420 protein-coding genes, 1 tRNA gene, 2 other RNA genes, 7 pseudogenes and 3 riboswitches (2 of these 433 cut by a window edge) are annotated in these 453101 nt (G+C 66.5%); of the genes and pseudogenes, 236 read left to right on the forward strand and 194 right to left on the reverse strand.

What is annotated here, in order from left to right:
- On the reverse strand, window positions 1–48 hold the beginning of the coding sequence (queD, locus tag ACSION_RS03480) for a 6-carboxytetrahydropterin synthase QueD (RefSeq protein ID WP_435304856.1). It extends 309 nt beyond the left edge of the window; 48 of the gene's 357 nt are visible here — the first part of the coding sequence; the start codon lies at window positions 46–48; its stop codon lies off the left edge, out of view.
- A gap of 63 nt (window positions 49–111) precedes the next feature.
- Window positions 112–1470 carry a DEAD/DEAH box helicase gene (locus ACSION_RS03485; protein ID WP_435304857.1) on the reverse strand — a complete coding sequence of 453 codons (1359 nt, stop codon included), beginning with the start codon at window positions 1468–1470 and terminating at the stop codon, window positions 112–114.
- A gap of 400 nt (window positions 1471–1870) precedes the next feature.
- On the opposite strand from ACSION_RS03485, the gene ACSION_RS03490 reads away from it, so the two are divergent.
- The gene (locus tag ACSION_RS03490; RefSeq protein ID WP_435304858.1) at window positions 1871–2638 is read left to right on the forward strand and encodes a Crp/Fnr family transcriptional regulator; all 768 of its coding nucleotides are present in this window, start codon (window positions 1871–1873) and stop codon (window positions 2636–2638) included.
- Window positions 2639–2785: 147 nt separating this feature from the next.
- Here ACSION_RS03490 and cydC read toward each other — a convergent pair whose 3' ends face one another.
- From cydC to ccoN, 12 genes are all read right to left on the reverse strand, one after another.
- Window positions 2786–4462 carry a thiol reductant ABC exporter subunit CydC gene (gene cydC / locus ACSION_RS03495; RefSeq protein WP_435304859.1) on the reverse strand — a complete coding sequence of 559 codons (1677 nt, stop codon included), beginning with the start codon at window positions 4460–4462 and terminating at the stop codon, window positions 2786–2788.
- Window positions 4459–6147 carry a thiol reductant ABC exporter subunit CydD gene (cydD, locus tag ACSION_RS03500; protein WP_435304860.1) on the reverse strand — a complete coding sequence of 563 codons (1689 nt, stop codon included), beginning with the start codon at window positions 6145–6147 and terminating at the stop codon, window positions 4459–4461. The genes cydC and cydD overlap by 4 nt, the downstream gene beginning before the upstream one ends.
- Complete coding sequence (locus ACSION_RS03505) at window positions 6144–6869, reverse strand: sulfite exporter TauE/SafE family protein (RefSeq protein WP_435304861.1); 726 nt, start codon at window positions 6867–6869, stop codon at window positions 6144–6146. Before ACSION_RS03505 ends, cydD begins: the two co-directional genes overlap by 4 nt.
- Window positions 6859–7053, reverse strand: a complete 195-nt coding sequence (gene ccoS / locus ACSION_RS03510; protein WP_093489882.1) for a cbb3-type cytochrome oxidase assembly protein CcoS — start codon at window positions 7051–7053, stop codon at window positions 6859–6861. The genes ACSION_RS03505 and ccoS overlap by 11 nt, the downstream gene beginning before the upstream one ends.
- Window positions 7050–9425 (reverse strand): heavy metal translocating P-type ATPase, encoded by a 2376-nt coding sequence (locus tag ACSION_RS03515; protein ID WP_435304862.1) that lies wholly within the window; start codon window positions 9423–9425, stop codon window positions 7050–7052. The genes ccoS and ACSION_RS03515 overlap by 4 nt, the downstream gene beginning before the upstream one ends.
- 10 nt (window positions 9426–9435) lie before the next feature.
- The gene (locus ACSION_RS03520) at window positions 9436–9957 is read right to left on the reverse strand and encodes a FixH family protein (RefSeq protein WP_435304863.1); all 522 of its coding nucleotides are present in this window, start codon (window positions 9955–9957) and stop codon (window positions 9436–9438) included.
- A complete protein-coding gene (locus tag ACSION_RS03525; RefSeq protein WP_435304864.1) occupies window positions 9954–11546 on the reverse strand; it encodes a 4Fe-4S dicluster domain-containing protein in 1593 nt (530 codons plus the stop codon). The genes ACSION_RS03520 and ACSION_RS03525 overlap by 4 nt, the downstream gene beginning before the upstream one ends.
- Before the next feature lie 82 nt (window positions 11547–11628).
- The gene (locus ACSION_RS03530) at window positions 11629–11925 is read right to left on the reverse strand and encodes a hypothetical protein (protein ID WP_056880835.1); all 297 of its coding nucleotides are present in this window, start codon (window positions 11923–11925) and stop codon (window positions 11629–11631) included.
- The gene (ccoP, locus tag ACSION_RS03535) at window positions 11922–12857 is read right to left on the reverse strand and encodes a cytochrome-c oxidase, cbb3-type subunit III (RefSeq protein ID WP_435304865.1); all 936 of its coding nucleotides are present in this window, start codon (window positions 12855–12857) and stop codon (window positions 11922–11924) included. The genes ACSION_RS03530 and ccoP overlap by 4 nt, the downstream gene beginning before the upstream one ends.
- Window positions 12854–12994 carry a cbb3-type cytochrome oxidase subunit 3 gene (locus ACSION_RS03540; protein ID WP_093489888.1) on the reverse strand — a complete coding sequence of 47 codons (141 nt, stop codon included), beginning with the start codon at window positions 12992–12994 and terminating at the stop codon, window positions 12854–12856. The genes ccoP and ACSION_RS03540 overlap by 4 nt, the downstream gene beginning before the upstream one ends.
- 3 nt (window positions 12995–12997) lie before the next feature.
- Window positions 12998–13618 (reverse strand): cytochrome-c oxidase, cbb3-type subunit II, encoded by a 621-nt coding sequence (gene ccoO, locus ACSION_RS03545; protein ID WP_093489889.1) that lies wholly within the window; start codon window positions 13616–13618, stop codon window positions 12998–13000.
- Between the two features lie 12 nt (window positions 13619–13630).
- Complete coding sequence (ccoN, locus tag ACSION_RS03550; protein ID WP_299345870.1) at window positions 13631–15070, reverse strand: cytochrome-c oxidase, cbb3-type subunit I; 1440 nt, start codon at window positions 15068–15070, stop codon at window positions 13631–13633.
- Between the two features lie 210 nt (window positions 15071–15280).
- Here ccoN and ACSION_RS03555 point away from each other — a divergent pair, with 210 nt between their 5' ends.
- From ACSION_RS03555 to cydX, 3 genes are read left to right on the forward strand one after another with little or no spacing between them, the layout of a single operon-like run.
- Window positions 15281–16849 carry a cytochrome ubiquinol oxidase subunit I gene (locus ACSION_RS03555; RefSeq protein WP_435304866.1) on the forward strand — a complete coding sequence of 523 codons (1569 nt, stop codon included), beginning with the start codon at window positions 15281–15283 and terminating at the stop codon, window positions 16847–16849.
- A gap of 13 nt (window positions 16850–16862) precedes the next feature.
- Complete coding sequence (cydB, locus tag ACSION_RS03560; protein WP_435304867.1) at window positions 16863–18008, forward strand: cytochrome d ubiquinol oxidase subunit II; 1146 nt, start codon at window positions 16863–16865, stop codon at window positions 18006–18008.
- Between the two features lie 12 nt (window positions 18009–18020).
- Window positions 18021–18137, forward strand: coding sequence for a cytochrome bd-I oxidase subunit CydX (gene cydX, locus ACSION_RS03565; protein ID WP_435304868.1), 117 nt, complete (start codon window positions 18021–18023; stop codon window positions 18135–18137).
- A 77-nt stretch (window positions 18138–18214) separates the two neighbouring features.
- Here cydX and ACSION_RS03570 read toward each other — a convergent pair whose 3' ends face one another.
- Both ACSION_RS03570 and ACSION_RS03575 read right to left on the reverse strand, forming a co-directional pair.
- Window positions 18215–20692: a TonB-dependent receptor gene (locus tag ACSION_RS03570; protein WP_435304869.1), complete on the reverse strand. Its 2478-nt coding sequence runs from the start codon at window positions 20690–20692 to the stop codon at window positions 18215–18217.
- Between the two features lie 28 nt (window positions 20693–20720).
- Window positions 20721–22763, reverse strand: a complete 2043-nt coding sequence (locus ACSION_RS03575; RefSeq protein ID WP_435304870.1) for a sulfotransferase — start codon at window positions 22761–22763, stop codon at window positions 20721–20723.
- A gap of 335 nt (window positions 22764–23098) precedes the next feature.
- On the opposite strand from ACSION_RS03575, the gene ACSION_RS03580 reads away from it, so the two are divergent.
- The 4 genes from ACSION_RS03580 to ACSION_RS03595 are packed head-to-tail and all read left to right on the forward strand — an operon-like array spanning window position 23099 to window position 28815.
- The gene (locus tag ACSION_RS03580; RefSeq protein ID WP_435304871.1) at window positions 23099–24154 is read left to right on the forward strand and encodes an aromatic ring-hydroxylating oxygenase subunit alpha; all 1056 of its coding nucleotides are present in this window, start codon (window positions 23099–23101) and stop codon (window positions 24152–24154) included.
- Complete coding sequence (locus ACSION_RS03585; RefSeq protein WP_435304872.1) at window positions 24147–25436, forward strand: amidohydrolase family protein; 1290 nt, start codon at window positions 24147–24149, stop codon at window positions 25434–25436. Before ACSION_RS03580 ends, ACSION_RS03585 begins: the two co-directional genes overlap by 8 nt.
- Window positions 25437–25442: 6 nt before the next feature.
- The gene (locus ACSION_RS03590) at window positions 25443–26756 is read left to right on the forward strand and encodes an amino acid permease (protein WP_435304873.1); all 1314 of its coding nucleotides are present in this window, start codon (window positions 25443–25445) and stop codon (window positions 26754–26756) included.
- Window positions 26749–28815: an FAD-dependent oxidoreductase gene (locus ACSION_RS03595; RefSeq protein WP_435304874.1), complete on the forward strand. Its 2067-nt coding sequence runs from the start codon at window positions 26749–26751 to the stop codon at window positions 28813–28815. Before ACSION_RS03590 ends, ACSION_RS03595 begins: the two co-directional genes overlap by 8 nt.
- A gap of 3 nt (window positions 28816–28818) precedes the next feature.
- Here the strand turns inward: ACSION_RS03595 and ACSION_RS03600 are convergent, their stop codons facing one another.
- The 3 genes from ACSION_RS03600 to ACSION_RS03610 are packed head-to-tail and all read right to left on the reverse strand — an operon-like array spanning window position 28819 to window position 32582.
- Complete coding sequence (locus ACSION_RS03600; RefSeq protein ID WP_435304875.1) at window positions 28819–30429, reverse strand: family 43 glycosylhydrolase; 1611 nt, start codon at window positions 30427–30429, stop codon at window positions 28819–28821.
- Window positions 30430–30450: 21 nt separating this feature from the next.
- Window positions 30451–32124, reverse strand: coding sequence for a glycoside hydrolase family 43 protein (locus tag ACSION_RS03605; RefSeq protein WP_435304876.1), 1674 nt, complete (start codon window positions 32122–32124; stop codon window positions 30451–30453).
- An 11-nt stretch (window positions 32125–32135) separates the two neighbouring features.
- Window positions 32136–32582 (reverse strand): 2-dehydro-3-deoxygalactonokinase, encoded by a 447-nt coding sequence (locus tag ACSION_RS03610; RefSeq protein ID WP_435304877.1) that lies wholly within the window; start codon window positions 32580–32582, stop codon window positions 32136–32138.
- 22 nt (window positions 32583–32604) lie between these two features.
- On the opposite strand from ACSION_RS03610, the gene ACSION_RS03615 reads away from it, so the two are divergent.
- On the forward strand, window positions 32605–32856 hold the full coding sequence (locus tag ACSION_RS03615) for an XRE family transcriptional regulator (protein ID WP_435304878.1): 252 nt from the start codon (window positions 32605–32607) through the stop codon (window positions 32854–32856).
- Here the strand turns inward: ACSION_RS03615 and ACSION_RS03620 are convergent.
- Complete coding sequence (locus ACSION_RS03620) at window positions 32853–34070, reverse strand: tyrosine-type recombinase/integrase (protein WP_435304879.1); 1218 nt, start codon at window positions 34068–34070, stop codon at window positions 32853–32855. The genes ACSION_RS03615 and ACSION_RS03620 overlap by 4 nt on opposite strands.
- A gap of 164 nt (window positions 34071–34234) precedes the next feature.
- Here ACSION_RS03620 and ACSION_RS03625 point away from each other — a divergent pair, with 164 nt between their 5' ends.
- Window positions 34235–35773 (forward strand): DUF4365 domain-containing protein, encoded by a 1539-nt coding sequence (locus ACSION_RS03625; RefSeq protein WP_435304880.1) that lies wholly within the window; start codon window positions 34235–34237, stop codon window positions 35771–35773.
- A gap of 71 nt (window positions 35774–35844) precedes the next feature.
- On the opposite strand, the gene ACSION_RS03630 is transcribed toward ACSION_RS03625, so the two are convergent.
- The 4 genes from ACSION_RS03630 to ACSION_RS03645 form a co-directional block, all read right to left on the reverse strand.
- Window positions 35845–37137 (reverse strand): SMODS domain-containing nucleotidyltransferase, encoded by a 1293-nt coding sequence (locus tag ACSION_RS03630; RefSeq protein ID WP_435304881.1) that lies wholly within the window; start codon window positions 37135–37137, stop codon window positions 35845–35847.
- A gap of 12 nt (window positions 37138–37149) precedes the next feature.
- Entirely contained in the window at window positions 37150–37770 is a 621-nt protein-coding gene (locus tag ACSION_RS03635) for an SLATT domain-containing protein (protein WP_435304882.1), read from the reverse strand.
- Between the two features lie 452 nt (window positions 37771–38222).
- Window positions 38223–38441: riboswitch (cobalamin riboswitch) on the reverse strand.
- Window positions 38442–38626: 185 nt separating this feature from the next.
- Window positions 38627–39112 carry a hypothetical protein gene (locus ACSION_RS03640; protein ID WP_435304883.1) on the reverse strand — a complete coding sequence of 162 codons (486 nt, stop codon included), beginning with the start codon at window positions 39110–39112 and terminating at the stop codon, window positions 38627–38629.
- A gap of 324 nt (window positions 39113–39436) precedes the next feature.
- A tRNA-Met gene (locus ACSION_RS03645) sits at window positions 39437–39513 on the reverse strand.
- A 116-nt stretch (window positions 39514–39629) separates the two neighbouring features.
- Between ACSION_RS03645 and ACSION_RS03650 the strand changes: the two genes are divergently transcribed.
- From ACSION_RS03650 to bfr, 3 genes are all read left to right on the forward strand, one after another.
- A complete protein-coding gene (locus ACSION_RS03650; RefSeq protein WP_435304884.1) occupies window positions 39630–40226 on the forward strand; it encodes an RNA pyrophosphohydrolase in 597 nt (198 codons plus the stop codon).
- 66 nt (window positions 40227–40292) lie between these two features.
- Entirely contained in the window at window positions 40293–40505 is a 213-nt protein-coding gene (locus ACSION_RS03655) for a (2Fe-2S)-binding protein (RefSeq protein ID WP_435304885.1), read from the forward strand.
- A gap of 117 nt (window positions 40506–40622) precedes the next feature.
- Window positions 40623–41099 (forward strand): bacterioferritin, encoded by a 477-nt coding sequence (gene bfr, locus ACSION_RS03660; RefSeq protein ID WP_093490773.1) that lies wholly within the window; start codon window positions 40623–40625, stop codon window positions 41097–41099.
- On the opposite strand, the gene ACSION_RS03665 is transcribed toward bfr, so the two are convergent.
- From ACSION_RS03665 to ACSION_RS03675, 3 genes are all read right to left on the reverse strand, one after another.
- A complete protein-coding gene (locus ACSION_RS03665; protein WP_435304886.1) occupies window positions 41066–43543 on the reverse strand; it encodes an ATP-binding protein in 2478 nt (825 codons plus the stop codon). The two genes, bfr and ACSION_RS03665, sit on opposite strands and share 34 nt — an antisense overlap.
- A gap of 2 nt (window positions 43544–43545) precedes the next feature.
- A complete protein-coding gene (locus ACSION_RS03670) occupies window positions 43546–45441 on the reverse strand; it encodes an EAL domain-containing protein (RefSeq protein WP_435304887.1) in 1896 nt (631 codons plus the stop codon).
- Between the two features lie 82 nt (window positions 45442–45523).
- Window positions 45524–46144: a DUF4126 domain-containing protein gene (locus ACSION_RS03675; protein WP_093489917.1), complete on the reverse strand. Its 621-nt coding sequence runs from the start codon at window positions 46142–46144 to the stop codon at window positions 45524–45526.
- Between the two features lie 98 nt (window positions 46145–46242).
- On the opposite strand from ACSION_RS03675, the gene ACSION_RS03680 reads away from it, so the two are divergent.
- From ACSION_RS03680 to ACSION_RS03705, 6 genes are all read left to right on the forward strand, one after another.
- Window positions 46243–46977, forward strand: a complete 735-nt coding sequence (locus tag ACSION_RS03680) for a DUF6776 family protein (RefSeq protein WP_435304888.1) — start codon at window positions 46243–46245, stop codon at window positions 46975–46977.
- Window position 46978: 1 nt separating this feature from the next.
- Window positions 46979–47404 (forward strand): bactofilin family protein, encoded by a 426-nt coding sequence (locus ACSION_RS03685; protein ID WP_435304889.1) that lies wholly within the window; start codon window positions 46979–46981, stop codon window positions 47402–47404.
- A 47-nt stretch (window positions 47405–47451) separates the two neighbouring features.
- Window positions 47452–48177 (forward strand): DUF6776 family protein, encoded by a 726-nt coding sequence (locus tag ACSION_RS03690; RefSeq protein ID WP_435304890.1) that lies wholly within the window; start codon window positions 47452–47454, stop codon window positions 48175–48177.
- Window positions 48178–48214: 37 nt separating this feature from the next.
- Window positions 48215–48601: an iron-sulfur cluster insertion protein ErpA gene (gene erpA / locus ACSION_RS03695; RefSeq protein WP_056878554.1), complete on the forward strand. Its 387-nt coding sequence runs from the start codon at window positions 48215–48217 to the stop codon at window positions 48599–48601.
- Window positions 48602–48621: 20 nt separating this feature from the next.
- The gene (gene nudC / locus ACSION_RS03700; RefSeq protein ID WP_435304891.1) at window positions 48622–49542 is read left to right on the forward strand and encodes an NAD(+) diphosphatase; all 921 of its coding nucleotides are present in this window, start codon (window positions 48622–48624) and stop codon (window positions 49540–49542) included.
- 66 nt (window positions 49543–49608) lie between these two features.
- Window positions 49609–50499: a cobalamin biosynthesis protein gene (locus tag ACSION_RS03705; RefSeq protein ID WP_435304892.1), complete on the forward strand. Its 891-nt coding sequence runs from the start codon at window positions 49609–49611 to the stop codon at window positions 50497–50499.
- An 18-nt stretch (window positions 50500–50517) separates the two neighbouring features.
- Here the strand turns inward: ACSION_RS03705 and ACSION_RS03710 are convergent, their stop codons facing one another.
- The 3 genes from ACSION_RS03710 to ACSION_RS03720 form a co-directional block, all read right to left on the reverse strand.
- Window positions 50518–50931, reverse strand: coding sequence for a DUF2752 domain-containing protein (locus ACSION_RS03710; RefSeq protein ID WP_435304893.1), 414 nt, complete (start codon window positions 50929–50931; stop codon window positions 50518–50520).
- Complete coding sequence (locus ACSION_RS03715) at window positions 50928–51263, reverse strand: CD225/dispanin family protein (protein ID WP_435304894.1); 336 nt, start codon at window positions 51261–51263, stop codon at window positions 50928–50930. The genes ACSION_RS03710 and ACSION_RS03715 overlap by 4 nt, the downstream gene beginning before the upstream one ends.
- A 136-nt stretch (window positions 51264–51399) precedes the next feature.
- The gene (locus ACSION_RS03720; protein WP_435304895.1) at window positions 51400–53295 is read right to left on the reverse strand and encodes an MFS transporter; all 1896 of its coding nucleotides are present in this window, start codon (window positions 53293–53295) and stop codon (window positions 51400–51402) included.
- Between the two features lie 142 nt (window positions 53296–53437).
- Here ACSION_RS03720 and ACSION_RS03725 point away from each other — a divergent pair, with 142 nt between their 5' ends.
- Window positions 53438–54544: an NADH:flavin oxidoreductase/NADH oxidase gene (locus ACSION_RS03725; RefSeq protein WP_435304896.1), complete on the forward strand. Its 1107-nt coding sequence runs from the start codon at window positions 53438–53440 to the stop codon at window positions 54542–54544.
- Between the two features lies 1 nt (window position 54545).
- On the opposite strand, the gene purD is transcribed toward ACSION_RS03725, so the two are convergent.
- The 6 genes from purD to prmA all read right to left on the reverse strand — a co-directional run bounded on the left by purD (window position 54546) and on the right by prmA (window position 60343).
- Window positions 54546–55838, reverse strand: a complete 1293-nt coding sequence (purD, locus tag ACSION_RS03730) for a phosphoribosylamine--glycine ligase (protein ID WP_435304897.1) — start codon at window positions 55836–55838, stop codon at window positions 54546–54548.
- Between the two features lie 29 nt (window positions 55839–55867).
- Window positions 55868–56287, reverse strand: coding sequence for a hypothetical protein (locus ACSION_RS03735; RefSeq protein ID WP_435304898.1), 420 nt, complete (start codon window positions 56285–56287; stop codon window positions 55868–55870).
- Window positions 56288–56291: 4 nt separating this feature from the next.
- The gene (gene purH, locus ACSION_RS03740) at window positions 56292–57878 is read right to left on the reverse strand and encodes a bifunctional phosphoribosylaminoimidazolecarboxamide formyltransferase/IMP cyclohydrolase (protein WP_435304899.1); all 1587 of its coding nucleotides are present in this window, start codon (window positions 57876–57878) and stop codon (window positions 56292–56294) included.
- Between the two features lie 64 nt (window positions 57879–57942).
- Window positions 57943–58215, reverse strand: coding sequence for a DNA-binding transcriptional regulator Fis (fis, locus tag ACSION_RS03745; protein ID WP_093489927.1), 273 nt, complete (start codon window positions 58213–58215; stop codon window positions 57943–57945).
- A gap of 121 nt (window positions 58216–58336) precedes the next feature.
- Window positions 58337–59374 (reverse strand): DUF3426 domain-containing protein, encoded by a 1038-nt coding sequence (locus ACSION_RS03750; protein ID WP_435304900.1) that lies wholly within the window; start codon window positions 59372–59374, stop codon window positions 58337–58339.
- A gap of 51 nt (window positions 59375–59425) precedes the next feature.
- Window positions 59426–60343, reverse strand: a complete 918-nt coding sequence (gene prmA / locus ACSION_RS03755; protein WP_435304901.1) for a 50S ribosomal protein L11 methyltransferase — start codon at window positions 60341–60343, stop codon at window positions 59426–59428.
- Window positions 60344–60482: 139 nt separating this feature from the next.
- Here prmA and ACSION_RS03760 point away from each other — a divergent pair, with 139 nt between their 5' ends.
- Together ACSION_RS03760 and ACSION_RS03765 are read left to right on the forward strand one after the other, a co-directional pair.
- Window positions 60483–61415 (forward strand): hypothetical protein, encoded by a 933-nt coding sequence (locus ACSION_RS03760; protein WP_435304902.1) that lies wholly within the window; start codon window positions 60483–60485, stop codon window positions 61413–61415.
- The gene (locus ACSION_RS03765; RefSeq protein WP_435304903.1) at window positions 61412–61768 is read left to right on the forward strand and encodes a hypothetical protein; all 357 of its coding nucleotides are present in this window, start codon (window positions 61412–61414) and stop codon (window positions 61766–61768) included. Before ACSION_RS03760 ends, ACSION_RS03765 begins: the two co-directional genes overlap by 4 nt.
- Before the next feature lie 85 nt (window positions 61769–61853).
- Here the strand turns inward: ACSION_RS03765 and ACSION_RS03770 are convergent, their stop codons facing one another.
- The 4 genes from ACSION_RS03770 to aroQ all read right to left on the reverse strand — a co-directional run bounded on the left by ACSION_RS03770 (window position 61854) and on the right by aroQ (window position 65540).
- Window positions 61854–63071: a hypothetical protein gene (locus ACSION_RS03770; protein WP_435304904.1), complete on the reverse strand. Its 1218-nt coding sequence runs from the start codon at window positions 63069–63071 to the stop codon at window positions 61854–61856.
- A gap of 118 nt (window positions 63072–63189) precedes the next feature.
- The gene (gene accC / locus ACSION_RS03775; protein WP_093489931.1) at window positions 63190–64557 is read right to left on the reverse strand and encodes an acetyl-CoA carboxylase biotin carboxylase subunit; all 1368 of its coding nucleotides are present in this window, start codon (window positions 64555–64557) and stop codon (window positions 63190–63192) included.
- A gap of 10 nt (window positions 64558–64567) precedes the next feature.
- Window positions 64568–65050 (reverse strand): acetyl-CoA carboxylase biotin carboxyl carrier protein, encoded by a 483-nt coding sequence (gene accB, locus ACSION_RS03780; protein WP_435304905.1) that lies wholly within the window; start codon window positions 65048–65050, stop codon window positions 64568–64570.
- 49 nt (window positions 65051–65099) lie between these two features.
- A complete protein-coding gene (gene aroQ, locus ACSION_RS03785) occupies window positions 65100–65540 on the reverse strand; it encodes a type II 3-dehydroquinate dehydratase (protein WP_435304906.1) in 441 nt (146 codons plus the stop codon).
- A gap of 241 nt (window positions 65541–65781) precedes the next feature.
- Here aroQ and ACSION_RS03790 point away from each other — a divergent pair, with 241 nt between their 5' ends.
- The 13 genes from ACSION_RS03790 (at window position 65782) to ACSION_RS03850 (ending at window position 82767) form a co-directional block, all read left to right on the forward strand.
- Window positions 65782–66204: a hypothetical protein gene (locus ACSION_RS03790; RefSeq protein WP_435304907.1), complete on the forward strand. Its 423-nt coding sequence runs from the start codon at window positions 65782–65784 to the stop codon at window positions 66202–66204.
- A gap of 188 nt (window positions 66205–66392) precedes the next feature.
- A complete protein-coding gene (locus ACSION_RS03795; protein WP_435304908.1) occupies window positions 66393–68756 on the forward strand; it encodes a UDP-N-acetylglucosamine 2-epimerase in 2364 nt (787 codons plus the stop codon).
- Between the two features lie 70 nt (window positions 68757–68826).
- Window positions 68827–71085, forward strand: coding sequence for a polysaccharide biosynthesis tyrosine autokinase (locus ACSION_RS03800; protein WP_435304909.1), 2259 nt, complete (start codon window positions 68827–68829; stop codon window positions 71083–71085).
- 13 nt (window positions 71086–71098) lie between these two features.
- Entirely contained in the window at window positions 71099–72532 is a 1434-nt protein-coding gene (locus tag ACSION_RS03805; RefSeq protein ID WP_435304910.1) for an asparagine synthase-related protein, read from the forward strand.
- Window positions 72532–73581 carry a right-handed parallel beta-helix repeat-containing protein gene (locus ACSION_RS03810; RefSeq protein WP_435304911.1) on the forward strand — a complete coding sequence of 350 codons (1050 nt, stop codon included), beginning with the start codon at window positions 72532–72534 and terminating at the stop codon, window positions 73579–73581. The genes ACSION_RS03805 and ACSION_RS03810 overlap by 1 nt, the downstream gene beginning before the upstream one ends.
- 313 nt (window positions 73582–73894) lie before the next feature.
- Window positions 73895–75130 carry a right-handed parallel beta-helix repeat-containing protein gene (locus tag ACSION_RS03815; protein WP_435304912.1) on the forward strand — a complete coding sequence of 412 codons (1236 nt, stop codon included), beginning with the start codon at window positions 73895–73897 and terminating at the stop codon, window positions 75128–75130.
- 154 nt (window positions 75131–75284) lie between these two features.
- A complete protein-coding gene (locus ACSION_RS03820) occupies window positions 75285–76439 on the forward strand; it encodes a glycosyltransferase family 4 protein (RefSeq protein WP_435304913.1) in 1155 nt (384 codons plus the stop codon).
- The gene (locus ACSION_RS03825; RefSeq protein ID WP_435304914.1) at window positions 76436–77740 is read left to right on the forward strand and encodes an oligosaccharide flippase family protein; all 1305 of its coding nucleotides are present in this window, start codon (window positions 76436–76438) and stop codon (window positions 77738–77740) included. Before ACSION_RS03820 ends, ACSION_RS03825 begins: the two co-directional genes overlap by 4 nt.
- Window positions 77737–78873 carry a polysaccharide pyruvyl transferase family protein gene (locus tag ACSION_RS03830; protein ID WP_435304915.1) on the forward strand — a complete coding sequence of 379 codons (1137 nt, stop codon included), beginning with the start codon at window positions 77737–77739 and terminating at the stop codon, window positions 78871–78873. Before ACSION_RS03825 ends, ACSION_RS03830 begins: the two co-directional genes overlap by 4 nt.
- Window positions 78870–79709 (forward strand): glycosyltransferase family 2 protein, encoded by an 840-nt coding sequence (locus tag ACSION_RS03835; RefSeq protein WP_435304916.1) that lies wholly within the window; start codon window positions 78870–78872, stop codon window positions 79707–79709. Before ACSION_RS03830 ends, ACSION_RS03835 begins: the two co-directional genes overlap by 4 nt.
- A gap of 4 nt (window positions 79710–79713) precedes the next feature.
- Window positions 79714–80772: an EpsG family protein gene (locus ACSION_RS03840; RefSeq protein ID WP_435304917.1), complete on the forward strand. Its 1059-nt coding sequence runs from the start codon at window positions 79714–79716 to the stop codon at window positions 80770–80772.
- Between the two features lie 7 nt (window positions 80773–80779).
- Complete coding sequence (locus ACSION_RS03845; RefSeq protein ID WP_435304918.1) at window positions 80780–81541, forward strand: YdcF family protein; 762 nt, start codon at window positions 80780–80782, stop codon at window positions 81539–81541.
- Window positions 81542–81660: 119 nt separating this feature from the next.
- Window positions 81661–82767, forward strand: a complete 1107-nt coding sequence (locus ACSION_RS03850; RefSeq protein WP_435304919.1) for a polysaccharide biosynthesis/export family protein — start codon at window positions 81661–81663, stop codon at window positions 82765–82767.
- A 17-nt stretch (window positions 82768–82784) separates the two neighbouring features.
- Here the strand turns inward: ACSION_RS03850 and ACSION_RS03855 are convergent, their stop codons facing one another.
- A complete protein-coding gene (locus ACSION_RS03855) occupies window positions 82785–83162 on the reverse strand; it encodes a hypothetical protein (protein WP_435304920.1) in 378 nt (125 codons plus the stop codon).
- 302 nt (window positions 83163–83464) lie between these two features.
- Between ACSION_RS03855 and ACSION_RS03860 the strand changes: the two genes are divergently transcribed.
- Complete coding sequence (locus tag ACSION_RS03860) at window positions 83465–83716, forward strand: KGG domain-containing protein (protein WP_435304921.1); 252 nt, start codon at window positions 83465–83467, stop codon at window positions 83714–83716.
- A gap of 22 nt (window positions 83717–83738) precedes the next feature.
- On the opposite strand, the gene ACSION_RS03865 is transcribed toward ACSION_RS03860, so the two are convergent.
- Genes ACSION_RS03865 through cutA form a run of 3 tightly spaced genes read right to left on the reverse strand, consistent with a single transcriptional unit; the run spans window position 83739 to window position 86948 of the window.
- Window positions 83739–84332, reverse strand: coding sequence for a TlpA family protein disulfide reductase (locus tag ACSION_RS03865; protein ID WP_435304922.1), 594 nt, complete (start codon window positions 84330–84332; stop codon window positions 83739–83741).
- Window positions 84329–86611, reverse strand: a complete 2283-nt coding sequence (locus ACSION_RS03870; protein WP_435304923.1) for a protein-disulfide reductase DsbD family protein — start codon at window positions 86609–86611, stop codon at window positions 84329–84331. Before ACSION_RS03870 ends, ACSION_RS03865 begins: the two co-directional genes overlap by 4 nt.
- A 4-nt stretch (window positions 86612–86615) precedes the next feature.
- Window positions 86616–86948 carry a divalent-cation tolerance protein CutA gene (gene cutA, locus ACSION_RS03875; RefSeq protein WP_435304924.1) on the reverse strand — a complete coding sequence of 111 codons (333 nt, stop codon included), beginning with the start codon at window positions 86946–86948 and terminating at the stop codon, window positions 86616–86618.
- A 204-nt stretch (window positions 86949–87152) separates the two neighbouring features.
- Here cutA and ACSION_RS03880 point away from each other — a divergent pair, with 204 nt between their 5' ends.
- The 3 genes from ACSION_RS03880 (at window position 87153) to ACSION_RS03890 (ending at window position 92326) form a co-directional block, all read left to right on the forward strand.
- Complete coding sequence (locus tag ACSION_RS03880) at window positions 87153–87446, forward strand: co-chaperone GroES (RefSeq protein WP_435304925.1); 294 nt, start codon at window positions 87153–87155, stop codon at window positions 87444–87446.
- Window positions 87447–87550: 104 nt separating this feature from the next.
- A complete protein-coding gene (gene groL / locus ACSION_RS03885) occupies window positions 87551–89191 on the forward strand; it encodes a chaperonin GroEL (RefSeq protein WP_055939743.1) in 1641 nt (546 codons plus the stop codon).
- A gap of 213 nt (window positions 89192–89404) precedes the next feature.
- Window positions 89405–92326: a TonB-dependent receptor gene (locus ACSION_RS03890; RefSeq protein ID WP_435306652.1), complete on the forward strand. Its 2922-nt coding sequence runs from the start codon at window positions 89405–89407 to the stop codon at window positions 92324–92326.
- A 208-nt stretch (window positions 92327–92534) separates the two neighbouring features.
- Here the strand turns inward: ACSION_RS03890 and ACSION_RS03895 are convergent, their stop codons facing one another.
- From ACSION_RS03895 to ACSION_RS03915, 5 genes are all read right to left on the reverse strand, one after another.
- Window positions 92535–93302, reverse strand: coding sequence for a helix-turn-helix transcriptional regulator (locus ACSION_RS03895; protein ID WP_435304926.1), 768 nt, complete (start codon window positions 93300–93302; stop codon window positions 92535–92537).
- 139 nt (window positions 93303–93441) lie between these two features.
- Entirely contained in the window at window positions 93442–94413 is a 972-nt protein-coding gene (locus ACSION_RS03900; RefSeq protein WP_435304927.1) for an alpha/beta hydrolase, read from the reverse strand.
- 82 nt (window positions 94414–94495) lie between these two features.
- Window positions 94496–97129, reverse strand: a complete 2634-nt coding sequence (locus tag ACSION_RS03905; RefSeq protein WP_435304928.1) for a tetratricopeptide repeat protein — start codon at window positions 97127–97129, stop codon at window positions 94496–94498.
- A gap of 70 nt (window positions 97130–97199) precedes the next feature.
- Entirely contained in the window at window positions 97200–97724 is a 525-nt protein-coding gene (locus tag ACSION_RS03910; protein ID WP_435304929.1) for an ECF-type sigma factor, read from the reverse strand.
- Between the two features lie 126 nt (window positions 97725–97850).
- Window positions 97851–99164, reverse strand: a complete 1314-nt coding sequence (locus ACSION_RS03915) for an aminotransferase class V-fold PLP-dependent enzyme (protein ID WP_435304930.1) — start codon at window positions 99162–99164, stop codon at window positions 97851–97853.
- 141 nt (window positions 99165–99305) lie between these two features.
- Here ACSION_RS03915 and ACSION_RS03920 point away from each other — a divergent pair, with 141 nt between their 5' ends.
- From ACSION_RS03920 to rarD, 10 genes are all read left to right on the forward strand, one after another.
- Window positions 99306–99917: a DUF6445 family protein gene (locus tag ACSION_RS03920; RefSeq protein WP_435304931.1), complete on the forward strand. Its 612-nt coding sequence runs from the start codon at window positions 99306–99308 to the stop codon at window positions 99915–99917.
- A 220-nt stretch (window positions 99918–100137) separates the two neighbouring features.
- A complete protein-coding gene (locus ACSION_RS03925) occupies window positions 100138–101202 on the forward strand; it encodes a 3-deoxy-7-phosphoheptulonate synthase (RefSeq protein ID WP_435304932.1) in 1065 nt (354 codons plus the stop codon).
- 129 nt (window positions 101203–101331) lie between these two features.
- A complete protein-coding gene (locus tag ACSION_RS03930) occupies window positions 101332–101757 on the forward strand; it encodes a DUF2141 domain-containing protein (protein ID WP_435304933.1) in 426 nt (141 codons plus the stop codon).
- Between the two features lie 10 nt (window positions 101758–101767).
- A complete protein-coding gene (locus tag ACSION_RS03935; RefSeq protein ID WP_435304934.1) occupies window positions 101768–103285 on the forward strand; it encodes a carotenoid oxygenase family protein in 1518 nt (505 codons plus the stop codon).
- Window positions 103286–103335: 50 nt separating this feature from the next.
- Window positions 103336–105513: a hypothetical protein gene (locus tag ACSION_RS03940; protein ID WP_435304935.1), complete on the forward strand. Its 2178-nt coding sequence runs from the start codon at window positions 103336–103338 to the stop codon at window positions 105511–105513.
- A 487-nt stretch (window positions 105514–106000) separates the two neighbouring features.
- Window positions 106001–107017 carry a lipoyl synthase gene (gene lipA / locus ACSION_RS03945; RefSeq protein ID WP_435304936.1) on the forward strand — a complete coding sequence of 339 codons (1017 nt, stop codon included), beginning with the start codon at window positions 106001–106003 and terminating at the stop codon, window positions 107015–107017.
- 206 nt (window positions 107018–107223) lie between these two features.
- Window positions 107224–109407 (forward strand): carboxy terminal-processing peptidase, encoded by a 2184-nt coding sequence (locus tag ACSION_RS03950; protein ID WP_435304937.1) that lies wholly within the window; start codon window positions 107224–107226, stop codon window positions 109405–109407.
- Window positions 109408–109492: 85 nt separating this feature from the next.
- The gene (locus tag ACSION_RS03955; protein ID WP_435304938.1) at window positions 109493–110335 is read left to right on the forward strand and encodes a methylated-DNA--[protein]-cysteine S-methyltransferase; all 843 of its coding nucleotides are present in this window, start codon (window positions 109493–109495) and stop codon (window positions 110333–110335) included.
- Between the two features lie 131 nt (window positions 110336–110466).
- Window positions 110467–111375: a drug/metabolite exporter YedA gene (gene yedA / locus ACSION_RS03960; protein ID WP_435304939.1), complete on the forward strand. Its 909-nt coding sequence runs from the start codon at window positions 110467–110469 to the stop codon at window positions 111373–111375.
- Window positions 111372–112292: an EamA family transporter RarD gene (rarD, locus tag ACSION_RS03965; RefSeq protein ID WP_435304940.1), complete on the forward strand. Its 921-nt coding sequence runs from the start codon at window positions 111372–111374 to the stop codon at window positions 112290–112292. Before yedA ends, rarD begins: the two co-directional genes overlap by 4 nt.
- Before the next feature lie 6 nt (window positions 112293–112298).
- On the opposite strand, the gene ACSION_RS03970 is transcribed toward rarD, so the two are convergent.
- From ACSION_RS03970 to ACSION_RS03980, 3 genes are read right to left on the reverse strand one after another with little or no spacing between them, the layout of a single operon-like run.
- A complete protein-coding gene (locus ACSION_RS03970) occupies window positions 112299–112898 on the reverse strand; it encodes a hypothetical protein (RefSeq protein ID WP_435304941.1) in 600 nt (199 codons plus the stop codon).
- 8 nt (window positions 112899–112906) lie between these two features.
- A complete protein-coding gene (locus ACSION_RS03975) occupies window positions 112907–115099 on the reverse strand; it encodes a molybdopterin cofactor-binding domain-containing protein (RefSeq protein ID WP_435304942.1) in 2193 nt (730 codons plus the stop codon).
- Window positions 115100–115154: 55 nt separating this feature from the next.
- A complete protein-coding gene (locus tag ACSION_RS03980) occupies window positions 115155–115610 on the reverse strand; it encodes a (2Fe-2S)-binding protein (protein WP_435304943.1) in 456 nt (151 codons plus the stop codon).
- Window positions 115611–115779: 169 nt separating this feature from the next.
- On the opposite strand from ACSION_RS03980, the gene ACSION_RS03985 reads away from it, so the two are divergent.
- The gene (locus ACSION_RS03985; protein WP_435304944.1) at window positions 115780–116739 is read left to right on the forward strand and encodes an XdhC family protein; all 960 of its coding nucleotides are present in this window, start codon (window positions 115780–115782) and stop codon (window positions 116737–116739) included.
- Entirely contained in the window at window positions 116736–117341 is a 606-nt protein-coding gene (locus tag ACSION_RS03990) for a nucleotidyltransferase family protein (RefSeq protein ID WP_435304945.1), read from the forward strand. The genes ACSION_RS03985 and ACSION_RS03990 overlap by 4 nt, the downstream gene beginning before the upstream one ends.
- Before the next feature lie 39 nt (window positions 117342–117380).
- On the opposite strand, the gene ACSION_RS03995 is transcribed toward ACSION_RS03990, so the two are convergent.
- The 4 genes from ACSION_RS03995 to ACSION_RS04010 form a co-directional block, all read right to left on the reverse strand.
- Entirely contained in the window at window positions 117381–118691 is a 1311-nt protein-coding gene (locus ACSION_RS03995; RefSeq protein WP_435304946.1) for an ABC transporter permease, read from the reverse strand.
- A gap of 13 nt (window positions 118692–118704) precedes the next feature.
- Window positions 118705–119865 carry an ABC transporter permease gene (locus ACSION_RS04000; RefSeq protein WP_093489971.1) on the reverse strand — a complete coding sequence of 387 codons (1161 nt, stop codon included), beginning with the start codon at window positions 119863–119865 and terminating at the stop codon, window positions 118705–118707.
- Between the two features lie 13 nt (window positions 119866–119878).
- On the reverse strand, window positions 119879–120571 hold the full coding sequence (locus ACSION_RS04005; protein WP_093489972.1) for an ABC transporter ATP-binding protein: 693 nt from the start codon (window positions 120569–120571) through the stop codon (window positions 119879–119881).
- A gap of 198 nt (window positions 120572–120769) precedes the next feature.
- On the reverse strand, window positions 120770–122008 hold the full coding sequence (locus ACSION_RS04010) for an efflux RND transporter periplasmic adaptor subunit (protein WP_435304947.1): 1239 nt from the start codon (window positions 122006–122008) through the stop codon (window positions 120770–120772).
- Between the two features lie 251 nt (window positions 122009–122259).
- Between ACSION_RS04010 and ACSION_RS04015 the strand changes: the two genes are divergently transcribed.
- From ACSION_RS04015 to ACSION_RS04035, 5 genes are all read left to right on the forward strand, one after another.
- The gene (locus tag ACSION_RS04015; RefSeq protein WP_435304948.1) at window positions 122260–123186 is read left to right on the forward strand and encodes an ABC transporter ATP-binding protein; all 927 of its coding nucleotides are present in this window, start codon (window positions 122260–122262) and stop codon (window positions 123184–123186) included.
- Complete coding sequence (locus tag ACSION_RS04020; protein ID WP_093489974.1) at window positions 123186–123944, forward strand: ABC transporter permease; 759 nt, start codon at window positions 123186–123188, stop codon at window positions 123942–123944. Before ACSION_RS04015 ends, ACSION_RS04020 begins: the two co-directional genes overlap by 1 nt.
- Before the next feature lie 28 nt (window positions 123945–123972).
- On the forward strand, window positions 123973–125175 hold the full coding sequence (locus ACSION_RS04025) for a sensor histidine kinase (RefSeq protein ID WP_435304949.1): 1203 nt from the start codon (window positions 123973–123975) through the stop codon (window positions 125173–125175).
- A gap of 153 nt (window positions 125176–125328) precedes the next feature.
- A complete protein-coding gene (locus ACSION_RS04030) occupies window positions 125329–125931 on the forward strand; it encodes a response regulator transcription factor (RefSeq protein ID WP_093489975.1) in 603 nt (200 codons plus the stop codon).
- Between the two features lie 102 nt (window positions 125932–126033).
- Window positions 126034–127749, forward strand: a complete 1716-nt coding sequence (locus tag ACSION_RS04035) for a diguanylate cyclase (RefSeq protein ID WP_435304950.1) — start codon at window positions 126034–126036, stop codon at window positions 127747–127749.
- On the opposite strand, the gene ACSION_RS04040 is transcribed toward ACSION_RS04035, so the two are convergent.
- The 7 genes from ACSION_RS04040 to ACSION_RS04070 all read right to left on the reverse strand — a co-directional run bounded on the left by ACSION_RS04040 (window position 127731) and on the right by ACSION_RS04070 (window position 134661).
- Window positions 127731–129107, reverse strand: a complete 1377-nt coding sequence (locus tag ACSION_RS04040; RefSeq protein WP_435304951.1) for a leucyl aminopeptidase family protein — start codon at window positions 129105–129107, stop codon at window positions 127731–127733. The two genes, ACSION_RS04035 and ACSION_RS04040, sit on opposite strands and share 19 nt — an antisense overlap.
- Complete coding sequence (locus ACSION_RS04045) at window positions 129104–129844, reverse strand: HAD family hydrolase (protein ID WP_435304952.1); 741 nt, start codon at window positions 129842–129844, stop codon at window positions 129104–129106. The genes ACSION_RS04040 and ACSION_RS04045 overlap by 4 nt, the downstream gene beginning before the upstream one ends.
- Window positions 129845–130535: 691 nt before the next feature.
- Window positions 130536–131636 carry an AI-2E family transporter gene (locus ACSION_RS04050; protein WP_435304953.1) on the reverse strand — a complete coding sequence of 367 codons (1101 nt, stop codon included), beginning with the start codon at window positions 131634–131636 and terminating at the stop codon, window positions 130536–130538.
- A 179-nt stretch (window positions 131637–131815) separates the two neighbouring features.
- Entirely contained in the window at window positions 131816–132247 is a 432-nt protein-coding gene (locus ACSION_RS04055; protein WP_435304954.1) for a hypothetical protein, read from the reverse strand.
- Window positions 132247–132738 carry a phage holin family protein gene (locus tag ACSION_RS04060; RefSeq protein ID WP_435304955.1) on the reverse strand — a complete coding sequence of 164 codons (492 nt, stop codon included), beginning with the start codon at window positions 132736–132738 and terminating at the stop codon, window positions 132247–132249. The genes ACSION_RS04055 and ACSION_RS04060 overlap by 1 nt, the downstream gene beginning before the upstream one ends.
- A gap of 9 nt (window positions 132739–132747) precedes the next feature.
- On the reverse strand, window positions 132748–133119 hold the full coding sequence (locus ACSION_RS04065; protein ID WP_435304956.1) for a hypothetical protein: 372 nt from the start codon (window positions 133117–133119) through the stop codon (window positions 132748–132750).
- Between the two features lie 78 nt (window positions 133120–133197).
- Window positions 133198–134661: a Do family serine endopeptidase gene (locus tag ACSION_RS04070; protein ID WP_435304957.1), complete on the reverse strand. Its 1464-nt coding sequence runs from the start codon at window positions 134659–134661 to the stop codon at window positions 133198–133200.
- Between the two features lie 581 nt (window positions 134662–135242).
- Here ACSION_RS04070 and ACSION_RS04075 point away from each other — a divergent pair.
- From ACSION_RS04075 to ACSION_RS04085, 3 genes are all read left to right on the forward strand, one after another.
- Complete coding sequence (locus tag ACSION_RS04075) at window positions 135243–137393, forward strand: adenosylcobalamin-dependent ribonucleoside-diphosphate reductase (protein WP_435304958.1); 2151 nt, start codon at window positions 135243–135245, stop codon at window positions 137391–137393.
- A 144-nt stretch (window positions 137394–137537) separates the two neighbouring features.
- Window positions 137538–138113: a hypothetical protein gene (locus ACSION_RS04080; RefSeq protein ID WP_435304959.1), complete on the forward strand. Its 576-nt coding sequence runs from the start codon at window positions 137538–137540 to the stop codon at window positions 138111–138113.
- A 124-nt stretch (window positions 138114–138237) separates the two neighbouring features.
- A complete protein-coding gene (locus ACSION_RS04085) occupies window positions 138238–139038 on the forward strand; it encodes an NrdJb (RefSeq protein ID WP_093489984.1) in 801 nt (266 codons plus the stop codon).
- Between the two features lie 777 nt (window positions 139039–139815).
- Here ACSION_RS04085 and ACSION_RS04090 read toward each other — a convergent pair.
- Complete coding sequence (locus ACSION_RS04090; RefSeq protein WP_435304960.1) at window positions 139816–141312, reverse strand: nitrilase-related carbon-nitrogen hydrolase; 1497 nt, start codon at window positions 141310–141312, stop codon at window positions 139816–139818.
- Between the two features lie 83 nt (window positions 141313–141395).
- On the opposite strand from ACSION_RS04090, the gene ACSION_RS04095 reads away from it, so the two are divergent.
- Complete coding sequence (locus ACSION_RS04095; protein ID WP_435304961.1) at window positions 141396–141962, forward strand: PadR family transcriptional regulator; 567 nt, start codon at window positions 141396–141398, stop codon at window positions 141960–141962.
- Entirely contained in the window at window positions 141959–142399 is a 441-nt protein-coding gene (locus ACSION_RS04100; RefSeq protein ID WP_435304962.1) for an NUDIX hydrolase, read from the forward strand. The genes ACSION_RS04095 and ACSION_RS04100 overlap by 4 nt, the downstream gene beginning before the upstream one ends.
- Window positions 142400–142723: 324 nt before the next feature.
- Here the strand turns inward: ACSION_RS04100 and ACSION_RS04105 are convergent.
- The 10 genes and pseudogenes from ACSION_RS04105 to ACSION_RS04150 form a co-directional block, all read right to left on the reverse strand.
- Window positions 142724–143020: pseudogene (locus ACSION_RS04105) on the reverse strand (hypothetical protein); the annotation flags it as partial.
- 1112 nt (window positions 143021–144132) lie between these two features.
- Window positions 144133–145242 (reverse strand): acyltransferase family protein, encoded by a 1110-nt coding sequence (locus ACSION_RS04110; protein WP_435304963.1) that lies wholly within the window; start codon window positions 145240–145242, stop codon window positions 144133–144135.
- A 37-nt stretch (window positions 145243–145279) separates the two neighbouring features.
- A complete protein-coding gene (locus ACSION_RS04115) occupies window positions 145280–145966 on the reverse strand; it encodes an ABC-2 transporter permease (protein WP_435304964.1) in 687 nt (228 codons plus the stop codon).
- Window positions 145963–146847 carry an ABC transporter ATP-binding protein gene (locus ACSION_RS04120; protein ID WP_435304965.1) on the reverse strand — a complete coding sequence of 295 codons (885 nt, stop codon included), beginning with the start codon at window positions 146845–146847 and terminating at the stop codon, window positions 145963–145965. Before ACSION_RS04120 ends, ACSION_RS04115 begins: the two co-directional genes overlap by 4 nt.
- A 20-nt stretch (window positions 146848–146867) precedes the next feature.
- Window positions 146868–147230: a GntR family transcriptional regulator gene (locus tag ACSION_RS04125; protein WP_435304966.1), complete on the reverse strand. Its 363-nt coding sequence runs from the start codon at window positions 147228–147230 to the stop codon at window positions 146868–146870.
- 413 nt (window positions 147231–147643) lie between these two features.
- A complete protein-coding gene (locus ACSION_RS04130) occupies window positions 147644–150673 on the reverse strand; it encodes a type I restriction endonuclease subunit R (protein ID WP_435304967.1) in 3030 nt (1009 codons plus the stop codon).
- A 13-nt stretch (window positions 150674–150686) separates the two neighbouring features.
- Complete coding sequence (locus ACSION_RS04135) at window positions 150687–151211, reverse strand: DUF4411 family protein (RefSeq protein WP_435304968.1); 525 nt, start codon at window positions 151209–151211, stop codon at window positions 150687–150689.
- Window positions 151211–152368, reverse strand: coding sequence for an ImmA/IrrE family metallo-endopeptidase (locus tag ACSION_RS04140; RefSeq protein WP_435304969.1), 1158 nt, complete (start codon window positions 152366–152368; stop codon window positions 151211–151213). The genes ACSION_RS04135 and ACSION_RS04140 overlap by 1 nt, the downstream gene beginning before the upstream one ends.
- Before the next feature lie 108 nt (window positions 152369–152476).
- Window positions 152477–153835, reverse strand: a complete 1359-nt coding sequence (locus ACSION_RS04145; RefSeq protein ID WP_435304970.1) for a restriction endonuclease subunit S — start codon at window positions 153833–153835, stop codon at window positions 152477–152479.
- Window positions 153835–156201, reverse strand: coding sequence for a type I restriction-modification system subunit M (locus tag ACSION_RS04150; RefSeq protein WP_435304971.1), 2367 nt, complete (start codon window positions 156199–156201; stop codon window positions 153835–153837). Before ACSION_RS04150 ends, ACSION_RS04145 begins: the two co-directional genes overlap by 1 nt.
- Before the next feature lie 1110 nt (window positions 156202–157311).
- Between ACSION_RS04150 and ACSION_RS04155 the strand changes: the two genes are divergently transcribed.
- The 6 genes and pseudogenes from ACSION_RS04155 to ACSION_RS04180 all read left to right on the forward strand — a co-directional run.
- Window positions 157312–157884: a hypothetical protein gene (locus ACSION_RS04155; RefSeq protein ID WP_435304972.1), complete on the forward strand. Its 573-nt coding sequence runs from the start codon at window positions 157312–157314 to the stop codon at window positions 157882–157884.
- The gene (locus ACSION_RS04160) at window positions 157851–159821 is read left to right on the forward strand and encodes a hypothetical protein (protein WP_435304973.1); all 1971 of its coding nucleotides are present in this window, start codon (window positions 157851–157853) and stop codon (window positions 159819–159821) included. The genes ACSION_RS04155 and ACSION_RS04160 overlap by 34 nt, the downstream gene beginning before the upstream one ends.
- 83 nt (window positions 159822–159904) lie before the next feature.
- Window positions 159905–160909: an ATP-binding protein gene (locus tag ACSION_RS04165; RefSeq protein WP_435304974.1), complete on the forward strand. Its 1005-nt coding sequence runs from the start codon at window positions 159905–159907 to the stop codon at window positions 160907–160909.
- Window positions 160906–161295 (forward strand): annotated as a pseudogene (locus ACSION_RS04170) (TniQ family protein); the annotation flags it as partial. The gene ACSION_RS04165 and the pseudogene ACSION_RS04170, both read left to right, overlap by 4 nt.
- A gap of 135 nt (window positions 161296–161430) precedes the next feature.
- Window positions 161431–162423 (forward strand): hypothetical protein, encoded by a 993-nt coding sequence (locus ACSION_RS04175; RefSeq protein WP_435306729.1) that lies wholly within the window; start codon window positions 161431–161433, stop codon window positions 162421–162423.
- Between the two features lie 457 nt (window positions 162424–162880).
- Window positions 162881–164098: pseudogene (locus ACSION_RS04180) on the forward strand (DUF3375 domain-containing protein); the annotation flags it as partial.
- Window positions 164099–164153: 55 nt separating this feature from the next.
- Here the strand turns inward: ACSION_RS04180 and ACSION_RS04185 are convergent.
- Window positions 164154–165968, reverse strand: a complete 1815-nt coding sequence (locus tag ACSION_RS04185; protein WP_435304975.1) for a KAP family P-loop NTPase fold protein — start codon at window positions 165966–165968, stop codon at window positions 164154–164156.
- Window positions 165969–166294: 326 nt separating this feature from the next.
- Here ACSION_RS04185 and ACSION_RS04190 point away from each other — a divergent pair, with 326 nt between their 5' ends.
- The 3 genes from ACSION_RS04190 to ACSION_RS04200 are packed head-to-tail and all read left to right on the forward strand — an operon-like array spanning window position 166295 to window position 167872.
- Window positions 166295–166750, forward strand: a complete 456-nt coding sequence (locus ACSION_RS04190) for a MarR family winged helix-turn-helix transcriptional regulator (protein WP_435304976.1) — start codon at window positions 166295–166297, stop codon at window positions 166748–166750.
- Window positions 166750–167280, forward strand: a complete 531-nt coding sequence (locus ACSION_RS04195; protein ID WP_435304977.1) for an SRPBCC family protein — start codon at window positions 166750–166752, stop codon at window positions 167278–167280. The genes ACSION_RS04190 and ACSION_RS04195 overlap by 1 nt, the downstream gene beginning before the upstream one ends.
- Window positions 167281–167320: 40 nt before the next feature.
- Window positions 167321–167872, forward strand: coding sequence for a hypothetical protein (locus tag ACSION_RS04200; protein WP_435304978.1), 552 nt, complete (start codon window positions 167321–167323; stop codon window positions 167870–167872).
- A gap of 17 nt (window positions 167873–167889) precedes the next feature.
- On the opposite strand, the gene ACSION_RS04205 is transcribed toward ACSION_RS04200, so the two are convergent.
- From ACSION_RS04205 to ACSION_RS04215, 3 genes are all read right to left on the reverse strand, one after another.
- Window positions 167890–168294 carry a hypothetical protein gene (locus ACSION_RS04205; protein ID WP_435304979.1) on the reverse strand — a complete coding sequence of 135 codons (405 nt, stop codon included), beginning with the start codon at window positions 168292–168294 and terminating at the stop codon, window positions 167890–167892.
- Window positions 168291–168692: a DUF4199 family protein gene (locus ACSION_RS04210; protein WP_435304980.1), complete on the reverse strand. Its 402-nt coding sequence runs from the start codon at window positions 168690–168692 to the stop codon at window positions 168291–168293. The genes ACSION_RS04205 and ACSION_RS04210 overlap by 4 nt, the downstream gene beginning before the upstream one ends.
- Window positions 168693–168809: 117 nt before the next feature.
- Complete coding sequence (locus tag ACSION_RS04215; protein ID WP_435304981.1) at window positions 168810–169709, reverse strand: AraC family transcriptional regulator; 900 nt, start codon at window positions 169707–169709, stop codon at window positions 168810–168812.
- Between the two features lie 145 nt (window positions 169710–169854).
- Here ACSION_RS04215 and ACSION_RS04220 point away from each other — a divergent pair, with 145 nt between their 5' ends.
- Together ACSION_RS04220 and ACSION_RS04225 are read left to right on the forward strand one after the other, a co-directional pair.
- Entirely contained in the window at window positions 169855–171225 is a 1371-nt protein-coding gene (locus ACSION_RS04220; RefSeq protein WP_435304982.1) for a hypothetical protein, read from the forward strand.
- A gap of 251 nt (window positions 171226–171476) precedes the next feature.
- Window positions 171477–171683: a hypothetical protein gene (locus ACSION_RS04225; protein ID WP_435304983.1), complete on the forward strand. Its 207-nt coding sequence runs from the start codon at window positions 171477–171479 to the stop codon at window positions 171681–171683.
- 151 nt (window positions 171684–171834) lie between these two features.
- Here ACSION_RS04225 and ACSION_RS04230 read toward each other — a convergent pair whose 3' ends face one another.
- The 3 genes from ACSION_RS04230 to ACSION_RS04240 all read right to left on the reverse strand — a co-directional run bounded on the left by ACSION_RS04230 (window position 171835) and on the right by ACSION_RS04240 (window position 176236).
- Window positions 171835–172617, reverse strand: coding sequence for a S1 family peptidase (locus tag ACSION_RS04230; protein ID WP_271251410.1), 783 nt, complete (start codon window positions 172615–172617; stop codon window positions 171835–171837).
- Between the two features lie 209 nt (window positions 172618–172826).
- Window positions 172827–174077, reverse strand: coding sequence for an FAD-binding domain (locus ACSION_RS04235; RefSeq protein WP_271251411.1), 1251 nt, complete (start codon window positions 174075–174077; stop codon window positions 172827–172829).
- A complete protein-coding gene (locus tag ACSION_RS04240; RefSeq protein WP_435304984.1) occupies window positions 174074–176236 on the reverse strand; it encodes a prolyl oligopeptidase family serine peptidase in 2163 nt (720 codons plus the stop codon). The genes ACSION_RS04235 and ACSION_RS04240 overlap by 4 nt, the downstream gene beginning before the upstream one ends.
- Before the next feature lie 85 nt (window positions 176237–176321).
- Here ACSION_RS04240 and ACSION_RS04245 point away from each other — a divergent pair, with 85 nt between their 5' ends.
- Both ACSION_RS04245 and ACSION_RS04250 read left to right on the forward strand, forming a co-directional pair.
- A complete protein-coding gene (locus ACSION_RS04245; protein WP_271251413.1) occupies window positions 176322–176969 on the forward strand; it encodes a TetR/AcrR family transcriptional regulator in 648 nt (215 codons plus the stop codon).
- 77 nt (window positions 176970–177046) lie between these two features.
- Window positions 177047–179509: a PEP/pyruvate-binding domain-containing protein gene (locus tag ACSION_RS04250; RefSeq protein WP_435304985.1), complete on the forward strand. Its 2463-nt coding sequence runs from the start codon at window positions 177047–177049 to the stop codon at window positions 179507–179509.
- Between the two features lie 170 nt (window positions 179510–179679).
- On the opposite strand, the gene ACSION_RS04255 is transcribed toward ACSION_RS04250, so the two are convergent.
- The gene (locus tag ACSION_RS04255) at window positions 179680–180303 is read right to left on the reverse strand and encodes a hypothetical protein (RefSeq protein WP_435304986.1); all 624 of its coding nucleotides are present in this window, start codon (window positions 180301–180303) and stop codon (window positions 179680–179682) included.
- Window positions 180304–180326: 23 nt separating this feature from the next.
- Here ACSION_RS04255 and ACSION_RS04260 point away from each other — a divergent pair, with 23 nt between their 5' ends.
- The 16 genes and pseudogenes from ACSION_RS04260 to ACSION_RS04335 all read left to right on the forward strand — a co-directional run bounded on the left by ACSION_RS04260 (window position 180327) and on the right by ACSION_RS04335 (window position 191479).
- Window positions 180327–181112, forward strand: coding sequence for a hypothetical protein (locus tag ACSION_RS04260; RefSeq protein WP_435304987.1), 786 nt, complete (start codon window positions 180327–180329; stop codon window positions 181110–181112).
- Between the two features lie 842 nt (window positions 181113–181954).
- Window positions 181955–182086, forward strand: a pseudogene (locus ACSION_RS04265) (Fic family protein); the annotation flags it as partial.
- Window positions 182087–182092: 6 nt separating this feature from the next.
- Entirely contained in the window at window positions 182093–182611 is a 519-nt protein-coding gene (locus ACSION_RS04270) for a hypothetical protein (RefSeq protein WP_435306730.1), read from the forward strand.
- Between the two features lie 79 nt (window positions 182612–182690).
- Window positions 182691–183311, forward strand: coding sequence for a DUF4410 domain-containing protein (locus ACSION_RS04275; protein ID WP_435304988.1), 621 nt, complete (start codon window positions 182691–182693; stop codon window positions 183309–183311).
- An 81-nt stretch (window positions 183312–183392) separates the two neighbouring features.
- Window positions 183393–184442, forward strand: coding sequence for an AbiJ-NTD4 domain-containing protein (locus tag ACSION_RS04280; RefSeq protein WP_435304989.1), 1050 nt, complete (start codon window positions 183393–183395; stop codon window positions 184440–184442).
- A 520-nt stretch (window positions 184443–184962) separates the two neighbouring features.
- Complete coding sequence (locus tag ACSION_RS04285) at window positions 184963–185298, forward strand: hypothetical protein (RefSeq protein WP_435304990.1); 336 nt, start codon at window positions 184963–184965, stop codon at window positions 185296–185298.
- 91 nt (window positions 185299–185389) lie between these two features.
- Window positions 185390–185692: a YrhB domain-containing protein gene (locus ACSION_RS04290; RefSeq protein WP_435304991.1), complete on the forward strand. Its 303-nt coding sequence runs from the start codon at window positions 185390–185392 to the stop codon at window positions 185690–185692.
- Window positions 185693–186014: 322 nt separating this feature from the next.
- Window positions 186015–186233, forward strand: a complete 219-nt coding sequence (locus ACSION_RS04295; protein WP_435304992.1) for an XAC0095 family protein — start codon at window positions 186015–186017, stop codon at window positions 186231–186233.
- Window positions 186234–186324: 91 nt separating this feature from the next.
- Window positions 186325–186705, forward strand: a complete 381-nt coding sequence (locus ACSION_RS04300) for a hypothetical protein (protein WP_435304993.1) — start codon at window positions 186325–186327, stop codon at window positions 186703–186705.
- Between the two features lie 266 nt (window positions 186706–186971).
- Complete coding sequence (locus ACSION_RS04305) at window positions 186972–187445, forward strand: hypothetical protein (RefSeq protein ID WP_435304994.1); 474 nt, start codon at window positions 186972–186974, stop codon at window positions 187443–187445.
- Window positions 187446–187497: 52 nt separating this feature from the next.
- Complete coding sequence (locus tag ACSION_RS04310) at window positions 187498–188181, forward strand: hypothetical protein (RefSeq protein WP_435304995.1); 684 nt, start codon at window positions 187498–187500, stop codon at window positions 188179–188181.
- A gap of 547 nt (window positions 188182–188728) precedes the next feature.
- The gene (locus tag ACSION_RS04315) at window positions 188729–189196 is read left to right on the forward strand and encodes a hypothetical protein (protein ID WP_435304996.1); all 468 of its coding nucleotides are present in this window, start codon (window positions 188729–188731) and stop codon (window positions 189194–189196) included.
- Window positions 189197–189317: 121 nt separating this feature from the next.
- Window positions 189318–189971 (forward strand): hypothetical protein, encoded by a 654-nt coding sequence (locus ACSION_RS04320; protein WP_435304997.1) that lies wholly within the window; start codon window positions 189318–189320, stop codon window positions 189969–189971.
- A gap of 50 nt (window positions 189972–190021) precedes the next feature.
- The gene (locus tag ACSION_RS04325) at window positions 190022–190375 is read left to right on the forward strand and encodes an FKBP-type peptidyl-prolyl cis-trans isomerase (protein ID WP_435304998.1); all 354 of its coding nucleotides are present in this window, start codon (window positions 190022–190024) and stop codon (window positions 190373–190375) included.
- 157 nt (window positions 190376–190532) lie between these two features.
- Window positions 190533–191171 carry a hypothetical protein gene (locus tag ACSION_RS04330; protein WP_435304999.1) on the forward strand — a complete coding sequence of 213 codons (639 nt, stop codon included), beginning with the start codon at window positions 190533–190535 and terminating at the stop codon, window positions 191169–191171.
- Between the two features lie 65 nt (window positions 191172–191236).
- Entirely contained in the window at window positions 191237–191479 is a 243-nt protein-coding gene (locus ACSION_RS04335; RefSeq protein WP_435305000.1) for a DUF2789 domain-containing protein, read from the forward strand.
- Window positions 191480–191612: 133 nt separating this feature from the next.
- Here the strand turns inward: ACSION_RS04335 and ACSION_RS04340 are convergent, their stop codons facing one another.
- Complete coding sequence (locus ACSION_RS04340; protein ID WP_435305001.1) at window positions 191613–192194, reverse strand: pyridoxamine 5'-phosphate oxidase family protein; 582 nt, start codon at window positions 192192–192194, stop codon at window positions 191613–191615.
- A 106-nt stretch (window positions 192195–192300) separates the two neighbouring features.
- Window positions 192301–193728, reverse strand: coding sequence for a M20/M25/M40 family metallo-hydrolase (locus tag ACSION_RS04345; RefSeq protein WP_435305002.1), 1428 nt, complete (start codon window positions 193726–193728; stop codon window positions 192301–192303).
- Between the two features lie 205 nt (window positions 193729–193933).
- Between ACSION_RS04345 and ACSION_RS04350 the strand changes: the two genes are divergently transcribed.
- Window positions 193934–194575: a hypothetical protein gene (locus ACSION_RS04350; protein WP_435305003.1), complete on the forward strand. Its 642-nt coding sequence runs from the start codon at window positions 193934–193936 to the stop codon at window positions 194573–194575.
- 26 nt (window positions 194576–194601) lie between these two features.
- On the opposite strand, the gene ACSION_RS04355 is transcribed toward ACSION_RS04350, so the two are convergent.
- The 3 genes from ACSION_RS04355 to ACSION_RS04365 all read right to left on the reverse strand — a co-directional run bounded on the left by ACSION_RS04355 (window position 194602) and on the right by ACSION_RS04365 (window position 196699).
- The gene (locus ACSION_RS04355; RefSeq protein ID WP_435305004.1) at window positions 194602–195030 is read right to left on the reverse strand and encodes a hypothetical protein; all 429 of its coding nucleotides are present in this window, start codon (window positions 195028–195030) and stop codon (window positions 194602–194604) included.
- 97 nt (window positions 195031–195127) lie between these two features.
- Window positions 195128–196183 (reverse strand): endonuclease/exonuclease/phosphatase family protein, encoded by a 1056-nt coding sequence (locus ACSION_RS04360; RefSeq protein WP_435305005.1) that lies wholly within the window; start codon window positions 196181–196183, stop codon window positions 195128–195130.
- Window positions 196184–196360: 177 nt separating this feature from the next.
- Complete coding sequence (locus ACSION_RS04365; RefSeq protein ID WP_435305006.1) at window positions 196361–196699, reverse strand: hypothetical protein; 339 nt, start codon at window positions 196697–196699, stop codon at window positions 196361–196363.
- 258 nt (window positions 196700–196957) lie between these two features.
- On the opposite strand from ACSION_RS04365, the gene ACSION_RS04370 reads away from it, so the two are divergent.
- Window positions 196958–197353, forward strand: coding sequence for a helix-turn-helix domain-containing protein (locus tag ACSION_RS04370; RefSeq protein WP_435305007.1), 396 nt, complete (start codon window positions 196958–196960; stop codon window positions 197351–197353).
- A 22-nt stretch (window positions 197354–197375) separates the two neighbouring features.
- Here ACSION_RS04370 and ACSION_RS04375 read toward each other — a convergent pair whose 3' ends face one another.
- A complete protein-coding gene (locus ACSION_RS04375) occupies window positions 197376–198248 on the reverse strand; it encodes a LysR family transcriptional regulator (RefSeq protein WP_435305008.1) in 873 nt (290 codons plus the stop codon).
- 70 nt (window positions 198249–198318) lie between these two features.
- On the opposite strand from ACSION_RS04375, the gene ACSION_RS04380 reads away from it, so the two are divergent.
- Both ACSION_RS04380 and ACSION_RS04385 read left to right on the forward strand, forming a co-directional pair.
- Window positions 198319–199842, forward strand: coding sequence for an amidohydrolase family protein (locus ACSION_RS04380; protein WP_435305009.1), 1524 nt, complete (start codon window positions 198319–198321; stop codon window positions 199840–199842).
- Between the two features lie 83 nt (window positions 199843–199925).
- Window positions 199926–200126 carry a hypothetical protein gene (locus ACSION_RS04385; protein WP_435305010.1) on the forward strand — a complete coding sequence of 67 codons (201 nt, stop codon included), beginning with the start codon at window positions 199926–199928 and terminating at the stop codon, window positions 200124–200126.
- A 6-nt stretch (window positions 200127–200132) separates the two neighbouring features.
- On the opposite strand, the gene ACSION_RS04390 is transcribed toward ACSION_RS04385, so the two are convergent.
- Window positions 200133–200519 carry a DUF6165 family protein gene (locus ACSION_RS04390; protein ID WP_435305011.1) on the reverse strand — a complete coding sequence of 129 codons (387 nt, stop codon included), beginning with the start codon at window positions 200517–200519 and terminating at the stop codon, window positions 200133–200135.
- A gap of 93 nt (window positions 200520–200612) precedes the next feature.
- Between ACSION_RS04390 and ACSION_RS04395 the strand changes: the two genes are divergently transcribed.
- The 4 genes from ACSION_RS04395 (at window position 200613) to ACSION_RS04410 (ending at window position 204369) form a co-directional block, all read left to right on the forward strand.
- A complete protein-coding gene (locus tag ACSION_RS04395) occupies window positions 200613–201902 on the forward strand; it encodes a glycoside hydrolase family 2 TIM barrel-domain containing protein (RefSeq protein WP_435305012.1) in 1290 nt (429 codons plus the stop codon).
- A gap of 75 nt (window positions 201903–201977) precedes the next feature.
- On the forward strand, window positions 201978–202595 hold the full coding sequence (locus tag ACSION_RS04400) for a hypothetical protein (protein WP_435305013.1): 618 nt from the start codon (window positions 201978–201980) through the stop codon (window positions 202593–202595).
- A gap of 22 nt (window positions 202596–202617) precedes the next feature.
- Window positions 202618–203067, forward strand: coding sequence for a hypothetical protein (locus ACSION_RS04405; protein ID WP_435305014.1), 450 nt, complete (start codon window positions 202618–202620; stop codon window positions 203065–203067).
- Between the two features lie 60 nt (window positions 203068–203127).
- Complete coding sequence (locus ACSION_RS04410) at window positions 203128–204369, forward strand: MFS transporter (RefSeq protein ID WP_435305015.1); 1242 nt, start codon at window positions 203128–203130, stop codon at window positions 204367–204369.
- Between the two features lie 21 nt (window positions 204370–204390).
- Here the strand turns inward: ACSION_RS04410 and ACSION_RS04415 are convergent, their stop codons facing one another.
- A complete protein-coding gene (locus ACSION_RS04415; protein WP_435305016.1) occupies window positions 204391–204969 on the reverse strand; it encodes a mechanosensitive ion channel family protein in 579 nt (192 codons plus the stop codon).
- An 84-nt stretch (window positions 204970–205053) separates the two neighbouring features.
- A complete protein-coding gene (locus ACSION_RS04420; protein ID WP_435305017.1) occupies window positions 205054–205494 on the reverse strand; it encodes a hypothetical protein in 441 nt (146 codons plus the stop codon).
- A 192-nt stretch (window positions 205495–205686) separates the two neighbouring features.
- Here ACSION_RS04420 and ACSION_RS04425 point away from each other — a divergent pair, with 192 nt between their 5' ends.
- Window positions 205687–206523 (forward strand): hypothetical protein, encoded by an 837-nt coding sequence (locus ACSION_RS04425; protein ID WP_435305018.1) that lies wholly within the window; start codon window positions 205687–205689, stop codon window positions 206521–206523.
- Between the two features lie 63 nt (window positions 206524–206586).
- Here ACSION_RS04425 and ACSION_RS04430 read toward each other — a convergent pair whose 3' ends face one another.
- The 3 genes from ACSION_RS04430 to ACSION_RS04440 form a co-directional block, all read right to left on the reverse strand.
- Entirely contained in the window at window positions 206587–207009 is a 423-nt protein-coding gene (locus tag ACSION_RS04430; protein ID WP_435305019.1) for a hypothetical protein, read from the reverse strand.
- A gap of 211 nt (window positions 207010–207220) precedes the next feature.
- Window positions 207221–207853: an isochorismatase family cysteine hydrolase gene (locus ACSION_RS04435; RefSeq protein ID WP_435305020.1), complete on the reverse strand. Its 633-nt coding sequence runs from the start codon at window positions 207851–207853 to the stop codon at window positions 207221–207223.
- A 102-nt stretch (window positions 207854–207955) separates the two neighbouring features.
- Window positions 207956–208552, reverse strand: a complete 597-nt coding sequence (locus ACSION_RS04440; RefSeq protein WP_435305021.1) for an ECF-type sigma factor — start codon at window positions 208550–208552, stop codon at window positions 207956–207958.
- Between the two features lie 354 nt (window positions 208553–208906).
- Here ACSION_RS04440 and ACSION_RS04445 point away from each other — a divergent pair, with 354 nt between their 5' ends.
- Window positions 208907–209302 carry a transposase gene (locus ACSION_RS04445; protein ID WP_435305022.1) on the forward strand — a complete coding sequence of 132 codons (396 nt, stop codon included), beginning with the start codon at window positions 208907–208909 and terminating at the stop codon, window positions 209300–209302.
- 384 nt (window positions 209303–209686) lie between these two features.
- Window positions 209687–209899 carry a hypothetical protein gene (locus ACSION_RS04450; RefSeq protein ID WP_435305023.1) on the forward strand — a complete coding sequence of 71 codons (213 nt, stop codon included), beginning with the start codon at window positions 209687–209689 and terminating at the stop codon, window positions 209897–209899.
- Window positions 209900–209920: 21 nt separating this feature from the next.
- Here ACSION_RS04450 and ACSION_RS04455 read toward each other — a convergent pair whose 3' ends face one another.
- On the reverse strand, window positions 209921–210436 hold the full coding sequence (locus ACSION_RS04455; protein WP_435305024.1) for an adenine phosphoribosyltransferase: 516 nt from the start codon (window positions 210434–210436) through the stop codon (window positions 209921–209923).
- Window positions 210437–210574: 138 nt separating this feature from the next.
- Here ACSION_RS04455 and ACSION_RS04460 point away from each other — a divergent pair, with 138 nt between their 5' ends.
- Both ACSION_RS04460 and ACSION_RS04465 read left to right on the forward strand, forming a co-directional pair.
- The gene (locus tag ACSION_RS04460; RefSeq protein WP_435305025.1) at window positions 210575–211093 is read left to right on the forward strand and encodes a DUF1993 domain-containing protein; all 519 of its coding nucleotides are present in this window, start codon (window positions 210575–210577) and stop codon (window positions 211091–211093) included.
- A 238-nt stretch (window positions 211094–211331) separates the two neighbouring features.
- Window positions 211332–213071 carry a caspase family protein gene (locus ACSION_RS04465; protein WP_435305026.1) on the forward strand — a complete coding sequence of 580 codons (1740 nt, stop codon included), beginning with the start codon at window positions 211332–211334 and terminating at the stop codon, window positions 213069–213071.
- A gap of 6 nt (window positions 213072–213077) precedes the next feature.
- On the opposite strand, the gene ACSION_RS04470 is transcribed toward ACSION_RS04465, so the two are convergent.
- The 3 genes from ACSION_RS04470 to ACSION_RS04480 all read right to left on the reverse strand — a co-directional run bounded on the left by ACSION_RS04470 (window position 213078) and on the right by ACSION_RS04480 (window position 215357).
- Window positions 213078–214346, reverse strand: coding sequence for an RNA polymerase sigma factor (locus ACSION_RS04470; protein ID WP_435305027.1), 1269 nt, complete (start codon window positions 214344–214346; stop codon window positions 213078–213080).
- A 91-nt stretch (window positions 214347–214437) separates the two neighbouring features.
- The gene (locus ACSION_RS04475) at window positions 214438–214851 is read right to left on the reverse strand and encodes a VOC family protein (protein ID WP_435305028.1); all 414 of its coding nucleotides are present in this window, start codon (window positions 214849–214851) and stop codon (window positions 214438–214440) included.
- A 119-nt stretch (window positions 214852–214970) separates the two neighbouring features.
- Window positions 214971–215357: an MmcQ/YjbR family DNA-binding protein gene (locus ACSION_RS04480; protein ID WP_435305029.1), complete on the reverse strand. Its 387-nt coding sequence runs from the start codon at window positions 215355–215357 to the stop codon at window positions 214971–214973.
- A 159-nt stretch (window positions 215358–215516) separates the two neighbouring features.
- Between ACSION_RS04480 and ACSION_RS04485 the strand changes: the two genes are divergently transcribed.
- The gene (locus ACSION_RS04485; RefSeq protein ID WP_435305030.1) at window positions 215517–215912 is read left to right on the forward strand and encodes a low affinity iron permease family protein; all 396 of its coding nucleotides are present in this window, start codon (window positions 215517–215519) and stop codon (window positions 215910–215912) included.
- 317 nt (window positions 215913–216229) lie between these two features.
- Here the strand turns inward: ACSION_RS04485 and ACSION_RS04490 are convergent, their stop codons facing one another.
- From ACSION_RS04490 to ACSION_RS04500, 3 genes are all read right to left on the reverse strand, one after another.
- Entirely contained in the window at window positions 216230–216820 is a 591-nt protein-coding gene (locus ACSION_RS04490; protein WP_435305031.1) for an REP-associated tyrosine transposase, read from the reverse strand.
- A gap of 423 nt (window positions 216821–217243) precedes the next feature.
- Window positions 217244–217714, reverse strand: coding sequence for a GNAT family N-acetyltransferase (locus ACSION_RS04495; protein ID WP_435305032.1), 471 nt, complete (start codon window positions 217712–217714; stop codon window positions 217244–217246).
- A gap of 270 nt (window positions 217715–217984) precedes the next feature.
- Window positions 217985–218884: a TIGR01777 family oxidoreductase gene (locus tag ACSION_RS04500; RefSeq protein WP_435305033.1), complete on the reverse strand. Its 900-nt coding sequence runs from the start codon at window positions 218882–218884 to the stop codon at window positions 217985–217987.
- Window positions 218885–218999: 115 nt separating this feature from the next.
- Here ACSION_RS04500 and ACSION_RS04505 point away from each other — a divergent pair, with 115 nt between their 5' ends.
- The 6 genes from ACSION_RS04505 to ACSION_RS04530 all read left to right on the forward strand — a co-directional run bounded on the left by ACSION_RS04505 (window position 219000) and on the right by ACSION_RS04530 (window position 222541).
- On the forward strand, window positions 219000–219698 hold the full coding sequence (locus ACSION_RS04505) for an alpha/beta fold hydrolase (RefSeq protein WP_435305034.1): 699 nt from the start codon (window positions 219000–219002) through the stop codon (window positions 219696–219698).
- A gap of 94 nt (window positions 219699–219792) precedes the next feature.
- Window positions 219793–220698: a phosphogluconate dehydrogenase (NAD(+)-dependent, decarboxylating) gene (gene gnd, locus ACSION_RS04510; protein WP_435305035.1), complete on the forward strand. Its 906-nt coding sequence runs from the start codon at window positions 219793–219795 to the stop codon at window positions 220696–220698.
- 96 nt (window positions 220699–220794) lie between these two features.
- Complete coding sequence (locus tag ACSION_RS04515; protein WP_435305036.1) at window positions 220795–221472, forward strand: type 1 glutamine amidotransferase domain-containing protein; 678 nt, start codon at window positions 220795–220797, stop codon at window positions 221470–221472.
- A 58-nt stretch (window positions 221473–221530) separates the two neighbouring features.
- Complete coding sequence (locus ACSION_RS04520; RefSeq protein WP_435305037.1) at window positions 221531–221818, forward strand: DUF3247 family protein; 288 nt, start codon at window positions 221531–221533, stop codon at window positions 221816–221818.
- Entirely contained in the window at window positions 221818–222012 is a 195-nt protein-coding gene (locus ACSION_RS04525; RefSeq protein ID WP_056881760.1) for a CPXCG motif-containing cysteine-rich protein, read from the forward strand. The genes ACSION_RS04520 and ACSION_RS04525 overlap by 1 nt, the downstream gene beginning before the upstream one ends.
- A gap of 85 nt (window positions 222013–222097) precedes the next feature.
- Window positions 222098–222541, forward strand: a complete 444-nt coding sequence (locus ACSION_RS04530; RefSeq protein ID WP_435305038.1) for a hypothetical protein — start codon at window positions 222098–222100, stop codon at window positions 222539–222541.
- A 162-nt stretch (window positions 222542–222703) separates the two neighbouring features.
- Here the strand turns inward: ACSION_RS04530 and ACSION_RS04535 are convergent, their stop codons facing one another.
- On the reverse strand, window positions 222704–224551 hold the full coding sequence (locus tag ACSION_RS04535; protein ID WP_435305039.1) for an ABC transporter ATP-binding protein: 1848 nt from the start codon (window positions 224549–224551) through the stop codon (window positions 222704–222706).
- A 52-nt stretch (window positions 224552–224603) separates the two neighbouring features.
- Window positions 224604–225176 (reverse strand): NADPH-dependent FMN reductase, encoded by a 573-nt coding sequence (locus ACSION_RS04540; RefSeq protein ID WP_435305040.1) that lies wholly within the window; start codon window positions 225174–225176, stop codon window positions 224604–224606.
- 68 nt (window positions 225177–225244) lie between these two features.
- Here ACSION_RS04540 and soxR point away from each other — a divergent pair, with 68 nt between their 5' ends.
- Window positions 225245–225721 (forward strand): redox-sensitive transcriptional activator SoxR, encoded by a 477-nt coding sequence (gene soxR, locus ACSION_RS04545; RefSeq protein WP_435305041.1) that lies wholly within the window; start codon window positions 225245–225247, stop codon window positions 225719–225721.
- Between the two features lie 4 nt (window positions 225722–225725).
- A complete protein-coding gene (locus ACSION_RS04550; RefSeq protein WP_435305042.1) occupies window positions 225726–226316 on the forward strand; it encodes an HAD family hydrolase in 591 nt (196 codons plus the stop codon).
- 12 nt (window positions 226317–226328) lie between these two features.
- Here ACSION_RS04550 and ACSION_RS04555 read toward each other — a convergent pair whose 3' ends face one another.
- Window positions 226329–227369: an oxidoreductase gene (locus ACSION_RS04555; protein ID WP_435305043.1), complete on the reverse strand. Its 1041-nt coding sequence runs from the start codon at window positions 227367–227369 to the stop codon at window positions 226329–226331.
- A 173-nt stretch (window positions 227370–227542) separates the two neighbouring features.
- On the opposite strand from ACSION_RS04555, the gene ACSION_RS04560 reads away from it, so the two are divergent.
- Entirely contained in the window at window positions 227543–227899 is a 357-nt protein-coding gene (locus ACSION_RS04560; protein ID WP_435305044.1) for a BON domain-containing protein, read from the forward strand.
- A gap of 139 nt (window positions 227900–228038) precedes the next feature.
- Complete coding sequence (locus ACSION_RS04565; protein WP_435306653.1) at window positions 228039–228569, forward strand: lipocalin family protein; 531 nt, start codon at window positions 228039–228041, stop codon at window positions 228567–228569.
- Window positions 228570–228711: 142 nt separating this feature from the next.
- Here ACSION_RS04565 and ACSION_RS04570 read toward each other — a convergent pair whose 3' ends face one another.
- The 7 genes from ACSION_RS04570 to ACSION_RS04600 all read right to left on the reverse strand — a co-directional run bounded on the left by ACSION_RS04570 (window position 228712) and on the right by ACSION_RS04600 (window position 237418).
- The gene (locus tag ACSION_RS04570) at window positions 228712–229296 is read right to left on the reverse strand and encodes an acyloxyacyl hydrolase (RefSeq protein ID WP_435305045.1); all 585 of its coding nucleotides are present in this window, start codon (window positions 229294–229296) and stop codon (window positions 228712–228714) included.
- A gap of 84 nt (window positions 229297–229380) precedes the next feature.
- Window positions 229381–230796, reverse strand: a complete 1416-nt coding sequence (locus ACSION_RS04575; protein ID WP_435305046.1) for an efflux transporter outer membrane subunit — start codon at window positions 230794–230796, stop codon at window positions 229381–229383.
- Window positions 230790–231539: an SDR family oxidoreductase gene (locus tag ACSION_RS04580; RefSeq protein WP_435305047.1), complete on the reverse strand. Its 750-nt coding sequence runs from the start codon at window positions 231537–231539 to the stop codon at window positions 230790–230792. Before ACSION_RS04580 ends, ACSION_RS04575 begins: the two co-directional genes overlap by 7 nt.
- A gap of 31 nt (window positions 231540–231570) precedes the next feature.
- A complete protein-coding gene (locus ACSION_RS04585; RefSeq protein ID WP_093490049.1) occupies window positions 231571–234741 on the reverse strand; it encodes an efflux RND transporter permease subunit in 3171 nt (1056 codons plus the stop codon).
- 90 nt (window positions 234742–234831) lie between these two features.
- Window positions 234832–236040, reverse strand: coding sequence for an efflux RND transporter periplasmic adaptor subunit (locus ACSION_RS04590; RefSeq protein WP_435305048.1), 1209 nt, complete (start codon window positions 236038–236040; stop codon window positions 234832–234834).
- Between the two features lie 131 nt (window positions 236041–236171).
- On the reverse strand, window positions 236172–236978 hold the full coding sequence (locus tag ACSION_RS04595; RefSeq protein ID WP_435305049.1) for an SDR family NAD(P)-dependent oxidoreductase: 807 nt from the start codon (window positions 236976–236978) through the stop codon (window positions 236172–236174).
- Entirely contained in the window at window positions 236975–237418 is a 444-nt protein-coding gene (locus ACSION_RS04600) for a hypothetical protein (RefSeq protein ID WP_435305050.1), read from the reverse strand. The genes ACSION_RS04595 and ACSION_RS04600 overlap by 4 nt, the downstream gene beginning before the upstream one ends.
- 354 nt (window positions 237419–237772) lie before the next feature.
- Between ACSION_RS04600 and ACSION_RS04605 the strand changes: the two genes are divergently transcribed.
- Window positions 237773–238804: a LysR family transcriptional regulator gene (locus ACSION_RS04605; protein ID WP_093490054.1), complete on the forward strand. Its 1032-nt coding sequence runs from the start codon at window positions 237773–237775 to the stop codon at window positions 238802–238804.
- 139 nt (window positions 238805–238943) lie between these two features.
- A complete protein-coding gene (locus ACSION_RS04610) occupies window positions 238944–239507 on the forward strand; it encodes a hypothetical protein (protein WP_435305051.1) in 564 nt (187 codons plus the stop codon).
- A gap of 60 nt (window positions 239508–239567) precedes the next feature.
- Here the strand turns inward: ACSION_RS04610 and ACSION_RS04615 are convergent, their stop codons facing one another.
- Window positions 239568–239903 carry an OmpA family protein gene (locus ACSION_RS04615; protein ID WP_435306654.1) on the reverse strand — a complete coding sequence of 112 codons (336 nt, stop codon included), beginning with the start codon at window positions 239901–239903 and terminating at the stop codon, window positions 239568–239570.
- A gap of 60 nt (window positions 239904–239963) precedes the next feature.
- Window positions 239964–241991, reverse strand: a pseudogene (locus ACSION_RS04620) (sodium-translocating pyrophosphatase); the annotation flags it as partial.
- Window positions 241992–242244: 253 nt separating this feature from the next.
- Between ACSION_RS04620 and ACSION_RS04625 the strand changes: the two are divergent.
- Complete coding sequence (locus tag ACSION_RS04625; protein WP_435305052.1) at window positions 242245–242763, forward strand: hypothetical protein; 519 nt, start codon at window positions 242245–242247, stop codon at window positions 242761–242763.
- Here the strand turns inward: ACSION_RS04625 and ACSION_RS04630 are convergent.
- The 4 genes from ACSION_RS04630 to ACSION_RS04645 all read right to left on the reverse strand — a co-directional run bounded on the left by ACSION_RS04630 (window position 242760) and on the right by ACSION_RS04645 (window position 245019).
- A complete protein-coding gene (locus ACSION_RS04630; protein ID WP_435305053.1) occupies window positions 242760–243128 on the reverse strand; it encodes a DUF4440 domain-containing protein in 369 nt (122 codons plus the stop codon). The two genes, ACSION_RS04625 and ACSION_RS04630, sit on opposite strands and share 4 nt — an antisense overlap.
- 31 nt (window positions 243129–243159) lie before the next feature.
- Entirely contained in the window at window positions 243160–243291 is a 132-nt protein-coding gene (locus tag ACSION_RS04635; protein WP_435305054.1) for a hypothetical protein, read from the reverse strand.
- 71 nt (window positions 243292–243362) lie between these two features.
- Complete coding sequence (locus ACSION_RS04640; RefSeq protein ID WP_435305055.1) at window positions 243363–243755, reverse strand: DUF488 domain-containing protein; 393 nt, start codon at window positions 243753–243755, stop codon at window positions 243363–243365.
- 7 nt (window positions 243756–243762) lie between these two features.
- Window positions 243763–245019, reverse strand: coding sequence for a 6-phosphofructokinase (locus tag ACSION_RS04645; RefSeq protein ID WP_435305056.1), 1257 nt, complete (start codon window positions 245017–245019; stop codon window positions 243763–243765).
- Window positions 245020–245140: 121 nt separating this feature from the next.
- On the opposite strand from ACSION_RS04645, the gene ACSION_RS04650 reads away from it, so the two are divergent.
- The 4 genes from ACSION_RS04650 (at window position 245141) to ACSION_RS04665 (ending at window position 249733) form a co-directional block, all read left to right on the forward strand.
- Window positions 245141–245719: an adenylate kinase gene (locus tag ACSION_RS04650; RefSeq protein WP_435305057.1), complete on the forward strand. Its 579-nt coding sequence runs from the start codon at window positions 245141–245143 to the stop codon at window positions 245717–245719.
- Between the two features lie 290 nt (window positions 245720–246009).
- Window positions 246010–247377 (forward strand): UDP-N-acetylmuramate:L-alanyl-gamma-D-glutamyl-meso-diaminopimelate ligase, encoded by a 1368-nt coding sequence (gene mpl / locus ACSION_RS04655; protein WP_435305058.1) that lies wholly within the window; start codon window positions 246010–246012, stop codon window positions 247375–247377.
- Between the two features lie 289 nt (window positions 247378–247666).
- The gene (locus ACSION_RS04660; RefSeq protein ID WP_435305059.1) at window positions 247667–249052 is read left to right on the forward strand and encodes a S8 family serine peptidase; all 1386 of its coding nucleotides are present in this window, start codon (window positions 247667–247669) and stop codon (window positions 249050–249052) included.
- A 102-nt stretch (window positions 249053–249154) separates the two neighbouring features.
- Window positions 249155–249733 (forward strand): LON peptidase substrate-binding domain-containing protein, encoded by a 579-nt coding sequence (locus tag ACSION_RS04665; protein WP_093490064.1) that lies wholly within the window; start codon window positions 249155–249157, stop codon window positions 249731–249733.
- An 8-nt stretch (window positions 249734–249741) separates the two neighbouring features.
- On the opposite strand, the gene ACSION_RS04670 is transcribed toward ACSION_RS04665, so the two are convergent.
- On the reverse strand, window positions 249742–251748 hold the full coding sequence (locus tag ACSION_RS04670) for a VTT domain-containing protein (RefSeq protein ID WP_435305060.1): 2007 nt from the start codon (window positions 251746–251748) through the stop codon (window positions 249742–249744).
- 69 nt (window positions 251749–251817) lie between these two features.
- Here ACSION_RS04670 and ACSION_RS04675 point away from each other — a divergent pair, with 69 nt between their 5' ends.
- The 6 genes from ACSION_RS04675 to ACSION_RS04700 all read left to right on the forward strand — a co-directional run bounded on the left by ACSION_RS04675 (window position 251818) and on the right by ACSION_RS04700 (window position 256093).
- Complete coding sequence (locus tag ACSION_RS04675) at window positions 251818–252474, forward strand: serine/threonine protein kinase (protein ID WP_435305061.1); 657 nt, start codon at window positions 251818–251820, stop codon at window positions 252472–252474.
- Window positions 252475–252514: 40 nt separating this feature from the next.
- A complete protein-coding gene (locus ACSION_RS04680; RefSeq protein ID WP_435305062.1) occupies window positions 252515–253336 on the forward strand; it encodes an SDR family oxidoreductase in 822 nt (273 codons plus the stop codon).
- A gap of 35 nt (window positions 253337–253371) precedes the next feature.
- A complete protein-coding gene (locus ACSION_RS04685; RefSeq protein ID WP_435305063.1) occupies window positions 253372–253779 on the forward strand; it encodes a DoxX family protein in 408 nt (135 codons plus the stop codon).
- 7 nt (window positions 253780–253786) lie between these two features.
- Window positions 253787–254224, forward strand: a complete 438-nt coding sequence (locus tag ACSION_RS04690; RefSeq protein WP_435305064.1) for a VOC family protein — start codon at window positions 253787–253789, stop codon at window positions 254222–254224.
- A 25-nt stretch (window positions 254225–254249) separates the two neighbouring features.
- The gene (locus ACSION_RS04695) at window positions 254250–254780 is read left to right on the forward strand and encodes a cysteine hydrolase family protein (RefSeq protein ID WP_435305065.1); all 531 of its coding nucleotides are present in this window, start codon (window positions 254250–254252) and stop codon (window positions 254778–254780) included.
- 80 nt (window positions 254781–254860) lie between these two features.
- Window positions 254861–256093: an acetylornithine transaminase gene (locus ACSION_RS04700; RefSeq protein WP_435305066.1), complete on the forward strand. Its 1233-nt coding sequence runs from the start codon at window positions 254861–254863 to the stop codon at window positions 256091–256093.
- Here ACSION_RS04700 and ACSION_RS04705 read toward each other — a convergent pair.
- From ACSION_RS04705 to thiE, 6 genes are all read right to left on the reverse strand, one after another.
- Window positions 256068–257387 carry a sensor histidine kinase gene (locus tag ACSION_RS04705; RefSeq protein ID WP_435305067.1) on the reverse strand — a complete coding sequence of 440 codons (1320 nt, stop codon included), beginning with the start codon at window positions 257385–257387 and terminating at the stop codon, window positions 256068–256070. The genes ACSION_RS04700 and ACSION_RS04705 overlap by 26 nt on opposite strands.
- Window positions 257384–258073 carry a response regulator transcription factor gene (locus ACSION_RS04710; protein ID WP_435305068.1) on the reverse strand — a complete coding sequence of 230 codons (690 nt, stop codon included), beginning with the start codon at window positions 258071–258073 and terminating at the stop codon, window positions 257384–257386. Before ACSION_RS04710 ends, ACSION_RS04705 begins: the two co-directional genes overlap by 4 nt.
- Window positions 258074–258076: 3 nt before the next feature.
- The gene (locus ACSION_RS04715) at window positions 258077–259201 is read right to left on the reverse strand and encodes a type 1 glutamine amidotransferase domain-containing protein (protein ID WP_435305069.1); all 1125 of its coding nucleotides are present in this window, start codon (window positions 259199–259201) and stop codon (window positions 258077–258079) included.
- A 66-nt stretch (window positions 259202–259267) separates the two neighbouring features.
- Window positions 259268–259897, reverse strand: a complete 630-nt coding sequence (locus ACSION_RS04720; RefSeq protein ID WP_435305070.1) for an HAD-IA family hydrolase — start codon at window positions 259895–259897, stop codon at window positions 259268–259270.
- A complete protein-coding gene (hemL, locus tag ACSION_RS04725; RefSeq protein WP_435305071.1) occupies window positions 259894–261186 on the reverse strand; it encodes a glutamate-1-semialdehyde 2,1-aminomutase in 1293 nt (430 codons plus the stop codon). The genes ACSION_RS04720 and hemL overlap by 4 nt, the downstream gene beginning before the upstream one ends.
- Before the next feature lie 33 nt (window positions 261187–261219).
- Window positions 261220–261855 carry a thiamine phosphate synthase gene (gene thiE / locus ACSION_RS04730; protein ID WP_435305072.1) on the reverse strand — a complete coding sequence of 212 codons (636 nt, stop codon included), beginning with the start codon at window positions 261853–261855 and terminating at the stop codon, window positions 261220–261222.
- Window positions 261856–261890: 35 nt separating this feature from the next.
- Here thiE and ACSION_RS04735 point away from each other — a divergent pair, with 35 nt between their 5' ends.
- Window positions 261891–262115, forward strand: a complete 225-nt coding sequence (locus ACSION_RS04735; protein ID WP_081420492.1) for a rubredoxin — start codon at window positions 261891–261893, stop codon at window positions 262113–262115.
- A 15-nt stretch (window positions 262116–262130) separates the two neighbouring features.
- Here ACSION_RS04735 and ACSION_RS04740 read toward each other — a convergent pair whose 3' ends face one another.
- Genes ACSION_RS04740 through ACSION_RS04755 form a run of 4 tightly spaced genes read right to left on the reverse strand, consistent with a single transcriptional unit; the run spans window position 262131 to window position 264614 of the window.
- Window positions 262131–262757: a hypothetical protein gene (locus tag ACSION_RS04740; protein ID WP_435305073.1), complete on the reverse strand. Its 627-nt coding sequence runs from the start codon at window positions 262755–262757 to the stop codon at window positions 262131–262133.
- Window positions 262757–263605, reverse strand: coding sequence for a SirB1 family protein (locus tag ACSION_RS04745; protein ID WP_435305074.1), 849 nt, complete (start codon window positions 263603–263605; stop codon window positions 262757–262759). Before ACSION_RS04745 ends, ACSION_RS04740 begins: the two co-directional genes overlap by 1 nt.
- A 38-nt stretch (window positions 263606–263643) precedes the next feature.
- Window positions 263644–264090: a DUF192 domain-containing protein gene (locus ACSION_RS04750; protein ID WP_435305075.1), complete on the reverse strand. Its 447-nt coding sequence runs from the start codon at window positions 264088–264090 to the stop codon at window positions 263644–263646.
- Window positions 264091–264149: 59 nt separating this feature from the next.
- Entirely contained in the window at window positions 264150–264614 is a 465-nt protein-coding gene (locus ACSION_RS04755; protein ID WP_435305076.1) for a hypothetical protein, read from the reverse strand.
- Window positions 264615–264765: 151 nt separating this feature from the next.
- On the opposite strand from ACSION_RS04755, the gene ACSION_RS04760 reads away from it, so the two are divergent.
- Window positions 264766–265155, forward strand: coding sequence for a helix-turn-helix domain-containing protein (locus tag ACSION_RS04760; protein WP_435305077.1), 390 nt, complete (start codon window positions 264766–264768; stop codon window positions 265153–265155).
- Window positions 265156–265165: 10 nt separating this feature from the next.
- Here the strand turns inward: ACSION_RS04760 and rpiA are convergent, their stop codons facing one another.
- The 7 genes from rpiA to ACSION_RS04795 form a co-directional block, all read right to left on the reverse strand.
- On the reverse strand, window positions 265166–265816 hold the full coding sequence (gene rpiA / locus ACSION_RS04765) for a ribose-5-phosphate isomerase RpiA (RefSeq protein WP_435305078.1): 651 nt from the start codon (window positions 265814–265816) through the stop codon (window positions 265166–265168).
- Between the two features lie 33 nt (window positions 265817–265849).
- Window positions 265850–266317, reverse strand: a complete 468-nt coding sequence (locus ACSION_RS04770) for an EVE domain-containing protein (RefSeq protein WP_435305079.1) — start codon at window positions 266315–266317, stop codon at window positions 265850–265852.
- Window positions 266314–266916, reverse strand: coding sequence for a 5-formyltetrahydrofolate cyclo-ligase (locus ACSION_RS04775; protein WP_435305080.1), 603 nt, complete (start codon window positions 266914–266916; stop codon window positions 266314–266316). Before ACSION_RS04775 ends, ACSION_RS04770 begins: the two co-directional genes overlap by 4 nt.
- A gap of 206 nt (window positions 266917–267122) precedes the next feature.
- Window positions 267123–267308: non-coding RNA, 6S RNA (gene ssrS, locus ACSION_RS04780), on the reverse strand.
- A gap of 84 nt (window positions 267309–267392) precedes the next feature.
- Entirely contained in the window at window positions 267393–267689 is a 297-nt protein-coding gene (locus tag ACSION_RS04785; protein WP_093490083.1) for a cell division protein ZapA, read from the reverse strand.
- Window positions 267686–267907, reverse strand: a complete 222-nt coding sequence (locus tag ACSION_RS04790; protein ID WP_435306655.1) for a TIGR02449 family protein — start codon at window positions 267905–267907, stop codon at window positions 267686–267688. Before ACSION_RS04790 ends, ACSION_RS04785 begins: the two co-directional genes overlap by 4 nt.
- 101 nt (window positions 267908–268008) lie before the next feature.
- Window positions 268009–270270, reverse strand: a complete 2262-nt coding sequence (locus tag ACSION_RS04795; protein ID WP_435305081.1) for a putative bifunctional diguanylate cyclase/phosphodiesterase — start codon at window positions 270268–270270, stop codon at window positions 268009–268011.
- Between the two features lie 136 nt (window positions 270271–270406).
- Between ACSION_RS04795 and ACSION_RS04800 the strand changes: the two genes are divergently transcribed.
- Window positions 270407–270949, forward strand: coding sequence for a UPF0149 family protein (locus ACSION_RS04800; protein WP_435305082.1), 543 nt, complete (start codon window positions 270407–270409; stop codon window positions 270947–270949).
- A complete protein-coding gene (locus ACSION_RS04805; RefSeq protein WP_435305083.1) occupies window positions 270949–272274 on the forward strand; it encodes an aminopeptidase P N-terminal domain-containing protein in 1326 nt (441 codons plus the stop codon). Before ACSION_RS04800 ends, ACSION_RS04805 begins: the two co-directional genes overlap by 1 nt.
- Before the next feature lie 7 nt (window positions 272275–272281).
- Here the strand turns inward: ACSION_RS04805 and ACSION_RS04810 are convergent, their stop codons facing one another.
- The 11 genes from ACSION_RS04810 to rph all read right to left on the reverse strand — a co-directional run bounded on the left by ACSION_RS04810 (window position 272282) and on the right by rph (window position 281154).
- The gene (locus tag ACSION_RS04810; RefSeq protein ID WP_435305084.1) at window positions 272282–272719 is read right to left on the reverse strand and encodes a GFA family protein; all 438 of its coding nucleotides are present in this window, start codon (window positions 272717–272719) and stop codon (window positions 272282–272284) included.
- 9 nt (window positions 272720–272728) lie between these two features.
- Window positions 272729–273124 (reverse strand): YciI family protein, encoded by a 396-nt coding sequence (locus ACSION_RS04815; protein ID WP_435305085.1) that lies wholly within the window; start codon window positions 273122–273124, stop codon window positions 272729–272731.
- Between the two features lie 15 nt (window positions 273125–273139).
- Complete coding sequence (locus ACSION_RS04820; protein ID WP_435305086.1) at window positions 273140–273520, reverse strand: VOC family protein; 381 nt, start codon at window positions 273518–273520, stop codon at window positions 273140–273142.
- Window positions 273521–273565: 45 nt separating this feature from the next.
- The gene (locus ACSION_RS04825; protein WP_435305087.1) at window positions 273566–273898 is read right to left on the reverse strand and encodes a hypothetical protein; all 333 of its coding nucleotides are present in this window, start codon (window positions 273896–273898) and stop codon (window positions 273566–273568) included.
- 22 nt (window positions 273899–273920) lie between these two features.
- Window positions 273921–275261 carry a Xaa-Pro dipeptidase gene (pepQ, locus tag ACSION_RS04830; protein ID WP_435305088.1) on the reverse strand — a complete coding sequence of 447 codons (1341 nt, stop codon included), beginning with the start codon at window positions 275259–275261 and terminating at the stop codon, window positions 273921–273923.
- A gap of 68 nt (window positions 275262–275329) precedes the next feature.
- On the reverse strand, window positions 275330–275677 hold the full coding sequence (locus tag ACSION_RS04835; protein WP_435305089.1) for a PilZ domain-containing protein: 348 nt from the start codon (window positions 275675–275677) through the stop codon (window positions 275330–275332).
- The gene (locus ACSION_RS04840; RefSeq protein WP_435305090.1) at window positions 275674–278190 is read right to left on the reverse strand and encodes a DUF1631 domain-containing protein; all 2517 of its coding nucleotides are present in this window, start codon (window positions 278188–278190) and stop codon (window positions 275674–275676) included. The genes ACSION_RS04835 and ACSION_RS04840 overlap by 4 nt, the downstream gene beginning before the upstream one ends.
- A gap of 88 nt (window positions 278191–278278) precedes the next feature.
- The gene (hemW, locus tag ACSION_RS04845) at window positions 278279–279433 is read right to left on the reverse strand and encodes a radical SAM family heme chaperone HemW (protein WP_435305091.1); all 1155 of its coding nucleotides are present in this window, start codon (window positions 279431–279433) and stop codon (window positions 278279–278281) included.
- 3 nt (window positions 279434–279436) lie between these two features.
- Window positions 279437–280030, reverse strand: a complete 594-nt coding sequence (gene rdgB / locus ACSION_RS04850; RefSeq protein WP_435305092.1) for an RdgB/HAM1 family non-canonical purine NTP pyrophosphatase — start codon at window positions 280028–280030, stop codon at window positions 279437–279439.
- 4 nt (window positions 280031–280034) lie between these two features.
- Window positions 280035–280424: a VOC family protein gene (locus ACSION_RS04855; RefSeq protein WP_435305093.1), complete on the reverse strand. Its 390-nt coding sequence runs from the start codon at window positions 280422–280424 to the stop codon at window positions 280035–280037.
- Between the two features lie 4 nt (window positions 280425–280428).
- Entirely contained in the window at window positions 280429–281154 is a 726-nt protein-coding gene (gene rph / locus ACSION_RS04860; RefSeq protein ID WP_435305094.1) for a ribonuclease PH, read from the reverse strand.
- A 111-nt stretch (window positions 281155–281265) separates the two neighbouring features.
- Between rph and ACSION_RS04865 the strand changes: the two genes are divergently transcribed.
- The 5 genes from ACSION_RS04865 to ACSION_RS04885 all read left to right on the forward strand — a co-directional run bounded on the left by ACSION_RS04865 (window position 281266) and on the right by ACSION_RS04885 (window position 286013).
- Window positions 281266–282126: a YicC/YloC family endoribonuclease gene (locus ACSION_RS04865; protein WP_435305095.1), complete on the forward strand. Its 861-nt coding sequence runs from the start codon at window positions 281266–281268 to the stop codon at window positions 282124–282126.
- On the forward strand, window positions 282123–282740 hold the full coding sequence (gene gmk, locus ACSION_RS04870; RefSeq protein ID WP_435305096.1) for a guanylate kinase: 618 nt from the start codon (window positions 282123–282125) through the stop codon (window positions 282738–282740). Before ACSION_RS04865 ends, gmk begins: the two co-directional genes overlap by 4 nt.
- 135 nt (window positions 282741–282875) lie before the next feature.
- Window positions 282876–283175: a DNA-directed RNA polymerase subunit omega gene (gene rpoZ / locus ACSION_RS04875; protein WP_056881700.1), complete on the forward strand. Its 300-nt coding sequence runs from the start codon at window positions 282876–282878 to the stop codon at window positions 283173–283175.
- A gap of 127 nt (window positions 283176–283302) precedes the next feature.
- Complete coding sequence (locus ACSION_RS04880; RefSeq protein ID WP_435305097.1) at window positions 283303–285474, forward strand: RelA/SpoT family protein; 2172 nt, start codon at window positions 283303–283305, stop codon at window positions 285472–285474.
- A gap of 155 nt (window positions 285475–285629) precedes the next feature.
- A complete protein-coding gene (locus tag ACSION_RS04885) occupies window positions 285630–286013 on the forward strand; it encodes a RidA family protein (protein ID WP_435305098.1) in 384 nt (127 codons plus the stop codon).
- 6 nt (window positions 286014–286019) lie between these two features.
- On the opposite strand, the gene ACSION_RS04890 is transcribed toward ACSION_RS04885, so the two are convergent.
- Window positions 286020–287063: an AraC family transcriptional regulator gene (locus ACSION_RS04890; RefSeq protein ID WP_199186238.1), complete on the reverse strand. Its 1044-nt coding sequence runs from the start codon at window positions 287061–287063 to the stop codon at window positions 286020–286022.
- Between the two features lie 119 nt (window positions 287064–287182).
- Here ACSION_RS04890 and ACSION_RS04895 point away from each other — a divergent pair, with 119 nt between their 5' ends.
- The 8 genes from ACSION_RS04895 (at window position 287183) to ACSION_RS04930 (ending at window position 297157) form a co-directional block, all read left to right on the forward strand.
- On the forward strand, window positions 287183–288418 hold the full coding sequence (locus tag ACSION_RS04895) for a parallel beta-helix domain-containing protein (RefSeq protein ID WP_435305099.1): 1236 nt from the start codon (window positions 287183–287185) through the stop codon (window positions 288416–288418).
- 3 nt (window positions 288419–288421) lie between these two features.
- Window positions 288422–289582, forward strand: a complete 1161-nt coding sequence (locus tag ACSION_RS04900; RefSeq protein ID WP_435305100.1) for an SO2930 family diheme c-type cytochrome — start codon at window positions 288422–288424, stop codon at window positions 289580–289582.
- A 57-nt stretch (window positions 289583–289639) separates the two neighbouring features.
- The gene (locus tag ACSION_RS04905; RefSeq protein WP_435305101.1) at window positions 289640–290800 is read left to right on the forward strand and encodes a TonB-dependent receptor; all 1161 of its coding nucleotides are present in this window, start codon (window positions 289640–289642) and stop codon (window positions 290798–290800) included.
- 21 nt (window positions 290801–290821) lie between these two features.
- Window positions 290822–292090 (forward strand): TonB-dependent receptor domain-containing protein, encoded by a 1269-nt coding sequence (locus ACSION_RS04910; protein WP_435305102.1) that lies wholly within the window; start codon window positions 290822–290824, stop codon window positions 292088–292090.
- Between the two features lie 86 nt (window positions 292091–292176).
- Window positions 292177–294282 carry an ATP-dependent DNA helicase RecG gene (gene recG / locus ACSION_RS04915; protein WP_435305103.1) on the forward strand — a complete coding sequence of 702 codons (2106 nt, stop codon included), beginning with the start codon at window positions 292177–292179 and terminating at the stop codon, window positions 294280–294282.
- Between the two features lie 68 nt (window positions 294283–294350).
- Entirely contained in the window at window positions 294351–295289 is a 939-nt protein-coding gene (locus tag ACSION_RS04920) for a nucleoside hydrolase (RefSeq protein WP_435305104.1), read from the forward strand.
- 74 nt (window positions 295290–295363) lie between these two features.
- Window positions 295364–295606 carry a type B 50S ribosomal protein L31 gene (locus tag ACSION_RS04925; RefSeq protein ID WP_056877932.1) on the forward strand — a complete coding sequence of 81 codons (243 nt, stop codon included), beginning with the start codon at window positions 295364–295366 and terminating at the stop codon, window positions 295604–295606.
- A gap of 261 nt (window positions 295607–295867) precedes the next feature.
- The gene (locus ACSION_RS04930) at window positions 295868–297157 is read left to right on the forward strand and encodes a citrate synthase (RefSeq protein ID WP_435305105.1); all 1290 of its coding nucleotides are present in this window, start codon (window positions 295868–295870) and stop codon (window positions 297155–297157) included.
- 54 nt (window positions 297158–297211) lie between these two features.
- Here the strand turns inward: ACSION_RS04930 and ACSION_RS04935 are convergent, their stop codons facing one another.
- On the reverse strand, window positions 297212–297712 hold the full coding sequence (locus ACSION_RS04935) for an isochorismatase family protein (RefSeq protein ID WP_435305106.1): 501 nt from the start codon (window positions 297710–297712) through the stop codon (window positions 297212–297214).
- A gap of 119 nt (window positions 297713–297831) precedes the next feature.
- Between ACSION_RS04935 and ACSION_RS04940 the strand changes: the two genes are divergently transcribed.
- Complete coding sequence (locus ACSION_RS04940) at window positions 297832–298221, forward strand: Lrp/AsnC family transcriptional regulator (RefSeq protein WP_435305107.1); 390 nt, start codon at window positions 297832–297834, stop codon at window positions 298219–298221.
- Window positions 298222–298302: 81 nt separating this feature from the next.
- Here the strand turns inward: ACSION_RS04940 and ACSION_RS04945 are convergent, their stop codons facing one another.
- On the reverse strand, window positions 298303–298956 hold the full coding sequence (locus tag ACSION_RS04945; protein WP_435305108.1) for a hypothetical protein: 654 nt from the start codon (window positions 298954–298956) through the stop codon (window positions 298303–298305).
- A gap of 100 nt (window positions 298957–299056) precedes the next feature.
- Window positions 299057–301483, reverse strand: a complete 2427-nt coding sequence (locus ACSION_RS04950; protein ID WP_435305109.1) for a penicillin-binding protein 1A — start codon at window positions 301481–301483, stop codon at window positions 299057–299059.
- A gap of 216 nt (window positions 301484–301699) precedes the next feature.
- Here ACSION_RS04950 and ACSION_RS04955 point away from each other — a divergent pair, with 216 nt between their 5' ends.
- The 13 genes from ACSION_RS04955 (at window position 301700) to tkt (ending at window position 317260) form a co-directional block, all read left to right on the forward strand.
- Entirely contained in the window at window positions 301700–302758 is a 1059-nt protein-coding gene (locus tag ACSION_RS04955) for a pilus assembly protein PilM (RefSeq protein WP_093490797.1), read from the forward strand.
- Window positions 302758–303528: a PilN domain-containing protein gene (locus ACSION_RS04960; protein ID WP_093490109.1), complete on the forward strand. Its 771-nt coding sequence runs from the start codon at window positions 302758–302760 to the stop codon at window positions 303526–303528. Before ACSION_RS04955 ends, ACSION_RS04960 begins: the two co-directional genes overlap by 1 nt.
- Complete coding sequence (locus ACSION_RS04965) at window positions 303525–304235, forward strand: type 4a pilus biogenesis protein PilO (RefSeq protein WP_435305110.1); 711 nt, start codon at window positions 303525–303527, stop codon at window positions 304233–304235. Before ACSION_RS04960 ends, ACSION_RS04965 begins: the two co-directional genes overlap by 4 nt.
- Complete coding sequence (locus ACSION_RS04970; protein ID WP_435305111.1) at window positions 304232–304759, forward strand: pilus assembly protein PilP; 528 nt, start codon at window positions 304232–304234, stop codon at window positions 304757–304759. The genes ACSION_RS04965 and ACSION_RS04970 overlap by 4 nt, the downstream gene beginning before the upstream one ends.
- A 14-nt stretch (window positions 304760–304773) precedes the next feature.
- Window positions 304774–306696 carry a type IV pilus secretin PilQ gene (locus ACSION_RS04975; protein ID WP_435305112.1) on the forward strand — a complete coding sequence of 641 codons (1923 nt, stop codon included), beginning with the start codon at window positions 304774–304776 and terminating at the stop codon, window positions 306694–306696.
- Window positions 306697–306857: 161 nt separating this feature from the next.
- Entirely contained in the window at window positions 306858–307871 is a 1014-nt protein-coding gene (locus ACSION_RS04980) for an AAA family ATPase (protein WP_435305113.1), read from the forward strand.
- 27 nt (window positions 307872–307898) lie between these two features.
- A complete protein-coding gene (locus ACSION_RS04985) occupies window positions 307899–308795 on the forward strand; it encodes a DUF58 domain-containing protein (protein ID WP_435305114.1) in 897 nt (298 codons plus the stop codon).
- 2 nt (window positions 308796–308797) lie between these two features.
- Complete coding sequence (locus ACSION_RS04990; protein ID WP_435305115.1) at window positions 308798–309250, forward strand: DUF4381 domain-containing protein; 453 nt, start codon at window positions 308798–308800, stop codon at window positions 309248–309250.
- Window positions 309247–310269 (forward strand): vWA domain-containing protein, encoded by a 1023-nt coding sequence (locus ACSION_RS04995; protein WP_435305116.1) that lies wholly within the window; start codon window positions 309247–309249, stop codon window positions 310267–310269. Before ACSION_RS04990 ends, ACSION_RS04995 begins: the two co-directional genes overlap by 4 nt.
- Window positions 310266–312032, forward strand: coding sequence for a VWA domain-containing protein (locus tag ACSION_RS05000; protein WP_435305117.1), 1767 nt, complete (start codon window positions 310266–310268; stop codon window positions 312030–312032). Before ACSION_RS04995 ends, ACSION_RS05000 begins: the two co-directional genes overlap by 4 nt.
- Complete coding sequence (locus tag ACSION_RS05005; protein ID WP_435305118.1) at window positions 312029–313708, forward strand: BatD family protein; 1680 nt, start codon at window positions 312029–312031, stop codon at window positions 313706–313708. The genes ACSION_RS05000 and ACSION_RS05005 overlap by 4 nt, the downstream gene beginning before the upstream one ends.
- Window positions 313709–313849: 141 nt before the next feature.
- Window positions 313850–315163 carry a dicarboxylate/amino acid:cation symporter gene (locus ACSION_RS05010; protein WP_435305119.1) on the forward strand — a complete coding sequence of 438 codons (1314 nt, stop codon included), beginning with the start codon at window positions 313850–313852 and terminating at the stop codon, window positions 315161–315163.
- A 99-nt stretch (window positions 315164–315262) separates the two neighbouring features.
- Window positions 315263–317260, forward strand: a complete 1998-nt coding sequence (gene tkt, locus ACSION_RS05015; protein ID WP_435305120.1) for a transketolase — start codon at window positions 315263–315265, stop codon at window positions 317258–317260.
- A gap of 61 nt (window positions 317261–317321) precedes the next feature.
- Here tkt and ACSION_RS05020 read toward each other — a convergent pair whose 3' ends face one another.
- Entirely contained in the window at window positions 317322–319265 is a 1944-nt protein-coding gene (locus ACSION_RS05020; protein ID WP_435305121.1) for an acetyl-CoA hydrolase/transferase C-terminal domain-containing protein, read from the reverse strand.
- A gap of 110 nt (window positions 319266–319375) precedes the next feature.
- Between ACSION_RS05020 and ACSION_RS05025 the strand changes: the two genes are divergently transcribed.
- Genes ACSION_RS05025 through ACSION_RS05035 form a run of 3 tightly spaced genes read left to right on the forward strand, consistent with a single transcriptional unit; the run spans window position 319376 to window position 321934 of the window.
- Window positions 319376–319744 (forward strand): BlaI/MecI/CopY family transcriptional regulator, encoded by a 369-nt coding sequence (locus ACSION_RS05025; protein WP_435305122.1) that lies wholly within the window; start codon window positions 319376–319378, stop codon window positions 319742–319744.
- Entirely contained in the window at window positions 319734–321413 is a 1680-nt protein-coding gene (locus ACSION_RS05030) for a TonB family protein (RefSeq protein ID WP_435305123.1), read from the forward strand. Before ACSION_RS05025 ends, ACSION_RS05030 begins: the two co-directional genes overlap by 11 nt.
- Window positions 321413–321934, forward strand: coding sequence for an energy transducer TonB (locus ACSION_RS05035; protein WP_435305124.1), 522 nt, complete (start codon window positions 321413–321415; stop codon window positions 321932–321934). Before ACSION_RS05030 ends, ACSION_RS05035 begins: the two co-directional genes overlap by 1 nt.
- 38 nt (window positions 321935–321972) lie before the next feature.
- Here the strand turns inward: ACSION_RS05035 and ACSION_RS05040 are convergent, their stop codons facing one another.
- Genes ACSION_RS05040 through ACSION_RS05060 form a run of 5 tightly spaced genes read right to left on the reverse strand, consistent with a single transcriptional unit; the run spans window position 321973 to window position 325583 of the window.
- Window positions 321973–322590, reverse strand: a complete 618-nt coding sequence (locus tag ACSION_RS05040; protein WP_435305125.1) for a molybdenum ABC transporter ATP-binding protein — start codon at window positions 322588–322590, stop codon at window positions 321973–321975.
- On the reverse strand, window positions 322590–323291 hold the full coding sequence (gene modB, locus ACSION_RS05045) for a molybdate ABC transporter permease subunit (RefSeq protein ID WP_435305126.1): 702 nt from the start codon (window positions 323289–323291) through the stop codon (window positions 322590–322592). Before modB ends, ACSION_RS05040 begins: the two co-directional genes overlap by 1 nt.
- A gap of 7 nt (window positions 323292–323298) precedes the next feature.
- On the reverse strand, window positions 323299–324066 hold the full coding sequence (gene modA, locus ACSION_RS05050; RefSeq protein ID WP_435305127.1) for a molybdate ABC transporter substrate-binding protein: 768 nt from the start codon (window positions 324064–324066) through the stop codon (window positions 323299–323301).
- 23 nt (window positions 324067–324089) lie between these two features.
- Window positions 324090–324905, reverse strand: a complete 816-nt coding sequence (locus tag ACSION_RS05055) for a S1/P1 nuclease (RefSeq protein WP_435305128.1) — start codon at window positions 324903–324905, stop codon at window positions 324090–324092.
- A 57-nt stretch (window positions 324906–324962) separates the two neighbouring features.
- On the reverse strand, window positions 324963–325583 hold the full coding sequence (locus ACSION_RS05060) for an OmpW/AlkL family protein (protein ID WP_435305129.1): 621 nt from the start codon (window positions 325581–325583) through the stop codon (window positions 324963–324965).
- A 163-nt stretch (window positions 325584–325746) separates the two neighbouring features.
- Between ACSION_RS05060 and gap the strand changes: the two genes are divergently transcribed.
- The 7 genes from gap (at window position 325747) to ACSION_RS05095 (ending at window position 335861) form a co-directional block, all read left to right on the forward strand.
- The gene (gene gap, locus ACSION_RS05065; RefSeq protein WP_093490129.1) at window positions 325747–326751 is read left to right on the forward strand and encodes a type I glyceraldehyde-3-phosphate dehydrogenase; all 1005 of its coding nucleotides are present in this window, start codon (window positions 325747–325749) and stop codon (window positions 326749–326751) included.
- A gap of 245 nt (window positions 326752–326996) precedes the next feature.
- Window positions 326997–329732 (forward strand): DUF2339 domain-containing protein, encoded by a 2736-nt coding sequence (locus ACSION_RS05070; RefSeq protein ID WP_435306656.1) that lies wholly within the window; start codon window positions 326997–326999, stop codon window positions 329730–329732.
- Window positions 329729–331093 carry a DUF3999 family protein gene (locus ACSION_RS05075; protein ID WP_435305130.1) on the forward strand — a complete coding sequence of 455 codons (1365 nt, stop codon included), beginning with the start codon at window positions 329729–329731 and terminating at the stop codon, window positions 331091–331093. Before ACSION_RS05070 ends, ACSION_RS05075 begins: the two co-directional genes overlap by 4 nt.
- Window positions 331094–331166: 73 nt before the next feature.
- On the forward strand, window positions 331167–332342 hold the full coding sequence (locus ACSION_RS05080; RefSeq protein WP_435305131.1) for a phosphoglycerate kinase: 1176 nt from the start codon (window positions 331167–331169) through the stop codon (window positions 332340–332342).
- Window positions 332339–332980 (forward strand): HAD hydrolase-like protein, encoded by a 642-nt coding sequence (locus ACSION_RS05085; protein ID WP_435305132.1) that lies wholly within the window; start codon window positions 332339–332341, stop codon window positions 332978–332980. Before ACSION_RS05080 ends, ACSION_RS05085 begins: the two co-directional genes overlap by 4 nt.
- A 268-nt stretch (window positions 332981–333248) precedes the next feature.
- Complete coding sequence (gene pyk, locus ACSION_RS05090; RefSeq protein WP_093490133.1) at window positions 333249–334718, forward strand: pyruvate kinase; 1470 nt, start codon at window positions 333249–333251, stop codon at window positions 334716–334718.
- Between the two features lie 138 nt (window positions 334719–334856).
- Window positions 334857–335861, forward strand: coding sequence for a class I fructose-bisphosphate aldolase (locus ACSION_RS05095; RefSeq protein ID WP_056877970.1), 1005 nt, complete (start codon window positions 334857–334859; stop codon window positions 335859–335861).
- 75 nt (window positions 335862–335936) lie between these two features.
- Here ACSION_RS05095 and ACSION_RS05100 read toward each other — a convergent pair whose 3' ends face one another.
- Window positions 335937–336548 carry a DUF6498-containing protein gene (locus tag ACSION_RS05100; RefSeq protein WP_435305133.1) on the reverse strand — a complete coding sequence of 204 codons (612 nt, stop codon included), beginning with the start codon at window positions 336546–336548 and terminating at the stop codon, window positions 335937–335939.
- 116 nt (window positions 336549–336664) lie between these two features.
- On the opposite strand from ACSION_RS05100, the gene ACSION_RS05105 reads away from it, so the two are divergent.
- The 5 genes from ACSION_RS05105 (at window position 336665) to ACSION_RS05125 (ending at window position 341016) form a co-directional block, all read left to right on the forward strand.
- Complete coding sequence (locus tag ACSION_RS05105; protein WP_435305134.1) at window positions 336665–337138, forward strand: MarR family winged helix-turn-helix transcriptional regulator; 474 nt, start codon at window positions 336665–336667, stop codon at window positions 337136–337138.
- Window positions 337139–337146: 8 nt separating this feature from the next.
- Window positions 337147–338238 (forward strand): HlyD family secretion protein, encoded by a 1092-nt coding sequence (locus tag ACSION_RS05110; RefSeq protein WP_093490136.1) that lies wholly within the window; start codon window positions 337147–337149, stop codon window positions 338236–338238.
- Between the two features lie 140 nt (window positions 338239–338378).
- Window positions 338379–339935, forward strand: coding sequence for a DHA2 family efflux MFS transporter permease subunit (locus tag ACSION_RS05115; protein WP_435305135.1), 1557 nt, complete (start codon window positions 338379–338381; stop codon window positions 339933–339935).
- Between the two features lies 1 nt (window position 339936).
- A complete protein-coding gene (gene gloA2 / locus ACSION_RS05120) occupies window positions 339937–340323 on the forward strand; it encodes an SMU1112c/YaeR family gloxylase I-like metalloprotein (protein ID WP_435305136.1) in 387 nt (128 codons plus the stop codon).
- A gap of 225 nt (window positions 340324–340548) precedes the next feature.
- A complete protein-coding gene (locus tag ACSION_RS05125) occupies window positions 340549–341016 on the forward strand; it encodes a DUF6265 family protein (RefSeq protein WP_435305137.1) in 468 nt (155 codons plus the stop codon).
- A 6-nt stretch (window positions 341017–341022) separates the two neighbouring features.
- On the opposite strand, the gene cysK is transcribed toward ACSION_RS05125, so the two are convergent.
- Window positions 341023–341997, reverse strand: a complete 975-nt coding sequence (gene cysK / locus ACSION_RS05130) for a cysteine synthase A (protein ID WP_435305138.1) — start codon at window positions 341995–341997, stop codon at window positions 341023–341025.
- 21 nt (window positions 341998–342018) lie between these two features.
- Window positions 342019–343473: a siroheme synthase CysG gene (gene cysG / locus ACSION_RS05135; RefSeq protein WP_435305139.1), complete on the reverse strand. Its 1455-nt coding sequence runs from the start codon at window positions 343471–343473 to the stop codon at window positions 342019–342021.
- A gap of 172 nt (window positions 343474–343645) precedes the next feature.
- Between cysG and ACSION_RS05140 the strand changes: the two genes are divergently transcribed.
- Complete coding sequence (locus tag ACSION_RS05140; protein WP_056877977.1) at window positions 343646–344629, forward strand: LysR family transcriptional regulator; 984 nt, start codon at window positions 343646–343648, stop codon at window positions 344627–344629.
- Window positions 344630–344712: 83 nt separating this feature from the next.
- Window positions 344713–345057: a hypothetical protein gene (locus ACSION_RS05145; protein ID WP_435305140.1), complete on the forward strand. Its 345-nt coding sequence runs from the start codon at window positions 344713–344715 to the stop codon at window positions 345055–345057.
- A gap of 10 nt (window positions 345058–345067) precedes the next feature.
- Here the strand turns inward: ACSION_RS05145 and ACSION_RS05150 are convergent, their stop codons facing one another.
- From ACSION_RS05150 to ACSION_RS05175, 6 genes are all read right to left on the reverse strand, one after another.
- Window positions 345068–345427, reverse strand: coding sequence for a hypothetical protein (locus tag ACSION_RS05150; protein WP_435305141.1), 360 nt, complete (start codon window positions 345425–345427; stop codon window positions 345068–345070).
- Between the two features lie 110 nt (window positions 345428–345537).
- Window positions 345538–346308, reverse strand: a complete 771-nt coding sequence (locus tag ACSION_RS05155; RefSeq protein ID WP_435305142.1) for a LytR/AlgR family response regulator transcription factor — start codon at window positions 346306–346308, stop codon at window positions 345538–345540.
- Entirely contained in the window at window positions 346305–347567 is a 1263-nt protein-coding gene (locus ACSION_RS05160) for a sensor histidine kinase (RefSeq protein WP_435306657.1), read from the reverse strand. Before ACSION_RS05160 ends, ACSION_RS05155 begins: the two co-directional genes overlap by 4 nt.
- A gap of 140 nt (window positions 347568–347707) precedes the next feature.
- Window positions 347708–348421 (reverse strand): phosphoadenylyl-sulfate reductase, encoded by a 714-nt coding sequence (locus ACSION_RS05165; protein ID WP_093490143.1) that lies wholly within the window; start codon window positions 348419–348421, stop codon window positions 347708–347710.
- Window positions 348418–350136: an assimilatory sulfite reductase (NADPH) hemoprotein subunit gene (cysI, locus tag ACSION_RS05170; RefSeq protein WP_435305143.1), complete on the reverse strand. Its 1719-nt coding sequence runs from the start codon at window positions 350134–350136 to the stop codon at window positions 348418–348420. The genes ACSION_RS05165 and cysI overlap by 4 nt, the downstream gene beginning before the upstream one ends.
- A 12-nt stretch (window positions 350137–350148) precedes the next feature.
- Entirely contained in the window at window positions 350149–352014 is a 1866-nt protein-coding gene (locus ACSION_RS05175) for an assimilatory sulfite reductase (NADPH) flavoprotein subunit (protein WP_435305144.1), read from the reverse strand.
- A gap of 202 nt (window positions 352015–352216) precedes the next feature.
- Here ACSION_RS05175 and cysD point away from each other — a divergent pair, with 202 nt between their 5' ends.
- The 7 genes from cysD to ACSION_RS05210 all read left to right on the forward strand — a co-directional run bounded on the left by cysD (window position 352217) and on the right by ACSION_RS05210 (window position 362420).
- Window positions 352217–353128 carry a sulfate adenylyltransferase subunit CysD gene (gene cysD, locus ACSION_RS05180; protein ID WP_435305145.1) on the forward strand — a complete coding sequence of 304 codons (912 nt, stop codon included), beginning with the start codon at window positions 352217–352219 and terminating at the stop codon, window positions 353126–353128.
- Window positions 353128–355002 carry a sulfate adenylyltransferase subunit CysN gene (cysN, locus tag ACSION_RS05185; RefSeq protein ID WP_435305146.1) on the forward strand — a complete coding sequence of 625 codons (1875 nt, stop codon included), beginning with the start codon at window positions 353128–353130 and terminating at the stop codon, window positions 355000–355002. The genes cysD and cysN overlap by 1 nt, the downstream gene beginning before the upstream one ends.
- Before the next feature lie 151 nt (window positions 355003–355153).
- Window positions 355154–356251, forward strand: a complete 1098-nt coding sequence (locus ACSION_RS05190; protein ID WP_435305147.1) for an efflux RND transporter periplasmic adaptor subunit — start codon at window positions 355154–355156, stop codon at window positions 356249–356251.
- A 5-nt stretch (window positions 356252–356256) separates the two neighbouring features.
- On the forward strand, window positions 356257–359391 hold the full coding sequence (locus ACSION_RS05195; RefSeq protein WP_435305148.1) for an efflux RND transporter permease subunit: 3135 nt from the start codon (window positions 356257–356259) through the stop codon (window positions 359389–359391).
- Window positions 359384–359935: a GNAT family N-acetyltransferase gene (locus ACSION_RS05200; RefSeq protein WP_435305149.1), complete on the forward strand. Its 552-nt coding sequence runs from the start codon at window positions 359384–359386 to the stop codon at window positions 359933–359935. Before ACSION_RS05195 ends, ACSION_RS05200 begins: the two co-directional genes overlap by 8 nt.
- 117 nt (window positions 359936–360052) lie before the next feature.
- The gene (locus tag ACSION_RS05205) at window positions 360053–361552 is read left to right on the forward strand and encodes an alanine/glycine:cation symporter family protein (protein ID WP_435305150.1); all 1500 of its coding nucleotides are present in this window, start codon (window positions 360053–360055) and stop codon (window positions 361550–361552) included.
- 1 nt (window position 361553) lies between these two features.
- The gene (locus ACSION_RS05210) at window positions 361554–362420 is read left to right on the forward strand and encodes a TrmH family RNA methyltransferase (protein WP_435305151.1); all 867 of its coding nucleotides are present in this window, start codon (window positions 361554–361556) and stop codon (window positions 362418–362420) included.
- Between the two features lie 2 nt (window positions 362421–362422).
- Here the strand turns inward: ACSION_RS05210 and ACSION_RS05215 are convergent.
- From ACSION_RS05215 to ACSION_RS05230, 4 genes and pseudogenes are all read right to left on the reverse strand, one after another.
- Window positions 362423–363827 (reverse strand): annotated as a pseudogene (locus ACSION_RS05215) (M28 family peptidase); the annotation flags it as partial.
- A 92-nt stretch (window positions 363828–363919) separates the two neighbouring features.
- Entirely contained in the window at window positions 363920–364324 is a 405-nt protein-coding gene (gene mscL / locus ACSION_RS05220; protein WP_435305152.1) for a large-conductance mechanosensitive channel protein MscL, read from the reverse strand.
- A 79-nt stretch (window positions 364325–364403) separates the two neighbouring features.
- A complete protein-coding gene (locus tag ACSION_RS05225) occupies window positions 364404–365111 on the reverse strand; it encodes a fumarylacetoacetate hydrolase family protein (protein WP_435305153.1) in 708 nt (235 codons plus the stop codon).
- 65 nt (window positions 365112–365176) lie between these two features.
- Window positions 365177–365449 (reverse strand): hypothetical protein, encoded by a 273-nt coding sequence (locus ACSION_RS05230; RefSeq protein WP_435305154.1) that lies wholly within the window; start codon window positions 365447–365449, stop codon window positions 365177–365179.
- A 90-nt stretch (window positions 365450–365539) separates the two neighbouring features.
- Between ACSION_RS05230 and ACSION_RS05235 the strand changes: the two genes are divergently transcribed.
- Complete coding sequence (locus ACSION_RS05235; RefSeq protein ID WP_093490157.1) at window positions 365540–365863, forward strand: Rieske (2Fe-2S) protein; 324 nt, start codon at window positions 365540–365542, stop codon at window positions 365861–365863.
- 14 nt (window positions 365864–365877) lie between these two features.
- Here ACSION_RS05235 and ACSION_RS05240 read toward each other — a convergent pair whose 3' ends face one another.
- On the reverse strand, window positions 365878–366960 hold the full coding sequence (locus tag ACSION_RS05240) for a methyl-accepting chemotaxis protein (protein ID WP_435305155.1): 1083 nt from the start codon (window positions 366958–366960) through the stop codon (window positions 365878–365880).
- Window positions 366961–367156: 196 nt separating this feature from the next.
- Here ACSION_RS05240 and ACSION_RS05245 point away from each other — a divergent pair, with 196 nt between their 5' ends.
- The gene (locus ACSION_RS05245; protein ID WP_435305156.1) at window positions 367157–367948 is read left to right on the forward strand and encodes a DUF3667 domain-containing protein; all 792 of its coding nucleotides are present in this window, start codon (window positions 367157–367159) and stop codon (window positions 367946–367948) included.
- A gap of 75 nt (window positions 367949–368023) precedes the next feature.
- Here ACSION_RS05245 and ettA read toward each other — a convergent pair whose 3' ends face one another.
- On the reverse strand, window positions 368024–369691 hold the full coding sequence (gene ettA, locus ACSION_RS05250) for an energy-dependent translational throttle protein EttA (protein ID WP_093490160.1): 1668 nt from the start codon (window positions 369689–369691) through the stop codon (window positions 368024–368026).
- Window positions 369692–369911: 220 nt separating this feature from the next.
- Here ettA and ACSION_RS05255 point away from each other — a divergent pair, with 220 nt between their 5' ends.
- From ACSION_RS05255 to thiL, 12 genes are all read left to right on the forward strand, one after another.
- Entirely contained in the window at window positions 369912–370409 is a 498-nt protein-coding gene (locus ACSION_RS05255; RefSeq protein ID WP_435305157.1) for an RcnB family protein, read from the forward strand.
- A gap of 136 nt (window positions 370410–370545) precedes the next feature.
- A complete protein-coding gene (gene glyA / locus ACSION_RS05260) occupies window positions 370546–371802 on the forward strand; it encodes a serine hydroxymethyltransferase (RefSeq protein WP_435305158.1) in 1257 nt (418 codons plus the stop codon).
- Between the two features lie 128 nt (window positions 371803–371930).
- The gene (locus ACSION_RS05265) at window positions 371931–372347 is read left to right on the forward strand and encodes a hypothetical protein (RefSeq protein WP_435305159.1); all 417 of its coding nucleotides are present in this window, start codon (window positions 371931–371933) and stop codon (window positions 372345–372347) included.
- A 1-nt stretch (window position 372348) separates the two neighbouring features.
- Window positions 372349–372885, forward strand: coding sequence for a transcriptional regulator NrdR (gene nrdR, locus ACSION_RS05270; protein ID WP_056878001.1), 537 nt, complete (start codon window positions 372349–372351; stop codon window positions 372883–372885).
- 3 nt (window positions 372886–372888) lie between these two features.
- Window positions 372889–373392 (forward strand): GNAT family N-acetyltransferase, encoded by a 504-nt coding sequence (locus ACSION_RS05275; RefSeq protein ID WP_435305160.1) that lies wholly within the window; start codon window positions 372889–372891, stop codon window positions 373390–373392.
- A 3-nt stretch (window positions 373393–373395) separates the two neighbouring features.
- Window positions 373396–374490: a bifunctional diaminohydroxyphosphoribosylaminopyrimidine deaminase/5-amino-6-(5-phosphoribosylamino)uracil reductase RibD gene (gene ribD / locus ACSION_RS05280; RefSeq protein ID WP_435305161.1), complete on the forward strand. Its 1095-nt coding sequence runs from the start codon at window positions 373396–373398 to the stop codon at window positions 374488–374490.
- Window positions 374491–374498: 8 nt separating this feature from the next.
- A complete protein-coding gene (locus ACSION_RS05285; RefSeq protein WP_435305162.1) occupies window positions 374499–375260 on the forward strand; it encodes a class I SAM-dependent methyltransferase in 762 nt (253 codons plus the stop codon).
- 84 nt (window positions 375261–375344) lie between these two features.
- Window positions 375345–375503: riboswitch (FMN riboswitch) on the forward strand.
- Between the two features lie 138 nt (window positions 375504–375641).
- A complete protein-coding gene (locus ACSION_RS05290) occupies window positions 375642–376244 on the forward strand; it encodes a riboflavin synthase (RefSeq protein ID WP_435305163.1) in 603 nt (200 codons plus the stop codon).
- Entirely contained in the window at window positions 376241–377335 is a 1095-nt protein-coding gene (gene ribB, locus ACSION_RS05295) for a 3,4-dihydroxy-2-butanone-4-phosphate synthase (RefSeq protein ID WP_435305164.1), read from the forward strand. Before ACSION_RS05290 ends, ribB begins: the two co-directional genes overlap by 4 nt.
- Before the next feature lie 58 nt (window positions 377336–377393).
- Window positions 377394–377861, forward strand: a complete 468-nt coding sequence (gene ribH / locus ACSION_RS05300) for a 6,7-dimethyl-8-ribityllumazine synthase (protein WP_093490169.1) — start codon at window positions 377394–377396, stop codon at window positions 377859–377861.
- Window positions 377862–377899: 38 nt separating this feature from the next.
- A complete protein-coding gene (gene nusB, locus ACSION_RS05305) occupies window positions 377900–378367 on the forward strand; it encodes a transcription antitermination factor NusB (protein WP_056878008.1) in 468 nt (155 codons plus the stop codon).
- A gap of 50 nt (window positions 378368–378417) precedes the next feature.
- Window positions 378418–379371: a thiamine-phosphate kinase gene (gene thiL / locus ACSION_RS05310; protein ID WP_435305165.1), complete on the forward strand. Its 954-nt coding sequence runs from the start codon at window positions 378418–378420 to the stop codon at window positions 379369–379371.
- Window positions 379372–379385: 14 nt separating this feature from the next.
- Here thiL and ACSION_RS05315 read toward each other — a convergent pair whose 3' ends face one another.
- Complete coding sequence (locus ACSION_RS05315; protein WP_435305166.1) at window positions 379386–380771, reverse strand: FAD-binding oxidoreductase; 1386 nt, start codon at window positions 380769–380771, stop codon at window positions 379386–379388.
- A gap of 233 nt (window positions 380772–381004) precedes the next feature.
- Here ACSION_RS05315 and ACSION_RS05320 point away from each other — a divergent pair, with 233 nt between their 5' ends.
- On the forward strand, window positions 381005–382408 hold the full coding sequence (locus tag ACSION_RS05320) for an FAD/NAD(P)-binding protein (RefSeq protein WP_435305167.1): 1404 nt from the start codon (window positions 381005–381007) through the stop codon (window positions 382406–382408).
- A gap of 3 nt (window positions 382409–382411) precedes the next feature.
- Here ACSION_RS05320 and ACSION_RS05325 read toward each other — a convergent pair whose 3' ends face one another.
- Both ACSION_RS05325 and ACSION_RS05330 read right to left on the reverse strand, forming a co-directional pair.
- Window positions 382412–382801 (reverse strand): YraN family protein, encoded by a 390-nt coding sequence (locus ACSION_RS05325; protein WP_435305168.1) that lies wholly within the window; start codon window positions 382799–382801, stop codon window positions 382412–382414.
- Window positions 382791–384056: pseudogene (locus ACSION_RS05330) on the reverse strand (penicillin-binding protein activator); the annotation flags it as partial. The gene ACSION_RS05325 and the pseudogene ACSION_RS05330, both read right to left, overlap by 11 nt.
- Before the next feature lie 214 nt (window positions 384057–384270).
- On the opposite strand from ACSION_RS05330, the gene rsmI reads away from it, so the two are divergent.
- From rsmI to rnpB, 4 genes are all read left to right on the forward strand, one after another.
- Entirely contained in the window at window positions 384271–385092 is an 822-nt protein-coding gene (gene rsmI / locus ACSION_RS05335) for a 16S rRNA (cytidine(1402)-2'-O)-methyltransferase (protein WP_435305169.1), read from the forward strand.
- Between the two features lie 45 nt (window positions 385093–385137).
- Complete coding sequence (locus ACSION_RS05340; protein ID WP_435305170.1) at window positions 385138–386931, forward strand: DUF885 domain-containing protein; 1794 nt, start codon at window positions 385138–385140, stop codon at window positions 386929–386931.
- 103 nt (window positions 386932–387034) lie between these two features.
- Window positions 387035–388849 (forward strand): DUF885 domain-containing protein, encoded by a 1815-nt coding sequence (locus ACSION_RS05345; protein WP_435305171.1) that lies wholly within the window; start codon window positions 387035–387037, stop codon window positions 388847–388849.
- A 96-nt stretch (window positions 388850–388945) separates the two neighbouring features.
- Window positions 388946–389295, forward strand: an RNA gene (gene rnpB / locus ACSION_RS05350) — RNase P RNA component class A.
- A 179-nt stretch (window positions 389296–389474) separates the two neighbouring features.
- Here the strand turns inward: rnpB and ACSION_RS05355 are convergent.
- Window positions 389475–390245 (reverse strand): NRDE family protein, encoded by a 771-nt coding sequence (locus ACSION_RS05355; RefSeq protein WP_435305172.1) that lies wholly within the window; start codon window positions 390243–390245, stop codon window positions 389475–389477.
- A gap of 318 nt (window positions 390246–390563) precedes the next feature.
- On the opposite strand from ACSION_RS05355, the gene mraZ reads away from it, so the two are divergent.
- From mraZ to lpxC, 15 genes are all read left to right on the forward strand, one after another.
- Window positions 390564–391010 (forward strand): division/cell wall cluster transcriptional repressor MraZ, encoded by a 447-nt coding sequence (mraZ, locus tag ACSION_RS05360; protein WP_056878016.1) that lies wholly within the window; start codon window positions 390564–390566, stop codon window positions 391008–391010.
- On the forward strand, window positions 391007–391975 hold the full coding sequence (gene rsmH, locus ACSION_RS05365) for a 16S rRNA (cytosine(1402)-N(4))-methyltransferase RsmH (RefSeq protein ID WP_435305173.1): 969 nt from the start codon (window positions 391007–391009) through the stop codon (window positions 391973–391975). The genes mraZ and rsmH overlap by 4 nt, the downstream gene beginning before the upstream one ends.
- On the forward strand, window positions 391972–392235 hold the full coding sequence (gene ftsL, locus ACSION_RS05370) for a cell division protein FtsL (protein ID WP_093490179.1): 264 nt from the start codon (window positions 391972–391974) through the stop codon (window positions 392233–392235). Before rsmH ends, ftsL begins: the two co-directional genes overlap by 4 nt.
- Complete coding sequence (locus ACSION_RS05375) at window positions 392232–394079, forward strand: peptidoglycan D,D-transpeptidase FtsI family protein (RefSeq protein WP_435305174.1); 1848 nt, start codon at window positions 392232–392234, stop codon at window positions 394077–394079. The genes ftsL and ACSION_RS05375 overlap by 4 nt, the downstream gene beginning before the upstream one ends.
- Window positions 394076–395560, forward strand: a complete 1485-nt coding sequence (locus tag ACSION_RS05380; RefSeq protein ID WP_435305175.1) for a UDP-N-acetylmuramoyl-L-alanyl-D-glutamate--2,6-diaminopimelate ligase — start codon at window positions 394076–394078, stop codon at window positions 395558–395560. Before ACSION_RS05375 ends, ACSION_RS05380 begins: the two co-directional genes overlap by 4 nt.
- Window positions 395557–396936 (forward strand): UDP-N-acetylmuramoyl-tripeptide--D-alanyl-D-alanine ligase, encoded by a 1380-nt coding sequence (locus ACSION_RS05385; protein ID WP_435305176.1) that lies wholly within the window; start codon window positions 395557–395559, stop codon window positions 396934–396936. Before ACSION_RS05380 ends, ACSION_RS05385 begins: the two co-directional genes overlap by 4 nt.
- On the forward strand, window positions 396926–398011 hold the full coding sequence (mraY, locus tag ACSION_RS05390) for a phospho-N-acetylmuramoyl-pentapeptide-transferase (RefSeq protein ID WP_435305177.1): 1086 nt from the start codon (window positions 396926–396928) through the stop codon (window positions 398009–398011). Before ACSION_RS05385 ends, mraY begins: the two co-directional genes overlap by 11 nt.
- The gene (gene ftsW, locus ACSION_RS05395) at window positions 398011–399315 is read left to right on the forward strand and encodes a putative lipid II flippase FtsW (RefSeq protein ID WP_435305178.1); all 1305 of its coding nucleotides are present in this window, start codon (window positions 398011–398013) and stop codon (window positions 399313–399315) included. Before mraY ends, ftsW begins: the two co-directional genes overlap by 1 nt.
- Window positions 399312–400412 (forward strand): undecaprenyldiphospho-muramoylpentapeptide beta-N-acetylglucosaminyltransferase, encoded by a 1101-nt coding sequence (gene murG, locus ACSION_RS05400; protein ID WP_435305179.1) that lies wholly within the window; start codon window positions 399312–399314, stop codon window positions 400410–400412. Before ftsW ends, murG begins: the two co-directional genes overlap by 4 nt.
- Window positions 400412–401863: a UDP-N-acetylmuramate--L-alanine ligase gene (gene murC, locus ACSION_RS05405; protein ID WP_435306658.1), complete on the forward strand. Its 1452-nt coding sequence runs from the start codon at window positions 400412–400414 to the stop codon at window positions 401861–401863. Before murG ends, murC begins: the two co-directional genes overlap by 1 nt.
- Window positions 401860–402819 carry a D-alanine--D-alanine ligase gene (locus tag ACSION_RS05410; protein WP_093490186.1) on the forward strand — a complete coding sequence of 320 codons (960 nt, stop codon included), beginning with the start codon at window positions 401860–401862 and terminating at the stop codon, window positions 402817–402819. Before murC ends, ACSION_RS05410 begins: the two co-directional genes overlap by 4 nt.
- Entirely contained in the window at window positions 402819–403595 is a 777-nt protein-coding gene (locus ACSION_RS05415; RefSeq protein WP_093490187.1) for a cell division protein FtsQ/DivIB, read from the forward strand. Before ACSION_RS05410 ends, ACSION_RS05415 begins: the two co-directional genes overlap by 1 nt.
- On the forward strand, window positions 403592–404827 hold the full coding sequence (ftsA, locus tag ACSION_RS05420; RefSeq protein ID WP_055940270.1) for a cell division protein FtsA: 1236 nt from the start codon (window positions 403592–403594) through the stop codon (window positions 404825–404827). The genes ACSION_RS05415 and ftsA overlap by 4 nt, the downstream gene beginning before the upstream one ends.
- An 84-nt stretch (window positions 404828–404911) precedes the next feature.
- Window positions 404912–406138 carry a cell division protein FtsZ gene (gene ftsZ, locus ACSION_RS05425; RefSeq protein WP_093490188.1) on the forward strand — a complete coding sequence of 409 codons (1227 nt, stop codon included), beginning with the start codon at window positions 404912–404914 and terminating at the stop codon, window positions 406136–406138.
- Between the two features lie 213 nt (window positions 406139–406351).
- On the forward strand, window positions 406352–407266 hold the full coding sequence (gene lpxC, locus ACSION_RS05430; RefSeq protein WP_093490189.1) for a UDP-3-O-acyl-N-acetylglucosamine deacetylase: 915 nt from the start codon (window positions 406352–406354) through the stop codon (window positions 407264–407266).
- 201 nt (window positions 407267–407467) lie between these two features.
- On the opposite strand, the gene ACSION_RS05435 is transcribed toward lpxC, so the two are convergent.
- The gene (locus ACSION_RS05435) at window positions 407468–407935 is read right to left on the reverse strand and encodes a DUF721 domain-containing protein (protein ID WP_093490190.1); all 468 of its coding nucleotides are present in this window, start codon (window positions 407933–407935) and stop codon (window positions 407468–407470) included.
- Between the two features lie 8 nt (window positions 407936–407943).
- Between ACSION_RS05435 and ACSION_RS05440 the strand changes: the two genes are divergently transcribed.
- The 3 genes from ACSION_RS05440 (at window position 407944) to ACSION_RS05450 (ending at window position 412878) form a co-directional block, all read left to right on the forward strand.
- Window positions 407944–408894: a M23 family metallopeptidase gene (locus ACSION_RS05440; RefSeq protein WP_093490191.1), complete on the forward strand. Its 951-nt coding sequence runs from the start codon at window positions 407944–407946 to the stop codon at window positions 408892–408894.
- A 174-nt stretch (window positions 408895–409068) separates the two neighbouring features.
- Window positions 409069–411822 carry a preprotein translocase subunit SecA gene (gene secA, locus ACSION_RS05445; protein ID WP_435305180.1) on the forward strand — a complete coding sequence of 918 codons (2754 nt, stop codon included), beginning with the start codon at window positions 409069–409071 and terminating at the stop codon, window positions 411820–411822.
- Window positions 411823–411927: 105 nt separating this feature from the next.
- Window positions 411928–412878 (forward strand): Nudix family hydrolase, encoded by a 951-nt coding sequence (locus ACSION_RS05450; protein WP_435305181.1) that lies wholly within the window; start codon window positions 411928–411930, stop codon window positions 412876–412878.
- 11 nt (window positions 412879–412889) lie between these two features.
- On the opposite strand, the gene coaE is transcribed toward ACSION_RS05450, so the two are convergent.
- The 4 genes from coaE to pilB form a co-directional block, all read right to left on the reverse strand.
- A complete protein-coding gene (gene coaE / locus ACSION_RS05455) occupies window positions 412890–413510 on the reverse strand; it encodes a dephospho-CoA kinase (protein WP_435305182.1) in 621 nt (206 codons plus the stop codon).
- A 49-nt stretch (window positions 413511–413559) separates the two neighbouring features.
- Window positions 413560–414423, reverse strand: coding sequence for a prepilin peptidase (locus ACSION_RS05460; RefSeq protein WP_435305183.1), 864 nt, complete (start codon window positions 414421–414423; stop codon window positions 413560–413562).
- A 9-nt stretch (window positions 414424–414432) separates the two neighbouring features.
- Entirely contained in the window at window positions 414433–415689 is a 1257-nt protein-coding gene (locus tag ACSION_RS05465; protein ID WP_435305184.1) for a type II secretion system F family protein, read from the reverse strand.
- Window positions 415690–415805: 116 nt separating this feature from the next.
- Window positions 415806–417548: a type IV-A pilus assembly ATPase PilB gene (gene pilB, locus ACSION_RS05470; RefSeq protein ID WP_435305185.1), complete on the reverse strand. Its 1743-nt coding sequence runs from the start codon at window positions 417546–417548 to the stop codon at window positions 415806–415808.
- 221 nt (window positions 417549–417769) lie between these two features.
- On the opposite strand from pilB, the gene ACSION_RS05475 reads away from it, so the two are divergent.
- Genes ACSION_RS05475 through ACSION_RS05495 form a run of 5 tightly spaced genes read left to right on the forward strand, consistent with a single transcriptional unit; the run spans window position 417770 to window position 421949 of the window.
- Window positions 417770–418621, forward strand: coding sequence for a glycosyltransferase family 2 protein (locus tag ACSION_RS05475; RefSeq protein WP_435306659.1), 852 nt, complete (start codon window positions 417770–417772; stop codon window positions 418619–418621).
- 35 nt (window positions 418622–418656) lie between these two features.
- A complete protein-coding gene (locus tag ACSION_RS05480) occupies window positions 418657–419346 on the forward strand; it encodes a class I SAM-dependent methyltransferase (protein ID WP_435306660.1) in 690 nt (229 codons plus the stop codon).
- Window positions 419343–420491, forward strand: a complete 1149-nt coding sequence (locus ACSION_RS05485) for a glycosyltransferase (RefSeq protein WP_435305186.1) — start codon at window positions 419343–419345, stop codon at window positions 420489–420491. Before ACSION_RS05480 ends, ACSION_RS05485 begins: the two co-directional genes overlap by 4 nt.
- Window positions 420488–421450, forward strand: a complete 963-nt coding sequence (locus ACSION_RS05490; RefSeq protein WP_435305187.1) for a lysylphosphatidylglycerol synthase domain-containing protein — start codon at window positions 420488–420490, stop codon at window positions 421448–421450. The genes ACSION_RS05485 and ACSION_RS05490 overlap by 4 nt, the downstream gene beginning before the upstream one ends.
- Entirely contained in the window at window positions 421443–421949 is a 507-nt protein-coding gene (locus tag ACSION_RS05495; RefSeq protein ID WP_435305188.1) for an acyltransferase, read from the forward strand. The genes ACSION_RS05490 and ACSION_RS05495 overlap by 8 nt, the downstream gene beginning before the upstream one ends.
- Before the next feature lie 33 nt (window positions 421950–421982).
- On the opposite strand, the gene ACSION_RS05500 is transcribed toward ACSION_RS05495, so the two are convergent.
- From ACSION_RS05500 to ACSION_RS05515, 4 genes are all read right to left on the reverse strand, one after another.
- Window positions 421983–423911, reverse strand: coding sequence for a hypothetical protein (locus tag ACSION_RS05500; RefSeq protein WP_435305189.1), 1929 nt, complete (start codon window positions 423909–423911; stop codon window positions 421983–421985).
- 67 nt (window positions 423912–423978) lie between these two features.
- The gene (locus tag ACSION_RS05505; protein WP_435305190.1) at window positions 423979–424398 is read right to left on the reverse strand and encodes a pilin; all 420 of its coding nucleotides are present in this window, start codon (window positions 424396–424398) and stop codon (window positions 423979–423981) included.
- A gap of 472 nt (window positions 424399–424870) precedes the next feature.
- The gene (locus ACSION_RS05510; protein WP_435305191.1) at window positions 424871–426271 is read right to left on the reverse strand and encodes a sigma-54-dependent transcriptional regulator; all 1401 of its coding nucleotides are present in this window, start codon (window positions 426269–426271) and stop codon (window positions 424871–424873) included.
- Between the two features lie 81 nt (window positions 426272–426352).
- Window positions 426353–427975, reverse strand: coding sequence for a sensor histidine kinase (locus ACSION_RS05515; protein WP_435305192.1), 1623 nt, complete (start codon window positions 427973–427975; stop codon window positions 426353–426355).
- A gap of 200 nt (window positions 427976–428175) precedes the next feature.
- On the opposite strand from ACSION_RS05515, the gene sucC reads away from it, so the two are divergent.
- From sucC to ACSION_RS05550, 7 genes are all read left to right on the forward strand, one after another.
- Window positions 428176–429345 carry an ADP-forming succinate--CoA ligase subunit beta gene (gene sucC / locus ACSION_RS05520; protein WP_093490206.1) on the forward strand — a complete coding sequence of 390 codons (1170 nt, stop codon included), beginning with the start codon at window positions 428176–428178 and terminating at the stop codon, window positions 429343–429345.
- A gap of 27 nt (window positions 429346–429372) precedes the next feature.
- Entirely contained in the window at window positions 429373–430251 is an 879-nt protein-coding gene (sucD, locus tag ACSION_RS05525; protein ID WP_056878046.1) for a succinate--CoA ligase subunit alpha, read from the forward strand.
- A 116-nt stretch (window positions 430252–430367) separates the two neighbouring features.
- A complete protein-coding gene (locus ACSION_RS05530) occupies window positions 430368–430943 on the forward strand; it encodes an RNA polymerase sigma factor (protein WP_435305193.1) in 576 nt (191 codons plus the stop codon).
- Complete coding sequence (locus ACSION_RS05535; RefSeq protein ID WP_435305194.1) at window positions 430940–431419, forward strand: hypothetical protein; 480 nt, start codon at window positions 430940–430942, stop codon at window positions 431417–431419. The genes ACSION_RS05530 and ACSION_RS05535 overlap by 4 nt, the downstream gene beginning before the upstream one ends.
- Window positions 431420–431429: 10 nt before the next feature.
- Entirely contained in the window at window positions 431430–432329 is a 900-nt protein-coding gene (locus tag ACSION_RS05540) for a DUF4097 family beta strand repeat-containing protein (RefSeq protein ID WP_435305195.1), read from the forward strand.
- Window positions 432330–432653: 324 nt separating this feature from the next.
- Complete coding sequence (locus tag ACSION_RS05545; protein ID WP_435305196.1) at window positions 432654–435284, forward strand: TonB-dependent receptor plug domain-containing protein; 2631 nt, start codon at window positions 432654–432656, stop codon at window positions 435282–435284.
- Window positions 435285–435432: 148 nt separating this feature from the next.
- The gene (locus ACSION_RS05550) at window positions 435433–436962 is read left to right on the forward strand and encodes a tetratricopeptide repeat-containing sulfotransferase family protein (protein WP_435305197.1); all 1530 of its coding nucleotides are present in this window, start codon (window positions 435433–435435) and stop codon (window positions 436960–436962) included.
- Between the two features lie 9 nt (window positions 436963–436971).
- Here ACSION_RS05550 and ACSION_RS05555 read toward each other — a convergent pair whose 3' ends face one another.
- From ACSION_RS05555 to ACSION_RS05570, 4 genes are all read right to left on the reverse strand, one after another.
- Window positions 436972–438558, reverse strand: coding sequence for a tetratricopeptide repeat-containing sulfotransferase family protein (locus tag ACSION_RS05555; RefSeq protein ID WP_435306661.1), 1587 nt, complete (start codon window positions 438556–438558; stop codon window positions 436972–436974).
- Window positions 438559–438696: 138 nt separating this feature from the next.
- On the reverse strand, window positions 438697–439530 hold the full coding sequence (locus ACSION_RS05560) for a hypothetical protein (RefSeq protein ID WP_435306662.1): 834 nt from the start codon (window positions 439528–439530) through the stop codon (window positions 438697–438699).
- 150 nt (window positions 439531–439680) lie between these two features.
- Entirely contained in the window at window positions 439681–440574 is an 894-nt protein-coding gene (locus ACSION_RS05565) for an Hsp33 family molecular chaperone HslO (RefSeq protein ID WP_435306663.1), read from the reverse strand.
- Window positions 440568–441875 (reverse strand): aspartyl/asparaginyl beta-hydroxylase domain-containing protein, encoded by a 1308-nt coding sequence (locus ACSION_RS05570; protein WP_435305198.1) that lies wholly within the window; start codon window positions 441873–441875, stop codon window positions 440568–440570. The genes ACSION_RS05565 and ACSION_RS05570 overlap by 7 nt, the downstream gene beginning before the upstream one ends.
- 80 nt (window positions 441876–441955) lie before the next feature.
- Here ACSION_RS05570 and mtgA point away from each other — a divergent pair, with 80 nt between their 5' ends.
- The 3 genes from mtgA to ACSION_RS05585 are packed head-to-tail and all read left to right on the forward strand — an operon-like array spanning window position 441956 to window position 444143.
- A complete protein-coding gene (gene mtgA / locus ACSION_RS05575; RefSeq protein ID WP_435305199.1) occupies window positions 441956–442720 on the forward strand; it encodes a monofunctional biosynthetic peptidoglycan transglycosylase in 765 nt (254 codons plus the stop codon).
- Window positions 442721–442723: 3 nt separating this feature from the next.
- The gene (locus tag ACSION_RS05580) at window positions 442724–443755 is read left to right on the forward strand and encodes a glycosyltransferase family 2 protein (RefSeq protein WP_435305200.1); all 1032 of its coding nucleotides are present in this window, start codon (window positions 442724–442726) and stop codon (window positions 443753–443755) included.
- Window positions 443715–444143 (forward strand): CBS domain-containing protein, encoded by a 429-nt coding sequence (locus ACSION_RS05585; RefSeq protein WP_093490217.1) that lies wholly within the window; start codon window positions 443715–443717, stop codon window positions 444141–444143. The genes ACSION_RS05580 and ACSION_RS05585 overlap by 41 nt, the downstream gene beginning before the upstream one ends.
- 9 nt (window positions 444144–444152) lie before the next feature.
- On the opposite strand, the gene ACSION_RS05590 is transcribed toward ACSION_RS05585, so the two are convergent.
- The 6 genes from ACSION_RS05590 to ACSION_RS05615 all read right to left on the reverse strand — a co-directional run bounded on the left by ACSION_RS05590 (window position 444153) and on the right by ACSION_RS05615 (window position 451060).
- A complete protein-coding gene (locus tag ACSION_RS05590; protein WP_435305201.1) occupies window positions 444153–446099 on the reverse strand; it encodes an AsmA family protein in 1947 nt (648 codons plus the stop codon).
- A 97-nt stretch (window positions 446100–446196) separates the two neighbouring features.
- Window positions 446197–446874 (reverse strand): PAQR family membrane homeostasis protein TrhA, encoded by a 678-nt coding sequence (trhA, locus tag ACSION_RS05595; protein WP_435305202.1) that lies wholly within the window; start codon window positions 446872–446874, stop codon window positions 446197–446199.
- A gap of 108 nt (window positions 446875–446982) precedes the next feature.
- The gene (locus ACSION_RS05600; RefSeq protein WP_435305203.1) at window positions 446983–447180 is read right to left on the reverse strand and encodes a hypothetical protein; all 198 of its coding nucleotides are present in this window, start codon (window positions 447178–447180) and stop codon (window positions 446983–446985) included.
- 171 nt (window positions 447181–447351) lie between these two features.
- Window positions 447352–448968, reverse strand: a complete 1617-nt coding sequence (locus ACSION_RS05605; protein ID WP_435305204.1) for a peptide chain release factor 3 — start codon at window positions 448966–448968, stop codon at window positions 447352–447354.
- A 74-nt stretch (window positions 448969–449042) separates the two neighbouring features.
- On the reverse strand, window positions 449043–449954 hold the full coding sequence (locus tag ACSION_RS05610; RefSeq protein ID WP_435305205.1) for a peptidoglycan DD-metalloendopeptidase family protein: 912 nt from the start codon (window positions 449952–449954) through the stop codon (window positions 449043–449045).
- 14 nt (window positions 449955–449968) lie between these two features.
- Window positions 449969–451060 (reverse strand): phytase, encoded by a 1092-nt coding sequence (locus ACSION_RS05615; protein WP_435305206.1) that lies wholly within the window; start codon window positions 451058–451060, stop codon window positions 449969–449971.
- Between the two features lie 113 nt (window positions 451061–451173).
- Window positions 451174–451290: riboswitch (SAM riboswitch) on the forward strand.
- Between the two features lie 88 nt (window positions 451291–451378).
- Between ACSION_RS05615 and metX the strand changes: the two genes are divergently transcribed.
- On the forward strand, window positions 451379–452425 hold the full coding sequence (gene metX, locus ACSION_RS05620) for a homoserine O-succinyltransferase MetX (protein WP_435305207.1): 1047 nt from the start codon (window positions 451379–451381) through the stop codon (window positions 452423–452425).
- Window positions 452422–453101, forward strand: the 5' portion of a protein-coding gene (locus ACSION_RS05625) for an O-succinylhomoserine (thiol)-lyase (RefSeq protein WP_435305208.1). 544 nt of this gene lie beyond the right edge of the window; only the first 680 of its 1224 coding nucleotides appear in the window; its start codon is at window positions 452422–452424; its stop codon lies off the right edge, out of view. Before metX ends, ACSION_RS05625 begins: the two co-directional genes overlap by 4 nt.

Consider the following 453101-nt stretch of genomic DNA (forward strand, 5'->3'; position numbering starts at 1 on the left):
CGGCAGGCGGTGTGCGGCTTCGACGGTGAAGACCTTGAAGATGTCCATGCGGCGGATCCTGGAGCGTGGAAGCGCGCGGCACCGCCGAGGGTGCCGCGCGCAGGGTGCAGCTTAGCGGGCCGGGCGCGACTGGCCCTGGCGGGCGCCACCGGGGCGACCGTCGCGGCGCTGGCCGCCGTGCTTCTTCGGGCCGGCATGCGCGTGGCGCGGCGCATCGCCGTGCGGGCGACGCGCGTGCTTCTGCGGGCCGTTGCGGCGCGGGGTGCGCTCGCCGCCCGGCAGGTCGGCCTTGCCCGGCGCGCTGTTGCCCCAGCGGATCGGCGTCTGCGGCTCGAAGCCCGGCACGTCGCGCAGGTCCACGTCGCGGCCCAGCATGCGCACGATGGCGCGCAGGTACTTGGCTTCATCCTGCGCCACCAACGAGATCGCTTCGCCGGTCGAGCCGTTGCGGCCGGTGCGGCCGATGCGGTGCACGTAGTCCTCGGCCACCATCGGCAGGTCGAAGTTGATCACCTGCGGCAGTTGGTCGATGTCGATGCCACGCGCGGCGATGTCGGTGGCGACCAGCACGTTGATGCGGCCGGCCTTGAAGTCGCTGAGCGCGCGCTGGCGCGCACCCTGCGACTTGTTGCCGTGGATCGCCGCGGTCTTGATGCCGCTCTTGTCCAGGAACGTGGCCAGCTTGTCGCTGCCGTGCTTGGTGCGGGCGAACACCAGCGTCTGCACGCGGCTGTCCTTGGCCAGCAGGTGCAGCAGCAGGTCGCGCTTTCGGCTGCCATCGACCGGATGCACGCGGTGGGTGATGGTCTCGGCCACCGTGTTCTTCGGCGTGACCTGGATCTGCTTCGGGTCGTGCATGAACTCCAGCGCCAGCTCGCGGATCGGATCGGCGAAGGTCGCGGAGAACAGCATGGTCTGGCGGTTCTGGCGGGGCAGCTTGGCGAGGATGCGCTTGATCGACGGCAGGAAGCCCATGTCGAGCATGCGGTCGGCTTCGTCCAGCACCAGGATCTCGATGCCCGACAGGTCCACGCTACGGCGTTCGAGGTGGTCGATCAGGCGGCCCGGGCAGGCGATCACGAGATCCACGCCACGGCGCAGCGCGTCCAGCTGGTTGCCCATGCCGACGCCGCCGTAGATGGTGGTGCTGGGGATGCGCAGGTACTTGCCGTAGCTACGCAGGCTGTCGTGCACCTGCACGGCCAGTTCGCGGGTGGGGGTCAGCACGAGGGCGCGCGGCTTGCGCGGGCCGCCCCGCTGCACTTCCTGCGGGGTGGTGGCCAGGTACTGGATCAGCGGCAGGCCGAACGCGGCAGTCTTGCCGGTGCCGGTCTGGGCGCCCGCCAGCAGGTCGTGGCCGGCCAGGGCCAGCGGGATGGCCTGTTCCTGGACGGGGGTGGGCTGGGTGTAGCCCTGTTCGTCGAGCGCGCGCAGCAGGGCGGGCGCCAGGCCTAAGGTTTCAAACGTCATTGTCGAAGCTCCAAAGCCGGTCGGCCGGACGCGCGCGCAACACCGGCACGGAAGCGTGCGGCGGCATGGAACGCGCGGAATGCGGCAAGACCGTGACTCGAAGCGTTCCCTGAAACCGCGCTGCGAGAAGGGGTGCGGAGGCGCCAAAACGGCGCTACCGAGCTTGCGCAACGAAAGAAGTCGGAGCGGGGCGGGCGCGGGAATTCGCGGGGAATTCCCTGCGCCGGCGGACCATCGGGGAAACGAACGGCCGCAGGCAAGCGGCGCGCACTGTACCCGAATCCGGGGCTGAATGGGGGAATCCCCGCTGAAAGCGCGCGCTGCGACCGATTGTCGCAGTACGGAAATCAAGGGTTTGCGGGCGTATCATGGCCCGTGAAGACCCACGTAGCCGACCGCCATGAGCCTTCGCATCCTCCGCCAGAACGACGCCCCGGTGCCCGGTTCAGGGACCGGCGACGCCGTGGTCTGCCAGGCCGCGCGCGGCTGCAGCGGCTGCCTGGTCCGGCACCTGGCCGTCTGCGCGGCGCTGCCGGTGCAGAAGGCCCAGGCCATGGAATCGCTGGCCGATGACGTCCGCCTGGTGGCAGGCGAGGCGCTGGTGCGCGAAGGCGAACCCCGCCGCGGCGTGTTCACGGTGACCAAGGGCGCCCTGCGCCGGATCCGCCTGCTGCCGGATGGCCGTCGCCTGGTCGCCGGGTTCCTGATGCCGGGCGACTTCATCGGCTTCAGCGGCACCTCGCACTACAAGCACACCATCGAGTCGATCACCGACAGCACGCTCTGCGAGTTCTCGATGGCCGACATGCGCAGCCTGTGCAACGACCACCCCGAACTCGAGCGCGAGCTGCTCGAGCGCGCATGCGTGGAACTGGACGCCACCCGCAGCAACCTGATGTCGCTCGCGCGCCTGAACCCGATGGAGCGGTTGGCCGGCTTCCTCGTCGACATGGCGCAGCGCCGCCGCCGCCAGGGCCAGGACGACACCGAAGTGATCCTGCCGATGACGCGCACCGACATCGCCGACTACCTGGGACTGACCGTGGAAACCGTCAGCCGCAGCTTCACCCGCCTGCGCCAGGAAGGCAGCATCGCCACCGACGATCCGCACCACGTGCGCCTGCTCAACCGCGCGCGCCTGGACGCCTTGGCCGAAGCGCGGGCCTGAAGCTCTGCTTTTTGTAGGAGCGACGTGAGTCGCGACCGCACGCCGCACTTGCAAAGACAGGCATCGCGCACGCGGAACTCATACCTTCATCGCGGGATCCGTCCGTGCAAAGGCACTTCATTCTTGCGGTCGCGACTGACGTCGCTCCTACAAGGGTCCGGCCTCCCTGAGCAGCTTCCCGTCCTGCAACCTGTAGCGTGCATCCGCCACGCCCTCCGGCGGCACGGCATGGCTGATGATCACCGCGCTGCGTCCATGCGCGGCGTCGGCGAAATCGCGCATCAGCGCGTCGGCGGTGTCCTGGTCCAGGCCTTCGGTGGGTTCATCGAGCAGCAGTAGCGGCGCGTCACGCAACAGCGCGCGCGCCAGCGCCAGCCGGCGCACCTGTCCGGCGGAAAGCGTGGCGCCGTTCTCGCCGACCCACGCATCCAGGCCATCGCTCAGGCCGAGGACGTGCGCATCCAGATGCACCTGGGCGAGGACGGACCACAAACGCGCGTCGTCGGCGTGCGGATCGCCGAGCCGGAGGTTCTCGCGCACGCTGCCGGAGAACACCGGCGCGTCCTGCGGCAGCCACGCGATGCGCGCATGCCAGTCCGCGGACGCCAGGGTGCGCAGCTCGATGCCGTCGAACGAGACCTCGCCGTTCTGCGGTTCGCACAGCCCGAGCACCAGCGCCACGAGCGACGATTTCCCCGCGCCGCTGTCGCCGGCGATGAGCACGTGTTCGCCGGGTTCGATGCGCAACGTCGCGTGGTCGAGTACGCGGCGCGACGTGCCCGGCCAGGCGAACGTCACGTCGTGCAGCACGAGCGCGCCTTGTGCCGCAGCCCGGTGCTTGCCGGCACCGACGCGCGTTCCCGGTGCTTCGACCACCTCTTCCAGTCGTCGCACGGCGATGGCGGCTGCATGCCATGCCTGCCAGGCGGGCGCGATGGCGCTGCATGCCTCCAGGACCGCGACCGTCATGAAGAACAGGGCGCCGGCGAGCGCGGCATCGAGCCGTCCCGCGTCTACCGCCGACAGCAGCAACCACAGCATCGCAGGCAGCGCGCACGCGGCCACCAGCGCCTGCAGCAGCGTGGCATCGGCGAGCCGGCGACGACGCAGGCCATCCCAGTGCGCGACATCGCGACTGCGCGCATCGAGTGCTTGCAGCCAGGCCGATGTCGCCTCCATCGCCGCGAGGTCCACCTGGCCCTCGATGCCTTCCTGCACGCCGGCGCGCAGTCGCGTGCGCGCGTCGGCGCGGGCATCTTCGAGTGCGGCCGCGCGACGGACCGACCACCAGGGCGCCGCCACGCCGAGCAGCAACAGCACCACCAGCAACACGCCGCCTGCCGCGGGAAGGATGCTTGTTGCGATGCCCGCCGCCAGCACGCACAACGCCAGCACGGCGAGCAAGGGGCCGACGGCGCGGACGAGCCGTCCGTCCACCGCCTCGATGTCGGCCAGCAATCGGGTGACCAGCTCGCCGACGCGGTGGTGGCCTAGCCCGAGCGGCGCCCGCGGCAGTGCACGCCGGAAGAACCACACCCGCAGGTCGCGCGCGATACGCAACGTGGCGTCGTGGCCCACCAGCTTTTCCGCATACCGCGACAGGATGCGAACGAAGGTCAGCGCGCGGATACCGGCGGACGGACCGAAGAAGTTGAAGCCGAGCGCGCCGGTGCCTGCCAATGCAGCGGCGGTCAGGAAATGCCCCGAGACCGCGAGCAAGGCGGTGCCCGCCATCAACGTCAGCAGCAGCAGGACCACGGCCAACGTCGCCAGGCGGCGATGGACGCGAAGGACATCACGCAGGCGAGGGTCCTGTGCGCTCAAGCGCCGTCCTCCGTCGTGCTCAACCGGCCATCTCGCACGTGCCATACCGTCGTCATGGCTGCCATCGCGGCCGCGCTGTGCGTCGCCATCACCACGCAGCGTCCTTCCGCGAAGCGCACGATCGCCTGCAACACGGCCGCTTCGGTGTCGGGGTCGAGGAAGGCGGTGGGCTCGTCGAGCAGCAGCAGGTCGGGTGAGCGAAGGAACACGCGCGCCAGCGCCACGCGCCTTGCTTCGCCGCCCGACAACCCGAATCCACGCTCGCCGATCACGGTGTCCAGTCCGTCCGGCAGCCGGTCGGCGAAGCGGAGCACCTGGGCGGCATCGGCGGCGGCGCGCAGTTCTTCGTCGCTCGCCTCGGGCCTGGCCATCCGCAGGTTGTCGCGCAGGCTGCCGGCGAACAGGAACGGGCGCTGCGGCGCGTAACCGATGCGCAGGCCATTCGTGTGGATCAGCTCGCCTGCGGTCGGCGGCACGAGATCCGCGAGGACATCGAGCAAGGTGCTCTTGCCGCCGCCGCTGGGGCCGACGAGTGCCACGCGCTGCCCACGGTGCAAGGCGATGTCAGCGGCTTGCAGGGCATCGCGCGTTGCACCGGCGTGCCGCACCGTCACGCCGCGTGCCACGACGAGCGGTGCCGAAGGGGCGTTGAGCGGCGGGACCGGTTCGGAAGACGAGTGCTCGGGCGTATCGAGCAGGGTTGCGAGCTCCTCCATGGCCGCGCGCGCACCGGCGCGGTCGTGGTAGTGCGTGGCGAGCCGGCGCAACGGCGCGTAGAACTCCGGCGCCAGCAGCAGGCAGAACACCCCCGCGCCCAGCGTGAGCGGCGCGGTGCGCAGGTCGAGCATGCCGAGATAGCTCAGGCCCAGGTACAGCGCGATCATCGCAACGCTGAGCGAGGCGAAGAATTCCAGCACCGCCGACGACAGGAAGGCGATGCGCAATACGCGCAGGCTGCGCACGCGCAGCTCCTCGGCGGCCGCACGGATGCCTTGCAGCTCGGCCTCGCCCCGGCCGTACACGCGGATCAGCCCCAACCCGCGCAGGCGATCGGCGAAGTGGCCGCCCATGCGCGCCAATGCCTGCAACTGGCGACGGCTGGCGGCTTCGGCGCCCCAACCGACCAGCATCATGAAGACCGGCACCAGCGGCATCGTCAGCAGCAGGATCAGGCCGACGGTGCGATCCACCGCGAACACGGCCAGCAGGATCGCCAGCGGAACGCCGACGACTTCCGCCCGCACCGGGACGAAGCCGCCGTAGTAGCCCTCGACGGCATCGACGTGCGTGCCCAGGTGTTCGGCCAGTGCACCGCTCTGCTGCGAGCGTGTCCACGCCGGACCGCGCGACACCACCGCGCGCGCGAGGCGGGCGCGCAGGGCGATGCGGATGCGTTCCACCGCCTGGTCTGCCCAGCGCCGTCCTGTCCAGGCGAGCAGCGCGCGTGCGACGAGCACGGATAGCAACGCCGCGAGCCATGGCGACTGCGCCGCCACCGATTCGCCGGCGACGAAGACGCGCTGGATGCACAGGGCGATCAATGCGGCCTGCGGTACCAGCAGTACGCCGGCCAGCACGGCGCAGGTGCTGGCGCCGCGCAAGGGCAGCGCAGCGTCGCGGCCCAGCGCCTTCAGCCGCAGCGCGGCGGTCGGCGCCGGCGCCTGATCGGGGGCAGTCCCCTTCATGCCGGCAAGGGCTGGCAGCCCAGTGCGGCGAGGATGCCGTGCAGCGCGGGGTGCTGCATCAGCCACGGCGAGGCGATGGTCAGCACGCCCGCGGCGAGCACGAAGCCGGCAGCGACGCGACGGAAGGCCGGTTGCTGCCACCGTCGGCCCAGGCGTGCACCGGACCATGTCAGCGTCACCATCATCGGCAGCGTGCCGAGGCCGAAGGCCGCCATCGTCAGCGCGGCATCGCGCACATTCGCCTGCAGCCACGCGACCGTCAGCAGGCTGAGGCTCAGTCCGCACGGCAGCCAGCCCCACAGCGCACCCGCGGCGAGGCGACGTGGCAGCGTGTCCGCAGGCAGGACGCGCGCATGCAGCGGCCGCAGCGCCTGCCAGATCTTCGCGCCGGGACGTGCGAGGACATCGAGTCGCCCGCGCTGGTCGAGCAAACGCAGCGCCAGCACCACCAGTGCTAGGCCCACGCCGATCCGCATCGCCAGCACGGCGGTGTCATGGCGCGCCAGCGACAACAAGCCGCCGCCGAATGCGCCGACCAGTGCGCCGGCCAGCGCGTAACCGCCCACGCGGCCCAGGTTCAACTGCAGCGCCTCGCGCCAGCCCTGGCGGGACGACATCGCCGAGAACCCGGTGGCGATGCCGCCGCACATCACCGCGCAGTGCGTGCTGCCCACCAGCCCCGCGAGCAGCGCGGCGAGCAGGACGGGAACATCAGGCCCCATCGTCGCCTTCGCGCGGGGACGGAACGGCGGGCGCGACCGGGCGCGGCGGTGCGTCGTCGAGGATGTCGAGCGCCGGCGTATCGAGATCGTCGAACTGGCCCTTGCGCACCGCCCAGGCGAACGCGGCGATGGCCAGCCCCAGCAGGAGCAGGCTGATCGGCAACAGCATCAGCAGGATGTTCATGCGGCGAGTCTCCGGTCGTCGCGCGCCAAGCGCAGCGCATTGACGGTCACTGCCAGCGAGGATACCGCCATGCCGAGTGCGGCGATCCACGGCGTGACCAGGCCGGCCGCCGCCAGGGGCACGGCGAGCAGGTTGTAGCCGGCCGACCACGCCAGGTTCTGCTTCACCAGCTTGCGCGCCAGGCGCGCCACGCGCACCGCGTCGGCGATGCGCAGCAGCGAGGGGCCGGTGGCGACGAGGTCCGCGGCCTGTTGCGCGAGCGGTGCGCCTTCGCCCATCGCGATGGACACATCCGCGCCTGCCAGCACCGGCGCATCGTTGAGGCCGTCGCCGACCATCGCGACGATGCGGCCTTCCTGCTGCAGCTGGCGCACCCGCGCCAGCTTGTCCTCGGGCGACTGGCGCGCGAGTGGCGACGCGATGCCGAGCGCATGCGCCAGGCGCTGCACGGCGCCGTCGCTGTCGCCGCTGGCCAGGTGCAGCTGCAGGCCCTGCGCGCGCAATGCGTCGAGGGCGGCGGCTGCGTCCTCGCGGGGACGTTCGTTCAAGGTGAAGCGCGCCACGCCGTACGTGCCGTCGCCCAGCCAGAGCCCGCCGTCATCCGTGCGTCCCGCCGCCCAGTCGGCCCGACCGAAGCGCCAGCGACGGCCGTCCACCTCGCCTTCCACACCGCTTCCCGGATGCGCGACGACCGCCTGTGCCGACGCGCGGCTGTCGACATCCGCGAACGCCGACGCGATCGGGTGGCCGCTGTCCTTCTCGAGCGCCGCGGCGATACGGGTTGCCGCATCGGCATCCACGCCGTTGAAGACCTCGACCGCCACGCGCGCCGGGCGGCCATCGCTGAGGGTCCCGGTCTTGTCGAACACCATGTCCGTGGCGCGCGCCAGCGTGTCGAGCGCTTCGGGCCGGGTCGCCAGCACGCCGCAACGCGCCAGCGCGCCATGCGCCGCGGCCAGCACGGCGGGCACCGACAGCGACAGGGCGCAGGGGCAGCTGATCACCAGCAGCGCCAGCGTGACTTCGAACGCGCGCTCTGGCTGGTACATGCGCCAGCCCACATAGACGCACACCGCCAATACCAGCAGGCTGACCACGAAATGGCGGCCGACACGATCGGCCAGCTGCGCCATCGGGGGGCGATGCCCCTGCGCGCGATCCACCAGCTCGGCGAGCTGCGACAACCGCGTGGCGGCGCCGGTGGCGGTGGCGCGCAACCGGGCGGGACGCTCGCGGCAGGTGGTGCCCGCATACACGGTGTCGCCGACGCGTCGTCGCACCGGGCGCGATTCGCCGGTCAGCAGTGCTTCTTCGAAATCCGCGTCCTGGTCCAGCAGCACGCCGTCGGCCGGTACGCCGTCGCCGGCGGCCACGCAGACGGTGTCGCCGATGCGCAATGCGGAAGGCGGCACGGATTCGCGCGTGCCGTCCGCGCGTTCGCGGGTGGCGAAGACCGGCTGCGCCCGCGCCAGCGCATCCACCTGCGCGGTAGCGACGTTGCGCGCGCGCTGTTCCAGCATGCGCGCGGCCAGCAGCAGGAAGACGAACATCACCGCCGCGTCGTACCAGACATGGGTGCCGCCGCGGATCGTTTCCGCCAGGCTGGCGAAGTAGGCGAGCAGCGTGGACCCGGCGATCAGTGTGTCCATGCCGAGGTGGCGGGCGCGCAGTTCGCGCGCCATGCCGGCGAGGAACGGCCAACCGCTGTAGAACACCACCGGCGTGCTGACCAGGAAAGTCAGCCAGCGGAACAGGTCGCGCGTGGGCAGCGGCATCGTCGCGTTGACGTCCAGGTACAACGCCTCGGCGAGCATCATCGCCTGCAGCGACCCCAGGCCGGCGACGCCCAGGCGCAACAGCCAGCGCCGGCGCTCGGACAGGCGCGCCTGTTCGCGCGCATCGCCCGTGGCGAGGTAGGGCCGGTAGCCGAGCATCGCCAGGCGCTCAAGCAGCGTGGACAACGTCGTGCGCGCAGGATCCCAACCGATCCGGATGCGTCCGGTGACGGCGTTCGCGGTGGTGTCGAGCACGCCGGCTTCGCGGGCGAGGGCGCGGTCGATCAGCCAGGCGCAGGCGGCGCAGCGCATCCCGTCGGTGAGCAGCACGATCTCGCGGCCGCCGTCGATCGCACGGCTGTGTTCGTCGAGCAGTTCGGGCCGATCCCAGCTGTCCAGGTCGCTGCGGGTGGCCTGCACGCGGTTGGCGGCGGCGCTGCGCAAGCGGTAGTAGCTGCCGAGATCGGCGTCTTCGATCCACGCGGCGGCGGCGGCACAGCCGTCGCAACAAAATGCATGCCCGCCTTCGATCCGCGCCGTCGTGCCGTCGGCGACGGGTTCGCCACAGTGATGGCACCGCGCGACCGACATGTCCATGCGCGGGTGCTCAACCGCCCCCGTGCGAGGGAGCCAGGCGGACGGCCTGTGTGTCCTTCTGCAGTCGGCCACGGATGCGCCAGCTGCCGTCCTGCGGCGAGAGCTGCACGTTCCAGTCGTGCGCGGTGTCGACCTCGGCCGGCGCGCGCCAGCCGGCGGTGTCGCGGGCCAGCGGCAGGCTCACGTCCTGCGCCGCCTCGGTCGGATGGGCCAGCGTCAGCACCAGCGGCGACGTGCCGGCGAAATCACCGGTCACCGCGGTCAGCTCCACGTGGTCGCCGCGCACCTGCACGATCGCGCTCAGCTTGCGCCGCGTGGCGTTGTCGTCGGGGCCGAGGTCGGTGGTCTGGATCTGCGAGACGCGCTGCACGTCGTCGATGACGGGGTCAGCGCCACCGGCGCGCACGGCGGTGACGACCAACCAGATGCCGGCAACGACCGACGCCAGGGGCAGGCCCCAGACCAGCCACACCATCGGTTCTTTCCAGAAGGGGCGGCCCGCGTCGGCGGAAGAGGATGTTTGCATTGTCATTGGATAGGTCCGAAGTAGCTGCTCTCCACCGATTTCTCGGTGCCGGTATCGAGGTCGCGCACGGTGAAGGTAACCGGATGGCGTCCGCGCACGTCGCCTGTCGCGGTCGCGGTGACGGCCAGCGACAGCACTTCTTCCGGTGCGGCCTTCACGGTCAGGTCGCCATCGCGCAAGGCGATGCCAGCGGTGCCGGAGGCCAGCGTCACCTGGTAGGTATGCGCCTGCTGATCCTTGTTCACCAGTTTCAGCGTGTAGCTGTTCTCGACCTGGCCACCGGCGACTTCGCGATACAGCGCGTTGCGGTCGCGCAGGACTTCCGCGATCAGGACGTCGCGGTTGAACACGCCCCAGCCCCACGCCATCACCAGCGCCAGCAGGATGGCGCCATAGACGAAGATGCGCGGCCGCAGCACCTTCGACGGTTTGCCGTCGATGGCGTTCTGGGTGGTGTAGCGGATCAACCCTTTCGGGTAGCCCATCTTGTCCATCACGTCGTCGCAGGCGTCGATGCACGCACCGCAGGCGATGCACTCGTACTGCAGGCCGTTGCGGATATCGATGCCGGTCGGGCACACCTGCACGCAGATCGTGCAGTCGATGCAGTCGCCCAGTTGTTCGGGGACGAACTTCGGCAGCGGCTCGATCACCGCGCCGGCACCGGCGAAGGTGATGGTGCCGTGCGCACCGAGGCGCTGGTCGGCGAGGCTGGGATGCGCGGCGGCGCGCATCACGTAGTCGTAGGCGGTGGTGTTCTGGAGCAGGCCGCGCGCGCGTTCCAGCACGCTGCCCAGGCCGCGCTTGCGCGGGCCGCGCGGTTCGCCGCGCATCGGGTCGTAGGCGATGATCAGGGTGTTCCGATCGAACATCGCGGCCTGGAAGCGCGCATAGGGGCACATGTACTTGCAGACCTGCTCGCGCAGGAAGCCGGCGAAACCCCACGTGGCCAGCGCGTAGAAAAACACCCAGAAGGTTTCCCAGCCGCCCCAGGCGAACGGCCACAGGCGCGCGCCCAGGTCGGTGATGGGCGTGAAGAATCCGACGAAGGTGAAGCCCGTCCACAGCGCGAACACGGCCCACAACACGTGCTTGCCGCCCTTGCGCAGCAGCTTGTTCGCGCTCCAAGGCGCCGCATCCAGCTTCATGCGCGCGCTGCGGTCGCCTTCGGTCCAGCGTTCCATCCACAGGAACACTTCCGTCCACACCGTCTGCGGGCACGCGTAGCCGCACCACAGGCGGCCGGCGAGCGCGGTGAAGAAGAACAGCGCCATGGCCGCGATGATCAGCAGTACCGCCAGCAGCAGGAAATCCTGCGGCCAGAACACCAGCCCGAAGACGTAGAACTTGCGCGCGGGCAGGTCGAACAGCACCGCCTGGCGATCGTCCCACTTCAGCCACGGGAACACGTAGTACATGCCCAGCAGCCACCAGACGGCCGCCACGCGCAGGCGGTTGAGCGTGCCCGCCACGTCGCGCGGATACACCTTGCGTTCGCTGACGTAGAACGAGTTGCCCTGCGCATCGACCACATCCAGCGGGATGCGGCGCTTGCTGTCGGAGGCGGGGGAGGGAGGCGAGGCTGGCGTGGACATGGCAGTGTCTGTCTTGGCTGGCATCATGCTCGCGCCGCGCGGGCGCGCGAGGGAGCGACGGTTTGTCGCAGGCAGCGCTTGCTCAGTCCGGCGGCAGCGCGCGGTTGAAGCGACTCGCAGGGCGCAGCAGGATCCAGGTGAACAGACTGCTGGCGGCCGTGGCGAGCCAGAACATGAAGAAACCCAGCGTGTAGCCGAGTTCGCGGCTGATCGCCAGGTCGGGGAAGGTCATGTCGCGCAGCGTCAGCGGGTCGACGAAGGCGAAGAACACCATCGTCGCCACGCCGGCAGCGAAGAAGCTGGGCCAGAGCACCGCCCCGACGCGCTGCGCGAGCGGCCGGGGCGGGTGGTCGAGGCGGGGCTCGGTGAAATCGGTCATTTCGCGCCGGCTGCCGCCTGACCCTCCTTGTGCGAGAGCGACCAGACGTACGAGGCCACGAGACGCGCGCGGGTTTCGCCCAGCAGCTCACGGTGGGCGGGCATCACGCCATGGCGACCCTTGGTGATGGTGGTGCGCATGCTTTCCTTGCTGCTCCCGTACAGCCAGTAGTCGTCGGTCAGGTCGGGCGCGCCCAGTTCCCGGTTGCCCTTGCCGTCCACGCCGTGGCAGGCCACGCAGAGGCCATCGTACAGCGGCTTGCCCTGGGCGGCCATGAAGTTGTTGCTCATGCCTTCCTGCGGGTTGTTCAACACGTTGACGTAGGCGACGACGTAATCGACCGCGTTCTCGCCGCCCATGTTGGTCAGCGCGGTGCCCCATTCCGGCATCACGCCTTCGCGACCGTCCAGCACCGTCTGCAGCACGAGGTCCGGCGTGCCGCCCCAATGCCAGATGTTGTCGGTGAGGTTGGGATAGCCGATGGCGCCCTGGCCCGACGAGCCATGGCAGGTGGCGCAGGTGTTGTTGAAGATCGAGCGGCCCAGTGCCAGCGCCTTCGGATCCTGGGCGAGCTGGTCGATCGACTGTCCGGCGAAAGGCGCGAAGGTCGCTTCCAGCTTCTTGTCCTGCACCGCCTTCACTTCGTCGTGCTCGCCGGTGGAGGACCACTTCGCGTAGCCGGGCACCACGCCCAGGCCGCCGTACCAGGCGATGTAGCCGATGCTGAAGACGATGGTGATGTAGAAGAGGTTGATCCACCACTTCGGCAGCGGCTTGTTGTACTCGGTGAGGTCGCCGTCCCACACGTGCGAGGTGTCTTCGGGTGCGGGGTCGCCGGGGCGACGGCGTCCGGTCCACCACAGCAGCCACACGCAGCCCAGGATGTTCAGGACGACCAGCGCGACGATGAACCAGATCCAGCCTGCGCTCATGGGTTGTTCTCCCCTTCCTCACCCAGCGGCATGCGTGCCGCATTCTCGAAATCCGCCTTGCGGCGCGGGCTCCACGCCCATGCCCAGCCGGCGATGAACAGCACGATCAGTGCCCCTGTCACGATCCCCGAAACCATGGCTCAGCCTCCCCTCGGCGCGGCCTTGCCCAGCCCTTGCAGGTAGGCGACCACGGCGTCCAGTTCTGTGCGGCCTTCGACATCGGAGGCGGCGTTGTTGATCTCTTCGTCCGTGTACGGGTCGCCGATGCGCTGCAGCGTCTTCATGCGCTGGGCCACTTCGGCGCCGTCGACCTTGGCGTTCTCCAGCCAGGGGAAGGACGGCATGTTCGATTCCGGCACCACGTCGCGCGGGTTCAGCAGGTGCACGCGGTGCCAGTCGTCGGAGTAGCGGCCGCCGACGCGCGCCAGGTCCGGTCCGGTGCGCTTGCTGCCCCATTGGAACGGGCGGTCGTAGACCGATTCGCCGGCCAGCGAATAGTGGCCGTAGCGCTCGGATTCGAAACGCAGCGTGCGGACCATCTGCGAGTGGCAGTTGTAGCAGCCCTCGCGGATGTAGATGTCGCGGCCCGCCAGTTGCAGCGCCGGGTAGGGCTTCACGCCTTCCAGCGGTTTGATCGCCTCGGCCTGGAACATCAGCGGGACGATTTCGGCCAGGCCGCCGAAGGACACCGCCACTGCGATCAGCACCGCCATCAGGCCGACGTTCTTCTCGACTTTCTCGTGCGAATTTCCGTTACTCATGTCGTCGGCTCCTCAGGCGCGCGCTTGGCTGGCATCGGGCTGCAGGATCGGCTGCGGCGCGACGGACTTGGCTGCCTGGAAGGTCTTCCAGGTGTTCCAGGCCATCAGCAACATGCCGGTGAACACCAGCAGGCCGCCGCCCAGGCGGACCAGGTAGTAGGGGTAGGTGGCGTTCAACGCTTCGACGAAGCTGTAGGTCAGCGTGCCGTCGGCATTGGTGGCGCGCCACATCAGGCCCTGCATGACGCCGGCGATCCACATCGAGGCGATGTAGAACACCACGCCCAGCGTGTGCAGCCAGAAGTGCGTGTCGATGGCCTTGACCGAATGCATCTGCTCGCGGCCCAGCAGCTTGGGCAGCATCGCGTAGACCGAGCCGATGGTGATCATCGCCACCCAGCCCAGGGCGCCGGCGTGCACGTGGCCGATGGTCCAGTCGGTGTAGTGGCTCAGCGAGTTGACCGTCTTGATCGACATCATCGGACCTTCGAAGGTCGACATCATGTAGAACGACAGCGAGACGATCAGGAACTTCAGGATCGGGTCGGTGCGCAGCTTGTGCCACACGCCGGAGAGCGTCAGCACGCCGTTGATGGCGCCGCCCCAGCTGGGGGCCAGCAGGATCAGCGAGAACACCATGCCCAGGCTCTGCGCCCAGTCCGGCAGCGCCGTGTAATGCAGGTGGTGCGGGCCGGCCCACATGTAGATGGCGATCAGCGCCCAGAAGTGCACGATCGACAAGCGGTAGGAGTAGACCGGGCGTCCGGCCTGCTTCGGCACGAAGTAGTACATCATCCCGAGGAAGCCGGCGGTCAGGAAGAAGCCCACCGCGTTGTGGCCGTACCACCACTGCACCATCGCGTCGACGGCGCCGCTGTAGATGGGGTAGGAGTGCAGCAGGCCGCTGGGCAGGGCCAGGCTGTTGACGATATGCAGCAGCGCCACGGCGATGATGTAGGCGCCGAAGAACCAGTTCGCCACGTAGATGTGCTTCACCGCGCGCTTGGCGATGGTGCCGAAGAACAGCACGGCATAGGACACCCAGACCACCGCGATCAGCACGTCGATCGGCCAGATCAGCTCGGCGTACTCCTTGCCCTGGGTCAGGCCCAGCGGCAGCGACACCGCCGCGGCCACGATGACCAGCTGCCAGCCCCAGAACACGAACGCCGCCAGCTTGTCCGAGATCAGCCGCACGTGGCTGGTCCGCTGCACCACGTGCAGGCTGGTGGCGAACAGGGCGCAGCCGCCGAACGCGAAGATCACCGCGTTGGTGTGCAGCGGGCGCAGCCGGCCGTAGCTCAGCCACGGCAGGTCGAAATTCAGCGCCGGCCAATACAGCTGCGCGGCGATCAGCACCCCCACCAGCATCCCCACGATGCCCCAGACCACGGTCATCACCGTGAACTGGCGCACCACCTTGTCGTTATAAGTCCCCTGGACGCCTTGCATGCGGCCTCTCCTATTCTGGTACGGTGGATTTTCGGGTCCGGCCAGCCGGGCCGCATTGATCAGGATCAACCCCCCCCCCCGCCGGCCGGTGGCCGCGGGGCGCGCAGGATGCCGCAGGGCAGGGCGAAGGGGGGTGCGACAGATGGTCGCCCCCGTCCATGACAGTGGGAGGGCTAGAATCCCCGCCAGACAACCGGGAGCCGCATCCCCATGCCGGACATGACCGTCGTCGAACTGTCCCGTCTGCAATTCGCGCTGACGGCAATGTATCACTTCCTGTTCGTGCCGCTGACCCTGGGGCTGTCCTTCATGATCGCAATCATGGAGAGCGTCTACGTCATGACGGGGCGCGACATCTGGCGGCGCATGACCCTGTTCTGGGGCACGCTGTTCGGCGTCAATTTCGCGATGGGCGTGGCCACCGGCATCGTGATGGAGTTCCAGTTCGGCATGAACTGGTCGTACTACAGCCATTACGTAGGCGACATCTTCGGCGCGCCGCTGGCCATCGAAGGCCTGATGGCATTCTTCCTGGAAGCGACCTTCATCGGCCTGTTCTTCTTCGGCTGGGACAAGCTGAGCAAGGTGCAACACCTGGTGGTCACTTGGCTGGTCGCGCTGGGATCGAACTTCTCGGCGTTGTGGATCCTGGTGGCCAACGGCTGGATGCAGAACCCGGTCGGTGCGGTCTTCAATCCCGAGACCATGCGCATGGAGATCACCGATTTCATGGCGGTGATCTTCAACCCGGTGGCGCAGGCGAAGTTCGTCCACACGGTGTCGGCCGGTTATGTCACCGGCGCCATGTTCGTGATGGCGATCAGCGCGTTCTACCTGCTGCGCGGCCGCAACGCCGACTTCGCCAAGCGCTCGATGGCGGTCGCCGCCAGCTTCGGCCTGGCGGCGGCGCTGTCGGTCGTCGTGCTGGGCGACGAGAGCGGTTACGCCACCAGCGAGCACCAGAAGATGAAGCTCGCCGCCATCGAGGCGATGTGGGAGACCGAGCCCGCGCCGGCCGGCTTCAATGCCTTCGCGATCCCCGACCAGAAGAACCAGACCAACCACTACGCCTTGCATATCCCCTACGTGATGGGGCTGATCGGCACGCGTTCGTTCAACACCGAGATGCCAGGCATCCTGGACCTGGTGGAGCGCGCCGAGGGCCGCATCCGCAATGGATTGATGGGCTACGAGGCGCTGCAGAAGCTGCGCGCCAACCGCAACGACGGCACCGCACGCTACATCTTCGAGGCGCACTGGCGCGACATCGGCCATGCACTGCTGCTCAAGCGCTACCGCGAGGACATCGGCAACGCGACCGAGGAAGAGATCGCGCAGGCCGCGCACGACACCATCCCGCACGTCGCGCCGCTGTTCTGGAGTTTCCGCCTGATGGCCGGGTTGGGTTTCTACTTCATCGCGTTCTTCGCGGTCGCGTTCTACCTCGCCAGCCGACAACGGCTGGACCGGTACCGCTGGTTCCTCAAGGTGGCGTTCTGGAGCCTGCCGCTGCCGTGGCTGGCGATCGAGGCCGGGTGGCTGATCGCCGAATACGGTCGCCAGCCCTGGATCATCGACGGCGTGCTGCCGACCTTCCTGGCCGCGTCGGGGCTGAAGCTGCACCAGATCATCATCACGCTCAGCGGCTTCGTGCTGATCTACACGGTGCTGGCCGTCATCGAGGTCTGGCTGATGCGCAAGCTGATCCTGAAGGGGCCCGAGCACCTGTCCGCGCCCGCACCGGACGCCCCCGCGCCACAACCGGCCTTCGCGGGCTGACGGGAGACGACGCATGGACACCATTCCCCTCGACTACGCGACGCTGCGCCTGATCTGGTGGCTGCTGCTGGGCATCCTGCTGATCGGCTTCGCGGTGATGGACGGCTTCGACCTGGGCGTGGCCACGCTGCTGCCCGCGGTGGCGCGCACCGACGAGGAGCGCCGCATCGTGCTCAACGTCATCGGTCCGGTATGGGAGGGCAACCAGGTCTGGTTGATCCTCGGCGGCGGTGCGATCTTCGCGGCGTTCCCGCCGCTGTATGCCGTGAGTTTCTCCGGCTTCTACATCGCGATGTTCCTGATCCTGTTCGCGCTGATCCTGCGGCCGGTCGGGTTCAAGTTCCGCAGCAAGGTGCCCGATCCGCGCTGGCGCGCCGCGTGGGACTGGGCGCTGTTCGTCAGCGGGCTGGTGCCAGCACTGGTGTTCGGCGTGGCGATGGGCAACGTGCTGCTCGGCGTGCCCTTCCATTTTGACGATACCTTGCGGGTGTTCTACGAGGGCGGACTATTCGGCCTGCTGACGCCGTTCGCCCTGTTGTGCGGCCTGGTCAGCGTGGCGATGCTGGTGATGCATGGCGCCGGCATGCTGGCGATGAAGACCTCCGGCGCCATCGCCGAGCGCGCGCGGCGCTACGGCAGCATCGCCGCAGTGGCGACGGCGGTGCTGTTCGTGATCGGCGGCCTGTGGGTTGCGCGCATTGATGGGTACGCGCTGCAGGTCGCGATGGATACCGCCGGTCCCTCGAACCCGCTGGCCAAGATCGCGGTCGCGCAGCCTGGTGCATGGATGGACAACTACGCCCGCTGGCCGATCACCTGGCTGTTGCCGGTGCTGGGTGTGGCGGGCGCGCTGCTGAGCGCCGTGCTGTTGCGCATCGGGCGCGCGGGGCTGGCGTTCCTGGCGTCGTCGATCAGCATCGTCGGCATCATCCTGACCGAAGGCGTGGCGACGTTCCCGTTCCTGCTGCCGTCGTCCACGCAGGCCGGCTCCAGCCTGACCCTGTGGGATGCGTCGTCCAGCCACATGACGCTGTTCATCATGCTGCTGGCGACGGCGTTCTTCCTGCCCATCATCCTGCTCTATACCGCCTGGGTTTTCCGCGTGCTGCGCGGCAAGGTCGACCAGGACGGGATGGGGCGCAACCCCAACGCATACTGAGGAGGCTTCCGCATGTGGTATTTCAGCTGGATCCTGGGCGCCGGCCTGGCGGCGAGCTTCGCCATCCTCAACGGCATGTGGTACGAGATGCGCGAGAACGACCGCGAGGCGACTTCGCGCGATTCCTGATCGCCCCGGCGTCTTCGACAAAAAAAGCCCCGGTTCGCACCGGGGCTTTTCGTTGCCGCATTCCGGCGCGTGCTGCGTCAGAACTCCTGCGAGAAGCGCAGGCCGATCGTGCGGGGCTGCGAGACGACCGTGTAGACCTGGCCGTTCGGATACTCCGGCACCACGCCCGCGGCACCGCAGACGGCTTCGGCGCACTGGGTGAAGCGGCTCAGCTCGCCACGCTCGTCGAACAGGTTGTTGACGTACACGTCCACCTTCCAGTTGTTGCGACGGTAGCCGGCCGACACGTCGACCGTGGTGTACGCATCCAGGTCGCCGAGGATCTCGCGTTCGGCCAGGCGCAGGTCGGACTTGCGATCGCCCACGTGCACCACCGCACCCTGCAGGAAGGCTTCGCCACCCGCCATGTCGAAGGTGTAGCGCGCGGTCAGGTTGCCCTTGACCTTCGGCGTGACCGGCAGCTGCGTGCCCTCCGGCGCCTCGGGATCCGTGCACTCCGTGACCGGATTGCCGTCGTCGTCGGTGAAGCCGCAGTAGTTCTCGGTCAGCTCCGCGTCGTAGAACGCGGCGCCGGCCGTCAGCTGCAGGTTGTAGGTCGCCGCGAACGCGAGCGAAAACTCGGCGCCGTTGATGCGCGCCTGGTTGGCGTTCTTGATCTCGGTCAGGCCGTTGGCGCCGAGGATGGAAAACTGGAAGTCCTCCCAGTCCTGGCGGAACACCGAGCCATTGAACGAGAGGCGGTTTTCCAGCCAGGTGGTCTTCCAGCCGAACTCGTAGTTGGTCAGGTAGTCCGACAGGTAGGGCGGCAGCGTGCCGCGGCGGTTGATGCCGCCGGGGCGGAAGCCTTCCGACCACGTGCCGTAGATCATCTTCGTGTCGTCGATCCGCCAGGTCAGGTTGAAGCGGCCGATGTGGCCGTTCTCCTTCACCCGCTTGTCGAAGAAGCTGCAGGGCGCGCCATTGAAGGTCGGCGCGCCGTCCGGGCAGGCCACTTCGCCGTAGCTCGATACCCAGCCCCAGTCGGCGAAACCGAAGAAGCCCTTCAGGCTGTTGTCGACCTCGAACCAGCGTGCGCCGGCGGTGGCGGTCAGGTCTTCGGTGATGTCGAAACTGAGTTCGCCGAACACGGCCTTGTCCTTGTCCTGACGCAGCTGCTTGGTCAGCCAGATCGTGTCCGGCCAGCCCGTGACCGACTGCACCGGCGACAGGCCATCGATCTTGTAGCGCTGCTCGATGTCGTGTTCCTGGTCCTGCATGAATACGCCGGCGACGAAGCGGAAGCGATTCTCGGTCGGCGAGGCGATGCGCAGCTCGTGGCTGGTCTTCTTGTAGCCGTCCACGCCCTGGATGTACTGCGACGGATTGACCAGCGAGCCGGGCGCGCAGGTGAACGTATCGGGATCGAAATCCGAACAGGTATACGCGCCGTACGCCGCCAGCGTGTCGTACCAGAAGGCGTAGTCGTTGTAGTCCTGCTCGACGTCGACGTCGCGATCCAGGCGTGCGAATGCGTAGGTCAGGTCGAAGTTACCGATCTTGCCTTCCACCGTCAGCGCGGCCTGCCACCAGCGGTCGTCGGAACTCTCTGGATAGAAGTGGGTCAGCGCCAGTTCGCCCACCTGCGGGTCGACCGCGAAGCCGCCCTTGGACTTCTGCTGCTGGCCCATGATGGTCGGCGTGATCGACCACGTGTCGTTGAGATCCACCTTCAACGCCAGGCGAGCGCCGGTGGTGTCGACTTCGTTGTAATCCTTCTTCACGCGGTCGGCGTTGTCGATGGTGCCGTTGCCGCCGGAGTCGGCGTCCCACGAGGGGAAGGTGCGCGTGCCATACACGTTGTCGATGTAGCCGGCGTCGTGCTTGTTCCAGGCGACCAGGCGGATCGCCGCGCGGTCGCTCATCGGCAGGTTGAGGAAGCCCTCGGCGACGTGGCCGATGCCGCCGTTGCTGACGCTGTTCACTTCCAGCCCGTAACCGGCGGCGAAGCCGGTGGGGTCGGGCTTGTTGGTGATGATGCGCAGCGTGCCCGCCTGCGAACTGGCGCCGTACAGCGTGCCCTGCGGACCGGCCAGCGACTCGACGCGGTCGATGTCGTAGATGTGGATGTCCAGCGGGCCCTGGATGGTGGTGACCGGCTGTTCGTCCAGGTAAACGCCCACGCTGGGCAGCGAACCGGAGTGGTTGCCGTCGCCGCCGCTGGCGACGCCGCGCATATAGATCTGCGCGAAGCCCGGACCGGCCGACTGGTACGACACGCTGGGCAGGTACTTCACGTAGTCATCGAAATCGGTGACATTGAGGTTCTTCAGCTGCTCCGTGCCCAGCACCTGGATGCTGATCGGCACTTCCTGCAGGTTCTCCACGCGCTTCTGCGCGGTCACCGTGATGGTGTCCAGCGTGGCCGCGGCGCGCTCGCCCTCGGCGGGCGGCGTGGCGGGTGCGTCCTGGGCCATCGCCGTGGCACCGAACGCGAGGTAGATCGCGGCGGTCAACGGGAACCTCGCCAGGGTCGACGGATCGCGCCGCCCCGGTTTTCTTCTGCTGCGGGTACTCATCCAGCTCACCTCTCTCCAGTGATGACGGTCAATCGGGGATGGAACTGTCCTCCGTGGAATCCGGAACCGCCGGATAGGCGCCCAACACAGGCCCCAAGGCGTTCTTCAACGGCTCCAGCCACGGTTCGTAATGCCGCCAGTGATCCACGCCTTCGCGGTAGATCGGCTGGCGGACCTGTTCGGAACTGGCGGTCCTGACGGGCCGCGCGTTCTCGAAGAAGCGCAGGCAACCGTCCTCGAACGGCAGCCCGCAGTAGTCCAGCAGGCGGCGCACCTCGGCCTCGGTGTCGTCCACTAGCTGTTCGTAGATCACCCGGTGCACGCGTCCGGGGAGCGCGGCGTCGTAGTGCGCCATCAGCGCCACGTAGTCGCGGTAGTAGCGCCCGATGTCCTCCAGCCCGTAGCTGAAGCCCTGTCCGCGCGCGAAATGCTGCTTGTAACCGGACAGGCAGCAGGCCAGAGGGTGCCGTCGGGCATCGATGATCTTCGCGTTCGGCAGCATGAGGTGGATCAGGCCGGTGTGGGCGAAGTTGTTCGGCATCTTGTCGATGAAGAACGGGCGGCCCGACTTGCGATGGATGCGGGTCGCCTCGAGGTAACGTTCGCCGAGCTTGCGCAGCGCATCGCCGTCCAGGTCCGCCAGCAGGTCGTGGTACGTCTCCGCGCCGTCCGCCCGCGCCTGTGCGCGCAGGTCGCGCGTGATCGAGGTGATCTCGGGCAGTTCCATCGTGCCTTCCACCGCCGAGTGGCTGGCCAGGATCTGCTCCAGCAGCGTGGAGCCCGCGCGCGGCATGCCGACGATGAAGATCGGGTCGGGTGCTTCGCAGCCGAGCCCCGTCCGTCCCGCGAAGAACGTGGCGGTGTGCGCGGCCTTCAGGCGCTCGGTGCGCGCATGCGTGTCGTCGGCGCTGTAGGCGAGCTGCGTGCGGCGCAACGCATTGCCGTCGCGGTAGTGCGCGAACGAGGGCGCGTACTCGCCCTCGTCTTCGAGCGCCTTGCCGAGCGCGAAGTCCAGGTGCAGGCGATGGTCGTCGGCGAGGTCGTCGCGCGCGCGCTGCGCGCGCATCACGCCGACATCGTCGTCGCTGAAGCGGAACGTCTTCAGGTTGGCCAGGCTCCACCACACTTCACCGAAGCCGGGCTCCCGCGCCAGCGCGCGCCGGTACGCCTCGATCGCGCGCGCGGCGTGGCCGGCCGTCTTCAGCGCGTGGCCGTAGCTCATCCAGATCTTGGCCTGGTCCGGGTAGGACGCCAGCACGCGCTCGTACAGCGCCAGCGCGGGTTCGTAGTCGCCCACGCGGCACAGGACGACCGCCTTGAGGTTGAGGTACGCGGGGTTGTCGGGGTCGTGCGCCAGCAGGGCATCGATGGCCTGCAGGGCCTCCTGCGGACGGTTGGCACGATGCAGCACCAGCGCATGGTTCTGCCGGGCGGCATGGAAGTCGGGCGCGAGTTCCAGGCATCGCGCGAGCAGGGCCTCGGCATCGTCGATGCGGCCGACGCGCGCGGCGACTTCGGCCAGCATGCGGATCGCGGCGACATCGGTGGGCGTGCGCTTCAAGCGTGCGCGCAACAGCGCCTCGGCCTCGGGAATGCGGTGGTCGGCGAGCGCGCCGGCGGCCTGCATCAGTTCGGGGTCGCGCGTCGAATAGCGCGTGTGCTGCAGGTAGGCCGCGGCGGCGCCGTCGGCATCGTTCATCGCGGCGAGGTGATCGCCCAGTTCGCGCCAGGCCTGCGGCAGGTCGGCCTTCAGGGTGAGGGCGCGCCGCAGCGCGGGCACGGCGGCATCGCCGCGGCCGGCTCGACCCAGCGCCAGCCCGTGTTCGAGATGGGCCAATGCCCACTGCGGGTGCTCGCGCACCAGCGGTTCCAGCACGTCGAGCGCATGCGATGCCTGGCCGCGGACCCGGTGCGAGGCGGCCAGGATCAGCAGGGCCATCGGGTGGCGGCCGACGGCGCGGATGATCTCGCTGGCCTGCTGGGCGGCCATCGCCGGATCGCTGGCCAGCAGGTGGCGGGCATGATCCAGCGCGGTGTCGAGGGTGCCGGTGGGCGAAGCGGCGGCGGTCATGCACCGTCCCTGTGCAACAGGTCGGTGATGCGTCCACGATCGTCCATCGGTCGTTCCAATCCGATTCCCCGCTGATGAAGTGCCCCTCGCTTTCAATCTATAGGCGAACCGGGGCGATTGGATAGGGCAGGAATACGCCTGATGCGAAAAAAACGAACCGGCAAAAAGTAATCCAACTTTCGTCATGCCGATGTGCACCAAGTGAGGGCGCCTGAGCCCCGTCGGCGCAGCGTCCCGGTGCAGGGGGACTGTGCCGCACCCCCCACGTCCGCGTAGGCTTGGGCGGCGCCGCCCGCCGGTACTTGCTGCGGCGCGCCATCATCGACGGGACCGCCATGCCAAGCACCGCCAGCCCCCTTCCCTTGGAGCACGCCCGCGCGCTGCCCGCCCGGTACTACGCCGGCGAGGCGATGCTGGCGATGGAGCAGGCCGCCGTCTTCCAACGCAGCTGGCAACTGGTCGCCCACCAAGGGCAGCTCGCCGAGCCGGGCGACCACGTGGTGGAACGGATCGGCGGCGTACCGGTGCTGGTGGTCCGTGGCCAGGACGGCGTGCTGCGCGCCTTCCCCAACGTGTGCCGCCACCGCGCCGGTCCGCTGGCGCTGTGCAACGGCAAGGGGGCACGTGCGCTGCACTGCAAGTACCACGGTTGGACGTACACGCTGGAAGGCCAGCTGCGCAGCGCGCCCGAGATGCAAGGCGCCGCGGATTTCGACGTCAAGGACATCCACCTGCCGCCGCTGCGCGTGCACGCCTGGCAGGGCCTGGTGTTCGTCGCCCTGCACGAGGACGTACCGCCGTTCGAAGAGGTCTACGCCGGCATCGCCGGGCGCATCATGCCGATCGACCTGGCCGCGATGCGCTTCCACCGCCGCGACAGCTACGACATCGCGTGCAACTGGAAGGTCTACGTGGACAACTTCCTCGAGGGCTACCACCTGCCGCACGTGCATCCCGGGCTGTCGAAGGTGCTCGACTACCGCGCCTACGACACCGAACTCTTCCCCTGGCATTCGTTGCAGCATTCGCCACTGCGCAACAGCGGCGACATCTACGGCGATGGCGACGCGTTCTACTACTTCGTCTATCCGAACGTGATGCTCAACATCATGCCGGGGCGACTGCAGACCAATCGCATCCTGCCGCTCGGGCCGGACCGTTGCCGCGTGGAGTTCGACTACTACTACGCACAGGACGATGCCGCGATGGCGCGCATCGCCAACGACCAGGCCTTCAGCGACGAAGTGCAGGACGAGGACATCCGCATCTGCGAAGCGGTACAGCAGGGCCTGGCGTCCGGCTTTTACGAGGCGGGCCGGTTGTGCCCGAAGCGCGAGAGCGGCGTGTGGCATTTCCACAATCTGTTGAGGGCGGCGTATGGCGATGCGTGACCGGTTCCTGCCCGCACTCCTGTTCTCGCTTGCCTTCATCGCCTCGCCCGCTGGCGCGCAGGACCTGCTGATCCAGGCCGGCCGCGTGCTCGACGTTGAAACGGGTCGGATGCTCGAGGGGCGCGACATCCTGGTGCGCGACGGACGCATCGTGTCGATCGCGCCGCCCACGAAAGGCGTGGATCCCCGCGTTCGCGTCCTCGACTGGTCCGCGCTGACCGTCGTGCCCGGCCTGATGGACATGCACACGCACCTGGCCGACGAAGGGCCCTATGGCGATCCCGCGACACCGCTGAGGAGCAATGCCGCGCGCGATGCCTTCATCGGCGCGCGCAATGCGCGGGCGACCCTGCAGGCCGGCTTCACCACGGTGCGGGATGTCGGGGTCTATCGCGGTTTCGCCGACGTGCAGTTGCGCGACGCGATCAACGCCGGCCTCGTGCCGGGGCCGCGCATGTTCGTTGCCGGCACCTACGTCACGGTCACCGGGGGCGGCGGCGAGATCACCGGATTGCCTGCGAGGACGGAGCTGCCGGCGATCTTCCGCCGCGGCGTCGCGGACAACGAAGCGGAGGTGCGCCAACGGGTGAACGAGATCCTCGACGCGGGCGCCGACTTCATCAAGTTGATCGCCACGGGCGCCGTGCTTGCCGACGGCACCGAGCCGGGACAATCCGAGTACACCGAGGCCGAGATCCGCGCAGCGGTGGAAGAGGCAGGGCATCGCGGCAGTTTCGTCGCGGCCCACGCGCACGGTGCGGAAGGCATCAAGCGCGCCGTACGTGCCGGCGTGCGGTCGATCGAGCATGGCTCGCTGTTGGACGACGAGGCCATCGCACTGATGAAGCAGCACGGCACCTTCCTGGTCGCCGACATCTACAACGGCGACTACATCGATACGGTGGGCCGGCGCGACGGCTGGTCCGCGGAAATCCTGCGCAAGAACCTGGACACGACCGAGGCGCAGCGCGAGGGCTTTCGCAAGGCTGTCGCCGCGGGCGTCAACATCGCCTACGGCACGGACAGCGGCGTGTATCCGCATGGCGACAATGCGCGCCAGTTCGCCTACATGGTCCGCTACGGCATGACCCCGCTGCAGGCCATCCGCGCGGCGACGCTGGAGTCGGCGCGGCTGCTGCGCAAGGAAAAGGAACTGGGCTCGATCACGCCGGGCAAGCTCGCCGATCTCGTCGCCCTGGCCTGCGATCCGCTGGCCGACATCGCCTGTCTGCAGCAGGTGCGCGGCGTGGTGAAGGGCGGCGTGCCGGTGGCGCGGGACTGACCGCCCATGCAGTCACACGACCGCAGGAAGATCGGCTTCTGGACGTGCACCGCGCTGGTGGTGGGCAACACCATCGGCATGGGCATCTTCGTGCTGCCCGCCTCGCTGGCACCGTTCGGCTACAACGCGCTGCTGGGCTGGGGCATCACGGTGCTGGGTTGCCTCGCGCTGGCGCGCGTGTTCGCAAGGCTGGCGCGCCTGCTGCCGGGCGCGGACGGTCCTTATGGTTACGTGCGGCATACGCTGGGCGACCTGCCGGCGTATGCGGTGCTGTGGTCGTACTGGGTATCGAACTGGATCACCCTCGCGGCCCTGGCCACGGGCGTGGCGGGCTATGCCGCCGCGATCTTCCCGCCGCTGGCGCGGGTGCAGCCGGCCGTGGTGTGCCTGGGCGTGCTGTGGCTGTTCGTGGGCATCAACCTGTTGGGCGTGCGCAGTGGCGGGCGCGTGCAGGTGGTGACCACGGTGATGAAGCTGGTGCCGATGCTGGCCGTCGCGGTGCTCGGCGCATGGACCTTGCTCGAATCCCCCGCGTCGTTCGGCGCGCATCCGCCGGCCAAACCGATCAGCCTCGGCGATGCGATGGCGGCGTCGACGCTGGCGTTGTTCGCGATGCTGGGCATCGAATCGGCGACGATCCCCGCCGCGAAGGTCGAGGACCCCGGGCGCACCATCCCGCGCGCGACGATGACCGGCACCGGCATCACCGCGGCGATCTATCTCGTGGTGTCCGCCGTGCCGTTGCTGCTGCTGCCGCATGCCGAACTCGCGCAGTCGAGCGCACCGTTCGCGCTGGTGATGGAGCGTTTCGCCGGCGAAGGGACCGGGCGGTGGATCGCGTTGTTCGTCGTCGTCAGCGGCTTGGGCGCCTTGAACGGCTGGACGCTGTTGAGTGGCGAAATGATGCGCACGATGGCCGACAACGGCACGATGCCGAAGGTGTTCGCGCGGACCAATCGCTTCGGCGCGCCGATCGGCGCCCTGGTGCTGACGGCCCTGCTCGCCAGCGCGATGGTGCTGATGAACTACAGCGAATCCGCGGTGGCGGGCTTCACCTTCCTCAGCACCGTGGTGACGGCGGCCAACCTGCCGCTGTACCTGGGGTGCTCGCTTGCATTGGGCGTGCTCTGGTGGCGTGGCCAGCGCGATGCGGGACGCGACCTGCTGGTCGCCGCCGTCATCGGCACGGCGTACACCGTGTTCGCCTTCATCGGCATGGGCGCGCAGCCCTTCTGGCTGGCGCTGGCGTTGATGGTCGCCGGCCTGCCGCTGTACTTCTTCCTGCGCCGTCGCCACGGCCACGCGGTGCCACATGCGTGATCCGCGCTACGACATCCTGTTCGAACCGGTCCGCATCGGCCCGGTGACGACCAAGAACCGTTTCTTCCAGGTGCCGCACTGCAACGGCATGGGCCATGCAATGCCGCTGGCGCACGCGGCCATGCGCGAGGTGAAGGCCGAGGGCGGGTGGGGCGTGATCTCGACGGAAGAGTGCGAGATCCATCCCAGCAGCGATCTCACCCCGTACGTCGAAGCGCGCCTGTGGGACGACCGTGACATCCCCGCGCTCGCGCTGATGTGCGACAAGGTGCATGCGCACGGCGCGCTGGCCGCGCTGGAGCTGTCGCACAACGGACCGACCGCCTCCAACCTGTACTCGCGCGAAGTGCTGCTGGCGCCGTCGCACCAGCCCTCCAAGTACGGCTATCCCTCGCAGGCCCGCGCGATGGACCTGCACGACATCGCCGAGTACCGTCGCTGGCACCGCGAGGCGGCGGTGCGCGGCATGAAGGCGGGCATGGACATCATCTACGTCTACGCTGCGCATGACCTGTCGCTGCCGATGCATTTCCTGCAGCGTCGCCGCAACCAGCGCGCCGATGCCTATGGCGGCTCGCTGGAGAACCGCATCCGCCTGCTGCGCGAAGTGTTGCAGGACACGCGCGAGGCGGTCGGCCATCGCTGCGCCGTCGCGCTGCGCTTCGCTACCGAGGAACTGCTGGGGCCGGCCGGTGTGGAACTGGCCGAAGCGCAGGACATCGTCGGGATGCTGGCCGAGCTTCCCGACCTGTGGGACGTCAACGTGGCGGCCTGGTACAACGATTCGGTGCCCTCGCGCTTCGCCCGCGAAGGCGCGCAGGAGCCCTTCATCGATTTCGTCCGCAAGGCGACGACCAAGCCGGTGGTCGGCGTGGGCCGTTTCACCTCGCCTGACACGATGGTCTCGCAGATCCGGCGCGGCGTGATCGACCTGATCGGCGCCGCGCGGCCCTCGATCGCCGACCCGTTCCTGCCGCGCAAGATCGAAGAAGGCCGCGTCGACGACATCCGCGAATGCATCGGCTGCAACATCTGCGTCTCCGGCGACATGACGATCTCGCCGATCCGCTGCACGCAGAACCCCAGCATGGGCGAGGAATGGCGCAAGGGCTGGCATCCGGAGCGGATCGCGCCGAAGGCGAGCGAAGCACGCGTGCTGGTGGTCGGCGGCGGGCCGGCCGGCCTGGAAGCCGCGCGCGCGCTGGGCCAGCGCGGCTACGAAGTGCACCTGGCCGACGCGCGGCGCGAACTGGGCGGGCGGGTCACGCGCGAGGCGCGCCTGCCGGGGCTGGCCGAATGGGCGCGCGTGCGCGACTGGCGGCTCGGGCAGATCGGCAAGATGGCGAATGTCAGCACTTACCTCGACTCCGCGCTGACGGACCAGGATGTGCTCGACTTCGGTGCGGACCATGTCGTCATCGCCACGGGATGCCACTGGCGGCGGGACGGATTCGGGCGCAGCCACGGGCTGGGCATCGCCGACTTCGCCGACAGCGCGCGCGTCTTCACGCCGGACGACCTGATGGACGGGCGCTGGCCCGAGGGCCGCGTGGTGGTGTACGACGACGACTACTTCTACACCGCCAGCGTCGTCGCTGAGGCGCTGCGCCTGCGCGGTTGCGAGGTCACGTACCTCACCCCGGACGACACCATCGCCTCTTGGAGCGCGAACACGCTGGACTACCGCCATATCCAGTGGCGCATGGCCGAGCTGGGCGTCGTGCAGTGCGTATCGCACCTGGTCACCGGCTATACGGGAACCACGCTCGCGCTGGAGCACGCGTGGAGCGGCGCAGCCTCTTCGCTCGACTGCGACGCGGTCGTGGTGGTCACGGCTCGCCTGCCCGACGATGCGCTCTACCAGGCATTGAAGGCGCGCGAGACTGAGTGGGCCGATGCGGGCATCCGCAGCGTGGCCTGCATCGGCGATGCGCTGGCGCCGGGGCTGATCGCGCACGCGGTGTACGCCGGCCATCGATATGCGCAGGAACTGGACGCGCCGCGCGACGGCGAGGTGCCGTTCAAGCGGCACTTCCATCACGACGCGCCGATGGCGTGATGCTCAGGCGAGCGCGCGATAGCGGAAGTCGCTGAACTCCACCGCGCCCGGGCCGGCGCTGTACAGCGCGACGCGCAGGCTGAGGAAGCCACCGAACACGTTGTGGTGCAGGCCGGACACTTCCATCCGCGTGTCCAGCCGCGTCCAGGTGCGGCCGTCGTCGTGCGAGTGGTGCCAGGTCACCACGTGGTGGTCGTAGGTCAGTCGCAGACGCACGCGCCGCGTCGGCATCGCTTGCCGCGCCCACGTCTGTTCCTCCGCGTACTGGAACACGCGCAGCCCGTCCGCCGTGAAGCCCAGGCCGACGAAGGCCTTCGGGTTGTAGAACAGCAGCAGGCCGCCTTCGCCGCCATCGACCAGGGTCAGCGTGACCTCGGCCTGATAGGCACGGTCGCCGACGATGCAGGCTAGGGGACTCCCATCCGCGGGCGACTGGCCTGCGCCGGCGAGGCGGAGGGATTTCGTGCCGTACCGCACGCGTCGCATCTCGTCCGGTCGCGGCGCGTGGAAGGCCCACTGCGTGCCGAGGCGATCGCTCGAGAAATCGTCCGACAGCGCGACGCCGGCGGTCCCCGCCTTGCCGCCGCGCGGCACGGGCAACGGGGCCGACAGGTCGCCGCCGCGTGCACGGAACCAGCCATCGTCCGTCCATTCGATCGGCTCCAGCAGCGTCTGCCGGCCGAGCGTGCGATAGCCGTTCTCGTAGCCGTGGTAGACCATCCAGCTGTCGCCGGCCGGTCCATCGACCAGTGTCGCGTGGCCGCGCGACCACCAGGGTTCGGCATCGCCCAGCGTGCGCACCAGCGGATTGTGCGGGCAGTGTTCCCACGGCCCGTGGATTGAACGCGAGCGTGCGGCGATCACCATGTGGCCGGTGATCGGGCCGGCGGTGCCGCCGACGGCGGTGACCAGGTAGAACCAGTCGCCACGCCGCGTCAGCTTGGGGCCTTCGGGCGCGAAGTTCTCGGTGATCCAGTCTTCCGGATAGCGCCAGGGCTGGTAGGCGGTTTCCAGCATGCCGTCGGTCGCCAGGCCATCGTCGGTGAGGCGCACCTTGCGGATGCCGTTGACGAACAGGTAACGCCGCCCGTCTTCGCCGACCGCGTGGCCCGGATCGATGCAGCCATCGATGCGCAGGTCGACCGGTTCGCTCCACGGTCCGCGGATGTCGTCGGCCCAGATCGCGTGGATCTTCCACGCCTCATCCTTCGCCAACGCTGGCAGGTAGATGAAGTAGCGGCCGTCGTGCTTGCAGAGATCGACGGCCCACACCGTACCCACATGCGTGCGCAACGCAGGGCCGAGCGGCGTCCAGGTGACGAGGTCGGTCGAGTGCCAGATCACCAGGCCGGGATAGGCGTCGAACGACGAGAACGTCATGTAGTAGTCGTCGCCGTCCTTGAGGATCGTGGGGTCGGGACGGTCGCCGGCGACGATGGGGTTGAGATAGGTGCCGTCGCCGAGGTCGGCCTTGCGTTGGCCTTCGACGCCGGTGGCGTGCGCCGGCGGCGCCGGCGCGCACGGCGTGGCAGCCGCCACGCGCGACGACAGCGGCCAGGTGGCCAGGCCGGCGAGTCCGGCCTTGAACAGTGCGCGACGCGAGGTGCCGGGCATGCGGACTCCGTGATCGCGCGGTCAGCGACGCACGGCGTACAGGCCGAACGTATTGCCGATGAAGCCGCCCGCCGTCTCCACGCTCAGCAAGCTGGCGTCCAGGCCGGTGGCGACGCTCTTCCAGTCGCCAGCGGTCAGCGAGTACGACGCTTCCAGGCGCGGGCCGTCGACGCGGAAGCGCAGTGACACAGGGCCGTGTCCTTCGTCCAGCGGAATGCGCGCCAGGCGATCGCCTTCCTTCCCGCCCTCGCGGCCGCTGCGCCGGTACAGCGACACCGCCAGTCCGCGCGCATCGCGTTCGACGCCGAGCACGTAGTGGCCGTACTCGTTCTGCAGCAACACGAGTCCCGCCAGTTCACCCGTCGCGGGCTCGAACGAAGCGAGCGTGGTGTCCAGCGTGGCCGCGTGATGCTGCACGCGGTGGGCGATGTACGACGGCTGGCCCGGCGCCGTGCCGAAGGCGCCCAGCGGCATCGTGCCCGGCGTGATCGTCAGGCCGTGCGCGCCGGTGGTGTACCAGCGGCTCTGCGGCGGATGCAGGGTCATCCACGACAGTGGCAGCGCGGGCGCGTCGAAGCGCTCGGTCCACGTCATCGGCCCGCTGGTGGGAAACGGTTGCGCATTGCGTGGCAAGTCCGGGCGCTTCACGACCATCGGCACGCGTTCGCCGCGGGGCAGGACCACCGGCCAGCCGTCCTTCCACGTCACCGGCAGCAGGAAGGTTTCGCGGCCGAGGTTGTACTGGTTGCCGCGGTACGGACGGGTGGCGAGGAACACCGCCCACCACGTGCCGTCCTTGAGCTTCACGAACTGCGCATGGCCGGTGGACGTCACCGGATCGGCGCGCTTCGGGTCGAGGTCGCGCTGGGTCAACGCGGGATTCGACGGCGAGGGTTGATACGGACCGGTGAGCGCGCGGCTGCGCCATACCATCTGCGCGTGCTGCTCGCCGGTGCCGCCCTCGGCCGCCGTCAGGTAGTACCAGCCGTCGTGCTTGAAGACGTGGGGACCTTCGACGTGTTCGGGATTCGTCGCCGGATCGGCGCCGCCGTCCACCAGCAGGAGGCGCTTGCCGACACGTTCGCGCGTGCCGAAATCGAAACGCTGCAGCCAGATCGCGCGATGGCCGTCGTAGCGCAGCTTTCCATCGGGGACATCGTTGTGGACCACCCACGCGCTGCCGTCGTCGTCGAAGAACAGCGAGGGATCGATGCCGCTGACGCCGAGCCAGATCGGGTCCGACCACGGGCCTGCGGGATTCTTGGCCGTCACCACGAAGTTGCCGCGATCGCAGTAGAAGCACGTGTTGGCGATGTAGAAGGTGCCGTCGTGGTGGGCGAGGGTGGCGGCGAACAGGCCGCGGGTCAGTTCTTCCTTCTCGCCGTAGTTGATCTGCCCGGGGCGATGGATCCCATTGCCCACCTGGGTCCACGACACCAGGTCGGTGCTGTGGAAGACCGGCAGGCCAGGGAAGTAGCCGAACGTGGAGTTCACCAGATAGAAATCGTCGCCGACGCGGATCGCGGACGGGTCGGGGTAGAAGCCCGCGACGACCGGATTGCGGAATTCATCCGCGCCCACCGGCGGACCGCCATCGTCGCCGTGGTAGCGCACTTCTCTGAAGACCGCATCGCCCGCCCATGCGGGACCGATCATCAACGATGCCGCCAGGATCCATGCGCAGTGCTTCAGCATCCGGTCTTCCTCTAGTAGGGGGCGGTCGCGGTCCGCCGTGCCCACAGCGCATGCAGGCCGCGCGCGGACAGGTCTTCGGGATGGCGCTGCACGCCGACGCCCAGCGTCGTCAGTGCGTGCGCGTAGGAGGCCAGCAAGCGGTCGTTGCCGATCAGGTGCACCTGCGCCGGGCGCGGCGCATGCGAGAGCAAGCCCGATGCGCGCAACTCGTGGCCGATCAGCAGGCCGGAGAGATACGAAGGCAGCGCCGGTTCGGCGAACTGCTGGAACAGGCCCGTCGTGCGCACGCCGAACAGGTGGTGCAGCAGGCCGCCGGCGTCGGCGCTGCGCTTCAGCCCGGCGTCGAAGGCGTAACCATCGAAGCGCACGTCGCCGGCGGGCATCAACCGGCCGAGGATGCTGTGCTGGCGCAACAGCGCGAAGAGTTCGCCGGTCATCGCGGTGGCGATGCGGTGCACCTGGCCGTCGCTGGGGGCACTCGTGGATAAGGAGCGGGACAAGAATCGTGGGGCCGCTCGCGTCAACCGATACGAGCAGCAGGTCAATTTGGCAGACATCGAGAAAGCTGCAGAACTGGCAGCGGCCCTGAACGTGCCCCTTGCCTATCTATTTGCTGATTCGGATGAGCTGGCCGAACTCATTCTTTCGTACAGCGCGCTCGACGCGAAGCAGAAGGCCAAGATTCTTGCTGATGTCAGGCAAAAGTCTGGTGCAGACAAATCGGGGGCTTAAGCCACCAGCTTGGCCACAGCGGCAGATAGATGTTCTGGACCCAAATGGGCATAGCGGAGGGTCATCGTTAGATCGGCATGCCCGAGCAGCTCGCGGACCGTGTTGAGGTCAACGCCAGCCATGACCAGCCGGCTCGCGAAGTGATGGCGCAGGTCGTGGAAGCGGAAGCCCTCGATCCGCGCTGCGGTCAACAGGGTGTCCCAGGACGACTTGATGCCGGAGATGCCGAACACGCTGCCCGAACTGCTGCCTTGCGATGCCCACTGACGGAGCACGGTCATCGCCTCGGCATTGAGGGGTACGTGGCGCTGCTTGCCGGACTTGGCGTTCTCCCGGCGCACCGTGAGCATCCGGGCCTGGAGATTGATGTCCGACCAGTCCAGCGACAGTAGTTCACCCCTACGCAGCCCCGTGTTCATCGCCAGCAGCACAACCGGGGTCAGGTGGTCTGCATAGGCGCCCTCGGGCACCTCTGGAAACAGAGGACGCTTGCGGGCTGCTCGCCACTCATTGGCGGACCTGCGCGCTGCGGCGTGTTCCAAGTCTCGCGTCGCAAGGACACACCTTAGGCGCTGCTCCTCTGCGGGGCTGAAGAACCGAACCACGCTCCGTGGCTTGGCAGCCTTCATGCGCAGCTGTTGGATGGGGTTCTGCTCCAACATCCCCCATTTCACTGCCTTGGAGATCACGGCGCGGAAGCTGGCAAGATCGCGCCATGCAGTGGCCTTGGTGATGAGGCCCTCCCGATCCGGTCGAGCCTTGGTCTGCAACCGCTTCATCCACCAATGCTCGACCCATGCCGAGTTGATGTCCGACATAGGCATGTCGAGTGCGGCTGGGAACAGCCGCTGCAGGCGACCGATGTACTTGTCGGCCCCCTTCAGTTCGCTGCGTGCCCAAGGGTGGTAGTGGTCGCGCAGGAACTCAGCGAGGGTGATCTTCGGGGCAGCGGGCTTGGCGATGCTGGGCAGCCCAGTCTGAATGTACTCCGCGATGATCTTGCGGGCGATCTCGCGGGCCTGGTCAAGCGTTAGTTGTCCAGCGGACCCCAGCGTACGACGCTTCCCGTGCTCCCAGGTGACGACCCAAGCCTTATGCCCGCTGGGCTGCACCCGGAGCAGGAGGCCACGTACCTGCGTGTCCCTGAGCTCGTAGGCGCGATCCTTGGGCTGGGCTGTCGCGACAAGACGCTTGGTAAGGGTGGTGACTGACATACGGGCTGCTTCCGTGGTTGGCGTAAGCCAACGATAGGAAGGGCCGGAGGTTCATGATTGGATGCGGATCGTCCGCAATTGTGGGCAGTGAGAGGGACTTCAAATGCATTGTTGCTTTGAGAGGTTTGCAGGAGCATCTTCGGCCACACGGAAGTGGAGCCAAGATGAACTTTCCTGATAGTCAGCTCGTGGCCGAAGCCTCTGAGCTTGCGGTTCGGCAGCTCTTCACGGGCTGGCGATGGGTAGTGGGAAAAGACTTCATCGACGTCGGGTACGACTTTGTTATCACGCCAGATCAAAGCGTATTCAAGGGTGCTCGATTCTGCGTGCAGGTTAAGGGGACTGCCACGAGAGGGAAGCGGTCCTACGTTGCCAAAGTGAGCAAGCAGCGCCTCCGTCAATATGCAGATTGTGTGGTGCCCGTATTCATTCTTCGTGTTCTTCCGGATGGACGAATCCTCTGGCTCGACGCAAGAAGGTGGTGTCAGGAGCATCCCGGCCGGCTTGCGGGAAGCGGAGAGACGGGGCTCAAGTTTCCAGACTCCAACGTGCTTTCCGATGAGGGGGAGTTCATGGAGTACCTTAAGCCTTCAATGCTGCCAATGGGTCAGCGTAGAGACGCCGTTGCGTCGGCAGCCAACGAGCGCGCAGCTTATCTATCAAGTATCGACGACCGACTTAGGGTTAGGATCGACTACGTGAATGGTCGGGAGAGCTACGCAGTTTCCGCAGCAAAGCCAAACGAGGAATTTGCGGCGGGTCTTGTAATCAATCCTGTGCCGCAGTCCGCTAATGTTGAGAAGCTGCGAGATGCAATGAACTATGGAGTTCCTGCGGAGTTTGACGTAGCAGAGTTCCGAATGACTGGCTCGCCACTGTTTGAAGAGATTGGAGCGGATCGTGGATTGGTCGGCCGAGTCTCCCTGCGGCCTACTCGTAGCGAATCAGTGCAAGTAACGATGGTTCCTGGCGAAAAATTCAGCCTGACAGCGGCATCTGTCCAGATTGATTCGAGACTCTACCGGGGGGCAAGAGGGCTTGCTGTTCTAAGTGAGGGCGAACAGTCGCCCCTGAGTCTGCGTGCCCAATTTGACCCCAGCGAGAATGGGACTAAGGCGAACATCACTTTATCTACCAATACTTCCGGATATCTTTCCAGTGCTCCTGTCGCCAATCTTACGGCGCTTGCAGGCTTCGCCGAATGGTTCGAGCAAGCGACAACTAAGCGCTCTATATGGCTCTGCTTCGACTTTGATGTAGGGCGGGTGCCTGCCGTGCTCGGTGAGGCTGAGGTCTCAAGAATGCTTCCCGTCTTCGGCCATCTTGCGTACCTATCAAAACTGCACGCGATAACAAAGTTCTGCGCATCAGGATTTCAACTTCCATTATCGTATGAGTTGTCGGATCAAGAGCTTGATGAGATAGATACGCTCTACAAGATCCTACGAGGAGAAAGGGTAGAGATCGGGTTGCAATCTCTCCAGTTCGATCCGCAGCGTGAGTTTGATGGAAGCTGCGGAGAATTCATCGCGACCACCGAACTTGTCTTTGTGATCCTTGGCAATGAGGTGGGCAAGTTTCCGGTAGCCATCCAGCTCAAAGATTTCGATTTGCTGCCCGGCACCGAAAAGTTCAGCTGGAGGCTACAGCGTGTCGAAGGCGCACAGTCGCTTCTCTACTACGACGAACATTCATCCGCGTAGTTCATGCCGAAGCGGTTTAGCCGTTCGTCGTGCTCCAAGGATCGAGCTAATGAGTAGGTGCGAGTTCGTGCCTACGCAACGACAATGGGAACCTCGGCACGATCCCTCGCTACGCAGACGCCGTTTTTGATTAAGTAGATCTCGACATAGTGGTCACCTTCGAAGTTTGTGTTCTCGTACTTCTCACGGTTTCCGCCATCGACCTCTAAGCCGCCTCGTTCCTTTCCGCGCGCAGCATGGCCACGATTCTTAACCTTCCAGCGCACGTTGTATGGCTCGGGCACGTTGCATTCGCGTAGGAAGAATCGCAGGCGGTACCCGAAGGGCAAGCGCCTATCGCGGCGCGCAAGCTGCATAAATCGCCACTGCATAACATTGTTCTGCATCACTTCATAGTCGAGCTTTGCTCTGTAGCGAATGTCTACAGGAAATTTGTCCTCGATAAATTCTTCGCCTGGGGAGGTAAGGTCCGGGAGAACGGTCTCTTGCAGAATCATCCTGCTCATCACCGGGAACGACCGGCCAAAGACAGAGCGCCACTTTTTAGTCTTCTCAACAAGATCAGTGGCTTCGTTTGCCTGCTGGCATCTGCGTAGCGCCTTTCGAGCTCTGCCAGTGAACTGACCTTTTGCTTTGACGGGGTCGCCACTTCCTGGTGCAGGCCAGGTGCCGTCGTTGTCGAGCCCGCTGAGCCACGCAAAAAGTGTGACCAAAAGGTTGGGATAGTCAGCTGCGGATGCGTTTTGCTGGGTAACGTGAGTTAGGAAGAACTGAACTACGAGAGTGTCTATGAGGTAGCCGCCCATCGGCGCCCCCATGTTGTTCTTCCAGGCGCGCATCATCTTCGCTAATGCACGAGCGTTCCCGTTCCAAGCCGTGTCATAGGTATTGAAGGCTTCCATCTCGATTCGGGGATTTGTTCTTTCCCACGAACCTCCGTTTCGAGTTGAGCCGTATATGTAAGACCTATCATTCTGGAGAAACGCTGGGAGGACCTCTACCACGTAATTCTCGAAGTCCACTACCACGACTGGGCCATCCCCGCGAATCGTTGTTCTCGTGTATCTCTTTTGTAGGGAGGCCCGGACATCTGCCAGCATCTGGGACGGGCCATTGCCGGAGCGCCCTTCGTAGCGTGCGAGATCACCTGGCGGCATCTCGAAAACCATGTCGAGGTCGCTGATGCCATGTATAGCGCTGCGACGCCCAAAGGAGCCAACTTGCAAGCTATGCAGCGTGTCAGAGCTGGAATTCCAGAAATCAGCATTGAGGCGGGTCGTTATGCCCTCATAGCTGGTGGAAATGTCCTGGCGATTGGATACGGCGAGGTTCGAGAGAAATTTGTTGAACGCGGCTGCACTCATGGACGTGCGCCGCTATTGGCAAAGAGCGTTGATGAAAAGGTGGATTCCACCAGCCAGTAAAGCCGAAGCGATGACGCCCAAACCAACAAAGGCAGAGAGCGGCGCCATATCGCGCCAGCTGAACTTGGGATTTCGGTGTTCTCGAACCCATGAGGAGTCAATCACCCAGAAGAATCGGTGGTGAGCCTTCCAGCTTGCCCCGAAGATCTGTGGAGACACGTTCAGGTCGGATGCTTCTGTGCGTATGTTGATTAGACGCTGGCGAAACTCGTCCAGTTGTGCCGACTGACCGCTTGAGCTCTTTGCATCGATGGCAAGGTCATGTAGGCGCTTATACAAATTATTCAGCTGTATAGCAGTCCGTTCGTATTCGCCAAGACGCGACTCATAGTCGCGTGCATAGAGCATGCAAATACCGATAATCAGCAGAATTGCCGACGGCAACTTGTCGGCAAACTGCGGATAGACCAGGCCTAAGATCCCTACTGCAAACGAGGTGACGGTCACCATGGTGGGTACTTTCGAGGCGATGTCGAGAGTCGCGAAGTGCAGGCTCGCGCTGTAACCGACGTTGTAGCCTTCGCTGGCGATCTGCTCGAGAAGTAGGTCTCGAGGCGACTTGTTCTGGGACATTCCATTGCGCCTTTAACGTGATCTTCATTCACATTAATGCCCTGAATTCCAGCCTGTCAAAGGCGCAGGCTTTCACCGCTACGGTATTCAGGGGGAGGGCCCAGCCTTTGAGGACGCCAAGCCACCCCTACCATCGTGATGGCTTCCGGAGATCCTCACGTCCACCACGACCGAACTGCGTAGAGGATCGCCGCAACACCGAATGTGCACGCGAGGACGAGTGCGGCGATTGCCAAGAGTTGGCCCGCCCGGTCAGCCCCGCGCGTGCTCATCTCGCCCTGGATATGAAGCTTATGTCGGTTGCCATCACTCTTCATCGTCTGTTCCTGCGAACGCACATCCACCAGCCCGAGGGGTTAGGTCGATCTGGAGGTGTGGTCGCGGGTCGCGATGCGAACGGGAGCCCCGCGACTGGCACGACGCCAGTCGACTGACCCCATCCAGTCCAACGCGTGGAAATGGGGCCGTCGGCAGGTCTTCGGACTGAAGGGCTCGGAAGGATTGTCTTCCACCTACTTCGCCAGCTTCCCGAGGTTGGCCTCAGTGCTTGTGGCGGGTTCGTTCCCTATTACCGCTGCGGGGCAGTGCCGGAGTGGCCCGAAGGCGTCACCAGCTTCCCGTTTTAATCCCGTGGCTTGCGGACCGCGGGAACCGACAACGGCAAGATATGGGGTGATTTGGAGCCAGTCAACACCAAATATTGTGTGGAACGAGACGTGGATTGCCGAAGCATGTTTCACGGGCTCCGACCCTCGGCGGCGGGGTAGGCGGCGCTATGGGAAGCGCATCAGGCCACCGCCAACCGCGTTCAGCTGGCGGCGCCTCAAACAACAGAAGCGGCCCTGTGGGGCTCCCGTCAAACCCCGCCAAGTTCCAAGCGGCGCGATTCACAATTCGGCGCCTCTTTGGGACCTACCAGTTTCCAGAGCCATTGCCCGGCAGGAAGCTTGCCAACCCACCAAGGTCCCAGCCTTTTGTAACGCTCCCAGTAGGTTCTGCACTTGAGGTCAACGGGGGTGCCGCATGCGTTGCACCGCTGCTCGTAGCTGCGGAGGCACTCGTTCCTGAGCTTGACCCTGGTCATCCCCTTCATCTCAATGCCGGCGTCGACCGATCTGCAAAAGAGGAACTGCTTCTTGCATTCCCGGGCGTCCGCCGAGGGGCAGGTGTCGGTCACGGGGATGGCAAGTTCATCCGGCCCCGGAAGAATCACGACGATGAGCAACAGAACCGTCAGGAGGACCTTCAACGGGAAATGGGGCGCTTCTTCTTGCACCCACTTGTCGGCCTTGGCCTCCAGCCACGCTACAAGCCGATCTTTCCACCGGTTCGCGGCGCTCATGGCATGTCCATCGTTTGTTGGGGCCCCATGGGCAGGAACGGGCGGGAGATGGCGGAGCGGTCAGGCGTCGGCAACCATCGGCGTTGCCGCATGGGCGCCGGTCCTACAGATCCGGCGCGCCAGTAGGGGGTATGCCCTGTTGGCTTGCTTGGCGTTACTCGAGGCCTCAGTTGAGCCCTTGCCTTCCGGAGATCTCCGAATGAGCGGCAGCTTTCCTAAGCCACCCTGAAGCCGGCCCCACCCCTACCGCAACCCCGAAACGCACCCAAACAAAAACCCGCCTTGCGGCGGGCTTCTTCAACGCGTTGATTCCTAACAGGAATCTGGTGGCTATGGGTGGACTCGAACCACCGACCCCAGCATTATGAGTGCTGTGCTCTAACCGGCTGAGCTACATAGCCGCGTGAACCGCGTATTCTTCATTTTCACCCCCTCCATGTCAACCGGGCGGCGCGCGCTTGTCGCTTCCGGCGGGGCGTGGCAGAGTCGGGGGCAGTAGATTTCAGGAGTCCGCATCGTGATCGATCCGGACGGCTACCGACCCAATGTCGGTATCGTGTTGATGCGGCCGGATGGCCGGGTGTTCTGGGCGCGACGGGTGCGCCGGGATGGCTGGCAGTTCCCGCAAGGCGGCATGAACACGGACGAGACACCGGTCGAGGCCATGTACCGCGAGTTGCGCGAAGAAACCGGCCTGTTGCCCGAACATGTCGAAGTTTTGGCTGTGACGCCCGGCTGGCTGCGTTATCGACTGCCGCCCCGGGCGGTGCGCCGGAACGAGCGTCAGGTCTGCATCGGCCAGAAGCAGGTCTGGTTCCTGTTGCGTCTTTTGGGGGATGAAGCCCATCTGCGCCTGGACCTGACCGAAAGCCCCGAGTTCGACCATTGGCGCTGGGTGGATTTCTGGTACCCCGTCGAGCACGTGGTCCTGTTCAAGCGCCGTGTCTACGCCAGTGCCCTGGGCCATCTCGCGCCGTTCGCGCGCGGCGTGGCGGGGGTCCAGGCCATTCCCCCGCCATTGCCGTCCGCGCGGCCGCAGGAGATTGTCCGCCGGCGAGGCCGTAGCCGGCCCGGACGTAAACGGGATGGCGGGAGCGAGCCTGCCCAGAATTGACAATCATTCTCATTTTGGGTGCAATAGCACCGGGCCACTGTGGGTCCGTCGCATCCGCTCCCTAACGTGTACGTCTGCATCTGCAACGGCGTGACCGAACGCCAGATCCGTGAAGCCGCCACCGCTGGCTGCACGACCGTGGCCGAGCTGACGATGCGGACGGGCGCCGGCGCCAACTGCGGCAGCTGCCTCGACATGGCGATGGATGTGTTGCAGGCCGCGCAGCCCGCGCCGCGGGAATCCTTGTTCCCGATCCTGACGCTGTCCCACGCCGCCTGATTCGCGGCAACCGTCCGTCGGCGGCGTCGCTCCTTCCCAATGATCACGATTCGCGTTCCGTCACGGAGCGCGTGCACGGGCTAACCTTTGCCGTCCTTCCGCCCACGGAGCATGGCCATGAAAGGCGACGCCAAGGTCATCGAGTACCTCAACAAGGCGCTCTACAACGAGCTCACCGCGATCAACCAGTACTTCCTGCACGCCAAGATGCTGAAGAACTGGGGCTTCAAGGAGTTGGCCGAGCACGAGTACAAGGAATCCATCGACGAGATGAAGCATGCCGACAAGCTGTCGGAGCGCATCCTGTTCCTCGATGGCCTGCCGAATTTCCAGGCGTTGGGGAAGCTGCGCATCGGCGAGACGCCGCGCGAGATCCTCGAGTGCGACCTGGCATTGGAGCAGGAAGCCCTGCCGCTGTTGCGCGATGCCATCAAGTACTGTGAGTCGGTGGCGGATTACGTCAGTCGCAAGCTGTTCGCCGACATCCTGGATTCCGAGGAAGAGCACATCGACTGGCTGGAGACGCAGCTGTCGGTGATCGATCGGATCGGCGAGCCGAACTACCTGCTGACCAAGCTCGAAGGCGACGACTGAGGCGTCGCGGCAGGCTGCGGAATCAGTGGCCTGCCCAACTGCTGTGCGGCGTAGCCCTGGAGCGCCATCCGGGCGCGCGCATACTCCGCGATGACCAGCGCGACTGCGACGGCCGGGCGCTCCAGCTTGCGCGCCCGTGCACCCAGTTCGACGCGCTTGGCGGCAGCCGATAGCGCCATCGCGCCGACATTGGCGCTGGAGGATTTCAGTGTGTGCGCGGCATCGCGCATCGCATCCAGGTCGGGGATCGCCGCCGCCTTCTCGAGCGTCGAGATCAGGCGCGGCGCATCTTCGAGGAATACGGTGATGATGCGGGCGGTTTCGTCGCCGGCGATTTCACGGAGTTCTTCCAGCATCGTCTGGTCCAGCACCGGGAAACTCGGTGCCGGTGCGCGCGCCGTGGCCACCGCTGGCGTGGCGGGCGCCGGCTCGACGGGCGCAGCGAGCGCGGCGTTGCGCAACACGAAGTTCATCCGGTCGGGCAGCCAGCGATTGAGGCAACCCTCCAGTTGTTCGCGCGACACCGGCTTGGCGAGGTAGTCGTCCATGCCGGCGTCGAGGCAGCGCTGCCGGTCGCCGGCCATGGCATTGGCCGTCATCGCGACGATCGGCAGACGCCCGCCGGTCGCACGCTCGGTTTCGATCTCGCGCCAGCGGCGCGTCGCCGCATAGCCGTCCAGCACCGGCATCTGGCAGTCCATCAGCACCAGGTCGAAGTGCTCCACTTGCATGCGCTTCAGCGCAATGTCGCCGTTGGCCGCCGTTTCGCACTCGAAACCGAGCGCGGAGAGCAGCTTTTGCGCCACCAGCAGATTGACCGGATTGTCTTCCACCAGCAGGAGTCGGGGCTCGATCCGCATGGCGCTGACGATGGCCGGCTCGGGTTGGGAGGGGATTTCAGGTGCGGCTTCGGCGCTGACCGGTGTCGTTGCGAACGCCGGCGTGGCCGTTTCCGGAATATCCGGCCCGGATGTCACTGGGAAGATTTCTTCCACCATCGGTGCTCCGACTTCGGGGTCGCGCTCGGGCGCGGCACCGGTCAGCGCGGCGCGAAGGTCGGCATCCGGCGACTGACGCGAGAGCAAGGTCGCGCGTGCGTGAAGTTCGGAGGGTACGGTCTCATCGCCATACAGCCAGACCAGGCGCAGCGAGTCCGGCAGCGGACGGCGCGTGATCGCGCGGTGCAGCGCGAGCGCCGTGCTGCGGATACCGCTGATGTCGGCCAGCACCGCCAGGTAGTCCTGTTGTGCCTGCTCGGACACCAGGCGGAGACGGTCCAGCGCTTCCTGGGTGGTTTCCACGGCGACCGGCTGCATGCCCCAGTTGGTGACCAGCAGGGTGAGGCGCTGCCTCAGCCTTGCGTCAGGCGAAACGATGAGGACGCGCCCGTGGTCCAGTGCGCCGTTGTCGCGCTGGCGAAGGTCGCCGATGACCTTCATCAGCGGGGCCTCGAACCAGAACGTCGAGCCTCGGCCGACCTCCGACACGACGTCGATGCGGCCGCCCATCAGGTCGACGATGCGCCGGCAGATCGCCAGGCCCAAGCCGGTGCCACCGTACAGACGCGTGGTCGAGGCATCGGCTTGGCTGAAGGAATGGAACAGGCGTCCACGCGCGTCTTCGTCGATGCCGATGCCGGTGTCGCGCACTTCGAAGCGCAGCAAGTGCTGCGCGGCGGTCTCGCCGAGCCGGCGCACGACCAAGGTGACGGAACCGCGGTCGGTGAACTTGATGGCGTTGCCGACCAGGTTGGTCAGCACCTGGCGCAAACGCACCGGATCCCCGCGCACCGGCAGGCGTACCGCGGGGTCGAGCTGCAGGCTCAGCTTCAGGCCCTTGTTCTCGGCCGGGCGATACATCAGCTGCAGCACGCTATCGAGCAGTTCGCGCAGGTTGAAGCCCGTTATCTCGAGGTCGAGCTTGTTGGCCTCGAGCTTCGAGTAATCGAGGATGTCATCGACGATGCGCAACAACTGGTGCGACGAGGCGGTGGCGGTCGCCAGCATCTCGCGCTGGTCCGGCGCCAGCGGCGCGCGCGAGAGCATCTCCAGCATCGGCACGATGCCGTTGAGCGGCGTGCGGATCTCGTGGCTCATCGTGGCGAGGAACTCGCCCTTGGCCATCGCCGCGGACTCGGCGGCTTGCTTGGCGCGCACGAGTTCCTGTTCCAACTGGTCGTGCCGCTGCAGGTCGCGGCGCAATCCGTCCCGTTCGGACTCTGCCATCGCCGCGCGGGCCTGTACGCCCGTGTGCCGGTGCGCCTGCGCGCGGGCGCGCAGCGCTTCTGCCAGTGCGGTGGCGAGCGTGGCGCCGCCGGCGCCGATCGCCACCGGTAACCAGGGACCATCGATGCCCGCCGCGTGCAGGCCGCCAGCGGCGACCGTGGCGGCGGCGAGCGCCGTCGTCAGCCAGGGCATCACCGGTGTGCGCCCCGCGGCGGGCATGCTTACAGCACCGCGTTGTGGAAGTCGAAGCCGAGTTCGCTGCCGACCGCCTGCACCAGGTTGCCCTGGATGAAGTCGACACCGCCCATCCACATGGCCGCGGCGGCCTGCGGATCCTCGATCTGCTGGCCGATCACCTGCAGCCCCTGGCGATGGGCGGCATCGATGACGCCGCGCAGCTGGTCGCGCAGCACCGGGTCGGCGTGCGCACTGGCGTATTTGCTGGACACGCGCACGAAGCCAAGGGGCAGCTGCGTGAGCAGGGCATCGGCCTCGGTGCCGGGCTCGAACTGGCTCAGGCAGAACTGCACGCCCGCCGGCATGAGCTGCTGGCAGAACTGGCGCAGCGTGACGGTGTGGATCAGCGCATCGGCCAGGCGAAGGTCGATGACCAGCGACGTGCCTTCGATACCCCGCGCGCGCAGTGCATCCAGCAACCACTGCGCGTGCGAGTCGCGCGCCAGCGAGCGCGGTGACTGCGACACGAACAGGCGCAGGGAAGGGCCTTCCGCCTGCCGTTCGGCCAGTACGTAGAGTGCGTGTTCCAGCACCCAATGGTCGATCTGCGCGATCCCGCCGGCCGATTCCGCCGCTGGGATGACCTGCGAGGCCGATATCAGCGACCCATCGGCCTGGCGCATGCGCAGCAGCACCTGGTATTGCGCCTGGTCGCTGCCGGCGACGGCGACGATCGGCTGGTAGGCGAGTTCGAACTGGCCGTCCTCGAGCGAGATGCTCGGTGCGTCCTCGTCGATCTGCGCGGGTTCATAGGCGGCGAGGCTTTCCGGCTTCAGGCGGGCCTGCAACACGGCGCGTTCGGTCGCTTCGAGCGCGCTGCCCGCATCGGCGAAGCCGAGCGACAGCGCGGTGTAGCCGACCGAACCGCGCAACTTCAGTGCCTCGTTCGCGCGAGCCTGGAAATCGTGGGCCGTCAGGCCGTCGCGCAGTTGTTGCGCGAGCGCGACCAGCGTGCCTTCGTCGACCGTGTCGGCAAGCATGAGGAAGCTGTTGTCGTTCAGCCGTGCGACCGGATGCGGCGACGCGGCGGCGGCGAGTTGGCGGCCGGCCTGGTTCATCAGGTGCTCGAACACGGCGTAGCCGTAACGCTCGCGCAGGCTCAGTGCGCTGCTGACTTCGATGAAGAACAGGCCGCCGCCCGCGTTGCGTTGCAGGCTGTCGGTGAGCTGCTGCAGCACGAACGTACGCGTGGGCAGGCCGGTTTCCGTATTCAACGTCGCGCGCGGGAGCGCTTGCTGGCGCTGGCGCGAGCGGAGGATACGATTGGAGACGGCGGCGATCAGGTGACGTGGCCGGATCGGCTTGTTGAGAAAGTCGTCCGCGCCGCTTTCCAGCACTTCGAATTGGCGCTCCGGGTCCGGATCGCCGGTGAGGAAGACGATCGGCAGGTGCAGGTATTCGGGCTGCTGGCGGATCAGCATCGTCAACGACATGCCGTCCTTGCCCGGCATGTGCAGATCCATCAGGACCAGGTCCGGATGGAAGCGGCGCATTGCATCGAGCACGCCGTCGGACTGCATCTGTACCTCGGCCTGCATGCCGGCGCCATGCAGCACGCTCTGCGCGAACAAGGCCTGCCCACGGTCATCCTCGACGATCATCACGCGGTACGGCGATTCCGGATCGACGGGCGGTGGCGGGGTGCCGGTGTCGCTCGCCGCCGGGGCGGGCGGTGCGGTGGGCGTCGTCGGGGCGGCGGAGACGGGCGTGGGGGGCGGTGGGGTCATCTCGACGGGCTCTCCGGCTCCGGGCAGGTCCTCGTCCTCCGGGGCGGCATCGCCCGCCCAACGTCGCCAATAGTGCGCCGGTGGGGTTTCGGCACGCAGGCGCGAGCGCGGCGGCTCATCCTGCATGCGGGACGTGGAATCGATGGCGGACATCAGGCTTCCCCAAGCTGAGCCCCATTATGCGATGAAGTTCACAGGTGAGGCAGACCCATGATCCCCGATGCGCTGGCGCCTGTCACGGGCCAGAGGTCGGGGGTGTCGCCTGCGTCGCGGGCAGCGGTTCCAGAAGCCGCTTCAACCCGCGCGAAAGCGTGCGCCAGACCCACCACACGGCGATCGCCACCAGCAACGACATCCCTACAACAAGGAACAACGCAATCCAGGGGTGTGCAAAGGCCAACGACAGGCCACCGACGACGACGGCGTCTTCGGCAACGGAGGCGGTCCAGTTGCTGACCGGCTCCGGGGACGTGTTCATCAAGGCACGAGAGCCGCTCTTCAGCAGGTGGCTGGTCAGCGCGACGCCTGCGCCCGCAGCGAGCGCGCCGCCGCTGAGCTGGCCGTCCGGCGACAGGGTCGCCGCGGCCAGGAAGGCGCCCGCCGGCACTCGGGCCAGGGTCTGCAGCAGGTCCCAACCCGAATCGACCCCCGGGATCTTGTCGGCGAAAAACTCCGTCAGTGCCAGCGCACCGGACGTACCGAGCACCCACCAGGATTCGGTCACCTGCAGGGCTGGCGGCAGGTCGAGCCAGCCGAGCGCGCCTGCGAGTCCGAGGCCGAAGACCGTCAGATAGACACGGATGCCCGCCATCCATGCCAACAAGATCCCAATTACGAAAAGATGCGCTTCGGACATGTCAGCCACTCCCGGTAAACTCGAGGACTCGCGCCACTGCGGCGAGTATAGGGGTCCCATCTGGCTGCCGGCTGAGTGCCTGGCGCCGTTTGTCCGTCATGTCCGAGCGTCTTCCATCCCGCTTTCGCATCGTCCCGCGCGATGCGGCCGTACGTCGTCGAGGCACCACGCTACTGTTGGGCATCGCCTGGGCGGGCAGTCTGGCGGCCGCCTGGTTCGTCGCCAGCCATACGGCGGCGCCGCGCCTGGCGCAGGCGGATGCCGCGCGGGGGCGTGCCGAGCGTGATATCGCCGCCGTACGCAACGAGTTGCGTTCGCTGCAACAGCGCGAGTCGACGCTTGCCCGTTCCGACCAGATCAGCCGCGCGGCCAACGCTGAAGTGCAGGACGCGCTGGCCGAGCGAGACGAAGAGATCGCCGCATTGCGTGCCGACGTGGCGTTCTACGAGCGCCTGGTCGGTGCCACCGGCCAGCGTAAAGGCCTGGGTGTGCACGTGGCCGAGTTCGAGCCCGCATCGGGCGGCACTTGGCGCTACCAGATCATGCTGACCCAGACCCTCAATCGCGGCGCGATCAGCCAGGGCCAGATGCGCTTCATCGTGGAAGGCGTGCGCAACGGCAAGCTCGCCGCGGTCGCCTGGGACGAATTGCACCAGCAGCGCAGCGCCCCCGGGCAGGCCTATTCATTCCGATATTTCCAACAGTTGGATGGCAGCGTGATGCTGCCGCCGGGCTTCACGCCGCAACGCGTCAAGGTGACGTTGCATGGCGATGACGCGGCGGTGGAGCAGGCCTTCGACTGGAAGACCGCTACCGCCGCAGGAGGCAAGTGAGATGTTCAAGAACAAGCCCATCCGTCCGGACGTGGGTGCCATCGACACCCTGATCGGCCCCCAGGTGATCATCCGTGGCGACGTGGTGTTCAGTGGCGGCCTGTACGTCGAAGGCCATATCCAGGGCAAGGTGATCGCCGAATCCGGCGAGCGCGCCGTGCTGACGCTGGCCGAGCAGGGCAGCATCGAAGGTGAAGTGCAGGCGCCGGTGGTGGTGATCAATGGGCGCATGGTCGGCGACGTGTATGCGCACGAGCGCATCGAACTGGCCCCCAAGGCCCGCGTCCACGGCAACCTGCACTACAAGGTGGTCGAGATGAATGCCGGCGCGCAGCTGACCGGCCACCTCGTGCACGCCGAGGCGGTCCCGGCCGGCCAACCCCGGGAGGGCGCCGCCCTGCCCGAAGCCTGGGCCGCCGACGCCTGAGGCTTCCATTCAGAGCCTGATGTGAGACGCCGCGCTATCCTGCGGCCATGAGCACCAGGCCCGTCCCGCCGACCGTGCCCCCGCCCCGCGCGGTGGGGTGGCCGGTGTTGCTCGCCGTCCTGGTGCTTGTGCTGGGATTCGGCGTCTGGGGTGCGTGGCAGGTGTTCGCGCGCCATGCCGGCGACGCGCCCACCCCGGGCCAGTTACGGGCCCAGCAGCAGCGCATCGAAGTGCTTGAGCAGCGCGCCGCTACCCTGGCGCGTTCGGACCAGATCAGCCGCGATGCCAATCGCGACCTGCAGGCCACCCTCGCCGAGCGCGACGAGGAGATCTCCGGTCTGCGTGCCGATGTGGCCTTCTACGAGCGTTTCGTGGGTGCCACCGCGCAGCGTCGGGGCCTGTCGGTGCACGAACTCACCCTGGTCCCCCAGGACGCGCAGGCCTGGCACTTCACCGCCACCCTCACCCAGAACCTCAACCGGGGCGCCGTGAATGCCGGCCGCCTGCTGGTATCGGTGGAAGGCACCGAGGGCGGAAAGCTCCGCCGGCTGGGCTGGTCCGATCTGCGCCAGCAGGCGAATGCGCCGGGCGTGGCGTATTCCTTCAAGTATTTCCAGCAGGTGGAAGGCGACCTGTTGCTGCCCCAGGGCTTCAAGCCGGTGCGGGTCATCGCGCGCGTGGTGCCGCAGGGTGGTACGGCCGTGGAACAGTCGTTCCCGTGGGCACAGGCCGCCGCGAAGGACGGCGCAGGCGAAGGCGCCGCGGCGCGCTGAACTTGAACTGCCTGCCGCCAGCCCCCATCCTTTTGCCATGACCACCGTCGTATCCCTGCCCATCGCACCTGCCGCGCCGGACTACCAGTCCATCGACCGGCCGCTCAATTTCACCCCCGCCGCAGCGGCGAAGGTGCGCGAGCTGATCCAGGATGAGGGCAACGATGCGCTGGCGCTGCGGGTTTATATCCAGGGCGGCGGCTGCTCCGGCTTCCAGTACGGCTTCGAATTCGACGAGAACCGCGCCGAGGACGACGTGGCGGTGGATACCGATGGCGTTTCGCTGCTCGTCGATCCGCTGAGCCTGCAGTACCTCATGGGTGCGGAAGTCGACTACAGCGAGAGCCTGCAAGGTGCGCAGTTCGTCATTCGCAACCCCAACGCCAAGACGACGTGCGGCTGCGGCAGCAGTTTCAGCATGTGACCTCCGGCCTGCCGCGTTCCGTGACAGGTCTTCCGCCTCCCTCCGCTCCATTGACCGGGTTCGCCTTTGCCGGCGATACGCTCGATCGTGCCGATGCGCTGCGTGACGATGCCGACGCACTGGCCCGCTTGTGGCCCGAGGCGCGCGTCCTGCTGCTCGAGGACGACGGGCGCGCACTGGCCGAGGCTGAGGGCGAACTCTTCGCGCCAGCGGGTGCCGCCTTGGGCGGCGGTCCCGGCGCGAGCCTTTTCCTGGGGTTGAAGGACGGCGTGGCGTGGTTCGCCGCGCATGCGCGGCATCACGCGATGCAGGCGCCATCGCACGTCGATCTGCGCCGTGCGGCGGCGTCGTGGCCACCCTTCGAATCCGGCATCTTCGCGATGGCGCGCGCGCTGTTGCACTGGCAGACCTCCACCCGGTTCTGCAGTGCCTGCGGCGGCGCGATCACCTTCAAGCGCGCCGGCTATATCGCGCACTGCACGCAGTGCGGCAAGGATCACTATCCACGCGTTGATCCGGCCGTCATCGTGGCGGTCAGTGATGGCGAGCGGCTGTTGCTGGGCCGCCAGGCCGCGTGGCCACCGCGCCGCTATTCGGTCCTTGCCGGGTTCGTGGAGCCGGGCGAAACACTCGAGCAGACGGTTGCGCGCGAAGTGCTCGAAGAGGCGCAGGTGCGCGTGCGCGCATGCCGCTACCTTGGCGCGCAGCCTTGGCCGTTCCCTGGTGCGCTGATGCTGGGCTTCAGCGCGGAAGGCGAGCCCGATCCACCGCAGGTGGATGGCGAACTCGAGGACGCGCGCTGGTTCACCTTCGACGAGGTTGATGCGGCGCTGCACGGGGAAGGTGGCGACGATGCTCCGCTGCTGCTTTCTCCTTCCATCTCCATCGCACGCGCGCTCATCGAGCACTGGCATGCTGCCATGCTCGCGCGGCGCCCATAGGCATGCCACCCGTGCAGACCGGCCATTAACGTCCGGGCGCGCTAGAATCCGGGCCCGGAGGACGTCATGTCGATCACCCTCGTCGCGGTCGTGATTGCACTGGTGCTGGGCCATGTCGCGCCCACGCTGGTCATTTCGCTGCGCCAGTACGCCTGGTACCGCGCATGGCTGGAGTGGCTGACCCGCAATACGGGGCAGGGCGCTGCGTGGCAGGGACGCTACGGCATCATGCTCGCGCTGGTCCCGGTGCTGCTCGTGGTCGGTATCCTGCAATGGCTGCTCGATGGCCCGATCTACGGGCTGGTCGGACTGTTGTTCGATATCGCGGTGCTCGTGTACGCGTGGGGCCCGCGTGACCTCGATGTGGATGTCGAGGCCGTCATCGATGCGCATGATCCGCCGACCCGGCGCGAGGCCATCGCCCGGCTCGGCCTGACCGGCGAAGCCGCTGCGCTCGATGGTCCCGCGCTGGTGGAGGCGGTGTTCCGCAATGCGCTGGAACGCTGGTTTGGCGTGCTGTTCTGGTTCCTGCTGCTCGGCCCGGTGGGCGCGATGCTTTATCGGTTGGCGGTGCTCGCGGCGCGGGATGCGTGGGCCGACCTGCCGCCCGAAAACCGCGAAGGCGCGCGCGTGCTGAAGTCGGTGATGGAATGGCCCGTCGCGCAGCTGATGACGTTGGCGATGGCGCTGGTCGGCAATTTCGACACCGTGTTCTCGACGTGGCGCGAAAGCGGCGGCGCGCGGTTCGCGCTGGACGCGGGTTTCCTGGGCAGTGCGGCGCGCGCCAGCGTGCGTTGCGAGCTGGCCGAAGAGGCCGAGGAGTACGCCGAGGAAGGCATGGTGCAGGCGATGCGCGAACTGCCCGAACTGCGCGATGCGATGAGCCTGGTGTGGCGCATCCTGCTGCTGTGGCTGGCGGTGCTTGCCGTGTTCGTGATCGGCGGTTGGGTCAGCTGAGCGTCGTGGATCGCGCGGTCAGCCGGGGGCGAGCAGCGTGAAGGGGAACCACGGCAGGTTGCGCGCGATCCAGTAGGCAGGGAGTAGCACCAGCCAGAACTTCGGTGCAGTCAGCACGCGCATCAAGGGTTCGAGGACGCGCGGCCGCCAGCCCTGGCCGTGGGCGATCATCATCGGGACGATGGGAATCAACAGGACGCCCAACGGATTCATTGCGAATGCGCGTAGCAGATCGCCATGGACCAAGGCGTGAAGCGCGCGGGTCAGACCGCAGCCCACGCAGTAGTAGCCGGTCAACGCGCGGAAGATGCAGCCCGGGAACGGACTGTCCGCCGCGTTGGGATCGAATTTCAGCAACAGCAAGACGCCAGCGGCGGCCACCAGGGCCGCCGCGGCGATACCGATCCAGTGCGAGAGGCGCAGCGCGGTCACTGCATCTGCTGCATCTGCTGCATCATCTCCATGTATTGCTGCATGCCGCCCGTGGCCAGCATGACAATGTTGAGCAGCAGGCCGATGATGGCGAAAGCCGTGGCGACCCAGCACCAGGTCTTGGCGTTGGCGGAGGCGCGGCGCGCACCTTCCAGATCGCCCTGGTTGAGTTTGCCGTTGACCTGCGAGGAGAACACGATCGCGACGATACCGATCAGGCCGAGCGGACAGCACAGGCAGGTCGCGAGCACGGTGGACACGATCGCCCAGGCGAGATGGTTCGGGACGCTTTCAGGCGCGGAGGTGGGGGGCATCGGAGGTACTGCGCTCATGCGGGCATTCCTTGTACGGGCTGAAGGGGGTTGAGGGTCGCGCTGCTAGCGTCCCGGACGCTCCAATAGTGCCAGACCACCAGGCAAAAAGGTTCGGTGGGCGATGGGTGCAGGCCTCGGGAAGACGGCGCCTGCATCACGCCGCGTCGCCGCGCAAGGCACGCACGCGTGCTTCCAGCACGTCCGCCGTCGCGGCCGCGCCGTCCATCGGTTCGCCCGCCACGACGTCCACGTTCGCACGGAAGCGCCGTGGTACGCGCATGCGGCCGAGACGCGTATCGCGACGGCTCCACATGCTGGCCCACATGCCCTTCAGCGCCATAGGCACCACGGGGACGGCGCGCCGCTCGAGGATCTTCTCCACCCCCGACTTGAACGCGGCGATGTCGCCGTCCTTCGTCAGCGCGCCTTCGGGGAAGATGCCGACGATCTCGCCTTCGGCCAGCGCTGCGTCGATCTCGTCGAAGGCGCGTTGCATCAGTGCAGGATCTTCGCGTGCGCCGGCGATCGGGATCGCCTTGGCCGTCCGGAAGATCCAGCTCATCACCGGGATGTTGAAGATCTTGTAGTACATGACGAAGCGCACCGGCCGCGGGATGGTCGCGGCCAGGATCAGCGCATCCATGTAACTTACGTGGTTGCAGACCAGCAGCGCCGGACCTTCGTCCGGCACGTGCTTCTCGATGCCGTGCAGGCGCAGCCGGTACAGCGTGCGCACCAGCAACCAGCTGAGGAACCGCATCAGGAACTCGGGCACGATCGTGAAGATCCAGATCGCGACCACCGCGTTGGCGATCGCCAGCGCGAGGAACATCTGCGGGCTGCTCCAGTCCAGCGCGTGCAGGCCCAGGCCCACCAGTGCCGCCAGCACGATGAACCCGGAGTTCTGGATGTTGAGCGCGGCGAACACGCGCGCCATCTGCGTACGGTCGGTGCGGCTCTGGATCAGCGCGAACAGCGGCACCACGAAGATGCCGGCGAACATGCCGATGCCCACCAGGTCGATCATGATCCGCACGCTGCCGGCGTGGCGGACGAAGCCGGCGATGTCCAGTCCCGTCGCGGGTGCCAAGCCGGGCCGGGCGAAGTACAGGTCGAGCAGGAACGCGCTCATGCCGAAGGCGCCGACCGGCACCAGGCCGATTTCGACCGTGCGGCCGGAGAGCTTCTCGCACAACAGCGAGCCGATGCCGGTGCCTACCGAGAACAGCGCCAGCGCGAACACGTAGAGCGTCGACGAGCCGTCGGCGGCCCCCAGGTGGAGTTTCGCGTAGGCCGGCAACTGCGAGGTCAGCAGGGTGCCGAAGAACCAGAACCACGACACGCCGAGGATCGCGTTGCGCACGGCCAGCTGCTGCTTCGCCATGCGCAGCACGGCCAGCGATTCGGGAATGGGATTCCATCGGATCTTCAAATCGGGCGCGCCGGCGTCCATGCGCGGGATCATCCGCGACATCACGTTGCCCAGCACCGCCAGCAGCACGATGGCGACCGCGGCCGCTTGCGGCCCATGCGCACCGGCGATCTGGAAGATCATGCCGCCGGCGATCATGCCGCACAGGATCGAGATCGACGTACCCATCTCGACCAGGCCGTTGCCGCCGGTCAGCTCCTCCGGCTTGAGGATCGACGGCAGCACGGAATACTTCACCGGCCCGAACAGCGTGGACTGCACGCCGGTGCAGAACAGCGCCACCAGCAGCAGCGGCATGTTCTGCATCAGGAAGCCGACCGCGGCCAGCGACATGATCACGATCTCCATCGTCGTGGTGATCACGATCAGCCGGTGCTTCTCCAGCTTCTCGGCGAACTGGCCAGCGATGGCCGAAAAGAGGAAGTACGGCAGGATGAAGATCGCTGGCGCCAGGGTGGCGTACAACGAAAGCTGGTCGTCGCTGGCGCCCAGGAAGAACAGCAACGCGATGATCGCCTGCCGGTAGACGTTGTCGTTGAAGGCGCCCAGCGCCTGGACGGTGAAATACGGCAGGAACCGCCGTTGTGTCAGCAGCGAGAACTGGCTGTAGCTGGACATGCGCCCTCCGTGGGTTGCGCGCAGCCTAGCAAATCGATGTGGCGGTGCCATCCTGCCTGCCCGACAGCGTTCCACTGCTGGCGTTGATGGGGTGGACGAGCGGGCGGATAGTGTCGGCCCCACGTCGCTCCCGTCCTTCCCCATGAGCCTGCTGTTCTCGCCCGTCGACTTCGGGCCGCTCCGCCTGTCCAACCGCATCGTCATCGCGCCGATGTGCCAGTACTCCGCCGAAGAAGGGCGTGCCACCGACTGGCATGCCTTCCATTGGCCCAATCTCGCCCAGTCCGGCGCCGGCCTGGCCATCATCGAAGCAACGGCGGTCGAGCCGCGCGGACGCATCAGCTGGGCCGACATCGGCCTGTGGGACGACACCACTGAACAGGCCTTCGCGAACGCGCTCGCCGCCACGCGCCGCCACTCGGCGATGCCGCTGGGCGTGCAGCTCGCGCATGCGGGTCGCAAGGCGTCGACGCATCGGCCCTGGGACCATCACGGTGCGGCCATTCCGCCGGATCACGCGCATGGCTGGCAGACCGTCTCCGCATCCGCCATTCCCTATGCCGAAGGCGGCCTTCCGCCGATCGCGCTGGACCAGGCCGGTATCGACGACGTCATCGCCGCGTTCGTCGCGAGTGCGCGGCGTGCGGTCCGGTTGGGCCTGGACCTGATCGAACTCCATGCCGCGCATGGCTATCTGCTGCACCAGTTCCTGTCGCCGTTGAGCAACCGGCGCGATGATGCTTATGGCGGCTCGTTGGAGAACCGCATGCGCCTGCTGCTGCAGGTATTCGATGCGGTCAAGGCGGCGGTGCCGGCGACGATGGCGCTCGGTGTGCGCATCTCCGCGACCGACTGGGTGGACGGCGGCTGGGACCTGGCGCAAAGCATCGTGCTGGCGAAGGCGCTGGATGCGCGCGGCTGCCATTTCATCGACGTGTCCAGCGGCGGCTTGCATCCGGCGCAACGGATCGCCGCGGTACCGGGTTACCAGGTGCCGTTCGCAGACGCGATCAAACGGGAAGTGGCGATGCCGGTCATCGCCGTGGGCCTGATCACCGAGCCGCAGCAGGCGGAGAACATCCTGCGACAGGGCCAGGCGGATGCCGTCGCGCTCGCGCGTGGCATCCTGTACGACCCGCGCTGGCCGTGGCACGCGGCCGCGGCGTTGGGCGCCGATGTCGCGGTGGCGCCGCAGTACCTGCGCAGCGCGCCGCGCGAACACGCGGCGCGCTTCGTGCAGGCGGCCTGACTCAGCCGGCGTCGCGCTCGCGCGCAATCGCGCGCCAGCCGATGTCGGTGCGGTGGAACTCGTTCGTCCAGCGCACTTTCTCGACACCATCGTAGGCTTGGCGCTGCGCATCGGACACGGACGCGCCGAGCGCGGCCACGCACAGCACGCGGCCGCCCGCACTTACCACGCGGCCTTCCGCATCCAGCGCGGTGCCGGCATGGAACACCTTGGCGGTATCCGGTACCTCGTCCAGCCCGGCGATCACGTCACCGGCGATGGGCGTTTCCGGATATGGCGATGCCGCCATCACCACGCCCAGCGACGGGCGCGGATCCCACTGTGCCTCGACGGCGTCCAAGCGGCCGTCGATGGCCGCTTCCACCAGGTCCACGAGGTCGGATTGCAGGCGCAGCATCACCGGCTGCGTCTCCGGATCGCCGAAGCGCACGTTGAACTCGATCACCTTCGGTGCGCCACTGCCATCGATCATCAGGCCGGCGTAGAGGAAGCCGGTGAACGGCACGCCGTCGGCGATCATGCCCTGCACGGTGGGATTCACGACCTCGCGCATGACGCGTGCGTGCACCTCGGGCGTGACCACCGGCGCGGGCGAATACGCGCCCATGCCGCCGGTGTTGGGGCCGGTGTCGCCGTCGCCGACGCGCTTGTGGTCCTGGCTGGTCGCCATCGGCAGCGCGGTGGTGCCGTCGACCATCGAGATGAAGCTCGCTTCTTCGCCTTCGAGGAACTCCTCGATCACCACGCGCGCGCCAGCATCGCCGAATGCATTGCCCGACAGCATGTCGCGCACCGCGGCCTCGGCTTCGTCCAGCGTCATCGCCACGATCACGCCCTTGCCGGCGGCCAAGCCGTCGGCCTTGACCACGATGGGTGCACCCTTCTCGCGCAGATATGCCAGCGCTGCGTCGACATCGGTATGCACCGCGTAGAACGCGGTCGGGATGCCGTGGCGCGCGAGGAAATCCTTCGCGAACGCCTTGCTGCCTTCCAGCTGCGCCGCGGCCGCGGTGGGACCGAAGATGCGCTGACCCGCCAGGCGGAAACGATCCACCACGCCGGCCACCAGCGGCACCTCTGGACCGACGACCGTCAGGCCAACGCCTTCGTCCTGCGCCAGCGCCAGCAAGCCTTCGATATCGGTGACCTTGACCGGCACGTTGCGGCAGCCGGCTTCCGTCGCGGTGCCGGCATTGCCCGGCGCGACGATCACTTCGTCCACGCGCGGCGACTGCGCCAGTTTCCATGCCAGCGCATGCTCGCGACCGCCGGAACCGATGACCAGGACTTTCAAGGGGACTTCCTCAGGACAGGACCGGCGGATCAGGCCGGTGGGGCGGCGCACTCGCGTGCGGGGAGGGTCAATTCGAAGAAAAGTGCACCGTCGCGGTCGACGAACTTGCGCACCAGCACCGCATCGGTGCCAATCAGGGGCTGCATCGCGGGCAGAGCGCACAACTCGGTCATCGCCTGTTGTTCGCTTTCGCGCAGCGCCCTGAATTTGGGATGGGCGCGCGTCTTCTCGGCATCGCCATCCGGCGAGCGCACGAGGAACACCAGGCGTTCGCCATCCACGGCGACCGATTCGGTCACCAGGCCGTCGAGATAGGGGGAAGGCAGCGTCGATGCCGTCTCGGCGCGTGCGGCTTCCAGCTTGCCCTGCATCCCCTGGCAACCCGCGAGCGCCAGCGCACCGATGACCGGTGCGACGCGTACGACCTGCGTCCAGCCACGGAGGTGCATGGGATCAGTGCCGGAAGTGCCGCACGCCGGTGAACACCATCGCGATGCCGTGCTCGTCGGCGGCCGCGACCACTTCGCTGTCGCGCATGGAGCCGCCCGGCTGGATGACCGCTTTGATGCCGGCGGCCGCGGCGGCATCAATGCCGTCGCGGAACGGGAAGAACGCATCGCTGGCCATCACCGAGCCCTCGACGACCAGGTTCGCGTCCGCCGCCTTGATGCCGGCGATGCGCGCCGAATAGACGCGGCTCATCTGGCCGGCGCCGACACCGATGGTGCGGTGGTCCTTCGCGTAGACGATGGCGTTGGACTTCACGAACTTGGCCACCTTCCACGCGAACAGCAGGTCGGTGAACTGCGCGTCGGTCGGCGCGAGTTTCGTCACCACCTTCAATTCGTCGCGCGTCACCACGCGGTCGTCGGCGGTCTGCATCAGCATGCCGGAGCCGACGCGCTTGGTGTCGATGAAGCCATTCGAGGCGGGAGCGAGCGGGATGCGCAGCACGCGCACGTTGGCCTTCTTGGCCGCGTAATCGAGCGCACCTTGCTCGTAGTCCGGTGCGATCAGCACCTCGACGAACTGGCGGTCCAGGATGACCTTCGCCGTCGCAGCGTCCAGCGTGCGATTGAACGCGATGATGCCGCCGAACGCGCTGGTCGGGTCAGTGGCGTAGGCCAACTCGTAGGCATCGCCGCAGGCCACGCCGACCGCCACGCCACAGGGGTTGGCATGCTTGACGATGACGCAGGCCGCTGCGTCGAACTGGCGCACGCATTCCCACGCCGCATCGCTGTCGGCGATGTTGTTGTAGCTCAGTTCCTTGCCCTGCAACTGGGTGAACGTCGCCAGCGAGCCCGGGGCCGGACACAGGTCGCGGTAGAACGCCGCCTGCTGGTGCGGATTCTCGCCGTAGCGCAGGTCCATCACCTTGACGAAGTTGCCGTTGGCCTGCGCGGCGAACGCGGCGCGCGCAGGCACCTCGCTCGCGGTGTCGGTGACGGAGGACAGGTAGGTGCTGATCGCGGCGTCGTACTGGGCGACACGATTGAATGCGGCCACCGACAATGCGAAGCGGGTCGCCGCCGGCAGCGCGCCACCGTTCGCGTCCAGCTCGGCGACCAGGCCGGCGTACTGCGACGGATCGGTGGCCACGGCGACGCGCGCGAAGTTCTTCGCAGCCGAACGCAGCATCGCGGGACCGCCGATGTCGATGTTCTCGACCGCGTCGGCCAGCGTGCAGCCGGCTTTCGCGGTGACGGCTTCGAACGGATACAGGTTGAGCACGAGCAGGTCGATCGCGCCGATGCCGTGCTCCGCCATGACGGCATCGTCCAGGCCCGCGCGGCCGAGCAGTCCACCGTGCACCTTCGGGTGCAGCGTCTTGACGCGGCCGTCCATCATTTCCGGGAACCCCGTGACGTCGGCGACGTCGCGAACGGCCAGGCCCGCGTCACGCAATGTCTTCGCGGTGCCGCCGGTGGACAGCAGCTCCACGCCATGGCGCGCCAGCGCGTGGGCCAGGTCAAGCAGGCCGGACTTGTCGGAAACGGACAGCAGCGCCCGTCGCACGGGCTGGAGATCGAGGGTCATGGGGAGGGCGATACGGAGCGGGGCGCGAATTATAACGCGCCGCAGCAAGCCGCCCGGTGGCCGCTCAGGCCAGTCCGTAGTCCTTGAGCTTCTTGCGCAGCGTGGCGCGGTGGATGCCCAGCATGGCCGCAGCGCGACTCTGGTTGCCTTCGCAATGGTTCAGCACTTCGACGAACAGGGGAATTTCCATCTCACGCAGAACGATTTCGTAGACATCGTCCGCATCGCTGCCGTCCAGGTCGCGCAGATAGCGGCGCACGGATTGCGCCACGTGCTCGCGCAACGGCGGTCGTTGCGCACCGCGCGTATGGTCCTGTCGGGTGGAGGCAGCGTTCAATCGGATCCCCTGGTACCACGGATTGCTGAGGCCCGCCTTGTGCTTGTCGGTTTTCGGCGGGGGGACGAGTCTAGCGCCTGATCGGGGCGCGTGCATCCGCTTTTTTGATGAATCGGGGCGATTAACGGAAGTCGAAGGAAAACGCGACGACGTTGGCACTCGGTTCCTTCACGCTCACGGCCATCTGCGCGCTCTGTCCCGGGCCGATCGAGGACGATGACTCGCCTTGGGGCAGATAGTCGGCCGGCTGCAACGCACGCGCGCCCAAGGTGCGACCGTCGGCATCCTTCAGCGTCAGCAGGATGACGGGCCACGCCTGCGCCCAGCGCGCTTCGTTGCGGAACGTAGCCTGGGCCTGCAGCGTGCCGGGACTACCGATGATGGGCCGCACGTCGCGGCTCAGCATGGTGAAGGCCGCGGGTTCGCGCCAGGTGGGTACATCGCAACGGAACATGCCGCACAGCGCAACCACGATGGGCCGCCAAGCCGCCTGCGTGGCAAGACGCGCGCGATCGGCCAGCAACACTTGCGCGCAGAGCAATAGCGATAGTGAGATCACTGCGAACCACTGGATCCGTGCTTGTTTCGCATGCACCGGCGTGGTGCGCCCGCGCTGCAGGAAGCGTGGCCCCGTCGGCCCACGGGCCTTCGGTCTTGCGTCGACGACAGCCGCCGCCTGTGGCGCTTCGGTGGGTGCTTCGCCATGCGGTGGGACATCCGCCAACACGGGCAGCGCGGTGTCCGTGTGTTCGCCGGAGGATGCGTCCGCGGTATCCGCTGTCGTCGCTTCAACGGGTTCGATCACGCCGTCCGGTTCGACGGGTGCGAGCGCCTCAATCGCCTCAACGGGCTCGACCGCCTCGGACGCAGGTTCCGGTGGGCGCGTATCGCGGTCCACCTCGTGCACTGCGGTGTCGTTGGCGTGGTCTTCGCGCGTTTCGACCGGTGCCGCCGACTCCATCTTCGTTGCGTCGGTGGTGGCCTGCTCGTTCGTCGGCGGCGCAGCATGCAGGAACGTCGCCAGGCTGGGCGATGTCGTCGCGCCGACAGCGTCATCCGCCTGCAGCGGTTTGCCGCAGCGCGTGCAGGCGACGGGCAGTGCCTGCGTCTGCGGATCGCGGGCGACCAGAAACTGGCAGTGGGGACAGGCGATGAACATGGCTGCTATTCAACCATGCGGGCCCGCGCGCGTGTTGTGACCGCAGTGGCCTCAGCGGCGCACGCCGTCGATACGCATCCAGTCGCCGTCCTGGGTCGCCTGGAGCGCGTCGAACCAGGCGGCATAGCGGACCAGCAGATCGTCCTCCTGCCCTTTCAGGATGCCCGACAGCGCAATGCGACCACCGGGGGCCACACGCTCGGCTAGCGTCTCGGCCAGCGCATCCAGCGCAGAGGCCAGGATGTTGGCCACGACGATCGGATACCTGGCCACGGGCTCGTCTTCGGGCAAGTACACCTGGATGCGTTCTTCGATGCCGTTGCGCTGCGCGTTGTCCGCGCTGGCCAACAAGGCCTGCGGGTCGTTGTCCACGCCCACCGCGCCGGAAGCGCCGAGTTTGAGCGCGGCGAGCGCGAGGATGCCGGAGCCGCAACCGAAGTCCAGCACCTGGCGGCCCTGCAGTTCGCCGCTGCCGGCCAGCCCATCCAGCCAGCGCAGGCACAGCGCGGTGGTGGGGTGTGTACCCGAACCGAAGGCGAGGCCGGGATCCAGCCGCACGATGGCGGCCTGGTCCGTTTGCGCTTCGTCGGGTACGGCATGGTTCCACGGCACGATGAAGGTGCGCGTGCCGAACTGCATCGGCTTGAACTGGTCCAGCCAGGCGCGCTCCCAGTCCTCGTCGGCCACCGTGCGGAAGCCCGCCTGCGTCCAGTCCAGGCCTGGGTCGAAGGCCTCCAGCGCCGCAAGCAGGGTCAGCGCATCGGTATCGGCATCGAACAGGGCGGTCAGCACGAGCGACTTCCACAGCGGCGTTTCGCCCACCCCCGGCTCGAGGATCGCGCGCTCGTTGCCGGTGTCGGCATCCGCATCCAAGAGCGTGACCGACAGTGCGCCGACGTCTTCCAGGGCGTTCTCGTAGCGCGGCTGCTCGGCTTCGGTGCAGCGCAGGGAGAGTTCCAGGTAGGGCATGGGGCAGGTAACGGCAGGGGGAGGTCGCCTAGTGTCTCACGCGGTCCGGGGAGGGCGCCCGCGACGGAAGGTGGTTCCGGACCGCCTGGCGTGACCTCCGTTCGTTGAAAGCCCGTGAATCGGCCGGGATAATGACCGGGTGCCCCGGAAGCTGCTATTGCCGATCCTGCTGGTGGGCCTGCTGGGCGCGCTGGCGTGGATGCCGCTGCGCCAGGCGGGCTGGATCGGTGTTGCCTTCGGTGGCGACAGCGGGGAGGGCGCAGCCGCGCCGGTAGGCCTAATGACGACGCCTTCAGCGTCGCGGCTGGTGCCGATGGCCCTGCGGCCGGCGCCGGCCCTGTCTCCGCTGCGAAGGGGCTTCGAAGAGAGCGTCGATCTGTTCGCGTACTCGCGCGAGCTGATGATGTGGGCCGCCGCGGGCGATGCCGATGCGATGTGGCTGCTCAGTCTGGTGCAGGACTATTGCGCGGGTTTCGCGGCGGACCCGGCCGGCTATGCGCAGGACACGCGCGTCATCGCGAAGCTCGGATTGTCGGGCGGCGCGGCGATGCTGTCGGCACGCCAGCGCGTGCAGCAACGGTGCGCGCGCTTCGTCCCGCAGGACGGATTCTCGCTGCCGGTGATCGTCAACCAGCGGACGCAGGCAGCGCGTGCCGGCAGCCTGGCGGCGGAAGCGGCGCTGTTGGCGATGGATCGGCCGCTAGACGCCGACGACGACTATCGGCGTGAACTGGTGCGACGCGTGCTGGATTCCGGCGACCCGTTCGCTTTCGCGGCCATCGCGCCGGCGATGGGTAGCGTGGGAAGCGGTCGCACCGAGACCCTCGGTGAGGTGTCCGGCAGCGAACTGAGCGAGATCGCGTGGCGCATCGCCTCGTGCAGGCTCGGCATGGACTGCAGCCCGGACGGCTCGATGATGACCAGCTACTGCGTCAACGGCGGGATCTGCTCGCAGGACGAAACGCAGGATTTCAGCACCTTTGCGCGGGACGCCGGCGTCCCGCGCCAGGGTGAGGACAACGTGGAAGAAATGGTGGGCACCTTGCTGTCCCACACGGGAGTCGAAGGATGAAATACAAGCGCACGCGGCCCGGGGTGAATGTCCTGGTCTGGGGTCTGGTGGCGGTGGCGTACGCAGCGGCGGCGGCCACGATCGTCATCGAGACGCGCAACCCGGAATACCGCGATCTGTCGCGCGTAGGCCACATGACGGTCCATGCGCCCGATGAAGCGCGCCGCCTCGGCGCGGCCCAGGTCGCCGCGCTGTACCGCGCGCGCAGTGGCACGCCGTTCTCCACGCTCGCGCCAGGCAGCACGATCAAGGTCGTGTGGGGCGATGGCTCGGCCGAGACGGTGCGCATTACCGACCCGGCCTCGCCGCTGGGTGCCGAGCTGATGCCGGGCACGCAGCAGATGCCCGAATAACACGCGTCGCCTCCGCTGCGCACATGCGAAGGGCCGGGAGGAAAACTCCCGGCCCTTTTCGTTGCCCGCATTGCCGACGCGCGCGTCAGCCGCCTATGAGGCCTTTCAACAGGCTGCGCAGTGGCTTTTTCTCTTCCTGCGGTTGCGCTTCTTCGTCCTGCATCTGCGCCATGTCCATGCCGAGCATCGCGCTACCGGTGGATTTGGTACGCACGCGCACATTCCATTCCGGATTCCATGCCTGCTTCGGATCGGTCGGCTTGGGCGGCCATGCGATGTGGCTCTCCGGCCCATACGCGATGATGCTCAGGAGGCCGCCGCCACCGTCGCGACCGCCTTCGCCCGGTGCAGCGAAAATGCCCTTCGGTACGGCGCACTGCGTGGTGGCGGGCGGCAGCAGCACTTTCTCTTTCGTCCAACGATCGATCAGCGAGCCGGTCAGGTAATCGAAGATGCCTTGCCCCGCATCGGGGACTTCGGCGCTGCTCCACAGCACCACGTCCTTGCCTTGGGTGCCGATGGCATGCAGGAAGTAGGCCTGCGCGCGATCGACCGGCGCCCAGCGCCACGTCTGTCCGTCGGCGAGCGAGCCGGTGCTCTGCAGGTCGATCTTCGGCATGAAGTCTGCGACCTGCTTGAGTTCGAACTTCAACGATTCCGGCACGCCCTGGCCGGTGATCTGGTGCGCACCCTGCAGAGATGCGCCATCGGGCACGCGCTTGCCGGATTTCGGATTCGGCCACAGCGCGTAGGCGGGATCGGATTCTATGTCGCGATCCGGGGCGTAGCGGCCCTGCATCGAGCCACTGACTTCCACCTTGCCGCCGCTCGCGCTGATGCTGATGATCTTCGGCTGGCCCTTGCGCACGGCGGTGCCGCACCCCCAGTAGATCAGCAGGCGCTGCTGGCCTTCCGGTGGCTTGTACTCGCCGCTGTGATCGGAGGGCGCGGCGGTGCGCACGGGCGGCACCAGCGGCAAGGCCTTGCCCAGGCGGAGTCCGGCGGGAATGCGTTGTTCGGCTTCCTTGCCCGGATGGGGGCGGTTGTACAGCGCGATGTCGAGGTATTGCCCCGTCATCATCGGCATCCGCGTCTGTCCGTAGTGCGCCTGCTGCCCGCCGCCGCCCATCATGCGCGAAGCCATGCCGCCAAGCGGGCCCAGGTCGGGCATGCCGGCCATCTGGTGGGTGGCGACGTCGATCCAGACCTGCGTGGGCGGGCCGGAGGTAGGGGCGCTGGCGGCAGGCGCGGCCGCGATGACAGTGGCCAGGGCCAGGAACAAGGGGCGTGGCAGGGGACGCATCGTGCGTTCTCGTCGGGGGATCCTTTTCCTCCAACGCCGGAGCGGTGCCCCGCCGGACACGCGCCCTACCCAGCTTTCGCCATAGGCGGCCCCGCGGTGGACGCGGGGCCTGGATGGATCAGACGAGCGAGATCGCCTTGTTCTTGCGTTCGGCCAGGCGCTTTTCCAGATAGTGGATGTTCTGTCCGCCGGCCTGGAAGCCCTGGTCGCGCATGATGCGTTGCTGCAGCGGGATGTTGGTCTTGATGCCGTCGATGACCATCTCGCTGAGCGCGACGCGCATGCGCGCGATCGCGGTGTCGCGGTCCGGGCCGTGCACGATCAGCTTGGCGATCATCGAATCGTAGTTCGGCGGGACCCGATAGCCTTCGTAGATGTGCGTATCCACGCGCACGCCCGGGCCGCCCGGCGGATGGAAGTGCTGGATCAGTCCCGGGTGCGGCATGAACGTGTCCGGGTCTTCCGCGTTGATGCGGCATTCGATGGCGTGGCCGCGCAGCACGATGTCGGACTGTTTGATGGTCAGCTTCTGCCCGGCGGCGATGCGCAGTTGTTCGCAGACCAGGTCGATGCCGGTGATGCGCTCGGTCACCGGATGCTCCACCTGGATGCGGGTGTTCATCTCGATGAAATAGAAGCGGCCGTCCTCGAACAGGAATTCGAACGTGCCCGCGCCGCGGTAACCGATGCGGATGCACGCTTCCACGCAGACCTTGCCGATCTCGTTGCGCAGTTCCTCGGTGATGCCAGGCGCAGGCGCTTCCTCGACCACCTTCTGGTGGCGGCGCTGCATCGAGCAGTCGCGCTCGCCCAGGTGGATGGCGTTGCCCTGGCCGTCGGCGAGCACCTGGATCTCCACGTGGCGCGGATTCTCCAGGAATTTCTCCATGTAGACCTCACCGTTGCCGAAGGCCGCCTTGGCTTCCGACTTGGTGGTCTCGATGGCGGCCTTCAACGCGCCCTCGACATGCACCACGCGCATGCCGCGACCGCCGCCGCCGCCCGCGGCCTTGATGATCACCGGGTAGCCGATCTCGCGCGCGATCTTGGTGTTGGCGACGATGTCCTCGCCCAGCGGGCCGCCGCTGCCGGGCACGCACGGCACGCCGGCGGCCTGCATGGCGCGGATCGCTTCGACCTTGTCGCCCATCATGCGGATGGTGTCGGCCTTCGGGCCGATGAAGATGAAGCCGGATTGCTCCACGCGCTCGGCGAAGTCGGCGTTCTCCGACAGGAAGCCGTAGCCCGGATGGATGGCCTGCGCGTCGGTGACTTCCGCCGCGGCGATGATCGCCGGGATGTTGAGGTAGCTGTCCTTCGAGGCGGCCGGGCCGATGCAGACGGATTCGTCCGCCATGGCCACGTGCTTGAGGTTGCGGTCGACGGTGGAATGCACCGCGACCGTGCGGATGCCCAGGGTGTGGCAGGCGCGCAGGATGCGCAGCGCGATCTCACCCCGGTTGGCGATGACGACTTTGTCCAGCATGGCGCGGGCCTCAGCCGATCACGAACAGCGGCTGGTCGAACTCGATCGGCTGCCCGCTCTCGGCCAGGATCGACAGCACCGTGCCCGACACGTCGGCCTCGATGGGGTTGAACATCTTCATGGCCTCGATGATCGCCAGCGTCTCGCCGGCCTTCACGGTCTGGCCGACCGCGACGAATGCGGGCTTGTCCGGCGACGGCGAGGCGTAGAACGTGCCGACCATCGGCGCGCGCACCACGTGGCCGTCGGGCAGGGCATTGCCGGGCTTGGCGGTGCCGCCGGTCGAGGCTTCGGTGGGCGAGCTCATCGGCATGGGCGCGGCAGGGCGCGCTTCCACGGGGGCGGCCATCATCGGCGCAGCGGCCTGCAGGGCGTAACCGCCCTTCGGCGCACGCGCCAGGCGCACGGATTCTTCGCCTTCCTTGATCTCGATTTCGGCCAGGTTCGACTCTTCCAGCAGGTCGATCAGTTTCTTGATTTTGCGGAGATCCATGGGAGCCTCGTGGTTGAACGCTGTTCCCCGCAGGGAACAAAAAGGAAAGTCAGGCAGGCAGCCGCTGCAGGGCGGCGTCCAGCGCGTAGCGGTAGCTGTCGGCCCCGAAGCCGCAGACCACGCCGACCGCCTTGTCGCTGAAGTAGCTGGTGTGGCGGAAGGGTTCGCGGCCGTGCGGGTTGGACAGGTGGACTTCGATGAAGGGCAGGGCCACGCCCGCCAGGGCGTCGCGGATGGCGACCGAGGTATGGGTGAACGCGGCCGGATTGATCAGGATGAAGGCGGTGCCGTCGGTGCGGGCGGCCTGGATGCGGTCCACCAGGGCATGTTCGGCATTGGACTGGAAGGTCTCCAGCCGGTGCCCCGCGGCCTGCGCCTGCGCGACCAGCGCGATGTCGATATCTGCCAGTGTTGCCTGACCATAGACCTCCGGCTCGCGGGTACCGAGCAGGTTGAGGTTGGGGCCATGCAGGACCAACAGTGTCGCCATTCGTGCCTCCAGCGGAAGGGCGGCAGTCTGCGCGATGCCGGGGATGCTGTCCAGTTCGCCGAAGTTTCGCTCGTTTTAAGCGATTGTTTGAATATGGGCGCCGGTCACGCGTGCCACACGAACCATATGAATGGTGGCCCGAGACTCACGTCGCGTTCGCACACGGCTACGGGGCGCTGGCCTAGGCTTGCGGTCCCCCGGACCCTGGCCCGCACCGCTGTTCACCTTACACATCGTCTGCATGGGGAACCTGTGCCGCAGCCCGATGGCGGCGGCCCTGTTCCACGCGAAGGTGCCGGCGGGCCGCTGCTCCGTGGTCTCCTCGGGTCTGGCCGCCCAGCCCGGCCGGCCGCTGGACCCACGGGTTGCCGCGGTCCTGGAGAAGCACGGTGTGCCTGCGCTGACGTGCGCCGCGCGCATGTTCGATCCAGCCGCACTGGGCCCGGACGATCTCGTGCTCGCCATGCAGCGACGGCACCTCCGCGCCTTGCGCGCACTCGTGCCTGAGGCGCGCGCGCGCATGCACCTGCTTGGCCGTTGGAACCGATCGCAGGAGATCGACGATCCCATCGCGGGCACGCAGGACGACATCGAAAAGACATTCATGTTGATCGAGCAGTGCGTGTCGCAATGGTGCGCGCACGATGCCCGTCTGTCGGCGTGATCGCGTTGCTGTACCGCCATCCAGCTTCCTGACTGGACCGTTACGCGCGCAATCCCATTTCATGCGCTCATCAAATTCCTGTCCGTAGCCTCGGGACGGCATCAACCGCGCCCCCCGTTTGACGCGCAGGATCCCGGATGGACCAGGGTTCCGTGGGGCTTTTCGTCCACAGCAACCCCGGGTGACAGATGGAGAATGCACGGATCGTCGCGGCCAGCGCGATCGCTCTGGCCGCAACGTTGTTCGCCATATTCTCGATGCGACCGTGGGCCCGTCGTGTCGGTCTGGTGGACCGTCCGAGCGGGCGCAAGCAGCACGTAGGCCGCGTGCCGGTGATCGGCGGCATCTGCTTCTTCGTAGGCACGCTCGTCGGTCTGGGCTACCTGGGCTATGTCGACCGCTTCGTCATGAGCCTGATGATGGGCAGTGCGCTGATCGTCGCGATCGGCGTCGCGGACGACATCAGCCACTTGAGCGTGCGCACGCGCCTGCTGGTGGAGGCTGCCATCGTCGGCCTGGTCATCCTCAGCACGGGTTACTACCTCGATCACGTCGGCGGCCTCATCCCGGTGTTCGACCTGCGGCTCGGCCTGCTCGGCATCCCGGTGACGATCATCGCCGTGATCGGATTGATGAACGCGTTCAACATGATGGACGGCATCGACGGCCTTGCCGCTTCCACGGCGATGGTGTCGATCGCCGCCATCCTCCTGTTCGCGCACGACGGCGCGCCCGATGTCGGCGCGACGATGATGCTGCAGATCCTGTTCGCGTCGCTGATCCCGTATGTGTTCGTCAACCTGGGCTGGCCGGACGGGCGCAAGATCTTCATGGGCGATGCCGGTAGCACGGTCATCGGCTTCCTCGTCGGCTGGAGCCTGATCTACCTCAGTCATCCGCGCGTCGGCCGGCTGGTGCCGGTCGAGGTGCTGTGGTGCGTGGCGCTCCCACTGCTGGACACCGCGGCCGTGATGTACCGCCGCATGCGTCGCGGACGTTCTCCGTTCGCCGCGGACCGCCAGCACCTGCATCACCTGCTGGTGGATCGCGGCCTGTCGGCGCCGGTCGCGTTGTGGACCATCGTGTCGATGGGCGCCGCGCTTGCGTTGCTCGGCTATGCATTGCGCAACGTGCCGCAGCCGCTGAGCTTCCTCGTCTTCGTCGCCACGACCGTGGCGTACGTGGTCGGCTTCCCGCGCCTGCTCGACGCGATCGAGCGTTTGGCGTCCGGGCCTTCGCGCCGCGCGGGTGCGCGCCGAACGCCGCTGGAATTCCCGGACGACGGCGAGCTGAACCACGCGCCCGTCTCCCTCCGTCCGCTGGGCCAGCGTCCGCTCGAGGCCGTGGCTGATAGCGCTGTGGCGCGAGCAGGGAGCGCGCGTGATCCAGACGCACCGCTGCACGCGCTCTGCCTGGTGAACGCCTCCTGTGAAGGTGCAGGGGTGGCGCCCATCGCGCGCCGTCTGACCGACGACGTGCGCTTCCATGCCACCGTCTGCGTGACCGAAGGCGAAAGCGGCGACGCCGCCCATCTTCTGCAGATGTTCGGGCTCGAGGCGCAGGCCAGCGTATCCGGCGACAGCGACGGGCCGGCCGCGTATGGCGATGCCCAGGCCGAGATGCGACAGCTGATCGGCGAAACGAATCCCGATGTGATCGTGGTGCCCGGCGATGCACCGGTGACCTTCGCCATGAGCCTGGCGGCGCATGCGTGCGACGTGCCGCTGGTCTGCGTGGATGCCGACGCGCCCGCCTGCGGTGCGCAACATTGGCCGAGCGATGCGAGTCGTCGCATCGTGCAGTCGCTGGCCGCGTTGCATGTCGCGCCCAGCGAACTGGCTGGCCGCCGCCTGAGCGGCGAAGGCGTGCCCAGCGAAAGCATTCTCGTGCAATCCGACGTGGCCGACGATGCGTTGCGCACCGCGCTGCGCCAGATCCGCCGTGACGCCGATCTGGCGCGTTCCCTGGCCGAAGGCTTCGCCTTCCTGCGCAGCAATGCGCCGCTGTTGCTTGCCGTGAGCGCGCGTGGCGACACGCCGGGACAGGGCGCCTTCTCCGATGCGCTGGCGATGGTGGCGCGCCGTCGTCCCGACGTGGACATCGTCTGGGTGGGCGGCGTGGGCATCGCGCCGGGCGAGGGCGGCGATCCGCTGCATACCTTCGCCAACGTGCACCCGCTGGAGGTCGATGATTTCCTGGCATGGGCTTATCTGCTCGAGCGTGCGCATCTGGTGCTGGTCGGCAGGGGCGCCCCCCCGCCTCGCCGCCTGCTCGGCAAGCCGGTACTCGTGGCGCAGGAAGAAATCTCGGGAGCGGATGCCGGTGCCGTCGCGATCGGCACCACGCCGGTGGCGATCGCCGGCCGCCTGCTGACACTGCTGGGCGACGACGCGGTCTACCTGTCGCTGTGCGCCGCGCCCGACCTCGATATTCCCCGCGTGGATGGCTGCGCGCCGGTGCTTGAGGCGCTGGCGGGCTTGCGCGCGCCGCCGATACCACGCGCAGCGCCGCGTGCGCTGCACGAACCGCTCGATGCACGGGCCGCGTCATGACGACGCTCCCGTCCCTCCCCGCGTGCCCCGCAGGGCGCGCCACCGACACGACATGCAAGCGAGGTGAATCATGGCGACCCAGCTGATCACGCGACGAAGCACCGATCGACCGACCCTGGCGGCGGCCTCGGTGCGCAACGACGACGTCGACATCCCCGCCCTGGTTTCCACGCTGGGCGCGAAGAAGAAGCTCATCCTGTTCGGCACGGCCGCGTTCGTGCTGGCGAGCATCGCCTACCTGGCGGTGGTCACGCCGAAATACGAAGCCAATGCCGTGGTCCAGGTGGAGAGCCGACCGGCCATTCCGCCCGGCCTCACCCAGAACGCGGCGATGCAGGCGCCGCCGGCCATCCCGACGCCCGGCACCACCGAGGTGCAGTTGCTGACGTCGCGCCGGGTGATCGGCGAGGCCATCACCCGGATGGATCTCGATGTCGACGTGAAGCCGCAGCACTTGCCCGTGATCGGCGACTTCATCGCGCGCCGTTATCAGCAGGCCAACCCCGGCGAACTGGCGAACCCGTGGTTCGGTTTGTCGAAGTACGGCTGGGGAGGCGAAGTCCTCGACATCGCCCGGCTCGAAGTCCCCGACCATCTGAAGGGCGTACCGATGGAGCTGACGGCGGGCGCCCAGGGAAGCTATGTGCTGTCCGCACAGGGCCAGGTGCTTGCGCGCGGGCGCGCGGGCACGCCGGTGAATGCAGGTGGCGTGGCGATGCAGGTCCGCAAGCTAACTGCCAACCCCGGCATGCGTTTCCAGGTGACCCGCTACGATCCGTCGGCGGTGATGGCGGCGCTGAAGGAGAACATCACGGCGACCGAGATGGGTCGCAACTCAGGTGTGATCAGCCTGGTGTACGCGCATGCGGACCCGGAGCACGCGCGTCGCGTACTGGACGAAGTCACCGGCGCCTACGTGCGCCAGAACGTCGCGCGCACCTCCGCCGAAGCGGCCAGCCGCCTGAAGTTCGTCACCGAACAGCTGCCGAAAGTGCGCGAGGAGCTCGCCAAGGCGCAGGCCGCGCTCACCGCGTTCCAGACCCGCACCCAGACGCTGGACGTGACCACCCAGAACCGCGCGCTGCTCGACCAGACCATCGCACTGGATTCCAGCATTCAGCAGCTGCGCATCAAGATGACGGAAGTCGAGAACCGCTACACCGCGGCGCACCCGACCTATCGCGCGCTGCAGGACCAGATCAACCGGTTCCAGGGCGAGCGCAACGGCCTGCAGGGCCGTATCCACGACCTGCCGGACACACAGCAGGTGCTGTTCCGTCTGAATCGCGACGTCGAGGTCACCAACCAGACCTACGCCAACCTGCTGGACCAGGCGCAGCAACTCGAGATCGCCAAGGCCAGCGCCGTAGGCAACGCGCGGGTGATCGATCCGGCCGCGGTGAACCTCAACAGCCCGGCCTGGCCGAAGCCGCTGCCGGTGCTGGCCGCCGGCACGTTGCTGGGCCTGATGGTGATGGTGGTGATCGTCCTGCTGCAGCAGATGTTCCGCCGTGGCGTGGAAGACCCGGTCGATATCGAACTGTTGGGCCTGCCGGTGTATGCGTCGATCCCGCTGAGCAAGAAAGGCCAGGCGTTGACGTACCGCATGAGCCATCGCCGCCGCGACGGCAAGTCGCGCCTGCTCGCGCTGAATGCGCCGGCCGACCTGGCGATGGAAGCGCTCCGCTCGCTGCGCACCAGCCTGCACTTCGCCCGGATGCGCATGCGCAACAACCTGCTGATGATCTCCGCGCCCAGCCCGGGCGTGGGCAAGACCTTCATCTGCGCCAATCTCGCGGTGACCATCGCGCAGACCGGCCAGCGCGTGCTGCTGATCGACGCCGACATGCGCCGCGGTACGCTGCACGACGCGGTCGGCGTGCGCTGCGAGAACGGCCTGTCGGACGTCATCGCGGGCCGCATTCCGCTGGACGACGCCGTCCGTCGCGTGGCCGGCGCCGAGAACCTGTCCTTCATTTCGCGCGGTGCGATTCCGTCCAACCCGTCCGAGCTGCTGATGCACGAGAGCTTCAGCGACCTGCTGAAACGCGTCTCGGGCGAGTACGACATCGTGCTGATCGATACGCCGCCCGTGCTGGCGGTGACCGACGCCGCCGTCATCGGCCACCACGCAGGCACCTGCCTGATGGTGGTGCGGTGGGGCCTCAACCAGCAGCGCGAGATCGCCCTGGCCAAGCAGCGCCTCGAGCAGAACGGCGTCGAAGTGAAGGGCGCCATCTTCAACGGCGTCGAGAAGCGCGGCGCGGGCGAATACGCCTATACGTACTACGAATACCTGCCGGCGCCGCGCGCCGGCGCGGGCCGATAAGGAGGCGTCGCCGATGCAGATCACTATGTCGCCTTACTACGGCACGCCGGATTTCACCGTGCTGGACCGACACCCGGAGTATCACCGGATCGATCCCGTTTCGGTGGCCGACCTGCTGCGCAACGCCTTCGTGTACCCGCCGCACTCCATCTACGAAGGCGTCAAGCTGGTGACGTTCGGGTTCTCCGCGCACCAGGACATGCGCGGCGAGCCGGATTTCCACTTCAAGTTCCGCAACGCAGGCGAAGTGCCCGAAGTGGCGGACCGGCCGCAGGATTGGATCGCGGTCTACCACCGCATGCTGTGCGATGCGATCACCCGCACCACCGCCGACATGCGATCGCCCTGGCAGCTGCAGAGCGGCGGCAAGGATTCCACGACGTTGGCCATCGCGCTCGCCGATGCCCGACCGGACACCACCTGCATCACGTACCTCGGGGGACGCGAGGAGAACGAACTGGAATCCGCGCGGCAGGTGGCAAGCCGGCTCGGGCTGCGCCATGAAGCGTTGGTCTGCGATCCCGGTCGCGCGTATGACCGCTACCTGGCGTTGGCGGACCGGATGCCGCTGCTGACGGCGGACTTCGCCTTGCTGTCGTACGCCGACCTGGCGACCGAGGTGGCGGCGCGCGGTGGCGACGGCATCATCGACGGACTGGGCGCCGACAGCTACTTCGGCACCCCCGTCGATCTGCAGCAGCAGCTGACGGTGCGCCTCGCACGCGGGCTGCGCCTGCCGTTCGACGCCACCGGCCTGCCGGGCATCTCCGGCAGCTTCCCGCTGTGCTTCGCGCTCGGCACGCTGCAGATGACCCCGATCGAGCGCGTCTTCCCGGGCTCGCGCTTCAGCGATGCCGAAGTCGATGCGCTGTTCGGCATCGACGTGGCACGCCGCTCGCGCGAACGTCTGTCGCTGTTCAAGGCGGAGATCGCCTCAGCGACCAGTGCGTGGGAGTGGCGCGACATGTCGATGTCCATCGCGGGCTCGGCGGGCGCGTTCGCCAAGGGTCTCTATACCGCGCATGCGGCCGGTCTGGGTGCCGCGTATCCGTTCTGCGATCGCGCGCTGCGCGAATGGATCCATCACGAAGTGCCGCGGCGCCAGAAGGTGGATCCCGAGACGGGTCTGAACAAGGTGCTGATCCGCCGGCACATCGCCGCGCATTTCGGCGAGCTGCCTTACGTGCAGCGCAAGGGCAGTTTCCGCTTCGACGTGTGCGGGCTGGCGGCGCAGCGATTCGAACAGGTCCACGCGTTCGCCGCGCAGGTCCGCGAGATGCTGCCCGGCGCCACCGCATGGCTGGAGCGCAACCGCGATCGCCTGGACAACAAGTACCACGCATCGAAGTTCTACCTGCTGGCCGTGGTGCTGCCTTGGCTGGCGGCCCACGCGGCCGATGCTACCGCAGCGGCGACGGACGCACGCGGCGCTTCGATGGCGGCCTGATGCGGTTCTCGCGACGACACCTGCTGGGCGCTGGCGCGGGCCTGTTGCTCGCGTCGGCTCTGCCGGCGCCCCGTGCGCTGGGGCTCGACGGGCGCGCGTTCGGCGCGCGGGGCGACGGAGCCACCGACGACACGCGTGCCCTGCAGGACGCCATCGATGCGTTGCCGGCGGGTGGGACACTGACGCTGGGTCCCGGCGACTACGTCATCGACCCCGAGCGCAGCCTGCGCCTGCGTTCGCGTACACGACTCTCGATGTCGCCCGGGACGCGGCTGGTCGCACGCGCGAACGCCGCGCCGCGGGCGTACGTGCTGTTGATCGAAGGCGTTCACGACGTGCAGGTCGATAGCGGACGCATCGTCGGCGACCGCGACCACCACCTCTCGAGCGAGGGCGAGTGGGGGCACGGCATCATGGTGCGGGGTGCGGAACAGGTGTCGCTGCGCGACCTGCACATCACGAAGTGCTGGGGCGATGGCATCTCGGTGGGCGGCATCAGCGGCGCGCGGATGGTGCCCAGCCGCGAGATCCGCATCGAGAACGTCGTCTGTACGGACAATCGCCGGCAAGGCCTGACCATCGGCCGGTCGCGGAACGTGCGCGTGCTGCGTTCCCATTTCCTCGCCACGCGCGGTACGTTGCCGGGCTGCGGCATCGATATCGAACCCGATCCGGGCGGTAGCGCCGACGACATCGCGATCGAGGCCTGCACGCTGCGCGGCAACCATGGCGCGGGCCTGCAGGTGTACGAGCGCGCGCACCGCATCGCGGTGCGTCGCTGCATCATCCACGGCAACCGGGGCGACGGCGTGCTCATACGCGGTGGCGAGCAGTGCGTGTTCGAGGACAACCACATCGTCGACAATGGGTTGCGGGGCATCGTCGTGCAGGGCGGCGCGCGCGGCATCGCGGTGGCGGGCAACCGCTTCTCCGGCAACGCTGCCGGGCTGCGGAAGAAGAAGCCGCAGGCGATGAAAGGCTGGATGCACGTCGACGTGGCAAGGACCGCGAAGGACGTGCGCGTCGACCGGAGCAACCGGTTCGAGTGATCCCGTGCACGACGGGCGAAGCGGACCATCAAGCGGACGCATCCGGCGAAACAAGCGGACTCAACCGGCTCGAGCAAGCAGGCTCATCCGCGCTGGACAAGCGGACTCAACCACGATCGTGCGCGTGCAGATGCGTGACGGTGTTCGCGCGAACGACGCATGCGTGCGCGAAGTCTTTGAATGCGTTCACAGATACGCAGGTGCGTTAACCGGTGGTTGCGTTCGCGTGGCTATAGTCGCCACCGTCGCGATTTCACGCGGCGATCACATGGCAAATTTTCCGACGGGTGCTTGCCCGCAAGGGGTTACGTTTGTGAAGAAGAATGTTCTCGTGCACGACGTGCGCGAGGCTGGGATGCCTCGGCGCGATTTCCTGCAGAACTCGATGCTTCTCGCCCTGCCGGCGATCGGCGTTGCGTGCGGCATCCCGCAGGCGTTCGGCGCGGTCATGGCCGGCAACCTGCCGGCGGTCTCGATGTCGGCGGCCGCCGTGTACGACCCGCCGGTGCGCACGCGCGGCGCGACGACGCTGAGCGTGCGCGACTGGGGTGCCGCGGGCGACGGTGCGCGCGACGACACGGCCTCGTTCCAGGCCGCCGTCGATGCGCTCCCCTCTGCCGGCGGCACGGTCTACGTTCCCGCCGGCGACTATGTGATCGACCCGACCCGCAACGTGCGCCTGCGTAGCAACATGCACCTGCAACTGGCGGATGGCGCCATCCTGCGCGCCAAGCGCAACGACCAGGAGCGTGCCTACGTACTGATGGCCTACAAGATCAGCAACGTGGAAATCTCGGGTGGCCGCATCATCGGCGACCGCGACAATCATCTGGGCACCACCGGCGAATGGGGGCACGGCATCATGATCCGCGGCTCCTCGCGGGTGACGGTACGCGACATCCACGTGTCGAAGTGCTGGGGCGACGGCGTTTCCATCGGCGGTGCGATGGTGACCAACGCGCCGACCATCCCCTGCGACGACGTCGTGATCGCCAACATCGTCAGCACCGGCAATCGCCGCCAGGGCCTCACGATCGGCTGCGCCACCAACGTCAAGGTGTACGACAGCGAGTTCAGCGATACCCGCGGCATCGCACCCCAATGCGGCATCGACGTCGAGCCGGATTCCAACGACGAACGCATCACTGCGACCGTGCACATCGAGAACTGCGTCATGCGCGGCAATGCCGGCAACGGCGTGCTGCTCTACAAGCGCGTAAAGGGCGTGACCGTCAAGCGCTGCACGATGGAATACAACGGCGGCCATGGGTTGCTGACCATCGGCCCGGAAGGCGGCTACATCGCCCAGAACACGATCCGGCACAACTATCTGGTGGGCCTGATGCTGGGAGCGAGCACCTACAACTACCAGGTGAGCGGCAACGTCTTCCGCAACAACAACACGCGGCTGCACGGTGTGAACACGGTCCTGAATCCGTTGGTCGCCATGACCGGCATCGTGGACGGCAACAAGGGCAATGGCGCGCATGTGGCGAAGGTATCCACCGCTACCGAGATCCGGGTGACGACGAACCAGTTCGCGAAGTGATCCCGGCCGGGTGAAGAGCCCGTCAAGAGGTGGCCGCCAGGCCGCTTCTTCCGTTCTGCGTGTTCATGCGTGCCTGCGTCTTGTGGTGAGTGCGTCAATGGATTCCGCAAGGTCGTTTCCTAGAATCCGGGAATCGATTCGCGCGGAGTCCGCCTTGAAGTTCATCCTGTTCGCCAACACCGACTGGTATCTCTACAACTTCCGCCTGTCTACGGCGCGCGCATTGCAGGCGCGCGGCGTGGACGTGGTGATGGTGTCGCCGCCGGGCGAGTTCGGCCCGCGTTTCGCCGAGCATGGCGTGCGTTGGGTGCCGCTGCGCATGCAGCGCGCCAGCCTGAATCCCCTGCGCGAAGCCGGCACGTTGGCGAACCTGGTGGCGTTGTTGCGCGAGGAGCGTCCGGACCTGCTGCACAGCTTCACCCTGAAGTGCGCGGTGTACGGTGCGCTGGCCGCGCGCGCGGCCAGCGTGCCGGCGTACGTGAATGCGGTGACCGGCCTGGGCTACGTGTTCGCCAGTGACCGCGTGAAGGCGCGCGTGTTGCGCCCCCTGGTGTCCGCACTGATGCGCGCTGCACTGGGCAGCGATCGCTCCCGCGTGATCCTTCAGAATCCCGATGACGCAGAGGCGTTCCATTCGCTGCGCCTGGCGCCACCCCATCACATCCGCTTGATCCGCAGCTCCGGCGTGGATATCGCACGCTTCAATGCCGATGGGCGGAAGCCGCGCGACGAGGGCGCGCTGCGCGTGCTGCTGGCCGCGCGGCTGTTGAAGGAGAAAGGGGTGCGTGAATATGCCGAGGCCTCAGAGAAACTCCGGGCCGAGGGGCGCGATGTCCGCTTCCTGCTCGCCGGCATGCCCGACGAAGGCAATCCCAGTTCCGTTACGCGCGAGGAAGTCGAAGGTTGGCAAGCGCGGGGCCTGGTGACGTGGCTGGGCCATGTGGACGACATGCCGGCACTGTTGCGCGACGTCGATGTCATGGCGCTGCCGAGCTATTACCGCGAGGGCGTGCCCAAGAGCCTGATCGAAGCGGGCGCATGCAACATCGCGCTGGTCACCACCGATCTTCCGGGTTGCCGGGAAGTGGTCACGCGCGACGGGCATGACGGCTTGCATGTCGTGCCGCGTAGCGCGGATTCGCTGGCGCAAGTGCTGGCGCGGCTCGACGACGATCGCGTGCTGTTGCACCAGTTGGGCGCACGTGCGCGGCAGAAGGCCCTGGCCGACTTCGACGAGCGCGTGGTGATCCGCCGGACCTGCGAGGTCTACGACGAGCTGCTGCCACGGCCGCTTGCGGCGGCCGCATGAACCAGGCCTTGCCCATGCCGTGGCGCCCGGCGATCGCCGCATTGTCCGTGTTGTCGCTCGCGACGGCAGCGGGCGCGGCGATGGTATTCCTCACCCAGGTGGTGCTGGCGCGCCACTTCGGCCCGTCGCAGTACGGCTTGTTCGCGTCCTCGTTGGCGACCGTCAGCCTGGTGGCGCCGCTTGCCGGATTCGGCCTGTCCCAATTCCGATTGAAGGCGCATGGGGCGGAAGGCTGGGCGGCCGAACGGTGGCAGGCGGCTTCTTCGCGCTTCCTCGCCCTCACCAGCGTGGTGGCCATCGGTGGCGTCGTCGCATGGGCCTTGCTCGGGCCACCCGTCGATGCCGAGACGCGCTCCATGTTGCTGGTGCTCGCTCCCTTCATCCTCGGTTTGCTGGCGGTGGAGCAGATCGGCAGCAAGCTGCGTCTGGAAGAACGTCACGCAGCATTGGCGGGCTGGCAGTTGCTGATGCCAACAGGAAGACTCGCGATCGCGTTGCTCGCGGTGGCCGGGCTATCGATGTCGATCCATGCGGTGGCCTGGGGGCACGCCGCGCTGGCGATCATGGCCGTGATGCTGGCACTGCCGCAGTGGCAGGCGATGCGGCGCGGCGAGTGGACCTTGAAGGGCCACGGCCCTCGCGACACTGCGCTCACCCGCGACATGGCGCGGCCGGATGCGCGCATGCTGTTCCGGCAGGCGTGGCCGTACAGCGTTGCAGCGGTGCTGTATCCGGTGTTCTTCCAGATCGGCACGGTGCTGCTGAAATACCTGCGCGGCGATGCCGAAGCCGGCGTGTTCGGCATCGCGCTGGCGGTGATGACGGCGATCTACCTCTTTCCCACCACGATTTATCAGAAGTTCCTGCTCGCGCGCCTGCACCGATGGGCGGTGCACGACCGCACGCGCTTCCGGCAGGTGTATCGGTTGGGCTGCATCGGCATGCTCGCGAGCGGCCTGCTGGTCGGCATCGTGCTGGCGGCGCTGTCGGGCGAGGCGGTCTGGGTGTTTGGTCAGCGCTACGCCGCCTTGCAGCCGCTATTGATCGTGCTGGCGGTGTGCGTGCCGATACGCTTCCTGTCGACCGCCGTCGGCGCGGTATTGTTGACCGAAGGCCAGATGGCGTATCGCGTGGGCGCGATGCTCGCGGCCGCGACCGCTGCGGCGCTGCTCAACCTGCTGCTGATCCCCGCGCAGGGTGCGATGGGTGCCGCGATCGCCACGTTGGCGGCAGAGGGCTTGTTGCTGCTGGCGATGTACCACGGTGCACGCCGCGCCGCTGCATTGCGGGGTGCGCCATGACGGCATTGCGGACGGCGTTCACTGGTTACTACGGCATGCGCAACTTCGGCGACGACCTGTTCGGCGTGCTCTGCACGCGCGCCGCGCAGGCGTATTGGCGTGCATCGCCCAGCGTGGTCGGACCACCGTTGGCTGCCGCGTCCGCGCGCAGCACCGTGCCGCGCCGCTATCCGACCCGCTGGTATGGCAGCACGGGACTGATCGGCAAGGCCAGTCGATGGATGAGCTTTGCCCGCGGCATCCACGATTGCGACGTGCTGGTGATGGGCGGCGGCTCGGTGATCACGGCACGCGAATCGTTCCGCAAGCCGATGATGCTGTCGGCGGTCGAGCGCGGCGTCCAGCTCGCGGCTGTCGGCGTATCGATCGGGCCATTCGCGGATACGCGCGACGAAGACGCAGTCGCTGCCTTCCTGCAGCGGTTCCGTTACCTGTCCGTGCGCGACGAGCGTTCGCGACGGCTGGCCCAGGCGATGGGACTGGAGGCGATCACCCACGCAGGTTGCGATCTGGCAGCGTTGCTACCGGTACTCGGGCCGCGCACTGCGGGTCCGGCGAAAGCGCAGGGCGCGTCCGTCCGCATCGGCGTGGCGCCGTGCCGTTACCGCGAGGATGGCGAGTACGCCGCGCCGTCACGGCGACGCTGGGAAGAACACCTGATCGCCGGGTTGGCGGACCTGCGCCGTACGCGCGAGGTCCACGTGGATGTGTTCAGCCTCAACGAGCATCCCCGCCACGGGGACCGGGAGCTCGCTCAGGCGCTGGTGGATCGCCTGCGCACGGAAGGCGTGGCCGCGGAGCATCGTCCGTATGCGAGCCAGGACCCCTTGCACACCGTCGCCGCGCTGGCTGCGTGCGACGTGGTGGTGAGCGCGCGGCTGCATGGCGCGATCGTGGCCTATCTGCAGGATGTTCCCTTCATGATCATCGACTACCACCCGAAGTGCCGCGACTTCGCCGATGACATCGGCCTGGATGCTTCGTTGCGGGTGACGGCCGACCAAGCAGGAAATCCGTTCAGCGACGCGTTGCCTGCCTTGCTCGCAGGCGAACGGCAACCGCGTGTTTCACGCGCCGATTACGCGCGGCGGGCGCCCGACATCTTTCAATGTGCACCATGGGCCAAGGCATGAACGACGCTATTCCGTCCCCCTCGATTCCCGGCGCACCGGCGCCCGTGAGCGTGGTCGTGCCGTGCTATCGGTGCGGCGACACCATCGGCGATGCGGTTGCGTCGATAGCGGCGCAGAGCCGACGTCCGGCGGAAGTGCTGCTGGTGGACGACGCCAGCGGCGACGACACACTCGACGCGCTGCATCGTGTCGCCGACGCGTATCCCGCGGGTTGGGTCAAGGTGATCGCGTCCTCGCCCAATGGGGGTCCATCGCGTGCACGGAACCTCGGTTGGCAACAGGCGGTACAGCCGTACATCGCCTTCCTCGATGCGGACGACACCTGGGCGCCGGACAAGGTGGCGTGGCAGATGGCCGAACTCGAGCGCGATCCGCGCATCGCCCTGATCGCGCACCGCATGAAGGTGGCGCCGCGCGGCGCGGCGCCCGTACCGGTGCGCGGCGCAGTGCGGACGAGCGTGATCGGGCGCCGCCGCCTGTTGCTCAACAATCCGTTTCCCACCGCTTCGGTGATCCTGCGCCGCGACCTGCCGTTCCGCTTCAACGAGCGTTTCCGCCGCGTGGAGGATTTCCTGTTGTGGGCGCAGATCGGCTTTTCGGGCTACCGCTGCGTCAAGCTCAACCAGGTGCTCGCTTACTGGCACAAACCTACGTTCGGCGCGGCCGGCCTCAGCGGCGATCTCGATGCGATGCATCGGGCGGGCAAGGAGGTGCGACGCGAATTGTTGGCTTCCGGACTTGTCACGCGCGGCGAGCACTGGTTCGCGCGCAGCGTGGGGCTGGTGCGGCGCGGTCGTCGGCGCATGCTGCTGCTGATGCGGCCGGCGACACGGTGACGGGATGAAGGCGTCCGGCAACGCGCTGCCCTACCTGCGCTCGGCCACGAGCCCCCAAGCCAGCGCCGAACGGTGGTTGGGCGTGGTCTGGCTGCTTGCCGTGGCCGCCTTCGGATGCTGGCTGGTGGGCAGCCGCGCACTGGACATCGGTTCCGACACGGAGACGTATGCGGGCTTCTTCGAAAGCCTGGACCAGGGCGTGCCGGAAACCCGCCTGGAACCGGGCTTCGCCTACCTGAGCTACGGCTTGCGCGTGCTGGGCCTGGGCGTGCCGGGGTACCAGGCGGTCCTGTTCGCACTGTTGCTGGTGGGCGTGGCCATCGCCGTGCGCATCCACCATCGTGCATTCCCGCCCACGCAGGCGTACCCCACGCTGTTGTGCGCGTCGCTGCTGTTGTTGTTCATCTCGCCGATGTTCGTCAACGCCTCGATCAACGCCATCCGCCAGGGGCTGGCGGCGCCGCTGGTGTTCGCGGCGCTGCTGTGTTTCCAGCAGCGGCGCTGGTGGGGCTTCGCGCTGCTGGGCGCGCTTGCCGCCAGCCTTCACGTTTCCTCGCTGCTGTACCTGGTGTGCGCGCCCGCCCTGTTGCTGAAGCCGAACCTGCTGCGGGCACTGGCCGCGCTGGCGTTCGTCGCCTACGTCAGCGGACTGTCGATGAAAGTGGTGGGCGCGGTGTCGCCGACGCTGTACACGACGGTCATGGAGTACACCGCGAACGACAACTACCGCGCCGGCGTGCGCATCGATTTCGCGGTGTTCACGATCTTCTGGTACGTCGTCGTGCTGGCCGTGTCGCCCTGGGTGCAGCCGGCGGCGCGCAAGCCGCTGCAGGATGGTGCCTCCGTCTACCTGGTCATGGTGGTGCCGTTCTTCGTGATCGGCTGGGGCTACTTCTCCAATCGCTATCTGCTGCCGGGCTGGCTGGCGGTTTCGCTGATCCTGGCGGCCGCGTGTTGCTACAGCCGGGTGGCGCCGTTGCGCCAGCCGTTGCTGCTCGGTGCCGGCCTGGCGGTGGCATGCGGGGTGCTGTTCTTCTATGTCAGCCGCGGCATCGTCATCTGAGATCGTGATGAACACCCTGGCCGAACTCGTGGTGTCGTTGAGCTACCCGCCGGCGCTCTCGCTCTGTCTGCTGGGTATCGCAGTGCTGGCGTGGGTGGTGCGAAGGCGCTGGATCGCCGGCAGTGTCGCCGGCGCGGCGCTGGCGTGGTCGGCGCTGTGGTCGATCCCGTTCGCGTCCGAAACCCTGCGCGGCGTACTCGAACATCGTTACGCCATACGCGAAGCGTCGGCCTTGCCCTCTGCCGATGCCATCGTCGTGTTGGGGGGAGGCAGCAACTATGCGTGGCTGGACCGCGAGGACGTGGACCCCACGCGCCTGCGCAGCAGCCGCCTTGCCGCCGGTGCGCGCGCCTGGCATGCGGGCAAGGCGTCGAAAGTGATCCTGAGTGGCGGCGGCGTCGGCAACACCACCGAAGCACGACGCATGGCCGATGCGATCCAGCGCCTCGGCGTTCCCGAAGAAGCCCTCATGCTGGAAGAGCGCAGCCACGACACGCGCGACAACGCGCGCTTCAGCACGGCGCTCGCCTCCGAACATGGCGGACGCCACCTGCTGCTGGTGACCTCCGCGCTGCACATGCCGCGCGCGAAGCTGCTCTTCACGCAGGCGGGTGCGGACGTCACCCCGGTCCCGGTGCCGGAAGGGCGGCCCGCGGTCGGGTTGCGTGAACGCTGGCTGCCATCGCGACGTGCGCTGTGGCGCAGTGGACGCGCGTTCAAGGAATTCGCGGCGCTGACGGCCGCATGGATCGGCGCGCGCGCGCATTAATCCGCGGTTGTGCTGCTTCCGCCGTTCTCTTCACGCCCCCGTTGCCACGATCCGGAGAACGACCGCGACGGCATGCCGTGCATGCATCGCCGCCATTCGAACCAGTGAGGTGCCCGGTAGTGAACATCCAACGTCCCGTCCAAGTCCTGCTCGCCACGGCGATCATCGCGACGCTGTCCGCCTGCGCGCTCGGCCCCGGCCAACGCATGATGCGCAGCGCCAGCGTGCCCAGCGGCGACGGCGACGCGCAGAGTGACGTGCGCATGGTGCCGATCACGCAGTCGCTGGTCGCTGCGCCGCGCGCGGCCGTCGCATTGCCGCCGACGCTGGCGCAGTACCGCCCCGAGGAATACCGCATCCAGCCCGGCGACACGTTGATCGTCACCGTGTGGGACCACCCCGAGCTCACGACGCCGGCAGGTAGCCAGCAGCAGGCCGCCACCAACGGACGGCTGGTGCAGCCCGACGGCAGTTTCTTCTTCCCGTATGCGGGCAAGCTCAACGTCACCAACCAGACGATCGAGCAGGTGCGCAGTACGCTCGCTAGCCGATTGAGCCAGTACCTGAAGTCGCCGCAGGTCGATGTCAACGTGGTCGGCCATGGCGCGAAGGTCACGCTGCAGGGTGCGTTCCAGGACACCACGCCGCAGGAGTTCACCACCGTGCCGCTGACGCTGTCGCAGGCGGTGGGGCGTGCACGCATCGATGTGGAGCAGGCCGATCTTTCGGGCTTCGTGCTGACGCGTGATGGCAGCGACTACCCGCTCGACCTCGATGCCTTGAATCGCGGCAAGGTCGCGGCCGATGTCTATCTGAAGCCCGGCGATCGCCTGTACATGCCGTTCAACGATCGCAAGCAGGTGTACGTGATCGGTGAAGTGCTGCGCCCGCAGGCGCTGACGTTCAAGACCACCGACATGAGCCTCACTCAAGCCCTTGGCCGTACCGGCGGACTGAATCCGGTGACGGCCAAGGGCGGTGCGGTCTACGTGATCCGCGGCATGGAGGACAACGCGCACGACCAGGCGACGGTGTACCACCTCGATGCGACGTCACCGGTGGCCTTTACGCTGGCGGACCGTTTCTCGCTGCGACCGGGCGATGTCGTCTGGGTCGGCCCGGCAGGCGTGACGCGCTGGAATCGCTTCCTGACCCAGCTGCTGCCGTTGTCCGGCATCATCAGCAACGCGGCCTCGGCGCAGTACAACTTCGACCGCGGCAATTGATCGTGGGCCGATGCGGATCACGCATCCAGCGTTTCTTCCTCGCGCGCATACGGTTGCGCGCGGGGAACCAGCGTCAGGCCGGGTGACGGTTGCGCCTCGCCGACGGGACGCAATGCGTTGCGCCGCGAAGCCAGCACACGCAGGCGATCGGTGCGCGCCAATGCCCATCGCGACGACCAGCGCATGCCCGCGGGGATCGATCGCACGGCGACGTTGGCTTGTGGTTGCCGCGGATCGTCCATCAGGACGACGACCAGCCAACCGCCGCGGCATGCGGCTACTTCAAGTACGGGATGCCCATCGAGATCCAGGCGCGCACCGCTCCAGTCGTCGTCGGGCGTTGCTTCCACCCACTGGAAATCGTCGGGAAGTTTCATCGGGACAGCCTTGGTCATGGGGACAGCCTTCTCGCTTGCACGGGGGGAAAGGTGATCGCAGGGCGCGATCGGGTCCGTCATCGACGGACGCAACGTGGTTCTTCGCAGAGAAACGCGGATGTTCTTTTTCGTGTGCCCCGATCATAAGGACTGCGACGCCGTCGCGACCATTTCTGCTGAGTCCGCTTCAGCAACAAGCCAGTGATGTGGGCATGCGTGCACTGGATCACATCGAGTCATGTGCATGAACGACGTTCACGCGCTCGTCGCATCGCATCGCACGTGTCGCACGGTTGCGTTCGCTTGCGTGGAAGAGCGCGATGACTGAGAAGAAGCGCAAGTGGGGCTTCGCGCTGCTCACGCCGGAGCAACGCAAGGAGATCGCGAGCAAGGGCGGTCGCGCGGCGCAGAAGCGTGGCCGCGCGCATCAGTTCGGCAGCGATGACGCGCGCGAGGCCGGCAAGAAGGGCGGCGCGAAAGTCAGTCAGGATCGCGCGCACATGGCACGCATCGGCGCGAAGGGGGGGCGCGTGCGGCCGGGCGACCGACAGGCGCGAGAAGAAGAGGAATGAGGCGCGTGCGGTGCCTGCGGGTTCAGTCGACCCAGCCGCTGATCTCGCCGTGGGTGAACGGGCCGATCTTCTGGCGCGCGATGCGGCCATCGGCGTCCACCAGCACGGTGTAGGGCAGCACGCCCTTGGCGTTGCCCAGCCAGACGCTGGCGTCGGCCGGGCCTGGCGTATCGAGCACGATCGGGTAGCGCACCGGGATTTTCGCAGTGAAGTCGCGCACGCCTTCCGGCGTGTCCAGCGCGAGTCCGATCACCTGCACGCCGTCGGCGCCCTGCGAAGCGGCGAAGCGGTCGAGCTCCGGCATCTCCTCGATGCATGGCCCGCACCAGCTCGCCCAGACGTTGATCAGCAATCGCTTGCCCGCGTAGCGCGCGCGCAGGTCGACGAGGGTGCCATCCAGTCCCGGCAACGCGATGGCCGGCATGGGGTCGCCGATACCCGCAGGCGTGACGCCGGCAGGTGGCGTGGGCGCCGTGGCGTTCGTCGCCGCGTGCAGCGCGCGTTCGCCCACCTGCGTGCGCCAGAAGGGATTGCCGTTGAACCACAGGCTGGCCAGCAGTCCCAAGCCGCCCGCGGCCGCCGCCACGAGCAGCACGCGCGATGTCGTCGCCTTCATCGCGCAGCGCGCTCGAAGGCCTGGCGCATGCCGTCCTGGGTCAGCACGGTCGGCAGGACTTCGCCCGCACCACCCCCGCGCGGATACATCACGTACAGCGGTACGCCGACCGCGCCGTGTTCTTCTAGGAAGGCGGTGATCGCCGGATCCACGTTCGTCCAGTCGCCGGTCATCATCACGGCGTCGTGGGCCGTCAGCAGGTCGCGGAACGCGGACGTGTTGAGCACGGCCTTCTCGTTGGCCTTGCAGGTGACGCACCAATCGGCCGTCATGTCGACGAAGACGATGCGGCCTTCCGCACGCAAGCTGCCCAGCGCTTCGGCCGAGTAGGTCACATGGTCATCGCCGCGCGTGGTGAGCGTCGAGGCTTTCGGCATCCGATGCGCGACGACCAGGGGCAGTACCGATGCGACGACCAGCAGCCCGGCGAGCACGCGTTGCAGCGGCGCGACGCGCAACCGCAGGCGCTGCCACCACCACAAGCCGAGCGTCAGTACCACCAGGCCTGCGAGCGCGAGGCCGATGGCATCGACGCCGCGCTGGTTGCCGAGCACCCACAGCAGCCACGCCGCAGTGAGGTACATCGGGAAGGCGAGTACCTGCTTCAGCGTTTCCATCCACGCGCCGGGGCGCGGCAGCCGGTTGGCGAGCGCCGGCACGAAACCGATCAGCAGGAACGGCAGCGCCAGGCCCAGGCCGAGCACCGCGAACACCAGCAAGCCCAGCACGCCCGGCGCCGTGAACGCGTAGGCCAACGCGACGCCCATGAACGGTGCGGTGCACGGACTGGCCACGACGACGGCGAGGACGCCGGTGAAGAAGTCACCGGCCGGGCCGCTGCGCGTTGCCAGGCCGTGACCCGCGCCTGCAAGGCGATGGCCCAGGGTGAACACGCCCGACAAGCTCAGGCCCACGGCGAACATGACGTAGGCGAGCACGCCGACCACCCACGGTTGCTGCAACTGGAAGCCCCAGCCCAGCGCCTGACCCGCGTAGCGCAGCGCGATCGCGATCGCGCCGACCGCGATGAAGCTGACCAGCACGCCGGCGGTGTACCAGAGCGCACGATGGCGAGCATCGTTGCCGCCGCGGCCGCTTTCGGCCAGCGATAGCGCCTTCAACGACAGGATCGGCAACACGCACGGCATCAGGTTGAGCACCAGGCCGCCCAGCAGCGCGAACGCGAAGGCGGTCAACAGCGAGATGGAGCCGTAGCCCTTGGTGTTCGCAACCACGTTCTTGGGCGGACGCGTCCGCTCGACATCAGAGGTTGCGACCGGATCTTCCTCGGTCGTCGTCTCCGCCGGCGCATCGACAGGCGTGGCCACGGGTGCCACGACGGCCGGCGCTTCGCTCACTACCGCGTCGGCGGGGGTCACCGTGCCGGCGGGGATGGCGAGCTTCACCCGACGTGTCATCGGCGGATAGCAGATGCCGTCGGTCTGGCAGCCCTGGAACGTCACCCGCAGCGTCGCGTTGAGTGCGTTGGCGCGATCGCGCTTCAGCGGCACTGGCACTTCGGCTTGGTCGAAGTACACGGTGACGTCGCCGAAATGCTCGTCGTGGTGCGCCACGCCTTTCGGCCAGCGCGGGGCCTGCAGCGAGACACCCGAGGCGCCTTCCAGCGCCATCGAGGTGCGATCGCGATACACGTAATAACCACGCGCTGGCGTGAAACGCAGCAGCAGCTGGTTGCCGTCGAAGGCGATGGCCTCGAAGGCGAAGGCCTGTTCGGCCGGCATCGGCAGGGCATCCACGCCGGCCTGCGGCTTCGGGCCCAGCAGGCTGCCACCGTTCGCGCCGGCGCCCAGCGGCACGAACGCCTCGTCCTCGGCGGGCGGCAGCGCGACCTTCAGCGTGCGCGTCTGCGGCGGATAGCAGATGCCGGCATCCGCACAGCCCTGGTACTTGATCTTCAGGCTGACGCTGTCGGTGCCGGGCGCGGGCCGGCCGGGCAGGGTGGCGACCAGTTCGCCGCGGTAGGTCTCGACATCGCCGAAGAATTCGTCGCGGTACGCCTTGCCCTTGGGCAGTTGCAGCGGCTGTGCGGCGAAGCCGGCATCGGCGTCCACCCCGGTGCGGTGGCGGTACAGGTAGTAGCCGTCGGTGATCTTCCAGCGGATCTCGATCCGGTCGCGCGCGGGCGCGGTGGCGGTCAGCACGAAGGCGTCGTCCACCGGCAGCAGGTCGTCCTGGGTGATCGCGGCCGAGGCGACGGGCGCCAGCAGCGAGGCCAGGGACAGCAGCAGGAGGGCGAGCAGGGTGCGGATCGGCGTCATCGGGTCACTCGGGTCGGGCGTCGGTGCGGGTTTCCGCGGTCACCCAGTCCAGATAGGCGGGCAGGCCGGCGGCGGTTTCGACCGCCAGGATGTCCGGCAGTTCACACGGGTGGAGTTCCGCCAGCCGGGCCATCAGGGCGTCGCGCCGGTCGGCCGGCGTCTTGGCCAGCAGCTGGACCTCGGCAGCCTGCTCCACCTGGCCCTGCCATCGGTACGTCGAGACCACGCCGGGCAGCAGGCTGACGCAGGCCGCCAGGCGCTCCTCCACCAGGGTCCGCGCCAGCCGCTGGGCGGTGTCGGCGTCCGGGCAGGTCGACAGGATCAGGAAGACAGGCATGGGCCGCTGATTATTGCAGACCCGCCCGGGCGGGCCCCTGCGACAAAGATGCGCACCCGCCCTTGAAAGCCCTGCGGCACCCCCAATATCCCCTGCATCCCGGCTTGGCCGGGTTTTTGTACCCGCGGCGTTGGCAGTCCCCTGAGGCGAGTGCTAACATCGCTGCCCCTTTCCCAGTCCAATCAATCACTTAAGAGGATTGACATGAGCAATATCAAGCCGCTGTACGACCGCCTGGTGGTCAAGCCGATCGAAGCCGAAGAAACCTCGCTCGGCGGCATCATCATTCCCGACGCCGCCAAGGAAAAGCCCACCAAGGGTGAAGTCGTCGCCGTCGGCGAAGGCAAGTTCATCGATGCCACCGGCGGCGTGCGCGCCCCGAAGGTCAAGGTCGGCGACAAGGTGATCTACGGCCAGTACTCCGGTTCGGCGTACAAGTCCGAAGGCGTCGAGTACAAGATCATCAAGGAAGACGACGTCCTCGCGATCCTCGGCTGATCGCGCGCGGCGGCCACGCGCCGCCGCCCACGTCACCGCAATCCTCTTGATGGCGGGCCTCGCGCCCGCCGCACGAACCACTCTCAATATTCCTGGAGTTGCACATGGCAGCCAAAGATATCCGTTTCGGTGAAGACGCCCGTACGCGCATGGTGCGCGGCGTGAACATCCTCGCCAATGCCGTCAAGGCCACCCTCGGCCCGAAGGGCCGCAACGTCGTGCTCGAGAAGAGCTTCGGCGCCCCGACGATCACCAAGGACGGCGTCTCCGTCGCCAAGGAAATCGAACTGGCCGACAAGTTCGAGAACATGGGCGCGCAGATGGTGAAGGAAGTCGCGTCCAAGACCTCCGACAACGCCGGTGACGGCACCACCACCGCCACCGTGCTGGCGCAGGCGTTCATTCGCGAAGGCTCCAAGGCCGTCGCCGCCGGCATGAACCCGATGGACCTGAAGCGCGGCATCGACCAGGCCGTGAAGGCCGCCGTCGAAGAGCTGAAGAAGCTCTCCAAGCCGACCGCCGACGACAAGGCGATCGCCCAGGTCGGCACGATTTCGGCCAACTCCGACAGCAACATCGGCGACATCATCGCCGAGGCCATGAAGAAGGTCGGCAAGGAAGGCGTGATCACCGTTGAAGAAGGCTCGGGCCTGGAGAACGAACTCGACGTCGTCGAGGGCATGCAGTTCGACCGCGGCTACCTGTCGCCGTACTTCATCAACAACCAGCAGTCGCAGCAGGTCGAATTCGACGACCCCTTCATCCTGATCCACGACAAGAAGGTCTCCAACGTCCGCGAACTGCTGCCGGTGCTGGAAGGCGTCGCCAAGGCCGGCAAGCCGCTGCTGATCGTGGCCGAGGAAGTGGAAGGCGAAGCCCTCGCCACGCTGGTGGTCAACACCATCCGCGGCATCGTCAAGGTCGCCGCCGTCAAGGCGCCGGGCTTCGGTGACCGTCGCAAGGCCATCCTGGAAGACATCGCCACGCTGACCAACGGCACGGTGATCTCCGAGGAAGTCGGCCTGCAGCTCGAGAAGGCCACCATCAACGACCTGGGTCGTGCGAAGAAGGTCGTTATCTCCAAGGAGAACACCACCATCATCGACGGCGCCGGCGATGCCGAGCGCATCCAGTCGCGCATCAAGCAGATCAAGGCGCAGATCGAAGAGACCTCTTCGGACTACGACCGCGAGAAGCTGCAGGAACGCGTGGCCAAGCTGGCCGGCGGCGTGGCCGTGATCAAGGTCGGTGCTTCGACCGAGATCGAGATGAAGGAAAAGAAGGCCCGCGTCGAAGACGCCCTGCACGCCACGCGTGCGGCGGTGGAAGAAGGCGTGGTCCCGGGCGGCGGCGTGGCGCTGATCCGCGCGCTGCAGACCATCGGCACCCTGAAGGGCGCCAACGAAGACCAGAACCACGGCATCCAGATCGCCCTGCGCGCCATGGAAGCCCCGCTGCGCGAAATCGTGACCAACGCCGGTGAAGAGCCGTCGGTGATCGTGAACCGCGTGAAGGACGGTTCGGGCAACTTCGGCTACAACGCCGCCAACGGCGAGTTCGGCGACATGATCGAGTTCGGCATCCTGGACCCGACCAAGGTCACGCGCTCCGCGCTGCAGAACGCCGCTTCTATCGCGGGCCTGATGATCACCACCGAAGCGATGGTGGCCGAGGCTCCGAAGAAGGACGAGCCGGCGATGCCGGCCGGCGGTGGCATGGGCGGCATGGGCGGCATGGACTTCTAAGTCCTGCTTCCCGCGTCACCGTTCCAAGAAAGGCCCCGCAGCGATGCGGGGCCTTTTTTTTCGCGATATCCGACGCGCGATATCGCAACAAGCGTCCCTGCAAAGCCTTGCGCGGGACACCTTTCCGACGGACCCGCTCCGTAGCGTACGAACTTCGGTGCTTAACGATGTTTTCACCGAATACCACGCGAACGACAGCCATCGAGGAGAGGGATTCAGATGAAACGACATGCATTGCGCGACGCGATCCGCGTCGCCCTGGTCGCGTGCGCGGCCACCGCGGCCGTGGCGCACGCTCAGGACGCGCCGACGCCTTCGAGCGCGGCGCCCACCACGCTGGACCGCATCCAGGTCACCGGTTCGCGCATCCGCCAGGTGGATGTGGAGACCGCCGCGCCGGTGCTGGTGATCTCGCGCGAGGAGATCCAGAAGCAAGGCTTCAACTCCGTCGCCGACATCCTGCAGAACATCACCAGCGCCGGCAGTCCGGCGGTGAGTCGCACCACGCCGCTCGCGGCGGGCGAGGCGGTGGGTGGCGCCTACATCGACCTGCGCAACCTCGGCCCCAATCGCACCCTGGTACTGGTCAACGGCAAGCGACTGGGCATCACCACCGGTGGCTTCCAGGACATCTCGCAGATCCCGGCCGCGATGATCGAACGCATCGAAGTGCTGAAGGACGGCGCCTCCACGCTGTACGGCTCCGATGCGATCGCCGGTGTCGTCAACCTGATCACCCGGCGCAACGTGGACGGCATGCAGGCCAGCATCTACGGTGGGCAGTACTCGCAGGGCGATGGCCAGCGCACGGTGCTCGACCTGGTCGCCGGCTTCGGCACGGACCGCGGCTCGGTCACCGTGGGCGCGGAATACACCGAAGAGGATCCGGTGTGGGCGATCGACCGCTGGTTCTCGGCGAGCCGCTACCCGATGGGTGAGGGCAGGGCACCGCGTCCCGGAGGCGAAAGCGGTACCACCCAATACGGCAGGTTGATCGTTCCGGGCCGCGGCAACTTCACCCTGCGGCGCGAGACGCCCGGCTTGGACCCACGCGACCTGGATAGCTTTCGTGCGCTGGACGGCACCGACTTCTCGTTGCCCGTCCAGCAATCCACGCTGTTGGCCGGGATCGAACGGAAGTCGGTGTTCGTCAATCTGGATCATCAGCTCAGCGACCGGATCCGCTTCACCGGCGACATGCTCTATACCGACCGCGCATCGTTCTCGCGCAATGCGGGCTATCCGTACTCGTCGCAGGCGTTCGACACGCCCATGTCGATCGACAGCTATTACAACCCCGTCGGCAACCAGAGTGGCGATGCGGATCCCACCGCGGTGCATTTCACCCGCCGTGGTTGGGAGGTGCCGCGCGAGAACCGGCTTTCGCTGACCACCTACCGCTTCAGCGGCGCGCTATCGGGCTACTTCGACCTCGCCGGCCGCAGTTGGGATTGGGATGTGGGCTATCTGTACAACCAGAACAAGGGCGTGCAGGTCGGCACCGGCAATCTCAACCTGGCCGCCGTGCGGATGGCGGTAGGCCCGTCGTTCCTCAACGGCCAGGGCGTGGTCCAGTGCGGCACGCCGGACAATCCGATCCCGCTGGGCACCAGCCAGGGGGAATGCACACCATGGAATCCCCTGCTTCCGTTCGGCTACGGCGGCCCAGGCGATGGCTCGGCGACGGACCCGGCCGTCAGGCAATTCATCTTCCCGGTGGGGCAGGCCATCTCGATGACGAAGACGCAGGACTACTTCGCCAACATCACCGGCAGCCTGGCAACGCTGCCGGGCGGCGACCTGGCCATTGCGCTGGGCATCGAGCACCGCAAGGAATACGGCGAGTTCTCGCCCGATGCGCTGGCGCAATCCGGTGGTTCCACCGATCTCGCGGCGGGACCCACGTCGGGCGGTTACAGCCTCGACGAGGTGTATGCCGAAGTGCAGCTGCCCTTGCTGGCCGACATGCCGTTCGCACGCGAGCTGACCCTCAGTGCGGCGACGCGCTACTCGGACTACGACACCTTCGGCGACACCACCAACAGCAAGCTGGGCCTGAAGTGGAAGCCGGTGGATTCGTTGCTCGTCCGCAGCACCTGGGCCGAGGGCTTCCGCGCACCGGATGTCAGCAACCTCTACGGCGGTGCCTCGCAGACGTTCTCGTTCTACACCGATCTCTGCGACACCTCGTTCGGTTCGGCGCGCGGCAATGCACGCTGCCTGCAGGACGTGCCCGCTGACTTCCGCCAGCCCGCCAACGATGCCGACGGCATCGCCAACGGACCCGGTACGCAGACGCCGATCCCGTTCGTATCCGGATCGAATCCGGACCTGACGCCGGAGACGTCCGAATCGATGACGCTGGGCGTGGTGTTCAGCCCGTCGTTCGCGCCGGGGCTGAATCTGTCGCTGGACTGGTGGACGATCCGCATCGAGAACACCATCGTGGCCGACACCGAAACCCAGGTGCTGGACGACTGCTATCTGCGGGGGATCGAGGCGCGCTGCAATGCGTCGACGGGCTCGCGCTTCGAGCGCGACGCGGCCACCGGACAGATCCTGTCGTTCGTCACCACGCCGATCAACGTCGGTCACGTCGAGACCGAGGGTTTCGACTTCGACGTCAACTATCGCCGGGCCACGCCCTGGGGCACCTTCAGCGCCAGCTGGCTGAGCACGTACATCAGCAAGCTGGAACTCAAGACCGACGCGCTCGAGGACAACCCGCCACAGCAGTTGAACGGATTGTCGATCGGTACGGGTGCCAACTTCCGCGTGCGTTCGAATCTCAATCTCGGCTGGGAGCACGGCAGCTGGGGCGTGTCGTGGGGCATGCGGTACTACTCCGGGCTCAAGGAGCGCTGCGCGCTCGACGACATCTGCAGCCTGCCCACCTACAGCGCCCCGTGGACCGGGGGCAGGATCCTCCGGCTGCACGAGCGTCCCTCGACGACATTCCACGACGTGCAGGTCCGCTACCAGGCGCCTTGGGACGCAACGATCTCGTTGGGCGCCAATAACGTGTTCGAACGCTATGGGCCGCCGATGTATTCGCAACCGAACTCGGGCTACTCGTACTATGGCGGCTACGACATCGGGCGGTTCGTTTACCTGAAGTACCAGCAGAAGTTCTGACGCCGTCCGCAGCACTCGATCCGGCCGCGTCCGAGGGACGCGGCCTTTTTCTTGCATCCCAAAAAAACGCACCGGGGAGAGAGACGCCCGGTGCGCAGTCGGGTTGCGATGCGTGCTTGTGTGGCCAGTGTCCCGCCATGCGTACGCGCAGCGATGCCCGTCATCGTGATGGGCAGGGACCTCTATCGTGATTTCGTGTTTCGAAGGCTCAGCGCACGCCGCCGGCCGAGCGGAAGCGCGTCGCGGTGAGGCCGGTGGCGCGCTTGAAGGAACGCGAGAACGCATGCCGGCTCTCGTAGCCCACGCTGGCGGCGATCTCGCAGATGGCCAGCCGACCATCCTGGATCAGCGCGCAGGCGCGCAGCAAGCGGGTCTGGGTCAGCAGGTCGTGAGGGGTCATTCCGAAGACGTCGCGGAACGAGCGCAGGAAGTGCGAGGGCGAATAGCGGGCGGCATCGGCCAGCGCGCGCAGGTCGTGCGAATCGAACGGTGCGTTGAGGATGCGATTACGTGCGGTCAGCAGTCGCGCGACGACCGCGCGCCGGTGCCGTTCACTGCGACCATAGGCGCGCTCCACCCAGTCCGCGGCGCGTGCCTGCGCGCGCCGCGCTGCCAGTACCAGGCCGGCAAGTTCGCGTCCTGATTCGCGATCGCACGGGTGCGGCGCGCACTGCAGCAGCGTCGAGAGTCGCTGCAGCATCGGGCGGTCCATCGGCAGGGCGACGGGCAGCAGCAGCGGCGCAGCGAGGCCGCGGCGCTCTGCAGGATCCGACAGCAGCAGCGTCCAGTGGGCGGGTGCGTGCACGAGCACCCAATCCGCGCCGGGACCGGCGAGAAGGCGCTGTGCTGCGTCGCCCGGCAGCGCCAGGAACCGGCGGCCCGCAAGCCGGAAGACGCCGTCCACCGTTTCGACGTCCACGCTACCGCGCAGGGCGATGACCAGCGTGCATCCGCCGCGCCGCGGGGGTACGTGCATCCCACGGCCGCCCCGGAGGCAGTGGCCCACCATGGCATCGCCGGCATCGCCGGCATCGTGGCCGGCACTTCGTCGTGCATGGCGGAACTGCACGATGCAGGCGGGCGCCCTGTCGTCGCACCGGCGCGCTGGTCGCATGTCAGGTGAAGCCGTAGGGGAGGTTCGGCGAGGACACGACCTTGTCGCCGATCGCTTCGCCCTTCAGGAAGCGCAGGCAGTCGCGCAGCACGGTGGGGTCGTTCAGTACGCCGTGGTGGCCGAGATCCAGCGTGGTCAGCAGTCGTGCCGCAGTGAGGTGGCGCGCGAAGCGTTCGCCTTCGTCCCACGGCACTTCGTCGTCGAGCAGATCGTGGACGACCAGCACCGGGATGCCGATGGCCGGGGCGATCCGGTGTGCTTGCAGTGCGTCCAGCCCTTGGCCGATGCGCGACTCGAGCAACGCCAGCATGCGCGCGCCCACCCGCGGCCCCATGCCAGCGCGATCGACGAAGCGATGCAGTGCGGCGCGCGGGTCGGCCTGCGCGGAGACCAGGATCGCCTGCTTGGCCCGCAGTCCCTGGTGCAGCGCGAGCACGACGGACATTGCGCCGAGCGAATGCCCGATCACCGCTGCGGCTTCACCGCATCGGCGCCCGACTTCGAGCATGTCGCCGGTGGTTTCCAGCAACGTGGAGGTCTGCGTGGCCACGGTGCGGCCCTCGCGGGCGAAGGCGACGACCGCAAACCCTTGCGCGGTCAGGGCGCGGACCCAGGCCGCCATGGCGTCGCGGCCTGTCGCGTCCAGGGGAGGCAGCAACACGTACGGCTGCCGGCGCGGATCGCCCCAGGACAACATCTGCACGCGCCTGCCGCGCAGCGACAGCGTTTCCCGGTGTTCCGGGCAGCCTTCGACCTGTCGGGGGCAACCGGCAAGGGCGGTTTCGTCGTCCAGTTGCAGCAATCCCTTGCGGGCGGCGTGGCGTGGCGTCAGCAGGCCGGTGAGGCGCTGCAGCGCGCGCGTCCACGGGCGTACAGGCGTCGGGCGCTTGGGTTCGGTATCGCCGTCGCGTGCGGTGGTATCGGATGCGGGGGAGGCGTCGGTCAGCGGGTCGGCGTGGCGGGAAAGCAACATGGAAGTCCGGTCTCTGCGTGTGGGTCCACAGAAACAAGCGATTTCCTGTGATGCCCACTGACACGCGCCGGCACGTGCTGGTTCAGGGGGCGTTGGCCATCGTGACGGTTGCGGGCGCTACCAATGCGCGACGTGCAGGATGCGTCTTCGGGATCTCCATGCGGTCGGCAAAGGCGAGGCCTTCGCGACGCGCGCGTGCCGCAGACGCAGGATCGCCGGCGCGCTCGTACAAGTGCGCCAGCGTGGCGTACCACGCGATCAGGTCGTGCGGGAACGCGCGCGGGCGCGCGCTGATCTTCAGCGCCTGCCGGATCATCGAGATGGCGCGCGCATCCTCGCCTTGTCTTGCGTGCGCCAAGGCGCGCACGTACAGGGCGTTCGCCGACAGATAGGGCTCGTGTCGCGCATCGGCGCGTCGCTGCAGGTCGATGGCCTGTTCCCGCAGGTCGCGATCGAGGCCGGCGACCAGTTGCAGGCGGAGGACGCGGAGTTCGGCATCGAGGCGTTGTTCGTGCGTTGGCGGCAGCGCCTTGTCCAGTTGGGCGCGCGCCTCGTCGGCCAGGGTGCGCGCACCGGCGAGGTCGCCGCGCAGCTCCTGGATGCGGGACAGCTTCGCCAGCGAGAAACCGATGCCGGGCGCGCGTTCGCGACCGATCGCGTGTTCGATGGCGATGGCTTCGCGCAACAGCGGTTCGGCTTGATCGAGGCGACCGAGCGCCAGGTAAACGCCACCAAGATTGTGCACGCGCGGCGCGACGTCCGCGTTCGGGCCGCGGTAGATGCGGCGCGCGATCCGGACGGCTTCGAGGAGCGGTGGCTCGGCTTCCGCCATTTGCCCGGCCGCCATCAACGCGATGCCGTAGTTGCTGAGGCGTCGCGAGGTTTCGGGATGGTCGGTGCCGTACGCCGCGCGGGTCAACGCCAGCGCATGCCGTTGCCAGCGCACGGCCTGGCCCGGCTGGTGCGCGCGGGTGTACGCGGTGCCCAGCGCACCGTAGCTGCGCACCAGGCGGGGGTCGCGCGGCGGCAAGCGCGCCTGCTGGATCGTGATGGCGGCCAGATGGTCCGCGATGGCGGCCTGGTGTTCATCCATCTCGCTGCGAACGATCGCGCGGCGGTGATAGGTGAGGGCGGCGGCGAGCCCGTGCGGATCCACGCCGCGCTGTATGGCGAGGGCTTCGTTGAAGAGCGCCAGCGCGGCCGGGTAATCCTTTTCGCTGGAGGCAAGCTGCCCCTGCTGGCTCAATGCCATGCCGAGCGCGGCATGGTCGCGCGCAGGCAGGGTGCGCGCGGTCGCGACGGCGCGCGCGAGCAGCGGTCGCGCGTCATCGTAGCGCGACATTTCATCGTAGATCCGCGCGATGACCACCAGCATCTCCACCTGCAACGCCGGCGAGGCCACCAGGTCGGTGCGCGCGCGCTCGGCGCCGCGTTCGAGCAGTGTCGCGGTATCCGGTAGCGCGGCGCGCGGGCCGCGTGGCACTTCGTTCTCGAACAGCTGCACCAGCAGGTCCCGCACGGCATTCGCGCGCTGCGCTTCGTTGCGCGCGCGCCAGGCCTGCTCCTGCGCCTCGGTCGCCGCCACGCGGGCGGTGTGCGCTTGCCAGAGCGCCGTCGACAGGCTGGCGAGCACAGCGGCCATCAGCAGCGCCGCGACGGCGACGCCACCGCGATGGCGCCGGGCGAACAGGCGCATACGGTGCAGCGGCGATGGCGTCCGCGCACGCACAGGCTCATGGCGCAGGTGATGCTCGAGATCCTCGGCCAGGTCGCCGGCCGATGCGTAGCGAAGGGCGGGATCGGTGGCGGTGGCCTTCGACAGGATCGCGCCCAGGTCGCCCTTCAACGCGATGTCCTGGCGCGGGGTGTCGCCGGGGCGCTCGCCGCTGATCAGTTCCCGCATCAGCACACCCAGCGCGTACACGTCCGTGGCGGTGGTGACGGCGGCGCCGGTGTACTGCTCCGGTGCTGCGTAGCCGGGCGTCAGGCCGATGGCCGCCGCACCCTCGCCGTCGCCGGTGGCATCGATCAGGCGCGCGACGCCGAAATCCAGGAGTCGCGGCGAACCGTCGGTCGTGACCAGGATGTTGGAGGGCTTGAGGTCGCAATGGACGACCAGTTGCCGATGCGCGGCCTCGACCGCACGGCAGACGTCGCACAGCAAGTGCAATCTCGCCGTCTCGTCGAGGCCGCGCAGTTCCGCATGGCGCGTGATCGGCAGGCCGTCCACGTGGTCCATGACCAGATAGGGGATGCCTTCGTCGGTCACGCCGCCGTCGATCAATCGCGCGATGGCCGGATGCGTGAGCGCGGCCAACGTCTGTCGCTCACGCCGGAACAGTTGCTGCTGCAGTTCGGAGTAAGGCCCGTGGCGCAATAGCTTGACGGCGACGCGTTGCTGGAAATCCACGTCCTCGCGTTCGGCGAGGAACACGCTGGCCATGCCGCCCTGGCCCAACGGGCTGATCAGCCGGAACGCGCCGACGCGCTCGCCGATCCATGCGTGCGGCGGGCGCGTATCGTCGGCCTTCATGGCATCGATCACCGCGGCGACCGGGGTGTCCAGCAGCAGCGGCTCGGTGCGCGCGTGCGCGGCGAGCAGCGCTTCCAGGTCGCGACGGTCGGTCGGGTCAGGGCAGTGGCGGTCGATCCAGCCGCGCCGTGCCTCCGGGGGCAGGTCCACGACCGCATCGAACGATTGGCGCAAGGAAGGCATGGCGGGTAGTTAGGGGAAAGGGTCTGCCATCAAGCGCTTTTCGGGGCCCGACCCTGACACGCGGGCGCGCTTACGCGGCGAGCTGGGCTCCCAGGAACGCCCGGGCGTACTGCCAGTCGCGGTAGACGGTGCGCACGCTCAGTTCGCAGAGCTCGGCGATGCGCTCCAGCGGCAAGCCGGCGAAGTAGTGCAGTTCCACCACTTCGGCGGCGCGCGCATCGTCCTGCGCGAGGCGACGCAGTGCCTGGTCCAGCTCCAGGGCGTGCTGCGGATCGATCGTCACCTGGCCGGCGAGGGTGTCGCGGTAGTCGGTGCGACGCAGGTCGCCGCCATGCTTGATCCGCGCGCGCTCACGCGCACGGTCGACCAGCATGTGGCGCATGGCGCGCGCCGCATAGGCGTAGAACTGCCGCGTATGGATGAACTGCGGCTGCTGGTGGCTCATCTGCAGGTACAGCTCGTGCACCAGCGCCGTGGTGTCCAACGTGGCGCTGTCGCGGGGAAACCGTTGCTTGTGCGCCAGCCGGCGCAGTTCCTGGTAGACCTCGCCGAACATGTCGTCCAGCGGGCGGGGGGAAGCGTCGTTCGGGGGCATGACGATCCGGGAAGAGCGGAAGGGGCGTCGGGTCGTCGCCTTGCGACGACCGGCAAAGGGAACCAACGCGCAAATCCTGGCGCAGGGGCCACCCCCGCCGGTGGCCGTTCGTCGGGCGCGTCCGGTTCAGCCCGCGATCGCGCGTACCGCGCGCAGGGCCTCGTCGACCTCCGCGGGCGTGTTCACCAGGCTCGGCGCCAACCGCGCGTAGCTGACCGCGTAGGGACTGGTGCTGGCGACGATGCGGCGCGCGAGCAACTGCTTCACGATGTCGGTGGGCGATACGCCGTCGATCTCGAACGCCACCAATCCCGCGGACAACGCGGCAGCGCGCGGCGTGTGCATCTTCACCTTCGGCAGACCGGCCAGGCCCTGCTTCAGTTGGTCGTTCATGGCGGTGATGCGCGCCGCCACGCGCGGACGCTGCATCTGCCGGTGCATGCGGAAAGCCGCGGCCATCGCCCACTGGTGCTCGAACGCATGGAAGCCGCCGGGCATCATCCGTGCCGCGTTGGCGGGACCCGAGGGCGGGCGCTCTTCTGCCCAGGCCTTGTAGCTTTCCAGTTCGGTGAAGTTCGGCACCAACGGCTGCAGGCGCCCCCAATTCGCCGCGTTCGCCCATACCAGGCCGGTGCCGCGCGGCGCGAACATCCACTTGTGCGTGCCGGCGCAGAAATAGTCCGCGCCCATCGTGGCGACCGTGTCATCGGCCGATCCAAGCCCGTGCACACCATCGACCACCAGCAGCGGCGGTGAAGGCAGGCCGCGCAGCATCGCCCCGATCTCGCGGATCGGCAGGCGGATGCCGGTGCTGGAGTGCACCCAGGTGATGCCGACCACGCGCGTGGCCGGACGCACTGCGGCCTTCAGGTTGCCGACGATCTCATCGACGCTGGCCGTGGCGGAGGACGCGAACAGCGCGATCTTCCGCATCGATGCGTTCGCGCGTGCGGTCGCGAGGCGGATGGATTCATGGTGCGAATAATGGTCGTGGACCGTCGTCAGCACCTCGTCGCCGGCCTTCAGTGGCAGGCCGTGGTAGACCAGCGCGAGCCCTTCGGTCGTGCTTCGCGTCAGGCAGACCTCCGCTGCCTGCCCGCCCAGGTAGTCCGCCGCTTCGGTGCAGACTTGCAAGGGCAGGTTGTGCGCGTCGTCCTCGAACATCGCCCGTTCGACCACCAGGAACGGGTTCGCATCCATCGCGCGGCGATAGCCCTCGAGCGCTTCACGTACCGGCGTCGGGTGGCTGGCGATGAAGAACGAGGCGAAGTGCAGGTAGGCCGGATCCAGCGCGAACTGCGCGCGTACCGCCTCCCAGTCGGACAGGTCGGGCAAGGTGGGGGTCTGCGTCGCCACGGCGGCGAGCAGAGGGCCGGGCAGCAGGGCCGTGGCGGCGAGGGCGGCGGGCGCCGCGAGCAGGTGTCGGCGGGACAGGGCCATGGTGCACCGGAACCGGTGGCGTCGCTGACTGCGACAAGGGTGGCAACGCGGACGCATGCCACCCGCGGCCACCGCTGGGCGGAAGCGGAACCGGTCCGGGGATCTTGTCGGCGTCGGGGCGTCCGGATAGCCTCGACCTCCATGCCTACCTCGCTGCTGGTCGTGGATGATTTCCTGGGAACCCGTGATGCGCTTGCGTTGCGCGAGGCGGGCCTTCGGCTGACCTACCCCCCGGACCAGAAGGGGGCGTTTCCTGGCCGCAATTCGGTCGAGCGGGTCGAGATCGACGGGCTGACGGAGGCGGTGTCGCAGTTGGTCGGCGAACGGTTGCGTCCTGCGCCGCCACCGCAATCGCACGCCAAGTTCCGGATCACGCTGGCGGGCGACGTCGGCCGGGCGAAGGTGCACATCGACAAGGCGCATTGGTCCGGGGTCCTGTACCTGAGCCGGCCGGAGGATTGCCAGGGGGGCACCGAATTCTTCCGACATCTCCCCACCCAGAGCGATCGCGCCCCGATGACCCACGAGGAACTGGCCGCCGCCGGTTTCACCTCGCAGGAACAGATGTACCAGGAGATCGTCAGCAAGCACACGGTGGATGACAGCAAGTGGGAAATGACGATGCGCGTCCCAATGCGCTTCAACCGGTTGCTGATGCTGCGTCCCTGGATGTGGCACACGGCGGGCGAGGCGTTCGGTGACTCGCTGGAGGATGGACGTCTGGTGTACCTGCTGTTCTTCGAAGTCGCCTGATCGGCAGCCACCACGTTGCAAATGAAACATTCGCGCGCCTGCGGAAGGCGTGATATCACTACGCCCCGATGAACCCGACCCGCGCCCGCTTTTGGTTTTGGTATTACCGCGATCCCACGGCGGTGGCGAGGCTGCGTTCATTCTAGGTAGACACCAGAAGAATCCCCTTGAAGCCGCCAGCGAACCTGGCGGCTTTTTTATTGACTCCGGAGAACCCCCCATGGCCCCCCATACCGACGATCTGCGCATCAGGAAACTCGATGAGCTGGTCACGCCCGCCGCGATCATCGGCGAACTGCCGTGCGACGACGCGGCGTCGCAGACGGTGTCCGAGGCGCGCGATGCGTTGCACGGCATCCTGCACGGACTCGACGATCGCCTGGTGGTGGTGATCGGCCCGTGCTCGATCCACGATTCCGCCTCGGCGATGGAGTACGCGACACGCCTGAAGCCGTTGCGCGATGCGCTGGCCGGCGAGTTGGAAATCGTCATGCGCGTGTACTTCGAGAAGCCGCGCACGACGGTGGGCTGGAAGGGCCTGATCAACGATCCCGCGCTGGACGGCAGCTTCGACATCAACCGCGGCCTGCGCGTGGCGCGCGGCCTGCTGCGCGACATCAATGCGCTGGGCCTGCCGGCCGGGTGCGAATACCTCGACACGATCTCGCCGCAGTACATCAGCGATCTGGTGGCATGGGGTGCGATCGGCGCGCGTACCACCGAGAGCCAGGTGCACCGCGAGATGGCCAGCGGGCTGTCCTGCCCGGTCGGTTTCAAGAACGGCACCGACGGCAACGTGAAGATCGCGGTGGACGCAGTGGGCGCGGCGTCGCATCCGCATCATTTCCTGGCGGTGACGAAGGAAGGGCGTTCGGCCATCGCGGCGACGGCAGGCAATCCGGATTGCCACGTCATCCTGCGCGGCGGCAAGGCGCCCAACTACGATGCGGCCAGCATCGACGCGGCGAGCCAGGTGCTCGCGAAGGCCGGCCTGCCCGCGCGACTGATGGTCGATGCCAGCCACGCCAACAGCGGCAAGAATCCCGACAACCAGCCCGCGGTGATCGACGACATCGCCTCGCAACTCGAGGCCGGCGAGCGGCGCATCGTCGGCGTGATGGTGGAAAGCCACCTCGTGGGCGGGCGGCAGGACCTGGTCGATGGCCAGCCGCTCCGGTACGGCCAGAGCATCACCGACGGTTGCCTTGGATGGGAGGCGTCGGTGCAGGTGTTGCAGCGGCTGGCCGAGGCGGTGCGCATCCGCCGGCTCGCGAAGGCGGCATGAGCGCAGGCGTCGCAGCGATGGCGAGGAAGTGACTTCCGGCAGGTCGGATCGATGACCGTTGGCAACTGACCCGGTGTGGGGGCGCGGACGAGACTGGCACCACGTTCCCGCCACCGACCGGAGTCCGCCATGAACCGTTTCGCCCGCCGCGCTTTCTTCCTGTCCGCCCTGCTCGCCGCCACCGCCGGTGCGCAAGCCGCTGAACTGACCGTGGTGCTACAGGACGTCCGTGCGCAGACGGGCCTGATCAAGGTCGCCCTGGTCGATTCGCAGGCCGGGTGGGATGGCAAGGCGGCGCCGGTGCAGGCCACGGGCGCTCCGCCCAGCGGCGAGCAGGCCACGTTCGTATTCAAGGACCTCAAGCCGGGCACGTACGCCGTGCTGATCACCCACGACGAAAACGGCAACGGCCAACTCGACACCAACATGATGGGCATGCCGGTCGAGGGATACGGCTTCAGCAACAACCCGCGCGTGATGCGCAAGCCGACGTGGGATGAAGCGCGCTTCGAGCTGGCCGGCGAAGCGACCCACATCGACGTAGCGCTGCGCTGAGACCGCCGCCATGGATCGCCGCCGCTTCCTCCGCAACCTGCTCTCCGGTGCCACCGCCCTCGCCATCGCGCCCGCGTTGCTGCGGGGCGAACATGCCTTCGCCGGCGATCCCGCCCGCTTCGCCGACGGCCTGCGCGAACACCCGTGGCTGGCGGGTTGGAAATCCGTCCAGTCCGAGACCCTCGGCCCGGCGACCGTGTCGCTCGAAGGCCGCCTGCCGGCCGGCTTCGCCGGCACGCTGTACCGCAACGGCCCGGCCTGGACCGAGCGCGCCGGCTTCCGTTACGAACACTGGTTCGACGGCGATGGCATGGTGCATGGCTGGCGCTTCAACGGCGACGGCACGCTGACCCACCACGCGCGCATGGTGGCCACGCCGAAGTTCACCCGCGAGCAGAAGGCGGGGAAATTCCTTTATCCGGTGGCCGGCACGACGATCCCCGGCATGCAGGCCATCCGCAACAACGACGACGCGAACACCGCCAACACTTCGGTGACGATGATCAACGGCCGCTTGTTCGCGCTGTGCGAGGCCGGCTCGGCCTTCGAACTCGATCCCGACCAGCTGACCACCCTGGGCCCGGTGACATGGCGCCCCGACCTGGCCGCGATCCCGTTCTCGGCGCATCCGCTGGTCGATCGCGACGGGTCGTCGTGGAACTTCGGTTCCATCTCGATGCTGGGCGGCAACGGCTTGATGGTCTGGCATGTCGGTCGCGATGGCGTGCTGGCATCCGCCGATGTGCTGGAGACGCCGGTGCCGGGTTACCTGCACAGCTTCGCGATGACCGATCGCCACCTGGTGTTCGTGCTGATTCCGTTCCGCTATGCGGAAGGGTCCGGCGCGTTCTTCGAACGGCTGCGCTTCCAGCAGGACCAGGCGCTGCGGATCGCGGTGGTCGACAAGGCGTCGCCGTCGGTCGCGCGCTGGTTCGAGGCCGACTTCGCCGCGATCTACCACTTCGGCGATGCCTTCGAGCGCGACGGCCGCATCGTGGTGCGCGCCGTGCAGCACCCCGACGTGGAGGATGCGCGCTCACCGATGAAAGCAGCGATGAGCGGGCAGGCGGAGGCGCACGGCGGCCAGGGGCCGGTGCGTGAGCTCTTGCTGGACCTGCGTAGCGGTCGCGCGCGCTGGGAAGACACTGGCGTCGCCGGTATCGAATTTCCGGTGTTCGACGCACGTACCCCCTCCAGCGGACCCGCCCGCCTGTATGCGCCGGTGCACGCCAGTGCGTCGACGGCGCCGTACTTCAACGGCATCGGTGCGTTCGACATTGCGCGCGGACGCCGCCAGGTGCACGATTTCGGGCCGGACGTGCTCGTCGAAGAGCATCTGTTCGTGCCGCGCCCGGGTAGCCGGCGTCCGGACGAGGGCTGGCTGGTCGGCACGCTGCTGGACGGCAAGCGTGGCCGCAGCGGGATCGCGGTGTTCGATGCGCGACGCGTCGATGCCGGTCCGGTTGCACAAGCGTGGCTGCCCTACACGGTGCCGTTGGGCTTCCACGGACACTTCGCCGCGCGCTGACATGGTGAGTCGCGCCTTGTGCGCGACGCCGGATGCGGCATCCTGTGCGGATGGAACGGACATCCTTTCGCACCGTCGTGCGGCGCAGGTGGTGGTGGCTACTGGTCGCCCTGGCGGCGCTCTACGTGGCCTATGTGCTCGCCGCCGCGATCTTCCTCAATACCTCGCTGGGGCCGTCGGTCATCAACCGGCAGCCTGAGCGCTTCCAGATGCAGTGGGCGTCCGGCCGCAGTTGGTGGCCGGGACGGGTGACGCTGATCGACGTGCGCCTGCAGGGCCAGGCACGGCGCGTGGCGTGGCAGGCGCAGGCCGCGCGCGTGCAGGGCAGGATCGCGCTGCGGCCGCTGCTGGACAGGCGGCTGCAGGTGCCGGAGGTGCGCGCGGACGATGTCGAAGGCGGCGTGCGCCGCATGGCCACGGAGTTGGCACCGAAACCCGCTCGCCCAGGTGGCTGGGAACTGCAGTTCGATGCGATCACCAGCGACAGCGTGCGGCGCGCCTTCTACGACGGGCTGGAGCTGACGGGACAGGGCACGGCGCGGGTCGGGTTCTACAAGCAGTTGCGTGGCGGACCGATGGAACTGCTGCCCTCTACCGTGGATTTCAGGCAGGCGCGGCTGACCCGCGACGGCGCGGAAGTGCTGCGCGAAACGACGCTGCATGCCGGGTTCGCGATCGACCGGCATCGGCGCGAGGACGCGGCCGGCATCGACAAATTGCGCAAGACCCGGATCGATCTGGCCGTGGGCGGACGCACCGCCGGGCTCAACGTCGCGGTCAGTCCGCGCGGTGAGGTGTCGCTGGCGCTGGCACCCGGCGAAGGCCGCGCGGACATCGACCTGGGCTTCGAGCGCGGCCAGCTGAAACCGGGCGGACGACTGCAATGGACGATGGCGGTGGCGGGCAACGATATCGCCGGTGCGGCGCGCCACGACATCCTCGGGATCGATCTTGCCGTTGACCAGGACATCGTCGTGAAAGCGACGGTGCCACCGCAGGCGGATGGCCGCCTGGCGGTGGAGGCCGACCTGCGCCTGCGTGGGCGCGAAGTGCCGTTGCGCGATTTCGCCGGCGTGTTGCCGCGCGCGTCGGGCCATGTGGTCGGCGCCTGGCATTTCGACTCGCTGCGCTGGCTGTCGGATCTCTTCCCGCAGGCGCCTTGGCTGGCACTCGACGGCGCCGGTGCTGTCAGTGCCGATGTACAGGTGGTGGACGGGCGCCTGGCCGCAGGCAGCCGCATCGTCGTGCCGGGCGTGGACGCGGTGGCGGACGTGATGGGCAACCGCATCCGCGGACGCGCGCGCGCCGACATCCGCCTGGAGGCGGGCGCGCAGGGTGAACTCGTGCCGCGCCTGACGGCGGTAATGGAGCACTTCGACATCGCGTCGGTGAAGGCGCCCACGCGCGCCTATGTGCGCGGGCGCAACCTGCGCCTGTGGCTCAACGCGGACGGGCCGGTGGCGCAGCTGCGCGACACGCTCAAGGCGCGCGTCGCCTTCGAGGGCGCAACGGTGCCCGACCTGCGCGTCTACAACCCGTTCCTGCCGCGCCGGCACATGCGCTTCGATGGCGGCGCCGGCGTGTTGAGCGGCGATCTGTCGCTCGACGCCGCGGGTGACGTGGGCCACGGCACGCTGCGGATCGCCGGTCGCGGCACGCGCATGTTCCTGGCCGGACTGCAGCTGCGGGGCGATGTCGACCTGGGCGTGCGTCTGCGTCGCGCGGACCTGAAGCGCCGTGCGTTCGTGGCCGACGGCAGTACGCTGCAGGTGCGCAACGTCAGCTTCACCGAGCCCGGCGGCGAAGCGCGTCGCGGCTGGTGGGCCCGTGCCCGCTTCGGCAGGGCGCGGCTGGATATCGATGCGCCGCTGGCCGCCGGCGGCCAGGCGGAGGTGACGATGAAGGATGTCGGCTTCCTGCTGGCGTTGTTCTCCCGGCAGAAGGAGTACCCCGGCTGGGTCTACAAGCTGCTCGACGCCGGCCAGGCCCAGGTGCAGGGACGCGTGCAGTGGCGGGACGACGTGCTGGTCCTGGACCGGCTGCAGGCCCGCAACGACCGCTATGAAGTGCTCGCCCGGTTGCGGTTGCAGGGTGGCCAGCGGCAGGGCGACCTGTACGCCAAGTGGCGTGCGCTGAGCCTCGGGGTGGAAATGCAGGGCACGGAGCGCACCTTCCATCCCGTCCGTGCGCGGGCCTGGTACGACGGCCGTCCGAACTACCTGAAATAGGGGACGTTCCGCCGGCTTCGCGCGCCCTAACCGGGCGAGCCCTGTTCAGGTAAACGGAGTGAAGAACGTAATTTTGATTTCCAGGCCTGTCTAGTCAATTGGTCTGATATCGGTAACACCCTTTACGGGCTTGGGTTTTGCTCGCATTCATATTCGTGACATCACACCAAGACGTACTGAACCCGCCGGTTCTGTTTTGCAGTGCGGCGTGCATGGTCTGTAACGGACCCTTCACGATGGCCCCGCATCCCGACGTGGGGGAGGGAGCAAGCCCGCAATTGGCCTAGCCTTTGCGGGCTTTTTTTATTCCTGCTCCGCAGGGATAAAAACCCAAGCTTTGTTGCGCAGACCTTGGGCCCCGAGCCGCGCCACCACACCCCGCGGCCTCGCCGTGCGCCCTGACTCAGGGGGCTTTGCCCCAGTCGCTGTCCCGTGCCTGAGGCAGGTGCCGGCCAGAGGCGACCGGCGAAGCGTTAGAATTGCCGCCATGGCCGACACCCCCGCACGCGTCATCCCCCTCGAAGTCGTCAGCTCCTCGTCCGCCCCCCTCGAGGCCGGCGCCAAGCAGCTCGGCGGCGACAAGATCGGGCGTTCGCCCGTCCAGTTCGCCGATGCGCCGGTGTTGCGCAAGCCGTCCTGGATCCGTGTGCGCATCCCCTCCGACGGCTCGGTCGCCAAGCTCAAGGCCAAGCTGCGTGAAAACCGCCTCGTCACGGTGTGCGAAGAGGCCAGCTGCCCGAACATCCACGAGTGCTTCGGCCATGGCACCGCCACCTTCATGATCCTCGGCGAGGTCTGCACGCGGCGCTGCTCGTTCTGCGACGTCGCCCACGGGCGTCCCAAGCCACCGGATCCGTCAGAACCACTGAGCCTGGCCAACACCGTGGCCGACATGGGCCTGAAGTACGTCGTGGTGACCAGCGTCGACCGCGACGACCTGCGCGACGGCGGCGCCCAGCACTTCGTGGACTGCATTACGGCCATCCGCGAGCATTCGCCGGCGACCCGTATCGAGATCCTGACCCCGGACTTCCGTGGCAAGGGCCGCATGGACCGCGCGCTGGAGATCCTGGCGGTCAACCCGCCGGACGTGTTCAACCACAACATCGAAACCGTGCCGGACCTGTACCCGAACGTCCGTCCCGGCGCCGACTACCAGTGGTCGCTGACCCTGCTGCAGCGCTTCAAGCAGCAGCATCCGCACCTGCCGACCAAGAGCGGCATCATGCTGGGCCTGGGCGAGACCATGGAGCAGGTGCAGGGCACGCTGCGCGACCTGCGCGCGCACGACGTCGACATGGTCACCATCGGCCAGTACCTGCAGCCCACGGCGCACCATCATCCGGTGCTGCGCTACTGGACCCCCGAGGAATTCAAGGCGCTGGAGGAGTACGGCATGGCGCTGGGCTTCAGCCACGTGGCCTCCGGCCCGCTGGTGCGCTCCTCCTACCACGCCGACCAGCAGGCGGCGCAGGCCGCCCACGCCGCCCGCCAGGCGGTCTGAACGTCTCCCTCCCGTGATGCCGGCCCGCTCGGGCCGGTGGCGTCGTGCGCGTCGCCGCGGCCCGGCACGGGCGCGGTTCACCTTTCCCTACGCCAGGGCCTTTAGGCTGCCGAAAGGCAGATGACAAGGCGCGCAACTTTGTGCACTGTCATCGTGTCGAACCCCCATCGTTCCAGCCTGACGGTCCCTTGGGACCACGAGTACCCATGAAACTGAAGAAAGCTCCCTTGTTGCTGCTGCTGGCCCTGGCCCTGTCGACGCCGTTGGCACTGCTCGCGCGCGGCGATGGCGATGCGGTCGCCGTGGCGCCCACGGCGGACCAGGCCAACACCTCCAAGCTCGTGTACGGGCTGTTGTCGGACAGCCGCTACGCCTACCGGCCTCGTCCGCTGGACGACGCGCTCTCTCAGGACGTGTTCAAGCGGTACCTCGATGCGCTCGATGGCGGCAAGCAGTTCTTCACCGCGGCCGACGTCGCACGCTTCGGGCCGTACAAGACGAAGATGGACGACGCGATCCGCAGCGGCGACCTCGCGCCCGCGTACGAGATCTTCACCGTCTACAAGCAGCGCGTGGGCCAGCGCGTGGCCTATGCGCGCGCGCTGCTCAAGCAGGATTTCGACTTTACCGGCAGCCAGCGCTGGGACTACGACCGCGAAGACGCGCCGTGGCCGGCCGACGGCAAGGAGCTGGATGCCATCTGGAAGAAGTCGGTGATGAATGACTGGCTGCGCCTGAAGCTGGCCGGCAAGAAGCCCGACGACATCCGCAAGACGCTGGACAAGCGCTACGCCAACCTCCAGCGCAGCATCAACGAACTCAAGACCGAGGATGTCTTCCAGACCTTCCTCAACGCGTACACGAGCGCGATCGATCCGCACACCGATTACTTCACCCCGCGCACGGCCGAGAACTTCAACCAGTCGATGTCGCTGTCGCTGGAAGGCATCGGTGCGGTACTGCAGCGCCAGGATGACCTGGTCGCGATCCGCGAGATCGTGCCCGGTGGCCCGGCCGACCTGAGCGGCAAGCTGACCGTCGGCGACCGCATCGTCGCGGTCGGCCAGGGCAAGTCGGGCGTGATGACCGACGTGATCGGCTGGCGCATCGACGATGTCGTCGCGCAGATCCGCGGCAAGAAGGACACCCAGGTGCGCATCGAGTACATCCCGGTGGAAGCCGGCATCGATGGCAAGCACCAGACGGTGACGATCACCCGGCAGAAGGTGAAGCTGGAGGAGCAGGCCGCGAAGGCCGAGACCATCACGCTGCCGGCCGATGCCAGCGGCCCTGCGCGCCGCATCGGCGTGATCAAGCTGCCGGCGTTCTACCAGGATTTCGAAGGCCGTCGCCGCAACCCGAACGACTTCAACTCGGCCACCCGCGACATCGCCAAGCTGCTCGCCCAGTTCAAGGCGCAGGGCGTGGACGGCGTGGTGATGGACCTGCGCAACAACGGCGGCGGTTCGCTGGACGAGGCGGTGGAACTCACCGGCCTGTTCATCGACAAGGGCCCGGTCGTGCAGGTGCGCGAATCCGGCGGTCGCGTGACCGTCAACAGCGATCGCAAGACCGGCGTGTCGTGGGACGGCCCATTGGCGGTGCTGATCAACCGCGCGTCGGCCTCGGCGTCGGAGATCTTCGCCGGCGCGATCCAGGACTACGGTCGTGGATTGGTGATCGGCGAGACCAGCTTCGGCAAGGGCACCGTGCAGAACATGGTGGACCTGGACCGCTGGCCGGCGAACGAAGCGCCGCGCTTCGGCTCGGTGAAGCTGACCATCGCGCAGTTCTTCCGCGTGGCCGGCGGCAGCACGCAGCACAAGGGTGTGGTGCCGGACATCGCGTTCCCCGTGAGCGTGGATGCCAGCGAGTACGGCGAGAGCACTTACGACAATGCGCTGCCGTGGACCCGCATCGCCGCGCTGCCGCATACCACGTACGGCAACTTCGCGCCGCTGCTGCCGCGCCTGCAGGCGCTGCATGCTGCGCGTTCGGCGAAGGACAAGGAATTCCAGTGGTGGTCGGAAGACGTCGCCCAGTTCCGCGCGGAAGCGGCGAAGAAGTACGTCTCGCTCAATGAAACGGAGCGCCGTGCCGAACGCGATCGCCAGGATGCGCAGCGCAAGCAGCGCCAGGCCGAACGCAAGTCGCTGGGCCTGGCGCTCGATCCGCTCGCCGACGACCTGGCCGATGACGGCCTGGGCGCGTCCGAACGCGACATCGTCCGGGACGCGCAACGCGAGAAGCTGGCGGACAAGCGCCCGGATCCGCTGTTGCGCGAATCGGCCGCGATCCTCGGCGATGCGATCGAGATCCTGGGCCAGGACCGCAAGCTGTCCGCGCAGGTCCTGCCGGATTCGCCAGGTCCCGGCCGCTGGGCCGAATGACGGCCTGCGCGGGGTGCCCGGCACCCCGCGCAAGATCCGGATAGCGCGCCCGCTGCGCCCCGCCTAGTCTGGGCGCATGGACACCATGACGCGCCGCCCGCCCGCTTCCCACGTTCCTTCGCCCGACGCGCTCGAGGTCGCGCGCCGCCTGCTCGACGACGGCGAGCCTTCGCTGTCCGACCTCGCCGCGCGCACCGGCCTCAGCGCTTCGCATCTGCAGCGCCGCTTCCGCGCGCGATACGGCCTCAGCCCCGCCGAGTACCTCGCGCGCCGGAAGCTCGGCACGCTCAAGTCGGCGTTGCGCGATGGGCACGACGTGACCACCGCGCTGTACGACGCCGGCTACGGCTCGCCTTCCCGTCTGTACGAAAGCGGCGCCGCCCGCTTGGGCATGACCCCGGCGACCTATCGCGCCGGCGGGCGCGGCGTGGCGATCCGCTGGACGCTGGTCGACACCGTGCTCGGTCGCGCACTGGTCGCCGCCACCGAGCGCGGCATCTGCGCGATCGAACTGGGCGACGATGACGCGGCGCTGGAGCAGCGACTGCGCGAGGAGTTCCCGCAGGCGCAGCTCGAACGCGTGGAAGCCGGGCGCGATGATTTCCTTGCACCGCGTTTGCAGGCCGTGGCCGAGCGCCTGGCGGGACGCGAGGCAGTGGTGCCGGTGGACCTGCTGGGCACCGGCTTCCAGCAGCGCGTGTGGGACGCGTTGATGAAGGTGCCCGAGGGCGCGACGGTGAGCTACGCCGGGCTCGCGCGCCAATTGGGCGCGCCACGCGCCGCGCGTGCCGTGGCCAGCGCCTGCGCGCACAACCGCATCGCGGTCGTGGTGCCGTGCCACCGCGTGATCCGCGGCGACGGCTCCTTGGGCGGTTATCGCTGGGGCGTGCCGCGCAAGCAACACCTGCTCGCGCGCGAACAGCGCTGATCCTGTCCGCGACCGGCTTGAGCGGAATTCAAGTCAGGCCGGAAACGTTTCAAGCGATACGGGCGCCGTGCGATGCGCGATGCACGCAGCGCTGGCCTAGAATGCGCATACGTCGCTCTCCCCCGATGCCCATGACCTCTTCCGTTTCCGCCGCCGCGCCTGCGCGTGGCGGCCTCGCCGTCGCTGCCGCCCTGGCCATCGTCTATGTGGTCTGGGGTTCCACCTACCTCGGCATCCGCTTCGCACTCGAAGGCGGATTCCCGCCCTTGCTGATGGTGTCGGGCAGCCGTTTCGTCGTGGCCGGCCTGGTGCTGTTCCTGTTCCTGCGCTGGCGCGGTGTTGCCGCGCCGACCCGCGCGCAGTGGAAGAACCTGCTGGTGATGGGCGCACTGTTGCTGCTGATGGGCAACGGCATGGTGGTGCTGGCCGAGCAGACCGTGTCGTCCGGCCTGGCCGCGGTCGCCGTCGCATCGATGCCGTTGTGGATGGGGCTGTTCGGCGCGATGCGCGGACAACACCCGACGCGCGGCGAATGGCTGGGCATCATCGTCGGCTTCGCGGGTGTGGTCTGGCTCAACGCAGGCAGCTCGCTGACCGGCTCGCCCGTCGGACTGGTGCTGTTGCTGATCGCGCCGATCGCCTGGGCCTACGGCTCGGTGTGGTCGCGCGGGCGCGACCTGCCGTCGCCGTTCATGACGGCCGCCGCGCAGATGCTGGCGGCGGGCGTGATGCTGGTGGCGGCGGGCCTGCTGCATGGCGAGCGCTTCAACGTCGCGGACTGGACGGTGAACGGCGCGCTGGCGGTCGCCTACCTGGCGGTGTTCGGTTCGATCATCGCGTTCACCGCCTACGTGTGGTTGCTCCACCATGCGCGTCCCGTGCTGGTCGGCAGCTACGCCTACGTCAACCCGGTCATCGCCGTGGCGCTCGGTGCCTTCATCGCCGGCGAGACCTTCACCGCGCATGACCTCGGTGCGATGGCGGTGATCCTGTGCGGCGTGGTGGTGATCACCCTGGCGCGCGCGCGGCAATCGAAATGACGCCGCAGCCGCTCGACCGCAAAGGGCTGGCGATCACCGTCGGCACCTTCCTGATCTGGGGCGTGGTGCCGCTGTACTGGCATCTGCTCAAGGTGGTGCCGTCCTTCCAGATCATCGCCCACCGCATCGTGTGGAGCGCGGTGCTGGTGCTGGGCTGGCTGCTGCTGAAGAACGGCCTCGGCTGGTGGCGGCAGATCCGCGCGCAACCGCGCGCCGTGCCGCTGCTCGGCGTCAGCAGCCTGCTGATCGCGTTCAACTGGGGCCTGTACATCTGGGCGGTGAATGCGGGCCATGTGGTGGAAACCAGCCTGGGCTATTTCATCAACCCGCTCATCAACGTGGTGCTGGGCGTGCTGGTGCTGCGCGAGCGCCTGTCGCCGGCGCAGTGGATCGCGGTGGCGTTCGCGCTGGCGGGCGTGGCGTGGCTGACGCTGCAAGCCGGTTCGCCCCCGTGGATCGCACTGGGCCTGGCGTTCTCGTTCGGCCTGTACGGACTGGTGCGCAAGCTGGTGGCGGTGGATGCCGTCGCGGGGCTGGGCGTGGAAAGCCTGTATCTGTTCCTGCCGGCACTCGCGTACGTCGTGTGGGGCGAGTTCGGCCATGGTGGCGGCTTCATCGACGGCTTCGGATGGAAGACCGATCTCCTGCTCATCCTCGGCGGCGTGGTCACCGCCGTGCCGCTGATCGGCTTCGCGTACGGCGTGCGCCGCATCCCGTTGTCGGTGGTGGGGCTGCTGCAGTACATCGCGCCCAGCCTGCAACTGCTGATCGGCGTACTGGTGTTCAAGGAAGCGTTCGATGCCACGCGCGCGGTCGGCTTCGCCGCGATCTGGGCGGGCCTGGTGATCTTCGCCAGCGACGGCCTGTGGCGTGCGCGACGCCGCGACGCGCTGGTCGCGGCGCCGTCGAGCAAATAGCGGCGCTCAGTGCGCTGCGCCACCCGCGGCGGTGGCGCCCGGCGCGGGGCAGGGTCCGCCGGCATCCACCCACGTCTTGAAGGCGGCGACGAACTGGTCGTGCGGCACCGGCACCGGTGCGCGTTCGCCACCGGGATTCCAGCCCCACAGCACCAGCTTGTCTTCGGCGACGTGCTTGAGCAGCGCGTCGAAGTCGCGGCCGCCGTTGCGGTCCTTGTCCTGGATCATCGCGCACAGCTGGTCGGCGGGCAGGCCGATCCACGCCATCTTGTGGTCGGGCGGCGGCAGCTGCCAGTGCGGTGCGCCCGGCGGCGCATGCGGGCCGTAACTCGCCGGCGAGTTCTGTTCGCTGTGGCAGGTCGCGCAGGGAAGCCCCGCCGCGCCCTTGCCGTCGGGTCCGCGCACGACTTTCATCGCATGCGGTGTCTGCGCGTCGAACTGCAACGGCGCATCGCCCGGGATGTGGCAGTTGCTGCAGCGTGGGTGCTGGAACACCTTCTCCACCGTCGCGAACGCGGTCAGTGCCTGGGCTTTCTGTTCCTCGCTGACGCGCGGCTTGCACGCCACCAGCAGGAGCACGGTCAAGGACATCATCAGGATGCGCATGGCGGGCCTCAGGCAGCGGGTGTGGTGGATGCGGGCGTCGGCAGACGCAGCGGAAGTTCGCGCAGTCGCTGGCCGGTGAGGGCGAACACGGCGTTGGCGACGGCGGGTGCGATCGGCGGCGTGCCGGGTTCGCCCACGCCACCCATCTTTTCGGTGCTCGGCACGATGTGGACCTCCACCTTCGGCATCTCGTTCATCCGGAGCACCTGGTAGTCGTGGAAGTTGGATTCCTGCACCTGGCCTTCGCGGAGCGTGAGCGCCGAATGCAGCGCCGCACCCAGGCCGAACGCGATGCCGGACTCCATCTGCGCCTGCACGCCCGCGGGATTCACCGCCACGCCGCAATCGATCGCGCATACCACGCGATGCACGCGGATCTTTCCTTCCTCGATCGACACTTCCGCCGCCTGCGCCACGTAGCTGCCGAACGATTCGTGCACGGCGATGCCGCGGCCACGGCCCTGCGCCGGTGGCGTATTCCAGCCGAACTTCTCCGCGGCCAGGTTCAGCGCCGCGAGGTGGCGGGGATGGTCCTCCAGCAGCTTGCGCCGGTATTCCACCGGATCCTGACCCGCGGCATGCGCGAGTTCGTCGACGAAGCTTTCCATGACGAAGCCGTTGACGCTGTGGCCGACCGACCGCCACCACAGCACCGGGATACCGGTGACCGGTGAGTGCAGGTCGACGCGATGCGCCGGTGTGCCGAGCACGTAGGCCGAGTCGGCCACGCCCTCCACCGAGGTCGCGTCGATGCCGTTCTTGACCATCATCGCTTCCATGAAGGTCCCGGCCATGATCGACTGGCCAACCATCACGTGATGCCAGGCCACCGGGTTGCCGTCCTTGTCCAAGCCGGCCTTGATCTTCTCGACGAACGCCGAGCGGTAATAGCCGCCGCGGGTGTCGTCTTCACGCGTCCAGACCGTCTTGACCGGCGCCTTCGCCGCCTTGGCGACTTCGACGGCTTCGGACACCACGTCCGCCGTCGGCGTGGCGCGGCGGCCGAAACCACCGCCCAGGAACGGCGTATGGATGCGGATCTTCTCCGGTGGCATGCCGAGGATTCGCGCGGCGCTGTTCTGGTCCAGCGTCGGGAACTGCGTGCCGCACCAGATGTCGCACTCGCCGTCGCCGATCTTCACCGTGCAGTTCAGCGGCTCCATCGCGGCATGCGCGAGGTAGGGCACGGCGTACTCGGCCTCCAGCGTCTTGGCGGCCTTGGCCAGCGCGCTGCCGACGTCGCCTGCGCGTGCAGCGACGGCGCCGTCCGTGCGCGCAAGCTGGGAGAACTGCTCGCGCAACGCGGTGCTGTCGAGCTTCGCGTTCGCATCGCCTTCCCAGACCACCTGCAGCGCATCACGGCCGAGCTTGGCCGCCCAGTAGTGGTCCGCAATCACCGCCACGCCGCTGGGCACCTGCACCACGTTGCGCACGCCGGCCACGGCGCGCGCCTTGGTGGCGTCGAACGATTTCACCGTGCCGCCGAATACCGGCGAACGCAGCACGACCGCGGTGAGCAGGCCTTCGAACTGCACGTCCATGCCGAACTTGGCCTTGCCGGTGATCTTCTCCGGTGTGTCCAGGCGCTTGGTCGGCTTGCCGATCAGCTTCCAGTCCTTCGGCTCGCGTAGCTTCAAGGCGTCCAGCGCGGGCGGGGTCTGCTTGCCGGCGTCGTTGGCGAGTTCGCCGTAGCGCAGCCGCGTGGTGCCGGATATCACCGCGCCGTTCTCGGTACGCAGTTGATCGACGGGAACATTCAGTCGCGCGGCCGCCGCCTGCAGCAGCATCGCCCGCGCGGTGGCGCCGGCCTGTCGGTAGCGGTCGAACTCGGACCAGGTGGTCGTCGAGCCACCGGTGCCCTGCATGCCGAATACCGGGCTCGTGTAGGCCTTGTCGGCCGCGCCGTGCTCGACGCGGATCTTCGACCAGTCCGCATCCAGTTCTTCGGCGATCAGCATCGGCAGCGTGGTCCAGATGCCCTGGCCCATTTCGGCATGCGCGAGCTGCACGGTGATGGTGTCGTCGGCCGCGATGCTGAGGAATGCATTCGGTACGAACGTGGTGGGCGCGGTCGCCGCGGCCTCCTGGGCCATGGCGAAGCGGCGCGCGCCGGGCACGAGGAAGCCGATCACCAGGCCGCCGCCGCCGAGTGCGGTGGCGCGCAGGAAGTCGCGGCGCGAGGAAGAGGTTTCGAGGTTCACGGAACAGCCTCCGTCGAACGAGGGGGAAGGCGGCGACCTGCGTCGCCGCACCGGATCACGCCTTGCCGATGTCGGCGGCGCGATGCACGGCGGCGCGGATGCGCTGGTACGTGCCGCAGCGGCACAGGTTGCCGGACAGCGCCTGGTCGATGTCGGTGTCGGTCGGCGCAGGCACCTTGGCCAGCAAAGCGACCGCCGACATGATCTGGCCGGACTGGCAGTAACCGCACTGGACGACGTCCAGTTCGGCCCAGGCCTTCTGCACCGGATGCGAGCCGTCGGCCGAGAGGCCTTCGATGGTGGTGATCTTCTTGCCGGCGACGGCCGACGCGGGCGTGACGCAGGCGCGCAAGGGTGCGCCGTCGACATGCACCGTGCAGGCACCGCATTGCGCGATGCCGCAACCGAACTTGGTACCGGTCAAGCCCATCAGGTCGCGCAGGACCCAGAGCAGTGGCATGTCATCCGGCGCGTCGACTTCGCGCTCGGTCCCGTTGACGTTCAACTTCATGGCGTCTCCTGGCGGCGGCGTGGGACCGGACGACGATACTCCGCGCCCCCGTTGCATGCCAGTGAACGCGCGGGCCGATGCTTGCACGATCCTGCGGCATCGTTGCCCGATGCCCCGACCGGCGCGCCGGGCGTTGCCTTCGCCCCGCGGCTTGCGCCATCGTGGTGCCATGACGGCCTTCCGCTCCCCGCTCGACGCCTCCGCGCATGCCAGCGACGCCGCCGACGGGCGCGTGCTGGCCGTGGTGATGGCGACCGAAGGCTCCACCTATGTGCGGGCGGGCGCACTGGCCGTGTTCGGGCCGGGCGATGCGCAACTGGGCTGGCTCAGCGGCGGTTGCCTGGAACCGGAGATCGCGCGGCGCGCGCGGCACGTGGCCGAGGCCGGTGCGCTGGATGCGATGGAGATCGACACGCGCGACGACGAAGACCTGTTCGCCGGCTCCGCCATCGGCTGCCGTGGACGACTGAGGCTCGCGTTGTTGCCGCTGGACCGCATGCCGGGGTGGGCGCCCGTCGTGCGGGCGTGGTGGAACGGGCAGGGTGCGTTGACCCTGCAGGTGACGGCGGAAGGACACGTGCACGCCAGCGCGGGCGACGCGAGCCACCAATGGTCGATGCAGCGCCTGGCGACAGAAGGCGTGGATGCGGCGGGCACGGTGCGGATCGCGCCACCGCCGCGCGTGGCGATCTTCGGCGCGGGGCCGGAGACGCAGCGGCTGATCGACGCGCTGCGTCCGCTCGGCTGGCACGTCACCGTGATCGAACGACGCGCGCGCTGGATTCCCGATACCGACATCGCCGACGCGTGGCTGATGCAGTCGCCGGCAGATGCGTTGCAAAGCACGGAATCCGTACCCGATGCCGCGTTGGTGATGCACCACCATTTCGAGCACGACCGCGAAGCGCTGGAGGCGTTGGCGCATGCCGACATTCCCTTCATCGGCCTGCTCGGTCCGGTGCGGCGACGCGAGGACCTGCTGCGCGTGTTGCCGGCTTCGCTGCATGCCACGTTGTTGTCCCGCCTGCGTTCGCCGATCGGCCTGAAGCTGGGCGGCCACGGCCCCGAAGCGATCGCGCTGAGCATCGCCGCGCAGTTGCAGGCGTGGCATCACGGCGAGGCGTCGTGACGTCGTCGCTGGTCGCGGTGGTGCTGGCGGCAGGCGGCAGCACGCGGTTGGGCCGGCCGAAGCAACTGCTGACGCGCGACGGCGAGACGCTGGTGCATCGCGCGGCGCGGCTTGCGCTGGCATCCGGTGCCTCGCGCGTGCTGGTGATCGTCGGTGCGTACGCAGGCGACGTCGTTGCCGCGGTGCGCGACCTGCCGGTGGAATGCGTGGTCAACGCGCGATGGAGCGAAGGGTTGGCAGGAAGCGTGCGCGTCGCCATGGATGCCCTCGCCCCACACGATCACGCGACGCTGCTCATGACCTGCGACCAGCCGGCACTGGATGTCGCGTATATCCAGGCGCTTGGGGATGCTTCCCGTCGAGCGCCGTCGGGTTCCGCCGCGACGCGTTTCGGCGACCGCGTGGGTGTGCCCGCGGTCGTGGCGCCGACGATGTTGCGCGCCGCCCTGGCCGTGCAAGGAGACCGCGGCCTGCGCGATGCACTGAATGCCCCCGGTGCCGATGTCATCGCGTGCGATGCACCGGACCTCGGGGTCGACATCGATACGCCGGAGGATCTCGCGGCGGCGGTAGCGCGGGGGTGGCTCGATCCGCTGGAATGAAGAAGGTGCCGGCAGGCGCCGGCACCCCTTCGACGGACGTCAGATCGCGCGCAAGGCCTGCGTGATCGGCAGGCGTGCCGCGCGCAGGGCCGGGAACAGCCCGCCGACCAGGCCGATGCCCAGCGCCCACTTCAGCCCGCTCCACAGCAGTTCGGGCGTGACCTTGAACTGGAACACCACCTGGCTGAAGTTGCTGCCCAGCGTGGCCACGCTGTAGCCGTTGAAGACCACCCAGGCGATCAACCCGCCCAGCAAGCCGCCCAGCAGCGCCAGCAACATCGTCTCCAGCATCACCGCCATCACCACCGGCACGCCGCGGAAACCGATCGCCCGCATCGTGGCGATCTCGCGCGCACGCCCGGCGACGGCGGCGTACATGGTGTTGAGCGCGCCGAACACCGCGCCGATCGCCATGATCGTGCCGATGACCGTGCCGAGCACCTTGATCAGCGTGTTGAGGCCCGTCGACTGCTTGGTGTAGTAGTCGCGCGTGGTCAGTACATCCAGTTTCAGGCGGGGGTCGTTCTCCATCGCCTGCTTGAACTGATCGAAGCCCGCCTTGCCTTCGGTGCGCACCGTGACCGACTGGTAGGCGCGACGGTCGTACGCCGACGACAACGTGTCGATGTCGGTCCACAACTCCGAGTCGTGCGCGTCGCCGGACGCGAACACGCCGACCACCGTCCACTCCTGGTTGCCCAGTTTCAGCGTCTTGCCGACCTCGAGGCCACGGTACTGTCCCTTCGCGCCCTGACCGACCACGATCTCGCGCACGCCGACGTTGAACTTGCGGCCTTCGGTCAGCTTCACCTGCGGACGGATCGACCATGCGGCTTCGCTGACGCCGCGGAACTGCGCGTTGGCATCCTCGCCGGTGCTGGCCGTCGGCAGGTTGACGATCTGCGACAGTTCCGGCGACAGCAGCGCGCGACCGTCCTTGCCCTTGGCGACGCCGGCCAGTGTGGAGATCAGCGGAACCTGATCGCGGCTGATGACCGAATTGGTCTCGGCCTGCGAGCCGCCCCGCAGCACGATGGCGGTGTCTTCACCACCGGTCTGCTTGAGCGTGGCCGAAAAGCCTTCGCCCATCGCCAGCATCGCGACCAGCACGCCGACCACGCCGGCGATGCCGACCACGATCACCGACGAGGCGCCCCAGCGCTGCGGCAAGCTGGCGATGCCGATCTTCGCCGCTTCCAGCGACAGCCGTCCGCTGCGGGTGAGGAACAGCCACAGCATCAGCAGGACGGCGATGCCCAGCACCGCATACCAGGGCAGCACGATCCACACGCCCAGGCCCACGACCAGCAGCACGACGGAGAGGAGGTTGCCCAACCATTGCTTCTTCATGTCATGTCTCCTGTCAGCGGCCGGCCAGTGCATCGACGATCTTCAACCGCATCGCGCGGGTCGCCGGCAACGCGCCGACGATCAGGCCGATCGCCACCATCAGACCCAGGCCAACGGCCCAGGTCTGGGCGGGGATGGTCGGCAGCGCGATCATGCCGTTGCTGGCGCCGCTGACCACCGGGATGATGGCCGAGGCGATCGCCATGCCCAGCACGCCACCCAGCACGATCAGCAGCACCGATTCCACCAGCACCAGCACCAGCACGGTGCCGTTGGTGAAGCCCAGCGTCTTCAGGACCGCCAGTTCCGGGATGCGCTCGCGCACCGCCTGCGCCATCGTGTTGCCGGTCAGCAGCAGCAAGGTGAAGAACACCGCCGCCATGATCGCGGTGACGATCAGGCCGATGTCGGCGAACTGCTTGGCGAAGGACTGGTTGAAGGCCTGCTCGGTCTGGGTCTTGGTCTCGTGCGCGGAGTTGGCGGAGATCGCATCGATCGCGTTGGCCACGCGGGTGGCATGGTTCACGTTGTCGAGCTTGACCATGTACCAGCCGATCTGGCCGTTGACGTACTGGTTGGCCTCGTCGAAGTACTTCCAGTGGAACAGCAACTGGTTCTCCTCGCCCTTGCGCTTGCTGTCGGACAGTTTGAACGTGCCGCGCAGCGTCAACGGCCAGGCATTGCTGCCGTCCTTCTGGGGGAAGATCGTCGCCTGCAGCGGAATGGTGTCGCCGATCTTCCAGCCGAAGCGCTTGGCCAGGTTCTCGCCGACGATGGCGCCGGTGCGGTCGGCTTCCCAGGCCTTGAGTTGCGCGGGGTCGATGATGTACTCCGGATACATGTCCATGTAGCCGGGGCCGACCGAGAAGTTGGGGAAGAAGTTCTTCGGGTCCTTGTAGATGCCGCCGAACCAGGCGGCGTAGGCGCTCTTCTTCACGCCGGGCGTCGCATCGATGCGGCCGAGCAGGCTGTACGGCAGCATCTGCGTGATTGACAGGCGCGACGCCACCACCAGGCGGTCCGCGCCGGCGACGCTGCCGCCGGAGTTGAACGCCACGCGCACCGAGTCGAGCAGGCCGAACAGCAGGAAGGCCGCGACCACCGACAACAGCGTCAACGACGTCCGCGTCTTGCTGCGGAACAGCGCCGACCAGATCAACGAGAAATATTTCATGTCCGTCTCCGGATCAGTGCGCGGCGGCCGGGGCGTCGACCAGTTCGCCCTTGTCCAAATGGATGGTGTGGGTGGCGTACTCGGCCGCCTTCGGATCGTGCGTGACCATGATGATGGTCTTGCCGTGTTCGCGATTGAGCATCTTCAGCAGGTTGAGGATCTCTTCGGCCGAATGGCGGTCCAGGTCGCCGGTGGGCTCGTCGCAGATCAGGAAGGTCGGGTCGGAGACGATGGCGCGGGCGATGGCCACGCGCTGCTGCTGGCCGCCGGACAGTTCGTTCGGGCGGTGTGATCCGCGGTCGGCCAGGCCGACCAGCTGCAGCGCGATTTCCGCGTTGCGCTTGCGTTGCGCGGCGCCGAGCTTGGTCAGCAGCAGCGGCAGTTCGACATTGCGTTGCGCGGTCAGCGTCGGCATCAGGTTGTAGAACTGGAAGACGAAACCGACATGCGAGCTGCGCCAGTGCGCCAGCTGTCCGTCGTTCATCCGGTCGATGCGCTGGCCCTCGATCTCGATCTCGCCGCCGGACGGCGTGTCCAGGCCGCCGATGAGGTTCAGCAGGGTGGTCTTGCCCGAGCCGGACGGGCCCATCAACGCGACGAAATCGCCGTGCGGAATGTCCAGGTCGATCCCGTGCAGCACCTGCACCTTCTCGGGGCCGCGCTGGTAGGTCTTGGTGACGTTGCGGATGGAAACCAGGGAAGACATCGGCAGGATCCTTGTTGGAGACGGGAAGGCGAACGGCGATGCTGCGGTTCAAACAGGGCGGATCCCGTCCTCGATGGACACGGGTCACCCATCAGGACGACGGAGGGCGTCGCCCGGGATCGACAGGCGCCGGTGGGGCGGCGCCGGGTATTCGGTGGTTCGCCGCGGTGAGGCCATCCTCACGCGGCGCCTTGCGGCTTACTCGGTGTCTTCGGCCAGCACGACCTTGGCACCGTCCTTCAGTTCGGCGGGCGGGTCCAGCACGAGGGTTTCGCCGGGAGCCAAACCCTCGGTGACGTGCACGTCGTCGCCCAGCTTGCCGGCGACCTTGAGCGCGCGCTGCTCCACGGTGTCCTCGTCGCCGACGACGAAGGCGACCTGCGCGCCGCCGCGCTCGACCACCGCGGCCCCCGGCGCACGCACGCCCTTCGGCTGCTCGGCCTGCTGCGGCTTGGCCGCTTCCAGGAAGCTGACCCGCACGCCCATGTCCGGGACGATCCGCGCGTCCTTGCTGTTCAACGCCACGCGCACCTTCACCGTCGCCTTGCTGCGGTCGGCGGTGGGGATGATGGCGATGACCTCGCCGGGGATCTGCCAGTCGGGATAAGCGTTCAGCGTGGCCTGGATCGGCATCTTGGGCTGCACGCGGCCGATGAAGGACTCGTTGACCTCCACTTCCACTTCCAGCGAGTCCATGTCGACGATGGTGCCGATGCCGGTGCGGGTGAAGCCGCCGGTGGCCAGCGGCGACACGATCTCGCCGGGCTGCGCCGCCTTGGCGATCACCACGCCGGCGAACGGCGCACGGACGATGGTGTTGTCTACGCCGTTGTCGGAAATCGCCAGGCTGCGACTGGCCACGGTGACGTTGCGTTGCGCGGCCTGCATCTGCGCACGCAGGGCGTCGCGGGTGGCGACGGCCTGGTCGTACTGGGAGCGGGCGACCAGTTGTTGCTGCACCAGCGAGGACAAACGGCGCGCATTGGCTTCGGCTTCGGTCAGCTGCGCCTGCACATTCGCCACCTGCGAGCGCGCCGACTCGACCTGGGCCTGCGACAGCGCACGGCTCGCGTCGGCATCGACCGGATCGAGCGTGGCCATCACCTGGCCGGCCTCGACCTTCATGCCTTCCTCGATCAGCACTTCGCGCACCTTGCCGGTGATCTTGGCCGACACCGTGGCCATGCGCCGCGCGACCACATAGCCGGAGGCGTCCAGCACGGACGAGGACGCGCTGTTGCCCATCGCCACGGTCGGCGCGGTGCGCACTTCGATCGGCTTCTCGCGGCCGAAGAACGCCCAGCCCGCCGCGGCCAGCGCCAGCAGCACGACGACCACGCCCAGGGTGATCCACAGGCCGCGGCGCGACCGGGGTTCAGGCGGCGGCGCCTTGCGGTCGATGCGGAGTTCCTTCAGCAAGTCGGCAGACGTATTCATGCGTATCCAGACGGTGAATGCGGGAAAGTGTGACCAGCAAGGGTAACGGAAGCCTAGTTGCCGGAAGTCACTTCATGCAGGAACCGGCGGGTCCGGGTGTGGCGGGGCCGGGACGGTGCGCATCATGGCCGCGGCCGGCGGCACGGCCCAGTGACAACTGTCACCTGATTCGCCTGAGGGGCGCCACTGATCACGGGCGGGGCGGCGGCGCAGGCTGTGTCCATCTTCCGACAAGGCCCCTTGGCATGGACATGGCGACCCTTCCTTCCCACCCGCTCGCCCGGCTGCGCGGCGTGCGCCACCAGTATGGCCGCACGCTGGCGCTCGATGGCCTGGACCTGGCGCTGCCCGCCGGCCAGGTGCTCGCGCTGCTCGGCCCCAACGGCGCCGGCAAGACCACCGCGATCAGCCTGTTGCTGGGCCTGCAGCATCCGCATGCGGGGCAGGCGGAACTGTTCGGCCTGCCGCCGCAGGACCTGGCCGCGCGCCGCCGCGTCGGGGTGATGCTGCAGACGGCGGCGGTGCCCGACACGCTGAAGGTGCGCGAGCTGATCGACCTGACGCGCAGCTATTACCCGCGTCCGCGCAGCGTCGCCGACTGCATGGCGTTGGCGGGCCTGGACGGGCTGATGGATCGCCGCTACGGCCAGCTGTCCGGCGGGCAGCAGCGGCGCGTGCAGTTCGCGCTGGCGGTCTGCGGCCGGCCCGAGCTGCTGTTCCTCGACGAACCCACCACCGGCCTGGACATCGATGCGCGGCAGACGCTGTGGAAGGCGATCCGCGAACTGAGCGCGCAAGGCTGCGCGGTGCTGCTGACCACGCACTACCTGGAGGAAGCCGAAGCGCTCGCCGACCGCGTCGTGGTGGTCAACCACGGACGCGTCGTCGCCGAAGGCACCGTGGCGCAAGTGCGTGCGCACGTCGCGCAGCGACGCATCCGCTGCAGCACCATCCTGCCGGCGGCGCTGGTGCAAGGTTGGCCGGGCGTGCAGCTCGCCCAGCACGACGGCGAGCGCCTGGACGTCGTCGTCGACATCGCCGAGCCCATCGTCCGCCGCTTGCTGGCCGAAGACCCTGCGCTCACCGAGCTGGAAGTGCAGCGCGCCGGACTGGCCGACGCCTTCCTCGCGCTGACCCGCGATGCCACTGCCCCCGACCTGCACAAGGAAGCCGCCTGATGGACACCACCGTCCCGCTGCCGTTCTCGTCCACGCGCGCCTACCTGCTGGAAGCGCGCTACGAATTCCTCCGCCTGCTGCGCACGCCGTCGTTCTCGTTGCCCTGCCTGCTGTTCCCGCCGGTGTTCTACCTGCTGTTCGGCGTTCTGCTCGGCGGCAAGGGCGGACCGGTCGCTGCCCAGTACATGCTGGCCGGCTATGGCGTGTTCGGCGTGATCGGCGTGGCCCTGTTCGGCTTCGGCGTGACCGTGGCGATGGATCGCGAACAGGGCCTGCTGACGCTCAAGCGCGCGCAGCCGATGCCGCCGGGCGCGTACCTCGTCGCGAAGATGACGATGGCACTGCTGTTCGCCGCGATCATCCTGGCGCTGCTCGCTGCGCTCGCGGCCGGCGTCGCGCACGTGCAGCTGTCGGCCGCACAGTGGGCCGCCTGGGTGGCGACGTGCCTGGTCGGCGTGTTGCCCTTCAGCGCGCTGGGCTTGTGGCTGGGCACGCTGGTCAGCGGTCGCGGCGCACCGGCGCTGATCAACCTGGTCTACCTGCCGATGGCGTTCCTGTCGGGGTTGTGGGTACCGCTGACGATGCTGCCGAAGCTCCTGCAGACGTTGGCGCCCGCATGGCCGGCGTATCATCTCGCGCAGGTCGCGCAGCAGGCCGTCGGTGTCGGCGCCGGGCGCCCGCTGGGGCTGCACCTGGCGGTGCTGGCCGCCATCACCGCCGTGTTCTTCGTGCTGGCGCGCCGCCGCCTGGTGCAGTGAACCGGCACGCCGACGCAAGGAGTCGTCCATGAAACATCCATTGCCGTCCCTGCTGGCCTGGCTGACCCGCCAGCGCGATCGCCTGGTGCCCGAAGCGCTCGGCCTGGGCTGGATGCCCATCTTCCTGCTGGGCTACCTGGTGTTCCTGTTCGTACCGGTGCTGGTGCCGTCCAACGCCGACTGGGGCGAGGGCGTGCGCTGGTACCTGTGGCCGACGCTGCTGTCGATCGCGGTGTTCCTGCCGATGTACTTCCTGGCCTACCGCGCCAGCGCGATGACGCGCGTGCTGTGCACGCTGGGCATCGCCGCGCTCGGCTACGGGCTGATGCCGTTCAACGCGTTCTCCAACACCTACGTCATCTATGCGGCAGCCTTCGTCGCGCTGCTGCCGGGGTCGATGTGGATCCGTCTGGAAGTCTTCGCCGTGCTGATCATCGGCTACTGCAGCATGGCGGCGTGGCTGGGGTTCCCGGTGTTCGTGCCGGTGGTGACCGCGATCGTGTCGGTGGCGGTGTTCACCGGCAACTACTTCCAGTCGGAGACCGTGCGCAAGCGCGCCGAGCTGAAGCTTTCGCACGAGGAAGTGCGCCGGCTGGCCGCGCTGGCCGAACGCGAGCGCATCGGTCGCGACCTGCACGATCTGCTCGGCCACACGTTGTCGCTGGTCGCGCTGAAGTCCGATCTTGCGGGACGGTTGATCGACCGTGATCCGCAGGCCGCGCGCAACGAGATCAACGAAGTCAGCCGCGTCGCCCGCGATGCGTTGGCGCAGGTGCGGCGCGCGGTGACCGGCATCCGCGCGGCCGGGCTGGCGGCCGAACTCGCGTCTGCGCGTCTGTTGCTGGAATCGGACGGCGTCACCCTGCGCTACGAGGCGCAGGAAGTCGCGCTGCCCGCCGACCTGGAGACCGTGCTCGCATTGAGCCTGCGCGAAGCGGTGACCAACATCCAGCGCCATGCGCGCGCCAGCCTGGCGGAGGTCGTGCTGTCGTCCACGCCCGGGCACGTCACCCTGCGCGTCCGCGACAACGGCGTGGGCAGTGCGGGCGTGCCCGGCAACGGCCTGGCCGGCATGCGCGAGCGCGTGGAAGCGCGCGGCGGACGCCTGCGCATCGATTCCACGCTGCGGCAGGGCACCTGCGTGGAGATCGTGCTGCCGCTGCCGTCGGCTGACGAGGTGGAGCCGCCCGCACGCGAAGAAGCTGTGAAGCCAGGTGTGGGAGCGACGTAAGTCGCGATCGCGCGAAAGAAGGGCCATGTGTGCTGGAGGGGTGCAAGGCTTCTCGGCCCGCATTCGCGACTTGCGTCGCTCCCACAGCGAACGCTCCATTTTCCAGGTCTGATTTGCTAGCGTGTCGTCCGATTCCTTCTTTCCGGCCCTCCGATGATCCGCGTGCTGCTTGCCGAAGACCAAGCCATGGTGCGTGGCGCACTCACCGCGCTGCTGGGCATGGAGAGCGACATCGAGGTCGTCGGCAGCGCGGCCGATGGCGAGACCGCGTGGCGCGAGCTGCAGCGGCTTTCGCCGGACCTGCTGGTCACCGATATCGAGATGCCCGGCCTGACCGGGCTGGAACTCGCGCAACGCATCCAGCGGCACGAGCTGCCGTGCAAGGTCGTCATCGTCACCACGTTCGCGCGCAGCGGGTTCCTGCGGCGCGCGTTGGAGGCCGGTGTGTCCGGCTACCTGTTGAAGGACGCGCCCGCGGAAGACCTCGCCGAGGCGCTGCGCAAGGTGCATCGCGGCGGCCGCGCGATCGATCCGCAGCTGGCGGTGGAAGCGTGGTCGGACGCCGATCCGCTCAACGACCGCGAACGCCAGGTGCTGCGGCTGGCCGGCGAAGGCCAGTCGGCCGGCGACATCGCCAAGCAGCTCAATCTCTCGCAGGGCACGGTGCGCAACTACCTGTCCGAAGCCATCGGCAAGCTCGGCGTGGCCAACCGCATCGAGGCCTATCGCCTGGCGCGCCAGCGCGGGTGGCTGTAGCGGCGCCAAGATGTGCCGTGGTTGGCAGTTCCGGTGTGCGCCGGGTTGTCCTTGCGGACACGGGACCCTAGGCTCCCCCTGACCCCCGCGCTCCGGAACGGAATGCCCCTGCGCCGTCGCAACGCCAACCGTATCGGCCTGCTCGCCGCCGCCGCGATCTTCGTGGTCATCGGGGTGGGCGTCGTGCTGGGCGCGCAACGCTTCATCGGCGACGCCAACCGGGTTTCGCACACCAACGAAGTGATCGCCCTGATCGGCGCGATCGAGGCGCACCTGCGCGATGGCGAATCCGCCCAGCGCGGCTACCTGCTCACCGCCGATGTCGACTACCTCGCCGACTACCGGCGCAGCCGCGGCGAACTGCCCGAGCTGCTCACCCAGCTGCAGCAACTGGTCCGCGACAACCCCGACCAGAGCCGCCTGGCATTGGCGTGGAAGCTCGAGATCGAGCGCCGCCTGGGGCAGATGGATGCCACGCTGGGCAACTACGCCACCGGCGGCCTGCCGTCGGCGCAGCGTTCGATCGGCCAGGAAGTGCGGCGCACCTCCGGCGCGCTGCGCGCGCAGGCGCGGCAACTGGTCGCCAATGAGCGGCAGCTGCTGGTGCAGCGTGCGAATTCCAGCCACAACAGCGCCACCTTGCTGCGCGTACTGGCGCTGCTGGGCATTCCGCTGGGCCTGGCGATCATCGGCGTGGTGTATACGCTGCTGGTCGGCGAAATCCGCCGCCGCGCGCGCGCCGAAGACGCCGGCGACGAGGCGCGCGCGCAGTTGCTCGACAACATCGACGCGCTGGAACGGCAGGGCGCCGACCTCAACGAACTGAGCCGCTACGGCGGCATGCTGCAGAGCTGCGTCAGCGTGGAAGAAGCCGTCGGCCTGGCGACGCAGTACTTCTCGCGCCTGCTGCCCGAAGCCGGCGGCACGCTGTACCGCGTGCGCGCTTCGCAGGACTACGCGGAGGAAGTCGCGCACTGGGGCGAACACGCGCTCAACGGCCCGGCGATGTTCCCCCTGCAGGATTGCTGGGCGCTACGGCGCGGCCAGCCGCATGTGCATCGCGCGCACCACGAGCTGCTGCCCTGCGCGCACGTGACCACGCCGTCGCTCAATGCCACGCCGACCTACGTGTGTGTGCCGTTGATCGCGCAGGGCACCCAGCTGGGCCTGCTGTACCTGTCCGGCCACGACGATGCCTTCCTCGTCCGCATGGACCTGGTGAAGACCGCCGCCGAACAACTGTCGATGGCGCTGTCCAGCCTGGAACTGCAATCGCGCCTGCGCGTGCAGTCCATCCGCGAACCGCTGACGGGCCTGTTCAACCGCCGCTACCTGGAAGAGTCGCTGGCGCGCGAGCTGGCGCGCTGCGAGCGCCGGCACATGCCGCTGGGCCTGATGATGCTGGACCTGGACCACTTCAAGCGCTTCAACGACGTGCACGGCCATGCTGGCGGCGACGCCTTGCTCGCCGAGTTCGGGCGCTTGCTGCAGGCGCTGTCGCGCGACGAAGACATCGCCTGCCGCTATGGCGGCGAGGAATTCACCCTGATCCTGCCCGAAGCCGATCCGATCACCGTGCAGGCGCGCGCGGAGGCGATCCGCGCGGGCGTGGAAGGCATGCGGGTGATGCACTTGGGGCAGGAACTGCCGCACGTGACCGTGTCGATCGGCGTGGCGATGTTCCCGCAGCACGGCGGGTTGGGCGAGACGCTGCTACGGCAGGCCGATGCCGCGCTGTACCGGGCCAAGCACGCCGGCCGCAACCGGGTGGAAACCGCGGCGAACGATGTCGCCGTGGTTCAGGCCGTGGCGCCGTAACGCGCCTTCAGCATCGCGTAGGCGCTCCGCAGTGCGAGCGCTTCGCCGCCGGCCGGACGACCGGCGCGGTCGCTGTCGTTCCACGCATAGACGTCCAGGTGCGCCCACGGCAAGCCATCGGGCACGAAACGCTCCAGGTAAAGCGCCGCGGTGACGGCACCGGCCATGCGCGAGCCCGCGTTCGCCAGGTCGGCGATGCCGCTGGTGAGATAGCGCAGGTAGGGGCGCCACAGCGGCATCCGCCACACCGGGTCGCGCATGCGTTCGCCGGCGGCGATCCAGTCGTTGGCCACGCTGTCGTTGTTGGCGAACAGCGCCGGCAGGTCCGGCCCCAGCGCGATGCGTGCGGCGCCAGTCAGCGTGGCGAAGTCCAGCAGCAGTTCCGGCGACTGCTCGCCGGCATAGGTCAGCGCATCGCAGAGGATCACGCGGCCTTCGGCATCGGTGTTGTCGATCTCCACGCTGACGCCCTTGCGGGTGGCGATGACTTCGCCCGGGCGGAACGCGTTCGGGCCGATGCTGTTTTCCACCGCCGGCACCAGCAGGGTCAGCCGCACCGGCAGCTGGCGCGCCATCACCAGGCGGGCCAGCGCGATCGCGTGCGCGGCACCGCCCATGTCCTTCTTCATGTTGCGCATGCCGTCGGCCGGCTTGATGTCCAGGCCGCCGGTGTCGAAGCACACCCCCTTGCCGACCACCGCGACGTGCGGCGCGGCGGCGTCGCCCCAGCGCAGTGCGATCAGGCGCGGCGCGCGGTGCGAAGCGCGGCCCACGGCGTGGATGGCGGGGAAGTTCTCGGTCAGCAGCGCATCGCCGGCGATCACCTCGATCTCGGCCCCATGGGTGGTGGCGAGCTCGCGCACTGCGGCTTCGAGATCGTCCGGACCCATGTGCTCGGTCGGCGTGTTGACCAGGTCGCGCACCTGCAGGCTGGCGGCGAGCAGGTCGAGCGCTTCGGCATCGGCCTGCGGCAGCACCAGGCGCGCGGGCTTGCGCGCCGGCTGCTTGTAGCGGTCGAACTTGTAGCTGCCCAGGCCCCAGCCCAGTTGCAGCGCGGTGCGCGCTTCGGCCGGCAGGTCGGTGGCCAGTTGCCAGTCGCCGGTCGGCAGGCCGAACGGCGCATGCGCATACGCGTACGGGTCCAGCGCATCGCCGATGCCGATGACCGCCCCCGCGAGGCCGTCATCGCCCGGCAACAGCACCAGCGAACCCGCGCCGGCCGCGAAGCCCTGCGCATCGATCCACGCGTTCACCGCGGGCGATTGCGTGGCGCGCCAGGCGGCGAGCTGCGTGCGGTCCAGCACGTGCAACGCGCGGGCGGTGGTGGAGGCGTCGGTATAGGCGAGGGCAGCGCTCATGCGGCAGCGTGTTCCGTGGCGAAAGAAGGATGCGCGTCCAGCCAGTCGGCCAGCGCGGTGAGGGTGGCGAATTCCAGGTCCGGGCGCAGCGTGGCGTCGGTCCACACTTGCGGCCGTCCGTCGTGGTCTTCGGGCCGGTTGATCCAGCAGCTGCGCAGGCCCGCGCGCGCGGCGCCCAGCACGTCCATTTCGATGTGGTCGCCGACGTGCAGCACCTCGGCCGGCGGCACGTCCAGCAAGCGGCACGCGGCGTGGAAGATGCTGGCCTCGGGCTTGGCTGCGCCGTGCTCGCGCGAGTGGATCTGGTGGGCGAACAGGTGGCCCAGGCCGATCCGCTGCAGGTCGGCGTTGCCGTTGGTGACGGCGGCCACGGGCAGGCGGGCGGCGATGCGGTGCAGCGCATCCAGCGCGTCCGGGTAGTACTCGACCTGGTTGCGGGCGGCGTAGAAGGTTTCGTACGCGGGTTCGAGCAGGGCCATGTCGGCGCCGCTCTCGCGCAGGGCGTGTTCGAGGGTCATCCGGCGCAGGATGCTGAGGTCGTGCTTGTGTTCGGGGTGGGCGGCGAACACGGCGTCGCGGACGGCGCGCATGCGTTCGACGGGGAACAGGGCGGCGGTGGCGGGGCTGTGTTCGCGCAGCCAGTCGTCGAGCACGCGTTCGATCCGGGCGCCGATGGGGGCGAACGGCCACAGGGTGTCGTCGAGGTCGAGGGTGATGGCGCGGACGGGAAAGCTCATCGGGGCGATTTTACACGCGGTTGCCGGGAGGCCTTCACTGGGTGGGGCAGGGATACCGGCGGTGGTCGCGGGCGGCGTGAGCGCGGTATGCACATGCATGGGTGAGCGCATCGGGTTCATGCCCTTCGTGTGGTGCTTTGCGCGGCAATACATGGCGCCGCTGGCCGCGGGGGCCCTACTTTTCTTTGCTTGTGCAAAGAAAAGTAGGCAAAAGAAACACACCCCGGCGGTCCGCCCGCCGCTGCGCGGCGGGTACGCAGTCCCGACGGGAATTTTCGGACGGGGCCTCCTGCCCCGGCCGAAAACGGCGCACATCCTTGTGCGCCGCCCTGCGGGTTTTACCCGCCGTGACTGCCGAACCTAAAGGGGCCCCGAAAGCCAACGAGGACATATCCGGCGTGCACGCCTTTGACGTGGCTCTTCAGGGTCCCCATGAGGCACGGCGAGTGGGCTGGGTAAAACCCGAAGGGCGCCGCCCCGGATGGGCGGCGTTTTCGTATGGCACATGGATGTGCCTTACGTAGTTCCCGGCCCGCCCGCGAACCCGGAGCGAAGCGCAGGGCGTGCCGCCTGGGGTGTGTTTCTTTGATTCTTTCTTTGCACAAGCAAAGAAAAGTAGGGCCCCCGCGGCGAGCGGCACCATGTTGGACAGGCGCAAACCCGGCGCCGCAGGCGCGCAAAAGTGAAGGGATCACTCCAACAGCCGCGCCCACCCCTCCATCCCTTCCACCCGCGCCAGCACCAACTTCACGCACACCAACAGCGGCACCGCCAGCAACAACCCGATGATTCCCCACAACCACCCGAACAACATCAGCGCCAGGATCAACACCAGCGGCGACAGCGCCATCCGCTTGCCCAGGATGATCGGCGTGACGATCTGCCCCTCGATCGTGTGCAGCACCAGATAGGCGATCGCCGGCAGCATCGACTGGAACGGCTCCTCGAAACTGATGAAGCCCACCAGCAGCATTGCCACGATCCCGATCAGCGGCCCCACGTACGGCGCGAAGTTCAACAGCGCCGCCATCGTGCCCCACAGCAGCGCCTCGGCCAGCGGCAGGCCCAGCAGGTACAGCACGCCGGCGAACACGAAGCCCACCACCGTGTTGATCACGCTGATCGTCAGCACGTAGCGCGACACCTCGCGCTCGATGGAATGCAGGATGTCCACGGTGAACTTCTTCTGCTGCCGCCCCGGCAACAACGCGATCGCGTTGCGCTGCAGGTTCTCGCCGTAGACCATGAAGAAGAACGTCAGCAGCACCACCGCCAGCAGCGACGCCAGCACGCGCGGCGTGGCCAGCAGCTTGCGGTAGGGGTCGTCGGGTGCGGCTTGCACGATCTGCGGCTGCTTGCTGGTCTGGCTGCCGGCGGCGGCGCGGGCGAAGCTTTCGGCGGCCTTGTTGGCGTCCTGCACCGGCTTGGTCAGTTCGCGCAGCTTGGGTGCCAGCTGGCGCATCTCGCGCGGCGCCTGCTGCGCCCAGTCCATCGCCGACGGCAGCATCTTGTGGGCGAGCAGGCCGGTCACCGTCATGCCGCCGAGCAGCACCAGCAGCGCACCGAGGAAACGCGGCACGTACATCCGCCGCAGCAACCGGATGATCGGGTTGCCGACCAGGGCGAAGAACATCGCCAGCAGCACCGGCAGCAGCACGTCCTGTGCGGCCCACAGCGTGTAGCCCACCGCCAGCGTCGCCAGTACCAGCAGCGGCACGGAGGCGCGGGGCCGCGTCGGATTAGGCGGCGCGGCGGGCGTGGGGGAAGCGTCGGGTGGCGCAGGTGTACTCATGGACAGGAGGCCGCCTTAAGGGATGCGCGATTGTGGGGGCAATCCCGTGGGGGCGACGTGAGTCGCGACGCGTGCCGAGGGCCAGGTGCGGAGGCGCGTTCATCCGCGCGCAAGGCGGCGCGCGGCAGGGCGGATGGAAAAGCTCGCGACTTACGTCGCTCCCACAGGTGGGGTTGCTTTCAGCGTTCGGACAGCTCGGTGGCGGCTTCGGCCGGGCGGGGTGCGGTGACGACGATGTCGTCGTCCTCGAACGCCTCGTCGACCAGCGGCTCTTCGGCCTCGGCCATGCCCTCGGCCTGGTCCTGCACGTCCTGCGCGGTGTCGGCGGCCTGTTCCGCTTGTTCGGCGGCGGCGGCCGCTTGCGCGGTGGCCAGCAGGCTGGAGACCGCGCTGAACATCTGCATCCAGCGTGCGCCGGTCAGCGTGCGCAGCGGTTCGGCGCGGCCCACCAGGAAGCCGCTGACCACGCCGGCGATCAGGATGCGCCCCGGCGTCCAGCCTTCGAGCCAGGCCTGCTTGAGCGTGGTCCACTGGGTCTGCGTGTGCGTCGCACGCAGCTCCACCCGCTGTTCCGCGCGCTGCACGTGCTGCAGGAGTTTCTCGAAGCGCATCAGGCGCCTCCGTTGTCCGACGCGCGCGGGTCGTGCGCGGTGCCGGCGGCGGGCGGGTCGTCGTCGATCGCCGCGTCCTCGTCGAAGAGGCCCAGCTTCGACAGCTGCCGCCGCGTGGCGTGCATGCCGGTGTAGTCGAAGTAGCGGCCCACTTTCCACACCGCGAACGCGGTGACGGCCAGGCTCAGCAGCGCGGCGATCGACAACGACTGGAACCACGACAAACCGAAGCGCTGCATCAGCGCGATCAGCGCGCCGGTCACCAGCAGCCAGGCCGATGCACCGAACACGATCGCCACGCCGGCCCACGCCAGCGCGCGGCCGAAGGCGCTGCGCGCCAGCGCGAAGTCGGCCGACACCAGCCCGCGCAGCGCGCGTCCGGTGTCCTTGGCCGAGCCATACGCAGCACGGCCCGCCGCACCGACCTCTTTCAGGGTATCGGCGAGGTCGGGCGGTGCGGGTGCGTCGGTGTCGCGGGGCGCGTCGGACACGCGGCGGGCTTACTTGTCGCCGCCGCTGCGCGCCAGCTTGGCGATGATCCAGCCGGCGGCGAAGGCCACGCCGAACGAGGCCAGCGGACGTTCGCGGATCAGGTCGGCGGCGCTGTCGATCAGGTCGCGGCCCTTGTCCATCAGCGCATCGACCTGCTCGCGCGCGGCGCCGCCACCGGCTTCGGCCGCGGCGATGCCGGACAGCGCGCTGTCGGCCAGTTCGGATTTGACGTTCGCCTTGCCCAGGCGCAGCTCGTCGCCCGCGGCGCTGGCGGCACCCTTGATCGCTTCGCCGGCGGCGGCCGCGGCGGAGGCGAGGTGCGAACCGGCTTCGCCCAGGTTGGACTTCAATGCATCGGTATTCGTCGGCATGGTCATCATGTGCTCCTGCGGGCGGGGGATGGGGCCACTCTAATGCACGGCGGTGAACGGGCTGTTATCCCGTCCACCGCGCGCGCTTCACTGCATCAGCACGCGACCGGTGCCGCGTCCGCGCAGGATCTGCAGCACCAATTGCGGCGGCGAGCGCTCGAAGGTCGCACGGAAGCCGGGCAGGTCGCCGAACTCGCCGCTGCTGCTGGCCACGATCACGTCGCCCGGACGCAGGCCGCTCTTCCATGCGCGGCTGTCGCGCGCCACGTTGCTGACCTGCACGCCGCCGTTGGCGCCCTGGCTGCGCAGCACCTGCCGCGCGGACTCGTCCAGTTCCTTCAGCGTCGCGCCGGTCAGGCGTGCGTCGATCGTCGTGCCGTCGGCCGAGCGCGCGCCTTCCTTCAACGCCACGTTGAGCTGCACCGGTTTGCCATCGCGGCGCACGTCCAGCGCCACGCGCGTGCCGACCGGCTGCAGGCCTTCGAAGTTGTGCAGGGCCGCGCGGTTGTCGATGCGCTGGCCGTTGGCGGCGGTCACCACGTCGCCGGGCTGCAGGCCGGCGGTGGCCGCGGCCGAGCCGGGATACACGCGGGTGACCAGCGCGCCGCGCGGCGCGTCCAGGCCCAGGCCGCGCGCGGTGCGCTCGTCCACGTCCTGCGATTCCACGCCGAAGGTGCCGCGCTTGACCACGCCGCCGTTGGCGATCAGCTGCTCCATGATCCCGCGCGCCATGTTGATCGGGATCGCGAAGCCCAGGCCGATGTTGCCGGCCATGCTGCCGCGCGGGTTGAAGCTGGCGGTGTTGATGCCCACCAGCCGGCCCTGCAGGTCGACCAGCGCACCGCCGGAGTTGCCCGGGTTGATCGAGGCGTCGGTCTGGATGAAATTCTGGTAGCCCGCCACCGGGATGCCGCTGCGGCCCACCGCCGAGACGATGCCCGAGGTGACCGTCTGGCCCAACCCGTATGGGTTGCCCATCGCCACCACGAAGTCGCCCACCTGCAGCTGGTCGCTGTCGGCCATCTGCACCGCGGTCAGGCCCTGGGTGGGGATGCGGATCAGCGCGACGTCGGTGTCCGGGTCGGAGCCGATGAATTCGGCTTCCACCTGGCGGCCGTCGCTGAGGGTCACCGACACGCCGTCGGCGTTCTCCACCACGTGGTGGTTGGTCAGCACGTAGCCGCGCACCGCATCGACGATCACGCCCGAGCCCAGCGCGCGCTCCACCCGCTCGCGCGGCATGTCCGGGATGCCGAAGATCCGCCGGAACACCGGGTCGTCGCCGAACGGCCCCAGCGGGCTGGCCACGCGCACGGTCTGCCGGCTGTACACGCTGACCACCGCCGGGGTGACCCGCTTGAGCATCGGTGCCAGCGAGGGCAGCACCTGGCCATCGACGGCGGTGGGCAGGGCGGCGGCGGCCGGGACCGCCGCGGCAACGCTGGGGGCGGCCTGGGCCGGCTGCTGCAGCAGTTCGTTGAGGCCGGTGGCGGCGAAACCGCCGAAGGCGGCGGCAGCGGTCAGGGCGATCAGGGTCGGGAGCGGGCGCATCGCGTTCTTCATGGTCGGTCGGCGGGTCGTCGCATGGATAAGGAAGGAGGAGCCGGGCCCGCACGGGGCGGGGGGCGAACCTGAATGAGTCTGCTGAGGGACCCCTAAACCGGCAATGAAGTTCAGCCGGGGCGGGCCTGGCGCGGGCGGAGATCGGGCCCGGAAAGGGCCGGCGCGCGTGATGACGAACGGTCGCGTGGCGTCATGCAATCTTCATGTCAATCCGGTTGACAGGGGTCACACCCGGGCGTAGTTTGCATGCCTCGTGTGGACACAATATGTTGCGGTCCAGCACGTGGCGGACCCAAGCGATGGTGTTTTCAGGCGGTTTTGCTTGGGAATTCGGGCGCCTTTGGGGATTGGCGCATGAGGGCGAGGGAAGCAGTGGGCGACACGGCGATTTCCAGGTCGGTGGTACGGCCCACTTCCACAATCCGGCAACCCGGGCGGCGCCTCCTGAGCGACTGCCTGCGTCGCCGTCCCCGTCGTCCGGGTCCGCGTTGAGATACAGGGGGTGGGCCCGGCGCCCACCCGGCACAGCCATTACGGGTTCCAGTCGTTTTTAGGAGAACAACAAGACCATGAGTACGGTGCGCCTCGAGGCGATCAAGACGGAACAGCCCACCCTGATCCCCATGCAACCGGCGTCCCAGGACATCTGGGACAAGAAGTACCGGCTGAAGACCAAGCAGGGCGAGGCCCTCGACGCCGACATCGACGGCACCTACCAGCGCGTGGCCCGCGCCCTGGCCGACGCCGAAGCGACCCCGGAGAAGCGTGCCTACTGGTACGAGCGCTTCGTGTGGGCGCTGCGCCGCGGTGCCATCCCGGCCGGCCGCATCACCTCCAACGCCGGCGCCCAGCAGCACAAGCCGGCCACCAGCACGATCAACTGCACCGTCTCCGGCACCATCGAAGACTCGATGGACGGCATCCTGGACAAGGTCCACGAAGCGGGCCTCACCCTGAAGGCTGGCTGCGGCATCGGCTATGAGTTCAGCACGCTGCGCCCGAAGGGCGCCTTCGTCGCCGGCGCCGGTGCGTACACCTCCGGCCCGATGTCCTTCATGGATATCTACGACAAGATGTGCTTCACCGTCTCCAGCGCCGGCGGCCGCCGTGGCGCGCAGATGGGCACGTTCGAGATCTCGCACCCGGACGTGAAGGACTTCATCCGCGCCAAGCGCGAAGACGGCCGCCTGCGCCAGTTCAACCTCTCGCTGCTGATCACCGACGGCTTCATGGAAGCCGTGGACACCGACGCCGACTGGCCGCTGGTGTTCCCGGTGAACATCAAGGAGAAGGGCGACATCGACGTCGAGGACGCCGCCCATGTCGTCTGGCGCGAATGGCCCACCCACAAGAACTACATCGTCCGCGACGACGGCCTGGTGGCCTGCAAGATCTACGGCCACATCCGTGCCCGCCACCTGTGGGACATGATCATGGTCTCGACGTACGACTACGCCGAGCCGGGCTTCATCCTGATCGACCGCGTCAACGAGATGAACAACAACTGGTGGTGCGAGACCATCCGCGCGACCAACCCGTGCGGCGAGCAGCCGCTGCCGCCGTACGGCGCCTGCCTGCTGGGCTCGGTCAACCTGACCACCTTCGTGCGCGATCCTTTCACCGACCAGGCGCGTTTCGACTGGGAGGAATACAAGGAAGTCGTGCGCGTGTTCACCCGCATGCTCGACAACGTGGTCGAAGTGAACGGCCTGCCGCTGCCGCAGCAGCAGGCGGAGATCCTGCGCAAGCGTCGCCACGGCATGGGCTTCCTGGGCCTGGGCAGCACGCTGACCATGCTCAAGCACAAGTACGGCAGCGCCGAATCCTGCGAGTTCACCGAAGCCATCGCCCGCGAAATGGCCGTGGCCGGTTGGGAAATGGGCCTGGCCCTGGCGAAGGAAAAGGGCGCCGCCCCGATCATGGACGAGCTGTTCACCGTCACCGCCGCCATGCTGCGCCAGCGCCCGGAAATGGCGAAGGACGGCTGGAAGGCCGGCCAGGAAATCCCCGGCAAGGTGCTGCACGCCAAGTACAGCCGCTACATGCAGCGCGTGGCCGAAGTGGCGCCTGACCTGGTGGACGAGCTGGCCGAAGTCGGCAGCCGCTTCACCCACCACAGCTCCATCGCGCCCACCGGCACCATCAGCCTGTCGCTGGCCAACAACGCCTCCAACGGCATCGAGCCCTCGTTCGCGCACCACTACAGCCGCAACGTGATCCGCGAAGGCAAGAAGTCGAAGGAAAAGGTCGACGTCTACTCCTACGAGCTGCTGGCCTACCGCGAGCTGGTCAACGCCAACGCCATGCCGTTCTCGGACGATCCGGAAGCCAAGCTGCCCGATTACTTCATCGCCGCCGACGACATCAGCCCGAAGGAGCACGTCGACGTGCAGGCCGCCGCGCAGCGCTGGGTGGACAGCTCCATCTCCAAGACTGCCAACGTGCCCACGGACTACCCCTATGAGCAGTTCAAGGACATCTACCGCTACGCCCACCAGCAGGGCCTGAAGGGGTGCACCACGTTCCGCTTCAACCCGGCCGCCTTCCAGGGCGTGCTGGTGAAGGAAGCCGACCTGGAGAACACCACCTACCGCTTCGAGCTGGAAGACGGCAACGTCATCGAGGTCAAGGGCAACGAGCAGATCGAGTACGACGGCGAGATGCACACCGCCGCCAACCTGTTCGATGCGTTGAAGGAAGGCTATTACGGCAAGTTCTGACCGGCGCCTCGCCGGTCCGCGTCCCCTCGCCGCAGGTCGGCGAGGGGAAAGTTGAACCACCGATTCATCCGCTTCACCGTTCCACCCCGCGCCATCGGGTATAGCATCGGCAGCGTCAACCAACCTCGCCCACAGGAGGGCAACATGAGCAACGGTAATGGTGTCACCGCGACGCTTTCCGGCGCCGCCGAAAGCGTGAAGGACAAGGCCGTGGAAATCGGCGAGGCCGTCGCCGCCACCGCCAGCGCGACCGTCACCAAGGCGAAGAAAGCCGCCAAGAAAGCCAGGAAGACGGTGAGCGCCGACATCGCCAAGGCGAAGAAGGCCGTGGCCAAGCGCACCGACAAGGCCGCCAAGGCGGTGAAGAAGACCGTCGCCAAGGCGAAGAAGAAGCTGGCCGCCGCCAGCACCGCCGCCAAGGCCGAAGCCGCCAGCCTGCAGAAGAAGGTCACCGGCAAGAAGCCCGCCAAGAAGACGGCGAAGAAGGCAGCGAAGAAGGCCACCAAGAAGACGGCCGCCAAGAAGGCGGTGAAGAAGGTCGCCAAGAAGGCCGCCGCCAAGAAGGCGCCGGCGAAGAAGGCCGCCAAGAAAGCCGTGAAGAAGGTCGCCCGCAAGGCGCCCGCGAAGAAGGCGGCGAAGAAAGCCGCCCCGAAGAAAGCGGCCAAGAAGGCCGTGAAGAAAGCCCCGAGGAAAGCCGCGAAAAAAGCGGCCCGTAAGTAAGACCTGATGCTTCACCCCACCTCCCCCGGATCCGGGGGAGGGTTGGGGCGGGAGCCGGCCCGGAAGGCCATCGCCCCGCCCGTCGTCGTCACCATCAACAAGACAAGAACAGGATTCCACCGTCATGGCCGTCAAGATCGACAAGAAAATCAAGGGCTACAGCGTGCTCACCCCGGAAGACAAGGCGCGCGAAGCCGCAGCGCCGGTCGCCACCGCGTCGGTGCCGCGCGAGACGGTGGAAAAGGAAACCCCGCAGGACAACATCATCCAGATGCACGAGCGCATCGAGCGCCCGGAAGTCCTGATCGGCAGCACCTACAAGATCAAGTCGCCGCTGGTCGAGCACGCCATGTACGTGACCATCAACGACATCGTGCTCAACGCCGGCACGGAGCACGAGCTGCGCCGTCCGTTCGAGATCTTCGTCAACAGCAAGTCCATGGAGCACTTCCAGTGGATCGTCGCGCTGACGCGCATCATGTCGGCGGTGTTCCGCAAGGGCGGCGACGTGACGTTCCTGGTGGACGAGATGAAGGCCGTGTTCGATCCGCGCGGGGGTTACTTCAAGGCCGGTGGCGTGTACATGCCGTCGCTGGTGGCCGAGCTGGGCGCCATCGTCGAAGAGCACATGAAGTCGATCGGCCTGATCCACGACCCGGAAATGAGCGCCCACCAGCGCGCCATCCTGGCCGAGAAGCGCAAGCAGTACGAAGACCGCGCAAAAAAAAACTTTGACGTAAGCGAAACCGTGACCGCTGCACCGGCCGCGCCCGCTCAGGGCGCCGCCGAGGACATCGCCGTCACCGGCGATGGCGCCAGCTTCCCGCCCTCTGCAACCCTCTGCCACAAGTGCAGCACCAAGGCCCTCGTCATCATGGACGGGTGCGCGACGTGTTTGAACTGTGGTTATAGCAAGTGCGGATAAATCATGTCCCGCGGAGGGCGGATTAAGTGTGGGGAGACTGAATTCCTGCAAGGTCGGATCGGAATTCGTGCAAGTTGAGCTCGAATTTCCTGCAAGCATGAGGTCTTGTCGTGCCGATGCGCCCTCCGAAAGGGTTCATCACAGTGTGCTGGAACGACTGATTGGCCAGTCCACATGAACGCCCCACCGGGGCGTTCATTGTTTTGGTGCAGGGCAATGTAGAGCTGTATGCGCGTCGAGGCTGCTGCATCTGTGCGTGCGGAGGCAGTCCCGCACACCAAGCACGCGAATTCGGTGTGGGAAGTGGGAATAAAGGAAACTTGCGCGCGAGAAGAGGAAACCTCGATCACGAAAAGAGGAAACCACTGATTCCACTTGAGAATTCTGCCTGCTAGCCTTAAGGGTGAACCCACTTATCGATGCCGCGCCCAACATGGCGCTGGCCGCGATGGAGTACAGGCGCACCGCGATCCACACCCAGCCGTTCGGTGGCTAGTGCTTGGCGAGATAAGCAAACGAAAGCCAGATGCAGGTTACGGAAGCAATCATCGTCATGTGGACATGCATGCTGAGCGCCGAAAAGTTGCCAAGCTTTTCAGTCGCTCTTCGATGTCAAACCCTTTTGCCGCGGGATGAAAGGCCATGACGGCGGCGCCAACAATGCCAGCGATAGTGAGGGCAATTTCGGGTCACTGTTCGGCGGTTCGGTGCTGCGAAATGTCGTTCATTGGGTCATCCATGCAAGCGTAGGTGCGAGTCGGTCTTGACGCCTGAACGTCATACCGACGCTGCCGGTCTGGATCTGCTGCCCCGAAAGCGCTTTACCAATACCGCCAGCGAGAGTAAGACGGTCAGCAGCAGGCAGACCATAGCGAACGCGTCACCTGCCATAGAATAGAGCGTGGCTCGCGAACGGACCGGTAGCCGTACAAACGCTGCGCCTCCCGGCGCATCGAACGAATTGACTTCCTTGAGCACCGCCCCCGTCGAATCGGCTATCAGCGATAGCCCGTTGCTGGTTGCGCGAACGACAGAAAATCCGTTCTCGATCGCACGGAAGCGCGTCATCTGACCATGCAGTGGCGTGATCGCCTGCCAGTCGTTGGCGGGGATGGCGAGCACGTCGACACCGCGCTGCTTGGCCTGCTGCACAAGCATCGGGAAGTCGGCGTCGAAGCAGATGATGACACCAATCCTACCGAACGGCGTGTCCAGCGTCCGGATCACGCCATCACCTGCCTCTATCGGCTCTCCGGGCACTGGAATGGCCTTGTGGTACTCGAAAGCCAACTCGCCCGACGGGGTGAAAACTAATGCCTTGTTGTCCATCGGCACATCTGGGTCGGCCGGCACGCTTGCGGCACCCGCGATCAGGTAGACGTGGTGCTTGCGGACGAAATCGCGTGCCCTCTCGATGAACTCCTTCTCCAGAGCGGCATCGTATTGCGCCGCGGCCTCGGGCCAAACCACCAGCCCCGCGCCGTGCTGCGCCGCCGCGGACGCGTGGGCGAACAATGCATCCCAGCGCTTTCGTGCCCCCGCATCTCGGCAGATGCGGTCTTCGCGGGCGGCACAGCCTTCGAAGAACTTGTCCGGCAGACCTTCGGGTGTGGCGAGCGCGGCGACGCCGATGTCCGCCGAAGGGGCAGGCGCGATTGCAATCCGAATCATGCCGAACCCGATCACAGCCACAAATGCAGTGGCGAACGTGGCGACAGTGGGACCGTTACCCGGAAGGCGGGGCGGAATCCACCCCTGCATCGCGCTGGCGCACCAGAACACCATGAACGTCACGCCCCAGATGCCTGTCAACGACGCGAACTGCGTCAGCGCGGAAAAGTCGGCCTGCACGTAGCCATCGACGCCCCATGTGCCGAACGGACTTCCGACCGAGAGCACGTACAGCAGCGCCACGCTCGCCGATGGGAAGACGAGCGATCCGACGACCGCACCGAGGTGTGGTGCCAGCAAGCGGTGGCCTAGATAGGGCAAGGCGCCGAGCACGCCTGAGATCGCACAGGTGATCAGGAACTCAGTCTGCGGCACAGGAATCACTCCACGTAGCGTGACATACGATGCGATCGTTACCGCCAGCACGAGTAGGCCGTAGCCGACACTCGGTCGGCTGGTCATGACAAACCGCAGCAACAGCAGTGGCGCGATCCAGGCCGCGGCGACGTGTGCCGTCACCCCATTGGCGAAGCACAGGGCGAGGGCGCCAGCTAACAAGCAGATCCAGCGACCGCGCGTGGCGATGGTGGTGTAGGTATTCATTGAGGAGTTTCATTATGCAACGTGGTGCATATAACTTAACATTCCGATCGACTTGTATGCAACAATGTTCATAAGGAGCCCCTATGTCGCTGAAGATGTTGATCCTGGCCATCGTTGAGGCGAAGCCAGCCACGGGCTATGAGATCACCAAGGAATTCGACGCTGTTGCCGGCTATTTCTGGCGGGCCAGCCATCAGCAGGTCTATCGGGAACTGGCGACGCTGACTGAGGACGGTTGGCTGCGGTTTCGGGAAGTCAGCCAGCAGGCGCGGCCCGACAAGAAGATCTATGCGATCACCGCTGCCGGTCGGCGCGCATTCGCGCATTGGTTCTCGCAACCACAGGAGATCCCGCGGATCAACGACCCTCTGATGGTGAAGATGTTCGCCGGGGAGTTTGGCGGCGTTGACACTCTGCTGGACCAGATCGCCGCGGAACGTGCAGCACGGACGGCGCGTCTAGCCATGCTCGAGTCGGTCGAACGTGAGCACTACACCGAAGACGTGGCCGACATGCCCCGATGGAAGCAGCTTATTTACCAGATCATGCGCTGGGGCATGGCGCGAGAGCGTGCGTGGCTGCATTGGGCGACCGAGACTGAAACTTTGCTAGGGCCGCAACGAGACTCCCGCCAGGGGACGCCCACGTGACGCCGAACAAGGTTTGTCCCGTGGTGATGCGATGCCAGGACGGTCTCGCCGAGATCTTGGCCTTTCGCCATCCCAAGGCGGGATTCCAACTGATCAAGGGAACGATAGAGCCGGGCGAAGCTCCGGAGATTGCTGCCCTCCGGGAACTCGCGGAGGAGTCGGGCATCAATGACGCCGTTGTCGGCCGCGAGCTTGGCCTATGGCTGTCGGGCCACGAGGGCCAAGTATGGTGGATGGCGGTCGTCGAGCCAGCAGCACCGTTGCCCGACACCTGGAGCCATCATGCGCCTGACGATGGCGGCATGGAACTTTTCTTCTTCTGGCAGCCGCTTCACGTTAGCCTCGGTCCAGGTTGGCATCCGGTATTCGAAAGAGCAATTGCGTTCGTAAGCAAGTTACGTTCCAGCAATGAGTGGCGCAGAAAATCATTGTTGTAGCCGCTCCCACGTGAGGTCGATGACTGCAACATGCTTCTAGAATCCGCTTGGCCAGCGGTTAGCTTCCATGGCTTCTAACGATTGAGTTAAGTGGAGTCGCGAAGCGGCGTCGGCATTAATGAGCTATTAGCTCTCGCTCACGACAAAAGTGAGTTCCATTTTTTGATGGAATGGAACCTTATTCCACTGATCCAGCAAGAGCAGTGCGTCGCGGTACAAAGCCTCTGGAGCGTTGCTGGAGAACTCGAAGACTGGCTTGTTGCGCGAGTTGCTTGCCATGAGAACTGCCTGCAGGAAGGATTCACGATCAAATGCGCCACCCCAGAGTTGAGTTTGCAGCGCTTCTACAATAGCTTCGACCTGGACTGCCTCTGTTTCAACGGACAGGTTGGTTGGATCATGGGCGGCCTGCATGACAAAGCCTGCATCGGAACCGCCCGCAACGAGGCTCAAGAAGCCGTGCTTTAACGGTAGTGCCGATTCGACCACGTAGTGAACAAGGTCATGTGGTAGCGTGCCTTGACGCGGCATAGCGCAGTGGGTCTCACTCCCGTCCGAGCGGATGAATCGTAGGCGATCAAGCTTGTCGTTCTTTCCGAGCTTTTCTGCGAGTAGCTTCATAGGGGCGTCATTGTCCGGGTTGGGCCTGCCCGCGAATGGGGCGTTTCACTATGCTGTGATCGGAGATAGCTTCTGCGCGACAAACCGTTGCGACATGCAACGAAGGTGCTCAACCCTGTAAAGGGCCGCTCGCGTTTGGTGCATTGAAAGAATGCGAAAGTGGGATGCGTGCGGCACGAAGTGGTGTGGATGTTGCGAGGCTACGAAAGGTGTTGCAATCGGTGAAATAGTTCGTGTTGTCGACCGCCCGAGCACATTAGTGCGATTCGCCACATTGACCAGACCGCAGAAATGTCAAGATGATAGCGTTGATCTTTGACTTCAGATCGGCAGGACCATAATCGTTCAAGTCGTTGTGACGGGCGCCGGCGATGGTTGTAATGCAAGTGCGTGTGCCCACTTCCTGGGTGGCAGGTAGTACCCCTGAATCTGCCGAGTAGTCGCTGCCACGAATAGAAAGCAACTTGATCGAAGATGTTCGGGGGAGTGGATACCTGCGATTGTCGAGCGTGATCAGCGTTGAGGCGAGCGTGGGCGACTCCTGTAAAGCAAGTGCCGAGAGATCTCCGCCATTGGAGTGACCAATGAGAACCAAGCTTGGCCAGCTAAATCTGGGGTAAGAATGAGATAGGGTGTCACGCACAAATCGAATGTTCTGGGCTCCCCGCTGCCACATTGGAGTGCGATTTTCGATTAGATCTCCGGTCTTGTTTATGGCGGGATCAGATGGCAAGTCATGTTGGATAGACACGACCAGATAGCCAGTTTCTGTTAAAGAATTTGCAATGAACGAGTAGTCAGTGTGACGAAGTCCGTAGCCTTGACTGATGAAAGCCACGGGGCAGGGGCTTCTGCGTGTGCAGATTTGATGTGTCGGAAAATAGAGCTTGATCGGGATATGTCTATCGCGGCTTGCATCCAGAAGATCTACAGCAGTTCTGGAGGTTGGGCTATATGAGGCACTCGTAGCGCAGCCAGTCAGAACGGCTATCGCACCTATTGCAAGTAGTTTCATTATTGTTCCATGTGGCGCATAAAGCCTGAATCTATGTCCGCCTAATGTGTGCAATTTTCTCTGCTAGCTCGGCGGTATGCGCCATTCGCGCTAGCAATCATGCGCGTGGTCGATGACCATTGAGCAGCGTGCCGACCATGGTGTGGCGGACTAAAAGTTGGTAGCTTGCCAGTGAGGCTGCAGATGTAACCAGTACGGCGATCGCGAACTTCGCCGTCCAGTGCAGCGGCAGGTCGAGCAACCGGTACTGGATGGCGAACAGCAGCGGCAGGTGCACCAAGTAGACCCAGTACGAGGCGTCGGCGAGCCAGCGCATCGTCGCCTGTTTCCTGTCCAGCCAGCGCTTGCCAGCAAGCAAGCACCACAAAGTCATCCACAGGCCCGCCGCAGCTTCGAGCAAGGCATAAAGTGCAGACTGTATGGGTGATGTCACACGCGCGCCGAAGAAACCTTCCGTCATCACGAACAGCGCCGCATACGCCGCCAGTGCGCTCACCAGCAGTGCCGGAGCAAGCGCGCTCATGCGGTTGATCATCGCTGGTCGATGAAGCATCTGGTAGCCCAACGCGAAGTACAGGCCGAAGAACGCCAGCGCCCAAAGCGAGGGCAACAGGAATTCAGGCGCTGGCCACGGGATGGTGGTGCTAGCTAGCGATATGGCCAGCGGCAAGGGCAGCAGCAGGGCAAGTGCAGCCGGTGGCAACGCGAAGATCCGCTCGCCGATGCGCCGCAGGCCGAGTGCGGAACCGACCCAGAGCAGAACGGTGAACAGCATCAAGTAGAACAGGAACCATAGATGCGCCCAGCTTGGCATCGACGGCATCTCGCCGTGTTGATCAACCCATGTGCGCAACCAAGTCAGCATGGGTGATGGATGCGCCACGTTGGCAACTGCGTTTGCCGTCAACCACTGCATACTGATCAGGACCAACGGCAGGAATAGCATCAGTGGCAGCAGCACACGCAAACTGCGATTGCGGAACAGTCCGCCAATGCCGCGGCGCGCCACCAGCAGTGCCGTGAAGAAGCCAGCGACGACAAAGAACAGCGGCATCCGGAACAAGTGAAAAAACCAGGCAACGACGTCCACCACCTGCGACTGCCCAGTGTCGGCCAGTGGCCAGACAGGATGCATCAACGGGCTATAGGCCAGCGCAGCATGGAACACCACGCCTGCGAGCATCGCCAACGCGCGCAGGTTGTCCATGTAGTGGAAGCGGTCTCCGGACTGCATCGCTGCGTACTTAGAGAAATGAGGTTTTGCGCGCGTGCACCCATCCGGCGGCGAAGATGGCGATGACGATCAAGGCCAGTTGGCCGCCGATCAGCCCCAGCACCTGCGGACTCCAGACGATGACATCGCCTTTCAGGTGCTCGCGGATGCCGTCCATCCAGGTTACCCAGTAAATGAACGGTCCGATCAGGGTCATCAGCGCCAGCATCGCGAACGTGTTCCAGCCTTCCGAATCCACCGCAATTGCCACGCACAGCGTGACGACAAAATTCACCAGAACAAACAGCGCTATCAGCAGTACCCACGGCACTGCTCCGTCAGGACTTGGTGTGCCCAGGATCATGCCCAACATGCCACCTGTCACGAGCAGGAACGGCACCATGTAGATCACCAAGTTGGCGATCAGCTTGCTCCAGAACACATCCATCGGCGTTACCGGAAGGCTCATCACAAAGGGCTGGGTCTGCTCCTTGCGTTCGGCCATGATCGAGGACGCGATCGCGAACATTCCCACCACGATTAATAGCACTAGAAGCAACAGTCCGCCGGCTGCCGCCAGGAGCGGCGATCCCATGCCGACCAGCCCAAGTGCGAGCAGCAGGCCGGCGACATACCCGGCAAGCTGCTTCTGGTACACCTGCCAATCCTTGACGATGAGCTTGCCGACCGTGGCGGTGTCTGATGCGGACCAGTTCATTCGCTGCGGCTCCCGTGAACGGTGGTGATAAAGATGTCTTCCAATGGCATCGCTTCAACCGACTCCACCGCTAGCCCCAGTCCTTGAAGCGCAGGCACGGTGCCGTCGTCGAATGTACCGGTCTTGATCTCGATGAGCGGGGCGCTGTCGCGCACGCTCGCCACGCCGGCCAAGCGACGAATGGCATCCGTCATGACACCGCGGCAGAGGATTCGGCGCCAGCCATCGAGGAAGAGTTCCTTGTCGCGCGAGGCGATGATCTTGCCGTCCTGTAGGAAGGTGATCGAATCTGCCATCTGCTCGACATCCGCCGTGTTGTGCGAAGAGAACAGTATCGAACGCTCCTCATCACGCAGAACCTCGGCGATGGCATCCAGTACCTCGCCGCGTGCAACGGGGTCGAGTCCGGTAGTCGGCTCGTCCAGCAGCAACAGCTTCGGATGACGTGCGAACAGCAGCAACAGGAGCGCCTTGACCCGTTGCCCATGCGAAAACCCGCCGATCGCCTGTTGCGGCCGTAGGTCGAAGCGCTTGAGCAGATCCTGTGCATAGGCTTCGTCCCAGCGGGGATAGACGCCGCGAATGAAATCCATGTGCCAGCGCATGGTTTGTCCCTTGTACAGGCGCATGTCGTCGGAGGCATAGCCGATCTCGCGCTTCACGGCGACCTGAGATTGAGGAAGGCGTTGGCCGAGTACCTCGACCTCGCCGCCGTCCGCGCGTACCAAGCCCATGAGCAGGCGCAGCAGGGTGGACTTGCCCGCACCGTTCACACCCACCAGACCCATCACTTGGCCGGTCGGCAGTGCCAGATTGATGTCGTGCAATGCAAAGTCGTCGTAGTGCTTGCTAACACCTTTCAATGTGATGGCGTGGATCATGGCGTCGTCCTGCGCTTGGTCTATTCGATGGAAGGCGGGGTTGTATCGTCTTGCGCGGACAGCGCCTGTTCGACCCGGTCGACGATCTCCCGTCGCTCGAGCCCCAGTGTCCTGGCTGCGTCCAACAGCCCTTGCAAAGCCGTTTGAAACTCACTTGTCGCTAGGTTTCGCGTTGCGTCCAGTGCGTCGGCAACGAACGAGCCCTTGCCTTGCCGGGTGACGATGACGCCCGCCCGCTCCAACTCCAGGTAGGCGCGCTTCACGGTGATCACGCTGACCTGGCAGCTGGCCGACAATTCGCGTATCGACGGCAACGGATCGCCAGCCTGCCAGGCGCCGGACATCACCTTGGCCACGATCTGCTCCACGATCTGCGCGTACATCGGCACGCCGGAATACGGGGAGAGGAGTAGGTCGGTGCCCATGCAATGCCGGGTTAACTGTATATAGTGAGTATATACAGATATTTTCGGCTGTCAATGGGATTTCTGCTCGGCATGGCCAGCCAGCAATCTCAATGGGAAGGAATCACAACATCTTGGGTAAACCGCCGCTTGTCCTCACGTCCGCGTCCGCCGATAGCGGCCTGATCATGCAGCCGGTGATCAGGCGGCCGAAGTCTGGTTCGGTGATGACTTTTGCTTAGGCTTACGCAGAAACCTGAACGGGATAGGGGCTGGTTTCCCTTTCTCCCGGCGGTAAGTTTCCGGATTTCCCGCTCGTCGTCGCCTAGATCGCCCGGAATCCGGGGCGTTCGGTTTCCGGTTATCGCCTTTCCCACATTCGGCGGTTTGACCTACGGACCTGTAGGCGGGTGATAGGTCGCCCTGAAGCTGGCATCTGTAAGCCAAGTCTTGAAGCCAGGATTGTCGCTGAACTGCTTGAACAGCTCGATGTGGTCAGCCATCAGCGCCATCACTGCGCTGGACAGCGCCTTGTCGTGCTCAAGCTTTGCATTGGCCTTGTCGGAATTGGCGACGGCATTCTTGTAGGCCTTGTCCTGCGCGACCATCTGCGGGAGGTCTTCGGTGACCACTTTCTTGATTTTGTCGGCATCCTTCCAATCGATGTTACCGAACAGGTCGTTGAATTGCTTGACGATAGTGGAGAGCCTTTCATCGTTGTCACCGTCCCCGCCCAATCCGCCGTAGCCAGATTGATCGGGCACCTCGACCACGGAATCCTCATCCTTCATCGCCAGTTTCAGAGCCGCAAGCTTCTCCGTGCGATAGCTGTCAAGGTCGATGGCCTTCAGTACGTCTTCATCCAAGTCGTCATAACGGGGTGCGGGAAGCTTAGGCAGCAGCAGATCGAGGAAGATGGACAGCTTTTCCCACTCCGGGCGGCCATAGGTCAGTACGGCGGCAAGGAAGCCATAGCTTCGGTTGAAGGTCTTGGCCTTGCCCTTGAATTCGACCTGGCCCTTTTCATCGAGCTTCTTGTATTCCTCGACGCAGGTGTCGAGGATAGAGTCGAGCTTGTCTCGGTCGACGCCAGCAAGGTACAGGCCGACGAACTGCTCAACCTGCTCCCAGGAGTAGACTTGGTTTTCATCCAGCTTGCGCTTGAGGTCGTGCAACTTGTTCGGATCGGTTTCGCCGCTTTGGATGGTGGCGCGGTAATAATCCTGGAACGCAAGCTCGACGGCGGCCTTGTTGTCGGCGAAATCCAGCACGAAAGTGTCGCGCTTCTTAGGGTGGGCGCGGTTGAGGCGCGAAAGCGTTTGCACGGCGACCACGCCACCGAGCGGCTTGTCCACGTACATTGAGTGCAGAAGCGGCTCGTCGAAGCCGGTGGTGAATTTATTGGCGACCACCAAGAGCCGGTAGGGGTCCTTCTTCAGCTTGGCCGGAATGTCCTTGCTGGGAAAGTCATTGATATGTGCCTCGGTCTTCTTCTCTCCGGAAATCTCATGTTCGCCGGAGTAAGCAAGGATGGCCTTGTACGGCGATTTGATTTCCTTCAGATAGTCGGAAATCTCGAAGTAGTAGCGCACCGCACGGTCGATCCCATTGCATACAACCATGCCGCGGGCCTTGCCCCCAATCTTCTGGTTGCCGACGACCTCGTCCAAGAAGTGATCGACCATGATCTCGGCCTTTCGGCGGATGGCCTGGTCGCTGCCTTCGACGTAGCGGCGGATTTTCTTCAGCGCCTTGACCTTGTCGTACAGCGGATCGCCCTCAACGGCCTTGGCGACTTGGTAATAGCTATTGATGGGGGTGTAGTTCTGGATCACGTCCAGAATGAACCCCTCCTCGATGGCCTGCTTGGTGGTGTAGGTGAGTTCTTCCGGTGAACGGAACTTGACTTCATTGCCGTTGACGATCTTTTCGCCGAACAATTCCAGTGTCTTGTGCTTGGGGGTGGCGGTAAATGCGAAGTAGCTGGCGTTCGCCAGCATCCTGCGTGATTCGATAAGTTCGTTGATCTTGTCTTCGGTCGTGGCCTCGGAGGCTTCGTCCTCTTCAGCCTCGCCTGACAACGCCATGTGCATTTTGGCCGTGGTCTTGCCACCTTGGCTGGAGTGCGCTTCGTCGATTAACAGGGCGAACTTACTACCACCCATGTCGCCAAGTTCGTCCAGGACGAAGGGGAACTTCTGTACCGTTGTAATGATGATCTTCTTGCCTCGACGCAGGAAGTCGCGCAACTGTGCGGAGTCATCAGAATGGCCGAGGATCGAGGCTACATGGTCGTAGCCCTTGATGGTCTTGGAGATCTGTGTGTCCAGCGCGGTGCGGTCGGTGATGACCACGATGGAGTCGAACTGTGCGATCGTTGGGTCGGCGCTGGTCTTCAGTTCGACCAGTTGGTGTGCAAGCCATGCGATGGTGTTCGATTTCCCTGAGCCGGCCGAGTGCTGGATCAGGTATCGGCGGCCAACGCCATCGGCCTTGGCCTGGCGCAGCAGGGCTCGCACAGTGCGCAATTGGTGGTAACGAGGGAAGACTTGTTTGCGCTTTTTCTTCTTGCGCCCGTTATCGTCTTCCTCTTCTTCCTCCACGACTTGACTGAAGCTCTCGATGATGTTGGCCAGCGACTCCTTGGTAAGTATGTCCTTCCACAGGTAGTCGGTCTTGATCCCCTGCGGATTGACCGGATTGCCTGCGCCGCTGTTGTGACCCTTGTTAAAGGGCAAAAACCACGAGCCCTTGCCGGTCAGTTGCGGGCAGAACATCGCCTGGGCATCGTCCACCGCAAAGTGGGCGATGCACACGCCGAGCTTGAACAGTGGCTCGTTTGGGTCGCGGGTGGTCTGGTATTGCGTGATCGCATCGGCGACTGTTTGCTTGGTGAGGCTGTTCTTCAGCTCGAAGGTCAGTACCGGCAGACCGTTGATGAAGATGACCATGTCGAGCTCGTTGCCGGAATCGCTGCTGTAACGCACCTGGCGGGTGACGCTGAAGACGTTCTTTTTGAAATTATCCGCCGCCGTGGCGTTGCCGGGCGTGGGTAGCAGCTTGTACATGTCCACATGCGCCGGACCGTGGGCCAGACCCTTGCGCAGCACGTCAACCACGCCGCGTTTGGCGATCTCGCCTTGCAGTCGGTGCAGGAACTGGATGCGCTTGATGCCTTCCTTGTCCAGCTCCAGCAGCTCGACAGTTCTTGCCTGGGTGTCTTCTAGGAAGGCCAGCAGTTTTGCCGTGTCCAACCCGACATCGCGGTTGTAGTCAGTGGGCTTGCCCTGGACATAGCCATTGTGGGAATAGGCGAAGTCGGTCGGTTCCAGCGACGTATTGAAATCCGGCTGCGAATTGCCGGTCAGGCCGCGCACAATCCGCGCCTCGAACCATCGCTCGCTGATATCCGTTTTCCCCATTTGTCCGATCCCCTTAGTTGAACTTGATCTTCAGCCTGCGCAGCATCTCGAATGGATGGATGCACTCCAAACCGAACTGTTTGCAGAGGTTCGGCAGCGGAACTTCCTTCTTCTTGTTCTGATCGAACTGCTCGTGGGTGACGAGTGCCAGCCCGTTAACCTTTGCATAAGCGGCCACCCAGCCATCGGCGTTAGTGGCGAAAATCCGCTTGGCGACATCGTTGTAATGCTTGCTGGCCTGCACCCAGTTCATCATCTCGCCGTAGGCGGCGCCAACCTTGGCATCTTTGGTGCTTGCCCAGAGCGTTCCAGGTGCGGTCTTCTTTGCCCAGTCTTCCAGTGGGTCGCCCTTACCGCCGGCGAGCACTTCGTCTTTCACTCGGTCGATGCTGACCAGTACGCCCGCGTCATGCTGGCCGAGCAAGCTCTTCCAGAAGCCCGGCACGATGTCGAAGGCGTAGTGGTGGCGGTGCGACTGAATGAATACGTTGGCGTCCAGTACGTACTTGCGCTGCACTTCCTTGGCTGCCTGGTCCATCAATCACCCATGCCCAGGTCTTTAGCGAACTTGTCGAAGGTGGCGCCACCGAAGCCGACCAACTGGAAGGCGTCGCGGTACAGCAACCGACCGTCCCGCGCCGCCGAGATGACGGCACGGCCGAAGCGTTCGCCTACGCGCACATGCTGGGTTGAGAAGAAGTCGCCGCCGCCCTTTTGCGCATCCTTCTTCTTGCGTTCGGCCTTGATGTAATCGCGGTAGAAGGCAAGGAAGGTATCGCGGTCGATGTACTTCAGATCCAGCGCACGTCGGGCCGCAACAATCGGGCTGACCTTGAACTGCCTGGCCAGATGGCTGTAGGGATCCGCCGCCAGTTCCGCCGCTTGCCACGCGGCGGGGAATTCCTTGGCGGGGATCAGGAACTCAGCGGCGACCTGATTGCAGAACCTTTCGCTCTTGTTGTTCGCCGGGAGCGTCGCCTCCATACCGGACACTGCATCCAGGCCCAGCCACAGATGCGCCAGTTCGTGCGCCAGTGTAAACATCTGCGCGCTCTTGGCATCGCTGGCGTTGAGGAACACGAGCGGGGCGTACGCGTCGGACAGGGCGAAGCCGCGGAACTCTTCCGGTTCCAGCTTGCGGTGGGTGTTGTTGCCCACCACGCCGTTGAACACGATCAGGATGCCAGCCTGCTGCACGCGGTGGCGCAGCTCCGCCAGTGCCGCTTCCCAGCCGCTCACGCCCTTGGCCCAGCCGGCTTGAAGTGCGAACTGCTTGCGCATGTCCGCCGCCACGGCTTCTGGCTTGTCCTTCAGGCTGAACTTGCCGATGAAAGGTAGCGGTTCCTGTCCCTGTTCGATCAACTCATCGCGCATCCAGTCCTGGCGGCGCTGCATGGTCTGAACGGTGTCCAGTAGCTCGGTGCTGGGTTCGCCCACTGCGCGGTCGCCGACGGTGCGGAAGTCCGGGATGGACAGCTTTTCCTTGAGCGGTTTGCTGAGGAACAGGTGGCCGATGGGGGTGTGGGTGTGCTGGGCCAAGTGCTCGAGCTGACCGAAGGTGAGCTTGCCGGTTTCTTCCCAGCTGCGGACTTTTTCTGGCTTGATCTTCGCCTTTTGCGCAAATTTGTCCACGGCCAAGCCGGCGCGTTCACGCGCCCAGCGCAGCACATCGGGTTGCAGAGCAATGGTGCTCATAGCCGTGGATCAGGTCTGTTGTGGACTACAGTAGCGATTATCAGGGATTGTGGCCCATTCAGGTTTGGGGTGTCGAGCCGGCAGTAACGGTCACGTTCGGTCCGCCGGTCAGGCGGTATCGAGCTCTTCCATTGCCTCCGTGCCGGTACCGGCCTCGTCGTCGCCGAGTGCGGCCAGTTCGTCGTCACTCACCAGGTCATCCGGGCCGGGCTGCCAGCTACGCACGTCCACCTGGCCGGTGACGACATCGGCAATCAGGCGGTCGCGGTATTCGCGGATCAGAGCGATTTCCTGCTCTGTTCTTTCAATGGCGACATTGAGTGGCGCACAAGCAGATTCAATGTGCTTACAAATCTCGATTTGCTCACTCACTTGTGGGAGCACAATCCGGATGCTTTTCATTGATTGCTGTGTCAGCTTGTCGCGCGTTGATCCATCGATAAATCCCGTGTAGTCCACGCAATTGAGTGCATGTGCCAAATACTGTGGCGTAATTCGACTGCTTGGGCGGAGAACGTGCGCGTGGTTGTTCACCCAGATCTTGCCCGATACCGCGAAAGCCACCTCCTTGGTCTTGTCGAAGAAGGGCGCACCATCCTCCCCGAGAAGGACAAGGGGTTCATCGAATAGCCATCCATCCAAATGGTCGATTACCTTGTTTGCCCCCCAATACGGATAGCTGCCCTGACGAAGCCCTCTTTCGGTGGCATTTAGTGGAATTCGAGCACCATCTAGACAACGGGATACTCGTCGCAGCTGAAGCACATCCCAATGCTCCGGCACGTCGCCCAGCCATTCGATGCCGGACGGCTTGAGCGCGACCGATGCATCAAGGCCGCGTGTGACGGCGTGGTCGATGATGCGTAGCTTCTGTTCGGTGAGCAGCTTGATGAGTTCGTGCTTGGCCTTGATGAAGCGGGCGATGTGCGCGTCCTGCGCGCGCAGGTAGGCGACGATCTGGTCTTGCTCGGGGCGCGGGGGCACAAGCGAGGGCATCTGCTTGAAGGATTCCCAATACAGCCGATTGCGGTCGGCCACGATGCCGCGCGAGAACTTGTTGACCTCCTGCATGTAGGCCGCCGTGCGGAACAGATAGCTGTAGTAGCTGCTGTTGGCCTCGTCGTAGGGCTTCACCACCACATAGGCCGGGCTGACCAGCCCATCGACTGGCGCGGGGCCGGCCGCGCCTTGCCACATCCGCATCATGTTGTAGGCGATGTCGCCCTTGGTTGCGCGCTTGTACTTCTCCTTCTGACTCATCACCTGCTTGCGCTTCAGGTTTTCCATGTCACGCACGCGCACGCCGGTGCGCAGCGACACTTCCAGAATGGGCAGATCGGGGAAGCCCGTTTCGACGCGATGGCCGAAAAGGCGGCCATTGCGCAGCACCTGCCAGCCCTCCGGAAGTCGAGGAGCCCAAGGTAGTCCGGATGCGCGATAGTTCGGATGCGCGCTCGCCACCGTCATCACGCCGCTCCCACAATCTTGCTCAACAAGCCTTCGCTCCGCTGCTCCAGCGCAAGGATGTCGGCGCGGATTTCAGCCAGCGTGCGCTGCGGGACCGGCTTGTAGAAGTAGCGCGCAAACGAAATCTCGTAACCAATCCGCGTCTTGGACGGTTCCATCCACGCATCCGCGGCGTGCGGCAGCACCTCACGCTTGATGAAGGCCTCGATGCCGCCTTCCTCGTTTAGTGGCACCTGCTCGGTATCGCGCAGGTCGGAATCGGCCTCGTACTCCAGCACATAACGATCCTTGCCTTCCGTCAGAAAATACTGCCCGGTGATGTTCTCCTCGAAGGCATCTCCGGCTTTCAGCTTCGTGCGTTTGGCGATCACTTCCGGCGCGTATTCATCACGCCAGCTCACCGCCTTGAAGATCGCCTTCTTTTCCGGTGCGCCCAGCTTGATGCCTGTGTCCTTCAGGAAATCATTGAACAGGCTACGGAATGCGTTGTGATCGTCATGCACGTCATGGCCGAGTGCAGTCTGCGCCTGCTTGGCGGCTTCCAGCAGCTTCTTGTCGCGCAGCCAGGTAGTCGGATCGAGCAGCTTCTTGCGCCTCTTGGCGGGAACTGCCTTGCGCTTGGGTGCAGCCTCGTCTTCGTCGCCGTCGTCGCCGTCGTCCTCGCTGTCCTCGGCCTCGTCCTCGTCGCCTTTCAGCCACGCTTCCATATCAGCCTTGATGCTGGCGAAGCTGGTGTAGAGCGCCTCGCCGTACTTCTTCCAGATCTCTTCGCGCAGGATTTCATCACCGCTGGCGAAGCGAAGGGTGTCAATCAAGCCGTTCTTTAGCTGGCTCTTCAGGCGCAGGGGGCGTTCCACTGTCACTTCCCAATAGCCGAAGTCGGAGGGTGCGAACCACTTGGACTGCTCGGTTTCGGTTGCTTCGCCCAGGTACAGGTCGAGGATGCGCTGCGCATCGGTAGGCGAAAGCTCGCAGTTCTTCTTGCCCAGGTTGCGGCGCAGTGGCTGGGACCAGCCACTGGCATCGATCAATTGCACCTTGCCCTTGCGGTGTTCGGCCTTCTTGTTCGCCAGCACCCAGATGTAGGTGGCAATACCGGTGTTGTAGAAAATGTTAAGCGGCAGGGCAATGATCGCTTCCAGCCAATCGTTCTCCAGTATCCAGCGGCGGATGTTGCTCTCACCTTGGCCCGCGCCGCCGGTGAACAGGGCCGAGCCGTTGTGCACCAACGCGATGCGGCTGCCCAGTGGTGTGTCGTGCTTCATCTTTGACAGCTTGTTGACCAGGAACATAAGCTGACCGTCGCTGGAACGGGTAATGAGCTTGAACTCGGCATCGCCACCGTGGTTGACGATGAAGCGGTTGTCGCTGAAGTTCTTCTTGCCGCCCATGCGTTCGAGGTCTGTCTTCCAACTCTTGCCGTAGGGCGGGTTGGAAATCATGAAATCGAAGTCCTTGCTGCGGAACTGGTCGGCGGACAGCGTGGACTTGTCCGCGCCACCAAGGATGTTCTCTGCTTCCTCGCCTTCGCCCTTGAGCAGCAGGTCAGCCTTGCAGATGGCAAAGGTTTCCGGGTTGATCTCCTGACCGAACAGGTGGATGGAGGCTTCGCGTTGGTTTGCTCGGGCCAGGTCGCGCAGTTCGTCTTCCGCTACGGTCAACATGCCGCCGGTGCCGCAACTTCCGTCGTACAGGGTGTAAGTGCCGGATTCAATGCGTTCGGCCACGGGCAGGAACAGCAGCTTGCCCATCAGCGTGACCACGTCGCGCGGAGTGAAATGCTCGCCGGCCTCCTCGTTGTTCTCTTCGTTGAAGCGACGGATCAGCTCCTCAAAGACCGTGCCCATGCCATGGTTGTCCAGTGCAGGCAGCTTCACCTTGCCGTCGGCATCCTTCACCGGCAGCGGAGACAGGTTCACTCCAGGGTCGAGGAAGTCGGCGATCAGATGGCCGAGGATTTCCGCTTCGACCATCGTCTGGATCTGGTCGCGGAACTTGAAGTTCTTCAGGATGAGCTGGACGTTTTCGGAGAATCCGTCGAGGTAGTCGATGAAGTCGTCACGCAGGCGTTGGCTGGCCGCGCTAGACTTGAGCTTGCCTAGGGTGAACTGCGAAGTGTTGTAGAACGCTTGCCCTGCAGCCTGGCGCAGTGCCCCTTCCTGATTGACGATGTCGGCGTGATCCAGCATCGCCTTTTGTCGGAGCACGGCATCCTTGGTGGATTCCAGCACGGCGTCCAACCGGCGCAGCACGGTGAACGGCAGGATCACGTCGCGGTATTTGCCGCGCACATACACGTCGCGCAGGCGGTCATCGGCGATGTTCCAGATGAAGTCGGAAATCCACTTCAGTTGCGATTGATCCATAAGGCAGGGAGTTCCGGTAGGTTGCAAGGGTGACGTGGGCCGCAGCACCCTGCGAAGGGGGGAGGTACGGCAAGCCGTATCATTGTCGGCTGGTCACGGCGCTAAGGCTACTGGAGACGGTCCCAGGGGTTGAGATGCGCGTCAACAGCTCCCCTAATGCCGTGAGGTGCGAGGCATGCTCGACGATCTTCCTCTTGGACCCTCCGATTGGGCGTGTTGAGATCTAGAGTCGACGGCTAACGGCTAACGGCTAACGGCTAACGGCAAACGGCAAACGGCAAACGGCAAACGGCAAACGGCAAACGGCAGTTGACAGGCAAGGGCGCGCGGAGTAATAGTTGTCGCGTAGGAGGCTCCATGTTCAGTCTGTTAACTCTCAAAGCTGATGTGGGCGTTTAGGCTCAGCCATCCAGCAAGACGAACCGGCAGATCGAGCCGGCGCAGAACGACTCTCTCTCTTTTTCACACGGTGCATTGGCTCAGCACCAGTGAGTCGCATGCCTGTCAGTGCAAATCCACTGCAAGAGCAGAATCTCTTTCGCAACTATTTTCGATACGACCTCTGATTGCCGAAGCACCGGGAGCAGGTCGCGTTGCAAATTGGTGGCACCACGACATCGCTACGGCGCAAACGCTTAGGCGCGATCTCCTCTACGAGATATGGCCATCCCGGCCTGCGGGTGTCTCGTGGACAAGTCGCAAAAAAATTCCCGATCGCGCAACGCGTCGGACAGGACAGACGACTCGGCTGCTCATCACGCCGGGGCCGGTGCTGTCACCTCAAGTTCTGCGGGTTTAGAGACCTGCTTCAATTCAATCGCGGAGGCACAGCGGCAGCTGTCTGCCCCTCCCGAGACTTCAAGTTTCCTTGTTAAGCCAGCAATTCTGGATCCTTGCGAGAGTGTCGCCGGATCGATAGGTTCATGGAGCCAGACCCTCGCTCTGCACAACGATGCAGTCGCGCAGCTCGGTCTAAGAATTGAGCTGCCTAAGCCGGGCGAGATTCGTGCACGACAGCTGATTTCTAGATCCCGTCGCGTGATGACCGGGAAATATCCTAGCTGGAAGATCGGACGCCTTGTCCATTGGGAGTCGAGGCTGGAGTCGAAGGTGTTCCGACTCCTTGACGCCTGTCCAAGTGTCGAGAGGTTCACCGAACAGCCCTTCACGATCCACTATCTAGCCGATGGACAGTGGCACGCCCATGTACCGGACGCTGCCTTCCTGACTCACGAAGGCACGGTTTGGATTCTCGAAATCAAAAGCAACCTCGACCCCAGTAATTCTCAGGCTGTGGAGCGTGCTGCGCTAATTGCACCTCGACTCAAGTGCCTCGGCATGAACTATGCAGTCTCGATGGAGCGCGAAATATGCGCCGGCGCATCGCTGGAGAATGCTGCAGCCCTGATGAGATTTGGACGTGTCGCCGGCTCGGCCATCGCAGATCGAAGCATTCTTCAGATGCTGAGCGAACGGGGTGGCCTGTCGCGGGCAGATCTCGTGGGTCATGTCTTTGATGGCAAACATGCATTTCATGCGGCAGCGAACTTGGCTTTGAGAGGCGAGGTTTCCCTCAACTGGTATGAGGCGAGCTGGAAGCTTCTGAGCTTTCAAACACTTCAAGACAACAACCCAGAGGAGAGTCTGTCATGGCTGGTGCGTGCCTTAGGCGTTACCAAGTAATTTCCATCGATGGCAATCGATTGATGCTCCACAGCCGTGTCGGTGAGGACTGGCAGCTAAAGGATCCGAAGGACGGTGCTATCACCCGCATTTCCTTGACCGCGCTTAGGCGCAAGTACGAAGAGGGAAAGCTGGAGTTCCTGATCAAGGAACGATTGTCTTCAGATATTGCGAAGGAGTTGTACAAAGTCACCCCTCGCGGCAAGCCGGATGAAGTAGGTCAGGAGGCATGGAATTTGGCGAGCGCAAAGTTTCGACTCGTAAAAGAGGTCTGGTCGCTGGGTTGGGGATCCACCACCCAGCGAGAAAGAATCCGTGAACTCTGGCCCACATTTACGAAGAACATGAAAGTCGTCCCCTTGATTCCTGATTCGGCTACGGTCTGGCGCTGGTGGGCGAAGTTGGAGGAGTACGGCTGGGACGTCAGGGCGCTTCTTCCTCAACACCATAAGGCGGGTCGCAAAGCACAGGTGCTTGAAGGTGTATTGCTCGATCTTGTCGAGGAGGCTATCGAGGAAGAGTACCTCACCCGTCTACGCAAGCCTAGAGACGAAGCGTTCAAGGCGGCTTGCATTCTTGTTAATGAGTGGACCAAAGCGAACCCGGAACTCCCGCCGCTGGCCATGCCAAAAGCGAACCAGGTGTACAAGCACATCAAATCGATACCAGCGTTCGATGTGCACGCCGCTCGCTACGGGCATGAGAACGCCATTAGGAAATTCAGGGCGGTTCGTGGTGCGACCTGTGCAACGCGACCATTGGAGCGTATTGAGCTTGATCATACGGTCCTTGATCTCATCGTGCTGGACGATCAAACGCTGCTGCCCCTTGGAAGGCCAACAATTGCTGTTGCAATCGATGTTTTTACCAGGTGCATCCTCGGAATCTACATCGGCTTTGAGCCTCCAAGTGTCTCCACGGTCGGGCAATGCCTGAAATCGGTTCTTTTGCCAAAGCTATCGTTGCTGGAACGGATTCCAGGGCTCATTGGCGAATGGAACATGTACGGCCTGATGGAGACATTGGTCGTCGATCAGGCCCTAGAGAACCACGCCGGTGCCATTGATCGGATGGCCGGATGCCTGGGCATCGAAGTTGCTTGGTGCGGAAGCAAGATGCCTTGGCAGAAGGGTACAGTTGAACGCTTCATGCTTACGATGAACCGTGGCTTCTGTCATCAGATCGAGGGGACGACACGAAGTAACATCAAAGATAAGGACGACTACGATGCAGTAGGGCGCGCTGTATGCACAATGTCAGCAGTTAGGAACGGACTGGTCGCGTGGATCGTTGATAAGTATCACTGCAGACCTCATCGATCGCTCCAGATGGCGCCACGTGGAAAATGGAACTCGACAATTGCTGAAGACGATATCCCATTGGCGACGGATATTCATTCTATCGATACGCTGATGCGTGTCCCGAGGTTAAAGCCGCTGACGCACAAGGGTATAGATTGCAATAGCGGAAATCTCTACAACTCGGATGAGCTCGTTGATTTGCGTCGGCAGTTTGGGTCTGAAATTCAAGTAGCTGTCTATCCATCTCCATCGAATTTGGGCTCGATCATCGTTGAGTACGATCCGGCGGAGTTCCGATCTGAAGTGCCGTCGCTTAACCCTGCCTACGCTGAGGGTCTAACTATGTGGCAACACAAAGCAATTCGGAAATTCTCGAGGGAGCAAGGGATCGGCGTTGCGAGCTTCTCAGAGCAGCTTGCAGCGAAAATGGCTTTGGCGGCGATCATCTATGAAGGCATGGCGGACTCTCCCCTTAAGACGCGCGCGCGGGAAGCGCGACTCCTGCAGGGCATTTGTGCAGAGGCAGCTCAGGCATGCGCGGGCGATACGCAAAGAAGTTCTGCACAACCACGACCAGCTGAGGTCGTAGATCCATTCGATAACGAATCGTCGGATGTCGAAGTGGGGACTTTCTAATGGCTGCGGACGGATCAACGTCAGGTGGAAAGAAACAACCATCAGAAAAAGTCGAGTGGTCGAGGGATCCAACCATTTTTCGAATGCAAGTATTCGCCTATGGTTACGAGCCTGGACATCTGCCAGCTGTCGTTGATCGCATTTATATCCAGGCCCCTTGGTTCAAGGAGGCAAAGACATCAACGAATCGCGTTCTTCGCATGGCGCCAAACGCCAGAAAGGAAAATAACGTAAACCTAGAGGGGCCGAGTAGGTCCGGAAAGACAAGCCTCGCGCGAGCGCTCTTGCGAGAAAACATGCCAAAGCGAGATGAATCTGGGCTGCAGTTGCCATGGGGATATTTTCGTGTTCCGTCCGTTCCCTCTTCCGTCGTTGTTGCTCAGCAGCTTCTCCGCTCTCTTGGAGACGCAAGTTGGAGTCAGCGGCGAAGCCCTGTTGAGCGCCTTGATCGAATCCGGGAAGTCGCGGATATGGTTGGGCTGAAGATGCTGATTGTTGATGACTTGCACCGGCTTGTGGATTCAAGAGGAACGAAAGTTCAGCACGCTGTTGCGGATCTGTTTATCGATATTGGTGATGAGACCAGCGTTCCGTTCATGTTTCTCGGGCTCGAGCGAATGGCACCGGTTTTTAATGTCAATGAGCAGCTGCGAGGTCGCACCGGTGCTGCCATTCGCTGTCTGCGATTGGATTGGCGAATCAAGTCTCAACGGGAACTTTTCTGCAACTCGGTTGAGGCGGTCACCAAGAAACTCCGATTGGAAATGCCGTTTGATCACACAATGACAGATCTGACGCTGGCTTTTCGCCTCTACTGCAGCACAGGCGGTCTCCTTGGCTACCTGATTAAGATCATTCGCGTTGCTGAGTACGAAAGGCTCAGGAAAATGACTCCGATGGGATTCGAACTCCTTCGTAGAGGAGTGCTCAGTGTGGTCGGCAAGCCTGCGAGCTGGCCAGGTCGTAAAGATCCGTTTCATCCAGACTTTGTGGGTGAAGTCTCGGATGAGGCTCTTAGACTTGCGGCTCAAGTCGGCAGGGAAGTGGGACCGAACGCTTCGGGTGGTCGAGGAGCGCATTCCAAGTGAAATTCATCCGAACCATCAAGCCCGCCGAGTCCGAGAGTCCACTCGGACATCTGGTCCGGCTAACGGAAGCAAATCGCCTTCGGAGTCCTCTGGAACTTCTGCGGCAAGCTCAGCCCTATCCCAGGAACAGGATTTTGGCCGGTTTGATAGATATGGATTCTTTAGCGACTGCCAATGGCGTCGCTACGGAGGATTTTGGAGACCCCTTTGCACCCTTCCGCAGGGGTGGCAGTCGCGTATCGGCAAAGATGACAGCTCTCTGCAACGTGCTGGTTCCGAACTGCGCTGTCAAGGGAATAGAGGAGTCCGAGTTTTGTGCGGCGTGTGTAGGGGAGTCAGGCTTGATCTCAGCTGCATGGCATCTCTCCAACTACACATGCTGTCCCCGACATGGCACAACGGGCGAGGTCCAGTGCACATCGTGTGGGAAGTCAGCAACATGGATACGTCCGGGGCTTTTGACGTGTTCATGTGGCGGCTCACTGGCTTCGCGCAGCGTTCGGTCTCCAGCAGAGTCTGAGATGTATGTTTGTGATCTCATAGATCGGGCCTTCTCGTCTCGGGCGAAGATTCAGAAGATTGCGGGGTTTCCTTCTGAGCTTGGTGATCTCTCATTAGCAGATTTGCTTGTGACAGTTCGCTTCCTCGCACTTTACTCGCGCCCATCAGGACATGCGGCGGCAGGGACTTTTGATCGCGTCGCTCCTAGGATGACGAATGTCGGGGCGGAAGCGTTCTCGAATTGGCCGCACGGTTTTCGAAAAGCCCTTCAAACAATTGAGACCGCCAGGGGCTTGCCTATCCATGTGGGGATAGCTCGAAGGATTTGGATATACGAGAGACTCGGATATGAAAGGATTAAACGTCCAGAGTTTGAATTTTTAAGGAACGAGATCGATCGCTTCATTGATAAGCCGATCAAGCGGCGATATCGATCCTTCAAGGGGAATATCTACTTCAATGTAGATGAAGCTGCAAAGGATCTGGAGATCGATTACAGAACCCTGTTGCTTGCATGCGACAAGGGCAGGATTAGAAGTCGCAAAGTGACCTGCGACGGCGTGAATGGGTTCGAGATTGACGTGGAGGCGGTGCCAGATTCGCTGCGTGTGGCTGGGAAGTCTTTGGAAGCCAGGAAGGCGGCTCGCATGTTGCAAATTCCCCCTCGTTTGATGATGCACGCGTCGCGTCTAGGGCTTTTGGAAAGGAGTCATCGCGGATCACAATTTAGGGAAAGCGGGTGGAGTGAAGAAGATATTATTAGCTTCCGTGCACGCCTTGATTCGACACATGGACATCCAAGACTTGTGCGGGATAAGCGCAAGAGTGAGCGCCTAGTGCATCTCACCGAGGTGCTTAGAAAGAGTCGCCTGACCCTGGAGTACAGGTACTTCCTGCTTGAAGAGTATCTAGGAGGAAGACTTGCAATCGCTACGTCGAGGGGCGGGTTTTCTGGTGTGCTGGTCCCTGCAAGGATCAGTACTCTTCTGGCGCAAACAGCTTGGTGTGAATAATCTGCAGGCGTGCATTCGATGCAGTTCAATCTCAAGCTCGCTACAACTGCGTTTCTGAATGGCAGCGAACGCTGACCAATACTTGCATGCGACCGTCTAGCGAAAAATCGAGCGCCGGATCTCCACAAAACATTAGTGCAGCATTCGGTGCCTTAGTCACGATTCTGCTTGCTCGCCATCAGCGAATATTGTATCTGTAGTGAGGGGGCTACAAGGTCGGCGGAGAGCATGGCATGTTTGGTGCTCACTGCGCATGCCGACCTAGCTGACAGTTGAACCGTTAGATCGTGTCAGCATATCGACTGGCTGGTCATCGACTTGCGACTGCTTTTGGCCAAAAGCCTTCGCTAACTGTCTATGTAGGGCTGGTCAGCTAATGACTAGCGGGTTGTGTCTCATGGAGTGAGAATGATTTATTCCATCATGTCTCTAAATGGGTGTACGGGGAATTTGATCCATGAAACCTCTGCAGTACGCCGCCACCTTCGATCGGCTCAAGGACGAGCCGGCGTGGCAGTTGCTACGAGCAAACAAGGCGCCTGAGATTTTGGCCCTGCTCCAATTCTTGCTCCATGACGCTGATCGGGTATTGCCAAGTTCCGTGCTCACCGAGCGGCTAACCACAGAACTAGGCCTGATGCGAGTCCAAGGCCACGATCTAGTCGACAAGGCCGCCTACTACGTCCGAGACTGGCTCTCGGAGGGCTGGCTCGAGCGCCGCCTGCCGGATGGCGCCGGTGAGGAGGAATATGAACTCAGTACAGCCGCTCTGGAGGCACTGCGGATTGCCAACTCCCTTTACACCCAGAGGCAGCATGCGACCGAGTCACGGTTGGCGCTTGTCATGTCTGGTCTCGAGACCTTGGCCCGTGAGACCGACCAGAACGTTGAAACCCGTCTTGCAAAGCTGAAGCAGGACCGCGACAGAATCAACCAAGAGATCGACCTCGTCGCTCGCGGCGAAGGTCCAATCCTTGACCCGGAGCGCGCCGCGGAGCGCGTGAAAGAGGTCATTGGTTTAGCCCGGGAGTTGTCCGAAGATTTCCGACGGGTCCGCCAGCAGTTCACCGAGCTCAACCGGGGGTTTCGAGAGAAGATCATCCAGGATGAGGGGAGTCGCGGTCAGGTGCTGATCAAGTTGTTCGCGGGCCGTGACGTCATCGCAGATTCGCCGGCGGGTAAGACCTTCAACGCTTTCTGGTCTCTCCTAACCGACCCGGAGCAGAGCACTACGCTTGAGGGTGCGATTGACGCGGTGACGCGCCGCGAATTCATGCGCTTATTGTCCCGCGAAGACAGGATCTTTCTCACCCAGCTTTCCCGCACCCTACTGGACCGCGCCGGCTCGGTGAACAACGTGCAGACCGGGTTCGCCAAGAGCCTTCGCTCCTACGTTCAGAGTCGTGAGTACCAAGAGCAGCGGCGTCTGACCAAACTGCTGAACACAGCCAAGTCAGAAGCGCTGGCGGTTCGAGAGAAACTGCGACCGGAGAAGGCGATCGGCATGGACCTGCAGCTGAGCAGCGCCTCTTTCCACTCCATCGGTCGATGGAAGACCTACGACCCACCCGTGACCCTGTCCACGAAGGACATGGAAGACGCAGACGAAGCCGACGTCAGCTTGGCCATGGTGCAAGACGCCATCGAACAGGGCGAGATCGATTTCCGCACCCTGTACGGTAACCTGCAAGCGATCCTGATGCAGCAGTCCCAGGTGAGCATCGCCGGGCTTATGAGTATCTACCTTGCTTCTCCCAGTGGTCAAACACCGCACCGGCCCAAGGTTCAGAGCCAATCTTGGGAACAATATTTGGCTGGACCTGGCTGGCGGGGCGTTCACGCAGGAACGCCGCCAAGCGCGGACCTTGGGTTGGGTCTGCACCACACAAGGTCAAACAGGCTTCAAGGATCGCAGGCACACCCCACTGCTGTTCTTGGCGCGCGCGATCAAGAAGCCTGTCCATCATGAAAGCCAGCTCGGAACGGGAGATCTCTTGGAGCTTGCTTGAAAGCGATGTGGCCATGTCGGGATGTTCGAGCAAGGCTGACAACGTTTCGGCGGCGTCCGATGACAGGCGGTCACTGGGGGTTATCAGCGGGGCGTGCTCGCGCCCCACATACAAGGCGCCACGCAAATCCTTCGTTGCCAATGCAGGGGGTAGTGCAAGCCATTCCTGGACAAAGCTGCCGTGCCAAGGTTGGGCCAGCTCCTGAGCTGCGCCTGAGATTGCTTTGGCCTCCCACTCCGACAGCAGTATGGGATGACCGTTCTCGTGCGCATTCGCAGAAGCGATCAACTCCCGATAGGCCTTGGGATCGCCCAGACGCTCGAATAACAGCAACTTGGCCAGCACGGCCTCGTCCACGCCGACCCCTTGGGCTTTGGAGATGGTCATGCGAATAGCCAAGGCGTTGAGAAAGCGTTTGATCAGGCGCGGATTACCGGAGATGTCAGACGCCGATACCATCAGTGGCGCGAGGCGGTCGGCCGTGTCGAGCTGATTAACCAGGCCCGGTGGCAGCGTAAGTTTCAAAGACTCAACGAAAGCCCGGTCTACTCGCTTGCCCTGCCAGCTCTCCCGCAAACGCGCGGCAATACTCTGCCTTATGGCCTCTTTGGTTTCCTCTTCAAGATCGCTGTTGTCGACGAACAACATCATCATGTAGGCCCGCACTTCCTGTGTGCCCAGCGTCGGCACACGGATAGGGACTTGGACAAGTTTGTCGAAATAGTTGGTAACCAGTGTCTGGTCGTCCAAGCCACCGAAATGCTTGCGCACGGCATGCTTGATCATCGCGTCATCGGCAGCAATCACAAACGCGGTGTGTTTCAGGAACAAGAACAAACGGATCGCTTCCAGCGTTGAAATGGTGGTGTGAGGCAAGCATCGATCCAGGTCATCGATTAACACCACCAGAGTGATCTCTAGTTCTTCCAGCGCCTCTTCGAAGCTATCGCGCAGTGCCTGGATCTCTTTGGGAGGGGACTCTTCCAGCCTTGGAGCCAGCAGCGACCTGGCTTCGCCGGCAGCCTGCTTGGCTTTGCCTTTGGCATCTTCCAACTCGTTTTGGTTCACGCCATCGGTCATGCTTTTCGCCGTCTGCCATAGCCCCCCAAGCACGCCAGTGGGCGCCAATCCCAGCGACAGGGCAAGTGCATCGCCGGCGACGAGCCGGGCTGCACGAAACCACCTGATGCGTCTTATGAAGTCGGCAACCTTGCTCTTGTCCTTGTTACGCTTGACAGCCTCTTCTTGAAGCTTCTCGGCAATAACGTCCATCAACGCCGCGCGCGCGTCGTCATATCCTTGGTAGAGCCAAGCATTGAACTCGACAAAAACAAATTCGCGATCACCCTGCTTTTTGGGCTGCTTTGAAAGGGCCGTGCGGGTGAGCTTGATCAAAGAAGATTTCCCCATCCCCCAAGCTCCCGAAACACCAATAGAAATGGGCTTGCCGTTCGCCCTGGCGATGATCTCGGCAATAGTGTCGGCCACGCCGGAAAAGTTAAGCAAATCGCGCTCGGTCTCGTTATCGGCCCACATGGTGCATCCTTCATTCGATGTGATTATTCCAAGCACAGCCGTGGATGAGATGCGATCACGCACCCTCCCCGGCTTTGCCTCCCCACGCCTGTTATAGCGAGGCATCGTTTCGGACACCAGAAATGTGAAATATTTACGCGTGGGTCCTGCTGCGAGCAGCCCAGTCTTGCAGGGCTTAACTCGTTACCGAAGCGATTGACTAATACCTTGCCTCGCTGCCACTCGGTTGGCTCAAAATCGGGGATATTCGATCTATCCTAGAAACTGTCCTTGAGGCCAAATTGGTTCGTTTTGACGAACGGTTTCCGGACGTCCAGACTGCGGACATGAAGGACCTCGACCTTGTTCGTTCAATCCAAATGGCATACCCCAAGATATGGTTTGCCTGCCATGTCGAACACCGCACCCGGGGGCAAGATAGGGGCAAGGGGTTAACCGATAGAGAAGCCGGCCTACTTGCACATATCTCCAGCGGCCAGCATGCGAGCTCGCTCGCTAAACACTTGGGAATTGGAAAGGCCGCACTCTCCCAGCATCTAAAAAACCTAACGTCGCTCGGCCTTATCACTGCGCGCTACGATCCGGCCGATCGACGCCAGAAAATAGTCGAACTCACCGATTCGGGCAGATCCATTGTAGGTGAGAGTTCTGTGCTCGACACCGATAGACTAAGAAAGCTTCTCGAAAAAATCCCAGAAGAAAAGCGAGATATGGCTGTGGCGGGACTGGAACTTCTAGCAGACGCTGCAAGCCGCATGCGTGTTGATAAGGAGAACACCTGATGAAGTGGATGGCCATTATTGGTGGACTCGTTGGCGTTGTCGTAGGCGCTGGTCTTGCCGTTTATTTGATAGGTATGTTCCTTCCTGCCGAACATGTGGCTGAGCGCACCCGAGATATCGATGCCGATGTTACGGGGGTATCCGAACGTGTCCGAAATGTTGAAAAACAGTCCCAGTGGCGACGTGGCGTCTCGCGCATCGAGTTGATGGATCGCCAGCCTGATAAAATCTCTTACACCGAGCACTCGGGTTCCGACGCTATCGCATTTGAGCTGGTGGAGCGAAAACATGGGCGAGCCTTTGAAAGTCGGATTACATCGACTGACTTGCCATTCGGGGGGCGGTGGCTGATCTCGCTTGAGCCGATTGATGGCAACCGTCGCACCCGCATCTCGATCAGAGAGGAGGGTGTGGTGCATTCGCCCCCTTTTCGCACCCTCAGTCGGTATGTTTTTGGCCACACCGCGACGATGGATGCCTACTTGGAAGATCTAGAACGCTCTTTCTCGGGGGCTAACAATGGGGCGTGAAGCCGAGTGTTATGGAGAACTCGGTCAAGAGGCCGGCGAGGTGAGCGCGATGCTGGAAAGCCGCGAAATTCGCCTACGAGGCGCATTCAAGGCGATTTTGCATTATGACGACCTGCGCAAGCTCACAGTGCGTGATAACGCTCTCCAAGCCCTAACCCCCCGAGGCCAGCTCAGGCTGCACCTAGGGGAAGTCGAAGCGGGCAAATGGCTCGATCGGATCGAATCCCCGCCAAGCTTGGCCAAAAAGCTCGGAATTAACCCTGGAACTCGTGTGCACCTGGTGTCTTCGCCCCTGGAAGTTAGGGACGTGCTCTCAGATGCGGGCGCTGAAATGGTTTCGTTAAGCGATGCGGAGCTCGCTTTTATTGTTGTGGTTTCACTCGAGGATCTCCGCGCAATGAAAGAGCTGGCGTCCACGCTTCCCCAAGGCATTTACTTGTGGGTATTGCGTCAGAAGGGAAAGAAGGTGGAAGTGAAGGAATCAGAGATTATGGCGACCCTTCGCACCCAAGGATTCGCACCTAGCAAAACTGCCGCTTGGTCGGACGTATACTCGGCAGACCGGTATGGCCAGGCCAGAGACCGTGCTTAGAGGGCCGCTAGATGCGATTAGAGTTTGCCGGATGCTCTATAGCGCTCTACACCTTGCCCCACCAACCCTTTTAACTCCGCCACCAGGTCTTGGTCCATGGACTCAAAGTTAAAGCAAGACTTGCCCTGCATGCGCTTTTTCAGCGCGGGGCTTATTTTTCCGAGCAGATCGGGGAAGTCGTAGATAGGCATGAAATGAAATAAGCACTTGCGTCCCGACACTTTGACGGCACCGAAGAAACGAGCCTTTCCCTTTTCATCCGGGCGCGCACAATTTGCATAGAAATGAGCAGGATCGTTATGCACGACCTGGAGGTCGTCTTGATAGGGAAGCAACAGTTCGCGCAACCCTGCAAATAGATTTCCCGAATTACCGGTGCCTACACCGGGGGTTGTCGGGGACAGCTTTTTTCCTGGGGTCATGATATGGCCACTTTTTTCTTACCTATCCGAAGAATAGCCCATACGACGACACCAACGACAAGACCACCAATCAACGCAGCCACAGCGCCTTGCAAAATAAAGGCCGCCGCAGTCGTTTTGGCTTGGGCCAACCATTCAGGATTGATGCTGCTGATGTAGATGGAGCTCATTGCTGCCATGGACAGCGTTGCGAATGCACTCACGGCAAGCACATGCTTCATCCCGGAAAGAAAGGTGAGGTCACCCGAACTTGCACGCGCACGTCGCAATGCGATCATCATTCCCACAATAGGAATAATAATGGAAAGAAAGCCGGTGATACGACCAACGTCTGCCTTCGTCGTATGGAAGCCAAGCGCATATTCAATCCACATCCACAGCCCTGTGGCGATGCCCACGCCCAGTCCGATCCATACGCTTGCCCGCATCTGAGTTCCCCTTAGTCTATGAACCTCCCTAAGACTAGCTGGACCCATTCGCCTGGCAGTTGTCAGATCTTGCGGACTTACGCGGGCTTACCCCACAGTCAGTGGAACTACCGGCAAGCAGCAGTCAAGATCGAAGCGATCCCACCCAATGACCTCTGGGCGCTGATGAAACACCTCCATCGCTGGCAGAGGAGCCGCCTGCCAACCACTTTCAGGCAGCCACTTCCGAAACAGGTAGTCCCAGGCACTCTCAACATCAGACATATCACCCTCACATCGAACCACCGCCCAGTGACTGCTCGGGAGCTTAGTGCGGCCGATGTCGGGGGCACACTTGACTCCCACTGGAACAGTGCACGCAAAGTCATAGCGACATTCTTCCAGCGCTACGATGTCCGGATCATCGATCGACATGCCGATCAGCAGAGCGTTCTCACGCACCAGTCCGGCTTCATCGATCCATTCTTGCAATCGAAGATACCCGTCTATCAATGCTTGAGGCTGAAGATAGCCGCCCGTGACGCGAATGTATGCAAGCTCCATTTCATATCGGTCTTCGACAGTCACCGGCCAATCCCGCAGTGCTTGGCTTTTCTCGCCCTGATTAAACGGGCCTTCCTGGGCGGGCTCCCTGCGCAGAATTTCGTTAATGTCCGCGCGCGAGGGGCTGACGCCATAGGCCTTGCGGAAAGCCTTTGAGAACGTCGAAGATGAATCGAAACCACAATCGGCGGCCACTTGGGAGAAGCGTTTCGTTGGAGAGCTGCGCATCACAAATAAGGCGCGTTCCAACCGCGACTTGGAGACGAACGCCTGCAGAGTTTGCCCGGTATGCGCACGAAAGATGCGGTGAAAATGGAATTGCGAGAAATGAGCAACTTGGGCGAGGCTAGCGAGGGAGAGATCGCCATCGGGATTGCGCTGAATATGGTCAATAACCCGGTTCATCCGATGCAGGTAGTTAGATTTATGCGTGAGCCTCAGCATCCTTCCCTCGGTTCCCAAGTCTATCTAGCTAGGCTAAGCACTTTTTTAATTGAAGGAAAGCACCAAAAGCCAACTACTTATTAGTCCACACGCTAATTACCGGCTCAAACAATCTATTGGTCGGAAACGCAGACAGAGGTAGGCCATGAAGCACATTTTTAAGAATTGGATATCACTTGCGGTGGCGATGCTAGCAATATGCAGTGCTACCACATGGGGAGCTGCGAGTTCACAGGAGAGAATCAACAGGGGCGAAGCCGAATCCGTAGCTGCGAAGGTTGCAATGCAACCCGATGGCGCGCTCTGGCCGGGTTTCGCACCTGCCAAAGTCCCCTTGGCAATATTTGACGGCGAGCGCACTTGGGTATTTGGGCACCCCCATACGCTGAACAACTACGGGCCTGGCCCGCACGGCAGCCAAACACGCACGGGGCGCGATCCAGCCATTATTGCCAATTCGAATGCCGAGATTGGGGGCGTTGGCACGGCTACGTTGCTACTTGGGGATGCCAGCAAGGCGCGCACTGCTGACGAGCTCGCCGCAGTGGCCGTCCACGAAGCATTCCACGTATTCCAGCGTAGGCAACACCCCAAGTGGGCCGGCAACGAGGCAGATCTGTTCACTTATCCCATCGACAATGCTGAGATTTTGTCAGCTCGCCGTGAGGAAACACTGGCGCTGCGCAGCGCGCTGGCGGCCGGTTCGGCTTCGGAGCTTAGTTGCTGGTCTCGCGCCGCATTGGCAGCTCGTCAAAAACGCTTTGGAATGTTATCAGCCGAGCATGTTGCCTACGAACGCGGCACGGAGCTCAACGAGGGTCTGGCTACTTACGTGCAAGGTATCTTCAGCGGCAAAGGCCCAACCCTGCCAGAGAACGACTACCCCGCAGCACAGGTTCGCCAGCGTGCTTACAGCACCGGCGCGGCGATCGCCACGCTGCTGGATCGCAGCGCGCCGGGATGGAAAGCGTCCCTCGATACAAACGACAGCCAACATCTCGACCAGCTCCTGCTGGCAGCAGTTGGGGAGGGCGATACTTGTCAGTTGGAGGCATCTGTCCGCCCACGCCTTTCCGCGCAGGCGGTTGTGGAGGTGGCTGCCTTAACGGATGAACGCAGTAGGCAGTTGATGCGGTTCACCCAAGCGCCCGGTTGGCGTGTAGTTGTGGTGGCCGACGCCGCTCCACTGTGGCCGCAGGGATTTGACCCGCTCAATGTCGAACAGATCGCTCCAGGACGACTTCTTCATACTCGGTTTGTGAAGCTGGGAAACGAAATGGGAGAAATGGAGGTGCTAGGTAAGGCTTCACTCAGTGATGGCCAAGGCGTCCACCCGCTTTTCCAGGGAGTTAAAAAAATTGAAATTGGTGGCCTTGATAAGCCAAAACTTACTGAGCAGGGCCCCCGGACTCTACTCAGTGCCGACGGCTTACATCTAAGCTTTGTAGGCGCCAATGTGAACGAGCGCGACCAAGTGCTGACAGTGACGCTTTCTGCCCCGCCGGCGAGCAAATAGCTGGATGCCGGTCAAGAACGGAGTTCGAGCATGCCAAAGATGCAGTTTGTCTCATTCATCCAGCGGCGGATCTATGTTATCGGCAAAGCCAGGTCGCTTGCACCGACGTTTCTAGGTCTGAAACTGAAATGGACAATCGCATGTGCTGCCACCCATTACTACACGCAAGCTCTCCTCGGTCAGCCATCACCGCTATCCGTTGGGCGGCCAAGCAGGACACCATTCCATCTTTCCCGGGGGGATAACAAACCATGCCTGTGTCGACCTCAAGCTCGGTAGCTGACAAGCGGCTGGCAAAGCTTGCCAGCATGGGAGAACCACGCCTCTACGCAAAGAACGAAATACTAATCAACGAAGGGGAAGTGTCCGGCAGCTTGTTCTTGCTTACTAGCGGCCAACTAAAAGTATTTACCCGACCCGACATCGCGCCGATATTGCTCATCGGTCAATGCTTCTGACATTTTGAATAGCAGCGCATTCGCCCAAGTGTTGTAACTCGCCATCATCTCAAAGTGTGATTTCATGGCACTTCCTAGACTGGATATAGGGCCCAACACCTGAGTTAAGATGCGCCGCGAAGCGGCGTCGGCTTGGACGAATTGTTAGGCCTTACGGCCCGGACGTGTCGCTCATGGTTGCATCAATCCAAGACAGGTAATACGACACCCGAACTTGGTGAGCCTCCTGGCCATAAAACCCTGGCGGTGATGTGCTAAGCCGGCCGCGTGCCAAGCCCAGCAATTCCCAACGGCCGTCGTGTTCAAAGAGCACTGGTCCGCCGCTGTCTCCGTTGCCGAGCATCCCCTCTAGTGGCAGGGCGGCGTCGCCGGAGTCGAAAGTGTAGACAAGGGCTCGTTCCTCCACAGCGGTGATGACATTTTCCGCACTGCGTAGCTCTGTGCGGTTTGCGCCGGCAATTTGTCCCTTTTCACCGTTTCCGGTGGCCCCTTTTCCGAAAAGCACAACCGTTTTCCCGAGTTCGGCCTTTCCCCTGTAGAGAGCGATCGGCTCAACGCCCGTTACAGGTTGCGCAAGTTGGATAAGCGCGATGTCGTCCAAGCCGGCTAGGAAGCGGATAGCCCCCTCCGGATCCTGCGCCGCTAGTCCCTCGGGCAGTTGCTTGTAACCCGGATGAAGAAAGACCCGCTCGACCTTGAGGCACTCACCGTTGAGCATGACTTCGGTGATGGGGTGCCATTGGGTGCTGTGCGCCGCAGTGAGCACCCACCGCGACCCAATCAAGACTCCATGACCCTCATGAGGGAGGTCCACCAAGGCTTGCAGTGCACCGTCGTGCACCAGATATGCAGAATCAGGCACGTCGTGCCGCACGACGATCGCGTTCGCAACCGTAGAGGCGAGTAGCAGTGGAATGGCGGCAAGTCGCTTCATACGCATCCGAGTAAGGCCTAACTCTAAGTAGGTCCCAAAAATGGGGTGTAACAAATAGTCACGCTGCAATCTGATGGGCGTCAATCAAAATTACCAATAAGGTTGATCAACGACTTGCCTCGCCGAGCGATGCCTAGGTTGTCAATTTGCATCAGGGAAGTATCTCGACTGAGTTCATGCGATGCTCCATGGGAGGCCTAATGCCTCAATTAAGCCGCGCCCCGCAGTTGCGTCTGCTTGAGCGAATTATCGGACGGCGCCTGCGTTGCCGAGCATGCCATCGCGTACTCGGGCAACTTCATTGCATCACGGAAGTAGCGACCCATTAGAAGCCGTGGAAACACCGGAAGTCGCATCAGCAGGGTTGCCAGATCGCGGGCTCTTACGCCAAATTCCGTTCTTGGCAGGAACGACGGTACCAGGCCCTCCGCGTATTTATGTTTGCGCGCAGCGTATGGCTTGATACGAGCTTGATAGTGTTTCAGTGCCGAGTCGAGATCGCCCGGGTGGTCATGGATTTCTCCAGCGAGCACATAAGCTTCGGCAAGCGCGAAGCCCGCGCCCTCCCCGGCTATGAGCGAGGGGCATGCGGCCGCATCGCCTACCAGCGCCACTCTGCCTTTTGCCCACTCATCCATACGGATTTGACTGATGCCGTCGAAATAGAGGCCGTCCACGCTCTCCAGGGCTGACAGGATTGCGGGGCATTCCCAACCCATGTCGGAGAACGCATTCGTTAGCACCGCCTTTCGCTCGGAGTCATCAGCCGTTGGAACGTCAGGAAGGAACCTATCTCTGAGCAGCATGAAAATGAGCGTTTTATCGTCGCGCACTGGAAACCGAGCTACATATCTCCCCGGCGCCGTGTGCGCCACATATAGATTGTCGTTACGAGGACGATACCCGGCCACCTCGAACGAAGCGACATGACAACCCATCGGGCGCTCAAATTGCGTGTCTGCACCGAATGTAATTTGACGAATCTTCGAGTGTAGTCCATCAGCCCCGACGACCAGATCGACCTCGCGCGGTTGCGCATGCTCGAAGCCGACATGAGCACGCACTCCATCGTCCTCGATAGTTTTTACGCTATCGCCGAAGACCGTTTCTACTCGATTATCGATCAAGCCGTAGATTGCAGCAGCGATGTCCGCGCGCGCCAACGTGACGATGCGCCCGTCGGCCAGATCTTGCAGGGCTTGCGACGGATAGCCGCCGCGCGTTCGGCCCTGCCTATCGACCATGCGCAGTTCGTCGGTCTCGTACTGTTGCTCTAGCATCTTCGGAAGCAGACCCATCTTTTCCATCGCGTCGTAGCCGACTCCCCACAGGTTGAGAACGTAGCCGCCGGTGCGTAGTTCTGGAGCGCGCTCGACCAGCAGCACCTCGTGGCCCAGTTCGTAAAGCCAATAGGCCAGGGCGGTGCCCGCGATGCCCGCCCCGTTAATGGCTACTCTCATTGTCCTTGTGCCCCCGCTTTTTGATGGGTCCCGAGTAGAACGCGGCGGAAGAACGCTCGTATCACCGCCTTCGTATCCAAGACACTCGATTGCGTACCCGAGGTGATCTGGTGCCCGCCCTTGAAGTCAATATTCATAAGCACCGGTTTGCCTGACGTGCTTGCAGCCTGCAGACGAGCCGCGGTCTTGGCCGACATCCAGAATGGAGTACGCGCGTCATTCCAGCCGTGGGTGAACAGGACGGCGGGATAGGCGACCCCCTGCTGCACGTGGTGATAGGTATCCATGTCGTAGATCCACCGTGCCTCATCTGGATGATTGATGCTTCCGAACTCCGCGATATTGGGCGCGCCGTTGGCGTGGCTCTCGGCTCGCATCGGGTTGAGCCCGCCAAAGGCCAGGTGAACACCAGCGAACAGGTCCGGCCGCTCGGTCATCGCCCGTCCCACCAGCATGCCGCCCGCGCTTGCGCCTTCGGCGACCAGCCGGTCGGTGCGGGTGTATTCATTGGCGACGAGCCACTGGGCGCAAGCGATGAAGTCTTCCCAGCTCAGGTGCTTGGTGACCTTCATGGCTGCGCGATGCCATTGTTCGCCAAGCTCGCCTCCACCCCGCGCGTGACAGACGGCATAGCCGATTCCGTCACGGTAGATCGGCAGTAGGTTGTCGTTGAATACCGGGCGCATGTTGATGCCGTAGGCGGCATAGCCGGTTAGCAGGAATGGCAAGGGCTGGGCACGATTCCACCCGCGCTGATAGACGATGGAGAGCGGAACGCGCATGCCATCCGCACTCGGTATGTCGACCTCCTCCGCGGTGAGCTCGATGCCGTCCGGTGGCACCGGCACGATCGCCACTTCCAATACCATGCCGTCCCGGACAGCCCAGTAGCGTGAACGCGCGGTCCAGCGCCGGTCGCGCAGAAGCACGCCATCGATGCGCACATCGCCGACGACAAGGTCGAACTGCCCGTCGAATGGCAGCCGAACCGTCGATAGCCCATGGTCACCCGGAACAAGGCGAAGCAGTCGCTGGTGCATGCCCTCCTGCACCTGCAAGTAGAGACCATCGGCAGCGGGCACCAGACCGAGCACGGCGGAATCCGGATCGGCAAACTGGACGACCGGCTGCCCGGGACTCGCAAGGTCGATACTGTGGATTGCGCCTTTGCCTGCCAGATGAGTCAGGTAGATGCGGCCGTGGGAAACGGCAACCGGCGCGCTACCGGTCGCCCTTGGCGCTCCATAGCCGGCATCAGCACCGAACAGGCGGCGCCACGGAACCTGCGGCTGGCCAAGACTTTCAAGAGGCGCGACATAGAGGCCGAACTCCTGTGCCACGCCCGCGGAATACCGGCCAAATGCGAGGCCGGCGCCCGCATCGATATCGACTACGGGAAAGTCGCCCTCGCCAATGTCTGCGCTCGTCGGCATGGCACGGCCGAAGACCACCGGGTCCGTGCGCCAATCGGTGCCGATCACATGGGCGTAGACCTGTTGCCCTGCATACAACGCCGCATCGGCTTGACCCGGATCCGAGTCCTTGAGCCTCGGGTACACGAAGCGGCGGCTGTCAGGCCACCAACTGATCGCCTTGAAGCGAACGCCAGGAATTGGTCCATCGATGAGCTGGCCCGTCTCCAGGTCGAGCACATGCAGCGCGTTGTTCTCGCTGCCGTTCTCGCCGATCGCGAGTGCCACGTGTCGCCCGTTGGGCGCAGGCTCAAAAAATGCGATTGTCCGCACTTTGCCGTCAGGCGTCGGCGCTGGAGCAAACGCAAGAGCCACCGTCCCCTTGGCATCCCTCATGTAGAGGGCATCGACCGGATCGTCCGCCATCCGGGCAAGGAAGACTGCCTTGCCAGCAGGCAGGCGCCGGAACCGGCTCGCTTCGATGGTGACTTCCCGTGCAAGCGGCAGGACGGCGACGGCACCGGATGCGGTGGTGGGCCTCAGGATGGCCCTGGTGTAGGCGCTCTGGGCGCGCGCCCACGACTCGACTGCGGGATCGTCGAGCTGCTCCAGCCAGCGATAGGGATCCGCGATCGCTCGCCCGTGGACAATGTCGACCACGGATCCAGTCGGGGTAGGCGGCGCTGTCGCCGGAATGTTAGTCGTGGCAGCCACGCCCACAAATAGAAGAGTCAGCGCAAGCGACATGGCATCTCTCTGAGATCAGGGACCCATTGTAAAGCATAAATTGAACGACGTATAATTTTAATCATCGTTTCAATTTGGTCAAACCATGTCGGCACTTGTGGTCCCCCAGGGCAGTCGTCGCGAGCGCAAGCGGGAGCAAACCGCGAACCACCTCGCCGCGACGGCGTTCCGTTTGTTCGAGGCCCACGGCTACGATTCCGTCGCGATGGAACAGATCGCAGCGGAAGCCGACGTCGCCAAAGGCACGCTGTACAACTACTTCCCGGTCAAGGAGGCGCTGCTCGCGCACCAGTTCCGTGAGGAAATCGCCGCCGGCATGATCGGCCTTGAACCAATGCTGGTGCAGCAGCGCGACTTTCGCGCCCGGATGGAAGGTCTGCTCAAGGCCTCGGCGCACTGGAACGCGTCACGCCGCAAGTACTTGCCGCAATACCTGCGCTTTCGCATGACGGAGATCGGCACCCAACCAGGCACGTCGTCCTCGAGCCAGCACAGTGGCGTACACCGAATCCTCGAGACGCTGTTTCGCGTCGCTCAGGAGCAAGGCGAAGTGCGCACCGACCTCGCTCCGACGGAACTGGCATGGCTCTTCGAGTTCATGTGCATGGGGGCGGTCATGATCTGGCTACGACTCCTCGATGACAGCCTCGAACAGCGCTTTCTGTTGGCGCTCGAGGTGCTGATCGACGGTGTCGCGCCTGCTACCCCTGACAGCCCTAAGACGGCCAAATGAGCGGAGTCGTACTCGACTGGTCTACTGCCGCCGCCGCTGGTCCGTCTCGGGCTGGCGGCAAGGGCTGGCAGCTGGGCGTGCTGGCCGAACTGGGTGCACCAGTGCCGCAGGGGTTCGTCATCGACTCCGCGGCGGAGGCGGCACGCCGATGCGGCGACGAGCTGTCTGGGCCATTGGTGGCTGCTCTCGCTCACGCGCTGGAAAGCCGTGGCTGGATGGATCTACCACTCGCTGTGCGCTCATCGGCTTCGACCGAAGACTCGGCAGGTGCGTCGTTCGCAGGAATCTATCGCTCCTGCTTGAACGTGTGCGGCCACGCCGCGCTCATCGAAGCCGTTCGCAGCGTCCTGGACTCCAACGGGGAGCCGGCCGCGATGGCCTATCGGGAGCGACTAGGCCTAGGTGCCGACCCGTCAAGGATGGCGGTCGTGGTGATGCCACTGCTCCCGGCCGTGGCATCGGGCGTTGCGTTCACCTGCGACCCGCTCTCGGGTCGCGAAGATCAGTGGATCATTCACGCCAACTGGGGTTTGGGTGAAAGCCTGGTAGGTGGCTTGGTAGACGCCGACGAGTACCGTCTTCAGGAGCATTATCCTGACGAAGAAGTGTCGCTTGTCGCACAGCGTCGCGGCACGAAAGCGCGCATGACCGTCCTTGACGGCGACCGCGGCACTTGTCAAAGCGCCACGCCCGGTGCGTTGGCTTCCCAGTCAGTGTTGAGCACCGCACAGGCGATTGCGCTCGGCAAGCTTGTGCGCGATGTCGCCGCCATACTCGACTACACGAGGCCGTTCTACGATCTGGAATGGGTGTGGGACGGGACCTGCTTCTGGATCGTACAGGCGCGGCCCATCACGGCGCGCGGCCGGCAATCCTACCCGGCGCTGATGAAACAGCCAGCGGTCTGGTCTCGTGCTAATTCCCGGGATGTCGTTCCCGACCCGTTGCCTGCTCTGGACCGGAGCGTATCGCTGCCGCTCATCAATCACATGCTGACCCGCAGTTCCGCGCTAGCCGGTTACGTAACTTTACCCGGCGTGCAACGGACGGCCATCCATCACGGCCGCCTGTATTTCGAGACTTCGATCCTGCAATGGGAGTCGTTCGACGGATTCGATGTGCCCCCGAAGGCTTACAACCGACTGATTGGCGGCCACCAGCCTGAGATATCCGTCCAGCCAGGCACGCCTGGCGAGCGCTTGAACCGTGCATGGCGCGGCATGCGCTTCTTGCAGAAATGCATTTGGCCCAGACTGCGTGCGAAGTCCACGCTTGCCCACGCGCACAAGGCAGCGGCAGAGCGCTTCGCACAGCATCTGCCCGCCGAGCCTTCGGAGCTAGCCGAACAATTGCGCACGCAAGTAGTCGGGATGCGCGGGGCCGAGGATCTCCTGCTGCTGCAATCCTCCGGCAGTGCTCTGCTGGTTTTGCTCGATTTGCTGGAGAGGTATTTTCCCGGCGAAGGCAACGCGCTTACTGCAGCGATCATGACGGGAGGCGATCCGAGTGCGACGGCTGCCATGAACTATGGACTGATGCAGCTCGCGCAAATAGCCGCAATGGACCCAGCCACCCTCGAGTGGCTGCAGTCGCCCCAACGCGTTGGGCGCGAGTGGCGTCAGCGCCTTGCCCACGACAGCGACTTTGGCTGCGCATTCGAGGCGTTCCTACAGGCCTACGGCCACCGCGCGGTGTACGAAAGCTATCTGCATCACCCCCGTTGGCGCGAGGATCCGGACTACCTTCTGGACACCGTGCTCAGTTTGATCGGCTGCGAAACCGCACCGCTTCGTGATCGCCAGCGCCGCAACTCCGTGGTTGCTCGTCAACGCATCCGGGAGCGGCTGCCGACCTGGCTCCGCCCGCTGATCCCCCTGCTCGTCAAACTGGCGACGGCCGAACGTAACATGCGTGAAGGTGCGCGTAGCGCGCTGACCGCGCACTTGGGCGTCGTACGCCAACGGGCGATCGCTCTCGGAGAGCAATGGTCGTTTGCTGGACATTTACGATCTCCGGATGATGTCTTCCATCTGACGCTGGCCGAACTGATTGCGATCGCCGAGGGGCGCTTGGCTATGCCTCATGCCGCCAAACGAGCCTCTTGGCGCCGTCGCCAGCGCGACTCATTCACGATACAGGAGGCTCCCGAAGTCATCGTTGAGCCCCGCGGCCTGGCGCCGACCATGCCGGCGGTAGCGACGGCGGCGCCTTGTGTCGACAGAAACGAGTGGCGCGGCATCGTGGTGGCCAGTGGTCGCGCCAACGGCGTTGCGCACCTGGCCCATCACCCTACCGAAGCGCTGAGCCTGGCAGTGGGAGCAATTCTCGTTGTGCCTGCCACCGACCCGTCCTGGACACCGGCTTTTCTAAAGGCGGGCGCAATCGTGATGGAGACGGGAGGTTATCTGTCCCACGGCGCCATCGTCGCGCGCGAATTCGGTATCCCGGCAGTTGTAAATCTTCCAGGCATTCTGAGCGCAATCCGGGCTGGCGAACAACTTGAAGTGGACGCAGATCACGGCGTTGTTCGACGTTTGTAGCACTGTACGAGCGCTACATGAATCTGATCGATGTGATGGGGCTCGGCACCGTCGCCTTACGCGGTATCTGTCGGCTAAACGTCCGCTTTGGGTCGCTGGACGCCCTACAGCCAAAGCCGTACAGACAGCACCCTGAATTAACCCGAGCCATGAAGCGATTTCGAATTGATTTAATCAACAAGCGATTTAACGTGCCCGGTTACCTTTGCGGCCAGCTGAAACAGATCGCGCGCAGAGATTTCATGTTGCTCTGAAAGCTCAAATATCCTCTCATGCTTGCCGATGTACTTTCGTCCAGGGTCAGGATAACGGCCTGCCCAATAGACGAAATGCGTCAGCATCTCCAAGATGGCCAGATCTTTGTTGTCGAGATAATCAATGAATCCCGCTAACTTAGCCAAATCATGGTGCTGGTACCCACCTTCGGCTTCCGAGTAGGCATCGACACCACCCTTCAGAAGAATCATGGCCTTCAAGCAAACTTCGAGGCTATAGCCGACAAGCATTAGCGCCACTGCGCAATACTGCGTATCACATATACCCCTGATAGGTACGGGCATATTCTCAAATCTGGGCTCAGATTTTACGAGCACGACTGCAGCCTGCGTCATAGCTTCCGCCTGCGCAAGCCACAGAATTGGGCTTTTCAGATCCCTGCTGGTTGGCGGCTTATCGGGATCGGCATCTCCACCATTAGCCGCTACGAGGAATGCCCAGCGCATCCACGCTGAACGGCTGTAACCGCCAGGATCTTGAGAAAATTGGTTACGATCTGGAATGATAGGATTGAACATCGGCAGCCTCCCAAATAATCGATATGGCAGACACTACTCCAGAACGGCTGCATCATTACACCAGCCTTAGTTCACTGGCATATATCCTCGATTCACGCAAGATCCGCTTCACCCGCTTGGATCAACTTGACGACGTACTGGAAGCACAAAAGGTTGAGCGATTCAATTTCGGCGAAGTGCTTTACGCTAGCAGTTGGGTGGCCAACGCCGAGGAAGCCTATCCTCAATGGTCAATGTACGGGGATGCTATGCGTGGAGTGAGAGTCTCCTTGCCCTACTATCCCTTCGACTGTCACAACTACATACCAGTAGAAGGAGACTTAGCAAATGAAACAGTGGTCCCAATGCCTATGGATGAGGCAATAGGCGAGGATTTCAAGATTGTTCCATTCCTTTCAAAAGAAGATATTTGTCGCCCCGTCACGTATGTAGCGGATGTAGCAGAAGCTTGGCGCAAGAGCATATGGATAGATGGCGATCGACTCGTTTGCGATGATCCCCGCGCGCTTGCCAGCTACAAGAGTAACCGTTGGGAATTTCAGAAAGAGCATCGCTTCGTACTGCAAATCCATGGCCGGTTGCGCAGTAACGACAAAAGCTTGGTAGCGGGAATGCTTTCACCAAATTTCATCTATTTCGACGTGCCCATATCAGATGAAGCATTTCGTAGAATGGAAGTGACAATGGGCCCTTTGCGGTCACCAGCTGACCTACTAATCGCTGACGCACTTTTGAAGAAGTACGCCCCCGAGGCTCGACTATCCGAAAGCAGCCTCCTCGGTGAGATCAGGCCAAAGATGTCAAGATAATGCTGGTGGCTCTACAGGTCGCTAGTCGTCCTTCGGCCAGAAGCGGACATGGGCGGCTCAAACGCTAAGTCGAGGCTCCGTGCGGCTCCAAGTCCCAATAAGTCGCCAAAGCTGCGTAGTGATTAAAACAGCTTCTCTGTGACTGAGCGCTGCCCTAAGCTTAGGAAATGCTGACTGTCCTTTATCCCGACTGGCTAAAGTTGATAGGGCGCCATGGTCTGGCAACAGCCCTGTGGCACATGCCTTGAATGACTCAACTCAGGATTTTCCGGTCAATTTCGACAAGCCACGAATTTTCACTTTGGGTCGAAAGTTACTGGCCTGATGCCTAGACTAACCATTGAGCATCCCCCCCGGCTGTGCCGGGGAGGCAGTAGACGTTTACATCTCCGGCAGTCCATCCCGGAGACTCCGAGTCGTGAGTCGTCAAGCACACGAAACGGAGAATCCGAGATGGATGAGTACGAAAGCTTTGTATCGACTAAGACGCGTCTTCTCGGGTCTTCGAGTAGCCAAGACGGAATGGCGGCAAATTTCCTGCGGGAGTCCCCTTGCATGAATTTCGACGAGGGGTAGCCTTTCCTTGCAGAAATTTATCAATCCGCATTGCAAGCTCGGTGAGGGCGAGATCTCTAAGTGGCTGATTATATTGGATGTTTCCTTGCGTGAATTTCAGTTTCCCCACATTAAGCACGGAAGAGCTGGTGGCCTGTCTAAGCCGAATTTGCTTGAGCTTTCTGTCGTCGCGGCAATCCACGAGCAGCTAACTGTAGAGTTCTCAACAACTGAAGATCCCATTTCTCCTCCCGGAGTTAGGGATCAAGGGGCTGCTAGAGTCTGCAGTGTTGCGGCAGTCCACCGGCATTGGTGACGAGTTGAAGTATGCCAATAGTTTCACTAGTGCCGCGGCGCTAATTTATGGGGTATGCAATAACCATGCATTCCACAATGGGAACAAACGCGCGGCACTCGTTGCTGGATTGATGCACCTCGATGGGAACAACTTAGTCCTCGAAGGGGTGACGAAAGAGGATCTCTTCCGACTCATGAAGCGGATAGCCTCCCACCACTTCTCGCAAAGAAAGTGCGGCGCCGATGTCCTTCCTGACCCGGATGTGGAAATCTCCGCAATAGCTAAGTGGTTGCAGGAGAACGCTCGAGAGATTAGGCGAGGGGAGCGTCCGATACCCTACGGTGAGCTCTACAAGATAATTCAGCGCTTCGGATTCCGTCTTGGCGCGAAGCGCCACAACTACGTGGAAGTATTGAAGAAGAAGAGGGGCTGGCTACGAGGTGAGTATTGGGACTGTGTATACAAGGTCCCGTGCCCCGGCGACTCACGTATCGTGCGAATTGAGGAAATAAAATCGATTCGGCGAGCGCTGAGTCTCACGGAAGAGGATGGGGTTGATTCGTCTAGCTTCTATGAAACCCGGGTCGTTATCGACAGCTTTATTACTTCGCATAGGCAGGTATTGAGGCAGCTCGCACGCACTTAAAAGGGATGCTTGGGGCTCTCTTCGTCTAAGGTGCGCCTCAGTGCTCATGGTAGGAGCCCTTTGAATAGAGGCGGGGGTCATGATGCATTCTGTTGCCAACGTTGGAGAATGTGCTCTTGTCTCGTCTTTGACGAATTCAGGCGCATGGCGCGCGATTGGGCGGATGGCCGCGATCGCTATCTGTTGCCTGTCCCTTGCAGCCTGCATAGGCACATCCAGCAAAGTCGCAAGGCCAAACGCATCCGCCATCGGGTCGAAGCTCTGGTACACCATCGAGAATCCCGGAGGCATGACGCCCGAAGGGATGGCCGTGTTGCGCACGCGCCTGGATGAGCGCTTTGTCGCCGTGCGCGCCGCCGAGAGCACTCCCAACGCAGTGCATGTCAAGGTGACCGTGACGGCCTACCGTATGCGCCATGGCGCCGCTCGAGCACTGGTCGGCATCATGGCCGGCAAGGACGCTGTACTGAGCACCGTGCAGGTTCTGGATCCTGCAACTGGGCAAGAGTTGGGGCGTCTCAACGTCGAATCCGGCAATGCCACCGCCGTCGGGTCTGCAGGTGGTCTGTTGCGTGGGCATGCTGACGAGATTGCTGACTTCGTTCTGGCGGGAGGAGCCCCGGCAACCGTTGGTGACACTCCTGCAACTGCGCCCCCGCCTCCAGAGGAGATGAAATGGAGGCCGCGGCCAGTGCGTTGATACCTCAGGTGTCGAGCCGTGCTGTCGTGTCCCCGCATCTCAGGTTTAGGTGCACATTTGTAACTTCAGTTGGGGCGGTGAATGCTTACTGACATATTCGCAGCTAGGTACCGGGACTTCCCGATCTGGCCGGCGTTCGGCCATCGAGATATTCGCCTCTTTAACCAGGCGTTTCAGATCTTGGACCACGACGTACTTCCCTACTACAAAGCCGACGGAAGTACCGACAGCACCAACAAGGAAATTTGGCGAAAGATCAATGCATCGTTGTGTCGCGAGCTCGGAGTGTCGAGTCTCTCACCAACGCACTACCAGACAACTTCGACTTGGAGTGGGGTGCCGACCACGCAATGGAATGCGTGGCCATACAATGCTGTAGCCAGCACCTATGTATGCGCGGACCTCCGGAATCATCAGCAATCTGACATTGAGGCTAAAGAGCGCATGAGCCTCATCGAGATAGGCATGCGTGCTGCACGCGATCGTGCAAACATGCTTGATGCAACGTATCCACCTCCGGCGCCGGCAGTGACGATTCTTGCGCAAGCTGCTGTTCCACGGCAATCCAGTTTCGCTCTTGAGGCCAGGCGTTTCCGCGCTCAGTATGAGACCGCCGTTGTGGAGCTGAATGCGCGGTTCGAACAGGCTGGTGTTCCGCTCGTGTACAACAATGGGCACATCCAGGTGAACTCGGATGCTACGACAACGGCGATGACTGCAGAGCCCTTCTGGCGTGTCATAAGCAACCCTAGATGGTCTGCTGTAGATGTTGAGATGCGCGACGCGATCGACCGGCGCGACTCGAGCCTTTCCGACGCCGCATTTCACGCTACAAAATCTCTGGAAAGTGCGATTAAAGTTGTTTCGGCCGAGCGGGGCTGGACCACCGGTAGAGAGAACGGAGCGGCCTCATTCATCGATAATTTGGTGTCTCAGGCAAATGGTCGATTCATTGAAGTCTGGCAGGCGGATGCACTGAAGCAAATCTTCCGTGAGGTTAGAAATCCACTCGGTCACGGGGCTGGAGTGGCGACGCCCAGTGCGCCTACCGGTGCAGATACGAACTGGGCCATTTCCATCTGCATGGCATGGATTCGCTGGCTAGTGCAACGTCATCAGGGAGATGATTAGTGAGGAGCTACAGCACAGAGAAGTTCTATGCTGAAACACGCGTCGTAGTTAAAGAGGCTTTTCAGATCGTCGAATGGATGATCGTAGTCGTGGCGATGCTTTATGCTGGCGCACGTACGGGAATTATTTGGTTCACAGCGATCGGCTGGACTCTCTACGTTCTGCTAGGGCTGTACACCCTGGATTGCGTAATGCGGGCGCTTTGGGCTGTGGCGCCTTCGCTTGGTCCCAACAAGCCGCGATCGGCGCGAACGATTTTAGCTGCTGTCTGCGTTCTCGCTGCGGTATCCCTTGGTCAGCAATTGACTGAGTCCCTTGTAGGCCATTTGTTGAGGCTGCAACTGTCGGACTCTAAAGCCCAAGAGCCAGTGACTCGAAACGTCCCTTCGTCCGATGACATCCGAATTATTGAGCCGATGAATGACGCAGGGAAGCCGAAGTGTGCCGCCCAAAAGTCAAGCGCTACGGACTCGCCGAACGTCCCCGCTTCTCCAACAACCAAGTCTCTGAGGTACTAGATATGCCGATCGGGCGCGATGCTCAGACTCACTTCCCGTACTGTCTTCAGAAGACTAAAGACGGGATGTGGCTCGTTCTTAACAGGAACTACAAGCCGCTAGGGACGACGAGCAAGGAGTGGGTCGACTACGACACCCACCCAGACCGCTTGAGTATCGATGGGCGAACTATTGCTGCACTGAAGAAGAAGGCTGTCTACGAGATTGCTGACAAGGAAGACGATCCTGGTTTGTTCTTCTTCTATAACGACAGCACGATGCCCACTGAATCTTCAGCTGACTGGTCTCGGTACTCTGAAGTTCTTCAGCTGTTAGCTGGAGCGAAGATAAGCGCGTAGGGCGGGCTTCAGCCCACCTTTCCCATAGCGGATGCAAACAGGTGGGCCAAGGCCCACCCTACGATTTCTATTCAGTGCAGAAGATGACTCAATGATCTCCTACGAAGAAGCCCGCTCACATGTCGAAGAAGCGCTGGCGCGCTGGCCCGATGCTCAGGAGACAGGCGATTCCCTGATCATCCTGCACGAGCGCACGATGGAGAAGCCGTGGGGCTGGGTGTTCTTCTATACCTCAAAGCAGTTCCATGAGACGGGAGACTTCCGCTTTGCGCTGGCAGGCAATGCGCCGTACATCGTGGAGAGGGAGACCGGACGGCTGATCGAGACCGGTACAGCAGTGCCGCTCGACGAGTACATCGCAAACTACGAACGCACCGGCAGTTCTCAGGCGTAACGTGCATAGGTGCCGACGAGCGTCTGATCTCGCGCCCTACAAATGTAAATAGACACCCCGCCATCCCCGACGCAAACTCGCTTCCAAGGAGCGTCGAATCTCCCCTGATAGCGGTTCCACCTACGACAACCCGGTGGGTTTTTTGTGCCCAAGGCATCGGGCACATCCGGCGCAGACTGTTCCGCGTCGGGAGGGCGGCTAATACAACACCTCGCGAGAGGAAATACGCCCGCCGTCTATCAGCGGTTTCGAACCTCCCGACACCCTACGGGCGCAACGCGCGCCCGCAGGCACGCCTCGCTCCACACGGAAGGACACCGCCATGAAGCACGGAACGCTCACCGACCCCGGCTACCACCTGCCCACCGACGCACACGCCGAACTGCAGGCCCTGCGCGACCACCTGCACCTGCTGGCCCAGCTCAGCATCCCCGAGCACCAACACCCCGACAGCCTCGTTCTCCCCCGCACCGGCCTGGCCCACTGCTTCACCCACCTGGCCGACACCGCCGACCGCATCGTCGCCGCCGTGACCAGCTAACTCCCACATCGTGCCGGCGCGTGCATCCGATCCGCGGCCGGCCACCGTAAGCAGTGCGCACCACCACGGCATCCACACACTAGGATCCTCCATGCGCCGCTTCCTCGCTTTCGCCCTGCTTCTCGCCGCGCCTGCCTTCGCCCACGCCACGCCGCTAGACGGCACCTGGCGCGTGGACCTGACCACCGACCCCGCCAAGCCCTACACCCAGCCCATGCAGCTGACGCTCAACGCCGATGGCACGGTGACCGGCAGCTTCTACCAAAGCACCATCGAAGCCGGCCGCTGGAAAGAAAGCCGCGGCCGCCTCTGCGCCAGCTTCCGCACCACCGACGGCGTAGGCCCGTACCACACCGCCGTCTGCCTGACCGGCGACACCGCAACGGGACAGACCTGGGCCGAACACCGCAACTTCCTGTTCAACTGGAACGCCGTGCGCGCGCCAACGACCGAAGCCGCGCCAACCCCCTGAGTGGCGCGCCACGCGTAACCCTTCCGTGCCCCGGGTGCGGCCGTTGGCCGAACCTGGGCTACGTGGACCCATCCACCTGACCGACATCGCCGGCCGCATCGCGTCTGTTGCCGCCTGATGGGCTTTGGGTCGTGGCATAGTTCGGTGAACGGGGAGAGCGCGTAGCGCGGACTGGCATTGCGCCCAAGGGAAAAGGGTTGGATCAGCGTCCGTACCCCGACATTGGTTCTGGCGTCGATAGGAGCAAGGGGATGCGGATTCCGTTGATGGTGCTGGCCATCCTGGCACTGACATCGTGCGCGACGATGCGTGATCGTCCCACCGACGTCATGGTCACCCAGGAATTGGCGAAGGAGAAGAAGCTAGTCCGCTTCTCTTCTCCGCTGACACCTGAGCAATTGCGGGATAAGGCCACGCAGACCGCATGCGGCAGGGAAACCAAGGTCATGACATCGATCATGCCTGTCGTCGGGGTGGGCTACATAGGCGTAGGAGGAACCTACGAGTACACCGTGCACTCAGGTCTCTTTCCAGACGGCGTTGCGTACGTTGCGTTGCGTACCACCAACGGCACCCTCCACGGCACGCCCATGGGCTACACCATGAAAGCCGCGGGCGAGGGGAACTCGGACGTCACGGTTTATGCCGCCGACAAGCGAAAGACTGACGAGATCCGCACACACGTAGAAGCCGGTACGCTGCTTTGCCACTGGCGCGACTACAGCTATCCGTACGACTGAGAAGCCTTATGTTGCACGGCATAGTTCCTGCGCATCGACCTTGGGGAACGCCATGACCACTCTCAGCTTCACCGAACTGGATCGCCGCTTGCGGGACGTGCCGGACGGACCCGCTGGCGTGCTCGATACACCGGCCCTCTATCGCAGGGCGAACTACGTCGCCGCCTTTGGCGCGGTCTTGATGCTCACGCCACTCGTTGCCTTACGTTTCGCGGAACCTGCTTGGTGGATGATTGATCTGCTTCAGATCGGATTCTCCGTCTTCTTCTTAGCCTCGATGCCGTGGCTCGCACGATCGTACGGAGTGCTTGGATTGAGCTTATGGCGCTGGCGACGCGAGCAAGTACAGCAGCTCGATCATGATCTTCCTCATTTTCGTGATCTTCTGGATTGGCTTGTCCGATTCCCGAATTCGACACTAGTCGAACACCGTCGTGTCGCGCGCCTTGTCTTAGGGCAGCTCTCTCCGAAGATCGGAATGCTGGGTGGAAATCAGGAGAGGTTCGCTATCTTTCCCGTCGCGGCGTCTGCTTTTCTGGTAGTCAGAAGCTGGGAGGCACCGCAGGATATGCCGTCATGGCAAGTCGTTCTGGCTTTCGGCTTTGTCATCTTCTTCTTCCTGCTTGTCGTCGCCAACCTGATGAACATTCGCTTGCGGCTCTATGAGGCGCTACTTACAGAAGCGATCTCCATGAAGACGGTCGATGAGTCGACAACGGCGTCGGACCTGGGTTAGTAGGGCGGGCTTCAGCGCGTACGGTGGGCTTCAGCCCAACGTCCCATGCGTTGCAGTGCGATCCGGGCGGTGGGCCGAGGCCCACCCTACGCCCTAGATGGCACTCCAAGCCCCATCTCTCTCACATTGAGCCCCATCGATGGAGCTCCGGGCGTCATCCGTCGAGCTCGGAATCCCTCGCGCGGGCCAGGTGAGTGCCATCGATGGCTTTCCGAGCCCCATCGATCACATTCCGAATCCCATCGATGGAACATTGAGCTCGATCGCTCTCACATTGAGAGCCATCGATCGCGCTCCGAGCTCCATCGATCGCGCGCCGAATGCCATGCCATGGCATTCCGAATGCGATCTGCCGGGCTTGGAGCTCCGCATCTCACACGCCGAGTGCCATCGATCGGGCTCTGCAGCTCCATCGATGACATTCCGAGCTCCATCTCCCCGCTTCTCACACATCGCAATGTGAGAGGCATTGCGCGTGCACGCGCGCTAGGCTGCGATCGTCGGCGATGAACGCCGACGTGTCCTTTCGACAATCAATGGAGTGAACATGAGCCAGAACCGCATCTCCCTGCACCTCAGCAACGACGACCAGGCCATCATCGAAGGCGCCATCGCCACCCTGGAACAGCACCTCGCCGGCCTGATTGGCCTGACCCCCGACGAGCGCCGCGAGCTGACCAAGATGGGCGACAAGTCCGAAGCCTTCTGCCGCCAGGCCGTCATCACCCTGGGCAAACACCCCGACGTGCTGCCACGCAACTTCGACGTGGACGAATACCGCGCGGACCTGGTGGCCCTCGACATCCTGCGCCCCCTGATCGCCCGCCTGCAGCGCGTTTACGAACGCATGCTCGACAGCGAAATGGCCCTCGGCAGCGACCTGATGGTCGCCTCCCTCGAAGGCTACGCCCACCTCAAGGTGGCCGGCCGCGGCGACGGCCTGGAAGGCATGCGCGAAGCGCTGGGAAGTCGGTTCGAGCGCAAGCGACGACAGGAACCCGAGCCGAAGGCGTAAGCGTCGCGGCATGAACAAGAAAGGCGAGCTTCGGCTCGTCTTTTTTTTTGCAAGCGCGCTCCCGCTACCTGCGGTGATCCTTGTGTAGCATGAAGGCTCACTTGGCGTGTTCGGAGGCACCATGAAGGTCCTGGCAAACGTCCTGATGGTGTGCCTGGCAATGGCCATCGCACCTGCCGTAAAGGCCACCGCGCAACTGTCCGATCTGTTGATCTTGGAGGGCAAGGAATTCGCCCTCAACACCAATCCTCTGGCAAACCAGCTTCAGAAGAAGCAGTGGAAACCCCCCAAGGAAGCGTTGATCTCGTCGGCAAACTGGCGGGGCTACCTCGCGACGTGGGAGATCAAGGGCGGCAAGCTGTTCCTGAAGGACGTCAGCATCGCTGTCATCAATCCCAAGGACGAGCACGATGACATCCGCAAGAGCATCACCCGCGACCTGTACCCCGGCGCTGCCGAGGTCTTCGCCGACTGGTACACGGGCGCACTGATCGTCCCTGACGGCAAGATGACGCGCTACGTGCACATGGGGTATGGCTCCTCCTTCGACCACTACCAGGTGTTCCGCGTGCACGCCGGCAAGATCGTCGAACACCTCTCGATGACCGACGCCGAGTTCGAGGCCTACAAGGAAAAGAAATTCGCTGTCTTCCGCAAGACCGAGGCCTATGCAAAGGCGTACGCCGATTTCCGCAAGGAAGCGCCCGATCTCAGCAAGGCGCAAGCCGAAGATTTCATCCGGTCGTACTTCGCCGAAACCTATCTGTCGCAATAGCGACCGCGGGATACACTGGGCGCCACGCGAATCACCCACAAGGAATCCCCATGGCATTCACCACCACCGCGTCCGGCCTGCAGTTCGAAGACACCGTCGTCGGCAGCGGCGCGGAAGCAAAGCTCGGCAGCAACGTCACCGTGCACTACACCGGCTGGCTGTATGAGAACGGCGAGCAAGGCGCCAAGTTCGATTCCAGCAAGGACCACGGCGAGCCCTTCATCTTTGCCCTCGGCCACGGCATGGTCATCGAGGGCTGGGACGAAGGCGTGCAGGGCATGAAGGTGGGCGGCCAGCGCACCCTCATCATCCCCGCCAAGATCGGCTACGGCGCCCGCGGCGCCGGCGGCGTCATCCCGCCGAACGCCACCCTGAAGTTCGACGTCGAACTGCTGGGCACCTGAGTCGGGCCGTGATGCTCACGCCCGTCGCACCCACGAGCCCCGCTTCGGCGGGGCTCGTTGTTTGTGGCGAGGGGCGGCCCGGGCGATGACTTCCAGCACGCTCCACCCGGTGTGCGGTGCGCGCACAGTCCCTCGCGAATCCCGGAGGTGCACGACGATGACACGCTGGCTGATCCTGTTCGCCTGTCTGCTGGGCCTGCCCGCCGTGGCGCACGCGGGCGACGCGCATACCGTCACCTCGCCGGCGGTGCCGGATGCGACCTTCCACGTGGATAGCGCCCTCACCGCACTGCCCGCGTTGCGGTTCCCGATCCGCGACCAGACCGATGCCGAGCGGCGCCTGTTCGTCGAAACGAAGGACGGCGCGGTCGTGCGCATGTTGGTGCTGCAGTTCGAGACCGTGCAGCCCGGTTCGGATTTCCGCTTCCGCTTCCCGCCCAGGCCGCCGCGCGACTTCGGACCGCACGTCTACCGCTTCGGCAGCTACGCCTACGACGACGCGACCGCCGCCGCGCGCGAACCCGCGCTGGAAGCCGCACGCACCCGCGCCGCGTTGCGGGCGAACGGCTTGCGGCCGCCGCGCTATTGGCATGTCGTGCGCCTGGCCCGTGTCGCCGACGCGGACGGCCGCCACGAAGCCATCGTCTTCTACCTGGAGAACGCCGACGCGCGGTATCCCGACGGCCTCACCGACGTGGACGAAGACGGCGACGGCCGCCTGCCCGCCGATGAGACCGACCGGCTGTGGCAGGCGCTGACGCAAGCGATCGAGGTGCGTCCCGCGGTGGTCGAGTAGCGCGATCGCCACCGGCTTCACGCAGGCGCGGGTACGCTGGCGTTCTTCCTCCACGAGGCGCCGCCATGGAACCCACCGTCCACCCCTTCTCCGCGCTGTTCGCCCAGCTGGGCCTGCCCAACGACAACGCGAGCATCCAGCAGTTCATCGCCAGCCATTCCCCGCTGCCCGACAACGTGCGCCTGGAGGAAGCCCCGTTCTGGTCGCCCGCGCAAGCGCAACTGCTGCGCGAAGAACGCCTCGACGACGCCGACTGGGCGATGGTGGTGGACCGCTTGAACGTGGCGCTGCACGGTAGCCCGGCGTAACGCTGCGTAGCCCGGGTGAGCGCGGCACACCCGGGGATTCCACACGCGCAGGCCTTCCTTGTCCCCGGGTGCGGTCGCCGGCCTTACCCGGGCTGCGTCGGTCAACGGACTTCGGCTGCATCCGGACGCGGTGCTATTGCGCGCTCCGCGCCTGCGCCAACTGCGCTTCCAGTTCTGCGATGCGCCGGTCGCGCTCCTGCAGCGCCTGCTGCACGTCCTCGGCCTCGAAACGCACGGGGATGTACTTGGGGCAGTTCCAGTCGAAAGCTTCGACATGGATCCGCATCTCGCGCTCGGTGCGCCCCGCATCCGCGGATTCGTGTACCGACAGCCGGCCCAGCAGCTTCATGCGATGCCGATGTGCGTAGTCCATCAGGATCATCGCCACGCGATCGTCCCTGGCGAGATTGCCCATACTGATGAACTGGCGATTTCCCGGCAGGTCCATGAACGACAGTGTCCGCGCGTCGAGTACCTGCAGGAACCCGGGGCTTCCGCCGCGGTGTTGCACGTATGGCCAGCCGGTCTCGGAGACGGTCGCCATGTAGAAACTGCGCTGCGCGCGGATGAGGGCGGCCTCATCCGGCCCAAGTTCGGCATTGCGGACCTCGTCGCCGGATTCGAACGCCCGCGCGTACTGCGCACGGCTGCCGTCGCGGGCCTGTATCTCGCGGACGGCGGGGGTGAAGGCGATGTTCGCGAACGCGTGTTTCATCTCGTTCTCCAAGCCTGTGTGCCCACCCCGCAGGAGGGGGCGAGCCGCGCGATAACCGTCATGGACGATTCCTGTGCACCGTGGGCCGGGGCATCCGCGCCCGCCGTCACTGCGCCGTATGCACCTGCGCCGGGCCGCCGGTGAGTTTTCCACGTGTCTTGGCGGTCTCGCCGAGATAGGCCAGCGCGAACTGGGCGAACTTGACGCTGTGCTGCGCCGATTCGCCCATCGTCGCCAGCGTGTCCTGGGTGGTGTGGATGTAGGGGAAGCTGCCGTTCGGGCCGCCGGCCTCGAACATCATCGCGGCGGGATAACCGGCGTTCGTCCATGAGGCGTGGTCGGAGCAGGCGTAACCGCAGGCGGTATTGCTGCGCGTCAGGCCCGTCGGCGCCAGGTAGGTATCGAACAGGGTGATGAAGAAGTTCTTCAGCGCCGTGTTGGAGTAGTCGGTGATCAACTTCATGTCCGTGACCGCGCCGAACTTGTAGTTGGTCATGTCCACCTGCAGCACGCTGACCACGTTGACGCCGTTGGCACGGAACGATTGCGCGATGGCGTTGGAGCCGCGCAGGCCGACTTCTTCCGCCGCATAGCCCATGAACTTCACCGTGCGCCGCGGCTGCCAGCCGTCGGCCAGTGCGATGCGCAGGGTCTCGGTGAGCGTGGCGATGCCGGAGGCATCATCGTCGGCGCCCGGCGCCAGCTGGTTGGGATCGTTCGGCGTATTGCCGTTGATCGAATCCAGGTGCGCGCCCAGCACCACGACCTCGTCGGGCAGGTCCCAGCCGCGGATGGTGAGGATGACCGAAGGCTGCGTGCTGCAATTGCTGCAGGCGGTGAACAGCTCCGTGGTGACGTCGTCGCGGCCGGCGGCGAGCGACTGCCAGTGTGTGCGGATCCACTCGGCCGACGTCTTGCCATGCGTGCTGGCGAAGTAGCGATTGCGGTAGCTCGAGAGGTGGTTGATGGTGTCGTAGATCCGCTGTTTCTGCACTTGCGGCAACCAGCCGTTCACGGTGTCCTGGTTGTCGAGCGTGTAGGCGGCGAGCAACGTCTTCGCCATCGCTTCCTTCGCCCGGCCCTCGGCGACGAAGGCCTCGGCCTGGGCGCGGGTAGGGAACGCGAAGTACCCGCCGCAGCGGTGTTCGTTGACGTGCACATAGCGGCTGATCTCGCCGAGCCGGTCGGCACGGGTTTCGGAAATCAGCACCGGCATGCCGCTGCTGTCGCGCCGCGCGACCGCGTTGCGGGCCATGCCGCGGATGCCCTGGTACGTCTCGCGCGAGGTCACGATGTACACCGGTGCGAACGGGTCGTCGGGGGACGATGTCGTCGTCGTGGCGACCGGCGCGGCCGTCCTGTCCATCCGAACGCGACGCAGGGAGGGCGCTTCTCCGGTCGCGGCCACGTGCGACGCGGCGGCCGCGCGCGTGGCGGTCGATGGCACGGGTCGCGGGGTGTCCGAACGCACCATCACGACGCTGGCCACCAGGGAGAGCAGGAGCGTCGTCGGGCCGAGCAGGAACGGTTTCATCGTGGCATCTCCCGGATCACGGCCTGCGGCGTAGCGGTTGTCACGCTACCACTTTCATGGCGGCGCCACGCGTGCAGAAAGGGGGAGGGCGAACGGAGTTTGTGGCGAACGGGCCCGCGCGCCGCAGGGTGGCAGCGCCGCGACAGGCATGCTGTAGTAACGCCGCGCGCCCTGGGGAGGGCGCCCATGCCAGGGGATGACCTCGATGAGGAACTATGTGGGCCTGTGCGCCCTGTGGATGGCGCTGCTGCCGGCCACCAGTTGGGCGCAGGCCTCCTGCGTGAAGCCGGTGTTGCCGGACACCGAAGTAGAGGGATGGCACGAGAGTTCGATGGGCGGCGTCATCGTGGGTACCGCGCAGTACCGCATTCACGCGAAGACCAGTTCGCGCCATGAAACCGTCACCCTGGGCATCGCCTTCAGTCACCGGTCCGACGACGAATCGCACGCGACGAGCCTTCCTGCCGTTCGCGAGCTGCCGGACCTGATGACGGCCAGCCTGCAGGTGCGCTTCGTGCGGAAGGACGGAGCGCCGCCGCGAGGCTGGGATGCCGACGAGGTGGACATCCTGCTCGACGGCAAGCGCTTCCCGGCCGGCATGGGGGTGATCGGCGCACCCAACCGTACCCATGACATCGCCGCCAACTGGGAAGTCTGGTTCAGCGACCAGGACCTGTTGGCTGCCATGGAGAACGCGCGCGAGATGGAAGTGCGGATGCGCCACACGCCCACGGCATCCTTCGCCACGTTCTATTTCGACATCTCGTCGTTCAAGGGCCTGCGCGCGCAACTGATCCCGTACTGGCGCTGCACCGCCGCGCCCTATCACTACTCGCACCGCCATTGAGCCCAGCGGGTAGCGGACACGTCGTGCTACTCGGCGACCGTGCCGCCCACCTTGAGCACCACGCGATAGTCGCCCGGCGGCGCGTTGCCCGCGCTGTGCGGATGCGGCTCCAGCGAGTCCAGCCATAGCGTATGCGCGCCCACGCGCTGCACATCCTGCGGCGGCGTGCCGCCCCCGCGCCAGGGCAGGGAGACGACGTGCGGATCGATGCCGGGGCCGGCCACCCATACGAACGCATGTGCTTCGCCTGCCCATACGCAAGTGACGTCCGACGGACAGCGGCTGTCGCGGTAGCCCACGAACTGGACGGACAGCCCGTCCACGGTGGTTTCCTGCTGCCACGCGAGCGTGACCGTCCGGTCCGCGGGGGCGGGATCGTTGCGTGCCGCCGATGTCGGCGTGCAGGCACTGAGCAGCAGGAGCACGGCGGTGAGGCAGAACGGGAATCGGGTCATGGCGCGTCCGGGAGGATGAGGGGTCGACGCATAGGAGAAACCCGTCCGCATGAACGTAGCGTCACCTATGCCGGGACGCGCGCAGGGCACGCAAGGGCTAGCCGTCCAGCAACTCCTGCAGGTACTCGTCGGACTGGTCGATGCGGAACTCGCACCACATCGGCAGGTGATCGGACATCTGGTAGGTGCGCCAATCGCGGAAGGTCTTCGCGTTGGTGTCGCCGAACGGGGCTGCGTAGGCGGGTTCGTCGTGTTCCAGACGATAGACGTAGTCGAAGAAGTCGAACACGCCGGCCTTGCCCGTCGCCGTCATGCGATTGAGGTCCTTCAGGTAGGCGATCTGGTCGTAGTGCTTGTCGTGCTTGACGTTCGAGCCCGGGATTTCCTGCAAGCCTTCCGGCACCTTGAAGCCGGCCGAGGTAAGCGCCTCGAAGGTCACGTCGTCCCGATTGAAGATGTTGAAGTCGCCCAGCGCGATCAGGTTCTCGCGGAACTCCTCGTATCCCTCCGGGACGTAGACCGGGCCGCTCTGAAGGTCGACGGCATGCTTCTTCAACGTGTTGGCGAGGTTCTTGATCTCCGCCAGCCGTTGCGGATCCACCGCCACGCCCTCGCCGTAATAGATGTGCACGGTGCACAGGTTGAGTTGCGACCACCCGGCCTTGAAGCCGCACAGATAGGGGCTTCGCGCGAACTGCACCACAGGCGTGGCCTTCTTCGACGAAGGGAGCACGACTTCGGCCGCCAATCCCGAGAACGTCACCTTGCGCTTGTCGTACAGGAAGGCCATGCGCTCGGCGTTGCCGGACTGTCCCAGCGTCACGTCGGTAACGACGTAGTCCCACGACGTGCCGAGCAGGCGGCGCACGGTCTGCAGGCCGTACAGGCTGGTCTTGATCTCCTGCAGCGCGATCAGGTCGAAACGCTGGAGGATCTCGGCGATGAAGTAGTAGGCGTCCGCGCTGCGCGGGCCGTACTTGCCGCTGTCGAACTCGCGGATGTTCCAGGTGGCGAGCAGCAGGGTGTCCGTTGCGCTGCGCGCGGGAATCCCTTGTTCGATGAAGCCGGCCCGCAGGCGCTGCAGACCCTGCACGATGCGCTTGCGGTCGGCCTTCTTGTAGGTGGCGTCCTTCAACCCGGCGTAGTACGGCATGCAGTGCTCCTGTCCTGGGGTGGCGTGCGGATGTCATCCGTTGCAGCACGGCGTCCGTACCGACAACGCCGCGCAACGCGCGCGTAGGCCAGCAGAACGCAGGGAAATGCGTGTAGCTGATGAGCGTCGTCGGTCGCGACCGCCCTCCCTGGCAGTCGCAACGCGAACGGCAGCGACTCACGCCTTGGACGCGCCGCCCGGCAGGTCGCGGTCCGAGGTGATGGACAGTCCATCCGGCAGTTCGATGGCGTCGAACTGCGCCTGCACCGTCTGGAGCAGCGCTTTCTGCCGGCCTTCGGACAGGGTCTGCGCGAGCGCATCGATGGTGGCCAGCACCTGCAGGTCGCGCGCGAGTTCCGGCCGGATGCCCTCGCCGCCGAACCACGGCGGTTCGCGACGGGGCGGGAACTCGAAGAAGGGTTCCACCCAGACGATGATGGGGATGCGGATCCACTTCAGGCAGATCTTGGTGATGGGATGGCGGAAGATGCAGATGTAGCGCCATGCGATGATCATGGTGACCTCCGATGTCGGGCGGGATGTGCCCATCCGGAATGACGCGTCGCGTGCGATGGACCGGCTAGCTGGAGCCACCGTCTGTCGGCGGTCGCGCGACGCATCGTGTCCAGCGGCGCTCGCTTCCGCGGCAAGGATGAAGTCCGGATGCTTTGCCGCGGATGCGGCGACGGACGGTAAGTCCCGCTAGGCAGGATTGGATTAGCGTGGCTTGCAGGCCAGCATCACTGGCGCTGTCGTCGAACAGGGAGGTGAGCGATGGTGACCTTGCCCTTGCGGATCCGCCGCGCACGTGCCGTGGCGCGCATCACCCAGTCCGAACTCGCGCGGCGCCTGGACGTGAAGCGCAGCGCGGTGAGCCAGTGGGAGAGTGCCCACGGCACCACGCCGAACCTGGCCCATCTGATCCGGATCGCCGTGGAGACCGGCGTCGCCTTCGAGTGGCTGGCGACGGGACGCGGCCCGGTGCGGCTGGATCACGAGCTGCCGGACGAAGCGGTGGTGTTGAGGGATTTCGCACAGGACGCACTGGAGAGCCGCGGCCTGCAGGCGCTCAGCCGCCTGTCGCGGCCGAAGAAGCAGGTGGCCGTGACGATCATCGAGTTGCTGAGTGGCGTCATTGCGCCTGCGGCTGGAGATGCACGAACGCCGTAGCGCGGTTGTCCACGTCCCTGCCTCAGGGGGTCTTTGATGGCGCTCGTGCGAGCTTCGCGCAGCGTTGCGCCAAGCGCTCCGCCAGTGCCAGCGTCGCCGGCGACGCGCCTGCAGGGTGATGCAGCGCCAGCCAGACGTGCGGCGCTGCCGGCGCGCCGTCACGTGGGCCAAGGATGCGATGCGCGGGCAAGGCGGCGCGGCGAGGCAGCAGGCTGAGCCCCAGGCCATCCGCGACGGCGGCCTGCAGACTGGCCAGCTGCGGGCTGACGTAGGCGACATGCCAGCGGCGTCGTTGCGCATCGAGCCAGCCGAAGAGTTCTTCGCGGTAGAGGCCGCCTTCGGGGAACACGGCCACCGGGACGGAAGATCGCGAAAGGCAGGGATGGCGACGGCTGTCCAGCCATGCGAGCGGCTCGCGCCAAGCCTGTACGGCGCGCGCATGGCGCTGCTTCGCCAGAACGAGGTCGTACTCGCCGCGTTCGTACGCCGCCAGCAACTGCGGGCCCAGGCCGGTGGTGACCTCCAGCCGCAGGCCGCTGCCCCATTGGCGTGCGAAGGCCGCGAGTACGGGAGTCAGCAGGCGACCGCCGAAATCCTCCGGTACGCCCAGGCGCACCGTCTCCTGCGTCGGCGTTCCGTCCATCGCCGCCCGCGCCTCCGCGCCCAGCGCGAGCAGTCGCCGCGCGTAGCCGAACAGGCGCTCGCCGGCTTCGGTGGTGGTGGGGCGCGTGCCGCTGCGGTCTACCAGGGAATGGCCGACGTCTTCTTCGAGCCGCCGCAAATGCTGGCTGACCGTCGACTGCGTGAGGTGCAGGGCCTGCGATGCGCGCGTGAAGCCACCGTGCTCGATGACCGCGACGAAGGAGCGCAACAGGATCGGGTCGTACATGGTCATCGCATATCCCACTGGCTGCAATGGAGGTATTTAATTTTACGATGGCCCAGGATGCCGCTAGGCTTCCGGCATGACCGGATCCGTCCGGCGAATCCACGAGGTCCGGGAGGACGCGATGACGATGATGACGCAGGCCAGGGCGGCGGCTGCGAGGGCCCGTGTCCTCCTTGCACTCGGCGTGTGGTGCCTGGCGCCGACGGTCCATGCGCAGGTGAACGATACGAGCGTCGACCTGCTCGTGCGCGATGTCACCGTGATCGACGTCAATGATGGCAAGCGCCTGCCGCATCGCGACCTGGTGGTCGATGACGGGCGCATCGTCGCCATCGTGGCCACCGGCGAGGCGCGCGTGGGCAAGGCGAGGGAGACGGTCGAAGGCCGCGGCCTGTTCGCCACACCCGGCCTGTGGGACATGCATGTGCACTTCGGTGGCGGTGCGGCGCTTATCGAAGAGAATCGCGCGTTGTTGCCGCTGTACGTGGCGCACGGCATCACCGGCGTGCGCGATGCCGCCGGCGACCTGAGCGACAGCGTGTTGGCCTGGCGCGAGGCAGTGGCTGCCGGCCGCGAGCTGGGGCCACGCATCTTCACCTCGGGGCCGAAGATCGAAGGCAAGGATTCGATCTGGCCCGGCGATCTCGAAGTCGAGGACGAAGCCGGGCTGGACGCCGCGCTGGACAGCCTGGTCGCGCGGAAGGTCGACTTCATCAAGATCACCGACAACACGCTGAGCCCGTCGCTGTTCATGTCGGCGCTGAAGAAGGTACGTGATCGCGGCCTGGTCAGTTCCGCGCACATCCCGATGGCGGTGTCCGTGGCGGATGCGAGCGCAGCCGGGCTCGGTTCCATCGAGCACATCGCCTACGCCTACAAGGCCGGCGCGCCCGACGAGGCGGAACTCAGTCGCGCCTTCGCCGCGGGAACGCGCGACGCGCGTGCGGTGTGGTCGGGCGCGGAAGCCAGTTTCACGCCCGATCGTGCGCTGGCCGCGTACCGCCGGCTCGCCGCCAACGGCACCGCGGTCACGCCCACGCTCAACGGCAGCCGCGTGGTGGCTTACCTGGACCAGAACGATCACGTCGGCGACGACTACCTGCAGTACATCGGCCCGGGCCTGCAGGCGACCTACGCATGGCGTATCGAGCGTGCAGCCAAGGACGACGCCGCGGCGATCGCCCTGCGACATGCGCGCTTCGAGCGGCAGGCCGCGATCCTGCCGCTGCTGCAATCCGCGGGCGTGCGCATCCTGGCCGGCACCGATGCCGGGTTCCTCAACTCCTTCAACTACCCGGGTGTGGGCCTGCACGACGAGTTGGACCTGTTCGTCCGTTACGGCCTGACCCCGTTGCAGACGCTGCAGGCCGCCACGATCAACGGTGCGCGGTTCCTGGGGCACGACGATACCCACGGCACGCTGGTGCCCGGCAAGGCGGCGGATATTGTGTTGCTGCGTGCCGATCCGGTGGTGGACATCGAGGCCGTGCGCGCGATCGACACCGTGATCCTGCAGGGCAAGGTGCACGACCGTGCCGCGCTCGATGCGATGCTCGAGGATGTGCGCACGCGCGTGGCGGCCATGCGGACCGCGCCCTGACCCGGCGCGCGCGCGCGAGACGCTGACACGACGCACACAACCGACGGGCTAGGCTGGGATCCCCTGCAACAGGAATCCCCCTCATGTCCCCGAGCACCCGCGAAGACGTCATCCTGCAGCTGGACCGCGTGGACACGGCGCTGGAAGCGCCCGAGGCCGACAAGGCGGCGATCCTGCGCGAGGCGGTGGAGTGGCTGGCGGATCATCCGCCGAAGAAAGCCGCCGACGCGTTGTACTACCGTGATCGCCTCGACGTCATCCGCGAGCGCCACGGCGCCGCGTGAGCGGCCTCAGGCCTGGTACTGCTTCTCTTCGATGAAGCGCGAGCCGGCCAGGCGGTTGATGGTGTTCTTCACCTGGATGCGTTCGCCGTTGTGATGGGCGACCGAGCGCGCGAGTTCGACGAACTCGGCATCGAAGGCCTGCGCGGCTTCCTTCGCCCGCAGTGCGTCCTGCACGTCCCACATGCGTTCGTTGATCGCGCGGAGGTCGGCCATCAATGCCGACAATTCGGCTTGCTGCTCCACGAGGGGCGCCCACAGTGCCTCCAGGCCATCCTTCTCCACCTGCACATGTGCCCGCTTGCCGGCATCGTCGATGCGTTCGGCCTTGATCTCGAGGATGGACAGTTTGTCGGCGAGTTCGCCGATGGAGACGGGGATCTGGATGGTGTTCATGCGGGCATTCTAGCGCCGTGCCTCGTGCCTCGTGCGCCGGCAGCGCATGGCATGATGCGGTCCCGCACCCGACCCGGCCGGAGGCCCTACCGCATGCTGCAGCGAATCCTCGTGGCGTTGCTCGCTCTCGGCCTGTCCCCGCTGGCGATGGCCGCGCCCTCGCAGGTGCGCATCACCCACGAAGATGGCCGCTACGTGCTGCGGGTGGACGGGCAGCCCTTCCGCATCAAGGGCGCCGGCATGGCCGGTGCGGGGTCGGCGGCGTTGGCGGCGCGCGGCGGCAATTCGTTCCGCACCTGGGACACCGGCACCGACGTGGCCGACGTGCGGGCCATGCTGGACGAGGCGCAGCGCCACGGGCTGAAGATCGCGATGGGCATCGCGGTGGGCAACGAGCGGCACGGGTTCGATTACGACGATGACGCCGCGGTGGCCGCGCAGCTCTCGCGCATCCGCGAGGAAGTGAACCTGTACAAGGATCACCCGGCGGTGCTGATGTGGGTGGTGGGCAACGAACTGAACCTGCACTACAGCAATCCGAGGGTATGGAATGCAGTGGGTGCGATCACCGACATGATCCATCGCGAAGACCCCAACCACCCGGTGATGACGACGCTGGCGGGCTTCGACAAACGGCTGATCGACCTGCTGAAAGCGCGCGCACCGTCGCTGGACCTGATCGGCATCCAGCTCTATGGCGACATCGGCGCATTGCCGGAAAAGCTCAGCACCAGTGGATGGACGGGTCCGTATGTCGTCACCGAGTGGGGCCCTACCGGCCATTGGGAAAGTCCGCTGACGTCGTGGAAAGCGCCGGTCGAGGACGACGCCACGCGCAAGGCGCAGCTGTTGCAGCAACGCTACGAGCAGGTGATCGCCGCGGACACGACGCAGGGCCTGGGGTCGTACGTGTTCCTGTGGGGGAACAAGCAGGAGCGCACGCCGACGTGGTACGGCCTGTTCCTGCCGGGCGGCGAGAGCACGCCGGCGGTGGATGCGATGGAGTACGTGTGGACCGGCGCCTGGCCTTCCAACCGTGCGCCGTCGGTGGCGCCGTTGCACCTGGACGGACGCGTGGCCACCGAGAGCGTCACGCTGCAGGCGGGCAAGCCCTATGCCGCGAAGATCGCGGCGCAGGACGCGGACGGCGATGCACTGGAGTATCGCTGGACCATGCTGCACGAAACCACGGCCACCAGCATCGGCGGCGACCGGGAAGACGTGCCGCCGGCGGTGAAGATCGCGCTGCACGGCGATGGCAAGGGCGGACTGCGTTTCGACGCGCCCAAGAGGCCGGGCGCGTACCGTTTGTTCGTCGAAGTGCTGGACGGCCAAGGACATGCGGCCTACGCCAATCTGCCGTTCCGGGTGGAAGATCGCTGACGCTGCATTGCGCGCGCTGCCGGACTGCGATGGAATAGCGCCAAGCGCCCGGGGGGGCGCCTTCAAGGGGATCACATGCGGAAGTGGATGATGGGCCTGCTGTTGCAGGCCGGCGTGGTGGTGGCCGCGTTCGCCCAGGAGCAGGTACCGTCGCCACCGGCACCGCCGGAGACGGGCAACCTGGTCGTGGAGATCAAGCCGTTCACCAGCGAGCAAGAGCTGCCGGCCAAGGCGGCCGAACAGTTGAAGAGCGGCGGACTGGAATGGGGCGTGCGCGACGGCAAGATGGTGTTCTCGATGGTGGGCAAGCAGTTCATCGACTTTCCGCTCAACCACATGACGCGCTACGGCCAGCAGGAAGGCCTGTCGCTACCGGCCGGCGAATACCGGGTGACCGGCATCGGCCTGGAGATGCACACCAGTTTCAGCGTCAAGAAGGTGCTGGAGCGCGGTGCATTCTTCAATGAGGATGCGGTCGTGTTTCGTATCGAACCCGGCAAGACCACCACGGTGTCGATCAATCCCATCATCCGCAAGGATGCGATCTTCGGCAGCACGTTCTACGTGCCTACGTTGATGGCGAGCGTGCGCAATGAGGCGGGCGAGACCCCGGCGGTGGCGTTGAACGTGCGTGGCCCCACGTCGATCGCCTGGCCGCAGTACACCGGCCCGCTGAAGTTCGTCCCGAAGTGATCGGTCGCCTGGGGATGCCGTGATGAATGTGCTCAAGGCGGGTTTCTTCGTCGCAGTGGCCGCCTTGGCCGTCCTGGCGGCACGCGAATACGTGCCCCGGGACGCCGTCCAGGCGTTGACCGCGCGTTTCACGGGCGGACCTGCCCAAGGATCCAGCGCCGCCAGCCGGCATGGGTTCGTGGATATCCCCCTGCCGGATGGCCAGTCCGGGCACCACGTGGTGATCTTCGCGCCGGTGAACTGTCCGTCGGATGCGGCCCAGCGCGCGGAAGCCTTGGCGCGCCGGCTCGACGATGCCGGCATCCCTTACACGCGCTCGCAGGACGCGAACTTCAGCACGCTGTCTTCGCAGGACGACGCCAATCGGGTGATGTCGGTGATGAACGGGCCGATCCCGGTGGTCTTCGTCCGCAAGCGAGCCCGCGCGAACCCGGACGCCGACGCCGTGGTGGCCGAATATCGCGGCGGTTGACCCTGCAGCGTTCCACCTGCAGGGTCGACCCCGGCTGTTGCGCTGCAGCATAATGGCGGGATGGATGTCGCACCTCCCCCCGCTGCCTCTCCTTCCGTCGCCGACGCGCTGACGCCCCGCCAGATCGGCCTGATCCTGTTCGCGCTGACGCTGGGCGGCTTCGCCATCGGCACCAGCGAGTTCGCCAGCATGGGGCTGATGCCCAACATGGTGGCGTCGCTGGGCGTGACCGAGCCGCAGGTGGGCCACCTGATCAGCGCCTACGCCCTGGGGGTCGTTGTCGGTGCCCCGTTGTTGGCGATCCTCGGTGCGGGCTGGAAGCGCAAGACCCTGTTGCTCGCCCTGATGGGTTTCTACGTGTTGGGCAACCTGGCTAGCGCTTTGGGGCCCACCTACGAAAGCCTGCTGGTGTTCCGTTTCATCGCGGGCCTGCCGCATGGCGCCTACTTCGGCGTGGCGGCGTTGACGGCGGTGGCGATCAGTCCGCCGAACAAGCGCGGACGCGCGATCAGCCTGGTGATGCTGGGCCTGACGCTGGCCATCCTCATCGGCAATCCGCTGGCGACCTGGCTGGGCCAGGTGATCGACTGGCGCTGGGTGTTCGCCTTCGTCGCGCTGATCGCGCTGGTGACCGCCACGCTGCTGGCGATCTGGTTGCCGACAGGCATCGACGGCGCCAGGGCGCATCCGCTGGACGAACTGCGCGCGTTCAACCGCGTGCAGGTGTGGCAGGCGCTGGGCATCGGTGCGATCGGTTTCGCCGGCATGTTCTGCGTCTTCAGCTACCTGGCACCGACGATGCTGGACGTGACGCGCGTATCGCCGGCGTGGATCCCGCTAGGCCTGGCCGGCTTCGGCGTGGGCGGCGTGATCGGCAATTTCGTCGGTGGCTGGCTGTTCGATCGCATGCAGCTGCGTGGCGTGTGGATCGTGCTCGCGTGGGCGGTGGCGATGCTGCTGCTGTTCCCGCTGATGGCGCAGACGCTGCCGACGATCCTGCTGGCGACGGTGGGCATCGGCTTGATGGGCGCGCTGGGCCCGATCTTGCAATCGCACCTGATGGACGTGGCCGGCGAAGCGCAGACGCTGGCGGCCGCGTCGCACCACGCGGCCTTCAACACCGCGAACGCACTCGGCCCGTGGCTGGGTGGCATGGCGATCACCGCGGGCTTCGGCTGGACCTCGACGGGCTACGTCGGCGCGGCGATGGCGGTGGCCGGCCTGCTGATCTATGCATGGGCGCAGCAGACCCTGCGCGCCGGCGAGGCCGCGGATGCCGTCGCTTGCGAGTCGTCGCGCTGAGCGAAGCGCCGACGAGGCTCGTTACTCCGGCGAAGAGGCCGTAGGCGGCGAACCCGAGCGCCAGCGGCGCGTGGTGCGCTGGAAGAACTGGCTGTTCGGGATCTGCAGCACCGTGTCCCCGCGCAGCGCGTCCTCTTCCAGCAGCGTGGTGTAGAGCAGGTTGATGTCGATCACCCGGCCGCGGAGCCCGGGCTTGTCGCCGTTCTCGAGCACTTCGATATGGTCGTGCACGCGGAACGGACGGGTGGTCAGGATCAGTACGCTGCAGAAGATGTTCGACAGCACGCTCCATGCGGCGAAGAAAGCCACGGCAGCGACGGCGGTGAAGCCGGTGAGCGCCGTCCACAACACGCTACCCGACACACCAAGCCGGCCCAGTGCGAGCATGAACGCCGACATGTAGACCAGCACGCCCAGCAGCCGGCGTGCGCTGACCGCGACCTGCGCCGGCAGGCGGTAGCTGTCGCAGATGCGGCGCACGATGATGCGCAGCACGCGCAGGAGCAGCCAGGCACCGAGCAGGATCGCCATCGCCTGTGCGATGGGGATGGCGACATCCGCGCCTTCGCGCAGCCAGCCCGCGAACTGCGGCCAGCTCATCGGTACACCTGTCGGAAAGAATGCGCGTACGAGACGTCGATGCAGGTCTTCATGCGGAAAGGGTGACGGCGTACGCCTGCAGGGTCAAGGTTCGAAGGGATGCGCTTTGCCGCACGCGTAGACGTGGTTGTAGTCGCTGGACATGCATTGGTAGAAATCCCGCCGTACGCCCGTGGCGGCTTCGCAGTCCTGCACGGTGAGTACGCCCAGCAGTGCCTTCAGCGCGGGTGTGGCGGCGTCGTAGGCGGCTTGCGTCATGTAGCCGCCGCGCAGGTTCTTCTCGCCCACTTCCAGCATGGTCTCGACGCCCCAACGCGCGTTCTCGACGGCCTTGCCGCAGGCGAGCGAAGGCGCTTCCTCTTGCACGCTCGACAGATGTTCCGCGATCGCCGCGACATCGGCCTGAACCGTGGCAGGCAATGGGCGAGGTGGCGCGTCTTCCCCTGCCCGTGCACCGGACGCAAGCACCAGCAGCGCCGAGAGTGAGAGAAAGAGCAGGCTGCGGAAGGCTTGGCGAGGCGCCATGGATTTGATGAATGATTGAAACAGGGTTTGCATTGTAGGGTGGAAGGCTGCGCCACGGTGGCCGGCGCGCGGGCGCTTGTGGAGGTTCGCGCCGCTTGCAAGAATGCACGAGCGCCGGAGCGGGCGCAGGTGCTGGCAGGAAGCGGCACCCGTCGTACCGGATCGCCCGACTTTCCACTATGTGAGGACCACATGACCTACAAGCTACTTGCCGCCATCGCGCTCGCATTGTCGAGCGTGGCGCCCGCCGCCCTGGCGGGTGAATGCGAGGACAACTTCAGCAAGTCCGGCAGCATCTTCTCCGGCACCGATTTCTCCAGCCGCGTCACCGTTCCCGATCTGTCCGTCAAGGATGCGATGGGCCAGGTTCGCGGGATCATGATCGGCGAGAAGATGGACGTGATCACCGAAGACGCTGAAACCGGCACGATGCTGGTGGAACAGCGCTCCACCGGCACGACGCGCGCCATCCCCACCTTGATCGCCATCAGCGGTGAGGGCAACGCGGCGACGGTGCAGATGACGGTGAAGACCGAGAAGGGACAGATCGCGAAAGCGGACGCGATGCGCCCTTACATGTGCCAACTGCTGGCCAAGGTCAAGGGCGGCAAGGAAGGCCGTGCCGCCGCCGCGCAGGGGGCGAAGACCCAGAACAACGCGGACGTGACGGTGAAGGATGTCTACGTGTTTTCACGCGAGATCGCGCGGGAAGCCAAGGGCAACGCGGTCGCCGTGACGGCGCGCCACAAGGGCCGCCACTACGCATTGCGTGGCCGTGTGGATTACGTGCAGGAAGACGGCGAGGACTACAACGTCTCGTTCGAGATCCCGCAGCCCGGTTCCGGGCTGTTGCAGGTACCCGGCGACAACGAGCCGCGTGTAGGCGTGGCGTGCCTGTTCAAGCCCAACCAGTTGGCCAACGTGTTGACCTTCCGCAAGGGCGACAAGGTGACGTTCAAGGGCCAGTTCCTGCGCTATGACGACTTCAAGCGCGTGCTCTGGCTGCAGAACTGCACGCAGACGCGTTGACACGCACATCCTGCGAACGAGAAAGGCGCCCGTAGGGGCGCCTTCTTCGTTGGGACTCTTCGATCAACTGTCCTGGCGGCGGTAGACACCCACGTTGGTGTAGCGGCGACCGTCACTCAAGTGGCCATGCATGCGGATCACCAATGTGTCGTCATCGACAAGCTCGCGCTCCGACCACTGCACTTCCTGGCCGTCGTGCCACGTCGTCGAATGGAGTTGTGTGGGCGACACGGATTCGAAGCTGAGCGCATCCGCGTGCGGTGTGCTGTGGTACGGATACTGCGCGCCGTCGGCGCGACCGTCGAACGCGACACGATAGCGTTTGCCATTGGCGCTCAGCCATTCCGATGCGATGGATAGCTTCCCGTCCTTCGCGCACGACAGCCGGTAGCGCGCGCTGCGCGGCGGACGCCCGAGTTGGTAGTCGCACTGCTCGGGAAGCAAGTGCCAAGTACCGACGAAGGCAGAGGCGGCGTGGGTCGTCATCAGCGCTCCTTGCGCGAGCAGCGATCGAGGGCATCCCCGGGACCACCATGCTAGCGAGGACCCCCGGGGCGTCGGCTGCCAACGTCGTCGCAATTTCACGCACGGACGGGGCGTGGAGCGAGATCCCTTGGCGGATGCCCGCTGCAAATGTGACGAGGAGTGCGACGTACTGCCCAGCATCACGCGCGCAGGGCCTTTAGGCGGCAAGCACTCAACGCGTGCGGGAGGTCAACGCATCGATCAGGCCATCGGTGGTGAGGATGGCGTGGGCGTAGGTCGGTGCATTGATCTCGTGTGCCGCGTGCATCGCGGCCGTGCTGGCCGCGGCGGTGGCGTCACGGACGAGGGTGACGTGGTAGCCGAGTTCCGAAGCGAACCGACCTGTTGTTTCAATGCAGGTGTTGGCGATCAATCCCACCAGGATGACGTGGGTGATGCGGTGCTGCTTCAAGAGATAGTCCAGATCGGTGTTGGCGAAGCCGCTGCTGCCCCAGTGCTCCTTGACCATCATGTCGCCGGGCTGGGGGACGAAGTCCGGATGCCATTCGGCGCCCCAACTGTCCTTCGCGAACGGCTGTACGCGTGCCGTGCCTAGCTGGTAGGGAGTGGGATGGTCCCAGCCCTTGAAGTCGTCTGGCTCGAAACGATGGTGTGGCACGAAGAATACGGGCAACCCCGCCTGACGTACGCAGGCCACGACGGCGCGCAGGTGTGCGTGCAGGTCGACGCTTCGCGCAACCTCCGCGACCAGCGGCCAGAGCTTGCCTCCTTCCGAGAGGAAATCGTTGTACGGGTCGATGAAGAGCAGCGCAGTGCCCCCGGCGGGGTATCCCTGCATGGACATGACGACGTCCTTTTGGCGGCGCGGATGAGCACCCGCGCCGGCAGCATCGCGCCGTCCGTGCGTCCCGCCTTGCACGGGCGTGCGGTCATCCGCCGCCGCCCGTCAGGGCGGCAGGTACGCGCCGGCATCGCCCAGGTGGCTGAACAGGAAAGCACGCGCCTTGCGCCAGTCGCGTCGGACGGTGCGTTCGGTCACCTTCAGAACGCCGGCGATCTCGTGCTCGCTGAGGCCGCCGAAGTAGCGCATTTCCACCACCTGGGCCAGCCGTGGGTCCAGCTTGGCCAGGTCGTTCAGGGCCTCGTCCAAAATCAGCAATTGCTCCAGACGCGAACCCTGCGCGGGCTCTGTGGTCTCGTCCAGCGGTAGCAAGTCCATGCCTTCGCCGCGTTTCTCGGCCAGCGCCCGACGTACTTCGTCCAGCAGGACGAAACGCATCGCCCTGGCGATCAGCGCCACCAGATGGGCCCGGTTCTCCACGCTGAAGTCCGCGCTGGCCAGCTTCAGCCAAGTCTCGCTGATCAATGAAGTGGGCGAGCGCATGTGGCCACGCCGCTGCTGGCGGATCTGGGACCGGGCGATCTGGTGCAGGTCGCGGTAGAGCAGCGAATAAATGCGGTTCCAGGCCCCCGCCTGGCCGCTCTCCACCGCGCCCAGCAACTGGGTGACGGATTGCTCGTCCGCTGCGGGGATTGGACCCACGAAGGGGGGGATTTGCGGCAACGCCGCCCCCTTCGAGGGGTCGTCTGGGTCTCGCTGTCCCGTCATGTCCGGACTGCGCCTGTGATCACGATCTCACTCCATATATGACGCGGCGAAAGCCGGTCATGCAAGCCGTAACCGCCACTTCGTAAATGAGGGCCTCCAGCGAGGAATGGGTGGGGGCAGGGGCGGGCAATTGCGGACATCGAGGGGTCAGCGCGGAATGTCGACAAGAGGGTGCCATGCGTAGTCTGAAGAAAGTCTGTGGTGTGAGTTTTCTGGATGTCCTGTCGATGGGGTTGCCGACGCGGGAGATGGTCGTGCGGGGTGATCGTTATGCGGTATGACGCGCCGATGCTCCTGTCGAGGGAAGAGCGTGATCCGCATGTGCCGGGTCAGGCGCCAGCCGCGATCATGGGCACTGCGCCGACGCTGCCGCAGGGCCTGGGCCCGCGCGCGATCAGCCAGTGGTCGATCATGCAACGGCTCAGCGCGCAGGAATGGCAGATGCTGATGAACGCGCTGCCAGGTCGCGTCGGTGCGCGTGCGCGCCACGGGGGCAATACCCGTCGTTTCATCGAAGCCGTGCTGTGGGTGGCACAGACCGGTGCGTACTGGTCCGATCTGCCCCGTGAGTTCGGATCGTGGCATGGCATCTACGTACGCTTCATCCGCTGGGCGCAGGACGGTAACTGGGGCGAGGTGATCGCGCGTCTGGACCCACAGGAGCAGCGTACGCAGGACCTGTAGGCATTGGTGCAGCGCTACCTGCAACGCAACAACACCAAACACCTCAGTCGGGTGATGCGGGCCTCCTAGCTTCCCGTGTATTTGCCCGACGAAAGATCGGGTTCATGAATACGGACGAAGGTGGGTGGCGCCTCTGCCCCTACTTTCGTCCGCAAGCTACCTGCCGGCGATATCCCCCGTCCGGCAGTTAGCGGACCGGCCCCGTCCCCATGGCGCCGGTCCATCGCCTGCCCTGCCCGACACAGGGCAGGCATCGCGCCTCGGCGCAAGAGGGGGAGGTGCAATGCCTCCCCCTCGTTTTCTTGGGCAGCCCTCACGTGATGATGCGCTCGGCTTAACATCGACCGGCCTAGGCTGGCACTCCCGATCCTCCAGGAGCTGCCGATGAGCACGCATGTCTTCACCGCACAGGATGCTTCCGGTCGACGCTGCCGGATCCAGCTCGTCCGCCACGACGAAGCCCCCCAGGCCTCGCTCGCAGCGACGGATACCCGCCCGATCTACGTGCTGGAAGATGGAAGCCATGTGCGCCGGATCGACAACGACACCTTCCAGGTGATCGGCACAGGGGCTTACGTCACCCGCGTGCCCGATTGAAGCTGCGGATGATGGAGTGCGTCAGTAGTTGACCGACGCCTCGAGGGGGGCGGAGTGCGTCCAGCCGGCGCGTGCGCCGAGGAAACCCAGCTCCACCAGCACCGCTGTGCCCACGACCTGCGCCCCTTGTTGTTCGACAAGTTGCACTGCCGCTTTCAACGTGCCGCCGGTCGCCAGGACGTCGTCCACAACGATGACGCGCGCGGCGGCGGGAAGCGCATCGACGTGCATTTCCAGCCTGTCGCGGCCGTATTCCAGTCCGTAGTCCAGCGACAGCGTGTGTGCGGGCAACTTGCCCGGTTTGCGCACCGGCACGAAGCCGACCCCCAGCTCGCGCGCAACCGCGGCGCCGAGGATGAAGCCGCGCGCTTCCACGCCGACGACCGCATCGATCGCAACGCCGCGCCAGGGCTCGGCCATCACGGCGATCGCCTCGGCGAAGGCGTCGCCGTCGGCGAGCACCGGCGTGATGTCCTTGAACAGGATGCCGGGCTTCGGAAAATCGGGGATGTCGCGGATCAGGTCGGTCCAGGCCATGGTGCGGCGATTCGGGGAGCAGGGGCGGTGATCCTAGCGCAGCGAGCCCGGCATGGGATGCACTCTCCCGTCACAGGCGGCTAATCAGCGACGACGGACGCGGCTATTCTCGCGCTCCACACTTTCTGGACGTTCCCCATGAGCACTGCCCTGACGATGCACCGCGCGTCCGTCCCCGTCCTGCTGCGCGCGCTGAAGAACCTGCGCCACGTGCTGGAAAAAGGCGAGGCCCACGCGCGCGAGAAGGGCTACGAGCCGACCCTCCTGCTGCAGTCGCGCCTGGCGCCCGACATGCTGCCGCTGGTGCGCCAGGTGCATATCGCTACGGACACTGCGAAGTTCGCGGTGGCGCGCCTGTCGGCCACGGAATCGCCGCGCTTCGACGATGTCGAAGCCACCTTCGGCGAACTGTATGCCCGCCTCGATGCCGTCTCCGACTACCTGCGCACCTTCGATGAAGCCGCGTTGCAGGGCAGCGAAGACCGCGCGATCACGCTGACCACGCGCACGCGCGGCGAACTCGTGTTCGATGGCCGCGGTTACTTGTTCGGCTTCGTGCTGCCCAACGTGTTCTTCCACGTCACCACGGCGTACGCGATCCTGCGCCACAACGGCGTCTCGCTCGGCAAGCTGGACTACCTGGGTCCCGACGCCTGAGATTCCCTCGCCGGGGCGGCGTGTCCGCTCCGGCCGCTGCCCGGCGTTGGACAGGAAGAGCCGCGCGATCCCTGCCGCGCGGCGGCTTCCCTGGGAAGCCGGATGCCTGGCGGCGAAGGAGTGCTGCGCGTGTCACGGCATGCGACACGGTCCTCCGATACTGTCGTTCGCGCCTCCACGCCATGCGACATATGCCGCATGGGCGGATGCCGGGACCACATCAGCGAGGGAAGCAGCGATGGCGACCGCATTACGGATCCTCTGTGTGCACGGCGTGGGCCAGCATCCGCCCGAGGGCGCTTGGCAACAGACCTGGGAAGACGCGATCCACGACGCCTGCCGGCAGATCGATGCCGAGCGTGCGATCGACATCCACTACTGCCACTACGACGACATCTTCGCCCAGCACACGGTGAGTCTGGGCGACACGCTGGAGGCCCTGGCGCGCCTGCTGGCCAATGGCATCACTGCACCGTTCCGGCGCGCACGCGGCGACGACTCGCGCTTGCGTCATACCGCCGGCATGGTGGTGAAGTGGGTCGAGAGCGCCACCTTCCGCAAGCAAACGCGCGACCGGCTGGTCCAGCGCATCGAAATGGTGAAGCCACACGTCGTGCTCGGCCACAGCCTCGGCTCGCTGGTCTGCTACGACACCTTCACCCACGAAGACACCCGCGCCACGGCCAATGGCCGCTACTTCGTCTCGCTGGGGTCGCAGATCGGCAATCCGTTCGTGCGTGGCGAGTACCAGGCCGGCCGCCTCAGCGCGATCGAGAAGGCGCGCTTCTGGTACCACCTCTACAACCGCTTCGACTCGGTGTTCACCGCGCGCGTGGCCATCACCGCCGACAACTTCCGCCAGGTGGACACGCACTTCGACATCCCCGGCAACGCCGACCACGCCGCCGAGGAATACCTGCGCCATCCGCAGGCGGTCAGCACGTTCTGGTTCGACGTGCTCAACGACGAGACCACGCGCATCACCCGTGCGCTGCGCGAGCAGCGGCCGGTGGCCGCGCGCGTGGCTACGCCGCCGAAGCGCGCGCTGCTGATCGGCATCAACGAGTATCCCGATCCCGACCAGCGCCTGGCCGGCTGCGTCAACGATGTGTTCCTGATGAGCGCGATGCTGCAGGAACAGGGGTTCGATGCCGGCGACATCCGCGTGGTTCTGGACGAGCGCGCCACCGCCGACGGCATCCGCGAGCGCGTGGACTGGCTGCTCGATGGCGTGCGGCCCGGTGACCAGCGCATCCTCTACTACAGCGGCCACGGCGCGCAGTTGCCCACGTATGGCCTGGGCGACCGGGTCGACCGCATGGACGAGACCCTGGTCCCCTACGACTTCGACTGGACCGAGGACACCGCGCTCACCGACGACTGGCTGTTCGAGCGCTACGTGCAGCTGCCCTACGATGTGGACTTCAGCATCATCCTGGATTGCTGCCACTCGGGTGGCATGTCCAAGGGCGGGCCGGCGCGCATGCGCGGCCTCAATCCGCCGGACGACATCCGCCATCGCACGATGAAGTGGAACGCGGCGCGCGAGATGTGGGTGCCGCGCGAGTTGGAAGTCGCCGAGCGCAAGCAGCTTGCCGTCGACCAGAGCACGATGCCGCTGGGCGACATGAGCGGACGGTTGGGCTACGCACTGCCTGTGCGCACGCTGCGGCTCGGGCAGGCGCGCCAGTTGCGCAAGCGGCTGGGCCACAAGGGTCCCTACATGCCGTTGCTGGTGTACGCGTGCCAGGAGGGCGAATTCGCCTACGAGTACGAACACGGCGCCATCCAGCATGGCGCGTTCACCTACGCGCTGGTGAAGAACTGGCGGAAGATGCTGCGCGGCGGCGCCGGCGATCGTCGCCGCCTGAAGGTCAGCGACCTGGTCAAGTACACCTCGCAGGAGCTGCGCGAACTGGAATACGACCAGACCGCCGCACTCGCCGGGCCGGAGATCCGCCTGTCGCGCTGGATGTAACCGGCGTCAGCCCGCCGCGGCGCATTCGCGCGCGCGCGCCAGCAGCAAGGCCTGCTCGCGCGCGTTGCGGGTCATCGCGGCGGCGCGTTCGAATTCCGCGCGAGCCTCGTCGTGTCGCGCCAGCTTGAACAGCAGGTCGCCACGCACGCTCGGCAGCAGGTGGTAATGCTTCATCGCCGGATCGTCCTGCAGCCGGTCCACCAGCGGCAACGCGCTCGCCGGACCGGTCGCCATCGACACCGCCACCGCGCGGTTGAGCTCGACCACCGGCGACGGGTTCACCTGGGCCAGTGCGGCGTACAGCGTGGCGATGCGCACCCAGTCGGTGGCGTCGGCCACGCGTGCGCGGGCATGGCAGGCGGCGATCGCGGCCTGCAACGCATACGGACCGAGCGCGCCACCCAGCTGTTCCGCGCGCGCCAGCGCGTCCAGGCCGCGCCGGATCAGCAACTGGTCCCAGCGGCTGCGGTCTTGGTCGAGCAGCAGCACGGCCTCGCCGTCCTTGCCCACGCGCGCATGCAGGCGCGAGGCCTGGATCTCCATCAGCGCGACCAGGCCATGTACCTCGGGTTCGGCGGGCGTCAGCGCGGCCAGCATTCGGCCCAACCGCAGCGCTTCTTCGCACAACGCGGGTCGTACCCAGTCGTCGCCGCTGGTGGCCGAATAGCCTTCGTTGAATACCAGATAGACCACGCCCAGCACGCTGGCCAGCCGCTCCTGCAATGCGTCGCCGCGCGGCACCTCGAAGGCCACGTCGGCCTCGGCCAACGTGCGCTTGGCGCGCACGATGCGCTGCGCCACGGTCGGCTCCGCCGCGAGGAATGCGCGCGCGATCTCGTCCGTGGTCAAGCCGCACAGCAGGCGCAGCGTCAACGCCACGCGCGCTTCCATCGACAGCACCGGATGGCACGAAACGAACACCAGCCGCAGCAGGTCGTCGTCGATGTCGTGGTCGAGCGCATCCTCGTCGCGGCTGCGACGCTCGTCCTGGATCTCTTCCAGCTCGCGCGCGAGTTCCTCGTGCTTGCGGTCCAGCAGCTGCAGACGGCGCAGGCGATCGATCGCGCGGCGTTTGGCGGTGGTCATCAGCCACGCTCCCGGATTGTCCGGCACACCGTCACGGGGCCAGGTCTCCAGCGCGGCGACCAGCGCGTCCTGCGCCAGTTCTTCGGCCAGGTCCAGGTCGCGCAGCATGCGGGCGAGCCCGGCGATCACGCGCGCCGATTCGATGCGCCAGACGGCGTCGATCGCGCGATGGGTGGGGGTGGTCGACATGGCGCGCATCAGACCACGGCGCCGCGGCTGGTGAAAGCCGCAGCGCAGCGAACAGGGGCGTCACCGTGTCCATCACGTGCGCCCCGCGCCATCACGCATCCTTTTCGCAGTTGATCATCCACGGCACGCCGAACTTGTCGACCAGCATGCCGAAGCGCACCGCCCAGAACGTCTGCGTCAGCGGCATGGTCACCTGGCCGCCGTCGGACAGCGCACCGAAGATGCGCTCGGCATCCTTGATGCTGTCGACCGACAACGACACCGAGCATCCCTTCACGCCCTCGTACGGATGCGCCGGATGGTTGTCCGAGCCCATCAGCACGGTCTGTCCGAACATCACGTTCGTATGCATGATCTTCTGCTTGTGCTCCGGCGGAAAATCCTCGCAGCCCTCGGTGCCGTCGAAGCGCATCATCGGCCCCAGCTCGCCGCCGGTGGCCTGCGCATAGAAGGTGAAGGCGGCCTCGCAGTCGCCGTTGAGGATCAGGTAGGGATTGACGTTCATGGTGGGCTCCTGGGGTGGTTGGGTGCAGGTCCTGCACGGCCTGCTCGTGTTCTCCGACGAACCGGCAAGGCCGGAATCGACAACGTCGGGGATGAAGATGCATTCGGTCCGGGCGCCCGTCAGCGGACGGCGTTGCCGGGATCGGCCGCAGCGGCGGCGATCGCCTCGCGCTGGCGCCGGGTCAGCTTGGCCAGGGCATGGCGATAGGACCACGCCACCAGGTCCTTCAGGTAGGCGCCGGGCACGGAGGGCACCTCCACCACGGTCACCCAGCGGTGCTTGCCCAGCCAGCGCGCCGGTTTGATGCCGGGCTGGTCGGTCAGCTCCAGGAAGCGCTCCGGCGCCACCTTGAAGCTGAAGCGCCACCGCTCCGGCTCGCTGGTCTTGAAGTAGGCGAAACGCTTCCCGCCCACCTCGTACACCAGGATGTTCGAGGGCTCCCCGTACAGCGTTTCCACGCTGCCCGGCAGGGCACGGCAATGGCGTTTGAGGGCGGCGACGTCCATGCAGGCGATGCTAGCGCCGCGAAGGCGCGCGTGGTGTGCAGGTGGGATGGGTTGAGGGCGGGGGTTGTCCTCGGTCGAACGCGATTGGCGTGGCAGCGTCTTCATTCATTGCGGCTACAGTGCCGCGTAGAGCGTCCATGCGATATCCGGGAGTTTCCGATGAACAGCCCCTCTGCCTTCACCCGCCTCGCCAAGAAAGCCTCCACCTTCACCGGCCGCCCCACGTGTTTCGCGCTAGCGCTGGGGACCATCGTGGTGTGGGCGGTCACCGGGCCGCTGTTCGGTTTCACCGATACCTGGCAGTTGGTCATCAACACCGGCACGACGATCATCACCTTCCTGATGGTCTTCCTGATCCAGAACACGCAGAACCGCGATACCGAGGCGATGCAGATCAAGCTGGATGAATTGATCCGCGTCTCGCGCAGCGCCAACAACGCGCTGCTGGATCTTGAAGAACTGGAAGAGAAGGAACTCGACGACCTGCGCGCGCATTACGAAGACATGGCGCGGCAGGCGCGCGAGGTGCAACAGGGGAAGGCGAAGCGGGGATAGCGGGAGCATGCTGGGATTGTGCTTCGCTTCATCCCAGCCTACGGCGGGCCGGGATGTTTGGTGCAAGAAGTGTTCGTAGGCTGGGATGGAGCAACGCGGAATCCCAGCGTCGCGATGTATGACGGTTCATGGCACGTCATCGTCCATGGAAGCTGGGATTGCGCTTCGCTTCATCCCAGCCTGCGGCGGGGCGGGATATTTGTTGCAAGGGATGTTCGTAGGCTGGGATGGAGCAACGCGGAATCCCAGCGTCGCGGATCTGTCTATGCCGAGTCATCGTCCATGGAAGCTGGGATTGCGCTTCGCTTCATCCCAGCCTACGGAGGCGTGCGATGGGCAGTGGTGCTACCCCAATCTTCCGTGTAAATGCCGCGCGCGACCCAGCGGCGGAACGAGGAATATGGCCAATCCCGTGCCGCCGCGACATGGCCGTGTTTGACCGGGTTGTAATGGATGTAATCCAGATGCCGCGCATAGTCTGCATCGTTGCGAATGCGATGTTCCCAATAGCGGCGTTGCCAGACCCCCCGCTCGCCTCTGCGCCGGCGGCTAGCGCTCGGTGCCACATCGTCTGTCACCTGCCCTGCGAAGCGTGCCTTGATCAGCCGCCATCGCAGCGGATAGTCATCGTCGTCGGATGGCAGTTGCCACAGGCAGTGCAGGTGATCCGGTAGCACGACGATGGCATCGACGCGCACAGGATGATCAGCCAGCGTGGTACGGAATGCCTCGCGCAACGCGTCGATGTGCTGGATCAGCGTGTGCCGCTTCCGGTCGGCCAGATTGACCGTGAAGAAGTAGCAGCCGCCGGGCGTCCTGTCCCGAAGATATGTCCTCATCGCATGAGGGTAGCTGGGATTGCGCTCCGCTTCATCCCAGCCTACGGCGGGCCGGGATGTTTGGTGCAAGAAGCGTTCGTAGGCTGGGATGGAGCAACGCGGAATCCCAGCGTCGCGATGTGTGGTGGTTCATGGCGCGTCATCTTCCATGGAAGCTGGGATTGCGCTCCGCTTCATCCCAGCCTACGGCGGGCCGGGATATTTGTTGCAAGGGATGTTTGTAGGCTGGGATGGAGCAACGCGGAATCCCAGCGTCGCGATGTATGACGGTTCATGGCGCGTCATCGTCCATGGAAGCTGGGATTGCGCTCCGCTTCATCCCAGCCTACGGCGGGCCGGGATGTTTGGTGCAAGAAGCGTTCGTAGGCTGGGATGGAGCAACGCGGAATCCCAGCGTCGCGATGTGTGGTGGTTCATGGCGCGTCATCGTCCATGGAAGCTGGGATTGCGCTCCGCTTCATCCCAGCCTACGGAGGCCCAGCGGCGCCATCCCTACACCCACCGCTTCTCCATCCGGTAGTTGTGGATGTCCACGCCGTCCATCACGAGGTCGTTGCGGCCGAGCAGCGTGAAGCCGCGGCGTTCGAGCAGGGGACGGGCGAGTTCGCTGGCTTCGACGAAGATCCGACGCAGGCCGCGGCGCCGGGCGTGCGCTTCGATGGCGGCATACAGCTGCGAGCCCACGTGCAGGCCTTCGGCTTCCGGCGCGGCGTAGAGCATGTCGAGGTGGCCGTCCGCCTCCAGGTCGGCGAACCCGAGCACCGTGCCCGCATCATCCTGCGCCACCACCACGTAGCGCCCGTCGCCGCAGCGCGCCGCGGTTTCAGCGACATCGGCGGTCGCTGCCCACACCGCGACCTGCTCGGGCGTGTACGCGCGCGGCCCGTAGTGGCGCACGGAGCATGCGTACAGCGCGGTCAGCACGGCGGCATCGGTGGGGCGGTAGGGGCGGAGGGTGGGCATGACCCGTTCTTCTCACACTAAGAGTGTCGCGAGGACCAAAAAGGTCCTCTCTTCTCTCACTAAGAATGTCGCGAGGCCGAAGAAGGTCCTCTCTTCTCTCACTAAGAGTGTCGCGAGGGCCGAAAAGGTCCGTTCTTCTCACACTAAGGGTATCGCGAGGCCGAAAAAGGTCCTCTCTTCTCTCACTAACGGTGTCGCGAGGACCGAAAAGGTGCGTTCTTCTATCACTAAGGGTGTCGCGTCAGGCAAAAAGCCTCTCGGACATGCCGGTCACTCCACCGGGCCGCGCAGCAGGTGGTCCAGTGCCTCGTCCAGCGTGGGGAAGCGGAACGTGAAGCCCTCCGCCAGCGCATGCGCGGGCAACACGCGTTGGCCGGTCAGCAGCAGCTGGGCCATGTCGCCGAAGCCCAGGCGCAGGGCGAAGGCGGGGGTCGGGAGGATCGCCGGCCGGTTCAGCGCCGCGCCCAGCGTGCGGGCGAACGCGCGGTTGGTCACCGGCGTGGGTGCGGTGCCGTTGTAGGCGCCGCCGGCCTGGTCGCGTTCCAGCAGCCACTGCAGCATCCCCACCAGATCGTCGCGGTGGATCCAGCTCATCCATTGCCGCCCATCGCCCATCGGTCCGCCGGCACCCAGCCGGAACGGCGGCAGCATCTTCGCCAGCGCGCCGCCGTCGGCGCCCAGCACGATGCCGGTGCGCACGCGGCAGGTGCGCACGTCCAGGCCTTCGGCCTGCATCGCCTCGGTTTCCCAGTCGCGGCAGAGCTGGGCGGCGAAGTCGTCGCCGGGCGCGGCGGATTCGTCCAGCGCTTCGTCGCCGCGCGGGCCGTAGTAGCCGATGGCCGAACCGGACACCAGCACGCGCGGGCGCACCGACTGCCGCGCCATCCAGGCCACCAGTGCCTGCGTGGTGCCCAGGCGGGATGCGCGGAACGTGGCCTTGCGCGCGGCGTTCCAGCGCCCGGCCATCAGCGGCTCGCCGGCCAGGTTGACCACGGCCTCCACGTCGCGCGCGTCCTCCAGCGCGGCCAGCACGCGCACCGCGGCGGGCAGCTGCGCGCGGGCGCGCGCGGGGTCGCGCGTCAGCACGCTGAGGGTGTGGCCGGCCTGCAGCAGCGCGGCGCAGAGCGCCTGGCCGATGAAGCCGGTACCGCCGGTGATCAGGACATGCATGCGCGGGCTCGCCAAGGACCGGGGAAGCTTACGCACCGGCGCGTGTTGCGGATGTGGAACGGACCGTGGGCGGCGATCGACGGCCGGCCGGCGGGGGGGCGCCTACACTATGCGCATGGCTTCCCTTCCCCTGGTCCTGCTGCCCGGCCTGCTGTGCGACGCGCGCCTGTGGCGCGATCCCGCGGCCGCGCTGGCCGACCTCGCCCCGGTCCACCCCGCCGACCTGACCCTCGACGACAGCGTCGCCGGCATGGCCGCGCGCGTGCTGGCGACGGCGCCGCCGGTGTTCGCGCTGGCCGGCCTGTCGATGGGCGGCTATGTGGCCTTCGAGATCCTGCGCCAGGCACCGCAGCGCGTGGCGCGGCTGGCCCTGCTGGATACCAGCGCGCGCACCGATCCGCCGAAGCGGCTCGCCGTGCGCAAGGCCGGCCTGGCGCTGGCCGAATCCGGGCGCTTCGCCGGCGTCACCCGCAAGCTGCTGCCCCAACTGGTGCACGAAAGCCGGGTGGAGAGCGCGGTGGGCGAGGAGGTGATGGCGATGGCGCAGCGGGTTGGCCGCGATGCCTTCCTGCGCCAGCAGCGCGCCATCATCGACCGTCCCGATTCGCTGCCGCTGCTGCCCACCATCGCCGTGCCCACGCTGGTCGGCGTGGGCGAGGACGACCGCATGACCCTGCCGGAAGAAGCCCGCCTGCTGCACCAGGGCATCGCCGGCGCGCGCCTGCATGTGTTCGCGCGCTGCGGCCACCTGCCGCCGATGGAAGTGCCGCAGGAAACCACCGCGGTGCTGCGCGACTGGCTGCAGGCGCCATGACGCGGCCGGCGCGCACGCGCATCCACGCCGTCGCCACGCGCGGCCGCGACAATGGCGCATCCTTTTCTTTTTCGTTGAACGCACGGGAGTACACATGGAACTGGCGATGATCGGGCTCGGGCGCATGGGCGCCAACATGGCCGAACGGCTGGTGCGCGGCGGGCATACGGTGCGCGGCTACGATCCGGGCGAGGCGGCGCGCCAGCAGGCCGAGGCGCGCGGGATCGTGCCGCACGCGAACCTGCAGAACGCCGTGTCCGCCTTGCCCGCGCCGCGCGTGGTGTGGCTGATGGTGCCGGCCGGGCAGGTGGTGGACGACACGATCGCGCAGCTGCGTCCGCTGCTGGCGGCCGGCGACACCGTGATCGACGGCGGCAATTCCAACTACAAGGACACCCAGCGCCGCGGCGCGCAGCTGGCCGAGGCCGGCATCCACTACATCGACTGCGGCACCAGCGGCGGCGTGTGGGGCCTGGCCGAGGGTTACAGCCTGATGATCGGCGGCGACGCCGACGCGGTCGCGCGCCTGCGGCCGGTGTTCGCCACGCTCGCCCCCACGCCGCAGACCGGCTGGGGCCGCGTGGGCCCGGGCGGTGCGGGCCACTTCGCCAAGATGATCCACAACGGCATCGAGTACGGAATGATGCAGGCCTACGCCGAGGGCTTCGCCATCCTCAAGCACAAGGAGGCGATGGACTTCGACCTCGGTGCGCTGGCCGAGATCTGGCGCCACGGCAGCGTGGTGCGGTCGTGGTTGCTCGACCTCACCGCCGATGCGCTGAAGAAGAATCCGCAGATGGCCGGCATCGCGCCGTACGTGGCTGATTCGGGCGAAGGCCGCTGGACCGTGGCCGAGGCGATCGACCTCAACGTGTCCGCGCCGGTCATCACGATGTCGCTGCTGGAACGCCTGCGCTCGCGCGACGACGATTCCTACGCCGACAAGTTGCTGGCCGCGATGCGCAACGAATTCGGCGGGCATGCGGTGAAGCAGGGCTAGTCGCGCGGGTCAGGACCGGTTAACGCAGCGGGCGCGCGGCTCACCCGGTCTTATCGCGCGCATCGCTAGGCTGGCGACATCGACTGGAGGACCTCGATGAAGATCCTGATGGTGCTGACCTCGCACGACCGCCTCGGCGACACCGGCCACAAGACCGGCTTCTGGCTGGAGGAGTTCGCTGCGCCGTACTACGTCTTCAAGGACGCCGGCGCGCAGCTGTGGCTGGCCTCGCCCAAGGGCGGCCAGCCGCCGCTGGACCCGAAGAGCGATGCGCCCGATGCGCAGACCGCGGCCACCGTGCGCTTCAACGAGGATGCCGAGGCGCTGTCGGCGCTGGCCACCACGCATCGCTTGAAGGACGTGCTGGACGAAAGCTTCGATGCGGTGTTCTTCCCCGGCGGCCATGGGCCGCTGTGGGACTTGGCCGAGGATGCGGATGCCATCCGCCTGATCGAACAGACGTTTTCCGCCGGCAAGCCGGTCGCGGCGGTGTGCCACGGGCCGGCGGTGTTCCGTCACACGCGTGGCGCGCTCGGCGAGCCGCTGGTGAAGGACAAGCGCGTCACCGGCTTCTCCAACGAGGAAGAAGCCGCGGTCGGCCTGACCGATGTCGTGCCGTTCTCGCTGGAGGACGCGCTGAAGACGAACGGCGCCCGTTACGAGCGCGGCCCGTTGTGGCAGTCCTACGTGGTCACCGATGGCATGCTGGTGACCGGCCAGAACCCCGCCTCGTCCGAAGCCGCGGCCGAGGATGTGCTGCGCCTGCTGCGCTGAGGCGTTCACGGCCGCTTACCGCCGCGCGCGTAGCGTGGCATTCGCAAGGAGGTGACCGATGAACCAGGCGCCCGCGCATCTGTACACCCGCCAGGGCGACATCGCCCGCATGGAGGCGCTGGTCCTGCAGCTGCCCGACGAGGCGGTGGTGGAACTGCACCTCGCCGATGGCGGATCGATCACCGGCGTGGTCACCACGCGCCCCAGCGTGCAGGTGTTCCGCGACGGCGACGGCCACGAAGGTTTCAACGCGGTGGTCCGCATCGACGACCGCAAGCGCCCGGACGTCACCCACTACCTGTGGCTGGACCGGATCGCGTCGGTGACGGCGCTGGGATCGGCCTGATGCCGCAGCTGCCCACCAGCGACATCGACTGCCCGTACTGCGGCGAGACGATCACGCTGGTGGTCGACGATTCGGCCGGCGACCAGCAGTACGTCGAGGACTGCCACGTCTGCTGCAAGCCCATCGAAGTACGCGTGAGCGTCTACGAGGATGGCGGCATCGACGTGGTCGCCTGGGGACAGGACGAGGCCTGAGCCGCCCTCCCGGCCGTAACGCGCGTATCGCCGCGGGCAGGCGTATGCTCGGCCCCGGTCCGACAACCAACCCTGGGGAGGGGAGATGAACACGACCACCACCGTTGCACCCAAGCGCTCGCTCGGCTTCTGGATCACCGGCCTGTTCGCGCTGGTCTGGAACCTGATCGGCGTAGCGTTCTGGTACATGCAGACGAACATGACCGCAGAGCGTCTTGCACTGATGTCAGAGTCCGATCGTCAGATTTACGAAGCCACGCCCGGCTGGCTCAATATCGCGTTTGCGGTGGCTGTGTTCGGTGGCGTGCTGGGCGCGCTGGGTTTGCTGCTGAAGAAGCGTTGGGCCGGAACGATGTTCCTGCTGTCGCTGATCGCCCTGTTGGTGCAGATGATCGGCGCCTACGTGGTGACGCCGGCGTGGGCCGTGTACGGACCTGCGGGCTTGGTGATGCCGGCTGTTTTCGTGCTGATCGCCATGTTCCTGCTGTGGTACGCCAACAAGGCGCAGGCGCGCGGCTGGCTGTCCTGAGCGTCGCTCGATAAAGAAAAAAGCCGCCGGGAAACCGGCGGCTTTTTTAATGCCGAGAGGAACTTCGTAGGGTGGGCCTTGGCCCACCATCACCCTCAATGCCATCCATCGCGGGCGATCCGGCACGGCGGCGGTGGGCCAAGGCCCACCCTGCGTCCATCGTTATGCCTCGACGTCTTCCAGGTCCACGCCGATGAAACCGCCGGACTGGCGGCGCCACAGCGCGGCATAAAGACCGTCCTGCTGGAGCAGTTCCTCGTGGCTGCCGCTTTCGATCACGCGGCCGCCATCCATCACGATCAGGCGGTCGAGCACGGCGATGGTGGACAGGCGGTGCGCGATGGCGATGACGGTCTTGCCTTCCATCAGCGCGTAGAGCTGTTCCTGGATGGCGGCCTCGACTTCCGAATCCAGCGCGGAGGTCGCTTCGTCCAGCACCAGGATCGGGGCATCCTTCAGCAGCACGCGCGCGATCGCCACGCGCTGGCGCTGGCCGCCGGAGAGCTTCACGCCGCGCTCGCCCACCTGGGTGTCATAGCCGCTGCGGCCCTTGGCATCGGTGAGCCCGCGGATGAATTCGTCGGCATGCGCGCGCTCGGAGGCCTGCAGCAGTTCCTCTTCGGTGGCGTCGGGACGGCCGTAGCGGATGTTGTCGCGGATCGAGCGGTGCAGCAGCGAGGTGTCCTGGGTGACCATGCCGATGTTCCGGCGCAGCGATTCCTGGGTGACATGCGCCACGTCCTGGCCGTCGATCAGGATGCGGCCGCCTTCCACGTCGTAGAAGCGCAGCAGCAGGTTCACCAGCGTCGACTTGCCGGCACCGGAGCGGCCGACGATGCCGACCTTCTCGCCCGGCTGGATCACCAGCGACAGGTCGTCGATCACCTTGGCCTCGCGGCCGTAGTGGAACTTCACGTGGTCGAAGCGGATCTCGCCGTGCGCGACGTCCAGGTCCTTCGCGTCCTTGGTGTCGGCGATGGCCAGCGGCTGCGCCAGCGTGCCCATGCCGTCCTCGACCGTGCCGATGTTCTCGAACAGCCCGGCGACTTCCCACAGGATCCAGTCCGACATCGAGCGGATGCGCATCACCAGGGCGATGGCCACGGCGATCGCGCCCATCGAGATCGACGACTGCAGCCAGGCCCAGATCGCCACACCAGCCACGCTGGCCAGCAGGAACGCATTGAGCGTGTGCAGGCTGACGGTCAGCTGGGTGACCAGCCGCATCTGCGCGTGCACGGTGACCATGAACTCATCCATGGCGCCGCGGGCGTAGTCCTGTTCGCGCATGGTGTGGGCGAACAGCTTGATGGTCTGGATGTTGGTGTAGCTGTCGACGATACGGCCGGTCATCTGCGCGCGCGCATCCGACTGCGCCATCGACACCTTCTGCAGGCGCGGCACGAAGTGGAACACCAGCAGCAGGTAGCTGACCAGCCAGACCACCAGCGGCAGCACCAGCCACACATCGGCCTGCGCCACCAGCACCACGGTGCCGACGAAGTAGACGACGACGTAGACGAACACGTCCATCAGCTTCATCACCGTCTCGCGGATCGACAGCGCGGTCTGCATGACCTTCTGCGAAATGCGCCCGGCGAACTCGTCCTGGAAGAAGCCCACGCTCTGCCGCAGCAGGTAGCGGTGCGACAGCCAGCGGGCGATCATCGGGTAGTTGCCGAAGATGGTCTGGTGGATGATCAGCGACTGCACCAGCACCAGCAGCGGGTAGGCCACCAGCACCAGCACGGCCATCCACAGCAGCTTCTGGCCATGCACCTGCAGGAAACTGTCGCGACCGGTGCTGCCCATCCAGTCGACCAGCTGGCCCATGTAGTCGAAGAAGGTGATCTCCAGCGCGGAAATCACGCCGGTCAGCACCGACATCACCAGCAGCCACGGCAGCAACGGCCGCGAGTAGTGCAGCAGGAACGGCAGCAGCTTCCGCGGCGGCGTGCTCGGCTCGCCCTTCGGATACGGATTGATGCGGGTTTCGAAGAATCGGAACATCGGGTCGGTCCATCGTGGGCGCGCATCGGCGCGCCGGGGAAAACGTACCGGCTCAGCCGGCGGGATAGGGCCAGGCCGCGCGCGCCTGGCGGAGCGCGTGGCCGTACCAGGCGAGCTGGTCCAGCATGCGGCGGGCGGCGCGTTCGCTGGCATCGCCTTCGCGCGGCCTGCCACCAGCGTCGAAGCGGTCCCACGCCTGGCTGAAATACACGCCATCGCGCACCGGCACCGCATGCAGGCCGGAGAACACTTGCCGCAGCTGTTCCGCCGCGCGGACGCCGCCGCTGTGGCCCCCATAGGCGACGAACGCGACCGGTTTGGCCTGCCAGTGGGCCTGGACCGAATCGATCACGAATTTCAACGCGGATGGATAACCATGATTGTACTCCGGCACCACCACCACGAAGGCGTCGGCGCGCCAGACGCGTTGTTGCAGATTCACCAGGTCGGTGCTCGGTGCGCCGCCGTGGCGGTGCGGAAGATCGAGCAGGGCAGGATCGATGGCGTCGACGGTGTAGTCGCGCCGCAGGGCCAGCTGCGCTCGCAACCAGTCGGCGACGGTGTCGCAGAAACGGCCTTCGCGCGTGCTGCCATACAGCAGGGCCAGGTGGAGAGGGTCGGACATGGACGCTGCGCTTGCCAGGACGGGGAAACGCAGGGTAGAACCTCAACCATTCTTGAGGTCAATGCACCATGCCCGGAAAACAGCATTCCCTACAGCATCCTCCCATCGAAACGGAGCTCACGGTCGGCCAGGTCGCCGCGCGCGCGGGCGTCGCCATCTCCACGCTGCACTTCTACGAGTCCAAGGGCCTGATCCACAGTTGGCGCAACGCCGGCAACCAGCGCCGCTATCCGCGCGAAGTGCTGCGCCGCGTGGCCGTCATCAAGGTGGCACAGCGCACCGGCATTCCGCTGGCGGAGATCCAGGCCGCGCTGTCGTCGCTGCCGGAAAACCGCACGCCGACCGCCGCCGACTGGAAGAAACTCTCCGCGCGCTGGCACGCCGCGCTCGATGCGCGCATCGCCAGCCTCACCCGCCTGCGCGACCAGCTCGACGGCTGCATCGGCTGCGGCTGCCTGTCGTTGAAGGCCTGCCCGCTGCGCAATCCGTGGGACGAACTGGGCGAGGACGGACCCGGGGCGCGGTTGCTGGAAGCGGAGGGCTGACGCAATGGATCTGGCCCTTTTCGACTTCGACGGCACGCTGACCACGCGCGAGACGTTTCCGGATTTCATGCGCTACGCCGTGGCGCGGCCCCGGCTGCTGGTCGGCGGCGTGCTGCTGGCGCCGGTGGTGTTCGGCTACCGGCGCGGTTGGGTGGCCGGCAATCCGACCCGCGCCAGCATCGTGCAGGTGGGTTTGCGCGGGGTGGATGCCTCGCGCCTGCGTGCGCAGGGCGACGCCTTCGCGCGCGAGGTGCTGCCGGGCGTGCTGCGTCCGGAGGCGATGGCGCGACTGGCGTGGCACCGCGAGCGCGGCGATCGCATCGTCGTGGTGTCGGGCGGGCTGGATGTCTACCTCGCGCCGTGGTGCGCGACGCAGGGCATCGAACTGCTGTGTTCGGTGCTGGCCGAACGCAATGGGCGCATCACCGGCTATGCCGGGGCGCAATGCGTCGGCGAGGAGAAGGTGCGCCGCGTGCGCGCGCTGTGCGACCCGCAGGCCTACGCCGCCATCCACGCCTACGGCGATACGCACGAAGACAACGCCATGCTGGCGATGGCGCATCACCGGACCTATCGCGGGCGGGCGGTGGCCTGAATCGGACCGGGATCAGGCCACGGGAAGACTGCGCTGTTCTTCGCTGCTTCGCACGCCCAACTCGATCAGCCGCATGACGTCCAGCGCCTGCTGCGGCGTGACCGGCGGCGCGCTGCCCTGCAGCACGGCAGCGCGGAACGCGGCGTAGTAGCGGCGATAGTCGCCGGCCTCGGCATGGGCGACTTCCGCGACGAGCCGTCCCTCGCGCTCGCGCACGAGTTCGCCCGCGCGCGTGTCTACGCCCCAGCCCGGCGCGCCGGGCACCACGCCCGCGCGCAGCTGGTCTTCCTGCACATCCAGTCCGTGCTTGAGGTAGCTGCCGTGCGTACCGTGCACGGCGAAGCGCAACCCATTCCCCGCCACCAGCGTGCCCGCATGCAGGTGCACGCGATGGGTGGGATAGCGCAGGGTCGCGTGGGCGTAGTCCGGCGCCTGCGCGCCATCGCGCAGCCGCGCGATGTCGGCGTTGATCGCCTCCGGCAGCCCGAACAGCTGCACCGCCTGGTCGATCAGGTGCGGCCCCAGGTCGTACCAGAGGCCGCCGCCAGGCGCGTCGTGTTCGCGCCAACGGTCCTGCACGACGGGCCGGAAACGGTCGAAGTGCGAATGGAATTCCGCCACGCGGCCGAGCGTGCCGTCGCCGACCAGGCGCTGCACGGTCAGGAAGTCCGCATCCCAGCGCCGGTTCTGGAACACGCTGACGAGGCGATCCGCACGATGCGCGGCATCGATGACATCGCGCGCTTCCGCCAGCGTCACCGTGAACGGCTTGTCCACCACCACGTGCTTGCCGTGTCCCAGCGCGGCGATCGCCAGCGGTGCATGCGAGGCATTGGGCGATGCGATCACCACCACGTCGACGGCAGGATCGGCGAAGGCCGCATCGGCGTCACCGACCACCTGCACCTCCGGCCAGTCCGCATGCACCTTGCCGGCATCGCGCGAAACGACGGTATGCAGGGCGAAGCCAGGCGTCGCCTGGATCAGCGGCGCATGGAACACCTTGCCGACGAAGCCATAGCCGACCAGGGCGACGCGAAGGGGAGCGCTCATGCGAAGGCGTGCGAAGAGAAGGTGAGGACATCTTAGGCGCTTCGCGCGCGTTGATCACGCGTGCACGTGCATGAACACCGCGCAACACGTAACCGATTGCCACGATCTCTTTCACGTGCGCTGTACGGCGGCGCACGGAAACTGGCGCCGCGACACGAGAAGGAGGAATTCGCATGAAGACTACCCACCATCGTTCGTTGTTGACCGCCGCGCTCGCGGCCGCGCTGCTGTTCTCCGCCGGCCACGTGCTCGCGGACAATCCGCCGCCGAACGAGCCCGAGGAGAACACGCAGAACGATTCCTCGCAGCCCGTGGGCGATGCCTGGATCACCACCAAGGTGAAGGCCGATCTGTTGGCCACCGAGAACGTTTCGGGCCTCGACATCAAGGTCGAGACCATCGATGGCGTGGTGGCCCTGACCGGCGCCGTCGCCAACCAGACGCAGAAGGACAAGGCGGTCGCGGTCGCCAAGCAGATCAAGGGCGTGACCCGCGTCGATGCCAGCGGTCTGACGCTCGCCTCGAAGTAATCCCCCGACAGGGTGTGGCACGGAGCGGGCGTATCCCAACGTAGGATGCGCCCGCTCCTTCATGAAGGGCGCGGCGCGCCGCGCGCAGCAAGGCTGTCCATCCGTTTCAAGGAGCGAACCCATGAACCGTCTTTCCCTGATGCGCGGCGTGCTGGCCGTGTCGCTCGTCCTCGGCAGCACCGGTGCCCACGCCGCTGAACCGGTAACCTCGGTCCCGCAGCTCGACATCTCCCGCTACGCGGGCCAGTGGTATGAGATCGCGCACCTGCCGATGTCGTTCCAGAAGCAGTGCGTGGGCGACATCACCGCGCGCTACTCACTCGATGCCCCCGGCAAGATCGGCGTGCTCAACGCCTGCAAGACGAAGGATGGCAGTACCGACCAGGCGCAGGGCACCGCGCGGCCGGTGCAGGGACATCCCGGCCGCCTCGAGGTGCGCTTCGCGCCGGAATGGCTGTCGTGGTTGCCGTGGGTATGGGCCGACTACTGGGTGATCGCGCTCGACCCCGGGTATCAGTGGGCCGTCGTGGGCGAGCCGGATCGCGACTACCTGTGGATCCTGTCGCGCGAACCGTCGATGGATCGCACCCAGTTCGAACAGCTCAAGGCGAAAGCCGAGGCCATGGGGTACGACCTGTCGCCGCTGATCGTGGCGGCGCCGCTGCGGTAGCGGTACTGCCCTTGTAGGAGCGACGTAAGTCGCGACCGAAAAACGCAACCATCCGGATCCGGAAGCATGCAGTCGGCCGGAGTATCGGACGTCGTGGCGTGCGGTCGCGACTTACGTCGCTCCTACCAGAGTGGCGCGGCGCTCAGAACTGCTGCGTGTAGCGGAACTGCAGGAAGTTCTCGCCCGGGTTCGGATTCTTGATCCGGCCGTTGGAGAAATGCTGGAAGCGCAGCGACCACTCGTGTTGCTGGTCGGCGCCGAAGCGCTTGCCAACGGCGATGTGGTCGCCGAAGTTGAAGGTGGTGCTGAATTCTTTCTTCCGCGTGTCGTACTTGGGGAAGATGACGTTCACGCCGATGCCGCCCTCGACGAACCAACCGTTGTCCCAGCCGTTCGGGCGCCAGCGCAGCGCCGGGGTCACGCCCAGTTGCGTGCTGTTCTGACTGTCGCTGTGCCAGCGCGCGACTTCGCCCTGCCACTGGCCGCTGATGTGACCGTAGCGGTACTGCTTCTCCCACTGCCAGTCGCGGCTCATGCCGACGGTCAGCGATTGCGCATCCTCGGCGACACCGCCCTGCACGTACCACGCGCTGCGCGGCTCGGCGGCGAACGCCTGCGTCGTCGCGGCGGCCAGCAGCAACCCGAACACCGGGCGGAGCACGGAGCGACGGAGAAAGGGCGAGGGGATCGAAGCAGGGGTTGCGGCGTTACGGTGTGCAGCGGACACGGATGACACTCGGAAGGGTGGGAAGGACCGCGCCCGGGGGCGCGGCATTCGGTGGATTGTCGGGAAGGCGGCGTGACGGCCCGCTCAGGGCTGCGCCGCGAGCGCGGGCGCGACATCCTGTTCGCCCCAGCCGCCCAGCGACTTGTAGATCGCCACTACCCCGACGTTGACGCCGGCTTCGGCTTGCGCGAGCGCATCATCCGCAGCGAGCTGCGTGCGCTGGGCGTCCAGCAGGGTGAGGAAGTCCGACGAGCCGGCACGATACCGGACTTCGGCCAGCTCTGCTGCACGGCGCGCGGCAACGGATTGTTCCAGCCGGAATTTCAGCTGGGCCTGCTGCTTGGCATAGGACAGCAGTGCGTTTTCCGTATCTTCCAGCGCGCCCAGCACGGTCTTCTCGTACTGCGCGGCCACGCCGTCGGCCTGGGCTTCGCTCGCGCGCAGGCGTGCACGCACGCTGCCCATGTCGAACGCGGCCCAGCTGATCGAGGGCGTCACCTGCCAGGCACGGTTGTCGCCGTTGAACAGGTTGCCCCAGCCGCCGGACAGGAAACCGACGAAGCCGCGCAAACTCACCCGAGGGAACAAGTCTGCAGTGGTGACGCCCACGCGCGCCGTGGCCGCGGCCAGGCGACGTTCGGCGGCGCGCACGTCCGGCCGCTGGCGCAGCAGTTCGGTGGTGTCGCCGATCGGCAGGGCCTTGGCGAGCGCGGGGGCCTCGCGCGGGGCGAGCAACGCATCGAGCTCACCCGGGCGCTTGCCGACCAGCACCGCGAGGCGATGGCGCGACTGTCCTTCGGCGGTTTCCAGCAGCGGCACCTCGGCCTCGACCGCCTTCACGCGGGCAAGGCTGCTCTGCACTTCCAGTTGGCTGCCGGCGCCGAGGTCGAAGCGCGACTCGGTCAGGCGCTGGGTCTCGCCCAGGCTGACCAGGATCCGCCGCGCGACGTCCAGCCGCTTCTGCGTGCCGCGCAACTCGAAATAGTTGCGCGCCACTTCCGCGGCCACGGTCACCTGCGCCGCCTGCAGATCGTTGCGCTGCGCCTGCAGGTCCGCATGCGCGGCCTCGGCACTGCGGCGCACGCGGCCGAACAGGTCCAGTTCCCAGGCCGCATCGAAGCCGGCCGAGTAGCTGTCGGTCTCCACGCGGCCCTGGCCCTCGACGGGCTGCTTGGTGCGGGTGCCTTCCACGCCGGCGGTCACGTGCGGCGCCAGGTCCCAGCGACGTTCGGAGAACACCGCGCGTGCTTCGTCCACGCGCGAGACCGCGATGCGCACGTCGGGATTGGCGAGCAGCGATTCGCGTACCAGCTGGTCGAGCACCGGGTCGTCGAACTGGCTCCACCACGCGGCGACCGGATGGTCGGCCACGTAGTCGGCGGAGCCCGCGTGCTGCAGCGTGGCCGGCGCGGTCTGCGGCGCCACGTAGTCGGGACCCACGGTGACGCAGCCGGCCAGCACCACCGACGCGACGGCGATGACGAGCGGACGGATCACCATGGCAGCACCTGGTCGAAGTAGTAGTAGCCGCCGGTCGGGCCGTCGTTGCCGATCAGCGCGAGCTGCACGCTGGTGCGCGCGCCCTCCGGCACGGACAGCTCGCCGTTCTGCTGGTCGCCGGCCTTGTTCATGTCGGTCTGCACATAACCCGGGTGGATGGTGTTGACCTTGATGCCGGTGTCCTTCAGCTCGTGGGCCAGGTGCACGGTCCACGCGTTCACCGCGCTCTTGGAGACGTTGTAGGCCGGCACGCCCTTGAACTCGTAGATGAAGGACGCCGGGTTCTGGTGCTCGGAGATCGAGCCCAGCAGGCTGGACACATTGACGATGCGGCCGGCGTCGGACTTGCGCAGCAGCGGCAGGAACGCCTGCGTGGTTTCGATCAGGCCGAACACGTTGGTGTCGAAGGTGGTGCGCCACGTCTGCAGCGACTGGCCGGAGACGCCCTTGGTGGCGTCGTCGACCAGGATGCCGGCGTTGTTGATCAGGATGTCGAGCTTGCCGTGGCGCTGCTCGACCTCCTTGACGGCGGCCGCGATGCTGGCGGCGTCGGTGACGTCCAGCGCGATCGCTTCCACCGGCAGGCCCTGGGCCTGCAGGTCGAGGACGGCTTCGACGGCCTTGTCGCGGTTGCGACCGGCGAGGATCGTGTGCACGCCGGCTTCGGCGAGCTGGCGGACGGTCTCGCGACCGATGCCGCGGGTGGCGCCGGTGACGAGGGCGATCTTGGAAGAAACGTTCATGGCATGACCTCGTGGGAGTGGGGGGATTGGATCAGGGGTGCGTCGTCGCGGTGTCGGCGACGGGCGCGTGGGAGACCAGCGGACGGTTGGCCAGCTTGCGCAGGGCCACGTAGAAAACAGGCGTCAGGAACAGGCCGAACAGGGTGACGCCCAGCATGCCGGCGAACACCGTGATGCCGGTGACGGAGCGCACCTCGGCGCCCGCGCCGCTGGACAGCACCAGCGGCACGGTGCCGGCGATGAACGCCACCGACGTCATGATGATCGGACGCAGGCGCAAGCGACAGGATTCCAGTGCGGATTCGATGATGCCCTTGCCCTGCAGCTCCAGCTCGCGGGCGAACTCGACGATCAGGATGGCGTTCTTGCACGCCAGGCCCATCAGCACCACCAGGCCCACCTGCACGAACACGTTGTTGTCGCCGCCCACCAGCCACACGCCGGCCAGCGCGGACAGCAGCGTCATCGGCACGATCAGGATCACCGCCAGCGGCAGCGTCCAGCTTTCGTACAGCGCGGCCAGCACCAGGAAGGCCAGCAGGACGGCCAGCGGGAACACCACCAGCGCGGCCTTGCCCTGGGTCGCCTGCTGGTAGCTCAGGTCGCTCCAGTCGATGCCCATGCCGGTCGGCAGCACCTGCTGCGCCAGTTCGGTGACCTTGGCCATCGCCTCGCCGGACGACAGGATGCGCGGGTCGGCTTCACCCAGCAGGTCGGCGGCCGGATAGCCGTTGAAGCGGATCACCGGGTCCGGGCCGTAGGTCTGCTTGATGTTCACCATGCTGCCGATCGGCACCATCTCGCCGTTGGCGTTGCGGGTACGCAGGTTGGCGATGTCCTCGACGTTGTCGCGGAACGGACCGTCGGCCTGCGCGATCACCTGCCAGGTACGGCCGAACATGTTGAAGTCGTTGACGTAGGCCGAACCCAGGTAGGTTTGCAGCGTGTCGAACAGCTCGGTCAGCGGCACGCCCTGCGCCTTGGCCTTCACGCGGTCGACTTCGGCGTCCAGCTGCGGCACGTTGGCCTGGTAGCTGCTGATCGGGAAGCCCAGGCCCGGCGTCTGCGACGCCGCACCCTGGAAGGCCTGCACCGCGCTCTGCAGTTCACCGTAGCCCAGGCGCGTGCGGTCCTCGATGAAGAGCGACCAGCCCGAACCGTTGCCCAGTCCCTGGATCGGCGGCGGCATGAAGGCGAAGGTGAAGCCCTCCTGGATGCCGGCGAACTTCTGGTTCAGTTCCGCGGTGATGTCCTCGGCACTGCGGGAGCGCTCGTTGAACGGCTTCAGGGTGAAGAACACCACGCCATTGTTCGGCGTATTGGTGAACTGCAGCGGGTTCAAGCCGGGGAACGCGACCTCGTGCTCCACGCCTTCCACCTGCATGGCGATGGCCGCCATCTTCTTCAGCGTGGCGTCGGTGCGCTCGATCGACGCGCCTTCGGGCATCTTCACGCCGGCGATCAGGTACTGCTTGTCCTGCACCGGGATGAAGCCGGCCGGTACCGCGCGGAACACCAGGGCCGCGCCTACCAGCAGCACGGCGTACACCACGAACACGGCGCCGCGACGGCCCAGCGTGCGGCCCACTGCGCCTTCGTAACGCTCGGAATTGCGCTTGAAGAAGCGGTTGAACGGACGGAACAGCCAGCCGAACAGGCCATCGATCACGCGCGACAGGCGATCCTTCGGCGCGTCGTGCGGCTTCAGCAGCTTGGCGGCCAGTGCCGGCGACAGGGTCAGCGAGTTGATCGCCGAGATCACCGTGGAGATGGCGATGGTCACCGCGAACTGCTTGTAGAACTGACCGGTGACGCCGGTCAGGAAGGCCATCGGCACGAACACAGCACACAACACCAGCGCGATCGCGATGATCGGCCCGGACACTTCCTTCATGGCCAGGTGCGCGGCTTCGAGCGGGGTCGCGCCGTGTTCGATGTGGCGCTCCACGTTTTCGACCACCACGATGGCGTCGTCCACCACGATGCCGATCGCCAGTACCAGGCCGAACAGGGTCAGCGTGTTGATCGAATAACCCAGCAGATGGAGGACGGCGAACGTACCGACCACCGATACCGGCACCGCCAGCAGCGGGATGATCGAGGCGCGCCAGGTCTGCAGGAACAGGATCACCACCAGCACCACCAGCAGGGTGGCTTCCAGCAGCGTGGTGATCACCGACTTGATCGAGTCGCGCACGAACACGGTGGTGTCGTAGATCGACTGGATCTCGACGCCCGGCGGCAGGGTCGGACGGATGTCGTCCATCTTCGCCACCACGGCATCGCGGATCTCGAGCGCGTTCGCGCCCGGTGCCTGGAAGATGCCGATCGCCGAGGCGTTCTTGCCGTCCAGGCGCGCGCGCAGCGTGTAGTCGCCGGCGGCCAGCTCGATGCGGGCCACGTCGGCCAGGCGCACGATCTCGCCATCGGTGCCGCTCTTCAGCACGATGTTGCCGAATTCCTCGACGGTCTCCAGGCGGCCCTTGGCGTTGATCGGCAGCAGGAAGTCGCTGCCGTTCGGCATCGGTTCCGCGCCCAGCTGGCCGGCCGAGACCTGCACGTTCTGCTCGCGCACGGCGCGCAGCACGTCGCTGGCGGTCATGCCGCGCGAGGCGACCTTGTCCGGGTCCAGCCACAGGCGCATGGCGTAGTCGCCACCGCCGAACTGCTGCGCGTCGCCAACGCCGGGAATGCGCGCCAGTTCGTCCTTCACGTGCAGGCGCATGTAGTTGCGCAGGTACAGCGAGTCGTACTTGCCATCCTTGGAGGTCAGGTGGACCACCATCAGGAACACCGGCGACTGCTTCTGCGTGGTCACGCCCTGCCGGCGCACGTCTTCGGGCAGGCGTGCCTGCGCCTGCGCCACGCGGTTCTGCACGCGCACAGCGGCCTCGTCCGGGTCGGTACCCGGCTTGAAGGTCACGGTCAGCGAGAGCACGCCGTCGGAGCCGGCGACGGACTTGATGTACATCATGTCCTCGACGCCGTTGATCGCTTCCTCGAGGGGCGTGGCGACGGTTTCGGCGATCACCTTCGGATTGGCGCCGGGATACACCGTGCGCACGACGACCGAGGGTGGCACCACTTCGGGGTACTCGCCGATCGGCAGCAGCGGGATCGAGATCAGGCCGGCGGCGAAGATCACGATCGACAGCACGGCGGCGAAGATCGGCCGGTCGATGAAGAATCTTGAGAAGTCCATGGGTGGATTTCCTGGAAAGAAGAAAGAGCGTCCCCGCCGCCTGCCGCGTCAGCGGCAGGCGTGGGTTCCATCATTGCGGTGCGGGTGGCGTCAGTTCTTGGCGACGGCCTGGGTCGGCGCGGGCGCCTGCGCACCCATTGCGACGGCCTTGGCGTCCACCGGCATGCCGGGGAAGAACACCTTCTGTACGCCGCTGACGATCACGCGGTCGCCGGCGGCCAGGCCCTTCTCGACAATGCGCAGGCCGTCGGCCATGCGGCCGATCTGGACGTCGCGGCGCTGCGCCTTGCCTTCCTTGTCGACCACGTAGACGTACTTGCGGTCCTGGTCGGTCAGCACGGCTTTGTCGTCGACCAGCGCGGCCTTGAACTCGCCGCTGCCCAGCAGGCGCACGCGGGCGTACAAGCCGGGGGTGAAGACGCGGTCGGCGTTGTCGAGCACGGCGCGGGCGCGGATGGTGCCCGTGCTGCGGTCGACCTGGTTGTCGAGGAAGTCGACCACGCCCGCGTGCGGGAAGTCGGTTTCGTCGGCCAGCGCGACCTGCACCGGCACCTTGCCGTCGCGTTCGCTCGGGCGTTCGCCGTTGCGCGCCATCTCGGCATAGCGCAGGAACGCGCGCTCGTCGGCATCGAAGTGCACGTGCACCTTGTCCAGCGAGACCACCGTGGTCAGCACGCTGGCGGCATCGCCGGCGCTGACCAGGTTGCCAGCGGTGACCAATGCGCGGCCGGCACGGCCATCGATCGGTGCGCGCACATGGGTCCATTCGAGGTTGAGGCGGGCGCTTTCCACCGCGGCCTGCGCGGCCGCGACGTTCGCCTGCGCCTGGTCGGCGTTGGCGCGGCGCTGTTCGTACTCCTCGGTGGACAGCGCCTGCAGGTCGGCCAGGCGCTTGGCGCGCGAGGCTTCGCTGCGGCCGAGTTCGGCCTGGGTGCGGGCGCGGGCCAGCTCGGCCTGCGCGCGCGCCAGTTCGGCACGATAGCTGCGGGCGTCGATGGTGAAGAGCACGTCGCCCTTCTTCATTTCCTGGCCTTCGGTGTAGGTGACGCGGTCGATGTAGCCGGACACGCGCGGACGCAGGTCGACATGCTCGATGGCTTCGACGCGGCCGCTGAATTCGTCCCACTGGCTGACGGTCTTGACCGGCACGGCGGCGACGCTGACCTGCGGCGGGGGCAGCGCGCCGTTCTCGGCGGCCTGGCCGCTGCAGCCGGCCAGCACGGCGAGGGCGAGGGCACTGAAGGCCCCCAGCGCCAGCAGGCGTCGCGAACCCGAGGAGAAGGAGATGGTCGTGTTCATGGGTGGTGGTCTCGTTGGGGGAGAGGTGGAAGGAAGTTCGTACTAGGCTGCAGCCTGAAGCGTGCTTGAGGTCAAGCGGTGGATCGGCAGGTCATGACGCGAGGACGGGGCAGGGCGGTACGGCGTGACAGTCAGGCCGAGGCGCGTCCGTTCCGCTTCGCGCCCGCGACCGCGAACAAGGTCTCTTCGAAATCGCAGGCCACGGTGCGCTCCGGCGGCTGGGCATCCTTCGCGGTCCAGGTGACGATGGACTGCGAGCGCTTGTCGGTGCGGGTCAGCAGCGACACTGCGCTGCGACCGACCGCCAGCGCATTCGGCCATTCGGCGCAGGCATTGACCGCGTTCTCAGGCGTGCACACCGGCTTGTCGACCGACAGCAGCTGCACGCGCACACCCAGTGCCTGCGCTTCTTCGTGCAGCACCTGCGCCAGCATCCGCATCGCCGCGCCGGTCACCGAGGCGTGGCCATAACCGGACCAGCCGCGTTCGGCGTAGGGGCCGCCGATCAGCACGTAGTTCGCGGTGTGCTGACCTTCGGCGAGCAACGGCAGCAGATGGCGGGCGGCCGCCAGGTGCGGAATCAGGTCGGCTTCCAGCTTTTCGAGCAAGAAGCTCGCCGGACGGTCCAGCAGCCGGCCGCTCTGCAGCGGCGTGCCCATGCTGGCGAACACTGCGCGCAACGGACGGCCTCGGTCGCGGACCTGTTCGGCCAGGCGCGCGGCATCGCGGTCGTCGTGGATGCACGGCGCATGCAGCAGGTCGAGCCCGGGCTCGTCCTCGAAGTGTTCGGCCAGCGCGCTCATGCGCGGGCCTTCGCGGCCCACGGCCAGCACGGGGCTGCCGGCTTCGAGCAACGCGCCGACCACGCCGAAACCGACGTTGCCACCCGCGCCGAGCACCAGCGCGCCGGGAGTCAGGCTGTCGCGGCTGAGGCTCATTGCGGACTCCGCACGCGCAGCGGCATGACGCGCGCGCTGGTCCCGGTCGTCTTCACCCGCAGGCGCGAACGCTCGCCGTTGGCGAACGCGCGCGGCGCGGTGAACTCGCGGAACCCCATCGCCTTGCCGGCGAAGAGCGCACGCGAAACCGGCCGACCCGTCGCAGGGGAGGATGACGACGGGGCGGCCGATGCGCGGAAGAAGCGAGCGACCACGCGCACGCTGGCGTCGAGCCAGCGCTGCGCGGCACGGAGAAGGGAACGGGGCATGCCGTGCAGTGTGGTGGCGCGCTGCGCATCGCCGATATCCGGATCCTGCTCAGCGCTTGCACGATCCTGCGCGGCCGCGACGAACGACTGGCAGCGGCCCAGGCGCAGCGGTGCCGCTTCATCGGACGGCGAACCGTTCGTCGGACGGCGATGGGCGACTGTCCCGCTCATGGGATGAATACTCCCGCGACGGGGATAATCCCATCTGCCGAGGCTAGCCGGGCCAGACGGCGGCCAGCGCTCACGACGCCTCCGCGCTGCGAGCGGGGCGCCACCACCGGACCAGCGACTTCCTGCCGGATCAGGTGCTTGGAGCGGCGAAACGCTTGATAGGACGGGGCCTCCTGGGGGGCGGCCGGGTGGTCCAGGGTCTGGAAGAGGCGGGCGAGCAACATGGCGAGGGAACCCGTGCTGGGACGATGGGTGGCACGTTACGCCCCCAATGAGGACTTGATTAGTCCTGATTTAGGGGAATAATCATCCCGTCAGCGGGCTAATGCCCCGTGTCCCCCTGGAGCCAGACCGATGAGCCACGACCTCAACGACACCCTGATCTTCGTCAAAGTGGTGGAGCAGGGCAGCTTCGTTGCCGCCGCCCAATCACTGCGCCTGCCCAAGACCACCGTCAGCCGCAAAGTGCAGGAACTGGAGACGCGCCTCGGCGCGCAGTTGCTGCACCGGACCACGCGCAAGCTGGGCCTGACCGAAGCCGGCAACGTCTACTACGAACACTGCCAGCGCATCGCGCGCGAACTCAACGAAGCCGCGAGCGCCGTGAGCCAGCTGCATGCGGGCCCGCGCGGCTGGCTGCGCTTCACCGCACCGTATTCGATCGGCATCGACAAGATCGCGCCGCTGCTGGGCGAGTTCCACGCGCAGTATCCCGAGATCCGCGTGGAGATGATCCTCGCCAACGACACGCTCGATCTGATCTCCGGCGAGATCGACGTGGCGTTGCGCATCGGCAACCTGCCCGATTCCAACCTGGTCGCGCGTCGCCTGAGCACGCTGCGCACGCAGGTCTACGCCAGCCCGAAATACCTCGCGCGCTACGGCGAACCGCTGCATCCGAACGACCTGCAGCACCACCGCGTGCTGGCGATGCAGAAGCATCGTCGCGGCAACGGTTTCGCGCTGACACTGCGCGATGCGAACGGCGAACAGGACTATCCGATCAATCCCATCCTGGTGGCCAACGATCCGGCGGCGCTGAAGGGCGCGCTGCTCTGCGGCGAAGGCCTGATGGTCGGCGCGGACGTGATGGTGAAGCCGTACCTGGAGCAGGGCCACCTGCAGCGCGTGCTCGCGGGCTGGACCGGGCCGGAATTCGAATTCAACGCGGTGTTCCCGCGCGGGCATGTGCAGTCGCCGAAGGTGCGTGCGTTCGTCGACTTCTTGGTCGAGCGGATGAAGTTCGACGTCGACTACATGATGGAGCACTGCCCGGTGTACCTGAAGCAGCAGGCCGAGGCGCGTGCGGCGGCCGAAGCCACGCCGGAAGTGGAAGCCGAAGCCGCGGCCGTAGGGCGCAAGGTGCTGGCCGACGTGCTGAGCTGACGGGGTCGCCCGGCTAACGATTCCCGAACGCTTGTCCGTGCGCCCACCGCTACCATGGGGGCGCACCGCCGGAGCTCGGCTGTCGTGCCAGGGACGGACCTTCGCACCACGTTCGCCACCAGAACCAGGAAGCCGCACGATGAAGAAGCTGATTGCCACCCCGATGGTGCTGTGGCTGGCGGCGTGTACGCCGTCGACACCGGAACCTGAGACGACGCCTGTCGCAGCCGCTCCGACCGCCGCGTCCGCCGATGCGTCCACCGATGCATCGTCGCCCGCACCGGCTACCGTCCCCGCAACGCAGGTCGCGGCCGTCGTCGACGATCCCGCTGCCGTGAACCAGTCCATCGACGAGGTGCTCGGCGACCACGTCCGCTACGAAACGGTGATCCGCCGGTTGCAGCAATCGGTTGCCGCGCGCGATGCGGCCGCGGTGGCCGCGCTGGTCGACTATCCCTTCACCACGGTGCGCGATGGCGAGCCGTTGAGGGTCGCCGATGCCGAGGCCTTCGTGCGCGACTACGACCGGATCGTCACGCCAGGCATCGCCGACGCGATCACGAAGCAGAAGTACTCGCAGCTCATGGTCAACTACAAGGGCGTGATGTTCGGCAACGGCGAGGCCTGGGTGAACGGCATCTGCCGCGACAACGCCTGCAAGGACGTCGACGTGCGCGTGGTGGCGTTGCAGCCCGGGACCTGATGCGCGGACGAAGAAAAAGGCGGCCGAGGCCGCCTTTTTCGTTGCTGCAGCAAGGTCACGTCATTCGACCGTGACTTCCACCCGACGTGCTTCGTCCCCGTCGCCGTCGCCGGTCGTCTGCGCCGGCTTGTCCAGCACGATGCGTTCGGCGGCGACGCCATTGACCACCAGCCACTGCTGGATCGCCTCGGCGCGCTGCTTGGCCAGGGCCTCGTTCGCGGCCAGGTCGCCGCTCGCATCGTGGAAGCCGGACACCCGCGCGCGGGCATTCGGGTCGGCATGCAGCGTACCCAGCACGCCGGCCAGGCGCGCGCTGGTGTCGGCCGGCACCACGGCCGAGCTGGTGTCGAAGTACAGCTTGGCCGAATGGCCATCCACCACTTCGCTGGCGGCCATCGGTGCAGCGTGCGCCGCGACCTCCGTTGACGTGGCGCTGCCCAGCCAGCCGTTCACCGGCAACACCGGCACCAGCAGCAGCGCGACGATGTTGATGATCTTGATCAGCGGATTGATCGCCGGACCAGCCGTGTCCTTGTAGGGATCACCGACGGTGTCGCCGGTGACTGCGGCCTTGTGCGCTTCGCTGCCCTTGCCGCCGTGGTGGCCGTCCTCGATGTACTTCTTGGCGTTATCCCACGCGCCGCCGCCGGTGGTCATCGAGATCGCGACGAACAGGCCGGTCACGATGGTGCCGATCAGCAGGCCGCCCAGCGCCTGCGGACCCAGCAGCAGGCCGACGACGATCGGCACGATCACCGGCAGCAGTGAAGGCACGATCATTTCCTTGATCGCCGACTTCGTCAGCATGTCGACGGCCTTGCTGTAGTCCGGCTTGGCGGTGCCCGCCATGATCCCGGGGATCTCGCGGAACTGCCGACGCACTTCCTCCACCACGCTGCCCGCCGCACGGCCGACGGCTTCCATCGCCATCGCGCCGAACAGGTAGGGGATCAGGCCACCGATCAGCAGGCCGACGATCACCAGATGGTTGGACAGGTCGAAGGTGAACACCGCACCGGGATTTTCCGTCTGCAGGTTGTGCGTGTAGTCGGCGAACAGCACCAGCGCCGCCAGCGCGGCCGACCCGATCGCATAGCCCTTGGTCACCGCCTTGGTCGTGTTGCCCACCGCATCCAGCGGATCGGTGATGTTGCGGATCTCCGGCGGCAGTTCCGCCATCTCGGCGATGCCGCCGGCGTTGTCGGTGATCGGGCCGTAGGCGTCCAGCGCCACGATCATGCCGGCCATCGACAGCATCGCGGTCGCGGCGATGGCGATGCCGTACAGGCCGCCCAGTGCGTAGGCGCCGAGGATGGCCAGGCACACCGCCACCACCGGCCACGCGGTCGAACGCATCGACACGCCGAGACCCGCGATGATGTTGGTACCGTGGCCCGTCGTCGAAGCCGCCGCGACGTGCTTGACCGGCGCGTATTGCGTGCCGGTGTAGTACTCGGTGATCCACACGATGATGCCCGTGAGCGCGAGGCCGACCAGGGCGCAGAAATACAGGTTCATCGCCCCGTAGGACGAATCGGCCATCAGCTGCGTGGTGATCGGATAGAACGCGATCGCGGCCAGCACGGCCGACACGATCACGCCCTTGTACAGCGCGCCCATGATCGAGCCGCCTGCTTTCACCTTGACGAAGAAAGCGCCGATGATCGAAGCGATGATCGATACGCCGCCCAGCACCAGCGGATAGAGCACCGCGTGTTCGCCGGCCTGCGCGGCCATCAGGCTGCCCAGCAGCATCGTCGCGATGATGGTGACCGCGTAGGTCTCGAACAGGTCCGCCGCCATGCCGGCGCAGTCGCCCACGTTGTCGCCGACGTTGTCGGCGATCACCGCCGGGTTGCGCGGGTCGTCCTCGGGAATGCCGGCTTCCACCTTGCCCACCAGGTCCGCACCGACGTCCGCGCCCTTGGTGAAGATGCCGCCGCCCAGGCGGGCGAAGATCGAGATCAGCGACGAGCCGAATGCCAGGCCCACCAGCGCATGCAGTGCGTCGGCCTCGCTGTAGCCCATGTGCAGGTGGAGTACGGCGAAGTAGCCGACCACGCCCAGCAAGCCCAGCCCGACCACCAGCATGCCGGTGATGGCGCCGCCCTTGAAGGCCACGTCCATCGCCGCGCTCATGCCTTTGCTGGCGGCTTCAGCGGTGCGCACGTTGGCGCGCACCGAGACGTTCATGCCGATGTAGCCGGCAGCGCCCGACAGCACGGCGCCGATGAGGAAGCCGATGGCGCTGGGCCAAGACAGGAAGAAACCGATCAGTGCGAACAGCACGATGCCGGCGATGCCGATGGTCGTGTACTGCCGGTTGAGATAAGCGCTGGCGCCTTCCTGCACGGCCGCTGCGATTTCCTGCATGCGGCTGTTGCCGGCGGGTTGTTTCAGGATCCAGCGCGCGGCTACCACGCCATAGATGATCGCCACGCCGGCGCAGATCAGCGCCAGCGTCAAACCGTGTTGTTCCAGCATGACCCCTCCCAAGGTTGATGGATGTCGTCCAGCGAAGCGCGTGAACTTGCAACCCAATCCTGGTGGAGCCTGTTGAACGATTGAGCGCACTCGACCGCTGCGATGCCCTGCAGCACGAAACCCGTGTTCAGACAATTCCCTGGAGCTGGCCCGAGTATGACCGGATGGCGTGCGCACCGCCATATGTGACGGATGGGTTCAGCCGTCCCGTGCCAGCCTTGCGGCCCACGTCCCGTTTTGTTCCGGAGTCGCCATGCGTCCCAGTGTCGCAGCCCCGCTGCTTGCCGCCTGCCTGCTCGCGTCCGCGGCCCACGCCGCCGATCCGGCACCGGAGATCCAGCGCCCCGCCGCGAAGGCGCAGGCGACCGGCGTCGTGCACAGCCTGCGCCAGATTCCGGAGGCCTGTGCACGCCTGGAGGGCGCCTTCACCGGTGATGCGTCGCAGCCGTATCGCTACTCGCCTGTCCGCACCAGCCCGCAATGCCAGCCGCGTGCGCGCTTCGTGGACTTCGACAAGGCCAGGCCTTCGGTGGCCGCCGGCTGGAAACTCAACGATGTGATCCGCGTGCCGAATGCGTCGTGCCCGTCGCAGCAGGCCGTGGTCCGCGTGTGGCGCAAGCCGGGCAGTGCGGCCCCGCCGGCAGCAGATGGCCAGGGCCAGTCGCGCATCTACCTGCAGGACGCGAAACAGCAGGCCGCGGGCGCGGCGCAGGCGGCTTCGCTGACGTTGTTCGCAGCAAAGCTGGACGTCGAAGGCAAGGCCTGTCGCTAGCCGGCGGTTGGCGTGCCCTGGTGGTAGTGCAGTTGCCAGCCCAGGGCGGTGCGTCGCCATACCGACATGCGCAATGCGGCATGGATCCGTGCGCCGTCGCCTTCGATACCGTGCGAGGCGAAATGCAGTAACGCCACATCGTCCGCGAGCCTTTCCAGGCGATGGTCGTATGCCGCGACGTGCGGTAGTGAAGAACGGTCGGTGAGGAAATCGATGACCGTCTGGCGTGTGTAGCGCGTGCCCGAGCGGCCGATCTCGTGGAAATCCGGGTGCAGCAGGTGCTCCAGCCGGGCGCGCGTGCAGGTTGCGCCGGGGTGGTGGAGTTCGGTTTCGAGGGCCGTCAGGTCGGCGAGCAGGTCGTCCATCGCCTCATGCTAGCGCGCTGGCTGCGGGTCGTCAGGACGTGGCGCGCACGGCAGGATTCGCCGAATCCTTTTGCGCGAGGTATTGCCCGAAACGGTAGCCGGCGCCCGCGATGGCGAGGCCGATGGCGACGGCAAGCAGCCCGATAAGCACTTTGCGGAACATGGCGGAATTCCTGAGGCGTGGCGACGACGTCCACGCTAGCAGCGTCACCGTCGCTACGACGGTGCCTGAAGTCACCCTGCCAGAAGCACTGCGCCGCGTTCGTCCAGCAGTGCGCGCAGCACCGACCGATGGCAGCGCCCCTCGTCCTCGCAGTAACAACCCACCGAGAAATCGCTGCCATGCGACAGCGCGGCCAACAGGTCCAGCATGCGCGCGGTGTCGGGCGCGGCCATCTCGGCGCGGTACTTCTTCGCGAACGCCGCCCACGCTTTGGGCGTGGCGGCGTCCTGGGCTTCCTTCACCAATTCCGCGCTCGGCGCGAGCGCGGGATACCAGACGTCATACCAGTCCTGCGAGGCGAACTCGGATTTCGGCACGCCACGCGGCGGCCGGCGCACCGTGCCGATGCGCAGACCTTCGTCTTTCGCGCGCGGGCTGCCGAGCCGGACGATGCGGATGCCCATCCGGCGGTCAGCCCTCCCAGGCCGGCAGCTTCTTCTTCACTGCGACGTTCTTCAGCGCGACGTACTTGGGCAGGCCGTTGGTGCCGTAGGGCGGATAGGCCTCGCCGCGGATCAGTGGCTGCAGGTAAGCGCGCGCCTTGTCGGTGATGCCGTAGCCATCCTTGCGGATGAAGCTGGGCGGAAATTTCTTCTCGTGGTTCGCCACCTTCGACAACGGCGCGGCCTCGATCTTCCAGCGGAACGGCGCATCGGACGTGCGCACGATCACCGGCATCACCGCGTTCTGTCCCTTCAGGGCGAACTGCACCGCGGCCTTGCCGACGGCCTGCGCCTGTTCCCAATCGGTCTTCGACGCGATGTGGCGCGCCGAACGCTGCAGGTAGTCGGGCAGGGTCCAATGCACCTTCAGGCCCAACTGGTCCTTCACGCGTCCCGCGAGGTACGACGCGACGCCGCCCAGTTGGGTATGGCCGAACGAGTCCTTGCCGCCGCCGGCATCGGCGACGAAGCGGCCGTCGGCATGCTGGATGCCTTCGCTGGCCACCACCACGCACCAGCCGACCCTGTCGACGACCTTCTTCACCTGCGCGAGGAACTGCGTTTCGTCATACGCGCGCTCGGGGAACAAGATGATGTGCGGCGCCTCGTCCGCGGACTGCCCGGCCAGGCCAGCGGCCGCGGCCAGCCAGCCGGCGTGCCGGCCCATGGCCTCGTAGACGAAGACCTTGGTGGAGGTTTCCGCCATCGCGGCCACGTCCAGCGCGGCTTCCCGCACGGAGACGGCCGTGTACTTCGCCGCCGAGCCGAAGCCGGGGCAGGTGTCGGTGACGGCGAGGTCGTTGTCCACCGTCTTCGGCACGCCGATGCAGGTCAGCGGGTAATCGAAGGCCTGTGCCAGCTGCGAGACCTTCCAGGCGGTGTCGGCGGAGTCGTTGCCGCCGTTGTAGAGGAAGTAACGCACGTCGTGCGCCTTCAGCACGGCCAACAGGCGCTCGTACTTGGCCCGATCGGCCTCCAGCGACTTCAGCTTGACCCGGCAGCTGCCGAAGGCGCCGCCGGGTGTATGGGCCAGCCCGCGGATGGCCGCGGCCGACTCCTTGCTGGTGTCGATCAGCTCTTCGCGCAGGGCGCCGAGGATGCCGTTGCGTGCGGCCAAGACCTTGATTTTCCGGGACCGCGCTTCCGTGATGACCGCCGAGGCGGAGGCGTTGATGACGGAGGTGACGCCGCCGGACTGCGCATAAAGTAGGGTGCCAGACGCCATGTGGGGTTCGTTCCGGGGTGCGGGGATGCGGTAAGCTTCACACAGATGACGCGGTGCAGCGCGGCGCCAGGCGCCAGGCGCGATCCACCGCCCGCAGGATTCCAGTTTCGGGAGTTACAGCATGCGATTGGTTCTACTGGGCCCACCCGGGTCGGGCAAGGGCACTCAGGCAGCGCGCCTGAAGGACTACCTGCAGGTGCCGCACATTTCCACCGGCGACCTGCTGCGCGCCGAAGTGGCCGCCGGCAGCCCGCTGGGCTTGCAGGCGAAGGAAGTGATGGCGCGCGGCGAGCTGGTCAGCGACGACATCCTGCTCGGCATGCTGGAAGACCGGTTCTCCCGCGACGACACCCAGGCCGGCTTCATCCTCGACGGCTACCCGCGCAACCTGGTGCAGGCTGCCGCGCTGGGCCAACTGCTGGCCAAGCTGGGACAGAAGTTCGACTTCGCCGTGCAGCTGGAAGTGCCCACCGAACTGCTGGTGGAGCGCATCGCCGGCCGCGCCAAGGCCGAAGGCCGCGCCGACGACAATCCGGAATCGGTCCGCAAGCGCCTGCAGATCTACACCGACCAGACGGCACCGGTCATCGATTTCTACCGCCAGCAGGGCGAACTGACTGTCGTCGACGGCGTCGGCTCGCTGGACGACGTCTTCACCCGGATCACCGAATCGATCGCGCCGGAGAAGGCCGTCGGCTGAGGTCGACCGCCGCGTTCGGACAGGAAAACGCCCCGGCTAGCCGGGGCGTTTTCGTTGGCGCATGCGTTGTCGATCAGGGCGTGGTCGAGAGCGTCAGACCGTACGCCTGCAGCAGCGGATTGAGCGGCTAGACGGCCGCAACAGGCGGGTGGTGAAGGCCAAGACACGCAGCGTCGACCTCCAAGCGCTGCGCCTTTCCCGCTGAACCGCCATCACGCCGTCGTCGTCGTACGGATGCCTAAGCGGGCGCGCTCGGCTAAAGTTCGCGGACTCTTTCCGGAAGCGCAGTCTTGAAGATCCACATCCTCGGCATCGCCGGCACCTTCATGGGCGGCGTGGCCGCCTTGGCCCGCGAACTCGGCCATACCGTCGAAGGCAGTGACCAGGCCATTTACCCGCCCATGTCGACCCAGCTCGAGAAGCTCGGTATCGCGCTGGCGCAGGGCTACCAGCCGCAGAACATCGCGCCGGATTGCGACGAGATCGTCATCGGCAATGCCCTCTCGCGCGGCAACCAGGCGGTGGAAGCGGTGCTGGACCAGGGGCGGCGCTACATCTCCGGCGCGCAGTGGCTTTCCGAGCGCGTGCTGCCTGGGCGCGACACGCTCGCGGTGGCCGGCACGCACGGCAAGACCACCACCACGACCATCCTGACCTACCTGTTGGAAGCGGCCGGTCGTTCGCCGGGCTTCCTGATCGGCGGGGTCGCCGAGGACTTCGGCGTGTCCGCCCGCATCGGCGGCGGCCGCGAATTCGTCGTCGAGGCCGACGAGTACGACACGGCGTTCTTCGACAAGCGCAGCAAGTTCGTCCACTACCGCCCGCTGGTCGCCATCCTCAACAACCTGGAATACGACCACGCCGACATCTTCCCGGACGTGGCGGCGATCCAGCGCCAGTTCCACCACCTCGTGCGCACGGTGCCGCGCCGTGGCCGCCTGATCGTCAACGGCGAGGACGCGCGTTTGGCGGAGGTGCTGGCGATGGGATGCTGGACGCCGGTGGAACGTTTCGGCTTCGATGCATCGCTGGAATGGAGCGCCCGCCTGATCCGCGACGACGGCAGCGCATTCGCCGTGCGCTACAACGGCGTGGAGATCGGCGAAGTGCATTGGCCGATGCTGGGCCGGCACAACGTGCTCAACGGCTTGGCGGCACTGGCCGCGTGCAACGCCGTCGGCGTGGATATCGCCACGGTGCTGCCTTCGCTGGCCGCGTTCCGCAGCGTGAAGCGTCGGCTGGAAGTGATCGGCCAGCATGACGGCATCACGCTCTACGACGACTTCGCCCACCATCCCACCGCGATCCACACGACGCTGGAAGGCTTGCGCGCACGCGTCGGCGCCGCGCGCATCGTGGTCGCGATGGAGCCGCGCAGCAATTCGATGCGTTCGGGCGCGCATGCCGATGCGCTGGCGCCCTCGCTCGACATCGCCGATGCGGTGGTGTTCCTGCATCGCCCGGAACTGGCGTGGGATGCGGCGAAGGTCGTCGCCGCCATCCGCGGCGATGCCCGCACCGTGCCGGATGCCGATGCGCTGATCGCGGCATTGCGCGAAATCGTGCGCCCCGGCGACCACGTGGTCTTCATGTCGAATGGCGGGTTCGATGGTGCGCCGCGGCGGTTCCTGGCGGCATTGGCGACGCCGGCCGCCTGAAGGGCGGCTTCACGCATGTAGTCGTCGCGTCATCTCGCAATGGGTGCGGGTGCATCGCCCGATCGCACATGCTGCAGCGCCGCGCAATGAGCCCATCACGCCGTGCACGCGGCAAGGCTGTGCGGCGCTGCAAGGCTTCCAGCTGCATGCGTCGGCGTACGGAATCGGTGCTGTGCGTGCTGGCCGGTCGGATGATCTCCCTACGTGGCAAGCACCTGGATTCCGAATGGCTAGAGTGGGCCCACGCGCGGCCATGCCGCGTCCTTCGTCCATTCCCAGGAGATGCTGCATGAACCGACTTGCCCAGGCCCTTGGACTCGCCATCGCAACACTTGCGTGCACTGGTGTGGCGCACGCCGCCACCTACGTGGTGACCGCGAACGGCAACAGTTTCGACAACCAGCTCGCCGGCCGCATCGAAGCCGCAGGCGGCCGCATCGTGGCGCGCCTGCCGCAGATCGGCGTGGCGATCGTGGAATCCGACAACCCGGCGTTCAGCACGAACGCGGGTCGCATTCCCGCCGTGCGCTCGGCCGTCGCCGATGTGGCGATCCAGTACGACCTGCCGGCCGCGACGGAAGAGGTCACCGCCGACTACGCGAACCCGCCCGCATCCGGCGACAACGATAGCTTCTTCGACTTCCAATGGGGCCACGCGGCCATCGATGCGGCAGGTGCCTGGAACGCGGGTTATCGGGGGCGCGGCGCCACCGTCGCAGTGCTCGATTCCGGCGTGTACTGCGCGCACCTGGACATCATCCCCAATCTCAACACCGCCAAGTCGGCATCGTTCGTGGCCGGCCAGACTTACTGCAACACCAGCGGCAGTACGCACGGCACGCATGTGATGGGCACCATCGGCGCGGCGGACAATGGCATCGGCACGATCGGCGTGGCGCCCGAGGCGGAGCTGATCGCGGTGAAGGTGCTGAACCCGGTCACGGGCAGCGGCTCGTTCGCGGCCATCATCCAGGGCATCGTGCATGCCGCCGACGCCGGTGCGGACGTCATCAACATGAGCCTGGGCGTCAACGGCGGCCTGCCGGTGGGTGGCAGCGAAGTGGCGGAGCTCGTCAACGCGACCGCGCGCGCCGTGCGGTATGCCAACAAGCAGAACGCCACCGTGGTCGCGTCGGCCGGCAACGACGGCCGCGATCTGGACCATGACAGTGGCCGCGTCTGCGATACCGACGGCACGTGCACCACGGTGAACCTGCGCTCGTTCCCCGGCCAGCTGCCTGGCGTCATCACCGTCAGCGCCCTGGGCCCGCTGGCCTGGCTGAAGAATCCCACCGGCACCGACTTCGACATCCGCGCCAGCTACAGCAACTATGGACAGTCGGCGATCCATTTCGGCGCGCCGGGCGGCAACTACGACTATCCCGGCACCGAGAACTGCACGTTCAAGGGCATCGTGCGTCCGTGCTGGGTGTGGGACATGGTCTTCAGTACGACCTCCGGCGCCGCGAGCTACGGTTGGTCCGCCGGCACCAGCATGGCCGCACCGCATGTTTCCGGCGTCGCGGCGCTGATCATCGGCAAGCACGGCGGCGAACTCTCGCCGGCGGCCGTAGAGCGCATCCTGCGCGCATCGGCGGACGATCTCGGCAAGCCGGGCAATGATCCGACGTTCGGCGCAGGGCGCGTGAACGCACGGCGTGCCGTCACGCAGTGATGTGCTGAGCTGCAGGGCCAAGCGCGAGGGCCACGTCGATCACGGCGTGGCCCTTTTCTTTTCTGCTTCCCGACGCGGTTGGTCGGCCCTTAAACTGGCCGCATGCGATCACTGGAATCCCTTCCGCTGTTCCCGCTGCAGCAGGTGCTGCTGCCCGGTGCTGCCATGGACCTGCGCGTGTTCGAGCGGCGCTATCTCGATCTGGTGCGGGACTGCGGTCGGTCGGGCGGCGGATTCGGCGTCTGCCTGATCCTGGAGGGGAGTGAGGTTGGCGCGCCGGCCACGCCGGCGGCCTACGGCACCGAGGCGATGATCGAGGACTTCGACATGGGTGCGGACGGCCTGCTGTCCTTGCGCGTGCGTGGGCATCGTCGCTTCCACGTGCATCGCACCCGCGTGCGCGACAACGGCCTGGTGTTGGCCGATGTCGAGTGGCTCGCCGCCGATCACGATGAGGCGTTGCGACCCGAGCACGCACTGCTGGGCACCTTGTTGCAGACCATGATGGAAAAGACCGGCACCGACATGAGCAAGCTGCCGTCGCGCATCTTCGAACATGCCGCCTGGGTCGGTTGGCGGCTCGCCCAGGTGCTGCCGATCACGCCGGAGCAGCGCGTCAGCGTGCTCCAGGAAGACGATCCCCACGCGCGCCTGCAACACCTGCTCAACTGGATCGATTGACCCGGCGCTCAGCGCGCTGCGTCGACATCGGTGGTGCAGATCCGCAGGACGGGCAGGCCGGAATCCGGATGCGGCGCAATGGCATGGTCCAGGTCCGTGGTGACCTGGCTGACCGCGTCCAATGCCGTGCGGGCTTCGCGCAGCGGCCGCCACAGGCGCACCAGGTTGAATGCGCGTTGCTGCTGCAACACCTGGGCGCTGCCGATCCACAAAGGTACGTTGCCGGGCTGCAGGCGCGTATCCGCCGGCCACAGACGTAGCACGAAGACTTCGCCCGGCTGGTCGCCGGCGCGCACCATCAGCAGGCTTTCCGCGCGCGTGTCGAGCGTCGCGGGCAGCACGGGTTGTTCGTTGTCGGGCGAGTCGCTGTCGAGCAGGTTCAGTGCTTCCTGCCAGCCCGCCTGCGACTGCTCACGCCAGCCCTGTGCGGCCAGTGCCGCCTTCAACGGAGTCAGCGGTCCGGCGACCTGGACGTCCAGCGGCCAGCGCTGTTCGTCGTCGAATTCGTTGCGACGCGCAGGCAGCGTCTGCCAATCGCGTTGCCACCAGTCCTGCAGGGCCAGTGTGCGCTCGATCACCGGGGTCTGGAACTGCGCCAGCATGTGCTCCACGTTGCGCGGCGCATGCCACAGGCCCGCGATCACGAAGGCCCCGTAGAACAGCCAGGCGATCGGTTTGATCCAGAACGAACGCACCATGCGGCGGCGGTAGGCGATGCCGAGCACCAGCAGCCACACCAGCCCGAACAGCATGCCGCCGATCACGTCGCTGAGCCAGTGCGCGCCCAGGTAGATGCGCGCGAAGCCGATCAGCGCCACCACGATGCCCGACACCAGGTAGGGCCACACCCGTGTGCGTCCTGGCAGTTCGCGCGCGATCAGCACGGCGAAGAAGCCGAAGGTGATCGTGGACATGGTGACCGCGATCGAGGGAAAGCCGAAGCCGCTGCTGACCGATGGCGGCTTCGGAATGTCCACCGACGCGCCGAGCCATGCCGTCAGCGCCAGGCCGAACGCCAGCGCCGCGACCCAGTGGGCCGCGGCCATCCAGCGCTTGCGCCAGGCCAGGTAGGCCAGCACCAGCAGCGAGGCGGGGGCGAGCACCTGTTCGTCGCCGAACGAGGCGATCGCGGCCAGCGGGTAGTCCGCGAGCGGATTGCGCAATGCGCGCATCAGGTCGTAGACCATCACGTCCATCGCCAGCGGTTCGCCGTGGCCGATGACGATCACCAGGAACGCGAACCACACCCAGACGATGGCCAGCAACAGGATCGCGAGCAGCGCCAGTGGCACGGATTCGCGACGGCCCGGATCGAAGACCGCCGCGGTGTAGCGCCCCAGCACGGGATGCGCATGCGACCACGCCAGCGCGCGCGCCAGCAGCGCATCGGCGTGCGCCGCGAACCAGCGGTAGGTGTAGAGCACCAGCGCCCAGGCGACCGCCAGCACGACGACCAGCAGGCCCAGCACCAGAGCGAGACGGCCCGCGACGGCGGCGACGGCATCGTAGGCGTGGCCCAGCACCCAGCCCGGCAGCAGGAAGGACACCGACCACGCCAGGCAGGCCGCGGCACTCGCCATGCCGTAGCGGCGCAGCGGCATCCGCGAGATGCCGGCCACGGCCGGCACGAAGGGACGAATGGGGCCGACGAAGCGCGCCACGAAGATGCTCTTCCAGGCATTGCGGCGGAACAGCAGTTCGCCCCGGTCCAGCAGCTGCGGGTAGCGACGGAACGGCCACACCGTACGCAACTGCTGGCCCCAGCGATGGCCGACCCAGTAACTGGTCGCATCGCCGATCAGGGCGCCCAGCATCGCGCAGGCCACGGCGTACGGGCCGGAGATTTCGCCCAGCCCGATCAGCACGCCCACCGCGAACAGCAGCGGCAGCGCTGGCACGATGGCGCCGAGGATGATCACCGCGTCGCAGAAGGCGATGGCGAAGATCACCAGCCCCGCGGCCACGGGATGCGCGCTGATCCAGGCGAGCAGGGAGTCGAACCAGGTGGAATCCATCGGCGGATTATAGGCGGCGGTCGCTGACCGGCACCCCCTCCCTTCGGACGGTAGAATGACGAGGTGGACTTGCGCTCGCCTTCCGAAATCGCTGCACTCAAGGCCGACAGCTTCGGGCGCATCTCGCTGATGCAGGGCCCGGATGGCCCGTTCGTGCGCCGTGATCTCGCGCACGTGCCGCTGTGGCTCAGGCTGCCCGCCTGGTGGCTGGCACGCCGCGAAGCGTTGGCGCTGCGCAAGGTCGCCGGCATGGCCGACGTGCCACAGCTGCGGGACTGGACCGGTCGCCGGCTCGACCGCAGCTACATGGAGGGTGCGGCGATGTACCAGCGGCCGCCCCGCGGTGACCTTGCCTATTTCCGCGCCGCGCACCGACTGCTCAAGCAGTTGCATCGCCGCGGCATCGCCCACAACGACCTGGCGAAGGAAGCGAACTGGCTGGTCCTGGAAGATGGCCGCCCGGCGATCATCGATTTCCAGCTCGCCACCCGCGGCCACCCGCGCTCGCGCTGGATGCGCCTGCTGGCGCGCCAGGACCTGCGCCATCTGCTCAAGCACAAGCGCATGTATTGCAGCGCCTCGCTCACGCCTGTCGAGAAGCGCGTGCTCAAGCGCACCTCCTGGCTGCGCGACCTGTGGTTCCGCACCGGGAAGCCTGTCTATCGCTTCATCACCCGTCGGTTGCTGAAGTGGGAAGACAACGAAGGGCAGGGACCGAAGCCGTGAGCGCATCCGCATCCACCCGATCTTTTCCTCGGAGCACGCCATGACCTCGCTGGCCGGCAAGACCCTCTTCATCACCGGCGCTTCGCGCGGCATCGGCCTGGCCATCGCGCTGCGCGCCGCGCGCGATGGCGCCAACGTCGCCATCGCCGCGAAGTCGTCGGTGCCGAATCCGAAGCTACCCGGCACCATCCACACCGCCGCGCACGCGGTGAACGAGGCGGGCGGCCGAGGACTCGCGCTCAAGTGCGACATCCGCGAAGAGGACGAGGTGAAGGCGGCGATGGCCGCCACGGCCGATGCCTTCGGCGGTATCGATATCCTGGTGAACAACGCCAGCGCCATCTGGCTGGCCGGTGCGCTGGACACGCCGATGAAGCGCTTCGACCTGATGCAGCAGGTCAATGCGCGCGGCAGCTTTCTGTGCGCGCAGGCCTGCCTGCCGTACCTGAAGGACGCCGCCAACCCGCACATCCTGACGCTGGCGCCGCCGCCATCGCTGGATCCGAAATGGTGGGCGCCGCACACCGGCTACACGCTGGCCAAGATGGGCATGAGCTTCGTGACGCTGGGCCTGGCCGGCGAATTCGGTCCGCAGGGCATCGCCGTCAACGCATTGTGGCCGCGCACCATCATCGCCACCGACGCGCTGAACATGATCCCGGGCGTGGAGATCCCGCGCTGTCGCACGCCGCAGATCGTGGCCGATGCCGCGCACGCGGTGCTGGTACGCGAGGCGCGCGGTTTCCACGGGAACTTCCTCATCGACGAAGAGGTGCTGCGCGAGACCGGCATCGCCGATTTCTCCGGCTATGCCGTCGATGCTTCGCAGCCGCTGCTGCCCGACCTGTTCGTCGACCCCTGACGCCCCCCTCTCCCTTCTCCCCACCCGGAGCCACGATGACGCCGTCCGCCGAACTTCCTGCACGCCAGGCACTGGCTTTCATCCGCATCGCACTGGCCACCCTGCTCTTCGTCCATGGCGTCGCACGCGTGTGGGCCGACGGAGTGACACCCTTCGGCGGCTTCCTGGAGGGGCAAGGATTTCCGTTCGGGCTTGCGATCGCGTGGTTCGTCACGGTATTCGAACTGGTCGCTGCGCCCGTGTTCGCGGCCGGTCGCTGGGTCACCCCGATCGCGCTGGTGTTCGCCGCGATCTACGCGTGCGGCATCTGGCTGGTGCATGCGCCGGCAGGCTGGTTCGTCGTCGGGCTGGGACGCAACGGTGCCGAGTACAGCGTGCTGATCCTGGTCTGCCTGCTGGCCAACGCGTGGGCGCACCGCCCGCGCGCCTCCCCTACGAAATGAGATCGCGATGAAATACCTGCACGCCATGATCCGGGTCCACGACCTGGACGCCACCCGCCGTTTTCTCACCCAAGGCCTGGGCCTGGCCGAAACCCGCCGCATGGAAAGCCCGCAAGGCCGGTTCACGCTGGTGTACTTCGGCGCACCGGCCAATCCGGAGGCGGAGGTCGAACTGACCTACAACTGGCCGCCGGAAGACGGCGCGCCGGCCGAGGATTACGGCAGCGCACGCAACTTCGGCCACCTGGCGTTCGAAGTGGACGACATCTACGCGCTCTGCACGCACCTGCAGTCGCAGGGCATCACCATCAACCGCCCGCCGCGCGACGGCCGCATGGCTTTCGTGCGCACGCCGGACCTGATCTCGATCGAGCTGCTGCAAAAGGGTGCGGCATTGCCGCCGCAGGAGCCTTGGCTTTCGATGGCGAATACGGGAAGCTGGTAAGGCATTCGAACAAGGAGCACCGCTGATGAACCTCGCCCTGATCGTGATCGACGTGCAACGTGGCCTGTTCGAGCCGGCGCCCGCCGATGCCGACGCCGTCATCGAGCGCATCAACGTGCTGTCGGCGAAGGCGAGGCAGGCAGGTGCGCCGGTGATCTTCGTGCAGCACGAGCGCGCCGACGACCTGGTTCCCGAGTCCGAAGGCTGGGCGCTGCATCCTGCGCTGGCGGTAGAGCAGGGTGACCATCGCATCCGCAAGGCCACGCCGGATTCCTTCCTGCGCACGGGCCTGGACGAAGTGCTGTCGTTCTGCGGCGTCGAAGCCGTGGTGCTCTGCGGGTATGCCACCGAATTCTGCGTGGACACCACGACGCGCAGCGCCGCGGCGCACGGTTACCACGTGTTGTTGGCGTCGGACGCGCACACGACCCACGACAAGCCGCATGCGGATGCTGGCCGGATCCGCGAACACCACAATGCCACGCTGCCGGCGATCCGCAGTTTCGGCGTCGGCATCCGCGCAGTGCCTGCCGCCGAGATCGCCTTCGCCGCCTGAGGCCCGTGCTGCGGCGCCCGCTGGCGCCGCTTCCCTGATCGGCGACAATACGCCGCCATCTCCGCTGCCGAACCGCCGCCATGAGCGCCACGACATCCGCCGACCTGCTGGCCAACGGCCAGCGCTACTACCTGCCGGTGTACCGCCCGCGCGAGGTCATCCTGGAGCGCGGCCAGGGCGCACGCGTCTGGGACAGCGAGGGCCGGGAATACCTGGACCTCTCCGCCGGCATCGCGGTCTGCGGATTAGGCCATAACGACCCGGACCTGGTCGCCGCACTGACCGAACAGGCCGGCAAGCTCTGGCATACCAGCAACGTGTTCTACAGCGAACCGCCGCTGCGCCTGGCCGAGGAACTGGTCACCGCCTCGCGGTTCGCCGAGCGCGTGTTCCTGTGCAACTCCGGCGCGGAAGCCAACGAAGCGGCGATCAAGCTGGTGCGCAAGTGGGCGGCCTCGCAGGGCCGGCCCTCCGACCAGCGCGTGATCGTGACCTTCCGGGGCAGCTTCCATGGCCGCACGCTGGCGACCGTGACCGCGACCGCGCAGCCGAAATACCAGGAAGGCTACGAACCGTTGCCCGGCGGCTTCCGCTATGTCGACTTCAACGACCTGACCCAGCTCGAGATCGCGATGTCCTGCGGCGACGTGGCCGCGGTGATGCTGGAGCCGGTGCAGGGCGAGGGCGGCGTGATGCCGGCCGCGCCCGGCTTCCTCAGCGCGGTGCGCGCGCTGTGCGATCACTACGGCGCCTTGCTGGTGCTGGACGAGATCCAGGCCGGCATGGGCCGCACCGGCACGCTGTTCGCGCATTGGCAGGACGGCGTGGTGCCCGACATCGTCACCCTGGCGAAGGCGCTGGGCGGCGGCTTCCCGGTCGGCGCGATGCTGGCCGGCCCGAAGGTCGCGCAGGCGATGCAGTTCGGCGCGCACGGCACCACGTTCGGCGGCAATCCGCTGGCCGCGGCGGTGGCGCGTGTGGCGCTGCGCAAACTGGCGTCCACACAGATCGCCAACAACGTGGCGCGCCAGTCGGCGGCGCTGCGCAAGGGGCTCGATGCGATCAACGCCGAACTCGGCCTGTTCGCGCAGGTGCGCGGTCGCGGCTTGATGCTGGGCGCCGTGCTCAACACGAAATACGCGGGCCGCGCAGGCGAAGTGCTGGACCTCGCCGCCGCGCAGGGCCTGCTCATGCTGCAGGCTGGGCCCGACGTACTGCGTTTCGTGCCGGCGCTGAACATCACCGATGAAGAAGTGGGCGAAGGACTGAAACGCCTCCACGCTGCGCTCAGGGCGTTCGCGACGCCGGGCTGAGCGATCCGGGAGCGTCCTGGCGGAGACGAAGGCGGGCGGTGCTGCCGTCCGCGGTGCCTTCGAAGCGCAAGTCGATGGCGTGCCGTTCGCACAGCCGTCGCACGATCGACAGGCCCAGCCCGAAGCCGGTGCTGTCCCCGCCTTTCACGAAGGGCGCGAAATCGCCCTCGCGGACCGCGTGCCCGGGATTGCTGACGCAGAGCGCGTCGCCGTCGGCCACGATGACGACGTCGCCTTCGCGGGTGTGCGCGAACGCATTCCCGATCAGGTTGGCCAACAGCACCTGCAGCACGGGTACCGTCAGCGTGCTGGTGAGATCCGCGGGCACCTCGACCGCCACCCGTACGTGCTTGCCTTCCAGTAAGGGTGACTGCTCCACCACGACGCGCTCCAGCACCGGGAGTACGCGCGTGACCGGTGTCGACGTCGTTGGCGGCGTGGGCTGTTCGCGTGCCAGCGCCAGCAGCAGGGCGACGGTTTGCTCCAGGTGCGAGGCGGACTGTCCGATATGTTCGACGCTGGCGCGCGCGTCGGCACTCAGCGTCGTGTCGGCGGAAAGGCGCTCGCTGGCGGCCCGGATCACGGTCAGTGGCGTGCGCAGTTCATGGCTCGCGTCGCGGGTGAATTCGCGTTCGCGATCGATGAAGGCGCGGACGCGGGCGATCAGGTCGTCCAGGCGGCGTGCGAGCAGTCCGACCTCATCGTCGGGGAAGCCGGCAGCGAAGTGCGGCGGCAGTCGCTCCGGCGTCGCTTCGCCGACGGCGTCCGCCAATCGCGAGAGCGGTGCCGTCGTCCGTCGCGCCAGCCAGCCGCCGAGGAGCAGCGCAAGCACCAAGGCGATGGCGCCCGTCCAGGCCAGCAGCTGCAGCATTTCACCACGCATCGGCCGTACCGCGAGCAGGCCGCTGACTTCGGCGACCAGCCAGGCGCGCGTGGCCGGTGCGGGTGGATCCAGCGCCAGCAGGTGGTAGTGGCGCCCGTCCGCGCCGGCGAACTCCCTCCGCGCGGGCTCCTCGCGCAGCACGCGGCCGATCCCGTCGGGAAGATCATCGCGCCGCTCGATCACGCTCATGAAGCCGTTGCGCGGCGGAGACCAGCGTCCATGCGTGGCGTAGTGATCCCGTTGCGTCGCGGCCTCGCGCTCGAGCAGCGTGTCGAACAGCTGGTCCTCGACCGTGTAGACGAAGAGCAGCGTGTAGAGACCGAACAGCGCGGCCAGCACCAGCGTGAACGCCGCGAACACCAGCATCATGCGGTTGCGCAGCCGCCGGCGCGGCGGGATCGGTGCGCTCATGCGTCGGCTTCCAGCCGGAAGCCCACGCCGTGCACGGTTTTCAGCATCGGCGTGGCAAACGGCTTGTCCAGCGCCTGGCGGAGCAGGTAGAGATGCGTGCGCAGCGGATCCGATTCCGGCGGCGCATCGCCCCATAGGCGCTGGATCAACTCGCTGCGCGTCAAAGTCCGTGGCCACGCCTCGGCCAGGGCGAGCAGGATCTGGTACGCCGTCTGGTGCAGTTCAAGCGGAAGCTCGTGTCGTGTTGCCAGCGCGTGCCGCCGATCGATGCGCAGCGTGCCGATCCGCACGACATGGGTCTCGCCACTGCGGTGTCGCTGCGTGAGCGCCTGGCAGCGCGCGATCAGTTCCGCGCCCGCGAACGGCTTGACCAGATAGTCGTCGGCGCCGGCGCGGAAGCCTTGCAGCTTGTCCTCCAGCGCGTCGCGCGCGGTCAGCATCAGTACCGGGACGTGGCGATCGGCCTGCGCCCGCAGGCGCTCGCACAGGCGCAGGCCATCGAGTGCGGGCAAGCCCACGTCGAGCACCAGCACGTCGGGCGGCGCGTCGAGCGCCATCTGCAATCCGCTGAGGCCATCCGAAGCGAACTCGACGGTCATGCCGGCATCGGTGAACAGGTGCTGCAACTGCGCCCGCAGCAGCGCGTTGTCTTCGATCACCAGGATGCGGGCCGCAGGTACCGTCATCGTTCAACCATCGATGCGTTGCAGGAGGGCCTTAGCTTCGGCCATGTCCGGCTTGCCCGCCAGCACCTGCTGCACCAGTGATTTCGCCTGTTCCCGTTCGCCCAGGCGGAGATGGGCCTCGGCGGCACCCAGCTTCAGCTGCGGCTGCGCCATGTACGGCATCGCCAACTGCATCAGGGTCAGTGCATGCCGCAGGTCGTCGTCGCCACCCGCCGCCTGCGCCTGGTAATAGCCCAGCATGCCCAGCAGGTCCACGTGGTAGCGCTCGCGATCCTGCGCCAGCGCATCTGCTGCGCCACGTACATCGCCGCTGCGGGCCCGGGCGGCGAGCGCCATCGTCAGCTCGTCGCGCCACGGCGTGCGCACCACCGGCGTACGGCCGGTCGCGCGTACGATGGCATCGGCGACGCCGGGCGTGGAGTAAGGGTTCTGCCCGGTGACCAGGCGCCCGTCCACGACGACCTTCGCCATCATCAGCGGTGCTTCCTGCCACCGCGCCCCGCGCCCGCGCAACGCGTCCTCGAGCTGCCACGGGAACTCCTTCGCCCAGCGCTTGCCGAACACGGCTTCCTCTTCATTCGTGAAGCCGGTCATCGCCTTGCCTGCAACCAGCGATGTGCCGTCGCCGAGCTTCACGTCCACCAGCGCGGCCGGCCCATGGCAGACCGCGCCGATCACGGCACCCTGCATGTAGGCTTCGGCCAGCAGCGACGCCAGCGCGTTGTCGCGCGGCAGATCGAACATCGCGCCCTTGCCGCCGACGACGTAGATCGCCGCGTAGTCCGCCGCCTTCACGTCGCGCGTCGAACGCGTCGCCGCCAGCGTGCGCATGGCCTCTGCATCACCGAGCAACGCCGCGTTGAAAGGTTCCCGAGCGTTGTATTCGTCGGCTTCCACGGCACCGCCCTGCGGACTGGCGACGTCCACCTTCAGTCCATTGGCCTTGAAGATCAGCCAGGCTTGCGACAGTTCGTCGAACTCGTAACCGGGACGGGTCTTGCCCTGGTCGCGGCCCTCGCCGCTGACGACGATCAGCACCTTGTCGGGCACGGCGGCGTACGCGGGCAGTACCACGGCGAAGAGGAGGGCTGCGCCCAGCTGGCGCAGGGCGTTGGGAATCAGGGGCATGGGACGGATCTCCGAGGGAAGGCCGCCAGTCTCCCGCGCCCGGATCAACCAAGCTTCAAACGCGCGCTACCAACCCGTCTGCGGGCCGAACACGTAACGCTTCAGCGCCTTGCCGAAGCTGCGCGCATCGGTGACGGTCTCGGCATGCAGGCCGGCGTCGCGCGCGCCCTGCACGTTGGTGAACTTGTCGTCGACGAACAGCGTGCTGCCGGCGTCCCAGCCCAGCACGTCTAGCGCACGCGTGAACGTCGCCGTCGCCGGCTTTCGCATCTGCAGTCCGCCGCTGGTCAGCACGCGGCCCTCGATGCGTGCCGCCATCGGCGCGACGATGCGGGGGATCGCACGCGTCATCATCAGGCCGTTGTTGGTCAGCACGCCCAGGGAGAGCGCGGGGTGCAGCGCCGCGATGCGCTCCAGCACGCCGTCGATGGCCGTGCTGCCCGCCATGCGCGAAGCCAGCCACGTGTCTTCATCCACCATCGCGCCCAATCCCTCGCCCAGTCGGCCGAGATAGGCGGCGGTGTCGATCGTGCCGCTGTCGTACTCGGTTTCCAGGCCCGAGACGAACAACACCTCGCGCACCCGTTCGGAGGCGCAGCCCGCATGCGCAGCGAGGTGCGCGATGCGCACCTCGTGCCGGTAGTGGGCCAGGACGCCGTCGAAATCGAACAGCACCTGGTGGATGCGGGGCTTCATCCCGCGGCGACGACCTTGAAGGCCTCGCGGGCGGCGGCGATCGTCGCGTCGATGACGTCGGGCGTGTGCGCGCTGGACATGAAGCCGGCTTCGAACGCCGACGGCGCCAGGTACACGCCGCGTTCCAGCATTGCGTGGAAGAAGCGGTTGAACGCTGCGGTGTCGCAGGCGATGGCCTGCGCATACGTGTCCACTTGCTGATCGGTGAAGAACAGGCCGAACATCGCGCCGACGCGCGTGGTGGTCAGCGCTACACCGGCGTCGCGCGCGGCGGCTTCCAGGCCATCACAGAGCGCCGCCGTCGCCGCGGCGAGGCCGTCGTGGAAGCCGGGTGCCTGGATGAGCTCCAGCATCGCCAGGCCCGCGGCCATCGCCACCGGATTGCCGCTCAGCGTGCCGGCCTGGTAGATCGGGCCGGCTGGCGCGATCTGCTGCATCAGGTCGCGACGGCCGCCATAGGCACCCACCGGCATGCCGCCGCCGATGATCTTGCCGAAGGTGGTCAGGTCCGGCGTGATGCCGTAATGCGCCTGCGCCCCGCCGAGGGCGACGCGGAAACCGGTCATCACTTCGTCGAAGATCAACAGCGCGCCATGCTGCGTGCACAGGGCGCGCAGGTTCTGCAGGTAGCCGTCGCGTGGCGGCAGGCAGTTCGCGTTGCCGACGACGGGTTCGATGATCAGGCAGGCGATCTCGCCGCCGTACTGTTCGAACAACGCGGTCGCGCCGTCGACATCGTTGTAGCTCAGCGTCAGCGTCAGTTCGCTCAGCCCCGCCGGCACGCCGGGCGAGGTCGGCACGCCCAGCGTCAGCATGCCGCTGCCGGCCTTCACCAGGAACGAATCGCCATGGCCGTGGTAGCAGCCTTCGAACTTGACGATGCGGTTGCGCCCGGTCGCGCCGCGCGCCAGGCGGATCGCTGACAGCGTGGCTTCGGTGCCCGAGTTGACCATGCGCACCATCTCGCACGATGGCACCAGACGCGTGATCGTCTCGGCCATCGTCACTTCGGCGGGGCAGGGCGCGCCGTACGACAGGCCGTCCTGGATCGCCGCCTGCACCGCCTCGCGCACTGTCGGATGGTTGTGGCCGACGATCATCGGGCCCCACGAGCCGACGTAGTCGATGTAGCGGTTGCCATCGACGTCGTGCAGGTACGCGCCATCGGCGCGTTGCACGAAGAACGGTTCGCCCCCGACCGACTTGAACGCGCGCACCGGCGAATTGACGCCGCCGGGCAGCAACTGCTGGGCGCGGGCGAAGAGGGCGTGGGACTGGTCGTGGTTCATGGGGATTCCAGGGGGAGCAGAAACAGGGGGATGTCAGCGCGCGAACGCGGCGGCATAGGCCTTGGCAGCGGCGACGGGATCGGCCGCTTCGAACACGCCGCCGATCACGGCGACCAGGTCGGCGCCGGCCGCCACCAGCGGGCCCATATTGTCCGGGGTAATGCCGCCTATCGCCACCCGCGGGACACCCAGCGCGGCGGCATCGGCCAGCAATGCCGGTGTGGCGCGGCGCGTGGTGACTTTGCTGGTGGTCGGGAAGAAGGCCCCGAACGCCACGTAGCTGGCGCCTGCCGCCACCGCGCGTTCGGCGAGCGCGTGCTCGTCGTAGCAGGAGGCACCGACGATGGCCTCCGGGCCCAACAGCGCGCGCGCGGCGGCGATGTCGCCATCGTCCTCCCCGAGGTGCACGCCGGCGGCACCGACCGCGGCAGCGAGCGCCACGTCGTCGTTGACGATCAGGGGCACGCCAGCGTCGACGCACAGCGCCTGCAGCGCCGTGGCCTGCGCCAGGCGTCGCCCGGCGTCGGCGTCCTTCTGCCGGTACTGCAGCCAAGTCGCCTGCGGCAGTACCGTCGCCACCCGCGGCAGCAGGCGGGCGGTGTCCGGCTCCTCCGGGGTGATCAGGTACAGCCCGCGGGCGCTGCGGACGGACGGGGGCAGGGATGTCATCGGCGAACTTCCGGTGCGCGGGCGGCGATGGGACAATGGCCGCTCCTCCAAGCCGGCATTATCCCGTGACCGACGCCACCGCCACCATCTTCCGCACCTGGATGTGCGTGGTCTGCGGCTTCCTCTACCACGAGGCCGACGGCCTGCCGGAAGAAGGCATCGCCCCCGGCACCCGCTGGGAAGACATCCCCGATGACTGGACCTGCCCCGACTGCGGCGTCAGCAAGGAGGATTTCGAGATGGTGGAGCTGGAGCCCTAACCCCATTCGGCAGGCTCAGCGGAAGACCTCATTCGCGGTTCGCATGATGTCAACAGCCGCCCTGGCTTCGGGCTCGTTTCGGAAGGCCGGATTCGAGTACGCGTAGGCGCGATAGCCTTCAGAGGTGGCGACCTCGACCACGACGGAGGCGCCATCTTTCACCCTGTGATTCGCAGCGGGCAGCGCCGATTCGTCGGGGAGCGTTGCGATCCCAAGACGCTCGAGTTCCCTCAGGACCGCTGCCCAGTCTGCAGGGCGTGCCAACCTCGCGTCGCAGATCCCCCTGTCATGCAGACGCCACGGATCGGCATGGCATTCATTCAGCAGAGTGCGCATGGAATCGGCATCGTCCGCGTCATAGCGGAAACGATTCAATGCGCGACCCTCAACGGGCTGGCCGGGGGAAACCTTGAGGACGATCGAATGGTCTGGCGCGATGACGCCAAAGCCGGTCCATACCCTGATTTCGGTCGCGCCTGGTGCGGGCCGGACACGCCTCAGGTCGGGTAGCCCGGCGGCGGTCGCATAGTCGCGAACGAAGTGAAGCAGCGCAGGCTCTTCCGGCAATGCCTGGGCGGCAGCAGTGGTGGCCAGGAGTGCAACCGGGATGCCCAGCATCCACGTCGTCAGGAGGCGATGCATCAATGCATCCGCGAGGTGCGCACCGCGCTGAGTTCCACCAGTTGTTCGCGTAGTTCTGCTGCGTCCTTCGCTTCCGGTGACAGATGCAGGTACCGGGCAAGGTCGCGTTGCGCGCCAGCGCGATAATCCATCTTCAGGTATGCCTGGCCGCGGTCGCGCAGGGCGTCGGGCTGGTCGGGCGTGAGCTTCAGCACGCGGTCGGCGCAGCGCGCGGCGCGGTCCCATTCCTCGCGTTCGGCATACACGCCATGCAGGTTGCGCAGCGTGCGCACGAGGATGGCGCGGTGCGAGGCAGGGTTGAGGATGTGCAACAGCGCGGCGTCGTCGGGGATGTCGCCGCCCAGGTGCGGCTTGGCGCGTTCGCGCAGCTCGTCCACGCCGAGCGGGCGGCCACCGTTGAAGGGGTCCATCACCAGCAGGCCATCGTCGACCGGCAGGCGCACCAGGAAATGGCCAGGGAACGACACGCCATCCAGCGGCACGCCCAGCCGGCGCGCGACTTCCATCTGCACCATCGCCAGCGACACCGGATTGCCGAGTCGGCGCTCGAACACCTCGTTGAGGTAGCTGTTGCGCGGGTCGTAGTACTCGTCGTGGTTGCCGGTGTAGCCGAGTTCATCGAACAGGTGCCGATTGATCGCGGCCATCTTCAGCGGCCATGGCTCGATCGTGGCGATCTCGTGACGGAGATGCTCGGCGTGACTCTGGACCAGCGTGTCGTAGAGATCGGGGTCCAGTCCGGGATATTCGTCGCGCGCGATCAGCAGCGCAGTTTCCAGCAGCGGCACCGTTTCATCGGGCTGGCTGGCCAACGCATTCCATTCCGGCAATGTCAGTCGATCCCCCATGCCGACAGACTGGGGCCAATTCCACCGCGAATCAAGCCTCAGCGGACGGGCGGAATGCCCTTGCCGAGAGTGAGCTCGGCACCATCCTCGAGCTTGAGGCGCTCGGCTTCGCCGGCATTCAGTTCCAGCACGAAGCGGGCCGGTTCGTCGCTGGGGTAGGACGGGCAGGCGTCGCCCGCCGAGCAGGGCGGCACGTTGCGCTGCTGGGTGACCAGCTTGCGGCCCTCGTCGAAGTACAGGATGTCCAGCGGGATGCGCGTGTTCTTCATCCAGTAGGCCTGCGGTTCCTCGGCCTCGTGGATGAAGAGCATGCCGGTGCCGTCCGCCAGCGTGTCGCGGAACATCAGGCCGCGCGCGCGCTCGGTGTCGTCGTCGGCGATCTCGACGGTATAGCGCTTGCCGCCGATCTCGACCCATTCACCGCCACTGGCGCAGCCGCTGAGCAGGAGGGCGGAGACGAGCAGGGCGGGGGACATGCGGCGCATGGCGGCTTCCGGCGATCGGGGGCGACAGTCTACGCCATGGCTCCGACCGCGGCGCCGGCTCAGCCAAGAGGTGCATCCGCCGGCACCTGCACCCGCACCCAACTCGCGATGCGGTCCGTCACGCGGCTGTTGTCCCGGTAGTACGCCGCGTTGTCGGCCAGCGCGTGCCACCGCTGCTGGTCGCGGCACAGGTGATGGAGTTGCTCGACGAAGCGTTGCATCAGTGCAGCGTCGGGTTGCGCGCCATGGGTTTGTGCGCCGTGCATCAGGTCGAGCAACAGCAGCACGCCGTCATGGCACTGCTCAGCCTGCAGGCGTGCACTCATGTACAGCAGGTCGAGATGCGCGGGCGACAACAGGGTGATGCCGGGGTCGGCCAGGCTTTGTCCGGGACCGCATTGCAGCGCCTGGAGTGCTTGTTCCAGGGGGCTGGGTCCGTCGTCGATGCCCCGGATCGTCGGCGCGACCGGCACGACCTCTTCCATGTCCGTCGACGATTCGGGTAAATCCTGTGAGATGGGCATGGAGCACTCCTTGCTGTGCCGGGGCCTGCGGCGATGCCTGTGTGAGCGCGCTGGGCATGCCTGTCGTCGTCGAATATATGAACACAAAATGTTCGCGTCAATTAACTTTGATAGTGATGCGTGCCCTTGCCCGTGCGCGTAAGTTTCCGGCATGGCAGACGAACGAGAAAAATTCGCGCAACGCCTCGTGCACGCGATGCAGCAGGCCGGCTACGAGCCGCGCCCGATTGTCCTGTTCCATCTTTTCAACGCGAAATATCGCGGCTCATCCGTCACATTCCAGACGGTCTCGCGCTGGCTCAGGGGGCGCGCGCTGCCGGAGCAGGACAAGCTGCAGGTGATGGCCGATCTGCTCGGCGTCGAACCGCATGCGCTGCGGTTCGGGGTGTCGCCGCGCTCGCGCGTGGCGGAAGCGCGGCCGCCGTGGCCGGCCGGCGCCGGCAGCCGCGAACGACAGGTCGTGGAGGCCTTCCTGCAACTGCCTCCGAAGAAGCGCGAACTCGTCGGCGAGTTGGTGAAGGCCTTGTCGGAAAGCGCCTAAGCGCCGCCGATCACTTCAGTACGATCGGCGGTTCGCCGCCGACGATGACGATATCCGCCGGACGGCGGGCGAACAGGCCCACGCTGACGACGCCGGGGATCTGGTTGATCTCGCGTTCCACCGCTACAGGATCCGTGATCGACAGGTTGTGGATGTCCAGAATCAGGTTGCCGTTGTCGGTCACCGTACCGTCGCGCCAGACCGGCTGGCCGCCGGTCAACGCCAGGATCTCGCGCGCGACCAGGCTGCGCGCCATCGGGATGACTTCCACCGGCAGCGGGAACTTGCCGAGCACCGGCACCTGCTTGCTCGGGTCGACGATGCACACGAACTGCTTGCTGGCCTCGGCGATGATCTTCTCGCGCGTCAGCGCGGCGCCGCCGCCCTTGATCAGGCGCTTGTGCGGGTCGCATTCGTCGGCGCCGTCCACGTACAGCGACAGTGTGCCGGTGTGGTTGAGGTCGAGCACTTCGATGCCGTGCTGCTTCAGCCGCGCGGTGCTTTGCTCGGAACTGGAGACCGCGCCCTTGATGCGGTCCTTGATGCCGGCCAGCGCATCGATGAAGAAGGCGACGGTGGAGCCGGTGCCCACGCCGACGATCATGCCGTCCTCGACGAACTCGATGGCCTTTTCGCCGGCCAGGCGCTTTGCTTCGCTCATGGGAATTTCGGTATCAGGAAGGGAGAAAGAGGTTCACTCAAGCGCGAGCAGGAATTTCCACTGCGCGGCGGTGACCGGCAACACGGACAGCCGGTTGCCGCGCTGGATCAGCGCGAAGCCTTCGCCGAGGGCGTCGCCATGCTGCTTGATCTCGTCGAGCGTGATCGTGCGCTTGAGCTTGCGGTCGAACTTCACGTCCACCAGCGACCAGCGCGGTTCTTCGCGCGTGCTCTTGGGATCGTAGTAGTCGGACTTGGGGTTGAACTGGGTATCGTCCGGATAGGCCGCCGTCGCCACGGTGGCAGTGCCGACGATGCCGGGTTCCTTGCAGTTGGAGTGGTAGAACAGCACGCCGTCGCCGACCTGCATGGCGCGCATGAAATTGCGCGCCTGGTAGTTGCGCACGCCGTTCCATGGCTCCGTGCCGACCTTCTTCAGGTTGTCGATCGAGAAGGCGTCCGGCTCCGACTTCATCAGCCAGTAGTGCTTGCGTGCGGTCATTGCGGGAGTTCCAGCGGAACGGCAGAAGGAGTGAGGGTGTCGCGTTCGGTGCAGATGGCATCCAATGGCACGTCCCAGGCCTGGGCCCCGACCGACGCGACGCGCTGCGCCTCGAAGCCCACGCCGACGAGCCAGGGCGGCGCGGGGTGTCGCAAGCGCGACGCCAGCGTGCGGTCGTACCAGCCGCCGCCCATGCCGAGGCGGTGGCCGGCGCCGTCGAAGCCCACCAGCGGCACGGCGATCAGCGCCATCTCGCTCGCAGAGAGCCCGGAGCGCGGATCGATGTCGGGTTCGGGAATGCCGTAGCGGTTGGTCACCAGGTCACCACCGGGACGCCACGGCGCGAAGCGCAGGGTTTCGTCCTCGGCCAGCACCGGCAGGCAATAGACCACGCTCTTTGGCAGGCGCAGTTGCCAGCTGTGCAGCCCGATCTCCCCATCCATCGCCCAGTAGCCGGCCACATGGCCGTTCGATGGCGCGAACGGCAGCGCCAGCAGGCGCGCGGCGAGGGCATCGGCCCCGGCGATGCGTTCGGCGGCGGAGATGGCCTTACGGCGAGCGCGCAGGTCGCGACGCAGCGCATCGCGCTGTGCCGTCATGATCGCAGGGGGGAGTGGGTGGGCATGCGCGAATTTTACGGCATGCGCCCCGGCGTTGCCGGGGTGGGACCGCGGGAGCGGCGTCAGTCACGGCCCTTGGCGTCGGGTCCCCGGTGCAATCGGCTTCGTTTCGAAGTCATCCCGCTCAAGGGCGGGTGCAACAGGACCGGCCGGGTCGCGGCTGATGCCGCTGCCGCGGGAAAAATACGTCCTCCGCCATCAACGATGCTCACGAAACGACCTTGAACCCGGGGTTCAAGTGGGAAGGCTGGGGAACCATCGGGCTTTCCGCTGCAAGGCAGACCTGCACTCCCGGTACCGTCGCCATCCCGTGGTCGTCATTAAGGGACAAGGCGAATGTTTGCGTGCGCTGTCGAGGACAGCAGAGGACGCGAGACCAGTATAGCGAGTTGGAAAAAGTTGCCTAGCCCGTTCGTCGGCGGATTCAGTCCGCAGTCGGTGTGGTGCGTATGCCGTTACGGCGCACCGAGTGCGGCGTCGAGCTTGCGATGCAGGTCCTGCAGCGTGCGTTCGACATCGCGATTGCGCGCGTGTTGTTCATCGCGCAGCTGCTGCAATTCGTGTGCCAGGTTCAGTGCGGCAAGCACGGCCACGCGATCCACGGCCGCCATGCGGTTGCTGCCGCGCACTTCGCGCATGCGGCTATCGAGCAGCTTGGCGGCCGCCATCAGGCCGGAGCGCTCGTCGGGCGAGACGCCCACGGTGTACTCGCGGTCGAGGATGTGGACGCTGACGGGCTCGGTGGCGCTCACGTGTGCTGCTCCAGGGATTTCAGGCGGCTGATCATCGCTTCGACCCGCGAACGCGCCTGTTCGTTCTTGGCCAGCAGTTGCGAACGTTCGCCCACCAGTTGCTCCTGCTGGTTGCGCAGGCTGCGGTTTTCCTCGGACAGCCGCTGGCAGCGGTCCGCCAGGTCCTGGATGCGCGCGCTGAGCGCGCGGAGCTGGTCGAGCAGGTCGGCGTTGTCCATGGCGGCCACGATAGGCATGCGCTCGGCGGGTGGTCAAGGGCGGCCGGGCAGGGGATGCGACGGCGGTCGCGACGCGGGGCCCTAAGCGCTCCCGCGCGGGTTCAGGAAGCGACGCGGATGCCTGAGCCGGGGTAGTACTCGCGGATGAACCGCAGGCACTGGTCCGGGCTGAGCGCCTGCGCGACCCAGTGGCCCTGCACCTCGTCGCAGCCATGGCTACGCAGGAATTCGTACTGGTCCCATGTTTCCACGCCTTCGGCGACCACCTTCAGCGCCAGCGACTGGCCCATGGTGATGATGGTGCTGGTGATGGCTTCGTCGTCGCTGTCGTGGGTCAGGTCGCCGATGAACTCGCGGTCGATCTTCAGCGTGGTCAGCGGCAAACGCTTGAGGTACGCCAGCGACGAATAACCGGTGCCGAAATCGTCGATCGCCAGCGAGATGCCCAGGCGACGGCACGCGCGCAGCGTGTCCGCGTTCTGCTCGGGATTCGCCATGATGACGCTTTCGGTGAGTTCCAGTTCCAGCCGGTTGGCCGGGATGCCGGTTTCCTCCAGCGTGCGCGCCACCACGGCCTGCAGGTCGCCACGCTGGAGCTGGGTGGCGGACACGTTGACCGCCACCGACAGCTCTTCCAGGCCGGCGTCGTGCCAGTTGCGCAGCGTCAGGCAGGCCTCGCGCAGCGCCCAGGCACCGAGTTCGAGGATCATCCCGGACTCTTCGGCCAGCGGGATGAACTGCGCCGGCGAGACCATGCCGAATTCGCGGCTGTCCCAGCGCAACAGCGCTTCGACGCCGGTGATGCGCTGGCGCGAGATGGACAGGCGCGGCTGGAACACCAGCGACAGTTCATTGCGGTCGATCGCACGGCGCAGCGCGCTGGCCAGGATGGCGCGATGGCGGTTCTTCTCGTCCATCGTTTCCGAATACACCTGATAGGTGTGCCGGCCCATCGCCTTGGCCTGGTACATGGCCGTGTCGGCGTGCTTGAGCAGTTCGGTCGGTACCTGTGCATGCTCGGGGTACAGGCTGATGCCGATCGAGGGCGACACCGCCAGCTCGAGCCGTTCGCCGAAATTCAGTGGCGCGCGGAATGCCTGGATGATCCGCTGCGCCACGTCCTCGGCGTCGGGCAGGCCATTGATGTCCTCCAGTACCACCGTGAACTCGTCGCCGCTCAGGCGGGCGACGGTGTGCTGGGTGCCGACGGTCTGCTGCACGCGCGCTGCGGCGGCGCGCAGGATGCGGTCGCCGGTGGCATGGCCGAGCGAGTCGTTGATGTCCTTGAAGCGGTCCAGGTCGATGAACAGCACCGCCACGTGGCCGTGCTCGCGGCGCGCCCGCACGATGGCGCGCGACAGCCGCTCGGACAGCAGCGAGCGGTTGGGCAGGCTGGTGAGGGTGTCGTAGTTGGCCAGGTAGCGCAGTTCCTGTTCAGCGCGCTTCTGCTCGGTGATGTCGGTGAGGACCTGCACGTACAGCGGACGCTCACCGCTGACGTCAGGCACCACGTTGGTCTCGATGCGGCAGAGGATCTCTTCGCCGTCCTTGCGGACCTTCCACACTTCGCCGGACCAGCGCCCGGTGAGGCGCAGTTCGCGGTGCATGCGTTCGAAGAAGGCGTCCTCGTGCTGGTCGCTGTCCAGCATGGTCATCGGCTGGCCGATGATCTCGTCTTCGGCGTAGCCGGTGATGCGGGTGAAGGCCGGGTTGATCGTGATGAACTGGTGGGCCCAGTCCAGCACGGCGACGGCTTCGTTCATGCTGCGCATCACTTCGCCGGCGATGCGGTGTTCGTACTCGGCGTTGCGGCTGGCGGTGATGTCGCGCGCGGTGCCTGCGATGCGTACCGGTTGCCCTTCCGCATCGCGCTCCACCACACGGCCGCGCGCGCGCACCCATACCCACGTGCCGTTGCCCAGCATGTCCATGCGGTGCTCGGAAGTGAAGATCGGCGACTTGCCCTGCAGGTGCAGGCGCAGGCGCTCCATCACCAATGGAAGATCCTCTTCGTGGATCGTCGGCACTTCGCCCTGGCGGGTCAGGACGGTGATGTCGGCGGTCTGCACGGCGGTCTCGTCCGCACGCATGCGGTACAACCGGCGCTGCACCAAGTCGTAGTCCCAGAACTGCTCGCCCGAGGCCCACAGGGCCAGCTTCAGGCGTTCGTCGCGATTGCGCAGCGTTTCGCTGCGCGGCGGCTCAGGTTGCGCCTGCCGCGCCGCCAGCCATCCCTGCCACCATGGCCGCGTGCCGATCACCACCACGCCCAGCAGCACCGCGCCCGCGAGCACCATGACCAGGGGCTGGGACGACAGCGGGGAAGCCGTTGCGAGGACTGCAGCGACAGGAAGAGGCAGCATGGGGGTGGACGTACCGTCCGGGCCAAGGTGATATCGGAGTGTAGGCATGCGTACACATGCACAACAAGCCGGGATGCGGCTTTTCGTTGGTACAATCGTGGGGTTGTCCGAAACCTGCAGCGGATTGCGTTCTTCTATGCCCGACCTTCCCGATATCGCCGCCGTCGACGCGGCTTCCCGCCAGCTGGGGCTGGCGACGGACGCCTCGGAACTGCACGGCGCATTGTGCGGCTGGCTCGCCGGTGGCGGTGCCGCCGACGGTACCTGGCTGGCCCGCGCCCTGGCCGACGATGCGTTGCCCGCACCCGCTCCGGGGAGTGTCCTGGACCAGTTGCGCGAAGCGGCCGTCGTCCAGCTCGAGGATCGCGGTTTCTCTTTCGATCTGCTGTTGCCCGGTGCGGACCGCCCGCTCGACGAGCGCGCCGAAGCGCTGTTCGGCTGGTGTCGCGGCTTCCTCGGCGCGTTCGGGCTCGCCGCCGGTGCGATGCCGCCGCTGTCCGAGGAAGGCCAGGAGGCGCTGCAGGATCTCGCGCGCCTCGCCAAGGCCTCGGCCGAAAGCAGCGAGGACGAGGAGGACGAGGACGCGCTGGCCGAACTGGAAGAGTTCGTCCGCGTCGCGGCCTTGCTGCTGCACGGTGATTGCGTCCTCGGGCCCCGGCATCGCCGGAGCCTGAACTGATGAAGGCGCTGACCGGCATCACCGCGGCGGAGTTCGCCCGACGGCGCCGGCAGCTGATGCGGATGACCGGCAATGACGCCATCCTGGTGCTGCCCGCCGCGCCCGAGCGCATCCGCAGCCACGACACCCATTACCCGTACCGGCAGGATTCCGACTTCTGGTACCTGTGCGGTTTCCCCGAGCCGGATGCGGTGTTGGTATTGGTGCCGGGCCGCAAGCATGGCGAAGCGATCCTGTTCTGCCGCGAGCGCGATCCCGAACGCGAGGGCTGGGACGGTCCGCGCGCCGGCCAGGACGGCGCGGTCAACGACTACGGGATGGACGATGCCTATCCCATCGACGATCTCGACGAGATCCTGCCGGGGCTGCTCGAAGGCCGTTCGCGGGTGTACTACCACTTCGGCCGCGATGCCGACTTCGACCTCAAGCTGATCGGCTGGGTGCGCCACGTGCGCGCACAGGTGCGCCAGGGCGCGCAGCCGCCGCACGAGTTCCTCGAACTCGGCCACCTGCTGCACGACCTGCGCCTGTTCAAGTCGAAGGACGAGATCAAGCTGATGCAGCGTGCCGCCGACATCAGCGTGCAGGCGCACCAGGCCGCGATGCGCGCCGCGCGGCCCGGCATCCGCGAATACGAACTGCAGGCGGACCTGGAGCGCGTGTTCCGCGCGAACGACGCCTGGCCGGCCTACAACAGCATCGTCGGCGCCGGCCACAACGCCTGCGTGTTGCACTATCGCGCCAACACCGCACAGGCGCGCGATGGCGACCTGGTGCTGATCGACGCGGGTGCCGAATACCGCAGCTATGCCTCGGACATCACCCGCACGTTCCCGGTCAACGGCCGCTTCACGCCGGCGCAGCGCGCGCTGCACGACCTGGTGGGCGATGCACAGCGCGCCGCGCTGGGTTGTGCTCGCGTCGGCGTGCCCTACGAGGCCGGCCACGTGGCCGCGGTGGAGACGCTCACCGAGGGCCTGCTGCGGCTCGGCCTGCTGAAGGGCAAGCTGGAGAAGCACCTGGCCGAGGGCAACTACCGCCGGTTCTACCGGCACAAGACCGGCCACTGGCTGGGCCTGGACGTGCACGATGTCGGCGACTACCGCATCGACGGTGATTCGCGCCTGCTGGAACCCGGCATGGCCTTCACGATCGAGCCCGGCCTTTACGTCTCGCACGACGACACCACGGTCGATGCGAAATGGCGCGGCATCGGCATACGTACCGAGGACGACGTGCTGGTCACCGCCGACGGTCCGGTGGTGCTGACCGATGCGCTGGCGCGCAGCGCCGACGAGATCGAAGCGGCGATGGCGTCCGCCTGAGGGCGGCTTACATCATCTGCACGCCTACTTCTCCAATCCACAGCTGACGCCAGCGCGCGAGCTTCTCCTCAGGCGACAGCCGCTGTGGCGAGACCGATGCCGTGGGCGCGAAGGCGTCGCGCACCTCCAGGCACCGGGTGTTGACCGCCGCGTAACTGCGGTCGCCCTCCTCGAACACCACCGCGACCAGCACGCCGCACTCGCCGCACAGCAGGAATTGCGCGGCCAGCGAGCCCTGTCGGTAGCGGCGCAGACGTTCAGGACGATGTGCATGGATGATCAGCTGCGCGTTCGCGTCCGACACCCATGCCGCACCATGCGCGCGGCAGAAGCTGCAGTCGCAGGCGCGTGGCGCCGTGTCCGCGGGTACCAGCGCGGTGGAGAACGCGAGGGAGATCGCGCCGCAATGGCAGCCGCCCTGGAGCGTCGCGCGGGTCGCGGTCATCGGCGCGGATCAACCGCCGCGGGAACGCCAGGCCGCGGGTGTTTCATTGGTCACGATCCCGGCGCGGGCACGCGCCGCTTCCAGCGGCCGGATCTCCAGCGTCAGTCCGAAGGCCAGGCAGGGATTCTCCGAGGCGATCCGTGCGGCGTCTTCGAGCGAATCGGCCACGATGAACCAGTAGCCGCCCACCAGCTCCTTCGCTTCGGCGAATGGTCCGTCGGTGATGCCGTCGCGGGTGACGCGCTTGCCACGGTTCTCCAGGCGGCTGCCGGGCTTCAGTACGCCTTCGGCCAGGCCGCGTTCGTACCAGGTGTAGAAGCGGTCGATCGCGTCCTGTACGTCTTGCGGCGAGGCGGTGTCGTCCCACTGTCCGCGGGAAATCAACAGGTAATCGGATGCCGTCATGGCCTCATGCCTCCGTCATTGCCCTGCGGGCGGTTCCCACAACTCGACCTTGTTGCCTTCGGGGTCCAGCACCCAGCCGAACTTGCCCTGTTCGGACACCTGAGGGTCGCCGACCACGTTGCAGCCTTCCTCGCGCAGCGCGGCCAGCAACGCGTCCAGGTCAGCCACGCGGAAATTGATCATGAAGCTCGACGTGCTGGGCGCCATGTAAGTGGTGTCCTGCTTGAACGGACTCCAGATGGTCATGCCGACCGGGCTGCCTTCACCGCCCCACGGAAAAATCGCGCCGCCCCAGTCCGAGACATCCAGGCCCAGGTGGTCGCGATACCACGCGCTGAGCGCCTTGGGATCCGCCGATTTGAAGAAGATGCCGCCGATGCCGGTGACGCGTTCCATGTGGACCTCCGTGGATGTCGTGCTGGTGCGGAAGGCTCGAGTGTGTCAGCCCGCCGGTGGCATCGCCAGTGAAGCCGCACCAAGCGCTGCGAACACACCCAACAGGAACACCAGGCCGTAGCGCAGGCGCAAGGGGATATCGGGGCGGCCGTATAGCCGCTCGGCTTCCTTCGTGTCGAGCACCCAGCCGTGCTGGCAGACGGGGCAAGCGAGCTGGTAGCGCCCGCCGTAGACGAACCCGAACAGCAGGTCGAAGCGGCCGTACTTGTACGTGAACTGCGGCTCGAACTCGCGCACTTCGTCGCAACGCGGGCAATGGTGCGGTTCGGGCGGGCCGACCGATACCACCTGCTCTCCCTGGCCGATCATGAACATCATGCGTGCCGTCCCGTCGCGTGGTTCAGCGCGCTTCCGCGAATGCCGGCCGGGTCAGATTTTCGGCGTCGCCGTCCGTGCAGAGCACTTCGTCCTCGATGCGGATGCCGCCGTAGGGGCGGAAGGCGTCGACGCGTGCCCAGTCGACGCTGGCGGCATGGCCGTTCTTCTTCACCTCGTCCAGCAGCAGGTCGATGAAGTAGAGGCCGGGCTCGATGGTGACGACCATGCCCGGTTCCAGCACGCGGGTCATGCGCAGGTAGGGATGGCCGGCGGGGCGTTCGATGCGGCCGCCGCGATCCGTCGCCGCGAAGCCCGCGACATCATGCACCTGCAGGCCGATCGGATGGCCCAGGCCGTGCGGGAAAAAGGCGGCGCTGACGCCGGTGGCCAGCGCCGCTTCCGGCGACACGGTGATCACGCCGAACTCCTTCAGGATGCCCATCAGGGTGAGATGCGCGTCCACGTGCAGTTGCTTGTAGTCCACGCCGCTACGCACGCCGGCGCACATCGCCTGCTGCGCGGTGTCGACCGCATCGATCATCGCCTGGAACTCGCTGGCGGTGTCGTACGCGTAGGTTCGGGTGATGTCGCTGGCATAGCCGTGGAAGCTGGCGCCGGCGTCGATCAGGAAGCTGCGCAGCGGCGCCGGTGCGACGCGCTGCAGTTCGGTGTAGTGCAGCACGGCCGCGTGTTCGTTCAGGCCGATGATGTTGCCGTACGGCAGCTCGTTGGCGTCCTGGCCGACGGCGGTGCAGTAGGCCATGTGGATGCCGAACTCGCTCTCGCCCGCGCGGAACGCAGCTTCCGCCGCGCGGTGGCCGCGCACGGCCAGGCGCTGCGCCTGCCGCATCAGCGCGATCTCGTACGGCGTCTTGTAGGAGCGCTGGTATTCCAGGTACTGGATGACGGGCTCGGGGTTGTTCGGCGTGTAGTCGCCGAGCGCACTCTGCGGCTCGCCGAGGATCGCGCTGCGCGTGGCCGGCGGCAGCAATGCGATCGCCTCGTCGGGCTTGCGGATGATCTGGATGTCGAAGTGGTCCACCCACCAGCCGCTGGGCGCATCCGGCACCACGTGCCAGTAGTCGAAAGGCTGGTAGAAGATCACCTTCGGCCGTTCGCCCGGCGTGTACACCAGCCAGCTGTAGGGCAGGCGGGTCATCGGCAGCCAGGCCTTGAATTGCGGGTTCACCGCGTACGGATAGTCGCGGTCGTCGAACACCTGCCAGTGCTGCGTGCCGCTGGGCACGACCAGATGATCGAAACCGCCACGCGACAGTGCCTCGTCCGCGCGCTGCTTCATCAACGCCAGGTGGTCCGCATAAAGCGGGACGAGGCGGGCGGCGAGATCGGCGGGTGCGTTCATGGCGGAGGCTCTTGCGGGAGAACCGCCATTTTGCCGCATCCGGCCGGTGCAGGCCGGGGCGCCATGTCCTATTCGGCTTCCGGCCCGGCGTTCACCCACTGTCGCAGGCGTTCCAGCGGCTCGCGGTCGATGGTCAGGAAGCGCAGGCCGGCGAAGGACTGGCCGGGCGTATTGGCCGGCGCGGACCACAGCAGGTGGGCACCGACGTCGATCGGCACGTCCTGGCCACGGTCGTCGCGCAGGTGGAAGCGCAGCTGGTACAGCGCGTCTTCGGTCACCGGTTCGGTCGCCACCAGCAACATGCCGGATTCGGACAGGTTGCCCAGGCGGCCGATGACCTGTTCGGTCATCAGGTCGAACACGGCGACCGGCTTGGGCACGTTGCGCCGGCGGGCGCGGCGGAACTCGCGCATCATGCGGCGTCTCCTGCGGGTTCGGCGTCGCCGCGGCGGCCGGTCAGGCTGCGCAGCGCGTTGAGCGTGGCGTTCCATGCGCGGTCGATCAGGCGGCCGCGGTCTTCGGTGACCACTTGCGCCTGGCCCTTGGCCATCAGGTGCGCCAGCGTATCCAGCGAATGCTCGCCCACGCGCTGCCCGCGCTGGTTGACGAACAGCGCGTTGCCGGTGACCGGGCTGAACCACGACAGTCGCTGGCGCTGTACGTCGCCCTGCTGGTTGCGGGTGAACTCGAACCAGGTGCCGAACGGCAGCGTGCGCAGGTAGTCGTAGCACTCCTGTTCCTGCGGCGTGCGCGGCTGCGTGGGCTTCTTCTTGACCTCGTTCTGCCCGCCGAGACGCGCGCGCGCCTTCAGCCGCGCGGTGAGTTCGGTGCGCGAGGTGGTCTCGTCTTCCTCGACGCTCGACAGGCGGCGCGCGATCGCGGCTGCTTCGTCCTCGTGGTAGCCCACCTGGACCAGCGACTTCTCCACCTTCCCGGCCAACACGGGGTTGGCACCCTGCGCCGTGGTGGTGGCGGCGACGATCTCCAGCGTGGTCTGCAGCTGGTCGGCCCACTCGCCGGAGGTCTCGCCGTTGCGCAACTGGGTGAGCGTGAGCACGTCGGCCCAGGCTTGGCTGAGCAGGGCCTGCACGAATTTCTGCGGCTTGGCCTCGGCCATCGCGGATTCGATGGTCTCGGCGGCGCGTTGCTTGGCGATCTCCAGCCGGTCCTTGCCGCGCGCGGCCTCGACCTGCCGGCGCTCGGCCAGTTCGGCCTTGCGCACGGCGGCCTGCAGGTGCTGCTGCACATCGCGGTGGGCGTCCTCGAAGACGGCTTCATCGCCTTCGTACGTCTCCACGACGGTTTCTACGGCCTTGTGCAGCTTCTGCACCAGGTGCGGATCCACGTCGTCTTCGCCCAGCCAGGTCGCGCCGGACTCCGCGACGGTGTTGAGCAGGTCGCGCGCGGGGTGCTGCGAACGCAGGAAGAAGTTGCGGTCGCGCAATGCGGCCTGGACCACCGGCACCTGCAGGCGCACGAGCATGTCGGCGGCCGGGGCGTCGTGCTGCACCTCGCGTTCGATCTCGTTGTAGAGCAGGTCCAGCAATTCGAAGGTGTCCGAGTCCGCGCTGGCGAGCGTGGCGTTGGGGCCGTGCTGCGCGCGCGCGGCGGCGAGCATGGCTTGCTGCAGGTCCTGCACGGTGCGCCGTGGTTGGTCGGGCGTCCGGGCGGGAAGCGGCGTGGCCTGCATGCCTTGCAACGTACTCAGTACGTCGGGCGTGGGGAGCAGACGGGGTGTTGCCGCGTGCGCGCCGGCACCTGCCGCGCCACCCTGGCCGGACACGGCATGGCCGCCCATGCCTCCGGCAACCGACGCCCCTGATGATGTGGTGTCGACGGGTTCCTGGGTCAACATTCCGGGAGTACCCGGGGCGCCGGCTCCGCCCGCCAACGCCTGGGCATCGGCCTGCAAGCCGCCACGACGGATGGCCAGCAGTTTCTGCAGCACCTCGAACGAGCCCGCGGCATCGGTGGCGGGGGTGGTGGCGGTGCCAGCATCCGTGGGCGTGGTGTCGCGCGGTGGGAGCGGCGGCGGCGCGCTGCCACTGCCCACGTCAGGGATGCTGCTGCCCGTCAGGGCGCCCGCGACCGCCTGTAGCTGTTCCGGCGTGAGCGTGGCCCAGTGCGAGGCCGTGCCCTGGCCATTCCAGCCCGTCATGGGACGCGCTGCGCCATCGCCCTCGTCGCGCGGATTCCGACGGATGGCGTCCTGCGCGCGCATGCGTCGCGGCTGGTACACCAGGCCGGGCAGGATGCCTTCGCGCGAAAGGAACTGGTTCACCGTGCCGGCCCATTCGGCGTAGTTCAGCATCACCTTCTGGTCGAAGGTGCGGTACAGCACGAGTTGCGCATCCAGCGACAGCTGGAGGCAATCCGCGGCTTCCTTCAGCACGTGGCAGAGGCGGTTCGGGCCCAGCGGCAGCGATTCCGCCTCATAGGCCGGCTGTCCGGCGAGCACGCCGAAACGCTGGCCCAGCATCAGGATCTGCGCGTTGCCGCGCTGCTCGTGCCGGCGCGCGACTTCGCGCAGCACGATCTCCTGGTCCATCACCGCGTCTTCGACCAGGGTCAGGGTCTGGTAATCCAGACGAGCGGACGAGGGTGCGTCGCTCGCCGTGCGCGGTGTGCGGATCGAAGCCAGTTCGGCCTCGAGTCCGAACATGTAGTGCGGCGCCAGCTCGGTGCGGTGCTTCTGCAATGCGCGCAGGTCGACGAAGACCTGCGCCTGCAAATGGTTGCTGCGGGCCTGGTCGGCGTGCTTGAACAGCTGCTGCTCGAATTCCACCAGCATCGCATTGAGCGCGGTGATGAAATCCGTGGAGACGTGGTCGAACAGGTTCTGCAGCACGCGGCGCACGCGCGGAGGCAGCGCGGCCGATGCAATCGTGGTCGGCGCGGCAGCGGGCGAAGGCGGTCGTGGCGCGGTCATCGGTGCGGCGGGCTCCCCTGTGGCGCCATCATTATCACACCCCGTGCAGCCCGCGCATCCATCCATCGCCCCGGTCGGAGCGTCGCCGTCACGCGTCGAGGAAGAGTTCGATCACATCGTTCGTGAAACGGCGGCCGAGTGAGGTCGGGTGGACATGGGTGTCGGTCAGGCTCACCCAGCCCTGTTGCAATGCGCGTGCCAAAGGGGCGGCGATGGTGTCGCGACCCAGCCCGGTCGTGGCTTCGAAATCGGCCAGGGCGAAGCCTTCCTGCAGGCGCAGCGCGTTGAGCATGAACTCGAAGGGTCGGCGCTCGGGCGTGATGTCGTCGTCCCCGCCGATGGCCGCGGGCGTGCCCGCCGCGGCCAGGTAGGCGGTGGGATGCTTGACCTTCCAGCGACGCAGGATCTGCTGCGTTGCACCCACGGTGATCTTGCCGTGCGCGCCGGCCCCGATGCCGATGTAATCCCCGTAACGCCAATAATTGAGGTTGTGTGCGCAGCGGCGTCCCGGACGGGCATAGGCGCTGACCTCGTAGTGCTGGTAGCCGGCATCGGCCAGCAGCGCCTGGCAGTGCTCCTGCATGTCCCAGGCGTGGTCATCGTCAGGGATGCCCTGTGGCGGCCGGGCGAAGAAGACCGTGTTCGGTTCCAGCGTGAGCTGGTAGTGCGAGATATGGGCCGGTTGCAGGGCGAACGCACGCTGCAGGTCGTATTCGGCCATGGCCAGCGTCTGCCCTGGCAGCGCATACATCAGGTCGAGGTTGAGATTGTCCAGGCCGGCATCCTGCGCCAGCTTGACCGCATGCTCGGCTTCCCGGCTGTCGTGGATGCGGCCGAGTTTCTCAAGGCTCGCATCATCGAAACTCTGGATACCGAAGCTGATGCGGTTCACGCCGGCGGCGCGGTAGTTCTCGAAACGGCCGTGCTCGGCCGTGCCGGGGTTGGTTTCCAGCGTCACCTCCAGGCCGGGCGCGAAGCGCAACCGACTGCTGGCAGCCTGCAGGAAGCGATCGATCGCGTCAGACGGGAACAAGCTGGGCGTGCCGCCGCCGAAGAAGACGCTGTGCACGGTGCGGCCCCAGACCAGCGGCAGGTCGTGGTCGAGGTCGCGGAGCAGGGCGTCGATGTAACCGTCGAACGGCAGTTCGCCCTTGCCCTGGTGCGAATTGAAATCGCAGTAAGGACATTTGCGCACGCACCACGGCATGTGCACGTAGAGCGCGAGGGGCGGGGGAATCAGCATGGATCAGGGAAGGTCGAGCAAGCGTTGCTTCAGCCCGGCCAGCGCCTTGCCACGATGGCTGATGCGGTTCTTCTCGCCCAGCGGCATCTCCGCGGCGGACTGGCCGTGCTGCGGATCGAAGAACACCGGGTCGTAGCCATGGCCACCGGTGCCGCGACGCTCGTGCAGGATGCGTCCGCGCCATTCGCCTTCGACGATCAGCGGCTGCGGGTCGTGCGCGTGGCGCAGCAGCACCAGCACGCAGTAGAAGTGCGCGCCGCGCTGCTCGCCGGCGACGTCGTGCAGCGCCTCCAGCAACTTGTCGATATTGCGCTGTGCGTCGCCATGGCCGCTGGCATAACGCGCCGAGTAGAGGCCGGGCGCGCCGTTGAGCGCATCCACGCAGATGCCGGAGTCGTCGGCCAATGCGGGCAGGCCGGTCTGCAGGCTGGCGTGGCGGGCCTTGATCAGGGCGTTTTCGACGAAGGTGGTGCCGGTTTCGTCGGCATCCTCGACACCGAGGTCGGACTGGGCGACCAGTTCGATGCCGGTATCAGCCAGCAGGCTGCGGAGCTCTTCCAGCTTGCCGGTATTGGAGGAGGCGAGGACGAGTTTCATGCGGTCATCCCTTCGGTTGCAGCAAGTCCCAGCGATTGCCATAGGCATCGCGGAACACGACGACGGTGGCGTAGCTCTCCTCGCGCGGCGCTTCCATGAACTCGATGCCCGCCGCCGACATCCGCGCGTGGTCGCGCCAGAAATCGTCGGTTTGCAGGAAGAAGCCGACGCGCCCGCCGGTCTGGTCGCCGATGCGCGCGCGCTGTTCGTCGGTGCTGGCCACGGCGAGCAGCAGATCGGTGGCGCCTTCGCCGGCGGGCGCGACACGCACCCAGCGCTTGCCACCGCCGAGGTCGGTGTCTTCGCGCACCTCGAAACCCAGCGCGTCGCGATAGTGCGCGATGGCGCGGTCGTAGTCGTCCACCAACAGGGTGACCAGGCTCAGGCGCGCCATGGCATCAGCCCTCGAGCGCGGCGCGCTGGGCGGCGAACAGTTCGCCGATGCCCTTCTCGCCGAGCGCGAGCAGCGCATCCAGTTCGTCGCGGCGGAAGGCGTGGCCCTCGGCCGTGCCCTGCAGCTCGATGAAGCCGCCGCCGTCGTTCATCACGAGGTTCATGTCGGTATCGCAGTCGCTGTCCTCGGGATAGTCGAGGTCGAGCACCGGCACGCCGCGGTAGATGCCCACCGATACGGCCGCAACCGCACCATGGATCACATCGCGCTTGATCTCGTTGCGGGCCTTCAGCCAGTTCACCGCATCCACCATCGCGACGTAGGCGCCGGTGATGGCGGCCGTGCGGGTGCCGCCGTCGGCCTGCAGCACGTCGCAGTCCAGGGTGATGGTGCGCTCGCCCAACGCGCCGCGGTCCACGCAGGCGCGCAGGGTGCGCCCGATCAGGCGCTGGATCTCCAGCGTCCGCCCGCCCTGCTTGCCTCGCGATGCTTCGCGATCGCTGCGCGTATGGGTCGAACGCGGCAGCATGCCGTACTCGGCGGTGACCCAGCCTTCGCCCTTGCCGCGCAGGAAGCCAGGCACCTTGTTGTCCACGCTGGCGGTACACAGCACGCGGGTGTGGCCGAAGCTGACCAGCACGGAGCCTTCCGCATGCCGGGTGTAGTTGCGCAGGATGCTGACGTCGCGCATCTGGTCGGGCTGGCGGCCGCTGGGGCGGGAGAAGGACATGGGGGCATCCGCGATAAGGGGGGCGAAGTTTACCAGCCCCCAATAGACCGGCCCGGACCCCGGCGTGCAGGCTGCTAAGATGCGCCGCTCATTGACCCGATGGGCTCCCGCATGATCCGCAGCATGACGGCGTTCGCCAGCGCCGAACGCACCACCGAGGGCGGCACGCTCACGGCCGAACTGCGCGCGGTCAACCACCGCTTCCTCGAATTGGGCGTGCGCCTGCCCGACGAGCTGCGCGTGCTCGAGCCCGCGCTGCGCGAGCGCGTCGCGGCGCGCGTCTCCCGCGGCAAGCTGGACCTCACCCTGCGCCTGCGTGCGCCCGAGGGCGGCGGCGCACTGCAGCTCAATCCGCGCGTGGTGGCGCAGCTGTCCGAACTGGCGCAAGACCTTTCTTCGCGCCTGCCCAACCTGCGCACCGAACTGACCGACCTGTTGCAGTTCCCGGGCGTGCTGCAGAGCAAGGGCGTGGACATGGAGGCCTTGCAGGCCGAAGCGCTGGCCTTGCTGGACGGCGCATTGGACCAGTTCGTCGCCGCGCGCGAACGCGAGGGCGGCAAGCTGGTGGAAGCGATCCTCGAGCGCGTGGATGGGATCGCCGCGCGGGCGGGCGAAGTGCGCACGCTGATCCCGCAGATCCGCGCGGGCCAGCGGCAGAAACTGGAAGCGCGCCTGGCCGACGTGGCCCAGAACATGGAGCAAGGCAGGCTGGAGCAAGAGCTGGTGCTGTGGCTGCAGAAGCTGGACGTGGACGAGGAGCTCGACCGCCTCGACAGTCACGTCAAGGAGATCCGGCGCGTGTTCACCCAGAAGGAGCCGGTGGGCCGCCGGCTGGACTTCCTGCTGCAGGAGTTCAACCGCGAAGCCAATACGCTAGGCTCCAAGTCCGTGGACATCCGCACCACCAACATCGCGGTGGAGCTGAAAGTGCTGATCGACCAGATTCGCGAACAGGCGCAGAACATCGAATGAAGCGCGGAACCCTCTACATCGTCGCGGCGCCCTCCGGGGCGGGCAAGAGCAGCATCGTCAACGCGGTGCTGGCCCGCGATGACGAGATCGCGCTGTCCATCTCGTTCACTTCGCGCGGCGCGCGGCCCGGCGAACGCCATGCGCAGCACTACCACTTCATCAGCGCGGACGAATTCGAATCGATGATCCGCGCCGGCGACTTCTTCGAGTACGCCCGCGTGCACGGCGACTGGAAGGGCACCGCCCGCCAGTCGGTGGAACCGCAATTGGCGGCAGGCAAGGATGTGCTGCTGGAGATCGATTGGCAGGGCGCGCGCCAGGTGCGCGAGAAAGTGCCCGATGCCGTCAGCGTGTTCATCCTCCCGCCCTCGCGACAGGCGCTGGAGCAGCGCATGCGCGCCCGTGGGCAGGACAGCGAGGAGGTCATCCAGCGACGCCTGGCGGCGGCCCGCGAAGAGATGTCGCACTACGGCGAGTTCGACTACGTGATCGTCAACGACGTGTTCGACGATGCCGTGGGCCAAATGCATGCCATCTTCACCGCCAGCCGGCTGCGTCGGGAGGCCCAGGATGTCCGCCACGCCGGCCTGATTGCGGCCCTGCTCGCCGATTGATGCCGCCGTCGCGCGGGATTTCATCCGTAACCGATTGATTTTCAAGGAAAGGCTTGCATTGCCGGGCGTGGCTGCCTACAATCGCCGCCCCTTTCCGTATTCACTGCGCGACCCGACCGGTCGCCGGGAGCCCGCATGGCCCGCATCACCGTCGAAGATTGCCTGGAAGTCGTCAACAACCGTTTCGACCTGGTCACCATGGCCGCCAAGCGCGCCCGCCAGCTCGCCAACGGCGTCGATGCCCAGATCGACAACACCGAAGCGCAGGACAAGCCCACCGTGCTGGCGCTGCGCGAGATCGCTGCGCGCAAGATCGACAATGAACTGATCGACCGCGTCGAGAAGGCCGAGCGCGAGCGTGCCGAGCGCGAAGCGCTGGAATGGGCCGCTGCGGAAGTGGTCGCCGACGACGACCTGTCCAAGGGCGACGACTGAGATTCACGCCGTCCAACGTTTCGATCGAAACGGACGATGACCCAAGGCCCGCGAAAGCGGGCCTTGGGCGTTCATGGACCCTCGTTCGCGCGTTGCCGTTCCGACCCGACTGGCATAGGCTGGCGGCATGAGTTCTGGCCGCACCGTCAAGGCACTTCGCACATCCGCACCGTCGCACAACGACGGGACGCCGGACTACGTGGTGCAGTTCGAAAAGACCGCGGCCTACCTGCCGAAAGACCAGCTGCCGCTGTTGCGCCGGGCATGGGAAGTCGGCGCCGCCGCGCACGCGGGGCAGACCCGCAAGTCGGGCGAGCCCTACATCACCCACCCGGTGGCCGTGGCGGGCGTGCTGGCTGAGCTGGGCATGGATGCGGAGACGCTGATCGCGGCGATCCTGCACGACACCATCGAGGACACGCCGCTCACAGGCGAGGAGATCGCCGGCGAGTTCGGCGCGAACGTGGCCGAGCTGGTGGACGGCGTCACCAAGCTGGACAAGCTGAAGTTCCGTGACCGCCAGGAAGCGGCCGCCGAGAGCTTCCGCAAGATGCTGCTGGCCATGTCGCGCGACCTGCGCGTGATCATGATCAAGCTGGCCGACCGCCTGCACAACATGCGCACGCTGGGCGCGCAGAGCGCGGAGGCGCGTTCGCGCATCGCCCGCGAGACGCTGGAAATCTATGCGCCCATCGCCCAGCGGCTGGGCATGAACCTGGTGAAGTCCGAACTGCAGGACCTCGGTTTTCGCGCGCTGCACCCGTGGCGGCATGCGGTGATCGACAAGCACATCCGCAGCCAGCCCGTCATGCGTCGCGAATCGATGGCGCAGATCGAGGCGCACCTCTCGCAGCGGTTGGCGAAGGAAGGCATCGAGCATCGCCTGGTCAGCCGGGTCAAGACGCCCTGGAGCATCTACAACAAGATGCGCGGCGAAGGGAAAAGCTTCGACCGGGTAATGGACGTGTTCGGTTTCCGCGTCGTCGTCGACTCGGTACCGTCGTGCTACCACGCGCTCGGCGCGGTGCATGCGCAGTACAAGCCGCTGGACGGGCGCTTCCGCGACTTCATCGCGATCCCGAAAGCCAACGGCTACCAGTCGCTGCACACGGTGTTGTTCGGCCCCTACGGTTCGCCGATCGAAGTGCAGATCCGCACGACCGAGATGGATTTGATCGCCGAGCGCGGCATCGCGGCGCACTGGACCTACAAGTACGGCACGGATTCGCCCAACAGCGCGCAGAACCGCGCACATGCCTGGATCGTCGAGCTGATCGACAACCAGCGTGCGGCGGGGTCGTCGCTGGAGTTCCTGGAGAACGTCAAGGTCGACCTCTTCCCGGACGAGGTCTACCTGTTCACCCCCAAGGGCAAGATCCTGTCGCTGCCGCGCAACGCGACCGCGCTGGACTTCGCGTACGCCGTGCACACCGACGTCGGCAACCAGGCGGTGGCCTCGCGCGTGGACAAGAAGCTGGTGCCGTTGCGCACCCGGCTCAGCAGCGGCCAGAGCGTGGAGATCATCACCGCCAAGTCGGCCGCGCCGAAGCCGCAGTGGCTCGAGTTCGTGGTGACCAGCAAGGCGCGCACCGCGATCCGCCACCAGTTGAAGCAACTGGAGCACGAAGACGCGGTGCAGCTCGGCCACCGCATGCTGGACCGTGCGCTGGAAGACCTCGACAGCTCGCTGGAACGCCTGCCGCAGCAGCGCCTCGAAGCCTTCCTCAGCGAACACAAATACCCGCGCCTGGAAGCGTTCCTGGCCGATGTCGCGCTGGGCAACTGGATGCCGGCGCAGGCGGCGCAGGCGCTGACGGCGTTCGCCGAGCTGCGTGCCGGCGGCCACTCCAAGCATTCGCAGGAGAAGATCCTGATCACCGGCGGCGAGCGCGGCGTGGTCAGTTTCGCGCAGTGCTGCCAGCCCATCCCGGGCGACGAGATCATGGGCTACCACACGGCCGGCAAGGGCATCGTGGTGCATCGGCTGGATTGCCCGAATGTCACCGAGTTCCGCAAGTCGCCGGAGCGCTGGGTACCGATCGCCTGGGACGCCAACGTCACCGGCGATTACGATGCGGCCCTGCTCATCGACGTCGAGAATCGCCCGGGCGTGCTCGCGCAGGTCGCGGCGGCAGTGGCGAAGAGCCAGTCCAACATCGAGCGCGTGGAGTATCTCGAGCGCGACATCAACATGGCCGTGCTGCGTTTCTCCATCCAGGTGCGCGACCGCAACCATCTGGCCGAAGTGATGCGCCGCTTGCGGCGCCTCAACGTCGTGCACGGCGTGCGCCGGCAGTGACGTAGGGCGGGCCTTGGCTCGCCGTCCTGGTGCCTGTACTCGCGTCGGCTTGCTTGCGTCGTCTTTCCCAGCAATGCCATCGTGACCCGATCGGTCGCGATGGCGGGCCAAGGCCCGCCCTACGTAGAATCCCGTCATCCTCACAGGAATCGCGCATGACCAAGCAGATCATCCATACCGACCGCGCACCGGCGGCCATCGGCCCCTATTCGCAGGCCGTACGTGCCGGCGGCACCGTGTATTTCTCGGGACAGATCCCGCTGGATCCCGCCACCGGCAACCTGGTCGAAGGCGATATCGCGGTGCAGGCGCGCCGTGCGTTCGACAACCTCAAGGCCGTCGCCGAAGCGGCGGACGGGTCGCTCGATCGCATCGTGCGCCTCGGCTTGTACCTGACCGACCTGTCGCAGTTCGCCGCGGTCAACGCCGTGATGCAGGAGTACTTCGCCGCGCCATATCCGGCGCGCTCGACCATCGAGGTGTCCGGCTTGCCGAAGGGCGCCGCATTCGAAGTCGATGCGGTAATGGTGCTCGACTGACCTCGTCTATCCGATGGGGCCCGGCAACCGGGCCTCGCTCGGTGTATGCCCGGTCCAGCGTTTGAACGCGCGCCGGAACTCGCGCACATCGGTGAAGCCGATCTGGCTGCCGACGACCGCGATGGTCAGATCGGGGTCCTGCAACAGTTCGAGCGCGCGCTCGGTGCGCACGCGGTCGTGCACCGCGCTGAAGCTCGTGCTCTCTTCGGCCAACTGGCGGCGCAGCGTGCGTTCGCTCAAGTGCAGCGCCGCGGCGACATCGGTCATCTGCGGGTTCTCGCGTAGCCGTGGACGCAGTTGCCGCTCAACGGCCGCGGTGGTTTCGCCGCGCAGCGACATCGCCGCGAGTTGCGCCTGGCACAGCGCCAGCGCCTGTCGTGAAGTGACCGGGTTGTAGCTGGCGAAGGGCAATTCCAGCCAGCGACGATCCACCACCATCGCGTGCTGCATCTGGTCGAAGCGGATCTCGCAGCCGAACAGGTCGGCATAGCGCGCTGCGTAGCGCGGGGCGGGATAGCCGAGTTCCAGGCGGAGCGGGCGGAACTCGGGACCCGCCAGTTCGCGCGCCAGCATCAACGTACTGGCGAACATCTCTTCGCACAGGAACGGCAGCAGGTCGGCCGCTTCCTCTGGCGCGGTGGCGACCACGGCGAGCGCGCCGTCATCGCGATCCTGCAGGTCCAAGTCCATCAGCGGGCCGAGGTTGCGCTGGTACTCCAGGCCGATCTGCACGGCATCGCCGAACGTCGGCGCGGTCTTCATTGCCAGGCCGAGCAGGCCGAAGTTGCCGCCGTTCTGCTTTTCGCCCATGGCCAGGCCGACGCCATCGATCGGCAGCGTGGGTAATGCGCGGCGAATGATCTCGCTCGCCTGGCGGTACGACACGCGCGCTTGCGGGTCGTGGATCTCCTGCACGTTCAGGCGCATGCCGGAAAACCAGCTTTCGGCATTCACGCCGAATTCGCCGGCCAGCAGCACCAGGCCGCACAGCATGTTGGTGGGCAGGTTGGCGACCGACAGGCGGTTGCCGAGTCCGGTTTTCCAGCGCATCGGAGCCCCTCCAGCTTGTCCGCTTTCCCCCCCTTAGTATGCCGCTCCTGCCCTCCGTGTGGGGTGCCATGGCACACGAGACTGGCCCCCACTACGCAGGCGTATGGGAGGGGAGACTCATGCAGCGCAACATTTCCTTGGCAGTGGCCGGCGCGCTGGCGCTGTTGGCGGCGGGCTGCCAGCCCAAGGCACCCGAGACGGCGACCGTGGCCGCCGCCGACGCGGCGTTCGCCACCACCCTGCAGGAGCGCCTGCTGGACGCCAAGCCGGGTGACGTCATCGAGATCCCGGCCGGCCGCCACCAGTTCGACCGCAGCCTGACCTTACGCGCGAGCGGGGTGACGATCCGCGGGGCCGGCATGGACAAGAGCGTGCTGAGCTTCAAGGGCCAGAAAGCCGGTGCCGAGGGCCTGCTGGTCAACGGCGACGACTTCACCATCGAGCACCTCACCATCGAGGACTCGAAGGGCGACGGCCTGAAGATCAGCGAGTCGTCCAACATCACCGTGCGCGGCGTGAAGGTGCAGTGGACCGGTGGCCCCAGTACGAAGAACGGCGCGTACGGCATCTATCCGGTGCTGACCAAGAACGTGCTGATCGAGGACACCGTGTCGATCGGCGCGTCGGATGCCGGCATCTACGTGGGCCAGTCCGACGGCGTCATCGTGCGGCGCAGCCGCGCCGAGCAGAACGTGGCCGGCATCGAGGTGGAGAACACCATCAACGCCGATGTCTACGACAACGTGGCGACCGGCAACACGGGCGGCATCCTGGTGTTCAACATGCCCGGTCTGTCGCAGCAGGGCGGCAACATCCGCGTCTACAACAACAAGGTCATCGCGAACAACCACGAGAATTTCGGCGCGAAGGGCACGCCCGTGGCCAGCGTGCCGGCGGGGTCGGGCATCGTGATCAACTCCAACGACGACATCGAAGTGTTCGGCAACGAGATCCGCGACAACGCCACCGCCAACATCATCGTCTCCAGCGTGTACTCGACCGGCTACAAGGACAGCAGCGCGTCGCCGAACTTCGATCCGTACCCGGAACGCATCTACATCCACGACAACACGCTCTCCGGCGGCGGCGACTCGCCGGATGGCTTCGACCTGAAGGCGTTGAAGGTGGCGACCTACGGCCTGGGCGGCAGCTTCCCCGACGTGCTGTGGGACGGCTACTTCAACAAGGACCGCCAGGTGGACGGCAAGGTCGCGGGTCCGCAGATCTGCCTGCGCGGTGTCAGCGGCGTCATCAACGCCGATGGCCCTGGCGGCTACAAGAACCCCAGCAAGGATGCGAAGGCCCACGACTGCGAGCTGCCCCGGTTGCCCGCCGTCGACCTCAAGCGCGGATAAGGCATGCCTGGGCGATACCGCATCGGCTTACTGTTCGCCGTGGCGGCGTCCTGCCTCGGATTGGTCGCCTGCGGCCCCGGGGCGCGCGTGCATTTCTTCGCGGAAGGACAGCCGAAGTCCCTGGACGAGTGGGGCGTGCTCCGCATCGAAGACGGGAAGCTGCGCCTCAATCAAGGCGTGGTGCCTTACGACCTCAACACGCCGCTCTTCAGCGACTACGCGCACAAGTTGCGCACGGTGTGGATGCCCGAGGGAACATCGGCGACGTACAAGGCCCAGCAGAGTTTCGATTTCCCGGTCGGCACGATCCTCAGCAAGACCTTCTACTACCCGCTGCCGGCGGGACAGGCCTGGGATGGCAAGTCGGTCGCGCGCACGCCGCCGTCGCAGTCTTCGCTCGAAGGCGAAGCCCTCGATCTCGCCAAGGTGCGCCTGATCGAGACCCGCCTGCTGGTGCATCGCGCGGAGGGCTGGGTCGCCCTGCCTTACGTATGGAACGACGCGCAGACCGAAGCCACGCTCAAGCGCACCGGCGAACTGGTGGCGCTGGAACTGGTGGATGCGGCCGGCGCGCGCGAGGCGGTGAACTACCAGGTGCCCGACCAGAACCAGTGCGGCGGCTGCCACATCACCGACAACAAGTCGCGCAAGCTGCTGCCGATCGGGCCGAAGGCGCGCCACCTCAACCGCAGCTTCGACTACGCAGGCGGCCGCGAGAACCAGCTCGCACGCCTGGCGCGCGTCGGCTACCTGACCGGCGTGCCGGCGGGCCCGCCGCGGCTGGCAGACGCGATGGACGCCACGGCGTCGCTGGATGCGCGCGCGCGCGCCTACCTCGACGTCAACTGCGGCCATTGCCACAGCGCGACCGGCCCGGCGATCACCTCGGGGCTCTGGCTGGACGCCGGCACGCAGGACCGCTTGAAGCTGGGCTTCTGCAAGCAGCCGATCGCCGCCGGCAAAGGCACCGGCAATCGCCTGCACGACATCGAGCCGGGCAACGCCGCGGCGTCCATCTTCGAGTTCCGCATGGACAGCGACGATCCCGCGATCATGATGCCGGAGCTGGGGCGCTCGGTCGTGCATCGCGAGGGCCTGCAATTGATACGCGACTGGATCAACGCGCAACAGGGGAGTTGCGGGGTCGCCGTGGGAAATCCGTGAACATGCTGCCGGTGCGGTGAGGCCGGCGTCCGCACTAACGCTTCTTGGGAGGGAGTGATGAAAGTGACGCAACGGAATCTGGTGATCGGGCTGCGGCGCGCGCTGTTCGGCAGCTGCGTGGTGCTGGGGACCGGCGGCACGGCGTGGGCGCAATCGACGCCGCAGGCCGAGCAGGACGCCACCAACCTGGACACCATCGTCGTCACCGCGCAGAGCCGGCAGCAGGAGCTGCAGGACGTGCCGATCGCGCTGCAGGTCGTCGACCAGCAACTGCTCGACGACGTGGCGGCGGACAACCTCGGCGACATCGACGCGTTCGTGCCGGGGCTGGTCGTCGATGCGGTGCAGCCCACCCAGCCGTCGTTCCGCCTGCGTGGCGTGGAAACCAGCGACTTCGGCATCGGCACCGATCCGGCGGTGGGCGTGTTCGTCGACGGCGTCTACGGCGGCCGCGGTGGCGGCGTGCTGCTGCCCTTCGTCGATGTCGAGCGCATCGAAGTGCTGAAGGGCCCGCAGGGCACGCTGTTCGGCCGCAACACGGCCGCCGGCGCAATCTCGCTGGTGACCCGTCGTCCGCAGAACGAGACCGAGGCCCGCCTGCGCCTTCGCCTCGGCAACTACGGCAAACAGTACGCCGATGCGATGTGGAACCTCCCGACAGGCGACAACTCGGCCCTGCGTTTCAACGCGTTGTTCAACCACAGCGATGGCTGGTTCCAGGATGGCGCCACCGGCAAGGACCTGGGTGGCGAGAATGTGTGGGCCACGCGCGCCGCCTGGCAGGTGGGCCTGGGCGAGAACACGACCGCGCTGATCAGCTGGGACCATGAGAGCCTCGACCAGAACGGCCGCGTGACCACCGGCATCGTGCCGCTACCGGCCTATCCGCAACGCCCGCCGGTGCCGGTGGACCCGGATGATTACTTCGATCCTCGGGAGGTGCCGACCTACAGTGACGCGACCAACGCCGAGTGGCGTACGTTCGACGGCGTCACCCTGATCCTCGACCACGCACTGAACTGGGGCCACCTGACGTCGACCACGTCGTGGCGGCAGTACGATTCGTTGAACCAGACCGAGGAGGACGGTACCAACCGCGCCGACCTGTACATCGATTCGGTCAACACCGAGAGCAACGAGACCTTCTACCAGGAGTTCAAGTTCGCAGGCAGCAATGCGCGGCTGGACTGGGTGGCCGGTGCCAGCTTCTTCAAGTAAGACGCCGACCAGACCAGCGAGGTGAACACGAATACCGAGGCAGTCGACAACATCGTCCGCAACCTGGGCATCGCACCCACGCCGGATGGCAGCCTGTTCGGCTTCACCTCGGTACTGGCGCAGATGGCGGGCATCCCGATCTCGCTGGTCGGCGACCGCTGGAACGAGCGCTTCACCAACACGCTGTCGACGACGGCCTATGCGGCCTTCGGCGACGTGATCTGGCGCGCCACCGACAAGCTCAACCTGACCTTCGGCCTGCGCTATACCCGCGACGAGAAGGACTTCACCTGGCTCAATACGCAGCGCAGCGCGCCTGAGCTGGAAGCCAAACTGGCGCTGCTGGAATCGTTGGGCTTCTTCGACGCGCTGGCGCAGATGGGCATCCCGATCACCCGCGAGACGCTGACGTTCGACATGGCCTTCATTGATCCGCCGGCGATGGTCAACAAGGGCGTGCTGGTGCGCGACAAGCGGAGCTGGAGCGACTTCAGCCCGCGCTTCGTCGTGGACTACCACTTCAACGACAAGGCGATGGTGTTCGGCTCGCTGGCCAAGGGCTACAAGGCAGGCGGCTTCAACGCGCTGCAGATCGGGCCGGCGTTCGAGAACGAGGACGTGTGGAACGCGGAGGTGGGCATCAAGCAGTCCTTCGGTCGCTTCTCCTACAACGCGTCGTTGTTCCACTACCGCTACGACAACCGCCAGTCGATCCGGCTGATCGATCCCGACCCCAACAATCCGGTCGACATCCCGCGCTTCGTGTTCGACACCGGCGACCTTGAGGCGACCGGCATCGATTTCGACATGCGCTGGAAGGTGACCGATGCGTTCACGTTGGACGCGCAGGCCGAATGGATCGATTCAAAGTACAAGGACTACGTCACGCCGGAGGGCGTGGACCTGGATGGCGAGCCGACAGGCGAGCCGCGTTTCACCGCCTCGGTCGGCGCGGCCTACAAGATGAGCCTAGGCGACAGCGGCGACCTGCGGTTCTCCGCACGCCATGCCTACCGTGGACGCACGCGCTGCAACGCGGGTTCGGACTTGCAGGGCGACTGCGGCGTGAACGCACTGCTGGACATCGGCGAGCCACGCGAACGTACCGATGTGCGGGTCGGCTGGACATCGCCGCAAGGTACCTGGAGCTGGGCCGTCTACGGCAACAATATCTTCGACAACCAGTATGTGAAGGGCCTGAACACCTATGGCCGCGGTCCGCTCGGCGTCGTGGGCGCGACCATCAGCGAGCCGCGCACCTACGGGATGGAAGTGGCCGTGAAGTTCTGATCCGCGCGGCGACGCGTTGGACGTGGGCCCCGGCATCGTGAGATGCCGGGGTTTTTGTTTGCCGCCGATCGCGGCATCCTTGTGCGATGCCCGTGCGTCGCAACGTCCCCGTCGTCGATCTCTCCGCCGAACCCTTGAGCCGCCTGCCCGGCGTCGGCCCGCGCGTGGCCGAGAAGCTCGCCGCGCGTGGCCTGGCGACGATGCAGGACCTGTGGCTGCACCTGCCGCTGCGCTACGAGGACCGCACCACGCTGACGCCCATCCGCCTGTTGCAACCGGGCGTGCCCGCGCAGGTCGAGGGGCGGGTGGAAGCGGTGGAGCGCGGCTTCCGCTATCGCCCCGTGCTGCGGGTGGCGGTCGGCGACGAGGGGCATGGGACACTGGTGCTGCGCTTCTTCCATTTCCGTGCCGCCCAGGTGGCGCAGTTCGCCGTGGGCACCCGCATCCGCTGCTACGGCACCCCGAAGCCGGGACAGCACGGACTGGAGATCATCCATCCCAGCTACCGGGTGCTGGGCGACGGAGACGAGGCCGCGCTCGGTGATGCGCTGGACCCGATCTATCCCGCCGTCGAAGGCCTGGGGCCCGCCACCGTGCGCAAGCTCATCGGCCAGGCGCTGGAGCGCCTTCCCGACGCCGACGCGCTGGAACTGTTGCCTCCGTCGCTGCTGGCAGGCCTGGGACTGCCGTCGCTGCGCGAGGCCCTGCTGACGATGCACCGCCCGCCGCGCGACGCGGACGTGGGCGCGCTCGCCCTGGGGACGCATCCGGCACAGCGCCGGCTGGCGATCGAGGAACTGCTGGCCCATCACCTCAGCCTGCGGCGGCAGCGGCTGGCCCTGCAACAGCACCGCGCGCCCGCGCTGAAGGGCAAGGGCACACTGGTGAAGGCGTTGGTGAAAGCGCTGCCGTTCTCGCTCACGGGCGCGCAGCAACGTGTGTTCGCGCAGATCCGCGACGACATCGGCAAGCCATCGCCGATGCTGCGGTTGGTGCAGGGCGACGTCGGCAGCGGCAAGACCGTCGTGGCCGCACTGGCCGGCATGCTGGCGGTGGAAGCCGGCAAGCAGGTCGCATTGGCCGCACCCACCGAACTCTTGGCCGAGCAGCATCTGGCCAACCTCAAGGCCTGGCTGGAGCCCCTGGGCGTGCGCGTGGCCTGGCTGGCCGGCAAGGTGACCGGCAAGGCGCGCGCGCAGGTGCTGGCCCAGGTGGCATCGGGTGAGGCCCAGGTCGTCGTAGGCACGCACGCGCTGATGCAGGAGACCGTGGTCTTCCATGACCTGGGACTGGCCATCGTCGACGAACAGCACCGTTTCGGCGTGCACCAGCGACTTGCGCTGCGCGACAAGGGCGCGGGCGGGAACCGCGTGCCGCACCAGTTGGTGATGACCGCCACGCCGATCCCGCGCACGCTGGCGATGGCCGCCTATGCCGACCTGGACGTCTCCGCCATCGATGAACTGCCTCCGGGCCGCACGCCGGTGCAGACCGTCGCGCTCAGCGCGGAGCGCCGGCCGGAACTGGTCGAGCGCATCCGTGCCGCGTGCGCCGAGGGGCGACAGGCCTACTGGGTCTGCACCCTGATCGACGACAGCGATGAAGTCGTCGCGCAAGCCGCGCAGAGCACGTACGAAGCGCTCTCCGCCTCGTTGCCCGCATTGCGTGTGGCGCTGGTGCACGGCCGCATGAAGGCGGCCGACAAGCAGGCCACGATGCGCCGCTTCAAGGAGGGCGAGGCCGATCTGCTGGTGGCGACGACGGTGATCGAGGTCGGTGTGGACGTGCCCAATGCCTCGCTGATGATCATCGAGAACGCGGAGCGCCTGGGTCTGGCCCAGCTGCACCAGTTGCGGGGCCGGGTGGGGCGCGGCGCGACCGCGTCCAGCTGCGTGCTGATGTACCAGCCGCCACTGTCGACAATGGCCAAGCACCGCCTGGCGACGATGCGCCAGACCAACGATGGCTTCGTCATCGCCGAGAAGGACCTCGAACTGCGTGGCCCGGGCGAACTGCTGGGCACCCGCCAGACCGGGCTCGCCGCTTTCCGCGTGGCCGATCTTGCCCGCGATGCGGGACTGCTGCCGCAGGTGCATGCGTTGGCGGAGCGACTGCTGGCCGATGATCCCGCGGTCGCCGATCGCGTGATCCATCGTTGGGTCGGCGGCGCGGCGCGCTACGCTTCGGCATGATGCAGCGCGGCTTCCGCTGGTCATCCATCGGTGCGAGACTCGACGCCCGATAGAAGAAGCGAAGCCTGATGACGGACAAGATTCCCCTGCTCATCGACACCGATCCCGGCGTCGACGATGCCCTCGCGCTGCTGATGGCGTTCAACGATGCGCGCCATGACATCGTCGGCCTGACCATCGCGGCCGGCAACGTGGGCCTGCAGTACACCGTGCGCAATGCGTTGAAGCTGTGCGAAGTGGCGGGCCGCGAGGATATCCCCGTGTTCGCCGGCGCACCGGCCCCGCTGCTGCACCCCTCGCCGGACGCCGGCTACGTGCACGGCCAGGATGGATTCGGCGACGTCGGTTTCGCGCCGGCCGCACGTCAGGCCGAGGACGAACACGCGGCGCTCGCGATTCTGCGCCTGTCCCACGAACACGCCGGCCGGCTGGTACTGGTCGCGCTGGGTCCGCTGACCAACATCGCGCTGGCGCTGAAGCTGGACCCCACGCTGCCGCAGCGCGTGGCCCGCTTCGTGGTGATGGGAGGCGCGGTCACCTGCCACGGCAACATCACGCCGGCGGCGGAGTTCAATTTCTACTTCGATCCCGAAGCGGCGCACATCACGCTGCAGGCGTTCGAGCGCTACGACCTGGCCGACTGGGAAGCCACGATCGCCCACGGCTTGCCGCACGACCAGGTCGCGTCATGGCTCGCCGCCGACAGCGATTGTGCCCGGTTCTACGACCGCATTTCCGAGAAGACGCGGTTGTGGTCGGCCGATCGGCGGGGCGACCACTGGTTCGCCGCCGACGCCCTGGCGATGGCGTTCGTGCTCGCCCCGGAGGAGGCGCTGGAGCTGGCCGAGCGTCCTCTGGCGATCGAGCTGCAGGGCGCGCACGCCCGTGGCGCCTCGGTGGTCGACTGGCGTCGCGAGGGTGGCCAGCCGGACCAGGCCAACATCCTGCTGCGCTACGACCAGGGCCGGTTCCAGGACCTGATCCGGGACGCGCTGGCGGCCGGCTGAGGGCCGGGTTGCGCCGACGGGGGAGGGCGGGCTACAATGCCGCTCTTCCATTCCCGCTACACGGTGTTACCGCCATGAAGGCCGACATCCACCCGAATTACCGCGAAGTCGTCTTCCACGACGTGACCTCCGATTTCAAGATCCTGACGCGCTCCACGCTGGGCAGCAAGGAAACGACGAAGTGGGAAGACGGTAACGAATACCCGCTGGTCAAGGTCGAAATCTCCTCGGCCTCGCACCCGTTCTACACGGGCAAGCACAAGGTCATCGACACCAGCGGCCGTATCGACAAGTTCCAGAAGCGCTACGCGCGCTGATCGAACCGTCGTTCGCTTGATCCGCTTGCGGCCGCGCCTCGTGCGCGGCCGTTCGCGTTTGCGCGCGCTGCATATCGCGCCTGATCGGAACGCACGGTTGCGTTCGCGGCCTCATTCTTTGGTCTGACTTTGGTCCCCTGTCGAGCGACGGCTCCAGAACGTGTGTGCGATAATTCAGGTCATCCAAGGTTCACTCCCTGGACTCCCGTCACACGCCGACCGGGCCTCCGGCCGGCGTTTCCCCACGAAGGAGCGCACACTGTGTCCGAACTCGACCAGGTCACGCTGAATGCGGGCGACAAGTCCGTCGTCCTGCCCGTCCTGAAACCCACGCTTGGCAACGACTGCGTCGACATCGCCAAGCTGACCAAGGAAACCGGTCTTTTCACCTACGACTCGGGTTTCACCGCCACCGCCAGCTGCAAGTCAGCCATCACCTACATCGATGGTGACAACGGCGTGCTGCTGTACCGCGGTTACCCGATCGAACAGCTGGCGCAGCACTCGAACTTCCTGGAAGTCTCGTACCTGCTGATGAACGGCGAACTGCCGACGCCGGACGAATTCGCCAAGTTCGAGCATGAAGTCACGCATCACACGATGATGCATGAGTCGCTGAAGAACTTCCTGCACGGCTTCCATTACGACGCGCACCCGATGGCCATGCTGGCCGGCACGGTCGCCTCGCTGTCGGCGTTCTACCACGACACGCTGGACCTGGAAGACCCGGAACAGCGTCGCCTGGCCGCGATCCGCCTGCTGGCGAAGATGCCGACCCTGGCGGCCGCCGCCTACCGCTATTCGATCGGCTGGCCGATCCGCTACCCGCGCAACAACCTCGACTACGTCGACCGCTTCCTGCACATGATGTTCGAAGTGCCGAGCGAGCCGCTAGAACTGAACCCGGTTGTCGCCAAGGCGCTCGACCTGCTGTTCATCCTGCACGCCGACCACGAGCAGAACGCGTCGACCTCGACGGTACGCCTGGTCGGTTCGACCGGCGCCAATCCCTACGCCTCGGTCGCCGCCGGCATCACCGCGCTGTGGGGCCCCGCGCATGGCGGCGCCAACGAAGCCGTGTTGAAGATGCTGGAAGAGATCGGCGATGCGAAGAACGTCGCCTCGGCCGTCGCCAAGGCGAAGGATAAGGAGTCGGGCTTCCGCCTGATGGGCTTCGGCCACCGCGTCTACAAGAACTTCGATCCGCGCGCCAAGATCATCCGCGAGATGACCCACAAGGTGCTGGGCGAACTCGGCGTGGACGATCCGCTGCTGGAAGTGGCGATGCGGCTGGAAGAGGCCGCGCTGAAGGACGAGTACTTCATCCAGCGCAAGCTCTACCCGAACGTCGATTTCTACAGCGGCATCATCTACAAGGCGCTGAAGATCCCGACCGAGATGTTCACCGTCATGTTCGCCATCGGCCGCACCGCCGGCTGGGTGTCGCACTGGCTGGAACAGCAGGTCGATCCGGAAGCGAAGATCGGCCGTCCGCGCCAGATCTACACCGGTTATGCGCCGCGCGACTACGTGCCCACCGGGAAGCGTTGATCCTCCCGCAAGGCAGCCAGAAGGTCCCGAAAGGGGCCTTCTGCATTTTCGCGGTCAGGCGGCGGGGCCGATCTCGACGCGCGTGGACAGGGCATGCAGGGCGAACCCGTGGACGGCCTCGTCGACCGTGGTCGTGCAGTCGGACAGCACGCTGACGCGGTAGCGCGCCGCCTCCGGCGACACGGCGGTGAACGCCACGCAGTTCTGCGTCATCATTCCGGCGATCCGCAGGTGCGTCGTACCCGCTTCCGTCAGCAACCCGGCGAGCGAGGTCTGGTGGAAGCTGTCGGCGAACTGTTTCACCACCACCGGCGCATCGGGTGCGGCGGCAAGGATGCGCGGATGGATGTCCGTGCCCACGCTGCCGGGCTTGAAGAAGCCGGCCTCGGACGAGGCAGAAACGTGCTGGACCAGCACGATGAATTCGCCGCGTTCCTTCGCGCCGGTGATCGCGGCTAGGGTGGCGTCCAGGGTGCTTTCTGCATTCCATAGCGGAAACGCGCCGCCAGGGAAGTAGTCGTTCTGCACATCGATGACGATCAGGGCGGTGCTCATGCGTTGCCTCGGGAGGGACGGTGCGCACATGCTAGGAACTCGCGCCATTCGCGTGAATTGCAGTCCGCAAGAATCCGCGCCCTCCTGCTTGAGGTTTGAAAGACATGCCACTGGACAAGATGAGCCGGACCCTCCTGGGCCACCTCGGACGCGATGCACGCGCCAGCTGGCAGGCGCTCGGCCGCCAGGTGCACCTGACCGGGCAGGCGGTGGCGACTCGCGTGCAACAGATGGTCGACGACGGCACGATCCGCCGCTTCACCGTCGTGCGCGGCGACCTGCGGCGTTACTTCGTCACGGTGTTCATGGATACGCCGCGATTCGATGACTTCGAGGCCTTCCTGCAGGCGCGCGACGAAGTCGAGAGCGCGAGCAAGATCGCTGGCGAGGGGTGCTACCACGTGGTCCTCGCCTGCGAGGACGATGCGACGTTGGAGACCTTCACGCAGGCCTTGCTGGCGTTCGGCCGCTACAAGGTGGCCAGCGAAATGCGGCGCGTGAAAGACTGAGCGCAGCTCAGCGCACGGGTACCGTCGGAAGGTCGAGCAGGGCGTCCTGCCGCGTCATCGCGGTGCTGTCGCGCCGAGGCCTCAGCGGAAAGCGTCGGACTCGTAACCCGCGATCTCTGCTTCCGCCAGCAATTCGCGCAGCTGTGCAGCGGAGGCGCGCTTCATCGGTTTTTCATCGACCGTGGACAGTGGCGCCTGGCGCAAGGCGTCGTGCGGCAATACGGTCAGGTCGAAGCTCAAGTCCTCGGCGCTGAACACCCACACCGGCAGATCGGCGACACGTTCCCGGTCCATGCGCAGGCGGCGGGTGCGCGCTTCGGCCGGGATGCGGTGCTCTTCAAGGAAGCGGGTGACCGCGTCGGGGTCGTCGCTGTGGACATGCAGCTGTACGGGCGCGTTGCCGTCGGCCGTGCCATCCAGCACCGCACCGATCAGCCGCGGCGAGAAAGCAGTCAGGAACTCCATCGCGCGCTGTGCGGCCTCGCGCCGACGACGCAGGCCTTCGGCGTGCGCATCGCCGACGAACAGGCGCTGATAGGTGCGCAAGGCGTCCTCGATCTCGCGGTTCCGCGGGAGCGAAGCGTCGTCGTGGATGCCGAGCCGGCTGGCCGCCTTGAGCTTGGCCTGGTGGAAATCGCGGATGCCGCCTTCGGCCATCAGCCGCGCCGCCTCATGGGCGAGCCGCTGGCGACGCTCGCGGGTGCGGGTTTCGGCGTGTTGACGAGCGTGGTGCATGGCAGGCCTCCGCGTCGAACCTGCGCCGAATGTACACCATGCTTCTGTGATGTCGATGACGGCGCGGCGACGCCGTCATCGAGCCTTCACCCGCAGGGGATCAGAAGATGTCGAAGGCCTCTTCGTCCGGTACGGCGTCTTCAGGCCCGTACAGGTCGTAGTCCTGCAGGCGCTCCATGTCTTCGACCTTCACCCACTCGGTGACGCCGTTGAGCGTGGCCTGGACCATGCCATCCGGGGGATCGTTCGACGCTACCGGCTTGTCCTTGAGTGCCACTCGCATGTAATCGATCCAGATCGGCAGCGCGGCCTTGCCACCGTACTCGCGATAGCCCAGCGACTGGAAGTTGTCGCGGCCAACCCAGACAACGGTGGCGTATTGGCCACCGAAGCCGCCGAACCACGCATCGCGATGATCATTGGTGGAACCGGTCTTGCCGCCCACATCCTCACGACCCAACACCTTGGCGGCGGTGCCCGTGCCGCGCTGGACCACGTCGCGCATCATCGATACCAGCTGGTAGGCCGTCCGCTCGTCGATCGCGCGCGGCGCGCTGACGGCATTCGGATCGGCCGGCTTCTGCTCGGTCTTCGGTTTCTCCGCGCCGGCAGGAGTCGCGGGTTTTGCAGCGCCAGCGGGGCCGAAGTTGAAGCCGTCGACCACCTGGCTCGCCGGCGTGCTGCTGCCGTACTGGCCCTGGCCACAACCACGGCAAGCGACCGCGGCGTTCTCCTTGAACACCACGTTGCCCTCGCGGTCCTTCACTTCATCGATGAACCAGGGCGTCACCCGCGATCCGCCGTTGGCGAATACCGCATAGGCGCGCGCCATCGACAGCGGCGTGAGGGATGCAGTGCCGAGCGACATCGAGAGGTTGGGCGGCAGCTCGGCCTCCTCGAAGCCGAACTGGCTGATGTAGCTGCGTGCGAAGGGCACGCCAATGCCATCCAGCAGACGGACGGACACCAGGTTGCGCGATTGCACCAGGGCCTCGCGCAGTCGCATCGGGCCGCGGAAGCCGCCGCCATCGTTCTGCGGGCGCCACATGTGGCCGCGTCGGTCGCGGAAGACGACCGGCGCGTCGAGCACGATCGAGGCCGGGTTGAATCCCTTCTCGAACGACGCGGCATACAGGAACGGTTTGAAGCTGGAGCCGGGCTGGCGACGGGCCTGGGTGGCGCGGTTGAACTTGTTGCCCGCGAAGCTGTAACCACCCACGAGCGCGCGCAATGCGCCGTTGTTGGCATCCAGCGACACCAGCGCTGCCTGGGCGCGCGGGATCTGGTCGATCACGTAGCTGCCTTCTTCCTTGCCGGCCTTGATGCGGGTCAGGTCGCCGCGTTTGAACAGCTTGGCGGGCGTGCGGCCGGTCCACTTGCTGGCGGCGGCAGGCAGGGTGAGCTCCTTGCCGTCGGCCATGACGACCGTGGCGCTGCCATCTTCGTTCGTGCGCGCGACGATGACGGGCTGCAGGCCGTTCTGCGCAGGAACGCCACGCAGGTGCGTAGCGAGCGCGGCGGCGTCCGCATCGGCCGCTACATCGAAATGCCGCTCGACGCCGTTCCAGCCATGGCGGTGGTCGTACAGGCCCAATCCATCGCGGACGGCCGCGTTGGCCGCATCCTGGAGGGGAGCGTCCAAGGTGGTGGTGACGTGGTAGCCCTTGGTCAGGGCTTCGGGCCCGAAGCGCGCGATCATTTCCTGGCGCACCATTTCGGACACGTAAGGCGCGTAGACCTCGATCGGCCGCTCGTGCGGCTTGGCGTGCATCGGCTCCGCCTTGGCCGCCGCGGCTTCCGCCGCGGTGATATAGCCGTCCTCGCGCATGCGCTCCACGACATACGCGCTGCGCTGCTGGTTGCGGCCGGGGTTGCTGATCGGGTTGCCGCTGGAGGGGAACTTCAGTGCGCTCACCAGCGTGGCGGCTTCGGCCAGCGTCAGCTGGTCCAGCGTCTTGCCGTAGTAGTACTCGGCCGCTGCGGCCACGCCGTAGGAGCGGTTACCGAAGAAGCTCTTGTTGAGGTAGAGCTCCAGGATCTCGTCCTTGGTCAGCATCTTCTCGATGCGGACCGCCAGCATCATTTCCACCAGCTTGCGGGTATAGCTGTATTTCGAGCTGAGGAACCACTGCCGGGCGACCTGCTGGGTGATGGTGCTGCCACCGGCCACGCGGCCTTCCTTGCGGCTGGCGATCTGCCAGACCGCGCGCGCGATGCCGGTCGGGTCCACGCCGTTGTGCTCGTAGAACTTGCTGTCCTCGGCGGCGAGGAAGGCTTGCTTGACGCGGGGCGGCACCTGGTCGATCCGGACCGGATACCGGCGGATCTCCCCGTACAGGCCCATCAAGCGGCCGTCGCTGGCATAGATGTAGAGGGGTTCCTGCAGTTCGACGTTCCGCAGGGCCTGGACGTCCGGGACCTTGGACGAGACCGTGTAATACAGCACCCCCAGACCGACTGCGCCGGCCAGGGCAAGTATCAGGAACGTGATGAGGGTCCAACGGAGAAGACGACGGAACCGGGACATCCAGAGCTTTCCGATTGCAGAATTCGTGGCGGCAGAGTATAGATGACCGCTGGGATTGCCACAGGTGATCCCAAGGGGAACAGGGACTTGGGGAACAACCCTCGTGAAACGTGACAAGCCGCACAGCCACGTCAACGGCGGTTGCCAAGCGTAAAAACTTGGTTATTAATGTGGGCGCGCGTCGTGCGCCTTGTGCCCGTCGGAAGGGGAAAGACCGTGGGGCTACTCCCAAAAAGCCAGTCGCCGCTGATCGGCGTCGACATCAGTTCGACTGCGGTGAAACTGCTGCAGCTCTCCCGCGTGGGCAACCGTTTCCGGGTTGAGCACTACGCCGTCGAGCCGCTGCCGCCCAATGCCGTGGTCGAGAAGAACATCGTCGAGGTCGAGGCCGTCGGCGAGGCCATCCGCCGGGCGGTGAACCGTGCCGGCAGCAAGGCCAAATACGCGGCCGCGGCCGTTGCCGGCTCGGCGGTGATCACCAAGATCATCCCGATGCCCGCCGACCTGGACGAGAGCGACCTGGAGGCCCAGGTCGAGCTTGAGGCCGTCAACTACATCCCGTACCCGATCGAGGAAGTGAACATCGATTTCGAGGTGCTGGGCCCTATGCCCAACAATCCCGAGATGGTGCAGGTCCTGCTGGCCGCATCGCGCTCGGAGAACGTCGAGCTGCGCCAGTCCGCGCTCGAACTGGGCGGACTGACGGCCAGGATCATGGATGTGGAGGCTTTCGCGGTCGAGAACGCGTTTGCCTTGATGGCCAACGACCTGCCGGTGCCCCAGGATGGCGTCGTCGCGCTGGTCGACATCGGCGCCACGATGACCACCCTCAACGTCCTGCGTCGCGGTCGCAGCCTGTACAGCCGCGAACAGGTATTCGGCGGCAAGCAGCTCACCGACGAGGTGATGCGCCGCTACGGTCTTACGTATGAGGAAGCTGGCCTGGCCAAGCGCCAGGGCGGCCTGCCCGAAAGCTACGAAGTCGAAGTGCTGGAGCCTTTCAAGGAGGCGACGGTCCAGCAGATCAGCCGTCTGCTGCAGTTCTTCTACGCAGGCAGCGAGTTCAATCGCGTCGACCAGATCGTTCTTGCCGGAGGCTGCGCTGCGCTGCCCGGCCTGCCGGAAATGGTTGAAGAGCAACTGGGCGTGCCCACGGTCGTCGCCAATCCGTTGGCGCAGATGACTCTGGGCCCGCGTGTGCAGGCGCACGCGCTCGCGCAGGACGCTCCCGCGCTGATGATCGCCACCGGCTTGGCTTTGAGGAGCTTCGACTGATGGCAAGAATCAACCTACTCCCGTGGCGCGCGGAGCGCCGCGTCCAGCGGCAGCGTGACTTCTACGTGATGCTGGGCGCCGCGGCCGCCGCTGGCCTGCTGCTCTCTTTCCTGCTGTGGTTCCACTACGACCGCCAGGTGGCGGGACAGACCGAGCGCAACGATTTCCTGAAGGCCGAGATCGCCAAGGTCCAAGCCCAGAACAAGGAAATCGAGCGCCTGGACGAGCAGAAGCGCCGGTTGCTGGCGCGCAAGGAAGTCATCGAGAAACTGCAGGCCAACCGCTCGCAGATGGTGCACCTGTTCGATTCGCTGGTGCGCACCATTCCCGACGGCGTCATGCTCGGCAACATCAAGCAGGATGGCGAGGTCCTGACGCTGGAAGGGCGTGCGCAGTCCAATGCGCGGGTCAGTACCTACATGCGTAACCTCGAGACCTCGGGCTGGATGACCAAGCCGGAACTGGCGATCATCGAAGCCAAGCCCGAAGAGGTCAAAACGCTGACCAACACGGGTGCCAGCCGCGCGCTGCCGTATGTCTTCAAACTGACGGTGCGCCTGGCGAACCCGACAGCCGAACAGGAAGCGGCGAGCAATGCAGCGGGCGACGCGCCGGCCGCCCCGGGTCCCACCCCGGCGCCGCTGGAAGGCCAGTCACCCGCGCCGGCCACGCCCGCACCCACGACACCGCCAGCTGCCCCCGCGCCGACGACTCCGCCGCCCGCCACGCCGGCAGGTAACACTCCCCCGGCCACCGGGAGCGCATCATGAGCCAGAAGAAGAAGACGTCGCTCAACAACCTGGACTTCAACAACATCGGCGGGTGGCCGCAGAACGCGAAGATCGGCTTCTGCGTGATCCTCGCGTTGTTCATCCTCGCCTTCTCCTATTTCCTCTTCATCAAGGGCAAGACGGAGACGTTGGACGGCTTGGTGCAGGAAGAAGTGCGCCTGCGCCAGGACTTCGAGAAAGAGCAGGCCAAGGCCGCCAACCTGGAGCCGCTGAAGCAGCAGCTTGCACAGATGGAGCAGGTGCTGCAGCAGATGCTGCGCCAGTTGCCGAGCAAGACCGAGATGCCCGATCTGATCATCGACATCTCGCAGACGGCGCTCTCCAGCGGACTGGCCAACGAGCTGTTCCAGCCGGAGCCGGAAACGCTGAAGGAGTTCTACGCCGAGAAGCCGATCCAGCTGCGCATGGTGGGCAACTATCACCAGTTCGGTGCGTTCGTCAGCGGCGTCGCCTCGTTGCCGCGCGTGGTCATCCTGACCATGCACGACATCTCGCTGCAGCCGAAGGCGGGCAAGGGTGGGATCAACCGAGGCGCGCTCGAGTTGTCGGGCACGGTCAAGACCTACCGGTACCTGGATGAGAAGGAAGTGGCGGACCAGGAAGCCGCGGCTGCCGCCGCTGCCAAAGGGCAGCCGGCACCCGCACCCGCACCCGCACCCGCACCTGCCGCAGGGGGAGCACCATGATCCGCACTGATTTGCGCTGGCTCCTGCTGGGTGCGCTGGTGTTCGCGGGCGGATGCGCCCGCGGCGTCACCAGTACGCCGGGGGATGCCCCGAACCTGGAAACCTGGGTCACGGACGTTCGTGCGCGTCCGGCACCCCCCCTGGATCCACTGCCGGTGATGCAGCAGTTCGAAACGTTCGAATATGCCGCACAAACCCTTCGTGATCCTTTCAGCGACGCCTGGAACAACGCGGAAGGGGGCGGGTTGCGACCCGATCCCAATCGCCGCAAGGAGACGCTGGAGCAATATCCGCTGGACAGCCTGGACATGGTCGGCACGATCGGCAAAGGCGCAGCTCTGGTGGCGCTGGTGATGGGGCCCGACAAGGTCACCTACCGGGTACGTCCGGGGAATTACCTGGGGCAGAGCGATGGCCGGGTCACTTCGGTCCGCGAAGATGGGTTGGAACTTGTCGAACTAGTGCCGGATGGCGCGGGTGGCTGGCTGGAACGGCCGGCGTCGATTGCGCTTGAAGATCAATGATTGGGGGATACACGATGACCGCTTCGAACGCCTACCGCCTGCGGCCGTCCCGGCGCCTGGCCACCCTCCGGGCCTGCTCTCTGGGACTGGCCATCGGTCTGCTGGCTGCCGCCAGCGCCGCCGGCGCCACGCCCCCGGGTGGGCAGGCAAACGCACCCGCCGCCTCCGCCAAGACGGCGCAAGCGGTGTCGGTTTCCAATATCGATTTCCGCCGAGGTGAGGACGGCGCGGGACGCCTGATCGTCAAGTTCGACGGGCAGGGCGCCTCGCCGGATCTCCGGAACCAGGGCGACAGCATCGTCGTGGACGTCGGTAACGCGACGCTTCCGGCCTCGTTGCAGCGACCGCTCAACGTGGTCGACTTCACGACGCCGGTCCAGCGCGTTGAGGCGCAGTCCAAGGCCGGCGGCACACAGCTCGTGCTGAGCACGCGAGGCGAATTCGAATCGCTGGCGTACCAGTCCGGCAACGAGTACGTCGTGGAGATCGTGCCGCGGGCAGGCCAGAAGGCCGTGGGCGGTGCAAGCGCTCCGGCCGGCACCAGCTCGTCGGCCATCGTCGCGGCGGCGCAGAAGGTCGCCAGCGAGGCTCGCCGCTACAGCGGCCGGCCGGTGACCTTCAACTTCCAGGATGTGCCGGTGCGCACCGTCCTGCAGCTGATCGCCGAGGAATCCAACCTCAATATCGTGGCGTCCGACACGGTGCAGGGTAACGTCACCCTTCGCCTGGTCAATGTCCCATGGGACCAGGCCTTGGACATCGTCCTGCGTGCCAAGGGCCTGGACAAGCGACGCGATGGCAACGTGGTGTGGGTCGCCCCGCAGCCCGAGCTGGCCAAGTTCGAGCAGGAGAAGGAAGATGCACGTATCGCGATCGAGAACCGAGAGGACCTGATCACCGACTACGTGCAGGTCAACTACCACTCGGCCAGCGCGATCTTCAAGGCATTGACCGAAGCCAAGGGCGTCGGCAATAGCGGCGGTGGCGGTGGCGGTGGCGGTAGCAGTCAGAACGAAAACGGCTTTCTGTCCCAGCGCGGCCGCCTGGTGGCAGACGAGCGGACCAACACCTTGATGATCAGCGACATCCCGAAGAAGGTCGCGCAGATGCGTGAGCTGATCGCGGTCATCGATCGCCCGGTCGACCAGGTCATCATCGAAGGCCGGATCGTCATCGCGACCGACACCTTCGCTCGTGATCTGGGTGCCCGTTTTGGCATCAGTGGTCGTCGATCCGGTGATCGCACGCAGATCATCGGCGGCAACATCGCCGACAACGTCAACGTGGGCAATGGCGACGACCGTATCCTGCCGCGCGACATGAACGTGAACCTGCCGGCCAGCGGCTTCATCGACAACACGGCCGCGAGCATCGCCTACACGCTGCTGGGCCGTAACTTCGACCTGGACCTGGAGCTGTCCGCACTGCAGGAAGAAGGCCGTGGTGAAGTGATCTCCAACCCGCGCCTGGTGACCACCAACCAGCGCGAAGCGGTGATCAAGCAGGGCCGTGAAGTGGGTTACCTGACCGTCACCGGCAGCGGTGCTGGCCAAAGCAGCATTCCGACCGTGCAGTTCAAGGAAGCCTTGCTGGAACTGAAGGTGCTGCCCACGATCACGGACGACAACCGCGTCTTCCTGAACCTCAACGTCAAGAAGGACGAGGTGGTCCAGTTCGTCGACCTGGGACAGTACGGCTCGGTGCCCGAGCTGGCCCGTCGCGAGATCAACACCGCCGTCCTGATCGAAGACGGCCAGACCGTGGTGATCGGTGGCGTGTACGAGTTCAGCGACCGCGCCAGCGTGGCCAAGGTGCCGTTCCTGGGCGACATCCCCTTCCTGGGCAACCTGTTCAAGAAGAAGGGTCGCAGCAAGGAGAAGGCCGAGCTGCTGATCTTCGTCACCCCGAAGGTCCTGCGAGTGGCCGAGCGCCGCTGAGCGCAGCCGGTCCGGCGGATTTGGAAGAAGGGGGCCCTGGGCCCCCTTCTTCTTTGCGCGTATCTCGTATCTGAATCGGGACGTCGCGTGCCGATGGTCCTGTGAACCTTCCGGCCGGGGTTGGGTCAAAATCGGCCTCCATACCGACTTCCGGCCATCCCATGGATTCCTCCCCTGCCCATCCTGATCTGCCGGTAGATGCCGGCGCATCGCTGCACGGGGCGTTTGCGCGATTGCGCGAAGACTTGTCGCATACCATCGTCGGGCAGGCTGCCCTGGTTGAGCGGTTGCTGATCGCTCTCCTGGCCGACGGCCATCTGCTCGTGGAAGGTGCGCCGGGCCTGGCGAAGACCACGGCCATCCGCGCGCTGGCCTCACGGCTGCAGGCCGAATTCGCTCGCGTGCAATTCACGCCCGACCTGCTGCCTGCCGACCTCACCGGTACCGAGGTGTGGCGTCCGCAGGAAGGCCGATTCGAATTCCAGCCCGGCCCTGTGTTCCATCCGTTGCTGTTGGCCGACGAGATCAACCGTGCGCCCGCCAAGGTTCAATCCGCGCTACTCGAGGCGATGGGCGAACGGCAGGTGACGGTGGGACGCCACACCTATCCGCTACCGGCCTTGTTCCTGGTGATGGCCACGCAGAATCCGATCGAGCAGGAAGGCACGTTCCCGCTGCCCGAAGCCCAGCTCGACCGTTTCCTCATGCACGTGAAGATCGGCTACCCCGAGGCGGCGGCGGAGGCCGACATCCTCCGGCTTGCGCGTGATCGCGCACGCGACGAAATGCAGGCCGTTTCGGCCGTCGTCGAGCGCATGCCGCTGGATGACGTCTTCCGTGCCCGTGCGCAGGTCCTGGATCTGCATCTGGCGCCGGCACTGGAGCGCTACCTCATCGAACTGGTCCTCGCCTCGCGTGATGCGTCGCGCTACGACGCTGCGCTGGCGCGCCGCATCGCGTGGGGTGCCAGTCCGCGCGGTTCCATTGCGCTGGAGCGCTGCGCGCGCGCGCGGGCCTGGCTGGCGGGCCGCGACTACGTGACGCCCGACGACATCCGTGCGATCGCGCCGGACGTCCTCCGCCACCGAGTACTGCCGAGCTATGAAGCCACCGCAGAGGGCTGGGATGGCGATCGGCTGGTGAAGGCCTTGCTGGACGTCGTGCCCCTGCCTTGAGTGGGCGATTCGACTTCCGACACCTCCATGAGCGACGGCATCGTTCCCACCTTGCAAGAACTGATCGCGCTGCGGGCCAGCGCGCAGCGACGGCCGCCCGCGCGGCGCGGCCGGCATTCCGTCCCCGGACCTTCGGCGTCGCCACTGCGTGGACGCGGGATGGAGTACGCCGAGTCCCGCGAGTACGTGGCGGGCGACGATGTTCGCCACATCGACTGGCGGCTGACGGCGCGTAGCGGGCGCACCCACACCAAGCTCTTCCAGGCCGAACGCGAACGGCTGACGCTGATCGTCGCCGACACCTCCCCGTTGCTCTACTTCGGCACGCGCCTGCGCTTCAAGTCCGTGCAGGCGGCGCGCGCAGGCGCGGTCGCAGCGTGGCAGGCGGTGCGCGAGGGTGACCGCCTGGCGATCCTGCGCGGTAGCGCGACCGAAGCGCCGGTGCCTCCCGCCTCGGGTACGCGCGGTGCTTTACGGGTGCTGGATGCATTGGTGCGTTGGTATGCGAAGCCACCGGCGGACGATGTCGGTCTGGCGTTCGCCCTCGATCATGCGGCGCGTCTGCTTCGCCCCGGCTCGCGCTTGCTGGTGCTGGCGGAGCCGCATAGCGTGGCCGCCATTCCCGATACACGCTGGACGGCGCTCGCGGCCCATCACGATGTCGTCGTGCTGTTGCTGACGGACCCGCTGGAAACCGATCCGCCCGCACGATCGCTGCCTTTCGCGGCGGGCGAGCGGCGCGTCGAGCTGGATCTCGCCAGCCAGGCGCAGCGCGATGCTTGGCGAAGCGAATTCCAGGCACCGCTCGCGCGTGCGTTGGACCGCTTGCCCGCGCGTGGCGTGCAGGTGCGCACGTTGTCGACCGATGCCGCCAGCGATGCCTGGCTCGTCGCGCTGGGTCGCGCGCAACCGCAGGTGGCCTGAGCATGGTGCCGGACACGCTGGTGTTGCGCGATGTGCACGTGCCGCCGGCGCCCTCGTGGTGGCCGCCGGCACCCGGGTGGTGGCTGGTGGCTGCGCTCGTCGTGACCGCGGTGCTGTGTTTCGTCGCGTGGCGTTGGCATCTGCGTCGGCGTCGCCAACGGTGGCAGCGCTGGTTCGATGCGGTTGCGCAGGGACGGACGCCGGCCGAGCAGGTGGCCGCCGCATCGGAACTGCTGCGCCGCGCGGCGCGCCGCGTGTCGTCTTCCGCGGATCGACTCGAAGGCGAGGCCTGGCTTCAGTTCCTCGATGGCCAGCAGGGTCATGCTTTCAGCGCAGGCCCGGGCCGATTGCTGCTCGATGGCGGCTATCGCCGCGACGTCGATCCTGTCGAGTTGGCGGCGGCGCTGGCCGCGGCACGCATGCGTTTCCTCGACATGATGGCGGCGAAACGATGAGCCTTTCGCTGCCGACACTGCAACTTCTGCAGGACGGCTACGCCGGCTTCGCCTGGCCTTGGGCGTGGCTGGTGTTTCCGTTGCCTTGGCTGGTGCGCTGGGCATTGCCCCCACGTCGCGCGCAGACGGATGCCCTCAAAGTGCCGTATGGCAACGCCGTGCAGGCGATCGCCGCACAGGGGGGTCGGGGGCTGCAGGGCCGTGGCGCGGCGATGGCGTGGCTGGTGTGGTTCCTGTTGTGTGCTGCCGTGGCGCGGCCCCAACAATTCGGCGACGCCGTGACGCCGCCGGTGAGCGGGCGCGACCTGATGCTGGCCGTCGACCTCTCGGGCAGCATGACCGAGCCCGACATGGAGCTGGGCGGCGCTGTCGTCGATCGGCTTACCGCAGCGAAGGCCGTGCTCGCCGACTTCCTTGACCGCCGCGACGGTGATCGCGTCGGCCTGCTGGTCTTCGGCCAACGCGCCTACGCGATGACCCCGCTGACCCGCGACCTGCAGACCGTGCGTGAGCAGTTGCGCGATGCCGTGGCCGGGCTCGCTGGCCGCGAGACCGCGATCGGCGATGCCATCGCGCTGGCGGTGCGTCGACTACGCACGCAGCAGGAAGGCCAGCGCGTGCTGATCCTGCTGACCGATGGCGTGAACTCCGCTGGCGTGCTGACGCCACAGAAAGCGGCGGAACTGGCGAAGGAGGAGCGCGTGCGCATCCATACCATCGCCTTCGGCAGCGATGGCGGAATGAGCCTGTTCGGCATTCCGTTGCCGATGCCGGCCAGCTCGCCGGAAGACATCGACGAGGCGACCCTCCGTGATGTCGCCGCGCAAACCGGGGGCCGCTTCTACCGCGCACGCGATACCGGCGAACTCGCCGGCATCTACGCCGAGTTGGACCGTCTGGAGCCGGTGCAGCAGGCGGGCAAGGCCGTGCGTCCGCGCATCGAGCGCTATGCGTGGCCGTTGGCCGCCGCGCTGGGCTTCGCGCTACTGGCATTCGCGTGGCCGCGGAGGCGCGGATGAGCGCTTTCTGGAACGCACTGCATTTCCTGCGCCCGCACTGGCTGTGGGCCTTGCTCGCGCTGCCGCTGCTGGCGTGGTGGTGGCGCACGCAACGACATCGCCTGAATGCCTGGCAGGGCCATGTCGATCCGCACCTGCTGCGGCACCTGCTCGTGCGGGGTGGTCGAAACGCGCGCACCGGCATGATCGCTGCCGCGCTGGCCTATGCATTGGCCGTGCTGGCACTGGCGGGACCAAGCTGGCGACAGGGCGAACAGCCGTTGTGGCAAGCCCAGCGCCCATTGGTGCTGGTGCTGGACTTGTCCAGCCGGATCACCACGCCGGACCTGCCGCCGTCGCGTCTGTTGCAGGTGCGAGCCAAGCTCGCGCGCTTGCTCGATGCGCGCGCGGGTAGCCCCGTGGCGCTGGTGGTGTATGCGGACGATGCGTTCACGGTCGCCCCGATGACCGACGACGCGGCCAATATCCGCCTGTATCTCGACGAGCTTTCGCCCGAGATCATGCCGGTGGATGGCCAGCGCGCCGATCGCGGCATTGCCTGGGCAGCGCGCCTGCTGTCGCAGGCGGACTTCCGCAACGGCGACATCCTCGTGCTCACCGACCGGGCCGATGGAGATGCGACCACGGCGGCTGCCGCGGCGCGCGCGAAGGGATACACCGTGTCCGTACTCGGGCTGGGCACGTCGGCCGGCGCCGCCTATCGCGGGACCGATGGCACGATCGGCCATGCGGCGCTGGATGCGGGTTCCCTGCGTGCGCTGGCCGCCGCAGGGGGAGGCCGGTACGAACCGGCCTCGACCGACGATGGGGACTTCGCCGCGCTCGGCATCGCAGCACCGGCACTGGATGCCGTGGGCGTGTCCACCGCGCCTGGCGGCGGCAAGGCATGGCGCGACGAGGGCTACTGGCTGCTGATCCCGTTGATGGCGCTCGCGCTGTTGTGGTTCCGTCGTGGTGCGGCACTCGTACTGGTGGGTGCGCTGTGGCTGCCGATGGCATCGCCCGCGCGTGCTGCCGGGGTCGATTGGTGGCAGCGCAGCGACCAGGCCGCGCATGCGCAGTTGCAGCGAGGTGCTGACGCCTACCGCCAGGGCGATTACGCATCGGCGGAGCAGTCCTTCACCGGCATCGACACGGCCGAGGGTCAGTACAACCTGGGCAATGCGCTGGCCAAGCAGCAGCGTTACGACGATGCCGTGGCGGCCTACGACCGCGCACTGCGATTGCAGCCCGGCATGGCCGATGCGGTCGCCAATCGCACCGCCGTCGACGCCGCGCGCAAGCGGCCGCCTTCGCCGGGCGACGGGCAGGGCAAGCCCGGGCAGCAGGGCAGTGGCGATCAGGCGTCCTCGGGCGCGAAGGGCGATGCATCGGACGGAAAGAAGGCAGGCCAGCAACAGAAGGCATCGCCGTCGCCGCAAGACGCATCGACATCGCCCTCGGGCAAGCCCGGCCAGGCGCAGGCGGGCAAGAGCGCGCCGCCGCAACGTACGCCGCCCAAGCCGTCGCCCGATCCCGCAGCGCAGGCCGCCGCCGATGCGGCGCAACGCGAACGCATGCGCGCGGCAATGGGCAAACAGGACGGACAGCATGCAGGGAAGCCATCGCAGAACGCGCCTGCCGTGCAGACCGAGACCGCGGAGCAGCGCGAGCGTCGGCAGGCGGTCGATGCATGGCTGAAGCGCGTGCCGGACGAGCCCGGTTCGCTGCTCAAGGCGAAGTTCCGGCTCGAACACGACCGCCGGCAGAAGGAAGGGCAATGAAGTACCGCATCGGGATCCTGCTGGCCGTGCTGATGATGTGGCCAACCTCGCTGCTCGCGGCGACGCGCGCGTGGCTGGAGCAGCCACAGGTCGTGCTCGGGCAGGCGGTCACGCTCAACGTGGAGACCGATGCGGTGTCCGCCACCCCGGATCTCACGCCGCTGATGCGCGATTTCGAAGTGGAAGGCCAATCCGACAGCCGCAGCGTGCGGCTGGTGAACGGACGCATGAACACCAGCACGACGTTCTCGCTGACGTTGCGGCCGCGACGCGCCGGCACGCTGGCCATTCCCGCGCTGCAGGTGGGCAATGAGCGCACGGCACCGCTGACGTTGGAGGTCGGCGCCACGGCGACGGCGCGCGCGGCGTCCAACGGCCTGGTGTTCGTCGAAACCGAAGTGGACGATCCCAGCCCCTACGTGCAGCAGTCGGTCGGCGTGACGGTGCGGCTGTACTACGCCACGCCGCTGGTGTCGGGACAACTCGATCTCGACCCGCCCGACGGCGCGCTGCTGCAGCGCGTCGGCGACATCGTGCAGTCCAGCCGCGAGATCGACGGACGGCGCTACAGCACCGCCGAGCGTCGCTTCCTGCTGGTGCCCGAACGCAGCGGCGCGCTGACGCTGCCGGGTGCACGCTTCGAAGGACGCGGTGCCGGCGGCTGGATGGACGACCTGTTGGGCGGCAACAGCCGCGAGGTCAACATCACCGGCGCACCGCGCGCGCTGCAGGTGCGCGCGCAACCGGCCGGTGCGCCGCAGCCCTGGCTGCCGGTGCGCGACCTGCGCCTGCGCTACACCGCGGTGCCGCAGCAGTTGCGCACGGGCGAAGCGGGCACGCTCACCATCGAGACGACGGTCATCGGGGCCACCCAGGCGCAGTTGCCGGAGGTTCCCGCGCCGTCGGTTCCGGGCGCACAGGTTTTCGCCGAGCCGCCGCAGTTCGACGAACGTTTCGTGGGCGGTACGCCGCAAGTGACGCTGACGCGCCGCTATTCGATCGTGCCCTCGCAGGCGGGCACGCTGGTGATCCCGGGCACGGCGATGGCGTGGTGGGACGTGCGCGCGGGCGCGGCGCGGCGCGCGACGCTGCCCGACCTGACCCTGCCCGTCGTGGTCGGAAGCGGTGCGCCCTCATCCGTCCCGGCCACGAGCGCGTCGCGCGGCGCGGCCACGCCGACCACCGGCGCTGGCGACGACATCCTGCTGGAGGGCGAACGCCGCGTTCCGCCCCACCTGTGGCCCTGGCTGGCCGCCGGGTTCGCGGTGTTGTGGCTGGTCACATTGGTGTGGGCGCTGACGCGGCGCGCTACCGCTTCGTCGGGCCAACGCACGCGTGTGCGTGCCGAAGCCGGGGCACCGAACACCGCGGTACCGGCCACGCACACCGCGGCCGACCTCAAGCGCGCACTGGATGCGGGCGATCTCGACGACATCGAGGACGTGTTGCGCGGCATGGCGCGCCCCACCGCTGTCGATCTCGACGATCTGCATCGCCGGCTCGCCTCGTCTTCACAGCGCACGGCGGTGGAACTGCTGCGCCGCGCCCGTTGGGCCGGCGGCGATGCGGGCCAGGCGAGGGCGGCGCTGCGAGAAGCGTTCCGCGGCGGTCCCGACTGGAGGACGGCGGATCGAGGTACCGTGGATGAACCCCTGCCGCCGCTCTATCCGCGATGAGGGAAAGCGGACGCATGTTCGTCCTCTCCTTGGCGATGGCGACGATGCCGTCCCCACCTGTCCGGTTCGGCCCGCCGTGTATCGACGGAGCGCGCTGCCGGGTTTGCTAAGCTCCCGACTTTGCCTTCGCAGGACCCGCCGATGACCGACGCCGCGCCCGCCACCCGCGCCAAGCTCCCTTTGCACTGGAAGATGGCCATCGGCTTCGGCGTAGGCCTGATCGTCGGGCTCATCGTGCATGCCTCCGGCCAGGGCGACGCGGGCTGGGTGCAGGACGTCACGAAGTACGTCACCACGCCGTTCAGCAAGATCTTCCTCAACCTGATCTTCATGCTGATCGTGCCGCTGTTGTTCTCGGCGCTGGTCTGCGGCATCGCCGAGATGGGTGACATCCGCGCGCTGGGGCGGATCGGCTGGAAGACGCTGGCCTACACCGTGCTGCTCTCCGCGGTCGCCGTGCTGCTGGGCCTGGTGCTGGTGAACCTGCTGAAGCCGGGCGTGGGCGTGGATCCTGCGCTGGCGCAGCAACTGATCGCCGAGAACGCCGAGCGCACGAAGGAAATCGTCGCCAGCGTAGGCAGCCAGCCGACCGGCATGGACATGCTGCTGTCGATCGTGCCCGACAACGTGATTGGTGCGGCGTCGAGCAACGCGGCGATCCTCTCGCTGATGTTCTTCGCGGTGATGTTCGGTGTCGGCCTGGTGCTGACGCCGTCGGAGAACACCGGCATCCTCAAGCGCGGCATCGAGGGCGTGTTCGAGATCTCGATGACGCTGATCGGCCTGGTGATCCGGCTCGCCCCGTACGCGGTGGCCTGCTTCATGTTCAACCTGGCCGCGATCTTCGGCTTCGATCTGTTGGTACGACTGGGTGCCTATGTCGGCGTGGTCGTGCTGGCGTTGGGACTGCACCTGCTGGTCAGTTACTCGGTCGCGCTGAAACTCGCCGGCTATTCGCCGCTGACGTTCTTCCGCGGCGCGCAGGAAGCGATGGTGATGGCGTTCTCCACCGCGTCGAGCAACGCGACCCTGCCCACCGCGCTGCGCGTGGCCGATGAGAAGCTGGGCCTGCCGCGCACAGTGTCGCGCTTCGTGCTGACGGTGGGCGCCACCGCCAACCAGAACGGCACGGCGCTGTTCGAGGGCGTGACGGTGATCTTCCTGGCCCAGTTCTTCGGCGTGGACCTGTCGCTGGGCCAGCAGTTCATGGTGATGCTGGTGTGCATCCTGGGCGGCATCGGCACGGCTGGCGTGCCGTCCGGTTCGCTGCCGGTGGTGGCGCTGATCTGCGCCATGGTGGGCGTGAATCCCATCGGCATCGGCCTGATCCTGGGCGTGAACCACTTCCTCGACATGTGCCGCACCACGCTGAACGTCACCGGCGACCTGACCCTGGCCTCACTGGTGGCCAAGGGCGAGCGTACTGACGTGAAACTGCCGGGCCAGCCGGGCTAACACCGCGGAAAGCACGCTGCAACCGCGACAGGGCGGGCAGGGGGTGGGACAATGGGCGGCCCGCAGCCCGCCGGGCGCCGCCCCCTGTTCCGACTCCCCATGACGACGCCCACCCGCCGCCAGCTCGCCAACGCCATCCGTTTCCTCGCCGCCGACGCGGTGCAGGCCGCCAACTCCGGCCATCCCGGCATGCCCATGGGCATGGCCGACATCGCCGAAGTGCTGTGGAACGACTACTACCGCCACAGCCCGTCGAACCCGCACTGGTTCAACCGCGACCGCTTCATCCTGTCCAACGGCCACGGCTCGATGCTGCAATACGCGCTGCTGCACCTGGCCGGCTACGACCTGCCGCTGCAGGAACTGAAGAATTTCCGCCAGCTGCACAGCAAGACCGCCGGCCATCCGGAACGTCACGAGACCCCGGGCGTGGAAACCACCACCGGCCCGCTCGGCCAGGGCTTCGCCAATGCGGTCGGCTTCGCGCTGGCCGAGAAGCTGCTGGCGCAGCGCTTCAACCGCGAAGGCCACGACCTCATCGATCACCGCACCTTCGTGTTCATGGGTGACGGCTGCCTGATGGAAGGCGTATCGCATGAAGCCGCCTCGCTCGCCGGCACCTGGGGCCTGGGCAAGCTGGTCTGCTTCTGGGACGACAACAAGATTTCCATCGACGGCAACACCGATGGCTGGTTCACCGACGACACGCCGGCCCGCTTCGAAGCCTACGGCTGGCAGGTCGTGCGCAACGTCAACGGCCACGACCCGGTCGAGATCAAGACCGCGATCGAAACCGCGCTGAAGGCCACCGACAAGCCCACGCTGATCTGCTGCCGCACCACGATCGGTTTCGGTTCGCCGAACAAGGCCGGCAAGGAATCCAGCCACGGCGCACCGCTGGGCAAGGACGAGCTGGAAGCCACGCGCGTCGCGCTGGAATGGCCGTACGGTCCGTTCGAAGTTCCGGCCGACATCTACGCCGGCTGGAACAAGGTCGACGCCGGCAAGGCGCTGGAAGCCGACTGGAACGCGCTGCTCGCTGCCTACACCGCGCAGTACCCGGAGCAGGCGGCCGAACTGGAGCGCCGTGCCGCGGGCGAGCTGCCCGCCGACTTCGTCGCCCAGGCCGATGCCTACATCGCCAAGGTGCAGGCCGAAGGCCCGGTGATCGCTTCGCGCAAGGCTTCGCAGAACGCCATCGAAGCGTTCGCACCGCTGCTGCCGGAACTGGTCGGCGGCTCGGCCGACCTGGCGCACTCCAACCTCACGCTGTGGAAGGCCAGCAAGTCGGTGTCCACCACCGATCCGAACGCCAACTACGTGTACTACGGCGTGCGCGAGTTCGGCATGACCGCGATCGCGAACGGACTGGCGCTGCACGGCGGCTTCGTGCCGTTCGACGCCACCTTCCTGGTGTTCAGCGACTACGCGCGCAACGGCGTGCGCATGAGCGCGCTGATCCCGGCGCATGCGATCCACGTGTACACGCACGACTCCATCGGCCTGGGCGAAGACGGTCCCACGCACCAGCCGGTCGAGCACCTGGCCTCGCTGCGCTACATCCCGAACAACGACGTGTGGCGTCCGTGCGACGCGGTGGAATCGGCGGTGGCGTGGAAGCAGGCCATCGTCCGCCAGGACGGCCCGAGCTGCCTGGTGTTCTCGCGCCAGAACCTGCCGCACCAGCCGCGCACCGAGGCGCAGGTGGGCGATATCGCACGCGGCGGCTACGTGCTGGCCGATGCCGATGGCACGCCGGACGTCATCCTGATCGCCACCGGTTCGGAAGTGGGCCTGGCCACGCAGGCGAAGGCCACGCTGGATGCGCAGGGCATCAAGACGCGCGTGGTGTCGATGCCGTCGACCGACGTGTTCGATCGCCAGGACGCGGCTTACCGCGAGGCCGTGCTGCCCAAGGCCGTGCGCAAGCGCGTAGCGGTGGAAGCGGCGATCGCCGATTTCTGGGGCAAGTACGTGGGCCTGGACGGTGCGGTGATCGGCATGACCACGTTCGGCGCCTCCGCGCCGGCCGACGCGCTGTACAAGCACTTCGGCATCACCGCCGAGGCGGTGGTCGAGGCCGCGACGTCGCTCTGAGCAGGGCGCATCGCAGGAGCGAGAAGAAGCCGGGCATCGCCCGGCTTTTTCTTGCACGCGATCAGCGCGTCTCGCGCAGCCCGAGCGCCAGTAACTTGGCTTCGAGGCGTTCGCCCAGCGTCGCCGGTTGCGCCAGCGCCATGCGCGCCATTGCGGCCTCGTCGTCGGGCCGCGCCGCCAGCGCCTTCACCACCGTCGCGATCTTCTTCCACGGGGTGGCGGTGTTGGCCTTCAACCAACCCAGGGCTTTGACGATGCGCTGTTCGACCTCGGTGAAGTCGCTGCCCAGCGGATAGTCCGGCAACGTGCCGTCGTGGCGGAAGGCGCGCAGGCGCGCGGACAAATGCACCGGCGTGTTGTCGATCCAGTGGCCAGGCGCATGAAAGCCGTCGCGCAGCTTGCCTTCGCGCTTGGCCCGTTCCACCAGCGTGGGCTGGAAGCGCGCATCAGTGATGCCGCCCATCGCGATCACGCAATCCTCGTCGTTCTTGCCGCGCAGGTCCGCGATGCCGTACTCGTTGACGTACAGGTCGCGCAGGTGGCGGGGAATGGTGGTGTGGCCGTAACTCCAGCGGACGTTGGAAGCGGGCGCGCCGGCATCGTCGCGCACGGCGCGGAACATCAACGCGCTGCGTGCGTTATCCAGGGTGTTGGACATGTCGACGAAGTTGTACTGGCCGCCGACCCCGGAGACCACGCGGCCGTCTTCCAGCCCGTCCGAGACGGCGGCACCGAGCGCGGTGACCATCATGCAGGAGTTGAAGAAGCGGGCGTCGTGGCGCTGCAGGCGGGCGAGTGGCTCGTGGTCGCGCTGCAGTTCGTTGATCAGGCTGATGCGGCGCATGCCGATGGCACGGCGCTGGTCGTCCGGCAGGTCGCGCAGCCACTGGTAGAAAGCGGGCGACCCCAAATAGAACGCGCCATGCAGGTACTCGCCGTCGCGCTCCAGCCGCGCCTGGTCGCCCAGGTTGGCCGTGCCGTCGGCGACGCGCCGCATCAGTGCTTCGTCATCCACCACCTTGCGCCGGATCACGCCGGTTTCGACCAATCGCTTGAAGCCCTCGTTGACCATCTCGCTGCAGCCGTACAGGCCGATGGCGAACGGGTCGAGGCCGCCGCTGGCGAGTACGGCCGGGTGTTGCTCCAACGCGGGATCGAGGGCAGCCAGGATGCGCCGGTAAGTGGCGTTGTCGGTGTGGCGCAGCACCAGTGCGTGGCATAGCGCATCGGCAAGCGCGCCGATGCCGATCTGCAGCGTGCCGCCGTCCCGCACCAGTGCGCTCGCATAGAGGCCGATCGCGTATTCGGCATCGGACACCGGCTGGCGCGGCAATCCGAACAGATGCGGATAAGGGCCGGGCGGGGCGATGATGATGTCGAAGTAGGCTTCGTCCACCGCCGCCGTGCCGCCGATCCACGGCAACTGCGGATCGACTTCGGCCACCAGCAAGGGGCGCGGCAGGCCGCGCGCCACGATGGCATCGACGGCATCCTGGGTCAGGTCGTTGTTGCACGAGAACGAGAGCCGCGTGCCGCCTGGTTCGCGCGCGACCTTCTGCACGATCACGTTGAGCGCGCGGTCGGCGAGCGCCCGGGCAACGTGCGTGTAGTTCAGGCTGGCGTACAGGCGTTGCGCGGTGGTGGAGCGCAGCAGCGCGCCGCCCTGCATGTAGAACTCCTCCACCTCCATGTGCGCGGGGAGCGCATCACGCTTCATCGCCTGCACGTAGTCCAGCCGCGGGAAGTCGTCGCCGAAATGCCGCGTGGCGAACGGCTTCACGAATCGCCCCTCCAGTCCGCTGCCACCCGTAGGCGGATCGAGCGACAGCGCGGTGTAGAGCGACCACGGGCGCGACGGGTCCGCTACGCCGCGCCGGTAAAGCGCATTGAGCAACCGGTGCGGCTTGCCGATGCCGAGCGGCGCGCCCATGCGCAGCGGCCCGTAGGTGTGGGCCAGGATCAGGTCGACGGCTTCGTCGAGATCGGTCAGGTGGCGTGGGGTCATGTGCGCAGCTTAGGCGAAGCCAGGTGATCCGCCGACGAATGGGCGCGCGGGAGGGCTTGACACGGGTTTCGTTTACGGGCGTAATCAATAAAAATTACAGGCGTAAACGTATGCCGATCAGCGATGCGGAAGCGGTGGTGATGGACGTGTTGTGGAAGCGCCATCCCGCGAGCGCGGACGAGGTGGTCGCTGCCTTGGCCGGCCGCGCTGAATGGGCGGAGCCGACCGTGAAGACCCTGCTTAACCGCCTGCTCAACAAGGGCGCGATCCAGGCCGAGAAGGAGGGGCGTCGCTATCTGTATTCGCCCGTCCTCAGTCGCGATGCCTGGCTGGCGGAGCAGAGTGCGGGGCTGGTGGACCGCCTGTTCGGGGGGCGTGTGGCGCCGCTGGTCGCGCACTTCAGCGAGCAGCGCAAACTCTCCTCAGCCGACATCGCCGAGCTGAAGCGCCTGATCGCGGAGCTCGACGATGGCGAATGACGCGATGATGGCCTTGCTCGAAGCGACCATCGCCAGCACGCTGGCCATCCTGCTGGTGCTGGCCCTCCGTGTCCCGATGCGTCGTCATCTCGGCGCCGCGGCTGCGCATGCGCTGTGGATCTGCGTACCGCTGGCCTGCGTGGCGATCCTGGTCCCGGCCCGTCACGCCGAGACGCAGTGGGTGCTGCCGCAGGTTGTCGTCCTGCAGCCGGCATCGGTGGTGGCCGTCGAAGCGAACGCGTCATGGCCCGCACTGCCGGCGTTGCTGCTTGCGTTCTGGGGCGCCGGTGCCCTCCTCATGGTCGCGCGATTGGCCGCGCAGCAGCGGCGCTTCATCCGTGCCATGGGGCCGATGACGGAAGCCGCGCCGGGCGTGCTGCGCGCGAGCGAGTGTGCGGGCCTTCCGGCGGCGTACGGTCTGCTGCGGCCCAAGATCCTGCTGCCGGCGGATTTCGATCACCGCTACACGGATGCTGAGCGCGCATTGGTGCTGTGCCACGAGCGCCTGCACATCCGTCGCGGCGACTTGTTCGGCAATCTGCTCGCCGCGCTGCTGCGCAGCGTGTTCTGGTTCAACCCGCTGATGCACCTCGCGTCGCGCCTGCACCGCCTGGACCAGGAGTTCGCCTGCGATGCGGCCGTGGTCGCACGCCATCCCGGCGAGCGCCGCATCTACGGCGAAGCGATGCTGAAGGCGCATCTGGTGGGCATCCCGTTGCCCGTGGGCTGCCATTGGACGCAACACCACCCACTCAAGGAGAGGATCGCCATGCTGAAGCACCCTTTGCGCAGCCGAACCCGCCGGTTCGCCGCCGCCACCCTGGTCATGCTGCTGGTCGCAGGCACCGGCATCGCCGCATGGGCCGCGCAGCCCGCCGCACAGGCGCAGGGCGCACACGACTTCCACTACCGGATTGGTGCGACGCTGGAGGTCGATGGCGAACGCCAGGACGTTGTCCTGCGCGACTGGCCGGGACGCAAGGTGGGTTTCGCTTCTACGACAAAGGCTGGGCGCGCTTGGCGCATCGAACTGACTGTGGACCCGACGCAACAGCCCGGCCAGGTGAAGCTGAGCGGCGATATCAGCGTAGACGACAAGCCCGTATCCAAACCGGTATTACTGGGTAGGCTCGATCAGGAAATGCGCATCGAGGTGACTCCGCCGGATGGCAGTTCGACGTTCGCGCTGTCGATGATCGTCAGCCGGCACGACGGCGCGCCCGGGCCGGACGCGGCCAGCGTGCCGAAACAGCCCGCACCGGCCTACCCGGAGGAAGCGAAGGCGCGCGGCCAGAGTGGCCTGGTGGTGTTGAAGTTGCGTGTGGGACCCGACGGCCGCGTCCGCGAGGCGATCGTGGAATCCTCCGAGCCCGCCGGGCTGTTCGATGAAGCCTCGCTTGCCGCCGCCAGGCAGTGGACGTTCGAGCCGCCGACGGAGCATGGCATGCGCGGCGAAGGCTGGGTGCGCGTGCCGATCCGCTACGACGTCGACGGCGATCCGGACGGACGCGACGAAGGATCGTCGGATACCGATCCGCCCACGGCGTGGAGCACGCTCGACATGTCGCAGTCGACATCCCTCAGGACCTTGGAATGCGATGAGATGAAGTTCGATGGCGACGACCGTCGCAAGGTGTCCTGTGGGCAGCGCATCGCCGGCAAGCCGTGATGCGTTTCCTCGCCTGCGCCGTCGCAGCGTGCTTGGCTAGCGGCTGCGCGCATCGCATCGACCGTGTCGACCAACGCTTGCTGTTGCCGGACTCGGCGGGTCGCTACGAGATGGCGGCACACCAGGCCTTCGTCTACCCGGTGCCCGTCGACACGGCCGGCCCCGCATTCCCGTCGGCGGGCATGCCGCGCGAACTGCCGGCGCTCACCCTGTGCGTGGCGTTCGTGGTGGATGACAAGGGCAGGACGACGCAAGTCGTGCCGCTGCGTCAGGCAGGCTGCGTGGATGGCGATGCGCAGCCGCTGTTGCGCGATGCGGCGCTCTCCGCGGTGGCGGGATGGACCTTCGAGCCCGCGATGTTCTGCGACTATCCGGACGCCATGAGTCGCGATCGGGACTGGAACGGATACGGCTGCGCCGGAGAGCGCGTGCAGGCGCGTGTCGTGCCGGTCTCCCTGGCCTATGCGTTCACCTTCGAGATCCGCGAGGGCAGGCAACGCGTGGCATCGGCCAAGCGCTGATATCGGGTGCTTGTGCGTGCCCTAAAGATGGGACGGCGTCAGTCGAGGGTGTGCGTGGAGTCGGCCACGCGGCGTACTTCTTCCGGATGGTGGCTGACGTAGACGATGGGCAGGCGGATCTCGTCGCGCACGCGCTGCAGGTAGGGGATCAGTTCTTCGCGGCGGGCCTGGTCCAGCGAGGACAGCGGCTCGTCGAACAGCAGCAACGAGGGCTGTGACAGCAACGCGCGACCGATCGCGACGCGCTGCGCTTCGCCACCGGACAGATTGCGTGTGCGGCGACCGAGCAGCGGTGCGATGCCGAGCAACTCCACGACGGCATCGAATCCGAAGCGGGGCGCGCCACGCCCGCCGTGGCGCCCGTAGAGCAGATTGCGGCGCACGTCCAGGTGCGGGAACAGCCGCGCATCCTGGAAGACATAACCGATGCGGCGTTGGTGCACCGGCACGTCGATGCGCTGCGTGCTGTCGAACAGGCAGTGGCCGTCCACGTCGATGCGCCCGGCCACGGGCGTCACCAGTCCCGCGATGGCATTGAGCACGGAGGTCTTGCCCGCGCCGGACGGCCCCACCAGGGCGATCACGCGCGCGTCGTCCTGGATGCGCACGTGGCGATGGAAGTGTCCGCGCCGCAGTTCGATGTCCAGGTGCAGCATCAGCTGTCCTCGCCCTGGCGCGTGTGGTGCCGGCGCACCAGCCACTCCGAGAACAGCAGCGCGGCCAGCGAGATCGCCACGGCGACCGCGGCGAGGCGCCAGATGCCGGCTTCGCCACCGGGCACCTGCATCAGGCCATAGATTGCGGAGGACAGCGTCTGTGTCTCGCCGGGGATGTTGGAGACGAAGGTGATGGTGGCGCCGAATTCGCCAAGCGCTTTCGCGAAGGCCAGCACGCTGCCGGCGACCAGGCCGGGCCAGGCCAGCGGCAAGGTAACGGTGAAGAAGACGCGCCACGGGCCGGCGCCCAGGGTGGACGCGGCCTGTTCCAGACGACGGTCGGTGGCTTCGAGCGACAAGCGGATCGCGCGCACCATCAGCGGGAAGCCCATCACCGCGCACGCCAGCGCCGCGCCGGTCCAGCGGAACGCGAACACGAGACCCAGGTGCTCCTTCAGGAAAGCGCCGATGGCGCCCTGCGTGCCCAGCGTCACCAGCAATCCGTAACCCATCACCACCGGCGGCAACACCAGCGGCAGGTGCACCACGGCATCCAGCAGCGCCTTGCCCGGGAAGCGCGTGCGCGCCAGCACCCAGCCGACCAGCACGCCGAACGGCAGGCTGGCGAGCGCCGCCACCAGCGCCACCTTCAGGCTGAGCCGGATCGCGGTGAGTTCTTCCGCGGTGAACGTATCGAACACGAAGGCGTCAATCCTTCACCGCGAAGCCGCGCCGCGTGAAGATCGCGTCGGCCGCGGGGGAGGCCAGCCATTGCACGAACTGCGTCGCCTGCGCCGATCGCGGGCCCCGCAGGGCGGCCACCGGATAGATGATCGGCGGATGGCTGTCTTCGGGGAACGTCGCCACCACGCGCACGGCCGGTTCCGCTTTCGCATCGGAGGCGTACACGATGCCCAACGGCGTTTCGCCGCGTGCCACCAGCATCAGCGCCGCGCGCACGCTCTCGGATTCGGCGAGCCGTGCCTTGACGCCGTTCCACAACGACAGCGACTCCAGCGAGGCCTTGGCGTACTTGCCCGCCGGCACGGTCTGCGTCTGGCCTACCGCCAGGCGACCGTCGCCGAGCGCGGCGAGGACGGTGGCGGGCCGCTTCAGGTCGACGCGCGCCTTGCTTGCTTTCGGTGCGACCAGCACCAACTGGTTACCCAGCAAATTGCGTCGCGTGGCCGGTTCGAGCTTGTCGCGCTGTTGCAGGTAGTCCATCCATTCCAGGTCGGCGGAGAAGAAGGCATCGGCGGGCGCGCCCTGTTCGATCTGGCGCGCGAGCGCTGAACTCGCCGCATACGACACGCGCACCGGTACGCCGGTCTGCTTCTGGTAGGCCGCGGCGGCCTCGTCCAGCGATTCCTTCAGGCTGGCGGCGGCGAACACGGTGAGCGCAGTGCGCTCTTGCGCATGCGCGAGACTGGCGAACGCGACAGCGAAGGCGAACAGTAAACCGCGTATCAGGGCCATGGTGAACTCCGTGCGGGTGGAATCTATCCTCGGGAAAGCGCGGCGTTGAGTACCTTCGCCAGGGCCACGCCGCCGGCGCGCAATTGCTGCTCGACGACGGGCAGGTGCTGGTCCACGTAACTCTGTTCCAGCTTGGCGCGCCGTGGGTAGAAGCCGGGCTGCGTCACCACGCGGCACGATTGCTCGGCCCAGTCGGCCGACGGCGGCGGCAACGCGATGGCGCCCACGTCCGGACGCGGCAGCGCGCGCAGGCGACGCAGGTAGTCGGCTTCGCTGCGGCCCGTGGAGAGCAGCATGCGGCTGTCCCACAGCGTGTGCAGGTTGGTGCCGCGGTCGTTGAAGTTGATCTGCACGTCGTTGCCGCCCTTGTCGCGTCCGTAGCCGGCATGCAGCGGCTGGTGCACGTCGCCGACGAAGTGCACGACGAACTTCAGTGCCTGCAACCGCTCCGCGCGCGTGCGCTTGGTATCGGCCAGGATCGCGGCCTGCGCCCTGATGGCTTCGACGACACAATTGCCGTTGGGACAATCGCGGACTTGTTCGTAAGCGCAGTCGTGTTCGCCGATGTTGACGAAGTGCCAGCGCGACGTCGTCTTGCCGAGCACGGGATCGCTGTCGCGCAAGTCGTCGGCCCAGCTCGCGATGCCGGGCAACGTCGCATCCGGTTCGCCCTTCAGCAGCATCTCCGCCTGGCGGCGCGCTGCGGGTGTCAGGTCGTCCCAGGCCAGTTGCGCCACCAGGCGGTGGCCCATCGGCCCCCAAGCGAGGGCAGGCGCGGGCAGCAAGGCGCCGGCGAGGAAAACAACGAGAGTGGCGGCAAGAAGAAGGGGACGGACCATGCCGGTACTTTAACCGACACGGGCCGTCCCCATTGCGCGTTGCGTGCCGATCGCGGCTCAGAACTTCACGATATAAGCCACGCCGTACACGAGCGGGTCGATGTTCGCGGTGCCCAGTTTGGCGCCATCCACCTTGACTTCGGTATCGATGTCGATCCAGCGCGCATCCACGCGCACGGCGCCGCGCTCGCTGACCTTGATGTCGATGCCCGCATGCGCGGCCAGGCCCCAGGAATCGTCAAGCTTCAGCTTGGTGCCGTCCAGCGCGCCCTTGGTGTCTTCGCTGAAGAACGTGGTGTAGTTCAGGCCGGCACCGAGGAACGGCGACACCTTGCCCTTGCTGTTGAAGTGGTACTGCAGCGACACGGTCGGCGGCAGGTGCTTGGTGCTGCCCACGGTGCCGACGCCGTCGACGGCGATCTCGTGCTTGAACGGCAGCGCGGCCAGCACTTCCAGGCCCAGGTTGTCGCGCAGGAAGTATTCGAAGGTGATGGTCGGCTTGACGTCGCTGTCGATGTCGAGCGGCAGGGTGCCGCCGGCCAGGGTGCCGTTGTCGGACTTCGGGTTCACCTGGTGCACGCCGACGCCCAGGGTCCAGTCGCCCTTGGACTGGGCGAAGGCGGGAGCGGCGGCGCCGAAGGCGAGGGCGATGGCAATCGGGATCAGGGTCTTTTTCATGGTGGTGACGCTCGTTGGAATGTGGCGCCAGTCTCTGCCCGCGTTTCCCATGCCGCCTTGATCCTGATCAATGCCCGCGGGGACGTGCCGGCGGGGCGGCCTGTTAGAATGTCGGCCCCCGTCAACCCCGCCGCGCCAGGCGCGGCCGCAGGAGTCCTGAGCAATGTCGATCAAGGTGGGTATCAACGGCTTCGGCCGCATCGGACGCAACGTGCTGCGTTCCGCCGTGCAGAATTTCGGCAACGACATCGAGATCGTCGCCATCAACGATCTGCTGGAACCGGACTACCTGGCGTACATGCTGCAGTACGACTCCGTGCACGGTCGTTTCGACGGCGACGTGAAGGTCGAGGACGGCGCGCTGTTCGTCAACGGCAAGAAGATCCGCCTGACCCAGGAGCGCGACCCGGCCAACCTGAAGTGGGATGAAGTCGGCGCCGACGTCGTCATCGAGTCCACCGGCCTGTTCCTCGACAAGGCCACCGCGCAGAAGCACCTCGATGCCGGCGCGAAGAAGGTCATCCTGTCGGCCCCGTCGAAGGACGACACGCCGATGTTCGTCTATGGCGTCAACGACAAGACCTACAACGGCGAAGCGATCATTTCCAACGCGTCGTGCACGACCAACTGCCTGGCGCCGATCGCCAAGGTGCTGCACGACAAGTGGGGCATCAAGCGTGGCCTGATGACCACCGTGCACGCGGCGACCGCAACGCAGAAGACCGTCGACGGCCCGAGCAACAAGGACTGGCGCGGCGGCCGCGGCATCCTTGAGAACATCATTCCGTCCAGCACCGGCGCGGCGAAGGCCGTCGGCGTGGTGATCCCGTCGCTCAACAAGAAGCTCACGGGCATGTCGTTCCGCGTGCCGACCAGCGACGTGTCGGTGGTCGACCTGACCGCCGAACTCGAGAACCCGGCCACGTACGAAGAGATCAAGGCCGAGATGAAGGCGCAGAGCCAGGGCGCGCTGAAGGGCATCCTGGGCTACACCGAGGACAAGGTGGTCGCCACAGACTTCCGCGGCGACACCCGCACCTCGATCTTCGACGCCGAGGCCGGCATCGCGCTGGACCCGACCTTCGTCAAGATCGTCAGCTGGTACGACAACGAGTGGGGCTACTCCAACAAGTGCCTGGAAATGGTCCGCGTGGTCGCTGGCAAGTAAGCCCGCGTAGCGGCCTGACAGGCCGTCCCGCCTCCCGACACGGGCGCCCCAGGGCGCCCGTGTCGTTTCCGGGTATCGCCAAGTGATACCGGGTGCGCCGTCCTCGGCCACCTGCGGATCGGAATCTTGCAAATCCCCGGGCCATGCCCGAGGCTGCGGACGCGGCTGCACGGACGGCCGGAGGACGCGGCATTCCGCGTCCTTGCACCGGAAACACGCACAGGCGAGGTCGGGGAATGGATGACGTGGTCGGGTTGTTGGTCCTGGTGGGGCTGGCCGTATTGGCCATGCCTGTCCTGCTCATCGTCGCGCTGGTGTCGGTCAGCGGCCTGAAGCGCCGCGTCACGACGCTCGAAGCGCAGGTCGCGCAGCTGCGCACCGCGCGTGTTGCCGAACCTGCGCCCGCCAGCACGGTGGCTGCGCCTGTGGCGCCCGTCGTGGACGACGGGCCCACGCTCGCGGACCTGATGCGCGACGCCGCGCCCGCGCCGCCACCGCGCCCAACACCCGCCGCTGCGCCCACGGCACCGAGCCAGACGGCCGGGCCGCCGCCGATCCCGCCCGTTCCGGAAGCGCCGAGGCCGGCACCCGCCACGCCGCCGCTGCCGCCCCGGCCGCCGCGTCCCGTCGCGCCCTCGCGTCCGGATTTCGCCACCACCGCGGTCCGCGCGGTGCAGCGCTGGTTCACCGTCGGCAACGTGCCGGTGAAGATCGGCATGCTGGTGCTGTTCGCCGGCGTCGCCGCGCTGCTGAAGTACGGCGCGGACCAGGGCTGGTTCACGCTTCCGCCGGAACTTCGCCTCGCCGGCGTTGCGGCCGCCGCGCTGGGTGCGCTGGTGTTCGCCTGGCGCAAGCGCGAGAGCAACCGCGTGTTCGCGCTGAGCCTGCAGGGTGGCGCGATCGGCGTGCTGCTGTTGGTGGTGTTCGCCGCCTTCAAGATCTTCGGCCTGATGCCGGTCGGCGCGGCGTTCGCGCTGAGCATCGCGCTGGTCGCAGGCGCCGGCATGCTGGCGGTACTGCAGGATGCGAAGGCGCTGGCGGTTTTCGCCTTGCTGGCGGGCTTCCTCGCGCCGATCTGGCTGTCGACGGGCAGCGGCAACCACGTCGCCCTGTTCTCTTACTACGCCGTGCTCAACGCGGCGATCGTTGGCATCGCCTGGTACAAGTCCTGGCGCCTGCTGAACCTGCTCGGGTTCGCCTTCACCTTCGGCATCGGTACCGCGTGGGGCCTGTTCGATTACGCGCCGGAGAAGTACGGCACCACGCAGCCGTTCCTGGCGTTGTTCTTCGTGTTCTACCTGCTGATCCCGCTGCTGTTCGCGCGCCGCCAGCCGGCCAGTCGGCGCGACTTCATCGACGGCTGCCTGGTGTTCGGCATGCCGCTGGTCGCGTTCTCGCTGCAGGCCGGGCTGATGCAGGGTGGCGCGTTCGAGGACAGCCGCCTGCCGTTGGCGTTCTGCGCGCTGGGTCTGGGCGTGCTGTATGCCGGGTTGTCGTGGCTGCTGCGCCGTCGCGAAACCTATGACGTCCTTGCGCAGTCGTATGCCCTGCTGGCGGTCGGCTTCGCCACGCTGGCGGTACCGCTGGCGCTGTCGGCGCAGGCCACCGCCTGCGTGTTCGCCCTGGAAGGCGCGGCGCTGGTCTGGCTCGGTCTGCGGCAGTCGCGCCTGTTGCCGCAACTGACGGGCGCAGGCCTGCAGATGGCGGCGGCGTTCGCCTTCTTCATCGCGCGTGCGGATGCCTGGACGCCGAGCAGCGGGTTCGAAGCCATCGGCAGCCCGATGTTCGCCAATGCGCCCTTCATGAGCGCGCTGTTGATCGCGCTGGCCGGCCTGGCCAGTGCTTGGAGCTATCGCGGACGCGTGGGCGCCATCGCAGGGCTCTACTACGCCTGGGGTCTGGCGTGGTGGCTGGGCAATGGCATGATCGAGATCAATCGCTACCTGGGCCATCGGGACGAACCCGATGCGATGCTCGCGTTCGCCGCGTTGACGGGGTGGCTGGCCGCCGAGGTGCATCGCCGTCGTCCTTCGAGCGGGCTGGCGTGGACGACGCTGGCAGCATTGGCTTCCGCGGTGCCGCTGGCCCTGTGGCAGGCGGACGTGCACCAGCAGCCCTTCGCGGGTCATGGTGCATGGGCATGGCTGGCCTATGCGGTACTCGGCATTCGCAGCCTGCTGTGCCTGCGCGACAGCGAGCATCGCCTCGCGGGTGCGGCGCAGTTCGTCTGGTGGCTGGTGTGGCCGATGGTCGCCAGCCTGCTGATGGCGTGGTTGCCCGATTGGCTGGAAGGCATGGGCCAGGGTTGGACGGCCGGCCTGATCGCGCTGCCGTGGTTGGTCGTGGTCGCGCTGGCACTGTTCCGCTGGGGCTGGTTGTCGGCGCCGCTGGGCGAACGCTTCGATGGCTGGCGCACGCCGCTGCTGGGCGTGTTGTTCGCGGCGCTTGGCCTGTGGTGGGTGGGGTCGCTGTTCATCGCCGGCAACGCGATGCCGCTGCCCTGGATTCCCGTGGTGAACCCGATGGAGCTCGCGCAGCTCGCCGTGCTCGTGTTGCTGCTGTGCTGGTGGATGCCCGAAGACCGCAGCATCGCGCCCACGCAGATCGTGCTGCTGTCGACGGCCGCCTTCGTCTGGATCACCTCCGTCGTGCTGCATGCCGTCCACCATTGGGGTGGTGTGCCGTGGAGCGAGGGCCTGCTGTCGAGCAGCCTCGCGCAGACCAGCCTGACGATCGTGTGGAGCGTGCTGGGCGTGTTGAGTTGGGTGATCGGTTCGCGTCGTGGACAGCGCATGCTGTGGCTGGCCGGCGCGCTGCTGATGGGCGTGGTACTGCTGAAATTGCTGACGGTGGACCGCCAGCACCTCGGCAACCTGCTCGGCATTGGTTCGTTCATCGCCTACGGCCTGCTGTGCACGGTGGTGGGTTATCTGGCGCCGGCGCCGCCGCGTCGCGCCGATTCGGAGGAGGCGGCCGCATGAGGATGTTCCTGCTGACCGCATTGGTCCTGATGGCGGCATCGCCGGTCGCCTCCGCACAGTCGAAACCGGAAGGCGCCTACGCCAAGCGCTGGCCATTGGCGCTGTCGGCCGAGCGCGCCGGGGCCTACCGTGTGGAGCTCGATCGCAGCGTGTATGCCACCACCGCGTGGCTTGACCTGCGCGACGTCAACGTGCTCGACGCGCAGGGCAAGCCCGTGGCCGCCGCGTTGTTCGGGCCCGAGCAGCCGACGGCCCTGCCGGCACGACGCATCGTGGTGCCGTGGTTCCCGCTGCACACGCCTGCACCGGGCGCGGGAGAGCCCTCGAGCGTTTCCGCACAGTTCGGTGAGCACGGGCGCATCGTCCGCATCGAGGCCAGCGGCGGTACGCCCGCGGCCGACACCGGGCGTGCGTTCCTCGTGGACCTCAGCGGGATCCGCGACAACCCGGAAGCGCTGGAGATCACGTGGGACCCTGGCGAGCCGCGCGAGGCGCGTTTCAGGGTGGAAGGCAGCCACGACCTCCAGGCATGGGACGTGCTGGAAGCGCGCGTGACGCTGATGGAATTGCAGCGGGGCACGCAGCGCCTGTTGCACGACGAAGCGCCGATCCGCGCCGGCTTCCGCTACGTGCGCTTCGTGCCGCTGGACGCGGCGGCAGCGCTGCCGATCCGAGAGATCCGCGTGCGGCTGGATGCCGTGCACCTGCAGCAGACGGTGGCGTGGTCGGAGCTGCAAGGTCGGCGCGTGAGCGAACAGGGCGTCGACGGTTTCGTCTACCGCAGCGACGGGCGTTATCCGATCGCGCTGGTCGACCTGGCGATGGACGATTTCGCGGTGGGCGAATGGACGCTCGAAAGCCGCGATGCGGAGGACGCGCCATGGCGCCTGCAGGCGGGTCCGTGGGTGGCGTATCGCGTCGATGGCGACCGTCCGAGCGCCTCGCCCGACCAGCCGCTGTCCAGCGGACCAGTGCGCGACCGCGAATGGCGGCTGCGCAGCCGGGGACCGCTGCCCGATCAAGCACCGACGCTGCGACTGGGTTACCGGCCCGAGGTGATGGTGTTCCTGGCACAGGGCACGCCGCCGTACGCGTTGGTGGCCGGCAGTGCGGCCGCGCGCCGGGCCTCGGTGCCGATGCCGGAACTGGTGGATGCGCTTCGGCGCGACCGCGGCGAGGACTGGCAGCCCGCACCCGCCTACCTGTCGCCGGCGATGGCACTGGCAGGCGAAGTGGCCCTGGTGCCGCCGCCGACGCCGCGCGACTGGAAGGCCTGGTTGTTGTGGGGCTTGCTGTTGCTGGGCGCCGTACTCGTCGCGGCGTTCGCCCTCAGCCTGCTACGCAGCCGGCCCGCCGCCTGAGCTCGTCCGCGGTTTGCGGTGCCTGCGCGCAGCCGGGACAATAGGCGTCTTTCCGGCTGCCCAGGACCCCCCGATGCCCATCGTCCGCATGACCGACCTCGACCTGACCGGCAAGCGCGTGCTGATCCGCCAGGATCTGAACGTGCCGATCGACGCAGGCCGGATCACCTCCGAGCAGCGCATCACCGCGTCGCTGCCCACGCTGAAGCTGGCGCTGCAGAAGGGCGCGGCCGTGATGGTCACCTCGCACCTGGGTCGCCCGAAAGAGGGTGTGTGGAGCGAAGCCGACTCGCTGGCGCCGGTCGCCGCACGACTTTCCGAATTGCTCGGCGTGGACGTGCCGCTGGTGAAGGACTGGGTGGACGGCGTCGACGTGCAGCCGGGCCAGGTCGTCCTGCTCGAGAACTGCCGCATGAACGTCGGCGAGGGCAAGGATGACGAAGCGCTGTCGAAGAAGTACGCCGCGCTGTGCGACGTCTTCGTCATGGACGCGTTCGGCACCGCCCACCGCGCACAGGCCTCCACGCACGGCGTGATCCGCTTCGCCGCCGTTGCGGCGGGCGGTCCGCTGCTGATGGCCGAACTGGATGCGCTGGACAAGGCGCTGGCCAACCCGGCACGCCCGCTGCTCGCCATCGTGGCCGGCAGCAAGGTGTCCACCAAGCTCGAACTGTTGACCAGCCTGGTCGGCAAGGTCGACCAGCTGATCGTCGGTGGCGGCATCGCCAATACCTTCATCGCCGCCGAAGGCCATGCGGTGGGCAAGTCGCTGTACGAAGCGGACCTGATCGATACCGCGAAGAAGATCGATGCCGATGCGAAGTCGCGCGGCGCCGACATCCCGCTGCCTTCCGACGTCGTGGTCGCGACGGCCTTCTCGGCCGATGCGCCGGCGACGGTCAAGGCGGTGGATGCCGTGGCGGCCGACGATCTGATCCTCGATATCGGCCCGGAGACCGCGCAGCGGTACGCCGAGCTCATCAAGTCCGCCGGCACGGTGGTCTGGAACGGCCCCGTCGGCGTGTTCGAATTCGACGCCTTCGGCAAGGGCACGGAAACGCTGGCGCGCGCGATCGCGCAGTCCGCGGCGTTCTCCATCGCCGGTGGCGGCGACACGCTGGCGGCGGTCGACAAATACGGCATCGCCGACGACGTCAGCTACATCTCCACCGGTGGCGGTGCGTTCCTGGAGTTCCTGGAAGGCAAGACGCTGCCCGCCGTCGCGGCCCTGGAGGCGCGCGGCGCGTGAGCCGTCCCACGCTGTTCTTCGATCTCGACGGCACGCTGATCGATTCGGCCGTCGGCATCACCCGCTGCATCGCGCATGCGCTGTCGCAGCTCGAGCATCCGGTACCCACCGACGCCGAGCTGCGTGGCTGGATCGGCCCGTCGCTGCGCACCAGCTTCATGCCGCTGCTGGGCGATCCGGCGAAGGTGGAGGCCGCAGTGGAGCATTACCTCGAGCGCTTCGAATCGCATGGCTGGCTCGAGCACCAGGTCTACGCCGGCATCGGCGAAGCGATCGACGCCTTGCACGCGGACGGCCACCGGTTGGCCGTGGTCACCGCGAAGAACGAACCGCATGCGCGCAAGATCCTCGCCCACCTGCCGTTCGGCCACCGCTTCGAGGAGATCATCGGCGCCACCGCCGACGGTCGCCTGAGTCACAAGGCGGATCTCATCGGCGAAGCCCTTCGCCGGCTCGCGCTGACGCCGGAGGTTTGCTGGATGATCGGCGACCGCCGCATGGATATCGAAGGCGCGCGCCAGCACGGCATGCGCAACGTGGGCGTGCTGTGGGGCTTCGGTGGCGAGCAGGAACTGCGTGATGCGGGCGCGGATCATCTGGCGAAATCGCCTGCGCAGCTGGCGCCGCTGTTCGCCTGAGTAACGCGATCAAACGCGCGTTTCATCCGATGCGTTTGCGCAGTCGGGTGTGCGCGCGCAACATCCCGCCATGCCGCTCAGACCAAAAAAATACCAGTAGCACGGCGTGGCCGGATCGCGTGAAAGTGCTTGAAAACAGCGGTTTCGATCAGCGTGCGATAACGTCGTGCATGCTGTCCCGGGACAGCATGCGGGCATGATGATCGCCGGTCGTTGCGGTGTTCAATCGCTGTGGTAGCGTTTGCGGCGATTTCAGGGAATCCGCACCATGACCGAACGCCAGCGCCGTACCAAGATCCTCGCCACCCTCGGACCGGCGACGGACCCGCCCGGCGTGCTCGAGGAATTGTTCCGTGCCGGCGTCAACGTGGTGCGGTTGAATTTTTCGCATGGCGATCCTTCGGGCCAGGCCAAGCGTGCGGCCGCCGTGCGCCTCGCCGCGCAGCGCGTGGGCGCCGAAGTCGGCATCCTCGCCGACCTGCCGGGGCCGAAGATCCGGATCGAACGATTCGCCGAAGGCAAGATCGTGCTGAAGAAGGGTGACCGCTTCGACCTGGTCGCCAGCGCGGATGCGCCTCCCGGCGACATCCACCAGGTCGGCGTCAGCTACCTCGGCCTGCCGGGCGACGTGGGTGCCGATGACGTGCTGCTGCTCGACGATGGGCTGATGCAGCTGCAGGTCGTGCAGGTCGATGGCGAGCGCATCGTCTGCACGGTGTTGAACGATGGCGTGCTGTCCGACCGCAAGGGCCTCAACAAGCAGGGCGGTGGCCTGTCGCTGGGCGCGCTGACCGAGCGCGACCGCGAGCTGATCGCCTACGTCGCCGAGAACATCGGCGTGGATTTCATCGCCGTGTCGTTCTGCCGCAACGCCGAAGACATGAACGAGGCCCGCCGCATCGCGCGCCAGCACGGTTGCGATGCCGCGCTGGTGTCGAAGATCGAGCGCACCGAAGCCATCGAGAACCTGACCGAGATCGTCGATGCCAGCGATGTGGTGATGGTGGCGCGCGGCGACCTGGGCGTGGAGATCGGTGATGCCGAACTGCCGGGCCTGCAGAAGAAGATCATTCGCGAATCGCTGGCGCAGAACAAAGTGGTGATCACCGCCACCCAGATGCTCCAGTCGATGGTGGACAGCCCGATCCCGACCCGTGCCGAAGTGCTCGACGTGGCCAACGCCGTGATCGACGGCACCGACGCAGTGATGCTCTCCGCCGAAACCGCGGCCGGCAGCTACCCGGTGCGAGCGGTGGAAGCGATGGCGCGCATCTGCCTCGGCGCCGAGAAGCAGTTCGAGATGGACACCGATTTCGAGAAGGCGCCGCGCAACCTCGAGCGCGCCGACCAGGCGATCGCGATGGCGACGATGTTCCTCTCCGAGCACATCGGCGTGCGCGCGATCGTTGCGATGACCGAGTCCGGCGGCACCGCGCGCTTCCTGTCGCGCTTCCGCTCGAGCGCGCCGATCTACGCGTTCTCGCGCCATGACGGTGCGCGCCGCAAGATGGCGATGATCCGCGACGTGTTCCCGATCGCGTTCGACAGCCGCGGCCTGGCGCCGCGCGAGGCGGCGCGCGACGCCATGCGCGTGCTGCACGACCGTGCGCTGCTGGCCGAGGGCGACCGCGTGATCTTCACCAGCGGCGACCACATGGAGCAGCACGGCGCCACCAATACGCTGCGCCTGCTGCAGATGGGCGAGCGCGGCAAGGCCGAGGGCCTGGGCGAGCTGTAACCGGTTTCCCCGGACGGGGCGAGGTCCAGCAGCGTCCGGATGCGGGCGCGGCGGTGGCGCGCCCCGTGCGTCGTCACCCGCGGGCACCGCCAAGCGGGCTACAATTGGTATCTTTCCCGCCGCTTCTCCAGGAACCCCATGAGCATCGAACAGCTTGCCGAAACCGCCCAGGCCATGGTGGCCGCGGGCAAGGGCATCATCGCGATCGACGAGTCCACCACCACCATCGCCAAGCGGTTCCAGGGCGTGGGCATCGAGAACACGGAAGAGAACCGTCGCGCCTACCGCGAGTTGCTGCTCACCACGCCGAAGCTGTCCGACTACATCTCGGGCGCCATCCTGTACGACGAAACCATCCGCCAGTCCACCAAGGACGGCGTGCCGTTCGCCAAGTACATGAGCGAGCACGGCATCATCCCGGGCATCAAGGTGGACAAGGGCACGCATGCCCTGGCCGGTTGCCCCGGCGAAGTGGTCACCGAAGGCCTCGACGGCCTGCGCGACCGCCTCAAGGAGTACTACAAGCTGGGTGCACGCTTCGCCAAGTGGCGTGCAGTGATCACCATCGGTGAAGACATCCCGTCCGGCACCTGCATCGAAGCCAACGCCCACGCGCTGGCCCGTTATGCCGCGCTGTGCCAGGAATGCGGCCTGGTCCCGATGGTGGAGCCGGAAGTGCTGATGGACGGCGACCACAACATCGAAGTCTGCTACGAAGTGACCGAAGCCGTGCTGCGTTCGCTGTTCGGCGCGCTGTACGAGCAGAACGTGCTGCTGGAAGGCACCATCCTGAAGGCCTCGATGGTCATCGCCGGCAAGGACAGTGACGAGCAGGCCGATGTCGACGAAGTGGCCGAATCCACCGTGATGTGCCTGAAGAGCACCGTGCCGGCGATTCTGCCGGGCATCGTGTTCCTGTCCGGCGGCCAGACCGACGAGCAGTCCACCGCGCATCTCAATGCGATGAACCAGCTCGGCAGCCTGCCGTGGCCGCTCAGCTTCTCGTACGGCCGCGCCATGCAGCAGGCCGCGCTGAAGCTGTGGTCGCAGGACCTGAAGGGCAACTTCGCCAAGGCACAGGCCGTGGTGTACGAGCGCGCCAAGGAAAACGGCCTGGCCGCGCTGGGCAAGTGGGAGGGCTGAGCGCCTGCGCTCAGCGATGGCTGCCCTCCGGCAGCCCGTGATGGACGAAACGCCGGCGAAAGCCGGCGTTTTTCGTTACGCGCCTGCTCGTGCCCGTTTCGCGGCGTTCTCCGCCATCCGCCGATCGGCGCAGTCCATCGTCAGGTCGGAGGCCGTCTTCAGCACGGTGAAGCACAGCGTCATCAGCAGGCCGCTGCCAAGCGCGGCGCTGGCCAGGATGATCAGGTGCATCGGGATCACGCGCAGGTAGGGCAGGAACATCAGCGCGCCCAGGCTGGGTTTGCCCTCCACGTCGGCGGCGTGCTGCACGGCGTAGGTCTGCTGCTGCGAATAGACGAACGACAACCCACAGAACGCCAGCAGCGCGATGTCGCGGGGATTCGCCACGGTGTGGTGCACGCACAGGAAGACGAAATAGACGGCGTGGAAGAAGCCGTAGTGCAGCGAGAAGAAGCTGGCCGTCGAACGCTTGCCGGCTTCGTCCTCGCTGACGCGCTGGCCGCCCGAGGTAAAGCCCTCGGTGGTGAAGTCGCGCAAGGCCAACATCCGCTTGCGGGCGTACCAGCCGATCACGACGCTCTGGATCCAGTAGGGCCAGACCAGCCACCCGGTCTCCCAATCGAAGATCAGCGCCAGCGCCAGGGTCAGGGCATTGGAAGCGAGCAGGGCGAGGGTGGAAGGTCGCATCCGTTCAGGATACGGCAGGGTCGGACCTTGCAGGACAGGCGTCTGGCCGTCGCCAGGCTGAACGGAATGCACTTGCTTGGAATATTATTGCCTAAGCAGCTATATCATAGGCAGCCATGAAGACCCATGCCGGCAACAGCACCATCGGTTACCTGATCGCGGACCTGAGCCGGTTGTTCGGCCGGGTGTTCGACCGGCGTGCCTCCCACCTGGGCCTGACCCGCGTGCAGTGGCGCGCGCTCAAGCGCATCCACCAGAGCGAGGGCATTACCCAGTCGGAACTGGCCGACCTGCTCGACATGGAGCCGATCGCCGTCGGGCGCGTCATCGACCGTCTGCAGAAGGCGGGCTTCGTCGAGCGCCGCAGCGATCCGGACGATCGCCGCGTGTGGCGCCTGCACCTGCTACCGCCGTCGGATGCGGTGATGCACGACATCGAAGCCGTGGCCGTGTCGGTCCGCGAGGACTGCCTGGCCGGCATCGATGCCGATGAGCTCGCCACGGCCCTCAAGGTGCTCGGCCAGATCCGCGAAAACCTCTCCCAGCTCGACCGCGCCAGCCGCGGCGAGTCCTCCCTCCGCAAGAGTTGAATCCCACCATGACCAGCAAGATCAACGAAGCCGGCGAGAACGCCGCAAAACCCTCCGCGCCGAAGCGCCGTCGCGTGCCCGTGTGGCTGTGGATCGCCGGGCCGCTGGCCGTCGCCGGCTTCTTCGGCTGGGAATACGTCGCCTCCGGTCGCGAAGTCAGCACCGACAACGCCTACATCAAGGCCGAGCGCATCCTGATTGCGCCGCAGGTCGGTGGGCGCGTGGTCGAAGTCGCCGTGCAGCAGAACCAGCCGGTGAAGAAGGGCGACCTGCTGTTCCGCATCGATGCCGATCCGCTGACGATCGCCGTCACCCAGAACGAAGCGCTGGTCGCGCGCATGGCGAACTCCGCCAACGCGAGCCGCGCCAAGGTGGTCGGCACGGGTACCTCGATCCAGGCCGCGCGCGAAACGCTGACCTGGGCGCAGCGCGACCTGCAACGCATGCAGCAGCTCGCCAGCCAGCAGCTGGTCTCGCGCAAGATGCTGGACGACGCGCGCCACGCGGTCGCCGAAGCGCGCACCGACCTGGCCGACGCCATCGCCAGCCAGTCCGAAGCGACCGCCTCGCTGAGCGGCAGCCCGGGCACGCCCACGCAGGACCTGCCCGAGTACCGCGCCGCGATGGCGATGCTGGCGAAGGCCCGCCTCGACCTGGACCACGCCGAAGTACGCGCGCCGGTCGACGGCATCGTCGGTCTGCACGACCTGCAGGTGGGCGAGTACATCAACGTCGGCCAGACGGCGATGCCGCTGGTGGCGACCTCGCCGATCTGGGTGGAAGCCAATTTCAAGGAAACCGAGCTGGAAAAGATGAAGGTCGGCCAGCACGCGACGATCGAAGTGGACAGCTATCCGGGCGTGAAGTGGAAGGCGCACGTCGCTTCCATTGCACCGGCATCGGGTGCCGAGTTCAGCGTGCTGCCGCCGCAGAACGCCACCGGCAACTGGGTGAAGATCGTGCAGCGCATTCCCGTGCGCCTCGAGATCGATGGCGCCGCCACCGATGCGCCGCAGCTGCGCGCCGGCATGAGCGCCGACGTGCATGTCGAACTGCGCGACGGCGGCACGGCGTCCAGCCGCGCCACCGCCGCGCGCTGAGTCCCTGTTTCCATGTCATCCCGGGCGTGCGCGGATGCGGGCGAGGGCACTGTGGTGGGGCCCGGCCCCGCTGACGCCGCGCCCCGGGTGACCTCTGGATCGTCGTGCCGTCCGCACGCCGATCGCTTACGGAATTTCCCATGAGCACAACCGCCGTTCCCGCTGCACCCGCGCAGGACGATACCGGCAAGCGCACGCTGCTGGTCGGCTCGGTGATGCTGGCCACGCTGATGCAGGCGCTGGACACCACCATCGCCAACGTCGCGCTGCCGGACATGCAGGGCTCGCTGTCGGCCACCCAGGACCAGGTGTCGTGGGTGCTGACCAGCTACATCGTCGCTGCCGCGATCCTGACGCCGGTGACGGGCTGGCTGGCCGGTCGCCTCGGCCGTCGCCGCCTGCTGATCATCGCGGTCAGCGGTTTCACCGTCGCCTCGCTGCTGTGCGGCATCGCCAGCGGCATCGGCGAAATGGTGCTGTTCCGCGTGCTGCAGGGCGTGTTCGGCGCTTCGCTCGTGCCGATCTCGCAGTCGCTGCTGCTGGATGCCTTCCCGAAGGAGAAGCACGGCGCGGCGATGGCGATGTGGGGCATGGGCATCATGGTGGGCCCGATCCTCGGCCCGCCACTGGGCGGTTTCCTGACCCAGAACTACAGCTGGCACTGGGTGTTCCTGATCAACCTGCCGATCGGCATCCTCGCGTTGGTCGGCATCATGGCCAGCGTCAAGAAGGACGTGCCGCACGAGCGGCCGCTGGACGGCATCGGGCTCGCGCTGCTGGCGCTGGGCATCGGCGCACTGCAGCTGTTCCTGGACCGTGGGCAGAGCGAGGACTGGTTCGGCAGCGTCGAAATCCAGATCGAAGCCGCGATCGCCTTCCTCGCGCTCTATACCTACGGCCTGTGGTGGTGGCGCAAGCGCGACCACGCGCTGCTCGACCTGGGCCTGCTGAAGAACGCCAACTTCGCGGTCGGCTGCGCGCTGATCTTCGTCGTCGGCATCGTGCTGTTCGCGACGCTGGCGCTGCTGCCGCCGTACCTCAGCACGCTGATGAACTATCCGGTCCTGACCATCGGCCTGGTGCTGGCGCCGCGTGGCGTGGGCACGATGTTCAGCATGATGATCGTCGGCCGCCTGCTGGGCCGCATCGATGCGCGTTGGCCGATCCTGGTCGGCATGGGCCTGATGGTGGCCTCGCTGCACGGCATGACCCAGTTCGGGCCGAACGCGTCCATGCACTCCATCGTCTGGCTCGGCGTCGTCCAGGGCATGGGCCTGGGCCTGGTGTTCGTGCCGATCTCGACGGTGGCCTACGCCACGTTGGAGCCGCACCAGCGCACCGAAGCCGCCGGCCTTTTCAGCCTGGTGCGCAACATCGGCTCGTCGGTCGGCATCTCGGTGGTGATGACGATGCTGTCGCGCGCGATGCAGGTGAACCACGCGGAGATCGGTGCGCGCATTCCGGCGTTCGGTGCGGAAACCACGCTGCTGCCTGCGGCGATGGATCCGTCCACGGCCACCGGCCTGGCCCTGCTCAATGCCGAGGTCAACCGGCAGGCCGCGGCCATCGGCTATCTCAACGACTTCAAGTTGATGATGCTGCTGACGCTGGTGTCGATGCCGCTGGTGCTGCTGATGCGCGGCGGCAAGGCGCCCTCCGGCGGCGGTGGCGGCGCGGATGCCGCCGCGGCGCACTGAGATGGACCTGCAGGGCCTGCACCACGTCGCGATCATCGCGTCCGACTACGCGCGGTCGAAGCGCTTCTATGTCGAGGTGCTCGGTCTGCGCGTCGTCGCCGAGCATTACCGGGCGGAACGCGATTCCTGGAAGCTCGACCTGGCGCTGCCCGATGGCACGCAGGTCGAGCTGTTCTCGTTCCCCTCGCCGCCGCCGCGCGTGTCGCGACCGGAAGCCTGCGGCCTGCGCCATCTCGCCCTGCGTGTGGTCGACCTCGATGCCGCCGTCGCGCACCTTCATGCGCATGGCGTGGATAGCGAGCCGATCCGCGTGGACGAGTACACGGGCCGCCGCTTCACCTTCTTCGCCGATCCGGACGACCTGCCGCTGGAACTCTACGAAGCGTAGGAATGCTCTCTGTGGGAGCGACGTCAGTCGCGATCGCACGGCATCGGTTGCAGCGATTCGTGCTGGGCTCCCTCACCGGCAGACATGGGTTTCAGTGAGATCCACGGCATCCTGAATTCACGATCGCGACTGACGTCGCTCCCACACCGATTTTTTCGGGTCGCCTGTCCGCCCATGCACCTGCTAAGGTCGCGCGACACATGATCTGCCGCGGCGGAGATACCCATGAAACGCCTGACGACGTTTTTCCTGTCCGTGTCGACGACATTGATTGCGGTCCCCGCGTCAGCCAACGATCTCGATTGGCTCGCCGGCCACTGGTGCGGCGCGAGCGGAAAGACCTTCAGCGAAGAAACCTGGATGGTGCCGCGCGGCGGGCTGCTGGTCGGCATGCACCGTGATACGCGTGACGGCAAAGCGATCGGCTTCGAGTTCATGCGCATCGCGCAACGGGACGGGCGCTGGGTATTCCTTGCGCAGCCCGACGGCAGCGCCGTCACCGCATTTCCGGCGGAGCGGGTGGAAGCGGATCGCGTCGTGTTCGCCAACCCCGCGCATGACTTCCCGAAGCGCGTGATCTACTCGCGACCAGACGCCGATACGCTGCATGCGCGCGTCGATGACGGGCGCGACGACGGCAAGGCGATGGAATGGACGTGGCGGCGCGATTGCGTCGCGCCGCCGTCGTCCTGACGCCGATTACGGCAGCGCCGCGTCGCCCAGCGAGGCCAGCCATTCGTCGTCGGAGCCTTCGTTGACGCCTTCGAACAGCGGTGTGGAGAAGTAGCGCTCGCCGGTATCCGGCAGCACCGCCAGCAGCACGTCGCCCGGCTTGGCCTTCTGCGCGACCTGCAGCGCGGCCGCCACGGTGGCGCCGGCGGAGATGCCGACGAAGATGCCTTCCTCGGCGGCGAGGCGCCGCGAGGTCGCGATCGCCTCCACGTCGGTGACCGGCAGGATCTCGTCGACGACCTCGCGGTTGAGCACCTCCGGCACGAAGTCCGGCGTCCAGCCCTGGATCTTGTGCGGCTGCCATTCCTTGCCGAGCAGCAGCGAAGCGCCTGCCGGTTCGGAGGCGGTGATGCGCACTTCAGGACGCGCGACCTTGAGCACTTCGCCTACGCCGGTCAGCGTGCCGCCCGTGCCCCAGCCGGTGACGAAATGGTCCAGTCGACGGCCGGCGAAATCGCGCAGGATTTCCGCCGCCGTGGTCTGGCGGTGGTAGGCCGGATTGGCCGGATTGGCGAACTGGCGGGCGAGGAACCAGCCGTGCTTCTTCGCCAGTTCCTCGGCGCGCCGCACCATGCCGCTGCCACGCTCGGCGGCCGGCGTCAGGATCACCTTGGCACCGTAGGCGCGCATCAGCTTGCGGCGTTCGATCGAGAACGTCTCCACCATCGTGGCGACGAACTTGTAGCCGCGCGCGGCGGCCACCATCGCCAGCGCCACGCCGGTGTTGCCGGAGGTCGCTTCGATGATGGTGTCGCCAGGCTTCAGCAGGCCCTTGGCTTCGGCGTCGAGGATGATCGCCAGCGCCAGGCGGTCCTTCACCGAGCCGCCGGGATTGAACGACTCCACCTTCGCGTAGAGGGTGACGTGCTCCGGCGCGATGCGGTGCAGTTTGACGACCGGGGTGCGACCGACGGTGTCCAGGATGCTGTCGTAGATGGCCATGGAATCTCCAGGTGGGAACGGTCAGGCGGCCTGCAGTGTGGGCGCCGGAAGGTTGCGGGAATGTGTGGGGTGGGCCGTGCCGATCGGTGGCTGCCCGAACCAGTGCAGCGCGCCGGCCAGCGCTGCCACTTCGCCCAGGATCAGCAGGGCGGGCGAGCGCACCTGATGAGAACGCGCGGTTTCCGGCAGATCGGCCAGCGTACCGTTCAGCACGCGTTGCTCGCGGCGGGAGCCGTTCTCCACGATGGCGAACGGCGTGGACGGCGCGCGCCCGTGCGCGAGCAGGCGGTCGCGCAGGCCCTCCAGCCCGGCCACGCCCATGTAGACGGCCAGCGTCTGCCGCTCCTGCGCCAGCGCGGCCCAGTCGAGCGTGTCCAGCGAATCCTTGCAGTGGGCGGTGACCAATCGCACGGCCTGCGCATGGTCGCGATGCGTGAGCGGGATGCCCGCATACGCCGCGCACGCGACGGCGGCGGTGATACCGGGCACGACTTCGTAGGGAATGCCGTGCGCGCGCAGGAACTCCAACTCTTCGCCGCCGCGTCCGAACACGAACGGATCGCCACCCTTCAAGCGCACCACGCGCTTGCCCGCGCGCGCATGCTCCAGCATCAGTGCGTGGATATCGTCCTGGCGCGTGCTGTGGCCGTTCGCCGACTTGCCGACTTCGAGGTAGGTCGCGTCGCGGCGGCCGAGGCGCAACACGTCTTCGCTGACGAGACGGTCGTGCAGGATCACGTCGGCCTCGTTCATCGCGCGCAACGCGTTGAGCGTCAGCAGGCCGGCATCGCCGGGGCCCGCGCCGACCACCGCAACGGTTCCGCCGCGCGTTTGCGCCGCGGTTTCGTCGAGCGCGGCGAGGAAGTGCTGTTCCGCTTGCGCGTGCAGCTGTTGGCGAAACAGGCGCGGCAACGGACCCGCCAGTACTTTCTCGAAGAACCGCCGCCGGTCGGCCGTACGCGGAAAGCGCTGGCGGATGCGATGGCGCTGGCGCGTGAACAACGCGGCGAGCGAGGCCCACGAGTCGTCCAGCAGGGTTTCCAGTTGGCGACGCAGGTGCCGTGCCAGCATCGGCGCGCCGCCACCACTGGAAATGGCGACCTGGAGCGGCCCGCGCTCCACGATGGCGGGCACCTGGAAGCTGGACAGCGTCGCGTCGTCGACCACGTTGGCCAACAGCCGGCGGGCTTCCGCGGCGGCGGCGACGGCCCGGTTGACGGATCGGTCGCCGGTGGCGGCGACCACCAGCCAGGCGTCATCGAGCTCGGTGGGTTCGAACACCGCTTCCCGCCACGCGATCCTGCCTGCTGCGTGCCATCCGGCCAGTGCGGCCGTCAGCGTGGGTGCGACCACCCGCACCCGCGCTCCGGTGCGGAGCAGCGCGTCGGTCTTGCGTTCCGCGACGGCGCCGCCGCCCACGACCAGTACCTGGCGGCCTTGCAGGTCGGCGAACAGGGGAAACAGCGGAGCGCTCACGGGCAGGGCGGGCAGGGATGGGCTGTTGACCGTACTGCCCGGTCATAGCCGCCGGAAATGACATCCCAACAACATCATATGCCTTGCGGTTATAAGCGCTGCCGGCTACGGTCCGGGGAAATCCTCTACAGTCCAAGGCCCCCTCCGGTGGGCCGATCCGCGCCCCACGCCGATGACGCTGACCCAACTCCGCTACCTGGTGGCGATCGCCGATGCCGACCTGAACATCACGCTGGCGGCGGCGCGCGTGCATGCCACCCAGCCCGGCCTGTCCAAGCAGCTCAAGCAACTGGAGGACGAACTCGGCTTCCTGCTGTTCGTCCGCAAGGGCCGTAGCCTGGAGAGCGTGACGCCGGCCGGCCAGGAAGTGATCGAGCGGTCGCGCCTGGTGCTGGCCGAAGCCAACAACATCCGCACCTACGCGGCCAACCAGCGCCGCGAGAGCCAGGGCCAGCTGGTGCTGGTCACCACGCATACGCAGGCGCGTTTCGTGCTGCCGCCGGCCATCGCCCAGATCAAGCGCGATTACCCGCAGGTCAGCGTCCACCTGCAGCAGGCGCCGGAGAGCACCGCGCTCGACCTGCTGACCCAGGGCGATGCCGACATGGCGGTGGTCAGCACCGCCGGCGACCAGCCGCAGGCCGGCATCGCGGTGCCGCTGTACCGCTGGCGGCGCCTGGTGCTGGTGCCGCGCGGGCATGCGCTGGAACAGGCGGGCGGCGTGCCGGCCATGGCCGACCTGGCCGAGCAGCCGTTGATCAGCTACGAATCCTCGACGCGTCCCGGTTCGTCCTTGCAGCGTGCGTTCGCCAAGGTCGGGCTGGAACCCAACATCGCGCTCACCGCGCTGGATGCCGATCTGATCAAGACCTATGTCCGTGCCGGATTGGGCGTGGGCTTGCTGGCGGAGATGGCGGTCAGCGCAGCGGACACCGACCTGCGCGCGTGGCCGGCGCCGGCGGAAGTGAAGGAATGCATCGCGTGGGCCGTGCTGCCGCGCGAACGCGTGCTGCGTGATTACGCACTCGATCTGGTGCGTGCGCTGGCGCCACAGATCGATCGCCGCGACCTGCGCCGGGTGATCGACGGCAACCAGGATCCGGACTGGCCCGAGCCGCCCACGTGGCAGGCACTGACCCAGACCATCACCAGCTGAGCGATCACACGTTGGCGTGATTGACGGAAGCCGGCGTCCGGGCGACGCTGGCGGCATCTTCCCGGGCATGTGTCGGCATCCCCATGAACCGCATTTCCAAGATGGTCGTGCGCATGTATGTGCCGGCGGCGGCGATCGCCGTGGGCGGCTTCGCCACCGCCGAAGCCGTCACCCGCACCGGGCGCACGCTGGGCGAGATCACGCCGCAAAGATTGGCGTCGCTCGCGTTCCTGCTCGCGATCCTGCTGGGCACGGCCTGGGCGTTGCATTCCACCTGGCGGCTCTACCGCTGGGCGCGCGGCCACGAATTGCGTTGCGCCTGCGGCGGCATGATGTCGCGCGTGCGCTACGACAGGCAGCGGCAGAAGTACCGCAAGTGCCTCGCCTGCGGTGGCAAGTCGATGGAAGGCGCGCACTGCGGCGGATGACGCCGGCGCGTCATCCGCAGCCGGCATCCGCCAGCGCACCGACGCATTCGCGATAGCCCGCCGGCAGGCCACGGATCTCGTGCGTCTTGCCGGGCGCCAGGGTGAAATCCTCGAGCGGCGTACGTGCGCATGCCGCGGGATTCTCGCCGGGCGCGGGTGCCGGGCACTGCTCGGTGTAGACGCGGTAGTGGCATTGCCCGCTCTCGCTGGCGAAGCACTCGAACCTCGCCACGCCATCGCGCAACGTGGTCTTGCTGAAGAGCGTGTCCACGCCGTTCTCGCTGCTGTGGTGGATCGTGGTGACGCTGGGTTTCTCGTTGCATCCTGCCAGGGCCAGCAGGCAGGACATCAGGGACGTGATGATGCGCATGGCGATTCCTCGGTTTCCATTCGGCAAGGGCATGCCCACCACGGCGCGTGAGCGCCATGCTGGCGATGCCACGTTGGATGCCGCACAAGGCGGCAGGGTTTACGTCGGCGCTACATGTTGCGGAACAGGCTCATGAAGGGCTGGCTGACGGTCAGCGTTTCCGGTCGGTTCTTGAGCTTCAGCCGGCCGCGACCGGTGTCGTCGCGGCTGACCGAGGCCACGGCCTTCATGTTGACGATCGTGGAGCGGTGGATCTGCTTGAAGGTGGTGGCGTCCAGCGAATCGAGCAGTTCGCGCAGCGGCGTGCGCAACAGCGATTCGCCTTCGGCCGTCATCACCGTGGTGTATTTGTTGTCGGCCTGGAAGTAGGCCACGTCGTCCACCATGATCAGCTTGGTGTCCTTGCCTGCGCTGGCCGTGATCCACACCAGCGGCGGCTTGGACGACGGCATCTCGCGCGCGGACAGGTGGCGAAGCAAGGCGTCCAGCGTGGCGCCGTCGGGGTGCCCGGCGGCCGCGCGTGCCTGGATGCGCTGCACGGTGGCCAGCAGGCGTTCCCGGGTGATCGGCTTCAGCAGGTAGTCGATGGCGCCCTGTTCGAACGCGTCGACCGCGTACTGGTCGTAGGCGGTGACGAACACCACCTGCGTGCGCGGGCTAGCATCGGCCAGGCCGCGTGCGACTTCGATGCCGGTGAGGCCGGGCATGCGGATATCGAGGAAGGCCACGTCCGGCTGCAGTTCGGCGATCGATTCCAACGCGCTGGCGCCGTCTTCGCATTCGGCCACGATCTCCAGCTGCGGCCAGGCCTCCTTCAACAGCGAGGACAGCGCGGTGCGCAGCAGCTCCTCGTCTTCGGCGATCACGCCCCGGAAGTTCATGCGGCACCTGCCTTGCCGTCGAGCGGCAGCGTCAGCGTGGCGGCGACGCCACTGGGGAAGTTGGACACGATGGCGAACGAGGCGTCGTTGCCGAAGGTCAGGCGCAAGCGTTCGCGCAGGTTCTTCAGGCCGATGCCGGTGCCGGCGCTCTGGCCGCCGAAGCCCTGGCCGTCGTCGGCGACGGTGAGCGTGGCGTGGTCGTCGTGCCGGCGCGCGAGGATCCAGATGGTGCCGCCGCCGGTCTTCGGTTCCAGGCCATGCTTGATGGCGTTCTCGACCAGCGTCTGCAGCATCATCGAGGGCATGGGCACCGACTTCAGCGCATCGGGCACTTCCACCTGCAGGTTCAGGCGCGAGCCCATGCGGATCTTCAGGATTTCCAGGTAGGCCTGGGTGCGCTCCAGTTCCTCGCCCAACGTGGACAGCGTGTCGTCGGTGCGCGGCAGCGAACTGCGCAGGTATTGGATCAGGTGGCCGAGCATGATGTCGGCGCGCGGGGGATCGGTGCGGGTCAGCACCTGCGCGCTGGCCAGCGTGTTGTAGAGGAAGTGCGGTTCCACTTGCGCGTTGAGCAGGTTCAGGCGCGCCACGGTCAGTTCCTTCTCGCTGACGGTCTTCACGACATCGGCCTGTTCCTGCCGGCGCTGGTCGGCGACGCGGCGGGTGATGGCGCGGGTGACGGCTTCGGCGTTCTCCACGTTGACGCCATCGTCGAGCACGAACAGGTCGAGCCACGCGCTGGCATCCGGGCCCACCATCAGGGTGATGCTGCTGGTGCCGTTGCCCGGCGTGACCGTCGCCTGCACCAGGTCGCGCTTCACCGCGAAGCGGGCCATGATGTTGAAGCGCGAAGGCTGGCTGGGGCCGTCGAAGCTGTCCACGCGGCGCACCTTGACCCGCACCTGCAGGCTGTCGGGGGCACTTTCCAGCTCCTCGGCGCGCGGCAGTTCGCGCAGCACGCCTTCGATCAGGGCGAAGGCCGCAGTGGTATCCAGCGGCACTTCGATCTGCCGGCGCTGGCGGCTCGACAGCGCGGCGCTGTCCAGGCGCCCGGTGATCAGCCAGATGCGGCGCAGGTGGCTGATCAGGCCGATCAGCACCGAGATCATCACCAAGGTCGCGGCCAGGTTGAACAGCCAACTGGCGCCGCCGGACACGAACGTCCGGTCGAAGATGCCGTTCCACACGAAGCCCGCCATCAGGATCGCGCCGAACCAGGCAACGAGGATGCGGATGATCAGGAGCAGGCTGGGGAACACGTCGGACACCACGGCTTGGGGAGTGCCGTGGAGGATAACGGGGTCATCCGCAGAGGGAAGGGGGGCCGCGACGGACCCGGCGATCCGGCGATGAAACGGGGCTGGCCCGGCGCGAATGCGTCAGGCCGCCGGGGTCGCCATCAGACCTCGACGTGGATGCCGCACTCGCGCTTCAGGCCGTTGAAGCGGGTGTCTTCCTCGCGCATGCCGGGTTCCCAGCGGCGCGTGGTGTGGAAGTCGCCGATCGAGACGTAGCCCTGTTCCCACAATGGGTGGTAGGGCAGGTCGTGCTGCTTCATGTACTGCCAGACGTCGCGGTCGGTCCAGTCGACGATGGGGTTGATCTTCCAGCGGGCCTCGCGCTGCTGCAGTACCGGCGCATTCGCACGGCTGGTCGACTGCGTGCGGCGCAGGCCGGTGAACCAGGTGCCCACGCCCAGGTCCTTCAGCGCGCGCTTCATCGGTTCCACCTTGCGCAGGCTGTTGTACTGCTCGATGCCGACCAGGCCCTGTTCCCACAGCCGACCATGGCGGGCCTCCATCCAGGCGCGGCTGACCAGCGGACGGAAGACCTGCAGGTTGAGTTTCAGGCGCTCGACCAGTTCGTCGGCGAAGCGGTAGGTCTCCGGGAACAGGTAGCCGGTGTCGATCAGGATCACCGGCACGTCTGGCTTCTGCTGCGACACCATGTGCAGCAACACCGCGGCTTGCGCGCCGAAGCTCGAGGACATCGCCGCTTCCGCCGGGCCGTGCTTGAGTGCCCAGGCGACGCGCTGCTCGGCCGTCTGCGTTTCCAGCCAGGCGTTGTGCTCGGCGATCTGGTCGGTGTCCAGGGAAAGGGCGGGGGCGCTCATGCGTGCAGTTCCAGTGCGATCTGTCGGTGGGTGGGATACGACGGCAGGGCGACCACGCCGCTGCGGTGGAGGAAGTCGCCGAAGCCTTCGCCATCGGCGCGTTCACCGGCGTAGCGCGCGAACAGGCCGTCGAGGGTGTCGAGGATCGCGGCTTCGTCGATGTTCTCGCGGTACAGCGTGTTGAGGCGCTGGCCGCGCGCGTCGCCGCCGAGCATCAGGTTGTAGCGCCCAGGCGCCTTGCCGACGAGGGCGATCTCGGCGAGGTAGGGACGCGAGCACCCGTTCGGGCACCCGGAGATGCGCAGCAGGATCGGCGCATCGCGCAGGCCGTGCTTTTCCAGCAGCGGCTGCAGGCGGTCGGTGAAGTCGGGCAGGTAGCGCTCGGCTTCGGCCATCGCCAGGCCGCAGGTGGGCAGCGACACGCAGGCCACGGCCGCGCGCTGCAGGGCCGTGCCCAGGCGCTGGCCGGCGTCGAGTCCGTGCGTCCTGGCCAGTGCGTCGATACGTTCGCGTTCGCCCGCGGGGACGCCGGCGATCACCAGGTTCTGGTTCGGCGTCATCCGGAAATGCTGTTCAACAGCGCCGCCACGGAGCACGTTGGCGATCTCGCGCAAGCCGGTCAGGTGGGTCGCATGCGCGGTGTCGGCGATGCGGCCGGCGAACAGGTGCAGGGTCAGGTGCCAGCGCCCGTCCTCGCCTTCCACCCAGCCGTAGCGGTCACCGTTGTGGTCGAAGCGGAAGGCGCGCACGGGCTGCAGGGCCACGCCACTGCGGCGTTCGATCTCGCCGACCACCTTGTCCAGTCCATGGTCGTCGATGGTGTACTTGAAGCGCGCGCGCTTGCGCAGCTCGCGGTTGCCGAGGTCACGCTGGGTGGTGACGACGGCCATGGCGACATCGAGCAACTGGTCGGGCGTGATGAAGCCGACCACGTTGCCGACGCGCGGATAGGTCTCCGCATCGCCATGGGTCGCCCCCATGCCGCCGCCGATCACCAGGTTGAAACCGGCCAGCACGCCGTCTTCGAGGATGGCGATGAAGCCGAGGTCGTTGGCGAACACGTCCACGTCGTTGACGGGCGGCACCGCGAAACCGATCTTGAACTTGCGCGGCAGGTAGGTGGCGCCGTAGATGGGCTCCTCTTCCTCGCCGCTGCCGGCCACGCGTTCCTCGTCCAGCCAGATCTCGTAATAGGCGCGGGTGTTCGGCAGCAGGTGCTCGGACAGCTTCGTCGCCCACGCCTGCACCTCGGCATGCGCGCGAGATTCCAGCGGATTGGCCGCGACCAGCACGTTGCGGTTGACGTCGCCGCAGGCGGCCAGCGTGTCGATCAACGCGCTGTTGATGGCCTGCATCGTGGCTTTCAGTTCGCGCTTGATGACACCGTGGTACTGGAACGCCTGTCGCGTGGTGATGCGCAGCGAGTGGTTGGCGTACTGCGTGGCGATCGCGTCCAGCTTCAGCCACTGCTCCGGCGTGACCACGCCGCCGGGCGTGCGCGTGCGGATCATGAACTGGTAGGCCGGCTCCAGCTTCTGCCGGCGACGCTCGTCGCGCAGATCGCGGTCGTCCTGCTGGTAGCTGCCGTGGTACTTGATCAGGGTCTGGTCCGATTCGCGCAGCGCGCCGGTGACCGGGTCGGCCAGGCTGTCGAGCAGGCTGCCGCGGAGGCGGTGGCTCTCGGATTTGATGTCTTCGACGGAATGGTTGCTCATCAGGGGATTCCGTCAATACACGTCGCGACCGTAGCGGCCGTCGGTCTGTAGGGAGGTCAGGTACTCACGGGCGGCGTCTTCGTCCAGCCCGCCGTGCTCGACGACGATCGCGTGCAAGGCGGCATGCACGTCCTTGCCCATGCCGATGGCGCCGCAGACGTACAGGTGCGCGCCGTTCTGCAGCCAGTGGTAGACCTCGCGGCCGCGCTCGCGCAGGCGGTCCTGCACGTAGATCTTTCGGGCCTGGTCGCGCGAGAACGCCAGGTCCAGGCGGTGCAGTTCGCCGCTGCGCAGCGCGTCCTGCCATTCGCTCTGGTAGAAGAAGCCGTGGTTGAAGTGCGGGGCACCGAAGAACAGCCAGTTGCGGCCGCGCGCACCGGTCTCCGCGCGCTCCTGCACGAAGCCGCGGAACGGCGCCACGCCGGTGCCCGGACCGATCATCAGGATGTCGCGGCTGCCGTCGGCCGGCACGCGGAAGCGCTCGTTGGCCTCGATGTACACCGGTACCTGGTCGCCTTCGTCCAGCGCCGCCAGGAAACCGCTGGCCGCGCCACCATGCGCGTGGCCGAAGGCTTCGTAGCCCAGCACGTCGACGGTCAAGTGCGCTTCCTCGCCGACGCGCTTGCGACTGGAGGCGATCGAGTACAGGCGCGGCGCGAGCGGGCGCAGCGCGGCGACCAGCTCCTGCGCGCTCCAGCCGGCCGGCCAGCGGCGCAGCACGTCGATCAGCTGGTGCGTGTTGGACAGCTGCGCCAGCGCGGCGTTCTGCGCGGGTGCGAGCAGCGCGTTGAGCTCGTCCGCCTGCGCATGCGCCGCATGCGTGGCCAGGAACGGGCGCGACAGCCGGGTCAGTTCGCGGCGCGCGGCCAGCCACTCGCGCAGCGGCAGGGTGTCGCTGCCTTCGCAGACGGCGGCGTTGCCGTCGAGGTGCAGCGCATCGAGCACCGCATCGACGAGTGCGGAAGGATTGCGATGGCGAATGCCCAGCGCATCGCCGGGCTCGTACTGCAGGCCGCTGCCGTCCAGCGACAGTTCGATATGGCGCACGTCCTTGTCGGCAGCGCCGTGCTGGCCGAAGCGCGGTCCCTTGAAGTCGCGGCCGCTGATGCGCTGGTTGAGCAGCAGCTCGGCGGGGAACGGGTGCTCGTGAGACCACGCGGCGGCGTGACCCGGGCGCAGCGGGGTGACGGTCGCCAACGGGGTCGTGGCCGTCGCCGGTGCCTTCAGCAGCTCGCGGGCGTGGGCCAGGGCCTGCTCGCGCCATGGCGTGGCGACGGTGTCGATGTCGAGGTCGGCCAGGCCCGCGGCGAACAGTCGGCTGCCGCCGAGTTCGGCCAGGCGCGCATCCAGCCGCGACGCGATGCCGCAGAAGTCGGCATAGCTGGAATCGCCCAGGCCGAGCACGGCGTACTTCAGTTCCGGCAGCTTGGGCGCGCGCTTGCCGCGCAGGAATTCGACCAGGCCGATGCTGTCGTCCGGCGGGTCGCCTTCGCCCTGGGTGCTGATGACGATATAGAGAAGGCGCTCGCTGGCCAGCTCGCGCTGCGGGTACGCGTCGGCGCGCAGCAACCGGACCGACAGTCCGGCGGCTTCGGCCTGGTGGGACAGCGCCTCGGCGGCACGGCGTGCGTTGCCGGTCTGGCTGCCGTAGACGATGGTCAGGCGCTGCGCGGCCTGCGCACCGGTGGCCGGGGCGATCGCTTTCGGCAACGTGGCAGGCGAGGCCTGCGGCGCCAGTTGGGCCTGCGCCAATCCAGCGGTATAGCCGGAGATCCACCACAGGCTCGCGCCATCCAGGCCGGCCACCGCCTGGGCCAGCAGCGCCCGCCGCTCCTCCGCGAGGGGGATGGGGGCGAGGACAGGCTGGGTGGCGGACATCGGCAGGGCCCACGGGCGCGACTGGGACGGTCGATGTTAGGAACCCGTTCCCGCGGGCAGAAAGGACGCATGGTTATGGGCTTATGTCCCCCGCTTATTTCGCCGGCATGAGCCCGCGGCCGAATACTGGCGGCCCTCCCGGCCACCAAGCGAAGCCCTGCTAGGCTAGCGCGTCCGGATTCCAGCCCTGCCGCGCCCCTCGATGACCGCCGTACACCGCCTGTCCCACCTCGACCGCCTGGAAGCGGAAAGCATCCACATCCTCAGGGAGGTCGCTGCCGAGTTCCGCAATCCGGTGCTGCTGTATTCGGTGGGCAAGGACAGTTCGGTGCTGCTGCACCTGCTGCTGAAGGCGTTCGCCCCGGCCCGGCCGCCGATCCCGCTGCTGCACGTCGACACGCGCTGGAAGTTCCGCGAGATGATCGCCTTCCGCGACCTGCGCGCCGCCGAGACCGGCGTGGACCTGCGCGTGCACATCAATCCGGATGGCATCGCCCGCGACATCGGCCCGATCACCCACGGCGCCACCGTCCACACCGACGTGATGAAGACCCAGGGCCTTAAACAGGCGCTGGACCACTACCGCTTCGACGCGGCCATCGGTGGTGCGCGCCGCGACGAGGAGAAGTCGCGCGCCAAGGAGCGCGTGTTCTCGTTCCGCAACGACAAGCACCGCTGGGACCCGAAGAACCAGCGTCCGGAGCTGTGGAACCTCTACAACGCCCGCATCAACACCGGCGAGAGCGTGCGCGTGTTCCCGCTGTCGAACTGGACCGAGCTGGACATCTGGCTCTACATCTACCGCGAGAACATCCCGGTGGTCCCGCTGTACTTCGCCGCCGAGCGGCCCGTCGTCGAACGCGACGGCGCGCTGCTGATGGTCGACGACGACCGCCTGCCGCTGCGCGAAGGCGAAGTGCCGCAGCAGCGGCGGGTGCGCTTCCGCACGCTGGGCTGCTACCCGCTGACCGGCGCGATCGAGTCCGAGGCCGACTCGCTGGAGAAGATCATCGCCGAGATGCTCGTCACCACCAGCTCCGAGCGGCAGGGTCGGGTGATCGACCACGATCCGGGCGCGTCGATGGAGAAGAAGAAGCTGGAGGGCTATTTCTGATGAATGCCCCTACCGACATCGCCGGCTACCTCAAGCAGCACGAAGCCAAGCCGCTGCTGCGCTTCATCACCTGCGGCAGCGTGGACGACGGCAAGAGCACCCTGATCGGCCGCCTGCTGTACGACAGCAAGCGGCTGTTCGACGACCAATTGGCCGCACTGGAGAAGGACAGCCGCAAGCACGGCACCCAGGGCGAGCGCATCGATTACGCGTTGCTGCTGGACGGCCTGGCCGCCGAGCGCGAGCAGGGCATCACCATCGACGTGGCCTACCGCTACTTCGACACCGACCAGCGCAAGTTCATCGTCGCCGACTGCCCGGGCCACGAGCAGTACACCCGCAACATGGCCACCGGCGCGTCCACCGCGGACCTGGCCGTGGTGCTGGTGGATGCGCGCAAGGGCCTGCTGACCCAGACCCATCGGCACAGCTACATCGTCTCGCTGCTCGGCATCCGCCACGTGGTGCTCGCGGTGAACAAGATGGACCTGGTGGGCTTCGACGAAGCGGTGTTCGCGCGCATCGCCGCCGACTACCGCGCGTTGGCGCAGCGCCTGGGCATCGCGGAGGTCACCTGCATCCCGCTGTCGGCGCTGGAAGGCGACAACCTGTCGTCGCGTTCGGCGCGCACGCCCTGGTACGCCGGTCCCGCACTGCTGGAGCACCTGGAGCAGGTGCAGGTGGAGGCACAGGAAAGCGGCGACGGCCTGCGCCTGCCGGTGCAGTGGGTCAATCGCCCGCACCAGAACTTCCGCGGCTATGCCGGCACGATCGCCGCGGGGCAGGTGAAGCCCGGTGACGAGGTGGTCGTGCTGCCATCGTCTCGTCGTACGCGCGTCGCCCAGGTGCTGGATGCCAACGGCGAGGTCGCGTCGGCATCGGCCGGGCAGGCCGTCACGCTGACCCTGGCCGACGAGATCGACATCAGCCGCGGTGACGTGATCGCCGCCGCCGGCGACCCGCCCGAAGTGGCGGACCAGTTCGCCACCCATCTGCTGTGGATGTCGGATGCGCCGCTGCTGCCGGGCCGGCCCTACCTGCTGAAGATCGGTGCGCGCACCGTGTCGGCCACGGTCACCGAGATCAAGCACCGCATCGACGTGAACACCCAGGAGCACCTGGCCGCCAAGCGGCTGGAGCTCAACGAGGTGGGCTACTGCAACCTCAGCCTCGACGAACCGATCGCCTTCGAGGCCTACGCGCGCAACCGCGCACTCGGCGGCTTCATCCTGATCGATCGCTACGACAATGCGACGGCCGGTGCCGGCACGCTGGACTTCGCCCTGCGCCGCGCCGGCAACGTGCACTGGCAGCACGTCGATGTGGACAAGGCCGCGCGTGCGCGCCAGAAAGGCCAAGCGCCGAAGGTGCTCTGGTTCACCGGTTTGTCCGGCGCGGGCAAGTCGACCATCGCCAACCTGGTGGACAAGCGCCTGCATGCGCTGGGTTACCACAGCTTCCTGCTGGACGGCGACAACGTGCGCCACGGCCTGAACCGCGACCTCGGGTTCACCGACGAGGACCGCGTGGAGAACATCCGCCGCGTCGCCGAGGTGGCGAAGCTGATGACCGACGCCGGCCTGATCGTGCTGGTGAGCTTCATCTCGCCGTTCCGCGCCGAGCGCCGGATGGCGCGCGAGCGCTTCGACGGTGGCGAGTTCGTCGAGGTCTTCGTCGACGTGCCGCTATCCGTGGCCGAGTCGCGCGACGTGAAGGGGCTGTACAAGAAGGCGCGCGCCGGGCTGATCCCCAACTTCACCGGCATCGATTCGCCGTACGAGGCGCCGGAACATCCCGACCTGCACCTGGATGCCGGCGGCGCCGATCCGGAGGCGCTGGCCCTGCAGGTGCTGGCCCATCTCGGGCTCGACTGACGGGCGGTCGTCGCAAGGGTCATTGGTCATGGTCGGCTGTGTGCACCGCGCGCCCTTCGGCGCGTTTCAGGCACGAATCGCCGCATCGACGGCAGCGTATGTCACGCGGGCTCGCTAAACTGCGTGGATAACGATGATTACGGGATGATCCATGCTCAGCCGATCCGGAACCCTCCGCCTTGCGGTCGTCCTGCCGCTCCTGCTGCTCGCCGCGTGCGGCGGCTCGGAGCCGCAGGCGAAGGCGAACGGCAACGCGGCCGAGCGCCCCATTCCGGTCACCACCCGCGTCGTCCAGCCGTCGGCATGGAACGACACGCTGCAGGCCCTCGGCACGGCCAAGGCGCGTGAGTCGGTGACGCTGACCGCCAAGGTCAGCGAGATCGTCCAGGACGTGCATTTCGAAAGCGGTCAACAGGTTTCCGCGGGGCAGACGCTGGTCACCCTGAAAGGCGACGCCGCGCACGCCGCGCTGGTCCAGGCCGAGGCGACCTATGCGGAAGCCGATCGCCTGTACCGCCGGCAGAAGGAACTGGCCGACCAGCAACTGATCGCGCGCTCGCAGCTGGATACGCAGCTCGCCCTGCGCGACGCCGCCGCCGCCCGCGTGCGCCAGGCGCGCGCCGACATCGGCGACCGCAGCGTGCGCGCGCCGTTCGCCGGCGTGCTGGGCATCCGCCAGGTCAGCCCCGGTTCGCTGATCACCGCCAACAGCACCATCGCCACGCTGGATGACGTCTCGCGCATGTACGTGGATTTCCAGGTGCCGGAAGCCGCGCTGGCCACGGTCGGCGTGGGCAATGCCGTCACGGCGGGCGCGACCGCGTTCCCGGGCGAGACGTTCGAAGGCAAGGTCGAGACCGTCGATGCGCGCATCGATCCCACCACGCGCGCGGTGACCGTGCGCGCCGTGTTCCCCAACGACGACCGCAAGCTGCGCCCCGGCATGCTGCTCGACGTGCGCCTGTTCCGTCCCGAGCGGCAGGCGCTGGTGATTCCGGAGATCGCGGTGGTGCAGGTGGGGCGCGACTCCTTCGTGTACCGCGTGAAGGCCGACGGCAGCGTCGAGCAGGCACCGGTCACCGCCGGTGTACGCCGTGACGGACAGGTGGAAATCCTGAAAGGCGTGGCCGCGGGTGACCGCATCGTCATCGACGGCACCGGCAAGCTGCGCCCCGGCGTGAAGGTGGCGGATGCCGCGCCGGCCGCGCCGCCGAAGCAGGACGCGCCCGCCGCCGACGGCAAGGGCTGAGCGCCATGAAGCTCTCCGATCTGTCGATCAAGCGCCCCGTCTTCGCGGTGGTGGTCAGCCTGCTGCTGGTCGTGCTGGGCGTGATGTCCTTCCTGCGCCTGACCCTGCGCGAACTGCCCAACATCGATCCGCCGATCGTGTCGGTGGAAGTGAACTACCCGGGCGCGTCGGCCGCGGTCGTCGAGACGCGCATCACCCAGATCCTCGAGGACGGCCTGTCCGGCATCGAGGGCATCAAGACCATCCAGTCGAGCAGCCGCAACGGCCGCGCCGACGTCACCATCGAGTTCAACCTCAGCCGCGACATCGAGGCCGCGGCGAACGACGTGCGCGACCGCGTCAGCCGGGTGATGAACCGCCTGCCGGAAGAGGCCGATCCGCCGCAGATCTCGAAAGTCGAGGCCGACGCCGACGTCATCATCTGGTTGAACATGCGCTCCACCGTGATGGACACGATGGAGCTGACCGACTACGCCGACCGCTATGTGCTGGACCGCCTGTCCGCGCTCGATGGCGTGGCCCGCGTGCAGCTGGGCGGCGGCCAGCGCTATGCGATGCGCATCTGGCTGGACCGCGAGGCGATGGCCGCGCGCGGCGTGACCACCAGCGATGTGGAGGCCGCGCTGCGTGCGCAGAACGTCGAACTGCCGGCAGGCCGCATCGAATCGCAGACGCGCGACTTCACTCTGCGCGTCGAGCGCGGTTACCAGCGCCCTGAGCAATTCGCGCAGCTGCCGCTGCGCAAGGGTACGGACGGCTATGTGGTGCGGCTGGGCGATGTGGCGCAGGTGGAACTGGGCGCGGAAGAGCGCCGCTCCTACCTGCGCAGCAACGCCGTGCCGAACGTCGGCCTGGGCATCGTGCGCACCTCGACCGCGAATGCGCTGGACGTGGCCCGCGCGGCGCGCGCCGAGGCCGAGGTGATCCAGCAGACGCTGCCGGAAGGCACGGACATTTTCGTCGCGTTCGACAGCACCACCTTCATCGAAGCCTCCATCGAACGCGTGTACTGGACGTTGGGCGAGGCGATGGTGCTGGTGTTCCTGGTGATCTGGTTGTTCCTCGGCAGCCTACGTGCCGCGCTGATCCCCGCGGTGACGGTGCCGGTGTGCCTCATCTCGGCGTTCATCGCGCTGTATGCGTTCGGCTTCTCGATCAACCTGCTGACCCTGCTCGCGCTGGTGCTCTGCATCGGCCTGGTGGTGGACGACGCCATCGTGGTGCTGGAGAACGTGCAGCGCCGTGCCGACTTGGGCGAACCGGCCCTGGTCGCGGCGCGCCGCGGCACCACGCAGGTCGCGTTCGCGGTGATCGCGACCACGGCGGTGCTGGTGGCGGTGTTCCTGCCGGTGGGCTTCATGGAAGGCAACACTGGCCGGCTGTTCCGCGAGCTGTCGGTCGCATTGGCGGCGGCGGTGGCGATTTCCGCCTTCGTCGCGCTGACGCTGACGCCGATGATGTCGTCCAAGCTGGTGAAGCCGCACACCGAGCCGCGCGGATTGAATGCCTGGACCAACCGCACGCTCAACCGCGTCAGCACCGGCTATGGCCACCACGTGGAGCGCCTGGTATCGCTGAGCGGCAAGCGCATCCTCGGCCTGGTGCTGCTGGCGATGGCGCTCTGTGGCGTGGCGATCGTCGTGCTCGGCCTGCGCGTGCCCAGCGAACTGGCGCCGGCGGAGGACCGCGGCCGCTTCTTCGTGATGGTGGACGGACCGGAAGGCGCCGGCTTCGACTACATGGTCAACCAGATGCAGCAGGTGGAGCGCATCGTGATGGGGCAGGTCGGCGGCGACAAACCGATCGAGCGCGCCAACTCGCGCGTGCCGCGCGGCTTCGGCGGCAGCGACGACATGCATACCGGCCAGGTGATCGTGTTCCTGCAGGACTGGCATGAGCGCAAGGCCACCACCGATGACGTCGTCAACGGGTTGCGTGCCGAACTCTCCAAGCTGCCAGGCGTACAGGCGCGCGCCAACGTGGCCGGTGGCCTGGTCGGCAGTCGCGGCCAGCGCTATCAGCTGGTGCTGGGCGGCCCCGACTACGCCGAACTGGCGCAGTGGCGCGACCGCATCCTGCAGCGTATGGAATCCAACCCGGGCATCCAGGATCCGGATTCGGACTACAAGGAAACGCGTCCGCAGATGCGCGTGAACATCGATCGCGACCGCGCCGCCGACTTGGGCGTGTCGGTGCAGGAGATCGGCCGCACGCTGGAAACGATGATGGGTTCGCGCCAGGTGACCACGTACGTGGACAACGGCGAGGAATACGACGTCATGCTGCAGGCCGGCCGCGAGAAGCGCGCCAATACCGAAGACCTGGCGCAGACCTACGTGCGCGGCAGCGATGGCGCGCTGATCCCGCTGTCGAACCTCGTGACGCTCACCGAGATCGCCGAGCCGGGCACGTTCAACCGCTTCAACCGCCTGCGCGCCATCACCATCAGCGCCGGCCTCGCGCCGGGCTACACGATGGGCGAGGCGCTGGAATGGACGCGGCAAGCCGTATCGGAAGAGCTGCCGGATTACGCGCAGATCGACTGGAAGGGCGAGTCGCGCGAATACCAGGAAGCCGGTGGTGCGATCCTGCTGACGTTCACGCTGGCGCTGCTGATCGTCTATCTGGTGCTGGCCGCGCAGTTCGAGAGCTTCATCCATCCGCTGGTGATCATGCTGACGGTGCCGTTGGCGGTGCTGGGCGCGCTCATCGGCCTGTGGGTCACCGGCGGCACGCTGAACCTCTTCAGCCAGATCGGCATCGTGATGCTGATCGGCCTGGCGGCGAAGAACGGCATCCTGATCGTCGAGTTCGCCAACCAGCTGCGCGACGACGGCGCCAGCGTGGCGCAGGCGATCGCCGAATCCGCACGCGTGCGCCTGCGCCCGATCCTGATGACGTCGGTGGCCACCGTCGTCGGCGCGGTGCCGCTGGTGCTCGCCGGCGGCCCGGGTTCGGCCAGCCGCGCCACCATCGGCATCGTGGTGATCTTCGGCGTGACCTTCTCCACGCTGCTGTCGCTGTACGTGGTGCCGGCGTTCTACGCGCTGCTCGCGCCGTTCACGCGTTCGCCCGAAGCGGTGGCGCATGAGTTGAGCAAGCTGGAAGCCGAGACACCCTCCGTCGGCGGCCATGGCTGACACCGGCGCGCGCCCGCATGCGGACGTGCGCATCGCGGGCGACGGCTTCCTGCTGCGTGCATGGCGGGCGGACGATCTCGATGCCCTGCTGCGCCACGCCGACGATCCGCAGGTACCGCGTGGCCTGAGCGAGCGTTTCCCTCATCCATACACGCGCGCTGACGGCGAGGCCTTCCTGGCCGGCCATGTGGTGGACTTCCGGCATCCGGTGTTCGCGATCGAGATCGATGGCGAAGCCCGCGGCGGTATCGGTGTGCGCCCGCACGCGGGCGAGCGCGGTCATGCCGCGGAACTGGGCTACTGGCTCGGACGCGCGCACTGGGGCCAGGGCCACATGACGCGCGTGGTGGCGGCCTATCTGGGCTGGGTGGTGCCTGCGCTGTCGCTGCGCCGCATCGAGGCCAACGTGCTGGATACCAACCCGGGCTCCGCGCGGGTGCTGGAAAAGAACGGCTTCGCCGAGGAAGGCTGTCGGCGGGCCGCGATCCAGAAGGCGGACGGACTGCACGACCTGAGGCTGTTCGGGCGGGTCTGGCCGGGCTGAAACGCCGGCGGGGACTGCGCAGCGGCGCGTGTTGCGGTTATCTTGCAGGGACCCGGCGGCGCCCTGCGCCGCCTTCCCGAATCCCAGCGCACGCACGAACGACGGAGACGCATCCCCGTGGAAGCCTTTTTCAACTGGTTGAACGGCATCATCTGGAGCAACGCGCTGATCGCGCTGTGCCTGGGTGCCGGCCTGTGGTTCACCCTCCGCACCCGCGTGATGCAGGTCCGCGGCTTCGCCGAGATGTGCCGGCTGACCGTCACCGGGCAGAAATCCGAAGCGGGCGTGTCCTCCTTCCAGGCCCTGGCCATTTCGATGGCCGGCCGCATGGGCATCGGCAACATCGCCGGCGTTGCCACCGCGATCGCCTACGGCGGCCCCGGTGCGGTGTTCTGGATGTGGGTGATGGGCTTCCTGGGCGCGTCCACGTCGTACGTCGAATGCACCCTGGCGCAGATCTACAAGGAAAAGGATGGCGAGGGGCGCTATCGCGGCGGTCCGGCCTACTACATCGAAAAGGCGATGGGCCTGAAGTGGTACGCCGTCGCCTTCGCCGTGGCGACCGTCATCGCTACCGGCCTGTTGCTGCCGGGCGTGCAGGCCAACGCCATCGCCGACAGCGCGACCAACGTGCTGTGTGGCGCCGGCGGCTGTGAAGCGGTGGGTGGCGCGGCAAGCCTGAAACTGTGGATCGGCATCGCCGTGGCGGCCGTGCTGGCCATCATCATCTTCGGGGGCATCAAGCGCATCGCCACGTTCGCCGAAGTCGTGGTGCCGTTCATGGCGCTGGGCTTCATCCTGATGGCCGTGATCGTGATGATCGCCAATGCCGGCAAGGTGCCGGCGATGTTCGCCGACATCTTCTCCAGTGCCTTCGGTGCGCATGCGGCATTCGGCGCGATCATCGGCCAGGCGATCATCTGGGGCGTGAAGCGCGGCATTTACGCCAACGAAGCCGGCCAGGGCACGGGCCCGCACGCCGCCGCGGCCGCCGAGGTCTCGCACCCGGCCAAGCAGGGCTATGTGCAGGCGTTCGCGATCTACTTCGACACCATGCTCGTCTGCACCTCGACGGCGTTCCTGCTGCTGTCGACGGGCATGTACAACACGTTCAAGACCGTCACCGAGAACGGCAAGGACACGCTGGTCGAGATCTTCTCCGGCGTGCCGGGCGTACAGCCGTCGGAGGGTGCGCAGTTCACCCAGGCCGCGGTGGAATCGGTGCTGCCCGGCTGGGGCGCGGGTTTCGTGGCGGTGGCGCTGTTCTTCTTCGCCTTCACCACGATCATGGCCTATTACTACATGGCCGAAACCAACCTGACCTACCTGGCCGGCACCAAGAAGACCCACCCGCTGGCGACGTTGCTGCTGCGCGTGGGCATCGTGGGCATGGTGATCTTCGGTGCGTACCACAACGCCGCGATGGCCTGGACGCTGGGCGACATCGGCGTCGGCCTGATGGCGTGGTTGAACGTCATCGCCATCCTGATCCTGCAGAAGCCGGCGTTGATCGCGCTGCGCGACTACGAGCGCCAGAAGAAGCAGGGCCTGGACCCCACGTTCGATCCGGACGCGCTGGGCATCCGCAACGCCGACTTCTGGAAGCAGCGGGCCTGACGTGAGCAATCCCTGGAACAATCGACCGCCGCGTCCACCGGGCAATCCGCCCGATCGGCGGCGGCCGCCGCGCGATGCGGAGGCGAGGCCGCCGCAAGCGCCTGCGCCGCGCGACGAGCGCCCTGCGGGCGGCGCACGCGACGAACTTCGCCTGTACGGCCTTAATGCGGTGCAGGCGGTCTTCGCGCGGCGCGCGGACGCGATCCGCAAGGTCTACCTGACCGAGTCGCGCATCCAGGCCCTGAAGCCGTTGCTGGCGTGGTGCGTGAAGCAGCGCGTCGGCTACCGCGTGGTGGAAGAGGGCGATCTCGACCGGCTCGCGGCCAGTACGCACCACGAAGGCATCGTGGCCGACGTGCGCAAGATCGAGCCGCTGCCGATGTCCGACTGGCTGCGCGCATTGCCCGAAGGCAAGCCCGTCGCCGCGTTGTGGCTCGATGGTGTGGGCAACCCGCACAACTTCGGCGCGATCCTGCGCTCGGCCGCGCACTTCGGCGTGGCCGGCATCCTGCTGCCGCGTGATTCGACGCTGGCGATCTCCGGCGCGGCCGCACGCGTGGCCGAGGGCGGCGCCGAGCAGGTGCCGCTGGTGCGCATGGGACAGGCGGACAACGCCGCCGCCCAGTTGCGCAATGCAGGCTTTTCGCTCGCCGCCACCGTCGTGCGCGGTGGCGACGACTTGTTCGCCGCCAGGCTGCCGCAGCGCCTCGTCTACGTGATGGGTGCGGAGGGCGAGGGCATGGATGCACGCCTCGCCGATGCCTGCGATACGCGCCTGTCGATCCCCGGCAGCGGCGCCGTCGAGAGCCTCAACGTGGCCGCCGCGACGGCGGTGTTCCTGGCGCAGTGGGCGCAGCGCGCCCGCTGAGCCTCACTCGGTGGCCGCGGTTTCTTTGAGCTGGCTGCCGAAGTCGCCCTCGGCGTCCGCCGCCAGGTAGGCGAACACCGCATAAGCCGCCACGTTCTGCGCCAGCGCGGCCGGGTCGATCTTGTCGAGCGTGTCGTCTGCGTTGTGGTGCAGGTCGAAATAGTCGCTGCCATCCTGCGCCAGCCACGCCCAGGCCATGCCCTTTGCTGCGAACGGGCTGATGTCCGGGCCCGCGCTGCCCTTGCCGGGCGCGTACTCGATGCCCAGCGGCGCCAGCGCCTGCGCGATCTGCTCGGTGGCCTTGCGCGCGTGGTCCGGCGCGCCGGTGTTGAATGCATAGATGCGACCGGCGCCGAAATCGCTCTCCGCGCCGATCTGGTGGCGCGTGATGTCGCCCAGGTGCTTCTCCGCATACGCCTTGCCGCCGTACAGGCCCTGCTCCTCGTTGGCGAACGCGATCAGGCGAATCGTGCGCTTCGGCGCCTGCTTCAGCTGGCCGATCAGGTGGCCGGCGGCCATCGTGATGGCGATGCCGGCGCCGTCGTCGATCGCGCCGGTGCCGAGGTCCCACGAGTCCAGGTGGCCGCCGATCACCACGACCTCCTTCGGCAGGCTGCGCCCGGTGATCTCGCCGATCACGTTGTGCGAGGTGTACTCGCCGTCCCAGCCGCAATCCAGCGCGAGCGACACGCGCACCGGACCGCGTTGCAGCAGGCGCGCCAACTGGTCGGCATCCGGGATGGTCAGCGATGCCGACGGCACCGGCGTCAGGCCGTCGTCGAACCGGGTGATGCCGGTATGCGCGACGCGATGGTTATCCGTGCCGGCCGAGCGCATCAGGAACGCGATCGCGCCCTTGCGGATCGCGGCCGACGGGCCCTTCGAGCGGATCGCGCCGCCGTTGCGATAGTCGCTGCCATCGCGCGCGGAGGTCATCTGGTAGTCGACGAACGCGATCTTCCCGGACAGGGATCCCGCGGGCGCCGCTTCCAGCGCAGCCAGGTCGGCGAAGCGGACGATCTCCGCCTCCACCGTGCCCTTCGGACTGCCGCCGAGTGCGGTGACGGTCAGCGGTTGCGCGTGTCCACCGAGTACGACGGCCCGCTCGCTGCGACGCACCCACTTTGGAAACGTCACCGGTTCGATCCACACCTTGTCGAAGCCGAGCGCCTTGAACTTCGCTTGTGCCCACGCCACGGCTTTCGCATCGGCCTCGCTGCCGGCCAGGCGCGGGCCCACTTCCGTCGTCAGCGATTCGACGACGTTCCAGCCGGTGCGGTCGGCGAGCGCCTGCTCGCGGAGTTGTGCGGCGGTGGCGAGGGCGGCGTCGGGGATGCGGGTTTCGCGCGACGCGGCGAAAGCGGGGGCGGTGACGGCCAGGGCGAGCAGCAACGGAGCAAGGCGCATGGAAAGTCCCGGAAAAACGAAGGCCACGAGCTTAGCAGCCCGTGGCCCCGTGTTTCCGTCGACGGCGTTGCCGATCCGGAACGCCGCGTTCGTTATTTCTTCAGCGCGTCGCGGATCTCGCGCAGCAGCAGCACGTCCTCGGGTGGTGCGGCGGGCGCGGCCTCGGGCTTGCGGTGCAGGCGGTTGACCGCTTTGACCAGCAGGAAGATCGCGAACGCGACGATGACGAACTGGATCACCGTGTTGAGGAACTCGCCGATGCCGATGACCACGGCGGGTACTTCCTTGCCGGCGGCGTCGATCGTGGCTTCCTTGAGCGTCCACGCCCACTTCGAGAAATCCACGCCACCGACCAGCAGCCCGATGGGCGGCATGATGATCTTGTCCACGAGCGTCGTGACGATCTTGCCGAATGCCGCGCCGATCACCACGCCGACGGCGAGGTCGACCACATTGCCGCGTGCGATGAATTCCTTGAACTCGCTGACCATGCCCATCGAGGGATCTCCGTGAACGGCGCCGACACGCCACTGGCGTGGACTATAACCCCGTGCGTCGATGACGCAAGGCAGGGCATCAACCCGCGATGCGCCCGCGCAACTCCACCACGCCATCGAGCGAGGCCACGAACGCATCACCCGGTACCAGCGCCGCAACGCCCGCCGGCGTCCCCATGAAGACCAGGTCACCGGCCTTCAGCGCATAGAGCTTCGACAGCTCGTGCAGGATGTCGGGCACGTCCCAGATCAGGTCGTGCAGCGCGCCCTGCTGGCGGACATCGCCGTTCACGCGCAGGGTCAGCGTGCGGGCATCGAGCGCGCCGGCATCCGCGGCGGCGACCAGTTCGCTGATGGGGGCCGAATGATCGAAGCCCTTGCCGGTATCCCACGGCAGGCCCTTGGCCTTGGCGGCGCCCTGCAGGTCGCGACGGGTCAGGTCCAGGCCGACGCCGTAGGCGATGACCAGGGCCTGCGCCGCCTCGCGCGACAGCTCGCCCGCGGGTGCGTCAACGCCCAGCGCGGCGACCAGCTCGACCTCATGGTGCAGGTCGTTCGTGCCGGGCGGGTAGGGTACGTCCACGTTGCCGGTGACGATGGCATCGGCCGGCTTGTGGAAGAACACGGGCGTGCCGCGCTCGGCCTTCGATGCAGGAGCGGCCGCACCCATCTCGCGTGCGTGGTCGGCGAAGTTGCGGCCCACGCAGAAGATGCGCCGCACCGGAAAGGTACCGCCACCGCGCACGGGGACGCGAGGCACCGGCGGGGTCGGGATGATGTCGGACATGCGGCGGTCCAGCGAATCGAGGGCCGCAGAGTGTAGGCGGGAACCACGTCCCGCGCAGGCGTCGCTCAGCGCGGCAGCGGCAGGACCGGTTTGCTGACCACCTGATATTCGCCTTCCATCGCGTTGTCGCGCGCGACCGGCCTGCCACGCTGGCGCAGCAGCTTGTACAGCAGGCCGCCGGCGATCATCGCCGCACCCACGAACACGCTGAAGAACACCAGCACCGCCAGCACGGCCAGGCCCAGCAGGCCGATACCCAGGCGCAGCAGCGGATGGCGCGGCTTGCGGGGCGCGAACGCGTTGCGGAAGGCGTTGAACTGAAAGTGGCGTGCGTACATGGCGTTGCGTCGTGACAGAATGCGGCGGGGGCCGGTACGCGCAGTATCGGATGACCGTTACATGACCGTGTGAGAACTTCGTTAAGTCGTATGCGACTGACTGCACTGAATGACATCGCCGACGGTGGTTTTGCCGAAGTTGAGGCCACGATCGGCGACGATGCGGAATCCCTCATCCTCCATCGCGATGGCGATGCGGTCCGTGCATGGCTCAACGTCTGCCCGCATGCCGGTCGCCGCCTGGACTGGGCGCCGGGTCAGTTCCTGAAGAGCAAGGACGGGCATCTGGTCTGCGCGGCCCATGGCGCTTCCTTCGAATTGCAGCGCGGCGACTGTGTCGCCGGGCCATGCCGGGGCGATGCCCTGCATGCCGTCGCGGTACAGATCCGCGACGGCGAGGTGTGGCTCGCCTGAGCCCTCGCGCCGGCTCAACCGGTGCCTTGCAGGATCACGCAGTGCCAGCCGGTGTGGTAGGTTTCGTAGCCGGGTGACGCGGCCTGCGCGATGCAGTGCGGCCGACCGTCGAGCACAAGTTCGGTGGCGGCGCGGGGTTCTGCGAACAGCGTGGCGCGACCGGGGAAGTCGAGTCGGGGTGCGGCGCCGACGGACTGCGTGTCGGCCAGCACCTGTCCCTGGCCGTCGACGATGCAGACACGACTGCGACTCCACTCGGCATCGGACAGCGGCGTGTGTTCGACGATGGTCTGCGCCAGCGCGTCCCAGCGGAACACGATGCCCAGCACGCCCAGCGGCCGGCCCTGCACGCGCCCGCCCTCGCGCACGGTGCAGGAATAGACCAGCACGCGTTCGCCGCCGGCCAGCGGACTGGCATGCATCGACTGGAAGCCGAACTCCTCGCCGCTCTGCGTCGCCATCGCCGACTGGAACCAGGGCTGCTGGGCCACCGATTGGCCCACCGATCGATACTGCCGCGGTCGCCCGTTGGCGATCACGTTGCCGTGCAGGTCGGCGAGCACCAGGTCGAAGTAGACCGTGTACGAATCCAGGATCTGCCCGAGGCGCTGGCTGGCGTGGGCGAGGGCCGCCGGCTGCGGATCTTGCACGGCGGCGACCACGGCCGCATCGGTGGCCCACCAGCGAACGTCGCAGCTGCGCTCGTAGAGATTGCGATCGATCAGGTCGATGTTGGCCAGCGCCAGGTCGGTGAGGCGCGTGCGGCGCACGTCGGTTTGCAGCTGTTCCAGCCGTTCGCGCAGGTCGGTGCTGGTGCGGCCGGCCATGCGGTCGATCTCCTGCGCGGTATCGCTGACGCGGCGCGAGAGCGTGTCCATCTCTTCGGCGATCACTCCGAAGCTGCGCCCGGCCGCGCCGATGCGCACGGCCTCGATGCGGGCGTTCATCGAGATGATGCGGGTGATGCGGTTGATCTCGTCGATCTTCTGCAGCGATTGCCGCAGTTGCTTCAGCAGCGCGTCCGACAGTCCGGAGACGGACTGGATGTGGTCGTCGATACCGGCGTCGTCGGTGGGGGCGGCGGCGCGTGCGTTCATGGGGCTCCTTGCATGGGGGGGTGACCGTGCGTTCGCGCATGGTCGTCATTGAAGCGCTATCGGCGAACCTCGCAACCGCTTTAACCGGCACCTTCGCGGTGCATGTTTTCCCTCCGATGGGGCGACTGGGGCGGGCTTGTTGGACGTTCGCGCGGTGCTTCACCTAGAATCCGCCGACCACGGAAAGGGGACCGGCATGGGCGACGCGAGCATCTGCATCAACTGCGGCCGAGCCGTCGCCGATCTCCAACAGAAGTTCTGTCCCGCCTGCGGGCAACCCACGCCGGTGCACCGCATCGACTGGCATTTCCTCGGCCACGAGCTGGAGCACAGCGTGCTCCACATGGATCGCGGCATTCTCTATTCACTCAAGGAGCTGATGCTGCGGCCAGGGCATCTGATCCGCGGCTATCTGGAAGGGCGGCGTGCGAAGCAGGTGAAACCTCTGCTGCTGCTGATGATCTCGGCCGCCGCCGTGGTGCTGCTCGGCAAGTATCTGCTGGGTGGCGACCTGCTGGGCTCCGCGATGCAGGCAGGCTTTTCGGAATCGGGCGCCATGCAGCCGGGTTCGGGCGTCGATCCCGCTGTCGCGATGGGCACCTTCAACATGGTGAAGGACTGGATCAACGCCCACCTCACCGCCGTCACCCTCTTCCTCCTGCCATTCGAGGCCGCTGCGTTCTGGCTCGCGTTCCGCGGCAGGGGCCTCAACTACCCCGAATGGCTCGTGGTGACCGCCTTCCTGACGGTACAGACGTTCGTCTTCATGGCGCTGGCCATCCTCGTGCGGAACTGGGTACCGAATGCCCAGGAATGGTCCGTCGCGCTGGCGTCCCTCTACGCCGTGTTCTCGCTCGTCCAGTTGTTCCGCAACCACTCGGGCTGGACCACCGCATTGCGTACGCTGGTGGGCCTGGGGGGCTTCATGCTGGTGCAGGGCCTGATCACCCTGGCCGCTGCTTACGTATTCGTCGCGATGACCCATTGATCCATCTGGCGCGCGAACAAGAAAGCCGGCTTTCGCCGGCTTTTTTGTTGGGGTGCCCAGCAAGCCTCGGGTGGCTTACTTCAGCGCCTTGAATCGCAGGCGGTGCGGACGCGCGCCTTCTTCGCCCAGGCGACGCTTCTTGTCTTCCTCGTACTCGCGGTAGTTGCCCTGGAAGAACTCCACGTGCGAGTCGCCTTCGAAGGCGAGGATGTGCGTGGCGATGCGGTCCAGGAACCAGCGGTCGTGCGAAATGACGAACGTGTTGCCGGGGAATTCCAGCAGCGCGTCTTCCAGCGCACGCAGGGTTTCGATGTCCAGGTCGTTCGACGGTTCGTCGAGCAGCAGCACGTTGCCGCCCTGCAGCAGCGTCTTGGCCATGTGCAGGCGCCCGCGTTCACCACCGGACAGCGAGCCGACCATCTTCTGCTGGTCCTGGCCCTTGAAGTTGAAGCGGCCGATGTACGCGCGCGATTGGATCTCCACGCCGTTGATGTTGAGGATGTCCAGGCCGCCCGAGATTTCCTGGAAGACGTTGTGGTTGCCTTCCAGCTTGTCGCGGCTCTGGTCGACATAGGCCAGCTGCACGGTCGGGCCGGTGGTGATCGTGCCGGAATCCGGCTTTTCCTGGCCGGTGATCATCTTGAACAGCGTCGACTTGCCGGCGCCGTTCGGGCCGATGATGCCGACGATGGCGCCGCCGGGCACCAGGAAGCTCAGGTTGTCGATCAGCAAGCGGTCGCCGAACTTCTTCGAAACGTTCTTGAACTCGATGACGTTGTTGCCCAGGCGCTCACCCGGCGGGATGAAGATCTCGTTGGTTTCGTTGCGACGCTGGTAGTCGACCGACTGCAGTTCTTCCAGGCGGGCCAAGCGGGCCTTGCCCTTCGAGCGGCCGCCCTTGGCGTTCTGGCGCGACCATTCCAGTTCTTTCTGGATGGCCTTCTGGCGCGCCTTTTCCTGGTTCTCTTCCTGCTTCAGGCGCTCGTCTTTCTGCACCAGCCAGTCGGTGTAGTTGCCCTTCCACGGAATGCCGCGACCGCGGTCCAGCTCGAGGATCCATTCGGCGGCGTTGTCGAGGAAGTAGCGATCGTGGGTGACGGCCACCACGGTGCCGGTGTAGCGGGCGAGGAATTGTTCCAGCCACTCGACCGACTCGGCATCGAGGTGGTTGGTCGGTTCGTCGAGCAGCAGCATGTCCGGCTTCTGCAGCAGCAGGCGGCACAGTGCGACGCGACGCTTCTCACCGCCGGACAGCTTGCCGACGATGGCGTCCCACGGCGGCAGGCGCAACGCATCGGCCGCGACATCCAACTGGTTCTCCAGTGTGTGCGCGTCGCCGGCGGCGAGGATCGCCTCCAGGCGCTCCTGCTCCTTGGCGAGCGCGTCGAAGTCCGCGCCTTCCTCGGCATACGCGGCGTAAACCGCTTCCAGCGCCGCCTGGGCCTGCAGCACGTCGCCCACGCCTTCCTCGACGGCCTGGCGGACGGTGTGCTCGGGATTCAGTTCCGGCTCCTGTGCCAAGTAGCCGACCTTGATGCCGGGCTGCGGGCGTGCTTCGCCTTCGAAATCCTTGTCGACACCCGCCATGATCTTCAGCACGGTGGACTTGCCCGCGCCGTTCAGGCCCAACAAGCCGATCTTCGCGCCGGGATAGAAGGACAGCGAAATGTCCTTGATGATCTGCCGCTTCGGCGGGACCACCTTGCTGACCCGGTTCATGGTGTAGATGTATTGCGAGGACATGCAGGCTCCGGTACGCAGGGCCCGTCACCCGACCGGGGACCGGCAGGCGAGCAGGTGAACATGGGGAAGGCGCCCAGTATAGCCGTTCAGGCCGCCGGGGCCGCTGGCTGAACGGGATCCGAGCGTTTTGGGACTGTTGTCGCGTAACCGTTTTCCAGCGGGAAACGGTTCAGACGCAATGCGCATCATGGCCTCACGTACCCCTAACAACGGAGTTGCCATGAACAGCCGTCGATTCTTCCAGGGCCTGGCCATCGCCGTGCTGGCGATCGCCACCACCGCCCCGGCGCTGGCGCGCGATGACGACCGCGGCCGTGACCGTGGCCGCCAGCATTACGATCGCGACTGGCGCGATGACCGCCGTGACGATCGCCATGATCGCCGCGACGACCGCCGCGACCAGCGCCATGCCTACCGCAGCGGTTACCGGGATGGTCGCCGTTACGATGATCGCTACGACCGCCGTTACGACGATCGCCGCTACTACGCGCCGCCGCCGCGCGTCGTCTATCGCCCGGCGCCCGGTTACCACCGCTGGGCCAAGGGCCAGCGCTACCGCGACTACTACCGTGGCCCGGTCCACGTGGTGAACGATTACGACTACTACGACCTGCGTCGTCCGCCCCGTGGCTACCACTGGGTGCGGGACGACCGCGGCAACATGCTGATGGTGGCCATCGCCACCGGCATCATCGCCGACCTGATCCTGCACCACTGAGCCGGACCCCTCCGGCCACGGGAAAAGCGCGCTCCGGCGCGCTTTTCCTTTTCCGGGCAGGGGAGAGGGCGGGTCGTGGCCGGCCCCCCGGCGGGATACAATCGGGAACCCCGCCCGCTCTAGCCCCGGAGACCCGATGTTCCCGCGCGACGCCCGCATCGAAACCTACGATCCCGAACTGGCCCAGGCCATCGCCCATGAGGCGCGCCGGCAGGAGGATCACGTCGAGCTGATCGCCAGCGAGAACTACGCCAGCCCGCGCGTGCTGGAAGCACAGGGCAGCGTGCTGACCAACAAGTACGCCGAGGGTTACCCGCACAAGCGCTACTACGGCGGCTGCGAGTACGTCGACATCGCCGAGCAACTGGCGATCGACCGCGTGAAGCAGCTGTTCGGCGCCGACTACGCCAACGTGCAGCCGCATTCCGGCTCGCAGGCCAACCAGGCCGTGTACTTCGCCCTGCTGCAGCCGGGCGACACCATCCTGGGCATGAGCCTGGCCCACGGTGGCCACCTGACCCACGGCGCCAAGGTCAACGCCTCGGGCAAGATCTTCAACGCCGTCCAGTACGGCGTGAACGACCAGGGCCTGATCGACTACGACGAAGTCGAGAAGCTGGCGCTGGAGCACAAGCCGAAGATGGTCGTGGCCGGTTTCTCCGCCTATTCGCAGGTGGTGGATTGGGCACGTTTCCGCGCCATCGCCGACAAGGTCGGCGCCTACCTGTTCGTCGACATGGCGCACGTCGCGGGCCTGGTCGCCGCCGGCGTCTATCCGAACCCGCTGCCGCACGCGCACGTGGTCACCTCGACCACCCACAAGACGCTGCGCGGCCCGCGCGGCGGCATCATCGTGGCCAAGGGTGCCGGCGAAGAGATCGAGAAGAAGCTGCAGAGCATCGTCTTCCCGGGCATCCAGGGTGGTCCGCTGATGCACGTCATCGCGGCCAAGGCCGTGGCCTTCAAGGAGGCGCTGGAGCCGGAGTTCAAGAGCTACCAGGCGCAGGTCGTGAAGAACGCCCAGGCGATGGCGAAGACGATCATCGCGCGCGGTTACAAGATCGTCTCCGGCGGCACCGAGAACCACCTGATGCTGGTCGACATGATCGGCAAGGACGTCAGCGGCAAGGACGCGGAAGAGGCGCTGGGCAAGGCGCACATCACCGTCAACAAGAACTCCGTGCCGAACGATCCGCGCAAGCCCTTCGTGACCTCGGGCCTGCGCATCGGCACCCCGGCCGTGACCACGCGCGGCTATGGCGAACAGGACTGCATCGACCTGGCCAACTGGATCTGCGACGTGCTCGACGCGCCGAGCGACGAAGCGGTGCTGGCCAGGGTGCGCGATAGCGTCACCGCGCAGTGCCGCAAGTATCCGGTTTACGGCAGCTGAGAGCCGGTTGCATGCGCGGACGCACACTACCGCCAAGACGGATCGAGAGCGCCACGCTCCTGGCCCTCTTCGCGGTGGCGTCGTTGGGTCTGCCGGCCTCAGCGGCTGACACTGTGCTGAAGGAGCCCGTGTTCACCGCGCCTGAGGCATATGTGGAATCTGCGCCGGCGGGCTACTTCCCATGCAAGAAGGGATTGACGGCCCTGGTGACCCACGCCGAGTTCCGTAGGTTCGCGTATCGCAATGAGGTGTGGCCACAGGAGGATGGGGTCGATCTCTCCCGTGCCTCCTGGTCCGCGGCGCGGATGCTTCGCGTTCCGACGATGAATTTTGCCTTCGCCGGCAAGGCGCGACATGGTTTCCGGGCGCAGGTCTACGTCCTGGTTGACGGCGAAGGTCAGGTGCTGGACAAGCTGGTGACCTGCAGTACCGCTCCGGTATACAACGACGCCTTGTTGGCGTTGATCGATGGGTTCAGGTTCGAGCCCTCGCGTTACAAGGGTCGCGGCCTCCATAGCGTGATGCCCGTAGACTTCGAGAACTGACATGCACTGCCCCTTCTGCCAGCACACCGACACCCGCGTGATCGATTCGCGCGTGTCCGAGGACGGCGCCACGATCCGGCGCCGTCGCGAGTGCGAGGCCTGCGGGGAGCGATTCTCGACGCTGGAGAACATCGAGATCAAGTTGCCGGCGGTCATCAAGGGCGATGGCCGTCGTGATGCGTTCGATGCGCGCAAACTGCGCGCCGGTTTCGACCGCGCGTTGCAGAAGCGGCCGGTGTCGGAAGAACAGATCGAGGCCGCGGTGCGCGCGGTGGTGCACAGCATCCGCATGAGCGGCGAGCGCGAGATCGCCTCGCGCAAGATCGGCGAGTTCGTGATGAACGAGCTGCGCAAGCTCGACCACGTGGGTTACGTGCGCTTCGCGTCGGTGTACCGCAGCTTCGAGGATGTCGCCGATTTCCGCGAGGAGATCGAGAAGCTGGAGCGCGACCTGCCGGCCGGTGCCGGGCAGCTCTCGCTGCTGGGCGGCGACGTCGTCCCGTTCGACAAGCACGCGGACAAGAACAAGAAGCGCTGAGCCGTGCGCATCGACGCGATCGGCCTGCACCCGCAGCACATTCCGGACCTCGCCGCCTGGCACCACGCCGAGTGGGGGCCGCTCTACGACGACTGGACGCTGGAAGCGGCGACGACCGAACTGGCCGATCACGCGACGCGCACGTCGTTGCCTACCACGCTGCTGCTCATGGACGGCGACACGCTGCTGGGGTCGGTCAGCCTGCTGGTCGAGGATGCACCGGCATTGCAGGACCGTGGCAGTCCATGGCTGGGCAGTCTCTACATGCGGCCCGAGACGCGAGGGCGGGGTGGCGGACGCGTGCTGGTCGACGCGGCTGTCGCGCATGCGGCCGGCGAGGGCGTTGCGGTGTTACGGCTGTTCACGCTGTGGCACGAGGACTTCTATGCCGCGCTCGGTTGGCAGGTCGAAGAGCGCACGGTGTTGCACGGTACGCCGGTCGTGATCATGTCGATCGTGCCCGCCGAGCGGGTGGCGCATACTGGCGCCCCTTCGTCGCACGGCTGACGCATGTCCATCGCCTTCTCCGCCTTCGACCACCAGTCCATGGCGCGCGCGCTGCGCCTGGCAGAGCGCGGTGCCTACACGACGCGGCCCAACCCCATGGTGGGTTGCGTGATCGCGCAGGGCGAAGAGACCGTCGGCGAGGGATGGCACCAGAAGGCAGGCGAGCCGCATGCCGAAGTGTTCGCCTTGCAGGCGGCCGGAGATCGTGCGCGTGGTGCGACCGCCTACGTCACCCTGGAGCCTTGCGCACACACCGGACGCACCGGCCCCTGCGCCGATGCGCTGATCGCCGCGGGCGTGGGCCGCGTGGTCGCGGCCATGCGAGACCCCTTCCCGCAGGTGGATGGTGCGGGTTTCGACAAGCTGACCGCGGCCGGCATCGTGGTGCAGTCGGGCCTGATGGAAGCCCAGGCGCGGCGCTTGAACCGCGGGTTCCTGTCGCGGATCGAACGAGGGCGGCCGTGGGTGCGGATCAAGCTGGCGACCAGCCTGGATGGCCGCACGGCGATGGCCAACGGCGATTCGAAGTGGATCAGCGGCGAGGCCTCGCGCCGCGACGTGATGCGCTGGCGCGCCCGCGCCGGTGCGATCCTGACCGGCGCCGGCACGGTGCTGGCCGATGATCCGTCGCTGACGGTGCGCTTCGGCGACGACACCGCGTTCGACCCGCCACTGCGCGTGGTGCTGGACCCCGGGCTGGCGACCGTTGCCCGTGGCAACGTGCGCCAGGGCGGCGCGCCGACCCTCTATGTGCATACCGCCGACGCCAAACCGCCGCGCGAAACCGACGTGCAGCGGGTGGTGGCGCCGGCCACGGGCAGCAACTTCGATCTCAAGGCAGTGCTGGAGCTGCTGGCGCAGCGCGGGGTGAACGAACTCCACGTGGAAGCCGGCGCCACCCTGGCCGGTGCGTTCCTGGCGGCCGGTTTGGCCGACGAGGTGCTGCTGTACATGGCGCCGGTGCTGCTGGGCGACCAGGCACGGCCGCTGTTCGGCGGCCTGGGCATCCAGGCGATGGCGGAGCGGCTGAAGCTGGAGATTGTGGACAGCCGCATGATTGGCGAAGATCACCGCCTCCTGCTGCAACCTGCCCGCTGACGCTCGCCATGGTGGCCTTCAAGGACCATTTTTCCGGGGTCGCCGACGTCTACGTCGCCTCCCGCCCCACGTATCCCGATGCGTTGTACGACGTGATCGCCGACGCCGTGCCCGCGACTGCCCATGTGTGGGAGCCGGGCGCCGGCAGCGGACAGGCCACGCGCGGCCTGGCGACCCGTTTCGCCCATGTGCACGCCACCGACCCCAGCGCGGCGCAGATCGAGCGCCATTGGGCGCAGGGGCAAGCGGGCGGCAACGTCAGCCTGGCCGTCGAACCGGCGGAGACGACCGCGTTGGCGGACGCCAGCGTGGACCTGGTCGCCGTGGCGCAGGCGCTGCACTGGTTCGGCCGCTATCGCTTCTTCGCCACCTGCGAGCGCGTACTGCGCCCGGGCGGCGTGCTGGCGGCCTGGACCTACCAGGACATCATCTTCGAGGACGATCTGGCCGAAGCGGCCGAGAAGGTCCGCGACGACATCGACCCGTACTGGCCGCCGGAACGCGCCGACGTTGACATGGGTTACGGCGACTACGTGTGGCCGTTCGAGATCATCTCCACGCCGCGGCTGTGGCTGACCGCCGAATGGAACCTGCCCACCCTGCTGGGGTATTTCGGCAGCCTGTCGGCCACCGGCAGCTACCGCGCGGCCACGGGCGAGGATCCGGTCTACGCCCACACGCCGGCCCTGGCCGAGGTCTGGGGCGATCCGCAGCGGGTGCGCACCATGCGCTGGCCGCTGATCCTGCACCTGCGCCGCAAGCCGGCCTGAAACCGCCGCGGAACACTCCGTTCGCCGGCCTGCGCCGGAGGCGCGGTGTAGAATGCGCGGGCCGGTTCGCCGGCACACCACCAACGACGTCTTCAGGGCGGGGTGCGATTCCCCACCGGCGGTAGGTGGCGCGTCCCGTGGGGCGCCCATGAGCCCGCGAGCGCCTTCGGTCCAGCCGAAGGGTCAGCAGATCCGGTCAGATGCCGGAGCCGACGGTCATAGTCCGGATGAAAGAAGACGGCATCGCCGAACCGCGCGGAAGCGCGGCGTCGTGCGCCTGCCTTCGCGCCCGGAGGCGTCTCCGCTTTGCTTTCGCGAGAGACGTTGCATGCCTTCCACGCTTCCCACCGCTTTCCCCGTCCTCCTGCAGGAGGCCTGCTGATGTTCACCGGCATCATCGAAGGCGTCGGCCGCATCGCGGCGCTGGAACCCGTCGGCGGCGACGTCCGCCTGACCGTGGCGGTGGGCACGCTGCCGTTCGACGCGGTGCAGCTGGGCGAGAGCATCGCGGTCAACGGCGTATGCCTGACCGTGATCGCGTTCGACACCGCCAGCTTCCAGGCCGACGCCTCCACCGAAACCCTCTCGCTGACGACGCTCGGCGGCCTGGCCGCAGGCGCGCTGGTGAACCTGGAGCGGGCGATGCGCCCGACCGACCGCCTCGGCGGCCACTTGGTCAGCGGCCATGTCGACGGCGTCGGCCGCGTGCTGTCGGTGCACGAGGATGCGCGAGCGCAGCGCTGGCGATTCGCCGCCTCGGCACCGCTGTTGAAGTACATCGCGAAGAAGGGCTCGATCTGCGTCGATGGCGTGAGCCTGACGGTCAACGAGGTGGACGGCGAGGGCTTCGAAGTCGCGTTGATACCGCACACGGTGTCGCACACCGCGTTCTCGCAGACCGCCGTCGGTGATGCGGTGAACCTGGAAATCGACCTGGTCGCGCGCTATGTCGAGCGCCTGCTGGGCGAGAGGAGCGGCGCATGAACTTCGCCCCGATTCCCGAGCTGCTGGAAGAAATCCGCAACGGCCGCATGGTCGTCATCGTCGACGACGAGGACCGCGAGAACGAAGGCGACCTGATCATGGCGGCCGAGCTAGTCAAGCCGTCCGACATCAACTTCATGGTCACCCACGCGCGCGGCCTGGTCTGCCTGTCGCTGACCCGCGAGCACTGCACGCAACTGGGCCTGGCGCCGATGGTGCAGACCAACACGGCGCAGTTCCACACCAACTTCACCGTCAGCATCGAGGCGGCCGAGGGCGTCACCACCGGCATCTCCGCCTACGATCGCGCGCACACGGTGCGCACCGCGGTGCGTCCCGATGCGAAGCCCACCGACCTCAGCCAACCCGGCCATATCTTTCCGTTGATCGCCCAACCTGGTGGCGTACTCACCCGCGCCGGCCATACCGAAGCCGCCAACGACCTGCCGTTGCTCGCGGGCCTGGAGCCGGCCGGCGTACTGGTCGAAGTGCTGAACCCGGACGGCACCATGGCGCGGCGTCCGGAACTGGAAGTGTTCGCGCGCGAGCACGGCCTGAAGATGGGATCGATCGCCGACCTGATCGCCTATCGGCTGGCCACGGAACACACCGTGGAGCGTATCGACGAGCGCGAGATCGAGACCGAGTTCGGTCCGTTCCGGTTGGTGACCTACCGCGATCGCATCGCCCACGACCTGCATTTTGCCCTGGTTCGCGGCGCGCCCGACAAGGCCACGCCGACGTTGGTGCGCGTGCAGGTGGAGAACCCGTTGAGCGACCTGCTGCACTGGCGGCGCGACGATTTCGGCGTGCATGCGACCGATGCGCTGCGCGCGATCGCGGCCGAAGGGCAGGGCGTGATGGTGGTGCTCTCCGAGCCCCGCAACGCCGAGGCCCTGCTGGCCCGCCTGCGCAAACAGCCTGAAGTGCGCGCCAATGCCAAGGACGTGGGCCAGTGGCGACGCAACGGCGCCGGCGCACAGATTCTGGCCGACTTGGGCCTGGGCCGGCTGCGCGTGCTCGGTACGCCGCGCCGGCAGGTAGGCCTGGCCGGGTTCGGCCTCGACGTGGTCGAGTACGTCCAGCCATGACCCCCGGACCGGCCGGTCGCCCCGGCTGGTAGACTTCCCCACCCCCAAGGAACCCGCCATGTCCCACTACGAAGGCGATCTGCGCGCGCCCGACGGCGCCCGCTTCGCGATCATCGCCAGCCGCTGGAACCCGCGCATCACCGATGTGCTGGTGGCCGGTGCGCGCCAGAGCCTGGCCGGCAATGGCGTGGGCGAGGCATCCGTCGACGTGGTCCGCGTGCCGGGCGCCTGGGAAATCCCCGTCGCCGCCGCGCGTCTTGCGGCAGGCAGCAAGCACGCCGCGATCATCGCCCTGGGTTGCGTGATCCGTGGCGACACGCGCCACTACGAGCATGTCGCCGATCGCTGCGCCGAAGGCCTGATGCGCGTGCAACTGGATACCGGCGTGCCCGTGCTGAACGGCGTGCTGGCGGTGGAGCGCATCGAGGACGCGGAAGCGCGCGCCGGTGGCAGCCACGGCAACAAGGGTGAAGAAGCGGCGCTGGCCGCCATCGAGATGGCGCACCTGCTCGCGCAGCTGTCCTGATCTTCCGAACGTAACGAACACGCAGCACAGGAGCCACCGTGAGCCGACATCCCCATTCCAACCGCAAGGACGGCGTCGATCCGGTCACCCGTGCGCGCGCCCGTCGCCGCGCCTTGCAGGCCGTCTACGCGTGGCAGATGTCGGGGGGCGAGGTCGGCCAGGTGATCGCGCAGTTCGCGCACGAACAGGCGCACGAGATCGCCGACCTCGAGTATTTCGAGGACCTGGTGCGCGGCGTCGTGCGGCACCGCGCGTCGCTGGACGAGGCGCTGCTGCCCTTCCTCGATCGTGCCGTCGAAGAAGTCGACCCCATCGAGCGCGCCGTGCTGCGCATCGCCGCTTACGAACTGATCCATCGCCTGGACGTGCCGTACCGCGTGGTCATCAACGAGGCCATCGAAACCACCAAGCGTTTCGGCGCCGAACACGGGCACACCTACGTCAACGGCGTGCTCGACCATGCCGCCGTCGACTGGCGCCCGGCCGAGGCGCAGGCGCGGCGCTGACGTGGCGAAGGGCGGCGCGCACGACGTGACCTGCCTGCACGGCTGACGCCATGGGCGCCGGCGAGTTCGACCTGATCGCCCGCATCCGTGCTCGCGCGGGCACGCGCGACGACATCGTGCTCGGCATCGGCGATGACGCTGCGTTGTTGGCACCGCCGCCGGACAGGCAGCTGGTCGTCACCGCCGATACGTTGAACATCGGCGTGCATTTCCCGGAAAGCACCTCGCCAGCCGACATCGGCTGGAAGGCGTTGGCGGTGAATCTCTCCGACCTGGCGGCGATGGGCGCGGAACCCGCCTGGTGCACGCTGTCGCTGTCGTTGCCGCAGTCCGATCCGACGTGGATCGATGCATTCCTCGATGGCTTCCTCGCGCTCGCCGCGCGGCATGGCATCGCCCTCGTCGGCGGCGACACCACGCGCGGACCGCTGTCGGTGTCGGTGACGGCGATGGGCCTGGTCGTGCCCGGCCGCGCCTTGCGCCGCGACGGTGCGCGCGTCGGCGACGACGTCTGGATCACCGGCACGCTCGGCGATGCCGCCGGCGGTCTCGCTCACCTGGAGCGTCCCTCGTCACTCCTGTTGCGTGGCCGCCTGGATCGTCCTACGCCGCGCGTGGACGCAGGCCGCGCCCTGGTCGGCATCGCGACCGCCTGTGTCGATGTCTCCGATGGATTGCTCGCCGACCTCGGGCACATCTGTGGGCGCAGTGGCGTGGGCGCACAGGTGGACGTCGACACGCTGCCGGCGTCCGACGCGCTGCGGACCTCGTTCGATGACGCCCATCGCCTTGCGCTGCAGGCCAGTGGCGGCGACGACTACGAGCTGTGCTTCACTGCACCCACAGAAGAGCGCGAGCGCATCCTCGCGCTGGCGTCGCGGCTCGACCTGCCGATGACGCGCATCGGCGGCATCGTGGAAGGCGAAGCGGTGCAAGCGCTGCGGCGTGATGGGCAACCCTGGCAGCCGGTGCGACGGGGCTACGACCACTTCGACAGCGTCTAGCGACGCTCCCGCATTCAACCCTGGCGTGGCGGTAATACCTTGCCCGGATTGAGGATGCCATCCGGGTCCAGGGCTGCCTTCACCGCGCGCATCGCTTCCAGCGTGGAGGCGGTGAATGCATCTGTCATGAAATCGCGCTTGCTCAGGCCGATGCCGTGTTCGCCCGACAGTGTGCCGCCGAGCGCCAGCACCTGCGTGAAGACCTTCGGCAATGCGGCGTGCGCGCGCGCCGTCTCGGCGGCATCGCTGTCGTCGTACATGAGGTTGACGTGCAGGTTGCCATTGCCGGCATGGCCGAACACGACGATGGGCAGGTCCACGTCCGACGCCAGCGCCTCCATGGCGGCCACCAGGTCGGGGATGCGCGATACCGGTACCACCAAGTCTTCGTTGATCTTGCCGGGCTTGATCGTACGCAGCGCCGGCGAAAGCGCACGACGCGCGGCCCACAGTCGGTCGCGCGCGCTGCCATCGGTGGCGACATCCAGCGCGATCATGCCGTCGCCCTCCGCCGCCTCGGCGAGGGCCTGCAGCGCATAGGGCAGCGTGTCGTCGTCGCCGTCGGCTTCGACCAGCAGCATCGCACCCGCCTCGGGCACGTCGCTGCCGTTGCGGCGGATCAGCGCGATCGCGCTGCGATCCATGAACTCGAGCATGGCCGGTGTCGCCGGCCGCGCCATGATCCGCGAGACCGCCGCCGCGGCGGTGGCAGCATCGCGATAGAGCACACGCAAACCGGCCTGGGCGCGCGCACGGGGCGCGAGCTTCAGCGTCGCTTCGACGATCAACGCCAACGTACCTTCGCTGCCGACGATCAGATGGGTGAGGTCGTAACCGGTCGCATCCTTGGTGTAGGCGCCGCCGCAGCGGATCAGCTCGCCCGCGCCCGTCACCGCAACCAGCCCCAGGACATTGTCGCGCGCGGTGCCGTACTTGACCGCGCGCGGGCCCCCGGCGTTGGTCGCAAGATTGCCGCCCACGCTGCAAAGGTCCGCGCTGGACGGGTCCGGTGGCCAGAACAGGCCCCGCGGCATCAGCACCTGCTGCAGCTCGCCGTTCAACACGCCGGGTTCCACCACCACGCAGCGATCGGCTGCGCGTACCTCGAGGATGCGGTTCATCCGCGAAAACGACACCACCACGCCGCCCTGCGTGGGTACTGCCGCACCGGTGGTGCCGGTGCCAGCCCCGCGCGCGATGATCGGCACGCCGTGCATGCGGCATGCGCGCACCAGCGCGACCACATCGTCGGGCGTGCGTGGCAACGCGACGGCGGCAGGCATGGCCCATCGGCGCGAATCATCGCCGCCGAACGGACGGCAGGCATCGCCGGTCAGCCAGCCATCACTTAGTCGGGCCGACATCGCGGCGTGCAGGTCGGGGGGCAGCGTTGCATCCATGGGCGCATTCTACGGATTCGTCGCGCGGCGTCCTGCATTGATGCTGTAGCGGCATGTGCTGATGTCGGATCGCCATGTTCGCGCGCAAGGGCGCGTCAGGCCCGGTAAATCAACGGCTGCGGGGAAGCATGTGCCCCGCGTCGTCATTCGACAGGGCCGCGCTAACCGATTCCTTACAACCATCGCGAACGTGCCTGATAGAAAACGCCGGCCCAACCGACCGGAGAGACACCATGCGCATCACCATCGTGGGAGCGGGATTCAGCGGCAGCACGCTGGCGACCTTGCTGGCATCGACCGACGCCAGCGCACCGGACGTCTGCCTGGTCGGTGTGGACGAGACGTTCGCGCGCGGCGTCGCGTATGGCGAGGCCCGCCCCGAGCATCTGCTGAACGTGCGGGCAGGACATCTCGGTGCGCAGTACGACGATGCCGTCGGGTTCGCGCGCTGGTTGAGCCTGGGCGAACGGGGCAAGGACGAGTTCCTGCCGCGCGTCGCGTACGGCGACTATCTTGCGGAACGCCTGCGCGAGGCCAACGAAACGGCCGGGAATCTGTCGCTGGTGCGGCAGGAGGCCATCGCGGTCAGTCGCGTAGGCGACGGCTTCCGCGTGCATCTGGACGATGGCGGCTATTTCGCCAGCGATCGCGTGGTGCTCGCCGTCGGTGCGCTGCCGCCGCAACGGTTGGCCGGCATCGGCCCGCGGCTGGCGCATAGCGCACGCTACATCGGCTGGCCGTGGCAGGACGATGCGCTGGATCGTATTCCCCCCGATGCGCGCGTGCTGATCGTCGGCACCGGCCTGACGATGGCCGATGTGGCAGCCACGCTCGTTGCGCGCGGGCATCGCGGCGCGTTGACCGCGATCTCGCGCCACGGATTGCTGCCCCAGGCCCATGCAGCGGTGCCGGGCGAGGCGATCGAGCTTCCCCCCAGCGTGCAGATCGCCCTGCGTGGGCGCAGCGTACGCGTGCTGCTCGCTGCGGTGCGTTCTGTCGTGCGCGTGGCGCCGGACTGGCGCAGCGTCGTGGATGCGCTGCGACCGCATACCCAAGCGTTCTGGCGCAGCCTGCCTGCTGGCGAACGTGCGCGCTTCCTGCGCCACCTGCGTTCGTACTGGGAAGTGGCCCGCCATCGCATCGCGCCGCGCGTCGCCGACACCCTGTCCGCGTTGCAGGCCAGTGGCCAACTGCGCGTGCGCGCCGCCCGCCTGCTGCGCGCCGGCCTGCGTGCGCAGGGCGCGGAGGTGCTGCTGCGCGGGCGTGGCCAGGACCCCGTCGATGTCGAGCAGTACGACTACATCATCCGCGCGACAGGACTCGATACCGACATCGTCCGCAGCACGCATCCGTTGGTCTCGCACCTGGTCGAGGCAGGCCTGCTGGCGGCGGATCCGCATGGCCTCGGCGTGCAGGCGGACGACGACCTGCAGGTGCGCGATCGTCAGGGCGAGGTCATACGCGGGCTGTTCTGCCTCGGCCCGCTGTTGCGTGGGCAGCTGTGGGAAATCACGGCCATCCCCGAACTGCGCGCCGCGGCCGCTGCGCTGGCGGTGCGACTGCAGGAAACCCCGCGCGCAGGCATCGCGCGACGTGGTGCGGTGGCGCGGGAACTCGCCCTGTCCGCAGGCCTGTAGGAGTCAGGCGTCGTCCGCGCGGAACGCGTCGCGGATCCACTCCAGGCGAGGCGCGGTGGGATCGCCGTCGGCGTCGATGACGTCGAACCGGCACGGTGCGTCGGTGTACTTCGGATGATCCTGCAGGAAACGCAGCGCTGCGTGGATCAACCTGCGGCGCTTGCCGGTGTCGATTGATGCCGCACCGCCGCCGAAGGCGCGAGAGCGCCGGTAGCGGACTTCGACGAACACCACGGTTGCGTTGCCGGCGACGGTGCTGTCGAGCATCACCAGGTCCAGTTCACCGCCGCGGTAGCTCGCGTTCGCGGCGATCTCGATGAGTCCTGCCTTCAGCAGCAGGGCGCTGGCCGCAGCTTCGGCCGTGCGCCCGTCGGTACGGCGGTCAGCCGCCATCCGCGACGGGCACGGCCTGGCCGCCGCTGAAGGTCGACCACGACGGCGCGCGCACGACGTTGCCGAAACCATCGAGTTGCAGGCGGCCGGTGGCGCCGCGGATGTCGGTGTTGGCGCCCAGCGCGAGCTTTTCCAGATACGCCGTCAACAACCAGGCGTCGTAACCGAAGGCGAACAGGCGGGCAGCCGGGCCACGCGCCGTCGGCACGCGTTCGCCGGTCATGCTCGCCGCCGGCAGCGCGGGCACGCCGCGCGAGGTCCAGGTCTCGGTGGGGAACACGATGCCGTCCAGCGCCGCGTCGTCTTCCGCCTTGCCGGTGCCCGAGGTCAGCTGCGAAGTCCCCACGCGGGTCTTGCCGCCCAGGCCGGCCAGCGCGAGCTGCGGCGTCAGGCTGCGCGCGGTACCGCCACGCACCGCCAGGAACACGGCATCCACGCCTTCCTGCGCGGCGGCGGCGAGCGGCGCGGACAGGTCGCCCGGGGTCTCGGGCACGCTGATCACGCGCGCGACCTTGCCGCCGCGTTCGACGAAACGTTCGCGGAACGCCTGCGAGGCGCGACGGCCGTTGTCGTCGCTGCCTTCGATGATCAGCACGGTCTTGCGCTCGCGCGCCCGCACGTACTCGGCGGCGGCGATGCCGTCGTCTTCCGGCGCCAGCGAGAAGCCGGCCTTGCCATCAGGCGGCGGCACGGTGCCGCGGTTGAGCACCAGCATCGGCACCGCGAGATTGGGTTGCTGGAACAAGGCGCTCACTTCATCGCGACCCAGCGGGCCGACCACGAAGTCCGCGCCTTCCGCGGCGGCGCGCGCATACGCCGCCGTTGCACCGGCGGCCGTGCCGGTGGTGTCGTAGAACTGGATCTCCGGACGGCGGCGGCGCTCGCCGTAGTAGCCGGCCAGCAGTCCGTCGCGCACCGGTGCGGCCGCGGTGGCCAGGTTGCCCGACAGCGGCAGCAGCACGGCCAGCTTCATCGGCGGGCGATAGCCGTCCGCATCCGCGGCAGGGCGATTGCCGGCGTCGAAATGCCATTGGTTGCCACGATCGAACGGGCGCGGCAGGGGCAGGCCGCGACGCTGCAGTGCGCGCCCGGCGAAGTTGTACAGCGGGTCGCCGGCCGGCAGCGTGGCGGCATCGCGGGCGAGGGTGGCGTCGTCGAGCGTGCCGAGCAGGCGATCGATCTCGCGCGCGTTGTCGCTGCGGGCCTGGCCACTGAGCGCACCGTCCTGGCGGGCGAGGGTGGCGGCGCTGGCGAACGCGGGCGAGACGCGAGCCGTCGAGGTGGCCGGTCCCGTTCCCGACGTGGTGGCGCAACTGACCAGCACGAAGGCCAGCATCAGCGCGGCGAGGGTCCGTCCTAGGCGCACGCGAGTGGAGATCGTGCGGGCATCGTGCAGGTCCATGGGCATCGTCGGCTTCAGGCAGGGGAACCGGCTACGATTCTACCCTCAGCCAAGGAACCCCACTGGAATGCCCGCCGGAACCCTGTTCATCGTCGCCACCCCGATCGGCAACCTGGGCGACCTGACCCCACGTGCGCTGGAGGTGCTGCGCTCGGTCGCCGCCATCTGCGCCGAAGACACACGGCGGAGCGGCCAGCTGCTGGCGCACTTCGGCGTCTCCACGCCGCTGGTGGCGCTGCATGAACACAACGAGGATGCCCTGGCGCAGCGGATCGTCGAACGCCTGCTGGCGGGCGATTCGCTGGCGCTGGTCAGCGACGCCGGCACGCCGCTGGTCAGCGACCCCGGGTTCCGCCTGGTGCGCGCCGCGCGCGCGGCCGGCATCAAGGTCAGCCCGTTGCCCGGCGCCTGCGCCGCGATCGCCGCCTTGAGCGTGGCGGGGTTGCCGAGCGACCGCTTCACGTTCGAAGGCTTCCTGCCGGCCAAGGCATCTGCGCGGCGCGAGCAACTCCAGCGCCTGGCAGGCGAAGCCCGCACGCTGGTGTTCTACGAGTCCTCGCACCGCATCGCGGAGTCGCTGGCGGACATGCGCGCCGCGTTCGGCGACGACCGGCCGGCCGTGATGGCGCGCGAACTGACCAAGCTGTTCGAAACCGTCCTCGATGGCACCCTGGCCGAGCTGCAGGCGCGCGTCGATGCCGACGACAACCAGCGCAAGGGCGAGTTTGTCGTCATGGTGCAGGGCGCGCCGGACGACGAGACGGCGCAGCTCGCCGAGGGTCGTCGCGTCTACGCGCTGCTCAACGCCCACCTGCCGCCGTCGGCGGCCGCCAAGCTCGCTGCCGAGATCACCGGCGCGCCGAGAAAGGAGTTGTATGGCGCGCGCTAGTGGGCCGTGTTGGTTGGCCTCGAATGAAAGGGGATGAAGATGAGAATGCGTGAACTGCTCGTGGCTGCCGTCGCGATGCTGGTCGTCGTGGCTGCATCGCCCGCCGCGATCGCGTGGACCCCGGCGGACGCCCGTGAGCGTTTTGGCCTGCTGGTGGCGGAGAGCCAGAAGGCCGATGACGCGCTGAATCCACTGCGTCTCGCCGAGCGCGGCCTGCCCCCGACCGGGGCCGTTTTCGTCGACCCCCAGAGCGAGGCCTTCGCCCGGCAGCTGGCGACGAACAAGCGTGCCGAACTGTCAGGCCTGGCCGGCATCGACCGCGCCTCCCTGGCCGAGAAGGACCAGATTGCCTATGACGCGTTCCGCTACCAGGCCGAGCAGGCGCTCGGCGAGATCGACAGCGGCGTCCATGCGATCCGCAACCTGGTGCCGCTGAACGCCTCCTTCGGTTTGCACGTCGAGTTCCCGGACTACCTGTCGGGCGCGCGCTTCAAGACGGTCGAAGACTACGAAGTGGGGCTGGCCCAGCTCGAGGGCTTCACCGACTTCATGCACCGCACGGTCGATCGAATGGAGCAGGGCATGGCCCAGGGCTATCACCCGCCCAAGGTGGTGGTGAACAACGTCCTGGCGCAGGTCGAGGCCTTCCTGAAGCTGCCGGTCGAGGAGAATCCCTTCTACGCCCCCGTAACGCGTTTCCCCGATGCCATGGGACCGGCGGACCGCGCGCGTCTGGAGGCCGCCTATCGCCGGACCATCGAGGGCCGCGCCACGCCGGCCTACAAGCGATGGCGCACGTTCCTGCGCGAACGCTATCTGCCGGGCGCCACCGATGGCGCAGGCCTGTGGGCGATGAAGGACGGCGAGCGGGTCTATGCGTCCCTGCTGGCCAAACACACCACCACCACGATGAGCGCGCAGCAGATCCACCAGCTCGGCGTGGCCGAAGTCGCCAGGATCCGCGCTGCGATGGAACAGGCGCGTCAGGCGGCCGGCTTCGACGGTGACCTGCCGGCCTTCTTCGAACACGTCCGCACCGGGCCCGAGTTCTACTATTCCGAACCGAAAGACCTCATCGACCACTTCGAACGCATCGAGAAAAAGGTCTGGGAGCGGATGCCTGAACTGTTCTCGCGTCGTCCGCGTGCCGAATTCGAGCTGCGTCCGCTGCCGGCGCTGGGGGACCAGAGGGGCACGGGCTACTACCGCGCCGGTCCGCCGGACGCGTCAGAGCCCGGCGTCCTGTACTTCAACATGGCCATGTTGAACACGCGTCCCATCCCGACCCTGGAGACCTTGCAGCTGCACGAAGGCGTGCCGGGCCACCACTACCAGATCTCACTGGTCCAGGAAGACGAGAGCCTGCCGGAGCTGTTGCGTTTCGGCCAGGTGCCGGCCACCGCCTACACCGAGGGCTGGGGCCTGTATGCCGAATCCCTGGGCCAGGAACTGGGCATGTTCACCGACCCCTACCAATGGTTCGGCCACCTGGACATGGAAATGCTGCGCGCCGTGCGCCTGGTGGTGGACACCGGTCTCCACGCGCTGCACTGGGACCGTCAACGCGCGATCGACTACATGCTGGCCAACACCTCCATGGCACCGCGCGACGTGGCGGTCGAGATCGACCGCTACATCACCAATCCGGGCCAGGCCTGCGCCTACAAGGTGGGTGAACTGAAGTTGCAGGAACTGCGTCGCCGCGCGACCGAACGCTTGGGCCCGGATTTCGACATCCGGCGTTTCCACGACCAGGTGCTGGACACCGGTGCCCTGCCGCTGGATGTGCTGGAAGCCAAGATCGACCGCTGGCTGATGTCGAGCGAGGCGGCGCAGTAGGCCTTGAGCGCGTTGCCTGTTCGGAGAGACTGCGTGATCTCGTTCTGCGTTCCAGCCTCTCGGCACGGGAGGCTCGGGACGCCTTGCTTTGGAGGTGAATCTGATGCGTCGTCGTGAACTGTTGGTCGGCGCCGTGGCGCTCGGCATGACGTGGCCCCTGGCCGCGCGCATGGCCAGTTCGATGCCTGCCTCCGACACGACGGGGGATGCGCCAGCCGAGGACGTCCGTCTGGCGGACCTGCTGCAACGCCATGCCCAGGCCCTGAAGGCAGAGGAGGGTGGGCCGGACCGTCTGGCCGACTATTCGCTGGCCGCACGCGCGCGTCACCGGCAGGCGACGGTGCGGCGCCTGGACGAACTGGGCAGGATCGACCGCGCCGCACTGTCGGCCGCCGCGGCCCTGGACTACGACACGGCCCGCTTCGTCTACGAGGCTATGGCGGACCAGTTCGGGCGCTACGGCTTTTCCGACATCAACCTGCGACCCAGCCCCTACGTCGTCAGCCAGATGAATGGCGCCTACTTCTGGTTGCCGGAGGATATCGGCGGACGCTCACCCATGAAGGACGCGGCGGATGCTGACCGCTATCTGGACAGGCTCGGCCAATTCGCCGTGGCCCTGGACCAGGAGACCGAACAGATCCGCCACGACGCCGGTCTGGGTGTCATCCCGCCGGATTTCATTCTGGCCAAGACCCTGAAACAGCTCGCGACCTTGCGCGATGCCGCGCCGACCGGCAATGCATTGACGACGTCGGCGCTCGCGCGTGCGCGCGATGCCGGGATTGCCGATCTGGACAGTCGCGCCTCCGCGATCTTCGTCGAGCGTATCGTGCCTGCCCTGCAACGCCAGGGCGAGGCGCTGGCGGCCTTGCTGCCCCGCGCAGACGATCGTGCAGGCATCTGGGCCAAGCCGGATGGCGAGGCTTACTACGCCTCGGCCCTGCATTCGAACACCACGGCCAGCTACGCGCCGGGCGAGCTGCATCAACTCGGCCTGGCTTGGGTGGCGGAACTGTCGGCCGAGATCGATCAGCTGCTGCATGCCCAGGGCCTGACCCGTGGATCGGTGGGTGAGCGCATGGCCGCCCTGGATCGCGACCCGCGCTTCCTCAAGCCGGATACGGAAGCGGGACGCCAGGCGATCATCGACTACGCCCGCGCGCACCTGGGTCGGGTCAAGGGCTTGCTGCCGCGTGGTTTCCACGTGATTCCGGATCGACCGGTCGAGGTGCAGCGCATCTCGCCCGCGATCCAGGACGGCGCGCCGGGCGCTTTCTACAGCGCCAGCGACGATCCCGCCCAGCCCTCGACCATCTACCTCAACCTGCGCTCGGTCGCGGAGAACGCCCTGTGGCGCATCCCGACCCTGCTGCACCATGAGGGGATACCCGGACACCATTTCCAGGACAGTGTCCTGCGCGAGGCTGGCGGGCTGTCGCTGTTCCGGCGGTCGGTGCGTTTCTCGGCCTGGACCGAGGGCTGGGCGTTGTATGCCGAACAACTGGCGGATGAGCTCGGTGCCTATGACGGCGATCCGGTCGGGCGCATCGGTTACCTGCAAGGCCAACTGTTCCGCGCCTGCCGCGTGGTCGTCGACACCGGCATCCATCACGCGCGCTGGACTCGCCAGCAGGCCATCGACTGGATGGTGGCCAACGCCGGCGAACATCGCGACGCCGCCGAGCGCGAGATCGACCGCTATTGCGTGTACCCGGGGCAGGCCTGCAGTTTCATGGTCGGCAAGCAGCAGATCGTTGCTTCGCGCGAGAAGGCCCGGCAGCGCTTGGGGGTGCGATTCGACACGCGCGCCTACAACGACTTCATCCTGGCGTCCGGGCCGCTTCCCATGGACGTCCTCGATGGTGCAGCGGCGCTGATGGCGGGAATCACTGGCGCGCCGCGCAAAGCGCTATAGGGCGCGGTGCCAGCCCTCTGAGCGCGCAGCCGGCCCCCATGTCTGCACAGCAGACATTGGGGTATTCGACGGCGAAGCCGTAGAATGCGCGTCGGCGGAGTCGGCCAGACAGTCGCGTCATTGGAAACAATGCCGAGGAAAGTCCGGGCTCCACAGGGCACGGTGCCAGGTAACGCCTGGGCGGCGCGAGCCGACGGAAAGTGCAACAGAAAGATACCGCCTAAGACTGCTTCGGCAGGACGGCAAGGGTGAAATGGTGCGGTAAGAGCGCACCGCGAGTCCGGCAACGGACCGGCACGGCAAACCCCACCGGGAGCAAGACCAAATAGGGAGGCTATGCTGCGGCCCGCAGTGTCTCCGGGTAGGTTGCTTGAGCGTAACGGTGACGTTGCGCCTAGAGGAATGACTGTCCACGACAGAACCCGGCTTACCGGCCGGCTCCGCCGCTTTCCAAAGCGCCAACGGCGCTTTGGAAAGCCCCAAGGTTTGCGACGCAAACCTCGGGCCCCGGCCGTTGGCCTCCACACCCCCGCTCGCGCGGTGCGCTCGCCGCCCCCTGACTCAGGGGGCTAGCAAAGGCGGTTGCGCTCGTTCTGAGCTGGGAGCGACGTAGTTCGCGATGGCGCTACGCCTCTGCGCCGATCCGCAACGTTGTCTCGCCCTCGAACACGCCGTCCGGACCGAAGCGCCGCTCGCTGATCCAGCCATGGCCCGCGTGGTCGATCGCGATGAGCGTGCTCGCGCGGGTGCCGTAGCGGGCATCGCGGATGAAGGCGGGCGAGAGCCTGCGTTCGAGTTCTACGCCCACGCCGGTATCGGGAAGGCGGTCGTCGGGTGCGGGTGTTTCGTCCGCCAACGCCTTCCATAAAGGATCGACACCGTCGTCGCCGGCGGCGATCCAGGTCGCCAGCCGCGCCTTCAGCGCCACCGTTTTCGGCCAGGGCTCGTCGAGGTCGCCGTTGGAGAGCCCGTGCACGCCCGGTGCCAACGGAATGCGGCGGGGTGTGGGGTAGTTGCTGAGGTACTCGCAGGTCGTCGCGTCGGCCAGTACCAGGTTGAAGGGGGCGAAGGACTCCGCTGCCACCAGCAGGCCGGCGCTGCGATGGTCGGCGCCGTCGGGCGAGGTCAGAAATCCGGTGGCGAGCTGGCCCCGGGAGGGTGCGCCCGGGACGACGATGGCCGGGTCGCGCACGTTGGTGACCACGGCCACCCGGCCTCGCCGGTCGGTGCCGGCCCAGGTGCCTCCCGACTGCAGGTCGCGGCCGGCCAGGATGTCCGCCGGTTCCGCCCAGGGGGCCAGCCCTGCGGTGGGGCGGGCATGGAATTCGTCCCGATTCCCAGCCAGCACAAGCCGCCAGCGGGGGTGGACGTTCCAAGCGAGCGCGACCAGGCACATGCCCCGATTCTGGACCCCCAGTCTGCGCACTTCCACTCCGCGCACCTCCGACAACAGGTGCGTCATGTGAAGCGACGGTCACCTCACTGAATCATCGCCCAATCTCAAAATTTGAGACGAAACAGCGACTTGTGGATAAGGCTTGAACAAGTCTCTGAAGTTTGCTGCAAGCCATTGATCCGCCAAGCGATTTCCCCTTCGGTTTCCTGTTGACAACCTTGTGCGCGGTGCTAAGGTGGGCAACAGAGGGAAAACCCGGGTTTTAGTGGTTTTTCGTGGTTCAATGACCGTCCAGCGGCAGATCGAAGGGCAGGGGTTGTGTTTCAAGGTGAGACCGCCATCACAGTGGACGACAAGGGACGGCTCGCGGTGCCCACCGCGTACCGCGATGTCGTTGCGCGCGACTGCGGCAACCGCCTGGTGATCACCTACAACCCGTTCGAAGCCGGCAGCCTCTATCTGTATCCCGAGAAGGTCTGGCAGCGCGTCCGCGATGACGTCAACAAGTTGCCCAGCACCCAGCGCGCCCACCGCAGCCTGCAATTGAAGCTGATCGGCGCGGCCTCTCCGGTGGAACTGGATGGCAACGGCCGCATCAGCATCCCCGCCAGCCACCGCAGCGCGGTGGGTATCGAGAAGAAAGCCGTGCTGCTGGGCATGGGCGAGAAGTTCGAGCTCTGGAGTGAGCAGGCGCACCACGCGCAGATCCGTCAGACCCTCACTGACGACGATCTGAGCGCACACATGCTCGAGCTGCGCTTGTGAGGACGGGTGACGGCAAGCGGCAGTCCGCGCCGGCCGGTCACCTCCCAGCGCTGCACTTGCCGGTGTTGTACACGCAGGTCATGGAAGGGCTGCAGGTGAAAGAGGACGGAACGTACCTGGACGGCACCTTCGGGCGCGGAGGCCACGCGCGCGGCGTGCTGCAACAACTCGGCCCGGGAGGCCGACTGCTGTTGATGGACAAGGATCCCGAAGCGATCGCGCATGCCGAACAGACGTTCGCGGGCGATGCGCGCGTGTCGATCTTCCGCGGCAGCTTCGCGTCCCTGGCCCAATGGGACGAAACCGCAGGCGGCCTGGACGGCGTGCTGCTGGACCTGGGCGTGTCCTCGCCCCAACTCGACGTCGCCGAGCGCGGCTTCAGCTTCGGCAAGGATGGCCCGCTGGACATGCGCATGGACCCCGAGTCCGGCGAGAGCGCAGCGGCATGGATCGCCCGCGCCGACGAACGCGAGATCGCCGACGTGCTGTGGACCTATGGCGAGGAAAAGCAAAGCCGCCGCATCGCGCGCGCCATCGTCGCCCGCCGCGCCACCCAGCCTTTCACCCGCACCGGCGACCTGGCCGCGGTGATCGCATCGGTGATGCCGCGCGGCGAGAAGATCCACCCGGCCACGCGCAGCTTCCAGGGCATCCGCATCCACATCAACCGCGAACTGGCGGATCTGGAAGCCGGTCTCGATGCCGCGCTGGCGCGACTCAAGGTCGGTGGCCGGCTCGCCGTCATCAGCTTCCACTCGCTGGAAGACCGCATCGTCAAGCAGTTCATCAACAAGCACGCGAAGGCGCCGCCGGCCAACCGTCGTCTGCCCGTCGCGGTGGACTTCGTGCCCACGCTGCGCGCCATCGGCAGCGGCCAGAAAGGCGAGCCCGACGAGGTGTCGACGAATCCGCGTGCCCGCAGCGCGGTGCTGCGCGTGGCCGAGAAGCTGGAGGCCGCGGCATGACGCGCTTCCTGCTCGTCGTCCTGGTGTTGGCCAGCATCGCCTCGGCGATCGGGGTGGTCTATGCGCGCCACCGCCACCGCGTGCTGTTCGACGAGGTGACGCGGCTGGAGCGCGCGCGCGACGAATTGAACGTCGAATTCGGTCGCCTGCAGCTGGAGCAGGCGACCGTCGCCGAGGCGACCCGCATCGACCAGATCGCCCGCGTGCGTCTGGGCATGAAGTCGCCGGAAGCGGCCGACATCGTGGTGGTGCGTCCATGAACGCCGCGCCGGCCAAGAACCGCAACCGCGCGCGCTTCAACCTGCGCGGTCGCCTGGCGCTGGTGCTGGGCGCCATGGGCCTGTGCTCGATCAGCCTGGTCGGGCGCGCGGCGTACGTGCAGCTGATCAACCACGATTTCTACCAGCGCCAGGGCGATGCGCGCTTCCTGCGCGAGATCCCGATCCCGACCTCGCGCGGCATGATCACCGACCGCAACGGCGAGCCGGTGGCGGTGTCCTCGCCGGTGGAATCGGTGTGGGGCAATCCGCAGGAACTGCTGAAGGCGCCCGACCGCTTGCCCGAGCTGGCGCAGGCGCTGGGCGTGCCGCTCGACCACCTGACCAACCGGCTGTCGCAGAAGGCCGACAAGGAATTCCTGTACCTCAAGCGCCGGATCAATCCGGACGAGGCGCAGAAGATCCTGGCGCACAAGATTCCCGGCGTGTTCTCGCAGCGCGAGTTCCGTCGCTTCTATCCGCAGGGCCCGGCGATGGCCCACGTGCTGGGCTTCACCAACATCGACGACCGCGGCCAGGAAGGGCTGGAACTGGCCTTCGACGAATGGCTCAGCGGCACGCCGGGCGCGCAGAAGGTGATCCGCGACAACCGCGGCCGCATCGTCGAGAACGTGGACCTGATCCGCTCCGCGCAGCCGGGCAAGGACCTGACGCTCAGCATCGATCGCCGCATCCAGTACCTCGCGCACCGCGAGTTGCGAAATGCGCTGCTCGAACACCAGGCCAGCAGCGGCTCGATCGTGATCATGGACGTCGCCACCGGCGAAGTGCTCGCGATGGTCAACCTGCCGACCTACAACCCGAACGCGATCGAGCGGGTGAAGCCGGATGCGCGGCGCAACCGCGCGCTGACCGACATGATCGAGCCGGGTTCGACGATGAAGCCGCTGACGGTGTCCACGGCATTGAAGGCCGGCGTGGTCACGCCTTCCACGCTGATCAACACCAACCCCGGCTACATGGCGTTGAACAGCCGCTACACCATCCGCGACGTGCCACGTAACAACGGCGTGCTGACCGTCACCGGTGTGATCACCAAGAGTTCGAACATCGGGTCGATCAAGATCGCAGAGAAGCTGCAGAACACCTACTTCTACGACAGCATCCACAGCTTCGGCTACGGACAGAAGCCGGGTAGCGGCTTTCCGGGCGAATCGGCCGGCGTGCTTGCGCCGCCGGATCGTTGGAACGGCCTGCAGAAGGCGACCATGTCGTACGGCTACGGCCTGGCTGTGACGCCGCTGCAGATCGCGCGCGCGTACTCGGCGCTGGGCAATGGCGGCCGGCTGGTGACACCGACCTTCGTGAAGGGCCAGCGTGCGGAGGCACCGCAGGTCCTGGATCCGGCGATCGCACGCGAAGTCGTCGGCATGATGGAAACGGTCGTGACCCAGGGCGGCGCCAAGCGCGCCGGGGTGCTGGGTTATCGCGTGGCGGGCAAGACCGGTACCGCCCGCATCGCGGCCGGCGGCGGCTACGCGAAAGGACGCTACGCCTCGTTCTTCGCTGGCCTGGTGCCGGCCAGCAATCCGCGCTTCGCCGCCGTCGTGGTGATCAACGATTCGCAGGAAGGCGGCTATTACGGTGGCCTCGTTGCCGCGCCGGTGTTCCACGACGTGATGGATGGTGCGCTGCGCCTGATGGACGTGCCACCGGACGATATCGAGACCTGGCTCGCCGCGCAGGCCAAGAACACGCAGAAGCCGGGCGCCGTTGCGCCGGCTGCCGTGCCGGCAACGGTGGTGGATGACGCCATCGACATGACGGACCCTTCCGCCTTCGACGCGCCGCACGCTGCGTTGCCAGCGACGGGAGCGGCGCGATGAGGCGGATGATGGCCCTCGCCGAACTGCTGCCCGACGTGGACGTGCCGCGCGATATCGTCGTGCGTGGGCTTACCCTGGACAGCCGTGCCGTGCAGCCGGGCGATGCGTTCGTCGCGATCGCCGGCTTCGGCGCGCACGGGCTCAACTTCGCCGTGCAGGCGAAGGAGAACGGCGCCAGCGCCGTCCTGTTCGAGCTGCCGGTGCCGGACGGCCTGGAAGCGCCGCGCGATGCGATCCCGGTGCCGGGCCTGCGCGCACGCATGGGCGCGATGGCGGACCGGTTCCACGCGGCGCCGTCTCACGACATGAAGATGGTGGGCGTCACCGGCACCAACGGGAAGACGTCCACGGTCCAGTTGCTGGCGCAGGCGTGGCACCTGCGCGGCGTCCGTTGCGCGACGGTCGGCACGCTCGGTGCCGGCATGTACGGCGAAGTGGTGCCCACCGGTTTCACCACGCCGCTGGTGCTGCAGATGCATGCACTGCTGGCGCAGTTCCGCGATGCCGGCGCGAAAGCCGTCGCGATGGAAGTCAGCTCGCACGCGCTCGACCAGGGTCGCGTCGATGCGGTGCATTTCGACGTGGGCGTGTTCACCAATCTCACCCGTGACCACCTGGACTACCACGGCGACATGGAGCGCTACGGCGCGGCCAAGTCGCTGCTGTTCACGCGCAACGGCTTGAAGGCGGGCGTCATCAACCTCGACGATGCGTATGGCCGCGACCTGTTCGCCCGCTTGCCGCATGGCCTGCAACGCGTGGGCGTGAGTTCGCGCGGCCAGGCCGAGGCCGCCGTGCGCGCCGATGCGCTGCGGCTGGATGGCAACGGCATCGCCTTCGACCTGGTGATCGGCGACGAGCAGCAGCCGGTGCAGTCGCGCCTGCTGGGCCGCTTCAATGTCGACAATCTGCTGGCTGTCGCCGGTGTGCTGCACGCGCTCGGCGATACGCCGTCCGAGATCGCGCGCACGCTGTCGCGCCTGCTGCCCATCCATGGCCGCATGAACCGCCTGGGCGGCGACAGCGATGCATCGGGCCAGCGCCGGCCGCTGGTCGTGATCGACTACGCGCATACGCCGGACGCGCTCGAACAGGCCCTGGCCAGCTTGCGCGATCATGTCCAGGGTCGACTGATCTGCGTGTTCGGCTGCGGCGGCGACCGCGATGCGGGCAAGCGTCCGCAGATGGCGGAGATCGCCGAGCGCCTGGCGGACGTCGTGATCGTCACCGACGACAACCCGCGCACCGAGGACGGCGACCGCATCGTGGCCGACATCCTCGCCGGCTTCGCGCGTCCGGCTGCGGCCACGGTGCAGCGCGACCGCGGCATGGCGATCGCACACGCCATCGCATTGGCCGGCGCCGACGACATCGTGCTGGTGGCCGGCAAGGGCCACGAGCCCTACCAGGACATCCAGGGCGTGAAGCATCCGTTCGACGACACCGCCGTGGCACGCAAGGCTCTGGAGGAACGCGCATGAAGCGTCTTCCCTTGTCATTGCTGGCGCACTGGGCAGGCGGCGAACTGCTCGGCGACGATCTGGTGATCGGCTCGTTGACGAACGATACCCGCACGCTGGTGCCCGGCAGCCTGTACGTTGCGCTGCGCGGCGAGCGTTTCGACGGCCACGATTTCGCTTACGACGCCTCCATGCGGGGCGCGGCTGCCGTGCTGGTGGACCATGAAGTGAAGGTCGATGTGCCGCAGGTCGTCGTACCCGACACGTTGCTGGCCCTGGCACGCATCGCGGCCGGCCTGCAGCGTGACCGCGTGGAGAAGGCGGTCGCCATCACCGGCAGCAACGGCAAGACGACGGTGAAAACGCTGGTGGTGGCCATCCTGCAGCGCGCTGGCGTCACCTATTTCAACCCGGGCAACCGCAACAACGAAATTGGCCTGCCGATGGCGGTCATCGATGCGCCCGACGACGCCGATTTCTCGGTGTACGAGATGGGGGCCGGCAAGCCGGGCGACATCGCCTACCTGACGGACATCGTGACGCCGGAAGTGGCGCTGGTGAACAACATCGCCGCCGCCCATCTGGAGCGCATGGGTTCGCTGATGGGCGTGGCCGAGACCAAGGGCGCGATCTACGAAGCGCTGCCGGCCGACGGCACCGCCGTGATCAACGCCGACGATGCCTTCGCCGAGTACTTCGCCAGTCGCGTGCCGGACCGCCGCATCCTGCGGTTCGGTTTGGAAGCGACCGCCGACCTCACGGCGCGCGCGCTGCGTCCCGGCGCCGATGGCACGGAGTTCATCCTGGTGGCGCCGCATGGCGAAGTGCCGGTGGCCCTCCACCTGCCGGGTCGCCACAACGTGTTGAACGCGCTCGCCGCCGCCGCCATCGCGATGGCCTGCGGCGTGTCGCTGGCGACGATCGCTGAAGGCCTGTCCGCCGCGCAGCCGGTGGCGGGCCGCCAGGTCGCCCGCACGCTGGCCAACGGCGCCGTGGTGATCGATGACAGCTACAACGCGAATCCGGGTTCGCTGATGGCCGCCATCGACACGCTCGCGGCGGCCAGCGCCCAAGCGCACGGCGAGGGTTGGCTGGTGCTGGGCGACATGCGCGAACTCGGCGCGGACGCCGAGGCGCTGCACGCCGACGCCGGTCGCCGTGCCAAGAGCGCCGGCATCCGCCGGTTGTACACGCTGGGGCCGCTCAGCGCCGCCGCCGCCGCCGCGTTCGGCGAGGGCGCGCATCCATTCGACGATCACGCCTCGCTGACCGACGCCCTGCGCGCCGACCTGCGGGCCGGCGTGCGCTGTCTGGTCAAGGGATCGCGCGGCAGCGCGATGGACCGGATCGTCGCCGCCTTGCTGTCCACCGGGGAGGACAAACCGCATGTTGCTTGAACTGGCTCGCTGGCTGCAGAGCCTGGAGAACTTCTTCGGCCTGTTCGGCTACCTGACGTTCCGCGGCATCCTGGCCGCGCTGACGTCGCTGGCGCTGTCGCTGTGGCTGGGCCCGGAGGTGATACGCAAGCTCGGCCAGCTGAAGGGTGGCCAGCCGATCCGCAAGGACGGCCCGCAGTCGCATTTCTCCAAGGCCGGTACGCCGACGATGGGCGGCGCGCTGATCCTGATCACCGTGGCGGCCTCGGTGCTGCTGTGGGGCGACCTGCGCAACAAGTACGTGTGGGTGGTGCTGCTGGTCATGGTCTGCTTCGGCGTGATCGGCTGGTACGACGACTGGATCAAGATCGTCCGCCGCGATCCGAACGGCCTCAAGTCGCGCTGGAAATACCTGCTGCAGTCGATCTTCGGCCTGGCCGCCGGCCTGTACCTGTATCTGTACGCGGACGTGCCGGCGGCGACGACCTTCTACGTGCCGTTCTTCAAGTCCATCGCGATGCCGCTGGCCGGCATCGGCTTCGTCGCCATTGCGTACTTCTGGATCGTCGGCTTCTCCAACGCGGTCAACCTGACCGACGGCCTGGACGGCCTGGCCATCATGCCCACCGTGCTGGTGGCGTGCGCACTGGGCGTGTTCGCCTACGCGTCGGGCAATGCGGTGTTCTCGAACTACCTGCAGATCCCGCAGGTACCGGGCGCCGGTGAGCTGACGATCATCTGCGCCGCGATCGCCGGTGCCGGGCTGGGTTTCCTGTGGTTCAACACCTATCCCGCGATGGTGTTCATGGGCGACATCGGCGCGTTGGCGCTGGGCGCAGTGCTGGGCACCATCGCCGTGATCGTCCGCCAGGAACTGGTGCTGGTGATCATGGGCGGCATCTTCGTCATCGAGACGCTGTCGGTGATGATCCAGGTCGCGTCGTTCAAGCTGACCGGCAAGCGCGTGTTCCGGATGGCGCCGATCCACCACCACTTCGAGCTGAAGGGCTGGCCCGAGCCGCGCGTGATCGTGCGCTTCTGGATCATCTCCGTCGTGCTCGTCCTCGTCGGCCTGGCCACGTTGAAGGTGCGCTGATGAACGACACGCCGCGCCAAGCCACGCGACTGGAAGCCATCGGGGGCCGTTTCGACCCCTGGTTGCTCGGCGCCATGCTGGCGCTGGCGTCGTTGGGCGTGGTGATGGTCGCATCGGCGTCCATCTACCAGCACGGCAATCCGTTCTACTACCTGATCCGCCACGGCATGTTCCTGGTGGCGGGCGCGGGCCTGGCATGGTGGGTCACGCGTACCGAACTCAAGAGCATCGAGGCACGCAACCATCTGCTTCTGCTCGGTTGCGTGGTGCTGCTGTTGATGGTGTTCGTGCCGGGCCTGGGTGTCAGCGTGAAAGGCGCGCACCGCTGGATCAACCTGGGCGTGTCCAACTTCCAGGTCGTGGAAGTGGTGAAGGTGTTCTTCATCGTCTGGCTGGCCAGCTACCTGGTGCGCTTCCGCGATGAGGTCAACGCCACTTGGGCGGCGATGCTCAAGCCGTTGGGCGTGGTGGTGCTGCTGGTCGCGCTGCTGCTGATGCAGCCGGACTTCGGTTCGTCCTCGCTGCTGCTGGCGATCACCGCCGGCATGCTGGTGCTGGGTGGCGTGAACATGCCGCGCATGTTCGGCCCGGTGTTGGTCGGCCTGCCGATCCTCGCCGTGATCGCGATCGCCGAACCGTACCGCATGCGTCGCCTCACCTCGTTCTCCGACCCGTGGGCCGATCCGTTCGGCAGCGGCTACCAGCTGACCAACGCGCTGATGGCGATCGGTCGCGGTGAATGGTCGGGGATCGGCCTGGGCGGTTCCGTGCTCAAGCTCAACTACCTGCCGGAAGTGCATACCGACTTCATCTTCTCGGTGATCGGCGAGGAACTCGGCTTCGTCGGCGTCTGCCTGGTCATCGCGCTGTACGCGCTGCTGGTCGGTCGCGCCTTCGTGATTGGCCTGCGCTGCGTGGAGATGCGCAGGCACTTCGCCGGCTACGTCGCCTTCGGTGTCGCGCTGTGGATCGGCATGCAGAGCTTCGTGTCGATGGGCGTGAACCTGGGCCTGCTGCCGACCAAGGGCCTGACCCTGCCGCTGATTTCCTCGGGCGGCTCCAGCATCTTGATGACGTGCGTGGCGATGGGCCTGTTGCTTCGGGTGTCGTACGAACTCGAGCGCACCCAGCGTCAGGTCGCCCTGCGTGGCGAAGCGCTGCAGACCACGCCGAGTGCCGAATCGCGGACGCCCGCCGATGCTGCGCCGGCAACGCCGAAGCCGGCGCCGTCGCTGTCCGAGACGCTGCGTGGCACCAGTCGTCTGCGTTCGCGTGTCGAACCCACCTTCGAGAGGATCGCATGAACACCGCGACCTCCCCTGCGCCCGTGATGATGATGGCCGGTGGTACCGGCGGTCATATCTTCCCCGCGCTGGCCGTGGCCAAGGTGCTGCGCGCGCGCGGCGTGCCGGTGGTGTGGCTGGGCGCGGATGGCGCCATGGAAACGCGGCTGGTGCCGCAGCACGGCATCGAACTGGACACGCTCGCGATCAACGGCCTGCGCGGCAAGGGCAAGCTCGCCCTGCTAGGCGCGCCGGTGCGCGTGCTGCGCGCGATCCGCGCCGCGGGTTTCGTGCTGCGCCGTCGCGCGCCTCGCGCCGTGGTCAGCTTCGGTGGTTTCGCCTCCGGACCCGGTGGCGTGGCGGCGCGCTTGATGGGCACACCGTTGCTGGTGCATGAGCAGAATCGCGCCGCCGGTTTCACCAACCGCATGCTCGCCAAGGTCGCGCGCCGGATCATGTCGGGCTTCCCGGGCGCGTTTCCGGGCCGCGAGGAAGTCGTCGGCAACCCGGTGCGCGAAGAGATCGCCTCCGTCGCGCCGCCGGCAGAACGCCTGGCCGGTCGCAATGGTCCGCTGCGCCTGTTGGTGCTGGGCGGCAGCCAGGGCGCACGCGCGTTGAACATGGCTGTACCGCGTGCATTGTCCACATTGCCGGCGGGCGCCGTCGAAGTACGCCACCAGTGCGGCGAGAAGCTGCGCGACGAGGCCGCCAAGGCCTACGCCGATGCCGGTGTCGCCGCGAGCGTCGAAGCCTTCATCACCGACATGGCCGCGGCGTACGCGTGGGCGGACCTCGTCGTCTGCCGCGCTGGCGCGTCGACGCTGGCTGAGCTCTGTGCCGTCGGCGTAGGCAGTGTGCTGGTGCCGTTCCCGCAGGCCGTGGACGACCACCAGACCCGCAACGCCGAATACCTGGTCGAGCGCGGTGCAGCCCTGCTGTTGAAGCAGGACGACGCCCTGGCCGATGCGTTGGCGACGACGCTGCGCCGGCTCGCCGACGATGCCGCCACCCGCCAGTCGATGGCGGAAGCCGCGCGCACGCTGGCGAAGACCGATGCGGCCGACCGCATCGCCGACATCATTCTTGAGGAAGCCATTGAAATGAGGACGCAGGCATGATGATGGCTGCTGCACGCGAGCGCCGCCTGCAACACACCGGCAACCTGGCCAAGGAGTTCCGCCGGGTGCACTTCGTCGGCATCGGCGGCTCCGGCATGAGCGGCATTGCCGAAGTGCTGTGCACGCTGGGTTACGAGGTGTCGGGCTCGGACAATGCCGACAACGCCGCCACGCGCCGTCTGACGTCGCTGGGTGCACGCGTGATGCGCGGCCATAACGCATCCAACGTGCTGGGCACCGATTGCGTGGTGGTCTCCAGCGCGATCAAGCACGACAACCCCGAGCTGATGGAAGCGCGCAGCCAGCGCATTCCGATCGTGCCGCGCGCGGCGATGCTGGCCGAGCTGATGCGCTTCCGTCGCGGCATCGCCGTGGCGGGCACGCACGGCAAGACCACGACGACCAGCCTGGCGGCTGCGATCCTGAGCGAGGGCGGCCTGGATCCGACCTTCGTGATCGGCGGCCAGCTGCTGGCGGCGGGCGCCAATGCCAAGCTCGGCGATGGCCAGTGGTTGGTGGCCGAGGCGGACGAGAGCGACGGCAGCTTCCTGCGCCTGAATCCGCTGATCTCCATCGTCACCAACATCGATGCCGATCACCTGGAGAACTACGGCAACGACTTCGAGCGCGTGAAGGCGGCCTTCGCCGAATTCCTGCAGCGCCTGCCTTTTTACGGGCTGGCCGTGCTGTGCATCGACGATCCCGAAGTTGCGGCCATCGCCGCGGAAACCCCGCGCCACGTGATGAGCTACGGCTTCGCCGAGAACGCCGACGTGCGCGCCGAGGACGTGGAGCAGGAGGGTGGGCGCATGCACTTCACCCTGCGTCTGCCCGAAGACGCCAGCATCCGCGTCAGCCTCGCGTTGCCTGGTCGCCACAACGTACTGAACGCGCTGGCCGCCGCCGCAGTGGGCTGGCAGCTGGGCGTGTCGCCGGAGAACATCGCTTCTGCGCTCGAGAAGTTCGCCGGCATCGGTCGCCGTTTCAACGACCTGGGCGAAATCACCACGCCGCAGGGCGCGCGCGTGCAGCTGGTTGATGACTACGGCCACCACCCGAAGGAGCTGGCGGCCGTGTTCGCCGCTGCGCGTGGCGGCTGGCCGCACAAGCGCCTCGTGGTTGCGTTCCAGCCGCACCGCTACAGCCGTACGCGCGACCAGTTCGATGCGTTCGCCGCGGTGCTGTCCGAAGCCGACGCGCTGGTGCTGAGCGAGGTCTATCCCGCGGGCGAGCAGCCGATCGCCGGTGCCGACGCCAAGTCGCTGGCACGCGCGATCCGCGCACGCGGCCGCAACGAACCGGTCGTGGTCAGCCAGGTCGCCGACCTGGTCGACGTGCTGCCGGATGTACTGCAGGACGGCGACCTGCTGTTGCTGATGGGCGCCGGCGACATCGGCCACATGTCGCAGCACATCGCGTCGCACGGCTTCAATCGGCGGGAGGGCGCATGACCGCCATCGCCGTGCCGCCGCCGCGCTTCGACGACCCGGCCCGCTTCGGCCGCGTCGCCGTGTTGCTGGGCGGCGTTTCCAGCGAGCGCGAGGTGTCGCTGAACTCCGGGCAGAACGTGCTCGACGCGCTGCTGGCGCGCGGCGTACAGGCTTTCGCGGTGGATGGCATTCCCGCGTTGGTCGAAGCCATCCGTGCGGGCAAGGTCGATCGCGTTTTCAACATCCTGCATGGCGGCGATGGCGAGAACGGCGTGTTGCAGGGCCTGCTGCAATCGCTCGGCGTGCCGTACACCGGCCCCGGCGTGCTCGGCTCGGCGCTGACGATGGACAAGATCCGCACCAAGCAGGTGTGGGAAGCCGCCGGCCTGCCGACCGCCCGCTTCGAACGCATCCCTGCCGGTGGCGATCTCGCTGCCGCGGCGCGTTCGCTTGGCTTCCCGGTATTCGTGAAGCCCTCCGCGGAAGGCTCCAGTGTCGGCGTCTTCCGCCTGATGGGTGAAGACGACCTCGCGCCCGCACAGGCATTCGCCAGCACGTATGCCGGCGAACTGCTCGCCGAGCAGATGCTCACCGGCGGCGAGTTCACCGTGGGCATCCTCGGCGACGTGGCGCTGCCATCGGTGCGCATCGTGCCGGCCGGCGACTGGTACGACTACCACGCCAAGTACATCGCCGACGACACGCAGTACTTGTGCCCGGGACTCGACGATGGCGGCGACGAAGCGTCGATCCGCGCATTGGCGCTGGCGGGCTTCCGCGCGGCGGGATGCAGCGGCTGGGGGCGCGTGGACGTGATGCGCCATGCCGACGGCCGTTTCATGCTGATGGAAGTCAACACGGCGCCGGGCATGACCAGCCATTCGCTGGTGCCGAAGGCGGCGGCGAACATCGGGATCGGCTTCGAAGCGCTGTGCTGGCGCATCCTGGAGCAGACGGTGCCGGAGGTGGTGGGCTGATGAACGCCGCCCTGCGCATCCTCGCCTGGTTGCTCGCACTGGCCCTGGTGGCGCTGCCGGTCGTGGCCGTCGTGAACGGCTGGATCGGCGCCGATCGCTGGCCGCTGAGCACGCTGCGCGTGCAGGGTGAATTCGCGCGCGTGGATCCGGCGCAGTTGCGCGCCGTGGTGTTGCCGCACGCGAAGCGCGGGTTCTTTGCGGTACGCCTCGACGATGCCAAGCACGCCGTCGAGCGCCTGCCGTGGGTAGAGCGTGCGGAAGTGCGCAAGCGCTGGCCGGATGTGCTGGAGATCCGCGTGATCGAGCACAAGCCGTTTGCGCGCTGGGGCGACGACAAGCTGCTATCCGAGCATGGCCGCCTGTTCCCGATGCCGAAGGAGCTGGCCGGACTCAAGCTGCCGCAACTGGGCGGTCCGGAATCGCAGGTGCAGGAAGTGACCGCGCTCTACAACGAATCGCGGCAGTTGTTCGCACCGATGGGGCTGGACGTCACCACCCTGGTGATGGACGCACGCGGCAGCTGGTCGCTGCTGCTCGGCAACGGCACGCAGGTCGTGGTCGGTCGCACCGATGCGCGTCCGCGCCTGGGCCGCTTCGCGCGGATGCTGCCGCAGTTGCTGGCCGCGCAGGCGCAGCCGCTGCTGCGCGCGGACCTGCGCTACACGAATGGCTTCGCGCTCAGCTGGGGCGACGCTCCGCGGGCGCCGCACACCGAAACTTCCACGCTGCCTGCGCCGGTTGCGGCCGCAGGTGGTCATTCGCAGGGCAGGACATGAATCGCAAGGGTGACAAATCGCTGATCGTCGGGCTGGATATCGGTACGTCCAAGGTGACGGCGCTGGTCGGCGAATACGCCCCGGGCAATCCGATCGAAGTGATCGGCATCGGCTCGCACGAATCGCGCGGCCTGAAGCGCGGCGTCGTCGTGGACATCGAATCCACGGTGCAGTCGATCCAGCGCGCAATCGAAGAAGCCGAGTTGATGGCCGGCTGCGAGATCCGCTCGGTCTACGCGTCGATCTCCGGCAACCACGTGCAGTGCCGGAACTCGCCCGGCATCGTGCCGATCCGTGATGGCGAAGTGACCTGGGGCGACCTGGACCGCGTGCTGGAAGCGGCGAAGGCCGTGGCGATCCCGGCCGACCAGAAAATCCTCCACGCCATCCCGCGCGAGTACAAGCTCGACAACTCGCAGGAAGGCATTCGCAATCCGGTCGGCATGACCGGCGTGCGCCTGGAAGTGGATGCGCACCTGGTGTTCTGCGCGCAGTCCGCGGCCGCCAACATCAGCAAGTGCGTGCAGCGCTGCGGCCTGCAAATCGACGACCTGATCTTCTCCTCGCTGGCCTCCAGCGTGGCGGTGCTGACCAGCGACGAGCGCGAACTCGGCGTGGTGCTGGTCGACATGGGCGCGGGCACCACCGACCTGGCGGTGTTCGTGCAGGGTGCGATCTGCCACACGGCCTCGCTGCCGATCGCCGGCGACCAGGTCACCAACGACATCGCGCACATGCTGCGCACGCCGACGCCGGAAGCCGAGCAGATCAAGGTGCGCTACGCCTGCGCGCTGGCCCAGCTCGCCACGGCCGAAGAAAGCATCCAGGTGCCGAGCGTGGGCGACCGCCCGCCGCGTCGCCTGCCGCGCCATGCGCTGGCGCAGGCCGTGCAGCAGCGCTACGAGGAGATCTTCGAGATGGTGCAGGCCGAACTGCGCCGCTCGGGCTTCGAGGAGCGCGTGCGCGCGGGCATGGTGCTGACCGGTGGCGCCGCGAAGATGGAAGGCGTCGTCGAGCTGGCCGAAGAGATGCTGCAGATGCCCGTGCGCGTCGGCATCCCGCAGCACGTCACCGGGCTGGGCGAAGTGGTCGGCAACCCGGTGCATGCCACCGGCGTGGGCCTGCTGCTGATGGGCAGCCAGATCGAACACCCCCGGCGTCCGTCGTTGCCCACGGGCAAGGCGGGCAGCTGGTTCAAGAAACTCCAGAACTGGTATCGCGGCGAGTTCTGAGCAGGGCGGCATTCCGCGAGTCGAGTAAGCGTCACGACGTTCGTTCCACCAGCACCACATAACTAAATAAACGAGGACAAGGACATGGCACATTTCGAACTGGTTGAAAAGATGGCCCCGAATGCAGTGATCAAGGTCGTGGGCGTGGGCGGCGGCGGCGGCAACGCCGTGGCGCACATGGTCAACGGCAGCGTGGATGGCGTGGAGTTCATCACCGCCAACACCGATTCGCAGGCGATCAAGAACTGCGGCGCCAAGCTGCAGCTGCAGCTCGGCAGCAACGTCACCAAGGGCCTGGGTGCGGGCGCGAATCCGGAAGTCGGCCGCCAGGCCGCGCTGGAAGACCGCGAGCGCATCATCGACGCGCTGGACGGCGCCGACATGGTGTTCATCACCGCCGGCATGGGTGGCGGCACCGGCACCGGCGCCGCGCCGGTCGTGGCGCAGCTGGCCAAGGAGATGGGCATCCTGACCGTCGCCGTGGTCACCAAGCCGTTCCCGTTCGAAGGCCGCCGCCGCATGCAGGTCGCGCTGAAGGGCATCGAGGAACTGAGCCACCACTGCGATTCGCTGATCACCATTCCTAACGAAAAGCTGATCACCGTGCTGGGCCGCAACGCGACGATGATCCAGGCCTTCCGCGCCGCCAATGACGTGCTGCTCGGTGCGGTGCAGGGCATCGCCGACCTGATCGTCCGTCCCGGCCTGATCAACGTCGACTTCGCCGACGTGCGCACCGTGATGAGCGAGATGGGCCTGGCCATGATGGGCACCGGCAGCGCCCGCGGCGACGACCGCGCGCAGGCCGCCGCCGAGGCCGCGATCCAGAACCCGCTGCTGGACGACGTCAACCTCAACGGTGCCAACGGCATCCTGGTCAACATCACCGCCGGCCCGGACTTCACGATGGCCGAGTTCGACGAAGTGGGCCGCACCATCGAAGGCTTCGCTTCGGAAGACGCGACCGTGGTGGTCGGCACCGTGCTCGACCCGGACATGCAGGACGAAGTGCGCGTCACCGTGGTCGCCACGGGCCTGAACCGCAACGCCGCCCGCCAGCCGGTCGGCCGTGGCAGCGACCTGCGCGAGCCGATGCGCGCGCCGATCAAGCTGGTCCGCGACGCCACCACCGGCATGCCGATCGACGACGGCTTCTCGATGGATCCGATCAGCGCCGCCACCAGCGGCCTGGGCCTGCGTCGCGGCGCCTCCTCGGCCGCACCGTCGGCCCCGGCTTCCGCGCCGGTCGCGGCCGACCTGCCGTCGGATTACCTGGACATCCCGGCGTTCCTGCGCCGCCAGGCCGACTGACGAAACACCCTCCCCGCGAGGGGAGGGGCGGTACCCGCACGACAACGCCATGTCCCTTCGCTGCCGGGCCCACCGGCCCGGCAGCCCTTTCCGGAGCGCCTTAACAGCGTGTTGTTTCAGGCGTGGGACAGAGCGGTTCTTTCGTTAAGATTCAGCGAATTGCGTGATATTCTCGCTGCCCCGCCAAGGTTCCCCCACCTGCGACCCCACTCGATGGCCCAGCAACGCACCCTCAAGAACGTGATCCGCGCGACGGGCGTGGGGCTGCACAGCGGCGAGAAGGTCTACATGACGCTGCGTCCGGCGCCGGTCGACACCGGCATCGTGTTCCGGCGCATCGACCTGGAGCCGGTGGTGGAAATCCCGGCCAGCGCCGAGCTGGTCACCGAGACCACGCTGTGCACCGGCCTGACCTGCGAGGGCGCCAAGGTGCAGACCGTCGAGCACCTGATGTCGGCCATGGCCGGCCTGGGTGTCGACAATGCCTACGTTGAGCTGTCCTCGGCCGAGCTGCCGATCATGGACGGTTCGGCGGGCCCGTTCGTGTTCCTGATCCAGTCCGCCGGCATCGCCGAGCAGGACGCCCCGAAGCGCTTCATCCGCATCACCCGCCCGGTCGAAGTGGTCGAAGGCGACAAGGTGGCGCGTTTCGAGCCCTATGACGGCTTCAAGCTGGGTTTCACGGTGAAGTTCGATCACCCGATGATCCCGGCTTCGCAGTCGCGCGCCGAGGTGGACTTCTCCACGGGCGCCTACATCAAGGAAGTCGCGCGCGCCCGCACGTTCGGCTTCATGCGCGACCTGGAATACATGCGTGAGCGCAACCTGGGCCTGGGCGGTTCGATGGACAACGCCATCGTGCTGGACGAGTTCCGCGTGCTCAACGAGGACGGCCTGCGCTACACGGACGAATTCGTCCGCCACAAGATCCTGGACGCCATCGGCGACCTGTACCTCGCCGGTCGCCCCATCCTGGGCGCCTACGAGGGCTTCAAATCCGGCCACGCACTCAATAACAAGCTGGTGCGCGCGCTGCTGGCCGAGACCTCGGCCTGGGAAGAAGTGACCTTCGAGAACGGCATCGCGCCGTCGCCGGTCACCTATGCGACGCCTGCCCTGGCGGTCTGAGACGCCCGTCCGCTCCGGACGGTGATCCCGCTGTCGCCCGGTTTCCTACCGCGATCACGCGGTGGTGTGCGAATGGTTACGCCTTGGCGAAACTGTGAACTGGGTCAGATTTCAGGTCCGGAAATAACATTTTCCTAACCTTTGGCTAACGACCCGATAGGCGGTGGCCGGTACCATGCCCCGTCCTTCGTGATGGCCGGGTCAAATTTTCCGCCTGCCACGATGGCTCCCCTTCTGGGGGGGTGTACCGGCGGAGTCCGGTGCGGACAGGAGGTCGAGGGCCGCTTGCAGTCCTCTACGGGAAGCCTCCGACACGGGTACGACCGGGCCCTGCGCAGGCTTCACCTGCGGCGCGAGGCTCGTCTTGGCGGTGACTTCGGTGACCGCCAGTCCGATGGATTGGGCCACGTTGATCAGCTCGGGTGCGGCCAGGCGAAGCCTGGCATGCCAGACGGGGGAGTCGACGATAAAAACGAGCCGTTTGCCCGCCACGTTCGCCAACCGGCAATGCGGCGCCAGGGCAGGCGGAAGGCAGGGGCGAAGCTGCTGTTCCAAGGCGTCGAGCCACATGGCGCGACGCACCGGGTCGGTGGCGGCATCCGTCAGGGCAGCCTGCAATGCAGGTTGCGCGATGCCGGCGCGGCGCGGCTTGGACTTCGAATCAGACATCGGTATCTATGAGCTTTAAGACCATCGTAAACAATACCCGCACCTGGTGGGCCCATGCGTCCGCCCATGGTGCATACCGGATCCGCCTCGCCTTCCATGCGCGCCCGCTCGCGAGCGCCGCGGTGCTCGTCGCCGCCGGCCTGCTCGTCGGCGTGGGTGGCCGCAGCGCGATCGGCATGGGCCAGGTGTCGCTGCTGCAGTCGCAGGCTGGCCAGCGCGATGCGGAACTGGAGCAGGTGCGCCGCGGCGCCCAGCAGGAAATCAACGCCATGGCCGCGCGCCTGGGCGAGCTGCAGGCACAGGCCAACCGCCTGAATGCCCTTGGCGAGCGGCTGACCCGCGTGGGCCAGCTGCAGGACGGCGAGTTCGACTTCAATGAGCCGGTGGGCGTCGGTGGTAACGACGTTTCCTACGACATGAAGCCGGCGGACCTGAAGGAGGGCGTTGACAACCTCGAGCGGCAGTTCGCCGCTTCCGGTCGCCAGCTCTCCGTGCTCGAAGCCCTGCTGTTCAACCGCGAGCTGGACAAGAACGCGACCCCGGGCCGCATGCCGATCGCCAACAGCTACATCACCTCCGGCTTCGGTGGCCGCGCCGACCCGTTCGGCGGCGGTGGACAGAACCACAAGGGCATCGACTTCAAGGCACGCGTCGGCGATCCGGTGCTGTCGGTGGCCGACGGCGTGGTGAGCTTCGCCGGCGTGAAGGGCGGCTATGGCAACGTGATCGACGTCGACCACGGCAACGGCTACGTCACCCGCTACGCGCACAACTCGCGTCTCAGCGTGCGGGCCGGCGATCTGGTCCGCGTGGGCCAGGAAGTGGCCAAGGCGGGCTCCACCGGCCGTTCGACCGGTGCGCACGTGCATTTCGAGGTGTGGGAGAACGGGCGCGTGGTCAATCCGCGCAAGTTCCTGGGCGAAGGCCCGACGCCGGTCGGGCAGGTCAAGCGCGGCTGAGGCCGCCTGCGGAACCAAACGGGGAACCGGCGGTCCTATCGCCGGTCTTGATTCCCCCGGCGGCGCCCCAAGCTACAATACGGTGTTGCCAGACAGGGCGCCTTGCGCCCTGTTTCATTTTGGGCCTGCCGCCAGCGCGGCGCCCCGGCGTCCTTTTCCCATCCGGTTCCCTACATGATCAACAACCTGCTTACCCGTGTCTTCGGCAGTCGCAACGAGCGACTGCTCAAGCAGCTGCAACGCATCGTCGACAAGATCAATGCCCTGGAGCCGGAGCTGCGCAAGCTCACCGACGAGCAGCTGAAGGCGAAGACACCGGAGTTCCAGGAGCGCATCCGCAACGGCGAGGCGCTGGACAAGATCCTCCCCGAGGCCTTCGCGGTCTGCCGCGAGGCCAGCCAGCGCGTGCTGGGCATGCGCCATTACGACGTGCAGCTGATCGGCGGCATGGTGCTGCACCTGGGCAAGATCGCCGAGATGCGCACCGGTGAAGGCAAGACGCTGGTCGCCACGCTGCCGACCTACCTCAATGCGCTGGAAGGCAAGGGCGTGCACGTCGTCACCGTGAACGACTATCTGGCGCGCCGCGACTCCGCGTGGATGGGCCGCCTGTACAACTGGCTCGGCCTCAGCGTGGGCGTGGTCTACCCGGGCATGCCGCACGGCGACAAGCAGGGCGCGTATGCCTCCGACATCACCTACGGCACCAACAACGAATTCGGTTTCGATTACCTGCGCGACAACATGGCGATGTCCAAGGACGATCGCTTCCAGCGCGGGCTGCACTACGCCATCGTCGACGAAGTGGACTCGATCCTGATCGACGAGGCGCGCACGCCGTTGATCATTTCCGGGCCGGCCGACGAGTCGCCCGAGTTGTACATCCGCGTCAATCGCATCGTCCCCCAGCTGATCAAGCAAGAGAACGAAGAAGCGGAAGGCGACTATTGGGTCGACGAAAAGGGCAAACAGGTCCACCTGTCCGAGGCGGGCATGGAGCACGCCGAGGAACTGCTGCTCGCGGCCGGCATCATCAGCGAGGAAGAGCCGCTGTATGGCGCCAACAACCTGTCCGTCGTGCACCACCTCAATGCCGCGTTGCGCGCGCACGCCATCTACCAGCGCGATGTCGACTACATCGTGCGTGATGGCGAGGTGGTCATCGTCGATGAATTCACCGGCCGTACGCTGACCGGCCGCCGCTGGTCGGATGGCCTGCACCAGGCGGTCGAGGCCAAGGAAGGCGTGCCGGTCCAGCGCGAAAACCAGACGCTGGCCAGCGTGACGTTCCAGAATCTGTTCCGCATGTACAAGAAGCTGTCCGGCATGACCGGCACGGCCGACACGGAAGCGTTCGAGTTCCAGAGCATCTACGGCCTGGAAGTGATCGTCATCCCGACCAACCGCCCGACCGTGCGCAAGGATTCGCCCGACCAGGTGTTCCTCAACCGCCAGGGCAAGTTCAAGGCAGTGCTGGCCGACATCCAGGAGTGCTACCAGCGCGGCCAGCCGGTGCTCGTCGGCACGACCTCGATCGAGACGTCGGAAATGCTGTCCGACTTCCTCAATAAGGCCGGCGTGCCGCACGAGGTGCTCAACGCCAAGCAGCACGAGCGCGAAGCGCACATCGTCGCGCAGGCAGGCCGTCCGGGCGCGATCACCATCGCCACCAACATGGCCGGCCGCGGTACCGACATCGTGCTGGGCGGTTCGCTGGAAGCCGAGTACGAAGCGCTGGGCGAAGAGGCCGACGATGCCGCACGCGCGGCGGTGAAAGCCGAATGGCAGAAGCGCCATGATGAAGTGAAGGCCGCCGGCGGCCTGCACATCGTGGGCACCGAGCGCCACGAATCCCGCCGCATCGACAACCAGCTGCGTGGCCGTTCGGGCCGCCAGGGCGATCCGGGTTCGTCCCGCTTCTACCTGTCGCTGGAAGACAACCTGATGCGCATCTTCGCCTCGGACTGGGTCCAGAAGGCGATGAAGCTGATCGGCATGAAGGAAGACGACGTCATCGAGGACAAGCTGGTCAGCCGGCAGATCGAGAAGGCGCAGCGCAAGGTGGAAGCGCACAACTTCGACATCCGCAAGAACCTGCTCGACTTCGACGACGTCAACAACGACCAGCGCAAGGTGATCTACGCCCAGCGCGATGAGTTGCTCGAAGCCGAGACGGTGCAGGAGAACATCGACGGCATCCGCGGCGACGTGGTGGCCGAGCTGGTGGGTCGCTTCGTTCCGCCGAACTCGGTGGACGACCAGTGGGACCTGCAGGGCCTGGAGCGCGAGCTCGGCGAGGAAATGGGCGTGCTGTTGCCCGTGAGCCGCTGGCGCGAAGAGGCCGAGGAACTGGACGCGGAGGCCATCGAGCGCCGCGTGCAGGAAGGCATGGACGCGCACTTCGCCGAGAAGGCGCAGGTGGTCGGCGACGAAACCATGCGCGCGCTCGAGAAGCACATCATGCTGACCGTGCTCGACAAGAACTGGAAGGAGCACCTCGCGCGCATGGATTACCTGCGCCAGGGCATCCACCTGCGCGGCTACGCGCAGAAGCAGCCGAAGCAGGAGTACAAGAAGGAAGCCTTCGAACTGTTCTCCGGCATGCTGGAGCGGGTGAAGAGCGAAGTCGTGACCCTGCTGTCGCGCGTGCGCATCCGCAGCGAAGAGGAAGTCGCCGCACTGGAGGCGCAGGAGCGCGCGATGGCCGAGGCGCAGGCGCGGCAGATGCAGTTCCAGCACCAGGAAGCGGGTGGCTACGGCGCCGACGAGGAAGCGGAGCAGGCGCAACAGGCCGCGGCCATGCAAGGCGGCTATGTGCAGTCCGGACCGATGCCGGCGCATCGCGACGCACCCAAGGTCGGCCGCAACGACCCGTGCCCGTGCGGCAGCGGCAAGAAGTACAAGCACTGCCACGGCCAGTTGGCCTGAGGTCCCCACCCGGGACCGCCTGGAAAAGCCGCGCACTGCGCGGCTTTTTCTTTTTCAGCACGGGGATATTTGCGTCTACCGGCCGGTTCCCGGCAAAGTTCCACCATGCTGACCCCGTTGCGCTCGATCCACGTCATGGCCGCCGTCATCACCGACGCCCGCGGCCGGATCCTGCTGGCCCGACGCACCGAGGGGCGGGACCTGGCAGGGCGTTGGGAGTTTCCCGGTGGCAAGCGCGAGCCCGGCGAGAGCCCCGAAGACGCGCTGGTGCGCGAGCTGCGCGAAGAACTGGGCATCGAGGCGCAGGTCGGCGAGCACGTCATCAGCGTGCCGCAGCAGTACCCGGACAAACGCCTCAAGCTCGAAGTCCGCCACCTCACCGGCTGGAAGGGCACGCCGCGAGGACATGAAGGGCAGGCGCTGGCCTGGGTCGTCCCCGACAAGCTGATGCGCTACGCCATGCCGCCCGCCGACCGACCGGTCGTGGCCGCGCTGCTGCATCCGGACCGGTATCTGGTCACCCCCGAACCCACGGACACGGACCTCTGGCTGGCGGCCCTCGAGCGCGCCTTGGCGCAGGGCATTCGCCGCGTGCACGTCCGCGCGCGCAATCTGTCTGGCGATGCGTGGGAGCAGCTCGCCCGCAAAGCGGTCGCCTGCTGCCTGGCTGCTGGGGCGGAGGTGCTGCTCAATGGCGATATCGAGCTGGCGCGCACGCTGGGCGTGGGCGTCCACCTGCGGGCCTCGCAGCTCGCCGAACTCGTTTTCCGGCCGCTGCCGGAAGACGTCCTGGTCGCAGCATCCTGCCACACGGCTGCGGACCTGCGCCAAGCCGAAGCGCTCGCGTGCGACTTCGCGGTCGTTGGCAGCGTGTTCCCCACGGCGACGCACCCCGGTGGTGACCCCCTGGGGTGGGCCGGCTTCGCCGGTCTGCGCGAGAACGTCTCGCTCCCCATCTACGCCATCGGCGGCCTGCAGCCCGCGGACATCACCCAGGCACGCCAGCATGGCGCACAAGGCATCGCCGCGATCCGGGGGCTGTGGCCTGCCGCGTAAGCGCTGAAGTGTCAGGCGGTCGTCGCGGCGGCCAGCGCGAGATAGCGCGCATGCAGTGCGTCCGCCGCGCGAGCGAGATGCTCGAGATCGCCATCGTTGACCACGATATCGTCAGCAATGGCGAGCCGCTCCGCACGCGTGGCCTGCGCCGCCATCATCTTGTCGGCCAGCGCGGCATCGATGCCATCGCGTTGCATCAGGCGCACGCGCTGTACTTCCACCGGCGCATCCACGACCAAGATCCGGTGGAGCCACGGATACGCCGAGCGCCCACCGCCCTCGGCGAGCAGCGGCACCATGGCGATTGCGTAAGGGCTGCTGGCGGCGACACAGATCGCCTGCAGCCGAGCGCGGATGGCGGGGTGGAGGATGGCTTCCAGCGCGCGTCGCGCGGCTTCGTCGTTGAACACGCGCACCCGTAAAGCCGCGCGATCCAGCCGTCCGTCCGCCTGCAGCACGCCGTCGCCGAAATGCGCCGCCACGGCCGCCAGGGCGGGCTCACCCGGCTTCACCACGGCACGTGCCAGCAGGTCGGCGTCGGCCACGGTAATGCCATGGGCGGCGAAAGCCTTTTCGAGTGCGCTCTTGCCCGACGCGATGCCGCCCGTCAGGCCGATGAAATAGTGGCTCATGCGCCGATTATGGAGCGGACGGACCGGGTCTGCCCGAGGCGCGCGCGGTCTACTTCAGGCCGGCGAAACGCAGGTAGGCGTCGATGATCTGCGGGCCCCAGAAGAACGCGATCCAGCCTGCGATGGCCAGGTAGGGGCCGAACGGAATGGGCGTGGCGCGATCGCGGCCCTTCAGGCCCAGCCACACCGAGCCGATCACGGCGCCGACCACCGAAGAGAGCAGGATGGTCGGCAAGATGCCGTTGAGCCCCACCCATGCGCCGATGGCCGCCAGCAGCTTGAAATCGCCCCGGCCCATGCCTTCCTTGCCGGTCACCTGCTTGAACAACCACCAGACCAGCCACAGCGATACATAGCCCGCGATAGCGCCCAGCAGCGCCGGCTTGGCCGGCATGTAGAGGTTATCCAGGCTGCCGATCAAACCGAGCCACATCAGTGGCAGGGTCAGCTGGTCGGGCAGCAGCCGCGTACGCAGGTCGATGCCGCTCAGGGCCACCAGGTAGCAGCTGAACAACGCGGCGCCGAACCCCTGCCAGCCGAACCCGAATCGCCATACCGACGCCACGGCCAGCAAGGCGGTCAGCAGTTCGACCAGCGGGTATTGCGGCGAGATGGGTGCCTTGCAGTGACGGCACTTGCCGCGCAAGGCCAGCCAGCTGAACAGTGGGATGTTCTCGTACCAGGACAGCGGTGTCTTGCAGTGCGGGCAGTGCGAGCGCTCGACCACGATCCCCGGCGGGGGCGGATCGTAGATCTCGGGCTCTTCGAGCACCTCGCGGGCGTCGCGCTTCCACTCCCACTCCAGCCGCCGTGGCAGCCGCAGGATGACGACGTTGAGGAAACTGCCCACCAGCAGGCCGAGGCCTGCCACCACCGGGTACCCCAGTTCGGGGTGCTGATCCAGGAATGCCATTGGGCGATTCTAAATCGCTGCGGCCAGTTTGAAGATGGGCAGGTACATGCCGACCACCATGGCGCCGACGACGCCACCGATGAAGATCATGATCATCGGCTCGATCAGGCTCGACAACGCGTCCACGGCGTTGTTGACTTCCTGTTCGTAGTACTCGGCCACCTTGAACAGCATGGCGTCCAAGGCACCAGCCTCTTCGCCGATGGCGGTCATCTGAATGACCATGTGCGGGAACAGGTTGACCTGCTTCATCGACATGTTCAGTGGGTAGCCCACCGCGACGTCGTCGCGGACACGGAAAATAGCCTTCTCGTAAACTGTATTACCAGTGGCACCAGCAACAGTATCGAGTGCCTCTACAAGGGGTACGCCCGCCTTAAAGGTCACCGCCAGAGTCCTCGCGAAACGTGCGATGGACGAGTTGTGCATGATTTGGCCGATCACCGGAATCTTGAGGGCGACACGGTCCAGAAAGTGCTGCAAGGCCAGCGAACGCTTCTTGAAAAACAGAAAACCGAAAACGACGCCAAAAAGTGTGCCAAACACTGCCCACCAGTACGACACCATAAATCGCGATGCCGCTACGATCATTTGGGTGAACGCGGGCAGATCGGCGCCAAACTGCTTGAAAACACCTTCGAATTGCGGGACTACGAAGATCAGCAGGATCGCACTTACCAGGATGGCCACGGCGATGACCACAGCCGGATAAAACAGTGCTTTCTTGATCTTGCCCTTCAGGGTTTCGATGTTTTCCTTGTAGCTGGCGATGGTGTCCAGCACCGTCTCCAGTACGCCCGCGCTTTCACCCGCGCGGACCAGATTCCGGTACAGCTCATCGAACTGCACGGGGTGCTTGCTGATGGCCTCGGACAACGAGGAGCCGCTCTCGATGTCAAATCGGACATCTTCGACCAACTTCTTCATGCGAACGTTCTTCTGTCCGCCCTCAATGATCTCCAGCGAGGTCACGATCGGCACGCCGGACTTCATCATCGTCGCGAGTTGGCGACTGAAGAAGGCGATTTCCTTGGGAGTGATGGTCTTTCCGGCAGCGCCGAACAGAGGCTTGGGCTTGCTCTTCACCACCGTGGGCGTGATGCCCTGCTTGCGTAGTTCCGCTCGCAGGAAGTTGGCGTTCTTGGACGACTGCTCGCCCTTCATCTTGACGCCGCGCTTGTCGGTGCCCTCCCAGACGAACAGGCTCAGCGGGTTCTCGCGAACGGGCGCGGGCGCTTTCTTGACGGCGGAACGAGTGACGGCCATTAGGTTTTCCCCTGTCCGGCTTTCCCCACCCGGACTGTCTTCGCCCATGGTAGCCGGTTATGGCCCCGAGGGAAGCACCCCCCGTGTGACGGGGGGCAGGGTTTGCGCAGCGCCCGCTAGTCCTTCGTTACGCGGTTGATCTCGGCCAGGCTGGTGACGCCGTTTCGTACCTTCATCAGGGCCGACTGGCGCAGGTCGCGGATGCCGGCCTGCTGGGCAACGGCGGCGATCTGGATCGCGTTGCCGCCCTCCAGCACGATGGCCTGGATTTCCTCGGACATGGGCATGACCTGGTAAATGCCGGTACGACCCTTGTAGCCTTCGGTGCATTCGTCGCAACCGACGGCACCATACAGCGTGAAGCCAGCCTGGATTTCGGCCTCGCTGAAGCCTTCCGCCAGCAGGGCCTTGTGCGGCAACTCCACCGGCTTCTTGCATTTGGAGCATAGGCGGCGAGCGAGGCGCTGGGCGATGACCAGGGTCACCGAGCTGGTGATGTTGTACGGCGCGATGCCCATGTTCATCAGGCGGGCGATGGTCTGGGGCGCGTCGTTGGTGTGCAGGGTCGAGAGCACCATGTGGCCGGTCTGTGCGGCCTTGATCGCGATCTCTGCGGTCTCCAGGTCGCGGATTTCGCCGACCATGATGATGTCCGGATCCTGGCGGAGGAAGCTGCGCAGGGCGGCGGCGAAGGTCATGCCGCGCTTGGTGTTCTGCTGCACCTGGTTGACACCCGGCAGGCGGATTTCGACCGGATCCTCGACGGTGGAGATGTTGCGCATGTCGTCGTTGAGGATGCCCAGCGCGGTGTACAGCGACACGGTCTTGCCCGAGCCGGTGGGGCCGGTGACCAGTACCATGCCGTAGGGCTTCTGGATGGCCTCCTCGAACAGCTTCTGCTGGTCGGGCTCGTAGCCCAGCTTGTCGATGCCCAGTTTGGCGGCGCTGCCATCGAGGATGCGCAAGACGATCTTTTCGCCGAACAGCGTAGGCAGCGTGCTGACACGGAAGTCGATCTGCTTGGTCTTGGATAGGTTCAGCTTGATGCGGCCGTCCTGCGGTACGCGCTTCTCGGCGATATCCAGTTGCGACATGACCTTCAGGCGTGCGGCGATGCGCTGGCTCAATTTCACCGGGGCCTTGGCGACCTGCTTGAGGATGCCGTCGATGCGCAGGCGCACCCGGTAGTCGGTTTCGTAAGGTTCGAAATGGATGTCCGAGGCGCCGCGCTTGATCGCGTCCACCAGCACCTTATTGACGAACTTGACCACCGGCGTGTCGTCGCCCTTGGCATCGACGCCCGACTCGTTGGCCGCGCCCAGGTCGTCATCGGTCCCGACCTCCAGATTGTCCAGTCCCTCGTCGTCGTCACCCCCGAACGTGCTGGACAGATTGCTGGCTGCGTTGAGCCATTGGTCCAACGTGCGGCGCAACTGGTCCTCGTCGACGAGAACGGCTTCCACGGCCAGGTTGGTATGGAACTGTATCTCGGTCAGCGCCGCGGTCTGGGTCGGGTTGCTGGTGCCGACGAACAGCTTGGCGCCACGCTTGAAGAGCGGCAGCACCTGATGTTTCTGGATCAGTTCCTCGCTGACCAGTTTGATCGCGCTGTGCGAGGGATCGAACGTGGTGACATCCAGCAGCGGCATGCCGAACTCGATCGCGTTGGCCGCCGCCAGGTGAGCTGGGGCCACCAAGCGCTTCTCGGCCATCCATTGGGCCAAAGGAACCTTGGCTTCGGTGGCGTTCGCCATGGCGCTGCGGGCTGCAGCTTCATCAAGGGCGCCGTCCTGGACCAGGCGGCGGGCGATGCCGGTGATGCCGACCAGATTGGCGGCGGGCGAGGAGACAGCGTTCATGGTGGATTCCGTGCAGCAGGGGGTACGGCCCAAGGACGCAGCAAGAAACGGGCCACGACCAACTTTACTGCAACGCCCGGGACCTGGGCGAGGGGCGCCGCGGCCGTGGAGCGTGCGTGGGTCACAAGCTGACGCAGGACGGCACCAACGGCGCACGCGCCGGGGACGGGCGGTATACCGGATGCAGTAAGCTGGATGGGGGAAACGAGCTTGGGGCAACGATGAAGGTCAGTGTAGTTCTGCCGGCGAAGAACGAGGAGGGCGGGCTGCCCCGCACGCTCGAAGGCTTGAAGTCCCTCATGCCGGATGCCGAGATCATCGTGGTGGACGATGGATCCAGCGACGATACTCCGATGATCGCCGAGGCCAAGGGCGCCCGAGTACTCCGCTCTCCTTACTCGATGGGCAACGGTGCGGCGATCAAGCGCGGAGCCCGCGCAGCCAGTGGTGATGTGATCGTGTTCATGGATGCGGATGGCCAGCATGATGCTGCCTGCATTCCCGGCTTGCTGCAGAAGCTGGATGAGGGATACGACATGGTGGTGGGTGCGCGCGATTGGGACGGACAAGCCGGCGTAAGCCGTGGCTTGGCCAACACCTTCTACAATTGGCTGGCTACGCGGATGACCGGTTTCGCGGTGAAAGACCTGACCTCGGGCTTTCGGGCGGTGCGCGCGGAGAAATTCAAGGAATTCATTCATCTGCTGCCCAACGGGTTCTCGTATCCCACCACCAGCACCATGGCGTTTTTTCGCAGCGCCTATCCGGTGGCGTACGTTCCCATTCCGGTGGCCAGACGCATTGGTCGCAGTCATATCCGGCCGTTGCGGGACGGTATTCGCTTCCTGCTGATCATTTTCAAGATCGCCACGCTCTACTCGCCACTCAAGCTGTTCGCTCCCGCGGCCGCGACGTTCTTCCTGATAGGTCTTGGCTACTACGCTTGGACTTTCATCACGCAGGGCCGATTCACCAACATGAGCGTCCTGCTTTTCAGTGCGGCGGTCATCATTTTTCTGATTGGGCTGATATCTGAGCAGATTACCGCCCTCACATATCGCCGCGATCCATGACTGCCACCCATCATGCGCTGCGAAGGTGGGTGGATATGTGCAGGGGAACCCCCTTGCACCCCCAGTGGCTACTTGGCCGACCAGAACATCTGAAGGGCTGGCTGCACCGCTGCGCCCGGGGTGTGGTCGTTGATGTCGGTTGCGCGAATCGTTGGGTGGAGCGCAGCCTTCCTGCCGGCTGCACGTACATCGGAGTCGACTATTGGACCACGGGGCGGAAAATGTACAGTGCGAAGCCCGACGTCTTCGGCGACGCTGCGCGACTCCCACTGCCGAGCGCCTCCGTGGACACGGTGGTGCTGTTCGAGGTCATGGAGCATCTGCGTGACCCGGATGCGGCGGCATCCGAGATTCGCCGCATCCTGAGGCCGGATGGAACACTGCTGCTCACCATGCCGTTCCTCTATCCGATCCATGATGCGCCTTATGATTACCAGCGTCTCACGCTTCATGGTCTCAAGCGGACCTTGAGCAATGCCGGGTTGGCCATCGAGGAGGTGGAAGAGAGTATGTCCGCGGCGGAGTCGGCCGGACTACTGCTCAATCTGGCCTTGAGTGGTTTGATGGCACAGGCAGTCGCTATTCGACATCCAGCATTGGTCTTTGCCCCCTTGCTTGCGATCCTCATGCCATTGATCAACATGGGTGCATGGTTGTCTGGCAGGCTACTGCCTTCTTGGCCGGCGTTCACGGCAGGCTATCGGGTCAGGGCCGTCTGCGAATGAGTGACGGGCCTGCCATCCTGCTCATAACATCGTCCTTCCCCATCAAGGGTGATGGCAGCGAAGCCGCAGGCGCGTTTGTCGCGGATCTGGCCGACGAGCTTGCTTCCAGTCGGTTCGTAAAGGTAGTGGCACCGGGCCGTCGCGCAGAAGTGGAAAGCTGGAGCGCGCGCGTACAGGTGCATCGATACCCGACATCTGAAGCGCCGCTGTCAACGCTCAAGCCTTGGGTGCCGTGGGACGCATTGGAGATTCTGCGAACCTTGCGGTCGGGGCAGAAAGCGACGGAAGCGGCGATGGCATCTGGACCGGTAGAGAGGATCATCGCGCTGTGGGTCTTGCCCTGCGGTGATTGGGCAATGCGCAGCGCAAAGCGGCATGGAGTTCCCTACGCGGCCTGGGCGCTGGGTAGCGATATTTGGAGCTTAGGCCGCATTCCATTCGTGCGACGACGCTTGGCGCAGGTGATGCGTGGGGCCAGCAAGCGTTGGGCTGACGGTGTACAGCTCGCACATGATGCGGAGACCATCTGTGGAGCGGGCGTTGAGTTCCTGCCCAGCACCCGCCGAACGGCAAGGCGGCGCATAGAGCCGCTGCGTTCGCGAGCGCCCTATCGATTGCTCTTCCTGGGGCGCTGGCATCCCAATAAGGGTATCGACCTGCTGTTGGATGCGCTGGCAATGTTAGGCAATGAGGACTGGGCACTTATCGAGCGCGTCGTGGTATGCGGTGGTGGCCCGCTAGAGGATATCGTCCGCGAGAAGATGTCGGCGTTTGCGTCAAACGGCCGTCCGGTCGAATTGCGTGGGTTCTTGGCGCGCGAGGCGGCAGAGCAAGCGCTTCTTGACGCGGACTGGCTGCTGATCCCGTCCCGAGTGGAGAGCATTCCGGTAGTCTTCTCGGACGCAATGAAGATGCGTTGCGCTGTCGTCGCAATGCCAGTGGGCGATCTTCCCGGGCTCATCAACGTATCCCGTGTAGGCGTGGTGGCACGGGAAGTCAGCGCACGGGCGTTTGCCGGCGCCCTGTCCGAGGCGTTGAGGAACTCGCCTGCCGTGCTGGGCGACAATCTTGACCAGACGGCAGTGCAGTTCGACCTTCCGAGCATTGCCGACAAGATACTGAAGCGATGGGATACAGCCGAATGAAGCGGCGCCCGCTTCTCACGAAGATCATCCTGTTGGGGGTCTTGGCTTGGTTTGCCTGGGTGCTTTATGTCGGTCGTGATGAGGTCGATAGCCTGCTGACCGGTGCGCGCTGGGACATCGCGGCGCTGTCCATCGTGGTGTTGACCGCAGCGAATGCGTTCGCTGGGGTCATTTATGCTTCCTGCATGGGAACGGGGAGCGACGTGCGGAAGAAACGCATGGTCATCATCGGAGCGTTCCTGTTGTCCCAACTGGCGAAGTACCTGCCGGGCCGCATCTGGGGCATCGTGATGCAAGTGGGCTTGCTCGATATGCCCGGTGCTTCTGCTCGAGTCCTGTCCGCCAATCTGGAGTTGGTGCTGGCGAATCTGATCATCGTGACTGGCGTGGGGGTTGCAGCGCTCTGCGGTGTCTATGCAGGGACAATCACTGCGGTTGCGATGTTGTCGGTGTTTGCAGTGATCGCGGCAGGCGCGCTGCGTTATCGTCTCGCAGATCGCTTCATCCATTGTCTTTGCCGGCGGTTTCCATCCTTAGCGCGTCGCCTTCGACTGGACGTCCAGGACGAGAGCCTTCTGGCATCTGAGATTCGTAGTGCGCGCAGCATGGATGGTCTACGTTCGGCCGGGTTGCTGGTGGCGTATGCGTTCTGTTACGCGCTGGGGTGGGGGCTGCTGATCGTTGCGCTGCTCGATATGCCTGAGGCGCATGCATTCGGGGTGCTTGCGGTGATGTCGCTGTCGCATCTGGTTGGCGTCGTCAGTCTGCTGCCCGGGGGGGTAGGAGCCAGGGAGCTGTCGATGGTCCTCCTTGCGCCTGCCGTCGAGTCGGCAACATCCCAAATGGTGCTCTTGGCGGCCGCATCGCGTGCAGCGATCCTTCTGGTGGATGCAGTGGGTGCTTTGATTGGCTGGGGCGCAATGGCTTTCGGATCGCAAGGGAGCGAGCACCATGTCTGACATCCGGACCGGGGTTTACCTAGTTCTCGAGATGATTCTCCGGGTCATGATTCATCCACGCTTGCGCGCGCGCCTTCTGAAGTGCTTGGGTGCGCGCGTAGGGGAGAATGTCCGCATCTACGACGTCCGCTTCATTAATCTGAGCTCAGGATTTTCCAACCTGTGCTTGGAGAGAGATGTCCATATCGGGACCGATTGCCTGATAGACCTGCAAGGACCGGTAACGATCGGCCAAGGCAGCGTGCTTGCCCCCCGCGTCGTCGTGATGAGTCACAGCGACCCTGGGTCATCGCATGGTGCGCCGCTATGCAATCGACATCCTCCGGAAGCCAATGGCGTAGTGGTAGGTCGGGACTGCTGGTTGGGAGCGGGCGCTATTGTCCTGTCCGGCAGCATTATCGGCGATGAGGTCACGCTGGGCGCCGGGGCGTTGGCGCGCGGCGTTCTGCGCTCTGGGAAAGTCTATGTAGGCGTGCCAGCGCGCGAACTCGCGAGTTGAGTTGAGCGGCGTCAGTCCCCTCGTTGGAATGGATCAGGGCCGCGCGGATAGGGCTGCTGCTTGCTGTTGGAGCTGCAGCAGCACTTGGCGGCCGGTCAGGTCATCTGACGGAATCTGGCGCTCAAGGTCGGAAATGATCCTGAGCCCTTCACTGCGATCACCATAAGCCAGTTCGAGTTGCGCCAGCAGCGCGGCGATGGGCGCTTCCGAGGCGGGACGACTGTATGCCGCTCGCGCCTGCATGATCGCGTTGTGAGGATCGCCGTCACGCAGATACAGTTGCGCGGCCTTGAATCTCAAGCGCCTCAGGTTGGCGTGATTCTGGGGGACTAGTGTCTGGTTGGCGAGCGTTACGAGATCTCGGGCCATGTCCTGCCTACCCAGCCCGCGGCACGGTGTTTTCTCCACGCCGTCAGCCAGGGCCTCGATACTTACCAGAAGATCTGCCTCCAAGTCCTGCATATGCCCAGCGAACGCAGCCTTCTTTGAGCGGGGATCCGCCTGGCCAGAGGTGGAGCACTCAATCAGCAAGCGCCAGATGCCGCTCAGACGCCGCGTGCTTTCTTGGTCCGATCCTGCGAGTGCATCGATGTGCCGCAGGGCCTCGGCGGGATCCGGCGGGTTCGCTTGCATGAAGGCCTGCGCGACATCCACACGCAGCCACCGCGAATGGGGGTGGTACTTCAACCCTTGGGTGAGCAACGCCTGCTGCGATTGCCAGACCTGCGCGCGAGCGTGCGTGGCGAGCGCAAGCGCGACAAGGAAGGCGAAGATTCCAAGGGTGAAGATTTTCTGGGGGTGGTCCATGCGACGAGACAGGCATTGCCCGCCCCAGATTGCCAGGCTGGCGAGCGCCCACAACGCGCCCGCTGAAGGCAGGTATGCGCGGTGTTCAAAATACATTAGCAGCGGGAAGACGCTTGATTCGAGCGCCTGGGCAATGAGGTAGAAGCCCAGCCCTAGCCCAACGCCCGGTACGCGCGTACGCAACCGGATCGCGGCAACCAGTGCTGCGACCCAACCCAGCCAAGCGAGCAGCGTGGAGGCGGGCGTCAACCATCCACGTGAAATGGTGTAATCGTCATGGTACAGCCCCAGGCGCGGCCCGTGGGGAAGGACCAGTGCCCCCATGTAGTCCCACAGCACCCGACCCTGCGTCATCAGTCGCTCGGACAGCGTGAAGGGTCGATTCGCGTATTCCGAGACGATGAAGGGCGACTGCGTCAGAGTAAGGGCGAGTGCAACCAGTGCGGGTGCTACCAGCCCGATCGCTATGACCGCCCAAGACAAAGGATGGCGTCGCTTGCCCGTGGCGGGCGCGAACACCCACCATTCGATCAGAGCACACAGCGCGGGTGCCAGCACCCCATTTTCCTTGGAGAAAACGGCAAGGAGGACGCATGCGCCCGCGCTGCTGAAGAGAGTAAGCGCCCGCAACTGCCGTCCGGCCGTGAGTGCCTCGCGAGCGGAGATGTAGAGGATCAGCGTGGCCAACGTGAAGAGCGTCGACAGCATCGCCATACGTTGGATGACATACAGCGTGGTGCTCACCTGCAGGGGGTGCAGGAGCCATATGCCCGCTACGATGCAAGGCGCCCAGCGAAGCGCCATCGCATGCATGCCCTGGACAGGCGCTCCCACCCGCGAGAGTCGCGTCAGTAGCAGATACACCAGAAGACCGTTGATCAAATGAATGACCAGATTGCCTAGCTTAAGGCCCCAGATGCCCGGCCCCAGGAGCTGAATATTCAACACCAGGCTGGCCATCGACACCTGGCGTCCGAGGAGGCCGGAGGCGTTATCCAGCACGACACGCCAGCCGCTGGTGTTGCCGGCAAGCCACTCTGTCAAGGGTGCCAGATTCTGGTGGTCGTCAAACACCAGCGGACCAGACAAGCCGGGCCAATAGGCCACGCAGCCGACCACGAGAAGCAACAGGAAGAGCCAAACAGGTCTGGTCACGCATAGTCCCCAAAAAAAAGCCCCGGCACATGGCCGGGGCCTTCTTGAAGCTTAGCCGATCAGGCGATCAGCGGCACTTGGCCGGCAGATACTTGTCCTGGATGGTCGAGGCCGAGCACGACCAGGTCAGCTGCGCGGTGCTGCCGATGCGCGTGGGGGTCATCACCAGGTTGCCCGTGGTGCCCGTGGCAGCGGTCACGGCGACGGTGATGACGCCGTTGGCGCCCGTGAGCACGCTGGTCACGAAGCTGGTGGCGCCCGGGAACGAATAACCGGCGGCGGTGTTCGTGGCCGGCAGGGTGCCGGTGGACGACAGCGTTTCCGCAACGGCCAGCTTGGCCGGAGCCGCCATGGTCATGGCTTCCGACACCTTGGCGCGCACGGAGTAATCCTGATAGGCCGGGATCGCGATGGCCAGCAGGATGCCCAGAATGGCGATGACGATCATCAGTTCGATCAGGGTGAAGCCCTGCATGTTCTTCTTCATAACAATTCCCCTTTCAGGATTTGGCTTGGATGGTAGGGACACACATGCCCCGTGTCCCTAGCATGGACCGTGGGCGCCGCGCGAACGGCTGCACGTGGCTAGGATGATGGAGCAGGATGTGTGCCAACTTTCAGTGCCCCCAGCGGTTCCCCCAAACCTTTCCCGGAATGGAACCCAGACGCCGAAGTCGGGGGCGACTATCGCATCATTTAATGGCGATGTGTATCGGGAAACACGGTCATTCCGGGGCGCGATCACAGATTCACACATTGCAGCGGCGGCCTCCGTTTTCGTCAAAGCACTGACGCTGAAATGGTCATGTGACGCGACGCGTCACATTGTGACGCTGAGGGGCGGACGAGATCGTCCGGAAGGTGTCTTGATCGCCTGCAACGCGCAGTACCGGTGGGCGAAAGTGCAGGCGCGACGGTTCTTCGACGGCTGAGGCGTCTCTGCCGGCGGTCACTTCCGCCTACTCCATCCCCAGCTTCTTCAACTTGTAGCGCAGCGCCCGGAAAGTGATGCCGAGCTGGGCGGCGGCCTTGGTCTTGTTCCAACGGTTTTCTTCCAGGGCCTTCTGGATGGCGGCGCGTTCGAGTTGCTCGATGTAGTCGGGCAGGGCGCCTGCGGCGGGGTCCACGTCCACGGCACCAGGGGCGTCGCGGATGACCTCGCCGGGACTGAAATCGACGCCGAACTTCTTGCCGGCCGGGGCCTGGGGCAGGTACAGGTCGTCGATCTCGATGCTGTGGCCTTCGGACATGGCGAGGGCGCGCTCGAGGATGTTCTCCAGCTCGCGCACGTTGCCGGGGAAGGCGTAGCGGCCCAGGGCCTCCATGGCTTCGGGCGATACCGAGGGCGACATCCGGCCGTGCTGGTTGGCCAGGCGTTCGAGGATCGCGCTGGTCAGCTGGGCCAGATCGCCGGTGCGCTCGCGCAGCGGCGGGACCCGCAACTCGATCACGTTGATGCGGTAGTACAGGTCATGGCGGAAGCGGCCGTCGGCTGCGAGTTCGCCAAGGTCCTTGTGGGTGGCCGACAGGATGCGGACATCCACCTGCACTTCGCTGGACGCGCCCACCGGGCGGACGGCCTTCTCCTGGATCGCGCGCAGCAGCTTGACCTGCATCGGCAGCGGCAGCTCGGCGACCTCGTCGAGGAAGAGGGTGCCGCCGTTGGCCGCCTGGAACAGGCCCTGCTTGTCGGCATGCGCGCCGGTGAAGCTGCCCTTCTTGTGGCCGAAGAACTCGCTTTCCATCAGTTCGGCGGGGATCGCGCCACAGTTCACCGGCACGAACGGTCCGGACGCGCGCGCGCCCTGCTCGTGGATGGTGCGCGCGACCAGCTCCTTGCCGGTGCCGGATTCGCCCATGATGTAGACGGGCGCCTGGCTGCGGGCGACCTTGCCGATCGTCTCGCGGAGCGACGCCATGGCAGCAGAGTTGCCCAGCAGCCGGCTGGCCTGCTCCGGCGGGGGCGGCGGGGGCGGTGCGCGCTCGGCGTTGTTGAGCTCCAGTGCGTGCTTCACCAGGCCGCGCAGCACGGCCAGGTCGACCGGCTTGCTGACGAAGTCGAAGGCGCCGGCTTTCAGGGCCTCGACCGCCAGCTCGATGTTGCCGAAAGCGGTAATCATCGCCACCGGCGTATTCGGATAGTTGCGCGAAATCTCGCCGACCAGGTCGATGCCGTTGCCGTCGGGCAGGCGCATGTCGGTGAAGCAGAGATCGTAGGTGTTGCGGGTCAGCAACTCGCGGGCTTCGCCCACGTTGGCCGCGGTGTCGATGCGCAGGCCCATGCGGCCCAGCGTCAGCGTCAACAGCTCACGGATATCACGTTCGTCGTCGACGATCAGGGCGCTACGGCTTTGATTCATGCATCCCCCTCATGCCCCTGTGCGGCCAGTGTAACGGCTGAATGTTAATCATGATAGGCGAGCGCAGCGGGGGCGTCGCGCTCAAGCCGGCAACAACGCATGCGGGCCTGGGAGGGTGATGCGGAAGCAACTGCCGCCGCCGGGCACGGGCACGTATTCCAGCGTGGCCTGGTTGGCGCGGCACAGTTCGCGGGCGATGTAGAGGCCCAGCCCGGTGCCGTGCTCTGAGGTGGTGAAGAAAGGGCGGAACAACTGGGCGGCCACCGCCTCCGGGATGCCCGGGCCGCGGTCCATCACGTCGATGGTCGGCCGACCCTCCGCGTTGAACACCCGCAGGCGCACCCGCGCCGATTCACCGGGCAGGCGGCCGTAGTTGAGCGCGTTCTGCACCAGCACGGTGACGACCTGCTGCAGGTGGCGGGGATCGACCAGCGCGGGAACCGGCCGGGCGCCAATGATGGGCTCCAGCGTATCGGTCTCGATCGACAGGGTCTGCTGGTACTCGTCGACGAACCGGCGGGCGAACGTGTTGAGGTCCACGTGTTCCGGTGTGGCGCGTTCGCGGCGGGCCAGGCCGAGCACGCTTTCGACGATGCCGTTGGTGCGCTGGCATTGCTGGTGGATGATCTGCAGCAGGCGACGATCGCCGTCGGTGACCTGCTGGGATTCCTCAAGCAGCTGCACGGCGTAGTTGATGGCGGCCAGCGGGTTGCGGATTTCGTGCGCGAGGCTGGCGGAGAAGCGGCCGAGGGCGGCCAGGGTCAGGGACTCGGCGCGGCGGGAGACCACGGTGGCATCGTCCAGGAAGATCAACGAGGTCTCGCTGTCCGCCAGCAGGCGGGCGAACCGGGGCTGGACCTCCGGTTGCTCCGGCGATAGTTGCATCGGCGATTCGTCGGTCTGCCAGCCATTGCGCCAGCGTTGCAGGCGACGGGCAAGCTCGGGCGCGGCGTGCAGCAGCGAAACGCCTTTCCCATCCGTGCCCTGGCCATCGGCCCCATCGCCCAGCAGCAGGCTCGCGGCTTCGTTGGCCAGTTTGATGTGGTTGTCGGCATCGACCACCAGCACGCCGGTGCGCATGCGACGGATGATCAGTTCGTTGACCTCAAACAGGTTGGCGACTTCCTCGCCGCGCTTGTCCGCCAATGCCTGGCTCGTCCGCGCTTTCTGCCCGGCCTGATGGGCCAGGTAGGCCAGCGCCAGATAGCTGACCGCGAACATGATGACCTCGGCCACCGAGCGGCTCGTCGTGCTGTCGTGGGACAGGGTGAAGAAGTACTCGCCGAACAGCGCCGCGATCGCGATCAACGCCACCAGCAACGCCATGCGCGTGGAGGGCAGCAGCAGGGCGGCCGCCGAGACGTTGAACAGCAGCATCATCGCGATGCCGGCGGTGGCGCCGGGCAGGGCATGGGTTGCGAGGGTGGCGGCCGCGACGTCGATGCAGACGCTCGCAAAGACGATCCACGTCAACCAGCCGACGTTGCGGCCCACGAAGAACAGGACGAGGGCAAGGACCAGGTAGCCGATGGTGACGGCCGTGCCGAGCTCGGCGTGCCTGGGCTGGCCCAGCACTTCGCCGAGGGGGCTGAACAACAGTGCAGCCAGGATTCCCGCTTCCAGAAGCCGGTACAGCGCGAAGAAATACAGCTCGCGGCGCGGTACCGATTCGATGCGGGACAGGAGCGACTGGGCCTGGCGCAAACGCGTACTTCCCCTGTAGCGAGGCCCCCAGTATAGGCATGACGGCCCCCGCATGGCCCAGCGAGTCCTTTTCCACCAAAGGCTTAGACCCGAGGTTTTGCGCCCCCCGCCCCGGTCAGCGACAATAGGGGGCTTGCCCACGCCGCTGCCCCTGGCACCGGCCGTGGGCGATGTCTTCTGTTCCCTACCCACGGTGACGCATGAATTTCCACGAATATCAGGCCAAGCAGCTGCTGGCCGAGTACGGCATCCCGGTCCCGGCCGGCAAAGTCGCCTCCACGGCGGACGAAGCGGTCGCGGCCGCCACGTCCCTCGGCAACGGCCCCTGGATGGTCAAGGCCCAGATCCACGCAGGCGGCCGCGGCAAGGCCGGCGGCGTCAAGTTCTGCAAGACCACCGACGACGTGAAGGCGGCTGCCGCCAAGATGCTGGGCACCAAGATGGCCACCTACCAGACCGCCGGCGTCGAGCTGCCGGTCAACCTGGTGCTGGTGACCACCGCTGGCGAGATCGTCAAGGAGCTGTACCTGTCGGTCCTGGTGGACCGCGGCACCCGCACCATCACCTACATCGCCTCGTCCGAGGGCGGCGTGGAGATCGAGCAGGTCGCGGCCGAGACGCCGGACAAGATCCACAGCCTCAACGTCGACTTCGTCGAAGGCGTGCAGCCGTACCAGGGCCGCGAGTTCGGCTTCAAGATGGGTCTGACCGCCAAGCAGGCGGGCCAGTTCGCCAACATCATGGTGAACCTGTACCGCATCTTCAACGAGAAGGACCTGGCGCTGGTCGAGATCAACCCGCTGGCGATCCTGGACGACGGCAACCTGTACGCGCTGGACGGCAAGTTCAACAGCGACGACAACGCCAGCTTCCGCCACAAGGACCTGGTCGCCATGCGCGACAAGAGCCAGGAAGACGAGACCGAAGTGCTGGCCTCGGAGATGGACATCAACTACGTGACCATGGACGGCAACATCGGCTGCATGGTCAACGGCGCCGGCCTGGCGATGGCCACCATGGACGTCATCAAGCTCAACGGCGGCGAGCCGGCGAACTTCCTCGACGTCGGCGGCGGTGCCAACAAGCAGCGCGTGATCGAGGCGTTCAAGCTGATCCTGTCCTCCGACAAGGTCGAGGGCATCTTCGTGAACATCTTCGGCGGCATCGTCCGCTGCGACATGATCGCCGAAGGCATCATCGCCGCGGTGAAGGAAGTGGGCGTCAAGGTGCCCGTGGTGGTCCGCCTGGAAGGCACGAACGTGGAAGAAGGCAAGCAGCTGCTGCGCGACAGCGGCATGGCCATCATCCCGGCCGACAACATCAACGACGGCGCCAAGAAGGTCGTTGAAGCGGTCAAGGCCGCCGCCTAATCCACGTCACCGAACCAGGAATCTCCCATGAGCGTTTTGATCAACAAGAACACGAAGGTGATCGTGCAGGGCTTCACCGGCCAGCAGGGCACCTTCCACGCCACCCAGATGATCGAGTACGGCACCCAGGTGGTCGGCGGCGTGACCCCGGGCAAGGGCGGCACGACCCACATCGACCTGCCGGTGTTCGACACCGTCGCCGATGCCGTCAAGAGCACGGGCGCCGACGCGTCCGTCATCTACGTGCCGCCGCCGTTCGCGGCCGACGCCATCCTCGAAGCGGCCGCGGCCGGCATCAAGGTCATCGTCTGCATCACCGAGGGCATCCCGGTCCTGGACATGCTGCGCGTCAAGAACGTGCTGACCCGCGCCCATCCGGACACCGTGCTGGTCGGCCCGAACTGCCCCGGCGTGATCACGCCGGGCGAGTGCAAGATCGGCATCATGCCTGGCCACATCCACATGCCGGGCAAGATCGGCATCGTTTCGCGCTCGGGCACGCTGACCTATGAAGCGGTCAAGCAGACCACCGAGGTGGGCCTGGGCCAGTCGACCTGCATCGGCATCGGCGGCGACCCGATCAACGGCCTGAACTTCGTCGACTGCCTGAAGCTGTTCAACGAAGACCCGCAGACCGAAGGCATCATCATGGTCGGCGAGATCGGCGGCGATGCCGAGGAGGCCGGCGCCGAGTACATCAAGCAGTTCGTCAAGAAGCCGGTCGTGGGCTTCATCGCCGGCGCGTCGGCCCCGGCCGGCAAGCGCATGGGCCATGCCGGTGCGATCGCCAGCGGCGGCAAGGGCACGGCGGAAGGCAAGTTCGCGGCGATGGAAGCCGCCGGCGTCACCACGGTGCGCTCGCCGGGCGACCTGGGTGCGGCCATCGCGGCCCGCCTGAAGAAATAAGGCCAGCCGCCACCGGCCTCGTGGAAAGCCGCCCCCGGGCGGCTTTCTGCGTTTCCGGCCCCTTAAACCTTCCTGCACGAACGGGCATCGTAGTCAGTATGCTGAATGCAACCGTCATGGAACCCATCGCCGACAGCCCCTCGCCGGATGCGGCCGCCGCCGTGGACAGTGCCTTGGCACGGTCTGCCGCAGGTGGCGACACGCAGGCTTTCGAGGCGCTCTACCGCCGCCACGCCGGGCGCGTGCATGGCGTCATCCAACGCCTGGTCGGTTTCCACGGCGTGCGCGCGGAGGACCTGACCCAGGAAGCTTTCGTGCGCGCGTGGCAGGCGCTGCCGGCCTTCCGGTTCGAAAGCGCCTTCGGCACCTGGCTGCATCGGCTGGCCGTGAATACCGCGCTGATGGAGTTGCGCAGCCGCCGCAACGGTCCCCGCTTCGATGAGGACGAGGACGCCATCGAGGGACTGGGCCTGGCCGACAGCGCGGGGCAGACCACGGCCCTTTCGATGGACCTGGAGCGGGCCGTCGCCACCCTGCCGCCGCGCGCCCGCGCGGTCCTGGTCCTGTACGACGTCGAAGGCTGGAAGCACGAAGAGATCGCCGCCGAGCTGGGCATGGCGGTAGGCAGTTCAAAAGCCCAGTTGCACCGTGCGCGGCACTTGCTGCGCGAGCGCTTAGGAGTACACGCATGAGCCCCCACGACCCCACTTCGCCGTCCGACGACGCACTGCGCTGGCAATTGCGCGCGCTGCGCCAGGACACGCCGCCAACGCGCGACCTGTGGCCCGATATCGCCGCGCGACTGGCATCGGCACCCCAGCACGCTATCGCACCGAAGCGACGGGTTCTGGCCCCGTTCGCGCTGGCCGCCTCCGTGCTGTTGGCGGTCGCCGTGACGTGGCAGCTGCAGCGTACGCCTACCGGCGACGCGGTGATCCAGCGCGAGGCCGCCGCCCTGACCCGCGACTACACCGGCGCGCTGGCGCAGTTGGATGTGCAGGCGAAGGGTTCGCCCGAATACGGCCCGGCGCTGCACGCGCTGGATGAGAGCGCGGCGGAGATCCGCCATGCCATCGCCACCGATCCCAACGCGCGCTTCCTGCTCGACCAATTGCGCCGTACCTACGCCCGCCGCCTGGTGTTGACCCAGCGCGCGGCCATGACCTGAGGAGTTCCCCATGCGTACGACACTTTCCTTCTCCCTGCTGCTGGCGATGGCGCTGGTCGCGCCCACGGCACTCGCCCAGACCGCCATCAACGAGACCCGCCCGTTGGACGCGCGCGGCCGCGTGGACATCAGCAACCTCAAGGGCCGCATCGAAGTGCGCGGTTGGGAGCGCAACGAAGTGCAGGTGACCGGCACGCTCGGCAAGGGCGTGGAGAAATTGGACATCGACGGTTCCGGCCCGCAGGTCAGCATCGAGGTGCGCTACCCGAAGAACAATGGCTGGGGTGGCGAAAAGACCGGTCCGACCGATCTGGTGGTGATGGTGCCGCTGCGTGCCGATCTGGATGTCGAGTCGGTGGCCGCCGATGTGCATGTCACCGGACTGGCGTCCAGCGAGATGTCCATCAGCACGGTGAGCGGCGGCGTCGTGGCCGCCGCCGCCCCGCGCAAGGCCGACGTCGAGACCGTAAGCGGCAACGCCACCCTGACGCTCAACAGCGACGATGTCGATGTCGCCACCGTGAGCGGTTCGATCCTGTTGCGTGGCCGCCTCGCCGGCGAGATCGACGCGGAGACGGTGTCCGGGCGTATCGAAGTGATCGTCAACGGCGAGAAAGTCCGCGACTTGGGCGCAAGCACGGTCAGTGGTCGCGTGGAGGTCAGCACCGACGTGGCGCCTGCAGGCGAGATCAGCATGGAATCCGTCAGTGGCGACCTGATCCTGCGGCTGCCGAAGAACGTGTCCGCGCAGGTGAGCGGAGAGAGTTTCAGCGGCTCGCTCAAGGCAACAGGCGTCACCATCGAGAAGCGTCGCGGGCCCGGATCGAGCTTCACGACGCGCTACGGCGATGGCAGCGCGCGCGTGAGCGTGGAGACGTTCTCCGGCAGTGCCGAAGTGCGAGTCGAGTAAGCGAGCGCTTAAGTAACGTATTCGGGACCGCGATGCTGCATCGCGGTCCCGTTTTCATTTCTGAATAGGCCTCGCCGTCTTTGCCGCGATGGCCGCCCGACGTGCGGCGCCGAGCCGATAGTTTCGTTACATCAGAAACTGTTTCCCAAGTAACTGATTGGGCTGGAAAAAACGCTTTTTTCTCAGAAAATCAGCGGGTTCTTTTCATCGCCGTAAAATTTACGTTATCCTTCGGACACCAGTCGCAGCCGTTGGCGTCTGAACCATTGGCCGAGATCGCGAGATCTCGGTCGTTTAATTGAACTTTGGAGAGAGAGCCTCTAAATGACCAACCTCAAGAAGCTGCCCAGCGCAATCAAGTTTGCGTTGTTTGTCAGCGCGGCATCGCTGGCTACCGGCAACGCGTTCGCCCAGGAAGCCGAGAGTTCCAGTTCGGACACCAAGACCCTTGACCGCATCGAAGTGACGGGTTCGCGCATCAAGCGCGCCGACATCGAAGGTGCGCTGCCGGTCACCGTGATCAGCCGCCAGGACATCGAGATCAGCGGCAAGGTCTCCGTGGCCGAACTGCTGCAGAACTCCACGTTCAACTCGTTCGGTTCGTTCACGCCGGCTTCCGGTAGCTCGGCCCAGTCGTTCTCCGAACTCAGCCTGCGTGGCCTGGGTGGCGGTCGCACGCTGATCCTGATCGACGGCCGTCGTGCACCGACCTCGCCGCAGAGCGGCATTGGCCAGGACCTGAACTCGATCCCGCTCGCCGCTGTTGAGCGCGTCGAAATCCTGACCGACGGTGCCTCGGCCATCTACGGTGCCGACGCACTGGGTGGCGTGGTCAACATCATCACGCGCAAGGACTTCAACGGCGCTGAGATCACTTTCGGCAAGGGCGACAGCTACCGCGGTGGCGACACCGAGGAAGCCTCGGCCATGTTCGGCGTCTCTGGCGATCGTGGTCGCTTGATTGCTGGCGTGTCGTACAACAGCCGCGGCATCAATTACATTTCGGATCTGCCGTGGGTGGGTGCCGGCGCTTCGTCGTACGGCAACAACTACTACAACTTCGCGCTTGACGCGAACGGCAACCGCGCTCCCACCGCCAATCGCGGTGCAGTGGGCGGTCAGGGAGCGGCCACGCGCGGTCAGGGTTGTACCGATCCGGGCTTCTACCTGAGCTTCAACTCCCGTGCCAATCTGTGGAGCTGCTTGTACGACTTCAATCTCGTGGCCGCGGACACCGCGTCGATCGACCAGAAGGGTGCGTTCGCACGCGGCGACTACCAGATCAACGACGACTGGAATGTCTACTTCTCCAGCAGCGTGACCCGCGTGGAAAGCTTCGGTCGTTTCGCGCCGACGCCGGAATACATCTTCATCACCGCCGCCAGCCCGAACAACCGCCGTGGCGTCGACACGCTGGTCAAGCACCGCTTTGCCGCGCTGGGCCCGCGTGACAACTACGATGATACCAACGTCTACGACTTCAACATGGGTTTCAACTGGCAGGCGACCGACAAGATCGCGCTGGATTTCGGCCTGCGTCGTAACGAGTCGAGCTTCAAGTCGTTTGGTCAGAACTACGTCAACATCCCGGTCGCGACGCAGCTGTTCGAGTCGGGTGCTTACGATATCTTCAATCCGGCTGCCAACTCCGAAGCCGTCATGAACGAGATCCGTACTACGACCTCGCGCAATGGTTTCTACAAGCAGGACGAGTTGTACGCGCAGGCCACGTTCGACCTGTTCGAAATGGGCGGCGGCACCTCCGTGCTGGCCCTGGGTGCCGAGTACCGCGAAGACGACTACGCCGACATCTACGACGCGCAGTCCGCTGCCGGCAACGTCGGTGGTTCGTCGGGCAACTCGTCCTTCGGCAACCGCACGCTGACCTCGTTCTACGGCGAATGGATCTTCCCGGTCCTGAGCAACTTCGAGATCGATCTGGCGGCCCGTTACGACGACTACTCGGACTTCGGCGACAGCACCTCGCCCAAGATCTCGTTCCGCTACCAGCCGCTGGACAACCTGACCCTGCGCGCGTCGTACGGCGAAGGCTTCCGTGCGCCGCCGCTCAACATCATCAACCAGCTGGATTCGTTCTCGGCTGACACGGTGGTGGACGCGCCGACCGCTACCCAGCTGGGCGTCCTCCCGACGACAGCGATCCAGATCAACGGCCTGCGCGTTGCGACGCCGGAACTGGAACCGGAAGAGTCCAGCCAGTGGAGCGCCGGCGTTGTTTGGGATCCGACCGACTGGCTGAACCTGAGCCTCGATTACTACAACATCGAGATCGAGAACCAGCAGCGCTTCTACTCCGCGCAGACGGTCATCAACCGTCAGCGCCAGGGCCAGTTCCTGCCGTCGCACCTGTACGTGACCCGCGATCCGGGCACGCAGGCGATCATCCAGGTTCGCGCTGGTTGGGGTAACGAAGGTCTGGTGAACACCGACGGCCTGGATTTCCGCGCCGGTACGAACTTCGACTTCGGCACCTGGGGCGAGCTGAAGAGCCAGCTGCAGGTCAGCTTCGTCAACAGCTACGAGATCTCGTCGCCGATCTCCGGTTCGACCGAGTACGTCAACCTCTCGGATTACCCCGAGTGGCGCGCCAGCTTGTTCAACACCTGGAGCAAGGGTGATTTCTCGGTGTCGTGGACGGTCAATGCGATCGACTACACCCCGGAAGCCTATGTCGACCTGTTCGAGACGAACTACGGCTATAGCTGCCAGGACACCGTGGATGCTGGCTACGCGTACAAGTGCAGCGGCATCTACGTGACCCACGACCTCCAGGCGAGCTACAAGACGCCCTGGAACGGCAAGGTCACGCTGGGCGCGATCAACGTGACGAACAAGAAGCCGCGTCTGGACCAGTCCTTCACGCCTGGCTACAACAGCTTGCTGTTCAACGCGTACGGCCGTCAGGTGTACCTGCGCTACACGCAGACGTTCTGATCCATCGGAACACTGCTGCAGCGTCAAAGACAAAGGGGCTTCGGCCCCTTTGTTTTTTCGGGCAGCCGACACTAGATTGGGGATGTCACAAGCCCTCCGTGTGCGCTTGGAATCTGGAACTGGATCGATGAATGATGTGGCGAGGCTGATGCAGGCTGCGGAACGTGCGGCGGCAACAGGCAATTTCAACGAAGCGCGCAAGGGTTTTCTGCGCGTGCTCGAAACAAGCGAGCATGCCGAAGCGCTGGTCCACCTGTCCTATATCGAGTCGAAGATCGGCAGTTACCGGTCCGCGTGCGATTACGCGCTGAGGGCATATGCGCTGCCTGCGCTCTCGCCTGCCTTGATGGTGAAAGTGCTGAATCGGCTGCGCAATTTCAACCAGACGTGGGCCTTGCATGAACTGATTCCGCGCTTCGAAGCCCACAGATTGGATCCTCGCCAGTTGCATGCGGTCGCCGCGCAGGCGAGCTACCTCGGCGACCAGCAGCGCGCATTGGACCTGCTTGATCTGGCGCTGAGCCGGCAGCCTGCAAATGCGCCCGTGCTGTTGGCGAGGGCCCAGATCAATACGTTCCTGGGACGCTTCGAGGAGGCCGAACAGGACCTCCGCGATTGCATGATGTACAACAAGGGCATGGCCGCGATCTGGTGGACGCTGGCCCGCTTACGCAAGCAGACGCCGGCATCCAATCATGTGGAAGAGCTACGTCGTGAATTGAAGGTCGCCCGTCCGCCCGCGGAGCGCACGTTCCTGGCATTCGCGCTCCACAAGGAACTGGATGACCTCGGCGATATCGCAGGGGCGGGCGAAGCACTGACCTTGGGTTGCAGGTTGAAGCGTGCGGAGCTGAAGTACAGCACGGCGCAGAGCAAGACCTTGATGGCCCGCCTGAAGGCGGCGTCCATGCCGGATGCAGCGGGCACGGTAAGTGATCGTGGTTTTACGCCGGTCTTCATCGTGGGCATGTTCCGCTCCGGTACCACCCTGTTGGAGCAGTTGCTGGGCGGCAACCCGGCGATGCTCAATGCAGGCGAGTTGCATGATTTCGTCACCAGCATGCGCTACGTGGCGAACTACCAGAGCACCGGTTTCCTCGACGAGGAGATGGTGCGTCGCGCAGAGACGATGGACTTCAATGAAGTCGCCGAGCACTACGTTCGCGGCGTCAAATGGCGCTTGGAGCCCGGCCAGACCCACCTGACCGACAAGCTGCCTGCGAACTTCTTCAATGTGGGTTACATCCTGCGGGCGCTGCCGGACGCGCGGATCCTGCACATGGTGCGCGACCCGGTCGAGACCTGTTTCTCCAACTTGCGCGAGCTGTTCTCGGGCGCAAGTCCCTATTCCTACGATCAGGCCGAACTCGCCGAGTTCTATCTGATGTACCAGGACCTCATGGCGCATTGGCATGCGAAGTTCCCGGGCCGCATCCTCGACATCCATTACGCAGAGCTAACCCGCGACACAGAAGGCGTGATGCGCCGCGTCGCTATGCACTGTGGGCTGGATTTCCTGCCCGACATGGTCGACCCGCGCTCTCGCGTCCAAAGCGTCGCCACGGCCAGCGCGGTGCAGGTGCGCAGTCCTGTGATCGTCCGTGAGGTACCGAAGTGGGACCCTTACCGCGAGTACCTGAAGCCGTTGATCCAGGGGCTGGGCCGGCACGCGGGGTGAAGGTGGCCATCAGGGCGATGGCGGCTGACCACTCCATGTCTGTCGACGCGCGTGCCGCAACGCATCGCCCAGAGGGGCAAGATACGTGGCATATGGCGCCCATCTTGGCTTGTCCAATGCCACGACACCCTGGCGGACCTGCACGGCACTGGCGGTGGTGACGCCCCGATTGCTGGCTTCCAGGGCCAACATGCCCGGCTCGAAATCCAACTTGCAGAACGCCGACGCGGCGCGCAGCGTTGTTTCCGGGTCGCGGGTCAGGGCGGAATACGATACGTCGTGGATGCGTCCGGGGAACGCCTTGTGCCAGTGGGCCATCAAGCCTTCGTACCCGGCGAAGAACGTCGCCAGTTCGCCCTGGCTGTAGGAATACTGGTTGGTGTTGTCCGAGAACAGTTCGCGCAAGTTGGAGAAGCAGCTTTCCATCGGGTCGCGAACCATGTGCAGGATCTTCGCCTGTGGCAGCGCCTGGCAAATGAAGCCGATATTGAGGAAGTTCGAGGGCAGCTTGTCGACGAAGTAGGGTTCCTCGCCACAGCGCCAAGCCACCGATTCCAGATAGCCCTTGCCAACCGCCGAGTAGTCGATGGATGGCGCCCGCTCGACGATCGTCGAGTCGACCACGCCCTTGCACCAGTGGTCGGTCGCCAGGCGCATCTGCGCGGTGAACTCGTAGAGTTCACCCAGGCCGCGGACGTGCGAATGTCCGTCCAGGAACTGTTCCAGCAGCGTGGTGCCGGAACGATGCATGCCGACGATGAAGATGGGGGTGCGAGCACCCGCTTCGCTCTGCACTGGCGCGTTGACGGGCATGACGCGCAGTTTTGCGAACAGGTGTTCGGTTTCGGCATCCGAGTAATTCAACTGGCTGCGTTTCGCGCGGCACGCCATGTCGAGGGCTTTCGTTGCGCCGTCGTGGTCGCCCAAGTCGTCCAATTCCTTGTGTAGCGCATACGCGAGGAACGCTAGGTTCGCGGGGTTGTGGCCGGACTGGGAAATCTGCGCGCGCAATGCGTCGACGTGGTTGGCGTCCGGCCGCTGCTTGCGCAGCCGCGACAGCGTCCACCAGCCGAAGCCGATCTCGGGCACGCGTTGCATGCACGCGTCCATCTCGCGCTCCGCTTCTTCGAAGCGACCGAGAAATACCAGCGTATGCGCACGCGTGAGCTTGAGCTCGATGGCATCGGGGGCCAGCGCCAGCCCCTTGTCGATGGCCCGCAGTGCGCGTTCGGGTTGGTTCAATTGGTTCAGTACCGTACCGATCGCGTCGTAGAGCGGGGGCGCGATGTCGGCGCTGCCTTCAAGCGCATCGATCAGCGCCATGGCTTCTCCGCCGAGATTGAACGCCTGCAAGCGCCTCAGCAGGAAGGCCGCGCCGCCGGACTCGTCGCCCGTACGGCTCGCAAGGGCTTTCAGCGCGTACTCGCGTGCCAGTCGGTAACGGCCGCTCAGTCCCTCGATGCGCGATGCCTGGAGCAGTGCGGCGATGTTCTGCGGTCGGGCGGCGAGGATCGATGCGTTGATCTTGCGGGCTTCCGCGAGGTTGCCTGATTCGATCTGTTTCTTGGCCGCATTCAGCCGGTCCGCAACTTTCATCTGCAAGCGTCTGTCGTATGTCGAGGACGCTAGTGTAGAGGTCGCGCCGTTTTCAGGGGAGCGCAGCCAATACGAAACAAGGAGATATTGAGACGCACGGTCCGACGCGGTACGCGGTTGCCGGCAGAAAACGCTGCGTCAGAGGTCCTGCTCGTACCGGACGTAGGGCACGGTGCCTTCGTCCGCATTCTCGTTAGTCAACGAGAAGGGATTCTTGCCACGGGTGATGACATTTTCTGCACCCACGGTGAGCTGGCCGCTCCAAGGTGTCCGCCAGGTCACGCCCAAGCCCAGGCCTTCCCATTTGCCGGGCTGGCCAGGAACGTCAACGACGCGGCCGATGATGTTGGCGCTGAAAGGGCCGTAACCACCGCCCACAGTCAGGCTGCGCGTATTCCAGCGGTCTGCAAAGGCCGGCACGTCAGACACAGGAACCAAGGTCGCCTTGGCCACGGCGCCGCCGATGGACACGAAACCCTCGCGGCCGATGTTTTTCTGACCGAACACGGCCAGGTCGTTCTGTTCGATGCGGCCTGCGGCGCGCCCGGACGACAGCCAGGCGGGCAGGGTGTCACGGCCGGTGCCTGCAGACAGTCCAAGCTTGCCGCCGGGGCGGCTCAGGATCGCCGAGGCGCCGACGCGCTGACTATCGGTGTCGTCGTCGTCCCCAAGCGTGGCGAGCATGCAGTGGCTGGCAAGGTTCCCGATATTTCCCACCACGCCGGCCTTGCGATTGCAGACCAGGCCCAGGGCATCGCCGCTGTCCAGGCCAAAGGCAGTGGTCAGCGTGTTGCGGCCCAGGCGCCAGCGGGCACCAGCTTCGGCCTGGCCGGTCGGCTCGAGCAGCAGGACCGCTTCCACCTTGCCGTCGTTGTTCCAGATGGGAAGGGCCGTGGCCTGGGGGTCGGCGGCGGGCTTGCGTGCCTGCGACTTCTGCGCATGCGCATCCACCGCTACGCCGGAGGCGAGCAGCAGGGCAAGCGACAGTGTCAGGCTACGCAGGTTCATGGCTCGCTTCAGACTCCTAAGGACAACCCGGAGTTCCCCTCCCGAAGGGGAACTGATGCTATGCCGTTTATGTTTCTTTAACAAGTCCCCGGGGGCAGCTGCCCGACCGCCGGATCATTGCAATCGACCCGGCGCCTCTACATCGACCGGCGGGAGGCTGAAAAGTTCCGCGATCTGCGAGGGGGTGAACCGGTATTCCTGCCCACAGAACTCGCAACGGACTTCTGCCGCACCATCGGCCAACGCTGCGGTCGCCTCTTCTTCCCCCAACGATTGCAGCATGCTCGCAACCCGCTCGCGGGAACAAGAGCATCCGAAGCGAACTGGGCTCTCTGTCAGGATTTGCGGGGCTTCCTCGTGGAACAGCCGGTGGAGCAGTTCCCGGGTGGGAACGGCCAGCAGCTCGGGCTCGCCCAGGGTCTCGAACAGGGCGCCGGCGCGGTTCCAGCCGTCGGCGTCGCCCTCGTCCCCGGGCAGCTTCTGGAGCATCAGGCCACTGGCGCGCCTTTCGTCGACGGCCAGCAACAGGCGGGTCGGCAGTTGCTCGGACTGACGGAAGTAGTCCTCGAACGCCTCGGCCAGCCGGCTGGCCTGCAGGCCGACCAGGCTCTGGTAGCGCTGGGGCTCACGCGGGTCCAGGCCGGGATTCTCGATAGTGATGGCCAACAGGGCGTTTTCGCCAAGGTCCTGGAGATCGCGGGGTGCATCCAGGCCATCCTGCACCTGGGCGATGCCGCGCACCGTACCTGCCGCCGTGCATTCGGCAAAGAGCGTACGCAGGGCGCCCTGGCTGCGGAGCTGGATCGACAGGCGGCCGTCGACCTTCGTGTGCCCGGTGAACAGCGCGGCAGCGGCCACGGCCTCGCCGAGCAGTTCGCGGGCGGCCGCCGGGTAGTGGAGGCGGCCGGCAACGGTCTGCCAGGTTTCGTCCAGGCGGACCGCCACGCCGCGGACGCCGGCGGCGGGAAGGAGGAAGCGGGTCAAGGTGTCGAGGTCGGTGCTCACAATTCTCCGAGGTCGGCGCCTTCGCCGTAGTAGGCCATGATGCCTTCCACGGTATGGGCGACCAGCCGCCTTTCCAAGTCCGTGAGCATCGGGTGCCAGACATCGAAGATCAGGACCACGCGCAGCTGGTCGCTGAAGTTCCAGGCCTCATGCTCGATCGTGTCATCGAACATCACCAGCTTGCCCGGCTTCCAGACGTGGGTCTCCTCGCCGACCCGCAACGCGCAATCGCGCGGGATGATCAGGGGAAGGTGCACGGTCAGGCGCGTGTTCGTCGCACCGTTGTGGGGCGGGATGTGGGTGCCCGGCTTCAGCGCCGAGAAGAATGCGACCGGCGCGCGGTTGGAGACCGTGTTGAGCGGCGCATGTTCCAGCAGAACGGCTTCCGTGCGTGGGCACAAGTCTGCCTGTGCGTCGATGCGTCGGCCGTTCTTCCAAAGGAAATAGGCGCCCCAGTCGAGCGTGCGGTCCAGCGCGGCGAACTGCCCCTTCGGCTGGCCTTCCTGGGTCTGCACGTAAGGCACGAAATCGCGCTGCTGTTCCAGCAGGGACTGCAACTCGCGAAGCACCTCGGGGAAAGCGGCCTCAACCTTCGAGGTCCAGTCGTAATCCTCGGGATGGAAGAACGGGATCGCGGGCAAGCGGGGGAACGGCAGCATCAGCGGGCGCGCGGTGACGAAACTGCGCCGCCCTGTGACGATGTCGAGGCAATGGTTGAAGCGCTCCAGCTCGCGGTGGCCCCGTTGCTCGGTCAGGCCGTTCAGGCGGTCCTGCAGGAACGTGCGCAACTGCGCCTGATTGTCTTGGACGGAGCTGCTGGCCTGCTGGATCAGTGCTTGAAGATGGGGCGACTGGCGCGCGGCCTCCGGCATGTAGGCCAGCGCACTGCCCCAGGCTTTTGAAGCCTCGCGCTCCCGCCCGACGGACTCCAACAGGCGCGCCCTCTCCATGTGCGGGCCCCACGAGGTCGGCTCCGCGCGGATCGCCAGATCGATCGCCGACAAGGCCGCGTGGGAGTCGCCACGCTGGGAATGGATGCGCGAGAGATTCGCGTGGGCGATCGCCATGCCGGGCGCGTGGAGGATCGCCCGTTCCAGCAACCCCTGCGCCTCGTCTATCCTGCCGCGAGCCAGGCAGTAAGCGCCCAGGCTGTTCAGCGCGGGTGCGCAGTCGGGCGCGATCTCGATGGCCCGGCGCCAGCAGTCGGCGGCGCGGTCCTGCTGGCCTTGCTGGACCCACTGCGTGCCTTGGTCCAGCAACTGGGCCAAGGCCTGGGACAGGGGTGCCTGCGGGGATGTATTCATCGGCAGCGAGACTTTGCAGTGGTCTAAAGCCAGAATAACGATAAATGAACGAGCCGTTCGCGTAACCTTAATTACTAAACATGGTCGACGTCCACCCGCCTACTCGCCGCCGCCGCTGGTTCCGCTGGTTGCTGGCAATGCCCTTCCTCTTTGCCGCGGCCAGCATCCTGCAGGTGGCGGTACTACGGTTCGTCGATCCGCCGTTCACGGCCTTCATGGCGATCCGGCAGATGGAAGCGTGGGGTGAAGGGGAATGGAAGTTCCGCCTGGCACACGACTGGCGCGACCTGGACCAGATGGCGGTGAGCCTGCCGGTTTCGCTGGTGGCCGCGGAAGACCAGAACTTCGCTGCCCACCATGGCTTCGACCTGGCCGCCATCGAAAAGGCACAGGCCCACAACAAGCGGATGACGGCGCGCGCCGAGAAGCGTGGCCGTCCGGCCACGCGCCTGCGCGGTGCCAGCACCATCAGCCAGCAGGTCGCCAAGAACCTGTTCCTGTGGCAGGGCCAGAGCCGGGCGTCGCGCTGGGCACGCAAGGGCCTGGAGGTCTGGTACACGCTGCTGATCGAGACGCTATGGCCGAAATCGCGCATTCTCGAGGTCTACGCCAACGTGGCCGAGTTCGGCGACGGTGTATACGGCGGCCAGGCCGCCGCGGTGCGCTTCTTCAACAAGGACGCGGCGCGCCTGGCACCCGCCGAGAGCGCCCGCCTCGCGGCGGTGCTCCCGGCGCCCCGGCGCTACAACGCCGCGAACCCGGGCCCGTATGTGCAACGCCGTGCACGCTGGATCCAGCGGCAGGTGGGGCAGTTGGGCGGCAAGGCCTATCTGGAGAGCCTGTAATCCATGCAAGCGCCCCTGCTGACCGTCGTGATTGCGGCCTATAACGAAGCCCAGGCGATCCCGCTGCTGCAGCCTCGCATCGCGGCGGCACTGGATGCGTTGTCCGGCGTCGACGGGCGCGTGCTGTACGTCGACGATGGCAGCCAGGACGACACGTGGGCGGTGCTCCAGGCGTTGGTGGCGGACGATCCGCGCGTGTCCGCCCTGCGCCTGTCGCGCAACTTCGGCAAAGAGGCGGCGCTGACGGCAGGCCTGGATCGTGTGCAGGCCGGTGCGGCCCTGATCCTCGATGCCGATGGGCAGGATCCGCCGGAACTGATCGGCGAGTTCGTGCGGCAGTGGCAGGCCGGGTACGACAACGTGCATGGCACGCGCATGGAGCGCGATGGGGAGAGCTGGATCAAACGCGGCACCGCACATGCGTTCTACCGCGTGATCGGGCGCCTTTCCAAGACGCCGATTCCTGCCGACACCGGTGACTTCCGGTTGCTGTCGCCACGTGCATTGGCCGCGCTACGCGAACTGCGCGAACGCCATCGCTTCATGAAGGGCCTGTTCGGCTGGGTCGGCTTCAACCAGATCGCGGTGCCCTATCACCGCGAGGCACGGGTAGCGGGGCGGAGCAGCTTCGGCTTCTGGAAACTGTGGAACTTCGCCCTGGAAGGCATCACCAGCTTTTCCACCGCACCGCTGCGCGTGGCGACCTACGTGGGCGTGATGACCGCCGTGCTCGCCTTCGCGTTCGCGATCTGGGTGGTGCTCAAGGCGCTGCTATGGGGCGACCCGGTCGCCGGCTGGCCGACGATGATGACGGTGATCCTGTTCCTGGGAGGCATGCAGCTGGTCGCGCTGGGATTGATCGGCGAGTATCTGGGGCGCTTGTACGAGGAGTCCAAGCAGCGGCCGCTGTACCTGGTGGATACGTGGCAACCCGGGGCGGCAGGAGTATCCTTGCCTGCATCAGATCGACCCGCTCCCCACCCCGGAGATCGCCATGCGCACGGTTCGTCATTTGCTGGGTTCCAAGACCCCTGAAGTCTTCGCTGTATCTCCCGACGCCTCCGTCCTGGACGCCATCAAGCTGATGGCGGAGAAAGGCGTGGGTGCCGTGCTGGCCATGCAGGGGCCGCGGCTATGCGGCATCGTCTCCGAGCGCGACTATGCGCGAAAGGTCGTGTTGCAGGGGCGCTCATCGTCGAACACCCCGGTGCGCGACATCATGACGGCAAAGGTGGTCACCGTCGGTCCCGACGACACCGTCGACCACTGCATGCAGGTCGTCACCACGCACCGGATCCGCCATCTGCCGGTGAGCGAGGGCGATGCCATCGTCGGCGTGATCTCGATCGGCGACCTGGTGAAGGCGGTCATCGAAGATCAGCAGGTGGAACTCGACCAGTTGCAGCGCTACATCGCCGGCTGAGCGGCACGACTACTTCGCGTACTGCCCGCCGCAGCCGCTGTCTTCGCCGGGTCCCACTTCAATCGTTGCCAGCAGCGCGGCCGGTGGCGTGATGCTGGCCAGCACCAGCGCGGTCGCCCCGCGCAGGCCCAGGCGTTTGAAGTCGGGCCGGAACGACGGGTCCTTGAACGTGCCGCCAATGATCAGTGGCGAGCGCAGCGCGAAGATGCTGCGGTCCTTCGGTCGCGGCTTCAGCTCCAGATCCAGCGCTTCTTCCTTCAGGCTGACCTGGCCCTTGCCGACGATGATGGTGTCGGTGGTGTCGAAGGCCAGCGTGCGTGTCTGCATCACGCCATCCTTCACCGCGAAATCGCCGAATGCGCACCGCACTGCCACCGTCTTGTCCTTCGTCAGCAGGAATTTCAGCGCTTCGGCGATATCCAGGCCGGCGAGTTCCATCAGCAGGTTGCTGACCTGGCCACGCCCCATGCCGAGTGCGATGTCGCCATTCGCGCTGCCGAGGATGCCGGCGATCGAGTTGCCGGTGCCGGTGAGCGATACGTTGCCGCCAATCCGACCGATCGCGCTCTGCGTCAGCTGCGCGGTAGGGAACAGCTTGCCGAGGTCGAGGCCACGCACCGCGATGTCGGCGCGCGTGCGGATCACGTCGCTGCGGGCGTCCATGCGGATCGTCGAACGGATGTCGCCTTGCGCCACGCCGAAATTCAGCGGTTCCAGACGCAGCAGTCCGGCATCCAGCAACAGGTGCGCATCCATGTCGTCGATGGGCAGCTTCGGCGCATTGATGCGGTGCGCCTTCCAGCGCACATCTGCATCCATCGCGCGCAGCTTGGTCAGATCGTAGGGGGTGTCCGGCAGCACGCGTGCGTCGACGGCGAGTTCGGCGGCTTCCTTGCGTTGTTCGGCATTGCTCGCCTCCGCGCCGCCGGTTTGCGGTGGCGCGCCGACGAAGCCGGCGAGGTCATCGAAGTCCAGGCGCCTGGAGACCAGGCTCGCCTTCAGCAGCGGACGTTCGCGGCCGACGGTGACGTTGGCCGACCCGCCCAGATCGCTGTCGCCGACGATGCCGTTGAAGTCGTCGTAGTGCCACGTGTTGCCGTCGCGGGTGAAGCGGCCGTCCAGGCGGTAGGGCGGCGAGGAGGGCGTCGCCACGCCGATCAGCGGGAACAGGTCTTCCATGTTCTGGCCTGCGAGCATCAGGCGCAGGTCGAAGTCGCGCAGCCGGAAGGGATCGAGCAACGTGCCACGCGCGTGCGCCCGTGTGGGGCCGGCGGTCACACGAAGATCGATGCGGTACGGTTTGTCCGTCTGGCGCAGCGCCAGCGGTGACTCGACGCGTCCGGCCACGGTAAAGGCATTGCCGGCCCACCGGCCTTTGCCCTTTACGTCCACCGGCGGCGACGCGGGACCGTCGCCGGCGACGCTGTCCAACTGGATGTCGAGATCGGTGCGCCGCTCGGGATCGACGAACACCAGTCGTCCGCCTTCGATCCACAGGCCGTCGTAACGGAGACGGCTTTCACCGGTGGTGTCGCCGAAGACCCAGTTGCCGGTACCGTCGGGGCCGAACTCAAGGCGCAGTCGGGGCCGCGTCAGGCGGATGGACGTCAGGCGCGTCTCGCGGCTGAAGATCAGCGGCCACACCGCCACGCTCAATTCCGCACGATCCGCAACGGCCATGGCGGGCGTCTTCGACCACGTCGCATTGCCGAAACTCAGGGCATCGGCGCGGATCGTGGTCACGCGACCGAGGTCGACGTCGAGATTGCCACCGATATCGAAGGCACGCCCGGTCTTCCAGGTCACGACGCGTTCGATCGGGCCGCGCAACCAATTCCATTCGAAGAGCAGGGCGCCGACCACGATGAGCGCAGCAAACACGCCGAGCACCACAGCGCGCGACCGCGACAGCGGGCGCAGGGCGAAACGGCGGCGGGGGCGGGGCGCGTCGTTCATGGCCCCATGGTTGGGGCCCGTGCGTTCACGCGCCGCGAAATGGGCCGTCATCGGTTCATGTGCGGGACATGAACCTCGCGATGGCTTCACACGCGGGTCAGAGCACTTGCTTGGTCACCGCGACGAAGTGGCAGACGCTGCCGCCGATCACGAAGAGATGCCAGATCGCGTGCGAATAGCGGATCGATTCGCGGTGGTAGAAGAACGTGCCCAGCGTATAGAACAGACCGCCGGCGAACAGCCAGCCGAGTGTCCAGCCGTCGATCGACTGCAGCATCGGCTTGATCGCGACGACCACCAGCCACCCCATCGCGATGTAGATGATGGTCGACAGCAATTTGAAGCGGCCGGTGTAGAACAGCTTGAAGACCACGCCTGCAATGGCCAGCGTCCAGATCGCCGCGAACAAGCCCCAGCCCCAAGGCCCGCGTAGGCCGATCAACGTGAAGGGCGTGTAGGTGCCGGCGATCAGCAGATAGATGGCGCAGTGGTCGAAGACCTTCAGGCGCCCCTTCGCCACCGGGTGCTGGATGGCGTGGTACAGCGTGGAGGCCGTGTAGAGCAGCAGCAGGGTGATGCCGAAGACGATCGAGGCGCCCAGCTGCCAGCCGTCGCCGTAAATCGCGGCGAGGGTGATCAGGACGGCACCGCCGGCGAGCGCGGCGACCGCGCCAAGCCCGTGCGTAAGGGCGCTGGCGATTTCGTCGCGCAGGTCGACGAGATGGTCGGCCCGCTTGCGTTCGCGCAAGGAATTCAGCGAGGGGGATCGGCTCATGCAGTCACGTTACCGCAATGCAGCACGGGCTGCATGACCCGAGCTGCCGTTGGTCAGCAGCCGGAGGGCTTCCGGTATGCCCGGAGCCCTCCGCCGAGGGACGGCGGGTCAGATCGCCGCGGCCCCGCTCATCGCCGCCATGTCCGGACGGAACACGACGCAGACCACCAGGCCCACCAGGAACAGGATCAGCGGCACCTTGTTCTCGGCGAAGTTCTTGATGCCGTAGTAGATGGTGTAGAAGCCGCAGATGAAGCACAGGATCGCCGCTACGGCGCCGTCCTTCTTGGCGGCGTTGACGGTCATCCATATGGCGCCCACCAGCAACAGCAAAGCCCCTAAAAAATACATCCCCGATCTCCCCGAATATGGCCGCCGGATGGCGGCCCGGGAAGCGTAGCGGATCGGCGTGACGGGAGGAATCCGGGGGGCAGGGCGGTTGCAGGCGTAACCAGCGAAACGCCCGGAGCGCCGAGGTCAGCCCAGATCGACGCTGTGTGCGTGTTCGCGCGTGGCCAGGAACTGCACGTCCGGGGCACGCTCCTGGGCCAGTTGCAGGTTGACCCGCGTCGGCGCCAGGTAGACCAGCTGGCCGGCCGCGTCCAGGGCGAGGTTCATCGCGTTCTTGTCGCGGAACTCTTCCAGCTTCTTCGCGTTGTCGCAGCGGATCCAGCGCGCCGTGGCGACGCTGACGTTCTCGAACGACGCGTCCACGCCGTACTCGTCCTTCAGCCGGTAGGCCACCACGTCGAACTGCAGCACACCCACCGCCCCCAGGATCAGGTCGTTGCTCATCAGCGGACGGAAGAACTGGGTCGCGCCTTCCTCGCTCAGCTGCGCGAGGCCCTTCTGCAGCTGTTTGAGCTTCAGCGGATCGCGCAGGCGCGCACGGCGGAACAGCTCCGGCGCGAAGTTCGGGATGCCGGTGAACGACAGCGCCTCGCCCTCGGTGAACGTATCGCCGATGGAGATCGTGCCGTGGTTGTGGATGCCGATCACGTCGCCGGGATAGGCCTCGGCGGCGATTTCGCGATCGCTGGCCATGAAGGTCAGCGCGTTCGCCAGCTTCATGTCCTTGCCGCTGCGCACGTGGAAGGTCTTCATGCCGGCCTCGAAGCGGCCCGAGCACACGCGCATGAACGCCACGCGGTCGCGATGCTGCGGGTCCATGTTGGCCTGGATCTTGAAGACGAAGCCGGTGAGCTTGTTCTCGTCGGGCTGCACTTCGCGGCCGGTGGTTTCGCGCGCCAGCGGCGACGGTGCGTGCTCGACGAAGAAATCCAGCAGCGGCTGCACGCCGAAGTTGTTGACGCCCGAGCCGAAGAACACCGGCGTCTGCTTGCCGTCGAGATAGGCCTGCTTGTCGAAGGGATGGCTGGCGCCCTGCACCAGCTCCAGCTCATCGCGCAGTTGCGCCAGCATTTCCCCACCGATCTTCTCCTCCAGACCAGGCGCATCCAGCGACGGGAAGATCGTCGAATCCTGGCGGGTGAAGTTGCGGCCCGGTTCGTACAGGTGCACTTCGCCGGTGAGCAGGTGCACCACGCCCTTCAGGCGCTGGCCCATGCCGATCGGCCAGGTGACCGGCGCGCACTGGATGCCCAGCACGCTTTCGACTTCGTCCAGCAGGTCGATCGGGTCCTTGCCCTCGCGGTCGAGCTTGTTGATGAAGGTCATGATGGGCGTGTCGCGCAGGCGGCAGACTTCCATCAGCTTGATCGTGCGCTCTTCCACGCCCTTGGCCACGTCGATGACCATCAGCGCGCTGTCGACCGCGGTCAGCACGCGGTAGGTGTCCTCGCCGAAGTCAGCGTGGCCCGGCGTGTCGAGCAGGTTGACGATCTTGCCTTCGTACGGGAACTGCATGACCGACGAGGTGACCGAGATGCCGCGCTCCTTTTCCAGTGCCATCCAGTCGGAGGTCGCGTGGCGCGCAGCCTTGCGACCCTTCACCGAGCCGGCCATCTGGATCGCGCCGCCGAACAGCAGCAGCTTCTCCGTCAGCGTGGTCTTGCCGGCGTCGGGGTGGGAAATGATGGCGAAGGTGCGGCGACGGGTGGCTTCGTTGGCCACGGCGCTGTTCGGATCGGACATGGGGCGGGCGCCCGGACGGGCACGGAAAAGGCGGGAAGGGCGCGATTATACCGGGGTGCCGGCGCGGACGCCGGTCAGCGCGCCGACGGGAACTGCAGCTGCCCCAACGGCCCGAACATCCGGAACGGCACCGATTCCAGCCGCATGCCGCGGTTGGCCTGCACTACGAAATGCAAGTGCGGCGCGGTCGAGAAGCCGGTGTTGCCGGACAGCCCGATGTATTGGCCTTTGCGGACGTACTGGCCGACGCGCACCTGCACACCCTCGGCCTTCAGGTGCGCGTACAGCGCCATGCTGCCGTCGCTGTGCAGGATGCGGATGAAGTTCGCGCGGCCGCCGTATTTCTCGCGGTTCAGGCCGGCCTTGTCGAAGTCGGACTCGACCTGCATCACCAGCCCCTCGCGCGCGGCGACGATCCGGGTGCCTTCCGGCACCGCGAAGTCCACCGCATGCAGGTTCTGCGCATCGCTGTGGCTGAAGCGGCCGCCGGGGCCCTGGTCCACGCGCACGCGCCCGTAGTCGAACGGCAGGCGGTAGTCGTAGTCCTGCGGCCGGCTACCGGGATCGCCGGGCATGCCGTCCAGGGTCAGTTCGAAATCCCCGCCGCGCAGCGGATCGGTCACGCTGATGTTGGCCACCAGCACGCTGCTGCGTGCCGGCACCACGGCGCGGGCGGGCAGGGCAGGAGCGCTGCGCACGTCGCGCTGGCGGCGGAAACCCAACTGCACTTCCACCGGCCCGTGCATCAGGTTGTCGGCCCAGGCTTCGTAGCGAAGACCCTGTTTCTCCAGGCGCAGCCGCACCAGCGCGCTGGGTGGATTGCGGAAGCGCACCACGTCCAGTGCGTTGCCAGCCAGTTGGTCCGGCGGCGGCGGCTGGTCGCCGTACTGGGTGTACCCCTGTTTGTCCTTCCAGCGATAGAGACGCGCGGCGGACAGGTCACCGACGCTGGCGAGCAGCAGGGCCGCGCCGCAGAGCGCTGCCATGGCCCGCACAGCGTTCACCGCAGGCAGTCTTCGCGGAGCTTCAGCGCGTGGCCGATGTCGCGCAGGTCGAACGCGGCCAGCGACACGTCGTTGTGCAGCGCGAACAGTGCGCCCGCTGGAAAGCGTTGGGTCGGCATGGCGTAGATCGTCTCGCCGTCGGTGTTGGCGGTCACGCGGCCGGAGAAGACGCCGGCGGGGGCGAGGGTGGCGCGATCGAACACCCGGAATCGGGTTGGCGTCAGCTGGTCGACCGCGACCCAATAACCGTCCTCTGCACTGCACGCCCAGAGCGCAACGCCTTCGGCATCGGCGTCGAACGTGGGCAGGCTGTGGCCGCGGTAGCGTCCGGCCAGCGAGTAGTCGCGCAACGTCGAGCCGACCCGACGATCTTCCTCGGCGATCATCAGACGATCGTGCACGGCATCGCCGGCGATGGACTCGACCATGCGCAGTGCGCCGGCCGGACCGGTGTCGCCGAACTGCTCCACCAACGCAGCTTCCAGCTTGCCGCCTTCTTCCACGCGTACCCGGAAGCGCTTCACGCGGCCGTCCAGCGCCTCCATCGGCGGCAGCGTCATGGTGCGGAAATCGGCCATGAAGCTGTCCGTGACCAGGAGCTCCAACTCGCCCGGCGCGGTTTCGTGCACCCACAGGCCGTAGGGCGCGCGCAGGGCGTCGGCGCCGAAGGCACCCAGCGGCGCGAACTCGGGCAGGCGGAAGGCCTGGATGCGGTGGTTGTCCCTTTCCGCCACGAACAGCAGGTCGCCGAATACGGCAATGCCGTTGGGGCGGTTGAACTGGCCGACCGCCGAACCCGGGCCGCCGACCGTGCGTAGGCGCTGTCCGGTGTCGGCGTCGTACAGGGCCAGGTGGTGGGTGGCCTTGGCGGTGGCGATCAGCCAGACGCTGCCGTCTTCGGTGGGCCAGGCGACCAGGGAGTCCAGTTCGTCCCCGGGCACCGGCTCGGAGACCCAGGCTTCCGGGACGATGGCATCTGCCGCCGTCTTGGGGGCGGGGGCCGGGGGCGTGGAGGTGTGCAGGGGGGCGGTGGAGCAGGCGGCCAGCAGCGCCGCGCAGAGACCGCCGATAAGGCATTTCCGGATCATGGCGCGAATTATGCGTGATCCCACGGGAGCGGGGCAGCGTGACTGGGTTCAAAGTCCATCGCTTCATCCGAATAAAGCGATTGACATCTGCCCCGGCGCCCGGCAAAGTACGCTCACCATCGAGACCGGCAGAGGGACAGGCCCGAAGAAGCCGGGGCAGCCAGCGACGCGCAAGCGCCGTGGTGGTGCCAAATCCTGCGGGGACCTCTGCGTCTGCCGGAAGATGGTTCGTACCGTGCCCTCAGCACGGCGAACGCGAGCTCCGCGAAGCTCGGTGGTGTAGTCCCGTCCCGCGAGGGATGCCCACCGGAAGCCGCCATGAGTTACGCCAGTCCCGCGCTGAACCGCCTTGCCGAACCGTCGTCGATCGACAGTGCGGCGATTCCCTCGTTCCAGGACGACGCACCGCGTGCCCTGCGGGGCGAGGTCGTGGTCGAGCTGTCGATGCGCCACGCCGGCAACCGGGCGGTCACGCTGCGCTACGAGTTGCAGGGCGTGGTCGGCGCACCGGTGGTGTTCGTCGCCGGCGGCATTTCCGCGCATCGCCACCTCGCGGCGAGCGATGTGTTCGCCGAAGCCGGTTGGCTCAACGCGCTTGTCGGCGAAGGCCGTGCGTTGGATCCGGCGCACAGGCAGCTGCTCGCGTTCGACTTCGTCGGCGCCGACGGCCGCCTCGACGCCCCGATCGATACGGCCGACCAGGCCGACGCCATCGCCAAGCTGCTGTCGGCGCTGGGCATCGCGCGCCTTCAGGCTTTTGTCGGCTATTCCTACGGCGCGCTGGTGGGCCTGCAGTTCGCGGTGCGCCACCCCGAGCGCGTGGAGAAGCTGATCGCGGTCAGCGGCGCGCACCGCGCCCATCCCTATGCCGCCGCGTGGCGCGCGCTGCAACGTCGCGCGGTGACGCTCGGCCAGCTGCAGTGCGCGGACGCGCAAGGCCTGTCGCTGGCGCGCCAGTTCGCGATGCTGAGCTATCGCACGCCGGAGGAATTCGGCGAGCGTTTCGACGCGGCGCCCGAGATCGTCAACGGCCGCGTGCGCGTGGCTGCCGAGGATTACCTGGATGCCGCCGGCGCGCAGTACGTCGCACGTACGCCGGTGAACGCCTACGTGCGCCTGTCCGAATCCATCGATTTGCACCGCGTCGACCCCGCCGACGTGCGCGTGCCCACGCTGGTGGTCGCCGTCGAAGGCGACCGCCTGGTGCCGCTGTCCGATTCCGTGGCGCTGGTGGAAGGCCTCGGCACGCTGGGCCAGTTGCGCGTGCTGCGCTCGCCCTACGGCCACGACGCCTTCCTGAAAGAAACCGACCGCATCGATTCCATCCTGACCTCGGCCCTGCGCGCCGCCGGAGATTCCGCATGAGCAGCTACACCCCCACCGATACCGACGCGCCCTGTCGTCCCGCCACGGCCGCCGTGCGCGCCGGGATCGACCGCGACACCGCCTATGGCGCGGTGACGCCGCCGATCGTGCTGTCGTCCAACTTCAGTTTCGCGGGCTTCGCGCAGAAGCGCGAATACGACTACACCCGCAGCGGCAACCCGACCCGCGACCTGCTGGCCGAAGCGCTGGCCGAACTGGAAGGCGGCGCGGGCGCCGTCGTCACCGCCACCGGCATGGGCGCGATCACCCTGGTGCTGAATGCGCTGCTGGAGCCGGGCGACCGCCTGGTCGTGCCGCACGACGCGTACGGCGGCAGCTGGCGCCTGTTCAATGCGCTGGCGAAGAAGGGCCACTTCGAGCTGATTACCGCTGATCTGACCGATCCGCGTTCGCTGGCCGATGCACTGGCGCAATCGCCGAAGCTGGTGTTGATCGAAACCCCGTCCAACCCGCTGCTGCGGATCACCGACCTGCGCTTCGTTATCGAGGCTGCGCACAAGGCGGGCGCGCGCACGGTGGTGGACAACACCTTCCTGTCGCCGGCGCTGCAGACGCCGATCGCGTTCGGTGCCGACCTCGTGCTGCACTCCACCACCAAGTACATCAACGGTCACAGCGACGTGGTCGGTGGCGCGGTGATCGCGCGCGATGCGGA

Origin of the sequence: Pseudoxanthomonas sp. LjRoot125, from assembly GCF_964252705.1 — a bacterium.
Lineage (GTDB): Bacteria > Pseudomonadota > Gammaproteobacteria > Xanthomonadales > Xanthomonadaceae > Pseudoxanthomonas_A.

Bases quoted from the DNA above. Each gene is read 5' to 3' on its own strand.
- ACSION_RS05230 (WP_435305154.1), bottom strand. From the start codon at position 365,449: ATGTACGCACGCCACTTTCAGTTCAACGCCTTCCGCAACGCGTTCGCG.
- ACSION_RS03590 (WP_435304873.1), top strand. From the start codon at position 25,443: ATGCAGTCACACGACCGCAGGAAGATCGGCTTCTGGACGTGCACCGCG.
- ACSION_RS04305 (WP_435304994.1), top strand. From the start codon at position 186,972: ATGGTGCTGGCCATCCTGGCACTGACATCGTGCGCGACGATGCGTGAT.
- ACSION_RS05025 (WP_435305122.1), top strand. From the start codon at position 319,376: ATGCCGATCAGCGATGCGGAAGCGGTGGTGATGGACGTGTTGTGGAAG.
- sucD (WP_056878046.1), top strand. From the start codon at position 429,373: ATGAGCGTTTTGATCAACAAGAACACGAAGGTGATCGTGCAGGGCTTC.
- ACSION_RS04895 (WP_435305099.1), top strand. From the start codon at position 287,183: ATGCAGCGCAACATTTCCTTGGCAGTGGCCGGCGCGCTGGCGCTGTTG.
- ACSION_RS04005 (WP_093489972.1), bottom strand. From the start codon at position 120,571: ATGTCTTCCCTGGTTTCCATCCGCAACGTCACCAAGACCTACCAGCGC.
- mtgA (WP_435305199.1), top strand. From the start codon at position 441,956: ATGGTCGACGTCCACCCGCCTACTCGCCGCCGCCGCTGGTTCCGCTGG.
- yedA (WP_435304939.1), top strand. From the start codon at position 110,467: ATGACCTCTTCCGTTTCCGCCGCCGCGCCTGCGCGTGGCGGCCTCGCC.
- murG (WP_435305179.1), top strand. From the start codon at position 399,312: ATGAACACCGCGACCTCCCCTGCGCCCGTGATGATGATGGCCGGTGGT.
- ACSION_RS04300 (WP_435304993.1), top strand. From the start codon at position 186,325: ATGCGCCGCTTCCTCGCTTTCGCCCTGCTTCTCGCCGCGCCTGCCTTC.
- nrdR (WP_056878001.1), top strand. From the start codon at position 372,349: ATGCACTGCCCCTTCTGCCAGCACACCGACACCCGCGTGATCGATTCG.
- ACSION_RS04965 (WP_435305110.1), top strand. From the start codon at position 303,525: ATGAGCCAGAAGAAGAAGACGTCGCTCAACAACCTGGACTTCAACAAC.
- ACSION_RS03905 (WP_435304928.1), bottom strand. From the start codon at position 97,129: ATGCCTTCCTTGCGCCAATCGTTCGATGCGGTCGTGGACCTGCCCCCG.
- ACSION_RS05060 (WP_435305129.1), bottom strand. From the start codon at position 325,583: ATGAAAAAGACCCTGATCCCGATTGCCATCGCCCTCGCCTTCGGCGCC.
- ACSION_RS04515 (WP_435305036.1), top strand. From the start codon at position 220,795: ATGAAGATCCTGATGGTGCTGACCTCGCACGACCGCCTCGGCGACACC.
- pyk (WP_093490133.1), top strand. From the start codon at position 333,249: ATGACCGAACGCCAGCGCCGTACCAAGATCCTCGCCACCCTCGGACCG.
- ACSION_RS04360 (WP_435305005.1), bottom strand. From the start codon at position 196,183: ATGCCGTACTACGCCGGGTTGAAGGACGCCACCTACAAGAAGGCCGAC.
- ACSION_RS04670 (WP_435305060.1), bottom strand. From the start codon at position 251,748: ATGGATTCCACCTGGTTCGACTCCCTGCTCGCCTGGATCAGCGCGCAT.
- ACSION_RS04095 (WP_435304961.1), top strand. From the start codon at position 141,396: ATGTCGCTGAAGATGTTGATCCTGGCCATCGTTGAGGCGAAGCCAGCC.
- ACSION_RS05545 (WP_435305196.1), top strand. From the start codon at position 432,654: ATGACCAACCTCAAGAAGCTGCCCAGCGCAATCAAGTTTGCGTTGTTT.
- ACSION_RS03585 (WP_435304872.1), top strand. From the start codon at position 24,147: ATGCGTGACCGGTTCCTGCCCGCACTCCTGTTCTCGCTTGCCTTCATC.
- ACSION_RS03995 (WP_435304946.1), bottom strand. From the start codon at position 118,691: ATGAAGAAGCAATGGTTGGGCAACCTCCTCTCCGTCGTGCTGCTGGTC.
- ACSION_RS03895 (WP_435304926.1), bottom strand. From the start codon at position 93,302: ATGCACGTACCCCCGCGGCGCGGCGGATGCACGCTGGTCATCGCCCTG.
- ACSION_RS05600 (WP_435305203.1), bottom strand. From the start codon at position 447,180: ATGACCGTCAACGCCGCCAAGAAGGACGGCGCCGTAGCGGCGATCCTG.
- ACSION_RS04920 (WP_435305104.1), top strand. From the start codon at position 294,351: ATGACGGACAAGATTCCCCTGCTCATCGACACCGATCCCGGCGTCGAC.
- mscL (WP_435305152.1), bottom strand. From the start codon at position 364,324: ATGGGCATGGTCAGCGAGTTCAAGGAATTCATCGCACGCGGCAATGTG.
- metX (WP_435305207.1), top strand. From the start codon at position 451,379: ATGAGTTACGCCAGTCCCGCGCTGAACCGCCTTGCCGAACCGTCGTCG.
- ACSION_RS04365 (WP_435305006.1), bottom strand. From the start codon at position 196,699: ATGATCATCGCATGGCGCTACATCTGCATCTTCCGCCATCCCATCACC.
- ACSION_RS05435 (WP_093490190.1), bottom strand. From the start codon at position 407,935: ATGTCTGATTCGAAGTCCAAGCCGCGCCGCGCCGGCATCGCGCAACCT.
- ACSION_RS03715 (WP_435304894.1), bottom strand. From the start codon at position 51,263: ATGAGCGCAGTACCTCCGATGCCCCCCACCTCCGCGCCTGAAAGCGTC.
- ACSION_RS03920 (WP_435304931.1), top strand. From the start codon at position 99,306: ATGCCTACCTCGCTGCTGGTCGTGGATGATTTCCTGGGAACCCGTGAT.
- ACSION_RS03665 (WP_435304886.1), bottom strand. From the start codon at position 43,543: ATGCCCGCCGCGGGGCGCACACCGGTGATGCCCTGGCTGACGACGGCG.
- ACSION_RS03680 (WP_435304888.1), top strand. From the start codon at position 46,243: ATGTCCGAGCGTCTTCCATCCCGCTTTCGCATCGTCCCGCGCGATGCG.
- ACSION_RS03925 (WP_435304932.1), top strand. From the start codon at position 100,138: ATGGCCCCCCATACCGACGATCTGCGCATCAGGAAACTCGATGAGCTG.
- ACSION_RS03940 (WP_435304935.1), top strand. From the start codon at position 103,336: ATGGAACGGACATCCTTTCGCACCGTCGTGCGGCGCAGGTGGTGGTGG.
- ACSION_RS04855 (WP_435305093.1), bottom strand. From the start codon at position 280,424: ATGGCGCGCCTGAGCCTGGTCACCCTGTTGGTGGACGACTACGACCGC.
- ACSION_RS04410 (WP_435305015.1), top strand. From the start codon at position 203,128: ATGGATGTCGCACCTCCCCCCGCTGCCTCTCCTTCCGTCGCCGACGCG.
- ACSION_RS03955 (WP_435304938.1), top strand. From the start codon at position 109,493: ATGACGCGCCGCCCGCCCGCTTCCCACGTTCCTTCGCCCGACGCGCTC.
- ACSION_RS04970 (WP_435305111.1), top strand. From the start codon at position 304,232: ATGATCCGCACTGATTTGCGCTGGCTCCTGCTGGGTGCGCTGGTGTTC.
- ACSION_RS04400 (WP_435305013.1), top strand. From the start codon at position 201,978: ATGCGGAAGTGGATGATGGGCCTGCTGTTGCAGGCCGGCGTGGTGGTG.
- ACSION_RS05145 (WP_435305140.1), top strand. From the start codon at position 344,713: ATGAACCGCATTTCCAAGATGGTCGTGCGCATGTATGTGCCGGCGGCG.
- ACSION_RS04375 (WP_435305008.1), bottom strand. From the start codon at position 198,248: ATGACCATGTACGACCCGATCCTGTTGCGCTCCTTCGTCGCGGTCATC.
- rph (WP_435305094.1), bottom strand. From the start codon at position 281,154: ATGTCCTTCTCCCGCCCCAGCGGCCGCCAGCCCGACCAGATGCGCGAC.
- ACSION_RS05200 (WP_435305149.1), top strand. From the start codon at position 359,384: ATGGCTGACACCGGCGCGCGCCCGCATGCGGACGTGCGCATCGCGGGC.
- ACSION_RS05325 (WP_435305168.1), bottom strand. From the start codon at position 382,801: ATGGCGGCTGACCGCCGTACCGACGGGCGCACGGCCGAAGCTGCGGCC.
- ACSION_RS05530 (WP_435305193.1), top strand. From the start codon at position 430,368: ATGGAACCCATCGCCGACAGCCCCTCGCCGGATGCGGCCGCCGCCGTG.
- ACSION_RS04080 (WP_435304959.1), top strand. From the start codon at position 137,538: ATGAGCAACGGTAATGGTGTCACCGCGACGCTTTCCGGCGCCGCCGAA.
- ACSION_RS03630 (WP_435304881.1), bottom strand. From the start codon at position 37,137: ATGAGTGCAGCCGCGTTCAACAAATTTCTCTCGAACCTCGCCGTATCC.
- ACSION_RS03555 (WP_435304866.1), top strand. From the start codon at position 15,281: ATGCCGGACATGACCGTCGTCGAACTGTCCCGTCTGCAATTCGCGCTG.
- ACSION_RS04045 (WP_435304952.1), bottom strand. From the start codon at position 129,844: ATGAGCTTTCCCGTCCGCGCCATCACCCTCGACCTCGACGACACCCTG.
- ACSION_RS04120 (WP_435304965.1), bottom strand. From the start codon at position 146,847: ATGATCCACGCCATCACATTGAAAGGTGTTAGCAAGCACTACGACGAC.
- ACSION_RS05410 (WP_093490186.1), top strand. From the start codon at position 401,860: ATGACCGCCATCGCCGTGCCGCCGCCGCGCTTCGACGACCCGGCCCGC.
- ACSION_RS04065 (WP_435304956.1), bottom strand. From the start codon at position 133,119: ATGATGACCATGCCGACGAATACCGATGCATTGAAGTCCAACCTGGGC.
- ACSION_RS04420 (WP_435305017.1), bottom strand. From the start codon at position 205,494: ATGGCGCCTCGCCAAGCCTTCCGCAGCCTGCTCTTTCTCTCACTCTCG.
- ACSION_RS04590 (WP_435305048.1), bottom strand. From the start codon at position 236,040: ATGAACACGACCATCTCCTTCTCCTCGGGTTCGCGACGCCTGCTGGCG.
- ACSION_RS04465 (WP_435305026.1), top strand. From the start codon at position 211,332: ATGGCGACCGCATTACGGATCCTCTGTGTGCACGGCGTGGGCCAGCAT.
- cutA (WP_435304924.1), bottom strand. From the start codon at position 86,948: ATGCCTGTCTTCCTGATCCTGTCGACCTGCCCGGACGCCGACACCGCC.
- recG (WP_435305103.1), top strand. From the start codon at position 292,177: ATGCCCGTGCGTCGCAACGTCCCCGTCGTCGATCTCTCCGCCGAACCC.
- ccoO (WP_093489889.1), bottom strand. From the start codon at position 13,618: ATGAGTAACGGAAATTCGCACGAGAAAGTCGAGAAGAACGTCGGCCTG.
- ACSION_RS04040 (WP_435304951.1), bottom strand. From the start codon at position 129,107: ATGAGCGCTGCCCTCGCCTATACCGACGCCTCCACCACCGCCCGCGCG.
- ACSION_RS04905 (WP_435305101.1), top strand. From the start codon at position 289,640: ATGAAAGTGACGCAACGGAATCTGGTGATCGGGCTGCGGCGCGCGCTG.
- ACSION_RS05040 (WP_435305125.1), bottom strand. From the start codon at position 322,590: ATGCTGCACCTGGACATCGAACTGCGGCGCGGACACTTCCATCGCCAC.
- ACSION_RS05615 (WP_435305206.1), bottom strand. From the start codon at position 451,060: ATGATCCGGAAATGCCTTATCGGCGGTCTCTGCGCGGCGCTGCTGGCC.
- ftsW (WP_435305178.1), top strand. From the start codon at position 398,011: ATGAACGACACGCCGCGCCAAGCCACGCGACTGGAAGCCATCGGGGGC.
- ACSION_RS05440 (WP_093490191.1), top strand. From the start codon at position 407,944: ATGAGCTTTAAGACCATCGTAAACAATACCCGCACCTGGTGGGCCCAT.
- ACSION_RS04190 (WP_435304976.1), top strand. From the start codon at position 166,295: ATGAAGGACCTCGACCTTGTTCGTTCAATCCAAATGGCATACCCCAAG.
- ACSION_RS04890 (WP_199186238.1), bottom strand. From the start codon at position 287,063: ATGCGCTGGAAAACCGGACTCGGCAACCGCCTGTCGGTCGCCAACCTG.
- ACSION_RS05235 (WP_093490157.1), top strand. From the start codon at position 365,540: ATGCGACTGACTGCACTGAATGACATCGCCGACGGTGGTTTTGCCGAA.
- ACSION_RS03835 (WP_435304916.1), top strand. From the start codon at position 78,870: ATGAACGACGCTATTCCGTCCCCCTCGATTCCCGGCGCACCGGCGCCC.
- ACSION_RS03600 (WP_435304875.1), bottom strand. From the start codon at position 30,429: ATGCCCGGCACCTCGCGTCGCGCACTGTTCAAGGCCGGACTCGCCGGC.
- cydX (WP_435304868.1), top strand. From the start codon at position 18,021: ATGTGGTATTTCAGCTGGATCCTGGGCGCCGGCCTGGCGGCGAGCTTC.
- ACSION_RS03770 (WP_435304904.1), bottom strand. From the start codon at position 63,071: ATGCGTCCCCTGCCACGCCCCTTGTTCCTGGCCCTGGCCACTGTCATC.
- ACSION_RS04340 (WP_435305001.1), bottom strand. From the start codon at position 192,194: ATGAAACACGCGTTCGCGAACATCGCCTTCACCCCCGCCGTCCGCGAG.
- ACSION_RS05380 (WP_435305175.1), top strand. From the start codon at position 394,076: ATGAGGCGGATGATGGCCCTCGCCGAACTGCTGCCCGACGTGGACGTG.
- ACSION_RS04290 (WP_435304991.1), top strand. From the start codon at position 185,390: ATGATCTCCTACGAAGAAGCCCGCTCACATGTCGAAGAAGCGCTGGCG.
- ACSION_RS05020 (WP_435305121.1), bottom strand. From the start codon at position 319,265: ATGACCCCACGCCACCTGACCGATCTCGACGAAGCCGTCGACCTGATC.
- ACSION_RS03705 (WP_435304892.1), top strand. From the start codon at position 49,609: ATGTCGATCACCCTCGTCGCGGTCGTGATTGCACTGGTGCTGGGCCAT.
- modA (WP_435305127.1), bottom strand. From the start codon at position 324,066: ATGGCCCTGATACGCGGTTTACTGTTCGCCTTCGCTGTCGCGTTCGCC.
- ACSION_RS04330 (WP_435304999.1), top strand. From the start codon at position 190,533: ATGACACGCTGGCTGATCCTGTTCGCCTGTCTGCTGGGCCTGCCCGCC.
- ACSION_RS03845 (WP_435304918.1), top strand. From the start codon at position 80,780: ATGAACACCCTGGCCGAACTCGTGGTGTCGTTGAGCTACCCGCCGGCG.
- ACSION_RS04595 (WP_435305049.1), bottom strand. From the start codon at position 236,978: ATGAGCCTCAGCCGCGACAGCCTGACTCCCGGCGCGCTGGTGCTCGGC.
- ACSION_RS04525 (WP_056881760.1), top strand. From the start codon at position 221,818: ATGCCGCAGCTGCCCACCAGCGACATCGACTGCCCGTACTGCGGCGAG.
- ACSION_RS04245 (WP_271251413.1), top strand. From the start codon at position 176,322: ATGTCGGCACTTGTGGTCCCCCAGGGCAGTCGTCGCGAGCGCAAGCGG.
- ACSION_RS04810 (WP_435305084.1), bottom strand. From the start codon at position 272,719: ATGACCGCGACCCGCGCGACGCTCCAGGGCGGCTGCCATTGCGGCGCG.
- coaE (WP_435305182.1), bottom strand. From the start codon at position 413,510: ATGAGCCACTATTTCATCGGCCTGACGGGCGGCATCGCGTCGGGCAAG.
- ACSION_RS04425 (WP_435305018.1), top strand. From the start codon at position 205,687: ATGACCTACAAGCTACTTGCCGCCATCGCGCTCGCATTGTCGAGCGTG.
- sucC (WP_093490206.1), top strand. From the start codon at position 428,176: ATGAATTTCCACGAATATCAGGCCAAGCAGCTGCTGGCCGAGTACGGC.
- ACSION_RS04805 (WP_435305083.1), top strand. From the start codon at position 270,949: ATGAAGGCGCTGACCGGCATCACCGCGGCGGAGTTCGCCCGACGGCGC.
- ACSION_RS03575 (WP_435304870.1), bottom strand. From the start codon at position 22,763: ATGACCGCCGCCGCTTCGCCCACCGGCACCCTCGACACCGCGCTGGAT.
- ACSION_RS05245 (WP_435305156.1), top strand. From the start codon at position 367,157: ATGGGCGACGCGAGCATCTGCATCAACTGCGGCCGAGCCGTCGCCGAT.
- rarD (WP_435304940.1), top strand. From the start codon at position 111,372: ATGACGCCGCAGCCGCTCGACCGCAAAGGGCTGGCGATCACCGTCGGC.
- ACSION_RS04310 (WP_435304995.1), top strand. From the start codon at position 187,498: ATGACCACTCTCAGCTTCACCGAACTGGATCGCCGCTTGCGGGACGTG.
- cysI (WP_435305143.1), bottom strand. From the start codon at position 350,136: ATGAGCAACCATTCCGTCGAAGACATCAAATCCGAGAGCCACCGCCTC.
- ACSION_RS03870 (WP_435304923.1), bottom strand. From the start codon at position 86,611: ATGACGCCGATCCGCACCCTGCTCGCCCTCCTGCTGCTGTCCCTGGCC.
- ACSION_RS04820 (WP_435305086.1), bottom strand. From the start codon at position 273,520: ATGGAACGCGTCACCGGCATCGGCGGCATCTTCTTCAAATCGGCGGAT.
- ACSION_RS03805 (WP_435304910.1), top strand. From the start codon at position 71,099: ATGCAGATCACTATGTCGCCTTACTACGGCACGCCGGATTTCACCGTG.
- ACSION_RS04345 (WP_435305002.1), bottom strand. From the start codon at position 193,728: ATGAAACCGTTCCTGCTCGGCCCGACGACGCTCCTGCTCTCCCTGGTG.
- ACSION_RS05000 (WP_435305117.1), top strand. From the start codon at position 310,266: ATGAGCGCTTTCTGGAACGCACTGCATTTCCTGCGCCCGCACTGGCTG.
- ACSION_RS03765 (WP_435304903.1), top strand. From the start codon at position 61,412: ATGAAATACAAGCGCACGCGGCCCGGGGTGAATGTCCTGGTCTGGGGT.
- ACSION_RS04770 (WP_435305079.1), bottom strand. From the start codon at position 266,317: ATGACCGCACGCAAGCACTACTGGCTGATGAAGTCGGAGCCGGACGCC.
- ACSION_RS04115 (WP_435304964.1), bottom strand. From the start codon at position 145,966: ATGAACTGGTCCGCATCAGACACCGCCACGGTCGGCAAGCTCATCGTC.
- ACSION_RS03830 (WP_435304915.1), top strand. From the start codon at position 77,737: ATGACGGCATTGCGGACGGCGTTCACTGGTTACTACGGCATGCGCAAC.
- ACSION_RS05075 (WP_435305130.1), top strand. From the start codon at position 329,729: ATGAGGATGTTCCTGCTGACCGCATTGGTCCTGATGGCGGCATCGCCG.
- ACSION_RS04530 (WP_435305038.1), top strand. From the start codon at position 222,098: ATGAACACGACCACCACCGTTGCACCCAAGCGCTCGCTCGGCTTCTGG.
- gnd (WP_435305035.1), top strand. From the start codon at position 219,793: ATGGAACTGGCGATGATCGGGCTCGGGCGCATGGGCGCCAACATGGCC.
- ACSION_RS03855 (WP_435304920.1), bottom strand. From the start codon at position 83,162: ATGACCAAGGCTGTCCCGATGAAACTTCCCGACGATTTCCAGTGGGTG.
- ACSION_RS05610 (WP_435305205.1), bottom strand. From the start codon at position 449,954: ATGGCAGCGCTCTGCGGCGCGGCCCTGCTGCTCGCCAGCGTCGGTGAC.
- ACSION_RS04520 (WP_435305037.1), top strand. From the start codon at position 221,531: ATGAACCAGGCGCCCGCGCATCTGTACACCCGCCAGGGCGACATCGCC.
- ACSION_RS04705 (WP_435305067.1), bottom strand. From the start codon at position 257,387: ATGAGCGCACCGATCCCGCCGCGCCGGCGGCTGCGCAACCGCATGATG.
- ACSION_RS03750 (WP_435304900.1), bottom strand. From the start codon at position 59,374: ATGTTCATCGCCTGTCCCCACTGCCAGTTTCTGGTCGCCCGCGATCCG.
- ACSION_RS04455 (WP_435305024.1), bottom strand. From the start codon at position 210,436: ATGGCCTGGACCGACCTGATCCGCGACATCCCCGATTTTCCGAAGCCC.
- ACSION_RS04415 (WP_435305016.1), bottom strand. From the start codon at position 204,969: ATGAGCTGGCCGCAGTTCGCGGGCTGGCTGCGCGAAGGCGCGGATGTC.
- ACSION_RS03485 (WP_435304857.1), bottom strand. From the start codon at position 1,470: ATGACGTTTGAAACCTTAGGCCTGGCGCCCGCCCTGCTGCGCGCGCTC.
- ACSION_RS05580 (WP_435305200.1), top strand. From the start codon at position 442,724: ATGCAAGCGCCCCTGCTGACCGTCGTGATTGCGGCCTATAACGAAGCC.
- groL (WP_055939743.1), top strand. From the start codon at position 87,551: ATGGCAGCCAAAGATATCCGTTTCGGTGAAGACGCCCGTACGCGCATG.
- ACSION_RS04255 (WP_435304986.1), bottom strand. From the start codon at position 180,303: ATGTTCAATCCTATCATTCCAGATCGTAACCAATTTTCTCAAGATCCT.
- ACSION_RS04950 (WP_435305109.1), bottom strand. From the start codon at position 301,483: ATGTCCCGGTTCCGTCGTCTTCTCCGTTGGACCCTCATCACGTTCCTG.
- ACSION_RS03795 (WP_435304908.1), top strand. From the start codon at position 66,393: ATGGAGAATGCACGGATCGTCGCGGCCAGCGCGATCGCTCTGGCCGCA.
- ACSION_RS05585 (WP_093490217.1), top strand. From the start codon at position 443,715: ATGCGCACGGTTCGTCATTTGCTGGGTTCCAAGACCCCTGAAGTCTTC.
- ACSION_RS04960 (WP_093490109.1), top strand. From the start codon at position 302,758: ATGGCAAGAATCAACCTACTCCCGTGGCGCGCGGAGCGCCGCGTCCAG.
- ACSION_RS04350 (WP_435305003.1), top strand. From the start codon at position 193,934: ATGAGGAACTATGTGGGCCTGTGCGCCCTGTGGATGGCGCTGCTGCCG.
- ACSION_RS04505 (WP_435305034.1), top strand. From the start codon at position 219,000: ATGGCTTCCCTTCCCCTGGTCCTGCTGCCCGGCCTGCTGTGCGACGCG.
- ACSION_RS04565 (WP_435306653.1), top strand. From the start codon at position 228,039: ATGCGCGGCGTGCTGGCCGTGTCGCTCGTCCTCGGCAGCACCGGTGCC.
- thiE (WP_435305072.1), bottom strand. From the start codon at position 261,855: ATGACATCCCTGCCCCCGTCCGTCCGCAGCGCCCGCGGGCTGTACCTG.
- ACSION_RS05290 (WP_435305163.1), top strand. From the start codon at position 375,642: ATGTTCACCGGCATCATCGAAGGCGTCGGCCGCATCGCGGCGCTGGAA.
- ACSION_RS04260 (WP_435304987.1), top strand. From the start codon at position 180,327: ATGGCAGACACTACTCCAGAACGGCTGCATCATTACACCAGCCTTAGT.
- soxR (WP_435305041.1), top strand. From the start codon at position 225,245: ATGCCCGGAAAACAGCATTCCCTACAGCATCCTCCCATCGAAACGGAG.
- ACSION_RS05555 (WP_435306661.1), bottom strand. From the start codon at position 438,558: ATGAAAGTTGCGGACCGGCTGAATGCGGCCAAGAAACAGATCGAATCA.
- ACSION_RS04795 (WP_435305081.1), bottom strand. From the start codon at position 270,270: ATGCTGCCTCTTCCTGTCGCTGCAGTCCTCGCAACGGCTTCCCCGCTG.
- aroQ (WP_435304906.1), bottom strand. From the start codon at position 65,540: ATGGCGACACTGTTGGTCCTGCATGGCCCCAACCTCAACCTGCTCGGT.
- ACSION_RS04220 (WP_435304982.1), top strand. From the start codon at position 169,855: ATGAAGCACATTTTTAAGAATTGGATATCACTTGCGGTGGCGATGCTA.
- ACSION_RS04775 (WP_435305080.1), bottom strand. From the start codon at position 266,916: ATGACGGCACAGCGCGATGCGCTGCGTCGCGACCTGCGCGCTCGCCGT.
- ACSION_RS04295 (WP_435304992.1), top strand. From the start codon at position 186,015: ATGAAGCACGGAACGCTCACCGACCCCGGCTACCACCTGCCCACCGAC.
- ACSION_RS04370 (WP_435305007.1), top strand. From the start codon at position 196,958: ATGGTGACCTTGCCCTTGCGGATCCGCCGCGCACGTGCCGTGGCGCGC.
- ACSION_RS03605 (WP_435304876.1), bottom strand. From the start codon at position 32,124: ATGCTGAAGCACTGCGCATGGATCCTGGCGGCATCGTTGATGATCGGT.
- ACSION_RS04685 (WP_435305063.1), top strand. From the start codon at position 253,372: ATGACGCCGTCCGCCGAACTTCCTGCACGCCAGGCACTGGCTTTCATC.
- ACSION_RS04150 (WP_435304971.1), bottom strand. From the start codon at position 156,201: ATGGATCAATCGCAACTGAAGTGGATTTCCGACTTCATCTGGAACATC.
- rdgB (WP_435305092.1), bottom strand. From the start codon at position 280,030: ATGAAACTCGTCCTCGCCTCCTCCAATACCGGCAAGCTGGAAGAGCTC.
- ACSION_RS05100 (WP_435305133.1), bottom strand. From the start codon at position 336,548: ATGCGACCTTCCACCCTCGCCCTGCTCGCTTCCAATGCCCTGACCCTG.
- ACSION_RS04030 (WP_093489975.1), top strand. From the start codon at position 125,329: ATGATCCGCGTGCTGCTTGCCGAAGACCAAGCCATGGTGCGTGGCGCA.
- ACSION_RS03735 (WP_435304898.1), bottom strand. From the start codon at position 56,287: ATGCACCTCCGTGGCTGGACGCAGGTCGTACGCGTCGCACCGGTCATC.
- ACSION_RS03935 (WP_435304934.1), top strand. From the start codon at position 101,768: ATGGATCGCCGCCGCTTCCTCCGCAACCTGCTCTCCGGTGCCACCGCC.
- ACSION_RS03800 (WP_435304909.1), top strand. From the start codon at position 68,827: ATGGCGACCCAGCTGATCACGCGACGAAGCACCGATCGACCGACCCTG.
- ACSION_RS05125 (WP_435305137.1), top strand. From the start codon at position 340,549: ATGAAACGCCTGACGACGTTTTTCCTGTCCGTGTCGACGACATTGATT.
- ACSION_RS04435 (WP_435305020.1), bottom strand. From the start codon at position 207,853: ATGTCCATGCAGGGATACCCCGCCGGGGGCACTGCGCTGCTCTTCATC.
- ACSION_RS05105 (WP_435305134.1), top strand. From the start codon at position 336,665: ATGAAGACCCATGCCGGCAACAGCACCATCGGTTACCTGATCGCGGAC.
- ACSION_RS04580 (WP_435305047.1), bottom strand. From the start codon at position 231,539: ATGAACGTTTCTTCCAAGATCGCCCTCGTCACCGGCGCCACCCGCGGC.
- ACSION_RS04165 (WP_435304974.1), top strand. From the start codon at position 159,905: ATGCAAGTATTCGCCTATGGTTACGAGCCTGGACATCTGCCAGCTGTC.
- ACSION_RS04605 (WP_093490054.1), top strand. From the start codon at position 237,773: ATGAGCCACGACCTCAACGACACCCTGATCTTCGTCAAAGTGGTGGAG.
- cydD (WP_435304860.1), bottom strand. From the start codon at position 6,147: ATGAAGGGGACTGCCCCCGATCAGGCGCCGGCGCCGACCGCCGCGCTG.
- ACSION_RS04610 (WP_435305051.1), top strand. From the start codon at position 238,944: ATGAAGAAGCTGATTGCCACCCCGATGGTGCTGTGGCTGGCGGCGTGT.
- ACSION_RS04125 (WP_435304966.1), bottom strand. From the start codon at position 147,230: ATGTACGCGCAGATCGTGGAGCAGATCGTGGCCAAGGTGATGTCCGGC.
- ACSION_RS04145 (WP_435304970.1), bottom strand. From the start codon at position 153,835: ATGACGGTGGCGAGCGCGCATCCGAACTATCGCGCATCCGGACTACCT.
- ACSION_RS03635 (WP_435304882.1), bottom strand. From the start codon at position 37,770: ATGTCCCAGAACAAGTCGCCTCGAGACCTACTTCTCGAGCAGATCGCC.
- ACSION_RS04560 (WP_435305044.1), top strand. From the start codon at position 227,543: ATGAAGACTACCCACCATCGTTCGTTGTTGACCGCCGCGCTCGCGGCC.
- ACSION_RS04075 (WP_435304958.1), top strand. From the start codon at position 135,243: ATGAGTACGGTGCGCCTCGAGGCGATCAAGACGGAACAGCCCACCCTG.
- ACSION_RS04025 (WP_435304949.1), top strand. From the start codon at position 123,973: ATGAAACATCCATTGCCGTCCCTGCTGGCCTGGCTGACCCGCCAGCGC.
- ACSION_RS05115 (WP_435305135.1), top strand. From the start codon at position 338,379: ATGAGCACAACCGCCGTTCCCGCTGCACCCGCGCAGGACGATACCGGC.
- ACSION_RS04540 (WP_435305040.1), bottom strand. From the start codon at position 225,176: ATGTCCGACCCTCTCCACCTGGCCCTGCTGTATGGCAGCACGCGCGAA.
- ACSION_RS03865 (WP_435304922.1), bottom strand. From the start codon at position 84,332: ATGAAGGCGACGACATCGCGCGTGCTGCTCGTGGCGGCGGCCGCGGGC.
- hemW (WP_435305091.1), bottom strand. From the start codon at position 279,433: ATGCTGATTCCCCCGCCCCTCGCGCTCTACGTGCACATGCCGTGGTGC.
- ACSION_RS03930 (WP_435304933.1), top strand. From the start codon at position 101,332: ATGAACCGTTTCGCCCGCCGCGCTTTCTTCCTGTCCGCCCTGCTCGCC.
- ACSION_RS04185 (WP_435304975.1), bottom strand. From the start codon at position 165,968: ATGTGGGCCGATAACGAGACCGAGCGCGATTTGCTTAACTTTTCCGGC.
- ACSION_RS03825 (WP_435304914.1), top strand. From the start codon at position 76,436: ATGAACCAGGCCTTGCCCATGCCGTGGCGCCCGGCGATCGCCGCATTG.
- ACSION_RS04680 (WP_435305062.1), top strand. From the start codon at position 252,515: ATGACCTCGCTGGCCGGCAAGACCCTCTTCATCACCGGCGCTTCGCGC.
- ACSION_RS05495 (WP_435305188.1), top strand. From the start codon at position 421,443: ATGTCTGACATCCGGACCGGGGTTTACCTAGTTCTCGAGATGATTCTC.
- hemL (WP_435305071.1), bottom strand. From the start codon at position 261,186: ATGAACCACGACCAGTCCCACGCCCTCTTCGCCCGCGCCCAGCAGTTG.
- ACSION_RS04690 (WP_435305064.1), top strand. From the start codon at position 253,787: ATGAAATACCTGCACGCCATGATCCGGGTCCACGACCTGGACGCCACC.
- ACSION_RS05415 (WP_093490187.1), top strand. From the start codon at position 402,819: ATGAACGCCGCCCTGCGCATCCTCGCCTGGTTGCTCGCACTGGCCCTG.
- ACSION_RS03810 (WP_435304911.1), top strand. From the start codon at position 72,532: ATGCGGTTCTCGCGACGACACCTGCTGGGCGCTGGCGCGGGCCTGTTG.
- ettA (WP_093490160.1), bottom strand. From the start codon at position 369,691: ATGTCCTCGCAATACATCTACACCATGAACCGGGTCAGCAAGGTGGTC.
- ACSION_RS04475 (WP_435305028.1), bottom strand. From the start codon at position 214,851: ATGAACGTCAATCCCTACCTGATCCTCAACGGCGACTGCGAGGCCGCC.
- lpxC (WP_093490189.1), top strand. From the start codon at position 406,352: ATGGCCCAGCAACGCACCCTCAAGAACGTGATCCGCGCGACGGGCGTG.
- cysN (WP_435305146.1), top strand. From the start codon at position 353,128: ATGAATGCCCCTACCGACATCGCCGGCTACCTCAAGCAGCACGAAGCC.
- ACSION_RS04355 (WP_435305004.1), bottom strand. From the start codon at position 195,030: ATGACCCGATTCCCGTTCTGCCTCACCGCCGTGCTCCTGCTGCTCAGT.
- ACSION_RS04055 (WP_435304954.1), bottom strand. From the start codon at position 132,247: ATGCGCTTCGAGAAACTCCTGCAGCACGTGCAGCGCGCGGAACAGCGG.
- ACSION_RS04945 (WP_435305108.1), bottom strand. From the start codon at position 298,956: ATGCACCACGCTCGTCAACACGCCGAAACCCGCACCCGCGAGCGTCGC.
- glyA (WP_435305158.1), top strand. From the start codon at position 370,546: ATGTTCCCGCGCGACGCCCGCATCGAAACCTACGATCCCGAACTGGCC.
- tkt (WP_435305120.1), top strand. From the start codon at position 315,263: ATGACGACGCCCACCCGCCGCCAGCTCGCCAACGCCATCCGTTTCCTC.
- ACSION_RS04175 (WP_435306729.1), top strand. From the start codon at position 161,431: ATGTATGTTTGTGATCTCATAGATCGGGCCTTCTCGTCTCGGGCGAAG.
- ACSION_RS04925 (WP_056877932.1), top strand. From the start codon at position 295,364: ATGAAGGCCGACATCCACCCGAATTACCGCGAAGTCGTCTTCCACGAC.
- ACSION_RS04790 (WP_435306655.1), bottom strand. From the start codon at position 267,907: ATGGACAACGCCGACCTGCTCGACCAGCTCCGCGCGCTCAGCGCGCGC.
- ACSION_RS04280 (WP_435304989.1), top strand. From the start codon at position 183,393: ATGCTTACTGACATATTCGCAGCTAGGTACCGGGACTTCCCGATCTGG.
- ACSION_RS04735 (WP_081420492.1), top strand. From the start codon at position 261,891: ATGGCCGCTCCTCCAAGCCGGCATTATCCCGTGACCGACGCCACCGCC.
- ACSION_RS04585 (WP_093490049.1), bottom strand. From the start codon at position 234,741: ATGGACTTCTCAAGATTCTTCATCGACCGGCCGATCTTCGCCGCCGTG.
- ACSION_RS05255 (WP_435305157.1), top strand. From the start codon at position 369,912: ATGAACAGCCGTCGATTCTTCCAGGGCCTGGCCATCGCCGTGCTGGCG.
- ACSION_RS04615 (WP_435306654.1), bottom strand. From the start codon at position 239,903: ATGGCCGCCAGCGAAGTGGTGGATGGCCATTCGGCCAAGCTGTACTTC.
- ACSION_RS05485 (WP_435305186.1), top strand. From the start codon at position 419,343: ATGAGTGACGGGCCTGCCATCCTGCTCATAACATCGTCCTTCCCCATC.
- ACSION_RS04315 (WP_435304996.1), top strand. From the start codon at position 188,729: ATGAGCCAGAACCGCATCTCCCTGCACCTCAGCAACGACGACCAGGCC.
- ACSION_RS04575 (WP_435305046.1), bottom strand. From the start codon at position 230,796: ATGGTGATCCGTCCGCTCGTCATCGCCGTCGCGTCGGTGGTGCTGGCC.
- ACSION_RS05450 (WP_435305181.1), top strand. From the start codon at position 411,928: ATGCTGACCCCGTTGCGCTCGATCCACGTCATGGCCGCCGTCATCACC.
- ACSION_RS04130 (WP_435304967.1), bottom strand. From the start codon at position 150,673: ATGGGGAAAACGGATATCAGCGAGCGATGGTTCGAGGCGCGGATTGTG.
- rpoZ (WP_056881700.1), top strand. From the start codon at position 282,876: ATGGCCCGCATCACCGTCGAAGATTGCCTGGAAGTCGTCAACAACCGT.
- ACSION_RS05480 (WP_435306660.1), top strand. From the start codon at position 418,657: ATGTGCAGGGGAACCCCCTTGCACCCCCAGTGGCTACTTGGCCGACCA.
- ftsL (WP_093490179.1), top strand. From the start codon at position 391,972: ATGACGCGCTTCCTGCTCGTCGTCCTGGTGTTGGCCAGCATCGCCTCG.
- ACSION_RS04750 (WP_435305075.1), bottom strand. From the start codon at position 264,090: ATGCGCCGCATGTCCCCCGCCCTGCTCGTCTCCGCCCTCCTGCTCAGC.
- rpiA (WP_435305078.1), bottom strand. From the start codon at position 265,816: ATGAGCGAAGCAAAGCGCCTGGCCGGCGAAAAGGCCATCGAGTTCGTC.
- ACSION_RS05475 (WP_435306659.1), top strand. From the start codon at position 417,770: ATGAAGGTCAGTGTAGTTCTGCCGGCGAAGAACGAGGAGGGCGGGCTG.
- ACSION_RS03915 (WP_435304930.1), bottom strand. From the start codon at position 99,164: ATGGCCCTGTCCCGCCGACACCTGCTCGCGGCGCCCGCCGCCCTCGCC.
- ACSION_RS04335 (WP_435305000.1), top strand. From the start codon at position 191,237: ATGGAACCCACCGTCCACCCCTTCTCCGCGCTGTTCGCCCAGCTGGGC.
- ACSION_RS03980 (WP_435304943.1), bottom strand. From the start codon at position 115,610: ATGAAGTTGAACGTCAACGGGACCGAGCGCGAAGTCGACGCGCCGGAT.
- ACSION_RS04395 (WP_435305012.1), top strand. From the start codon at position 200,613: ATGCTGCAGCGAATCCTCGTGGCGTTGCTCGCTCTCGGCCTGTCCCCG.
- ACSION_RS04405 (WP_435305014.1), top strand. From the start codon at position 202,618: ATGAATGTGCTCAAGGCGGGTTTCTTCGTCGCAGTGGCCGCCTTGGCC.
- ACSION_RS03540 (WP_093489888.1), bottom strand. From the start codon at position 12,994: ATGGTTTCGGGGATCGTGACAGGGGCACTGATCGTGCTGTTCATCGCC.
- ACSION_RS04380 (WP_435305009.1), top strand. From the start codon at position 198,319: ATGACCGGATCCGTCCGGCGAATCCACGAGGTCCGGGAGGACGCGATG.
- ACSION_RS05375 (WP_435305174.1), top strand. From the start codon at position 392,232: ATGAACGCCGCGCCGGCCAAGAACCGCAACCGCGCGCGCTTCAACCTG.
- ACSION_RS05175 (WP_435305144.1), bottom strand. From the start codon at position 352,014: ATGTCCGCCACCCAGCCTGTCCTCGCCCCCATCCCCCTCGCGGAGGAG.
- ACSION_RS04535 (WP_435305039.1), bottom strand. From the start codon at position 224,551: ATGTTCCGATTCTTCGAAACCCGCATCAATCCGTATCCGAAGGGCGAG.
- ACSION_RS05590 (WP_435305201.1), bottom strand. From the start codon at position 446,099: ATGAACGACGCGCCCCGCCCCCGCCGCCGTTTCGCCCTGCGCCCGCTG.
- ACSION_RS03900 (WP_435304927.1), bottom strand. From the start codon at position 94,413: ATGTTGCTTTCCCGCCACGCCGACCCGCTGACCGACGCCTCCCCCGCA.
- ACSION_RS04825 (WP_435305087.1), bottom strand. From the start codon at position 273,898: ATGATGTTCATGATCGGCCAGGGAGAGCAGGTGGTATCGGTCGGCCCG.
- ACSION_RS03490 (WP_435304858.1), top strand. From the start codon at position 1,871: ATGAGCCTTCGCATCCTCCGCCAGAACGACGCCCCGGTGCCCGGTTCA.
- ACSION_RS04110 (WP_435304963.1), bottom strand. From the start codon at position 145,242: ATGGACAACCTGCGCGCGTTGGCGATGCTCGCAGGCGTGGTGTTCCAT.
- ACSION_RS04940 (WP_435305107.1), top strand. From the start codon at position 297,832: ATGAGCCGGACCCTCCTGGGCCACCTCGGACGCGATGCACGCGCCAGC.
- ACSION_RS04385 (WP_435305010.1), top strand. From the start codon at position 199,926: ATGTCCCCGAGCACCCGCGAAGACGTCATCCTGCAGCTGGACCGCGTG.
- ACSION_RS04985 (WP_435305114.1), top strand. From the start codon at position 307,899: ATGAGCGACGGCATCGTTCCCACCTTGCAAGAACTGATCGCGCTGCGG.
- ACSION_RS04325 (WP_435304998.1), top strand. From the start codon at position 190,022: ATGGCATTCACCACCACCGCGTCCGGCCTGCAGTTCGAAGACACCGTC.
- prmA (WP_435304901.1), bottom strand. From the start codon at position 60,343: ATGCCCTACCTGGAACTCTCCCTGCGCTGCACCGAAGCCGAGCAGCCG.
- ACSION_RS04460 (WP_435305025.1), top strand. From the start codon at position 210,575: ATGAGCACTGCCCTGACGATGCACCGCGCGTCCGTCCCCGTCCTGCTG.
- ribB (WP_435305164.1), top strand. From the start codon at position 376,241: ATGAACTTCGCCCCGATTCCCGAGCTGCTGGAAGAAATCCGCAACGGC.
- ACSION_RS04000 (WP_093489971.1), bottom strand. From the start codon at position 119,865: ATGAAATATTTCTCGTTGATCTGGTCGGCGCTGTTCCGCAGCAAGACG.
- ACSION_RS04020 (WP_093489974.1), top strand. From the start codon at position 123,186: ATGGACACCACCGTCCCGCTGCCGTTCTCGTCCACGCGCGCCTACCTG.
- ACSION_RS04700 (WP_435305066.1), top strand. From the start codon at position 254,861: ATGAGCGCCACGACATCCGCCGACCTGCTGGCCAACGGCCAGCGCTAC.
- ACSION_RS04635 (WP_435305054.1), bottom strand. From the start codon at position 243,291: ATGTTCCGCAAAGTGCTTATCGGGCTGCTTGCCGTCGCCATCGGCCTC.
- ACSION_RS03505 (WP_435304861.1), bottom strand. From the start codon at position 6,869: ATGGGGCCTGATGTTCCCGTCCTGCTCGCCGCGCTGCTCGCGGGGCTG.
- ACSION_RS05055 (WP_435305128.1), bottom strand. From the start codon at position 324,905: ATGGTCCGTCCCCTTCTTCTTGCCGCCACTCTCGTTGTTTTCCTCGCC.
- ACSION_RS04225 (WP_435304983.1), top strand. From the start codon at position 171,477: ATGCCTGTGTCGACCTCAAGCTCGGTAGCTGACAAGCGGCTGGCAAAG.
- ACSION_RS03880 (WP_435304925.1), top strand. From the start codon at position 87,153: ATGAGCAATATCAAGCCGCTGTACGACCGCCTGGTGGTCAAGCCGATC.
- ACSION_RS04430 (WP_435305019.1), bottom strand. From the start codon at position 207,009: ATGACGACCCACGCCGCCTCTGCCTTCGTCGGTACTTGGCACTTGCTT.
- ACSION_RS05505 (WP_435305190.1), bottom strand. From the start codon at position 424,398: ATGAAGAAGAACATGCAGGGCTTCACCCTGATCGAACTGATGATCGTC.
- ACSION_RS05510 (WP_435305191.1), bottom strand. From the start codon at position 426,271: ATGAATCAAAGCCGTAGCGCCCTGATCGTCGACGACGAACGTGATATC.
- ACSION_RS04640 (WP_435305055.1), bottom strand. From the start codon at position 243,755: ATGGGCATCCGCATCGTCCGGCTCGGCAGCCCGCGCGCGAAAGACGAA.
- ACSION_RS03860 (WP_435304921.1), top strand. From the start codon at position 83,465: ATGACTGAGAAGAAGCGCAAGTGGGGCTTCGCGCTGCTCACGCCGGAG.
- ACSION_RS05165 (WP_093490143.1), bottom strand. From the start codon at position 348,421: ATGAGCGCCCCCGCCCTTTCCCTGGACACCGACCAGATCGCCGAGCAC.
- ACSION_RS04880 (WP_435305097.1), top strand. From the start codon at position 283,303: ATGAGTTCTGGCCGCACCGTCAAGGCACTTCGCACATCCGCACCGTCG.
- mraY (WP_435305177.1), top strand. From the start codon at position 396,926: ATGTTGCTTGAACTGGCTCGCTGGCTGCAGAGCCTGGAGAACTTCTTC.
- ACSION_RS04800 (WP_435305082.1), top strand. From the start codon at position 270,407: ATGCCCGACCTTCCCGATATCGCCGCCGTCGACGCGGCTTCCCGCCAG.
- ACSION_RS04450 (WP_435305023.1), top strand. From the start codon at position 209,687: ATGAGCACGCATGTCTTCACCGCACAGGATGCTTCCGGTCGACGCTGC.
- ACSION_RS04500 (WP_435305033.1), bottom strand. From the start codon at position 218,884: ATGCATGTCCTGATCACCGGCGGTACCGGCTTCATCGGCCAGGCGCTC.
- ACSION_RS04865 (WP_435305095.1), top strand. From the start codon at position 281,266: ATGATCCGCAGCATGACGGCGTTCGCCAGCGCCGAACGCACCACCGAG.
- ACSION_RS04285 (WP_435304990.1), top strand. From the start codon at position 184,963: ATGCCGATCGGGCGCGATGCTCAGACTCACTTCCCGTACTGTCTTCAG.
- ACSION_RS04035 (WP_435304950.1), top strand. From the start codon at position 126,034: ATGCCCCTGCGCCGTCGCAACGCCAACCGTATCGGCCTGCTCGCCGCC.
- ribH (WP_093490169.1), top strand. From the start codon at position 377,394: ATGTCCCACTACGAAGGCGATCTGCGCGCGCCCGACGGCGCCCGCTTC.
- ACSION_RS03840 (WP_435304917.1), top strand. From the start codon at position 79,714: ATGAAGGCGTCCGGCAACGCGCTGCCCTACCTGCGCTCGGCCACGAGC.
- gmk (WP_435305096.1), top strand. From the start codon at position 282,123: ATGAAGCGCGGAACCCTCTACATCGTCGCGGCGCCCTCCGGGGCGGGC.
- ACSION_RS05345 (WP_435305171.1), top strand. From the start codon at position 387,035: ATGCGTCGTCGTGAACTGTTGGTCGGCGCCGTGGCGCTCGGCATGACG.
- ACSION_RS04230 (WP_271251410.1), bottom strand. From the start codon at position 172,617: ATGAAGCGACTTGCCGCCATTCCACTGCTACTCGCCTCTACGGTTGCG.
- ACSION_RS05315 (WP_435305166.1), bottom strand. From the start codon at position 380,771: ATGGATGCAACGCTGCCCCCCGACCTGCACGCCGCGATGTCGGCCCGA.
- ACSION_RS05340 (WP_435305170.1), top strand. From the start codon at position 385,138: ATGCGTGAACTGCTCGTGGCTGCCGTCGCGATGCTGGTCGTCGTGGCT.
- ACSION_RS04715 (WP_435305069.1), bottom strand. From the start codon at position 259,201: ATGCCCCTGATTCCCAACGCCCTGCGCCAGCTGGGCGCAGCCCTCCTC.
- pilB (WP_435305185.1), bottom strand. From the start codon at position 417,548: ATGAACGCTGTCTCCTCGCCCGCCGCCAATCTGGTCGGCATCACCGGC.
- ACSION_RS04485 (WP_435305030.1), top strand. From the start codon at position 215,517: ATGAACAGCCCCTCTGCCTTCACCCGCCTCGCCAAGAAAGCCTCCACC.
- ACSION_RS04445 (WP_435305022.1), top strand. From the start codon at position 208,907: ATGCTCCTGTCGAGGGAAGAGCGTGATCCGCATGTGCCGGGTCAGGCG.
- ACSION_RS03570 (WP_435304869.1), bottom strand. From the start codon at position 20,692: ATGAGTACCCGCAGCAGAAGAAAACCGGGGCGGCGCGATCCGTCGACC.
- ACSION_RS03790 (WP_435304907.1), top strand. From the start codon at position 65,782: ATGGGGAACCTGTGCCGCAGCCCGATGGCGGCGGCCCTGTTCCACGCG.
- ACSION_RS04650 (WP_435305057.1), top strand. From the start codon at position 245,141: ATGCGATTGGTTCTACTGGGCCCACCCGGGTCGGGCAAGGGCACTCAG.
- ACSION_RS05010 (WP_435305119.1), top strand. From the start codon at position 313,850: ATGACCGACGCCGCGCCCGCCACCCGCGCCAAGCTCCCTTTGCACTGG.
- ACSION_RS04980 (WP_435305113.1), top strand. From the start codon at position 306,858: ATGGATTCCTCCCCTGCCCATCCTGATCTGCCGGTAGATGCCGGCGCA.
- ACSION_RS04205 (WP_435304979.1), bottom strand. From the start codon at position 168,294: ATGACCCCAGGAAAAAAGCTGTCCCCGACAACCCCCGGTGTAGGCACC.
- ACSION_RS04085 (WP_093489984.1), top strand. From the start codon at position 138,238: ATGGCCGTCAAGATCGACAAGAAAATCAAGGGCTACAGCGTGCTCACC.
- ACSION_RS04215 (WP_435304981.1), bottom strand. From the start codon at position 169,709: ATGCTGAGGCTCACGCATAAATCTAACTACCTGCATCGGATGAACCGG.
- ACSION_RS05535 (WP_435305194.1), top strand. From the start codon at position 430,940: ATGAGCCCCCACGACCCCACTTCGCCGTCCGACGACGCACTGCGCTGG.
- ACSION_RS04900 (WP_435305100.1), top strand. From the start codon at position 288,422: ATGCCTGGGCGATACCGCATCGGCTTACTGTTCGCCGTGGCGGCGTCC.
- ACSION_RS03720 (WP_435304895.1), bottom strand. From the start codon at position 53,295: ATGTCCAGCTACAGCCAGTTCTCGCTGCTGACACAACGGCGGTTCCTG.
- ACSION_RS04645 (WP_435305056.1), bottom strand. From the start codon at position 245,019: ATGGCGTCTGGCACCCTACTTTATGCGCAGTCCGGCGGCGTCACCTCC.
- pepQ (WP_435305088.1), bottom strand. From the start codon at position 275,261: ATGAACGCACCCGCCGATCTCGCCGCCCGCCTCGTCCCGCTTTATGCG.
- ACSION_RS04660 (WP_435305059.1), top strand. From the start codon at position 247,667: ATGAACCGACTTGCCCAGGCCCTTGGACTCGCCATCGCAACACTTGCG.
- ACSION_RS04935 (WP_435305106.1), bottom strand. From the start codon at position 297,712: ATGAGCACCGCCCTGATCGTCATCGATGTGCAGAACGACTACTTCCCT.
- ACSION_RS04480 (WP_435305029.1), bottom strand. From the start codon at position 215,357: ATGGACGTCGCCGCCCTCAAACGCCATTGCCGTGCCCTGCCGGGCAGC.
- ACSION_RS04990 (WP_435305115.1), top strand. From the start codon at position 308,798: ATGGTGCCGGACACGCTGGTGTTGCGCGATGTGCACGTGCCGCCGGCG.
- ACSION_RS04390 (WP_435305011.1), bottom strand. From the start codon at position 200,519: ATGAACACCATCCAGATCCCCGTCTCCATCGGCGAACTCGCCGACAAA.
- ACSION_RS03970 (WP_435304941.1), bottom strand. From the start codon at position 112,898: ATGCGCATCCTGATGATGTCCTTGACCGTGCTCCTGCTGGTGGCGTGC.
- ACSION_RS04495 (WP_435305032.1), bottom strand. From the start codon at position 217,714: ATGCCCACCCTCCGCCCCTACCGCCCCACCGATGCCGCCGTGCTGACC.
- thiL (WP_435305165.1), top strand. From the start codon at position 378,418: ATGGGCGCCGGCGAGTTCGACCTGATCGCCCGCATCCGTGCTCGCGCG.
- ACSION_RS05190 (WP_435305147.1), top strand. From the start codon at position 355,154: ATGCTCAGCCGATCCGGAACCCTCCGCCTTGCGGTCGTCCTGCCGCTC.
- gloA2 (WP_435305136.1), top strand. From the start codon at position 339,937: ATGGACCTGCAGGGCCTGCACCACGTCGCGATCATCGCGTCCGACTAC.
- ACSION_RS05605 (WP_435305204.1), bottom strand. From the start codon at position 448,968: ATGTCCGATCCGAACAGCGCCGTGGCCAACGAAGCCACCCGTCGCCGC.
- ACSION_RS05080 (WP_435305131.1), top strand. From the start codon at position 331,167: ATGCCCATCGTCCGCATGACCGACCTCGACCTGACCGGCAAGCGCGTG.
- ribD (WP_435305161.1), top strand. From the start codon at position 373,396: ATGTCCATCGCCTTCTCCGCCTTCGACCACCAGTCCATGGCGCGCGCG.
- secA (WP_435305180.1), top strand. From the start codon at position 409,069: ATGATCAACAACCTGCTTACCCGTGTCTTCGGCAGTCGCAACGAGCGA.
- purH (WP_435304899.1), bottom strand. From the start codon at position 57,878: ATGACCCTCGATCTCCAGCCCGTGCGACGGGCGCTGCTGTCCGTTTCC.
- ACSION_RS03725 (WP_435304896.1), top strand. From the start codon at position 53,438: ATGAGCCTGCTGTTCTCGCCCGTCGACTTCGGGCCGCTCCGCCTGTCC.
- ACSION_RS05110 (WP_093490136.1), top strand. From the start codon at position 337,147: ATGACCAGCAAGATCAACGAAGCCGGCGAGAACGCCGCAAAACCCTCC.
- ACSION_RS03515 (WP_435304862.1), bottom strand. From the start codon at position 9,425: ATGGACATGTCGGTCGCGCGGTGCCATCACTGTGGCGAACCCGTCGCC.
- ACSION_RS04885 (WP_435305098.1), top strand. From the start codon at position 285,630: ATGACCAAGCAGATCATCCATACCGACCGCGCACCGGCGGCCATCGGC.
- ACSION_RS05155 (WP_435305142.1), bottom strand. From the start codon at position 346,308: ATGAACTTCCGGGGCGTGATCGCCGAAGACGAGGAGCTGCTGCGCACC.
- cysK (WP_435305138.1), bottom strand. From the start codon at position 341,997: ATGGCCATCTACGACAGCATCCTGGACACCGTCGGTCGCACCCCGGTC.
- trhA (WP_435305202.1), bottom strand. From the start codon at position 446,874: ATGAGCCGATCCCCCTCGCTGAATTCCTTGCGCGAACGCAAGCGGGCC.
- ACSION_RS04975 (WP_435305112.1), top strand. From the start codon at position 304,774: ATGACCGCTTCGAACGCCTACCGCCTGCGGCCGTCCCGGCGCCTGGCC.
- ACSION_RS05150 (WP_435305141.1), bottom strand. From the start codon at position 345,427: ATGCGCATCATCACGTCCCTGATGTCCTGCCTGCTGGCCCTGGCAGGA.
- ACSION_RS04815 (WP_435305085.1), bottom strand. From the start codon at position 273,124: ATGACGGCATCCGATTACCTGTTGATTTCCCGCGGACAGTGGGACGAC.
- ACSION_RS05030 (WP_435305123.1), top strand. From the start codon at position 319,734: ATGGCGAATGACGCGATGATGGCCTTGCTCGAAGCGACCATCGCCAGC.
- ACSION_RS04755 (WP_435305076.1), bottom strand. From the start codon at position 264,614: ATGCCCATCTCACAGGATTTACCCGAATCGTCGACGGACATGGAAGAG.
- ACSION_RS04840 (WP_435305090.1), bottom strand. From the start codon at position 278,190: ATGACCGCGCCACGACCGCCTTCGCCCGCTGCCGCGCCGACCACGATT.
- ACSION_RS04015 (WP_435304948.1), top strand. From the start codon at position 122,260: ATGGCGACCCTTCCTTCCCACCCGCTCGCCCGGCTGCGCGGCGTGCGC.
- ACSION_RS04600 (WP_435305050.1), bottom strand. From the start codon at position 237,418: ATGAGCGGGACAGTCGCCCATCGCCGTCCGACGAACGGTTCGCCGTCC.
- ACSION_RS03530 (WP_056880835.1), bottom strand. From the start codon at position 11,925: ATGACCGATTTCACCGAGCCCCGCCTCGACCACCCGCCCCGGCCGCTC.
- ACSION_RS04760 (WP_435305077.1), top strand. From the start codon at position 264,766: ATGGCAGACGAACGAGAAAAATTCGCGCAACGCCTCGTGCACGCGATG.
- ACSION_RS04745 (WP_435305074.1), bottom strand. From the start codon at position 263,605: ATGGGGGATCGACTGACATTGCCGGAATGGAATGCGTTGGCCAGCCAG.
- ACSION_RS04665 (WP_093490064.1), top strand. From the start codon at position 249,155: ATGCGATCACTGGAATCCCTTCCGCTGTTCCCGCTGCAGCAGGTGCTG.
- ACSION_RS05540 (WP_435305195.1), top strand. From the start codon at position 431,430: ATGCGTACGACACTTTCCTTCTCCCTGCTGCTGGCGATGGCGCTGGTC.
- ACSION_RS03520 (WP_435304863.1), bottom strand. From the start codon at position 9,957: ATGACAATGCAAACATCCTCTTCCGCCGACGCGGGCCGCCCCTTCTGG.
- ACSION_RS03985 (WP_435304944.1), top strand. From the start codon at position 115,780: ATGACGGCCTTCCGCTCCCCGCTCGACGCCTCCGCGCATGCCAGCGAC.
- ACSION_RS04720 (WP_435305070.1), bottom strand. From the start codon at position 259,897: ATGAAGCCCCGCATCCACCAGGTGCTGTTCGATTTCGACGGCGTCCTG.
- ACSION_RS03950 (WP_435304937.1), top strand. From the start codon at position 107,224: ATGAAACTGAAGAAAGCTCCCTTGTTGCTGCTGCTGGCCCTGGCCCTG.
- ccoS (WP_093489882.1), bottom strand. From the start codon at position 7,053: ATGAACATCCTGCTGATGCTGTTGCCGATCAGCCTGCTCCTGCTGGGG.
- lipA (WP_435304936.1), top strand. From the start codon at position 106,001: ATGGCCGACACCCCCGCACGCGTCATCCCCCTCGAAGTCGTCAGCTCC.
- ACSION_RS04090 (WP_435304960.1), bottom strand. From the start codon at position 141,312: ATGAATACCTACACCACCATCGCCACGCGCGGTCGCTGGATCTGCTTG.
- ACSION_RS05490 (WP_435305187.1), top strand. From the start codon at position 420,488: ATGAAGCGGCGCCCGCTTCTCACGAAGATCATCCTGTTGGGGGTCTTG.
- ACSION_RS04740 (WP_435305073.1), bottom strand. From the start codon at position 262,757: ATGCATCGCCTCCTGACGACGTGGATGCTGGGCATCCCGGTTGCACTC.
- cysD (WP_435305145.1), top strand. From the start codon at position 352,217: ATGACCGCCGTACACCGCCTGTCCCACCTCGACCGCCTGGAAGCGGAA.
- ACSION_RS04555 (WP_435305043.1), bottom strand. From the start codon at position 227,369: ATGAGCGCTCCCCTTCGCGTCGCCCTGGTCGGCTATGGCTTCGTCGGC.
- ACSION_RS05225 (WP_435305153.1), bottom strand. From the start codon at position 365,111: ATGTCCGACATCATCCCGACCCCGCCGGTGCCTCGCGTCCCCGTGCGC.
- ACSION_RS04275 (WP_435304988.1), top strand. From the start codon at position 182,691: ATGATGCATTCTGTTGCCAACGTTGGAGAATGTGCTCTTGTCTCGTCT.
- ACSION_RS03580 (WP_435304871.1), top strand. From the start codon at position 23,099: ATGCCAAGCACCGCCAGCCCCCTTCCCTTGGAGCACGCCCGCGCGCTG.
- ACSION_RS04195 (WP_435304977.1), top strand. From the start codon at position 166,750: ATGAAGTGGATGGCCATTATTGGTGGACTCGTTGGCGTTGTCGTAGGC.
- ACSION_RS03675 (WP_093489917.1), bottom strand. From the start codon at position 46,144: ATGTCCGAAGCGCATCTTTTCGTAATTGGGATCTTGTTGGCATGGATG.
- ACSION_RS03690 (WP_435304890.1), top strand. From the start codon at position 47,452: ATGAGCACCAGGCCCGTCCCGCCGACCGTGCCCCCGCCCCGCGCGGTG.
- ACSION_RS05570 (WP_435305198.1), bottom strand. From the start codon at position 441,875: ATGAATACATCCCCGCAGGCACCCCTGTCCCAGGCCTTGGCCCAGTTG.
- ACSION_RS05385 (WP_435305176.1), top strand. From the start codon at position 395,557: ATGAAGCGTCTTCCCTTGTCATTGCTGGCGCACTGGGCAGGCGGCGAA.
- ACSION_RS03625 (WP_435304880.1), top strand. From the start codon at position 34,235: ATGAACTTTCCTGATAGTCAGCTCGTGGCCGAAGCCTCTGAGCTTGCG.
- ACSION_RS05550 (WP_435305197.1), top strand. From the start codon at position 435,433: ATGCAGGCTGCGGAACGTGCGGCGGCAACAGGCAATTTCAACGAAGCG.
- ACSION_RS03525 (WP_435304864.1), bottom strand. From the start codon at position 11,546: ATGTCCACGCCAGCCTCGCCTCCCTCCCCCGCCTCCGACAGCAAGCGC.
- ACSION_RS05095 (WP_056877970.1), top strand. From the start codon at position 334,857: ATGAGCATCGAACAGCTTGCCGAAACCGCCCAGGCCATGGTGGCCGCG.
- rsmI (WP_435305169.1), top strand. From the start codon at position 384,271: ATGCCCGCCGGAACCCTGTTCATCGTCGCCACCCCGATCGGCAACCTG.
- ACSION_RS04160 (WP_435304973.1), top strand. From the start codon at position 157,851: ATGGCTGGTGCGTGCCTTAGGCGTTACCAAGTAATTTCCATCGATGGC.
- ACSION_RS03640 (WP_435304883.1), bottom strand. From the start codon at position 39,112: ATGAGCGCCGCGAACCGGTGGAAAGATCGGCTTGTAGCGTGGCTGGAG.
- ACSION_RS04630 (WP_435305053.1), bottom strand. From the start codon at position 243,128: ATGGACGACCTGCTCGCCGACCTGACGGCCCTCGAAACCGAACTCCAC.
- accB (WP_435304905.1), bottom strand. From the start codon at position 65,050: ATGGATCTCCGCAAAATCAAGAAACTGATCGACCTGCTGGAAGAGTCG.
- cydB (WP_435304867.1), top strand. From the start codon at position 16,863: ATGGACACCATTCCCCTCGACTACGCGACGCTGCGCCTGATCTGGTGG.
- ACSION_RS03670 (WP_435304887.1), bottom strand. From the start codon at position 45,441: ATGTCCGCCATCGATTCCACGTCCCGCATGCAGGATGAGCCGCCGCGC.
- ftsZ (WP_093490188.1), top strand. From the start codon at position 404,912: ATGGCACATTTCGAACTGGTTGAAAAGATGGCCCCGAATGCAGTGATC.
- ACSION_RS05465 (WP_435305184.1), bottom strand. From the start codon at position 415,689: ATGGCCGTCACTCGTTCCGCCGTCAAGAAAGCGCCCGCGCCCGTTCGC.
- ACSION_RS04240 (WP_435304984.1), bottom strand. From the start codon at position 176,236: ATGTCGCTTGCGCTGACTCTTCTATTTGTGGGCGTGGCTGCCACGACT.
- ACSION_RS04050 (WP_435304953.1), bottom strand. From the start codon at position 131,636: ATGAGTACACCTGCGCCACCCGACGCTTCCCCCACGCCCGCCGCGCCG.
- ACSION_RS04550 (WP_435305042.1), top strand. From the start codon at position 225,726: ATGGATCTGGCCCTTTTCGACTTCGACGGCACGCTGACCACGCGCGAG.
- bfr (WP_093490773.1), top strand. From the start codon at position 40,623: ATGAAAGGCGACGCCAAGGTCATCGAGTACCTCAACAAGGCGCTCTAC.
- ACSION_RS05460 (WP_435305183.1), bottom strand. From the start codon at position 414,423: ATGGCATTCCTGGATCAGCACCCCGAACTGGGGTACCCGGTGGTGGCA.
- ACSION_RS04135 (WP_435304968.1), bottom strand. From the start codon at position 151,211: ATGGACCAGGCAGCCAAGGAAGTGCAGCGCAAGTACGTACTGGACGCC.
- ACSION_RS04140 (WP_435304969.1), bottom strand. From the start codon at position 152,368: ATGAGCACCATTGCTCTGCAACCCGATGTGCTGCGCTGGGCGCGTGAA.
- ACSION_RS03620 (WP_435304879.1), bottom strand. From the start codon at position 34,070: ATGTCAGTCACCACCCTTACCAAGCGTCTTGTCGCGACAGCCCAGCCC.
- ccoN (WP_299345870.1), bottom strand. From the start codon at position 15,070: ATGCAAGGCGTCCAGGGGACTTATAACGACAAGGTGGTGCGCCAGTTC.
- ftsA (WP_055940270.1), top strand. From the start codon at position 403,592: ATGAATCGCAAGGGTGACAAATCGCTGATCGTCGGGCTGGATATCGGT.
- ACSION_RS03910 (WP_435304929.1), bottom strand. From the start codon at position 97,724: ATGCCCCCGAACGACGCTTCCCCCCGCCCGCTGGACGACATGTTCGGC.
- ACSION_RS05240 (WP_435305155.1), bottom strand. From the start codon at position 366,960: ATGAACGCACGCGCCGCCGCCCCCACCGACGACGCCGGTATCGACGAC.
- ACSION_RS05320 (WP_435305167.1), top strand. From the start codon at position 381,005: ATGCGCATCACCATCGTGGGAGCGGGATTCAGCGGCAGCACGCTGGCG.
- ACSION_RS05035 (WP_435305124.1), top strand. From the start codon at position 321,413: ATGCGTTTCCTCGCCTGCGCCGTCGCAGCGTGCTTGGCTAGCGGCTGC.
- ACSION_RS04995 (WP_435305116.1), top strand. From the start codon at position 309,247: ATGAGCCTTTCGCTGCCGACACTGCAACTTCTGCAGGACGGCTACGCC.
- ACSION_RS04835 (WP_435305089.1), bottom strand. From the start codon at position 275,677: ATGATGCGCGAGTTCCGCCGCGCCCGCCGGCGCAACGTGCCCAAGCCG.
- ACSION_RS05355 (WP_435305172.1), bottom strand. From the start codon at position 390,245: ATGTGCCTGGTCGCGCTCGCTTGGAACGTCCACCCCCGCTGGCGGCTT.
- ACSION_RS04010 (WP_435304947.1), bottom strand. From the start codon at position 122,008: ATGAATACGTCTGCCGACTTGCTGAAGGAACTCCGCATCGACCGCAAG.
- accC (WP_093489931.1), bottom strand. From the start codon at position 64,557: ATGCTGGACAAAGTCGTCATCGCCAACCGGGGTGAGATCGCGCTGCGC.
- ACSION_RS03685 (WP_435304889.1), top strand. From the start codon at position 46,979: ATGTTCAAGAACAAGCCCATCCGTCCGGACGTGGGTGCCATCGACACC.
- erpA (WP_056878554.1), top strand. From the start codon at position 48,215: ATGACCACCGTCGTATCCCTGCCCATCGCACCTGCCGCGCCGGACTAC.
- ACSION_RS04235 (WP_271251411.1), bottom strand. From the start codon at position 174,077: ATGAGAGTAGCCATTAACGGGGCGGGCATCGCGGGCACCGCCCTGGCC.
- ACSION_RS04320 (WP_435304997.1), top strand. From the start codon at position 189,318: ATGAAGGTCCTGGCAAACGTCCTGATGGTGTGCCTGGCAATGGCCATC.
- ACSION_RS04695 (WP_435305065.1), top strand. From the start codon at position 254,250: ATGAACCTCGCCCTGATCGTGATCGACGTGCAACGTGGCCTGTTCGAG.
- ACSION_RS05195 (WP_435305148.1), top strand. From the start codon at position 356,257: ATGAAGCTCTCCGATCTGTCGATCAAGCGCCCCGTCTTCGCGGTGGTG.
- ACSION_RS03595 (WP_435304874.1), top strand. From the start codon at position 26,749: ATGCGTGATCCGCGCTACGACATCCTGTTCGAACCGGTCCGCATCGGC.
- ACSION_RS04470 (WP_435305027.1), bottom strand. From the start codon at position 214,346: ATGTCGACCACCCCCACCCATCGCGCGATCGACGCCGTCTGGCGCATC.
- ACSION_RS05140 (WP_056877977.1), top strand. From the start codon at position 343,646: ATGACGCTGACCCAACTCCGCTACCTGGTGGCGATCGCCGATGCCGAC.
- ACSION_RS04625 (WP_435305052.1), top strand. From the start codon at position 242,245: ATGCGTCCCAGTGTCGCAGCCCCGCTGCTTGCCGCCTGCCTGCTCGCG.
- ACSION_RS04710 (WP_435305068.1), bottom strand. From the start codon at position 258,073: ATGACGGTACCTGCGGCCCGCATCCTGGTGATCGAAGACAACGCGCTG.
- gap (WP_093490129.1), top strand. From the start codon at position 325,747: ATGTCGATCAAGGTGGGTATCAACGGCTTCGGCCGCATCGGACGCAAC.
- ACSION_RS05005 (WP_435305118.1), top strand. From the start codon at position 312,029: ATGAAGTACCGCATCGGGATCCTGCTGGCCGTGCTGATGATGTGGCCA.
- ccoP (WP_435304865.1), bottom strand. From the start codon at position 12,857: ATGAGCGCAGGCTGGATCTGGTTCATCGTCGCGCTGGTCGTCCTGAAC.
- ACSION_RS04070 (WP_435304957.1), bottom strand. From the start codon at position 134,661: ATGCGCCCGCTCCCGACCCTGATCGCCCTGACCGCTGCCGCCGCCTTC.
- murC (WP_435306658.1), top strand. From the start codon at position 400,412: ATGATGGCTGCTGCACGCGAGCGCCGCCTGCAACACACCGGCAACCTG.
- ACSION_RS05285 (WP_435305162.1), top strand. From the start codon at position 374,499: ATGGTGGCCTTCAAGGACCATTTTTCCGGGGTCGCCGACGTCTACGTC.